The following is a 452306-nucleotide window of genomic DNA, read 5'->3' as shown; positions in this document are numbered from 1 at the left end:
TATGAGAAAGCGTTTGAAGCTGACGAACTGAGCAAAAGACGAAGCGAGCTACAAGTTAATTTCGAATAAACAAGTGCTAAAGCACTTGCATAAGTGTTACTAATTTCAATAAATTGAAAAGTAACACGTTATCGAAATGGTAAAAAAATGTTAGGGAAATTTGAGCAATAAAAAATTAATAATCATATTATAGACATAGACTATTTATTAATGCGTTGGTATGATCATTTAATTTTGAAAAGGGTATCCCTCCAAAACCTAAAATAAATTTCACAGATGTTTGGTTTTTATCATAGTGATAAAAAGGTAGAATTTTCAATTGGTTGTTTGCAGCGTTTTTAAGGCACTGATCCATTGAATAGCCGTTTTTTACAGTTAAAGTGAAGTGCATGCCAGCAAGTGCACCATCTATTTGTAATTGATCTTCATACGGTTTTAGTTTTTCTAGAATGAATTTTAGTTTTCTGCTATATACTTTTCTCATTTTGTTAAGATGCCTTTCGAAACTACCTGATTCCATAAAATTAGCTACTATTTTTTGTAAATGTGCAGGTACGGTGTTACCTTCTTTGTTTTTTAAATGTTCATATTGTGCTAACAATTTTTTTGGTAAAACTAAATAAGCTATTCTACAACTTGGGAAAAGGGATTTAGAAAATGTACTTATATAGATCACTTTGTCTTTGGTATCTAAACTCTGTAACGCAGGTATTGGTTTTCCGAAGTAACGAAATTCGGAATCGTAGTCATCTTCAATAATATATCTATATTCATTTTGATGTGCCCAATTTATAAGTTGGGTTCTTTTTTTTAAATTCATTACGTAGCCTGTAGGGAACTGGTGAGACGGTGTGACATAGGCAATATTATTATTGGTTTGGCTAAAATAGTTTAAGTCAATCCCTGTTTTATTAACAGGTGTCTGAAGATAAGGGATTTGCTTCTTATCGAGTACTTGTTTGATTGGTGGGTAACTTGGGTTTTCAATAATAAACTGTTCTTTACTTAACATATCTGTGAGCAAATTAATAAGCTGTTCTGTTGAGGAACCAATGATAATTTGCTCTGGATGACAAGTAACACCACGACTGTTAAAAAGGTAATGAGCGATTTCTTGACGCAATGACCACTCTCCTTTGGGATTTGTGTGTTGTAGTAAACCGAGTTGATCATCTTCAAAGACATCACGTGCATACTTTCTAAATTGTAGCATGGGAAAGTATTCGGCATCAATTTCAGATAGATTAAAAGCATATTGATATGATTGGTCATTATGACGATTGTTAGAAATCATGTCTAAAGATGGTCCATTTAACTGACTATGATTTCTTTTAATGATAGGTAATGTTTCAATATCTGAAACGAAATAACCAGAACGTGGTTTGGAATATATATAGCCTTCATCTAATAAAAATTGATACGCGTGCTCGATTGTTGTATTACTTACGGATAAATGTTGGCCAAGGGCACGTTTAGAAGGAAATTTATCACCAGATTGATATTGTCCTTCTATAATTTGTTGCTTCAAGTTTTCATATAATTCTATATATAGATGTCGTTTTTCCATAAAATCTGACCCCTTAAATTATTTTGAAATTGTACCTTTTTAAATACCAGTTTATCTCTTAAAATGAATTTAATCAACTAAGTAAAGGGGTAATACAGATATGTCTAAAGTTACTGGATCAGAGAGAGTTAAAAGAGGCATGGCAGAAATGCAAAAAGGCGGCGTCATTATGGACGTTGTAAATGCAGAGCAAGCTAAAATTGCGGAAGAAGCAGGAGCGGTTGCTGTCATGGCGTTAGAACGTGTACCATCTGACATCAGAGCAGCAGGTGGCGTAGCGCGTATGGCTAATCCAAAAATTGTAGAGGAAGTAATGAATGCTGTTTCAATACCAGTCATGGCGAAAGGACGTATCGGTCATATTACGGAGGCACGTGTACTTGAGTCTATGGGTGTAGATTATATCGATGAGTCTGAAGTATTAACACCTGCTGATGAAGAATATCATTTAAGAAAAGATACATTTACAGTACCATTTGTCTGTGGATGTCGTAATTTAGGTGAAGCAGCTCGTCGTATTGGTGAGGGTGCAGCGATGTTACGTACGAAAGGTGAACCTGGTACTGGTAATATTGTGGAAGCAGTAAGACATATGAGACAAGTTAATTCTGAAGTAAGTCGTTTAACTGTTATGAATGACGATGAGATTATGACAGAAGCTAAAAATATTGGTGCGCCATATGAAGTATTAAAAAATATTAAAGAAAATGGTAAATTACCAGTAGTTAATTTTGCAGCAGGTGGTGTTGCGACACCTCAAGATGCCGCTTTAATGATGGAATTAGGCGCAGATGGTGTGTTTGTAGGATCAGGTATTTTTAAATCTGAAGATCCAGAAAAATTTGCAAAAGCCATTGTTCAAGCAACAACACATTATCAAGATTATGAATTAATTGGTCGTTTAGCAAAAGAGCTAGGTATAGCGATGAAAGGTTTAGATATCAATGACCTGTCTTTAGAAGAACGTATGCAAGAGCGTGGTTGGTAATATGAAAATTGGTGTATTAGCACTTCAAGGTGCAGTCAGAGAGCATATACATCACATAGAATTAAGCGGTCACGAAGGCGTTGCAATTAAGCGAATTGAACAATTAGAAGAGATTGATGGTCTGATCTTACCTGGTGGAGAATCCACAACATTGCGTAGATTAATGAATTTATATGGTTTCAAAGAAGCCTTACAGCAATCAACATTACCAATGTTTGGCACATGTGCAGGTCTTATTGTAATGGCTAAACAGATTTCTGGGGAAGATGGCTACTTAGATAAACTCGATATCACAGTTCAAAGAAATTCATTTGGACGACAAGTAGATAGTTTTGAAAGTGAATTAGATGTAAAAGGCATTGCGGAAGATATCGAAGGCGTATTTATCAGAGCACCTCATATTGAAGCGACACATGGTGATGTTGATGTACTTAGTACAGTTGGTGATAAAATTGTTGCCGTTCAAGAAGGACGTTATTTAGGTGTATCATTCCATCCTGAATTGACAGATGATTATAGAGTGACACAGTATTTTATTGAAGCAATTGTCAAACCGACACTTACTGAAAAAGTTTAAAAATAAATATAGTAAAAAGCAGTCATGTATTTTAAATATACATGACTGCTTTTATGTTTAAATTAGATAAAGAATCCTGCAATAGCTGCTGAAATAAATGAAACTAAAGTTGCACCGAATAATAGTTTTAATCCGAAACGTGCAACCATGTCACCTTTTTCATTGTTCAATGATTTGATAGCGCCTGAGATGATACCGATTGAACTGAAGTTCGCAAATGAAACGACGAAGACTGAAATAACACCTTTCGCATGTTCACTCATATCTTTCACTTGGCTTAAGCTTTGCATGGCAACGAACTCGTTAGATAATAATTTTGTCGCCATAATAGAACCAGCTTGTACAGCATCGTTCCAAGGAACACCAACTAAGAAGGCAAATGGTGCAAATACGAAACCGATAAGTGTTTGGAAGTCCCAAGTAATGCTACCTCCAGAAATACCAGTGAATATTGCACTGACAAGACCGTTAAGTAACGCGATAATTGCTATGTAACCAATTAACATTGCTCCTACAATAACTGCTACTTTAAAACCGTCTAAAATATACTCGCCTAACATTTCGAAGAAAGATTGCTTCCCTGCTTCACTTTCTTGAACGATTAGTTTATCCTCTTTGGCATCTACTTTATAAGGATTAATGATAGAAGCGATAATGAAACCGCCAAATAAGTTCAATACGACTGCCGTAACAACGTAACGTGGCTCGATTAAGGTGAAATAGGCACCAATAATGGAAGCTGATACTGTAGACATCGCTGAAGCCGTCAAAGTATAAAGGCGTTGTTTAGGTATATGAGCTAATTCTTTCTTTAATGAAATAAACACTTCAGATTGTCCTAAAATGGCTGCCGCAACAGCATTGTAAGATTCTAAACGACCCATACCATTTATTTTAGAAATAGCTAAACCAAGTACATTAATAATCCATGGTAGGATTTTCGTATATTGTAAAATACCAATTAATGCAGAAATAAATACGATTGGTAATAATACATTAAAGAAGAATGGAGGGTTCTTTGGATCTACAAATTCAAAACCACCAAAAACAAAGTTTACACCTTCTGCTGCTTTTGCTAATAAATAGTTAAAGCCATCTGATATGCCGCCAATGACTGTGATACCGAATTTCGTTTTAAGTAAAATAAATGCGAATACAAGTTGTATGACTAACAATAGTCCGATATATTGCCATCGGATGTTTTTTCTATCTGAGCTAAATAGAAACGCTAATGCAAGAAACACTACTATCCCAATTAAACCGATAATTATATGCATAAGTTATTCATCCCTTTTAAATTTTCTTAACTTCTATAATACAATAAAATTGATAGCACTTACATGTTTAATTTAAAAATTTTAAAACATATTGGTTGAAAAAGGTCAAAGTTGGTCATATAATATAGTCAAAGAAGGTCAAAAGAGGTGATAATCATGCACAACATGTCCGACATCATAGAACAATACATTAAAAAATTATTTGAAGACACCAATGAAGACGTTGTTGAAATTCAACGAACCAATATTGCGCAGCGTTTTGACTGTGTGCCTTCTCAGCTTAATTATGTAATCAAAACACGTTTCACAAATGAACATGGCTATGAAATTGAAAGTAAAAGAGGTGGCGGTGGTTACATTCGAATCACTAAAATTGAAAATAGAGACGAAACAGGTTACATTAATCACTTACTTCAATTAGTAGGGCCATCTATTTCACAGCAACAGGCATATTACATTGTGGATGGTTTGTTAGATAAATCATATATTAATGAGCGAGAAGCAAAAATGATATACGCTGTAATAGATAGAGAAACATTGAAGATGGATATACTATCTAGAGATATTATCCGAGCAAATATAATTAAAAGATTGTTACATGTTATAAATTATTATTAAAGCGAGGTGTTGCGTCGTGCTATGCGAAAATTGTCATTTGAATGAAGCAGAAGTGAAATTGGCAGTGAAAGGGCAAGATGGTATAAATGAAAAATGGGTATGTTCCACGTGTGCACAAGGCGGTAATCCTTGGACACAAAATCAACAAATCCAAGCCCAAGATGATATCGAAGGTGCGTTTGTAGTCAAACAAATCTTGCAACATCTAGCTGCTAAACATGGTATCGATTTTGATGAAATTGCTTTTAAAGAAGAGAAACGCTGTCCAACTTGCCATATGACATTAAAAGATATTGCACATGTTGGTAAATTTGGTTGTGCAGACTGCTATGCGACATTTAAAGATGACATAGTCGATATTGTACGACGCGTACAAGGTGGTCAAATTGAGCACATTGGAAAAACACCGAGATCTTCACATAGAAAATTGGCTTTAAAAAAACAAATTGAGGAAAAATCTTCTTATCTAAATCAATTGATAGAAGAGCAAAATTTTGAAGAAGCTGCCGTTGTTCGTGATGAAATCAAGGCATTAAAAGAGGACAGCGAGGTGAAACATGATGAGTAAAAATGATATTAGTGCATATATGAGTGAATGGATGAGAGATAGAGAAGAAAGTCCCATCGTTATGTCATCAAGGATTCGTTTAGCACGAAATCTTGAAAACCATGTGCACCCACTCATGTTTCCGTCTGAACAAGATGGTTTTAGAATTATTAATGAAGTACAAGATGCGCTTCCCGATTTAGCTGTCCAACGATTAGACGCAATGGATCAGCAAAGTAAATATAAACTTGTCGCGAAACATCTTATTAGTCCAGAATTAATCAGACAACCTGCATCGGCAGTGCTACTGAACGAGGATGAATCGTTAAGCATTATGGTAAATGAAGAAGACCATTTGCGTATTCAAGCGATGGGAAATGATTTATCTTTATCTTCATTATACGAAAAAGCTTCAGAGATTGACGATAAACTAGACAGTGAATTAGATGTAAGTTTTGATGAAACTTTAGGCTATTTAACAACTTGTCCAACAAACATTGGTACAGGCATGCGAGCAAGTGTTATGTTGCATTTACCAGGCCTAACGATTATGAAACGAATGAATCGAATTGCACAAACAATCAATCGTTTCGGTTTTACAATTAGGGGCATTTATGGAGAAGGTTCGCAAGTTTATGGTCATATCTATCAAATTTCAAATCAACTTACATTAGGAAAAACTGAAGAAGACATCATTGAAAGTTTATCAGAAGTCGTTCAACAAATTATTAATGAAGAAATGCAGATTCGTGAACGCTTAAACCGACATAACTATACTGAAACATTAGATAGAGTGTATCGTTCGTTAGGTATATTAAAATATAGTAGACTGATATCTATGGAGGAAGCTTCACTAAGATTAAGTGAGGTCAAACTGGGTATTGATTTAGAATACATTGAATTAGAAGACTTCAAGTTTAATGAACTGATGGTTGCGATACAATCACCATTTTTATTAGATGATGAAGATGATAGAACTGTTAATGAAAAAAGAGCAGATATATTAAGAGAACATATAAATTAGGAGGTTGCGCTATGCTATTTGGAAGACTTACAGAAAGAGCACAACGTGTATTAGCACATGCTCAAGAAGAAGCAATTCGTTTAAACCATTCAAATATAGGAACAGAACATCTACTTTTAGGTTTAATGAAAGAACCTGAAGGTATTGCTGCCAAAGTTTTAGAAACTTTTGAGATTACTGAAGAAAAAGTTGTTGAAGAAGTAGAAAAATTAATTGGCCATGGTCAAGAACAAATGGGTGCATTGCACTACACACCTCGTGCGAAAAAAGTTATAGAATTATCAATGGATGAAGCAAGAAAATTACATCATAACTTTGTTGGAACAGAGCATATTTTGCTTGGTCTAATCAGAGAAAATGAAGGTGTCGCAGCACGCGTATTTGCAAACTTAGATTTAAATATAACAAAAGCACGTGCACAAGTTGTTAAAGCGTTAGGTAGCCCTGAAATGAGCAACAAAAATGCACAAGCAAACAAATCAAATAACACACCAACATTGGATAGTCTTGCACGTGACTTAACTGTTATCGCTAAAGACGGTACGTTAGATCCAGTGATTGGCAGAGATAAAGAAATAACAAGAGTCATTGAAGTGTTAAGTCGTCGTACTAAGAACAACCCTGTATTAATTGGTGAACCAGGTGTTGGTAAAACAGCAATTGCGGAAGGTTTAGCACTAGCAATTGTTAATAATGAAGTACCTGAAACATTAAAAGGAAAACGTGTAATGTCATTAGATATGGGAACAGTAGTGGCTGGAACGAAATATCGTGGTGAATTTGAAGAACGTTTGAAAAAAGTTATGGAAGAAATACACCAAGCAGGTAATGTGATATTATTCATTGATGAATTACACACACTAGTTGGTGCTGGTGGCGCAGAAGGTGCGATTGATGCTTCAAATATTCTTAAACCAGCCTTAGCACGTGGAGAGCTACAATGTATCGGTGCGACAACATTGGATGAATATCGTAATAATATTGAAAAAGATGCAGCACTTGAACGTCGTTTCCAACCTGTTCAAGTAGATGAACCTACAGTAGAAGACACTATTGAAATCTTAAAAGGTTTACGTGATCGCTATGAAGCACATCACCGTATCAATATTTCTGATGAAGCATTGGTATCAGCTGCTAAATTGAGTCATCGCTATGTTTCAGACCGTTTCTTACCAGATAAAGCGATTGATTTAATTGATGAAGCTAGTTCAAAAGTAAGACTGAAAAGTCATACAACACCACCAAACTTAAAAGAAATTGAACAACAAATTGAACAAGTCAAAAATGAAAAAGATGCTGCAGTACATGCTCAAGAATTCGAAAATGCGGCAAATCTTCGTGATAAACAAACTAAATTAGAAAAACAATATGAAGAAGCTAATACGAATTGGAAGAATACTCAAAACGGTGATAACACATCATTATCTGAAGAAGATATCGGTGAAGTGATCGCTGGTTGGACAGGTATTCCATTGACTAAGATTAATGAAACAGAATCAGATCGTCTGCTTAACTTAGAGGATACACTACACAATAGAGTGATTGGACAAAAAGACGCAGTGACATCCATTAGTAAAGCAGTGAGACGTGCAAGAGCTGGATTGAAAGATCCTAAACGTCCAATCGGTAGCTTTATTTTCTTAGGACCTACGGGTGTAGGTAAGACTGAGTTAGCACGTGCGTTAGCAGAGTCTATGTTCGGTGAAGACGATGCTATGATCCGCGTTGACATGAGTGAGTTCATGGAAAAACATGCTGTCAGCCGTTTAGTTGGTGCTCCTCCAGGCTATGTAGGACATGACGATGGTGGACAATTAACTGAAAAAGTAAGACGTAAACCTTATTCTGTTATTTTATTTGATGAAATCGAAAAAGCACATCCAGATGTATTTAACATCTTGCTACAAGTGTTAGACGATGGTCATCTAACAGATACCAAAGGTCGTCGTGTTGACTTCCGTAATACGGTAATTATTATGACATCAAATGTTGGCGCGCAAGAATTACAAGATCAACGTTTTGCTGGTTTTGGTGGCGCTACAGAAGGTCAAGATTATGAATCAATTCGCAAGACAATGATGAAAGAATTGAAAAATGCTTTCCGTCCAGAGTTCTTAAACCGTGTTGATGATATCATTGTATTCCACAAACTTTCTAAAGATGAGTTGAAACAAATTGTGACAATGATGGTTAACAAACTTACTAATCGACTTTCTGAACAAGATATTAATATATCGGTTACAGAAGCGGCTAAAGAGAAAATTGCCGAAGAAGGTTACGATCCAGAGTATGGTGCAAGACCACTTATTCGTGCTATTCAAAAAACAGTTGAAGATAACTTGAGTGAATTGATTTTAGACGGTAACCAAATTGAAGGTAAAGAAGTTAAAATTGATCACGATGGTAAAGAATTCAAATATGATATTACGGAAAGACAAGATTCAGCTAAAGATAAAGAAACATCTGAATCATAATATCAATAAAGTTAATGTTAGGACCTAGGACATCATCGCATGTCCTAGGTTCTTTTTCTGTATAAAGGGTTAAATTATCAAATTATCATTGGAAACTAACTTACAACATGATGCATTCATACTATTATTTGTAAATTCAAGCTATAATATGATTGGTACTTAAACGTTAGACGTGGTATTTTATAAAAATAGCTTATATCAATATGAGAAACGTTGAAATGATACATAATTTTAATTTAAGAAATATACATATTAATTGAGAGAATTATTATTGCTGAGAATAAAATTTGTTTTTAAATAGTCAGAGGTTTAAAATAGATTTGTTCAATGAAAGGTGGAGGTGCTGTTTGGCTAAAAAGAAAGTGATTTTTGAATGTATGGCATGTGGTTATCAGTCACCGAAATGGATGGGGAAATGCCCAAACTGTGGCGGTTGGAATCAAATGGAAGAAATTGTCGAACAAAAGGCAGCCAGTCCAAAACATGGCGTACGCAGTCGAGACAATGTATCTAAAGTACAAAAATTAAATGAAATTAAACATGAAACAACACCTAGGGTTAAAACAAATTCAAACGAATTTAACCGCGTACTAGGTGGAGGTATTGTTAATGGTTCACTTGTCTTAATTGGTGGTGATCCTGGTATTGGGAAATCGACATTACTATTACAAATTTGTGCATCATTATCCCAATCTAAAAACGTATTATATATCACTGGTGAAGAATCATTGAGTCAAACGAAATTAAGAGCGGAAAGATTAGATGAAGATTCTAGTGAATTAAATGTATTTGCCGAAACAGATTTAGAAGTAATCCATGAAACGGTTAAACAAATTAAACCAGATTTACTTGTTGTGGATTCTATACAAACAATATTCCACCCTGAAATCAGCTCGGCACCAGGCTCGGTGTCACAAGTTAGAGAAAGTACGCAGAGCTTAATGAATATAGCTAAACAGATGAATATTGCGACGTTTATTGTCGGACATGTAACAAAAGAAGGTCAAATCGCTGGGCCGCGTTTACTTGAACATATGGTGGACACAGTGCTTTACTTCGAAGGTGATGAACACCACGCATATCGTATTTTAAGAGCTGTGAAAAACCGTTTTGGTTCTACAAATGAAATGGGTATCTTTGAGATGAAGCAAACAGGTTTGAAAGGCGTTAAAAACCCTTCGGAAATGTTTCTTGAAGAACGTTCAGCCAATGTACCAGGTTCCACGATTGTTTCTACCATGGAAGGTACGAGACCTTTATTGATTGAAGTACAAGCATTAGTGACACCGACAACTTTTAATAATCCGAGACGTATGGCAACGGGCATAGATCATAATCGATTGAGTTTGCTCATGGCCGTATTAGAAAAGAAAGAAAATTATCTCCTTCAGCAGCAAGATGCTTATATCAAAGTTGCGGGTGGTGTGAGACTTACTGAGCCAGCAGTAGATTTAGGTATCATTATTGCGACGGCTTCAAGCTTTAAAGATTTAACGGTGGACGGCTTGGACTGTTTCATCGGTGAAGTAGGTCTTACTGGAGAAGTCAGACGTGTTTCTCGAATAGAACAACGTGTCCAAGAAGCTGAAAAATTAGGGTTCAAACGTGTGATTATCCCTGAGTCCAATATCGGGGGATGGCAATTTCCTGAAGGTATAAAAGTAATTGGGGTTAAAAGTGTTCATGAAGCTTTAAAATACGCATTAACAAAACATTAAAAATAATTATGCTTTAATAATATAAGGTTGAATAATTGTCGGAAGAAAGGAGCGTTAACTTGTGAACATGATAAGACTTATTGTTATCTTGTGCTATATCATTTTAGGTGCAAGTATAGGTGTATACCTTTTGCCAGAAATCTTTGATGATATAGGGCTAGGTAATATATCATTATTAACTAATACGTATTTTAATGGACTACTAGGTATTATAATTTTCTTTTTAATATTTGGTTGGTTTATTAAAAAAGCAACACTTGCTTTAAAAGAATTAGAACGAACAATTATGCGTCAAAGCGCAGTAGAAATTTTATTTGCTACAATTGGACTAATGATAGGCTTACTGATTTCAGTTATGATATCTTTTATATTCCAAATTATCGGCAACAACATCATCAATCATTTTGTACCAATCATTATTACAATTATTTTAGGTTATTTCGGCTTCCAATTTGGTTTGCGAAAACGTGACGAAATGTTGCTATTTTTACCAGAAAATATGGCGCGTTCTATGTCTATCAATGCACGAAACGCAGTGCCAAAGATTATAGATACAAGTGCAATTATAGATGGCCGAATTTTAGACATTATTGAATGTGGATTTATTGATGGTGAAATATTAATTCCTCAAGGTGTAATCAACGAACTTCAAGTCGTTGCGGACGCCAATGATAGTGTGAAACGTGAGAAAGGTCAACGTGGTTTAGATATATTAAACTCTTTATATGATACAAATCATCCGACTAGAATTATTCATCCGACGAAAACGCATAGCGATATTGATGCATTGTTAATTAAATTAGCGCAACATTATAGAGCGCACATTATAACGACAGATTTTAATTTAAATAAAGTATGTCATGTGCAAGGAATCCAAGCACTTAATGTGAATGATTTATCTGAAGCAATCAAGCCCTCTGTACATCAAGGTGACCGATTCAGTCTATTACTTACAAAAATGGGTAAAGAGTCTGGGCAAGCAGTTGGTTATTTAGACGATGGAACGATGGTTGTTGTGGATAACGCTAAAAAACACATTGGCGAACATATCGATTTAGAAGTGATTAGCTTATTACAAACTTCATCGGGTAGAATTATTTTTGCGAAAAAATTAAATTAAAATGTAGGGTTTCATGTGAAACTGTAGCAAATGTTGTTACAGTTTCGTGTGGAGCCTTTTTTATATTTAAAAATATAGACAAAGTCATGGTTAATTTAAGCACAGCAATATCATATTAGCGGTTAAAGTGCTACAATAGATAGCGAAATTGTATTTCTAAAAAAGGAATGTCACATAATCAATTATTGTGTGATGCTTGGAGCAGACTTTGGTAAGAGATACTTTAAAAAATAATAAGCTATGGTATGATTAATAAGCGATAAATAATAAACTTATTAATGGTTGAGCGGTATTTTTTTATAAATGATAAGTAGATAAAAGATATGCGTTCGGCTTATTTATTGCGTTTGTGAAACGCATTTTACATTAATAACGTATGTTGAAAATAATTAATATGATAAAACGGGAGTGAACATAATGAGTGATCGTGTAAGAGTGAGATACGCACCAAGTCCAACTGGATATTTGCATATCGGTAATGCAAGAACTGCATTATTTAACTATTTATTTGCTAAACATTATGATGGTGATTTTGTAATTCGTATTGAAGATACGGATAGTAAGCGTAATTTAGTTGATGGAGAATCATCGCAATTTGATAACTTAAAATGGTTAGGTATCGAATGGGATGAATCTGTTGATAAAGATAAAGGTTATGGACCGTATCGTCAGTCTGAACGTGCAGAAATTTATAATCCGCTGATTCAACAATTATTGGATGAAGACAAAGCTTACAAATGTTATATGACTGAAGACGAATTAGAAGAAGAGCGTCAACAGCAAATTGAACGTGGTGAAATGCCGCGTTATGGTGGTAAACATGCACATTTAACTGAAGAAGAACGTCAACAATTTGAAGCGGAAGGTCGCAAACCTTCAATTCGTTTCCGTGTACCTAAAGATACGACATATTCATTTGATGATATGGTTAAAGGTGAAATTTCATTTGATTCAAATAACATGGGTGACTGGGTCATTGTTAAAAAAGATGGTATCCCAACGTATAACTTTGCGGTAGCTATCGATGACCATTACATGGAAATTTCAGATGTTATTCGTGGTGATGACCATATTTCAAACACACCAAAACAATTAATGATTTATGAAACATTTGGTTGGGAAGCACCAAGATTTGCACATATGTCACTTATCGTAAACGAAGAACGTAAAAAATTAAGTAAACGTGACGGTCAAATCCTACAGTTTATCGAACAATATCGTGATTTAGGATATTTACCTGAAGCATTATTTAACTTTATTACATTGTTAGGTTGGTCACCAGAAGGCGAAGATGAAATTTATTCTAAAGAAGACTTTATTAAAATCTTTGATGAAAAACGCCTATCTAAATCGCCAGCATTTTTCGATAAACAGAAACTTGCATGGGTTAATAATCAATATATGAAACAAAAAGATACTGAAACAGTATTTGAATTAGCTTTACCTCACTTAATTAAAGCTGAATTGTTACCGGAAAATCCAAGTGAAGCGGACCTAGATTGGGGACGTAAACTTGTTTCACTTTATCAAAAAGAAATGAGCTATGCTGGAGAAATTGTACCGTTATCGGAATTATTCTTCCGTGATGAACAAACATTAGGTGACGATGAGCAAGAAGTTATTGCAGGTGAGCAAGTACCAGAATTGATGAACCATTTATATAGTAAATTAGAAGCACTTGAACCATTTGAAGCTGCTGAAATTAAAAAAACGATTAAAGAAGTTCAAAAAGAAACGGGTATCAAAGGTAAACAATTATTTATGCCTATCCGTGTTGCTGTTACTGGTCAAATGCATGGCCCAGAATTACCAAATACAATTGAAGTATTAGGTAAAGATAAAGTATTATCACGTTTGAAAAAATATGTATAAATAAGCGTTGAGTATTGTAAAGGTTGTGTTAAATAGATAACACTTGAAAAATTACAATAAACAACCTATGATTAACATTGAAATCAGCAAAGGATTAGTATGTGATGGACGGTGTCAAGAGAGTGTGCGGTAGCTGTGAGCACATCACTTAAATTACAGAATGCACCTTTGTGCAAATAAAGTGAATAACTTAAATGAGAATTATAAGGAATAGACTTGATATCAATCAGTACAAAGTTTGATTTAGGCAATTACTTATATAAAATGAGAGTGGAACCGTGCAAAAGCACCTCTAACAATAAAGTTAGGGGTGCTTTTTTATAAGGAGGTAGCAACCTTGTTTAAGATGTTGAAAAGAATAAAAGACGATGTAAATATGGTGTTTGAACAAGATCCTGCAGCACGTACAACTTTAGAAGTTGTTACTTCATATGCAGGCGTGCATGCGGTCTGGAGTCATTTGATTGCACATGAACTATATAAAAAGAAAAAATATGTCTTAGCGAGATTAATTTCACAAATTACACGCTTTTTTACAGGTATTGAAATTCACCCAGGCGCCCAAATCGGTAGACGTTTATTCATTGACCATGGCATGGGCGTAGTGATTGGAGAAACTTGTCGAATTGGAGATAATGTAACGATTTATCAAGGCGTTACATTAGGCGGTACGGGTAAAGAAAAAGGAAAACGCCATCCAGATATAGGGGATAATGTACTTATTGCTGCGGGAGCAAAAGTACTTGGTAATATTACAATTAATTCAAATGTGAATATCGGTGCGAACTCAGTCGTACTTAATACTGTACCTAGTTATTCAACTGTAGTCGGTATTCCAGGACACATTGTAAAACAAGACGGCAGACGTATTGGCAAAACATTTGATCACCGTAATTTACCTGACCCAATCTACGAGCAATTAAAAGAACTTGAAAAACAACTTGAGAAAACAAGAAATGGAGAGATACAAGATGATTACATTATATAATACATTAACGCGTCAAAAAGAGACGTTTGAACCAATTGAACCTGGTAAAGTTAAAATGTATGTTTGTGGACCAACTGTATATAATTATATTCATATCGGAAATGCACGACCAGCTATCAATTACGATGTAGTAAGAAGATATTTTGAATATCAAGGCTATGAAGTCGTATTTGTTTCAAATTTTACAGATGTAGATGACAAATTAATTAAACGCTCAAAAGAATTGGACGAATCAGTTGAAACGATTGCTGATCGCTACATTGATGCATTCTACGAAGATGTAGGTGCGTTAAATGTAAAAAAAGCAACGTCTAATCCACGTGTTATGAATCATATGGATGACATCATTAACTTTATAAAAGACCTCGTTGATGAAGGTTATGCTTATGAAAGTGGCGGCGATGTTTATTTTAGAACACGAAAATTCCAAGATTACGGTAAATTAAGCCATCAATCTTTAAATGATTTAAAAGTAGGCGCACGTATTGAACAGGGTGAACAGAAGGAAGATGCATTAGATTTTACGTTATGGAAGCAAGCTAAACCAGGTGAAATCAGTTGGGAAAGCCCATTTGGTGAAGGTAGACCTGGCTGGCATATTGAATGTTCAGTAATGGCTTATCATGAATTGGGTGCCACAATTGATATTCATGCGGGTGGTACAGATTTACAGTTCCCACACCATGAAAATGAAATTGCGCAATCAGAGGCACATAACCACGCGACGTTTGCGAACTATTGGATGCATAATGGTTTCATCAATATAGATAATGAAAAAATGAGTAAATCATTAGGCAACTTTGTTTTAGTACACGACATCATCAAACAAATTGATCCAGATGTATTACGCTTTTTCATGATTAGTGTACATTATAGAAGTCCTATTAATTATAATATGGAACTTGTCGAAGCGGCTAAAAGCGGTTTGGAACGTGTACGTAACAGCTATCAAGCGATTGAAGAACGTGAAGCAATTGCTACAGATATTGAAGCGCAAAGTGATTATATTGCTGAAATAGATAAAATTTTAGAGCAATTTGAAACCGTTATGAATGATGATTTTAATACAGCGAATGCTATTACTGCTTGGTATGATTTGGCTAAATTAGCAAATAAATACGTGCTAGAAAACACAACGTCTACGAAAGTACTTGGACGTTTTAAAGAAGTTTATCAAATCTTTAGTGATGTACTAGGAGTGCCTTTGAAAGGCAAAGATAGTGATGAACTACTAGATGAAGAAGTCGAAGCGCTGATTGAAGAAAGAAACAATGCAAGAAAAGATAAAGATTTCGCTCGAGCAGATGAAATACGTGATCAACTAAAAGAACAAAATATTATATTAGAAGACACGCCTCAAGGTGTGAGATTTAAACGTGGCTAATATGAATAATAAATTATTAAATCCGTTGACACTTGCTTACATGGGTGACGCTGTCTTAGATCAACACGTGAGAGCATATATCGTTTTAAAATTAAAAGCAAAGCCTAATCGTTTACATCAAGAAGCTAAACGCTACGTTTCAGCTAAGAGTCAAGCGCTGACGCTAGAGTCATTAATGGAAAATGAATGGTTTTCAGAAGAAGAATTAGATATCGTGCGTCGAGGTAGAAACGCTAAAAGTTATACCAAAGCAAAAAATACAGATATTCAAACATATAGAAAAAGTTCTGGGCTAGAGGCAATCATTGGTTATTTATATTTAGAAAAAGAAGATGCACGTTTAGCGGCACTATTAGAACAAATTGTACAAATCGTAGACGAAAGGTAGTGATACTATGGAAGAGATTGTAATTGTTGGTCGACATGCAGTAAAAGAAGCTATTGTCTCAGGACATACTATTAATAAAATTCTGATTCAAGATACTATCAAAAAAGGCCAAATCAACGAAATTTTAAAATTAGCGAATAGTAATAAAATTATAGTTCAATCTGTACCGAAATCTAAAATAGATGGATTGTCAGATTCACCTCACCAGGGTGTTGCTGCTTACATTGCTCCATATGAATATGCGGACTTTGATGCATTTGTTGCGCAACAAAAAGCACAAGATAAATTATCAACAGTATTAATTTTAGATGGTTTAGAAGACCCACATAACCTAGGATCAATCTTAAGAACCGCAGATGCTTCAGGTGTTGATGGTGTCATAATTCCTAAGAGACGTTCAGTTGCTTTAACACAAACGGTTGCCAAAGCATCGACGGGCGCTATTCAGCATATACCAGTAATGAGGGTGACTAATTTGGCTAACACGATTGAAACGCTAAAGGATAACGGCTATTGGATTGTTGGTACTGAAGCTGAAAATTCAACGGACTATAGAGAAATGGATGCTGGCATGCCACTAGGTATTGTGATAGGTAGTGAAGGTCAAGGTATGAGCCGTTTAGTTAAAGAAAAATGCGATTTCTATATCAATATTCCAATGGTAGGTCATGTTAACAGTCTAAATGCATCAGTAGCGGCAAGTTTAATGATGTATGAAGTTTTCCGCAAACGTAATCATATCGGAGATAAAGCATGAAAGATCGTTATTTAATCATTGATGGATATAATATGATTGGACAATCGCAGGAATTAAGTCGTATTGCACAAGATAACCTTGAAGAAGCACGTGAACAATTGCTCATTGCTATAGCGAACTATAACGCAGTCATTGCGGATGAAGTTGTCTGCGTATTCGATGCTTATGAACAATCCGGAGCGCCTACAGAATATATGTATCATGGTGTTAAAACGATTTTTACAAAAGAAAAAGAAACTGCAGATAGCTACATTGAACGTTATGTATATGACTTATATGACAAACATACAAGACATATTACAGTGGTTACGAGCGATATGAGTGAGCAACATGCTATTTTTGGTGCAGGTGCATATCGTGTGTCTTCAAGAGAAATGTGGAGAGATTTAAGAGAAAATGAAATTTCTGTATCGAAAAAGCTAGATGGATTTAATGAACAGAAACCCAGAACGCGTATCGAACTTTCAAATGAAATTCTTGAAGAATTTGAAAAATTAAGACGCGGCGATAATCATTAATTATTATAGCGGAGTTTGATTTTTTCAGTCCAACTGCTGTAATCTTTCTTTACTTCAAGGAAAGGATAACAGTAATGACAAGAAATAACCGCATTCCAACTAACACTTTAATTAATGGAGAAAAGAGAACCAAACCAATCGATGTGCCTGAAATTTTTAAAGTCTTAAGCCCAATGATTCGTAGACGTTTATATCACTTTGCTATACATCCAAACGACCAAGAAGATTTGTGTCAAGATGTGCTCGTAAGATTATACTGTGCATTTAAAAAATTTGATTTCACTGATGACACACCTATTGAGCATTATATAAACCGTGTGATTAAAAATGTAAAAAATGATTATATCCGTAAAAAATGCTATGGCAACCAACGACAAGAAATGCTGGTCAATGAATTTATAGTCAATTATCAAAATAGTAAAACAGAACACCCACTTGATAAACATATATTAGCTTTAGAGATAGGAAGTCAATTACAACAGGGATTAATGAAACTGACGGTCTTAGAAAAAAGTATCGTAATCTGTTTACTAAATGACTTTAAGCCGAAAGAAATTGCTGAAACACTAAATATACAAATCAAAGTGGTTTACAATGCGATACATCGTTGTAAAATGAAATTAAGACGCTATTTAGAAAATGAGAAATAGCGCGTGTTTTATTTAATTGTAACGGTCTGAATATATAGCATATCACGTACAAAGACGTTATTGCCGATTGACAATTGACTTAGAAATTATGTATAGTAGATTGGTATTATAATGAGTAAGGGGAAGACGAATGAAAAAAGTACCATTGAATTGTGAAGTGTGTGGTAATCGAAATTATAACGTTCCCAAACAGAGTAATCTTGCATCTAGACTGGAATTGAAGAAATATTGTCCGAGATGTAATGCACATACGTTGCATAAAGAATCGAAATAACAAACGACATATTAAATTTACAATTGAGTGAATATGCCCTTCCATTTTAAGTTGAGTGTATTGTATTTGCTTGATTTGTTGCATGGAATAAGCAAATAAGGAATAACGAAATATACGGAGGTCTTATAAATGGCTAAAAAAGAGAATTTCTTCCAAGGCGTAAAGTCAGAAATGGAAAAGACAAGTTGGCCAACGAAAGAAGAATTATTTAAATACACAGTCATTGTTGTAGCTACAGTAGTATTTTTCTTAGTATTCTTCTATGCCTTAGACTTAGGAATTGGTAGAATTATAGAGTTAATTAAATAGATAGGAGTGACGACATGTCTGAAGAAGTTGGCGCAAAGCGTTGGTATGCTGTGCATACTTATTCTGGTTATGAGAATAAAGTGAAAAAGAATTTAGAAAAACGTGTTGAATCTATGAATATGACTGAACAAATATTCAGAGTTGTTATACCAGAAGAAGAAGAAACACAAGTTAAAGATGGCAAAGCCAAAACATTAACTAAAAAAACATTCCCAGGATACGTGCTAGTCGAGTTAGTAATGACTGACGAATCGTGGTATATCGTAAGAAATACACCTGGTGTAACAGGGTTTGTTGGTTCAGCTGGTGCTGGATCAAAACCAAATCCATTACTTCCTGAAGAAGCACGCTTCATCCTTAAACAAATGGGCATGAAAGAAAAAACAATCGATGTTCAAATTGACTTAGGTGAACAAGTAAGAATTAAATCAGGTCCATTTGCAAATCAAGTTGGTGAAGTTCAAGAAATTGAAGCGGATAAATTCAAACTTACTGTTCTTGTAGACATGTTTGGTAGAGAAACGCCAGTAGAACTAGAATTTGATCAAGTTGAAAAACTGTAAGGCATATCAGAACGATGGTACTGGTAGAGGTCATACACAACTTGCAAAAGTTAGAAGTATGACTTTATATACATTATGTACAGCTGATTACAGAATTAATTTAGAAGAAAAAGATGAATTTGGCCTCACGTATTAACAGAAGCTAAAAGCTATAGCATTTTTGGTCTTTGCTAATAGTTAAGGAGGCAGTTGCTGGCTAGTTTAAAAAGCCTTTAAAATTAGGGCTCATTAACACTAGTCATCTTTCTCATGTGGGATACGGGCTTTATTGTAGTGATATTAGATTTATGTTCCGTTCCCAAAATTTTACAAATTACCATTGCTTTATGTAATGGGTTAATGTTATAATACTGTGGTCGCGCTCATAGAGCGTTCATTTCGTCACGAAATGTAGAAGAGTGGGAGGACAAAACTGAGTCCTGTGACCACATCACGATATCAAGGAGGTGCACATCGTGGCTAAAAAAGTAGAAAAAGTTGTTAAATTACAAATTCCTGCAGGTAAAGCAAATCCAGCACCACCAGTTGGTCCAGCATTAGGTCAAGCAGGTGTGAATATTATGGGATTCTGTAAGGAATTCAACGCACGTACACAAGAAGACGCAGGTTTAATTATTCCGGTAGAAATCAGTGTTTATGAAGACCGTTCATTTACATTTATTACAAAAACTCCACCGGCGCCAGTACTACTTAAAAAAGCAGCAGGCGTTGAAAAAGGTTCAGGCGAACCTAACAAAACAAAAGTTGCTACAGTAACTAAAGATCAAGTACGTGAAATTGCAAACCAAAAAATGCAAGATTTAAATGCTGCAGACGAAGAAGCAGCTATGCGTATTATCGAAGGTACTGCTCGTAGTATGGGTATCACAGTTCAATAATATAAATTAGTAATGAAAACATAGATTGACGATAGAAGCAGGTGACAGAAATGACAAACATGATGACAGCGTTCAATATTGTCGTAATATGAGGAGAAATGTCATTTATTAAGGAATGTTAATTCCTAAGATAAAATACAATTTTGACCTCACTGTTATCTGCTCTTAACTTGTGAAAGCAAGTAAATGTGGGAGGAAATTCCGCTAAAACCACTAAAGGAGGAACATGAAATGGCTAAAAAAAGCAAAAGATATCAAGAAGCAGCTAGCAAAATCGATCGCTTAAAACACTATAATGTTGAAGAAGCTGTTGAACTAGCTAAAGAAACAAACATCGCTAACTTTGATGCATCAGTTGAAGTAGCATTCCGTTTAGGTATTGATACTCGTAAAAATGATCAACAAATCCGTGGAGCAGTAGTGCTTCCAAACGGTACTGGTAAATCACAACGTGTATTAGTGTTCGCAAAAGGAGACAAAGCAGCAGAAGCTGAAGCAGCAGGTGCTGATTTCGTTGGCGAAGGCGAATATGTAGAAAAAATCCAACAAGGTTGGTTTGACTTTGACGTAGTAGTAGCTACACCAGACATGATGGGCGAAGTTGGTAAACTTGGTCGCGTATTAGGACCTAAAGGTTTAATGCCTAACCCTAAAACTGGAACAGTAACTATGGACGTTAAAAAAGCTGTTGAAGAAATCAAAGCTGGTAAAGTAGAATATCGTGCTGAGAAATCAGGTATTGTTCATGCATCAATTGGTAAAACATCATTTGATACTGACAAACTTGTTGAAAACTTCAAAACTTTACAAGACGTATTAACTAAAGCAAAACCTGCTTCAGCTAAAGGTACGTACTTCAAATCTGTTGCTGTAACTACAACAATGGGTCCTGGAGTTAAAGTTGATACTTCAAGCTTCAAACTATAATCTATAAATAAATGAAAAAGGCTGAAAGGTTTACTTTCAGTCTTTAAAAAAATATTGACATTGTACATTAATTTAGTTATATTGGTTAATGTATTATTTTACCTAAGACAGTAGGAGTTAGTAATAACTTAAAATTTGATCCTACCGAGGCTAAAATTGACTTGAACGTGAAGATTTTAGATCTTTCAAGCACTTTTTGCCGTGGGTAGAAAGTGCTTTTTTTATTGGATAATCTGAGGAACTGACGAACGTCAATCAACAGAACTTCAAAATTAAAAGCACCAAACTAAAATCTATGGAGGTGTCTAAATGTCTGCAATCATCGATGCAAAAAAACAAGAAGTTGATATTATTGCTGAACAACTTAAAAACTCAGTATCTACAGTTATCGTTGACTATCGTGGTCTAAGCGTTGCTGAAGTAACTGAATTACGTTCACAATTACGTGAAGCTGGTGTTGAATACAAAGTATTGAAAAACACTATGGTTCGTCGTGCAGCTCAACAAGCTGGTATTGACGGTTTAGATGAATTCTTAGTAGGTCCTACTGCAGTTGCTACTTCAACAGAAGATGTTGTTGCTCCAGCAAAAGTTATCGCAGGATTTGCAAAAGAACATCAAGCATTAGAAATTAAAACAGGTGTTATGGAAGGCAATGTTATTTCTGCTGAAGAAGTTAACACTGTTGGTACATTACCATCACACGACGGTCTTGTTTCTATGCTTTTATCAGTATTACAAGCTCCAGTACGCAACTTCGCTTATGCAGTTAAAGCTGTTGGAGAAGACAAAGAATCAAAAGAAGAAAGCGCTGAATAATTGCGCATAAACTAATTAAAATTAATGGAGGAATATTAAAAATGGCTAATCAAGAACAAATCATTGAAGCAATTAAAGAAATGTCAGTTTTAGAATTAAACGACTTAGTAAAAGCAATTGAAGAAGAATTTGGTGTAACTGCAGCAGCTCCAGTAGCAGCAGCAGGCGCAGCAGCAGGCGGAGACGCTGAAGCTGAAAAAACTGATTTCGATGTTGAATTAACTTCAGCTGGATCATCTAAAATCAAAGTCGTTAAAGCTGTTAAAGAAGCTACTGGCTTAGGATTAAAAGATGCTAAAGAATTAGTTGACGGAGCTCCTAAAGTAATCAAAGAAGCTTTACCTAAAGAAGAAGCTGAAAAACTTAAAGAAGCATTAGAAGAAGTTGGCGCTACAGTAGAATTAAAATAATTCTAGCTTGCTAACAATTCATAATTATATATTGAGGCTTATCTGCGTTGCTTAATGCGACAACTACTTCGGTACGTTGGGATTGAGTGCGCTATAGATAGGCTGATATCTTTGAGAAATGAAAACCCCGTTATCCATATAACGGGGTTTTATCTTATTTGATCAATATCCAATCAAACGGGTATAGTATTAATCTAAGAAGAATTAGATTAAAGAGGTGTAGTCATGAATCATTACTATGATGAAAATCCTGAAGTAGAAAGTGATGAGTTGCTTTTTACGTACTCCTACGATAACCATGATTTAGAACTAATAACAGATTCAGGTGTATTTTCTAAAGGGAAAATAGACTTCGGCTCTGATTTATTAGTGACAACATTTTTGAAAGCATATCCCCCTGGTCCCACGAAGAAAATTATAGACGTTGGTTGTGGCTATGCCCCTATCGGTTTAATGATTGCAAAAGTTTCCCCACATCACGAAGTGACAATGGTTGATATTAACCAAAGAGCACTATCATTATCAAGAAAAAATAAAAAAAGAAACCGTATAGACAATGCTGAGATTATTGAAAGTAATGGTTTATCACAAGTAGAAGATGACACTTATGATTTTGTACTGACTAATCCGCCGATTAGAGCAGGGAAGCAAGTCGTTCACAGTATTTTAGAAGATGCTTTTAATAAATTGAAACAAGGCGGCGCCTTGTATGTAGTAATTCAGAAAAAGCAAGGTATGCCGTCAGCAAAGAAAAAAATGCAAGAAACATTCGATAACGTGGAAGTATTAGAAAAGAGCAAAGGTTACTACATTTTAAGAAGTGTAAAAGGTTGATTAAACAGCTGTATTCTGATATAGTAATAGAATGTAAAAAATTATGTTCAATAAGTGTGTACTTTTACGTATAAATTAACAATGTATATAAAGTGAAATAGAAAATGGTGTCATGAGTATGCTACCGTTTTCTTTTTGTCTAATTATATTGGGTGATTTAGTAAAAGTAAACACGCAATTTTTGAGGGGTGAATCTGTTTGGCAGGTCAATTTGTCCAATATGGAAGACATCGTAAACGTAGAAACTATGCGAGAATTTCAGAGGTATTAGAATTACCGAATTTAATTGAGATTCAAACTAAGTCTTACGATTGGTTCTTAGAAGAAGGTTTATTAGAAATGTTTAGAGACATTTCTCCGATTGAAGATTTCACAGGCAATCTATCTTTAGAGTTTGTAGATTACAGACTTGGAGAACCGAAATATGATTTAGAAGAATCTAAAAACCGTGATACAACGTATTCTGCACCTCTACGTGTTAAAGTGCGTTTGATTATCAAGGAAACTGGCGAAGTAAAAGAACAAGAAGTGTTTATGGGTGATTTCCCATTAATGACAGATACAGGTACATTCGTAATTAACGGTGCTGAACGTGTTATCGTTTCACAATTAGTTCGTTCACCATCCGTATACTTCAATGAAAAACTAGATAAAAATGGTCGTACCAACTTCGATGCTACAATTATTCCAAACCGTGGTGCTTGGTTAGAATATGAAACAGATGCAAAAGATGTTGTTTACGTACGTATTGATAGAACTAGAAAATTACCATTAACAGTATTATTACGTGCTTTAGGTTTCTCTACAGATCAAGAAATCGTTGATCTTTTAGGTGACAATGAGTACTTACGTAATACTTTAGAAAAAGATGGTACAGAAACAACAGATCAAGCGCTATTAGAAATCTATGAGCGTTTACGCCCTGGTGAACCACCTACAGTAGAAAATGCTAAGAGTCTTTTATATTCTCGTTTCTTCGATCCGAAACGTTATGACTTAGCAAGCGTAGGTCGTTACAAAGCAAACAAAAAACTTCATTTAAAACACCGCTTGTTTAATCAAAAATTAGCAGAACCTATTGTTAATACTGAAACAGGTGAAATTGTTGCTGAAGAAGGTACTGTGCTTGATCGTCGTAATCTCGATGAAATCATGGATGTACTGGAAGCAAATGCTAACAGTGAAGTCTTTGAGTTAGAAGGTACAGTGATTGATGAACCTGTTGAAATTCAATCTATTAAAGTTTATGTTCCTAACGATGAAGAAGGACGTACAACGACAGTGATTGGTAATGCATTCCCTGATTCAGAAGTGAAATGTATTACACCAGCAGATATTATTGCATCAATGTCTTACTTCTTTAACTTATTAAGTGGTATTGGCTTCACAGATGATATTGACCACCTTGGTAACCGTCGTCTACGTTCAGTAGGTGAATTGTTACAAAACCAATTCCGTATTGGTTTATCAAGAATGGAACGTGTTGTACGTGAAAGAATGTCTATCCAAGACACTGATTCTGTAACGCCACAACAATTAATCAATATTCGTCCAGTGATTGCATCTATCAAAGAATTCTTTGGTAGTTCACAATTATCACAATTCATGGACCAAGCGAATCCGTTAGCTGAGTTAACGCATAAACGTCGTTTATCAGCTCTAGGACCTGGTGGTTTAACGCGTGAACGTGCTCAAATGGAAGTACGTGACGTTCACTATTCTCACTATGGCCGTATGTGTCCAATTGAAACGCCAGAGGGTCCAAACATCGGACTTATTAACTCGTTATCTAGTTATGCGCGTGTAAATGAATTCGGCTTTATTGAAACACCTTACCGTAAAGTGGATCTTGAAACGAATTCAATCACGGATCAAATTGACTATTTAACAGCTGATGAAGAAGATAGCTATGTTGTAGCACAAGCAAACTCAACATTAGACGAAAATGGCCGTTTCACAGCAGACGAAGTTGTTTGTCGTTTCCGTGGTAATAATACAGTTATGGCCAAAGAAAAAATGGATTATATGGATGTCTCACCTAAACAAGTTGTTTCTGCAGCGACAGCATGTATTCCTTTCTTAGAAAACGATGACTCTAACCGTGCATTGATGGGTGCGAACATGCAACGTCAAGCAGTGCCATTGATGAATCCAGAATCACCATTTGTAGGTACAGGTATGGAGCACGTGGCAGCACGTGACTCTGGTGCAGCAATTGTTGCAAAACGTAAAGGTCGCGTTGAGCACGTTGAATCTAATGAAATTCTTGTTCGTCAACTTATCGAAGAAGACGGTCAAGAATACGAAGGCGAATTAGATCGCTATCCATTAGCTAAATTCAAACGTTCAAATACGGGTACTTGTTATAACCAAAGACCTATCGTTGCTTCTGGTGACGTAGTAACTAAAGGTGAAATTTTAGCCGATGGTCCTTCAATGGAACTTGGTGAAATGGCATTAGGTAGAAACGTAGTTGTTGGTTTCATGACTTGGGACGGTTACAACTATGAGGATGCTGTTATTATGAGTGAACGCCTAGTTAAAGATGACGTATATACGTCTATTCATATTGAAGAGTATGAATCAGAAGCGCGTGATACGAAACTAGGACCTGAAGAAATCACTCGCGATATTCCTAACGTTTCTGACAGTGCACTTAAAAACTTAGATGACCGTGGTATTGTATACGTCGGCGCTGAAGTTAATGATGGTGACATCTTAGTAGGTAAAGTAACGCCTAAAGGTGTAACAGAATTAACTGCAGAAGAACGTTTACTACACGCTATCTTTGGTGAAAAAGCACGTGAAGTTCGCGATACATCATTACGCGTACCTCATGGTGCAGGTGGTATTGTTCTAGATGTTAAAGTCTTTAACCGTGAAGAAGGAGACGATACATTATCTCCAGGTGTTAACCAATTAGTGCGTGTTTATATCGTTCAAAAACGTAAAATTCACGTAGGAGATAAAATGTGTGGTCGTCATGGTAACAAAGGTGTTATTTCTAAACTTGTTCCTGAAGAAGATATGCCATATCTTCCAGACGGCACACCAATCGATATCATGTTGAACCCACTTGGTGTTCCTTCACGTATGAATATCGGACAAGTATTAGAGCTACACTTAGGTATGGCTGCTAAAAACTTAGGTATTCACGTTGCATCACCAGTATTTGATGGTGCAAGTGATGAAGACGTTTGGTCAACAATTGAAGAAGCTGGTATGGCTCGTGATGGTAAGACAGTATTATACGATGGACGTACGGGTGAACCATTCGATAACAGAATTTCAGTCGGCGTTATGTACATGCTGAAACTTGCACACATGGTTGATGACAAACTACACGCACGTTCAACTGGACCATATTCACTTGTAACGCAACAACCACTTGGTGGTAAAGCACAATTTGGTGGGCAACGTTTCGGTGAAATGGAAGTATGGGCACTTGAAGCTTACGGTGCTGCATATACACTTCAAGAAATTTTAACTTACAAATCCGATGATACAGTAGGTCGTGTGAAAACATATGAATCTATTGTTAAAGGGGAAAATATTACTAAACCAGGTGTTCCTGAATCATTCCGAGTATTGATGAAAGAATTACAAAGTTTAGGACTAGATGTTAAAATCATGGACGAGCATGACAATGAAATTGACATGCAAGATAATGAAGAAGAAGATGTCGTTGAACGTAAAGTGGATCTTCAACAAAAAGATGCTCCACAATCACAAAAAGAAGTTACAGACTAATTGCATTTAAGTTTATAAATGAATATGCCGTGAAGAGCTGTGTGCTTAATTAGTGCACACTCTAAGCGGGCATTTCATTATTGATATAGAGCGATCAATCAATTTGCACAGCTAATCTAAATTGAAGGAGGTAGGCTCCTTGATTGATGTAAATAATTTCCATTATATGAAAATAGGACTTGCTTCACCTGAAAAAATCCGTTCATGGTCTTTTGGTGAGGTTAAAAAGCCAGAAACAATAAACTATCGTACTTTAAAACCAGAAAAAGATGGTCTATTCTGTGAAAGAATATTTGGACCTACAAAAGACTGGGAATGTAGTTGTGGTAAATACAAACGCGTACGTTACAAAGGTATGGTTTGTGATAGATGTGGCGTAGAAGTAACTAAATCTAAAGTGCGCCGTGAAAGAATGGGGCACATTGAATTAGCTGCACCTGTATCACACATTTGGTATTTCAAAGGTATTCCAAGCCGTATGGGTCTATTATTAGACATGTCACCAAGAGCGTTAGAAGAAGTTATTTACTTTGCTTCATACGTTGTTGTTAATCCAGGACCAACTGGATTAGAGAAAAAGACATTATTATCTGAAGCTGAATTCAGAGAATACTATGATAAATTCCCTGGTAAATTCACAGCTAAAATGGGTGCTGAAGGTATCAAAGAATTACTTGAAGAAATTGATTTAGATGCTGAACTCAAGCACTTACGTGATGAGTTAGAATCAGCTACTGGTCAAAGACTTACTCGTGCAATTAAACGTTTAGAAGTTGTTGAATCATTCAGACATTCTGGTAACAACCCAGCATGGATGATCTTAGACGTACTTCCAATTATCCCACCAGAAATCAGACCAATGGTTCAATTAGATGGTGGACGTTTTGCGACAAGTGATTTAAATGATTTATACCGCCGTGTTATCAACCGTAACAACCGTTTGAAACGTTTATTAGACTTAGGTGCTCCTGGCATCATCGTACAAAATGAAAAACGTATGTTACAAGAGGCTGTTGACGCACTTATTGATAATGGTCGTCGTGGCCGTCCAGTAACTGGTCCAGGTAACCGTCCATTAAAATCACTTTCACACATGTTAAAAGGTAAACAAGGTCGTTTCCGTCAAAACTTATTAGGTAAACGTGTTGACTATTCAGGTCGTTCAGTTATTGCAGTTGGACCTAGCTTGAAAATGTATCAATGTGGACTACCTAAAGAAATGGCACTTGAATTGTTCAAACCTTTCATTATGAAAGAATTAGTTCAACGTGAAATTGCGACAAACATCAAAAACGCGAAAAGTAAAATTGAGCGCATGGATGATGAAGTATGGGATGTATTAGAAGATGTTATTAAAGAACACCCAGTTCTTTTAAACCGTGCACCTACACTTCACAGATTAGGTATCCAAGCATTTGAACCTACACTTGTTGAAGGTCGTGCGATCCGTCTACATCCACTTGCTACAACAGCTTATAATGCCGACTTTGATGGTGACCAAATGGCTGTTCACGTACCATTATCTAAAGAAGCTCAAGCTGAAGCGCGTATGTTAATGTTAGCAGCGCAAAACATCTTGAACCCTAAAGATGGTAAACCAGTTGTTACACCATCACAAGATATGGTATTAGGTAACTATTACCTTACATTAGAGCGTAAAGAAGCAGTGAATACAGGTACGATTTATAATGATACGAACGAAGTACTAAAAGCTTATGCAAATGGCTACGTTCACTTGCATACAAGAATTGGTGTACACGCAGCATCATTCAATAATCCTACTTTCACTGAAGAACAAAACAAAAAAATCTTACTCACGTCTGTTGGTAAAGTAATATTTAATGAAATCATTCCTGATTCATTTGCATATATCAATGAACCAACACAAACGAACTTGGAAAATAAAACACCTGAGAAATATTTCATTGCACCAACTGAAATTGGTGAAGAAGGCTTGAAAGCTTACTTTGATGAACAACCGTTAATCAAACCTTTCAATAAGAATTTCCTAGGAAATGTTATTGCAGAAGTGTTCAACCGTTTCAGCATCACTGATACGTCAATGATGTTAGATAGAATGAAAGACTTAGGATTCAAGTTCTCATCTAAAGCAGGTATCACTGTTGGTGTATCTGATATTGTGGTACTACCAGACAAACAAGATATCTTAGATGAACATGAAAAACTCGTTGAAAAAGTAACGAAACAATTTAATCGTGGTTTAATCACTGATTTTGAACGTTACAACGCAGTAATCGAAATTTGGACAGATGCCAAAGATCAAATTCAAAACGAATTGATGGGCTCACTAGAAGAAACAAACCCTATCTTTATGATGAGTGACTCTGGTGCCCGTGGTAACGCGTCTAACTTTACACAGTTAGCAGGTATGCGTGGACTTATGGCTGCGCCTTCTGGTGAAATTATCGAATTACCAATCACGTCTTCATTCCGTGAAGGTTTAACAGTGTTAGAATACTTCATCTCTACTCACGGTGCGCGTAAAGGTCTTGCCGATACAGCACTTAAAACAGCCGATTCTGGTTATCTTACTCGTCGACTTGTTGACGTTGCTCAAGATGTTATTGTACGTGAGGAAGATTGTGGTACTGACCGTGGTTTACTTGTTTCAGATATCAAAGAAGGTACTGAAATGATTGAACCATTCATCGAACGTATTGAAGGTCGTTATTCTAAAGAAACAATTCGTCATCCAGAAACAAATGAAGTAATTGTTAATCCTGATGAATTAGTAACTGCAGAAATCGCTAAGAAAATTACTGATGCTGGTATTGAGGAAATGTATATCCGTTCAGCATTTACATGTAACACACGTCATGGTGTATGTGAAAAATGTTACGGTAAAAACCTTGCAACTGGTGAAAAAGTTGAAGTTGGTGAAGCAGTTGGTACAATTGCTGCCCAATCAATTGGTGAACCAGGTACACAGCTTACAATGCGTACATTCCATACAGGTGGTGTAGCAGGTAGCGATATCACACAAGGTCTTCCTCGTATCCAAGAGATCTTCGAAGCACGTAATCCTAAAGGTCAAGCCGTGATTACTGAAATCGAAGGTGTTGTTGATGACATCAAATTAGCGAAAGATCGCCAACAAGAAATTGTAATTAAAGGCGCTAATGAAACGAAATCTTATCTAGCTTCTGGTACTTCAAGATTGAAAGTAGAAGTTGGACAAAGTGTTGAACGTGGTGAAGTTCTAACAGAAGGTTCAATTGAGCCTAAGAACTATTTATCTGTATCAGGTTTAAATGCAACAGAAAGTTATTTACTAAAAGAAGTTCAAAAAGTTTACCGTATGCAAGGTGTTGAAATCGATGATAAACACGTTGAGGTTATGGTTAGACAAATGTTACGTAAAGTACGTATCATTGAAGCTGGAGATACTAAGTTACTTCCAGGTTCATTAGTAGATATTCATAACTTTACTGATGCCAACCGTGAAGCATTTAAAGAACGTAAACGTCCTGCAACAGCTAAACCAGTATTACTAGGTATTACGAAAGCGTCTCTTGAAACTGAAAGCTTCTTATCAGCGGCTTCATTCCAAGAAACAACACGTGTACTTACTGATGCTGCAATTAAAGGTAAACGTGATAACTTACTCGGTCTTAAAGAGAATGTTATTATCGGTAAATTAATTCCAGCTGGTACAGGTATGAGACGTTATAGAGATGTTGAATACGATAAAGCTGCACCAGAAACTGAAATTGTAGAAGAAGTGCAAACTACTGAAATATAATTTTGAGTTAAATAAACAAGGTGGTCGGAATGCGATTTTCGATCACTTTGTTTTTTAATTATTTTTGCAAAATTATTGGATTTAAAGTTGACTCAGCAGTAATGAAAATGTTATTATTATTAAGGTTGATGCAAGCAGAACTTTGGAGGATATTTATATGTCTAATGAAAAAGTTGCACGCTTTAACAAACAACATTTTGTTATTGGTCTTAAACAAACGCTCAAAGCTTTGAATAAAGATCAAGTTACATCATTGATTATCGCTGAAGACGTAGAAGTTCATCTTATGACTCGCGTGTTGAGCCAAATCAATCACAAACACATACCTGTTTCATTTTTCGAAAGCAAACAAGCTTTAGGGAAATATGTAGGTATAAACGTTAATGTAGCTATTGTTGCATTATTAAAATGAGATTAGTAAGAATGATTCTTACTAAATTTTATTTACCCTTAAAATGAACCACCTGGATGTGTGGGATTATAAATGAGGAAAGGAGGAACTAATCATGCCAACTATTAATCAATTGGTACGCAAACCAAGACAAAGTAAATCAAAAAAATCTGATTCACCAGCATTAAACAGAAATTTTAACAGTAAAAAGAAAAAATTTACTGATTTAAATTCACCACAAAAACGTGGGGTTTGTACTCGTGTCGGTACTATGACACCTAAAAAACCTAACTCAGCGTTACGTAAATATGCGCGTGTTCGTTTGTCTAACAACATTGAAATCAATGCGTATATCCCTGGTATCGGACATAACTTACAAGAACACAGTGTTGTACTTGTACGTGGTGGACGTGTAAAAGACTTACCTGGTGTACGTTACCATATCGTACGTGGTGCACTTGATACTTCAGGTGTTGATGGACGTAGACAAGGCCGTTCATTATACGGAACTAAAAAACCTAAAAAATAAGTTTAAGATTGCGTAAATTTTCGCTATAAAATTTAAAATTATACTATAATAGGAAGGGAGGATTTACATTATGCCTCGTAAAGGATCAGTACCAAAAAGAGACGTATTACCAGATCCAATTCACAACTCTAAATTAGTTACAAAATTGATCAACAAAATTATGTTAGATGGTAAACGTGGAACAGCACAAAGAATTCTTTATTCTGCATTCGACTTAGTTAAAGAACGTAGTGGTCGTGAAGCAGTTGAAGTTTTCGAAGAAGCTATCGATAACATCATGCCAGTATTAGAAGTTAAAGCTCGCCGTGTAGGTGGTTCTAACTATCAAGTACCAGTAGAAGTTCGTCCAGAGCGTCGTACTACATTAGGTCTTCGTTGGTTAGTTAACTATTCGCGTCTTCGTGGTGAAAAAACTATGGAAGAACGTTTAGCTAACGAAATCTTAGATGCTGCTAACAACACTGGTGGAGCAGTTAAGAAACGTGAAGACACACATAAAATGGCTGAAGCTAACAAAGCATTCGCTCACTATCGTTGGTAGGATAGTAGCTTTTTCCCTGAGCATGTTCCACAAAGATAGTTTACTATCACCGGTGCGTGTTTAGGGCATCGCCATATTTAAAGTATTTATTCGCAGTTATACTGGAAGGAGAAAAATACATGGCTAGAGATTTTAGTTTAGATAGAACTCGTAATATCGGTATCATGGCTCACATCGATGCTGGTAAAACAACTACGACTGAACGTATTCTTTACTATACTGGACGTATCCATAAAATTGGTGAAACACACGAAGGTGCTTCACAAATGGACTGGATGGAACAAGAGCAAGACCGCGGTATCACTATCACATCAGCTGCAACGACAGCAGAATGGGATAACCACCGTGTAAACATCATCGATACACCTGGACACGTAGACTTCACTGTTGAAGTTGAACGTTCATTACGTGTACTTGATGGCGCAGTAACAGTATTAGATGCACAATCAGGTGTTGAACCTCAAACTGAAACAGTTTGGCGTCAGGCAACAACTTATGGTGTACCTCGTATTGTTTTCGTTAACAAAATGGACAAATTAGGTGCTAACTTTGAATACTCAGTAAGCACAATTCATGACCGTTTACAAGCTAACGCGCAACCAATTCAGTTACCTATCGGTGCTGAAGATGAATTTGAAGCAATCATCGACTTAGTTGAAATGACATGTTTCAAATACACAAATGACTTAGGAACTGAAATTGAAGAAATTGAAATTCCTGAAGATCATAAAGAAAGAGCTGAAGAAGCTCGTGCAGCATTAGTTGAAGCAGTTGCTGAAACTGACGACGAATTAATGGAAAAATATCTTGGTGATGAAGAAATTTCAATCCCTGAATTGAAAGCTGCTATCCGTAAAGCAACTACTGATGTAGAATTCTACCCAGTTCTTGTTGGTACAGCATTCAAAAACAAAGGTGTTCAATTGATGCTTAATGCAGTAATTGATTATTTACCTTCACCATTAGATGTTAAACCAATTATTGGTCACCGTGCTGATAATCCAGATGAAGAAGTTATCGCAAAAGCTGATGACAATGCTGAGTTCGCTGCTTTAGCGTTCAAAGTAATGACTGACCCTTATGTTGGTAAATTAACATTCTTCCGTGTTTATTCAGGTACATTATCATCAGGTTCATATGTTAAAAACTCTACGAAGAACAAACGTGAACGTGTAGGTCGTTTACTACAAATGCACGCTAACTCTCGTCAAGAGTTAAACACAGTATATTCAGGAGATATCGCTGCTGCGGTAGGCCTTAAAGATACTGGTACTGGTGATACTTTATGTGGTGAGAAAAATGACATCATCTTGGAATCTATGGATTTCCCAGAGCCTGTTATTCACTTATCAGTTGAACCAAAATCTAAAGCGGACCAAGACAAAATGACTACTGCTTTAGTTAAGTTACAAGAAGAAGATCCTACATTCCATGCACACACAGACGATGAAACTGGACAAGTTATCATTGGTGGTATGGGTGAGCTTCACTTAGATATCTTAGTAGACCGTATGAAGAAAGAATTTAACGTTGAATGTAACGTTGGTGCGCCAATGGTTTCATACCGTGAAACATTTAAATCATCAGCTGAAGTTCAAGGTAAATTCGCTCGTCAATCAGGTGGTCGTGGTCAATATGGTGACGTTAAAATTGAATTCTCACCTAATGAAACAGGTGGCGGTTTCGAATTCGAAAACGCTATCGTTGGTGGTGTAATTCCACGTGAATACATTCCATCAGTTGAAGCAGGTCTTAAAGATTCAATGGAAAACGGTGTATTAGCTGGATATCCTTTAATTGATGTTAAAGCTAGATTATTTGATGGTTCATACCATGATGTCGATTCATCAGAAATGGCCTTCAAAGTCGCTGCATCATTAGCACTTAAAGAAGCTGCTAAAAAATGTGATCCAGTTATCTTAGAACCAATGATGAAAGTAACAATCGAAATGCCTGAAGAGTACATGGGTGACATCATGGGTGACGTAACATCTCGTCGTGGACGTGTTGATGGTATGGAACCTCGTGGTAATGCACAAGTTGTAAATGCTTATGTACCACTTTCAGAAATGTTCGGTTATGCAACATCATTACGTTCAAACACTCAAGGTCGTGGTACTTACACTATGTACTTTGATCACTATGCTGAAGTTCCAAAATCAATTGCTGAAGACATTATCAAGAAAAACAGTGGTAATAAAGCTGAATAATTAAACTTGTTTTGTGGGACAACTGTCTGTACAATACATGTAAAGCTTAATTATGTGGCTTGTAGTTTTATTAATTGATTTTTTGGGAAAAATGCATTATAAAGGTACTGTATGGTCCTTTATACCAAAAAATAAAACAATCTTCTCATGATGGTGAGAAACTGTCATGAGAGATAATTTTAAAAATTTATTTTCTAACGAATAGGAGAGATTTTATAATGGCTAAAGAAAAATTTGACCGCTCAAAAGAACATGCCAATATTGGTACTATTGGTCACGTTGACCATGGTAAAACTACTTTAACAGCTGCTATCGCAACTGTATTAGCAAAAAATGGTGACTCTGTAGCACAATCATATGACATGATTGACAACGCTCCAGAAGAAAAAGAACGTGGTATTACAATCAATACTTCACACATCGAGTATACTACTGACAAACGTCACTATGCTCACGTTGACTGCCCAGGTCACGCTGACTATGTTAAAAATATGATCACTGGTGCTGCACAAATGGACGGAGCTATCTTAGTAGTATCTGCTGCTGATGGCCCAATGCCACAAACTCGTGAACACATTCTTTTATCACGTAACGTTGGTGTTCCAGCATTAGTTGTATTCTTAAACAAAGTTGACATGGTTGACGATGAAGAATTATTAGAATTAGTAGAAATGGAAGTTCGTGACTTATTAAGCGAATATGACTTCCCAGGTGACGATGTACCTGTAATCTCTGGTTCTGCATTAAAAGCTTTAGAAGGCGACGCTGACTATGAGCAAAAAATCTTAGACTTAATGCAAGCTGTTGATGACTTCATTCCAACACCAGAACGTGATTCTGACAAACCATTCATGATGCCAGTTGAGGACGTATTCTCAATCACTGGTCGTGGTACTGTTGCTACAGGCCGTGTTGAACGTGGTCAAATCAAAGTCGGTGAAGAAATCGAAATCATCGGTATGCAAGAAGAATCAAGCAAAACAACTGTTACTGGTGTAGAAATGTTCCGTAAATTATTAGACTACGCTGAAGCTGGTGACAACATTGGTGCATTATTACGTGGTGTTTCACGTGATGACGTACAACGTGGTCAAGTTTTAGCTGCTCCTGGTACTATTACACCACATACAAAATTCAAAGCGGATGTTTACGTTTTATCTAAAGATGAAGGTGGTCGTCATACACCATTCTTCACTAACTACCGCCCACAATTCTATTTCCGTACTACTGACGTAACTGGTGTTGTTAACTTACCAGAAGGTACTGAAATGGTTATGCCTGGTGATAACGTTGAAATGGATGTTGAATTAATTTCTCCAATCGCTATTGAAGACGGTACTCGTTTCTCTATCCGTGAAGGTGGACGTACTGTTGGATCAGGCGTTGTTACTGTAATCAACGAATAATATAATTTTCTATCTTTGATAGATTTTTAAGAGGCTCCTTAGGGAGTCTCTTTTTTCATAGAACCCCTTATTCAGTTTCTGAATTAGGGGTTCTTAGTGCATTAGCTGCTAGCTAATGTAAACAAAATCAATTCAGTTTCAGAATTAAGGGTCTTAATGCATTAGTTGGTAGTTAATGTAAAAACAGGCGACGTCACTTAATAGTGACATCGCCTGTTTTGATTTATCTTTATATAATGGAATACATTCGCTTATGCGAATGCATAAGGTTTACTAATTGAGCTAAAGCTCATGCATAAAAGCACCTAAGTCATGCAATGACTAAGGCTAGTAAGGTTTACTTGAGCTAAAGCTCATGCATAAAAGCACCTAAGTCATGCAATGACTAAGGCTAGTAAGGTTTACGTTTTCGAGTTCAAGGATTTTTAGAAATTCGCATGCTGCATATTTCATTGCCTTTTCATCAATATTGAAGTTCGGGCTATGATGTGGGTGTGTAGTCTCTTTTTCTGGATTACCACAACCAGTTAAAAAGAATGCGCCAGGGCGAACTTTTAAATAGTGTGAGAAATCTTCACCAATCATCATTAACTCAGATTCATAGAAACGTAAATTCATCTCATTTGCAGCTTGTTTAACAATTTCATAATTATTTGGATGATTGTGTACAGGTAGGTAGCCTTTAACATAATCCAATATATAAGTAATATCATTTGCTAGAGCAAGACCTTGCAATAATTTGTCCATTTTAGTGATAATATGACTTTGGACTTCTGTATCAAAGGTACGAACGGTGCCTTTACAGAAAGCAGAGTCAGGAATAATATTGTCGGCTGAACCTGCTTGAACCATACCAAAGCTTATTACAGCTTGTTTAACTGGATCAATTGTTCGTGAGACAATCTTCTGAGCACTCATAATGAATTCTGCCATAATAACTACTGGATCAATCGTTTCATGAGGTTTAGCACCATGGCCGCCTTTACCTTGAATGGTGATATTAAATTCATCGGGAGATGCCATCATAGCACCAGGACGTGAATAAATCATACCTGTTGGATAACCTGTCCATAAATGATTACCATAAATTTTGTCTACGTTGCTGAGACAACCATCATCAATCATTTCTTGTGAGCCGCCTGGCATAATTTCTTCACCATATTGAAAGATTAATACAACATCGCCATTTAGTGAGGATAAATGATTCTCAATAATTTCTGCCACACCAAGTAAGATTGCTGTATGACCGTCATGGCCACATGCATGCATGGCACCTGGATTTTTAGATTTATATGATACGTCTGTTAATTCATCTATTGGTAAGGCATCGAAGTCGGCACGTAAGGCAACTGTAGGGCCATCACCCTGTCCTTTGAATGTTGCAACAATACCATTTCTACCAACTGGTGTACGTATCTCGCAAGATAATTGACTTAATTGATTCATGATAAAGTCATGTGTGTGATGTTCTTCAAATGATAATTCAGGATATTGGTGTAGATAACGACGTACTTGCACCATCCTACTTTCTTTTTGTTGTGCTAGTTGAAACCAATCAAACAACTTCAACCCTTCTTCCTTCAGCATTTTCATCCATTATATCATTTTACGTGTAGCAACTGTAGGTACAAATAATTAACAAAGCTATTAAATTGTAGAAAACGCTTTCTAATATATCATTATTCTACTTTCCACAATTTAAAAAATAGGTTATGATTAACTTGAAAACTAAGATAACTCAAAGGGGGACTTGCAGTGGTTCAATCACTACATGGCTTTTTAGATGAAAATATTCAATATTTAAAAGATAATGGTTTATATAATGAGATAGATACAATTGAAGGCGCCAACGGACCTGAAATTACTATCAATGGGAAAAATTATGTTAACTTATCTTCAAACAATTATTTAGGACTAGCAACAAACGAAGATTTGAAACAAGCAGCAAAAGATGCAATTGATACACATGGTGTAGGTGCCGGTGCTGTGCGTTCAATCAATGGGACGTTAGATGTACATGATGAATTAGAGAAAACACTTGCTGAATTTAAAGGTACTGAAGCAGCAATTGCATATCAATCTGGATTCAACTGTAATATGGCTGCCATTTCAGCAGTTATGAATAAAAATGATGCAATTCTTTCTGACGAATTAAATCATGCATCTATTATTGATGGTTGTCGTTTATCTAAAGCGAAGATTATTCGTGTAAACCATTCAGATATGGAAGATTTACGCGCTAAAGCAAAAGAAGCCGTTGAATCAGAACAATACAATAAAGTAATGTACATTACTGATGGTGTTTTCAGTATGGATGGTGATGTTGCTAAACTACCAGAAATCGTAGAAATTGCTGAAGAATTTGGCTTAATCACATATGTTGATGATGCACATGGTTCTGGTGTCATGGGTAAAGGTGCTGGTACGGTTAAACATTTTGGCTTACAAGACAAGATTGATTTCCAAATTGGTACATTATCAAAAGCGATTGGTGTCGTTGGCGGTTATGTAGCAGGTACGCAATCATTAATCGACTGGTTAAAAGCACAATCAAGACCTTTCTTATTCTCAACTTCTTTAGCACCTGGAGATACGAAAGCCATCACAGAAGCAGTTAAAAAACTAATGGCTTCTACAGAATTACATGATAAACTTTGGGAAAATGGCAATTATCTTAAAGATGGTTTGAAAAAATTAGGCTTTGATATAGGTAATTCAGAATCTCCAATCACACCTGTTATTATTGGTGATGAAAAAGAAACACAAGCCTTTAGTCGTCGTTTGAAAGAAGAAGGCGTATATGTAAAATCCATCGTATTCCCAACTGTTCCTAAAGGTACAGGTCGAGTGCGTAATATGCCTACAGCTGCACATACGAAAGAAATGTTAGATCAAGCATTAGCAGCATTTGAAAAAGTTGGTAAAGAACTAGGTACAATTAAATAAATATAACCGTTCATGTATAGCAGAGTGAATATAGTACAAAATTAAGTTTAAAACGTTTGGAGATGATATGTCTTCAAGCGTTTTTACTATATAATGACAACACATTATTGTATGGAGTGTGATAAATATGACAAAGTTAATCATCATTAGAGGTAACTCTGGCAGTGGAAAGACGACGATCGCACAGAAATTGCAACATACATTAGGCACAGGTGTGATGTTAGTAGGGCAAGATGACATACGTCGCAATATGTTGAATGTACCTGACCCACCTAATAATTTAGCCATTCAACTTATAGAAGACATTGTGAATTATGGCATCGCACATTGCGATTATGTTATTTTAGAAGGTATTTTAAATAGTGCTAAATACGGTTCAATGATTGAGCGCTTAATGAATCAAATTAACGTAGACGCATACGCTTATTATTTCAAACTACCATTTCATGAAACAGTAAGAAGACACCATTTGAAAGATGAAACAGATTTTGGTGAAGAAGCAATGATGCGTTGGTTTGTTGAAAATGACATATTAAAGGTAAACCAAGAAACGTATCTATACCAAGAAATGTCTGAAAATGAAATAATAAGGAAGATTCTAGAAGATATCATTTAATATAAAAATTTGAACATAATTAAACTAGCCTGTGATACGGTATCAATACATATTCACAGACTAGTAGTTATTATTATTTGAAAGGATTTTTAGACTTTTGCGCAGCTTCACGATTTTCTTTATTTTGCATAAATGGTATAGCAAACCATAAGATGTGTAACATACTTGCTAAAATAATAAGTACAATAGGTATAAAGATTTCAATAATACTTATATCTACGACAAATGATGCAAGCACAAAAGCAGTAATGGACGGTATGGCACAAACGATTACGACAGTTAACAATACAAATTGTATGACTTGTGTCGTTAAGGGACTATAAATATCCATAATCAAGATGGCGATATAAAATAGTGTAATAAATGCGAGTAACACCACAACCCAACCGGTCGACATACCACCTTGTGTTTTAATATAGTCTTGATAAGGTGATAGCGTCGGTAAAATAAATAGAATGACGGTGGATAACCATGATAAGATACCGAAAAAGGTAAAGAAAATTTTTGAAGTATTATTGTTATTCATAAAAAACACCTCCTAAGATACAAAATCTCTGTTGGCTTATATTTGATTTATTTAATAGTTGGTATTGTATAATATACTCGTATTTTATTAGTAACGCTTACATTTATATGTATACCCGTTAAATAAAGTTTTAAAGCATCATAAAAAGGTATTAAATAGGTATAAGCATGTTATTGCATACATCAGTGATGTTGTGATAACAATAAAACACAAAGCTATTCATTATGTAATAGATAAAGTGTGCAGAGTGAACATGATAAGGGGATTTTAAATGCATAAAAATTTGGGGTTGCATTTCACTACACAACGTCTTATCATTAGACCGTTGGAAGAAAATGATTACGAATCATGGTTAAGTGGGTTTGTAAATAGAAAGCCATCACAATATAGGCATGACAAAGGTCAAGTAGATATGTCAGATGCTACAGAACCTTGGTTCGCGGCAATGGTGACTAGACAGCAACAAGCGATTGAAGCGGATGATTTATATATATTTGGTATTTTTGATAAAGCACATCAACATATAGGTATGCTCAATATTAAGAACTTAAGTAGAGATCAATTCCAATGGGCAGAAATTGGCTACTTTATTCATAATCAATATTGGCATCAAGGATTTGCTTACGAAGCTTTAACTGAATTAGTAAAACAAACACGAGACACATTACATTTTCATAGAATTGAAGCACATATTAATTTGGATAATAATCCATCTATCCAATTGATTGAAAAGTTAGGCTTTCAATTCGAATGTGTGCGCAAAGGTTTTATTTTTGAAAATGAACAATGGACAGATCATTATGTGTATTATATCAACACACATGATAATCATTTATAAACGTAGGTCGAGAAAGGAAGGAGTGTCAACATGGTTGAATTTAGAGAGTTAACAATGGGTGACGAATTAATGTATTGTGATTATATGAGAGAGTGGATTGATCATGATGAAAAAATTGTCCCTACAATTACAAATATTACAAAATATAGTAATTTTGAAGAGTTAGTACATGAATTAGCTGATAATAAGTCACATGATGAATCAGTGGATAATACCACATTATTCTTAATAGAGGATGATGAAATTATCGGTGCGGCGAACATTCGTCACAATTTAAATGAACAGCTTAAAAAAATAGGCGGCCATGTTGGCTACGGTATCCGTAAGAAACATCGTGGTAAAGGGTTTGGTAATAAAATCCTGAAAAAATCATTGGATTACCTATCAAGAATCGGTGTTCGAGAAGCATTAGTGACATGTACGGAAGATAATGAAGCGTCTGTAGCAGTCATTAAGCATAACGGTGGCGAAGAAATTGAATCATCGACACTGGAAGATGGCACAGTTGTCCGCCGTTTCCAAATTGAAATAGCGTAATTAAACGAGAGGTTGATAATCTTAAAAGATTATCGCCTCTTTTTTTATTTAAATGTTTCAAAATTTATAAATGATGAGTCTACTATAAAACCGCAAACATAAATAAAGGACTTCATTATAATTTTCAAGTATAATTAGTACTAGGTATTAAAAACAAATGTTAGAAATGAGGTTTATTAATGTCGAAAGTAATAAAAGATATACATACAGCTTTTGAAGGATTGGAAGATGGAATGACAGTACTTGCTGGGGGCTTTGGGTTATGTGGGATTCCTGAGCATAGTATCGAAGCAATTCGTACAAAAGGTACAAAAGGCTTAACTGTTGTGAGTAACAACTGCGGCGTAGATGACTTCGGCTTAGGCCGTTTATTAGAATATAAGCAAATAGATAAAATGATTAGTTCCTATGTAGGCGAGAATAAAATATTTGAACAACAACTGATTAATGGTGAATTGGATGTTGAATTGACACCGCAAGGCACACTAGCTGAAAAGTTACGTTCTGGAGGCGCGGGAATACCGGCTTTTTATACAAAAACAGGTGTCGGTACACCCATTGCTGAAGGTAAAGAAACGCGTGAATTTGATGGAGAAACTTATTTAATGGAACGTACACTGACAGGTGACTTTGGTATTGTCAAAGCACAAAAAGCAGATACATTCGGGAATTTAGTGTTTGAAAAAACAGCACGGAACTTCAATCCATTATGTGCGATGGCAGCTAAAACAACGGTCGTTGAAGTAGAAGAACTTGTAGAGGTAGGACAAATTGATCCGGATGCCATTCATATGTCAGGTGTTTATGTAGATTTCATCTATGTCGGCGAACATTTTGAGAAGCGTATTGAAAAGCGTACAGTGAAGGAGGCCAATCATGGATAAAAAAGTACAACGCCAGAAAATTATCCAACGTGCTGCTAAAGAAATTAAAAGTGATATGGTAATTAATCTAGGTATTGGTATGCCTACATTGGTTGCGAATGAAATGAACGATCATGTTGAAAATGTGTACTTTCAATCTGAAAATGGCTTACTTGGTATCGGACCATATCCGACTGAAAATGAAGTGGATCCAGACTTAATCAATGCGGGTAAAGAAACTGTAACAGCTGCTAAAGGGGCGTCTTACTTTGACAATGCAGAATCATTTGCGATGATTCGAGGCGGACATATCGATTTAGCCATACTTGGTGGCATGGAAGTCTCAGAAACAGGGGACTTAGCGAATTATATGATCCCAAGCAAACTTGTTAAAGGTATGGGCGGCGCGATGGATTTAGTAGTCGGAGCACAAAAAGTAGTTGTCATTATGGATCATATGAATAAACATGGTGATTCCAAAATAAAATCACAATGTGAATTACCGTTAACAGGTGCTAGTGTAGTCAATACGTTGATTACAGATTTAGCTGTTTTTCAATTTGAAGCGGGTGTCATGAAACTCGTTGAATTACAATCTGACACAACTTTAGAAGACGTTAAAGCACATACGGATGCACATTTCGAAAATCATTTAAAGTAGGTGGCGTAATTGGTAAAAGATAAAGTAACAATTATTACAGGCGCAGCGAGTGGTATTGGGCTAGCGATAGCAAAAGTATTTTTAGAAAATGGTGCCAAAGTGGTGCTTGCTGATTTGAATGAAGATAAATTAATTCAAGAAACAGATGCATTGAAATCCCAGGGATATGACTGTATGCCAATAAAAGTGAATGTCACAGATGAACAAGCTGTCAAAGCTATGATCGATCAAACAGTTGAACAATATGGACGCTTAGATATTTTATTTAATAATGCAGGGTTACAGCATGTTGAAAGTATCGAATCATTCCCAACAGAAAAGTTCAGACAGATGATTGATATTATGTTGACGGGTAGTTTTATAGGAACAAAATATGTGTTACCTATTATGAAACAACAACAATCAGGACGTATTTTAAATATGGCATCAATTAATGGTGTAATTGGCTTTGCTGGTAAGGCGGCTTATAATAGTGCGAAACACGGGATTATTGGTTTAACAAAAGTAACCGCATTAGAGACCGCTACAGAAGGTATTACAGTGAATGCTATCTGTCCAGGTTATATTGATACACCGTTAGTGCGTAATCAAATGGATGATTTAGCTAAAGAACGTGGTGTGGCAGTAGAACAAGTACTTGAAGACGTTTTATATCCTTTAATTCCTCAAAAACGCTTGTTAGATATTAAAGATATAGCTGATTATGCTTTATTCTTGTGTAGCGATAGTGCGAAAAGTGTCACGGGACAAGCGATTTTGATAGATGGTGGTTACACAGTTCAGTAGTTTAAATATATTGTGCATTTAAATTTTAATTTCTAATTCATTTTCAATGAAAATATGTTACGTTGAAATTAACGGAATATAGACAAATTGAAGGTGATTGCTAATGAAAAACACTAACGCCAAAAATGAAGATTGGTTGCCTATCGTAACTAGTTTAGGGCTAACGATACTTTCAGATTTTTTGGATGACCCGTTATATACAAAAATAATGACAGCGATTATGATTTTAGTATTGATATATGCGATTATTAGAGGCGTCATCACCACGAGGTACAGCATTAAAACGGAAGACCCAAATATAAAAACGTGGTTTAGTATTAAAGTAGATTACTGGCTACTATTTGTTAGAAATATGATATTTTATGGATTTTTAACAACACTATTTTTTGTTTATATATATTTGGATGGTCAAACCATGTGGAAATATTTGTTAGTCATAGTAATCATTTTTGTTTTATTTTTAGTAATGATATCTAAGTTGGAAAAGAAAACAGAAATTATAAATCATGAAGACGATTAAGGTGAATAGGGGTGGCTTATGCGTTATATAGATGCACAAGAACAAGCACAATTATTAAATATGGAAGAAATCGTGGAAGTGGTGGCAGACTCACTTAAAGCATATTCTGAAGGTGAAACAGATACACCATTGCGGTATTCTTTACCATTCAATGAAGCCAATCGGTATCTGGTCATGCCTGCACTTTCTGATACGCTGAAAGTAGCTGGTGTTAAGACGGTCACCGTGGCTCCAAATAATTCAAAAATAGGTAAGCCTACCATTGTTGGTTCTGTAACACTTTCAGACTATGAAACAGGTGAAACGTTGGCAGTGTTAGAAGGTTCTTACTTAACAAAAATACGTACAGGTGCAATCTCGGGTGTTGCTACAAAATATTTAGCACGTGAACAAGCTAAGACGCTATGTGTAATTGGAACGGGTGATCAAGCAGAAGGACTGATAGAAGCGGTACTTGCTGTTAGAGATATTGAACGTATTCAATTTTATAATCGTACTTATGACAAAGCACTTAAATTTTCAAAAGATGTCGAGCATCAACATCGTGATTTAGAGTTATATGTATATGAAGATGTTGAATCAGCAATGACTGATGCAGATATAATTGTGACTGCAACGAATGCGACAACACCAGTATTTCAGAAACATTTATCACCAGGGGTACATGTTAATGCAGTTGGTTCTTTTAAACCTGATATGCAAGAACTGCCATCTCAAGCTATTGCAGAGGCAGATAAAGTCGTAGTGGAGGCTCATGAAGCGGCTATGGCTGAAACAGGTGATTTAATCAATCCAGTTAATGAAGGTGTGTTTGCTAAAGATGGATTACATGGTGAATTAGGACATATCGTTGCCGGGAAATTAGCAGGACGGTTGTCTGATGAAGAAATAACCATTTTCAAATCCGTTGGTGTCGCAATTGTAGATATCGTTGTGGCGAATTACTTTTATCAAAAAGCAGTAAAACAATAAATACAGCTATATTAGAGAGACAGTCTTAAAAATTCAATTAAGCTCAATAACTATGACAAGATATTTGTATTTTACAGGTGTCTTGTCTTTTTTTGTACTTTCAATATATTGTTTTTAAATCTTTAATGTTGTAACCTATTAAAAGTTGCTTCTATCTTTATTTATAGCATTTATTTTGTAGATATTATTGGCATATCTCTTGAAAGAGTGGTTGGATTTTTATGAAATCAACGTATTTTGTAATGAAAGAACAATTGACTAATTTATACTTAATAAGAAGATTAGCTGAATTTCAGTTAAGAATTTCTAATAAGAACAATTATCTAGGCATGGTATGGGAATTAATTAATCCGATTATGCAAATTGCGGTTTTTTGGTTTATCTTTGGTTTGGCACTTAGAAGTAATAAGATGATGGAAGGTGTTCCATTTATTTACTGGCTAATTGTTGGTATTAGTATGTGGTTTTTTATAAACGAAGGTGTCTTAGAAGGTAGTAAATCTATCATATCAAAGTTTAATCAAGTAGCTAAAATGAATTTTCCACTTTCGATAATTCCAAGTTATGTCGTTTTCAGTAAATTTTATGGGCATCTATTTTTATTAATCATTGTTATGATTATTTGTTTTATTGGAGGATATCATCCCTCTATATATACGTTACAATTACTTCTATACTTAGTTTATGCACTTATTTTAACAAATGCTATTGCATTAGTAGCATCCACATTAAGTATATTAGTTAGAGACATCCATTTAATTTTACAAGCTTTAATGAGAATGGTTTTCTTTGTTTCTTCGATATTATATTTACCTAATAACGACATAGTGATGTTCGTTATGAAATTAAATCCCATTTATTTTCTAGCAGAAGGATATAGAGCAGCAATATTACATCATGAATGGTATTTTATTACCCACTGGCATTTAACAATATATAATATTGTGCTTGTTATTTTGCTTTATATATTGGGTTCAATCATACATATGCATTTTAGAGATAGATTTGCTGATTTTATGTGATTAAAAAAGTAATAATGAAATGGATGATAAAATCTTAAATCCCCCCTAAAGTTGAAATTAACATTCAACTTTAGGGGGGATTCATCATCAAAACTTAATTGTTACTATCTTTATTTAATTGGAGCCATGCCTTGTTTCCAAGAAGGATAGATTAGTTTACCGCCTTGAGCACGGAATTTAGCGTTCGAAGCACCTCTTTCATGAGTTTCAGCTGGTTGGATATTGAGTTGTGGATTAACGTTTAATAAGTCAGCGTACCATGCTGCCCAAACGTCACCTTTAACTGGTTCATCATCCGCTACATTATAGATACCTGATTCAAAGTTAAGTGCCTGAATTGCTACTTCAACAGCATCATCGATATGGATAAATGATTGAACGCCATCTGTCATTGTGACAGTATCTTCTTTAAATGAGTTATAAATCATACCATCTTTGCCATACCATGTGCCTGGTCCATAAAGTAAGCCATAACGAAGCACAACACTATTTTCGATTCGTGCAGTTTCATTTTCTAAACCTTCTACACCGTCCACTGTAATCTTACGGTCGCCAGTTGATTGAGTATCCAGTGGTGTTTCCTCTGTAGCTAGAGTATCGCCACCTTCATAAGTAAAGGCAATACTTTGGGATTGCATTTGTTTTACATTGTTTTTTAACGCTGCTTCAACAAGGTTTTTCGTACCTTCAATTCTTACTTTTGTATTTGCGGACATGTCTACATTTTTTAAATCTGTAATTTCATTCATGATAATGTCTGGTTTATAATCTGAAATTGCAGCTTCGACAGTATCATATTTTAAAATATCTCCAATGTAAGCTTCGACGCCTGCATCTACAAGTTTCGCTTTACCTCGTTGCGAAGTTGTAAAGCCAGCGACCTCATAACCTTCTTGTAATAATCTTTGTGTTAATTTAGTGCCAATTAATCCAGTGGCACCAGTTACGAATACTTTTGTGATAGTAAAGTCCTCCAATTTTTTGCTTTCTATAATTATTTTCCGTTTTAGGTATATATCAAACGTAATAAATGTGAACATTCATAGGAGTTTTCATAGAGTAATTATATTTTCAACGAATTTAAGGATATAGTATGATACTTATATTAAATAAATATCGATATAAGGAAGTTATATATGAAATCAATTCTACTGGTAGGTCAATCAAATATGGCGGGACGTGGATTTATAGATGAAATACCGCCCATCATTGATGAACGGATGATGATGTTAAGAAATGGTAAGTGGCAGATGATGGAGGAGCCGATTCACAGTGATCGCTCAGTCGCTGGCATTGGTCCGGCTGCTTCTTTTGCAAAATTGTGGTTGGATAAACACCCAAATGAAACGATTGGTTTAATTCCGTGCGCTGACGGTGGTACAACGATTGATGATTGGGCGCCGAATCAAATACTGACACGACACGCACTTGCAGAGGCGACATTTGCTCAAGAAACGAGTGAAATAATTGGGATATTATGGCATCAAGGTGAGAGTGACAGCTTAAATCAACGCTACAAAGACTATGACAAGAAATTGGAAACGTTAATCAATTATTTTAGAGAACAGTTAAATATTCCTGAAGTACCATTTATTGTCGGATTATTACCTGACTTTTTAGGCAAAGCAGCATTTGGTCAAAGTGCAGTAGAATATGCACAAATCAATGAGGCACTCAAACGTGTTACGCAATTAACAACCAATTGTTATTACGTCACGGCACAAGATATTACGGCTAATCCAGATGCTATTCATATCAATGCAAACTCACAACGCTTATTGGGCATGCGTTATTTTGCCGCTTTCTCAAGACAAACACACATCAATCAGCCATTACCGGAAGAAAAAGAGGCAGAGACTATACTCTATAAAACGCAATATACAAAAAATGAAAAAATGTATATGCTTGTTTCGAAGTTTTCAAAGAATGAAATCACATATGAAGCATTTATTGAGGGCATGGGTAAACTTTAATCATAATGCATTCCCTGGGAAATGATCTAATTCTAAGGCTTCACAGATTAAAATCACTAACTTATTTCCGTTTAGGGTAAATAGAGTAGTGGATAATAATCTAGTGAGGTGAAGAAAATGTCTAATATTTCAATCAAACGTGTAGCAATCACTGGTGTTATTGGTGGACTGTTAGCTGGTGCTGTTAAAATGGGCTGGGAAGGCTTGCTACCGCCACGTACACCTGAACGAGATGAAGAACCACCGCCTGTCACAATGATGAAGGTATTCAATGTACCAGATAAAATACGGCATGCATCATATGTATATAATGATAATGAAGTGCCATTAGCGGTGATGGGTATCCATTATGGATTTTCTGTTACAAATGCGACACTGTATGCGTTATTAAGCGAGCAATCTGAATCTGTTACGGCTTGGAAAGGTGGCTTGTTTGGCATAGGTGTGCATGTGTTATTCCATGAATTTGTCTTACCGAAACTTAAACTTACGCCAGAACGTGACGAACTGCCACCCGAAGAACATTTCTCCGAATTGCTAGGTCATATGGTATGGATGTATACAATTGACTTGGTGAGAACATCAGTAAAATAATTTAAAATATAAAACAACGTCCCCCTTAATGAGACACGATTACGTGCATGTTTAAGGGGGATATTATTTGTGAAATCAATCGATGCGTCCGTTCGTAATTGTTGTAAGGCCTTTGTTAATATCAAAGTATTTAGCATTGACTTTTGAAACACCCATTGAGTTTAAACGAGTACGATGCATGTTTAAATATTGTTGTGCATTGTCGTAAGTATCAAAAGTAAATACCACCAGCTTCTTGTTCAGATTCATTTTCTGTCCAAATTTTCCACAAAAATCCTGGTTCGTCATTAATCGCCTTCGCTAAATCTTCAAATTGTTGTGCCATGGCTTCTCCAAAAGGACCTTCCAATGTTTATATTTATAGGTCTATCATACGCGCAATTTTAAAAGGAAGGTACCGACAAACATTGAAAAGTGTTGGATAAATCTTATCCATGTTCATTGGGATAACAAGCATTGTGAGATAGTGGCTTTGGATTTAATTCACGAATAAAAGGGAACATAAAGTGTAGTAAGCAAATGTGAGGAGGAAAATAATGGATTATACACAATTAGGTAATTCAGGATTATCAGTATCTAAATATGCACTAGGCAGTATTCCATTTACAGGTACAAATGGATTTGAAAATGCAGGCGGTATGTCTCAAGACATGACCAATCATATGATTGATTATGCTTTGGATCAAGGTATTAATCAGTTTGATACTGCGAATTTGTATTCTAAAGGCGATTCCGAGATTGCATTAGGCAAAGCGATTAGAGATAAACGACATCAGATGGTGATTAGTAGTAAGACTGGATTTCAATTAACGGATAATCCTAACGATGGTGGTGCAGGGCGTGTAAATATTGAGCGTTCTATAGATGAATCCTTACAGCGCTTGAACACGGACTACATTGATTTGTATTATACACATTTATGGGATGGTCAGACACCTGTAGAAGAGACGATTCAAGTGATGAATGATTTAATTCAAAAAGGTAAGATTCGTTATTGGGGTGTATCTAATTATAGCGGATGGTCTTTAGCGAAGACGCACACCTTGGCAGTTGCAAATCATATGGCGCCACCTATTGCGCAACAAATATATTACACACCTGAATCTAGAGAAGCGGAATACGAGTTACTACCAGCCGGTAAGGAATTAGGTGTCGGTAACAGTATTTGGTCTCCGTTAGGTGAAGGGCTTTTAACTGGAAAGATTAACCGACAACAGGCTGGTGAACCGGGTACTAGACAAGGTGACGGTTGGGCAGAACCATACGTCAAAGATACAGCGTTGTTTTATGATTTGATAGATACGTTACAAGAAATTGCAACGCAACATCAAGTGTCAGTTGCTCAAGTCACATTGGCATGGTTAAGAGATCGACCTAATGTTGATTCACTAGTACTAGCTGCGAGAACGAAAGCGCAGTTGCAAGATAATATTGCTTCTTATAATTTACAACTGACAAGCAATGAAATTAAGACAATTACGGAATTAACTACACCAGAACCGATTTATCCATTATGGCATCGTGCGATGAATGCATATGACAAAGCTTCAGAGTCTGAAAAGGCTTATTTAGAAGGGTATAATCGTTTGATGGAAAGAAAAGACACGTTGCTATAATTTGAAGTATTTGTCATTTTTAAAGCGATTGAAGGTAAAGTATGAAAAAACTGTCAACAAAGCCTGAGACTTTATCGACAGTCTTAAGCGTCTGGGACAAAAATGAATGTCTCGGACGCCTTTTCATTTAGGCAGTACATGACTGAACTGAAGAAGTAAAGTCTTACTGCTTTTTCTATTTATGAAAAATGAGTAGTTCTTATGCATAAAAATGCTAGTGAGACTTATGCATGAGCTTCAGCTCAGGAAAACTTTCAATCCTAGTCATCCTTGCCTTGATTGTATAGATGGGACTTCGAAATCTCAATTAAAAAATTTGATTTCTGTCCCATTTCCTTTTAGCGTTAAAACAAACCAATAATAGCATTCAAGAGTAGTACCATAATCAGACCACAAATACCGACAATGGATTGTACAATCGTAATCGTTTTAAATGTTTCTCCCATAGACATACCAAAGGATTCTTTGACTAACCAGAAGCCACCATGATTTACGTAGTTAAAGAATAAAGAGCCAGAACCAATAGCGATCGTTAATAATTCTTTATTGATACTTGGATCTGCTTGAATCAATGGGTAAAGTAAATTGGTTGCGCCAACAATACCAACGGTTGCGGAACCTGTTGATATAGATAATAATGCAGCAACGACCCATCCCATTAATAATGCAGATAATGAGAAATTGTCTGCAAGGTGAACGATTGCCGTACCTACGCCAGAATCTTCAAGGACTTGACCGAATGCGCCACCACCCGCAATGATTAGCATGATACCGGCGATAGGTTTCAAACTACTACCTAAAGCATCTCGAATTTTTTGTGTGTCGCGATGTTTTAAATAGCCGAGAACGATAATGGCATAAAGGACACCCACAAACATAGCGATGATTGGGCTTCCGAAGAATTCGAAAATCTTGTATTGTAATGTTTTTTCTCCAAAAAAGATACCAGCAATGGCATGTAATAACATCATAATCACTGGAACTAATATAGTAGAAAAGGCTATGAATGTTGATGGTGCTTGAGTGTTTTCGTTGTTGTCATTCGTATATTGATTTAACAAATCTTGATTTGGCTTCACAGATAATCGTGGTGTAATAAATTTACCGTAAAGTGGACCAGCAATGATAATGGTTGGAATTGCACATATGACACCAAGTACCATAGTTATCCCAATATTCGCACCAAACTGGTTCACTGAAATTAGTGGTCCAGGGTGTGGTGGCACCATACCATGCATCGTTGCTAATGCAGCAATAACAGGCACACCGATAGCTACATAGGCAGATTCTTTCATTTTATGTTCATCTTCTAATTTTTTAGCAATTGTAAAAATCAGTGGCAGTAGCATAATTAAACCAACTTCGAAAAACATTGGAATCCCAATAATAAACGCAGCTAACGCCATCATCCATGGTAATTTTTTGTAAGACGCATTGTGTAGTATCGAAGATGCAATTTTGTCGCTGGCACCTGAATCAGAAAGTATCTTACCTAGCATGGCACCTAACGCGATGGTTACGCCCGTTTCACCGAGTGTTGAACCAGCCCCAGTTTCTATAGATTCAACAATTCTATCAATGTCTAATCCAGAAGTGAAACCGACAAAGATTGCGGTTAGTAGTAGTGCAAGTAGTGGATGGAATTTTAATTTTGAAGTGATTAAAAAGATGAGAAATAAAATACTTATCACTGTAATAATCAATAGTTGATAGTCTTGTGTTGTCACTTGAAGCTCCGCTTTATGTATAGTATCGATATAGAGCGATTTGTGTTTATCGATAAAATATATATAAATATGATTTATTAAAAAAATTAATTCAGACTATGAGATTCATTTTAAAACAAATTAATCATAATGACAATAAACCGCTTTCATTATAATAATAGGAAAGGTGAATGAGTTGATTAAATATCTTATATATTCTTGCAATTATATATATTTGGTGTATGATTAAAGTGAATTATTACACTTTTGTCAATAGGGAAATACAAACTAAGGGGTGATTTAGAAATAATTAATTTATTTTCTTATAGAAATCGTATCCATTGTATGTGTCTATATCATATGTAAATGTAACTTTGCTTAGGGTTTCTTTCTCGTAATATGAAAGTTAACTTGCTAATAGGGATGAATTGATGTACTAGTGTTTGAATGCATTATGTATTGCTCATGTTTCGCCAAAAGGGATTCAAAAAATGAGGAGTGATTTATTATGCGTAAAGTAGGAAAATTACTTTCAGCAACCGTCGTTGTATCAACACTTGTCGTCGGATCTTCAGCAGCTTATATTTCAACGAATAGTACGGATACACAAGCAGCAGAGCAAGTACAAAAATGGGGCCATGGTGAAAGTGGCGCAAGCGGTGCAAGTGCACAAGGTACTGCAGATATAAAAGCACAAACACCTTGGTATAACTATGAAGGTTATACGACTTATGATCCGTCCTTCACACAAGATTATAACTTTGTGCGTGCATTAAAATATGACAACGTTTCAATTGATGGTTATAAAGTAGATACAGATGCTAAGAAAGAGTTTGACCATAATAAGAAAGTTTATGATACGACAGTAGAATTTAATAGTGATAACGAAGTCGTACAAATCACTTTCTTCACGAAACCAGATTCAGTATCTAAAGCGACATTCAAAAAAGCGCATGCATCTAATGAAATTACCGAGGAAGGTAAATTAGGTAATAAAGATGGTTCATATGTCAAATATGCGACGAATGATGGTTTCTATATAGCATTCTTTGATCAAAATGACAGATTAATGGAAGTGACAATTGGACAGTAAAAGCATCTAAACAATGGTTATAATGATTGGAAGTGAGATTAAATGAACAAAGTAGGGAAATTACTTTCAGCAACCGTGGTTGTATCAACACTAGTCGTCGGATCTTCAGCAGCTTATATTTCAACGAATAGTACGGATACACAAGCAGCAGAGCAAGTACAAAAATGGGGGCATGGTGAAGGTGGTGCAAGCGGTGCAAGTGCGCAAAGTACTGCAGATTTAAAAGCACAAACACCTTGGTATAACTATGAAGGTTATACGACTTATGATCCGTCTTTCACGCAAGATTATAATTTTGTGCGTGCATTAAAATATGACAATGTGACAATTAATGGCTACAAGGTTAATCCACATACAGATAGAGAACCTGTTCGAAGTGAACAAGTTTATGATACAACTGTTGATTTCAATGGTAGCGATGAAGTAGTCGGTATTACATTTTTAACAAAACCTAATACAATATCTAAGGATACATTTAAAGAAGCACATGTCTCTAATCAAATTGTTAATAAAGGTGAAGCAGACGAAGGCACATTCTTAGAATATCAAACCAATGCAGGTATATACACAGCATATTTTGATAAAAATGATAAATTAATGAAGATAATGATTAATTTTGAAGATTAATGATTGTAACGGAAAGGCCAAGTCACATACGAGTCATTTAAGTATTTGTTTATGAGCGAGATTGAGAAATCAAATGTGAATATTTGGTTTCTTTCTCGCTTTTTATGATTTTCTTAATAAAGATATTAAAGTTATAATTATAAATAGATAAAAATTTTTAAATTTAAAAAAAGGGGATTTTCAATGATAAATCAATATATAAAGAAATGGTTTATTGCGTTTGTTTTGAGTGGTGTATGTTTAATAGGCTTATCATCGATGCATAATACAACTTTTGCTAAAGACATAGATCAAATAGAAAATGAATACAATACTAAAGTAGGGATTTATGGGATTAATACGGAAAATGGCAAAGCATATCAACATAATGCGGATGAACGATTTGCTTTTGCATCAACATATAAGGCTATAGCCAGTGGTATATTATTGAATAAAGTAGCTCCATCAGAATTGAATAAAAAAGTTGAAATCAATGAATCAGAGATTGTGGCAAATTCACCAGTCACTGAACAATACATAGGTAAAACAATGTCATTAAAGGCTTTAATTAAAGCATCTATGTTGCAGAGTGATAACACGGCAAATAATAAAATCATGCAAGAATTGGGTGGCGTCAACGGTTTAAAACATGAGTTGGTGCAATTAGGTGATGATGTTTCGGAACCACAAAGATTGGAGCCAGAATTAAATTATTTTGATCCAAATAGCAAGGCAGACACAACGACACCACGAGCTGCCGCACAAACGTTAAATAGTATTTTAACTAGTAATGAAATGAATGGATCTAACTTATCATTGTTAAAACAAACAATGATAGAAAATAAGACAGGTGATACTTTGATTAAAGCGGGCATGCCTAACAGTTATACAGTTGGTGACAAAAGCGGACAAGCTTTAACATATGCAACACGTAATGACCTCGCTTTTATTTATCCTAAAGGACAGGATAAGCCAATTATTTTAGCAATTTATTCCAAACAAGATCAAAAAGATGCGAAACCTAATGATAAAGTAATTTCAGATTCTGCCAGAGAAGTGATTAAGTATTTAAAGTAGCGCAATAAAAGCGTATAATTATAAGTTAAACAAAGGGTAATTCAGAGGAGATTAAAATGGAAATTAAGCAAATGAAATATTTTGTTGAAGTTGTAAAAAATGGTGGCATGACTCGGGCTTCAAAACATTTATATATTGCACAGTCTACAATTAGTAAAAATATTAAAAGTATTGAAGACGAATTTAATGTCACGTTGTTTGATAGAAGAAAGAAACATATTATTTTAACCGATATCGGTCAAATATTTTACGATAAGTGCGTAGAAGCATTAGCGATATTAGATGATTTATCACTTGAAATGGATGATGTCACAAACATAGAGCGTGGTCATATCAGGCTAGGTATCTCAGCAATTATGGATGTACGTTTGTTCACAGAAAGTTTGAATCAATTTCACAGTATGTATCCGAATGTGACGTATGAAGTAGTTGAAGGCGGCGGTAAAGCGGTTGAATTTTATTTAAATAATGATGAAATTGACGTTGGTATTACAACATTGCCAGTCGACGATGACATTTATCACGCAGTTCCTTTATATAAGGAGAAATTAATGCTCGTAGTTGATAAAAATTCTAAGTATGCAAAGCAATCCTCCGTATATTTAGGAGATTTGAAGAATGAACGTTTTATCATGTTTCATGATGATTATTATATTAAAGATCAAATTATTGAAAGCTGTCGAAAAGTAGGCTTCCATCCAAAAGTGGTAGCGAAAATGGCACAAATCACGTTTATTGAAAATATGATTTTAGATGGTATCGGAGTGAGTATCTTACCTGAGAGTATTGTGAGTATTTTAAATAAGGATATCACTGGTATCGAAATAACGGGTGCAGATGTGAATTGGAACTTAGGTATCATTTGGAAAAAGGAAAGTTATATCAATTATGTCACGCGCGAATGGATTAACTTTTTAAAAAGTTATAGATAATGCCATATAATTAACGTGATATGAAATCATCAAAAATTACGTATGCTGATAGGGAATCTTCATTATTCCAACTATGTATTTTGCGCATAGGTCGTGGCGTATTATAATAGGGTTTGTAGAGGGTTATGTGCACTGATTACCTAAGCAGACAAATACTTTAACGTAAGTCTTCACGAAGTGTTTATGACGTCAAACAGCATAGATACACAGTATATAAAACGCACGTGATACATGTCAGACTCCATAACTTAAAAAAGATACTAAGTAAGCTTGTAAGCATATGATGAAACGGATGAATGTTGCATGACACAGAGACGGTGTGATGGCATTAAATTTGATATTGCTTTGTAACCCCTTATGCGAAGAAATTATCGAGGTCTGGATAATGTTTGTTAATATCATGTTCACGAAATATAAGTTGAAACCAAATAACCTAAGTTTTCTCCCAAAATTAAAACTTAAACCCCCTCAACCAAAACGATCATTGGTGGCTATGTTTCGATACAATCTTTAGTCTTTAACATGATAGGATCTACAAATGTTATCTTTCATATGTATACAGACAGCTTTTATTTTAATATTTATATGTAAAAAAACAATATTTGGGTATGTGACGGTTATCCATCTAGTTATTGCTACACACATCGATTGATGTCTCATACGTACTTTAACCAAAATGAAGTTAGGCATGTAAATATTTTAAAACTTATATTTTTGTTGCGATAAAAAAGAAATAACCCTCTAGATATGATAAATATTTCTTAAATAAATGAGCCCATCACTACACTGTCCATGTAGTATTGGGCTCATTTATTTATGAGTGATGTTAGCAATGGTAAACTCAATTATTGATTATGACTTAGTGATGGGTGTAGGTGATAGGTATTTTCTATCGGTTCCCCTTTAATTACTTTATCTAAGATAGCAACAACTTGTTGTGTAATTTCGGCAGTAGGTACACCAATTGCCTGTACAGGATAATCAATTTTTTTAATTTGTGGAATATTATCGTAAGAGTATATGATTGGCTGTTCATCAGATCCCATAGCGTTGATCGTCCCTACTGTGATATCGTAGCTCCCACATATAACGCCAGGTGCCAACGATGATTCTTGAAGAAAGTGTTTAACTGAGGTCTCGGCTTCAATCGCATTTAATCCGCTCGAATCAATCATGCGATATTGGATGCGATGCTGTTCACAATAATTTGCAATGGCATCTTTTTTAGCAATTTGGCGCGCGTCATTGGTGCGAATATCACCGATATAATCTATACGATCAATACCTTTTGCGAGTAATTCCTTAATGGCGATAATCATTGCTTCTGCGTGATTTACATTAACAATTGGATAAGGAATATCACGATCAACGCCATATGCTACGACAGGTACATTGTTGTAAATTTCTGGAGGTAAGTTCGTTGTTTCACCTTCATCAAAAATGACAATGCCATCACAGCCAAATTCGACAAATTTTTTCGAAGCGGCAGCAACATCATCAATCGACACAAACATGACATAGCCTAAGGATTTAATGGCTAAATTAATTTCAGTGATGAGGTGAGTTACGGCAACACGGTCGACAGATGGCCATATCAATCCAATCGTACCACTTTTCTTAGAAACGAGTGCTCTTGCGGAGTGATTGGGAATATAATTCATTTCAAGCGCTTTTTGTTGAATCATTTGTTTTGTATTTGGTTTAACAAGTTGGGAATTTTTTAATGCTTTACTAACTGTGGAATAGCTTACGCCACAGGCTTCGGCAACATCTTTTAACGTTACTGCCATAAAATTTCTCCTTGAAATAGATTGATTTAAGTTAGAATTAATTATACCATAGAGGTAAGCGTTACAATATTTTTTTGAACATTAATAACAACGTTGTTATTTTCAAAAAATTAAAATTCTATCAAGGCGATGACAAGATGAAATCCACAGAGACAATGAAAGCAATTCAACAAGGGCAACATATCGCAGTCATGCGTACAGATGATGCAGCATCATTTTTAGATATTGCCAATACGATTAAGGTTGGCATTATCAAAATGCGATATACGTAAATATTTTAAAAGAAAATAAAGTGTTTCAAAGTATGTCAAGAAAGGGAAATTGTCTCGATAATTCAGTTATGGAAAATTTTTTTGGATTATTGAAGCAAGAAATGTTTATGGAGAAAAATTTGATCATTTTTATCAATTGGAGCAAGCTATTCAAAACTATATTATTTTTTATAATGATGAAAGAATTAAATCAAAATTAAAAGGCTTGTCTCCTAAAAATTTTAGGAAACAAACCTTTGAAATATTACACTAAACCAAAATACAACTTTTGGGGTTCAGTACATTTAAAATTATGGATGAGTCCTTTTTATGATGAACCTAGATATTTATACCTTATGCGTTCAATTTTTATAAAATACTTTATTAATTATGCTTCAGCAAAATTACTCAGGATGTGCTTCTGCATGAACCATAATTAAATGTTTGAAGTGGTTATCGTAAGCTTGCCAATCTATGTTCTTGTTGGTTTGATCAGTGATTAGGACATCAATTGTATCGCTCGAACAAACATTGTAAAGTGATACTTTATCAAATTTAGAGCTATCAGTGAGCACATAAACGGCTTTAGCTTGTTTCACCATTTGTATTTTAGTAGAAGCAAGTGTGTCATTAAAATGTGTAATACCTTTTTCTAAATCAATTGCAGGCGTCGCTAAAAATAATTTAGAAGGGTTAAATAATTTTAATGTTTCGTTTGTAATCATGCCATTAAGTAAATAATTATCTTGATATAAAATGCCTCCAGTGACGATAATCTGATTGGCAGTTGATTTTAAAATCGAAGCGATGTGAATGTCGTTCGTGATGATTGTTAAATTACTTTTTTGTGTAAGCGCACGCGCAAAGTGAATAGTCGTCGATCCCGAATCAATGAAGAGGGTGTCGCCATTTTCAACGAATTCCGCTGCTTTAAGACCAATTGCTACTTTTTCATCATAATAACTTGTTTCACGATCATCAAAATTCAATTCATCCCATACTTCTGAATCGTTCAACACGACGCCACCATGCGTGCGCTTGATCTGGTTGTATTGCTCTAACTTATTTAAATCACGACGAATGGTCGCTTCATGTACATTGAATTCAAGCGCTAGATCATGAATGGTCGCTTTTTTATTGGTTTTTAAAAAAGTAATGATAAATTGTTCGCGTTCAGCTGGCAACATCGACGACGCCTCCTAAATGATGATTAAATTTTCAAATAGCTATGCTGTTTCATGTTCGCCACTTTGCATATGCTTTGGCATTTTAATAAAGTAAGTCAGAATCGTACTAATAAAGTATAGAATTGCGAGTACCCAAATCACACCAATTGCTTGTATACTGCCAATGAATAAATAGACAATCATCGGTCCAACAAATACAGGTAATCCTGCACCTAAATTAAGTACAGACAAAGCCGCACCCTTGTCTTGTTTAACAAGTGATGGTATCAATGCGGATAATGGTACATAAGCAGCGATAAATGCACCCCAACAGAATCCGACTACAGTTAATAGGACAATGTTACCATCTGTCCAAATAGGGACATAACCCATTAATAAAACAGAAATACCACTGCCAATACCACCGAAATACATCACGGTATTACGCCAACCAATTTTATCTCCGACGATACCAAAGATTAAGTTAAAGATAATGTTACCAACGAAGATCGTTGACCATACCGCAAGCCATTTCGAAGTGGGTATGCCAAATGATGAAAGATAGATTGGTAAAAAGACTGGAAAGGCAAACTGTGCTGTCGTATTAATCACACGAACGATACCACCTAATAATACTTTCGGTTCATCTTTCATAATCGTTATGCCTTTAAGTATTTCTTTTAATTTTTCTTTTGAACTTCCTTGATTAGATGGTAATTTGTCTTTGTTCAAAACTAAAGTGAAGAATCCACCGAGTACCACCCAGAATAATGAGCTCCATAATGTATTGATATGACCGAGATACTCAATTGCCCAAATAGAATAAAGCGCACCTAATACATTTAAGCCACCGGTAAATACAAACCAGAACCAACCAACGGCTGCACCGAGTGTCTTTTGTTCTGAACGGTAAGAAATCCATACCAAGAAGGAATAAGCAAACAACGGATAACCTAAACCTCTAAGTGCGTATGCAGGTAACATGAGTGCAAGATTTTGTGATGGAATCGCAAATCCGACAAAGAATATTGTACCAATAATATAGAAGGTTAAACCTAGCATCATTGTTCGTTTACCGCCGAGTGCTTCGGCAAATACACCACTAAGCCAACTTGCTAATGCAACTGTTACACCATATGCAGAAAAGAGTAAACTTGTTTCTTGAACCGAAAAGCCGTGACCGTGTAGCCATGGACTTAGCCATCCAATTTCTAAACCATCACCCATCATGAAGATGATAATACCAATATAGCCCCATACAATTTGTCGAGGCATGCCTAAAATCGAATTCGAATGATTCATTTATATACCACCTTTTCAGTCATTGTTTACCAATGATATTGTAAATAAGTTTTTTTCCATCCTTTGTGTGCTGCAGTATCATCCATGGCTTCTTTTAAATCTGAAGTATCATGAATATGATAGTAAGCCTCTGGAATCAATTGTCTCAATGCTTGTTGGTACTGTTTATTACTAAAGGCATGAATGAGTTGCTCGAATTCACGTTTTGTACTACGTGAACTACCTGAAAATGTCAGACCTTTTTCAAGAACATCTCTGGTGTTAATACCAACGCGTTCTTCCGTGACACCCATTAATACAATATGCCCCTGTCTATCGATCAAATCGATGGCTTGGTTAATTGCAGATTCTGAAAATTTACCACCCGTACATTCAAAAACAGTATGTACGCCACGATACTGATTGAAATCGAAGTCAAATACGAGATGTGTTGTGGCAAAGTCTTCAAAGGCAGCTAGTTTTTCTTGAACTGCACCAAATACAATTAAATTTGCTTTATCAATACCATAAATATAATGTAAGGCAGTTGCTGCTAAATAACCGACTGGACCATCTCCAAAGATCGCAACTTGTGGGGACGTTTCAGTTGTTATCTCGTCAAGTTGATTGATTGGAAACAGTGATATTGAACATAACTCAGCAAGTAATGCGACATCTTCATCTAAATCTGTTGGAACTTTTACGACATTATCGCCAGGCACCACCATGCGATCTTGGCATATACCATCAAATCCACTGCCCATAAATACGGCGTTTTCATCATAATTATCTTGGAATGAAGTCGTTGGATATGTACCTTTACGTAAGTGAGAAGGGATATTTGGTACAATGACAACTTTATCTCCTTGTTGAAAATCAGGATGTTTAGAATCTTCTACGATACCGATACCTTCGTGAAAGAGTGCCATAGGTAATTTCTTTGCGAGTGCTTCTGGGCGACGATTGCCAGTATAATAACGTAAATCTGCATGACAGACACTTGCTTTTGTAGGTTTAACGATAATATCTTTCTCTTCGAAATCATGCGTAAGGGTATCTTTTTTGAATACGCCAGGTTCGATTAAGCGAAAAGCGTTCGATTCGATTTTCATATTTGCGCAACTCCTTTATATTTATGTTCATTTATGTTTGTACGGCTAATAGTAAACGCTTACATAATGCTTTGTCAATGATTATAATGCTTTTTTGTGTTTCTTTATGTATTTTTATGAATGTTTGTGTTGATTTTTATAACTATCTTCATTATGATTTAGGAAAGCGTTTTCTTATAGCGAACTGGAGGATAAATTATGACTTACAGTATAGGGATAGATTTTGGAACTGGCTCAGGAAGAGTGTTCTTGGTGAACACTGAGAATGGAGAAATCATAGGTCAATATGTACAAACATATGCCCATGGCACAATTGAAGGTGAACTCAATGGACACAAGCTGCCACAAAGTTATGCATTACAAAATGCGAATGATTATATGGAAGTCATTGAAACAGGGATACCAGAAATTTTGGCAAAAACAAATATAGATGCAAAGGATATTGTTGGTATAGGTATAGACTTCACTTCTTCCACAGTCATATTTGTAGATGACCAGATGGAACCAATGCATAACAATCCTAAATTTTATAACAATCCTCATGCTTATGTGAAATTATGGAAGCATCATGGCGCTCAGGCAGAAGCAGATCTATTGTTTAATACTGCGATAGAAGAGAAGAATCGCTGGTTAGGATACTATGGATTTAATGTGAGTAGCGAATGGATGATTCCTAAGATCATGGAAGTGAACGATAAAGCGCCAGAAGTCATGACAGAAACGGCTGATATTATGGAAGCTGGGGATTGGATTGTGAATCGACTTACTGGTGAAAATGTTCGATCTAACTGTGGTTTGGGCTTTAAGTCTTTTTGGGAATCATCTACAGGCTTTCATTATGATTTATTTGATAAAGTGGATGACAATCTATCAGATATTGTACGCACGAAAGTAGAAGCGCCCATCGTCAGTATAGGTGAAAGTGTAGGTACAGTGAGTACAGAGATGGCACATAAATTAGGGCTTTCACCTGAAACGGTGGTAAGTCCATTCATTATAGATGCGCACTCAAGTTTACTAGGTATTGGTGCTGAAAAAGATAAGGAAATGACAATGGTTATGGGAACAAGCACATGTCATTTAATGCTGAATAAAGAGCAACATAAAGTACCTGGTATCTCGGGGTCAGTTAAAGGTGCCATTATACCAGATTTATATGCATACGAAGCAGGACAAACAGCAGTTGGTGATTTGTTTGAATATGTAGCTAATCAATCCCCATATGAATATGTAAAAACGGCAGAAGATAGAGGAATTTCAATTTTTGAATTACTTAATGAAAAAGCAAGTCAGCGTTATCCTGGAGAAAGTGGTCTGATCGCTTTGGACTGGCATAATGGGAATCGGAGTGTGTTAAGTGATAGTAATTTGAAAGGGAGTCTATTTGGCTTAAGTTTACAAACGAAACATGAAGATATATATCGTGCATATATGGAAGCAACAGCATTTGGAACAAAAATGATTATGCAACAATATCAAGGTTGGCAAATGGAAGTGGAACGCGTTTTTGCTTGTGGTGGTATACCTAAAAAGAATCATTTATTAATGGAAATTTACGCAAATGTATTGAACAAGAAGATTACAGTTATTGATAGTGAGTATGCACCAGCTATCGGAGCAGCCATCTTAGGTGCGATTTGTGGCGGTGCGCATCCTAATTTTTCTTCAGCTATCCAAGCAATGAAAGAACCTGTTTTATATCAAGTAGAACCAGATCATGCACAGGTCTTAATTTATAAAAAATTATTCAATGCCTATAAAGAATTACATGATTTACTGGGGTATAAAAAAGCACGCATTATGCGTAATGTGAGCGCATTAATGTAAGTTTTTATAAGATTTATATGACTAAAATCAACGACTGCAATCATGAATGGAAAATCATTTTGGTTTGTGCACTGAAAAAGAGGTAATTAAATAATAACGTATTACACTTGAAGGAGATGTTGATAATGGAATGGGAAATTGTAAATTTAGACATGACGTTTAAAGTAGATGCACCAGTAGAAGAAGTGTTTCGTGCCTGGACTAAGCCGAGTCTTTTTAAACAGTGGTTTATGACAACAGAAGAAACGAATAAAGTTGCCAAGAATCAATTTGAAATCAATGGAGACTGGGAAATTATCGATGTCAGAGAGGGCGTTGAATATAGAGCAATTGGCACGTATATAGATATTGTCAGTCCTTATAAATTGACGTTTTCATTTAAAATGCCTCAATTTAGTGAGTTAGAAGATATCATCACTGTTGAATTTGTTGATTTAACAGGAGCAACAGAAGTTAAATTTAACCAAGGCATCAAAGTTCCTTTTGAAGGCGACACAAACGATTTCGAAGCGGATAAGACAGAAGTCAAAAAAGAAATGGAAACAGGCTATAACTTGATGTTTGAGCGATTAAAACAACTATGTGAAGGTTAATATTTACAGTGAAGTCACTTTTAGAAAGTACTTATAAGTAGTGACAAAGTTGAAGGTAATAGGTTTTGCCTAATTTGAGATTTAAAAGCCCAAGTTAAGTTTTCAATAACTTAACTTGGGCTTTTTGAATATTTAAGACATAAAACTCGAAATCGCATCTATTAAGCTATAAAGGCCTAAGAATGTAACGACAAGTACCACAATACCCCCGATTATATTGAGCCATAGCGTATTTACGTAATGACCCATCAAGTTTTTCTTATTAATTATGATGAAAATAAGAATGGCCACAATAGGTAAGATAATACCATTTAATGCTTGGGCCACAAGTAGCACTTGAAGCGGTTCAAAGCCTAAAGCTGAAGTAATAATACCGATAATGATGATGATCGTAAAAACAGTCTTATATTTCTTACTTTGCATACCGCCTTGCCAACCTAACAAACTACTGATCGTTGCGGCGGCGCCTGCAGGTGATGCAATAGCTGAAGAGAGTCCAGCTGCAAATAATCCGATACTGATTGCGAATGGTGCTACATCTCCAAGTACAGGTTCAAGTGGACCAGCGAGTTGAATCACACTTGTCACTTCTTTACCTTGTATTAAAGTAGCAGCAGCAATTAATATAGCTGCTGAAATAATACCACCAATAGAAATTGAAATGACAGTGTCCCAACGTGCATATTTTAATTCTTTAATATTGCCAAAACGTTCATGTACTGCGGTTGAATGTATAAAGAAATTGTATGGGACCACGGTAGTTCCGATCAGTGCGATGATTGTGATAATGGATCCGTTTGGAATTGTAGGCACAAACACACCTTTTAAAATACCAACAATATCTGGTTGAATTACTATCATCGTGGTAATAAAGATAATGCCCATGATAACCATAAGCACAAGCATAATTTTTTCTAAAAAACGATAGTTTCCAAATAACCCAATGAGTAAAATGATGATACCGATGACAGGTGCTACCCAATGCTCTGGTAAATTTAATAAATAAGAAGCACCTAACGAAGTCCCGATTAAGTCACCACTGATATAGGCAGCACAACCAATTGTAACTGCTATTAATGTAAACCATACAATGATAAGTTTACCGATTCTATGTTTAAATAAATCTTGTATTGCTTCACCTAAACCTTCACGTGTGACGAGAGATAAGCGAATGATCATTTCCTGCAGCACAATTGTGGCTACAATAGAAAATACAACGGCCCACAATAAACTATAACCGAAACCGGCACCACCTTGTGTCATTGTGGTCACTGTACCTGGACCGATAAATGAGGCAGTGATAATCATTCCTGGACCGATTGATCTTAAAATCTTCCTAGCTTCTTTAAACAATAGCACCACTCCTCAAATTATTTTGTTTGATTTAAATAAGCGACGTGGCCAGCAAGTACATATAACACTGCTGTAGAGACAAAATGAGATGAGTTTTGATTGGCATCCATCATAGGATATACTTCCACGTAATCCATGCCACAAAGGCCTAGTTTTCCGAATTCATGAATCATCGTAAGAAGTTCATAAGAAGATAAGCCATTACCATCGACAGGACCACCAGGATTAAAGGCGAAGTCAAGTACATCACTACAGATAGTTAGGTAGACAACATCCACATCCTTGCTCGCTTGCTCGTAGATTTCTTGTGCATATGCTTTCAAGTCTTTAGCCGCTCGAATATCATTAATAGTTAAAGTTACTGCACCAGCTTCTTGAGCAAAGCGACCAGTTTCAGGCTTATTTCTAGGACCGTGTATACCAGTGTGAATAATGCTTTCATTGCGTATACCATCCGTTTCATAAAGTCTCATAAAAGGGGTGTTACGCGCATAAGGTTCACCTTCGTAATCAGGCATGTTGTCATAGTGCGCATCTAAATGAATGATGCCTACTTTTTTGCCTGTTTCCGTTAGTGCTTTCAGTATTGGATATGTCACACCATGCTCTCCACCAAAGCCAACTAAGAATTTACCACTATCCCAAAGCTTTTTAGCAAAATCACTAATATTGTCGTAACTTTGCTTATTATCGTGTGCTACAAAGGGCACATCACCAACGTCTCCCATCGTTAGGTGTTCACTGATATCAATGTGATTGAGCTCAGGTAGATATTGACTATAGCGAGCTGAGCAAACACGAATTTGTTTCGGACCCAGTTCTACACCCGTATAGTCGCCCCAAGTACTTTCACCTTCAAATGGTGCGCCATAAACGATGACATCTGTATCTAATGTATTTGACTGATTGAGATTCTTACTATTTAAAAAACACGGTACATTACCATAAATATTGTTCTTCATAATTGTACATCCTCCCTTTTGTTGTAAATAAGTATATAGATTATTAATTTGTATTTCAAATAAATCAGAAAATTCTAATTTTTGAAAAGCGAAGGTATGCACTAGTATTAAGGAGATAGAAAGGAAGGTGTGATGGAGCAGCTTAAAATAAAAAAGTGAGCCTCAGATATAACAATGAAGCGCAATATAAAACAGCGGATATGTAAAACGCTTAGATGCTATAACTAAAAAAGCTATGAAGTCCTCTCGTGTCATAGATGACTTCATAGCTAAGTTAAGTATATTATGAAAATTTGATTGATAACAATACATCATTTGATTATTCGTCGGATATAGTCCCTTGATTTATAGGAATTACGCCCAACCACGGAAACGAGATGCTTCAGCAGTTCGTTTGATACCTAAGACATAGGCAGCTAAACGCATATCCATTTTTCTATCTTCTGCTAAATCATATATCGTATTAAACGCTTCAACCATTTTATCGCGTAATTTTGTGTTTACTTCTTCTTCTGACCAATAATAACCTTGATTATTTTGTACCCATTCGAAATAAGATACTGTCACACCACCAGCACTCGCAAGCACATCTGGAATAATTAAGACGCCTCGCTCAGTTAAAATACGTGTTGCTTCTGGTGTTGTTGGGCCATTTGCGGCTTCTGCTATAATTTTTGCTTTAATATGATGTGCATTCACTTCGTTAATTTGATTTGAAAGTGCGGCAGGGACCAAAATATCGCAATCGACTTCAAATAATTGTTCATTAGGAATAACGTTGTCATACAAATGTGTAACGCGACCGTGTTGTTCCTTTAGTTCAACGAGTCGGTCTACATCTAACCCATTAGGATCATGTAATGCACCAAAACTTTCAGAAATAGCTACAATTTTAGCGCCCATATCATGTAAAATTTTTGCGATAAAGCTACCCGCATTACCGAAACCTTGAATTGCTACGCGAGAGCCTTTAATGTCAATGTTTTTACGCTTGGTCGCTTCTTCAATTGTGATTACTGCACCTAATGCAGTTGCACGATTTCGTCCTTGTGAACCGCCTAATGAAAGTGGTTTACCTGTAATAAATGCAAACGCGTTTGAGCGATTAATCTTACTATATTCATCCATCATCCAAGACATAATTTGGGGGTTTGTATAAACGTCTGGTGCTGGAATGTCACTTTCGGGACCAACAAATTGAGAAATTGCACGAACATAGCCACGAGATAAACGCTCTAGTTCTTGGTTACTCATTTGTCGTGGATCGCAAATAATACCCCCTTTACCGCCACCAAATGGGAGGTTAGTGATACCACATTTCATAGTCATCCACATAGATAGTGCTTTGACTTCTTCCTTATTAACATCAGGATGGAAACGAATACCCCCTTTAGTAGGACCCACAGCATGATTGTGTTGGGCACGATAGCCCGTAAAAGTTTTTACAGTACCGTCATCCATGCGAATAGGGATGCGGACTTCTAAAAATCTTAAAGGTTCTTTTATAAGTTCATACATACCTTCATCAAAACCTAATTTATGTAAAGCTTCTTTGGTAATCTCTTGAGTAGAAGTTACTAAGTCATTATATTCTGTCATTATAAAACTCCTCTATTTATTACTTAGATATTTTAAGTGATACATAGTTTATGTTAATAGCGTTGAGAATGAAAAGCAATATAAAAACTGAATTTTTATAAAAGTTTGAAAATTCAGTTAATATGATAGCGCTTTCTTTTAAGCTGGATGAATAAACCCAATTAATAATTTAGCAGTGGGATATCAAAGATACTATAACTTACTATTGACTAAATTTTCAGAAATCAATAAAATGTTTAATTATATTAAAAATCTATATTTAGTACTTAAAGATAAGGAGCACATTCAATGGAACAAACATCATTTAAACGTGCCATGAAACAGCGCCATCTCATGTTATTAAGCTTTGGCGGTGTTATTGGTACAGGATTATTTTTAAGTTCTGGGTATACTTTACAACAAGCTGGACCTCTAGGGACTGTCTTATCTTATATAGTAGGTTCAATACTTGTTTATCTCGTCATGCTTTGTTTAGGACAATTGGCTATTAAGCACCCTGTGACAGGTGGTTTTCATACATATGCGAGTAAATATATACATCCATCTATTGGCTACATTGTTGCGTGGTTTTATTGGTTGACCTGGACAGTAGCATTAGGTTCTGAATTTACAGCAGTGGGTATTTTGATGCAAAGGTGGTTTCCAGAAATACCTGAATATATCTTTGCTGCAAGTGCAATTATATTAGTATTAATTTTTAATATCATATCGACACGCTTTTATGCAGAAGTTGAATTTTATTTTTCTTTAGTTAAAGTGGTTACTATTATTGTATTTATTATCTTAGGCATATGCGTCATTTTAGGTTTGATACATTACAATGGTTATGAAGGAATACATACAGTGACTAACAGATATACGAATCCTACTTTTCCTAAAGGTATAGGTGCGGTGTTCTTAACGATGTTAGCAGTTAATTACGCATTTAGTGGTACGGAATTGATCGGTATTGCTGCGGGAGAAACTGAAAATCCTAAACAAGTCATTCCTAAAGCGATACGTGCAACTTTATGGCGCTTAATTATCTTTTTTATCGGTACAATGGTTATTATTTCTATTTTAATTCCAAGTTATCAAGGGAAATCTTTGGAAAGTCCATTTGTAGTCATCTTTCAAAAAATGGGGATACCTTACGCTGGAGATATCATGAATCTAGTCATTATCACAGCCTTATTATCTGCCGCTAATTCTGGATTATATGCAGCAAGTAGAATGGTATGGAGTTTAGCCAATGAAGGGGTATTTCCAAAATGGTTCGGACAGTTGAATAAATATCGCATGCCTATCAACGCAACATTATTTAGTATGGTAGGTGGTCTGTTGGCTTTATTATCAAGCATCTATGCAGCGGATTCACTCTATGTTGTGCTGGTGTCCATTGCAGGACTCGCTGTAGTCATCGTGTGGATGAGTATATGTGTTGCTTATTTCAATGCTAAAAGGTATGATCCTAGCCTTAAAATTCATCAATCTATACCTATTATAGGATTTATTTTATGTTTAGTTTCATGTATAGGAATGGTTTTTGATTCTAATCAGGCACCTGCACTTTATTTCGGTGTACCATTCGCTGTCATAGCACTCATATATTATTTCATTAAGTATCATAAGAAAAGAGGTAATTAAATGCGGTTATTAGAAAAATTGAAAGCTCAATCGCCATTGGTACTAGATGGCGGTTTGGCAACAACATTAGAACAAGCAGGCTGTAGTTTGAAAACTTCATTATGGTCCAGTGAAGTTTTAAAAAATAACCCTACACAAATTAAACAAGCACATCAAGCATTTACGGATGTGGGGGCAGACATATTGCTTACAAGTACGTATCAAGCGAGTTACCAAACTTTTTCTGATATTGGGATGAAGGCAACTGAAATAGATCAGCTATATAATACTGCAGTAAATCAAATTATGGAAGCCACGACGGATACACAAGTTATCGTGGGTAGCTTAGGGCCATACGGTGCCTATTTAAGTGATGGTTCTGAGTACACAGGTGCATACGATTTAAGTAAGGAGGATTATTTTCAATTCCATAAAACGCGTATAGAAGCATTGGTTAAAAGAGGTATCAATGATTTTGTATTTGAGACCGTGCCTAATTTCGAGGAAATTAAAGCGATTGTTGAATATATTGTGCCACATTATACAAATCAGACATTTTGGTTATCTGTCACAGTTAATGAAGACGGTGATTTATCTGATGACACAGAATTTGAAAGGTTATGTGCTTATATTAAGCAATATGCTGAACGCATACCGGTGTTTGGTATTAATTGTTCATCCGTCGCGGGTATAAATAAAGCTATAAGCAAAGGACTGAAAAATGTACCTCAAACAATAGCGCTTTATCCTAATGGCGGTGCACAGTACAATGCAGTGGAGAAAGAATGGGAAAGTGTAGGTAATCAAGGTTTAATTGTTGAACAAATACCTGATTGGTTAGACCAAGGCGTCAAGATTATTGGAGGGTGTTGTCAAACAACACCAGAGAACATTAAATCTATTAAAGAGGCTATAGAAACGCAATAAGTGCTTATAAAATATTTGTTCAAAGGTACGTTCATCGTATGTGAAATCAGAGCACACTTTTTATTTTAACGATGTCGTTAAGTAATAAAAGTGTGCATTTTTTATTTCATCAAGGCACATGATATTTAATGGTTAAAAAAGAAATTCAAATATTAAAAATGAGATTATAGTTTATTGTTTTAATCAATTAAAGAGTTAAAAAATCAAAAATGTAAAAATACAAAATTATCAAAAATGATTTATAGCATTAGTTGTAATTTTCAGAAAAAAAGAATATTATACAACCAAGCATTATTGAGATATATGCATGTAATCATTACATTAGTTTATTAATTGATAACAAAGGGGTTAATAAGCTAAGGCGATATATTAATGATGCTTTAAAACAATTGGAATTGGGGCAAGATTTATGACAAATACTTTGAACAGAGAGTTGAGTAATAGACATATTCAACTTATTGCGATTGGTGGAGCTATTGGAACTGGCTTATTTTTAGGGGCTGGTCAGTCCATTAGTTTAACGGGGCCATCGATTTTACTCACGTATATTATTGTCGGTTTTGTATTGTTTATGTTTATGCGTGCAATGGGTGAGATGTTACTTTCTAATACAGAATATAAAACATTTGCAGATATTGCGCACGATCAGATTGGTCCGTTTGCAGGATTTGTAACCGGATGGACGTATTGGCTAACTTGGATTACTTCAGGGATGGCAGAAATTACTGCAGTTGCAAAATATGTAGAATTTTGGGTACCCGATTTACCAAATTGGATCACATCTTTGTCTTGTATTTTGATTCTTATGGCCTTTAATTTAACAAGTACAAAAATGTTTGGTGAATTAGAATTTTGGTTTGCAATTATAAAAGTTGTAACAATCATTGCATTGATAGTTATTGGTATTGTCATGATTGTATTTGCAATTCAAACACCTTTTGGTAAGACGGGGGTCTCTAATGTTTATAATAATGGTGGTTGGTTCCCTCATGGTGCATCTGGCTTTTTCATGTCATTCCAAATGGTTGTCTTTTCATTTACAGGTATTGAAATATTAGGTATAACAGCTGGAGAAACAAAAAATCCTGAAAAAACGATACCGAAAGCAATTAACAGTGTACCAATCAGAATATTATTATTTTATGTTGGTGCATTAGCGGTGATGATGTCCATTATTCCATGGCAAGATATTGATCCAAATAATAGTCCATTTGTAAGTTTATTTGCACTTATTGGTGTGCCATTTGCAGCGGGGTTAATAAACTTTGTGGTATTAACTGCAGCATCATCGGCATGTAATAGTGGTATATTTGCAAATAGTAGAATCTTATTTGGGTTATCTGAGAAAAAACAAACACATCATTTATTAATGAAAACAAATAAAAAAGGTGTGCCTTATATAGCAATATTGGTAACATGCGCTTTGTTATCTATTACGGTGTTATTAAATTATTTAATACCGAACGCAACACAAGTGTTCTTTTATGTCACAGCAATTTCAACAATTTTATTAGTCGCTGTATGGATGTTTATTGTTCATGCCTATGCAAAATACGTTAAAACACATCCTGAATTACATAAAAAGAGTGACTTTAAATTGCCCGGTGGTATTCATATGGCAAGAATGGTACAGCTATTCTTTGTATTCGTATTGATTATCTTACTTGTTGTACCAGAAACAAGAATGGGTGTTGTATTATCACCACTGTGGTTTATCTTACTTGGCTTGATTTATTTAAGATATACAAGAAAAGCGCGAAAATTAGAAGTGAATAACCAATCAGACCTAGGATTAAAATAAAATAAGATGGGAATAGCAGTACTATCAATTCATATGTGTTTCAAAATGAGGCGATTGTAAATCGAAAGGGGCATATTCATATGGAAGCTGTATATTCTAAAGATGAACAAGGTGCATATCAAACATTAAAAATAATCATTGAACAAGATGTAGCAACAGTGTTTAAACTTTTAAGCACAACAGAAGGTATCCAACAATGGTTTCCACAATTATCATTTGAAGACCGTCAAGTTGGTGGTAAGATGAAATTCCAAATGGATGGGCAAGACGACGAAGAAATGGAAATTACAGCCTTTGAAGAAAATGAAACAATTGGCTATACATGGGATATTGGTACAGTAAGGTTTGATTTACATGATACTGGTAAAGAAACGGTATTGATTTTCGATGAATGTTTACCGTTTGCATTTCCACATATTATACTTGATTTTGCAGGCTGGCAGTTCCAAATGGAAAACATTAAGCAGGTTGCTGAAACTGGATCATCTATAGATCAACAAGCATTAGACTTTGATAGTAAAAAGCAAGAAATTGCAGAAAAATTAAATTTAAAATAATTCTTAAATATAATTTAGAAAGCTTAAAATTTATCTTTTAAGTCTTTTGCTTTATCTTGAGCTTGATCTTTAACTTCTTTTTGTTTATCTTTGTCGTTTTTCACTTCGTCTACTTTGTCTTTTGCTTGGTCTTTAAAATCATCAAATTTACTCATTATAAAAGCCTCCTTTATGATTTGTGACACAAGTACCTTTCCACTTATATCATTAAATAAACATTTTTCTGATTATTTTTTGGGAATTTAAAAAATAAAAATAAAAATTGAATTTGAATTTATTTTTAGAATGAAATAAGCTTTGTAGCGGTTGTGGATGGCTGAAGAAAAAATAAAAAAACAGAACAAACTTTAATAAAAAAAGTGGAGAAAATAGAGTTTATATTTTATAATATGGTAGATTATCAGCTAAATAATAACTTATCGGAGGTTTAATTATGGAATATACTTTACCTAATTGCCCAAAATGTGAATCTAGTTACACATATGAAGATGGTAACCTACTTGTTTGCCCAATGTGTGGTCACGAATGGTCTGAAACTGAAAATAAAGAAAATATGGAAGCGCAAATTACAAGAGATGTGAATGGTCATGAACTAGTAGATGGTGATTCGGTCACTGTGATTAAAGATTTGAAAGTAAAAGGCACTTCATTTGTCATAAAACAAGGTACTAAAGTGAAAAGTATCCGTATCGTAGAACCTGAAGATGGTCACGATATTGATGCTAAAGTGGATAAGATTGGTCTAGTTGGATTGAAATCGTCACTTGTTAAAAAATTAAAAAACTAATATTGGATAAAAATAGGGAGTGCCGCAGAAATGTTATTTTGTGGCACTCCATTGTTATATGTTACTTTTAATCATTTGATTTCTGTTGGATGTATTAATGATTATAAGTTTATCAATTGCTGGTGCTTGTGTAATGTATCGCTTTTCTACCATGCATAAAGTAGTAAAGGATAATGGATGCAATGACTACAATAGCCATCGTGATATATAGATAACGATATCCCATGATTGGCACCATGATGCCTAATACGAATGGACCAATACCAGCGCCAAAGTCAGCAAACATGTAGAATGTTGAGGTTGCTAAACCAATTTTATCAACAGGTGATTGTTGAATGGCAATGGCTTGCGCACTTGGGACAATCGTTCCATAACCGATACCTACAAATATAGCTGAAATAAGTAACAATAGACTTGTGTGTGTGATTGCTAACAGTACTAAGCCAATTGCAAAGCTACATAAGACAGGGTACATGACTTTATTTTCACCATAGGCATCATAAATTTTTCCTGTAAATGGACGTGTAACAAATGTACTGACTGCATAAACAATAAAGAAGAAACTAGATGCAGTCGCTAAATATATTTGTTCCGTATAAACAGTAAAGAAAGACAATACACTTGAATAAGCAATGCCGACGAATATAACGACAAATGAAATAGGTAGTGCTTCTTTTTGAATATATGCACGAATTCCTTTATTTTCTCTTTCATTGTTGTTCTCAACAGGTGGTTTTGGTAGTCCTTTAATAAATAGTGCAGCAATGAATGCAGTGATGATGATAACTAAACTAACAATGAAAATAGATTCGAAACCGAATCGTTGGTTTAATACAATGCCACAAAAAGGACCAATTGCTGATGCTGTGGTAACACTGAGGGCGTAGTAACCGATGCCCTCGCCTTTACGTTTTTCAGGAATAATTCTTGATGAAATTGTTCCAGTTGCTGTCGAAGCCAAACCAAACGCTATCCCATGTAAGAGACGGACAAGCATTAATAAAAATAGACTGCTAATAAGGAAATATAAGCCAACAGTAATAATTGAAAAGATAATGCCGAAGAGCAATACTTTTTTAGGTTGTAGATTGTCAATTACGCGCCCGGATGCTAAACGACCGAAAAGCATACCGATGATAAAGATACCTGCAGCTAAGCCACCCATACTTTCGGATGCATGGAATTTATCAATGGTAAATATAGTTACGGTAACAATTAATGTATAATGAATTAAATACATTAAAAAATTCACAAAGGTAATAGAGATAAAATCTTTAGACCAGAGTTTATCATACATAAGAAGACCGTCCTTTAATTAATTTTTTCATGCACTATTTATTATAATGATTAATGTGTGCTAATGTAAAATTAGTATTTTTAATATTTATATAAGAAACACTTATGTAAAAAGGGGTGAAGGTATGAATTTTGAACAATTAGCTTATGTTAAAAAAATTTATGAAACGGAATCCATCGTTCATGCTTCGGAAGCGATGCATATTAGTCAATCTGCAATGAGTCAATCGATCGCAAATTTAGAAGCAGAACTTGGCTATAAACTGTTTGATCGATCTCGAAAAGGCACGTTGCCAACTGAGGTAGGTAAAAAATTAATCCCTTTAATCATTGATATTTTAGAAGCAAAAGCACATTTAATATCAGAGGTTGATGCCATGCATTCAAATATTGTAGGCTCACTTAAAATTGCGACGATACCGACATTATTTAACAAAATCATACCGAAAGCATTGTCTACCTTTAAAAAGGATTATCCACACATTGAGGTTGAAGTGATTGAAAGTGACAGAGACAAAATTATGAAAATGGTAAAGGACAATGAGGTGGATATTGGCTTGATTGGGAAGACTGAAAGTGAAACATTCGGGCAGACCATCGTCTCTAATTCGCTTAATATATCTACAAATTTCAGATTGATTGTACCTAAAAAATCTAAATTATCATTACAAGATACGGTTGAAATGGAAGCTATTCAACAATATCCATTTGTATTATATGACCGCAATTTTTATCATCATAATTTTAAGCAATTTGAAGATGAAAATGGTCCGCTGAAAATTGTTTTTCGTACAAATAATCCTAGCGTTTTGATAAAAACAGTATCTGAAGGGTTAGGTGTCAGTATTGTTTCTAGTTTGATGCTTGAAGATGATCCGTTTCTTTTAAATGGTCTTATTGAAATGTTACCTATTGGCGCGCCTTTTGACTATTATATTTATTTTACTGCTATCACCCATTCAGATAGAACAAATGAACAAACGATTCGAACGTTTATTGATTATTTAAGAAAGTGAGTATGGAGGCCTAATAAAAACTGACTTTGTCGGCAGTTTTTTGTGCACGCTTTCCACAGGCACCGCCTTAGCCTGTAATCTTCGGTTAGCGTTTTTTCCAGAAGTCGTCCCTAAAAACTACCTTTATGATATGAAAAACATGATACGCCATAAATTAAAAGGTATTGATAGTTATTTTAAGTAATAACATAAATATAACAATAGACAAATCTGCCACAAATGAATAGGTGGGGTTGTCTATATCAAAAAAAGGCCCTAATAATAGGGCCCGTTTTTGGTTTATTGAATCTTATTCAAAAAATGATGGAAGTGCGATAAATCGGATATTTGGTGATTACATAAGGTGCTATCAAAACAAATGTAGTCACCTTTTTTGGTATATTGACCATCATTGCCAGTACGTGTTTTTCGCATAAATAGAGCAACACGGGATTCTTTATTGCAAATAGAGCAGAAACCTTTGACAGTTTGGTTAGAAATGTCTCCGTATACACCGTTTAATTTTCCAAAGGTATCATTATAAATGATGAATTTTCTATTTGAAGCAATATCATTCCAACCGATATACGTACTTGTTTGTAGCACTTCATCACTGATAAGTGGTGTTTTTAGCTTTTTAACTTTTTTAAAAAGGTTAGTGACTTGTTTATTACTCGGATGTTCAAATGGCTTAACATACATTTGTATGGTCGTTAAAATTTTTTGAGCTTGTTCTTTGGTAAGTTGTACATTCATGAGCTTTTCAACGTTTGAACGAATGGTAGTGTCTCTTGAGTTAAATGTACTAAGTATTTCATCACGTGTGACATCTTTGATTGAAGCGATTGTATTGGGATCGTTGACCGAATTATAAGCATTGACTAAATGTGCAACGCGTTCTTTTATATAGTTAAATTGATAAGGGTAAAGTTGTTTTTCCATTTTTATTAGTTCCTCTCACATAAATATAGCTTACATGCATAAGTTAGATGCCTTGTGATAAGGAATTAAATTACAAAGCATCGACTACGTTAATCGAACACTTTGTATTAATAATGTAGCATTTTTGTGCAACATATCATCATCTCCATATATGTTTAATAATTATCTTATAACAGGCTATCGTTTATGTGTCAAATCCGGTTTAATAATATAATATTGAAATCGCAATCAATTATTGTGTGGACTATATATTTTTAAAATAAATGTTCTTTCGATATATACAATAAAGCGTTTTTATAATATAATATAGGTGAAAATAAGGTTATTGTCCACGAGGGAAATACATTACAGTTTCTGTAATATACAAGGGAGATAGAAATATGAAAAAAATTATGATTACTGGTGCATTAGGACAAATTGGAACTGAGTTAGTTGTAAAATGTAGAACATTATATGGAAATGACAATGTCTTAGCCACTGACATTAGAGAACCTGAAGAAGGCTCTGCATTGAAAGATGGTCCATTTGAAATTTTAGATGTAACAGACAAAGCACGTATGGATGAATTAGTCGAATCATTCAAACCAGACACAATGATGCATATGGCTGCATTATTATCAGCAACTGCTGAAAAAAATCCATTATTCGCGTGGGACTTAAATATGGGTGGTTTAATGAATGCATTAGAAGTAGCACGTGAATATAAATTACAATTCTTCACACCAAGTTCTATTGGTGCTTTTGGTCCATCAACACCTAAAGTTAATACACCCCAAGTAACGATTCAACGTCCTACATCAATGTATGGTGTGAATAAAGTTGCTGGAGAATTACTATGCCAATATTACTTTGAAAAATTTGGTGTAGATACACGCAGCGTTAGATTCCCAGGTTTGATTTCACATATTAAAGAACCAGGTGGCGGTACGACAGATTATGCTGTAGATATTTATTTTAAAGCAGTTAGAGAAGGGCAATACTCAAGCTTTATCGCGAAAGATACATTTATGGATATGATGTTTATGGAAGATGCCATTAATGCGATTATTCAACTAATGGAAGCAGACGGCGTTAAATTAATTAATCGAAATGCTTATAATTTAAGTGCGATGAGTATTGAACCAGAAATGGTTAAAGAAGCGATTCAAGAATATTATCCAGACTTTAAATTAGATTACGATGTAGATCCAGTTAGACAATCCATCGCAGATAGTTGGCCTAATAGTATTGATGTAAGTTGTGCGAGAGCAGAATGGGGCTTCAATCCTCAATATGACTTAAGTGCAATGACTAAAGTGATGCTAGATGCTATTGAAGGCAAAGAGAAAGCAGAAGTAAAATAAATCATCTATTTTTTGAAGATAGAACTTCGTTCGATATACGGTTGTTAAGCATTTCACTATTTTAGGTGATGACATTAACGAAGTGTATGTCGACTATAGGTTCGGCTTCTTTTTTGTTTAAATAACAGCGATTTTAATACAAAATGCGAGCAATTAAACCATAAATTAATGTACGAACAGTGGTTTGATTATCCAAGATACATATTGTTGGTTTATTTGAAATTTTTTGAAAATTATTGAACACAGACTAGTGGATTGGTATAATTTAATATAATACTTAAGAATAAACATTGGGAGGAAGCAGTCATGTCAGAAAAAATTAAATTTGTACAGCGTGAAACACTTAAAGAAAAACCGGATCCAAGTGAATTAGGTTTCGGGAAATACTTCACTGATTATATGTTGAGTTTCGACTATGATATCGATCAAGGATGGCATGATTTAAAAATTGTACCTTATGGTCCAATAGAAATTTCTCCAGCAGCACAAGGTATTCATTATGGTCAATCTGTATTTGAAGGCTTAAAAGCTTATAAACATAATGGAGAAGTTGATTTATTCCGTCCATCAGAGAACTTCAAGCGTATTAATAAATCGTTGGCACGCTTGGATATGCCACAAGTAGACGAAGAAGTGGTATTAGAAGGTTTAAAACAACTTGTAGATGTTGAACGTGATTGGGTACCGGAAGGTGAAGGACAATCATTATATATTCGTCCATATGTTTTTGCGACAGAAGGTATTTTAGGTGTACGTCCTTCATACTCTTATAAATTATTAATTATATTATCTCCATCGGGTTCATATTATGGTGGTGCATCACTCAACCCAACTAAAATTTATGTCGAAGATCAATATGTGCGTGCCGTACGCGGCGGTGTAGGTTATGCTAAAGTTGCAGGTAACTATGCAGCAAGCTTATTAGCGCAATCTAACGCTTCAGCTCAAGGTTATGATCAAGTACTTTGGTTAGATGGTGTTGAACAAAAATACGTGGAAGAAGTCGGAAGTATGAATATCTTCTTCGTTGAAAATGGTAAATTGGTAACACCAGAATTAAATGGTAGTATTTTACCGGGTATCACACGTAAGACGGTGATTGAATTAGCTCAAAATTTAGGCTATGAAGTGGAAGAACGCAAAGTATCTATCGATGAATTGATTGAAGCGCACAATAAGGGCGAATTAACAGAAGTATTCGGTACAGGTACAGCAGCAGTCATTTCTCCAGTAGGCCAATTAAAATACGGTGAGACAGAAATCGTAATTAATAATAATGAAACTGGTGAAATCACACAAAACTTATATGATCATTATACAGGCATTCAAAGTGGTAAACTTGATGATCCACAAGGATGGAGAGTCGTAGTACCAAGATATTAAAATTAATCCTAAAAAGGTTGGTAACGCATGTGCGTTACCAACCTTTTTTATGATGATATTTATTTGAATGACAGCCGCTGAACGATGTTAATCTTTTGAAATGTCATTAAAGACATCTTCGTTGATGCCTTCTTTAAAACCTTGTTTTACTGCATCAAAACTATCAAAAAAGCTAACAACAAATAAGGATAAGATAATGACGGCAATGCCTTTATACCAACTCGATGGTGACATCGGTTTTTGTCGTTTTGAAAAATAAACGCCGATTAGAATGCTAACGATAATAAAAGTAATTGCATAAATCATGATACGCTTACCCCTTTATTAATATGTATGAAATGATTTTAACTTTTTATTTTTAAATTTTTTCTTCATTTTTTGCTTTATGCTCGCCATTTTCTCCACCTTGCTTAATGTCATCTACATGATAGAATCCACTGACAATGACCATGGCAAATGCAATGACACCGATGCCTTTAAACCAACTGGATGGTGACATTGGCTTATCTCTTTTTGAAAAATAGATACCAATACATACTGCAATAATTACAAATACTATAAAGTAACCTATTTTAAAAACCCCCCTTGTAACATTTAAATGTTTTGCAGAATTTATATTTGTCGTCATTATGATAACATAATACGTATAGAACGCAAATTAAGTTAAGTATCAGATACATGCAATTAAATCAAATTCAGTTACAATATTTGTTTCGTGTGACATTTTTGTACTAAAATATAAAGCATGAATTATTTTAATTAAGCGAAATTATAGGAGCTGTTCAAGCATGAAATGGATTTTATTTGATAAAGATGGCACGATTATATATTTTGATCGTAGTTGGATGAAGATTGGTCTACAATTAGTAGATGATTTTATGGAAGCGTATGATCAAGATATTGATGATAAGTCAGCAGCATATGCACATTTAGGTGTGGTTGACGGTGAAATACAGCCGGGTACAATCATGGCTTCAGGTGCACTGGATGAAATGGTGCAAGCGTTTTGTGATATTGCTGGTCAAGATGTCACGAAATGGGCACAAGCACGCAGTCAAACCTTAGTAGATAATAGAGTGCCTGAAAATGTATTGGTTGAAGGTATCGAGGATACGTTAAAAACATTACAGAATCAAGGATATAAAATGGGCATTGTTACAAGTGATTCGAAGAAAGGTGTCGAGCAATTTTTAGAGATTGCTCAATTTAATCACTTTTTTGATGTCGTTATTTCAACCGAAGCGAATGCAGTCGAAAAACCAAATCCAGAAGTATTAAATCCATTATTTAATCAATATGATGTTGCTCCTGAAGACGTCGCTATTGTTGGTGACACTGCAAATGATATGCAAACCGGTGTTAATGCACAGCTCGGATTAAAAGTTGCGGTGTTAACTGGTGTAGGATTAGCAGAGGAATTTACCCAAGCGGATTATACTGTAGAAACAGCAAATGATATCGTAAATATATTAAAAAAATAGGCGCAGTGTCTAAATTATGTCATAATATGCTTAACGTATATTATGACTTTTTTAATATTTAATTTTAAATATTGAGGTGATCAAAATGATTGATGGGAAGTATGCAGATTATCATGGCGAGACGTTTAAAGTTGTGGAAATGATAAGTAATGATGTGGTGTTGGTTACTGAAGATGAACGAGCGTTAGATTTAGGGTTTGAAGCTAAAACAATAAAACATTCTAAACATACATTATATTTTAAACAAGTAGCACGTGATGATATCGATGAGCTTTACGCATTATATCAAGAAGCGCGATACGGTGGCGCAATTTTTGATTTGTATCAAGATACGGAAGGACAACTATATATCGGAACCGAAGACCAAGATAAGGCAAGTACCTTTGGTTTAGTACAAACGGATGAACATTATTACAGTAAATATGTGACAGACGATGAAATTGAAAAAATTATTTACCGTAGCCATATTGAGTAATTTACGGCTATACACATAAAAAGTCACTCCGACCAAAACTTAGTGGAGTGACTTTTTTTTAATATATTGAATTTAACGTTGATCGACTTTACGATATGTTTCGATGACGTTGCGAATTTTGTCAATAACTGGGTTGAGTGTTTCAGGATCTTCGTGCAGATCATATTCATTAATATTGACTCGAACAACTGGACAAGCATTAAACTCGCTAATCCAATCTTCATAACGTTGATATAATTTTTGCCAGTATGCGGTATCCGTTTCAATTTCCATTTGACGGCCACGTTGTTTAATACGATTGATGACATCGTCATAATCGCACTCTAAATAAATTAATACATCTGGTTTAGGGAAGTAAGGTGTCATGACCATTGCGTTAAACAATTCAGAATAAGTTTCAAAGTCTTCAGGACTCATCGTACCTTGTTCTTGATGCATTTTCGCAAAAATATCGACATCTTCATAAATAGAACGGTCTTGAATAAAACCGCCACCATATTCAAACATTCGTTTTTGTTCTTTGAAACGTTCTGCTAAAAAATAAATTTGTAAATGAAAACTCCAACGCTCAAAATCATTATAAAACTTATCCAGATAAGGGTTGTGGTCTACGTTTTCAAATGAAGTTCTAAAATTAAAGCGCTCTGCTAAAGCTTTTGTTAATGTTGATTTACCAACGCCTACAGTTCCGGCGATAGTAATGACAGCATCTTGCGGGATACCGTAATTATTCATGCTCATGTCCTCCAATCAGTGGCTTCACTAATTCTAAAATATAATTATAATCGTTTTCATACTTCATAAAATCAAGGTGTGTCGTATCAATACGTATGACACGTTCACCATCGTTCTTTAAAGATTCGTAATAGTCATTGTAATCACGTTTTAAATTTAATAAATAATCATCTGCAATTTGATGTTCAAAGCTCCGATTACGGTGCGCAATACGTGATTTTAGTGTCGCCAAATCAGCGTCTAAAAAGATAATCATATTAGGCATTTCTAAATCTTCGGTTAAAATATCATAGATTCTTGAAAATTTATTGTATTCCGTTGTAGTTAGGGTATTATTTGCAAAAATTTTATTTTTATAAATATGGTAATCACTGACAATACCGTTTTCAATTAATGCGAGATCTTGAAATTGTTTATATCGATTACATAAAAAGAACATTTCTGTTTGAAAGCTCCATTTGGAAATATCTTCATAAAAATCCGATAAAAATGGGTTTTCTGTGATGATTTCTTTTTCTTCGTAATATTTATAAGTTTGACTAAGTTTATGTGCTAAAGAAGATTTTCCGACTCCAATCGGACCTTCCACAGCAATAAATTGTTTTTTCATATTTACCGCTCCAATGTTAAAATAGACAATAAATATTGTACCATATGTGAGGTGTGTGAGATACATGACAAATCATGAATTTTATATGGAAGTTGCGATTGAAGAAGCAAAAAAAGCTGGCAATATAGGTGAAGTACCTATCGGTGCAATTATTGTAAAAAATGATGAAATTATTGCTAGAGCGCATAATTTACGCGAATCTGAACAAAATCCAACTGCACATGCTGAACATATTGCGATTCAACGCGCCGCAGCTGCTTTAGGAAGTTGGAGACTAGAAGGCTGTACTCTTTATGTAACTTTAGAACCGTGCGTGATGTGTGCGGGGAGTATAGTGATGAGTCGTATTCCTTCTGTGATATATGGAGCTAAGGACCCCAAAGGTGGGTGTGCCGGTAGTCTAATGAATCTGTTGCAAGAACCAAGATTTAATCATCGGGCAACAGTAGAATTTGGTATTTTAGAAGAATCATGTAGTCAGTTATTAACTGCGTTTTTTAAAAATATAAGAAAAAATAAAAAAAACATTCGAACAGCCGATAATACAAAAAAGTAAACATTTGATAGAATATGAATATGTTACAAAATTATGGCAAATGAGAATCATATATAATTGATTTTGTGTTATCGATCTTAGAAGGGAAAGAGGTAAACAAATGATAAATTTAATTGCTACAGATATGGATGGGACGTTACTAAATGCTGCACATGAAATATCGGAAGAAAATATAAAAGCTATAAAGTATGCACAATCCCAAGGTATTACAGTTGTTATAGCAACAGGACGTGCTTTTTATGAGGCGAATTCACCGGTAAATCAAACAGATTTAAAACTACCTTATATTTGCTTGAATGGTGCCGAAGTTAGAGATGAATCATTTAATATTATGAGTACATCCAATTTAAATCGTGAATTGATTAATCGAATTACAAATGAGTTAAAGTCAGAAGATATATATTATCAAGTATATACAAATTTAGGTATTTATACTGAAAACCCTCAACGAGATTTAGAAATCTATATCGATATTGCAGAACGTGCAGGTCAAAAAGCGGATGTTGAAAAGATTAAAGCAGGTATTCAAAAGCGTATTGATAATGGCACATTAAAAGTTGTAGATAATTACGACAAAATTGAGGATACACCGGGTGAAATTGTGATGAAAATATTGGCATTTGATAGTGATTTAGCAAAGATTGATCGTGTGAGTGAAAAATTAGCACAATCAGAAAGTCTTGCCATCTCATCCTCATCTAGAGGTAATATTGAAATCACACATTCAGATGCTCAAAAGGGCATTGCATTGGAAACAATTGCTGAGCGATTAAATATTGATATGGAAAACGTAATGGCCATTGGAGATAACATGAATGATATTTCTATGTTAGAGCGAGTAGGTTATTCGGTATCTATGGCAAATGCAGCACCAGAAGTAAAAGCAGTCGCGACGTACACAACGGATTCAAATGAAGAAAGTGGTGTCGGTAAAGCGATTATGAAACTACTTCAAGAAAATAACAAAAAATAGTATGAGGTGAAGTAATAAATGAAAGGTTTAATTATAGTTGGTAGTGCTAAAGTGGGGTCACATACAACAGCACTATCTCAATATTTGAAAGGTCATTTTGAAGAACATGACTTTGATGTTGAAATTTTTGATTTGGCGGAGCAACCTATCCACCAACTTGATGTTTCTGGAGCATCTAATCCAAGTGAAAGTTATAAAAATAATTTACAAACATTAAAAACTAAAGCAAGAGAAGCTGATTTTTTCGTACTAGGTAGTCCTAATTATCACGGTTCTTACTCAGGTATTTTAAAAAATGCTTTAGACCATTTAACAATGGATGATTTTAAAATGAAACCAGTAGGATTAATAGGTAATAGTGGTGGTATTGTCAGTTCTGAACCATTGTCACACTTACGTTTAATTGTACGTTCGTTATTAGGTATTGCAGTACCTACACAAATTGCTACACATGATACGGATTTTAAAAAATTAGATGATGGTACATATTATTTAGCTAATGAAGAATTTCAATTACGTGCGCGTTTATTTGTAGATCAAATTATTTCATTTGTAAAAAACAGTCCATATGAACATTTAAAATAAGCCAGTTCAATAAGCAAGAAAGAAGCGCTTATAGGTTATCTATCAGATATAGGTAATCTATAGGCGCTTTTGATTAACTGTTTATTTTTAAGATATTAGAAACAATCGAATGATACTGTCGTATAATTTTAGTGATTTTGTCAAAATCAATACTATGTAAATAGATACGTCGTTCATCATGTTCATGGCGTGATTTTGTAAATAAACCGAAGTTACTCAGGTTATTTATTTGAATCGAAATCGGTGTATTGTCAATGTTTAAATGTCTTTTAAGTTCTACTGCATCAATTTTGTCTTTATTTAAGTATTTCAATTGTTCTAAAATAATAATTTCTAAAAATGTTAAACCTAAATCTTTCTTGATTGCCTTTTTTATGATGTTTCTGTTTTTTTCATATAAAATTGTATTCATATCTAACCTCTCATTTCTTTTTAAACCCGCTAATGAATGTATAGAGTCATAACGCATTTGCTTTCATAAGTAATTTTAGGAAAATGGATTAGTTTTCCTAGAAAAGGAGATGCCATGTTTGGTCATAATCCATTTTATTATTATCAACAATTTGTATGATTAAATTGAGATAGAAATACTGCCATAATAATTTTAATATGTAAATTGTCTATAGAACATCAGCGAAATTTAATTATTAATATCTATTGTTTTAATATTAATAGATTATTGCAAAATTTAGGGTGTAAATTTTAGCATAACACATTAAAATTTTACTTTGATAAAAATTGAGATGAATTTAGAATGAAAATAAATTAAATGAAAAATGACAAAAAAGCATATGCGCAACCGAATCAAGAGGGTTACACATATGCTAAGTCATAATGATTATTTTCTATATTTTAATTTTGCGAATGCATCGTGTTGATGAATAGATTCTTCATTACGGCATTCAATATCGAAGCCATCGAGCCAATCAAAATCGACTAAATCTGCTGCGATTAAGCGAATGAGGTCTTCAACAAATCTAGGATTTTCATATGCACGTTCCGTTACGCTCTTTTCATCCGGTCTTTTCAAGATAGGGTATAATATAGAGCTTGCATTGGCTTCCATGGCATCTAAAATCACATCTTTGTAATTATCAATCAGCTCAATGTCTTTATTAATGTATGCCTTCACAGTTACAATACCACGTTGATTGTGTGCAGAATATTCACTGATTTCCTTAGAGCAAGGACATAGTGTCGTTACCGCTGCTTCAATCGTAATTTCTTTACGTGTCACATTTTGTTTATCAATTGCTAAACCATAAGTGACGTCCGCATGTCCAACTGCTTTAATTTGTGTTATTGGGCTAAAACGGTCAAAAAACCATTTTGCTGATACGTCTAATCCTGCAGCATTTTGATTCATACGTTCTTGTAGGCTGCGTAATAATTGGTATAGTGCATCAAAATCTAATTCAATACCGTTATGGTAATGTTTTTCAACACTTTCTAAAATACGGCTCATGTTAATCCCTTTTTCGTCTAGGTTTAAACTAGTTGAAAAGCTAAAATTACCAGCAGTCTGGAAACGATCAACAAGTACTGGATAAACCAGATTCTTAATACCGACTTCTTCTATTTCAAATAAGAAGTTTTTATGGGTGCTTTGTAAATCTTTCATTTCTTCTTTTATTGTTGGTTTCGTACCTTCTATTGGGTCGACGGATCCAAAATGTTTCCAACGACCTTCACGTGTAGATAAGTCAAATTCTGTCATGCTATTGCCTCCACTTAAGATTCAAAGTTATAAGTCCAATAAGGTTCTACTTCTAAGAAACTTTGTGCTTCTCCAGATACTTCAGGTGTGGCTAATTGTTTTAAAAAAGGACCTGTCTGAGATGAATGGGCTTCAAATGCGCGAAGTTTTACCTCTTTATAATCACTGATCTCATTTAGTATATCAGGGGCACCTAGTTTTTCTGGTGCATCATTACTAAATGCTACGAGTTGTAAACGTGGTCTTTCAGATGCTGGCATGCGACCAACTGTTCTAACGACAGCCTCTGCAGTCGCTTCATGGTCTGGGTGCACAGCAAATTGCGGGTAGAATGAGATGATAACAGATGGGTGTAATTCATCGATTAGCGATTGAACCATTGCGTCCATCTCATCATGGGGTTCGAATTCCACCGTTTTATCTCTTAATCCCATTTTACGCAAGTCAGTTATGCCAATGGCTTCCATTGCGTTTTCTAATTCTTTTTCACGAATATCCGGAAGTGTTTCGCGTGTTGCAAAAGGCGGATTACCTAAATTACGGCCCATTTGACCTAATGTTAAACATGCATACGTAACCGGTACGCCATGATCAATATATCGTGCTAATGTGCCTGCAGATGAGAATGACTCATCATCTGGATGCGGAAAAATGACTAATACTTGGCTTTCCTCTGACATGGTATGCCCTCCTTACGCTTTAAATGGTGTTGTACTGATTTCTAAGGCAGCGGCTAATTGTCCTTCATAATTAAATCCAGCTAATAGAAATTCATCATTTTCATTGACTTCGAAATGCGTTAATCCTTGTACATAAACCCAACCATTATCTTTTAGTTTGAGTCCAACACGATAAGGGTCTTTGTTACCACCTTTGAGTTGCGCATGTTCATAAGTAACTTGAATATTTCTTAAAAAAGTACCGGCATTAAATACGCGTTGGTCGAAGTGGGCAGCATATGCACCATTTGTCGTTTCAACGTGAATGTATACAGGTTTATGCTCATATGATGAAAGTAAAGTTTGTACTTTGTCATAATCGATCTCTTCCAAATTCATTGCCTCCTTGCTTTCAGAACCTAATTTTACAAAATTCATTTATTGAAATCATTTTTCGGTATCGTATTCATTAATAAATCAGTCCATATCTTAGTGTAAACCGACTTTTATACATTTTCTACCTGAAAAGTAAATTTTATAGATAAGATTGTATTTTTTGATTATCTTTCCATTCTACTAAAAAGTACATCATAAATGTATCTCTATGCTCAATAAATCGTAAGTATTTTATAATTTTTTGTTAAGTATGATGTAGGAATTCGATTTCTGTCAAAAATAAGATAATCACGTATAATAAGTAAGTGTAAGTATATGTAAGTATATGGATAGATTAGAGTCGTTTTGTATTTATTTACGGGGAGGGCACGTATATGAAAATAACAAATCTTGGTACAAGCGGATATGCTTCATTTTATGTGGCGTGTGAATTATATAAACAAATGAGCCAACAAAATCATAGTAAATTAGGACTAGCTACAGGTGGCACGATGGTAGACGTATATCGTTTTTTGGTGCAATTATTAAGAAAAAACAAATTAGATGTTAGTGAAATTGAAACGTTTAATTTGGATGAATACGTCGGACTCGATGTACAGCATGAGCAAAGTTACCATACTTATATGAATGAGATGCTATTTAAACAATATCCTTATTTTAATCCATCATTACTTCATATACCAAACGGGAATGCCGACAATTTAAACGATGAAACGAAACGCTATGAACAATTGATTAATCAAAAAGGTCCAGTAGATATTCAAATTCTAGGTATTGGTGAAAATGGTCATATTGGTTTTAATGAACCAGGCACAGATATTAATAGCGCAACGCATGTCGTTGATTTAACAGAAAGTACAATTAATGCAAATAGTCGTTATTTCGATAACGAAGTAGATGTGCCCAAACAAGCAGTTTCTATGGGATTATCTACCATATTAAAAGCGCATAGAATTATTTTATTAGCTTTTGGTGAGAAAAAAAGAGCTGCTATTGAAAAATTAGCAGAAAATGAAGTGAACAGCGATGTGCCCGCTACGATATTACATGCACATCCAAATGTAGAAATATATGTTGATGACGAAGCGGCACCTCGATTATAGAAATTCGTTTTAAATTTTATGAAACGGGTAGACATTTTAAGTAAATGATTTTAATGAGTAATCAGTAAGTTTAGCCATGTTATGGCTTTGATAATTTAATTCAAGAAGGGATGATCATTTTGGAATTACAACTAGCAATTGATTTATTAAATAAAGAAGAAGCGGCAGAGCTTGCAAATAAAGTAAAAGATTATGTAGATATCGTAGAAATTGGTACACCTATTGTGATTAACGAAGGTTTACCAGCAGTACAATATCTAAACGATAATATTGATGGCGTAAAAGTTTTAGCAGATTTAAAAATTATGGACGCAGCAGATTATGAAGTAAGCCAAGCAGTTAAATTTGGTGCTGATGTAGTAACAATCTTAGGTGTTGCTGAAGATGCATCTATCAAAGGTGCAATTGAAGAGGCGCATAAAAATGGCAAAGAGCTATTAGTGGATATGATTGCAGTACAAGATTTACAAAAACGTGCTAAAGAATTAGATGAATTAGGTGCAGATTATATCGCTGTACACACTGGCTATGATTTACAAGCTGAAGGTGAATCACCATTAGAAAGCTTACGCCAAGTTAAATCAGTTATTAATAATTCTAAGGTAGCTGTTATTGGTGGTATCAAACCAGATACAATTAAAGAGGTTGTAGCAGAAGAACCAGATTTAGTTGTCGTAGGTGGCGGTATTGCTAATGCAGATGATCCAGTAGCAGCTGCAAAAGCATGTAAAGATGCGATTGAAGGCAGATAATATGACTGAAATTACAAATTATCGATTAATTTTAGATGAATTAGACCATACACTATCGCATGTCAGAGATAATGAGGCGGAAGCTTTTTTAGCACAAGTAGTCAAAGCGAATCAAGTTTTTGTAGCGGGTAAAGGTCGCTCTGGATTTGTAGCGAATAGTTTTGCTATGCGTTTAAATCAATTAGGCAAATATGCGCATGTGGTCGGAGAGTCAACAACACCATCGATTACGAAAGATGATTTATTTGTTGTTATTTCTGGCTCTGGTTCTACAGAGCACTTGCGTATCTTAACTGAAAAGGCTAAAAGTGTTGGAGCTGAAGTTGTATTACTAACGACAAGTCCTAATTCAGCGATTGGTAAACTTGCAAATGCAGTGATTGAGTTACCAGCTGGCACGAAATATGATGCTGAGGGATCAACGCAACCTTTAGGTAGTCTTTTTGAACAGGCATCACAGATATTATTAGATAGTATTGTTTTAGATTTAATGTCTGAACTGAACGTGGATGAAGAAACAATGCAACAAAATCACGCTAATTTAGAATAATTGAGTAGCGATTAAAAATTTAAGCAGTGTTGCTTAGATTTTCGAGAGTCGACAAAGTTATAAATGCTTTGTCGACTTTTTTATGCTCAGGTTTAAACAATTTTTAATTACTATTTTGTATTTAATCGTTTTGCAAGTTAGTGACACAAATGCAACGGTTTAGAGTGGTTATTTTAGGTTGATTACCAAAATGGGATGACTCCCCATAATTAATGAAATGTAATTCGAATATTGACTTATCATTACCCAAATGAACGCTTAATTGAGGTGAAAATGGAAAATATAAGTTCATATTTACCACAAGGAAAGATTCATGCTATTTAGCAGTTTTAATGTTAACATATTTGTTGTGAAGGTTAACAAATAGTGGGGGAATCATAGTGGAATTATTAAAGAAAATGGATGATTATGCGAAAAAACAACCCAATCAATATGCTTTAGACTTTGGACGAGATAAACAAACGTATGCAGGGTTAGTACAAAATATGAAATGGTATAAACAACAGTTTCAGCATATACCACAATATAGTTATGTGGGGTTACTAATTGAAGATCCTTTAACCACCATAGAATTATATTTAACCATGCTTCATCATCAATGTATTCCTTGTATATTGGACTATCGTTGGTCAGAAGAACAGATTAAAACACTGATAGATCATTATGGCATCCCATTTTTAATAAATAGTGAATTAGAAGTGATAAAAACGCAAAATGAACAGGGACAACTCAAGTGGCACGAAGATGTATTACATATTGGCTTTACTTCTGGAACGACAGGTTTGCCTAAAGCTTATTATAGAAATGAATTATCTTGGATATATTCTTATGAAGAAACAGAAAAATTAATGAAAACTGAAATAGATACTATGATTGCACCTGGCCCCTTGTCACATTCATTATCTTTATTTGTGTGTGTCTTTGCGCTATACACAGGACGAACGTTTATTGGACAACAGCAATTTGATGCTCAGACATTAGCGGACATGATGCAAAATGATCATACAATCCATCATTGTGCTTTGTTTGTAGTTCCAACAATGTTAGATGCCTATGTATCTGGACAATTGGAAATACAACAAATTAAATATATTTTTTCTACTGGTGATAAATTACCTTATAGTTTGAGAAATCGTGTTGCTACGCATTTTCCTAATGCAACGTTAATAGAATTCTTTGGAACATCGGAAGCAAGTTTTATAAGTTATAACTATGATAATGAAGCCCCTAGCCATTCAGTGGGTAAGCTATTTCCAAATGTGAAAATTGATCTTGAGCAGCCTGACGACAAAGGTATTGGTAAATTAAAAGTTAAGAGTAACATGGTCTTTAGTGGATATGTTGATGATGCACATCAAAGTGATTGTTGGATAGGCATAGGTGATTTTGCATCTATGGATGCCCATAACTATCTATATTTACACGGTCGTGAGCATGACCGCATGATTATTGGTGGGAGAAATGTTTATCCAATAGAGGTTGAACGTGCTGTACAAGATTTCGAAAGTTTTCATGAGGTTTTAGTGATTAGTGCACCGCATACAAAATTTGGAGAAATTGCTGTTTTATTATATACAGGCACAGAACACGTGACTTACAGCGAACTAAGAGCATTTTTATCGAAGCGATTAGCGAGATATCAAATACCTTCCAAACTGTTAAAAATAGAAAAAATGGAACATACCCAAAGTGGGAAAATTGCACGTGAAACTATGAAACAGCGTTATATGAAAGGAGCACTTTAAACTATGACAGAAGTTGTTATTGTGGCTGCGAAACGTACGGCATTTGGTAAATATGGCGGTTCATTAAAACATTTGGAACCTGAAGCATTATTAAAACCATTATTTCGTCATTTAACTGAAACCTATTCAGAAGCGATGGCTCATATTGATGATGTAATCCTTGGAAATGTAGTAGGTAATGGTGGAAATATTGCTAGAAAAGCTTTGCTTGAAGCAGGGTTAAGTGAACATATACCAGGTTTAACGATAGATAGACAGTGTGGTTCAGGATTAGAAGCGGTCATTCATGCATGTAGAATGATACAAGCGGGTGCAGGTCATATTTATATTGCAGGTGGTGTAGAAAGTACGAGTAGAGCACCATGGAAAATTAAAAGACCACAATCGGTTTATGATACACATTTACCGGAATTCTTTGAACGTGCTTCGTTTGCACCAGATGGACAAGACCCATCAATGATTGAAGCAGCAGAAAATGTTGCTAAAACCTATGGAATTACAAGAGAAGAACAAGATCAATACGCTTTAAATAGTCATAAAAAAACAATAGAAGCCTATGAAAACAATATCATTCAACAAGAAATTATAAATTTAAGTGCTAAAGGTGAAATATTTAATAGAGATGATAGCATCAAAGAAAGATTAAACGTACGTACATTAAGCCGTTTAAAACCTTTATTGTCAGAGGGGACAGTTACTGCTGGAAATTGTTGTATGAAAAATGATGGGGCAGTATTACTTATGATTATGGATAAAAAAACTGCTTTAGCACATAAATTTAAGGAAGGCTTAATATTTAAAGATAGCATTACAATAGGTGTAGAACCGACATTGCTGGGTATGGGTCCAGTACTTGCAGTTTCTAAGTTACTTCGCAAAAACAAGATGACGATAGAAGACATCAACGCAATAGAATTAAATGAAGCATTCGCGTCTCAAGTAGTAGCCAGTCAAAGATGTTTGGATATTCCAGCACATAAGTTGAACAAATATGGTGGTGCTATTGCTACTGGTCATCCGTATGGTGCAAGTGGGGCTGCACTTGTAACTCGCTTATTTCACATGAAAAATGATAAACGTACTATTGCAACAATGGGTATTGGAGGAGGAATGGGCAATGCAGCCTTATTTGAAAGATGGTTATGAGACAAAAGTAATCATATTTAATGCTGAAGCAGTACGGCAATATAATGCGTTTTTTAATATTTCGGAAGAAGATGTCGTTCAACCACTTTATTGCGCCAAGTTATGGCCCGAATTTACGTTATTTCAACCGTTTCAAAAAAAAGAAATCATACTTAGAGAAACCCAAGTTACTCAAATACACGATATAAAGGTGAATATACACTATTTAGCACAAATGTGCGTGATAGAGCAGAAAAAGGTACGCCAATTTATGAAATATGTCTTGGAATTGCAAATTAATAAAAATAAATCTAAATGTATAACTATCAGACAAACGTTTATGGAGAAATTTTAAAATGTTAAGTATAAACGCTAAAGAAATAAACACCTATTTAAAATTAATCAATGACCAAAATCCGATTCATGCACATATTGTACCTGGACAAATGATTGTGCAAATGGCACTTCAAAGTCAACGATTACAGTGGACATCATATCGCGTTAAATACATTGAAACTGTTGGTATAAATGAGTTGATACAATTCCAAATGATTTCCGAAAGTATCGTAGTTATTTTAAATCAACATGATGAAACCCTAATTAAAATAATTAAAGTTTAAAATAATAATCCATTAATTTTAGTTTTATTTATTTGTAAAAATCAAATGCATATGATGAATTTTTGCAATCATCAATATACATTTTTTGTATAAATATGATTTAGAAATCCTTTGTAAAACTTAATTCAATTTGACAATATTAATTAACTACGTATAATTATATAACATGTTAAGGGAGTGGACACATTCATGGATTATGAAAAGGATTTTGATAAAAGTAATATAAATAAGGTTGATCCTAAAGCAGCTAAAAAAACTGTGTTTGCCACAGGTATCGGAAACGCGATGGAATGGTTTGACTTTGGTTTGTATTCTTATTTAGCGGTCATACTAGGGCAAAATTTTTTCAGTTCGGTTGAAAATGATCAACTCAAGACTATTTTTACATTTGCGACATTTGCGATTGCATTTTTACTTAGACCCGTTGGTGGTATTATCTTCGGTATGATTGGAGATAAATATGGTCGGAAAGTCGTATTAACGACAACTATTATTATGATGGCGTTCTCAACGTTACTCATTGGATTATTACCTACATACGATCAAATTGGCGTTTGGGCACCGATATTACTCTTACTAGGTAGGGTATTACAAGGTTTCTCAACTGGTGGAGAGTACGCAGGTGCTATGGTTTATGTAGCAGAATCATCACCAGATAGAAAACGAAATACATTAGGTTGTGGCTTAGAAATCGGTACATTATCCGGTTATATTGCAGCGTCTGTTTTAAGTGGACTATTATTCTTCTTCTTAAGTGATGACCAAATGGCAACATGGGGTTGGAGAATTCCATTTATCTTAGGTTTATTCTTAGGTATATTTGGTTTTTATTTAAGAAGAAAATTAGAAGAGTCACCTGTTTATGAAAATGAACTTGCATCGAAACCGAAGAGAGATAATATTGGTTTCTTAACAATTGTCAGATACTACTATAAAGACATCATTGTTTGTTTTGTGGCAGTTGCGTTCTTTAACTGTACAAACTATATGTTAACTTCATATATGCCATCATATTTACAAGAAATTGTGAAATTAGATAGTACAACAGTATCCGTATTAATTACTGTAGTCATGGCAGTGATGATTCCATTAGCATTAATGTTTGGACGCGTTGCAGATAGAATCGGTGAGAAGAAAGTATTCTTAATTGGTCTTATCGGTACAGCTGTATTGAGTATTGGTGCCTTTGCATTAATTCAAACAACAACAATTATCTTTGTAATCGTTGGTATCTTCGTTTTAGGTTTCTTCTTATCAACTTACGAAGCAACGATGCCAGGTTCTTTACCTACAATGTTCTATACACATATAAGATATAGAACACTAGCAGTAACATTTAATGTATCTGTATCACTATTTGGTGGTACAACGCCATTAATTGCATCATCACTTGTAGCGAAGACAGGAGATCCATTATCTCCAGCATATTATCTAACAGCAGTAAGTATTGTTGGTATTATCGTTATCTCATTATTACATGTAAGTACCTCTGGTAAATCACTTAAAGGTTCTTATCCTAATGTTGAAAGTGATGAAGAGTACGAGTATTATGCCAATAATCCTGATAAAGCAATGTGGTGGGCAAAAGACAAACGTGTTTAATTAAATAAATATTTTTAAATTAAAAAATTGAATTTTAAGCTGTCATCAAGTTTAGCGACTTTATGGCAGCTTTTTTGTATAAATGCCGCTTGAGTCAATATTTTTAAATCAAAGTGATGATAGTATTGTTCTTAAATTAAAAAATATCAAAATAACAATTGACACTAGAAAAAAACAGTGTATTATTATCGTTAGATATCTAATTAAATGAGGTGCTTGTTTGGAACAGTCATATGGATATTTATTTAGAATGATAAGCCATGAGATGAAACGCAAGGCAGATCAGCGTTTGAAAATGTATGATATTACAAACGAACAAGGTCACGCGCTAGGTTACTTGTATGCACACCAAGCGGATGGACTTACACAGAACGACATTGTGAATGCCTTACAACGTAAAGGTTCAACAGTAAGTAATTTACTTAAGAACTTAGAAAGTAAGAAGCTCATATACCGTTATGTAGACGCGGATGATACTAGGCGAAAAAATTTAGGTCTAACTGCATCAGGTAGGAAATTAGTTGAAGGGTTTACAGGTGTATTTGACGAGATTGAAGCACTCATGTGTGCGCAGTTATCAGAAGCAGAGAATGAAACAATGAAACAAAATCTATCTAAAATGCTTAGCAGTTTAGAAGATTAGTTACTATAAGTGGCTGTTATAAATTGAAAAATTAACAGCCACCATATTTTTGAATATATAGTTAGATATCTAATTATTAGGTGTCTAAATAAAAAGGAGTAATATAGAAATGAAAGACGAACAGTTATATTATTTTGAAAAATCTTCAGTATTTAAAGCGATGATGCATTTTTCAATTCCTATGATGATAGGAAGTTTATTAAGTGTAATTTATGGTATTTTAAACATTTATTTTATTGGATTTTTAGGTGATAGTCACATGATATCAGCCATTTCACTCACTTTACCTATATTTGCAGTGTTAATGGGTTTAGGTAATTTATTTGGTATCGGTGGAGGAACTTATATTTCCCGGTTATTAGGTGCGAAAGATTATGTGAAAACGAAATTTGTGAGTAGTTTTTCTATTTATGGCGGCCTTATATTAGGAGTTATTGTTATTTTAATGACTATTTTCGCTACTGAACAAATTGCTCATTTATTAGGTGCACGTGGTGAAACACTTGGTTTTACAAGTGCATATTTAAAAGTAATGTTCCTAAGCGCACCATTTGTCATATTGTTCTTTATCTTAGAACAATTCGCTCGATCCATTGGTGCACCAATTATCTCAATGATTGGTATGTTGGCTAGTGTGGTTTTGAATATCATTTTAGATCCTATTTTAATATTTGGTTTTGATTTAAATGTAGTAGGTGTTGCTTTAGGTACAGCTATTTCAAACGTTGTTGCGTCGCTATTTTTTATCATTTATTTTTTGAGGAAAAGTGACATAATTACAATGAGTTTGAACTATGTAAGACCGACGAAAGAAATATTAGTAGAAATTTTTAAAGTAGGCTTTCCAGCATTTCTAATGAGTATTTTAATGGGCGTTACAGGATTAGTTTTAAATTTATTTTTAGCTGGCTATGGTAACTTTGCCATTGCGGGTTATGGTATTTCATTTAGATTAGTACAGTTTCCTGAATTGATTATTATGGGGCTATGTGAAGGTGTAGTGCCATTAATTGCTTACAATTTTATGTCTGATAAAGCACGTATGAAAAATATTATTAAAGTCGTAATTATGACAATCGTTGTGATTTTTGCAGTGTGCATGGTCATTGTGTTTACGACAGGTCATCAATTGATAGGTATTTTCTCTAATGATGCGGCTAGTGGAGGAATGGCGACATTTATGTTGAAAGTAACAATGACCTCATTATTATTAAATGGCATTGGTTTCTTATTTACTGGTATGTTGCAAGCGACTGGTCAAGGACGTGGTGCAACGATCATGGCTATTTTACAAGGTGTAGTCATTATCCCAGTTCTATTTGTATTGAATGGATTATTCGGTTTAACTGGCATCGTATGGTCATTATTAATTGCAGAAACAATTTGTGCTTTGGCTGCGATGCTCATTGTTTACTTATTACGAGATAGATTGACAGTAGATAAAGCAGAATTATTAGAAGGTTAATCTTTCTAATTTAATATAATAATACAAAAATCTTTGTGCATTCAAAATGTCTGCGCGAAGATTTTTTCGTTTTGTGTTATTTTTAAATAGTAACGAACTATTTATAAATATGGGGGATTTTATATGGCTTTGACAGTAGAGCAGTATTGGCGCAAATTTATTGAAGCATTTCCAAAATACAAAGGTGTACAATTTGAAGCATGGTCTTTTGGTGTTGATGAAGATGAATTAGCTAATTTAGTAAAACAAGGTGAAAAAACAGCAACAACCAGTGGTTATGAGACATACAAAGTAGAAGGTGAACCGCTACCGGAAGTAGGAGATGTCAGTGTTGTATTAAATGAGAAAGGTCATCCACAATGTGTGATTGAGACGACACGTGTATACCAAACGCCGTTCAATGAGGTGACAGAACATCATGCTTTCTTGGAAGGTGAAGGAGATAAATCGTTAACATATTGGCGTGAAGCGCACACAGCATTCTTTAAACCGTATTATGAATCATTAGAAATCGATTTTAATGAAACTTCAATGATGGTTTGTGAAGAGTTTAAGCTACTGTATGTATAAAAAGAGTGGTACATCAGTTAGAACTGCTTCGAGGTTGCTCTCCAAGCAAACAAAGGGGACAATCTTTGTCTAACTGTGTACCACTTAGGGTGTGTTTTTATAGGGATGTGTTATTCAAAGTATGTTTAAGGGGACAACTTAGACATACTTTTTTTAATTTCATATTTCTTAATAAGGGGAGTTAATTGTATATCGTTTCTTCTAATTTCAATTTATTGCATCTTCTGTGTTGTCTTCGATGAGTCGAAAATAACTTAATAACTTAATTTCATGTTATCAACATCATTTTCTAGTAGAGAGAGTAACTTATATAATTCATTCGTGTTGAAGCTTTCATCGAACTTAACAGAAATCGTTTTGAAAGTCTTGGTGATAATTTCATATATTGGGTTACCATTTTCAAAAGCCTGTTTGTAGATAATCATGTTGAGTTTCCCTCCTTCATCTCTCTACACTACATATAATAATAGAAATTCATGCGAAATACATGAGTCTACAGTATCAACTTTTTATCAGTCTAACGTCGTATAACATCAGAAAGGCTGATGTAAAGCGTTTTCTGATGATTTGTTAGACAATTACAAAAGTTAGGTTATCTAATAATCAAAATAATAAATCGTATATTTAGTTTAAATTTGCACTTTTAGTAATATTTCTGTAACATTGTAATCGAATCGTAATTTGATTCAAAAAATCTTTAAATGGAGTGATACCAAATGAATAAGATAGCAAAGACTTTTGTAGCTGGTAGCATTGTATTTGGGACTGCATTAGGCATAAGCGTTTCTAATGAAGGTGTATCACAAACCGAAGCACAAGCAGCAACGACGCAACCTTGGTATGAGTATAGTGGTTATACTTCAAAAGGTGGGGATTTTGTACTAGATCAATCATTTTATAATGGTTTAAAAGCAGGTAATGTTGAATTTAATGGTATTAAAGTGAATAGTCAATATACTTCTGATACAGCGACTAAAACAATATATGATCAAACATTCCAACAAATTAATGGAAATAAAGCGAATAGTGTAACTTTTGATATACAAAATAAAGCAGTAAGTTTTAAAGATATACGTGTGCAATATGGTCAAAATTATGAATATCAAGAACCCATGAATGGTGAGAAAAAAGCAAGTGGCGATGGCTTATACGGATATGATGTAGGCAAAGGTCATATTGTATTTTATGTAAGTAATGGTTACGTGAAAAGTGCAACGCTCTCATAACCCATAAATAGAATTTGGAATATAAAAGCCCATCGTTAACATTACAAGTTAACGATGGGCTTTTTAAATTATTTAAACTTCTGTCACTTCTACGTCTATGTGTTCAACACGATTATAGGCACCGTGGTCTACTGGACCGACAAAGTCATTCATTTTCCAACCGTTCTTAATTGCAGAGGCAACAAATGCTTTAGCTGCGATAACGGCTTCTCTCGGTGATTTGCCATTTGCTAAATAAGCTGTAGTAGCGGCAGCAAATGTACAACCAGCACCGTGGTTATAACTTTGTTGGAACATGTCTGTTGTTAATTGATAGAATTTTTGACCATCATAGTATAAGTCATAAGATTTATCTTGATCTAATGCTTTGCCACCTTTAATGATAACGTGCTTAGCACCTTGCTCATGAATTACTTCAGCAGCTTTTTTCATATCTTCAATTGATTTTAATGTTCCTAAATTAGCGAGTTGACCAGCTTCAAATAAATTTGGTGTGACCACTGTCGCTTTTGGTAGTAAGTATTCAATCATAGCGTCCGTATTTCCTGGGTTAAGTACTTCATTTTCCCCTTTACATACCATGACTGGGTCTACGACAAAATAATCTGCGCCAGATTCAACATAGGCGTCGCCAGCACGTTTAATGATTTCTTGTGTACCTAGCATACCTGTTTTAACAGCATCTGGACCAATGGAAATCGCCGTTTCTAATTGTTTTTCGAATACATCAAATGGAATCGGTGTTACATCATGTGACCATGATTTTTTATCCATCGTGACGATTGAAGTTAGGGCTACAATACCGTATGTGCCTAGCTCTTGGAAAGTTTTTAAGTCGGCTTGCATGCCAGCACCGGCACTTGTATCTGAACCGGCAATTGTTAATGTTTTTTTCAATGCCATGGAATTTCACTCCTAAATATCTTTTGCATATATCATACCACGTTTGTCGAGTATTCTAAATAAAGGAAGTTTGTAGTGAAGTTAAATTTATCACTATTGAAAAAAGATATTATTATAGAAGTAATTGGACTAATAATCTCGATGTCGAGAAAGTAACGAATAAAAGATTACCTGAGCTAAAGCGCAAACGGTCTAAGAACATATGAACTAAAGTTCATACGTAAGTGGTACTAAACTTGCTTAAAGCAAGAAGTTCCACTAATAATTTTTGCGAAGCAAAAAAGTAGTGCTTTATGTTATTATATCAATGAGGTGAGAGGTATATGGAATGGTCGGATGTTTTTCATGAAATAACTACGCGACATGATTTTGCTGCAATGCATGATTTTTTAGAAAAAGAGTATACTACAGAAATTGTTTATCCAGATAGAAAAAATATTTATCAAGCCTTTGATCTAACGCCATTTGAACAAGTGAAGGTGGTTATATTAGGGCAAGATCCTTATCATGGACCGAACCAGGCACATGGTTTAGCATTTTCTGTGCAACCAGATGCGAAATTTCCGCCCTCTTTAAGAAATATGTATAAAGAACTGCAAGATGATGTGGGATGTATTAGAAAATCGCCGCATTTGCAAGATTGGGCACGCGAAGGTGTATTGTTATTAAATACTGTGTTGACAGTACGACAAGGTGAAGCACATTCACATAAAAATGTTGGGTGGGAAACGTTTACCGATGAAGTAATACAAGCTGTATCAGAACATTTAACACACGTTGTGTTTATATTATGGGGAAAACCCGCACAACAAAAAATTAAATTAATCGATACATCGAAACACCATATTATTCAATCACCACATCCAAGTCCATTGTCAGCGTATAGAGGATTCTTTGGTTCTAAGCCTTATTCGCAAGCAAATACATATCTACAAGCCAATGGTAAACAACCCGTGAATTGGTGCGAGAGTGAGGTTTAAAAATGGAAAAAGATAAAATTATTCAATTAATTGAACAAGAATTAGTACAAGCAGATGAAGCAAATAGTAACGCAGAATTTGAAAAGCATATTTATGCGATTCATACGTTAACGTCATTAGTGAGTGACAGTTCATCTAATAAGAAAGTATATAGTGACAACAGTTTTAATGTGTCTTCTTCTTTTAAAGCGTCTAAGTCACAGAATGTCTCATCTAAGCAGGGTGTATCTGAGGATGAGATTCGCGCAATGGGTGGAAAAGTATCAGGTGTTTCTTCATCTAATACAAGCACAAATTCATCACTTACTGCGAATAAATTAGTAACAGATGATGAAATAGGCAATGGTGATTCCATTTTTGATTTTTAAATAATTTTAAATAGTAAAGGATATGAATAGATCATGATGAAAGTGTTTATTATTTTAGGCGCATTAAATGCAATGATGGCTGTAGGTACCGGTGCGTTTGGTGCACATGGATTAGAAAATAAGCTGTCTGCAAAATATTTATCAGTATGGGAAAAAGCAACAACTTATCAAATGTATCATGGGCTTGGATTACTAGCCATAGGTATTATTAGTGGTACAACTTCGATCAATGTAAATTGGGCGGGTTGGTTACTTTTCTTTGGAATTGTATTTTTCAGTGGTTCTTTATATATCTTAGCGTTAACACAAATTCGCATACTAGGTGCAATTACACCTATTGGTGGCGTACTGTTTATTGTAGGTTGGTTAATGTTAGTGATAGGTACGTTTAAAATATAAATTTATAATTGTTATAGAATTCATCTTGTGGGTATAATACACTCCATGAGGTGAATTTTTTATGAGTCAAAATAATCAGCAAGTAGATAGAGGAGATTTAAAGAAAAATCTATCTGAAAAATTTGTGTGGGCGATTGCTTACGGGTCTTGTATCGGTTGGGGTGCATTTATTCTACCGGGTGACTGGATAGGACAATCGGGACCAATTGCAGCAGCGATTGGTATTGTCATAGGTGCATTGTTAATGATACTTATTGCAGTGAGTTACGGTGCATTAGTTGAACGATTCCCAGTTTCGGGTGGCGCGTTTGCTTTTAGCTTTTTAGGATTCGGAAGATATGTAAGTTTCTTCTCATCTTGGTTTTTAACATTTGGTTACATATGTGTAGTGGCATTAAATGCTACTGCGTTTAGTTTGTTAATTAAATTTTTACTGCCAGATATTTTAGAAACAGGAAAATTATATACCATTGCAGGTTGGGACGTGTATATCACTGAAATTCTCATTGCATCGTTATTGCTTATTGTATTTATGTTTATAGCGATTAAAGGTGCTAGTGTGTCAGGATCACTACAATACTACTTCTGTGTAGCGATGGTTATTACTATATTACTATTGTTCTTTGGTTCGTTCTTTGGAGGTAATTTCTCTTTAGATAATTTACAACCATTAACCAATGAAAAAGAAGGTTGGTTTACTTCCATCATTATGATTGTTGCTGTCGCACCGTGGGCATATGTTGGATTTGATAATATTCCACAAACGGCAGAAGAATTTGATTTTGCACCAAATAAGACGTTTAAATTAATTGTATATAGTTTATTAGCAGCTGCATTTACTTATGTTTTAATGATTTTATATACAGGTTGGTTAGGTACAACATCAACAAGCCTAAACGGTAATTTATGGTTAACGGGTGCTGTTACGCAAGAAGCCTTTGGTTATATTGGTTTAGCTGTATTAGCAATTGCGATTATTATGGGTATATTTACTGGCTTAAATGGATTCTTAATGAGTTCAAGCCGTCTCCTATTTTCAATGGGACGTTCAGGTATTATGCCTTCTGTATTCAGCAAGTTGCATAAAAAATATAAGACGCCTTATATAGCAATTATTTTCTTAGTAACCATTACATTAATTGCACCTTGGTTAGGTCGTACAGCACTAACTTGGATTGTTGATATGTCTTCTACAGGTGTATCAATAGCTTATTTCATTACTTGTTTATCAGCAGCTAAATTATTTAGTTATAATAAATCAAGTAACACGTATGGACCTATTTATAAAACATTTGCGATTTTAGGATCAATTGTATCATTTATCTTCTTGTTGTTATTATTAGTTCCAGGTTCTCCGGCGTCACTTTCAGCACCTTCATACATCGCATTAGGCGGCTGGTTAGTGATTGGTTTAATCTTCTTTATTGTGCGTTATCCAAAATTAAAACGCATGGATAATAATAAATTAAGCTTGCTTATCTTAAACCGTTCGGAAAGTGAAGTTGTAGATTTAATTAATGAGAACAAGGCTGAAAACACGAATAAATAGTTTTTCTTGTGATTATTTTATGAATAAAGCATAGAAAACTTAATAAATAGTGAATTAAAACAAGTAGTATTCCTTTACGGTGTGCTGCTTGTTTTTTATTGGGTTAAATCTATAAATTGGTTTATCCATCAAAAAGATAATAAATCACAGTTTGCAGAAGAATCTGTGTCATAAATGAAACATATAGGTTTTGATAGCTAATAATTTATGACTAAATGAATTTATAATAAATTTTTAATAAAATAAGCCACACATGCACTCTTTTCAACGCATGTGTGGCTATTTATATAAATATTAGATTCTTTTTTTACGTATTTTTGTACCTGAAATAATTAGTTTAGAAATTTGATCTGCAAAAAGTAGACCTAAGGCGATAGCACCAGCAATAAGCGTTACTTCAAGCATTGTATTAATGGCTTTACTAAATTCTAAAAGTACTAAATTTTTCGTAGCATCAAATGCTAAACCACCAGGTACGAGTGGAATAATACCGGGAATCATAAAAATGATGACAGGTTCTTTTTTAGAGCGTGCCATAATATGACTTAAGCAGCCTAATGCAAGACTACCAAAGAAACTTGAATAAATTGTATGTGTATTTAAACCATCGAAAAATATGATATAGACCATCCAACCGCATGCACCTACGATACCTACCGTGTTATATAAGCGTTTTGGGACATCAAATATAACGCCGAAGAATAGGGAAGCGGTATAACTAAATATAAAATTTAATATCCAAAACATAGACATAACTCCTAAAATATAATAAGTATTGTACTAACGCCAGCTCCAATACCGAATGCAGTAACGAGCGCTTCTAATGATTTGGTGGTAAACATTAACATATGACCGCCAAACAAATCTTGAATTGCGTTTGTAATTAATACACCAGGTACAATAGGCATGACTGCTGCAATTATAATGGTAGAAATTGAACCACCGGGTATGAGATTATGACCGATAATGGTGACTAATCCAATAACTAATGCGCCCATAAATTCTGGGATAAATTGGGCATGCAATTTTTGTTGTAATATTTCGACTACAATATAACCGAAGGAACCAGCTAATAACGCTGTTAATACATCAGTTAAATGGCCGCCTTGTAAATATAAAAAACTGACAGATATGACGGCAGCAGCAATGAATTTATAAAAAAGGTAGTGGTTTTTTATACTTTGTTCTTGATATATTTTTTGAAGTTCTTGAAATGCGTCTTCTAAAGAAATGTCACCGAGCGCCAAACGTCTAGAAATGCCATTTGTTCTGGAAATGCGGTGTAAATTCGTATCGCGCGTTCTAATTCTATACATACGTGGATATGACTCATCATGAAGCATGAAGTTGATAACGGTATTTGTAACAAAGCTATTACTTTCTTTGTGTCCCAAAGTGATAGCGATGCGTGTCATCGTATCTTCTACTCGAGAGCCTTCTGCACCAGATTCTAATAATATTCTTCCTGCTAACATGATGACATCTTTTGCCATCTTTTCATCATAACTTTCTATAGCTTGATTATATATTGTCATTTAATCACCAATTAATATTTATTTGAGCAACCCTGACAATCACTGCCTACAGGTTGAGTATAAGTTGCTAAAGTAATATTTTTTATTGTAACACTTTATGATCGTTATTTGTTATTTGAATTGGAGCAAGTGCTTAAATGAAGGAAAACTGTATTTTGTGCAATTAATTCAATACATTTATGTTTCAAATATTTCAAATAGGTTAGAATAGTATTAGTTAACTGTTACAGACATGTATTGAGTAGCGACAATATACAACAGTTAATATTAAATTAAGTAGTGATTAAAAGTTCTCCCAAACACACTACATTCAACAAAGGCACACTTATTTATGTGATGAGCGTGCCTTTGTTTATTGCGCTGATTCACACTTAATAAAATTTGAGAATTCTTTTTATGATTAAAGTGAATTGATAACACGTGTACATCGGAAATTGAGAAGATGTATGAAAAAATATATAAAGAAGGTAGCGACATCAATTGCCGCTACCTTCTTTAGTTTGAGAAATATGATAAATCCATTGAATGATTTTATAAAGCAAATAAATCTTGTAAGTTATCTTTAGTCACAATATGACCTACATAAAAGCTTCCGAAGTCGCCATAACGTGCAGTTGTTTCATCGAATCTCATTTCATAAACAATTTTTTTGAATTGTAAAGGATCATCTGCAAATAAAGTGACACCCCACTCAAAATCATCAAAGCCCACTGAACCAGTGATGAATTGTTTGATTTTACCAGCATATTGTCTACCTATTTTACCGTGAGCATACATTAATTCTTGGCGTTTTTCTAACGGTAACATATACCAGTTATAAGTTTCATTACGACGTTTATCCATAGGATAGAAACAAATATATTCAGATTGTGGTAATTCTGGGAATAATCTTGGTTTGATGTGTGGATTTTCATAAGGATCTTCGTCAGATTTTCCTGCAAGATAATTACCTAATTCGATGATTGATACATAAGAATAGGTTGGAATTAAGAAATCTGCAATCTTCAATTTATTAAATTCGTTTTCAAAAGCATTTAAATCTTTCATTTCTGGACGCAATGCCCATAAAAGAATATCTGCTTTTTGACCTGTAATATTATAAAAAGCATGATCACCTACGTGATTTGTACGCGCTTCTTCATGTTTATTTAAAAATGTTTGTAATTCATCTACGATTGTTTGACGCTCTTCTGTTGGAACTAAGCGTAAACTTGACCAATCAATAGCGTATAATAAATGTAAACTATACCATCCATCTAACGTTTCTGGTGCTTGTGGCATTTAAATCGCTCCTTTTTCATGAAAAATTCTATGTCTTCACTACAAAATTCTACCATAAAGGAACACTTAAAACATAAGTAAATGATTACAAATTGGTGACATGGAATTCTAAGAAACAATAACGTATAATGAGAAACGTAAAATAATTAAGAAAAGAAATTTGAGGAGGCCCCTAATGACTTTATTAGATGTATTACAAGAAAAACTTACGGGAAAAAACGTGAAAATCGTTTTACCAGAAGGTGAAGACGAGCGCGTATTAGAAGCGGCAACACAATTACAAGGTACTGATTATGTTTCTCCTATATTATTAGGAAATGAATCGAACATCAAAGCCTTAGCTAGTGATAAAGGTTTAGAAATTTCAGATTTAGAAATCATTGACCCAGAAACAAGCGAATTGAAACAAGAACTTGTTACTGCATTTGTTGAACGCCGTAAAGGTAAAGCGACTGAAGAACAAGCGCAAGAGATGTTGAAAGATGTTAACTACTTTGGGACAATGCTTGTTTATACTGGTAAAGCAGAAGGTTTAGTAAGTGGTGCGGCACATTCAACTGGTGATACGGTACGTCCAGCGTTACAAATCATCAAAACAAAACCAGGTGTCTCTAAAACTTCTGGTATTTTCTTCATGATTAAAGACGATAAACAATATATCTTTGGAGATTGTGCAATCAATCCAACACTTGAAGCACAAGATTTAGCAGAAATAGCTGTGGAAAGTGCAAAATCTGCTAAAAGCTTTGGCATGTCACCACGCGTTGCAATGTTAAGCTTCTCAACTAAAGGTTCTGCAAAATCGGAAGATGTCGAAAAAGTTGCAACAGCTGTTAACTTAGCTCAAGAGAAAATTGAAGCAGATCATTTAGAAGATGTTGTTGTAGATGGTGAATTCCAATTTGACGCAGCAATTGTACCTGAAGTTGCTAAGAAAAAAGCACCTGATGCAAAAATTCAAGGCGATGCAAATGTATTCGTATTCCCAAGCTTAGAAGCAGGTAATATTGGTTATAAAATTGCACAACGTTTAGGCGGATTTGATGCAGTAGGTCCAGTATTACAAGGTCTTAATTCTCCAGTGAATGATTTATCACGTGGCTGTTCTAAAGAAGACGTGTATAATTTATCAATCATTACTGCAGCACAATCATTACAATAATGGATTTAGCAAGTAAATATTTTAATGGTATAGATTGGCGTTATATTGATCATTCCTCAGGATTAGAACCAATGCAGTCTTTTGCATTTGATGATACTTTTTCAGAAAGTGTTGGAAAAGATTTATCGTGTAGTGTAGTGCGAACGTGGGTACATCAGCATACTGTTATACTGGGGATCCATGATTCAAGATTGCCTCATTTACAAGCGGGGATTCGCTACCTCACAGAAGAGCGCGGTTACAATGCAATCGTTAGAAATTCTGGAGGTCTTGGTGTTGTATTAGATCAAGGCGTACTTAATATATCGCTGCTCTTTAAAGGTAAACATGATATTACCATTGATGAAGCTTTTACTGTAATGTATTTATTAATTGCAAAAATGTTTGAAGATGAAGATGTAGATATCGACACACATGAAATCGAAAGATCCTATTGTCCCGGTAAATTTGATTTGAGTATTAATGGTAAGAAATTTGCTGGTATTTCTCAAAGACGCGTCCGTGGTGGAATAGCAGTGCAAGTTTATCTCTGTGTGGAAGGTGATGGTAGTGAACGTGCTGATATGATGAAATCATTTTATGCGCGTGCGTTACAAGGTGAAGAAACAAAATTCACATACCCTGACATTGAACCGCAATGCATGGCCTCACTTGAAACATTATTAGGCAGAACGATTACTGTGCAAGATGTCATGTTTCAATTATTATACGCAATTAAAGATTTAGGTGGCCGTTTGAATATGGACCCTATTACCGATGAAGAATGGTTAAGTTATGAAGGTTATTTTGAAAAAATGATTGAACGTAATGCGAAAATAAACCGCTCTATGGATTGACGTTAATTAAAGAACAGGTGAGATACTTCAAATCGAAGTAATTCACCTGTTCTTTTTGTTTTGCGGATTTCAGCATAATTTGTGGTAATGGATTTTTATATCTGTTGAATTATAGAAATGAAATAAGTAATATAGTGAAAGTATGGTTAAAAATGCAGTACTAATAAAATTCCTTGAATTTAACGTGAGTTTTTTGAATATATGGCTAGTGCGTTTTATAATAGGGAAGTATTGAAAATAATTAGTAGCTGGTGTTAACTTTTTGTAACAACGATTTACAGTGCATTTGAATCATTAATTTCAAGTCCTTTGCTAAAATAATGCATCTATGACTAGAGTCGTATGGTAATATATGAAATTTATGAGATAATGTGTAATGGTATGTGCAAAAATAGAAAAAGAACGATTATTTTAGAATGAATATTAAAGATGCTTTAAATAATTAAGAGAGGCATCGTTATTGAACGCTGTGAAAACAGTTTATTTCCCAGGGAATATAGTTCATTGCATAAGCAGAATTAGGATGCGGGTATACACAAAAAAGGTGTAGTACACAGAAAATATAAAATTAAAGAAAATACTAAAGGTGATTGAAAATATGGCACAACAAGGATACGGGGAAGCGAATGGAAAGGTAATATTAATAGGCGAACATGCTGTTACATTTGGCGAACCAGCTATTGCAATTCCATTTACAACTGGAAAAGTTAAAGCGAAAATAGAATCTCTAGAGACAACAAACGCTTCATATATAAAAAGTGATGTATACGATGGAGAATTACAAAAGGCACCAGAGCATTTGAAAGCAGTCATTACACGTTTTATTGAAAAATATAATATAGCGACGCCTATTAAAGTTTCAATCTATACGAACTTGCCACCTTCTAGAGGATTAGGTTCTAGTGCTGCGATGGCAGTCGCTTTTGTGCGCGCAAGTTTTGATTATTTGGATGAGCCACTATCGGATGAAATGTTAATAGAAGAAGCAAATTGGGCTGAACGCATTGCTCACGGTAAGCCGAGTGGTATAGATACACAAACAATCGTCTCAAATAAACCCGTATGGTTCAAACAAGGTAAGGTTACAACATTGAAACCTTTAGATTTAAATGGTTATATGGTAGTTATCGATACTGGTGTTCGTGGTTCTACTAAACAAGCTGTTGAGGATGTACACCAATTATGTGAAGGTGATAGTACATATCTGCAATATGTTGAACATATTGGTAAACTTGTACATGAAGCAAGTGAATCAATTGAACATCATAATTTTGAACAATTAGCTAAGGTGTTTAATCTGTGTCAAAAAAATTTAAGAACACTTACAGTCAGTCATGACAAAATAGAAGAAATATTAGATGCCAGTAAAGCGCAAGGTGCGATTGCAGGTAAACTAACTGGCGGTGGCCGTGGTGGAAGTATGATTGTACTTGCAACTAATGAAGAGACAGCTAAGCGTATTGCAGAAAGTGCAACGCAATTAGGTGCGCATCATACATGGATTGAATATTTAGGAGGGTAATGAAGTTGGTGAATAGTGGTAAGGCACGTGCACATACAAATATTGCACTGATTAAGTATTGGGGAAAGGCTGACGAAACATATATTATTCCAATGAATAATAGTTTATCTGTTGCGTTAGAACGCTTTTATACTGAAACGAAAGTTACGTTTGATGAAAGCTATACGAAAGATACACTTATACTAAATGGTGAAACAGTTACTGCAAGTGAATCAGCTAAAATTAGTCGTTATATGGATATTGTTAGAGCGACATCAGGCACAACAATGTTTGCATATATAGAGAGCGACAATCATGTTCCAACTGCTGCTGGTTTAGCATCATCAGCAAGTGCGTATGCCGCATTAGCAGCTGCTTGTGACAAGGCTTTAAACCTTGGATTAACGGGTAAAGCATTATCTAGGTTAGCACGTAGAGGCTCTGGGTCAGCATCAAGAAGTATCTACGGTGGCTTTGTAGAATGGGAAAAAGGGCATGATGATGAATCATCGTACAGTTTTCCCATTGAAGCAGATCATTGGGAACAAGAGTTGGCAATGATTTTTGTAGTTATTAATAATAAAACAAAAAAAGTATCGAGTCGTGCCGGTATGTCACATACACGTGATACATCTCGCTTTTATCAATATTGGTTAAATCATGTAGATGAAGACATAGCGTCAGTTAAGCATGCCATTGAGCGAAAAGACTTTATGCAAATGGGTGAAGTCATTGAAGCTAATGGTTTACGTATGCATGCAACCAATTTAGGTGCACAACCTCCATTTACTTATATGGTTGAGGATAGCTATCTTGCGATGGATATTGTTGATCAGTGTAGAAAAGCTGGATATCCATGTTATTTTACAATGGATGCAGGACCTAATGTGAAAATTTTAGTAGAAAAGAAAAATCAACAAGCAGTTATTGATGCGCTACATAAATCTTTTGATAAAGATCAAATTATTGCAAGTGACATTATAAGTACAGGCGTTGAAATTATTGAGTAAGGAAGAGATAAAATGATTCAAGTAAAAGCACCAGGTAAACTCTATATTGCAGGTGAATATGCAGTTACTGAACCAGGATATAAATCCGTATTAATTGCGGTTGATCGATTTGTAACTGCTTCAATTGAAGACTCAAATGCCCCTCAAGGTACCATACATTCTAAAACACTACATCATGATCCAGTGACTTTTCAAAGAAGAGAAGATCAAATCGTCGTATCCGATGTACATGCAGCTAAACAACTTAAATATGTCATTACAGCAATTGAAGTATTTGAACAGTATGTGCGCAGTAACCATATCAGTTTAAAACATTTCAATTTAACGATTGATAGTAATTTAGATGACGCAAATGGCCATAAATACGGGTTAGGTTCAAGTGCAGCCGTGCTTGTTTCTGTAGTTAAAGTATTGAATGAGTTTTATGAAACGCATTTATCAAATCTTTATATTTATAAACTAGCGGTAATCGCGAATATGAAATTGCAGAGTTTAAGTTCATGTGGTGACATCGCTGTTAGTATTTACACTGGTTGGTTAGCGTACAGTACATTTGATCATGAGTGGGTCTCTCAACAAATTGAAGATACATCTGTTAATGAAGTATTGAATAAAAACTGGCCAGGTCTGCATATTGAACCGTTGCAACCACCGGAAAATATGGAAGTATTGATTGGTTGGACAGGATCTCCTGCATCGTCTCATCATTTAGTGAGTGAAGTGAAACGCTTGAAGTCAGATCCAACGTTTTATGGTAAGTTTTTAGAACGTTCCCACCTATGTGTTGAAAAGTTGATCCATGCTTTTAAAACAAACCATATTAAAGGTGTACAACAAATGATTCGTACCAATCGCGAAATTATTCAATCTATGGATAAAGAAGCTACGATAGATATAGAAACGGCACATCTCAAAGTGTTGTGTTCTGTAGCAGAAAAATATGGCGGTGCTGCTAAAACCTCTGGTGCAGGTGGCGGTGACTGTGGTATTACGATTATAAATAGTGATATTAATAAGAAATTGATATATCAAGAATGGTTAGAGAATGAAGTGAAACCATTAGAATTTAATATTTATCATGGTCAATAAAGTCATGACAACTTGAGCAGTATACTAATCTACAGATTAGGTACTGTTTTTATTATTCCAATTTTTCTCTTTGTTATTGTTATTTAAAAGTTTAGTTTTAGAAAACGATATTCAGGAAAAATTACCTTTTAATGAAAATAAAATCATTCAAAGGTACATAGTGTCAAAATCCCCTAGTTATATTGATGTTATATAAACTAAAGCATATCATCACCTTAAGAGAACGCTTACATTAACTGCGTGGAAAAAGGGTGATTATTATGAACATTGGACGGAATTTTGGTAATGCTATACGTAGATTTGGCGGGGCAATGATTGTTCCAGTATTATTGTTTCCATTCTTTGGAATCATTATAGGTATAGCTACACTTTTCAAAAATGAAGCCATAATGGGACATCTTGCGGATCCAGAAGGTTTATGGTTTCAAGTATGGTCGCTAGTTGAAAATGGTGGATGGACTGTATTTGAAAATATTGAACTTATTTTTGTCATTGGGTTACCTATTTCATTAGCGAAGAAATCGGCGGGGCATGCGGTCATGTCTTCAGTGGTTACTTATATGATGTTTAATTATTTTATCAATAGCATATTAACAACTTGGGGGCCAGCTTTTGGTGTGGATTTTAAAGGTAGCCCTGACGATGTAACTGGGATAACTGAGTTAGTTGGTATTAAAACATTAGATACTAATATCATTGGTGCATTAATTATTTCTGGTATCGCCATATGGTTACATAATCGGTATTACGATAAGAAGTTACCTGAATCTTTAGGTATATTTCAAGGTTCTCCATTTGTGGTAATGCTTGCGTTCTTTAGCATGATTCCTTTGGCTTTTCTAACAAGTTGGGGATGGCCAATAGTTCAAGGATGGATCGCATCGTTACAAGTATTTCTTGCTTCATCTAGCTATGTTGGGGTTTGGCTCTTTCATTTCTTAGAAAGAATACTAATTCCAACAGGATTACATCATTTTATTTATACGCCATTTGAATATGGACCTGCAGTTGTGAATGGTGGCATTAAATCATATTGGATTTCGCACCTTACTGAATATTCAGAGACCAAGAAATCATTGAAAGACATCTTCCCTGGCGGCGGATTTTTATTACAAGGGAATACTAAAATATTTGGATCAATAGGTATAGCACTTGCAATATATTCCACTGCCAAACCTCATAAAAAGAAAGAAGTCGGTGCGTTATTATTAGCAGCTACATTGACGGCAGTATTTGCTGGTATTACAGAACCATTAGAATTTACCTTTATTTTTATTGCACCTTTCTTATTTTTAATACATGCCATACTGGGGGCAACAATGGTTACGACTATGCATGCATTTGGATTAGTTGGTAACTTAGGAGGCGGTTTTATTGAAATTGCAGCAACAAATTGGATTCCATTATTTGGTTCACATTGGGGGACATATGTAGCGCAATTTATCATTGGTATCATTTTTATCTTTATTTACTATTATTTATTTAGATTTATCATATTGAAGTTTGATATACCGATGCCAGGTAGAGAAAAAGACGACAATCAAGATACTAAATTATATACGAAAAAAGATTATCGTGAAAATAAAAATCAAAGCAACGTCTCTAATAGTTCTAACGAATATCAAAGAAAAGCTGAAGTATATATTGAAGGTTTAGGTGGCACAGAAAATATAGTGGATGTTACCAATTGTGCAACGCGATTACGTGTAACAGTGGCAAACCCTGAACAAGTAGCGGCAGATGATTACTTTAAATCAAATGGAGGCGCACATGGATTAGTGAAGAGTGGTAAAAACGTTCAGGTCATTGTTGGACTTTCAGTTCCTCAAATAAGAGAGGAAGTAGAGCAACTACTTAATAAAACTGCTAAACACTAAAGTGTACATGTTAGTGGAAGTGAGAAAAGAAATATCAACTTGATCAATTTCTTTTCTTACACTTTATTGAAATGAAGCATGGCACCTTGAGTGAAAGTAGCCTATATTATTTAGAAAAACACATATGCATCTATAATGTTTTCTAGACTTAGATGAATTATTACAGGAATGAGTTATTATTGATTTTATAGTTATGGTACGTTCTAGCTATAAAATCAAATACAACATAGTAAGGTGTAAAACTATAGTATGTTGTAGTATTAAAAAATTGAATAGGTGCACTATTAACATATACATTAAACGCAGCATTTTTAGCGATATAGTTATCATGCAAAGTCGTAATAGATACGTAATGCAATTCACGAGATTTAATGAGTTGTATGGGATCAATTAAATTCTTGGTTTCTCCTGATAATGAGATGATAAACAGTAAATCATCAGCAGACATTTGATCTATGGCTAAACGCAATTCGGTTTCATCATTTATAACGATTGCTCTTTTTGAAATAGATAACATATGTCGTTGCGCTTCACGTGCAACATTTTGCTGTGCCATACCAGTACCAAATATATAGATAAATGGAGCAGTTTCGATTAATTGATTAAGCGTGTGATAGTCAAACATTTCAAGATGTTCTACGGTTCTTCTCACATCTTCAATAATTGGATCGGCGCTTGCAAGTTGAGGTGATTCATTATTTGAATCCATTTTTATATAAAATTTAAAATTACTATAACCTTCAAATCCCATTTTTTTAACAAGTCTATGGATAGTGGATATGGAAGTATGGGTCAGTTTACTTAAATCATGAATTTTCATATTTGAAATTTGATCAATATTTTGTCTAATAACATTGATAATATGTAAATCATTTTCTGTTAGTTGTTCAAAGTGTTTATTAATAAGATGATCTAGAACCATATAAAAAGATGCCACCTATTCATTGGAAAAATTTCCGAATTTTGAAAATATATTCTAATGTTAATATATAAATTCTAAATACGTCAAATTTATTGGTGTTTTTACTTATTTAATTTACTATTAACTTAATTTAGATTTAAATTATTAAAAGTATATTTTTTTTGCTATTTGTAAGCGTTTACTTCAAAGAAATTGATTAATGTTATATAGGAGATGAGACGATGACAATAAAAGTTGGTGTTATTGGTTGTGGCGGTATAGCTAATGGAAAGCATTTACCAAGTTTAGAAAAAATCACTGAAGTAGAGATGGTTGCTTTTTGCGATATTGACATTGCTAAAGCATATAAGGCTGCAGAAAACTATGGTAGCAATAATGCAAAGGCATATGAAGATTATAAAGCATTATTAAAAGACAGCAATATAGAAGTGATACATGTTTGTACTCCGAATAATACACATCAAGAAATTACAGTTGCAGCATTAGATGAAGGTAAACACGTAATGTGTGAAAAACCTATGGCAAAAACTTCTATTGAAGCGCAGGCAATGATTGATGCGTCAGTCCGTAATAATAAAAAATTGACAATAGGTTATCAAAATAGATTTCGAGCAGACAGTCAGTATTTGCATAAAGTAACACAACGTGGAGATTTAGGAGAAATTTACTTCAGTAAAGCTCATGCTATTCGCAGACGCGCAGTTCCAACGTGGGGTGTTTTTCTAGATGAAGAAAAGCAAGGTGGTGGCCCCCTAATTGATATCGGGACACATGCATTAGATTTAACGTTATGGATGATGGATAATTATGAACCTGAATCGGTGATGGGCTCAACATTCCATAAATTAGGGAATCATGCGAATGCAGCAAATGCATGGGGACCATGGGATCCAAGTAAATTTACTGTGGAGGACTCTGCATTTGGATTTATCAAAATGAAAAATGGTGCCACGATTATATTAGAAACGAGTTGGGCGCTTAATTCCTTAGAAGTTGATGAAGCTAAATGTTCTTTATCAGGTACAGATGGTGGAGCAGATATGAAAAATGGTCTACGTATTCATGGTGAAGATTTAGAAACGTTGTATACATCTGAAATTGAATTAGAAAATACAGGGGTAGATTTTTATGAAGGTGAAACAATAGACGAAGCAGAGGAAGAAGCACGTGCTTGGATAAATAATATCATTCACGATACAGAACCCATAGTTAAACCACATGAGGCTTTCGTTGTCACTCAAATTTTAGAAGCTATATATGAATCAGCGAAAACAGGTAAAGCTGTATATTTAAACGATAAATCAAATGAATAGGAGACATTTTATGAATATTACAATTTGGAATGAATATCGACATGAGAAAGAAAATGAAACAGTAAAAGCAGTTTATCCCGAAGGTATACATCATGCGCTCGCATCGTTTTTGAATGTTGAGCATAACGTAACTACAGCAACATTAGATGAACCACAACATGGTTTGACTGACGAAGTATTATCGCAGACAGATGTACTTGTTTGGTGGGGGCATAAGGCACATGATGAAGTAGAGGATTTAATAGTAGAGAAGGTGAAGCAGCGTGTATTAGACGGCATGGGGCTTGTAGTCTTACATTCTGGACATTTTTCAAAAATTTTCAAATCCTTAATGGGTACGTCGTGTGATTTAAAATGGAGGGAGGCAGATGAAAAAGAACGTTTGTGGGTTGTTGATCCAACACATCCCATCACAAGAGGCATAGAATCACATTTTAAACTAGAAAAAGAAGAAATGTATGGAGAACATTTTGATATTCCAACGCCAGATGAAACAGTATTTATAAGTTGGTTTGAGGGCGGAGAAGTATTTAGAAGTGGTGTAACGTTTAAAAGAGGTAATGGCAAAATATTTTATTTCAGGCCGGGACACGAAAGCTACCCAACATATTACAATACGAATGTCCAACAAGTTATAAAAAATGGCATAGTATGGGCTTACAGTAGTGGGACACCTAAACATGAGTATGGTAATGCGATACCGTTAGAGAAAATATCAGAAAAATAATTCTGGGGGCATCTTGTTATGGAAAAATTAAAGATAGGTATTATTGGGTGTGGTGGTATTGCACGTAATAGGCATATACCAGCTTTTCAACAATTAAATCATTTGGCTGATGTTGTAGCAGTTCAAGATATTAATTTTGAATTAGCTAAAAGCGTTGCTCAAAGTCATCAAATTCAAAATGTGTATGAAACTTATCACGCTATATTTGAACATGTAGACGCTGTCGCTGTATGTACACCTAATAAATATCATGCAGAAATTAGCATTGCTGCTTTAGAAGCTGGTGTACATGTATTTTGTGAAAAGCCAATGGCTATGAATCCATCAGAATGTGAAAAAATGATAAATACTGCAGAAAAAGTCAATAAAACACTTGCTATAGGCTATCATTATCGCTTTACAGATGCTGCAATCAATGCCAAAAATGCTGTTGATAAGGGTGTTTTAGGCGATCCATTAGTAACACGTGTACAAGCAATGCGTAGACGTAAAGTACCCGGATGGGGTGTTTTTACAAACAAAGCACTACAAGGTGGAGGTAGTTTAATTGATTATGGATGTCATATGCTTGATTTATCACTTTGGCTATTAAACGATATCGCACCAGTAGAAGTGATTGGAAAAACATACAATCGACTTAGTAAAATACCCAATCAAATAAATGATTGGGGCGCATTTGATAATGAATCATTTGATGTAGACGATCACGTGACAAGTTATATTACTTTTAATGATGGCTCAACGCTTTTATTTGAATGTTCTTGGTCAGCCAATATTAAAGAAGATATGAGACATTTAAGCATTTCTGGTGTAGATGGTGGCTTAAATCTATATCCTTTTGAAATTTATCAACCCAGACTAGGCACTTATTTTATTGAACAAGCACAAGCAGAACATGATGAAGAAATAGCTGCACAACGACAAGCAAAGAATTTTGTGGATAGTTGCCTTGGTTATGAGTCTCTTGTTGTTCAACCAATGCAAGCGATGCAAATCAATATACTGATAGACGCGATTTATCAAAGTAGCAAAATTGGACAAAGTGTTCGACTGGCAAAGGTATAACTTTTATGGAGGTTTTTTTATGAAAATTGGTGTGTTTTCCGTGTTATTTCAAGACAAAGAATTTGAAGAAATGTTAGATTACGTAGCAAAATCAGGTGTGAAAATGCTTGAAATAGGGACAGGAGGCAATCCAGGAGACCAGTTTTGTGCATTAGATGACCTACTAAATGATGAATTTCAAAGAAAATCATTTATTGAAGCGATTCAGCAGCGTGGATTAGAAATTAGTGCATTGAGTTGTCACAATAACCCTATTTCGCCAGATCAAAGAGAAGCTCAAGAAGCGCATGATACTTTATACAAAACGATAAAATTAGCGTCGCTGTTAAACGTACCAGTGGTAAATACGTTTTCGGGAGTGGCTGGTTCGGATGACTCAGCAAAGTATCCTAATTGGCCTGTTACACCATGGCCAACAGTGTACACTAATATTCTAGAATGGCAATGGGATGAAAAACTTGTCCCTTTCTGGAAAAATGTTGCTGACTATGCAAAGTCACTCGATATAAAAATTGGTATAGAACTTCATGCTGGTTTTTTAGTTCATACACCGCATACACTATTAAAATTAAGAGCGGCAACTAATGATGCTATTGGTGCGAATTTAGATCCAAGTCATCTGTGGTGGCAAGGTATTGATCCAATAGCTGCAATAAAAATATTGGGAAAAGAAAATGCAATTCATCATTTTCATGCAAAGGACACATATATTGATCAAGAGAATGTGAATATGTACGGTTTAACGGATATGCAGCCATATGGCAATATACAAACGAGAGCCTGGACATTTCGAACAGTAGGATATGGTCATAATATTCAAGAATGGGGAGACATGATTAGTGCATTAAGAATAAATGGTTATGATTATGTGGTGAGCATTGAACATGAGGATCCAATTATGTCAATTGAAGAAGGATTTAATAAAGCAGTGAATAATTTGAAATCGGTTAATATTGAAAATCATGCACCAGATTTATGGTGGACGTAAATTCTATCAATAGTTATATTAAGTATAAAGGGACAAGTTAGTATCGTCATTTACATTGTGATGATACTAACTTGTCCCTTTGAATGTTGATATTAAAAGAATATAAACTTGAAATTTTAATAAAATAGAGTAAAATAATTAGAGTTGTAAAATCTAAAATACATATTAAGTAAGGCATCATAAACCTTATGATGATACATATAAATGAATGTTTACATTGTGAAATGATATTTAAGCTGTTTTGATAAACTGTAAACCATAAGAAAGGAATGGGTGTAGTTGCAAAATAAATTTTTAATTTGTGATGATTGCCAAGGGGTAAACTGTAAGTCATTAGAAAAAAAGTTAACGAAATTAGATCCTGAAGCTGAAATAGAAATTGGCTGTCAGTCGTATTGTGGACCGGGTCGCCGAAAAACGTTTGCTTTTGTTAATAATCGTCCACTCGCTGCACTCACAGAAGATGAACTTATGGAAAAAGTGGAAAAACAATTACAGAAACCGAGAGACCCTGAAGAAGAAGAACGATTAAGAAAACGTAATGAAGAACGTAAACGTCGTAAAGAAGAACAAGATAGAAAATTAAAAGAAAAGTTAGCGCAAAGAAAACATAAATAATAGCTGGGAAGGCTTTAATAAAATAAAGTACGAAAATAAAATGAATACTATATAGTTCAAAAGCCGGACGTGGATGGGATTACGAAATCAACAAATTATATTTGATGCCGTAATCCCATTTTTACAATATACGCTTTTAAAAAACATAATAGGTATGAAAATTTGATGTCGTAATCAAGCAAATATGTTTAGTTTTATAGCGTAATCATGCTAAATTTTAAATAGATATCATATTAGATAATATCTATTACTTACGTTTTTATTTTAAATATAAAGAAAGAGGGTAGAGTATAACTACTTGTAAAAATAACAGTGATATATGGTTAAATCAATTGCTGTGGATAGCACATACATCGCTATGTGTAAAATATAAGAGAATTATAGAAGGAGTTGGGCTAGATTGACTAAGAAAACAAAGATTGGTAAGTCAAATGTTGAAGTAACACCTATCGCATTAGGTGCAAATGCAGTAGGCGGACATAATTTCTATAATGATTTAGATGAAGAACAAGGTAAAGAAACTGTACGTACCGCAGTGAGAAATGGTATAACGTTGATAGATACAGCTTATATTTATGGACCAGAGCGTTCAGAAGAACTCGTTGGTGAAGCGGTCAAAGAATTTGGTAGAGATGATTTTGCAATTGCTACTAAAGGCGCACACTATTTTGATGATGATGGTAATGTAAAATATTCAAATGATCCTCAATTTTTAAAAGATCAGGTTGAGCAAAGTTTAAAACGTCTGCAGTTGGACTATATTGATTTATATTATATACATTTCCCGGATGAGGACACGCCTAAGAATGAAGCTGTCGCAGCATTAAAAGAGCTCAAAGATGAAGGTAAGATCAAAGCGATTGGGGTGTCCAATTTCAATTTAGAACAATTAAAAGAAGCGAATAAAGATGGCTTGGTAGATGTTGTACAAATGGAATATAATTTATTAAATCGTGAAAATGAGCATATTTTTGAATATACTTCAGAACACGACATCACGTTTATTCCATATTTCCCACTCGTTTCTGGTTTATTAGCAGGTAAATATAATGAAAATTCGACATTTGATGATATTCGTGCTAAAAATCCAGAATTCCAAGGTGAAAAATTCAAAGAAAATTTAGAGAAAATTGATCAACTACGTGATATTGCTGATAACCACAGAGTGGATGTTGCACACATTGTGTTGGCATTTTATTTAACAAAATCGTCATTAGATATTGTTATTCCAGGTGCTAAGCGTCCAAATCAGGTCGTTGATAATTTAACAACTTTAGATGTTGAATTAACTGAAGAAGAGATTGAAAAAATCGAAAAATTATTTCCTATAAAATAAAAAAATAAAAGTAGGTGAACATGTATTATGTTTATCTACTTTTTATATTTATAAAGATCTTTTTAAAAATATACATTTATAGTAGGGGTTATAAGTTCAATTTTTGAGCAAATAATTTAATTTATTATTCTATTTTAAGTAAACTGTTTAGTAATTGTACTTTTTAGTGTAGAATTATTAATTAAGTTTAATGATTTTATGGAAATGTATATTTATAATTTTTGAAGGGAATATAAAATGAGTAGTAGAAGGAGATTATTATGATCACAGTTTTATTTGGAGGCAGTCGACCAGAAGGGAATACTGCACGTTTAACTAAGATGGCCATAGCTGGATACGACTACGAATGGATAGACTTAACGCAATATCAATTAAATCCGGTTAGAGACTATAGACACGTAGACAAAAGCATAGATTCATATGCGGATGACTATAAGACGATTATAGATAAAGTATTAGCAAGTGACACAGTTATAATTGCTTCGCCAGTTTATTGGTATAGTTTATCGGCATCAATGAAGGCATTTTTTGATCATTGGTCTGAAACTTTATTGGATTCAAATTATAAAGACTTTAAAGATAAGATGTCTAAGAAAGATTTTAGACTTATTATCGTTGGTGGCGATTGTCCTAAAGTCAAAGCCAAACCATGCATCACACAAGTTAAATATAGTTTAGAGTTTCTAGGTGCGAGTCTAGGGGGCTATATTATTGGTACAGCTGAAAGACCGGGAGATATTGAAAAAGATGTTTATGCACTGTCACGTGCAAAAGAATGGCAACAAACACTTGGGAAGAACTAAATATAACATAGATAGTTTGGGTGAATTATAATATTGCCCAAGCTATTTTTATATAAATAGCTAAAGTATTTTGAATACTAAAATTATGATATAATGTAGCTATTATGACCTATCTAAATAGGGGGAGAACAACATGCATAAAATTAGAAAAGCAACACCGCAAGATGTTGTAGGCATCAGAGATGTAGCAACAAAAGCTTGGTATAATACGTACATGAATATTTATGCGGCTAAAACTGTAAATGAGTTATTGGCTGCTTCATATAATGAACAACATTTATTAAAACGATTGGAAGATCAATTGTTTTTAGTCGTAGAAGAAGATGAAAATATTATTGGTTTTGCGAATTTTATTTATGGTTCTGAATTATTTTTATCAGCACATTATGTAAGTCCATTGTGGCAACATCATGGCTATGGTTCTGAATTATTAACTGAAGGTTTAAGTTATTTCAACGATGAATATAAAGAAGTCTTCTTAGAAGTCGATAATAAGAATGATGAAGCTGTTTCGTTTTATGAGCAAAAAGGCTTTGAAAAATTACGTTCATATACGCATGTTATGTATGGTGAAGCCATGGATTTAGCGTTAATGCGTAAGACAATAAATTAGTCTGCATAAGTATAGGATATGGATAGGAGGACTACATTGACATTTACAACATATGCTACACAAAAATTACCAGAAGAAAAAGTGTTTAAAGATCCAATTCATAGGTATATCCATGTCAGAGATCAAGTGATTTGGGATTTGATTAAGACGAAAGAATTTCAAAGACTAAGACGTATAAAGCAATTAGGCACATTATATCTTTCATTCCATACGGCAGAACATAGTAGATTTGGCCACTCGTTGGGTGTATATGAAATTGTACGTAGGTTAATTGATGATTCATTTAATGGAAGAGAAGCATGGAATAACGAAGATCGCCCGTTAGCCTTATGTGCAGCATTATTACATGATTTAGGACATGGGCCTTTTTCTCATAGTTTCGAAAAGATATTTAACACGGATCATGAAGCATTTACACAGGCAATTATTACGGGTCCGACGGAAGTTAACGAAGTATTAAGTCGTGTTTCGGATGATTTTCCACAACAAGTTGCAGATGTTATTAATAAAACACACGATAACAAATTAGTCATCTCCATGATATCTTCACAAATTGATGCTGATAGAATGGATTATTTACAAAGAGATGCTTATTTTACCGGTGTATCATACGGAGAATTTGATATGGAACGTATCTTGAGATTGATGCGTCCATCTAAAGATGAAGTGTTGATTAAAGAAAGTGGTATGCACGCAGTAGAGAACTTTATCATGAGTCGCTATCAAATGTATTGGCAAATTTATTTTCACCCAGTCAGTAGAGGAGGAGAAGTGTTATTAAATAATTGTTTGAAACGTGCGAAATACTTGTACAATGAAGGTTATACTTTTAAAATGTATCCAACAGATTTCGTACCATTTTTCGAAGAATCCATGACAATTGAACAATATGTAGATTTAGATGAAGCGGTTGTCTTATATTACTTAAAGGCATGGGTGAAAGAAGAAGATCCCATCTTGAGTGATTTATCACGACGTTTTATCAATCGAGATTTATTAAAATATATGCCTTTTGATGGTTCGATTATAACAATCTCAGAATTAACTGATTTGTTTATTCAAGCAGATATAGATCCGAATTATTATTTTGTCAATGAGTCCTTCTCAGATTTACCATATGATTATGATAGACCTGGATCAAATAGACAGCCGATTCATTTACTAAAACGTAATGGAAAAATTCGTGAAATTAGTAGTCAATCATTGGTTATCCATAGTATTACAGGAATTAATCGAGAAGATTATAAATTATATTATCCAAAAGAACTCATTGCGGATATTGAAGATGATCATGTAAAAAATGCAATTAATAGTATATTAGATGAATTGAATTCATAATATGATAACAGGTAAAATGAAATAAATGACTTAGATAATTTGGGAGGTGCACGTGAGTGGCTGGAAATAAAGGATTTAAATTTAACATTATTAAGAATGACCCACTTGATGGGCACAAAGGTACAAATATAGGTTCTATCAGTTTGGATAATGTGGCACCTGTCTTTATTGATGTTCAAAATAAAGAAGCCTTTATTGATATTGGTGGTATGCACGCACGTTCAAGTGTAGAAAAAGGTGTTAAATGGATTAAAGAGAAAGAAGTTGTAGAAGGTGACGAAGCCAAGGCATATTGGTTATGTTGGGTTACGACTGAAAGAGGCGAAAATGGACCTTACTATGCTGGCGTGACAGGATGTTATTTATTAGTGAATAAGAGCATTCGCAGAGGGTACAAAAGCATGCCTGAACATGTTAATATGATGGATAAATCAATGAAACATCAAATCGATATAGATCATATTGGTGAGGACAATAAAGCAGTTTTGAAAGATTTTCTACAAACACATGATTTAGCTATGTGGAATAATTCAGATAAAGTATTACATGAAGCATTAGCAAGTAAATAATAGGTATAGGGATGTAGGACAGAAAGTGAATTTTAAATAATCTTTCATAGCCCTACGTATCCTATTAAGACACAGATGCTTGATACCATATTTTCCCTAATTAAAGGGCATGTATAAGGACTACTAAAATTTTGAGTGGATTACATGTGCAAATGCTCATGCATAAGAACTACTAGAATGGTTAAGGATTACGTGCGCTAAAACGAATGCATAAGAACTACTCATTCACATAAAATGTGAAAGTAGTTCTGAAAAACAGCTTTAAAGAGGTTTAGACTATCAAAGTCGGAACCTCTTTTTTAATGTCATGCGTTATTACAGATAATTGGATTTTAGCTATGTAGCATAACATCCTTAAAAACGATTTACCAACTGTATAGCGACTGTCAAGTATGCTATAATGGTTTGTATTATTTTAAAAGATTAGGGTGAAACGTACATTGGAAAACAATGTTAATATCCAAACGAAACAAGTTGTTAAACAATTTGATAATAAAGAGAAATTTACAGCAAATACGCAAGGGCATTGGCAAAAACGTAATGCAGAATTTATACGTTATCAAGAAGAAATTGATGGTGTTGCTGTCAATGTAACTGTTAAAATTGAAGAAACAGGTGTGAAAATCATTCGTAAGGGTGAAATCAAAATGAACCTCCATTTTGTAGAAGGTGAAGATACGATTACTTTGTATGAAATTACTGGAGGACGTATACCTTTAACTGTGCGAACACATTCTATTCTGCATTTTGTAACGGAACATGGTGGTAAATTAAAAGTGCATTATGATTTAATACAAGATGATGAAAAAATGGGATCTTACCAATATGAAATTACTTATAAGGAGCAGTCTTAAATGAATATAATTGATCAAGTGAAACAAACGTTGATTGAAGAAATTAACCACAGTATTCAAAAAGCAGCGTTAGCTGAGGCAAGTGATATACCAGATATTAAAATAGAAATACCTAAAGATGATGCAAATGGTGATTATTCTACAAACATCGCGATGGTATTGACGAAAATAGCAAAGCGTAATCCTCGTGAAATTGCGCAAGCGATTGTCGATCATTTAGATACGACAGCTGCTAATGTTGAAAAAGTTCAGATTGCAGGACCTGGATTTATTAATTTCTACTTAGATAATGCTTATTTAACTGAAATTATCTCAGAGGCTATAGATAAAGATGAAAAATTTGGTAGCACTGCCGAACAAAATGGCAAAAATATATTATTAGAATATGTGTCAGCTAACCCAACTGGAGATCTACATATTGGCCACGCACGTAACGCTGCTGTAGGTGATACACTTGCTAATATTTTAACTGCGGCTGGTTATCATGTAACTAGAGAATATTATGTGAATGATGCGGGTAATCAAATTACGAATTTAGCGCGTTCAATAGAAGCACGTTATTTTGAAGCGCTTGGAGATGATTCATTTGAAATGCCTGAGGGTGGCTATCATGGTAAAGACATCATTAATATTGGTAAAGATTTAGCCGAAAAACAACCTGAACTTAAAGATTTGTCAGAAGATGAACGTATTAAGACATTTAGAAAATTAGGCGTAGATTATGAAATGGAAAAATTAAGAACAGATTTATCTGATTTTAATACGCATTTTGATAATTGGTTTAGTGAAACGTCTTTATACGAAAAAGGTGAAATTACAGAAGTATTAAACAAAATGTCTGAGCTTGGCTACACATATGAACAAGATGGTGCAACGTGGTTGCGTACGACGGACTTTAAAGATGACAAAGACAGAGTGTTAATTAAAAATGATGGCAATTATACGTATTTCTTACCAGACATTGCATATCATTTTGATAAAATCAAACGTGGTAACGATACGTTAATTAATTTATTTGGCGCGGATCATCATGGGTATATCAATCGTCTTAAGGCTTCATTAGAAACGTTTGGTGTTGAAAGTGACCGTCTTGAAATACAAATCATGCAAATGGTGCGTTTAATGCAAGATGGACAAGAAGTTAAGATGAGCAAACGTACTGGAAATGCAATCACGTTACGAGAAATTATGGATGAAGTTGGCGTAGACGCAGCACGTTATTTCCTCACAATGCGTAGCCCTGACACACACTTTGATTTCGATATGGAACTTGCGAAACAAGAATCACAAGATAATCCAGTTTACTATGCACAATATGCACATGCGCGTATTTGTTCTATATTGAAACAAGCTGCTGAAAGAGGTATTACACCATCTAAAGATGCGGATTATACCTTGATTACAAATGATAAAGCGATTGATTTATTGAAGAAAGTTGCTGAATTTGAAACAACAATTCAAAGTGCGGCTGCCAATAGAGCACCACATAGAATTACAAATTATATTCAAGATTTAGCATCACACTTCCATAAATTTTATAATGCTGAAAAAGTATTAACAGATGATGTTGAAAAAACAAAAGCATTGATTGCACTTATAGATGCAGTAAGAATAACGTTACGTAATGCGCTAAGTTTAGTGGGCGTAAATGCACCAGAAACAATGTAATCGGAAAGTGTAATGATTGGGAGCTAGTATCAGATTTATCATGGATGAAGATAGGATGTTTCATCCATGATAAATCTTACTAGCTCTTTTTGTTAGTGAAAATAAGCGTGCAAATGAGGTGTGTAAAATGACATTGGATACAGAGAGTTTATATCGCATTTTATATAAACATATGGGGCCACAAGGTTGGTGGCCTGCAGATTCGAAAATAGAAATCATTTTGGGAGCGATTTTAGTTCAAAATACGAATTGGCGAAATGCAGCCTATGCCATTGATTCATTAAAACAAGCTACTCTATTGGATCCACACCATATCTTGAATTTAGAATTAGAAGATCTACAAATATTAATTAAGTCGAGTGGATTTTATAAAAATAAAGCGAAAACCATACTGGCATTACTAAGTTGGTTGCATCAATACGATTTTGACTATAAAGCCATTGCTGATAAATATCATTCTAATCTTAGAGACCAGCTGTTGCATATAAAAGGTGTTGGAAGTGAAACAGCCGATGTACTCATCGTTTATGTATTTGAAGGTATCGAATATATACCTGACAGTTATACAAGAAGAATTTATCGTTTACTCGGATATGAACATACAGAACAATATGACAAATTGAAACGCAACGTATCATTACCTGAAACCTTTACGAACCAAGATGCAAATGAATTTCATGCTTTATTGGATAATTTTGGAAAAAATTATTTTAACGGCAATGCCTCACATCAATATACATTTTTAGATGAATACTTTGAATACAATGACTAAAATGATATAGAAATTAGACTCTAATCAGTATTAATTAAGGGTTATCATCAATCAAATAATAGAAAGTTTATATATATGTGTAGCTTAAAAAATTAAATTAAATAGTTATTTTTAAAAATAATAGTAAAAAACGCATGAAAATTTGATATGATTAAAGCAAATCATAAACTAGGAGATTATATCATGAAAAAGCAATTTAAAGTCATTTATCTTTTTATTATTTTAGCTGTTATATTGGCTGCATGTAGTACCAATTCTGACAAATCCACTAAAAACGAGCAGTCAGAAAAATCATATGACAGAATTATTTCTCTTATTCCTAGTAATACGGAAATATTGTATGAATTGGGTCTAGGAGATAAAGTGGTCGGTGTATCAACTGTAGATGACTATCCGAAAGAGGTAAAAGATAAAAAACAGTTTGATGCTATGAAATTAAATAAAGAGGCGTTATTAAAGGCTAAACCTGATTTAATACTTGCACATGAATCTCAGAAATCAACAGATGGTAAAGTACTGAATGGATTGAAAGACAGTGGTGTTAAAGTGGTCTATGTTAAAGATGCACAATCTATTGATGAGATGTATGAAACTTTTAAGCAGGTCGGTAAAGTGACAGGTAAAGAAAAAGAAGCCAATGCGTTAGTGAAAGAGACTAAAAATAATATTAAAAAAGTTGTGAATTCAGTGCCAAAAGACGCAAAATCTCAAAAGGTTTTTATGGAAGTATCTTCAGAACCTGAGATTTATACGGCAGGAAAAAATACATTTTTTGATGATATGTTGAAGCAACTGAAAGCTAAAAATAGCTTTTCAAATCTAGATGGTTGGCAAAAAGTTAGCAAAGAATCAATTATTAAGAAAAATCCAGATGTGATGATTTCAACGATGGGTATTTCAGAAAAAGATTATCAACAAATTATCGACAAGAGAGGCGGATTTGAATCACTAAATGCTGTGCAAAAAGGTAGAATTGAAGCGGTGAATGGTGATCAAATTTCTCGACCAGGACCTCGTATTGATGATGGTCTCAGAGCTTTAAGAGATGCAATTTATAATGAAAAATAGTCAGTGTAGTGAGTTCTAATTAAAAAGATTATTTAAGTAACACCCTGAAGTTTGTTTGTGCATACTTTTCAGGGTGTTTTTTCTGTTTACTAATTTATAATAAATGGGATAGTGTTCGATGTGTTCAGATGGTATTGTAGGAGAGTGAAGATTTATTTGAAAGTGTGGCAAAAACATGAAGTATACTAAAACGATGTGTTTATGGATCGTGTTCATTATCATTAGTTTATTGTTGAGCTTATTTTGGGGTTTGGGTGAAATAAGTGATACGCTATCACAAACAATATTATATCAAGTAAGAATTCCACGTACTTTACAAGCCTTGTTAGCCGGTGTTGGTTTAACACTTGCTGGACATATGTTTCAAACATTGTTGAACAACCCGCTTGCAGATAGTTTTACATTAGGATTGGCAAGTGGTGCTACATTTGGATCTGGGCTAGCTGTCGTTATAGGTGTTTCATTTATTTGGTTACCTATATTTTCAGTGTTATTTAGCATAATGACTTTAATACTGGTTATTGTACTAACTAGTGTAATGTCTAGAGGGTATCCGGTTAGAACACTAATCTTGGCTGGCATAATGATTGGTGCATTATTTAATGCATTTTTATATGTGCTCATTATTTTTAATCAAGAAAAAATGAACAATATCGTTAATTATATGTTTGGTGGCTTCTCATCTGCAGAATATAACGAAGTGATTTATATCGGTATTGTATTATCCATAGGTATGATAATTTTATTGAGCTTGGTGTCAAAAATTAAAATATTACAGCTTGGTGATTTACGAGCTCAGTCATTGGGGCTTAATGGGCGTAGTGTAACGTATAGTGTCTTGTTAATCGCCTCCATCATAACTGCCGTCATTGTTGCATATGTAGGTGTTATTGGATTTATTGGGATGGTTATTCCACAACTCGTACGAAGAAGTCGCGCACATTATAATTTAAGACAACAAATGTTATTGAATATTGTGATTGGTGGTACAATTATGGTACTTTCAGATTGGTTAGGTAGTGTCGTATTAGACCCTTTCCAAGTACCAGCCAGTATTATACTCGCATTGTTGGGGATTCCCGTATTGTTTTACATTATGGCGACACAACCGCGAATGCAAGAATAGTCATTTTAAGGTAAAATAAATAAATCAGATTGCAGTAAATACAGGGAATAATATCATTTTAATAGAGTGACATATTAATTAAAGAGGTTATGATAATGGATTTAACACAAATAAAAGCGATTGTATTTGATTTAGAAGGCACCCTTTTGGATAGAAAAAAATCACGCGAGAAATTTATAGAAGAACAATATGAGCGGTTCCATGATTATTTAGTACGTATTCAATTAGCAGATTTCAAGAGAAAATTTATAGAGTTAGATGATGATGAAGACCATGATAAACCAGAACTTTATAAAGCCATCATTAAAGATTTTCATGTCGATCGATTAACATGGAGAGACTTGTTTAATGATTTTGAAATGCATTTTTATCGCTATGTGTTTCCATACTATGACACATTGTATACTTTAGAGAAATTAACAGAAAGTGGTTATCTAACAGGTGTTATCGCCAATGGCAGATCTAAAATTAAACAATACCGAATGCACGCCTTAGGTGTAGAAGATGCTATAAACTACTTATCTACTTCAGAAACAGTGGGTTATCGAAAACCACACCCGAAAATTTTTGAAGACATGCTTGATCAATTAGGTACTCAACCTGAAGAAACAATATATGTAGGTGATGACCCATTAAATGATGTTGCGCCAGCGAGAGCAATGGGAATGGTAAGTGTGTGGTTTAAAGAAGATGATGAAGTGGATGTTGAACCATTGCCAGAAGAAGTTGATTTTACGATTAACACGACAGAAGAATTATTATCTATATTACCAATTGCAAAGAAAGGAAGAGAATAAATGAATTTATTTACAACAAGCGACGGTACTGCACTCAATTACAGAACGAGTGGTGAAGGCAATGCAATAGTGATGATTCACACTGCATTCGATAATTTAACAGTATTTGATATGATAGAGGAAAATTTTACTGATGATAACCAAGTTATACTTGTTGATTTAAGAGGTCACGGATACTCTGACAAACCACAACATATTGATTTCAAGGAATATGCTGAAGATATTAAAGAGCTATTAGACTATTTATATGTCACACAAGCATCATTGATTGGTCATGAATTAGGAGGATCTGTTGCTAGCGCATTTGCAGCAATGTATCCAGAAATGACTGACTCAATTACATTAGTAAATCCAACGCTGTTAAACGATATGTCTCCAGAAGAACGTTTATATCGCAGGTATGCCAATCAAATTAGAAATTGGGATAAAGAAGAACAACAGAAATTTTTAGATAAGCATTTATATTACTCAAAACGTAAAGCTAAGAAATTCTTAAAACATGTAGATAATACAAATGGTATCGCTACAGAAGCGGAATTAGAAGCAGTCAAAGATTCATTTAATGACAATAATATCATGAGTTATTTAAGTGAAATTGATTTACCTACTTTGATTATTGCTGGTCAACATGGTGAAAGAACAACCATTGTTGAAGCGAAAGAAGTGGGAGATTATATGGGTGAAGTACAATTTGAAACATTTACTGCGTCTGGATTATATCCATTTGTTGAAGAAAAAGATAAATTTGTAGATTTGGTGTTAAAATTTATCAAAGACAATGAAAAAGAATTAACATATTAACCTTCAATTCGATATGAATGAAAGTTTGTAAGTGCTGTTATGCAGCAATTTTTTATTACAAGTCGCACTGTTTTTGTAATCTTATTGTAACAATACTGTTATTTTAGTAACATTTATAGTACAATATGGGTGAGCACAAAGAAACTTATAAACAGAAGGAGAGCGTGCTTATGAAAAAATTATTTGCAGCAGTAATCGTATCGGGGTTAGCACTTTCCGGAATGAGCACAGGTAGTGTTGATGCCGCGTCAGGTAACTCTATCCAAAATGTTAAATCACTGCAACAAGGAGATACAACGTTAGAAGGTGCGAAAATCGGCGAACCTGTTCAAAACTTATTGAAATCTAATGATGTATCCGTATACTCACACAGACCGGATGGCAAAGAACATTATTATGAATTTAAAAAAGATAATGGTGTACTTGTTGTAACAGCTGACGGTAAAAAGAACAACGGTAAAATTACGCGTGTTTCTATGAGTTATAATGATACAGACGGTCCAACTTACAAAGCGGTTAAAAATGTTGTTGGTAGTAATGCTGTTACACGTGAGCATTATAATAATGTAACTGGTAATTTCGGTTATGTTCAAGACAATGATTTATCATATCAATTTAGTTCTTCATCACCAAGTGATAAAAACATTAAATTGTACCGTATTGATTTGACTGAATCATAAATATCAGTGAAACAATGTAAATAGCTTATATAAGCCGAAACGCATGCGCAAATATTGCTACAATGCGCTATTGATTACAAGCATTGCGACATTTGTATAAGAACTACTTTTTCACGAAAGAGTAGTTCTATAGAAAACGATGTATTAACGTCACCTGAGTTAGAGATAGTCGCTAACGTATAATATAAATTAGAGTCTGGGACTTATATAGTGTCTCAGACTCTAATTTATATTGGACATTAAATCATACGAATAAGCAATGGCTTGTGTATGGTAAATCAAGTGGGGTTTCGAAACCCTTATTGAAAATGAAATTATCTATCCTGTACTTGTTATTTTATTGTTAAAATCAAGTGTAGTATGAGATTATTAAAGAAACAGCTTTGATATCTCAACTACAATAGTGTTGATAGATTAAAGTGAATTTTATAAAAGGAGTCAAATATGAGAGTTAACGATAAGGTTTTAGTAGAAAATATTAATGACTATTTTACTCATAAAGGTCTTTCTCCAAACTTAATAGAAGATATTAAAGAGAAATTAAAAAAGGATTTCCAAAAATCTGAAGCCAAAGATGAAGACTATATTGAATATAGACGAAAATCACCAGCAGAAATAATACTAACGATTCAACGCAATTTATTCACACTACAACTCAATCCTATTATTTTTTTTATTGTTAATTTTATTTTACTTTCTTACTTATATGATAAGCAATATGTACCATTTCAAGCAGCTACGGGCACATCTATTTTTTACTTTTTAATTATTTTACCAATTTCAATCTTCATATACTTGCGAATTGATTGGAAGAATTATTTATACAGTAATAAGTTTGAAATGGTTATTGGCTTAGTAGTGGCAATGGCTGCGTTTGTCCTTGTGATATTACATACATTTGATATTAATTTAGGTATTGTAGCGGTTACAATCTATGCACATCAAGTCGTATTTTTTATAGGTATATTATTCAGTATTTCAGGTATTTATTTTAAAAGATTAGAGTTTACAGGAATTGGATTACTATTATGTCAAAAAACAATTGATGCGATGATTGGAAACGCGAGTATTGCACAAATTGGCTCAATCATTATTTGGATATTATTGTTAATTGTCATTATTTATTATACAATCCGCATCTCTTCTAGAAATTAATAGTATTTATGATTTAAACACTTAAATGAAGCGAACACGTTTCAGTGCTAAACACCTAAGGTATGGTGTGGCACTGGAACGTATTTTTTTATTTATAAGCATGTATTTAATGTTAATTGAATATGGGGACATAATTTAAAATTAAAAAGATAGCATAAGGCGATTCAATTACGGGTATATGAATTTTGTAAAGGGAGGTGGCCCAAAATGGAAAAAGTCGCAACAAATTATAACAACGAGATTGCATACATCCGAGAGGGTCAAGGTTTTCCTGTGATACTAATTCATGGCCTAGATGGCAACATGGCTTCATTATATAGCCTAAAAGATGAATTAAAACATAAATTTGAAGTGATTGTTTATGATGTAAGAGGACACGGTAAATCAACAAAAAAGAATTCGTTTAATTTAGAAGATCATGTAGAAGATTTAAAAGCTTTGATGACAAAATTGAATATATCATCTGCCCATCTTATTGGTCATGACATGGGAGGATTAATTGCAAAGCATTTTACTGATAAATATGAATCAATGGTCGCAACATTAACCTTAATTGCTTGTAATCTTATTGATAGCGTGCATGCTTTAAATAAATTAATGATTGAACACCAAGATGAAATTGAAGGTTTTGATAAATCTGAAGCACTGATATTATTATTGCCTTATATGTATAAAGAACAAGAAAAAGCTAAGAAATGGTTTCAAAATCAATTGATTTATAGTAGACAATCAGCAGAAGATAGTGCTGTAGCCACACGAGCATTAATGAATTTTCCTGTATTTAATAAAGATGTTGTTATTAAACAAACGGATGTGCCTACATTAATTGTTAATGGTGTATATGATCCTTTAATGACAACAGAGACTATTGAAAAATATCATTATTCATTTACAAGACTGCTAATTCAGACATTTAATGAGTCAGGTCATGCGCCACATATTGAAGAACCAGAACATTTTTTAGATGTTTACAGTGATTTTATAGAGGCTAATGAATTTCAAAAAGAATAATTAGATTTAGTATATTTTTAAAGAAATGAATATATCAACGTACTTCTCAAATGAAGCGGTTTGAATTTTAGATAAAATTGAGCTGAGACAGAAATCAAATTTTAAAAAACTTGGTTTCTATCTCAGTTATGTAATTAAAGAGGATTAGGATGGAGGCGCAGCTAAAATACATAAATAGGGGTATTTTAATATATAATTACCTGTCTTATCATAGTCAAAGAGGCCGAGACATGCATTGCATGTCTCGGCCTCTTTTATATTAAGCTTAAACTTCTTTTTCGTCGTTAGCTTCTTTAATGCGATCATTCACACGTGATAGTAACTCATTAATTTTTTTACGTTGTTTAGTGTTAACTAAAATTAATACAGTTCTTTCATCATGTTCATTACGTTTTTTATCGAAATAATCTTCTTGAGATAAGTTTTTAACAGCTTTAACAACTTGAGGTTGTTTATAGTTCAAATGATTAATAATATCTTTTAAATAATATTCTTCACTTTCGTGTTCGCTAATATAAGTTAATACAGCAAACTCCTCGAAACTTATTGAAAATTCTTTTTTGATAATTCCTTTTAATTTATCAGCGTAAGTAACCATCGCTAATAATTCAAAGCAATCATTGATTTTGGTGATAGCCATCCTTATTCCTCCCTATTTTATTGCCCAATCAAATATACATATTAAAAGTGTTTCTGTATAAATATTTATCTTAATTCAAAGTTAAATACAAAGAGTTTATCATAATTTGCAGACCTATTATATTTGAGTGAAATATATTAAAACTGCTATTATTTAGTTTATTATAACTAAATAAAAATAGAAAGTAAACAAAAAACTGTTTTAGTGGTACATGAATGATTTAAGATATTAATTCAATTCTTTAAATACCAATGAGGGAAATATAATTAATATTTCTCATTTTCAATTTTCCATGATTTGATAAAATTACTAAAAAACTAATTTCTATTTAAAGGTGTTTAATATTTATACTGTGTACGTTTAATTTTTCGACAGAACATGATTTGCATTTTTAGCAATTGTATCGCCTACATTTAAACCTTGTATAACTTTCATATCTTTGTTATTACCCAATTTTTCTGTTTTAATAACCCGTTTAATAAATTTTTTATTTCTTTGTAAAAAAACGAATTGCTTTTTATATATTGCAGTTTTTGGAATTTCAATAGTGTAATTAGGTTTTTCTACGCGTAAATGACGACCGAATTTAATATCCGGTGTTGAACTGATTTCAACATGATACTGAGATGATTTTGTATTAGCTTCAGTATTTAAAGGTAATTTACTAATGAAATTTACAGTACCTGTGAAACTATGACCTGGATCAATGCATATGTGTACTTTATCCTTTAATTCCAATGTATTTACTATTGATTCTGGAACTTTAGCTTTGATTATAGCACTGGGATTAAAAATTTGCAGAATAAGACCATTATTTTGAGAAGGCACATGTTGATTAATGGCAATTTGACCATCCATCGATGCGTAAATCGTTGTGCGTAGTTGTGTTTGCAGGGTTTCAATTTCATGTTGTGTACGATTTCTTTCAAGTGAGATTGTAGGATACTTAAGTGGGTCAATGTTATTCAAGTGGGCTAAGTATTTTTGTTTAGAAGTGATTTGGTGCTCGATGTCAACATTGTAATATTCAAATAGGGGCTGGTTCTTCTTGACGTGTTCTTCATTCTTAACAAACCAATTGTGGATGATACCTTTATTTGAATCGAAAAAAATATTTGTTAGTTGAGAAGGCGATTGTATACCTGTGAAGTGTTGTGGTTCTTTATATTGAATTTTGAGTGTTTCCACTGTATGGGGATGCTCAGTATGAGACTTTGTTAAATAGAGCCAGCTTAGTAGGGTGATACTACAAAATAAAGCGAGTAGTGTGATAAAAATTAAAAATTTCCGCAAAGAAGTCACCTCTTGATGTTTTGATAACCCTATTATACTGCGGTGTAGCATTGCTTTTCTATAAAAAAATAGCGTCATTTACCAAAAGTTTAAAGTAAATAACGCTACGATACATTTTTAGAATAATCTCAATAAAATAATACCAATCATTATCGCAATGATGCCAATGATTTTTCGCGTAGTGATTTTATTAATGCGCGTACCTAATAAACCAAAATGATCAATGATTACACCCATTAGCATTTGACCTAACATAACGATAATCGTCGTTAGTGCAGCACCAAGATGTGGCATTAATATGATATTTGTAGTTACGAATACAACCCCCAGCATACCACCGATAAAATAGATTGGTTTGAGTTTACCTTGTTTTGCATCGACTGTCTTAAGTTTAAGACTTCTATTAAATATCAATGTAAGTATGAATAGGACAATGGTACCAACCGCGAATGAAATCAATGAGGCCATAACAGATGAGTGTATTTGTTGACCTAAAGCACTATTGATAGCTGTTTGGATTGGAGGACAAAAACCAAAGATAAATCCAATCACTAACCAGATATAAACGGTTGATGACTTATTTGTTTCAATGGGTGTTCTTTTTACATAGTTCATAAGTATGATGCCGAAAATTAAAACAATGATACCTAGTACTTTAAAGATAGTAAAAGGTTCTTGATTTGCACCAAACCAGCCAAAGGTATCAATCATGACGCCCATAATAATTTGACCAGCCACAGTCATAACAACGGTTAATGACGCGCCTAAACGAGGTAATAGCAATAGATTACCAGTAAGAAAAATAACACCAAGCATACCACCGACAAACCATATGTAACTGAAAGATTGATTATTGTAAAACTGTGCTGTAAATACATGAGGATTGGTAATAAGATTAATTAAAATTAAAAAAATAGTTCCGGTTGCAAATGAGATTGTAGACGCATAGAATGAAGATTTCGTATAAAGACTTAATCTAGAGTTGATTGAAGTTTGAAAAGGAACCACCATACCTGCGACAATCCCGAGTATATATAAGAGGATCATTAAATCACGCTTTCTTTCAAGATATATATACATTATATAGGAAAGTGAAAAATATGCATACATTTAAATTCAATCAAGAAATATTTGTATATTACAGAAAATAATGTACACAATACACAAAATGTAATAAAATACGTATGTTAATAAATTTAGAATTTTAAAAATTAGCAAAATTAATCAATTTTAAATAACAGAAGTAATAAAAGAAGTGAGTGACTATAGATAGTGAAACTGCTTTCCATAATTCGACTTTTAGATCAAGAAACTTTTTTCTTGGGTGTAGGTAGAAATGATAATATAAAAAAACATCAATTTTTAGAAGTGTTGAATTCAAGGCATTCTTATAAAAATTTAGCCCAAGTCGTCGAAGTATATGATCAGTATGCGATATGTAAAAAATTAGGTAAGAAAAAGATATTTTTTGGCGATACTGTTAGATTACGACCACATAGAGATTAAGCCACCTTCAAAAATAAAGGAGAACTAGTCCGTTCATGGATCAGTTCTCCTTTATATTTAAAATCTATTATTAGATATCGGCCATTTTGTAGAAGGTTATGAATTTTGTTCTAAGCGTAGCATAACGTAACCAACTCATTACAATACGTATAAGTATATTCAAATACAAGCTTTATTGGGCTATTAACAATAATAGTTTAGTGAATTATCAATTTTCATAACAATGAAGAAAACGGCAATCTCTATTTGAATTAAATAGAAATTACCGTTGTTTTATTAATCTAAGATGTTTATGACCTATGACCAGTTACTTTATAGCAATTGCAGGCGACCAACGTAATTAGATTTATATACTTTACTTTCGTTTAAGTAAAAGAAATAGCCTGATCGTAGGGCATAGGTATCTACTTTAGCTAACTTTTTAAATCTTCTATATTTTGATTTAATAGTGTGACTAGGAAGTCCGTTATAAAAGTTCCTACCATTAAGTTAAATAGTTTAGTTTTCAAATATGAGTTTAGTAGATTTGTCTATAATCTGTGCTGAATGAATAGACGTTGGAATACCAGATTTAGGTCGTAAAATATCTAAATCTATGATTTTAGTCATACCTTCTTTAACTGCTGATTCGTTTACGAAGTGTTCAATTTTGGGTAATGGTAATTTGATTGCTTTATTTACTGCATCATTGAATATAAGCTCTAGGGTTTGTGACATTGTTTAGTGCCTCCTCATTTAGTTAATAGCTTCGGTCTTAATGACTTCTAGCTTGTCAAAACGTTCTCCAGTGATTTGTTCGATAATTGATTTAAAGCTTTTGAGTTGTTCTGGTGTCGCTTCAGTATTTAAATTAGTAAAGTGACGTTTGACCTGACTGGCTTTTCCATCTTTATCGTACAGTGTGCGTGACATTGTTACTGCAAGTTGACTAATTGTACTCATCTGTTTCAACCTCCTTTCACTATATATATCGAAATTAAATAGTGAATTGGCCAAAAATAATTTGAGAAATTTAAGCTAATCCCTTTCATGTGACATAAATATCATATATCATTAAATAAGAAACATTTATAGTTGAGAGGTGAATATATGAACCAAGTAGATCCAATTAGGGATATTAATGAGATAAAGGCAATGTATAAAGTACTTAGTTGTAAATCAAAACGTGATTATTTATTTTTTAAATTTGCGATACATACAGGTGTGAAACTGTCCGAATTATTAAACCTTTGTGTGAGTGATGTAAAAGGTGAAAAAAATAAAATTAAATATTATTGGCTTGAAGAACATGCATCGAATATTCATATTAGATTGCCAGATAAATTAAGAAATGAATTGGCACAATATATAGAAGAAGAACATTTAGAGGATAGTCAATTATTATTTCAATCCAATAGAACATTGAAAGGTTTGTCACGTCAGCAGGCGTATAGAATTATACATGCTGCAGCAGTAGAACTAGGCATGTTACATATAGGTTTAACTACGCTCAGGAAAACATTTGCGTATCATGCGTATCAATCAGGTATTTCAATTTCTATTATTCAAAAGTATCTAGGTCATCAAACCACGTATGAAACGATGAAATTTATTGGTATTTCAACTAAAGCAAGTAAAACAACAATAGCTTTAAATTTATAAAATAATAACTAAAGGGGGGATACGATGGGTTTAGTATATCTACTAAGCACTTTAATATTAATAATGGTCATCCTATTATTTACACTGACAAATATAAAATTCCAGAAATATGCTGGACATATAGCACTTTTAGCACCCATAGTTGCTTCGGTTTACTTTTTGTATCAGCTACCATCTGTGATGCAAGGAAACTTTGTATCAGTTAAAATACCTTGGCTCACATTATTAGATATCAATATAGACTTTCGACTTGATGGTTTAAGTTTATTTTTTAGTTTATTAATTTCTCTTATTGGATTAGCCGTTGTTTATTATGCAACACAATACTTATCTAAAGAACATGATAATTTACCACGTTTTTATTTGTATTTATTATTATTTATGTTCAGTATGTTAGGCATTGTAACAGCTAACAATACAATTTTAATGTATGTATTCTGGGAATTAACAAGTGTTTCCTCATTTTTACTTATTGTTTATTGGTACAGTAAGGGTGATAGTCAGTTCGGTGCAATACAATCGTTTATGATTACAGTATTTGGTGGACTGGCATTATTGGCAGGTTTCATCATGATCTACATTGTAACTGGTACGAATTCAATCACTTCTATTATTGAACAGAGTGATAAAATTGCACAAAGTCATTTATTTATACCAATTATCATCCTGCTACTACTTGGCGCATTTACTAAATCTGCCCAATTTCCTTTCCATATATGGTTACCAAAAGCCATGGCAGCACCGACACCTGTGAGTGCGTATCTACATTCAGCTACTATGGTAAAAGCAGGTATCTTTTTACTATTTAGATTTACACCTGTATTAGGATTAAGTGATTTTTACATTTATAGTGTCACATTTGTTGGTTTAATTACGATGATTTTTGGTGCAGTGAATGCCACAAGACAATTTGATATGAAAGCAATATTAGCTTACTCAACCATTAGTCAATTAGGAATGATTGTTTCTATGGTAGGCCTTGGAGGTGGCTTTGCACAACATCCAACAGGTGAGTTGTCAAAAATTTATGGCATGATTTTATTTGCAGCACTATTCCATCTGATGAATCACGCATTATATAAAGGTGCCTTATTTATGGGCGTAGGTATTATCGACCATGAAACGGGTACAAGGGATATTCGCCGTTTATCTGGTTTGAAAAAAGTATTTCCAATCACACACATTGTGATGTTACTATCTGCTTTATCTATGGCAGGTATACCGTTTTTAAATGGCTTTTTAAGTAAAGAGATGTTCTTTGATGGATTAGTAAGTGCAGTTGAATTACCTCAATTTAATCTCACGCTTACAGTTATCATTACTGTAATCGGTGTGATCGCAAGTATATTCACATTGGTTTATGGTGTTTATATGATCAAAGAAGTATTCTGGGGAGATTATCAACAAGCAGACTTACCAAAAAAATCACCGCATGAACCATTTTTATTCACGCTACCTTCTGCAATTATGATGATTTGGTTACCGGTCATATTCTTTATTCCTAATGTATTTGGACATAATATCATTTTACCGGCATTACGAAGTATCACAATTGGAGAAAAAGTAGATCAAGTTGCACCGCATGTATCACAATGGCATGGCTTTAACTTACCGTTAATCTTAAGCTTAATTGTGATAGTAGTCGGATTTATCATGGCACTTAGAATTAATTGGAAAAAGTATGCAAATCAAGTGAAAGTAAAAACGATTACTGATTTATATTTAGGTTCATATAAACAATTTGAACATTATTCTGGTTATGGTATTCGCTCATTAATGAATAACCGTTTGAATCATTATATTACGATTACCTTGCTCATTTTTAGCATGGTTGTCATCTACGGTATGATTCAAGCTGGTTTCCCAGAAGTACATCAAATTCATGTAAGTGATTTCGGTCCGATAGAGGTCATTACGTTAATTGTTGTATTCGTCCTGGGTATTGGACTCACCTTTATTAGACAACGTTTAACTATGGTTGTCCTTAATGGGATTATTGGTTATTGTGTAACGATATTCTTTATCTTAATGAAAGCACCAGATTTAGCGTTAACGCAATTAGTAGTAGAAACAATAACAACAATTCTATTTATTGTTAGTTTCTCTAGACTGCCTAACGTACCACGTGCGAAAGTTCATAAAAAACGTGAAGCAGTCAAAATTATTGTTTCATTATTAATGGCAGTCATTGTTGTTACACTTGTATTTATTGCACAACAAGGCGATTCGATGCCAACAATTTCAACATTCTATCATGATGCATATAAATTAACAGGTGGTAAAAATATCGTGAATGCAATTCTTGGGGATTTCCGTGCCATAGATACATTGTTTGAAGGTATGGTACTCATTATTGCCGGATTAGGTATTTATACGCTACTTAACTTTAAAGAACGGAGGGGTCAAGATGAAAGAGAATGATGTTGTATTAAAAACCGTAACGAAGATCGTTGTGTTTATTTTGTTAACATTTGGATTCTACTTGTTTTTGGCAGGTCATAATAATCCAGGTGGCGGATTTATCGGCGGTCTCGTGTTTAGTTCAGCGTTTTTACTTATGTTCTTGGCTTTTGATGTTAAACAAGTATTAGTAGCGTTACCGCTTGATTTTAGAATTCTAATGATTTGTGGTTCATTACTATCATTTCTCACTGCTGTTGTACCTATGTTCTTTGGTAAACCGTTCCTTTACCAAACAGATGCTTATGTACAATTACCGTTATTAGGGGAAGTGCACTTAACGACAGTTACCGTATTTGAAGCGGGAATCGTATTAGCCGTTGTGGGTGTTGTTGTGACCGTTATGTTGTCTATCAGTGGTGGTCGTTCATGAATCTGATATTATTAATGGTCATTGGCTTCTTAATATTTGTAGGAACGTATATGATATTATCAGTCAATTTAATCCGTATTGTTATAGGCATTTCGATTTATACACACGCAGGTAATTTAATTATTATGAGTATGGGTAATTATAGTAAAAATAAAGTGGAACCTTTAATAGGTGAAGGAAGTCAAAATTTTGTCGATCCTTTATTACAAGCCATTGTTTTAACGGCGATTGTTATTGGTTTTGCTATGACGGCTTTCCTTCTTGTATTAGTTTACAGAACCTATCGTGTGACAAAAGAAGATGAAATTGATGTATTGAGAGGTGATGACGACGATGCTAATGAGTAATTTATTGATTTTACCATTACTTCTGCCAGCTGTATGTGCTTTAGGCCTTGTGTTTATACGTACACACAGTAGATTATCTAGAATATTTTCTATCGGTACAATGGCAGTAACGACAGTTGTTTCATTGCTTCTACTAATTTATGTTATGTACCATAAGCCGATTGCTTTAGATTTTGGTGGTTGGCAAGCACCTTTTGGTATACAGTTTGTCGGTGACTCACTAAGTCTCTTATTGGTTACAACATCAAGTTTTGTTGTCACACTGATTATGGCATATGGATTTGGTAGAACTGAAAAACGTGCCATTCGTTATTATCTACCAAGTTTTATTTTGTTTTTAACAGTGGGTGTCATCGGTTCGTTCTTAACGGCAGATTTATTTAACATCTATGTTATGTTCGAAGTGATGTTACTAGCGTCATTTGTACTTATCACTTTGGGACAATCAGTTGAGCAGTTACGTGCAGCCATTATCTATGTAGTATTGAATATATTAGGTTCATGGTTACTCTTGCTCGGTGTTGGTTTGTTATACAAACTGACTGGTACACTAAACTTTACGCTTGTTGCACAAAGATTAAATGAAATGGATGATGATAAGAGTTCAATTGTCATTGTCTCTATGGTCTTCTTGATTGCATTCAGTGCCAAAGCAGCACTTGTGCTATTTATGTGGTTACCTAAGGCATATGCCGTATTAAATACTGAATTGGCTGCATTGTTTGCTGCTTTGATGACTAAAGTCGGTGCATATGCATTAATTCGTTTCTTCACATTAATATTTGATGAACATAGTGGTATTACACATCCATTATTAGTCTTTTTATCTTGTATTACGATGTTGATTGGTGCATTTGGTGTACTTGCTTATAGGGATATTAAGAAAATTGCTGCCTATCAAGTTATTCTATCGATTGGTTTCATAATTTTAGGATTAGGTACGAATACAATCGCTGGCGTAAACGGCGCAATCTTTTATTTAGCAAATGATATTGTAGTGAAAACATTGCTTTTCTTTATTATTGGTAGTTTGGTATACATTACTGGCCTTAGACAATATAAAAGTTTATATGGGCTTGCCAAACAAGAACCCTTCTTTGGTGTAGCTTTTGTAGTCATGATATTAGCAATCGGCGGCGTGCCACCATTTAGTGGTTTTCCAGGTAAAGTATTTATTTTTAAAGGTGCGATTGAAAATGGAAATTACATTGGTTTAGCATTAATGATTATAACGAGTTTAATTGCTATGTTTAGTTTATTTAGAATTTTCTTTGTGATGTACCTTGGTAATGAAAGCAAAGGAGAGGCAATTGTATTTAATAAAATACCTACTTATCGTAAAAATTTAATCGGCGTACTGGTTGCTATGATCATCGTAATGGGCTTAGCCGCACCATTACTATTTAAAGTGACAGATAATGCGACACATTTAAATATGGATGATGGATTATATGAAAAAATGGTAAATCCTCATTTAATAAAGGGGGATAAATAATGAGACAAGTCTTACTTAATATTGTCATCGCATTTTTATGGGTATTATTTCAAGATGAAGACTCTTTTAAATTATCCACCTTCTTTGCAGGTTATCTCATTGGTATATTAGTTATCTATATTTTACACCGCTTTTTCGGCCAACAATTTTATTTAAAAAAAGTTTGGGTTGGTATTAAAATTTTAGTTGTGTATCTTTACCAATTAATAACATCAAGTATGACAATAATCAATTATATTTTATTTAAGACCAAAGATTTAAATCCAGGATTAGTGACTTATGAAACAACATTAGATAATGATTGGGAAGTCACATTCTTAACTATATTGATTATCATCACGCCAGGATCAACTGTAATTAGAATATCTAAAGAAAAGAAAAAGTTCTTTATACATGCAATTGACGTTTCCGACAAAGAGAAGCAAAAATTGCTGAAAAGTATTAGACAATATGAAGGACTCATATTGGAGGTGGCAGAATGATCGGCACACTAACAGATTTTTTCATAACAAGCGCACTGATTTTATTTGGTATTGCTTTATTATTAACTTTATTTAGATTAATTAAAGGACCGACCACTGCGGATAGAGTTGTCACATTCGATGCTGCTAGTGCTATATTGATGTCTATGGTTGGTTTGTTAAGTATTGTATTTGGAACTTTTTCGTTCTTGGATTCAATCTTACTTATCGCTATCATTTCATTCGTAAGTACGGTGTCAATTTCTAGATTTATAGAAGGGGGACACGTCTTCAATGCAAATAACAAGCGAAATCGTTAATCTAATCGCAGCAATTATGATTTTCTTAGGGAGTATCATTGCTTTAATAAGTTCTATTGGATTAATCAAATTCCAGGATGTTTTTTTACGAAGTCATGCAGCGACTAAAAGTTCTACGCTATCTGTATTATTAACATTAGTGGGTGTTATCATATTCTTTATTTCTTCACAAGGCTATTTAAGTGTAAGACTAATATTAGCGCTGGTGTTTATTAATTTAACATCTCCAGTTGGTGGACATTTGATTTCACGTGCCGCTTATCGAACTGGCGCTTATATGTATAGAAAAAGTGATGCACCAAGACAAACGAATATTTTACTGAGTTCCTCTGAAAACAATACGTTTGAGCAACTGAAACAACGTGCGCATGAACGTGAAGAACGAAGACGTAAAACTTATGAAAAAGAGCATGATTATTAATGAACGAATATAATCGCAGGGAGTAGGATGATGAGACCCGTTTCGGCTGGGTTTCCATGCTACTTCTTTTTTTATTGTTAAGTACATGATGATAAAATATGATTGCTGCACAATGAATTTAATTGCTTAAATAAAAAGTTTTATAGCAATAGAATGATGTAAGAGTGAATAAATAAAAAATATGTATGAAATATTTTATTTTCAAGTGCAATACGTTTAAGTGATGGGGCATAAAATGATAAAATAAAATATATTTGTAATTGTGTTTATTTTTAAGTTCATTATCAAATTGGGGAATGAAATTAATTTGATAATTTGTGATTAAGAGTTTGGGACGCAATATATTCATGTAAAGACGATGTTATTTTTTGTTTCAACCTCAACAATTATGAAAGAATAATGACGTTGAAAAGAGGTGAAACCTTGCAAATATTTGAAACTATACTTATATTTTTAGCACTAGTCATATTAAGTTCATTCTTACACACTTTTCTTCCAAAAATACCTTTAGCTTTCATTCAAATTATATTAGGTATGCTATTGTATGTCACACCTATTCCAGTACAATTTAATTTTGATTCAGAATTATTTATGGTGGCTTTAATTGCTCCGTTACTTTTCGTAGAGGGTGTTAAAGTCTCTCGTGTTCATTTAAGGCGATATATTAAACCTGTGCTAATGATGGCATTAGGGTTGGTAGTGACAACTGTGATTGTAGTAGGTTTATTTGTGCATTGGATTTGGCCTGAGTTACCTATGGCAGCTGCTTTTGCGCTCGCTGCAATCTTGTGTCCAACGGATGCCGTTGCAGTCCAAGCAATCACGAATGGCAAAGTACTTCCCAAAGGTTCTATGACAATTTTAGAGGGTGAGTCTTTATTAAATGATGCAGCAGGTATCATATCTTTTAAAATTGCCGTAGCAGCATTGATTACAGGCGGATTTTCAATGGTGAATGCAGTTGAACAATTTTTAATTTCTTCAATTGGTGGATTTATTGTTGGGTTATTAATTGGGGTCGCACTTGTTCGTTTCCGTGTGACGTTGTCAAGACGTGGCATTGAAAATATTAATATGTTTACATTTATCCAACTTGTAACACCATTTATCACATATATCGTTGCCGAAATGTTCCATGCTTCTGGTATTATTGCAGCAGTTGTTGCAGGTTTAGTACATGGTTTTGAACGTGATCGAATTGCTCAAGCACGTACTAGGTTGCAGATGAGTTATAATCACACATGGAATATATTAGGATATGCATTAAATGGATTTGTGTTTTCTATCTTAGGATTTTTAATTCCTGAAGTTGTAGGGAGAATTATTGAGAACGAACCGCATAACTTAATATTCTTAATTACTGTGACATGTCTTATTGCATTAGCAATTTATCTGTTCAGATTTTTATGGGTTTTTGTTTTATATCCTTATTTTTATTTACCAGTGAGCCCGTTCCAAAAAATGATTTCACATAATGAGGATGATCAGAAAACTGCAGAAACCCCGCCAAAAAGAGGTATGTATGCGTTTATAATGACGTTGTGTGGGGTGCATGGTACGATTTCCTTAGCAATCGCACTGACATTGCCATATATGTTAGCAGATCATCATTCATTTATTTTTAGAGATGACCTATTATTTATTGCCTCAGGTATGGTTATTATCAGTTTAATTGTGGCACAGATGATTTTACCAGTCGTTACACCGAATGCTAAAAAACCTAAAATCGTTGGTATGAACTTTAAGCAGGCACGTGTTTATATTTTAGAAAAAGTTATCGATTCATTAAATCAGCAATCCTCAGTTACGTCTAGTTTCCAATATGGTAATGTAATAAAAGATTATCATGATAAGCTAGCATTTTTAAGAACGGTTGAAAATGAAGATGAAAATACTAAAGAGCTTCAGAGACTTCAAAAATTAGCATTTGATGTAGAAAATCAAACATTAAATGGTCTTGTTGAAAATGGCGATATTACTACAAACGTGTTGGATAACTACATGCGTTATACAGAACGAACACAAGTATATAAACAAGCTTCGTTATTACAACGTATCAAAGTTGAAGTAAGAGCAATGATTTTAAAGAGAAGAATACGTACGAAAGTGAAAACGAATGCGGCCTCTCCATTATCTGTTGTAGATAACTTACGTGAGATTTCCAACATTATGCGTACAGTACATTATCGTGTAGTGAGTCGATTAGGCAAAGAAACAACGGAAAACAATAAATTAGAAGTTGGTATGATTTGTGATAGTTATCTTATTCGTATCGATAATTTAACACCTTCCAATTTCTTTAATCCTAAAAATGAGAACTCTATCACGAAAATTAAATTAAGCGCATTAAAAGAGCAACGTCGTATTTTAAATCAACTTGTAGAAGATGAAGAAGTAAGTGAAGTAACAGCTTTAAAAATTCGTGAAGCAATTAATTATGATGAAATGATTATTGTAGATAGTTTAACGGATTGATAAGGTAATAAATAACACTAGATTCCATTTTGGAAGATGGTTATAAACTGCTAACAAAGTCTCCAACTTTGTTGGCAGTTTTTTTGTGAACGCTTTTCGCAGGCACTGTCTTAACCTGTAGTTTTTGGCTAGTATTTTCCCGTAAGAGTCAGTCGAATATGATATGTAAAAGAGGAATACTTGAGCTAAAGCGCATGCATAAGTGCCACTAAGTCATGTAATGAGAAGGAATACTTGAGCTAAAGCGCATGCATAAGCGAAACTAATTTTTTCAAAGTGGAGGAATACCTGAGCTAAAGCTCATGCATAAGTGCCACTAAGTCATGAAATGAGGAGGAATACTTGAGCTAAAGCTCATGTATAAGCGAAACTAATTTTTTCAAAAAATTTTCGCTAAAAAAAACTCCATCAAAGGGGGGGAGGAGCCACCATTGATGGAGTGTAAGGGAGATGATTTAAGGCTTGAATACCACCATGCCGTACGCTTAATTAGGAGGGAAGTCGTACGACATGGGACTATTCACCTATGACTAGGTCAATAGCCCGCACCATCTATTCCATGCTGCCATGTACAGTTTCTATATTCGATTTCATCATATTGTAATATGAATCACCTTTAGAACCTTCTTGTCCGATTGAATCGGTAAATACTTCACCGTATATATCTTTCTTCGTTTCTTCACTTAAACTTTGCATACTCTTCTTATCGACACTTGTCTCGACAAGTAAGTGTTTAAGTTGATTATCTTTTACGAATTCAATTGCTTGTTTCATTTGTTCAGGAGTACCTTGTTTTTCAGTATTAATTTCCCAAATATAACCTGGCTTAATGTCGTATTGTTTAGAGAAATATTTAAAAGCACCTTCACTTGTAATCATTGCTCTGCGATCTTTTGGAATATCATTGAATTTTTCGTGACTCTCTTTATTTAATGATTCTAATTTAGCGATATAGTCTTTACTATGAGATTCGATATCTTCTTTGTGTTTTTCATCATGTTTTAATAAGGTATCACGTATCGTTTCAACATATTTAATCCCATTTTCTAAACTTAGCCATGCATGAGGATCTTGTTTAGATTCATCGCCTTCAGCACCATTTAAATAAAAAGGTTTTACTTTTTCAGATACTTTAACCACACTGTCATCTTTAGTTGATTTATTAGCTTGAGATAACGCTTTGTCGAACCAACCATTACCAGTTTCTAAATTTAAGCCATTATAAAAAACAATATCTGCATCTGTTAATGCTTTGATGTCTTTTGGTTTTACTTCATATTCATGAGGATCTTGACCAACAGGGACAATACTGTGAATTTCGACATTATCACCACCGGCATTTTTCACCATATCGTATAAAATAGAGTTAGTCGTAACGACTTTTAGTTTTTCATTTGAATTTGAGTTTGAATCACTTTTTCCATTACTACATGCTGCTAAAAATAATAGTAGGATAAGTGCAATCGATATTAACCTTTTCATATTTGTTGTCCTTTCTTATTGAAAATATTGAATTTGTTTAAAATGAATATCACAACATAAATTATAAATGCACAGAATACAATTGTGGCACCACTTGGAATGTTATAAACATAACTAATATACAAACCAACAATTGCACTAATCGTACTTATAATACTTGAAATAATCATCATAGTATGTAATTTTTTGGCAATTAAAAATGCTGCAGAAGCAGGTGTAATCAATAGTGCTACTACTAAGATAATGCCAACGGTTTGAATACTTGCGACAGTTACGAGAGATAATAACAACATTACAAAATAATGAAATACAGTTGTATTTAATCCGCTCATTCTACTGAAAACTGGATCAAATGTAGATACCATTAATGGTCTATAAAAAATGATGATTAACACCATTACAATGATACCTACAATAATAGTTGACCAAAATGTAGATTGTGTAACAGCAAGTAAATTACCGAATAATATATGATATAAATCAGTGGTACTGTTAATCAAACTGATTAAAATAACACCTGTGGCTAAAAATGCTGTAAAACTAATCCCAATGGCAGCATCTGGTTTGGTTTTACTATTTTTAGTAATGAAGCCAATGAAAATACTTGCAATCATACCTGTAATTAATGCACCAATAAACATTGGTATACCAAATAAAAATGATAATGCAACACCAGGTAATACGGCATGACTCATTGCATCACCCATAAGTGAACGTCCCCTTAAAACAATAAGACAGCCAACAGTACCACATACAATCCCAACAACAATTGAAATGATTAGGGCGTTGCTCAAAAATTTATAGTCTAGCAAATGTTGTAAAAATTCCATAATAAGTTAAGTCCTTTCTATAAAATTAAGCCGTTTCGTTTTGTACTGTGGCATTTAAAAACGTTTTGTTTAGATTTTCAGGTTGCATAGCGGTAATGCTATCCCCAAAATAGCGAATATTTCTATTTAATAGAATGACACGATCAAAGTATTCTTCGGTTTTAGATAGATCATGATGGACAATGAGTAATAATTTGCCTTCCTTTTTTAACTTGCGTAATTGATGCATAATGATTTGTTCACTATGGAAATCAATCCCTACAAAAGGTTCATCTAATAAGTACAAGGTACTTTCAGACATTAAAGCACGTGCTAGAAGTACACGTTGTAATTGACCGCCACTTAATTCTGAAATTTGACGGTGGCGCAAGTCTTCTAATTCCAAAGTTTGCATTAATTGATTTAAACGCTGTTTCGTAGTTGGTGTCACCCACCTAAACCAACCGATATCTTTGTAAGCCCCTGATAAGACTACATGCTCCACATTTATAGGAAAATCTAAATCTATGTGCGCTTTTTGAGGGATATAAGTGACATGCTTCAAATTATTTTGTATGGAATGATCATTTAACTGAGCAGAACCTGTTGGTCTGAATTCGCCAATCAGTGATTTAATCAATGAGGATTTTCCGGCACCATTAGGACCCATAATACCTATGATTTCACCCTGAATAGGTATGGATAAATTAATATCTTGAAGTACATGTTTATTCCCAAGTGTAAGATTTAAGTTTTCTACCTTTAACATTTTAAACCTCCTTAATAACATTTTTAGGCTAACCTAATTTAATTTATAATATACCATGAACTTTTAGCGTGTCAAGTTGATTCGTGATACAATAAGGTGAATGATTTGAGAGGTGAGATAATGCTAACTGAAGAAAAAGAAGACTATTTAAAAGCAATTTTAACGCATGATGGTGACCATTCTTTTGTTTCGAATAAGACGCTATCCCAATATTTAACTATTAAGCCACCATCTGTAAGTGAGATGGTTAATCGTTTGGAGAAGTCAGGGTATGTTGAAACAAAACCATATAAAGGTGTAAAGCTTTCAGAGGAAGGTTTAACATATACATTAGATATCATTAAACGCCATAGATTATTAGAATTATTTTTAATAAAAATTTTGCAATATAATTGGGAAGAGGTACATCAAGAAGCAGAAGTACTGGAACACAAAGTATCTCACTTATTTGTGGAGCGTTTAGATAAGTTATTAGATTATCCAATCACATGTCCACATGGCGGTATTATCCCGAGAAATAATCAATATAAAGAATTATATACAACCAATTTATTAGCGTTTGATACTGGTGATACAGTGACAATAAAACGTGTACGTGATAGAACGGACTTATTAATCTACTTATCAAGTAAAGATATATTGATTGATGAACGTATTGAAATCTTGAGTAAAGATGATACAAATAAAGTTATTATTGTAAAGAAAGATGAGCAAATTACAGTATTAAGTTATGACAATGCCGCGCATATATACGCTGAAATTTAAACTTTCTGGTAACCGTGCATAACATAGTTGAAAAACATAAAAAAGCAACCGCCAAAAAATTGAGCGGTTGCTTTTTGTATGATAGAAACGCTTTTATTGTCAGAATGAAAAATAAGATTGCAGTAGATGATAAATTGTAAATAAATTAATGGCAATCCATATTAAACTAAATAAGGTCGTTGGCAAATGCGTGAGTTCTTTGAGTGTCGTGCCATCCCATGAGACACTTTGACGTGAAAATGTTAGCTTGAAAATCGTCCAAGATGATTGAAAAACTTCGCCGAGTAACACACCTAAAATAAAATGATAGCTAATGGATACGATATAAAGCATCATTTGTTGATTATCACTTTGGAATAAAAAATATAGTAAAGCGATGAGCAATAAGACAATTAAAATAGGGACTAACTTTCTAGATGTTAACGCTAGAAAGTAAATGAAAATGATTAAGTAAGCTGTAATAAATAAACTAGGATATTGATTTTCTAGCGCTAAAAATCCTAAAAGCAACATTAATGGGGGCATGATGTAACCGCCAAATGTTGTGATAGCTTGACCTAACGTTGATTTAGATTGAGTTATCGCGAATCCTTGTTGAGAAGTTTCTATACGTTCTGAAGGTTTAGCAACAATAACTAAATCTTTTGCTTTACCACCACTTATTTTATTGAATAAGATATGGCCAAATTCATGCGTTAGTACTGGGATATAATTTAAATAAATATCGAGTATCTGGTTTACAGATTTATATCTGTAAGTATGAATGATGATATAAATTAATGCAATAATCAGAACCCAAATTAAGTTGAGTTGTATCGTAGAACTTAAAAATGCTTGTATTTTTGTCATAATGTAACCTCAGTTTAGAATTCCTACAATCTCTTTTTTAATTGAGATTGTTATAGCATAAACTTAATTATAAAGTAATTTAATATAGAAAGCATTTGGACTTTTGACGTAGATTGTGGTTAAAGTTGAATATTAAAAGCATGCGCATATAACGTTTAGAGTTGAATTAATGCTTATGATAATAAATTTAGATCAGTATAGGTTACAAAATCGTTTAATTTATAGTCACGTGTACTTATTGAATATGTTACTATGACAATAATAAATTGATAAGATGTATTTGAGTGAGGAGATTCTAAATCATGATGGAAAACAACCATATAGATAAAATAGATGTGTTATCTGTCTATTTTGATAATGTGACATTATTGGAAATGCGCAACAATATTAAGCGATTTTTTCTGGCAGATGAAGGGGAAAATTTATTTATCGTTACTGCAAATCCTGAAATTGTGGACTATGCTACAGAAAACGAAGCATATCGTAAATTAATTAATAGTGCAGATTATGTTATTCCAGATGGAACTGGTATAGTCAAAGCGGCAAGTATACTGAAAACACCATTGAAGACGCGAGTACCTGGAATTGAATTAATGGAAGAATGTTTAAAAATTGCAAATGCTAATAACCAAAAAGTTTTTTTATTAGGTGCTAAAAATGATGTTGTGATGAAGGCAGAACAGAAACTTACTGAGAAATATCCAGATATAAACTTTGATTTTCATCATGGTTTCTTTGATTTAACAGATGAAATGGTATTAAAACAAGTCACATCATTTAATCCCGATTATATCTTTGTGGGTATGGGTTATCCGAGACAAGAGCAATGGATAGAGCGACATGCACACCGTTTTAATAAAACGGTACTCATGGGTGTAGGTGGCTCAATTGAAGTGTTTAGTGGGACGAAAAAAAGAGCGCCTGTATTATTTAGAAAAATGAATTTAGAATGGGTATATCGCTTACTTATTGATTGGAAACGTATCGGTAGAATCAAAGCGATTCCCAATTTTTTGTATAAAGTATTTAAATTGAGATTAAAGAAATAACATTAGATAGCACAGTGATTGTAATCTGTTATTCATAAAACAGGTTGTAGTTTTAAGTTAGTGTCATAAGCAAAAATATTACTTGAGCTGAATTTTACTTAAGTACATATAAATTAGGAGTCCGAGACATGGGTTTATTGATGTCTCGGACTCCTATTTAAATTTAAGTCATTTATTTTACAACAAATCTTGAACTATCTAAGTCATTTCTGAATTTCTTTTGTTCTCCTTTAGAACGCTTTTTAAAGTCGTTTAAGAATTTTTCATATTCAGGGAGAACGTCGTCTAATTCACCGAATTGTTTAAGTTTGCCTGCTTCAATCCAAGCAATTTTAGTACAGAATTCACGTACTTGTTTCATATTATGACTAACAAAGAATATCGTTTTACCTTGTTCTTTATATTCAAATATCTTATCTAAACATTTTTGCGCAAAGGTTTGGTCACCTACAGATAATGCTTCATCGATGACGAGAATGTCAGGGTTAGTTGTAATGTTGATAGAGAAACCGAGCTTAGCACGCATACCACTTGAATATTTTTTTACAGGTTGATATATAAATTCACCTAGTTCACTAAATTCAATGATTTCAGGTGTGAGCTTTTTAATTTGCTTACGCGTAAAGCCCATACAAAGCATTTTGAATTCAATGTTTTCAATACCTGTTAATTGACCATTTAATCCTGCATTAATCGCAATGACACTTACATCACCATCACGTTTGATATCGCCTTCAGTAGGAGACAGAGAGCCACCAATCATATTACTCAAAGTAGATTTACCCGAGCCATTTATACCTACTAAACCGATGACATCACCTTCATAAGCCGTTAATGATAAATCATTTAATGCATAGAACGTTTTATTTTTATGAAAAGGAACAATGACATCCTTTAAACGTTCTTTATTATTACGATAAATACGATATTCTTTAGTTACATGTTCAATGTTAACCGATACGTTCATATTTTTACCTTCCTTGTTTACAGTTAATACCATTATATTATACATTATATTAGTTGTTAAATTTATTAACCTATTGTAAAGTAAGTGAGTACAATTTAACATAATTATTACTTATACAGTTGTTAAATTTTACTGAATATACATTATAAAATCAACTATTAATGATAAAGTTAAAAAATAATATAGATACGAAACGCTTTTATCTGAATTTATAATAACTATTTTTCATTATTTTAATATATAACATGCTAACTTAATAACACTTTTCAAAATGAGTCATATGCGAATAGAATGAAAGTTGTTATGTAACGACATAAAGCGTATATTGGAATTGAATACAATAAATAGCGTCATGAATAAATGATGATAAGCAAATCGATTGAAAGTGTGGTTTATTTAAATGAATGCAGTGTGGATAGTATTTAGAGAGCATTTTAAAAATTTCTATCTTATACAAAGGCTTGCGCAGTTCCAAGTGAAAATTACGAATACGAATAATTATTTAGGTATGGCTTGGGAATTAATTAATCCAGCGATGCAAATTATGGTTTATTGGTTTGTCTTTGGTCTGGGTATTAGAAGTAATAATCCTATAGACGGTGTGCCATTTATTTATTGGTTACTCGTAGGTATAAGTATGTGGTTCTTTGTTAACCAAGGTATTTTAGAAGGAACAAAGTCAATAGCAACGAAGTATAATCATGTAGCGAAGATGAATTTTCCGTTATCCATCATACCTTCCTATATTGTAATGAGTAGATTCTACGGTCATCTAGCATTACTCGTTGTTGTTATATTCATATGTATGTTAGCTGGCTATTATCCAACAATTTATACATTACAACTGTTTTTATACGTACCATTTGCACTAATCCTTACAACAGCGATTGCTTTGTTCACCTCTACATTAGGTGTACTCGTTAAAGATACGCAACAGGCAATTCAAGCTTTAATGAGAATGGTATTCTTTGCTTCATCTATTTTAATTGTACCGCCAGAAGGTATTGTAAAAGATGTAATGAAATTAAATCCGATTTATTATTTAGCAGAGGCATATCGTTCTGCTGTGTTACACAAAGAGTGGTACTTTATTACACATTGGGAATTAACGTTGTATAACATGTTTATTATTATACTTCTGTTTATACTCGGTTCAATACTTCATATGCGTTATCGAGATCATTTTGCAGATTTCATGTAAATAAGTAGATATTTAAAGTATAGAGAATGCTGAATCAATGAATTTAGCGCGTGATATATTGAAATCAAAGTCTGGGACATAATGATATGTCTCAGACTTTTTTACACTCAACATAATTGCTTACTACGCTTTAGAACTACTGTGATTTGCGTGAAATGAGCCGTATAAATGCATGAATTTAAGTGCATGTAATCCTATTAAAATTTTGGCGGTTATTATAAAGGCCTTTCAACATTTGTATTAAGTATGAAATGCGAAAGATGTACGGATTTGCATTGGTTCAATAAAATTGAGTATTTCAAATGGATAAAAAGGATTTTTCTATAATTTTCTATTTATGATAGATATAATATAAACAAGCGCATTGAAAAAATAATTGGCGGTGAACGTAGTGAGACAACTTATTAAAAATTTATATATGGGTATAATTCGCTTTTTGAATTTAATATATATAAAGAAGAAAGTACAAAGTAAGCATATTGTTATCATGATGACATTTGCTGAAGACGTGTGTCCAATCGTTGAAGCATTATACCGAAAAGGGTACGCAATCACTGTGATTGGAAATGAAGAAAATCGTAAATATTTACAACAATTTGAAACAATAAACTTTTTACCGGCGGGTAATAAGCGTGTATTTAAACATATCAAAGCACTTAGTTCTGCAAAAGTCATCGTTATTGATACGTATTATTTAATGCTTGGAGGATTAAAGAAAAAACCGAACCAAACCATTATTCAAACATGGCATGCAGCAGGTGCATTGAAACAATTTGGATTAACGGATCATCAAGTGGATTTATCCAATGCTAAAATGGTGAATCAATATAGAAAAGTCTATAATGCGACAGATAAGTATCTGGTAGGCGGTGAACCAATGATTGAATGTTTCAAAGCATCTTTTGAGGCGTCAGACGACCAATTTTTAAGAACTGGACTACCAAGGTTGGTTCCTTATACGAGACTCGATGTAGTAAAAAGGCAGAATGAATTGAAAAAACAATATGGTATAGAGGGGAAGGTAGCAATTTACGTCCCCACTTATCGTGAACATAAGCAAGCCAATCGTCAAATTGATAAAAGCCAATTTGAAGCAGCGTTACCAGAGTATACGCTACTTAGCAACTTACATCCTTCTATCGCAACAGAAGACCAAACAGCGATTAATTTACAATCAATGATGATTTTAGCTGATGTGATCATAAGTGATTATAGCTCATTAGCGATTGAAGCTAGTATTTTAGATAAGCCATCATTATTTTATGTCTATGATGAAGCACAGTATGAGGAAGAGCGAGGATTAAATACATTTTATAAAGCTATTCCTGAAGCATATAAAGCCTATACAGAAACAGAATTAATAGAAAAGCTAAAAGATCATGATGTACAATTACCCCCTTTATTTAATGATTGGCACGAGTATAATGCCAAAGATAGTTTGACTAAAGTTATTAATGAAATAGAGAAAATGGTGAAAATATGAAAATTTCAATTATCATTCCTGTATTTAATGCAGTGAATACAATTCGTAGAGCAATTGCATCCGTTGATACGAAACAAAATTATGAAATTATATGTATCAATGATGGCTCAACAGATGATAGTAAAATAGAACTCGAAAAACTTCAAAATGAATACAAGCATGTCATTATTATTAATCAAGAGAATCAAGGTGCGGCAGCTAGTAGAAATGTTGGGCTTGCTAATATGACAGGTGATGTATTTATGTTTTTAGATGCAGATGATGAATTTTTGCCAAGCAGAATTGATTTTATGGCAGATTATTATCAGCAAGATGACAATGTGGATATTGTAATTGGTCAAATTGGTCGTGAAAAAGATGGCGATTGGCAAACGATTTATTCACATCAAGCTATTCAAAAACTTGATAAAGTCAATCTCGCACAATGTCCAGATATGATGCAATCTATCGGTCCGGGCGCTAAAATGTTTAACGCCAAATTTGCAGACTTACGCTTCGATGAAGATGTGGTGTTCTGTGAAGAACATACTTTTATTATTAATGCATATAAAAAAGCACATGATATTCAACTATTACCTGATATTGTGTATGGTTATAACGAGCAAGAAGGGTCCGTAACAGATCAACGTGCAGAGCAATTTGCTTCGTATATGCAAGATGCAGTTAAAGTAAGAGCGCGTGTTATGGATACGTTATTACTTAGAGAATCAAGAATTTATTATAGCTACCGCATGGATGAGTTGATTGTCAGTTATTTATTGCAATCATATATTGAAAAGCATGACATAATAACACAACAATTATTAGATTTAGTTATTGCATACATGATGGAAATGCAGAAAACAGATTACGATGGTGCAGCGATGTTTAGAATTGTAAAAGTGATTGAGCAAGGCAGTAAAAAGTGGAATAAAGCGCTGTATCAACAATGGAGAGATACATTGTTAAAGGTTGGTATTGGTAGACCGAATTATTATCGCTTTAAAGCGGAAATTTTACCCAAACGCGCTCGATTCAGAGGAAGAATGAAATTGAAACAAATTTTAAACCGATAAAAACAGTCGATATTCGTAAACTTGTATGGAATATGCTATAATTTTTAAAATGTAAAATTTAAGTAAATTTTTTGTTAAGGAGTATAGTTTATGAAACGAGTAATTACTTATGGCACATATGATTTATTACATTATGGTCATATTGAATTGTTAAGAAGAGCAAGAGAAATGGGTGACTATTTAATAGTTGCTTTATCAACAGATGAGTTTAATCGCATTAAAAATAAAAAATCTTATTATAACTTTGAACAACGTAAAATGATGTTAGAATCCATACGTTATGTTGACCTTGTTATCCCAGAAAGTGGTTGGGGCCAAAAAGAAATTGACGTTGATCGCTATGAAGTGGATACTTTTGTAATGGGCCATGATTGGGAAGGCGAATTTGATTTCTTAAAAGACAAATGTGAAGTGATATATCTTAATCGTACAGAGGGTATATCTACAACTAAAATTAAAAAAGAATTATATGGTGATAGTGAAAAGTAAAATGTGCTATATAAATGGAACTTGTTTTGAAAAAATTAAATAACACATAAAAAGGTTGTTGAGGTGAACTGACTTCAACAACCTTTTTATGTGTAAAAAATGGAAGTGGTACAGAAATCAAATTTTTTATTGAGATTTCGTAGTCCCACTCCCATCGGGTAATATTATTTTTTATTACGTGATTTTTTTCTGAATAAGTCGATAATAAGATAAATAACAATGGCTATGGCTACAATGATTAAAATGGTACCTAATAATGTTAAGATTGGATGTTCATCCCAAGATGATTTTACAATTGTTGTTGCTTGATGTACAAGTGGTTTATTAACATTAACTGATGGTGGACCATATTTATCTGAAATAAATTCACGGTCATAGTCGATATGTGCTTTGTCATCTTCAATAACGACTTTGTAGTCGTTTTTATCGAAGTCTTTTGGTAATACATCGTAAAGATCTTTTTCAACAAAATACGTTTTACCGTTAATTTTTTGTTCGCCTTTTGATAATATTTTTGTATATTTATATTGGTCAAAGGACATGTTCATCAATCCATTACCTATCATATTACGTTGTTTTTCGCCGCCAAGGTTTTTATAGTCGCCGGCGCCCATGATAACTTGATTAATTCGGAAACCATCACGTTTGGTTGTAATGGTATGGTTGTAATCGGCGATATCACTTGAACCTGTTTTTAATCCGTCAGTACCTTCTAGGCTCATATCGGCACCTTCAAGTGAATGGTTAAATGTATAATAAGTTACACCGTGTTGGGTTGGCGCAAGTTGTTTAGTAAAATCTAAAATTTTTGGTGTATCTTGTACAGCATGTTGTGATAAAATGCCAAAGTCTTTAGCAGTTGACGTATTATTGTCTTCGTTTTTGTATTTTTTAGGTGCGAAATCTTTTAATTGTTTATTTTCAGCACCAGTAGGGTTTACAAAATGCGTATCTTTCATGCCTAATGATTTTGCTTTTGAATTCATCTTGTCTGTAAAGTCTGAAAGATTCCCAGAAACTTCTTTAGCTAAAATAAGCGCAGCAGCATTACTAGAGTTAGACACCGTAATTTGTAATAACTCTTTGATCGTATATGTTTCACCTGGATAAAGTTTTGTATTACTTAGTTCAGGAAGTGTAGACATTCTATAGTGTTCATCTGTGATTTTAACCTTATCATTTAAAGACAAATCACCTTTATTTACTGCTTCGAGTGTTAAATACATGGTCATTAATTTAGTCATCGAAGCGGGATACCATGTTTTATTGATATTGTATTGATATAATAGTTGCCCTGTTTGCGAAACATTAATGGCGCCTTCTGGTTGATATGAATCTGTGACATTATAGCCATATTGATTAGCAGCCTGAGTTGGCGTAATGCTTTCAGCTTGTGCAGAAGGTGTTATAATTGTACCAATGAAGAGTACAGTTATAATAGTTAGTATAAACTTTCTCATAATGACATTCCCTCTTAATATATTCAGTTTTGGTGCAATAGAAATATTTTAGCATATTGCAAACTTATAATAAAATATAACCCTATTAGTTTAGGGTATTTGTGGAATGGAAAAGAGTTGTGTAAAATAGAATCAGTTGAATTGTAATTCATTTAATGAAATTTTTAAATATCTGCTCAATTATCGTATAAAAGAAATAAAAATTTTAAGAAGAGGTCAAAAACATGAAGCAAGAGAATCCATTATTCTACTTATTCAAAAAATTATCATGGCCGGTAGGGCTGATTATTATTGCCGTATTGATTTCTTCATTAGGTAGTATTACAGGACTACTCGTACCATTTTTCACAGGTAAGCTTGTGGACAAATTTTCATTTGAAAATATGAATTGGATGTTTGTCGCTGGATTCATTTCTATTTTTATAGTAAATGCATTATTGAGTGGGATTGGTTTATATTTACTAAGCAAAATTGGAGAAAAAATTATTTATGCCATTCGTTCTGTGTTATGGCGCCATATCATTCATTTGAAAATGCCATTCTTTGATCAAAACGAAAGTGGGCAATTAATGAGTCGTTTAACAGATGATACGAAAGTAATTAATGAATTTATTTCTCAGAAATTACCCAATCTCTTACCTTCTGTGCTAACAATCATTGGATCTATGATTATGTTATTTGTCATGGATTGGCAGATGACGTTATTAACATTTATTACGATACCTATTTTTGTATTGATTATGATACCACTCGGTAAAGTAATGCAAAACATTTCTAAAAAAACTCAGTCAGAAATCGCGAATTTCAGTGGTTTGTTAGGACGTGTTTTAACAGAAATGCGTTTAGTAAAGGTTTCTCATACTGAAGATTTAGAATTGGATAATGCACATAAAAATTTAAAAGAAATATACTTTTTAGGATTGAAACAGGCTAAAATTACTGCCATCATCCAACCGATATCAGGTGTGATTATGCTACTCACGATTGCCATTATATTAGGTTTTGGTGCAATCAGAATTTCGACAGGGGCAATAACAGCCGGTACGTTAATTGCCATGATATTTTATGTAATCCAACTGTCATCCCCATTAATTAATTTATCAACTTTAGTTACAGACTATAAAAAGGCAGTTGGTGCCAGTAGTCGTATCTATGAAATTATGGAAGAACCAACGGAACTTTTAAATGTCACTCAAGCATCAGAAATTAATGGTGGCAGCTTAATATTTGAAAACGTTGATTTTAAGTATGGTACGAAACCCATACTTTCGGATGTTAATTTTGAAATACCTCCAAGTAAAGTCACAGCATTTGTAGGTCCCTCAGGATCAGGTAAGAGTACAATCTTTAATATTATAGAGCGTATGTACGATATTGAAGATGGCGATATTACATATGGTGGTAATTCAATTTACGATATTGCATTAGGGCAATGGCGTGAAAAAATAGGCTATGTCATGCAATCCAATTCAATGATGAACGGTACTATTAAGGATAATATTTTATATGGTATTAATCGGGAAGTCACTGATGAAGAATTGATTCATTACGCGAAGTTAGCAAATTGTCATGAATTTATTGAACAGTTTGAAGATGGTTACGATACGGTCGTCGGTGAACGTGGATTGAAACTATCAGGTGGCCAACGTCAACGTATCGATGTTGCCCGTTGTTTTGTTAAAAATCCAGATATCTTATTACTTGATGAAGCTACTGCTAATTTAGATAGTGAGAGCGAACGGAAAATACAAGACGCATTAGAGGAATTAATGGAAAATCGTACGACGGTTGTTATCGCACATAGACTTTCTACTATTAAAAAAGCGGAGCAAATTATCTTTATTGATGCTGGGAAAGTAACAGGTAGAGGTACACATCAAGAACTAATTACTAATCATGAAAAATATCAACAATTTGTAAACACACAGAACTTAACAAAATAAAAAGAACAGAAACGGCTTCATTTGTTTATCAAATGAAGCCGTTTTCATAATTAAACACGAATATTTTAGGAAGTGAATGACTGTTTTTTTCGATTAAAACGAACTATAAAATAGTTATTTTATATAAAGTACATGCGTGCTATAATTATTAAGTAGATTCAAAGTAATGTCTTATGAAAGTATAACTCATTTATTATGATGATTGAACAAACTAAAAATTAGAAGAAAAAAGGATAAATGGAAAGTTGAAACTTAATAATTAATGCATGCGTTATTAAGGATGGAGACAATTTGTTTATTTATATTTTCAAAATACATAGCAACAGGTGTACTTTCAAACATACATTGATAACAATGATTTAAATTAGAAATGGTGGGTGTATTGATGTTCTTAGTGATAAACATAATAGGATTGTTTGTATTTTTAGGGATTGCAGTCTTATTTTCTAGAAACAAAAAGCATATTCAATGGAAATCTATTGCTATTTTAGTACTAATAAATTTATTCTTAGCATGGTTTTTAATGTACTTTCCTTGGGGGAAAACAGCAGTACAATCGTTAGCGAATGGTATTTCTTGGGTGATTGATTCTGCACATGCTGGGACAGGCTTTGCATTTGCAAGTTGGGTGAAACCAGGTGCAATGGACATGGCAGTAAGTGCTTTATTCCCAATTTTATTAGTTGTACCATTATTCGATATTTTAATGTACTTTAATATATTACCAAAAGTCATTGGTGGTATAGGTTGGGTATTAGCGAAAGTTACAAGACAACCTAAGTTCGAGTCATTCTTTAGTATCGAAATGATGTTTTTAGGTAATACAGAAGCTTTAGCTGTTTCAAATGAACAATTGAAGCGTATGAAAGAAACACGTGTGTTAACTGTTGCAATGATGGCAATGAGTTCGATATCTGGCGCCATTGTTGGTGCATATGTCTCTATGGTTCCAGGTGATTTGGTACTAACTGCCATTCCATTAAATATTATTAATGCAATTATTGTTTCATCGATATTAAATCCAGTCACTCTTGAAGAAAAAGAAGATATTATTTACAGTATTCAAAATGATGAAGTGGAACGCCAACCGTTCTTCTCATTCTTAGGCGATTCTGTACTTAATGCTGGTAAACTGATTCTAATAATTGTGGCGTTTGTTATTAGTTTTGTAGCTTTATCAGATTTAATTGATCGATTAATTAACTTAATAACTGGCATCGTGGGAAGTTGGGCAGGTATTAAAGGTAGTTTCGGTCTAGATCAAATACTCGGTGCGTTCATGTATCCATTCGCATTACTATTAGGTTTACCATGGGGCGAAGCATGGATTGTAGCACAACAAATGGCTAAAAAAATTGTTACAAATGAGTTCGTTGTGATGGGGCAAATTAAAGACGTCGTTGATTCCTATTCACCACATAGACGTGCAGTAATCACAACATTTTTAATCTCATTTGCTAACTTCTCAACAATCGGTATGATTGTAGGTACTTTGAAAGGGATCGTAGATAAGAAAACATCCGATTTTGTTTCACAATATGTCCCAATGCTATTACTTGCTGGTATTTTAGTATCATTAATGACTGCAGGTTTCGTTGGATTATTTGCTTGGTAAGTTGAATGAGGTATGATTTTAAAATGCATAATAAAATAAGATAGATGTGAAGCATGCGAGGTATATTTATATATAGGTTTTAAAGTGCTTATATGTTTTTTATCTCAAAACCATGTTGGAGTGTATAGGGAACTTAATTTTTTCTAAATTAGGTTTCTGTACACTCTTTTTTTATTGTTTAAAAGAGTGGCATCGCTTTGTTGAAGAAGTCCTATCACATTAGTTCTGTATTGATAGACTTGGTACCAAAAAACACAATAAAAAACCAAGTAATTGAAGTGAGGAGACACATTCATCATTACTTGGTTTTTACGGGAAATGAATTAATTGTACATAATTAGTAAGGACTAGGTACTAAAAATATACTCGAGCAAAAATTGTTTTGTTTGTTACTATAAACAACACAAAGGAGATGGCTTCTTATTGGCTATCAATAAGAAGATAGATTTTATTATAGCAAACAGAGATGTATAAGTAAACAGAAATTTCAGAATTTTTAAACTTTAAAAAGTTGTGATATAAAGTATCGGCAGTATCATAGCGATTTAGACCGATGAATTGGGCTTTTGCGACAATATAGATGTTGTGGTATTGACGATTATTTGCTAACATTCAATTGATTGAAGCAAATCGAAGGGGGTCGTGTGGGTGAATAAAACAGTACGTGATTTAATATTAGTCGTTTTTGGATCATTTATATTTTCAGCTGGCGTAAATACATTTATCATATCTGCTGATTTAGGTGAAGGAGGCGTAACTGGTATAGCGATTGTTCTGTACTATGCCTTTCACATTTCTCCAGGTATCACAAACTTTGTTTTTAACGCATTGTTAATTGCGATAGGCTATAAATTTTTAAGCAAGAGAAGTATGTACTTAACGATAGTTGCAACCATACTTATCTCTATATTCTTAGAGTTTACCGAAAGCTGGAAGATTGAAACCGGTAATATTTTAGTGAATGCAGTGTTTGGCGGTACATGTGTCGGGCTCGGTATCGGGATTATTGTACTTGCCGGTGGCACAACAGCGGGGACAACGATTTTAGCGCGCATTGCCAATAAATATTTAGATGTCAGTACACCGTATGCATTGCTATTCTTTGACTTGATTGTCGTAGCGATTTCATTATCGGTTATTCCAATTTCTAGTGCACTTGTAACAGTGATTTCGCTATACATTGGTACCAAAGTGATGGATTATGTCATAGAAGGTTTGAATACGAAAAAAGCAATGACCATTATTTCAAGCAAACCAGATGAAATTGCTAAAGTAATAGATGAGCAAGTAGGACGTGGACTTACCATTTTAAATGGACGTGGCTATTTTTCTAAACAAGAAAAAGATATCTTGTATGTTGTAATAACGAAGACACAGGTCACACGTGCGAAACGCTTAATTAGAAAAATAGACAGCGATGCCTTTTTAGTAATACATGATGTACGAGATGTATATGGTAACGGTTTTTTAATCGACGAACATTAAAAATAAATTAATTCACTTTTAGCCTTTAATTTATGAAGTAATTCATAACTAAAGGCTATTTATTTTGCTTAAAAAGCTCCCCTGAAAACGAACATATAAGCAACTGAAAATAAAAAGTATATAGATATAAACAGATTATAAAGTAAAGAAATACTATAAAAACATTTGATAGTCAATAGGTTTAAAAAATGATATAATGACATCTATGATAATGATTATCATTTAAAAAATATGGAAAATTTATAAGTCAATAGATAAAATTTATAAGGGAATAAACAGGCTATGATGCCTACTGCTATAGGAAGAAGGGAAATTATGAATCGCTTAAAAGGAGAACAGGTCACTATAGGTTATGGAGATAATGTCATCGTCAATAATTTAGATGTACACATACCAGATGGAAAAATTACTTCTATTATAGGACCAAACGGTTGTGGGAAATCAACATTACTTAAAGCGTTATCACGGTTATTACCGGTTAAAAATGGAGAAATTAAGTTAGATGGTGAAAACATACATTCACATTCTACGAAAGAAATTGCAAAGAAAATAGCGATTTTACCTCAATCACCAGAAGTTGCTGATGGATTGACAGTCGGTGAGCTTGTATCATATGGTCGCTTTCCGCATCAAAAAGGCTTTGGTCGTCTGTCTGCAGAAGACAAAAAGGAAATTGATTGGGCAATGCGCGTAACTGGTACGTATGATTTTAAATTGCGTTCTATCAATGACTTGAGTGGTGGACAACGTCAGCGTGTATGGATAGCTATGGCTTTAGCTCAACGTACAGATATTATTTTCTTAGACGAACCAACAACATATCTAGATATTTCTCACCAATTAGAAATCTTGGAATTGATTACGCAATTAAATAAAGAACAAGGTTGTACAATTATCATGGTTTTACATGATATAAACCAGGCTGTCCGTTTTTCAGATCATTTAATTACTATGAAAAATGGCGATATTATTGCGACTGGTGAGACTGAAGAAGTGTTAACGAAAGATATTTTAGAAAAAGTGTTTAATATCGATGTAGAGATTAGTACAGACCCAAGAACTGGAAAACCTATGCTAGTAACATACGATTTATGCAGAAAAAGTTATTCTGAGGTTTAGGGATAAATTATGACTACAAAGAGAAAAGGGAAGTTGAATTTTACAACGACATTTATTATAGCAGTGCTACTATTGATTGTTGCCTTGATTACTTCAATCTTATTTGGTGATGCTAAAATTCATTTATCGACTATTTTTGAAGCAATATTTAACTATGACCCTAAAAATCAACAACATAATATCATAAGTGAAATACGCATACCACGAGATATAGGTGCAATCTTAGTTGGTGTTGCATTGGGTACTTCAGGTGCAGTCATTCAAGGTGTTACTAAAAATGGTTTGGCTGACCCGAGTTTAATTGGTCTGAATTCGGGTGCTTCATTCATGCTTGCGCTCACTTTTGCATTCTATCCGACAGCACCATTTATCGTTATGATGTTTGCTGGATTCATAGGTGCATTAATGGGTGGCTTTATTGTGCTCATGATTGGTAGGTCAAGAAGTGATGGGTTTAATCCTATGCGTATTATATTAGCAGGTGCAGCCGTCAGTGCGCTATTGACTGCATTAAGTCAAGGTGTCGCATTGTTATTTAGATTAAATCAAAGTTTAACGTTTTGGAGTGCCGGTGGTGTTTCAGGTACGACTTGGAATCAATTAATGTGGGCAGCGCCATTTATTTTAATTGCACTTGTCATTATCATTTCAATGAGTAAGCAATTAACAATATTAAATTTAGGCGAAACCCTTGCTAAAGGCCTTGGTCAAAATGTAGCATTCACGCGCGCAATTACGTTGATTTTATCTATGATTATGGCAGGTATAGCCGTAGCGATGGTTGGTCAAATAGCATTTGTCGGTTTAATGGTACCGCATATAGTGAGATATTTAGTAGGAACAGATTATGCTCGTGTTATTCCACTTACGGCAGTTGTTGGTGGCTTGTTACTACTTGTTGCGGATACAGTTGCACGTATGCTAGGAGAAGCTCCAGTTGGTGCAATTATTTCCTTTATTGGTGTACCTTACTTCTTATACTTAGTTAAAAGAGGGGGACGCTTCTCATGATAGATCCAAGATTAAAACATAAACAATGGATCACAATGGTGATTCTAACTATCTTAGTATTGTTGGCATGTGCTTGGAGTATGACTTCAGGTGAGTATAAGATGTCAGTTGGCACGTTTTTCAAGACGCTAATTGGTCAAGGAGCCTATACAGATACCTTAATACTCATGGAGTTTAGATTACCACGAATGATTATTACAATTTTAGCAGGCGCAGCATTAGCTATGAGTGGGGCTATTATACAAAGTGTGACTAAGAACCCATTAGCGGAACCGGGTATTCTTGGAATCAACGCAGGTAGTGGCTTTGTTATTGCGTTATTTATAGTTGTAGGTCAGGTTGATGCAGCCAATTTTGTTTACGTCCTCCCTATTATAAGTATGATCGGTGGCGTACTGACTGCGCTCATTATATTTTCATTCAGTTATAACAAAGGTGAAGGTATTACGCCTGCAAGTATGGTGCTAGTTGGTGTTGGTATGGCCTCAGCACTAAGCGGTGGTTCATTAACATTAATGTCTACATTCGATGAAGATCAATCAGAGTTTATTGCTTCATGGCTTGCTGGTAATATTTGGGGAGATGAGTGGGCATTTGTTATTGCCTTCTTACCATGGATTATTGTACTTATACCATTTTTACTATTTAAAGCGAATGTCTTAAACTTATTGAATACACATCAGCATATTGCACAAGGTGTCGGTGTGAAAATCGGTAGAGAACGTATTATCCTTCTACTTGTCGCAGTCTTACTTTCATCTGCCGCAGTATCGGTTGTAGGTGCAATAGGTTTTATAGGATTATTAGGGCCTCATATTGCTAAATCAATTGTCGGACCAAGACACCAGTTGTTCTTACCAATTTCTATATTAATTGGTGCTTTCTTACTTGTATTGGCAGATACTTTAGGACAAGTTATCTTACAGCCATCTGGTATTCCAGCAGGAATTGTTGTTGCAATTATCGGAGCACCTTATTTCTTATACTTAATGTACAAAACAAAATCAGTTTAATAGATGAAATATTGAGACGAATACTTGTTGAAGTTGATACAAGTATTCGTTTTTTATGCTCAATTTTAGAAGGTAACCATAATGTTGGAAAAATTAGAAGAATCAACGCTTATATGTTAGCGTTTACATTTGTGAGTGGGGTATACTAAGAATAAATAGATAAATGAGGAGGTCGTCGTTATGAAAAAATTGATTAAAGAAAAAACACATTTTTTAAATGATATGTTAGATGGACTTTCAATCACAAATAAAGAAATTGAGATTATTTCAGATACCGTTGTTGTTAGAAAACATAAAAAAGGAAAAGGTGTAGCGATTGTTTCTGGAGGTGGTAGTGGCCATGAACCAGCACATGCGGGTTACGTAGCACAAGGCATGTTGGATGCTGCAGTTTGTGGCGAAGTCTTTACATCACCAACACCTGATAAAATATTAAGTGCGATTAAAGCTGTAGACAATGGTGATGGCGTATTATTAGTAGTGAAAAACTATGCTGGTGACGTTATGAATTTTGAAATGGCACAAGAAATGGCTGAAATGGAAGACATTCACGTAGAAACAGTGGTTGTGAAAGATGATATTGCAGTAAGCGACGAAGAAAAACGTAGAGGTGTTGCGGGTACAGTACTCGTTCATAAATATGCGGGTCACTTAGCAGAGAATGGCGTGGTATTATCGGATATCAAAGAAAAGATAGAGCACTTTTTACCAAATATCAATACGATTGGTATGGCCATTACAGCGCCCATGGTACCAACAACAGGTCAATTTGGTTTTGACATAGCAGAGGATGAAATGGAAATAGGCATCGGTATACATGGTGAGAAAGGTCTATCAAGAGAAAAAATAGAAACCGTAGATAACATTGTAGAACGTTTATTAAATGAATTGTTCAAAGAAGTACAATCAGATGATTTGATCGTAATGGTCAATGGCATGGGTGCCACGCCGCTTTCAGAGCTTAATATAGTGGCAAAATATGTTGCTGAATATATGGATAAAAACGATAAAACAGTTGCTCAATGGTTAGTAGGCGATTATATGACAGCTTTAGATATGCAAGGATTTTCGTTAACGCTTGTACCGAATTCAGAAGCAATCCTAACTGCGATCAATACGCCAACCTCAAGTCATTATTTTAATTAAAATATCTTAAAACATAAACTGAAGGAGTGGAAGCATGAATATCTCTGAACTCAAAGCACGGTTATTAGAATTAGTAGAAGTATTTGAAGAAAAAGAAACACTACTTACGGATTTAGATAGAGCTATTGGTGATGGGGATCATGGTGTTAACATGGTAAGAGGCTTTAAAGCTTTACCTGATAATATTGATGACAGCTCTATGCAAAGTTTATTAAAGTCTACTGGAATGACTTTAATGTCTCATATCGGCGGTGCTTCAGGCCCTTTGTATGGCTTCAGCTTTGTAAAAATGTCTCAAGTGGTCAATGAAGAAATTGATCAAGACAATTTAAAAGCACTATTAAATTCATTTTCAGAAGCGATTGCGCAAAGAGGCAAAGTAGAATTAAATGAAAAAACCATGTTTGACGTTATCGAACGTGCTAATCAAGCCATACAACAAGGTGAAAACTTGACGCTTGATGTATTGCAATCATATGCTGATATGACAAAAGATATTGAAGCTACAAAAGGACGTGCTTCCTATTTCAAGGAAGATTCGAAAGGACACGTTGACCCAGGCGCACAGAGTAGTGTTTACATTTTAAATGCATTGATTGGAGATGAATCATAATGACTCAAATCGTAATCATTAGTCATAGTAAAGCAATTGCGGCTGGTACAAAAGATTTATTAAAACAAATGGCACCGGGTGTGACAGTAATTGATCAAGGTGGTGTAGGCGATGATATCGGTACGTCATATGACCATATACAAGCGTTAATTAATCAAGTAGATGATGATACGTTATGTTTTTATGATATCGGGTCTGCAGAAATGAACTTAGATTTAGCAATTGAGATGTATGAAGGGCAACATCGAGTAGAGAAAGTTGATGCACCTATTGTTGAAGGGAGTTTTACTGCAGCAGTTAAATTATCAGTTGGTGGATCTATTGATGAGACCATAGAAGCGTTAAATAAAACATTTGGCTAAAGCGCATAGCTATTGTTAAAAACTATAAAAAGTAAGTTAAATATGAAGGTAGCAACTAATTTGACAAAAAACTTCTTTTTTAAATGAATATAGAGATAGATTATGGTAGAATAAAAGCTAACTGTTATAGAAATCTGGATACCTAGGAGGACATTGCCATGAAAGATTTAATACAAAAGCATGTCTTAAACGGCGAATTTGAGTCAGTCAAACGTTTAATGTCCCAGTCAGATTTTATGGAATTTGAAGAAGCTTATATTTCAAGTGCTCATGAAGTGGAAAATATTATGTTTTATACATGTATTTTAGATATGATGAAAGAAGAAGAAACGGCAGAAATGCACGATTTAGCGTTCCTCTTATTAGTCTATCCATTAAGTGAACTCCATGGGGCTTTGGATTCTGCATTTTATCATGCAGAAGCATCCATAAAAATCACTGAGGGCAAAGAAGTAAAAAGCTTGTTACAAATGTTATTATTACATGCAGTTCCGGAACCAGTCATTTCTGATAAAAAAGCATTCGACGTATCACGCCAAATACTTAAATTAGATCCTACGAATAGTGTTGCGCGTAATGTGCTTAAAGAAACTGCTAAACGTATGGATAATGTGGTTGTTGAATTTAACGAGTTAAATCGTTTTAAAAATGCCCATTAATGCGTTAGTTAATTTAGGTGAAGCATTAAAAATATTAGATTTTGACAAATAATCCAATCTATTTTAAATAGAACCAAGTAAACTACATTTATCTGTAATGTGTTTCACTTGGTTCTTTGTGTTTGTAATCTCATATCTAGATATTATATCCTCACGAAAAATTTTAAAGGGATATTAAATGTATTCTTGGAAAGTAGTCATGTATAAAGTTGCAAAAAATGCTCGAATCAAGCGGTTTTAACGGTTGTTATTTTATGTAAATAGTATATTTAATACACTGATTGAATTTTTAATAATATTAAGTTGAATGTATATTTGTGTTAAAAATAATGTATAGTGTAAAATTTTATGGTGTGCTGTTGCAAAATATATTCAGTAAGTTATAATAACTCAATGTGTTAACTATGAGGAGGTTAAATTTACATGGGGTTGAATAAAGAAGCGGTAAAAATTGGATTCGCTTATGTTGGTATCGTTGTAGGTGCCGGCTTTTCAACAGGACAGGAAGTAATGCAATTCTTCTCACCATATGGCTTATGGTCATACATCGGTGTTATACTTTCGGGTCTGATTTTAGGATTTATAGGTAGACAAGTTGCGAAAATCGGAACTGCTTTTGATGCACAAAATCATGAGTCTACTTTAGATTACTTATTTGGAAATAAGTTCAGTAAAATTGTCGATTACTTATTAATATTTTTCTTATTTGGTATTTCAGTCACAATGATTGCTGGCGCAGGATCAACGTTTGAAGAAAGTTTTGGCGTACCAACATGGTTGGGTGCATTGATAATGGTTATTGTAATTTATATCACTTTATTAATGGACTTTAACAAAATTGTACGTGCTTTAGGCGTAGTCACACCATTCTTAATAATTTTAGTTGTTATTATTGCTGCGTATTACTTATTTAATGGAAGTATTTCGTTTGGTGAAGTCAATGACTCAGTTCCAGATGCAAGTCTCGTAAAAGGTATCTTATATGGTATCAACTATGGTGGTTTAGCATTTGCAGTTGGGTTTAGTACGATTGTTGCAATTGGTGGCGATGCTTCGAGACGTAGAGTTTCAGGCGCAGGTGCATTATTTGGTGGTATCGTTTATATGATATTATTAGCACTTATCAACTTTGCATTACAATCAGAATTTACAAAAATCGAAGATGCATCTATTCCAATGTTAACGTTAGCTAATGATATCCATCCTTGGATTGGTTTAGTGTTATCTATCATTATGTTAGCGGTAATGTATAATACAATTCTTGGTTTAATGTACTCATTTGCGGCAAGATTTACAGAACCATATAGTAAAAAATATCACATATTTATCGTGGTTATGGTAATTGTTGCATTCGCATTAAGCTTTGTAGGTTTCGCTGGGCTTATCAACTTCTTATATCCAATTATGGGTGTTGTAGGTTTAGTTGTTGTAATAGGCGTACTTGTGAAATATTATAGTAGAAAACGTCAGAACAAGAAATTTATTGCTTAAATAAAAAGATATATTAAATAATTATCATTAGGGAAGGGACTTTATTTCTACTTCCCATTGAGTAAAAGTCTGAGGCATCTTACTTATTGATGTCTCAGACTTTTTCATTCATCTATATTTGTTAGCCAATTCACACTACTGTATGAATTATGGTACAATGCTTCCGAAAGGAAAGGTCATGCATGAAGAAAAATTACAAGTGGACGATAATTACTGTGATTGTATTTATTGTGGTAGCGTTAGTTACTGCGTTGTTGTTAAAACAGCAATATGATCGACAGCATTCTAGAGAAATAAAAGAAAAAGTACAAATTAATAATAGAAACGTCAATGCATTTACCAATATAACTTATAGTACAGGCGTACCAAACAGTAGATTAGATATTTTAACGCCTACTGATTTAGATAAAGATAATAAATTGCCGGTCGTATTTTGGATGCATGGTGGTGGTTTTATAGCAGGGGATAAACAATATAAGAATCCGTTACTATCAAAAATTGCTGAACAGGGATATATCGTAGTAAATATTAACTATGCACTTGCACCTGACTATAAATATCCAACGCAACTTCATCAAATTGACCAAGCGGTACAATTTATTAAAAAAAATAAACATGAGTTACCTATGGATTTTGATCAAGTGATTTTTGGTGGTGATTCAGCAGGTGCTCAGCTATCAAGTCAATATACTGCAATGCAAACGAATAAATCTCTAAGAGATGATATGGGATTTGAACAGCAATTTGAACCAGATAAAATAAAAGCGGCAATCTTCTTTGGAGGCTTTTACGATATGAAAACCGTTAAAGCCACTGAATTTCCAAGGATACAACTGTTTATGGAAAGTTATACTGGTAAGAGAGACTGGGAGACACAGTTTAAATATATTAGTGAAATGTCCACGATTAATCAAGTTACAAAAGACTATCCACCTACATTTTTATCAGTAGGTGATGCAGATCCGTTTTATAGCCAAAACATTGAGTTTTATAAAAAATTAAAATCTAAAGGTATACCTACAGATAAACTATTTTATGATGGAACGCACAATTTAAGACATCAATATCAATTCCATTTAGAGTTACCAGAATCGAAACAAAATATGAAAAAAGTGCAAAGTTTCTTAAGTAGAAATACAAATTCTTCAGGTGTAGAAACTGAAGTGGATGAAGAAACATCGAATCCTAATGGTATCGAATTAAATCCATATTAATAAATTAATGCATCATATACATTGGTATGTATGTTGAAGATGTAAGTGTAAATCTAAAGAGCTTGCCAATGACTATGCTCAAAAAAGCTAATCCGTTTATCGGATTAGCTTTTTATTTTAATAACTTACAATATTTACGATTTATCATACGATTCGAGTAGCTCATTTCTTGTGTATGCACTTTGTCACATATATCAAAACGTTATAAATTACTATATAACATGAGTTAGAGTACAACAGATAAGACAATTAGTAATTAGATAATACATTCTACTTAACTGAAAAAGATGACCAAGTTCCATTCTTCCAGGTTAATCTAACAGAAAATGATAAAAAACTGACATCTACGCGCATTACTGCTGCTACAATGTGAAATTGAGACAATAAATAGTGAAGTTAGTTTACTGTTTGACATGTTTTTCATTTACAAAAAACATAGATATAAGCGACGTTTAGATAAATAGTTGAGAGGTAAATTAAAGTAGTAACTTCGACATGACATATTTGTTAAAGTATTTACCATCTATATACAATTTGTCACGTAATTCACCATCAATTTGGTATCCTGCAGTTTTAAATAAATCTACTGCTGTTTCATTTTCAGGAACGACCGAAGCTTCAATACGACGGATATGATGATTTAAACACCATGCTTCAACAGAGTTGATTAATGATTGACCGAGCCCTTTCTCTCGATAATGTCTGATAACGCCCATAGAAAATATAGCTTCGTGGCGTGTGCGTTCAAAATTACCTGTCGTAACAATAGCAAAGCCAACGAGTTCATCGTTATTCTCTGCTACGTAAATGGCGTTAGAAGGTGATGTGATGTAATGTTCCAAGTTTGCAATGGCGTCATTGTTAGACGGTGCATATTCCCCAGGATTATATATTAAGTAATCAGATTCATCATAAATTGTCGTTAATAACTTTACAAATGAATCTATATCATTGATACCAATTTCACGTATTTGATGAACCATGTATGAACACTCCTTATATCTATTTTGCTAATACTCAGTTATAGTATAACTTAACATCATTAGCATGATATTACTAGGTATTATTTAAATAGAGTCAAACTAATAAAAAGGAAGTATGCTTATGAAGCCCAATATTTTACTCGCTGGTGTCACAGGTTATATAGGGAAAAACTTGATTCATTCTATAAAAGATGAAGGCAATCTATATACATTATCCAAATATCCTAAAGAGAAAGATTTCCAAGAAGTGATATGGTTGAAAAAAGATATTTATAATTATGATGATGTATTAAATGCGATGGAAGACATGGATATTGCCATTTATTATTTGGATCCAACCAAACATTCAGCTAAATTAACACAAGCAACAGCAAGAGATTTAAACTTAATTGCTTCTGACAATTTTGGAAGAGCGGCTGCTGAGAACGGTATAGGTAAAATTATTTATATTAGCGGTAGTCGATTTGATCATGAAACCATTCAACGTTTGTCAGCATACGGTGTACCAGTAGAACAAACGGAAGCGATCGTTTCACGCCCACATGTGTCAGTTGAATTACAAGTCTCTAAATATGATGATGTACGCAGTGCGTTGAGTATTCAATTACCGATGAATTGGACATTAGACCAAATGGTTGAATATTATTTTAATTGGTTAAATGAAACAAAAGGAACGATGCTGCATGCGTACAAAGACAAGGATAATTATGTAATCTACATAAAAGATAAGCAGAAACCTGTGTTAGTACTTCATAAAATGCAAGTCGAATATGATATGATTGTGCTACATTTAGTAAGTGGTTCTATTGTTAAACCCAATGTAATAAAGCAAGGTAAGCTGGAGTTCCGTATGCTGAAAGGGACACAAACTGTCTTAGTGCATCTATATGACTATATACCTAAATTAGTTTGGCCTGTGTATTACTTATTTCAATCGCCGTTCCAAGGTTTAATGCTGCGTGGCTTTGAAATCGATTGTCGAATTAAGCATTTTAATGGACGAATCCAGTCAGGTGAAGATATAAAATATACAAAATAAAAAGGTGACTTTATGGATATACTATTAGTAGAAGATGATATGACATTATTTAAAGAATTAAGTGAAGAGTTGGAACAATGGGATTTCAATGTAAATGGTATAGATGATTTTAATGATGTGATGACTAAATTTGAATCTGTTAATCCCGCAATCGTCATTATGGATGTTAAATTACCCAAATATGATGGATTTTATTGGACAAGAAAAATTAGGGAAGTCTCTAATACACCCATTTTATTTTTATCATCTAGGGACAATCCAATGGATCAAGTGATGAGTATGGAACTTGGCGCGGATGATTATGTTCAAAAACCATTTAATACCAATGTATTAATAGCGAAACTCCAAGCCATATACAGACGTGTCTATCAATTTAGCTTAGATGAAAAGCGTGTGCTATCATGGCAAGATGCGATATTAGACTTATCAAAAGGTAGTATAAGTAAAGAGGATCATCAAATATATTTATCTAAAACGGAAATGATTATATTAGAAATGCTTGTGAAAAAACAAGATCAAATTGTTACGAGAGATACACTCATCACTGCGTTGTGGGATGATGAAGCTTTTGTTAGTGACAATACATTAACCGTTAATGTGAATAGATTAAGAAAGAAATTAGTAGATATAGATATGAATGATGCCATTGAAACGAAAATTGGCAAAGGATATATGGCGCATGGCTAATTTAAAATGGTTTTTTATCTTTTTACGCTCGCGCATATATTGGATACTATGGCTATTATTTCTGCATTTCATTTTCTTAGGTATTGCTTATTTAGATTATGATATTAGTGTATATAGCATTTTATATATTATTATTTTAAATATAGGCCTATCGGTGTTGTTCTTAATATTTACTTATTTAAAAGAAGTGAAATTTTATAAGCATCTTGACGAAAATATAGAACCAGAAGCTTTGAAGCATAAATCATTAGCAGACACACCGTTTCAACAAGAAATGGTGAATTACTTATATGGACAAATCACGAATCAAAAAGCATTAGTTACACATCAAAAGCAACAAATTCAATCTACGGAAGCGGCGTTGACTGATTTTGTACATGATATTAAGACACCTGTAACAGCAATGAAACTGTTAATAGAAAAAGAACAAGATTTATCTAGGAAGCACGCCTTACTTTATGAATGGTCGCGTATCAATGATATGTTAGATAGGCAGTTATTTTTAACGCGACTTGAATCTCAGAATAAAGATATGTATTTCGAACATGTGCCATTGAAACGGCTTGTAATAGAAGAAATACAGATTACAAGATACATCAGCCAGTCTAAAGGCATTGGTTATGACTTAGATTTTGAGGATACATTGAATGTATATACAGATACAAAGTGGTGTCGCATGATGATTAGACAAGTGTTATCTAACGCTGTTAAATATAGTGAAGAAAGTATGATACATATACGTGCATTAAAAGAAAGTGGACACGTTGTACTCGAAATTAAAGATGAAGGCAAAGGTATCAGTGAAAAGGATTTACCTAGAATTTTTGATAAAGGATTTACGTCTACTTCAAATAGAAATAATACGGCATCATCAGGTTTAGGTTTATATTTGGTTAATCACGTTAAAGAAAAACTGAGCATATGCGTGCGTATTCATTCAGAATTAGATAAAGGAACAGTAGTTAAATTTATTTTCCCGAATCAAAATGAAATTGTAGCAAAATTATCACAAAATATATAAGCATTACTTATGAGATTAGATTGACATCAAATTTTAAAAAAAAGAATTTCATCTTATACTGTAGCAATATCAGATTGCGTTGCTTATATATAATCTAGAGGCATTGTCGGCAAATGACTATATGTGTCGACAATTTTTTATTGAAAACATCATTGTGTACAGATGAAGTGTTAACAGAAACTATGAAATCATTTGCGTATTTATAAAAGTAATTGTTGAATCCGAAAAGTAAATGTGCAATTATATCTAATGTGAGTTTTATTTAAAAATCTCATTAGATACAATGCGATATTATAAAGCATAAGTACAAATCATCATTTTTGATAGAGATGTATTCTGTATTCATAATGTATGAAAATCATTTTATTAAATTAATGAAAATGAAATGTTAAGAATTTGTAAATGCAATTGTAGTATTGTAAATTTTGTGCTATTTTCAAATAAGGATAAATCAACATTTGTGAGATTTTTTAAACTAATATAAGCAAATGCTCATTTACATATAATTAACAAATGCTGTTATACTGGCAAAAAATGAGCAAATTGTAAATCTTGCCAATCTTAATTTGTCTTAAAGGATTTTAAATTTTTTTAAATTTATTGAAGGTGATTGAGGACAATCGCTGTAAATGGAGGATTTTTTGAATGTTTAACAAGAAAAAAGATAAGTTCATGGTGAAACTTGAAGAAATGGTTTTCAACTTAGACAGAGCAGCAATTGAATTTGGGAAAATGGAGTTTAATACGCATTTAGACCTTAAAGCATACTCAGACAATATTAAAACGTATGAATCACACGGCGATGAATTAATGCATCAAGTGATTTCAGACTTAAACCAAACTTTTATTACACCAATTGAACGTGAGGATATCCTCTCTTTATGTAACGCTATTGATGATGTTTTAGATGCAATTGAAGAAACATCAGGCATGTTCGAAATGTATTCTATTGAATATACAGATGAATACATGGCTGAATTTGTAGATAATATCCAAAAAGCAATCGCAGAAATGAAATTAGCTGTTGGTTTGCTTGTAGAGAAAAAATTATCGCATATGCGTATCCATTCTATTAACATAAAAGAATTTGAAACAAATTGTGACGGTATTTTACGTCAATCAATTAAACACATATTTAATAGTGAAACAGATCCAATCACACTTATTAAAATAAAAGAAATATATGAAAGCATGGAAGAGATTGCAGATAAATGTCAAGCTGTAGCAAATAACTTTGAAACAATAATCATGAAAAATAGCTAAGGAGTCCTAACTTATGGAATATATTTTGATCATCACAGTAGCTATCGTTATTTTTTCACTTATATTTGACTTTATCAATGGTTTCCATGATACAGCCAATGCTGTTGCTACTGCTGTTTCTACTCGTGCCTTAACGCCTAGAACTGCGATACTTTTAGCATCAGTGATGAATTTTATTGGTGCTTTAACTTTCACTGGGGTTGCAGGGACAATTACGAAAGATATTGTAGACCCATTTAAATTAGAAAATGGTCTTGTTGTCGTATTAGCAGCCATCATCGCAGCTATTTTATGGAATTTAATCACATGGTATTACGGTATACCAAGTTCGTCATCACACGCATTAATTGGTTCTATCGCCGGGGCAGCAATTGCTTCGCAAGGTTCATTTGCAGTATTACATTATGAAGGATTCACGAAAATCATCGTTGTTTTACTCGTATCACCGATTATTGCATTTTGTGTTGGTTTTATCATGTATTCAATTGTAAAAGTTGTATTTAAAAATGCAAATCTTACAAAGTCTAATCGTAATTTTAGATTTTTCCAAATTTTCACAGCATCACTGCAATCATTTTCTCATGGTACAAATGATGCGCAAAAATCAATGGGGATTATTACATTGGCTTTAATAGTTGCTAATATTCAAACAGGTACAAGCGTTGAACCGCAATTATGGGTTAAAGTTGCCTGTGCTACTGCAATGGGACTAGGTACAGCTGTTGGTGGTTGGAAAATTATCAAAACAGTTGGTGGTAATATTATGAAAATACGTCCAGCTAATGGTGCAGCTGCAGATTTATCATCTGCATTAACAATATTTGTTGCATCATCTTTACATTTCCCATTATCCACAACACATGTTGTATCTTCATCTATTCTAGGTGTTGGTTCATCTAACCGTATTAAAGGTGTGAAATGGAATACAGCACAACGTATGATTATCACATGGGTAATTACATTACCAATTTCTGCACTTGTTGCAGCAATTATTTACTACATTATAAATATTTTCTTATAGATAGTAATTTTCTTACACTATAGGCACTTGTTGATTGGTATTTACATACATTAGATAGATATCAATTGATTTACTAAAAGAACGAGCGAAAACCAATTGTTTAACAATTGTGTTTATCTGCTCGTTCTTTTTATTTATACAGCGATAGGGCGCATAGGTGGGAATATTAATAATAAATAAGAGGAGAAAAAACGGGAGTGGGACAGAAATCAAATTTTCTAATAGAGATTTCGTAGTCCTACCTCGGCAAGGATGACTAGGATTGAAAAAAGCTTGATATAAGCGAATTTTTAATTCAGACATCTACTGCCTAAATGAAAAAGAGCCTGTGACATCTATTTATGTCCCAGACTCGCTTGAATATATACTTAGTGAATGTAGTTATAGCTTGAAGCTTGTGAAGCTGGGATTGTACGGTAATCAACTGTACCTGGTGGTGTATTATAGTTCATTTCTGAAATTAAAATACTACCATCTGGATTAACGCGTTCAACATAAGCTACGTGACCTACAGGTCCTTCGAAGTTTTGCATGATTGAACCTGCTGTAGGTGCATTATTAACTGTATAACCATCTGCTGCTGCATTATCAGCCCAGTGATCAGCGTTCCACCAGTAAGTACTGATTGGTTGACCAGTTTCTGCTCTACGGTTAAATACATGCCAAGTACATTGTCCCCAGTCATATAGGTTAGCATCACTTGCTGTAGAACCACCTGTATTTGAACTTGGTGTTTCTGTAGCAGTTCCACCTGAACCACCTGTTCCTGTAGTATCTGGAATTGTTAGTGTTTGATTAGGATGTATTAAATATCCATTTAAATTATTAGCTGCAATGATTTCATCAACTGACACGCCATATTGATTCGCAATAATGTTTAGTGATTCACCAGATTGAACTGTATGTGATGAACCATTTGAAGTGTTATTTGATGTAGATCCACTTTCTTGTGAGCTACTTCCACCAATTTCAATAACTTGTCCCGGGAATACCATATTATTATTGATGTTATTGCTTTGTTTGATTTCGTCTACTGAAACACCGTATTGTTGTGAAATTGACCAAAGTGACTCACCAGATTTTACTGTATGTTGTGTTGACGCATCGGCTTCATGATTGGCGATAACGGCTGCCGCGCCTGAAGCTGCTGTAACTGCAAATGCTAACTTTTTCAAAAGAACTCCTCCTTCAATTCCTATATATCTAACCGTAAATATGTATTAAATATATTCGTTAGTGTTTTTAATCTGAATTCACATTCCATACTAACAAAAATCATTTGCTTTGTGTACGTTGTTATCAAGATGTAATATTATTAAAATTTCGTAATGCCATGTTTATATGAAATAAATACTTTTACTGCGCCATTTACAAGTCTTTCTGTTATTTCAAGTAAGATGATATTTATTTCAAATGTAACATAAGCGGATATAAAAAAAGTCTATAAATAATAAATTTTAAAAATATTGTATATTCAATGTTTGTTTATTTGAAAAAACGTGAACATTAAAGTATTACGCATTAATTTTGTGGAAAATTTAAAAAGTACATGCTATTAATATAGACGTTTAATGTTATGATTAAACGCATATGTTTTATTTATTTTATAGTAGCTTTTGGAATTAAGGAGTGATTGCGTTGGCTGAAACAGCACAACATGTTAATAACCAGCAAAAAAAGACTAAAGAACAATCAAAATCACATGCATACGGAAAAGTATGGCTCTTTTTTGTATATTATTGGATTATTTTTGGAATAGGTTGTTATTTTGGACAATACCTACCAATGTCATGGAGACAACCACTTTCTTTTGTACTGCTCGGTTTAGTATTAATAACTTTAATTTTTAATAGAGCGCGTAAGTATGGGCTTGTGATTTCTCATATCTATGCCATTATACTTGGGTTGCTATCCTATGCAACGTTTACGGTGTATTTACAGAATTTAGGGCCAGAGGTTTTTTATAAGAATATTATATTAGCCATATCTGCCTTTATTGTATTTGGATTGATTGGATTTTTCGTTATTGGAAATGCAGCGAGCATGGGTAAATACCTTTTTGTAACACTCATTGCATTAATTGTTGCAAGTTTAATAGGTATGTTTATCCAGAATCCAATTTTCCATACAATTATTACAGTTGTAGGATTATTGCTATTTTTACTCTATACGTTATATGACTTTAACCGCATGAAACGGGGTCAGTTCTCACCGAGAGAAATGGGTTTCAACTTGTTTATTAACTTACTTCATATTATAAAATATGTATTAAGACTTGCCAACAGAATGAGAAAATAGTTAAATAAAGTATATATAATCCAAAAATGTTATTACACCCTTAAAATTACTTTCTACAGTAATTTATAAGGGTTTTTTTTAAAATCTAGTGTAATTTTAAATTTTGTGAACTATTTAAAAGTTTAATAATACTATAGCTGTATTTTAAAATTTAGTTCGATTAATACAAAAAATGTTGACAAAATTAATTATTTTATTCAAAATTACCTAAAGACTAAAAACATGTTAATTGAAATTTTGGGGTATGACGTGATTAAGCTAGAATTAATAGTGAAGTGAGCGTTTAATGCATAGCGTATGATAATATTCGAAAGAGGTTAAATTATGAAAGCGTAATGCTTAAATATTATTTCTAAGGACAAGTATCCTACTAAGCGCGTGACAGACGGTATATTATTATTATTTCCTTTAAAGGATGCCGTTGAAGTACAGCATTTTATAACAAATGTAGAAGTTGAAGAAGATTTACTTATCGTGAATAATACAGAAATATTTAGAATCAAAAGAAACGAAATGTCGTTATTATTATATATTTCTAGTGATTGGTTTCATGAGCGAGGGTATTCATTTTTTGAGTATCAATATACATCTAAGTTGATACGATCTTCGAGCAGATTATTTGAGGCTTTATTAAATTTAGCTAAGCATCATTTAGATCAAACACTGACAAATGAACTATATGAAACTTATATGTATAAAATCGTTGATATTATTGCGACAGAAGCTAAGATTGATGTTAATTATTTAAAACAACAAACAGATTATTCATTTTATGGTATTACAGGTGAAATGTTAGATTATGTAAATACACATTTACATAAAAGGCTAACATTGAAAGCAATTGCTAATAAAGTGTTTATATCGCAATCAAATATATCAAGCCAATTTTATAATACACTAGGCATGCGATTCAAAACTTATGTAGATACATTAAAATTACCAGTATCAATCGGCCCATTATTAGAAGGGAAACTTACGATTTCTGAAATTTCAGATGCATATGGTTTTAGTAGTTTTGCGAGTTATAGTAAAAAATTTAAACATTATTTTGGATATTCACCTAAAGAAAATTGACAACTTACAAAATCAGATAAAGTCTTTAATGTAGTAAACCAAAGATGATGAGCAAAACTTTGAGGAAACACAACAAATCATTGCTAAAAAATTACAGAAACTAAATGTCCAAAATAATTATATTTGTTTAGATATCAATGAAATGGCAGAATCGAACAACGATGCAATTGTCATTCAAATTCATTCTTTAGAAGAATTTCGTAATTTATTTGATAACCAAAGTATGCGCTACATCTTTGAAGGCACACAAAAAGTATTAGTTTATTGCATGATAGATGTTGAATCATTACGAGATGCTTTTACAACAGATGTGGATTGCGGTTTTATAAAATTTGTGTTGAATACGAATGTTAATATAGCATTTCAAATTCAAACAGATGAAGAAGTGAATATTTATATAGATGAGATCTATAGTCAATACAAATCATATGTACAATCACACCCTGAGTTGTTAGAAGATAGCATGCACTCGGTCAGCTACGTCTTTGATCTTTCAACGATGCCCCTTAAAGAAATATATCGCAATATCATTAAAATACAACTTTATAGAAAAAATGTGAAATTTGGTGTTGATATTACACATTTATTCAATTAGCCAGAAGTTTTTAAAAATATGGAGCCTCAATTGAAGCGCATTGGATTTGATTACTATTTTATTGATAATCATAAATTATCATCACCTTATCTTAATGAAGATTATGAAGAGTTACTTACCAAAGAAGTGTTTAAATTCAGTAATATAAAAAAATAATGAGTGAAATGCAGTTAGAAGAAAGAAAATATTATCTTTTAAATGTTCATAATAATTTTTTATTAAATGATGATCATATGGAGTTAATAGAAAGTCCGCCATTATTGATGAGTATGTTTAAGAAAGCGCGTGGAAACTTCTTTGGTGTCGGTATAGATTTAGTTAAACAAGAGGATAAGAAACATGCATTGTATTTATATGATAGAAATGGATTCCGTTCTATTCTAGGTAATATATATGAAAGATTAATGGGAAAGAGTAAATCTAGCGTGAAAGAATATGATTATTATACGGTAGCACATCACCCACACAAAATCACAATTTTTGTGGGTGACTGGCGTGTAGTTGAGAGTGAAAATGCTTTAGATCACGAAGAACAAAACATTCAAATTCATATCAACTTTAAGGATATGATGTTGCGACGTGCTTATGTTATTTTTTATGAAACTATAAGCAACGTGTACGGTAATATTAATTACGCGATTCCTGAGCACTTACGTAACCATTATCAATGGTCAAATGAATGTATTAAGAAAATAGATGAATATAATAAACCTGAATTCAGTGTGTTTGAGCATCATTTTGAAGAAGAAACTTTGACATTAAATTTAGATTATAATACAGTGCACATTATTGATATATATAAATGATCAACACATAATAAAATTTATAAAATGCAATATTGAAAAAGCGTTATGAAACTTAATTTATTATTGTTCGCAATTTTGACAAACCTATAATTACAAATGATAAGGACAAGCAATTACATTTTATGGATAATTATATTGTATTGCTTACTAGCATTTGGAGGTGTAACAACAATGAATGAAGAGAAAAAAGCGCAATTTTTAAATGTTTATAAAAAGTATAAACGTGTGATGCATTACGTTGAAGAAACCTATAAGTTAACAATGAATGATGTAGCTATCTTAGAGCTTATACGACATAACTGTAGGAACAAAAATATGCTAATGCAACCATTTTTAAAAATTGCAACAACGGAATTAGAGTTGAGTAGAACGAAGGTGCTTGCATCTATCCGTCGCTTAATCGATCAAGACAGAGTAAGTAAAATACGTTCAACAGAAGATGAACGTAAAGTCTACTTATTTATGAATGACGACAACGCAGAAAAATATGAGACTCTTCTTGATGATATTGAAGCATATGTAAAATAATCATTCATTATTAACACGAAATTTTTATGTGAAAATAGAATATAAATATAACGACGAGCCTGAGACATAAATAGATGTCTTGGGCTCGTTTTCAATTAGGGAGTAGATGGCTATATTCAAAATGCAATGTTCTCACTTGTTTAAAGAAAAGATGTTTATATTTTTATAGAATAGCGTCGTCTTTATGCATAAGCTAAAACATAGATATGACACGTAAAAATGCTTGTGAGACATATGCGTGAGCGTTAGCCCAGGTAAACCCACGCCTGTTTTTTAGTATATAAGGTGAATAAACAAAATGGATGTTATGGGCTTACATCTATATTCTCTGTGGAAATTATTGTATAATATAACATGTTAATCAATGTAGTTATTGAGAAAGTGAGATGGAAATATGGGACGTAAATGGAATAATATTAAGGAAAAAAAGGCCCAAAAGGATAAAAATACAAGTAGAATTTATGCTAAATTTGGTAAAGAAATTTATGTGGCTGCTAAATCTGGAGAACCAGATCCTGAGTCAAACCAAGCATTGCGTCTAACTTTAGAACGCGCGAAGACATATTCAGTGCCTAACCATATTATTGAAAAAGCGATTGAAAAAGCAAAAGGTTCTGGTGAAGAGAACTACGACGAACTACGATACGAGGGATTCGGTCCAAGTGGTTCAATGATTATCGTAGATGCTTTGACTGATAATGTGAATAGAACAGCTTCTGATGTTCGTGCAGCTTTTGGTAAAAACGGTGGCAACATGGGTGTCTCTGGTTCGGTTGCGTATATGTTTGAATACACGGCAGTCTTTGGTATAGAAGATAAATCAGCGGATGATATATTGGAAGCATTAATGGAACAAGATATAGATGTGAGAGATGTTATAGATGAGAATGGATTAACGATTGTCTATGCTGAACCGGATCAATTCGCTCAGGTGCAAGATGCATTACGTGAAACAGGCGTTGATACATTTAAAGTAGCTGAATTTGAAATGTTACCACAAACAGATATTGAGTTATCAGCAGAAGACCAAGAAACATTTGAAACATTAGTAGAAGCGTTAGAAGATTTAGACGATGTACAAAATGTATTCCATAATGTGGATTTGAAGTAGTATGGAACAAACAGTACAACGTTGGATTTCACAATTAGCATTGCAACCGCATCCAGAAGGTGGCTATTATAAAGAAGTTATCAAAGGTAACCTTGATAAAGACATGGATAGAGCAGCTTACACAAGTATTTATTTTTTGTTAACTTATCATAATATTTCACATTTTCATCGTATCGATGCTGATGAAATTTGGTATCATCATGAGGGGGATTCACTCACAATTCACATGATTTCTCCGAATGGTCAATATGAAAAGGTGACATTAGGTAAGCATATTGAAGCGGGTGACGTATTACAATACGTCGTTCCTAAAGGTACGATTTTTGCATCTAGCGTAGAAGATGAAAATGCATATGCTTTGGTTGGCTGTATGTGTCAACCAGGCTTTGAATTTGAACATTTTGAGTTGCTTAGTAAAGAGTGGCTAAATAAACATTATCCAGAATTAACAGAGATAAATGAACGCTATGCTTTAACGGCAGATGAAATAGAAAAAAATAATAAATAAGTGAAAGAGTCTGGGACATAAATAGATGCCCCAGACTCTTTTTTGAATTAAGCAGTAGATGATTGAATTGAAAATGTAATGTCTCATTTATTTAAAGAAACGTAGCTTAATTTATGATATATCTAAGATCACATCGCCATAAAATGGGTTGTTTTAATATGCAATCTCTTCATTTATCATATTTGCGTAAGACAAGATATTTAAAATTACTTCGCAGTGCCAAAGACTTCATTTGCAATTTCGACAACGTAAGCTAATTTTTTCCATTGCGCGTCTTCAGTCAATTTATTTCCTTCTTCTGTAGAAGCAAAGCCACATTGAGGGCTTAAGCATATTTGATCTAAAGTAATGTATTTTTGTGCTTCTTCAATACGCTTAAGAATCGTTGCTTTATCTTCTAAGTCACCATTTTTTGATGTAAATAATCCTAACACTGCTGCAGATTTGTCTTTAGGGAAGAAACGTAAAGGTTCAAAGTCACCAGAACGTTCATCATCATATTCTAAGAAAAACCCACCAAGTTGTTCTTGGAATAAATAAGGTGCTACAGGTTCATAGCCACCTGAAATTGCCCAAGTAGATTGATAGTTACCACGGCAAATGTGTGTGGTAATGAGTAAATCTTCTGGTAAATCTTTAACAGCTTCATTGACAACTTGATAGGCAAGTTGACGTGCAGCTTCTTTTTCTTCTTCAGTTCGATCACGACCACGCGTCTTTTGTGTACCTGAAGTTAGGTTTGCCCAATAAACATCGTCTAATTGAATGTAACGTGCGCCTAATTCGTAAAATTTAAGTAGGCTATCATGATAGGCTTTTGCGACGTCATGCGCAAAGTCTTCGATATCTGGATAAATCTCTTCATTTAAAATATTAGGATGAAATAATTGATTAGGGCTTGGTATAGAGACTTTAGATGTAGCACGTCCATCTACTTTGTCATGTAAAAATTTGAAATGCTCAAAGTGAGGATGATCTGGATTGAATTGTACTTTGCTAATGATTTTAACATTGTGATTTCGTGTCTCTACACCTTCGAATTCTAAACCACGGTCTGAGGTATAACCTTCTACGCCATTTAAATTTTCTAGGAAATCGAAATGCCACCAACTTCTGCGAAACTCTCCATCAGTGATACTATGTAATCCAATTTCAAGTTGTTTTTCAATGATGTGCTCAATTTCCTCATCTTCAACTTGTTTCAATGCCTGTGCATCGATAATGTTGTTTTGGTAATCCTGGCGTGCTTGTTTTAAGCGTTCAGGACGTAATAAACTACCGACATGATCGGCTCTAAATGGTCTTTGAATAACTGCCATGGTTCTATCTCCTTTATTTATAGAATTTTCAGAAAAATATAGATAAAATTTAACAGAATTCATAAAGATTGTCAATTTCGCTTTTACGCTATGAAATATAGTACAATAATAATAATCAAATTTTCTGCAGTGCAAATTGAATGCTGACAATATAATTCATGAGATGACATAAAGAAGACAGTTTTATATAATAATGTTAAGGAGTTGGTGACAGTGAAAGTAAAATATATCGATAAGCGTCACTGGCGTCGCATCATTGATAGAGAATATACTGAGGTCAAGGTGAACAATAATAAGTTCAAAGGAATCATTGGTTTGGTCACAATGAATAAAGTACGAGAACCATTAGAGGTTTCAGTTGTAGGTCAAAATATTATTGTTGCTGATGATAACTATCAATGGTTACAAATCTTACCTGAGAAAAAGCGCTATAGTATTACAGTGATGATAGATGACAAGGGCAATCCGTTGGAATATTATTTTGATATAAATATAAAAAATGTTACACAAAAAGGTAATGCACGCACAATTGATTTATGTCTGGATGTACTTGTATTACCCAATGGCGAATATGAACTTGTAGACCAAGACGATTTAGAACGCGCTTTAGAGTCAGGGCAAATTACGAGAAAGCAGTATCACGAAGCTTATGTAATTGCACATCAATTAATGATTAAAATTGATGCAGATTTTCAATCGATGCAAGATAAGATTATGTATTGCTTTTATAAAATTAAACAAAAGGCAAAGCAACATAAGCAAGGTGTTACAAAAACGCAAGCACAGCATAAACCGAAAGATCATAAAGCTAAAACACACAAGCATAAGCCCTCGCACAAACAAGAAAAACACATCAAACAAGCGAAAAATGAAAGATCTGAAACAAAATCTCAGCATAAAAAAGGTACATTTGAACAATGGAGTCAGAAGTCTTCATCTATATCCAAAGAAAATTAGAAACTGATTAATATGCATAACAAACTTAATCGCTCATTATGCAGTATGTAATCCTTTGAAAAATAGTATAGGAGTCATTAAAAAAACGTGTTATAGTGAACCATACACATAGAATAAAAGACATTTGAAACATAACTTGAATGTCTTTTATTTATTTTAATTGCTGAACTATAGTGAAAGTAGCGAGGACGAACTGAAAAGGTGATTGTGGTTAGTATGAAATGAAATATTGAGATAAAACGTGCGTATTGAAGTATGAGTCAGTTTGTTTACAGGTTACATTATGGGCATAATGGAAAACATGTGTAATGAAATGGAAGCGGCTACAGAAACGTGCATAAAAAATAGGGGGATAATTATGAAGATAGACGATTATCGCTTGTTAACTACGCTTGATGAAACTAAAACACTTAGGAAAGCAGCAGAAATATTATATATTTCTCAACCTGCAGTCACGCAACGTCTAAAGGCCATTGAGAATGCTTTTGGCGTAAATGTATTTATTCGAACAAAGAAACAATTGATTACGACTACTGAAGGCGCAATGATTATTGAGCATGCTAGAGAAATGCTTAATAGAGAACGTCTATTCTTAGACAAAATGCAAGCGCATATTGGCGAAGTAAATGGTACGATATCGATTGGTTGTTCATCTTTAATTGGACAAACATTATTGCCAGAAGTTTTAAACTTATATACACGACAATTTCCAAACGTAGAAATTCAAGTTCAAGTAGGTTCAAGTGAACAGATAAAAGCAAATCATAGAGATTACCATGTCATGATTATTCGTGGTAATAAAATGATGAATTTAAGTAATACGCATCTTTTCAATGATGAACATTTCTTTATTCATCCCAAAAATCGCAATGATGAAGTAGATAAGATGCCATTTATTGAATTTCAAGCTGATCCAATTTATATTAATCAGATAAAAGAATGGTATGGTAGTCAAATAGGTCAAGATTATCATGCGATGATTACTGTTGACCAAGTTGCTACATGTAAAGAAATGTTATTGAATGGTGTAGGCGTTACGATTTTACCTGAAATTATGATGAAACATCTCGATCGAGAGCAATTTGAATTCCAACGTGTAAATATTGATGAAAAACCATTGATTCGTTCAACATTTTTAAGCTACGATGCGAGTATGAAGCAATTACCTCAAGTAGAATCATTTATCAATTTAATGATGGAATATGTTGAATCATAAACGACAAACCATCTCAACTTTCTTATAGTTAGAAATATTTCCATATTGGAATACTTACTTTCACACTGTTGAACATATTATTTATTGAATAGAGGTTGGCTATATGTTTAGTGCCTTATTACATATCAAGAATTACAAATTATTTGTAATTAATATGATGCTATTGGGAATGGGAATTGCGATTACCGTACCTTATTTAGTGTTATTTGCTACAAATGATTTAGGAATGACGTCCTCTCAATACGGGTTATTATTAGCTTTAGCAGCAATAAGTCAATTTATTGTAAATACAATTGTGGCACGATTTTCAGATACGCGAAATATAAATAGGAAATTGATTATTGTTGCTGCCCTGTTTATGGGGGCCGTAAGTTTTTCTATTTATTTTTATATTCATGAAATTTGGATTTTTATAGCGATGTATGCGATTTTTCAAGGGTGTTTTGCACCTGCAATGCCACAAATGTATGCCTCGGCAAGAGAATCAATTAATGCCTCCGCGTCTAAAAATAAAGCCAAATTTGCAAATGCTGTTTTGAGATCAATGTTTTCATTTGGATTTTTATTCGGTCCTTTAATAGGTGCTTTGCTATTAAGCGCAAATGGTTATTCTGGGCTGTTTGGGGGCACCATTACAATTATAATCTTCACTTTACTACTGCAAGTTTTCTTTTTTAAAGATATTAAAACGGAACACACTGTTTCCGATGTGAACCATGTAGAAGCAGCTGCACCAAATATGTTAAAAGATAAAGTATTATTAGTTCCATTTTTAGCGTTTATCTTATTGCATATTGGGCAATGGATGTATACGTTGAATATGCCATTGTTCGTTACAAACTATTTAAATGAACCTGAAGGGTTTGTCGGCGGTTTGGCAAGTTTATGTGCAGGATTAGAAGTACCATTTATGGTATTACTCGGTATTTTATCTGCTAAATTAACAACGCGCACACTATTAATATTAGGCGGCTTATTTGGTGGATTATTTTACTTTAGCATTGGGGTATTCGAAAGCCTTGTAATGATGTTTGTTGGCCAAGTATTCTTAGCCATATTTTTAGCAATTTTACTTGGGCTAGGTATTAGCTATTTCCAAGATATATTACCAGATTTTCCGGGTTATGCGTCGACATTATTTGCTAATGCGATGGTTATTGGTCAATTATGTGGGAATTTATTAGGTGGTATCATGAGTCAATGGGTTGGTTTAGGCAATGTATTTTATGTCTCAGCAGCTTCAATATTTGTTGGCATGATACTGATTTTCTTTACTAAAGATCAAAAATTTACAGAAGAAAGTATGGAGTAGATAATCATGACAGTAATTTTATGGCTATGTATTATAGCAGCATTTGTTTTAGCATTTATTGGATTAATTAAACCCATTATTCCTTCAGTATTAGTGTTATGGGTCGGTTTTTTAATTTATCAATTTGGTTTTCATAATGGCAACTTATCATGGGTATTTTATGTTTCTATGATATTATTCACGGTATTTATTCTTGTTGCTGATTTTATTATGAATAAATACTTTGTAAATAAATTTGGTGGTTCAAAGTTAAGTGAACTGGTTGCACTTGTCGGTGTCATCGTCGGTTGTTTTGTCTTTCCACCTTTTGGCATTATTATAGTTCCATTTGTTGCAGTGCTTGTTGTAGAAATGATTCAAGAGCCTAACTTAACTAAAGCGCTAAAAGCGAGCTTTGGTTCGGTCGTTGCCTTTTTAGCAAGCTCAGTAGCACAGGCAATCATTATGATTATTATGGTGATTTGGTTCTTTGTAGATGCCTTACTTATAAACTAAATCAGTATACCTTCGTGTTGATGGTTCATTTTTAAAATAACTTTTATAAGATGTTATTTTAGATTTGAATGATCAACATTTTTTATATGTGCGATTAATTTTAACTACACATATAATGTAAGCGGATTTATATAAAAAACAGTAAAAATTAAGCAATACCCTTGTTTTAAGCAATCGCATTTTAGTATAATCACAATCATGTTTAAAAAATACGTAACGGGAGGTAAGTCGAAAATGAAATATCCTATAGCGATATGGATGCTTGCAATTGGTGCGTTTGCAATTGGCATGACAGAGTTTGTTATTATGGGGTTATTGCCTAATATTGCACGAGATTTTGACGTGACGGTGAGTCAAGCAGGACAATTGATCACTGGTTATGCATTGGGTGTAGCAATCGGTGGACCTATCATAGTTATGTTGACAATAAAATGGAATAGAAAATATTTGTTGATTGTATTGATGGGAATATTTATTATAGGGAATCTTACAGCATCGTTTAGTCCTAATTATGGGTTTATGATGACAAGTCGAATTATTACCTCTTTAGCACATGGTTCGTTCTTTGGTATTGGTTCTATACTTGCGGCAAGTATGGTAAGACCTGAAAAGCGTGCGAGCGCAATGGCACTTATGTTTATGGGGTTAAGTATGAGTAATATATTAGGTGTACCTTTTGGTACATTAATTGGTCAAAACTTTGGTTGGCCTATGACGTTTATTATTATTTCGATTATTGGGGCACTTGCACTGATTGGCATCATCATTTTTGTTCCTATGCAACGTGAAACGATTAAGTCATCTGTCTTAAATGAATTACAAATTTTAAAAGAAAAGCGCTTGTGGCTAACGCTTGCAGTGACATTGTTTGGTTTTAGTAGTGTGTTTGCATACTTTACTTATATTTCTACTGTGCTCATAGATGTCTCCAATGTACAAGAAAACTTAATCTCTTATCTGTTAATTATATTTGGTATAGGGGTTACTCTTGGTAATGTCGTTGGTGGTAAGCTGGCAGATTGGAATTTAAATAAAGCTTTAAAAATCATTTTTATCGTCTTTATTCTATATTTCATCTTATTATACTTCGTTCAAATGAATAGTATTTTAATGGTAGCAGGCATCTTCTTCTTTGGTTTGATTGGCTTTAGTATGAGCCCGTCATTACAATTTAAGAGTACTTTAATCTCTCAAGATGCACCAACACTTGCAAGTACGTTGAATCAATCTGCATTTAATTTAGGTAATGCTTTAGGTGCCTTCATAGGAGGCGTCGTGGTTACGAATTTACCTATAGCATCATTAAGTTTAATAGCACCTATATTAACGGTTATTGGACTCATTTTCTTATTAGTGAGTATTCGTGTTGAGAAAAAAGAAGGACTAAATATTTAATATAGACATATTAAATAATAGATAAAAGTAGGGCGATGAAATCATATTTTAAATAAGATTTCGTTGTCCTACTTTTTTATCACTATGCACTGTTTATAAAGAAGTGTTGGCATCTTTATTGATAAAGTGATGATCGATATAGAGTGAAACTGGAATAACGATAAAAGAAATAATGATAAAGGTCCAATTACTAATTAAGAGATAAGGGCCTATCGCTAAAAAAGATTGTGGAACAAAAAATACATAGAAAGTTGCAAATAATAAAAGGATAATGCTGATATAAGTGCCAATCGATGTCCAATGTGATTTAGTAAAACATTGCATTTGCACAGTTTTAAATATTACCCAAATAAATAAGAAAATGATAATGAAACCGACAATTAACATAAGAGGGAAGGTATAAATATATAAACGTTTTGCGCCAATGAAAAATCCAATAAAACCTTTTAAAAAACAAAAAATACCTATAAATAATAAGATATGTTGAAATATATATTTGAATATATTAGTTATAGTTTCATTAGGTAACTTTTTGATTTCGTTTTTAGCATGCGCTTTAGGATCATGGTTAAAGAAATCCATTGCGAGGGTGCCTTCCTTTTCGGCCTGTAATAACTGATGTAAAATGCGATTTAACATTTTTTCAGATGCATGTGGATTTACGCTTAAATCAGCTCGTACATAAGTCATATAATTTTCAAACGTTTCTCTATCTGTATTATTTAATCTAAGTGATTTCACATTATTTTCACGCATTAATTTATCAGTGGATTTCATTTGAATTTCGCTACCTTTTTTTAGAATATATTTATAAGATAAGAATTATTATGACTAATATCATAATATAAATCAACAAGCTTTTATAAGGAGTATATATGAATCGATTAACAATTAAACAGACACAATATATTAACCGAATTGCTGAAGTGCATGAAGCAGAACTGGAACGGCAAAATACTACATATAAAAGGACTAAACTTTCTGTTGCTTTGCGTATTGAAATGATTGAACATGGTTTAAGATACAGTGACGATACAATATTGATTCAAACACAAGGTGAACAGTTGATTGGTTTTATTTGGGCACGATATGATAAAACACTGAAAACAGCATTAATTGAAATGTTATATGTTGAATCTACTCACCGTAATCAGGGTGTTGCAACTAAGTTAAAAAAAGAGATTGAAGCATGGGCACGAGATAAAGGGGCGCATACAATAGAAAGTACTGTAGCTTATTCGAACCAAAAAATGCAAAAAATGAATTTTAATATGGGGTATGATGTGGATAAGGTCGTTATGGTCAAAAACTTATTGGTAAATAATGAAGATAAGCATAAATAATGATAAAATATATATTATTATGAAAAAGGAGATATTACATGAAAAAATGGCTGGCACTCATAATAGCATCAACCATTACTCTAACAGCATGTGGTAAAGATGATGAGAAAGCGTCTTTAGAAAAAGATATCGATAAACTTGAAAAGCAAAATAAAGACTTGAAAAAGCAAAAAGAAAAATTAGAAAAAGAGCAAGACAAACTTAAAGATAAATCGGACGACTTAGAAAAAGATATTAATGCCAAGACATAAAGTAGTCGTAGGGTATCACGCATCATAATTTATATATCATCTTATTTAAACATCCTTAAATAGTATTTCCTAGGAAATCATTGTAAACTGGTTTTAGTAATTGTTATAATGGGTATCGTTATAAGATATTACAAGTTTTAATCGTCACATATAAAAATATTTAAAATAAAAAGTTGGAATACAAGTTAATTGATAAATATGTTTTATCGTTTATGTGAATATAAAGATAAAGTGAATTAACAATTTCCTTGAATAGAAGAGAGGTTACCGTTATGCATGAACAAGATTTCAATTTATTAGAAGGCCGTTCAATTACTTTGCCAGAATTAGGTAGAGAAATTGAAAGCATTACTGGCAGACAAATTAAAGATTCAACGGGTGAAATTAAACGTGTTATTGCACATTTGCCAAATTTCGAATCAGATACGGATACATTTGTAGCGACGTATAAACTAGATCATCAGAATGATTTTATCGATGCAACATTTACTGCACCGAAAAGCGAACGCAATCGTTTAAAAGAAATTGCGGTAAACGTTGAATTAATTAGCTATATTTCAAGAACGTAATGGATATTCTTTGAAATACTAAAAAAGTAACGCGATATGAGTGCGCTCATAACGCGTTACTTTTCTATATAAATTTACTTTAAGTATAGAGGTGTAATGAATGACAGTTTATATTGAAACTGAACGGTTGAGATTACGTGATTGGCGAGAAACAGACTTATTACCATTTCAACAAATGAATGCCAATCGGCAAGTTCGGAGATATTTTCCTAGTTTATTAAGCTATAAACGTTCAGAACACGATATGAAAAAAATGGATGAAGCGATCCAATCAAATGGCATAGGATTATTCGCTGTAGAACTTAAAGAAACAAATGGCTGGCTAGGGTTTATTGGCTTGAATTATGTTCCTAAAGAAAGTAAATACACATTTGAAGAATTGCCATTTTATGAAATTGGGTGGCGCTTAATTCCAGAAGTATGGGGCAATGGCTTTGCAACTGAGGGCGCAGCTGCGGTATTGAAATATGCTAAAGAACAAGGCATTGAAGAAGTATATGCTTTCACTTCAGAAAATAACGAAGCTTCACGCAAAGTTATGGAGAAAATTGGTATGAAACGTTTTGATCATTTTGAATACCCAGAACTTAGTAAGTATCATCCACTGAAAAAACATGTTCGATATTATAAAGATTTAACAATAAATGTCTGAGAAGTGTTGTTTTGATAATGTATATGATCATCTATACAAATGTATATAGATTAAGTTAAATAGAGGCTGAGGCAAATTTAATTGTTTCAGCCTTTATCAGTTTTTTTAAGTTAGAAAGATTTATGCATGTACCACAGTTCAGAAACACTTTTTATACTTATCAACCGTGATTACCTTTGCCAATGTGGGAAGACGGTGGCGTAAAACGTGTTTGGATCATTTTGCTTAAATGCTTTAAAGTTGCATCGATATCTTCGGCATCGATATAAGCATATGAGAAACGGATACAATCACGCGCATCTTTATCATATACTTCACCAGGGTTAATCAGTATGTTTTCTGCAATCGCTTCATCGAAAAGTCTTTTCATATCGATGGAGAACTTAAATTGGAACCAAATATAAAATGATCCTTCGGGCGTTGACCATGAACCGAAATCACTAAAATATCTCTTCAGAGATTCTAAAAATAAATTTCTCTTAATTAAAAGTTGGTTCTTTAACATTTTGAGGTGTTGGTCATGATATTGAGGATGTGTTAACCATTGTATTGCGATATATTGTGATATAGAACTTGCGCCATAGTCATTTTGCATTTTTAAATCAGCTAAATGTGCTGCGACAGAAGGCTTGGCAACAATCCACCCGACACGTAAACCAGGACTTACTGTTTTAGATAAGCTATTCATATATAAAATATTGTCTTTTGTATCAAACGATTTTAATGGTTTAGGTCGTTCATGATTGAAATATAAGTCACCATACACATCGTCTTCTACGATTGGTATACCATGTTGTTCACATTGCATGATGATTTTTTGTTTTTCTTCTGTTGAATAACTATGTTGTGTTGGATTGTGTAAAGTCGGTATACAATAAAAGATACTGTTTGTATATTGTGATTGTACTTTAAAAATATTATTAATATTACTTTTAATATCAGAAATGCTTATTTGCTGAATATCGGCCCTCATATTATGCCACGTGCGTATTGAATTAATGTATGAAGGTGATTCAACAATAATCTTGGATTGTAGAATGAGTAAGCCATCTGCAATGAGTTTTAACCCTTGTAATGCACCTGATGTAATACAAATGTGGTCAACAGTACATGCGACACCTAATTTTTGCATATATTGTGCCACTGCTTCTCTAAGCTTAAGGTTGCCTTGGGGTGGTTCATAATTAGTATTTAACACAGGAGTATGACACTTGCTCAAAATTTCTTTGAACTGTTCATTAGGTATAAGATCGGGAGCAAGTTCACCAGTACCCAATCGTATCATGTTAGTGTGAAATTCTAGTTTATTAATTTGTTGAACAAAGTATTGGTTATTTTTAGTCGTACTATGGCTAATATAGTTTTGCCAATTAATATTGTTTTTAATATAAGTATGCCAAGTATTTCCAGATACATATAAGCGTTGTTTTTCTCTACCTTCTATGATTCCCTGGCTTTTTAGAATATCGAGTGCTTGTATAACGGTGGAACGGTTCACTTGATATAACGAGGCCATATCTCGTTGAGAAGGTAATTGCATGCCTTGTTCTAAATCTCCAGAATCTATTTGTGAAATGATATCATCTATAATTTACTTGTATTTTGGTTTGAACATAAAATAGCTCCTATATTATCTGGTTGGTATTTTAATTTGCATCTGGTGGGTCCAATTTCTGTGCATATAGTATAGCATAGTTAAAATAGACGTAATAATTAAAGGAGCGTAGTTTTGTATGTTGCAATCAGCCGTTCACGGATTACTATTAGCGCTAGGGCTCATATTGCCTTTAGGGGCGCAAAACGTATTTGTATTTAATCAAGGTGCAAACCATAAAAGTATTACCAAATCATTACCAGTTATTATAACAGCAGGGTTATGTGATACATTTTTAATCGTGTTAGCCGTCATAGGTATTTCTGTGATATTGTTATCGATGCCTGTGCTACAAATTACAATTTATTGTATTGGACTGGTATTTTTATTATATATGGCATGGTCATTATGGCGTACACGTCCAGTTACACTACAATCATATCGACCGATGTCCGCTAAAAAGCAAATTGGTTTTGCACTGTCTGTATCATTACTTAATCCCCATGCAATCATGGATACCATAGGCGTAATAGGGACAAGTGGTGCAGTTTATGAAGGTACTGAAAAAATGGTCTTTACTATAGCTACTGTTATTGTTTCTTGGCTATGGTTTATTTTCTTGGCAGTAGTTGGAAAAATGATTGGAAACATAGATAAAACAGGGAAATATATCATGCTATTGAACAAATTGTCATCAGTCATTATTTTAATCGTAGCTATAATGATTTTAAAACAACTCTTAGCAATTTTGTTATAAGTCAAAGGCTAACTATTCAATGATAGATTTCAAGTTAGATTATATTAAATGTTTGGGATATAAATAGATATTGTCAAATTGAGGGATAAGGCGAAATAATGCTTCATTATTAAAAAGCGTCTGGGACAAAAATAAATGTCTCAGACGCTTTCCTACGATTAGTCATCCTTTTTTCGCGGATTATATAAGCTAGTGCTTGTGTATAATAGCTGCTTAATTTTATTAACATGATTTAGTCATAAGTTCTAATGCCAAGAGGTTGGTAATTGTTTAATGTTTCAAAAAGTGATTCTGGCGTAGCGCATAAAGGTGCAAGTGCTTTATATTTTGGATCGATAAAGCCTTCTTTAATCATATGATTTATTAATGTTTGTAAAGGTTCAAAAAAGGCATTGATGTTAAAAATGGCTATCGGTTTCTGGTGTATACCAATTTGCGCCCAACTATACATTTCGAAAAATTCCTCTAGTGAGCCAGCGCCACCAGGTGCCATCACGAATGCATCGGCAAGCTCTGCCATTTTATTTTTTCTCTCATGCATGGAATCCACTAAAATAAGCTTCGTTAATTTAGTACTCGTAATTTCTTTTTCATCTAACATTTTAGGCATGACACCAATTGCAGTGCCGCCATGATCCAATACACCATCTTGAATTGCGCCCATAATCCCTACAGAACCTGCACCGAAAATGAGTTCATAGCCTTGTTCTGCCATGTACTTACCTAATTGATAAGCTTCGTTCATATATGTAACATCATTGCCTTTACTGGCACCACAATAGATAGCAATTTTTTTCATGATTAATCCTCCGTTTCTAAAAAATATTTATGAATTAAATTTGAAAATATAGACTCGAATTTTGATACATCTTCTTCTGTAAAAGTAGCCGGCCCTTTTGTTCGACCACCACTTTTTCTAAACTGTGCACTTGCATGTCGTTGTTCGAGTAGCGTATTGATATTTTCTTGATTATATATAAATCCTTTGTGATGCATAACAATTTTAGCTTTGTTTAATAATAAACTAGCGAGTCCATAATCTTGTGTTACAACAAGATCATCAGAGTGAACCAGTTTTACTATTCTATAATCGACAGCATCAGGCCCATCATCAACATAAATAATATTGACATGTTCAGGTTGAATGACGGTAGAGAAGTGGCTAAAGCTACGGACGACGGTAACAAAAATGCCTGTCCCTTTCGTCAATTCAATAATTGAATTGGTTACAGGACAAGCATCTCCATCTATAATGACTTGTGTCATTTGCTTATTTGCCTTTATCTTCGTTGTTTTGTTTTACAACGCTTTTTGCCACATAGTCTTTATATTTTTTGAATTCAGATAAACGTGCTTTTTTATTTTTTTCTTGCACTTTCTCTTCTTCTTTATGACGTTTGTCGATGTTTTTTTGTAACAATTTGTTTAATTTATTTACATCTTTACGATTATCTTTTTCAAGCTTTTCGCCTTTTTTCTCAGTTTCGTCATCAAGTTTACCTGGTGTTAATCCAACTTTTTCCATGTGCTTGTTAGATTTTTTCATATCTTTGATACGTTGTTTTTCATTTTCTTGACGTGCTTTCTCTTCTTCTTTATGACGTTTATCGATATTTTTTTGCAGAATTTTGTTCATTTTATCTGCTTCTTTGCGATTTTCTTTTTCTAATTTTTCGCCTTTTTTCTCGATATAAGCAGGATCATTTTCTTTTGCAATGCGTTTAAGTTCGCGCTTTTGATCCATGTTGTGTTTTTTATCTACAACATATGCTTTCGCATTAGAAGATTTTTCAACTACATTATCTTTCAAATGTACAGATTTATCTGCAACTGTTTTAGAAGCGCTAACTGTCGCATCGCTAGCTTTTTTAACATCTGGATGATCTTTGATGCGTTTACGTTCGACGATTAGCGGTACTAGAAACACAGGCGCTACTGTGATAATTGTTTTAATTAATTGCTTTTTGTCCATACTCGTTGCCTCCATTTAATTTATACTATCTTCACAATACCCTATATTACATGAAAATAAACGGTAAATATAGCGTATACATAGGATTTATTATCTGTTGTTTTATTCAACATAACAAACACTACGACTGCCCAATTTATATATTATATTATTTTCTATATATTATTGGCAGTGATTTAGATCGATACCTGGGAAAGCAACACTAGCAGAAACCTACACGCTAAGATACTGTCTGCGAAAACCATACACAAAAAAACTGCCAACAAAATCGGAGACTTTGTCGACAGTTTGTGATAAACCCCGTTGATCGGGGAGTTACCTGTTTTTTATTAAATTATTCACCAGTGATACCTTGACCAATACCAAAGCCAAAATAAAGAATAGCGATAATGATTACTAAGACAATTCTATAAATAGCGAATGGAATCAGTTTGATTTTACTAATTAAGTATAAGAAAGTTTTAATGGCAATTAGACCAACAATAAATGCGGCTAAGAAACCTAAAACATAAAAGCCAATATCACTCATGTGGATATATTCCATATTTTTAACTAAAGATAAACCACTTGCAGCAAGCATTACTGGCACTGCCATGATAAATGTAAAGTCAGATGCTGATTTATGATTCATTTTCATTAAGACACCAGTGGAAATCGTAGATCCTGATCTACTAAAACCTGGCCACATAGCTATGGCTTGCGATAAACCAATGACAAATGCTTGGAAATAATTGATTTGGTCCACGTTTCGTGGATTGGTAACTTTTTTGCTGTAAATATCAGCAATAATCATATATATAGCACCGATAAATAGTCCTATCATTACAGTAGGCACACTGAAAAGATATTCTTGGATGACATCATCGAAGAGTAATCCTAAGACACCAGCAGGTATCATACCAACGATAATATGCAATAAGTTTAAACGTTTTGGTTTTTGGCCAATACCGTCAATGGGTTCATGTCTGTATTTGCCAATATGTAACATTTCGAAATAACGTTCACGGAATACCCAAGCACCTGCGAACACAGAACCGAGTTGGATTACAATTTTAAATGTAAAAGCGGATTGTGAACCTAAAAATTCACTAGATTTTAGCCACATGTCATCGACAAGTATCATATGGCCAGTAGAAGAAACGGGTGCAAATTCCGTTAATCCTTCAACGATACCTAGAATAATACCTTTAATTAATTCAAGTATTAACATAATTTACCTACTTTCATAGTACTTATTAAATTTTATGCATTTTCATCTAACAATAATAGCACAATAAAAATATAATACGCTACTTAAAACCGTAATATGAGACCAAAGAATGAGATAATATAAAATATATATATTTTAGTAGCTTTGTCAGAGTAATAAAAAATCAATTTTAAATTTATGTCAGAAATATGAAATTAACATAAAAAATGTTACTTGATAATGAGCGAAATCATTTAAATTTCATATAATGTGTTTATAATATGTGGCAGGTGATATTTTGTGAAAAGATTAACAAATTTAGCTTTAAAATTTAAAGTATATCCTATATGGATGTTTATTATTAGTACATTATTAGCCATAACCGTAGTAGTTCAAAATATTTCTATTGCTGAAATTTTAAATATCATGTTATTAAAAACCAATCAAGATGTATTGGCTTTATTATTTATAACATTGGTGATTTTAATTGCACGTGCGACACTTAATACAGTGAACCAAATGATAGGTAATCGTATGGCTTCAAAAGTCAAACGAGATTTGCGACGTCAGCTCATATTACAACGCTCAAAAGAACCAATTGGTGCGCAAATAAACACATTGACAGAAAGTATAGATGGCATTGTTCCTTTCTTTAACAGTTATTTTCCACAGGTATTTAAATCGATGATGATTCCACTGATGATCATTGTGGCAATGTGTTTTATACATTTAAATACTGCATTAATTATGATTGTTACAGCACCATTTATTCCTATTTTCTATATTATATTTGGCTTGAAAACACGTGATGAATCTAAAGATAAAATGACATATTTAAATCAATTTAGTCAGCAATTTCTAAATAAAATTAAAGGTCTTATTACATTAAAGCTTTTTAATAGAACAGATAAGACTGAAGCGGCATTATATGAAGAAAGTACAACATTTAGAGATTTGACAATGCGCATCTTAAAGAGTGCATTTTTATCAGGCCTCATGCTTGAATTTATTAGTATGTTAGGTATTGGCTTGGTTGCATTAGAAGCAGGTTTAGGATTGATTTTATTTCATAACATTGATTTTAAAACAGCAGCAATTGCAATTATCTTAGCGCCAGAATTTTATAATTCAATTAAAGATCTTGGACAATCGTTTCATACCGGTAAACAAAGTGAAGGTTCAAGTGATGTCGTATTTGATGTCTTAGATAAAGGAACCGCAGAACATAAGATTCAAAAACAGATTGATACGTATCAAACACCCATTGTTCAATTATCGCAGGTTGATTTCAAATATGATGCAGCTGACACCTATGCTTTGAAAAATATTAATCTAAGTATTTATCAAAGCGAGAAAATTGCACTAGTTGGTAAAAGTGGTGCGGGTAAATCAACGTTAGCACAATTGATAACACAAAATTACAAACCCCAATCCGGTTCAGTAACGTTTAAGGATCCATCTTTAAGTATTGGCTTTTTGAGCCAATCACCTTATATTTTTAATGCTTCTATACGTGATAACATTACGATGTTCCAAGACGTTGATGATGCTAGAATATTAAAGGTATTAGATGATGTAGGACTGAAAGAAAAAGTACTGAGCTTAGCGGATGGTTTAGATACATGGATAGGTGAAGGTGGAGAAATGCTCTCAGGAGGGCAAATGAGACGTATAGAACTCTCAAGAGTATTAATGACACAACCAGAGCTCATCATCTTTGATGAGCCCGCTACCGGCTTAGATGTGAAAACAGAACAAACCATTCAAGATGTGATTGCACATGAATTTGAAAGTGCGACCATTATTACGATTGCCCATAGATCACATACGATTAACAAAGCAGATAAACGCATATTAATAGAAAATGGTTATGCAACATCTGTTGAGCAAACGACAATGAAAAATTCATCTCAAGGTGGTGATGCAACATGAAACCACATATTCAATTTAAAATAGACAAAGATTTGATTTTATCAATACTAGTTGGTGTCGTTGGTAGTTTGGTAGCGTTGGGTATGTTCTTCTTAAGCGGGTACATGATTACACAAAGTGCATTAGGTGCGCCTTTATTCGCTTTAATGATCCTGATTGTATCTGTTAAAATGTTTGGATTTCTAAGAGCGATTGCACGTTATATCGAAAGACTTTTATCTCACAGAGCGACATTTACGATGTTGAGAAATGTGAGAGTTCAGTTTTTCAAGAAATTATTACCCGTCATACCCGATGTATATCGTAAATTTAATTCTAGCGATTTGATTGCGCGTATGATTGGTAGGGTGGAAGCACTACAAAATATTTATCTGAGAGTGTATTATCCTCCAGTAGTTATTGGCATTACAGCAACGATAACTGTTTTAACAATGATTTATTTTTCATATGTACATGCAATTATTATCTGTGTGAGTATGATTGCAACTTTATTAGTTATACCTTGGTTGAGTGCTAAAAAAGCGCGACAACTAAAAAAACAAGTCAATCAAGTACAAAGTGGCTTTTTAAATCACTTTTACGATTATAAAGAAGGTTACGAAGAACTCGTTCGTTTTGATAGAACAACATATTATAAAACAGCATTGTTAGATCAATTAGATCAATATGAAGACGCACAAGCGAAAGAGCAACGATTTTTATCGCTGTATGAGTATAGTTTAAATATTGTCTCAATGGTTGCACTGTTTTTTACCTTATATTTGGGTGTTGTCCAAGTGCAAAATCACCAATTAGACGTCGTTTATTTAACGAGTATCGTGCTCATGATGTTAACGTTGTTTGAACAAGCCATTCCGATGAGTAATGTGGCTTACTATAAAGGTGATACAGATGAAGCAATTGAAAATATAAATGAAGTGATTGCGCATCCGATGATACAAGGTACTGAACAAATGCAAAGAGATTTGAATGAAGCTAATTTGTTATTCGATATTCAAGCAGTAGATTTTAAATATTGGAATCAATCAAGTAATGTGTTATCCAATATTCAATGTACTATTAACAAAGGTGAACATGTTGCAATCGTTGGTCCTTCTGGTTCAGGGAAAAGCTCATTACTTCAACTCATGCTAGGTTTGTATCAAAGTGAAAAAGGGAGCATATTATTTAACCAACAAGATATAGTGAAAATTAAGGATAAGGAAAAATATGGTCATATAAATGCCTTATTACAATCACAACAACTTTTTGATGGAACAGTTCGTGAGAATTTATTTGCTGAAAAGCGTGATAATGAAATGAGAGAAGTACTTGATGACTTGGGATTAGCGCATATTGATTTGGATAGAATGATTACACTTTCAGGTCAAACATTATCTGGTGGAGAGGTTCAAAGATTGGCAATAGCAAGGTTGTTTTTAAAACATGCGCCTATTTGGATATTAGATGAGCCGACAACGGCATTGGATATATATCATACCGATAAAGTGATGGAAGCAATTCATCAAACTGTGCAAACCTTGATAGTGGCAACACATGATTTAAGACTATTGCCACATTTTGATAGAATTATAGTTATGCAAGATGGCGTTATTTTAGAAGATGGCAGTTATCAGGCGCTATTGAATAAAACGAATGGTTATTTACACCAAATGGTAGCCATTAATGCTGATTAAAATAAACGTGGAAACCAAGACATCTAAAATAAATAATAAATCTTTAGTTATTCATTTAAACCGCGGTAGATAGAGCTGTTGAATATGAGTTATGATTTATTATGAAAAAACGAGCTCAAACACATAAGTGTTTGAGCTCGCTTTATAAATCAAGTATATTAAAGGAATAATTTTTAATAGCTAGTACCTAAACTTTTGTTGTGAAAAATTATTTAGATTTTTCTTCAGTGAAGGCATTGATTACTTTTGAAAGTAATCGATTTAACTCTTGAGATTCATCTGGGCTTAATGATGATGCAACAGCAACATCTTGACAAGCCGTGTCTAATTCTGGACGAATTGCTTCACTCTTGTCAGTTAAATGAATAAACACTTCACGTTGATCTACCTCAGAACGTTCACGTTTGATTAAATCAACTTGTTCCATTCTCTTGAGTAATGGAGATACAGTACCTGTATCTAATGCTAATTCTGTTACGACTTTCTTTACATTGACAGGTGAATCAGCCCATAAAATTGTTAATACTAAAAATTGTGGGTAAGTCAGTTTGTATTTCTTAAAGACATTATTTGAGTAGTAGCGATTTACTTGTCTTTGAGCATTATACAAACTAAAGCAAAGTTGTTCCTTTAAATTAAGTGGTTCAGACATAAGTTCTCCTCCAGACATTCTATCCGTTTTGTTCTCTCTGTATCGGACCTGAATCCGTCTTGCGTTGTGTTTGACACTTCTTCAATCATACTTTTGCACTGTGCCATGCTAAAATAAAGTGTGTATAAAGTTTAGAAGATATCTAATATTTTATCAAGTAAAATTTAATTATATGTATAAATTAAATTTTACACAAACATTTGTGTTTAAGAAATGAGTGATTTTATGAAAAATATTAAACAACCTAACACGCCTATTACAATTGTAACAGGTTTTTTAGGTAGTGGGAAAACAACTTTCCTTAGCAATTATGTGAAATATTTATTAAGAAAAAATGAAAACCCAAGTATCATCGTAAATGAATACGGCAATTTAGATGTAGATAGCGCTGCATTAAGCGACGATGTTGAAGTCGCATCGGTATTAAATGGTTGCGTCTGTTGTGACTTGCAACAAGATTTAATAAAACAATTAAAACATTTTCTTAACAAAAGTGCAATGCACCATATTATAATTGAGGCGACGGGTATTGCACATCCGATAGAAATTATTGCGGCATGCCAAGATCCTGAAATTGTCGCTAATGTCCAAACACCTATGGTAATAGGATTATTAGACGCACCAAGATTTTTGACCAGAACCCAATATACCCATAGTACAACACAATTGATGGAAGAACAATTAGAAGTAAGTCATGCAATTGTAGTCAATAAAATGGATTTATTAAAAAGTGATGCGTATGATGATCTTAAAGCTATTGATAAAATTAATTCAGAAGCGCCCAAATTTTATACAACTTATGCAGATATGCACATGGATGCTTTTGATACGATTACAAATACATCATTGCCAACTAAAGAAAGCCATATGCATCATCATGGTATAAATAGTGTACAATACCATTTTTCTGGGCCGATTGATCGTCAATTATTTTATCAATTTATTTTACGGCTCCCAGATAATGTTCTAAGATTAAAGGGATATGTTAAATTTCGTGATATGCCTCATGAAACTTATGAATTTCAATATGCATTTGGTCTCCCAGATTATCAAATTATTGATGATGAAATGCCATTAACGATTGTGATGATTGGTGAACAGATTGATGAAAATCAAATACACAACAAATTAGACATGTTACAGTTCACTTAATTATCTAATAAAATAAAAGGTGTTGGTTTTTAAATGGATAAAGTAAAAATAAATCAGTATGTCTCGTTTTCAAAAGTGATACAAGGGTTTTGGAGAGCACAAGATTGGCAGTGGACACCACAACAATTGAATCGTTATTTAAATGAGTTAGTAGAGCGCGGGGTCACAACGATGGACCATGCCGATATTTACGGTAATTATACATGCGAAGGTATTTTTGGTGAGGCTTTAAAATTATCACCTCAATTACGAGATGAAATTGAGATTGTGACGAAATGTGGTATCGTACTACCATCAAGCCCTGAACAAGACATTCAGGGACACAGATATGATCATAGTAAAACACATATTCAAAAAGCGGTAGACCGTTCATTACAACAATTAAATGTTGATTATTTAGATAGTTTGCTTATCCATCGACCATCACCGTTGATGGATCCCCATGAAGTAACAGAAGCTTTAAAGGCTTTAGTAAGCGAGGGGAAAGTGAGATCGTTTGGTGTCTCGAATTTTAATAAATCGCAATATGATTTGTTAAGTAAATGCCTTGTGTGTGACAAATTACACATTACAATAAATCAATTAGAAGTGTCACCGTACACATTAGATGCAATTGACAATGGTGTCATTAATCATATGTATAAAGATGATGTTAAAATTATGTCATGGAGCCCTATGGCTGGTGGCAAGCTCTTTGATCTAGCTGATGAAAAGGCTGCAAGAATTATGGCAATTGTTTCACCATTAGCACAGAAATATAATGTGACAACGAATGGCATCATCATGGCTTGGTTAGATAAACATCCTGCCGCAATCATGCCAGTGTTGGGTACGCATAAGATAGAACGGATTGATGACGCAATCGCTGGACTTGAGGTAACATTAACAGACCAAGAATGGTTTGATATTTATACGGCTTCATTAGGCCACGATATCCCTTAATTTAATTTTAAAAGGAGTGTAAATAATGAATACTCAGAACGAACAACACCATAGAAAAGAACTCAAGTTTCAAAAACGCTTTATTACTTTTCCATTTTTAGGATTTGCTTTGATTATTGCTATATTGAACATCGTTTTTCCTGACATTACTGTGATGGTAACTTTATTTGGTTTGTTTTTCCTTTATAATGCTGCGATTTTATTCGTTGTTTTTATTCATCATTTTAAACGGATAATGATTTTATCATTAATATTAACTATACTTTCCTTAGTATTATTTGGACTTACATTTTATTTATATGGTTTGACTAACCATTTTTTTAACTAGTCACGAGTAAATGACTTATAGAGCAAGCGTGATTATAACGAGGAGGTAATGCATGGAACAGTGGATTACACACTTTATGGAACAATATGGTTATTGGGGTATTGCTTTTTTAATTTTTCTAGAAAATGTCTTTCCGCCTATACCGTCTGAAATTATTTTAACTTTTGGTGGTTTTATGACTACTAAATCTGATTTAAGTTTTATTGGTGTGACCATTACGTCTACAATTGGTTCAGTTGTCGGTGCAATCGTCTTATACGGAATAGGAGCTTGGATTGGTGAACGTAATTTATATCGTTTTGTTAATCGATATGGAAAGTTTCTTCGTGTAAAAACGAAGGATATTGATAGAACAATACAGTGGTTTGATAAATATGGTTATTGGACTATTTTCTTTTGTCGTTTCGTGCCTTTGTTGAGAAGTTTAATCTCTATACCTGCTGGTTTAACAAGAATGAATCTACCATTATTTATGCTATTTACAACGATAGGAACATTAATATGGAATATTGTTTTAATTTATTTAGGTCAAGCAGTCGGCGGTAATTGGCATGCAATTGTGTATTATATGGATATTTATTCTCGCATTATATATATTGTACTGATTATCCTCGCCATTTTCATTATATGGAAATGGTTTAAGCGCCAACGCAAACATAAGTAAAGATGATAACTTAAGTTTATGAATTGCAATCATTGTTTAAAATGAATGCGTGTTATAATTTAATTGAGATATAAATTGCTTGATTAAGGGGATGTTTTTATGACCAAAAAGAAAATTTCCATAATAGGTGCTGGTAACACAGGAGCTACATTAGCATTTATTGTTGCGCAGCATGAGTTAGCTGATGTAGTGCTCATTGATCGACCAGATAACGAAGGACAAGTGAAGGGTAAGGCGCTAGATATATTCGAAAGCAGTCCGGTATATGGTTTTGATGCGAAAGTGACGGGTTCCGTGAATTACGCTGATACAGCCGATTCAGATATTGTTGTGATAACTGCAGGAAGTCCTCGTAAACCAGGTATGAGTAGAGATGACTTAGTACAAATTAATGAAAAAGTGATGTTCGATGTTACGAAGGAAATTGTAAAGTATTCACCGGATTGCAAAATTATCGTACTTACTAATCCAGTAGATGCGATGACCTATTCTGTGTTAAAAGCGTCAGGTTTTCCGAAAGAACGCGTGATTGGACAGTCTGGTGTATTAGATACTGCACGATATCAATCCTTTATTGCAGAAGCTTTAAATGTGTCAATAAAAGATATTAGAGGGCTTGTATTAGGCGGCCACGGTGATACAATGGTACCTTTAGTAAATTCAACCAATGTCAATGGTGTGCCTTTACATCAATTGTTGAATCATACGCAAATAGAGCAAATTGTAGAACGTACAAGAAAGGGTGGCGCTGAAATTGTTGCTTTGCTTGGCAATGGTTCTGCATATTATGCCCCTGCGTCTGCAGTTTTTGAAATGATTGAAGCAATTCTAAAGGATCAACATCGTTTATTACCAAGTATCGCATTGTTAGAAGGAGAATATGGATTCTCTGATATTTGTTTAGGTGTACCAACTGTTTTAAGTGAAAAAGGTATCGAAAATATTGTTGAATTAGCACTTTCAGACAATGAACAGGCACAATTGCGCATCTCTGCAGACTCTGTAGAAGAAGTGAAACAAGCTTTGAAAAATCAATGATAAATAGATGAGATACTTTAAAATAGAAGTATTTAGACAGCAGTTAAGTAGTAGCAAATGTAGTATTTTACAGCATCAATTGAGTCTTTTATTGAGAATAAGATTTATTATCTAAGTCATATAAATAACTCCCGTTAAAGTTGACATTGAAAAATGAAAACTTAGACGGGAGTTTTTTTATATCAGTATTTTTAACTAGCACCTAAAAGTAGGCGAAATATCTATTTATATCTCAGACACGTATACTTAATCCTTAGCACATGTAATATTAGAACTGATGATACAATTCATTAACTGTTTACTATGTAAACGATAAATGATTACATTCTAAAGATACAAATGTATAGCGCAACATATTCGAAGAAAGTGAGTATATACATGTATTTTAGTCTGATCTTAACATGGATGGGTATATTCCACTTAGGGAAGCGACGCTCGTAATAAAATAATTGTAGGTAAAACAAACCGATTCCTAAGGGAAGGCACATCAAGATAATGCTGTGCGTATATGAGAATCCTACATCATGTAATAGATGACCAATGATTAGCTGCAATAAAATGAGTATAATAATTAAAATAATAATATTGAAAGTCATTTTGCACTACGCACTCCTTTCGCAAATGCATATATGATAATTTGCAATGCTACAAGTAATAAAATGAAGCACAAAGTATCAAATTTCAGGCTTGCCGCAACTTCATTAAAAATACGGAGTGGTTCATTAATAAGATAAACGGAATGTAAACGCAAGAAGCGACCGATGTAAATACCGAGTCCATTAAGGAACATCATTGCTACGATGATGAGTCGATTTAACCACATACGGTGTGTAAATTGCTCAATTTCTAAAAACATTAAAATTAATAGATACAGTGCGAGTAATACGGCTGCAACTAAAAATGCGAAATAGGCCCATTCAGTGATTAATAAACCCTGATAAAAATTAAATCTAAATTGATTTAAATGGATTAAGTCTGTAACCATATATAATGTATTAGGAACCATAAATACAAAAATAAGTGCAAATATAATAAAGAGCGGCCATTCGTATTTATAAATAGGTTTAAATAAATTCAAGAGTAAGCATAGTTCAAATGGCACATATGCTAGAAATAAATTTAATGTCATAAACGGAAAATAATGATTAAAAAATATTGAAATAATGATTAGAATAAAGAACACAGTTCTAGCAATATATCGAGCCGACATCAATACACCTACTTTCTTTTTAGTATGTCGTTGCTGATGAATGTATTAGTTTAAATGCTTATTATATACAATAATAAATATATCTCTACCTTAAATCGCATAACTTAAGAGAGGTGTTAGTTCAATTTGTTGAAATACAAGACTACATGATACATTTTTTGAAAATAAAATTCAACGAAAAGTACAAGTTGGATTCATAAAGATAAAATGTATAATTAAATAGTTGGAGAATGAATTCATATAAATTAATTAAACACCATAACATAGCAACTTATGACACGGTTGGATTAAAGCAGTAACGGTTAAATGCTAAATCATGTTTAAATCATATCCCAAATCATCATATTATATATTATAAAAGTAAAGTAAATTTTAATATTAACAAGATCTAAGTCAATAGAGGAGCATATTGCGTATTTTCTGAATTTACACTTTTAAGTGAATTTATGTAAAATAAATGGAAATACAGTTTATAAAAATACGTGTAGTTCAGACAACTACTCCTTAATGGATAAAAGAGTCTGAGACAGCTATTTATGTCTCAGACTCAAATTAAGCATAATGAATAGTTGCGTATAGCACTTACATTCTTATTGGGTTGCATAGTTAGTGAATGATTTAAAAATAAAGGTAAACACATTTTATTTATAAATCTAACAGATTCAAACCAATGGTTTCATTGTGTTTACGATTGATGTCTAGGTTAGTCATTGTAATGATAATTTCAGCAGTTGCAGATACAACGGCTTTTGTTAAATGACCACTAAGTGTTTCATATTGATTGGTTCCAAATGTTGCGTGTAAATGTGCAAAGGGCTGTTCATCAATATGAGAAATGTTGCCCATTAAACCGATTAATTCTAATGGTTCATCAATTAATTTCTTCTCATATGTTTGTGTTTCTAGATTATAAAAGTTGAGCTCTGCGCTTGAACAAGCGCCAATACCACTGACTGTGCCAAACTTACCATTTTGTTCTCTAGCAATATCTGTTACAGCTTCTACAATATCTTCACCCTGTTCCAATACTAAAACAATCGTTTTGCCGTCTACTTGATAAATCATAAGAAACCTCCGTTCTGAAAATGGATTACAACACTATTATACAAGTTCTTATTAAGAGTTTGTATAATAGTGTTTATAGTAAATATTTTTTATTGTCATTTGCTATAGAACTGTTATAGAATGTTGTAATATTAAGGTTTTATCAATGTTATAAATAGCCAGCAATTTATATATTAAAAAAGAATGGAGTGAGAAACGTGAATAAGCAATTTATTATATTATATTTTAATATTTTTCTTGTCTTTTTAGGTATTGGTTTAGTTGTTCCGGTATTACCGGTTTATTTGAAAGACTTAGGCTTAAAAGGTAGTGACTTAGGTATACTCGTTGCTGTCTTTGCTTTAGCACAAATGATCATTTCACCATTTGGTGGTACGCTGGCAGATAAATTAGGTAAAAAACTGATTATTTGTATAGGTTTGGGTCTTTTTGCTATTTCAGAATTCTTATTCGCTGCAAGTCATACGTTCTCACTTTTAATCGTTTCTAGAATACTAGGTGGATTTAGTGCTGGTATGGTTATGCCGGGGGTAACAGGAATGATTGCTGATATTTCTGTAGGTAGAGATAAAGCGAAAAATTTCGGCTATATGTCAGCAATTATTAATTCGGGATTCATTTTAGGACCAGGGATGGGTGGATTTCTAGCAGAATTTTCACATAGATTACCGTTTTATGTGGCTGGTTTTAGTGGATGTGTGGCATTAATCTTATCGATTGCATTAATCAAAAATCCAAAGAACAGTACGCAAGATGGTTTCACTCAATATCAACCAGAATTACTATCAAAAATTAATTGGAAAGTATTTCTGACACCGATTATCTTGACGCTTGTACTCGCGTTTGGCCTATCTGCTTTTGAAACGCTATTCCCATTATACACAGCAGATAAAGCACACTATTCACCATTAGATATTTCATTCGCGATTACTGGTGGTGGGATAGCCGGCGCAATATTCCAAGTGTTTTTCTTTGATAAATTCATGAAACATTTCAAAGAGTTAACATTTATCACTTATGCATTACTTTATTCTGCTATCATTTTATTGGCACTGACATTTGTTCATAGCTATTGGTCAATTATGATTATTAGTTTCATCGTGTTTATCGGATTCGATATGATCCGACCAGCGATTACAAACTATTTTTCTAATATTGCTGGAAATCGACAAGGTTTCGCAGGTGGGCTGAATTCTACATTTACCAGTATGGGCAACTTTATCGGGCCTCTTGTAGCAGGCACATTATATGATATCAATTTCGAATTTCCCTTATATATGTCAGTATTAGTAATGGTATTAGGTATGTTCGTTATATTTATAGAAAAAATGATTAGATCACGCTTCAGTAATATTTAAATTTTAAACAAGAACAAGTTGAATATGCAGATGTACCCTTCAGAGTTGACGTTAAAAAGTGGAAACTGTGAAGGGTTTATTTATGTAAAAAGGGGATAGTGAATGACTGTTTTCAGAAATAAATCATTTAAGTGTTTATGTCATAAGGCTAATACTAAAAACTGAAAACGAATATGACACTTGTATTAAATAAGCTAGACTTACGTAATATTCATGTAACAAAGATTACATTTGTTTTAAATTGTGTTCTATTTAAGTGTTTATAGAATAATCTGTGCTAACATGATAAGAAATGTAATAAATGTAAGTAAGGGGATGAACTTGAAAAATTTAATGTTAACGATTATGGCGTTCCTTCTTGCTTGCTGTTTAGGTTTTCTTCTTTTTATAGCTACAAACCAACAAGCGTTTGCAAAAGTACATGAAACGATTTCTAGTATTTCAGTTGGAGAACAAAATGCTGTAGCTAAGGACAAAGCAAAACAAAAAGATAAGAATTCAATTAAGGCAGCGATGAAAGAAGAAAAAAATGAAGCGCCATATAATGCAACAAACTACCAACCTATTGCCAAATTAACGACGCACGATTTAAAAGAGAACGAAACGGGACAAGCGAACTTACCGCAATTTTCTAAAGCACTAAATAAAGCACAGACGCTTGTGAATCATGACAATCATAAATCTAATCCATATAACGATTATGGTATCGATAGCACTTGCCAAGGTGTATATTATTATATTTTTACATTTAAAAATGAAGCAAAACCAAATACGTATTACAGAGTAACTGTAAGTGAAGACAATCAAGCGAGTATATTTGATAAATCGTATGTAGTGAATGACAATCAATCACCGTTACATTGGAGTATCTCTCCTCAAGAATCTGAAGTGATTGCACAAAAGCATGCTGTAGATAAGCTAGGAGAAAATGTCGTTTTGAAAAAGGTTAAAGAATCTAAGGACGGCATGTACTATACTTTTCATGAATATAAAACACAAAGAGATTATAAAGTTGTTGTTAGTAAATCCGGGGATGTTATACAGCAACCTTCATTAAATTAGATATAGAAGTCTGGGACAAATATAGATGTCTCAGGCTTTTTTCATTTAGGCAGTAGATGACTGAATTGAAAATGTAAAGTCCTACTTCTTTAAAGAACTACTTATTTAATTTATGAAAATTAGTAGTTCTTATGCATGTGCTTTAGCTCAAGTAAACCATTACCCTAGTCACCCTTGTCTTGTTTACATAAGTAGGACTACGAATTCTCAATTAAAAAATTTGTTTTCTGTCTCACTTCCTTCTATATTAGGGAAATCAGTATAAAGACACTCATATCAATGTTATGATGATAGTAATGAATAAAAAATAAATTGAATAGTTTATTTTCTGTAGTAGTCATAAATATTAATAGGAAAAGGATGAGCGTTTTGAGAAAAATAAAGAAAGCAATCATACCAGCTGCTGGATTGGGTACACGTTTTTTACCAGCTACGAAAGCGATGCCCAAAGAGATGTTGCCTATTTTAGATAAACCTACGATTCAATACATAGTAGAAGAAGCGGCACGAGCAGGCATCGAAGATATTATTATAGTGACAGGTAAACACAAACGTGCTATTGAAGATCATTTTGATAATCAAAAGGAATTAGAAATGATTCTTCAGGAAAAAGGTAAAACAGATTTATTAGAAAAAGTTAAATATTCTACAGAACTTGCAAACATTTTTTATGTTCGACAAAAAGAACAAAAAGGACTAGGTCATGCAATATATTCGGCAAGACAATTTATTGGTGATGAACCATTTGCTGTCTTATTAGGTGATGACATCGTTGAATCAGATAATCCAGCTATTAAGCAACTGATTGAAGCTTATGAAGAAACGGGGAAATCTGTCATCGGTGTTCAAGAGGTGGATGAAGCACAAACACATCGTTATGGTATTATTGATCCACTACAAAAGTTTGGTAGAAAATATGAAGTGAATGAATTTGTAGAAAAACCAAAACAAGGCACTGCGCCTTCTAATTTAGCTATTATGGGGCGTTATGTTCTAACGCCTGATATTTTTGATTACTTAGCTACGCAAGGCGAGGGTGCAGGCGGAGAAATTCAACTCACTGATGCCATAGAACGCTTGAACAGAGCAGATCAAGTCTATGCATATGATTTTGAGGGTGACCGTTATGATGTTGGTGAAAAATTAGGTTTTGTAAAAACGACGATAGAGTACGCTTTAAAAGATGAATCAATGCATGATGAGTTAGTTGAGTTTATAAAAAAACTGAAGCTAAATTAAATGACGATGAATTTAAAAAAGTATTAGCTAAAAAGTTTAATGTAATGACGTCTTTTTAAAAGTCATATGGAGTGATTGATAATGAAGCAAAAGAAAACCAATGCAATGAGAATGCTTGACCGAAGTAAAATACCGTATGAAGTTAATACTTATGAAGTTTCAGAAATACATATGGATGGTGAAAGTGTAGCTGAAAAGGTAGGCGTGGATCCCGGTCTTGTATATAAAACTCTTGTACTTGAGAATACAAATCACGCTCATTTTGTGTTTGTTATTCCAGTTCGCGAATCTTTAGATATGAAAGCGGCAGCGCACGCGGTGGGAGAGAAGAAACTGCATTTAATGCCACTTGATGATTTTAAAAAAATTACTGGATATATCAGGGGTGGTTGCTCACCTATTGGTATGAAACGCGCATTTCCAACGATAATAGATCAACAAGCAATGGACATCGATACCCTTTATGTAAGTGGTGGTGAACGGGGCACACAGATTAAAATAGATGTTAGAGACTTAATTAATGTGACGAAGGCAAAGATTGTCGAAGTCATACATAAATAAAAGCATGTAATAACAAAGCGGCAGACAGGAATCTGATTATATAGATTGCTGTCTGTCATTTTTTTGTATATAAGTATTTAAGATAACTCAATTTGCAACCACATGATGAACTACAAACGAGTATTAGATTTTAGATGAATAAATAACGTGTTTGTTCATATTATACAAACGATAAAAGATTAAGTTTGTGATGATAAAATTTAACGTAGCGCTTTATTTACAAATAACTAAAAATGACAATTAATAGAACTTTTAAGGTTGTATATGACTGTTTTTGATTGTTTTTGACGAAAAATGATTGAAAAAAGAAAGCGTAAACATTATAATGACATTGAGATGAGGTGAAGCGATGATAACGGAAAAACGCCATGAACTAATTTTGACTGAATTGTCAAAACAAGATTTTTTAACGTTACAAGAATTAATTGAACGCACAGGTTATAGTGCTTCAACAATTCGGCGTGATTTATCAAAATTGCAGAAATTCGGGAAACTCAAAAGAGTACATGGAGGTGCAACGCTAAATCAATCATCTGCATTAGAACCTAACTTGGCGGATAAAAGAAGTACCAATTTAAGGGAGAAACAAGAAATTGGTAGGCTGGCAGCAAGTCAAATTGAAAATCGAGATTGTGTGTTTTTAGATGCCGGTTCAACAACATTGGAAATGATTCCTTATATCAAAGCGAGTGACATTATTGTTGTTACAAACGGCCTAACACATGTTGAAGAACTATTAAAACATGGCATCAGAACACTGATTATAGGTGGGGAAGTCAAATCTACCACATTTGCAACCGTTGGTGCGAGCGCTTTAGAAACATTGCGTCGTTATCGATTTGATAAAGTGTTTTTAGGAATGAATGGTATTGATTTGAAATATGGTTTGACGACACCAGATGAACAAGAAGCAATTATAAAGCATCATGCCATGCAATTAGGCACACAAGTTTATGTATTGATAGACCACGATAAATACGAAAAAGTTTATTTTGCACATGTACCTTTAGAAGAAGGGATTTCAATCATTACTTCCAAAAAGGCACAATCACTTAAACAATTTCATCTGTTTGCTGGTCAATATAATTTTATTGGAGGCACATTATGATTTATACGGTAACTTTTAACCCTTCTATTGACTACATTATGTTCGCAAATGATTTTGAACTTAATGGATTAAATCGCGCCACGGAAACATATAAATTTGCAGGCGGTAAAGGCATTAATGTATCAAGAGTGCTTAAAACACTTGATGTATCATCAACGGCACTTGGATTTGCGGGTGGTTTTCCTGGTCAATTTATCGCAGAAACATTAGCTAAATCAGATATAGTTACGAACTTTGTACAAGTTAATGAAGATACAAGAATTAATGTTAAATTAAAAACTGGGAAAGAAACAGAAATTAATGCACCTGGACCGCAAATAACAGATGAACAGTTCGAAACATTGTTAACACAAATTAAAAAAACCACAAAAGAGGATACGGTTATAGTTGCTGGGAGCATTCCGAAAAGTGTACCGAATGATGCATATGAACAAATTGCTCAAATCACTAATGCAACGGGAGCCAAACTAGTGGTTGATGCAGAAAAAGATTTAGTTGAATCGGTATTGGGGTATCATCCTTTATTTATTAAACCGAATAAAGACGAGTTAGAAGTGATGTTTAATACTACGATTGAGACTGATCAAGATGTAATCAAGTATGCGACTGAAATATTAACAAGGGGTGCGCAATCGGTCATTATCTCGTTAGGCGGTGAAGGCGCAGTTTATGTCGATGCACAACAGAGCTTTAAAGCCATTGTGCCTAACGGTCACGTAGTTAATACAGTAGGATCAGGAGATAGTACGGTTGCTGGTATGGTTGCCGGTCTTGAGGCTGGATTGCCAATTAAAGAAGCATTTAAACAAGCAGTGTCTGCTGGAACCGCTACAGCATTTAACGAGGATTTGGCTACAGCAACTGCGATTGAAGATATTAAAAAGCAAGTCGTTATTACGACATTAGGTGGGAGGGAGTAATATGAGAATTACTGAGTTATTAACAAAAGATACAATTGCTATGGATTTATCAGCTTCAGACAAAAATGGTGTTATCGATGAATTAGTCAATCAGCTGAATCAGGCAGGTAAATTGAATGATTTAACAAGTTTTAAAGAAGCGATTCATAATCGTGAATCCCAAAGTACAACAGGTATTGGTGAAGGTATAGCGATTCCACATGCTAAAGTAGCTGCAGTTAATACACCTGCAATCGCATTTGGTAAGTCTAAAACAGGTGTGGATTATCAAAGTTTAGATATGCAACCAGCACATTTATTCTTTATGATTGCAGCACCTGAAGGCGGTGCTCAAACACATTTAGATGCTTTAGCTAAATTATCTGGAATTCTGATGGATGAAAATGTCAGAGCATCATTATTACATGCGGAGTCACCAGAAGAAGTCCTTAACATTATCGATAAAGCTGATGATGAAGCAACGGAAGAAGAAGCCGCAGAAGCACAAGGCACGCCTGCTTCAACTACGGATTCAAACGAGCCATACATTTTAGCTGTAACAGCGTGTCCAACCGGTATCGCACATACGTATATGGCACGTGATGCTTTGAAAAAACAAGCTGAAAAAATGAACGTTAAAATAAAAGTAGAAACAAATGGCTCAGGTGGTATTAAGAATCACCTGACTGACGAGGATATCCAAAACGCAACAGGTGTCATCGTAGCAGCGGATGTACATGTAGAAACAGATCGTTTTGATGGTAAAAATGTCGTGGAAGTACCTGTAGCAGATGGGATTAAACGTCCAGAAGAATTAATTCATTTAGCGCAAGATACTTCGCGTAAACCATTTGTAGCTAAAGGTGGTAATACGGTAAATAAAGGCGCTGCAAGTAATGAAAAACAAGGTGTAGGTAAGACAATATATAAACACTTGATGAATGGTGTTTCTAATATGTTACCACTTGTTATTGCTGGTGGTATCTTAATGGCGATTGCTTTCTTATTTGGCGCAAATTCATTTGATCCAAAGAGTTCTGAATACAATGCCTTTGCTGAGCAATTGTGGAATATAGGTAACAAGAGCGCATTCATGTTTATTATTCCTATTCTTGCTGGTTACATTGCACGTAGTATTGCGGATAAACCAGGTTTTGCAGCAGGACTTGTAGGTGGTTTGCTTGCTAGTACAGGAGATTCTGGATTTATCGGTGGTATCATTGCAGGTTTCTTAGCAGGTTACTTAACATTAGGTATTAAGAAATTAACAAGTGGTATGCCACAATCATTAGAAGGATTGAAGCCAACGTTAATATTCCCAGTATTGTCTGTGTCTATTACTGGTTTGCTTATGATTTATGTGATTAATCCGCCTGCTTCTTGGTTGAATAATACATTATTGAATGGTTTACAAAGTTTATCTGGCACGAATATTATGTTACTCGGATTAGTCGTCGGTGCAATGATGGCAATTGATATGGGAGGACCGTTTAATAAAGCGGCCTATGTGTTCTCAGTAGCTGCATTAACAGAAGGAAATGCAGCACCTATCACGGCAGCAATGATTGGTGGTATGGTGCCACCACTTGCTATTGCAACAGCGATGTTAATCTTCCGTAAAAAATTCACCAAAGAACAAAAAGGTTCTATTGTACCAAACTATGTTATGGGCTTGTCCTTTATTACAGAGGGTGCCATTCCGTTTGCAGCCGCTGACCCACTTAGAGTTATCCCATCAATGATGGTTGGCTCAGGTGTAGCCGGTGCCATTGCATTAGGACTAGGCTCTTCAATTCAAGCACCACATGGTGGGATTATCGTCATCTTAGGTACGGACTTTAGTCATGTGTTGCAATCACTTATCGCAATAATTGTTGGCACTATCGTGGCAGCAATCATTTATGGTTTATTAAAACCAAAATTAACGCAAGATGAAATACAATCTTCAGAAGCTATGAATGAGTAAAGTAGATTTATCGTAATAGCTTAGATTAAAAAAGTCAGAAACGTCTCATGTCATGAGTGCGATTTCTGGCTTTTTTTGTTTTATGAATTTTAGGATTAAAAACTTTTGAATATAATATTGACACTTGATTTGGTAAAATGTGAATAAAGACTGCAATAAAGATGCATAGAGTAAATAAACTTAAAGAAGGTTGAAAAAATGAGCGAATATGTTATTGAAAATGGACGGATTTATACTGAGACAGAGACAATAGAGCGAGGCTACCTCGTTATTAACAATGAGAAAATAACTGAAATTAAATCGGGAGACTATCACGGAGATTTAACAACAATTGATGCGCAAGGACAACATATTATACCTGGATTTATAGATATTCATATGCATGGTGGATATGGGGAAGATGCTATGGATGCTTCTTATGATGGGTTGAAACATTTATCTGAATCACTATTGTCAGAAGGAACTACGAGTTATCTAGCGACGACAATGACGCAATCTGATGAAAACATCACGAAAGCATTAGAAAATATAGTGAATTACCAAAAAGCGCAAGATCAATACAATGCAGCAACTATTGTCGGTGTACATTTAGAAGGACCGTTTATATCTGAACATAAAGTAGGCGCACAAAATCCAGCTTATGTTCAAAGACCTACTGTCGCAAAAGTTGAACAATTTCAAACCACAGCTAATAATCAAATAAAAGTAATTACCTTTGCACCAGAAGTTGAAGGTGCGCATGAAACACTAGAGGCATTACATAAAGAGATTCAATTTTCAATTGGACATACAGTCGCTACTTTTGATGAGGTAAATGATGCTGTTGCACATGGTGCCAAACATGTTACACATCTTTATAATGCTGGAACATCATTTGAACACCGAGAGCCAGGGGTCTTTGGTGCTGCTTGGTTGAATGATCAATTAAGTACGGAATTGATTGTTGATGGTATTCACTCACATCCTGCAGCCGTTAAAATTGCCTATAAACAAAAAGGGAATGCGCGCTTCTTTTTAATCACAGATGCTATGAGAGCTAAAGGCATGCTTGATGGAGAATATGATTTAGGTGGGCAAAATGTAATTGTTAAAGGGTCCGAGGCGCGTTTAGCTTCTGGCGCATTAGCGGGAAGTATATTGAAAATGAATACCGGCTTGAAAAACTTAATCAACTTTACAGGTGATACATTAGATCATTTATGGCGTGTAACGAGTCTAAACCAAGCGATAGCTTTAAATATTGATACACAAACAGGCAGTTTGGAAGTTGGGAAAGATGCAGATATTGTCATAGTCAATGACGATATCGACGTGCTAGCAACGATTAAATCTGGTAAGATTCACAAGTTTAAATCAGTACTTTAATGTAATAATAAATCTTTTTGAAAATTGATTTTAAGAATGGATTAATTACAAAAGTTGACTTAAGTTGTCATTTAGGTTTAAATGTTATGTTAGAATATTGATTTTTAAGCATGTAAATAACAAGAACTGTATCCATTATGATAAAATAAAAGAAATGCGTATTTTTAGGGAGGTGTCGCAATGGGGAGGATTTAGTATTCAACATAGTCATGCATAATAAAAAAAATACTTATGTTCGGTCACCTTTTGTGACACGAAATATGGAGGTGAATCCCTAGAAATAGGGAACTAATTGGAAACAGTGACCATAATGAATTTAGTAATATTTTTTCTTTTAATAGCATTAACAACGGTATTCGTAGGATCGGAATTTGCTTTAGTAAAAGTGCGTAGTACAAGAATCGATCAACTCGCTGCGGAAGGTAATGGTAGCGCACGCGTAGTTAAAAAAATGATAAAAAATCTAGACTATTACTTATCGGCATGTCAACTCGGTATAACAGTAACGTCATTAGGTTTAGGTTGGTTAGGTGAACCAACTTTCGACAAATTATTGCATCCATTATTTGAACTGATTCATTTACCAGATGCTTTAACTACTACAATTTCATTTATCGTATCCTTTATTATCGTGACATACTTGCACGTAGTATTGGGTGAGTTGGCACCGAAGACATTAGCGATTCAACATACTGAAAAATTAGCATTGTTATATTCAAGACCACTTTATTATTTTGGTGTCGTTATGAAACCATTAATTTGGTTAATGAATGGTTCAGCAAGGATGATTATTCGTATGTTCGGCGTTGACCCAGATGCGAATAACGATGCAATGTCAGAAGAAGAAATAAAAATCATAATTAATAATAGCTATAACGGTGGAGAAATCAATCAAACAGAATTAGCTTATATGCAAAATATCTTTTCATTCGATGAAAGACAGTCTAAAGATATCATGGTTCCCCGTACACAAATGATTACAATGAATGAGCCATTTAATGTAGACGAATTGTTAGAAACGATTAAAGAACATCAATTCACACGTTATCCAATCACAGCAGATGGAGATAAAGACCATGTGAAAGGCTTTATTAATGTTAAAGAATTTTTAACAGAATATGCTTCTGGTAAACAAATTAAAGTAAGTAACTACATTCATGATTTACCTATGATTTCAGAAACAACACGTATTAGTGATGCACTGGTACGTATGCAGCGTGAACATGTTCATATTAGTTTGATAATTGATGAATATGGCGGTACTGCTGGTATCTTGACAATGGAAGATATATTAGAAGAAATTGTTGGTGAAATCCGTGATGAGTTTGACGATGATGAAGTCAATGATATTGTTAAAGTAACGGAAAATAGATACCAAATTAATGGTCGTGTGTTATTAGATGATTTAAACGATCAACTTGGCATTGAATTTGAGGATTCAGAAGATATAGATACCATTGGCGGTTGGTTACAAGCACATAATACCAATTTACAGCAAAATGATTATGTGGATACTGAATACGATAGATGGGTTATTTCAGAAATTGATAATCATCAAATTATCACAGTTATTTTAGAATTAGAACATAATAAAACAAGACCAACTTTAGAAGAACTTGAAGAAGAAGAAGAAAACGATTAATCTAATTCCAGTTTCAGATGGAATAGTTATACGAAATCCTGACAAAGCATCAATGCTTTGTTGGGGTTTTTTGATTTTTACATATATGAAAAGATGATATAGTGTATTTTAGTAACAGTATTGGTAATATGTGCAGGATTTAGAAGCATAAATGAAAAGGGGTTTGAATTATGTTAGAAGACGTATATTATTTAAACAACGGTTATCCTATGCCGAAAGTTGGATTAGGTGTCTATAAAATTACTGATGACGAAATGAATGTTTCAGTAGCAACAGCACTAGATGCTGGTTATCGTGCATTTGATACTGCCTATTTTTATAAAAATGAAATAGCCTTAGGCAATGCATTAAAAAAAGCTGACATTCCGCGTGAAGATTTATTTATTACATCAAAATTATGGAATGATTATCAGGGTTATGACCGTACAATTGAATTTTTTACTAAATCTATTGAAAATTTAGGTACTGATTACCTAGATTTATTTTTAATACATTGGCCATGTGAAGCAGATGACTTATTTATAGAAAGTTATAAAGCTATGGAGGCATTATATGAAGCGGGTAGAATACGTGCGATTGGTGTATGTAACTTTAAACAACACCATTTAGAGAAATTAATGAGTGAAACAGATATCGTGCCAGCTGTGAATCAAATTGAAGTACATCCTTACTTTAATCAACAAGAACTGCAAGCATACTGTGATAGTAAAGATATTGCTGTTACAGCGTGGATGCCGTTGATGAGAAATCGAGGTTTACTTGAACATGAAGTCATTTTAAAACTAGCAGAACGCTATGAGAAGACACCGGCTCAAATTGTGTTACGTTGGCATCTTGCACATAACCGACTTATTATTCCAAAATCAAAGACACCTGAACGTATTAAAGAAAATTATGATATCTTCGATTTTAATCTTGAGCTCACAGATATCGCAGAAATTGATGCAATGAATCGTGATGAAAGACAAGGTAAAGATCCAGATGAAGTACGCATCGGTACATTAAAATAAACGAAAGATGAGTCTGGGACATAAATAGTTGTCTCAGACTCTTTTTCGTTTAGGCAGTAGATGACTGAATTGAAAATACGCTTATATCAAGCTTTTTTCAATCCTAGTCATCCTTGCCGGGGTGGGACTACGAAATCTCTATTAAAAAATTTGATTTCTGTCCCACTCCCTTTATTTATTGTTGCAATGGTTATTGTTTTCAAATAGTTCCAATAGTTGATAGACTTAATGTAACAATTTATATCTTTAATCATTTTAAATTTCAGTCAATATGATTGGTTGAGTAAAAATCGTTTTTACTGAGTTTATGAACATTAAATTGACATGAACGTGTTAATTTAAGCAAAGGCAGAAACTAAGCATATACATTAAGTTTTACCATTGAACATTAAGGCTATATAAAGATTGTGTAAATTTAATTGATTTAGATAGCATGATGTAGGTGGGAATTGATAAAGTAAAATTGAAGTAATTGAAATGAAGGTGTTTAGGTATGCAAATCAGAGTTATAGTACCTTGTTATAATGAAGGTGAAGTGATTTTAAAAACGTATGAAAAATTGACTGAGATTTTATCGAAAGATAGTCAGTACCATCACTATGACTACGATATATTATTTGTAGATGATGGTAGTAAAGACAAAACAATTAATTATATACAAGATATGGCTACAAAAGATCATCACGTAAAATTTATTTCATTTAGCCGAAACTTTGGTAAAGAATCTGCAATGATAGCTGGCTACCAACATAGTAAAGACTGTGATGGTGTGATTATGATAGATGCCGATTTACAACATCCGCCGGAACTCATCCCTCAGATGATTGAAGGTTATATGGACGGTTACGATCAAGTGATAGCTAAGCGTGATAGAATTGGTGAAAAACAATCCAGAAAAGTAATGACTAAAATTTATTATAAATTAATTAATCATTTTGTTGAAGATATTAAACTAGAAGACGGTATTGGAGACTTTAGATTACTGAGTCAACGTGCTGTTATATCACTCACACAATTAGATGAATATAATCGTTTTTCAAAAGGATTATATGAGTGGATTGGTTATAATACCAAAGTGTTTACGTATGAAAATGTAGAGCGTGAAGATGGCGAATCAAAATGGTCATTTAGTAAATTATTAAATTACGGTATAGATGGCTTAATTTCTTTTAATAATAAACCATTACGGGCCATGATATATCTCGGGCTTATCGTGTTCTTTATTAGTTTACTTTATATAGGATACATTTCAGTCGGTATTATGATTCGTGGTGTGGAAACGCGAGGTTATTTCTCTACGATTGCCGCTATCTTATTACTCGGTGGGATACAGTTGACATCCATTGGTATTGTAGGCGAATATATTGGACGTATTTATTATGAAGTGAAACAACGTCCAAAATACATCGTCCAAGCAACGAACTTTAACTATGCGTGTGATAATAATAAACAAAATATAAATCAAGACATTAACCATGAAATTGAACGCAACAATCGACAACATGAAATGTCTGAAAAAAGTAAATCAGAAAAAGAATTAATTAAAAACAGATGAGTTACCTGTTAATTGTTAAGCGTATTGAAAGTTAGTGTGCATAATGATTTTGCAACACACGCGATACAAGGTGGACACTTGATAAGTGGCTAGCTTGTATCGCTTTTTTATTTATATAAAGTGCAATTAGGACTAATAATATTATGATAAATGGTCAACAAAGACATAGAAAAAAAGCCAATTTCGATTATTCGAAATTGGCTTTTAAAAATTGCGATTATTTTTTACGTAATTTACCAAAAATAAATGATACAACTGCTACTAAGATAATTGTACCGATAAGTGCTGGGAACACAGCGATGCCACCTAAGTGCCAACCCCAATCTCCAAGTAGCCAAGAACCTAATGCTGAACCAACGATACCAGCAATAATATTACCTAAAATACCACCTGGAATATCTTTACCGACGATACCACCAGCAATCCAGCCGATTAAACCACCGACAATTAACATAAGAATAAAGCCCATAATGATTTACCTCCTTTAATAAAAACTTAATTAACTGTTATCATATACCACAAAATATAATATCTTAATCATTTATTAGAAAAAAATATATTCTGCCATAATAAAAACCCGATAAATAGTAAATGAATTATGATGAAAGCATACCAATAGGGTGTTAATAAGGTCATTATCGTAAAGGAAAGTATAATCAATAATTGCCCGACAAAGATAGGGCGCTTAATCCGATTCATAGGTTTAAGTTGTTCTTTTTCTTTTGGCTGAAAGGTACTATAAAATAGTAAAATTGCTCCAATAAGGAAAATAGCTGGCGCTAAATAAGGGATAGACATGTAATAAGAATCATGACTCGTACTATATGTAAGAATGAGTGAAGTACTCAAAATGATTGTGAGTACAACTGCGATAAATTTTTGGTCTGTTACCTTGAAAGCAGCTACTTTTCGGTCTAGATATAATTGTAATAATGTCCAAATTATTAGTTGACCACATGTATAAAATACGATGTAATCATATTCTCCAACTAGAAATATATTAATAAAACTGTTGAGACAGATTGCTATTAGTATAGAGCTAAACTTTAGTTGTTTAAAATTCTGACGATATAAATCAATACCAAGTATGATGCATATCGCAGCGATATTTATAATGATATTAATCAGCATGATGCTCTCCTAACCTAGATACTTCATTGAAACATTATATCAATTAAGTTAAAGTTAATCATTTAATTTCATGTCTTTAATTAAAAATTATCCAATATAGTTTGAATAAGAATAACTTGATATAAATGAATGAAATGATGTCTACAGTGATAATCCACTATATAATATTTGCATCACAAAAAAAGCGATTCGTTATATAGACAAAGAGCATTATACAACGGATCGCATTCAATACTCAATTTAAACACCTTTTTTGTTACTCCAAAGCAGTGTGTGTAATTGAGGTAATACATATACATTATTCATATCACTACTCACCATCACACGGTCTACCAATGTTTCATATAATGATAATAATTTTTCAGTGTGAGCTTCTACATGCTCACCATCTAAGTAGGGATTTCCGACCTGTAAATAGAAAGGCACAGTAGGATAACGATGATGAATCATCTTAGCGAATTGGTAGTCTTCGTCATCAAAGATTACAACTTTCAAGTTCAATGATTCCGGCACACATTGCTCGATGACTTCATCTAGAATAGGGAGATTAGGTTTCATTTTTGAACTTGGTGGTTTGGGGCTAATAGTTAAGTCATCAATTTGAGTCATCCATGGTTGGAATTTGCTACCTTGTGTTTCTAAAGCACTTTGAATCCCTTTGTCATCAAATAAATCTACTAATTGTTGAATGCCTTTAATTAAAGTAGGATTTCCACCTGAAATAGTGACATGATTAAATGAATCGCCAGCAATATGATAAAGTTGGTCATATATTTCTTCAGCTGACATCATTCTAATATCTTCTTTAGCACTACCGTCCCAAGTGAAACTTGAATCGCACCAACTACAACGATAATCACACCCTGCTGTACGCACAAACATGGTCTTTCTACCTATCACGCGTCCTTCACCTTGAATAGTTGGGCCAAATATTTCTAAAACGGGTATTTTACTCATGTTTTGTCTCCTTTGGTCGATAAACAACGTAACTGGTAGGTGTTTCTCTGACATAGACCTGTAAACATTTAGGTTGGTTGTCACGTTGATTCAACGAAGTTTGAACCATTTCATAAATAGTTTGGGCAACGATTTCGGTAGAAGGGCTTTTGCCTTCAAATTGAGGTAAATCATTAAGTAAATAATGATCAAATTGGCCATGAACCAATTGTTTCAATTCACTAAAATTCACTAAGAAACCATTGTGATCTAAAGTGTCACCAGCAATTGTTAAATTTACAAAGTATGTGTGACCATGTATACGCATGCATTTTCCTGCATCATCACTTGGTATGTAATGTGCAGCAGAAAAATTAAAGTCTTTATTTAGTTCGAAGCTATAGGGATGTTGTACGCTTGGATAATTTTGTTGGAACATATTAGTCCACTCCTTTTTCCGCTAGATAAGCATTTAAACCATTTGCTCTTAATTGACAAGCTGGACATTCTCCACAGCCATCTCCAATGACGCCGTTATAACAAGTTAACGTATTGTAACGGATATAATCTAAAACGCCTAAATCATCACTTAAAGCCCATGTGGCTTTTTTATCTAACCACATTAAAGGTGTATGAATGACGAAGTCTTTATCCAAAGAAAGTGATAATGTGACATTCATTGATTTAACAAAGCTATCTCTACAGTCTGGATATCCTGAAAAGTCAGTTTCGCAAACGCCGGTAATAATATGTTTGGCATTGGTTTGGTAAGCTAATGCACCAGCAAATGAAAGGAATAATAAATTTCTTGCAGGTACAAAGGTATTTGGAATACCATCATCACCAACCTCGATGTCTAAGTCGTGTTGCGTTAATGCATTGGGTGTAAGTTGTGAAAGTAATGACATATCAAGTAGATGATGCTTCACACCTTGTTCATCTGCAATTTGCTTTGCGACTTCAATTTCGGTGTCATGTCTTTGACCATATGCGAATGTGACAAGTTCTACTGACTCAAAATGTTTTTTTGCCCAAAATAAGCACGTCGTACTATCTTGACCACCACTAAATACGACGATGGCTTTGTTATTGTCTAATGTTTGTTCTGACATTTGTCTTGCACTCCTTAAAAATAGTCGAACTAACTGGTACAGGGTATAGATAAGCGCATAAAAAAACGCCTATCTCTATAAAAAAGACAGACGTTATACATGTGTCTAGTTTTTTATAGAGGGTATCAGCTAGGAACCTCTTTATATTCATTTATAACGTGATTCAGAATAATATATTTAAACTGTAAAATCAAGCTAATATTTGTGATAATAAGTATAACAGACTATTAAACATTTTTAAAAAGAGGCGACAACATGATATTAATTATTGATAATAAAGATTCGTTTACTTATAACATTGTAGACTATGTAAAACAAAGTTATCGTGGCTTAATCGAAGTGATAGACGTTACGTATTTAACAGTAAATAAAATACATGAGCTAGCACCTAAAGCAATTATTATTTCTCCGGGGCCAGGTGCGCCCAGAGATTATCCATTATTAAATGAGGTTATTAAAACATTCTCTGAAGCAATGCCCATACTAGGTGTTTGCCTTGGCTTCCAACAAATTGTGACTTATTTTGGTGGCGATATTATCAAAAGTGATAAACCGATTCATGGGCATACTACTCAAATTCGACATAGTGGCAAAGGTCTATTTCATCAATTACCGGAAACTTTTAAAGTTATGCGCTATCATTCTTTAAAAGCTCATGCACAAAATTTTCCGAATACATTAGAAATTACTGCAATCAATGAAGACAATATTATTATGGGATTAGAACATAAAGTATTACCTATATATGGCGTTCAATATCATCCTGAATCAATCCTAAGTGAACATGGGTTAACACAAATACAAACATTTATAAATATAGTGGAGGCGTATCATGCAAATACACTTTAATTATCGTTATACATTAGATGAAGAAAATTATGAAATGCATCAATATTTACTCACACAGTGTACAGATAAAAAAGTAGCTCTGAACATTGAAACGGTTGGGGAAGTGATTTCTTTTGCAGAAGCTAAGCAAAAAGCAGGTTATTATGTTGCGCTTTATATAGCCTATGAAGCGGCACCGTATTTTAATCCTCAAATGTCTACAGTGAAAATTGAAGATGCGTATATATATGCAGCAGCTTATGCGTTTGATCAAGCTACGAATGCTGAAAAACAAAATGACAAACAACCACCGCAACAGAAATGTAATTTTAAATTTAAACGCCCATCGTCTCAACTGGTAGAACATATTAAAATGATTCAATCGGCGATTATTGAAGGCAATACATATCAAGTAAACTACACAACACGTTTAACAGATCAAATACGACAACCCATTGCAGATTTATATTATACGTTATTACAACAAAATCATGGTTTTTATGCTGCACTTATAGATACAGAAGAAATACAAATTGCCTCTATGTCACCCGAATTATTTTTCCAACGAGGCCCTTTTAAAAACAAAGCAGATGTACTATTAAGTAAACCAATGAAAGGGACCATCGCACGAGGTAAAACGAAAGCAGAAGACCAACTTAACCAAATGACACTGGCAGAATCGGCAAAAGATAGAGCGGAGAACGTGATGATTGTAGATTTATTACGTAATGATATGAGTCGAATTGCAAAGACTGGAACCGTAAAGGTCTATAAACCTTTTCATATCGAAACGTATAGCACCGTTTTTCAAATGACTTCAATGGTAACAAGTGAACTTAGTAGCAAGACAGATTTAATAGATGTATTAACTGCTTTATTCCCTTGTGGTTCAATTACCGGTGCACCTAAATTGAATACGATGCAATATATTAAAGATTTAGAACAGACACCGAGACATGCTTATTGTGGCACAATCGGCTTATTATTGCCGGAGGGTAAATCTATTTTCAATGTGCCAATTCGCACAATACAATACTTAAATGATGAAGCAATTTATGGAGTGGGTTCAGGGATTACTATTGATTCTATACCTGAAAATGAAGTGCAAGAATTTAAAGATAAAACAAAAATACTGGAGAGATTATAATGCAGCTATTTGAAACTTTGCGTATGGAAGCAGGTAAATTACCAAGATTGTCTTATCATAAAGCACGAATGGAACGGTCAGCAGCACGATTAGGATTCAGGTTTGATGGTGATTTATGGAAAAATGAGATCAATACCATCATTGAAAAACATCCAGTAGGACATTTTAGAACGAAACTTATTCTAAATCCAGATGGCACAATGCAACATGTCGTTGCAGATTTATCAGATAAAAAGGCATTTACAGCAAAATTTCAACAATTACAAAATCATATACCTAGATCAGTAGTAATCAACAAAACAACGCAAAGAGACCACTTAGCGCACATGCATGAGACAGACCTTATACTACTTTATGATGAAAAGGGTAAAATATTAGAATTTGATATTGGGAATGTAGCTATTAAAGAAAATAATCAACTTTTTACACCTGTTTATGAAGCAGATTTTTTACTCGGTTGTAAGCGACAAGAGATGATCGACAATGGCGCATTGCTAGAAAAAAACTTTTATTTAAACGAATTAAAGGAAAAAGTTGCGCAAGGCAAGGTATCCCTTTTTCTGATAAATAGTTTGAGAGAGGTTGCCGACGTAGAAATTTATCTATAGAATATAAAAAGTATAAACATGGTGTAGTAAATAAAATCATAAAGTGGTTTAATCATGAATTGAGTAAATAAAATAAGGGCAAAATAACAGTAGAATGTGAGTGAAGCAAAATGATGATACTAGCTTGGATACTAGTAATTATTATAATTTCTGTCATTACCAAATGGGTAGTACATTTATTAACACAACGACAAAGCATTTACTTAACTAAGTTGGTCATTACGACATCATGTATCATTCAGTTTATTATTGTCTTTTTTTTGATGAAAGCAATCGTACATTATCTGGCACAAGCATTAGATGTGTTTTATCGATAGTAACAAATTACGAGGTGAGCCTATGAAAATATATAGTCAAGGGGACCAAGCTATTGTGGTTTCTATAGAAAAAGAGGTCTCTAAAGATTTAACTGAAGAGTTATTAGCTTTGAAAAAGTATTTAGCAGATAAACAATATCCATTTATTACTGAAATTGTGCCGACGGAATCAGATATGATGATTTGTTATGATGCACGTGACATGATCAAGCACCACCATATACAGTCTCCATTCTTATATATGAAAGCATTGATGCAAACTATACAATTAGAGATTAAACATGAAGACGCGCCCGCACCTTCAATAGAAATACCAGTTATTTATGGAGGAGAATATGGTCCGGATTTAGACGCTTTATTAGCACATTATAAATTGGACTTTGAAAAATTTGTAAAATTACATACGCAACCAACATATTTTGTTTCTATGATGGGCTATACACCAGGGTTCCCTTATTTGACTGGCATGTCTAAACGTTTATTCGTCAATCATACTGGAGGTAATAAAACCTTCATACCTGCAGGATCAGTTATTATCGAAGGCAAAAAGACGGGGATTACGACGACAGATACTTATGGTGACTGGTTAGTGATTGGTTATACACCTGTAAAATTATTTAATCCAGAATTAAAAGATTTCACCAAACTTAAGCTTGGTGATAATGTTGTATTTCAAGCAACGACAGAGGAATCGCTGGATTTAGGAGGCTTTGAACCATGTCAATCATAATAGAAGGCGAAGGGTTATTTTCTAGTTTTCAAGATTTTGGACGAAAAGGCTATGAACATGACGGTGTGATTCCAGGTGGTGCCTTAGATCCGCTTTCCCATGAAATAGCAAATAGATTAGTAGCCAATGATAAACATGAAGCTACATTGGAAATGACAAATAGAATGGCAAGCTTTCGTTTTACGGAGCCTACATTAATTGCTATGAGTGGTGGCAGCTTTAAAGCTGAGACAGCACATATGAAAGTCTTGCCAAACAAATTATATTTAATGGAAAAAGGTGACGTCCTAGCATTTACTGAAACGAAGCATACATCTCGGGTGTATTTGGCAATAGGTGGCGGTTTCGAGTTAGATGAATGGTTAGGTTCAACATCAACAGATTTTAAATCGAATATCGGTGGTTTCCATGGACGAAGTTTAAAAAAAGGTGACGAAATCAATATGAAACGTGATTATACCGAGCGTCATCATAAACTTTTTGAGAATTTAGAAGAAACACATCAAACTGACTGGGGAATTGATGGCTACGCATTGTCCTTTAATTATATGTCTGATGTGTTCCATGTTATTAAAAATAAAGGCACAGAAGACTTTGAACAAAAAGCATTAAGTCGATTTACATCTGGTGAATATAAAGTGACGAGTAAAGCGAACAGGGTCGGCATGTATGTAGAAGGTAAACCAGTAAAAGCTTTCTATGAAGATATGCCTGCGCATCAATCAGTACAAATTGGCACGATACAAGTTAAAAGAGATGGCACACCCATTATTTTACTGAACGATCATTATACATTGGGTAGTTACCCCCAAATTGGTACAATTGCAAGCTATCATTTAACTAAATTAGGACAAAAGCATCAAGGTACTAAATTGAAGTTCCAATTTATCGATGTAGAAAGCGCGGAGAAAAATTTAATTAAATACACAAATTGGTTGAATCAACTATTTCATGGTATTGAGTATCGTATGCAATTAGAAATGCTCAAATAACAGTGTTGAACTGAAATTGAACAATTAAACTTTAGTGAGCTGTAATCCACAAGTGTATCTTGTTGGATTGCAGTTTTTTTATTTATATCAGTATCTATCACTGGAGTGAAGATTAAATTATGATGACATACGACTCAAGCCTGATTAATATACATAATATGCAGTGTATAATTAAATGGCATATTAATAATTAATAACCAGTTAACATCGTTTTAATAAGCCGTTAACAAAGTATTTATTTAGTCCTTAAATACATAAAAAAGTGTGTTTTTACTTGATATTCAACTGGATTTGCTTTATATTTATTAATTGAACTGTGTGCGTTTTGTTACGAATGCATTACAAATGATTGAAGTTTGTAAATGACTCGTAAAACACGACGTTAATTAAATCAATATAGTTTAAATATGCCAACTTAATGGATATTTAAAAAATTAAATTTAAAAAATGAAGTAATACACTGACTTTACTATTAATAAATTATAATCTGATTTGAAGATTTTAATAAATATTAGCCAGAAGTATCATCAACAAAGCAAATAAGGACGCAGACTGAGTTAGAGATATCAACATCGCTAACAAGTTTATTGAAAAAGTAACTTAGCCATTCTATACGAGGTTTGGATTGTATTCTAGCCATTATTAATCTATATCGGGGGATAAAAACATGAAATTGCACAAAAAGAAATTGACTCTTTTTGCGTTTTTTATTTTAACAGTATTAACTGTCACTTTAAAAACGTATTTTTCATACTATGTTGATTTTTCTTTAGGTGTTAAAGGATTAGTTCAAAACTTAATCTTATTAATGAATCCATACAGTTTAATCGCATTAGTACTAAGTATTTTCTTATTTTTCAAAGGTAAGAAAGCATTTTGGTTCATCTTTATTGGTGGCTTTATATTAACGTTCTTACTATATGCAAATGTTGTATACTTCAGATTCTTTTCTGATTTCTTAACATTTAGTACATTGAATCAAGCTGGGAATGTTGAATCTATGGGTGGTGCAGTGACGGCATCATTCAAATGGTATGATTTTGTATACTTTATTGATACAATCATTTACTTATTCGTTTTAATCTTTAAACAAAAATGGCTTGATAAGCGCGTGTTCAGTAAGAAATTTGTTCCAGTCGTGATGGCTGCTTCAATCGCATTATTCTTCTTGAACTTAGCGTTTGCTGAATCAGATCGTCCAGAATTATTAACGCGTACATTTGACCATAAATATTTAGTTAAGTACTTAGGACCATATAACTTCACTGTTTATGATGGTGTTAAAACAATACAAAATAATCAACAAAAAGCATTGGCAAACGAAGATGATTTAACAAAAGTATTGAATTATACAAAACAAAAGCAAACTGAGCCTAATAAAGAATATTTTGGTGCAGCTAAGAAGAAAAATATTATTAAAATTCACTTAGAAAGTTTCCAAACGTTCCTAATTAATAAAAAAGTGAACGGTGAAGAAGTAACGCCTTTCTTAAACAAACTTTCAACAGGTAATGAAGGCTATAGATACTATCCAAACTTCTATCATCAAACTGGTCAAGGTAAAACATCGGATTCAGAGTTTACAATGGATAACAGTTTATTCGGCTTACCTCAAGGGTCAGCGTATTCTCTAAAAGGTGATAATACTTACCAATCGTTACCTGCTATATTAGATCAACAACAAGGTTATACATCTAGTGTTATGCATGGTGACTACAAAACATTCTGGAACCGTGATCAAGTATACAAACACTTTGGTATAGATAAATTCTATGATGCGACATATTATGATATGTCTGAAGATAATATTGAAAACTTAGGTCTTAAAGATAAAGAGTTCTTTAAAGAATCTGCTGACTATTTAGCTAAAGAAAAACAACCGTTCTACAATCATTTAATTACGTTAACAAACCATTATCCATTTACAGTGTCTCCTGAAGACGCATCGATTGAAAAACCAAACACTGGTGACTCAACGGTAGATGGTTATATACAAACAGCAAGATATTTAGATGAATCATTAGAAGAATTTGTAAATGAATTGAAGAAAAAAGGTCTATATGACGACTCAGTTATTATGATTTACGGTGACCACTATGGTATCTCTGAAAATCATAACAAAGCGATGGAAAAATTATTAGGCGAAGATATTACGCCAGCTAAATTCAACGATTTAAACCGAACTGGTTTCTGGTTGAAGATTCCTGGTAAAGAAGGTACCGTTGATAAGACTTATGCAGGTCAAGCAGACGTAATGCCTACAATCTTACACTTAATGGGTATCGACACGAAAAATTATCTCATGATGGGTACAGATTTATTATCTAAAGATCACAATGACACAGTACCATTTAGAAATGGTGACTTTGTAACCAAAGACTATAAATATGTTAATGGCAGAATTTATGATAATAAGAATAATGAACCTATGACTGAAAAACCTAAAGACTTCGAAAAACGTAAACAACAATCTGAAAAAGATTTACAGATGAGTGATGACGTGCTTAACGGAGACTTATTGAGATTCTATGACAACCCAGATTTCGATAAGATTAAACCATCAGAGTATGAATATAAAACAGGTCCAAAAGGACAAGAGAAAAAATAATTTTATTAAAGCGCTCGAGACACCAAAGTCTCGGGCGCTTATTTTTATAACGTAATCGATAAGTACGCGCATTGATTGCGTATGGGGAATGCGTCACAATGTGCTAAAAATTTTATAAAAGAAAAAACGTCAATTTCTATGTATAAAAAATAGAAATTGACGTTTTTTACTGGAAATCCTATAAAGTTTGAATAGGGTATGATCGTATGCCTTATCTCTTATCCTAGAGCTACATCAAGTATCATCATAATTGTGAAACCAACCATTAAACTTAACGTTGCAAGATCAGTGTTATTACTGGCTTGGGAATCAGGGATTAGTTCTTCAACCACAACGAATATCATTGCACCTGCAGCAAATGCTAACGCATATGGTAGCATGGGTGTAATAATTAATACGGCTGCTGCACCAATCGTTGCAAATATAGGTTCAACGATTGCGGATGCTTGTCCATAATTAAAAGCTTTCCATCTTGAGGCTCCTGCAGCTCGTATCGGCATAGATAGGGCAGCGCCTTCAGGAATATTCTGGATACCAATACCAATTGCGAGTCCAAGTGCACCTAAAAATGTCGCTTGTCCATTACCAGATACAATACCGCCAAATGCGACACCGATTGATAGGCCTTCAGGAATGTTATGGAGTGTAATAGCTAAAACAAGTAACGTGTTTTTATTGAGTTTTTTAGTACTTACACCTTCGTGGTATTGGTTTGTGTCTTGGGTGTTAGGGTGTATATGTGGGATGACTAAATCTAATCCACGAATGAAAAGACCGCCCAATAGAAAACCGATAGCAGCGGGTAACCATGCTACTGATGAACCTTCGCCATAGTCAATAGCTGGTTGTAAAAGAGACCAAAAACTTGCTGCAATCATTATACCTGCAGCAAACCCCTGCATAGAATTTAATATTTTGTCGTTTACTCTTTTAAAAATAAAGACCGCTGCTGCTCCTAATGCAGTTAGTAGCCAAGTGATAATACCTGCTATTAATGCTTGGATATAAGGAGGTAAGTTTTGGAAATTTTCCGACATAAGCTTCGCTCCTTTGTATCATTTGAGTTCAAAAAGGTGTATAATATATAGAACTGAAATTAAGTTTAACAGAAATAATTATAATTTTCGATATTTAAAAGGATGTTGGACAATGGAAGCATACAAAATTGAACATTTACATAAATCATATGCCGATAAAATCATTTTTGATGATTTGCAATTGTCTATTTCTGAAGGTGAAAAAATAGGACTTGTAGGTATAAACGGTACAGGAAAAAGTACACTACTCCAAGTGATAGCTGGATTAGATGAAGACTTTAATGCTGAAGTCTCGCATCCTAACGCCTATCGCATTAGATATTCTTCGCAAAAGCAAGAATTTGATCGTAATATGACTGTATTTGAAGCTGTATTAACTTCAGAAACGAAAACACTACAAGTGATTCGTGCATATGAATCAGCTTTAAATCAATATACTGCAACACAAAGCGATGATGATTTCAAAAAAATGATGCATGCACAAGAAGAGATGGATAATTATCAGGCGTGGGATTATAGTGCAGAAATTAAAACGATTCTGTCAAAATTAGGTATTTATGACACGACGAAAGAAGTGAGTGCACTTTCTGGTGGTCAACAAAAAAGGGTTGGCTTAGCTAAAACATTAATAGAACAACCTGATTTACTACTCTTAGATGAACCTACCAACCATTTAGATTTTGAATCTATCAATTGGTTAATCAATTATGTAAAACAATATCCACATACAGTATTGTTTGTAACGCATGATCGTTACTTTTTAAATGAAGTATCGTCACGCATCATAGAACTTGATCGGGGTAAACTCACGACATATACAGGTAATTATGAAGCTTATATTGCTAAACGTGCTGAAAATGAAGTCATAGAACAAAAACAACAGGCTAAGCAACAATCCTTATATAAAAAAGAACTCGCATGGATGCGTGCTGGTGTTAAAGCCCGTTCTACTAAACAACAAGCTAGAAAGAACAGATTTAATGATTTGGAACAAGATGTGAAAGGGCAACAACATCAAGATAAAGCATCGTTGAATTTGGCATATTCAAGACTTGGAAAACAAGTGTTTGAATTAGAGCATTTAACCAAACGGATAAATGATAAAACGCTATTTGAAGACATCACACAAATCATTCAAAGTGGCCAACAAATAGGTATTGTGGGGCCAAATGGCGCAGGTAAGACAACATTACTGAATATATTGAGTGGTGAAGATCAAAGTTATGAAGGTAATCTTAAAATTGGTCAAACCGTTAAGGTCGCATATTTTAAACAAACAGAAGAGCGTCTCGATCGCGACATCAGGATGATTGACTATTTAAGAGAAGAAAGTGAAGTTGCTAAAGAAAAAGATGGCACTTCCGTATCTATAACGCAATTGCTTGAAAGATTTCTATTTCCAAGTGCAACACATGGTAAAAAAATCTATAAATTATCAGGTGGCGAGCAAAAAAGGTTATATCTTTTAAAATTATTAGTCCATCAACCGAATGTGCTACTACTAGATGAACCAACAAATGATTTAGATACAGAGACACTTACAATTCTTGAAGATTATGTTGAGACATTTGGTGGTGCCGTCATCACTGTCAGCCATGATCGATACTTTTTAAATAAAGTCGCTCAGGAATATTGGTATATTCATGACGGAGAAATGGAACGCATCATCGGTACGTTTGAGGATTACGAAGCATATAAAAAAGAGCAAGATCAAAAGATAGAACAACAGGCTAAACAACAATCAAAAAATAAAACAAATAATGAGAAGAAAAAGAAAAAAGGTTTATCATATAAAGAGCAAAAAGAATATGAAACTATCATTGAACGTATTGATACAACTGAACAGAGATTAGAAGAGATTGATGAAGAAATGGTTGCAGCAAGTTCAGATTACGCTAAGATAAAAGCGTTGAATGAAGAACAAAAGCAATTAAATGAACAGTATGAAACAGATATCTCAAGATGGAGCGAACTTGAAGAACTAAAAGAACAATGAGGGATTTTATAACATGGAGTCAACATTATCACATTATTTTGGCTATGACACTTATCGTCCTGGTCAAAAAGAAATCATAACTAGAGTCATGAACCATCAAAATGTGCTAGGTGTGTTACCAACTGGTGGGGGAAAATCAATTTGTTATCAAGTACCAGGATTAATGTTGGGTGGAACAACGATTGTCATCAGCCCATTAATTTCTTTGATGAAAGACCAAGTTGATCAATTAAAGGCCATGGGTATACATGCAGCTTACTTAAATAGTAGTTTGACGCAAAAGCAACAAAAAGAAATTGAGACCCAACTTCGAAAAGGTGAGATTCAATTTTTATATGTTGCACCGGAACGTTTTGATAATGTTTATTTTATAAGATTATTACAACAACTATCTATTCATTTAGTTGCATTTGACGAAGCACATTGTATTTCAAAATGGGGTCATGATTTTAGACCGAGTTATCAAGATGTTATTCATAAAGTGTTTGCATTACCACAAGATTTTACGATTGTAGCACTTACAGCGACAGCCACGATAGAAGTTCAAAAAGACATCATGGAACGTTTGAATATTGGTAAGCATGATGAGGTTAAAACAAGTACAAAACGACGTAATTTAGTTTTTAAAGTAAATCAGACTTATCAACGTCAGAAATTTGTGATGGAGTACGTCAAAGAACATAAAAATGCAGCGGGTATTATTTATTGTTCAACGCGTAAACAAGTAGAAGAATTACATGACGCTTTAGAAAACAACGGCGTAGATAGTACCATATACCACGCTGGGCTTTCTAATAAAGAACGTGAGGCAGCACAGAACGATTTTGTTTATGACCGTGTCCGTGTTGTAGTAGCTACCAACGCATTTGGTATGGGAATTGACAAATCTAATGTTCGTTTTGTGATCCATTACAATATGCCAGGTGATTTAGAATCTTATTATCAAGAAGCAGGACGTGCAGGACGTGATGGTTTAAATAGTGATTGTATATTGCTATTTAGTGAACGTGATATTGGCTTGCACCAATATTTTATTTCATCATCAAAAGCAGACGATGATTACAAAGATAAAATGGGTGAAAAGCTTAATAAAATGATACTTTATACTAAAACTAAGAAATGTCTGGAAGCGACGCTTGTTCATTATTTTGAGCCAAATGAAAAATTAGAAGAATGTGGCCAATGTAGTAATTGTGTCGTTGAAAATAAAACGTACAATATGACGGATGAAGCTAAGATGATTGTCAGTTGTATTGCACGTATGAAACAACAAGAAAGTTATAGTGTGATTATTCAAGTGTTGAGAGGTGAAGAGTCAGATTATATTCGCTATTGTGATTATCATCAGCTATCAACACATGGCATTATGAAAAATTATACAACATCTGATCTCAGTCACCTTATTGATGAACTTAGATTTAAAGGATTTTTAAATGAACACGATGAAATTTTAACTTGTGATAATTCAGTCAAAGAATTATTGAATAACCAAGTAGATGTATATACAACACCATTTAAACGTAAGTCAAAAGAGAAAGTAAATATCAATACGGTCGAAGGTGTAGACCGTGCATTGTTTGATGAATTAATTAACGTACGCAAGCAATTAAGTGAGTCGTTAAGTATTCCACCAGTCAGCATATTCTCAGATTTCACATTAGAAGAATTTGCAAAAAGAAAACCAGAATCTAAACAAGAGATGATTTTGATTGATGGTGTAGGAAGTTATAAATTAAAGCATTACTGTCCGATGTTTTTAGAAAAAATCCAAACATACAAAGCTAAAAGTTAAATGAGCAAAACATTTTAATTTTCAAAAATATATCTATATACTTAATAATAATATAAATGAAAATGTGTACTTATCATGAACAACATAACTGCGAAGTTAATTTGACAATAATTAATATTTCTATGCAACCATGTATGCCATAGATTTAGTTTTTGTTAAAAATTAACTTCGCTATTTTTATAAAAAGTTTTATAAGATGTATGTTTAATGTTGTTTTGAGTTTTTGATGAATAATACATAAATTATATATAAATAGGGAATAAACTATAATAATTGTAATTTGAGTATATTAAAGTGAAGGTGATAAAGTGATAGAATTTAAAAATGTAGTAAAACGTTATGGGGATAAAACAGCCGTAGATGATATTAGTTTCAATATACAAAAAGGGGAATTTTTTGTATTGATTGGGCCATCTGGTTGCGGTAAGACGACAACTTTAAAGATGATTAATAGATTAATCTCACTTTCAGAAGGTTACATCTATTTTAATGATAAGCCGATAAGTGACTATCCTGTTTATGAAATGAGATGGGATATTGGGTATGTGTTGCAACAAATTGCTTTATTTCCACATATGACAATTAAAGAAAACATTGCGCAAGTACCACAGATGAAAAAATGGAATGAACAAACAACGAATCAGCGTGTTGAAGAACTCATGGATATGGTTGGTTTAGAACCAGAAACATATAAAAATAGAAAACCTGATGAGCTATCTGGTGGTCAACAACAACGTGTAGGCGTTGTTCGAGCATTAGCAGCCGATCCACCAGTTATCTTAATGGATGAGCCATTTAGTGCGTTAGATCCCATTAGTCGAGAGAAATTACAAGATGATTTATTAGAACTTCAACAACAAATCAAGAAAACGATTATTTTTGTGACACATGATATTCAAGAAGCAATGAAATTGGGAGATAGAATTTGTTTGTTAAATAAAGGTCATGTAGAACAAATTGATACGCCAGAAGGATTCATCAATCATCCTAAAAATGACTTTGTGAAACAATTTATGGGAAATCAATTACAACGTACGGTTAATGATTTAAAATTATCAGAAATCATTGATGGACTTCCTATCCATGAGCAAGATGTGAAAGCAGGTTATCCTGTTATCGATAGTGACAAATACGTGAAAGATATCTATTCAGCGTTAGCAAGTCATGAAACAATTATCGTTCAAGATATTACAAATGCTACGCAACACGTGTTAAGTCGTCAGGACATTTTTGAAATATTATCGGAACGTAAAGGAGGTCATCATGAATGAATACCTTCATAGATACACTCATTCAACGTAGGGGAGAATTATTAACCACGATATTTGAACATATTCAAATTTCATTTATTGCTCTGTTGATTGCGGCTTTAATAGGTGTACCATTAGGTATTGCCTTAACAAAGACACGTAAATTGTCTGAAGTTATTATGAATATTGCTGCAGTGTTACAAACAATACCTTCTCTTGCTTTATTAGGTCTTATGATCCCGTTGTTCGGTATTGGTAAAGTACCAGCGGTGATTGCGTTAGTTGTATATGCATTATTACCTATTTTAAGAAATACATATACAGGTATAAACGAAGTGGATCCATCACTAGTGGAAGCGGCAAAAGGGATAGGTATGAAACCTGGACGACGTCTTTCGAAAGTCGAATTACCTATTGCTATGCCTGTTATTATGGCTGGTATTAGAACAGCGATGGTTTTAATTATTGGGACTGCTACACTTGCAGCATTAATAGGTGCTGGTGGTTTAGGTGATCTTATCTTGTTAGGTATCGACCGAAATGATACTTCATTAATACTAATTGGTGCCATTCCAGCAGCATTATTAGCTATACTATTTGATTTAGTTTTAAGATATATGCAAAACATGTCATATAAAAAATTACTTATTTCGCTTGGCGTCATTGTAATTATTTTATTATTAGTGATTATTGCGCCTATGCTAGGTCAAAAGGGTGACAAAGTGACTCTAGCAGGTAAATTAGGTTCTGAGCCATCTGTGATTACGAATATGTATAAGATTTTAATTGAACAAGATACCGAGGATACTGTAGAAGTTAAAGACGGTATGGGAAAAACATCATTCTTATTTAATGCATTAAAATCGGATGACATTGATGGCTATTTAGAGTTTACAGGTACGGTACTAGGTGAACTAACAAAAGAGGATTTAAAATCTAAAAAAGAAGCGCAAGTCTATCAACAAGCAAAATCTAGTCTGGAAGATAAATTTGATATGACAATGCTGAAACCAATGAAATACAACAATACGTATGCTTTAGCAGTTAAAAGAGACTTTGCAGAAGCACATCATATTAAGACGATTGGTGATTTAAATAAAGTAAGTGATCAGATTAAACCTGGCTTTACTTTAGAATTTAATGATCGTGGCGATGGTTATCCTGCCGTTAAAAAAGCATATGACCTTGATTTAGGTGACGTGAAAACAATGGAGCCTAAATTACGTTATCAAGCAATTGAAAATGGAGACATTAATTTGATTGATGCTTATTCAACAGATGCTGAACTTAAAGAATATGATATGGTTGTATTAGAAGATGATAAACATGTCTTCCCACCTTATCAAGGGGCACCTATGTTTAAGGAATCATACTTAAAAGAACATCCAGAAATTAAAAAACCACTGAATAAATTAGAAGGTAAAATTTCAGATGAAGATATGCAACAGATGAATTATGATGTAACCGTTAAGAATAAAGATCCATATCAAGTGGCAAAAGATTATTTAGAAAAACACAATTTAATAAAACATTAGTATACAAAAATATGAGGCTGAGACATCTAATGATGTACTGGCCTCATATTTTAAACTTAATTTGATGATAAGGATGCATTGATTTTCGTTAAACATTGGGTTTATAATGGTTATTAAGTTTTGAAATTTCTGTAAATTCAAGGAGGACCGATACAACAATGAAGAAACAAATAGACCAATTATCAGCATATGAACCTGGGTTATCACCTAGAGCATTAAAAGAAAATTATGGTATTAAAGGCGAATTACATAAATTAGCATCGAATGAGAATTTATATGGTCCGTCACCAAAAGTTAAAGAAGCAATTCAAGCACATTTAGATGAATTGCAATATTATCCAGAAACAGGTTCTCCATTAATCAAAGAGGCAATTAGCAAACATTTAAATATAGACCCAGCACGCATTTTATTTGGTGCAGGTTTAGATGAAGTCATTTTAATGATTTCGAGAGCAGTATTGACGCCTGGTGATAAAATTGTGACGAGCGAGATGACGTTTGGCCAATATTATCATAACGCAATTGTAGAATCTGCAAATGTGGTGCAAGTTCCATTACAAAACGGTGAATTTGATTTGGATGGCATCTTATCAGAAATAGATAATGATACTAAACTGGTATGGTTATGTAATCCAAATAATCCGACTGGTAGATATTTTACACATGATGCGCTTCGCAATTTCTTGGAACGTGTACCAAGTCATATTCCAGTGATTGTAGATGAAGCATACGTAGAATTCGCTACAGCCAAAGATTTTCCAGATACTTTAGCTTTACAACAAGAATTTGAAAACGCATTTTTATTGCGTACATTTTCAAAAGCATATGGCTTAGCAGGCATGCGTATTGGTTATGTAATTGCAGCAAAAGAAGCCATTGAAAAGTATAATATCATACGTCCACCATTTAACGTAGGACGTTTATCTGAATATGCTGCATTAGCTGCGTTGGAAGATCAAGAATACTTAGCTTCTATCCGTGAACGTAATGCAGAGGAAAGAGAAAAATTCTTTGAATTATCACAAAGTGATCACTTTTACCCAAGCCAAACTAATTTTGTCTTTGTTAAGACGGACAAACCACATGAATTATATGAAGCATTACTCAATGTGGGATGCATAACAAGAGAATTTCCGAATGGCGTAAGAATTACGATCGGTTTCCCAGAACAAAATGCAAAAATGCGTGAAGTATTAGCGCAGTTTACTTTATAAAAGGTGTATGAACGAAACGTTCTACGTTACTAAATGTGTAATTTTATTGCAATTTTGGTTTCGTTGAACGTTTTTGCTATACTTAAATAAATATTAACTATTAGATTTAGCCTGTATGACGATGTATCGTGTGCTATTTATTTTAGATTATGAATTGAAAAGGGAGTAGAGTGAGACATGACAAAAAAGAAGATTGCGATTGATATGGACGAAGTGCTTGCAGATACTGTAGGTGCATTGATTGAAGATGTCAATCAACGTACAGACTTAGGGATTACGATTGATATGTTAGATGGCATTAAGTTGAGACATGCCATGCCAGAGCATGATGGTTTGTTAACTGAAATTTTAAGGGAGCCTGGTTTTTTTAAGAAATTAAAAGTGATGTCAGATGCGCAAGATGTTGTTAAAAAATTAACAGAACACTATGATGTGTTTATCGCAACTGCAGCAATGGACGTTCCAACGTCATTTCATGATAAATACGCGTGGTTAAGAGAGTACTTCCCATTCTTAGATCCACAGCATTTTGTATTTTGTGGTAGAAAAGATATTGTACATGCAGATTATTTAATTGATGATAACCCAAGACAACTAAGTATTTTCAAGGGTACACCAATTATATATACGGCTACACATAATATTAATGATGATAGATTTACACGTGTTAATAACTGGAAAGAGGTAGAACAATATTTCCTAGGTGATAGTGCATATCATATCTAAACATTGTCATAAAATTGGGTAGAGACATAAATCATTTAGAAAAATAAAAAACGGTAATTTCTATTTTAATTCAATAGAAATTACCGTTTTATTTATTGCTATGAAATTGATCCATTATTTATAAGTTAGAGATGAATGTAAGTGAATTCATCTCATATCACTATATCATTTATTCACTTTCTGGTTGGTTCGTTGCTTGTGCTTCAGGCAATGTCAAGATTTGAATAGCATTTGGGATAACTTCAATTTCTAAAGGTGTTTTTAGATTAATTTCTCCATCAATATCCACCTTCATTTGTGGATCTGTTTCAATCGTTATTTTTTTTGCCGGTAAATGTTTAATGCCTTCTGTCATTTTGTTCCAATTCATGCTATCACGTTGTTTAAATACATCATTTAAAACACTTGAACTTTGTTCTTTGAAGATGAACGTATTTAAATAACCATCATTAGGTGATAAATCGGTTAATGGAATACGACTTCCACCTATAAAAGGTCCATTGGCTACGACGAGCATTGAAGTATTACCGTCTACGCTTTGATCATCAACTGAAATTTTATAATCAAAATGCTCTGGATTAAGTAACGTTTTAACTGTAGAACCTACATAACTTAACTTACCAAAGATATCTTTATTACCATTTTGTACATTTTCAGCATTTTGAACAATTAATCCAAGTCCAACAAAGTTGAGTGCATATTCATCATTGATCTTCATGACATCGTAAGGTCTTAATTCCGCATTCATCAGTTGTTGGCTGGCCATTTTATGACGTGGATTAAGATTTAAAGTTTTTACAAAATCATTAAATGTGCCTCCTGGAATGATACCAATAGGAAGATCTAATTCACTCTTCATAATGCCATTAACTAACTCATTGACCGTACCATCGCCGCCTAAAATAAAGATAATATCAACATCATCACTGTAACGTTTATCTTTAATTTTTTGGCAGAAGGTAATAATATCTCCTTCATTTTCACTGAGTTGTATTGATAAATGTTTACAAAATGTAGTTAAGGATGTTGCGACATCTCCTAGACCTCTATAGATGTCTTTAATCCCGGTATGTTCATGGTAAAATAATACGCCATGTTTAAATTGTTTTTTAGTCAAGGTGCTCACCATATTTCTTTGATTTTAGATTTATATCTATATCAGTATACCCGTTTTTAGTTAAAAATATGTTTAATGTCGTATATATGTATGTAGGGATTCATGTATTAATCAAGTTTATCTGCGAATTGTATTTGAGTATGGTGATAAAAATTTCCATATATGGGGCCGCAAATCAGCCATTCAATAAAAAATATCTCTATATAAGTGTCACATAGAGGTGAAAAGGGGCTTTCTTACTTTAATCTATGTTGTATCAATGGTTGATACCTAGGATCATTGTATGCGTGAGAGATTTCAAGCTCGAGCCATAAACCATAGACCAATAAGGACATTCAAAATCGTAAAACTTTAAAAAAAGAGGACTCATCCATTTATGGAAGTCCTCTTTTTGAGCATGGGTACGTATGACCCAGATGTTTTTAAAATGAAAATCATCAGAATAAATAGTTTTTTGAAATTGTAGAAACTATTTAATACCGCGCATGCCTTTTACAATTTTTGGTATGAAAGCAAGAATAACAAGGCTGACTACGATTGCAATACCACCTAAAAGTAGGAAGTAATTTTTATGGCCAAGAGGTTCAATCAATTTAACTAAGGTACCGTTAATTGCTTGCGCACATGCATTCGTTAATAACCATAAACTCATCATTTGTGTGTTAAATGCTTTTGGTGCTAATTTAACTGCTGCACTGTTACCTGTAGGAGATAAACATAATTCACCAATAACACAAATAATGTAGGAAAGAATAACCCAGTTAACACTTAAATTATTACCAGATGTGTGACCAATTAAACCAATCATAATGTAAGAAGCACCAGCTAGTGACGCACCGAGTACAAATTTAGTTGCTAAGCTTGGTTGGCGTCGTGCCATTTTCGCCCATATCAGTGAGATAACAGGTGCTAATAGCACGATGAATAATGGGTTAATGGATTGGAATAGTGCTGGACCGAAGTCTGTTTTCCAACCAAAGAGGTTTAATTTCATATCACTACTTTCAAACGCAAATAGGTTAAGCACGTTAGCACCTTGTTCTTGAATAGACCAGAATACGACACCTAAAAGGAACAATGGTATAAATGAAATGACACGTGAGCGCTCATCATCGGTAACGTCTTTACTGCGTATCATAATGGTGAAGTAGATAATTGGTAATGCGACACCAAGTATCAATACAGTTGTACTAACGATATTAAATGATAATGTACCAGTTAATCCTGTAATAACAAGCACTGCAGCAATAATTAAAATAGCCACGATAAATATCAATGCATATTTTTTCTTTTCGCTTTGGTTTAATGGATTCGTTGGTTTTGTACCTACATTACCGATATTTTTCTTGTTAAATATCATGTACCAAGCTAAACCAAGCGCCATACCTACGGCTGCAATTAAGAAACCAGCATGGAAATTACCAGTATTTACGAATTGATTTAGAATCAATGGTGAAATAAGTCCACCTAGATTGACAGACATATAGAAAATAACAAAGCCTGCATCAATACGTGTATCATTTTCTGGGTATAATCGACCAACGATATTAGAAATACTTGGTTTCATTAAACCAGATCCAACGATAATGAAGAACATTGAGATAAATAATCCGACAATATCTAATGGTAAACTTAAGAAAATATGCCCGATAATAATGAGTACACCACCATAGAAAGTAGCAGCACGTGTACCCGTAATTCTATCCGAAACCCAACCACCAAGTACCGATGTCATATATATTAGTGCACCGTAAACAGCCATAACTGACTGTGCGGTACCTTTATCCATACCTAGTCCGCCATCTTTTATAGCGAAATACATATAAAAGATAAGTAAAGCGCGCATACCATAGTAGCTAAATCTTTCCCAAAATTCTACAAAGAATAGCACCCCTAGTCCTTTAGGATGTCCAAAAAATCCTTTTTGAGGAATTGATTCTACTGCTGAGTCTTGCGCTATGTATTTGTCTTGCATAAAACATTCCCGTCCTTTCTTACTCCCAATAAAAATATATAAAAAAGATTTTACGCTTTATTAAATTAAATTGCAATAATATTCTAAAAATAAGAATATTGAGAATGTTCTGTTATTTTATGCAATCAATTTTATGCCATTTAATTTCCTCATTTAAATGATGATAATTAGATGTAATTATAAAATGAATAATATATAGCTTGCTTTGCATCAGTAATGAATGTGAAGAGGGGTATGTTTGTACTCAATGTCCTTATAATAAAAAACTATTAGGAAATAAAAAAACTGCTCATCCAGCTTTATAAGCTTGGATGAGCAATATTAATTCATTTAAAATCATAAGTTGATATTAAATAGTAATATGAACGATTAGTAAACGCCTTTCATGGCACGTTTTACTTTAGGTGAAATGATTAATAGAAGTATACCTATAACGACTGCAAATAAACCTGAATACATAAAATAGTCACTTTGATTTATTTTTGTATAGACAACAACAAGTTGTGCGTTAAGTCCTTGTGCAGTAGCATTACTTAACATCCACAAACTCATCATACGTGCTGTAAATGTCACAGGTGCTAATTTAGTCGTTGTAGACAAACCAACAGGTGATATACAAAGTTCACCAATTGTAATTAATAAGAAACTGAGTACAAGCCATAATGGATTTATTAATTCAACGCCTGTAGCTAAAGGAATAATCATAACTAAGTAAGACAAACCAGCAACGATTACACCGATAGCAAATTTATAAACGGTAGGTGGATTGTGTTTACCTAATTTCATCCAAAGTGTTGCAAATATTGGTGCAAGTACCACGATAAAGATTGGGTTGAGTGACTGTGCCCAAGCTGATGGTATCGAAAAGTCAATTAAACCATTTGTAAGCACTGACATTTCTAATTGTGTCTTTTTATCTGCGAATGTTGCTAAAATCGTTGAGCCTTGTTCTTGAATCATCCAAAAGGCAACAGATGTGATATATAAAGGTATGTAACTGTAAACACGTGAACGTTCATCTTTCGTTACATCTTTACTCGCAATCATATTAATAAAGATGTAAATCGGTAATACGATACCTAAAATAGTAATTAAGAAACTGAAATTTTCTAAAGTTAAAGCATTATTTAATTGCAGGATAAGTAAGTAAATTAAGAATAATAGAATGATACCACCAGATATCAAACCGAATTTTTTAAGTTCAGGCTTAGTTAGTGGATTAGGAACATTACGACCAGCTAATCCTAAGTTTTTCTTACGTTTAATTGCGTAAACGACTAAACCACAGAACATGCCAATTGCAGCAGCTAAGAATCCAGCATGGAAACTAATTCTAGTTTGTAAGTAACCCGTTAATAACGGTGCAGTCAAACTACCTAAGTTAATACCCATGTAAAATAATGTGAATGCAGCATCACGACGGACATCGTTACGATCATATAATTCACCAACGGTCGTTGAGATATTAGGTTTTAATAACCCCGTACCAGCAATAATGACTGCGAGTGCTACCATGACTAATGTTAAGTTATTTGGTAGTGAAAGTAAGATATGACCTATCATAATCAAGAAGCCACCATAAAAGACGGCATTCTGGGTGCCGGTAATCCTGTCGGCAATCCAACCACCGATGACACCTGACATGTAGATTAATGTACCGTAGATAGCAACAATTTGCATTGCAACGGCTTGACTTAGACCGAAACCACCCTCAGCAACACTATAGTAAAGATAGTATATGAGTATCGCTTTCATACCATAGTAACTGAACCTCTCCCAAAATTCAGTGAAGAATAATGTACTTAGTCCTTTTGGATGGCCGAAGAAACCGGTTCTTGGAGTACTTTCCATAATTTCTTCGTGTGTATAATTAATTTTTTTCATAATTTCCCTCCCCCTAAATGGTTGGATTTATTTTATACTTTTTTAATAAAAATGACAAGTGTATATCTCAATAGTGCAAAATTAAGTTTGAAATCAATTTAATAAAAAATGAAATAATATAAAAATAAACTACCGGCAAGATACTTTAAGATCTTGTGGGTAGTTATTATAATGAAGAAAAATTAACGATTATCGATTTTTTCAGGGTAAAGATCATGATTCATTAAACGATGTTCTGCCATTTTTTCATATTTAGAATCTGGACGGCCATAATTGGTATATGGATCAATTGAGATGCCACCACGTGGTGTGAACTTGCCCCAAACTTCAATATAATGAGGGTCCATGAGTTCGATTAAATCATTCATTATGATGTTCATGCAGTCTTCGTGGAAATCACCGTGATTTCTAAAACTAAATAAATAAAGTTTTAAAGATTTTGATTCAACCATTTTGATATTTGGAATATAAGAAATATAAATTGTAGCGAAATCTGGTTGACCAGTAATAGGGCAGAGTGATGTGAACTCAGGGCAATTGAATTTAACAAAATAATCGCGTCCCTGATGCTTATTATCAAACGACTCTAAAACGTCAGGTCTATAATCAAAATCGTATTTGTTATTTTGATTACCGAGTAATGTAATATCTTCTAATTCTTCTTTATTACGTCCTTCTGTCATGGTAAAGCACTCCTTATGTTTTTGGTTTTTGTTCTTCTTTTTGAATTGATAGCGGTTGGCGTCTTGCTTTTTCAAACATGTAGTAGCTTGAAGCTATGATAATGACATAACCCAAGATTGCATAGAAATCTGGTGATTCTCCGAATAATATAAAACCGAAGAATGCAGTAAATATAATCGATGCATAAGTGAATATCGAAATGTCTTTAGCTGGAGCGTAACTATAGGCTAGTGTAATACCAATTTGACCAGCAGCTGCTGCGAGCCCAGCTCCAATTAAATAAATAACCTGCATCATACTCATGGGTTCGAATGTGAAGATCGTAAATGGAATCAATACTACAATAGAAAAGAATGAAAAATAAAATACAATTGTATAGGGTGCTTCGCGAGTGCTCAATGCACGTACACACGTATATGCACTTGCAGCAAAAATACCAGAGAATAAACCGCCAATAGCAGGAATCATAGAGGATGAGAATTCTGGTTTAACCACGAATAACATACCGAATATTGCAATGACCATCGCTATAATTTGATAGTTACGAACTTTTTCATTTAGAAATATCAAACTCAGCAAAATAGTCCAAAAAGGATTGAGTTTCATTAGCGTATCAGCGTCACTTAATATCATATGGTCTATCGCATAGATATTTAATAAAACACCGATTAGACCTAAAGTCGAACGTGAAATTAAAAGTGGCTGACTGCTAAGTTTACCAAATAGGGGTTGCTTATATTTATAAATGAAATATAAAGGGATAAACATAGCTACTAAATTTCGAGCGAGTGACTTTTGAAACACCGGCAAATCACCAGCTAATCTGAAGAAAACAGACATAAAGCTAAAGCCAATTGCTGAAACTAGGATAGCAATGATTCCTTTAACTTTAGGATTCATATGTATCGCCTCGATTATTTTAATTTTTAACGTATTCATATTAGCATAATTATATAGATTATGTATATATACTTGAAAGTAAAAGGGAAATGATATAACATAAAAATACGAACAAACGTTCTGTATTGGTTCAATGAAATTCAAGACATATTTCAAAGTATTTTATTGCTTAGATAATTTCAATTGTGAGCAATTTAGCATTAGATGATAAGCTGAGTGACGCTATATCAATAGTTACAAGGTTTTAGAAAAAAGCAACTAAAATAGCTTTAAATTCCGAAAAAAATTTTTTATAAATAGAAAAGTACGAGTTAACGTTGAATTGGTGCCATTTCTGTTTCGAATTCAAACTTTTGTCAAAAACAAAGCCCTTTAAATAACTTTCTGAGTTATGTATAATGAAACACATAATATAGTATTTGTGACCAGGACAAAACACAATATATTGTGTTTTGGGACGTAGTCAATTTATTTATAATAAATCAAATTTTAAGTAAAATCACACTATTTTGGACGTTTAATCATGACAAATCAAGCATTAATGCTTAATTATTGAGTTTTTACATAATCACATATAGTTAAAAGAAATCACTATATATTGTGGTTACCCAATATGTGCGCTACGGTTACTTATAATACATTTAAAATATAAATACGATGAAAGTACTATTTAATAACGTCAAAGTGAACTTAATAACATACTAGTATTAGAAAGAAGGTGATCCAATGAAGGTTGTTTATTTTTCATTCTCTGGTAATGTACGTAGATTTATTAAAAAAGCAGAAATTACTAACACTATGGAAATTACTCAAAATAATTGTACTGAGAAGATTGAAGAACCATTCATCTTGGTCACTGGAACGATAGGTTTTGGAGAAGTACCACAACCAGTTCAGTCATTTTTAGATATAAATCATGATTTACTAAGAGGCGTTGCAGCTAGTGGAAACCGCAATTGGGGACAAAACTTTGCGAAAGCTGGACGATTTATCTCGGAAAAATATCAAGTTCCTTTACTAATGAAATTTGAAGTTCAAGGTACACAAAATGATATTAGCGAATTTAAAGATAAGGTGGGACAGTTCAATGAAGATTATGGACGAGAAGAAATACAATCATATTGAGTTAAATAACGAAGTAACGAAACGTAAAGATAATGGCTTTTTTAATTTAGAAAAAGATCAAGAGGCGCTTGAAGTTTATTTAGAAGAAATTCAGGATAAAACAATTTATTTCGACACTGAAATTGAGCGTTTGCGCTATCTCGTTGACAATGACTTTTATTTTGATTTGTTTGCAAAATATTCAGAAGCTGATCTACAAGAAATTACAGATTATGCTAAAAGTATTCCGTTTAAATTTGCAAGTTACATGTCAGCAAGTAAATTCTTTAAAGATTACGCACTTAAAACAAACGATAAAAGTCAATATCTAGAAGATTATAAGCAACACGTAGCGATTGTTGCACTTTATTTAGCTAATGGCCATAAAGCGACTGCCAAACAATTTATTTCAGCAATGGTGGAACAACGATATCAACCAGCGACACCAACATTCTTAAATGCTGGCCGTGCACGTCGTGGAGAATTAGTATCTTGTTTCTTACTAGAAGCGGATGATAGTTTAAACTCTATTAATTTTATTGATTCAACTGCAAAGCAATTAAGTAAAATTGGGGGCGGCGTAGCCATTAATCTTTCTAAACTACGTGCGCGTGGAGAAGCAATCAAAGGAATTAAAGGTGTAGCGAAAGGTGTGCTACCTGTTGCAAAATCTCTTGAAGGCGGCTTTAGTTATGCAGATCAATTAGGTCAAAGACCTGGTGCAGGTGCTGTTTATTTAAATATTTTTCATTATGATGTGGAAGAGTTTTTAGATACGAAAAAAGTGAACGCCGATGAAGATTTACGTTTATCAACGATTTCAACTGGTTTAATTGTGCCATCTAAATTCTTTGATTTAGCAAAAGAAGGAAAAGATTTCCATATGTTTGCACCGCATACCATTTATAAAGAATACGGTGTAACGTTAGATGACATTAATTTAGATGAATACTATGATGAACTTGTTGCAAATCCTAATATTGATAAAAAGAAAAAAGATGCACGTGAAATGTTAAATACGATTGCACAAACACAATTGCAATCTGGTTATCCTTATTTAATGTTCAAAGATAATGCAAATAAGGTACATGCTAACTCAGACATTGGCCAAATTAAAATGAGTAATTTATGTACTGAAATTTTCCAATTACAAGAAACGTCTATCATTAACGATTACGGTACAGAAGATGAAATTAAACGTGACATTTCATGTAACCTTGGTTCTTTAAACATCGTTAATGTTATGGAATCAGGCAAGTTTAAAGATTCAGTTCATACAGGTATGGATGCATTGACAGTAGTGAGTGATGAAGCAGATATTCAAAATGCGCCAGGCGTTAGGAAAGCCAATAGAGAGTTACATTCTGTAGGTTTAGGTGTAATGAATTTACACGGTTATCTAGCTAAAAATAAAATTGGTTATGAATCAGAAGAAGCTAAAGACTTTGCCAATATTTTCTTTATGATGTTGAATTATTATTCTATAGAACGCTCTATGGAAATCGCTAAAGAAAGACAAGAAGTATACAAAGATTTTGAACAATCAGACTATGCTAATGGTAAGTATTTTGAATTTTACACTTCACAAACATTTGAACCTAAATATGAAAAAGTACGCAAATTATTTGATGGTTTAGAAATTCCGACACCAGAAGATTGGAAAGCACTGCAAGAGCAAGTGGAAACAAACGGTCTTTTCCATGCATATCGCTTAGCGATTGCACCGACACAAAGTATTTCATATGTCCAAAATGCTACGAGTTCTGTAATGCCAATCGTTGATCAAATCGAACGTCGTACGTATGGTAATGCGGAAACATTCTATCCAATGCCATTCCTATCACCAGAAACAATGTGGTATTACAAGTCAGCATTTAATACGGATCAAATGAAATTAATTGATTTAATCTCAACGATTCAAACGCATATTGACCAGGGTATCTCTACAATTCTTTATGTTAATTCTGAAATTTCTACGCGTGAATTATCAAGATTATATGTATATGCGCATCATAAAGGTCTAAAATCTTTATACTATACACGTAATAAATTATTAAGTGTAGAAGAGTGTACAAGTTGTTCAATTTAATAAATGAAATGTAAACGTGCAAAGTGAACAGCGGTGTTATGAGGCAGCCTTATCCAATGGTTAGATTAGGCTGCATATCACTGCTTAATTAAATATTTACTGGATAGGGGACGATAACTAAATGAAAGCAGTCAATTGGAATACGCAAGAAGACATGACGAATATGTTTTGGCGACAAAATATTTCACAGATGTGGGTAGAAACTGAATTTAAAGTATCTAAAGATATTGCAAGCTGGAAAACATTAACAGATCCTGAAAAAGAGGCTTTTAAAAAAGCATTAGCTGGTTTAACAGGATTAGATACACATCAAGCTGACGATGGCATGCCATTGATTATGTTACATACTACGGATTTAAGAAAAAAAGCCGTTTATTCATTTATGGCAATGATGGAACAAATCCATGCTAAAAGTTATTCACATATCTTTACAACGTTACTACCTTCCAGTGAAACAAACTATTTATTAGATAAATGGGTTATTGAAGAACCACATTTAAAATACAAATCAGATAAAATTATCAATAATTATCATAAATTATGGGGTAAAGAAGCTTCAATTTATGATCAATATATCGCACGAGTATCAAGTGTGTTCTTAGAAACATTTTTATTCTATTCAGGTTTCTATTATCCGCTTTATCTTGCTGGGCAAGGTAAAATGACGACTTCTGGAGAAATCATTCGTAAAATCTTATTAGATGAATCTATTCATGGTGTATTTACTGGTATGGATGCTCAATCTTTACGTAATGAACTTTCAGAAAGTGAAAAGCTGCAAGCAGATCAAGAAATGTATAAATTATTAGATGATTTATATAAAAATGAGGTAGCTTATACGCATTCACTTTATGATGATATTGGTTTAGCTGAAGATGTATTAAACTATGTGAGATACAATGGTAACAAAGCATTATCTAATTTAGGATTTGATCCGTACTTTGAAGAACGTGAATTCAATCCAATTATTGAAAATGCTTTAGATACAACGACTAAAAACCATGACTTCTTTTCAGTTAAAGGTGATGGTTATACATTAGCGTTAAATGTAGAAGCATTAAAAGATGAAGACTTCGTTTTTGACGAGTAGAAGCACTATTAATTATAAAAATGTCATGATGAAAGTACAATTTTAAGCAAGCATTAGTCAACCGTATATAATAAGTGAAAAGCCGAGACATTATGTCTCGGTTTTTTTACTTATGGATAAAATAAACAGGCATGATATTTAAATAGAGATATACATTATATAAAGTCCATTAGAATAAAATTACATAAAAATGAACAATTAAAATAAAAAAGTGTGTTTTTCAAGGTGTGATATTAAATATAACGCTATACATATATAGATTGTATTTAAATACTTTTGTTTAAATTGCTCAAGGCTATTGAATTTACCATTAAAAATGGTAAAATTTTATTATAGGTATTGATAATGATTATCATAACCAATGTAGTTTGAGCATCGCATTTTATAGTGGAAGGGTTAGAGGTAGGTCATTTATGAAATTTTTATTAAATGGTATTGTCTTAGCTATTATATTACTGGTACTTACAATCCTTTCTTTATTTATAGGCGTAAGCAAGGTATCAATTATAGACATTTTCCATCTTACAGAATCACAGATGAATATTATTGTTTCAAGTAGAATTCCGAGAACGGTTAGTATCATCATATCGGGTAGTACGTTAGCGCTAGCTGGTTTAATTATGCAACAAATGATGCAGAATAAATTTGTCAGTCCTACTACTGCTGGAACGATGGAATGGGCGAAACTAGGTATTTTATTATCAATGATTTTCTTTCCACAGGAGAATATCATTATAAAGTTAATTTTTGCAGTAGTTTTAAGTATTGCAGGTACTTTCCTTTTCGTTAAATTAGTACAATATATTCGTTTTACAGACGTCATTTTCATACCACTATTAGGCATCATGTTAGGTGGTATCGTATCAAGTTTTGCAACATTTATCGCGTTGAGAACCAATACAGTACAAAGTATAGGAAATTGGTTAAATGGTAACTTCGCCATTATTACAAGCGGTAGATATGAGATTTTATACTTAAGCATTCCTTTATTAATACTTACATATATATTCGCCAATCATTTTACTATTGCTGGTATGGGGAAAGATTTTAGTAATAACTTAGGAGTCAATTATGAAAAAATAATTAATATAGGATTGTTTATCACGGCTACGATTACAGCACTGGTTGTTGTAACTGTAGGCACGTTACCATTCTTAGGGCTTATTGTTCCTAATATTGTCTCAATTTTTAGGGGAGACCATCTGAAAAATGCATTGCCGCATACAGCGATGCTAGGTGCTATATTTGTAATGTTTTCTGATATTTTTGGCAGAATCATTGTATATCCATATGAAATTAATATCGGTTTAACGATTGGGGTCTTTGGCACTGTTATTTTCATAATCTTGTTAATGAAAGGACGACATAATTATGCAAATTAGTGCTAAGTCTAAATTATTTACGTTAATAGCAATTACTGTGGTTATCGCGGGATTGTATCTCATTATAGGTATTGATTTCGAAATATTCCAATATCAATTTACAAGTCGTTTGCGTAAATTGATCCTCATGATTTTAGTAGGTGGTGCCATTGCTGCGTCTGTCGTTATTTTCCAAGCGATTACCACGAACAGACTTTTAACACCATCTATTATGGGGTTGGACGCTGTATATATGTTTGTAAAAGTATTGATTGTTTTTGTATTCGGAGTACAATCCGTATTTGTTACAAATCTATACATTAGCTTCCTTATATCACTCATAGTCATGATTGGTTTTTCATTATTATTATTTCAAGGCATTTTTAGAATCGGAAATGTTTCAGTCTATTTAATATTACTTGTTGGTATTATTTTAGGCACATTCTTTAGAAGTATCACAGGCTTTTTAGAATTAATTATCAATCCAGAAGATTTTTTAGCTGTACAAAGCGCAATGTTTGCTAATTTTGATGCGTCAAATACGAAATTGGTCACTTTATGTGGTGTGATACTTATCATTTTAATTATGATTACTGTATACGCAATACCTTATTTAGACGTGTTGCTACTAGGTCGAGATCAAGCTATCAATTTAGGGATTTCTTATCAGACATTAACACGTATTTTATTAATTCTAGTTGCAATTTTGGTGTCTATTTCAACGGCATTAGTAGGACCAATTACATTTTTAGGGTTACTGACAGTAAACTTGGCTCATGAATTAATGAAAACGTATCAACACAAATATATTTTACCGGCAACCATTTGTATAAGTTGGATAAGTTTGTTTTTAGCGCAAGCAATTGTAGAGAATTTCTTTCAAGCAACAACGCAAGTTAGTATCATCATTGATTTAGTAGGTGGCAGTTACTTCATTTATTTATTAATTAAAAGGAGACATGCGAATTGATACGAGTACAAGGGCTTAATAAAACGATACAAGATAAAGTGATTTTGCAAGATATTGATGTAGAGATACGCAAGGGACGACTTACATCGATGATAGGGCCTAACGGTGCAGGTAAAAGTACGCTATTGTCTGCTATTACACGATTAATTGACTTTGAAGAAGGTACCATCGATATAGAGGGCAAAGCGATTACAGATTATAAAAGTAATGACTTGGCTAAAAAACTATCAATTTTAAAACAATCTAATCATACAGAATTGAATATAACGGTTGAAGAGTTGGTTAAATTTGGACGTTTTCCTCATTCCAAGGGGCGTTTGAAGCAAGAAGATAGAGATCAAGTTGAGTATGCACTCGAGTTATTACATCTTACTGAAATTAGAGGTCGTTATTTAAAAACACTTTCTGGTGGACAGCGTCAACGTGCTTATGTAGCAATGACTATTGCTCAAGATACGGATTATATTTTACTTGATGAACCGTTAAATAATATGGATATGAAACATTCAGTTCAAATTATGCAAACTTTGAGAAGATTAGCCAAAGAGTTGGATAAGACGATTGTAGTCGTTATTCATGATATTAATTTTGCCTCTTGCTATTCAGACGATATTATTGCTTTGAAAGATGGCCAACTTGTTAAGGCAAGTACGAAAAATGAAGTCATCCAAACAGATATTTTAAAAGAATTATATGATATGGATGTCAAAATTGAAGAGATTCGTGGACAACGTATTTGTATTTATTACGATGAAGTGACCGAAGTGCCGGAATTATCATTTGCACAGTCGATGTAAGATGATGCGTGGACTTTGAAGGGAGTGATGCAACCGTAACGTTGTTAAACTTTTAGGGACATAGAAGGTAGTACATATTAAAAATTCAGGAGGAGTTAAGCACATGAAAAAGTTAGGATTATTATTAGTAGTTGGGTTAATGTTTTTATTAGTAGCATGTAGTAATGGCGGATCAGAAGATAAAAAATCTTCAGACACTGATTCGAAGAGTAAAGATTCAAATGAAACTGTAAAAATTGAAAATAATTATAAAGCAAATGGTGAAAAGCGTGATGGTAGTGATGCCAAGACTGTTAAAGAAACAGTTGAAGTGCCTAAAAATCCTGAAAAGGCAGTTGTTTTAGATTATGGTGCATTAGACACAATGAAAGAACTTGGTCTTCAAGATAAAGTTAAAGCGCTTCCTAAAGGTGAAGGTAACAAGTCATTACCTGATTTCTTAAGTGATTTCAAAGATGATAAGTATTTAAATACTGGTAGTCTTAAAGAAGTTAATTTCGATAAAATTGCAGAAGCTAAACCAGACGTAATATACATATCTGGACGTACAGCAAATCAAAAAAACCTAGATGAATTTAAAAAAGCAGCACCTGATGCAAAAGTTGTTTATGTTGGTGCAGACGATAAAGATGAATTGAATTCATTGAAGAAAAATGCAGAAAATCTAGGGAAAATTTATGATAAAGAAGATAAAGCTAAATCATTAAATAAAGAATTAGATGATAAAATTGCTAGTATGAAAGAAAAAACAAAAGATCTAAAAAATGATAAAGCATTATTCTTATTAGTTAATGAAGGTGAATTATCAACATTTGGTTCTGGTGAACGTTTCGGTTCGATGATTTTCGATACAATGGGCTTCACTCCTGCAGATGATAACATTAAAGATAGCCAACATGGTCAAAACGTTACAAATGAATATATTGCTGAGAAAGATCCAAGTATTATTTTCGCAATGGACCGTGGTCAAGCAGTAAGTGATAACGCTACAGCTAAAAAAGCATTAGGTAATGACGTTATTAAAGATGTTAAAGCAATCAAAGACAATAAAGTGTATGAATTAGATCCAAAACTTTGGTATTTTGCTAGTGGATCAACAACAACAGCGATAAAACAAATCGATGAAGTTGAAAAAGCGATGGAAAAATAAAAAAGCATTAAAATGTGGGGATATTGATTGAAAAAAGCGTCTGGAATTTATTCTAGGCGCTTTTTTGTTGAAAAGAAAATAAGTTAAAACGTTAAATTATTCATCACTATCATACTAATGTTATAATATTTTTATCATCATACTTTCGAGTAAATATATAAATGCTAGATAGAGCGTTTTAAAGAAATAGTAGGGGGACAAAGTACATGATATTAGATAATGTAAATCCAAATGATTTATTTCCAACTGAGAAAAAAGGACCAACTGTTCTAGGCACAGTAGAGTATTCAGTACAAGGTTCGACTGAATTTGAGGGTGCTTTTATAGCTACAAATGAGAGAATCATTTTAAATGTTGATATGAACGGTGAATTTTATTATAGAAGTATTGCATATAATGAAGTTGAAAAAATTGAATATGATGGAGAAAAAATTAATTTCACTTTTAACATTGGGCCTATGCCTATGAAAAATATTCAAAAAGGTGACGTTGCTACATTTGTACAATATGTTAGTGATAAAATTGACCAATAGTTCACTGGGAATATGAGATACAAACAAATAAAGAAATAACAAAAAGCGTAGATGCACACCATGGAATCTACGCTTTTTAATATGACAAAATTAAGTTTTATATCGTTTCTTTATTAAATTTCAAAGTATAAATGATAATGATACTTACAGCGATTATTAAAATGGGCATCGCATTTTGGACAAGCTTCTATCATCATGTAGTCATTAATTGTCATTTCATGATTACAGACACCACATAAAATAGCTTTTTCGTGAAATTCATTTGCTTGCCATCGCTGAATCTTATGTGATTCATGTTCATTGTGGCATTTATAACAAGGATAGTATTTATTACAACATTTAAACTTAATGGCAATAATATCTAAAGGTGTTTGATAATGTGTACAGCGTGACTCATTATCTACAGTGGATCCATATACTTTTACCATAGTGATTTCTCCTATTGTTCATTGAGTGGGTGTTCTCCAATAATTCTAACTTCAGGGTGCAGCTCAACATCAAATTTTTCTTGTACTATTTTTTGAACGTAATGAATTAAATCTTCATAATCTGTTGCCGTTCCTTTATCTACGTTAACCATAAAGCCAGCATGTTTTGTTGAAACTTCAACGCCACCAATGCGATGACCTTGCAAATGAGCATCTTGAATCAACTTACCAGCGAAATGACCAGGCGGACGTTGGAATACACTACCACATGAAGGATACTCTAGTGGTTGTTTTGATTCTCTTCTTTCTGTTAAATCATCCATAGAAGCTTGTATTTCTTGTTGATCGCCAGGTGCTAAGGTAAAGGCAGCTTCTAATACAACGAGATGTTCTTTCTGAACAATACTATTACGATAGTCCAACTCAAGTTCTTTATTGGTTAACGTGATTAATTCACCTTTGTTATTAACGCAAAGTGCATAATCAATACAGTCTTTTACTTCACCGCCATAAGCACCAGCATTCATAAATACAGCGCCACCGATGGAACCGGGTATGCCGCATGCGAATTCAAGACCAGTTAAGCCATGGTCTCTTGCAGCACGTGAAACATCGATGATTGCAGCGCCACTACCTGAAATGATAGCATCGTCGGACACATCAATGTAATCAAGTGAAAGTAAACTAATCACAATACCGCGAATACCACCTTCACGAATAATAATATTAGACCCATTACCTAAATACGTCACAGGTATATCATGTGTGTAAGCATAATGCACAATGGCTTGCACATGTTCGTTGTGGGTTGGGGAAAGATAATAATCGGCTTTACCCCCTGTTTGAGTGTATGTATATTTTTTTAGAGGTTCATCAATTTTAATAATTTCTTCTGGGACAAGTGCTTTTAATTCTTTTAAGATGTCATCCTTATGCAACTATAGAACATCCTTTCCTGTTGAATTCATTTATTCATTATACCAATGATTTGGAGTCTTTGCTAAATACTATGGTAATTAATTTTGTTAAATTATTAATACAATGATTATCGTGTGTTTAATATTGATGTGAGGCTATATTTCATAATCCATATTTAAGTTAATTTACTGTGTGAGAGAATGAATCAAATAATTGTTGTTTCTTATTTTCATATGCGCGTATAGATCGAACTTCATTAGCTAACATCAATTTCTTAGAACCAAATTGTGTAGCGGTGTGTTGATCATGAGACAATTGATGATGCGTTTGAATATACGCTTTGTATAGGTTAGAATCTTTTTGAATAATATGTAAACGTGCTATTTGTTTTAAATCTATTAAATTATTAAATTGTGCCATAATTACTTTTTTCTTATATGAATGGTGTAAACGATAAAAACCTTCATAATTCAAACGTTTTTCATCCAAAGCGGTGATATCATGTAAATTATCTACGCCTACTAATATATCTAAAATGGGTTCAGTAACGTAATTGAAATGTGATGTTCCACCGATATGAAGTGTAGTTTTAACAGGTGTGTCGAGCAGGTTAAAAAGCATTTTTTTCAAATTTTGATATTGCTCTGCAAAATAATTATCTTTGTCCTCAGAAATAAATGCTTGGATGTTTGAATTCATATAGGTTGTTCACTCCTTTCTTTATTGTGATATAACTGTTAAACTGTAAATTCTGAAATAATATATCACATATTATTTTCAAGTTAAATAAGTTTCTGTATAATACTGAATGATAAGGAGTGCAGAAATGAAAAAATTACTTTGCATTGTTTTGTTGTTTGGCTTTGTGATAACCCTTGGTGCATGCGGTAATGAAGGTGCTAACGAATTCAAAGATTTTGATAGCTCACTGAATGATGTGAAAAATAAGGAAAAAGAACTTAATCATGTCATGGATGACATTTCATTGAAGCAATTAGATGATTTAAGTAAAACAGATACGACTGATAAGGATAAAAAAGCATTTAATAACTTGCAAAATAACATTAATCGCAAATTAATCCCTAAGTTAGAGGAATATGAGACAGCAGCTAAAAAATTACCGGCAGGATCTGAAGAAACGAAAAACTTAAAATCTACCTACTTAAAGTCAGTCAAAGATAAGAAAGCAGCTATTAACGATTTGAAAGTATTTGTTGATTTATGCAATCAAGCAATTAAAGCAAATGAAGATATTTTAGAATATACGAAGTTATTTGAGAAAAGTAGATCTCAAGTTGAAGCGCACATGCAAGACGCAAATGATGCAGGCGCACGCACAGATGTTAATAATTTCAAACATAAATTAGAAGAAAACAACAAAGAACTGAGACATACAGCAGAAAAAGAGTTGGATTCAACAGATTCAGCTAAAGTTAAGCAATCGATTGAAAAAGACATCATGCCTTTAATTAATAAACAAATTAAAGATTTAAACAAAGCTGAAATTACGAATAACTATGTAAATAGTGCGCGTAAAAATGCGATTGAAATGTATTACAGCTTGCAAAATTATTATGAAACACGTGTAGAAACGATTGATATTAGTGATGAGTTATCAAAAATAGATCATAAAACTTTACCTAAAGAAAGTGAAGATTTAGAAAAATATGATGCCGTATTTGATAAACAATATAACAATATAAAAGAAGACTATAATTAACAAAGAAATTTGTATTGTTATAAAAATTTAAATAAACGGTTAACAACAAAAAGAGTATTGTGTATAATTGGAAACAATGATATGAGTATATCGTGGAGATTTCACACTTTTTGAAACAATTTGGGTGTGTTAAATATTTTTAGAGGTGAATAGAATGGCTATAAAGCTGAGTTCGATTGACCAGTTTGAGCAAATTATAAAAGAAAATAATTATGTATTTGTATTGAAGCACAGTGAAACGTGCCCAATTTCAGCAAATGCAATGGATCAATTTAATAAATTCTTATATGAACGTGATATGGATGGTTATTATTTAATTGTGCAACAAGAAAGAGACTTATCGAATTATATAGAAGAAAAAACAAATGTAAAACATGAATCGCCACAAGCATTTTATTTTGTTAAGGGACAGGCGATTTGGAATGCGAGTCACAGTGATATTAACGTTACGACTTTAGCTAACGCTGAAGAGTAAAACATAACAGAATATGCAAAAAAACGCTTGTTAACCGCTTCTCTAAATGAAAGTGATTAGCAAGCGTTTCTTATAATGTGAAAAATGTTCATCTGACATGTATAATAAATAGTTGAATATGAAATATAGACTACTACTTTATTGGGAATGACTATATGTGGCTACTTATAGATACAGGTAGTGAGGTTGGGATAGCGAACACATGCTATAAATAGACTTCGCAGACGATGGCCAACATATTTATCTGTTGCCTACTTCATTAACCAAGACCACAAATTTTTGTGGTTCAATCTGGTTGAAAATGACTTTATAATAGTTTATGTTTCATTATACAAAAATACAAAAATGAATTGATAAAATACTTGAGGTGACAATATGAAAGTTTTAGTGGCGATGGATGAATTTAATGGAATTATTTCGAGTTATCAAGCAAACCGCTATGTGGAAGAAGCGGTAGCAAGCCAAATTGAGAAAGCAGATATCGTTCAAGTGCCATTGTTTAACGGACGCCATGAATTAATGGATTCTGTCTTTTTATGGCAATCAGGAACCAAATATAGAGTGCCTACACATGATGCTGATATGAATGAAGTAGAAGCCATTTACGGTATTACAGATAGTGGTATGACTGTGATTGAAGGTAATTTATTTTTAAGTGGTCAAAAACCGATAAATGAACGCACGAGTTTTGGTATGGGTGAAATCATTGCTGATGCGCTTGAAAATGATGCAGACCATATTGTTATATCATTAGGCGGTATCGCAAGTTTTGATGGTGGTGCAGGCATGTTACAGGCCTTAGGTGCTAAATTTTATGATGATGAAGCTCAAGAAGTTGATATGCGTGAAGGTAGTCGTATGTTGAAGTACATTCGAAAAATAGATACTTCTGCATTAAACTCAAAATTAAAAGATGTTCGTTTTCAAGTAATGTCAGATTTTGATAGTAAATTATATGGTAAACATAGTGAGATTATGCAAACCTATGAAACTTATGGTTTAAGTAGAGAAAATGCAGCAGAAATTGATAATTTAATTTGGTATTTAAGTGAAATATTTAAAAGCGAACTCAAACTCGCGCTTGGACCGATTCAAAGAGGTGGTGCAGGAGGCGGTATTGCTGCAGTGCTAAAAGCGCTTTTTGATGCAGAAATTATGACAAGTCATGCATTAGTTGACCAAATAACACATTTAGATTCATTGATTAAACAGGCGGATTTAATTATTTTTGGAGAAGGTGTCAATGAAGAAGACCAAATATTAGAAACTACAACTGTTCGCCTTGCAGAGTTAGCTACGAAATATGACAAACCATCGATTGCAATTTGTGCAACACCAGATAAATTTGATTTATTTGAATCAATGGGTGTTACATCAATGTTTAATACATTTATTGAAATGCCTGAAAGTTTTACTGATTTTAAAATGGGGATTCAAATTAGACATTATACAGTTCAGGCAATTAAATTACTGAAAACACAATTCAGTACAAATTAAACGTAAAGTGAAACAAGCATATCTTATTTTAAGTCGTATAAACTACCATTTATAGCAATTTAATCAGGAACTAATACTTAGATTAGTTGCATAATGGGGCGTATACTGACAGGATGTATATTTTAGATATGTGGCCATGTTCAAAGTAATAAAAATAGAGCTAATCCATATCGGATTAGCTCTATTTTTTGTATTTGTGTCATAGGCGCTACATGTTTAAAAGTAAAAACAACTACTTTTAGTATTACTTATCGTAAGTATTTACAACTTCTTCAGCTATACCGACTACAACTTGTACTGCTTTTTCCATGACATCAATAGACGCGTATTCGAATGGTCCATGGAAATTGTCACAACCTGTGAAAATGTTTGGTGTAGGTAGTCCCATATATGAAAGTTGAGAACCATCAGTACCACCGCGTATTGGTGCGGTATTTGCTGGAATGCCTAATTTTTCGAAAACACGTTTAGGTATATCTATCACGTGTGGGTTAGGTTCGATTTTTTCACCCATATTGTAATATTGGTCATTAATTTCTACTTCAATAGGTTCATCTTCGAAATGTGAGTTAATATCATTTTTTATTTCGACGAGACGTTTTTTACGTAATTCAAATTCGTTTCTATCATGATCACGAATAATATATTGTAAGGTTGTTTTTTCAACATCGCCATTTATTTTCATTAAATGATAAAATCCTTCATAACCTTCCGTTCTTTCTGGAACTTCATTTTGTGGTAATAAAGCATTAAATTGCTGACCTAATAATACAGCGTTTATCATAGCATCTTTCGCTGATCCAGGATGAACGTTCACGCCATGGCATGTCACGATCGCTTCTGCAGCATTAAAGCTTTCATACTGTAATTCTCCGTACTCACTACCATCCATCGTGTATGCGAAATCAGCATTAAAACGTTCTACATCAAATTCATGTGGACCTCTTCCAATTTCTTCATCGGGCGTAAAGGCTACGCGAATTTTACCGTGTTTAATTTCAGGATGTGAAGTTAAGTATTTTAAAGCTTCCATAATTTCAACTACACCGGCTTTATCGTCAGCACCTAACAAAGAAGTACCATCTGTAATCATTAATGTATGACCTTCAACGTTTTTCATAGCAGGGAATACATCTTGGCTTAATGTACGGTTCGTCTTACCTAATTGAATCGGTGTCCCATCATAGTTGTCAATAATTTGAGGATTTACATGAGACGCGTTGAAGTCAGGTGAAGTATCAATATGTGCCAAAAATCCGACAGTAGGTAAATCGATGTCTACATTACTGTCTAAAGTAGCAAATAAGTAACCTTGTTCGTCAATATCAGTTTCTAATCCCAAATCAGTCAATTCGTCATTTAATAAATTTAATAAATCCCATTGTTTCTCAGTTGAAGGCGTCGTTGTAGATTCTGGATTGGATTGTGTGTCGATTGTTACATATCTTGTAAGTCGATCAATTATGTCTTGTTTCATTTAAAAACACCCCTTAAGCTCTATTATTTATATTATAAGATTTTTTATATGTTTTGCCTTTCATTTTACCATAATGCTGTTTAACACGTGTATAGATATAATAAATGATTTCAGCACATAAGATACCGAATGCAATAGCTCCAGAGATTAACGTGACCTCAAGGAAGGTATTCACCGCATGCGTATACTGATTACTTACAAGAAAACGTGTGGCTTCGTAAGCTAAACCACCAGGTACAAGAGGTATAATTCCTGGAACGATAAAGATAATAACAGGACGTTTATAACGTCTACTCATGACATGACTCATAATTGCTAAAATAAAACTACCTAAAAATGACGCTAACACTTTACCTAAATCAGCATCAAAGGATAATTTATAAATAATCCATCCCATGGCACCAACAAAACCACAGGCTAAAAGGAGGCGTCTAGGTGCATTAAAAAGAATAGAAAATAACATTGATGCGAAAAAGCTAATCACAAACTGTAAAAAGTAATAAACAATGAACATTATCAGCACTCCTTTTCTAAAAGATTAATAAGACGATAGCAACACCGGCACCAATTGCAAATGAGGTTAGTGCAGCTTCAACGCCACGTGACATGCCTGCAATTAATTCACCAGCCATTAGATCACGAATTGCATTTGTAATCAATATACCGGGTACTAAGGGCATAACACCGGCAATGGTTATGATATCTTGGTTGTGTGCCCAACCTATTTTAGTGAAGAAAGCAGCGATAGCTATAACAACAGCTGCACTGATAAATTCAGAAAAGAATTTAATTTGAATATAGCGTTGTACATAGCTGAAAGTTAAAAAGGCACCAGCACCAGTGATGATTGCAAATATAAAATCATTAATGACGCCACCAAACATAAATAGGAAAAAGCCACAGGCAATTGCTGCTGCAACAAAATTGGTAATTGATGAATACTGCAAGGAAGCATGGTGTAAATGGATAAGTTCAGATTTTGCTTGATCAATATCTAGCTTGTTACTAGATATTTTACGAGACAAACTATTTGTTAATGCAATTTTTTCTAAATCTGTAGTACGTTCACGAATTCTAATGAGTCGTGTATTTGTACGATTATTTAACGAAAAAATGATTGCAGTTGATGTTACAAAGCTATATGTATCATCTAAACCATAACTTGCAGCGATTCTTGTCATTGTATCTTCAACACGATACGTTTCAGCACCGCTTTCTAGTAAAATTCTGCCTGCGATTAATACGACATCAATGACTTTATCTTCATCAATGATGGTAATTGAATCTGACATAGCTTCGCACCTCCTGAATTGTTAATAGAACAATTGAAAGTTTACATTGTCGAATAAAAACTTTCAATAGCGTATCTTACGGTAATTAATGTTTTATATAACATTATATATTGTAACAAACTCATTTTAATTACTATAATTATTCAATGCTTTAATTGAAACTTTATTTAGAAAAAGTAAAACATATGGATGAATCGCGCTGTGTGAAGGGCATGGTAGGTGAAAGAAACGTTACATTTATTTTTACGAAAAAAAGAGTTTGGGACAAAAATAGATGTCTCAAACTCTTTTTCATTTAGGTAGTAGGTGGCTGCATTGAAAATGTAAAGTCCCACTCCCTATAATTTAACAATTGGGTTAAACATGACTTGGTTACGGCCTTCGTTTTTAGCCATATGCAACATATCGTCAGCAATTTTAAACACTTTTCGTTGTGATTTGTAATCATCTGTTGTCAAGTATCCAACGCCAATAGATACGGATAATTTAATGACTTCTTTGTTTGGTAAATGGAATGTAGATTGTTCTACACCGCCACGAATACTCTCACTTAATTTGACACATTGGTCTAAAGTATAATCATACAAAACAATAGAAAATTCTTCACCGCCATTACGATAAATACTAAACTGTTGTGGCACATAGTTTTTAAGTAATTGAGCCACTTGTCTGAGTACAGCGTCGCCCGATTTATGTGAATACATATCGTTCACATCTTTGAAACCGTCGATATCAATCAGTAATAAACCTAAACTTTGGTTATTTTCTTCAGATAAACGAGCTGTTTCATTTAAATGTCTATCGAATTCTTTAACATTACCTAATCCAGTTAAGTAATCTACTTTATCTTCGTTCTCATATCGATTGACTAATGAGAAGAAATGCCAAATATCAACAAAGGTAATAGACGAAGTTATTGTTAAGACAAATGAAATCGGAATTAAAAATAAGACTTCTGTAATCTCGTAATATGGGCTGATTAATGATAAAATTGCAAAAATAACTAATGCAATGACATTTAGTATTTGCAATGAAATGATATCACTTTGTTTTAAGAATGGACCTATCGCACCAATGATGCCTGCTATTACGATAAATATCATAGCAGTAATTATTGTATAATCCCCAATCAGAACATTGACTAAGCCGACAATAAAGGCGGATAGAACAGTGTAAAACATATTCGTATATCTACCTAAAAATAGGATAGGTACAAAGGATAAATAGAGTGTATACTCATTGAATATTGGGACAGGGTACGCAGATAGTAAAAGCGCTACTATCGTCATTAAAACAGTGACATATTCTTTTGAAAATACCATAATTCTATTTTCTGAGTATTGTAGACGATGGAATAAATAAATTCCAGCTACGGTAACAGAAATATTATAGATAATAGCTTCAAACATTTTTACTTTACACTCCTTTAAATAAACACTTAGTTATTGTAAGTGAAAACTTACAATTTGTCATCATGGGGTGAATAGAAAATTCTAACATTCACTTAATATTCATGTTAAAATTATTTTTTAGTGAAAAATTAAAAATTCACTAAAATTGATTTAATAAATAATATCCCTAAATATAACGCATTTATTATCGCACTTCTAGTTGTATAAGTAAAAGCGTATAAGGTATTATAAAGTTATGTAAAAATATCAATTGTGTAATGAGACTATATTTTTATTAGGAAGTATTAAAATAGTCATTTTTGAAGTGAATTCACAATTTAATGAAACAAATATTTTCAACATAGACTTTGAAATTTAAAATAATTAAGAACCATATTAATGAAGGTGAACTGATGTATACATTATTACTAATCATTTTTTCAATGATAGTCAGTTTAATACTTACACCAATAGTCATAAAAGTTTCTCATAAATTAGGGATTGTAGATCAACCGAATTTTAGAAAGGTACATACTAAACCTATTTCAGTACTTGGTGGAACTGTGATACTCTTATCGTTTTTAGTTGGAATTTGGCTTGGACATCCTATAGAAACTGAGGTCAAACCGCTTGTTATTGGATCTGTATTAATCTATTTGGTTGGTTTGATAGATGATATCTATGACTTAAAACCAATTATGAAATTACTTGGCCAAGTAATTGCGGCGTTAGTCGTTGTTTACTATGGTGTTACAATTGACTTTATTTCATTACCTATTGGTCCAACGATACATTTTGGTATATTTGGTATTCCAATAACGGTCATTTGGATTGTTGCCATTACGAATGCGATAAATTTAATCGATGGATTAGATGGTCTAGCGTCAGGCGTTTCAATGATTGCACTGATGACAATTGGCTTTATAGCAATATTACAAGCCAATATATTTATTATAATGATATGTAGTGTATTGATAGGTGCACTTTTAGGATTTTTATTCTTCAATTTCCATCCAGCAAAAATCTTTTTAGGTGACAGTGGCGCGCTATTAGTTGGATTTATTGTAGGCTTTCTATCATTACTCGGGTTTAAAAACATTACATTTGTATCCTTATTCTTCCCAATCGTTATTTTAGCAGTACCATTTATCGATACACTATTCGCTATGATACGTCGAGTGAAGAAAGGTCAACATATTATGCAGGCCGATAAATCTCATTTGCATCATAAATTTTTAGAATTAGGCTATTCGCATCGACAAACCGTGTTATTGATATATTCAATTGCGATACTGTTTAGTCTCTCTAGTATTATATTATACTTATCCCAACCTTGGGGTGTATTCATGATGCTCATACTCATATTCATTACAATTGAATTGATTGTAGAATTTACAGGATTAATTGATGATGATTACAGACCTCTATTGAAATTAATAGAAAATAAAGAGCATAATAAAGATGAACAGTGATAGCAATGAAATTGTGAAACTATAAAACCGACAAGTCAGAGGTTACTGACTTGTCGGTTTTTTTGTACGATTCGGTTTGTTTAAGTACTTGTAAAATAAGACATATATCTATCATTTATATTTAATCTGTTGGTATATCAAACGGTAACCTCATGACTTCGCCTTCTTCTAAATCATAATTACCAGACGTTGTTCTATTTAAAAATGCAATAAATTCATCATAGTCAGACGCGACAACATCTATTTGATAACTTACTTTGTCTGTATAATTTTGATCACGTAATAAATAGGACGTGCTTTCAAGTTCATATTCGAATTTCCCTGTTAAATCATAATTAATGGTTACAGTTGTAGGTATAGCGGGTTTAAGTTCTACACGACCAATATCGTAAATAACGTCTCTAACGGCACCACTATAAGCGCGAATAAGGCCGCCGCCACCTAGTTTAATGCCACCAAAATAACGTGTAACAACCACGCAAGCATTATGTATTTCTAATTTTTTTAAAATACCTAACATTGGTACGCCAGCAGTACCGCTTGGTTCACCATTGTCATTGGCTTTTTGTATATTCATTTGATCGCCAATTGTATATGCAAAACAATTATGTGTTGCTTCACGGTGTTTTGTAGACACTTGATTAATAAAGGCTTTCGCATCTTCTTCTGATTCTACTGGTTTAATATGTGCAATAAAACGAGATTTATTGATTACATTTTCAATTATATGTTCTGCTTTTATCGTTATAATTGTGTCTTCCATGTGTAACCCTCCAAATGTCTATAGATTTTATCCATTGTAATAATGTTTATCATCATCGCTACCTTTGTATTATACACTGTATTGAATACAAGCATAAATGTAAAAATAAATTTTCTTTTGGTTGAAAATAAGGTATCATAGTTGTGAGTATAATTGAGGAGGATTAGGATGAAGATTGCTGTCTTGACAGATTCAACGAGTTATCTATCTCAAACATTAATAGACAAATATAATATCAAAGTTGCACCACTTAGTGTCACATTTGATAGTGGTGAGAATTACGTTGAGAATGCATCCATTTCAACAGACGAATTTTATGAACGTATGAAGACCTCAGCTACAATTCCAACAACGAGCCAACCTGCAATCGGAGATTTTCTGGAGAATTTCGAGCAACTTCGCGAAGAAGGCTATACAGATGTCATTTGTGTATTTCTTTCTTCTGGAATCAGTGGGTGCTATCAAACTGCGACACAAGCAGGTGAAATGGTCTCAGACATTAATGTCCATACGTTTGATTCTAAATTAGCTGCGATGGTTGAAGGTGGATATGTCCTTAAAGCGATAGAAATGATTGAACAAGGCTATGAACCTAAAGCTATCATTGAAGCATTACATGCAATCCGTGAAGTAACAGGTGCAGTACTCATGGTAGATGATTTGAAAAATTTACAAAAAAGTGGTCGAATTACAGGTGCGCAAGCTTGGATTGGAACGATGTTGAAGATGAAGCCAGTGTTAAAGTTCGAAGATGGCAAAATTGTTCCAGATGAAAAAGTAAGAACTAAAAAACGTGCTTTGCGTAAAATGGTTGAAAAAGTGATAAATGAAGTCAAAAATCTAGATGAAGTTACGTTATTTGTAATTGAGGGTGATATTCCTGAAGATTCAGATTGGATTCAACAAGAATTAGAAACTAACTATCCTCAGTACAATATTTATCGTTCTAGCTTTGGACCAGTCATTGCTGCACATTTAGGATCTGGTGGTATTGGTTTAGGGTATATTGGAAGTACCATTCGCACAGATTAAATTAATGAATAAATTAGAGACATGTCACGCCTATTGGGTGTTACATGTCTTTTTTTGGAGGTAAGGCAAATAAAATATTATGGTCGACTTATGTTAGATAAAACGTTACTGACCGATGAAATCATTGATAAGACTTCAACTGGCATTATAAAAAAACATAATCAATGGCAGTGTATGCAATGTCATACGAAAGAACCGCGTCATTTTTATAATTATTATTCAACTATATTAAAAAAAGAAATAGTCTATTGTAGAAATTGTATCAATTTAGGAAGAATGGATAATATAAAGCCAATCTTTATTACAAAATCTAAAAATGTTGCGTCTCAGGGCATATATCAGTTAGATTTCAAACTGTCTGAACAACAAACTTTTGCATCGATAGCAATTCTAAAGGCAATTAAAGATTATGAAACTAAAATTTTATATGCAGTCACTGGTGCTGGAAAAACAGAAATGATATTTGAAGGTATTCATTATGCGCGTAGTAGAGGGGATAATGTCGCGATTGTATCCCCTAGGGTAGATGTTGTGATAGAAATTAGTATGAGGATTAAAAAGGCATTTTCTTCAGATCAGATTGATGTACTTTACCAAGGTCAAACACAGCGCTTTGATGGGCACTTTATCATTTCAACCGTACATCAATTATATCGATTCAAGCATCATTTTGATTTAATTATTGTTGACGAAGTAGATGCATTTCCTTTAGTAATGGATCATTCATTACAAGAAGCGATTACTCATGCATCAAAAGCGACACACTGTCATATATTTATGACGGCTACACCGCCTAGACATTTATTAAAGAAGATGAATCCATCTGATGTCATCACACTACCTGCGAGATATCATAGACAGCCATTACCTGTACCGCGTTTTAAATATTTCAAATTAAAGCAACATAAAATACAATATGCATTGCTGAAGATACTAAAAAAACAAATCTTAACAGAGCGTTATACACTCGTGTTTTTCGATAATATCAATTTAATGAAAACAGCATATCATCGCTATAAAAAGGAAATAACGTCATTAACTTATGTATATAGCGAAGATGCCTTAAGATTTGAAAAAGTCAAAGCTTTAAGAAATGGGGATTACCAAGTCATTTTTACTACAACAATATTAGAAAGAGGATTTACCATGGCCAAATTAGATGTCATCGTCTGTAATAGCCAAATTTTTAATAAGAGTGCGTTAATACAAATCGCTGGTAGAGTTGGAAGAAAGATAGAGGAACCAACAGGGCTCGTATTATTTTTACATGAAGGTATTACTTTGCCTATGTTAAAAGCTCGAAAAGCAATTATAGATATGAATCAGTTAGCACTAAAAAAGAAGTGGATTGATGGCTAGATGTATACAATGTGATGCCAAGTTAACAGAAATGTTCGATGCGCTTAATTTTTATAAAAAGCCTGTAAAGATGTGTGTAAATTGTATAGAACTATGGGAAGAAAACAAAATCGTATTGGAAGGGCGTTGTACAAAATGTCTAAAAAAACTTGATCAAGGGGAGCATAAATGTCTAGATTGTGCGTTCTTAGCAGTTAAATTTCCGTTAATGAATCAATTATATTGTAATTATCAATATAAAGGCGTAGTGAAACAACTGATACATCAATACAAATTGTTAAAAGATGTAGCAATTTGTGAAATTTTGGCAGAACAACTTACACTACCGAAACAGTCTTACGATTTAATTATTCCAATTCCATCTCCTGTAGAAAGAGATATCAATCGCACCTTTAATCCAGTTACTTGTGTGTTAGATAAACAGCAAGTACCATATGAATCTATACTTCAAACTAAGGTGAGGCCTAAACAATCATTATTAGGCAAGCTACATAGAGCGCGACTTGATAATCCATTTGAAGTATCAAAAGATATCAATTTAGAAGATAAAAGTATTTTACTTGTGGATGACATTTATACTACTGGCTTAACGGTTCATCATGCGATTGAAAAAGTATATGTTAGAAAAATCAGAAAATTCGATGTGTTTACGTTTGCACGGTAGACTAAACGTGGTATTATATTAGTAAGCAATATTACCAATATAGAGGTTTTAAAGGAGTCGATGATTATGATCAGATTTGAAATTCACGGAGAGAACCTCACTATTACTGATGCGATTCGCAACTATATTGAGGAGAAAATTGGTAAATTAGAGCGTTATTTTAATGATGTGCCAAATGCAACAGCACACGTTAAAGTGAAAACGTATCAAAACTCAGCTACTAAGATCGAAGTAACAATTCCATTGAAAAATGTTACATTAAGAGCTGAAGAACGTAACGATGATTTGTATGCAGGTATTGATTTAATTAATAACAAACTTGAAAGACAAGTTAGAAAATACAAAACACGTGTAAATCGTAGAAATAGAAATCGTGGTGAGCAAGAAGCGTTTGCTTCACTACCAGAAGAAAAAGAAGCAGTTGAAATTCAAAATGATGAAAATGAAGCGGATAATGAAATCGAAATTATTCGTGCAAAAAATTTCAGTTTGAAACCAATGGATTCTGAAGAAGCAGTGCTTCAAATGGATTTATTAGGACATGATTTCTTCATCTTTACGGATCGTGAAACAGACGGTACTAGTATTGTATATAAAAGAAAAGATGGAAAATATGGTTTGATTGAAACAACTGAATAAGACGTTTGATGTAAGTTAAGTAGCATTTATACTATAGCGTTCACGATGATGTTAAATCGTGGACGCTTAATTTTTGCTATGTTACTATGTAATAATTTGAAAGTGATATAGCTATTTGTGTATATTTTTATTGAACAAGATTATAATCAATTATTTTAAAATAAATAGAAATGTAAGTGGACAAGAAATATAATTTCAATGTAAGACACTTTAGACAAGTCAATAAGTGTAAATTTAAGCTTATAAATGATATCATAAATTGTTGTAAGCGAAGAGTTAAAAAGCTAAAGGAGCGAACAGAATGGGTTTTTTATCAAAAATTGCAGATGGCAATAAAAAAGAAATAAAACGCCTTGGTAAATTAGCCGACAAGGTCCTCGCACTTGAAGAGGATATGTCGATATTAACTGATGAAGAAATTAAAGCCAAAACAAGCGCATTCCAAGAAAAATTACAGAGCGAAGAAGATATAAAAAAACAAAACAAAATATTGGATGATATTTTACCGGAAGCATTTGCACTAGTACGAGAAGGGTCAAAACGTGTGTTTAATATGATTCCTTACAAAGTGCAAGTTATGGGTGGAATCGCGATTCATGGCGGCGATATTTCCGAAATGAGAACAGGTGAAGGTAAAACGTTGACAGCGACAATGCCCGTATATTTAAATGCGTTAACTGGTCGCGGTGTACATGTCATAACAGTCAATGAATATTTATCAAGTGTTCAGAGTCAAGAAATGGCTGAACTGTATGAATTTTTAGGACTTTCTGTAGGTTTAAATTTAAATAGTAAAACAACTACTGAAAAACGTGAAGCATATGCGTGTGATATTACGTATTGTACAAATAATGAATTAGGTTTCGATTACTTGCGTGACAACATGGTAAATTATGCAGAAGAACGTGTAATGAGACCATTAAACTTTGCGATTATCGATGAGGTTGACTCCATCTTAATTGATGAAGCACGTACACCTTTAATTATTTCTGGTGAAGCAGAGAAATCGACATCACTTTATACACAAGCAAATGTGTTTGCAAAAATGCTTAAGAGTGAAGATGATTATAATTATGACGAAAAAACAAAAGCGGTACAATTAACTGAACAAGGTATCGATAAAGCAGAGCGCATGTTTAAAATTGATAATTTATATGATGTAAATAATGTAGATGTTATCAGTCATATCAATACGGCACTACGTGCGCACGTGACATTACAAAGAGATGTTGACTACATGGTTAATAACGGTGAAGTCCTTATTGTAGACCAATTTACGGGTCGTACAATGCCTGGACGTCGTTTCTCTGAAGGCTTGCACCAAGCGATTGAAGCTAAAGAGGGTGTGAAAATTCAAAATGAATCTAAAACAATGGCCTCAATCACATTCCAAAACTATTTCAGAATGTATAATAAGTTATCTGGTATGACAGGTACAGCGAAGACCGAAGAAGAAGAGTTTAGAAACATTTATAATATGACGGTTACACAAATTCCTACGAACAAACCAGTGCAACGTGTTGATAAACCAGACTTAATTTATATTAGTCAAAAGGGTAAATTTGATGCAGTTGTTCAAGACGTTATTGAAAAACATAAAGCTGGCCAACCGGTATTACTTGGTACAGTTGCAGTTGAAACCAGTGAATACATTTCAAATTTATTGAAGAAAAATGGCGTGCGTCATGATGTTTTAAATGCTAAAAACCATGAACGTGAAGCCGATATTGTTGCAGGTGCTGGTCAACGAGGCGCAGTAACTATAGCTACCAACATGGCTGGTCGTGGTACGGATATCAAACTAGGTGATGGTGTTCAAGAACTTGGTGGTTTAGCTGTTATCGGCACAGAACGTCATGAGTCACGTCGTATTGATGATCAATTACGTGGTCGTTCAGGACGTCAAGGTGATAAAGGGGACAGTCGTTTCTACTTATCACTTCAAGATGAACTGATGGTGCGCTTTGGTTCAGAACGTTTGCAAAACATGATGAACCGTTTAGGTATGGATGATTCCACGCCAATTGAATCTAAAATGGTTTCACGTGCGGTTGAATCTGCGCAAAAACGTGTTGAGGGTAATAACTTCGACGCACGTAAACGTGTACTTGAATATGATGATGTTTTACGTAAACAACGTGAAATTATTTATGGTGAACGTAATAGTATCATCGATAGTGATGAAAGTGGTGGTTTAGTTAATGACATGCTACGCTCAACACTTGAAAGAAGCGTGAACTACTATGTAAATGAAGAAGCGGACGATCCAGATTATAAACCATTCATTAACTATGTAGACGATGTATTCTTAAATGAAGGCGATATAAAAGTTGAAGATATTAAAGGTAAAGACAACGAGGATATCTTCGAATTCGTTTGGAATAAAGTTGAAATTGCATTAAAAGACCAAAAAGAAAAAATTGGAACACAATTTGATGAATTTGAACGAATGATTTTACTTCGTTCTATAGATACGCATTGGACAGATCATATTGATACGATGGATCAATTAAGACAAGGTATTCATCTGCGTTCTTATGGTCAACAAAATCCTTTACGCGATTATCAAAATGAAGGTCATCAACTTTTCGATACGATGATGCAAAATATCGAAGAAGATGTTAGTAAGTATATCTTGAAATCGGTTGTTTCAGTAGAAGATGATCTTGAAAGAGATAAAACAACAGACTTTGGTAAAGCAGAGCACGTTTCAGCCGAAGATGGTAAAGAAAAAGCTAAAGCAGAACCTTATGTGAAAGATGAACATATTGGTAGAAATGACCCTTGCCCTTGTGGAAGCGGGAAAAAATATAAAAACTGTCACGGTGCATAGTTCATAGTGACAGGTTATAAAACCGGAAGTTTTGATGAGCAGTCATTAACTTTCGGTTTTATTTTGTAATTAAGTTTGGTTAGGTATTTATTTGAATTAGATAAAGTTGTAATTAAACCGCAAACTTCTGTAGAATAGAGTTATTAACTTCAAATAAATGAAATACGTTATAGTTTATTATTTCATTCAAATAATCATAGGAGAGATGCATGATGGAATTGTCAGAGATAAAACGTAATATAGATACGTATAATGAAAAACTAGAACAACTTAGGGGGTCTCTTTGACTTAGAAGCAAAAGAGACGAACATACAAGAATATGAAGAAATGATGACCGATCCAACATTTTGGGATAACCAAGAAAAGGCTCAGGACGTTATTGATAAGAATAATGCTTTAAAATCAGTAGTGAATGCATATAGAACATTAGAGTCTGAACTTGAAGATATGGATACTACGAGAGCTTTGTTACTCGAAGAAGATGATGAAACGATGAAGCAAGATTTAGAGCAAAGCGTTCAAGATTTTAAAAATGAATTAGATCAGTTCGAGTTACAATTATTACTTGATGGGCCTTATGACGCGAATAATGCCATTATGGAATTACATCCAGGTGCAGGCGGCACAGAGTCACAGGATTGGACGAATATGCTCTTGAGAATGTATCAACGTTATTGTGAGCAGAAAGGATTCAACGTCGAAATTGCGGACTATTTACCTGGTGATGAAGCAGGTGTTAAAAGTGTGACGCTTATCGTTAAGGGACATAACGCATATGGTTATTTAAAAGCTGAAAAAGGCGTGCATCGTCTTGTGCGTATTTCACCTTTCGATTCATCTGGTCGAAGACATACATCATTTGCATCATGTGATGTTATACCTCAATTCAATAATACTGAGATTGAAATTGATATTAATCCAGATGATATCACAGTCGATACATTTAGAGCTTCTGGTGCTGGTGGGCAACACATTAACAAAACTGAATCAGCGATTAGAATTACACACCACCCAACAGGGATCGTAGTAAATAACCAAAATGAACGTTCACAAATCAAAAACAGAGAAGCAGCAATGAAGACATTGAAATCTAAACTATATCAATTAAAAATTGAAGAGCAAGAACAAGAAATGGCAGAAATTCGTGGTGAGCAAAAAGAAATCGGCTGGGGTAGTCAAATTAGATCTTACGTATTCCATCCTTATGCTATGGTTAAAGATCACCGTACAAACGAAGAAACGGGTAAAGTAGATGCTGTTATGGATGGCGACATTGGTCCATTTATTGAAGCATTCTTACGCAGTCAAATGGATCAACATGAAAATGAAGGTTAAGTAGCCATTAAACAGCTATTTTAATGAAACATAATATAAGAAAGATATATTTAAATATGTAGAGTCAGCGCGCAATCTTATTAAAAGTTCAGATTGTGATCTGGCTCTTTTTGTTTGATAAAGGACAGATAAATATTTAATTAAATATGTAAAATGCAATTTTTAATATTACGAGTAAGTTTTCAAATCTATCATATCAAACATGTTAAATACTTTAATGGCAAGGTTTGTGGCGTTTTTATCGACTTGTAATATAGGTGTTTGAAATATAAAGTTGACTGTTATGTTACAAAACCATAACAATAGAAAATCTTTGTTTTTATTATGCTATAGTATGTTTGATTAAAATTAAGACAGTAAAGGATGAAAACTTAATGAAGAAAGGTTTAACATTTTCTATCACCTCGGCAGCCTTGTTTTTTGGTTTGAACCATGTTGCATCAGCAGACCAAATACACACAGTAAAAGAAGATGCTAATTTGACAGATATAGCACAAACATTTGCAACTACTACGACAGAAATACAAAATTTAAATCACTTACAGAATAGAGACTATGTTCAAGTTGGGGAAACCATCGTATTACCGGATTCTGACATTGTAGAAGTTAAGGATGGAGATACGATTAAAGCAATTGCTGAAAGACATCAAATGACAATGAGTCAATTGTATCAATTGAATCCAAATTTAGGTGAAGTCATTTATCCAGGTCAATTAGTTGCGGTATCAGAAAAAGGTTCAGCGCATCTTAATAACCAATTACAGCAAATATTTAATAGTCATGAAGCAGTTCAACCAACAGCACAAATAAATCATGACGAACACAATACAGCAGAAAATAATACTATGCGTAATGTGCGTACGTCAGGGAATATCACGCCAAATGCAACGCAAACATGGCAGAACAATGATTATTCCGCTTCGGATAGACAGCAAGTTTCGAATACAACTGCAAATGAACAGGTAACTTCAAATTATCAGTATAGCCCAGTGTCACACGCATCTAACGGAAGTAACTATTATGATTGGGGCCAATGTACATATTATGCTTTTGATCGTCGACAACAATTAGGGAAATCAGTTGGAAACTTATGGGGAAATGCGAATAATTGGGCTTCAGCAGCACAGCAAAGTGGCTATCAAGTGAACAATACGCCTGAAGTAGGTGCTATATTCCAAAGTACTGCAGGTAACTATGGTCATGTAGGTGTTGTTGAAAGTAAAAATGCAGATGGTTCAATTGTCGTATCTGAAATGAATTGGCAAGGTGTAGGTCAAAAATCATATAGAACAATCCATAACACAGGCCAATATAATTATATTCACTAAAACAAATCTATCCTTCTATGTAGAAAATGATTTGATTTGAAGTGACGCTATCTAAATAAGAGTTCGGGATATGAGGCAATATCTCGAACTTTTAATGTATAGATAACAAGCAGAGTAGCTTAAATAAACGATTGTAGCAGTCTTTCAATCAGCATCGTTTTTGATGCGTCATCAATCACCAACGTCATAGAAACAAATCCAATATTTTTGTACTACGCCCAGACTATACCTAAATCATTGATAACTATACCGTTGAAATATAACCTATTTTTATTATATGAGTTAAATTAAATGATTATTATTTTTCAATGATATTGATAAGACATTTAACGCGTTGAATGATATTATAAAATCAAGAATAATCAATTTTTAATAAACTAGGAGGCGATGTCATGGGTGTACATCAATATTTTAAACGTTTATCTGATTTGGAAAAATTAATTAGATTGCCGGGTAAATTTAAATATTTTGAGCATAACGTCGCTGCTCATTCATTCAAAGTGACAAAAATCGCTCAATATTTAGGTACTGTAGAGGAATATCATGGTAATGAAGTCGATTGGAAAAGTTTATATGAGAAAGCATTAAATCATGATTTTGCCGAAATATTTACTGGCGATATTAAGACACCGGTGAAATATGCAAGTGGAGAATTGAAAAAATTATTTTCTCAAGTAGAAGAAGAAATGGTAGACCATTTTATAAATGAGGAAATTCCAGAGCCATATCAAGCTATTTATCGTGAGCGATTACAAGAAGGTAAAGATGATTCCTTAGAAGGACAATTGTTGTCGGTTGCTGATAAAATTGACTTATTATATGAAACTTTCGGAGAAATACAAAAACGTAATCCAGAACAGTTATTTTTTGAAATTTATGAAATGTCACTAGAGACAATCATGCAATTTGATCATCTTAGCTCAGTTCAAGATTTTATCGAGAATATCATCCCAGAGATGCTAACAGAGAAATTCATACCAAGATCTGAATTGCGTGAAACAACAATGGCAATTTTAAATAATAGGAATGGGTGAACTCCATGATTTGGTATATATTGGCATCCTTTTTCCCATGTGTTTTTGTTATATTGTTCAGTGTGCTAACAAGAAGCAAATGGGTAGGTACAATATTGACTTTAATTTTAATAGGTGCATCAGTTGAAAAGGGGTTCTTTCATAATGAATGGATCATTTTCATAGATGTCGTTTCATTATTAGCGGGGTATCTTATCATCGACCAATTAGAGTTGCATAAAAAAGATGATGATTGAATAATAAGCATTGAGCAACCTAATTGCTATAATTAAATAAGAGATTTATAATAATATAACTTCAAAAATAAAGAAGTTTTTATGATATAAAATCAAATGGATGCAAACATGGTGACATACTATGTTTGTTTTTTCTTTATAAAAAGAAGTATTAAAACTACGAACAAATGTTTGTTTTTGTATTCATAAATCTGTTAATATATATAACGAGTATAGAACCATTCATCTGAATAAATGATATGTAAAGAATCAATATATGAACGTTTTAAGATAAACAAATTGTAATAGGTTCGAAATAAGAGATATAGACTTAATTAGGAGGCATGTGTCGCCATGGAACATTATCCGTTCAAACTGCATTCTGAATTTGAACCTCAAGGGGATCAGCCAGAAGCAATTCAAAAAATTGTAAATGGTGTTAATGAAGGGAAAAGACACCAAACGCTATTAGGCGCAACTGGTACTGGTAAGACATTTACGATGAGTAATGTAATCAAACAGGTTGGTAAACCAACACTGATTATCGCACATAATAAGACCTTAGCAGGCCAATTATATAGTGAGTTCAAAGAATTTTTTCCTGAAAATAGAGTGGAATACTTTGTAAGTTACTATGACTATTATCAACCAGAAGCCTATGTGCCTTCAACTGACACTTTTATAGAAAAAGACGCTTCAATCAATGATGAGATTGACCAGTTACGACATTCAGCTACCAGTGCGTTGTTTGAGAGAGATGACGTGATTGTGATTGCCAGTGTCAGTTGTATCTACGGTTTGGGTAATCCAGAAGAATACCGTGATTTAGTCGTTAGTATACGTGCTGGCATGGAGATGGATAGAAGTGAATTACTTAAAAAATTAGTGGACGTCCAATATACAAGAAATGATATAGATTTTAGACGCGGTACGTTTAGAGTTAGAGGAGATGTCGTTGAGATTTTCCCTGCATCTAGAGAAGAAATGTGTATCCGTGTAGAATTCTTTGGTGATGAGATTGATCGTATTCGTGAAGTAAATTACTTAACTGGAGAAGTATTAAGAGAACGCGATCATTTTGCAATCTTCCCAGCATCTCACTTCGTAACACGTGAAGAAAAAATGAAATCAGCAATTCAAAGAATTGAGAACGAATTAGAAGAACGTTTAGCTGAATTAAATGCAGAAAATAAATTGTTAGAAGCGCAACGTTTAGAGCAACGTACCAATTATGATTTAGAAATGATGAGAGAAATGGGATTCTGTTCGGGTATAGAAAATTATTCCGTTCACTTAACATTACGTCCTATGGGGTCAACACCTTATACATTACTTGATTATTTCGGAGATGACTGGTTAGTCATGATTGATGAGTCGCACGTAACTTTGCCGCAGATTAGAGGTATGTATAATGGTGACCGTGCTCGTAAACAAGTATTAGTTGACCACGGATTCCGTTTGCCGAGTGCACTAGATAATAGACCTTTAAAATTCGAGGAATTCGAAGAAAAAACGAAACAGTTGGTTTATGTTTCAGCCACACCAGGACCATTTGAACTTGAGCATACAGATGAGATGGTTCAACAAATCATACGTCCAACCGGTCTGTTAGATCCTAAGATTGAAGTGCGCCCTACAGAAAATCAAATTGATGATTTACTTGGTGAGATACAGGATCGAATCGATCGAAATGAGCGTGTACTTGTTACAACGTTGACTAAGAAAATGAGTGAAGATTTAACGACATATTTAAAAGAAGCAGGCATCAAAGTAAATTATCTGCATTCTGAAATTAAAACACTCGAACGTATAGAAATCATTAGAGATTTAAGAATGGGTACGTATGATGTCATTGTTGGAATTAACTTGTTAAGAGAGGGTATTGATATACCAGAAGTGTCTCTTGTTGTTATTTTAGATGCTGACAAAGAAGGATTTTTACGTTCTCAAAGATCACTTGTTCAGACAATTGGACGTGCCGCACGTAATAGTCGCGGGGAAGTTATCATGTATGGAGATAAAATTACTGACTCCATGCGCTATGCGTTAGATGAGACGGAACGTCGTCGTACGATACAAGAAGCATATAATGAAAAATATAACATTACGCCTACTACAATTAATAAAAAAATACATGACGTGATTAGTGCTACTGTTGAAAACGATGAAACAAATGAGCAACAACAAACAGAAGTACCGAAGAAAATGACGAAGAAAGAACGCGAAAAAACAATTGCAAATATAGAAAAAGAAATGAAGCAAGCCGCAAAAGATTTAGATTTCGAAAAAGCCACAGAGCTTAGAGATATGCTATTTGAATTAAAAGCAGAAGGGTGACACAAATGAAGCAACCATCCATTGTAGTTAAAGGGGCACGTGCCCACAATTTAAAAAATGTAGATATTGAAATACCAAAAGATAAATTAATAGTTATGACAGGGCTTTCCGGTTCAGGAAAGTCATCACTTGCTTTCGATACAATATATGCAGAAGGTCAACGCAGATATGTTGAATCTCTCAGTGCCTATGCACGACAATTTTTAGGTCAAATGGATAAACCGGATGTCGATACGATTGAAGGTTTATCACCAGCGATTTCAATTGATCAAAAAACAACTAGTAAAAACCCAAGATCTACTGTTGCGACAGTCACAGAAATTTATGATTATATTCGTTTACTATATGCGCGTATCGGTAAACCTTTTTGCCCTAACCATGGTATTGAAATAGAATCACAAACAGTTCAACAAATGGTTGACCAAGTGATGAAATTAGAAGCACGTTCTAAAATTCAAATCTTAGCACCTGTGGTTTCTCATAGAAAGGGCGCTCAAGAAAAACTGATAGACGATATAACAAAAAAAGGTTATGTACGTGTACGTGTTGATGGAGAAATATTAGATGTCAATGAAGTACCAGCCTTAGATAAAAATAAAAATCATACAATTGAGGTAGTAGTTGACCGTCTTGTTGTCAAAGAGGGTATCGAAACGCGTTTAGCTGACTCCATTGAGACGGCGTTACAATTGTCAGAAGGAACGCTCATTGTCGATATCATTGACGGTGAAGAATTGAAGTTCTCAGAAAATCATGCTTGTCCGATTTGTGGTTTTTCAATTGGTGAGTTAGAGCCACGTATGTTTAGTTTTAATAGTCCGTTTGGTGCTTGCCCTACATGTGATGGATTAGGTCAGAAATTAACGGTTGATTTAGAGTTAGTCGTACCAGATACGAGTAAAACCTTAAATGAAGGTGCAATCGTTGCTTGGGAATCATCGAGTTCGGATTTTTATCCTACGATATTAAAACGCGTGTGCGAAGTGTTTAAAATTAACATGGACAAACCATTTAAAAAATTAACTGACAGACAAAAAGATATTATTTTATACGGATCTAAAGGTAAAGAAATAGACTTCACATTTACGCAACGTAACGGCCAATCTCGTAAACGTACGATGGCGTTTGAAGGTGTTATAAATAATATCAGTAGACGATACCATGATTCTCCTTCTGAATTAGTAAGAGAAATGATGAGTAAGTACATGACTGAGTTACCTTGTGAAACGTGTCATGGTAAACGTTTAAGTCGCGAAGCTTTATCAGTTTATGTAGATGGGAAAAATATTGGTGACGTCGTTGAGCGTTCAATTAAAGACGCATTAGATGCCTATAATCATATTGCGCTTTCAGAACAAGACCAAAAAATTGCCAATCAAATATTGAAAGAAATTAATTCTAGATTAGAATTTTTATATAATGTAGGACTAGAATACTTAACTTTAAATCGTGCATCTGGTTCTTTATCTGGTGGCGAAGCGCAACGTATCCGTCTAGCAACACAAATTGGTTCTAGACTTTCTGGCGTCTTATATGTATTAGATGAACCATCCATAGGTTTACATCAAAGAGATAACGATAGATTAATTAGCACTTTAAAAGAAATGCGTGATTTAGGTAATACGTTAATCGTTGTTGAACACGATGATGATACCATGCGTGCAGCAGACTATTTAGTGGATGTTGGTCCTGGCGCTGGTGAGCATGGTGGTGAGATTGTTGCAAGTGGTACACCTAAACAAGTTATGAGCAACAAACACTCTTTAACCGGACAATATTTAAGCGGCAAAAAACGCATTGAAGTGCCAGAAGCAAGAAGAGACATTACTGATCGCAAAATTATTGTTAAAGGTGCGCGTAGTAATAATTTAAAAGGCATTGATGTAGATTTCCCATTATCAACGATGACTGTTGTAACGGGTGTTTCAGGTTCTGGTAAGAGTACTTTAGTTAATGAAGTGCTTTATAAATCTTTAGCGAAACAAATCAATAAATCTAAAGTGAAACCAGGTGAATATGATGAAATTAATGGTATAGATCAATTAGACCGAATTATAGATATTGATCAATCGCCTATTGGACGTACGCCAAGATCAAATCCAGCTACGTATACTGGGGTTTTTGATAATATTAGAGATATATTTGCACAAACAAATGAATCTAAAGTCAGAGGTTATACCAAAGGTCGTTTTAGTTTTAATGTTAAAGGTGGTCGCTGTGAAGCTTGTAAAGGCGATGGTATCATTAAAATTGAAATGCACTTTTTACCAGATGTCTACGTACCGTGTGAAGTTTGTGGTGGCACGAGATATAATCGTGAAACGCTTGAAGTAACTTATAAAGGGAAAAATATTGCAGAAATCCTAGCGATGACTGCTGAAGAAGCGACGGCATTTTTCGAAAATGTTCCGAAAATTCATCGTAAGTTAAAAACGTTAGTAGATGTTGGTTTAGGTTATGTTACATTAGGTCAACCTGCGACAACGTTATCTGGTGGTGAAGCACAGCGTGTGAAACTTGCATCAGAATTACACAAACGTTCAACAGGACGCTCCATTTATATACTCGACGAACCTACAACAGGTTTACATGTGGATGACATCAGTAGATTACTGAAAGTTTTAAACAAGTTAGTTGAGAATGGTGACACTGTGGTTATTATTGAACATAATTTAGATGTCATTAAAATGGCAGACCATATTATTGATTTAGGTCCAGAAGGTGGCGACGGTGGAGGTACTGTTGTTGCAACGGGTACACCTGAAAAGATTGCAGAAGTAGAAGCAAGTTATACTGGTAAATATTTAAAACCAGTCTTAGAAAGAGACACGGTAAAACAATAGCAATTATATCGTCTCTATTTTCCAACAACATAACAAAGCTCTTGCGACACCATGTAACATGTGTGAAGCAAGAGCTTTTTTGTGATTGTTAACCTTTGATAACATGTCGCAAACATAAAATGTTAAGTTTATCGTTAATTTTAAAATGAATCAGCTTTTAATAAGAAATATCGTATATAATTTATATAAGGCATATATTAAAATATACTTCGTCTGCACTTTTTAATATAGATTATTAGTTCTTTTTGATATGATATGAACATAGTACAAATGCAGAAGAAAGAATGATAGAGGTGAACGCATGTTAACTACACAGAGTTTAGTAGAACGCTTTAAGCTTGAAGTAATCACAGGTGAAGCGGGTTTAAATAAACAAATTAAAAATACTGATATATCAAGACCGGGTTTAGAAATGGCAGGTTATTTCTCTCATTATGCCTCTGACCGTATTCAATTATTAGGAACTACTGAGTTATCTTTCTATAATTTATTGCCTGATGAAGAACGGAAAGGACGTATGAGAAAATTATGTCGTCCAGAAACACCAGCGATTATAGTGACAAGAGATTTAGAACCTCCGGAAGAACTTATAGAAGCTGCGAAAGAACACGAAACGCCATTGATCACGTCCACAATTGCCACAACTCAATTGATGAGTCGTTTGACTACCTTTTTAGAGCATGAACTCGCTAGAACGACTTCATTGCATGGTGTGCTTGTTGATGTTTACGGTGTTGGTGTGTTAATCACAGGCGATTCTGGTATAGGTAAAAGTGAAACAGCGCTGGAATTAATCAAACGCGGTCACAGACTTGTAGCTGATGATAATGTTGAAATCAGAGAAATTAGTAAAGATGAATTAATAGGTCGTGCACCTAAATTAATTGAACATTTGTTAGAAATTAGAGGACTAGGCATTATAAATGTTATGACTTTATTTGGTGCCGGTTCAATTCTGACTGAGAAGCGCCTGCGTTTAAATATTCACTTAGAAAATTGGCATAAAGAAAAACTATACGACCGTGTAGGGCTAAACGAAGAAACATTACGTATTTTAGACACAGAAATAACGAAAAAAACCATTCCAGTAAGACCAGGTCGTAACGTGGCGGTGATTATTGAAGTAGCTGCGATGAACTATAGACTGAATATCATGGGTATCAATACAGCAGAAGAATTTAATGACCGTTTAAATGCGGAAATTTTGCGTAATGGTAATCATAGTGAGGGGAATAATCAATGATGACGTTAAGCTATATCGATCCGATTGCGTTTGAATTAGGACCGATTTCAGTACGTTGGTATGGCATTATTATTGCTATGGGCATACTGCTAGGTTACTTTATTGCACAAGCAAGCGTGAAACGTATTGGATTCCATCAAGATACACTCGTCGATATTATATTTTGGAGTGCCATATTTGGTTTTATTGTTGCTAGAATATATTTCGTTATTTTTCAGTGGCCGTATTATGTACAACATCCAATTGAAATCCCAATGATTTGGCAGGGTGGTATTGCCATACATGGTGGTCTTATTGGTGGATTCGTAACGGGTATTATTATTTGTAAACAAAAAAATATTAATCCATTTCAAATTGGTGATGTGATTGCGCCAAGTATGATTTTAGGACAAGGTATTGGAAGATGGGGAAACTTTATGAACCATGAAGCGCATGGGGGCACAGTTTCTAAATCTTTCCTTGAAAACTTACATATTCCTGACTTTATAATTAATAATATGTATATTGATGGAAAATACTATCAACCAACATTCCTTTATGAGTCTATTTGGGATGTGTTAGGATTTGTTATCTTAATTCTATTAAGAAAACACTTACGTATTGGTGATACCTTCTGTCTCTATTTAATTTGGTATTCCATTGGCAGGTTCTTTGTAGAAGGCATGCGTACGGATAGTTTAATGCTTGCAGGTGATATCCGAATTGCCCAATTAATGTCCATTATTTTAATCATAATAGGTGTCGTCATAATGATTGTTAGACGTGTTAAATATGATGCGCCACGTTATAAAGCTGTTGGTCCATTATCATGGCCAAGTAAAGAAGTGAAGTGATAGTCATTTATGCGTAATTTAAAGAAACAACAAGTTCAAGGTGAAAATCCTTTATGGCATATGTATCGTTTTGTCAAAGGAATGAAAATGTTTAAACAAACGTTAATTATTGAAGTTTGCCGTTATTTGCCTAATGTGAAATTAAAACATTGGGCATATCGTAAATTATTGAAAATGGATATCGGGGCTCATACAGCATTCGCTTTCAAAGTAGTTCCTGATTTATTGTATCCTGAATACATCACGATTGGTAAAAATTGTGTGATTGGCTATAATTCAACGATTTTAACACATGAATTTTTAGTAGATGCATTTACTACAGGCCCTGTGAAAATTGGGGATCATACCTTGATTGGTGCCAATGTGACCATCCTACCAGGCGTTACCATTGGTAATCATGTTAAGATTGGTGCGGGTTCTATTGTATCCAAAGATATTCCAGATCATGCATTAGCGTATGGGAATCCCATACTAATAATAAAATAAAGAAACATTTAGGAGGTGACGAAGGATGGCGCATAAAGACAATGTAATACCAATGAAATTAGATAGTCAATTTTATAAAAAATTAGGTGATCAAAAATTTCATCAACAAGAATATAAAAAAGCGGCATCTTACTTCGCTAAAGTGCTTGAAATGTCACCTCAGGATTTTGAAACAAAAGTAAAATATTCGGAGTGTTTAGTTAGTTTAGGTATAGGTAGCAAGGCTGAACATCTTTTTTATGAAAGTATTGCACAAGGTGAAGAAGTTGAAGAAAGTTATTTTCAATTAAGCCAGTTAAATATAACGATGAATGAAGCCAATAAAGCATTTTTATTTGGTATTAACTATGTAACAATATCTGGTGATGAGGATTATAAAGAAGAACTTGAAGAAATGTTTGAAGTCTCATATCATACACCTGAAAAAATAGAGACAGAAAGTAAATTATTTGCGATTCAACTTATTTTCCAATATTTATTTTCACAAGGCCGCTTACCAGAGGCTCGAAATTTTATTTTAAATCAAAGTACTGACATTCAAGAACACCGCGTCGTACGTAATTTATTAGCAATGTGTTATTTATATTTAAACGAATACGAAACTGCTAAAGAAATGTTTGAACGTTTATTAAGCGAGGACAACACAGATGTGCATGCTTTATGTCATTATACATTGTTGCTATATAACACGAATGATAGTGAAAAATATCATCGCTACTTAAAAATATTAAACAAAGTAATGCCGATGAATGAAGATGAGTCATTTAAATTAGGTATCGTGCTCTGTTATTTAAAACAATATGAAGCTTCGCAAAAGATTCTACAACCACTCTATAGAAGAGGAAAGTTCCTTTCGATTCAAATGTATAATGCACTCAGCTATAATCATTATCATTTAGGCAATCTTGAAGAAAGTAAATTCTTTTGGACAAAATTACAAGAAATTTCTAAAGTTGATGTTGGCCATGCACCTTGGGTTATTGAAGAGAGCAAAGCGTATTTTGACCAACAAGTATTGCCGTTATTGTTGAATGATAATAGCCACCATAGATTATATGGCATCTTTTTATTAAACCAATTAAAGGGTCGTGAAGTACTCTTAACCCAAGAAATTTGGGGTGTACTAGAATCTATGAATGATTATGAGAAACTCTATTTGACTTATTTAATTCAAGATTTAAAATTAAATAAATTAGATTTTATTCACAAAGGCATGTTAATGCTTTATGATATTGAGGCATTGAAAAATAATGAAGATTTATTTATAGTATGGATTGATCAAGCAGAAGCGATTATTTCGGAAAAAGTTGACCTAGCAAATGTTAGTGATTATGTTGCTGCATTTGTATATATGTATTTTCGTCATTCTGAAATCAAAGTTACAAAGCAACAAGTTTTAGAGTGGTTTAAAATTTCATCTTACCGTTTAAATAAGACGATAGATTATTTAGTGAGCATATAAGTTTATAAAATGCAAGTAATCATATATACTTCGCATATTGAATTAATAAACAGGAGGCAATTAAAATGGCTGAACAAGTGGATTTTGATATTGCAATTATTGGTGCAGGCCCAGCAGGTATGACTGCAGCAGTTTATGCATCTCGCGCAAACTTAAGTACTGTAATGATAGAACGTGGCATGCCTGGTGGACAAATGGCAAATACGGAAGAAGTTGAAAACTTTCCAGGATTTGAAATGGTAACAGGTCCGGACTTATCTACAAAAATGTTTGAACATGCGAAAAAATTTGGTGCACAATATCAATATGGTGACATTAAATCAATCGAAGATAAAGGCGCATATAAAGAAGTGAACCTAGGAAATAAAGTAATCACTGCACATGCAGTTATTATCTCAACAGGTGCAGAATATAAAAAAATTGGTGTGCCAGGTGAACAAGAACTTGGTGGCCGTGGTGTAAGTTATTGTGCAGTTTGTGATGGTGCATTCTTTAAAGGTAAAAAATTATTTGTTATTGGTGGCGGTGATTCAGCCGTTGAGGAAGGCACATTCCTTACAAAATTTGCGGATAGCGTAACCATTGTACACCGTAGAGATGAATTACGTGCGCAAAAAATATTACAAGATCGCGCATTTAAAAATGAAAAAATTGATTTTATCTGGAGCCACACACTAAAAACAATTAACGACAAAGATGGTAAAGTAGGATCAGTCACATTAGAATCAACAAAAGATGGTTCTGAACAAACATTAGATGCGGATGGTGTATTTATTTATATTGGTATGAAACCACTGACAGTACCTTTCCAAGATTTAGGTATTACAAATGAAGTCGGTTATGTCTTAACGAATGAAGATATGAGTACAAGCATTCCTGGTATTTACGCAGCAGGCGATGTACGTGAAAAAGGTTTACGTCAAATCGTTACTGCAACAGGTGATGGTAGTATTGCAGCACAAAGTGCTATCGCATATATTGAACACATCAAAGATACAATAGAAGCATAATCAATCGTGTGATTGTGTTGTATAATAGAATTTAGTTAAAGCTAGAACATGATGCTCAGACATAACTGAAAGCATTGTGCTCTAGCTTTTTACATAAGGATATATATTTATCTATGTTTATAATTGAAGTCTTATGGTTATAGGAGTTAAATTGCAGCCACAGCTAACTTCAATATTAAAGTGATAATGCTACTACCTAAGACCTTTTTCATGTAAAATGAAATATGATAGCATAAGATTGTTAGACTTATTTGAAGTGAAATGAATCACATCACTTTAAAATATGAACTGTTAACAACGAAGTAACATTTTATGATTAAATAAATCAACGAATGGTGTGAAAAGATGCAACCGGATGAAAAAGAAATAGTAAAAAGTGAATTATTAGTCGTTACAGGTTTATCAGGTGCTGGGAAATCTGTAGTCATTCAAAGTCTAGAAGATATCGGTTATTTCTGTGTAGACAACTTACCGCCGATACTTTTACCTAAATTTGTAGAATTGATGGGGCAAGGTAATCCATCATTACAAAAAGTTGCAATTGCAATCGATTTAAGAGGGAAAGAATTGTTTAAATCATTAATCCACGAAATGGATTTAATTAAAAGTAACTCTGATGTGATTGTGGATATGATGTTCTTGGAAGCATCTAATGAGCGTTTAATTTCTAGATATAAAGAAACAAGACGTGCGCATCCGTTAAATGGAAATGGACAACGTTCATTGATAGAATCGATAAATGAAGAACGTGAGTTATTAACAGAAATTAAAAGTCTAGCGAACTATACGATTGATACGACGCAAATGAAACCAAAAGAATTGCGTAAACGCATTGGTGACTATTTCAATAAGAGCAATGTACAAACATTTAACATTAATGTAACGAGTTTTGGATTTAAGCATGGTATTCAAATGGATGCAGACTTAGTATTCGATGTGAGATTTTTACCGAATCCACACTATGTTGATGAGTTAAGACCACTCACAGGAGAAGATGAAGCGGTTTATAAATATGTTATGAAATGGAAAGAAACAAATATATTTTATGAAAAATTAATAGATTTATTGAAATTTATGGTACCAGGATATAAAAAAGAAGGTAAATCACAACTGGTTATCGCAATCGGTTGTACTGGTGGTCAACACCGTTCAGTCGCATTAGCCAAACGTATCGGAGCAGAACTTAACGAAAGTTTTAATTACAATGTGTATGTGCATCACAGGGATGCACATGTTGAAAGTGGCGTGAAACATAAAGATGAGAAGAATTAAACTTGTACTAATAGGTGGCGGTACAGGCTTATCCGTTTTAGCTCGAGGCCTTAAAGATTACCCAATAGATATTACGACAATTGTCACAGTTGCCGATGATGGTGGGAGCACAGGAAAAATAAGAAATGAAATGGATATACCTGCACCTGGAGATATAAGAAATGTAATTTCTGCATTAAGTGAAACTGAGTCAACTTTAGAACAACTTTTCCAATATCGTTTTAAAGAAAACCAAGTTGAAGGTCATTCGCTTGGCAATTTACTGATTGCCGCGTTAACGAATATTACGGATGATTTTGGACATGCAGTTAAAGAATTAAGTAAGATTTTAAATATTAGAGGTTGTGTTATTCCGTCCACTAATACAAGTGTGCGTTTAAGTGCAGTCATGGAAGACGGAGAAATCGTATATGGCGAGTCTAAGATTCCTAAAAAAAATAAAAAAATCGAACGTGTATTTTTAGAACCTGAAGATGTAAAACCGATGGAAGAAGCAGTTGAAGCGATTGAAGAGGCAGATTTAATTGTTATGGGGCCAGGTTCTTTATATACAAGTGTCATTTCAAATTTATGCGTAAAAGGTATCGCAGATGCATTACTTAAAGTAGATGCCCCTAAATTGTATGTTTCAAATGTAATGACACAGCCAGGTGAAACGAATAATTATTCTGCTGTCGATCATGTCAATGCTATCCATGATCACATGGGTGCGAAATGTATTAACTATGTTATTTGTAGCACGCAAAATTTTCACGGTAATGTATTAGAACGCTATAGAGAAGAAAATGCAGAACCTGTAAAATGCAACACGACAGATATGGAAGCACAGAATATTAAAGTCTTTACACATCCTGATTTAGTAGAAGTGTCTTCAGAAGATTACGTGCGCCATAACACTGAAGTACTTTCAAAAATGATCTATGAAATCGCTATGAGAGAAACGGCGACAATTGAGTTTAATCGAGATAAAGATCATAACGAATAAGCCAGACAATAAACTTATAAGAAGGGACTGATTGAATCATGAGCTTTGCATCAGATATGAAAAATGAACTTACTAGAATTGAAGTAGATGAAAAAAATGCAAAAGCAGAGCTCAGTGCGCTTATTCGAATGAATGGTGCACTCAGTCTATCCAATCAACAGTTTGTTATTAACGTTCAAACCGAAAATGCAACAACAGCAAGACGGATTTATTCGTTAATAAAAAAAGTGTTTAATGTGGAAGTGGAACTACTCGTACGCAAGAAAATGAAATTGAAAAAGAATAATATCTATATTTGTCGTATTAAGGCAAGAGCCAGAGAAATATTAGATGATTTAGGTATTTTAAAAAATGGTGTCTTTACCCATGAAATCGATGAAACTATGATTCATGATGATGAAATGCGTCGCAGTTATTTGAGAGGTGCCTTTCTAGCTGGTGGTTCTGTCAATAATCCAGAAACGTCATCTTATCATTTAGAGGTTTTTTCGTTATATGAAGACCATTCTGAAGGTATCACACAATTAATGAATGCATATGAATTAAATGCAAAACATCTAGAACGTAAGAAAGGCAGCATTGCTTACTTAAAAGAAGCAGAAAAAATATCCGATTTTTTAAGTTTGATAGGTGGTTATCAAGCACTTTTGAAATTTGAAGATGTTCGTATTGTTCGAGATATGAGAAATTCTGTGAATCGATTGGTTAATTGTGAGACAGCCAATTTAAATAAAACTGTAAGCGCAGCCATGAAACATGTAGAAAGTATACATTTAATTGATAAAGAAATTGGTTTAGACAACCTTCCAGATAGATTGCGTGAGATCGCAAAATTAAGAATTGAGCATCAAGAAGTTTCATTAAAAGAATTAGGTGAAATGATGTCCACGGGAAAAATATCTAAATCTGGTGTGAATCATAGATTAAGAAAGTTAAATGAGATGGCTGATAAATTAAGAAGCGGTGAGCCTATCGAACTATAGCACATAAGGTGTATCATCAGTTTTGCATGGTTATCTCTTAATTTGAAAAAGAATTAAGTGTAAATTGAATTTCTTCTAGTCACACATAAAATAAATATGCTAATATAATGAAAAGTATGAATTTCAATTAATGACGCCTCATGGAGGTGTCTTTTTTAATATTTAGGCATTACTTGATGAATATTGAACATATTATTTATAAACCATAATAATAAAATAGTGAAAAGGGAGGGTATTTATGAAAAATTTGATAAACAAGCATTATAAAAACATTATATTCTGTTTAATTGGTACATTCATAAATGCGATTGGCGTAAACTGTTTTTTACTTGGATCAAACCTAGGTGATGGCGGCACAGTAGGGATATCATTATCTCTTATGTATGCATTCGGTTTATCGCCAGCGTGGACCTCATTTATTATCAATACCGTTGTCGTATTTGTAGGGTGGAAATTTTTAAGTAAAACGGTAGCGGTCTACACCGTTATTTCCAACACTGCGTTGTCTCTATTTTTACATTTAACTGAAAATATTAATCTAGGTGTAGATAATTTTGTTATTAATTCTTTATTTGGGGGCGCTGTGATTGGTATCGGTGCAGGGCTAGTAATTTCTACTGGTAGTACACTGGGTGGTACATCAGTCATTGCGAAAATTGTAAATAAATATTCCGAGATCAAAACGTCACAAGGAATTTTTATACTAGATGCGCTCGTTGTTCTTTCATTCTTAATGGTACTACCATTAGAAAATGTGCTGTTTACGATTATTATGTTATTTGTTACGGAACGTGCCACGTCCTTCATTATCGAAGGTTTCAATCCGAAAAAAGCAGTTACAGTGATTTCTAGCAAAAGTGATTTAATTAGTGATAAAATCAATGCGTTTACCGGTAGAGGGTCAACCATATTAACTGGTAAAGGTGGTTATGGAAAGTCAGAAACACATATGTTGTACGTCGTTGTACCGCAATCACAAGTTACAAGAGTCAAGAAACTGGTAAATGAAGTGGATGAAAATGCATTCCTAGTGATTCACGATGTACGTGATGTTTTAGGCAGTACCTTTATAAATATGAATTAAGAGGCAAAAAAAAACGATATTTCGGTTTCAATACCGAAATATCGTTTCTTTAATGTTAAGTTTAATTAAGTCCCATCAACAATAATTAAAGTTGAATTAGGGCTTTAGAAGTTCACTATTTATCTAATTGATCAATAGCGTATTGCGCTTGTTCGTCCGTGAATCGTTCAATATCTGATGTTAATTTATTGTATATTGCATTGTTTGACATATCCTGTGTATCAGCATAATCTTTAGCTTTTTCGAGAGCATTCTTTTTATAATTCGCTTTTAAATTATCTACTGCGTATTGTGCATCTGATTCTTTAAAACCATCAGCTTCAGACGTTAATTGATTATAGATGCCATCTTTTGACATGTGCATAACGTTCGAATAGGTTTTCGCTTTATTTAATGCAGATTTTTCTTCTCTAGAAGCACTACTGTTGTTTGAATTGTTTGATGAATTATCATTAGTGTCTACGTTGCCTAGGTTTGCAGTACATGCTGAGATGCCTATAATGATAATTACTAACAAAATTAAACAACCGCAACCAGATCCACAACCCCAAAACCAACCTTTACTAATTTTTTCGATTTTTGTTGATTTTGATGCGCTTGGTATTCTATCCACTGCGCATCACTAATTTGCTTGTCTGCCAATGTCTCATTTCCCCTTTGTAAAATAATCTAATCTTTACAAGTGTATCAAATGATTGTAAATTTAAAATGAATTTTTTTATTACTAATTATCTTTACGTTTATATATTGTTCAATATAAAAAGCGTGAATTTTGTGTATATATTAAGAATTGATTTTTAAGTATCTCATTTAGATAAGGATGTATTTTTAATAATTAAGATAATTTGGTACTTAATATCATAATCAGTGTGGAAAATTACATTTCTCAGTGTAATCCATTTTTTATTAATAGAATTTTAAAAAATGAAAAAATCAGATCGAGAATCATTTTTTGATGTCTCGGTCTGATTGATTGTACAAGTAGGGGATGACTTAAGTAGGAATATAAAATACATGAGATTGAACTCGTGTGCGCTTTATATTGGTTATCTTCCCTTTTTAATTTGAAAAGTATACTTTTATTACTTATTAGTCCCCTCGAAGGGAATCGAACCCCTATCTTAAGAACCGGAATCTTACGTGTTATCCATTACACTACGAGGGGGTAAAGACGCATTAATATAAGTGTACAAATCTTAACGAAAACGGTCAATAAGAATAATTCAACTTTCATAAAATTTTTGAGCGTTATTTTTTGACCATGTTTGACTTTTAGGTTAAAATAAGTTTATCAGTTAGAAATAAGGAGGCAATATTAATGAATTTAATACCTACAGTAATTGAAACAACAAACCGTGGGGAACGTGCATATGACATTTACTCACGTTTATTAAAAGACCGTATTATAATGTTAGGTTCTCAAATCGATGATAATGTAGCAAACTCTATTGTTTCTCAATTATTATTCTTACAAGCACAAGATGCAGAAAAAGATATCTATCTTTATATCAATTCACCAGGTGGTAGTGTAACTGCTGGTTTCGCTATTTACGATACAATCCAACACATCAAACCAGATGTACAAACAATTTGTATCGGTATGGCTGCATCAATGGGGTCATTCTTACTTGCAGCAGGTGCAAAAGGTAAACGTTTTGCATTACCAAACGCTGAAGTAATGATCCACCAACCATTAGGTGGCGCGCAAGGACAAGCGACTGAAATTGAAATTGCTGCTAATCATATTCTTAAAACACGTGCTAAATTAAACCAAATTTTAGCTGAACGTACTGGTCAATCAATTGAAAAAATTGAGCAAGATACAGATCGTGATAATTTCTTATCAGCTGAAGAAGCTAAAGACTATGGTCTTGTTGACCAAGTTATGGTACCAGAATCATAAGATTTAATTTCATTAAAAAAGCCAAGCTACATAATTAGTAGCTTGGCTTTTCTATTTATCTCACATTATGAATTGTTATTAACTTTAAGTCTACGATAGTTGTGCCAAATTAATTTAATGGCTACAAATGTTACACAGATACCACTTATTACCAATATTGATGATATAAATAGCATAGTTAAATTTTGTTCAAAAGCACAGATACCATTAATTAATAATAACAATCCAGCGATAAATAATAAGGCATGTGTTAATCGATCTGTCTTCATGATTCATTTCGCTTCCTATTCACTTAATGTACTAAATCTTCGAGTGCGATTTTTAAATCAGGGTATTTAAATTTGAAATGAGTTGCTTGTAATTTATTAGGTATTACTTTTTGTGTATCGAGCACAACAGTCGACATTTGACCTAAAGCTAATCTAATGGCTAACGATGGGACCCATGTATGATGAGGGCGATGAGAAACGCGTGCAAGTGTATACCCAAACATGTTTTGATGTTCTACAATCGGTGCAGTAAAGTTAAATACACCTCGTGCACTTTCCGTATTGATAGTATGGAGCAAGGCTCTCACTAAATCATCTATATGAATCCAAGAATACCATTGTCTTCCTGAACCTAATTTTCCACCAAGATAAAAGTCATAAGGCAATTTCATCATTGGTAGTGCGCCGCCATCATTAGACAAGACCATTCCAAACCGACCAATAACGACACGCGTACCAAGCGTTTCAAATTGGCGAGCCATTCTTTCCCATTGATATACGACTTCCGATAAAAAATCAAAAGGAAGTGTTTTATATAATTCAGTATACGTACGATATAAGTCTGGTTTATAGTAACCAACAGCACTCGCATTGAATAATACTTCTGGTTTATGTTTACGATTTTGAAATAATTCGAATAAAGCTTGTGTAGCTTGTATACGACTTAGCATAATGGTTTGTTTATAGGATTTAGTCCATCGTTTATTTAAACTAGCACCTGCAAGGTTAATGACGATATCGATATCAGGTATTTCATTTTCCCAATTTGATTGAGACCAATTGACGTAGGAAATCTTAGGGTGTGATGAAGTCATATCCTGTCTAGTTAAAATCGTTATATGCGCATCACTTTGTATGATAGCTTTAACTAATTGCGATCCTATCATACCTGTACCACCTGTAATTAAATAATGTTTCATTTTATCACCTCATAATTTAGTAATGCCTAATGTTGGAATGATTAGAGAGAATCAATCGAATCACATTTGAAGGTCATAATTTTTTCATTGTTTGTTCAATAATATGTCATTTACTCGTATTAAGAACTATTTAAAATAAAGAGCATTCATTTTATAATTGAGATACCTTCGATATTAATTAATCATCTCTTAATTATTTCGAGTATACCCCATAATATACTAACGAAGGTAAAATTTTGACTCCCTTTAGTAGTGGCCTGTACGCATTGCGTATAGGCCTATATTTATATGTTAACGCAATTTGCTTTGTGTAACTATCTTTTTACATTTAAGTCAAAACATTTTATAAGGATATGAAGGTCGTTATGCCCTATAAAGTAAGTATAGAAATTATTCCAGTGGCTATGAATAACAAAATAATAATCATCATAAAGAAGGGGAACCGCTTTTTATCTCGGTCTTTTGATTCGTAATGATCGTTATCGATCATAATTTGACGCAGACCTCTTTTTTGAGATGATTTTTGCTCCACTAATTCATCAAATGGATCATGCTTTTTCAATTTTAGAACACATCCTGTTATATTAATGTTATAGCTTATTCATATTAATAATAAAAATTTACAAAAGTATTGAAAACGAAGATTACTATAGATCAATATTAAACTATAGTATTAAATTTTAAGTTATATATGTATTTTACTATACATATGTCGTTAAGATAACATCTAGGTTAAAAAATAGTTAATGAGTTTAATTAATAAATGAAATAGTGTAAAATATACATTTGTTATTGAAAGCATGCGCATAAATGAAAACAAATGTTATGATATAAATTGAAGTGAGGGGAGCATATGCCAAACCATAATCCGAACAACAAGAAAATGAGTGGTTTTGCGAAAATTGTAAGTGGATTAATCGTATTATTATTAGTAGGTGGATTAATTTTTGCTATTTTTGCATTTGTAGATCATTCAAACAAAGCGAATGAACGTTTAGCAGATCAGAAACAAGAAGAAAAAGATAAGAAAGAAAAACAGAAGACAAAAGAAGAAAAAGACAAAAAAGATAAAGAGAAATCTACACAAGAGTCTCAACAAACACAACAAACGCAGCAAACGCAGCAAACAGTTCAAACGCAACAACAAACACAGCAAACGCAACAGACGCAGCAAACACAACAGCCAGCAACGACTGAGCCTCGTACAACAGAAGAAAAATCACCTGAAAAAACGAAAGAAGCTACCACAGAAGAAAAAACAACTGAAGAACGTTCTACTGAAGAAAAAACACGTGAGCCTTCAACAGAAGAAAAAACAACCGAGGAGAAAACTTCTGAACCTTCAACGGAAGAAAAAACATCTGAACCATCGACTGAAGAGAAAAAACCAGAACCATCAACTCAACAAAGAAGTTCTCAAAATAATACACAAGAAAGATCAGCACAAAGCAACAATAATGGTTCAAGTACCAATGAACGCTCAAGCGAGTCATCTTCAGAAGATGACTAAATATAATTAATAGGACTGCGAAATCGATGTTAATCATATGATTTCAAGGTCCTATTTTTATAGCGTTAAAAACACGTGTTATACGGTTTGTTTTATAGTATTTAAGCACACAGACTAAAATAAGAAATTTAATAAGAAAGTAATGAGTGAGGATAATAGTATGAGTGTGATACAACCGCTAAGACAACCAAAAGGTCCACAGCCACATCCTATGTTTTTAGAATAGTGAAATGTTTGATTTGAATGCGAATGATCTGGTTGTTTAGGATTTTTGAAATAATCTTCATCTTTATAACGTCGATCGTTTGGATCAATGACTTCTGGATGATCGTTCTGTGACATGTATTTTCCTCCCAATTGATAATCTATACTTTTATTTTATAGATTAAAGATAATAGAAGCAATGATTCTACAAGTGTATTTAAGCCGCTATCATAAGTGGGTGGTTACTAATTTTTAAGAATCGGAAAATATAATGATTTATGATTAGTAAATGATTAATCGGGTAATACAACAATGCAAGACATTTTAGAGGAACGAATAGAATATATAAAGGTAATAAGTAAAAATTAAGAGAAGTGTATTTCTCTTGCAATTTCAAATCGATAGTAGTATTATTGCAAATATAAGAGGTTATATTTTTTTGTCCCGCTAGGGACGTAAAAAGTCAACCTATGGTTGGAACTTGACCCTTTATAATGAAACGGAGGAGGATAGTAGTGAATGATTTGATAAAAGTTCAACAAAAACTTGTGCCAGAACTTGTTGAAAAAATGTATCGACGTTTTTCAATTCTCACTACTATTGCTAAGCACCAACCCGTAGGTAGACGTAGCTTAAGTGAATATATGGATTTAACTGAACGTGTATTACGTACAGAAACAGACACATTGAAGCAACAAGAACTAATCAAGGTTAAGCCAACAGGCATGGAAATCACTGAAGAAGGTGAAGCAACTGTTCGTCAGCTAAATAGTTATTTTAATGTTTTTTCTGATGACCATCATCTTTCACAGTTGATTAAGGAACAATATGACATTAAAGACGTCTATGTGATACCAGGTGATTCTGAAACTGATAAAGCAGTAAAAATCGAACTATCACGACAGGCAGGACAGTTGGTTGAAGATGTTCTTTATGATCATGCCATTGTAGCAGTCACTGGTGGGTCTACGATGGCCTACGTGAGTGAGGCAATGCATAAACAGCCACATGATGTTTTCTTTGTTCCAGCAAGAGGCGGACTGGGTGAAAATGTTGTATATCAAGCAAATACCATTGCAGCGAGTATGGCACAACAAACGAATGGTGATTATACGACATTATATGTCCCAGATAATGTGAGTGAAACGACATACAATACACTTATGTTAGAGCCTTCAGTTATTCACACCCTAGAAAAAATTAGAGAATCCAATATTACAATCCACGGCATTGGTGATGCGCTGAAGATGGCGCGAAGACGTCAATCACCAAACGAAGTTATAGAAAAACTTCAACATCACAATGCCTCGGGAGAAGCATTTGGATATTATTTCGATGATCAAGGCGATATCGTCCATAAAGTGAAAACAATTGGACTACAATTAGAAGACCTTGAATCGAAAAAGTTTATATTTGCTGTAGCTGGGGGTAAATCTAAAGGAGAAGCAATTAAAGCTTACCTTTCTATTGCTCCAAAAAACACTGTATTAATTACAGACGAAGGTGCAGCAAGTGCAATCGTAAATAACAGTAATAAAAAGTGATTACACTTTTTAAATATCATTTTTAAAGGAGGCCATTTTAATGGCAGTAAAAGTAGCAATTAATGGTTTTGGTAGAATTGGTCGTTTAGCATTCAGAAGAATTCAAAACGTTGACGGAATCGACGTAGTAGCAGTAAACGATTTAACAGATGACGAAATGTTAGCTCATTTATTAAAATATGATACTATGCAAGGACGCTTCACAGGAGAAGTTGAAGTAGAAAAAGACGGTTTCCGCGTAAACGGACAAGAAGTAAAATCATTCTCTGAGCCTGAACCAAGTAAATTACCTTGGAAAGACTTAGACATCGATGTTGTATTAGAATGTACTGGTTTCTTCGCTGATAAAGAAAAAGCAGAAGCACACATCAATGCAGGTGCTAAAAAAGTATTAATCTCTGCACCAGCTACAGGCGATTTAAAAACAATCGTTTATAATACAAACCACCAAGAATTAGACGGTTCAGAAACTGTTGTTTCAGGTGCTTCATGTACTACTAACTCATTAGCTCCTGTTGCTAAAGTGTTAAATGATGACTTCGGTTTAGTAGAAGGTTTCATGACTACTATACACGCATACACTGGTGACCAAAGCACACAAGATGCACCACACAGAAAAGGCGACAAACGTCGTGCGCGTGCAGCTGCTGAAAACATCATCCCTAACTCAACTGGTGCTGCTAAAGCAATTGGCTTAGTAATTCCTGAAATTGATGGTAAATTAGATGGAGGAGCGCAACGTGTTCCTGTTGCAACTGGTTCATTAACTGAATTAACAGTTGTTTTAGAAAAAAATATAAGCATTGAAGATGTAAATGCTGCAATGAAAAATGCTTCAAACGAATCATTCGGTTACACAGAAGACGAAATCGTATCTTCAGACGTAATCGGTATGACTTATGGTTCATTATTTGATGCAACACAAACTCGTGTAATGACTGTTGGCGACCGTCAATTAGTTAAAGTAGCAGCTTGGTACGATAACGAAATGTCTTACACTTCACAATTAGTACGTACATTAGAACACTTAGCAACTCAAGCTAAATAATTTGATGTAAAAATGAATTTAACAACTTTAATGTGCTGTTAAATTTAAACAATAAGCTTAGGAGTAAGCGGGGAGCACAACGCTTCTCCGCTTATTTTAATTTGTTGTTCCATTTAGAGGAGGAAGCTTACATGGCTAAAAAAATTGTAACTGACTTAGAATTAAAAGGTAAAACTGTACTTGTTCGCGCAGATTTTAACGTGCCGATGAAAGATGGAGAAATCACTGACGACAACCGTATCGTTCAAGCTTTACCAACAATTAAATACATCATTGAACAAGGTGGAAAAGTTGTATTATTTTCACATCTAGGTAAAGTGAAAGAAGAAAGTGATAAAGCAGCATTAACTTTAAAACCTGTTGCTAATGCATTAACAGAAAAATTAGGTGAAGAAGTTACTTTTGTACCTGAAACACGTGGAGAAACACTAGAACAATCTGTCAAAGATCTTAATGAAGGCGATGTTTTACTAGTTGAAAATACACGTTTTGAAGATGTAGACGGCAAAAAAGAATCTAAAAATGATCCTGAATTAGGAAAATACTGGGCTTCACTTGGCGATGTATTTGTAAATGATGCATTTGGTACTGCGCATCGTGAGCACGCTTCAAATGTGGGTATTGCATCTAATTTAGAAACAGTTGCAGGATTCTTAATGGAAAAAGAAATTAAATATATCGGTGGCGTAGTTGAAAACCCTGATAAACCTGTAGTTGCAATTCTAGGTGGTGCCAAAGTTTCTGACAAAATTGGCGTTATCACAAACTTATTGAAGATTGCTGACAAAGTACTGATCGGTGGCGGCATGTCATATACGTTCTTTAAAGCACAAGGTAAAGAAATTGGTTTATCTTTATTAGAAAAAGATAAAGTTGATTTTGCAAAAGAATTATTAGACCGTGCAGGCGATCAAATCGTCTTACCAGTTGATTGTAAAGTTGCAAAAGAATTCTCAAATGACGCTGAAATCACTGAGGTTTCTGTTGATGATATCCCAGCAGACCAAGAAGCTATGGATATTGGACCAAAATCAGTTGAATTATTTAAAGAACAATTACAAGGTGCGCATACGGTAGTATGGAATGGACCAATGGGCGTATTTGAATTAAGTAATTTTGCTAAAGGTACAATCGGCGTTTGTGAAGCAATCGCTGAATTAAAAGACGCTAATACAATTATTGGTGGTGGAGATTCAGCAGCTGCAGCTATTTCATTAGGTTATGGTGATGACTTCAGTCACATTTCTACTGGTGGCGGTGCATCATTAGAATACCTTGAAGGTAAAGAACTACCAGGTGTAGTAGCAATCGCAAACAAATAAGCGCACGACTAAAAACAGCTATCCATGATTATCAGTGGCAACACATTTAATCATAAATTACTAATAGGAGTGTAATATAATGAGAAAACCAATTATCGCAGGTAACTGGAAGATGAATAAAACAGTTAAAGAAGCAAAAGATTTTATCAATGAATTACCAACATTACCTGATACAAAAGAAGTAGAATCAGTAATTTGTGCACCAACAATTCAATTAGATGCATTAGTTACTTTAGTAAATGATGGTAAAGCACAAGGCTTACAAATCGGTGCTCAAAATGCTTACTTTGAAGATAACGGCGCATTCACTGGTGAAACATCTCCAGTTGCATTAGCAGACCTAGGCGTTAAATATGTCGTTATCGGACATTCTGAACGTCGTGAAATCTTCCATGAAACAGATGAAGAAATTAACAAAAAAGCACACGCTATTTTCAATCACGGTATGACACCAATCGTTTGTGTAGGTGAAACAGATGAAGAGCGTGAAAGTGGTAAAGCTAATGAAGTTGTTGGCAACCAAGTTAAAAAAGCTGTAGAGGGTTTATCTGAAGCACAATTACAACAACTTGTGATTGCTTACGAACCAATCTGGGCAATCGGTACTGGTAAATCATCAACTGCTAAAGATGCAAATGAAATGTGTGCATTTGTAAGACAAACAGTTGCAGAATTATCAAGTCAAACTGTAGCTGACGCAACACGTATTCAATATGGTGGTAGTGTGAAACCTAACAACATTAAAGAATACATGGCAGAATCAGACATTGATGGTGCACTTGTAGGCGGCGCATCACTTAAAGTGGATGATTTTGTACAATTGTTAGAAGGTGCAAAATAATATGGCTAAACAACCAACTGCATTAATTATTTTAGATGGTTTTGCAAACAGAGAGAGCGAACACGGTAATGCTGTGAAACTAGCTAATAAACCTAACTTTGATCGTTATTACAGTAAGTATCCAACTACTCAAATCGAAGCTAGTGGTTTAGATGTTGGACTTCCAGAAGGTCAAATGGGTAATTCAGAAGTTGGGCATATGAACATTGGCGCTGGACGTGTCGTTTATCAAAGTTTAACGCGTATCAATAAATCTATTGAAGACGGCGATTTCTTTGAAAATGATGTATTAAACAATGCAATCAATCATGTTAAGAAAAATGATTCAGTGCTACATGTTTTTGGTTTATTATCAGATGGTGGCGTACACAGCCATTACAAACACCTTTTCGCGTTATTAGATTTAGCTAAAAAACAAGGTTTAGAAAAAGTATATGTTCATGCCTTTTTAGATGGACGTGACGTTGATCAAAAATCAGCATTAAAATATATTGAAGAAACTGAAGCGAAGTTTAAAGAACTAGGTATTGGTCAATTCGCATCTGTATCAGGTCGTTATTACGCAATGGATCGTGACAAACGTTGGGACAGAGAAGAAAAAGCATACAATGCTATCCGCAATTTTGGTGGAACAACATTCGAATCTGCTAAAGCAGGTGTCAAAGCGAATTACGATAAAGATTTAACAGATGAATTTGTTGAACCATTTATCGTCCAAGACCAAAACGAAGGTGTCAATGATGGCGATGCAGTCATCTTTTATAACTTCCGTCCTGACAGAGCTGGACAACTTTCTGAAATATTTACTGATAAAGCATTCGAAGGCTTTAAAGTAGAACAAATCAACGACTTATTTTATGCAACGTTTACTAAATATAATGATAACGTGAATGCAGATATTGTTTTTGAAAAAGTTGATTTAACGAATACAATCGGTGAAGTTGCACAAGATAACGGACTTAAACAATTACGTATTGCTGAAACAGAAAAATTCCCTCACGTGACTTATTTCATGAGTGGTGGTCGTAATGAAGAATTTGAAGGTGAACGTCGTCGTTTAATCGATTCACCTAAAGTCGCAACCTATGACCTTAAACCTGAAATGAGCGCATATGAAGTTAAAGATGCTTTAATTGAAGAATTAAATAAAGGTGACTTAGATTTAATTCTTTTAAACTTTGCTAACCCAGACATGGTTGGACACAGTGGTATGTTAGAACCAACAATTAAAGCAATTGAAGCCGTGGACGAATGTCTAGGCGAAGTTGTTGATAAAATTACTGAAATGGGCGGTCATGCAATCATTACTGCCGATCACGGTAATTCAGACATGGTCCTTACAGATGATGATCAACCAATGACTACGCATACGACAAACCCAGTTCCAGTCATTGTGACAAAAGATGGCGTTACTTTACGTGAAACGGGTCGTCTTGGTGATTTAGCACCAACATTATTAGATTTATTAAATGTAGATCAACCAGAAGATATGACTGGTGAATCACTCATTAATCACTAATCAAAGTTTGATCGCTTTGAGCAAGATTGAGAAGCTAACGATTTCGAAATTGAGATATTTTCATTAAAATGGTTAGTTGCTTATAAACAACACAAGAGAATTAAATTACTTTGTATTTATAGTATTTAAAGCTATAATGAAGATGAAATTTAATATTTCTAAACTACTTATTTATAAAGGAGATTATAAACATGCCAATTATTACAGATGTTTACGCTCGCGAAGTCCTTGACTCTCGTGGTAACCCAACAGTTGAAGTAGAAGTATTAACAGAAAGTGGTGCATTCGGACGTGCATTAGTACCATCAGGTGCTTCTACTGGTGAACATGAAGCAGTAGAATTACGTGACGGAGATAAATCACGTTACTTAGGTAAAGGTGTAACGAAAGCAGTTGACAACGTTAACGAAATTATTGCACCAGAGCTTATTGAAGGTGAATTTTCAGTATTAGAACAAGTTTCAATCGATAAAATGATGATCCAATTAGACGGTACTGAAAACAAAGGTAAATTAGGTGCTAACGCTATTCTTGGTGTTTCTATTGCAGTAGCTCGTGCAGCAGCTGATTTATTAGGACAACCACTTTACAAATACTTAGGTGGATTTAATGGTAAACAATTACCAGTACCAATGATGAACATCGTTAACGGCGGTTCTCACTCTGATGCTCCTATCGCATTCCAAGAATTTATGGTGTTGCCAGTAGGCGCTGAATCATTCAAAGAATCATTACGTTGGGGAGCAGAAATCTTCCACAACTTAAAATCAATCCTTAAAAATCGTGGTTTAGAAACAGCAGTAGGTGACGAAGGTGGTTTCGCTCCTAAATTCGAAGGTACTGAAGATGCTGTTGAAACAATCTTAGAAGCTATTAAAGCCGTTGGTTTAGAGCCAGGTAAAGATGTATTCTTAGGCTTCGACTGTGCTTCTTCTGAATTCTTTGAAGATGGTGTATACAACTACGCTAAATTCGAAGGTGAAAATGGTGCGAAACGTTCAGCTGAAGAACAAGTTGATTACCTTGAAGAATTAGTTAACAAATACCCAATTATCACTATCGAAGACGGTATGGACGAAAATGACTGGGATGGTTGGAAAGTATTAACTGATCGTATCGGTGATAAAGTACAATTAGTTGGTGACGATTTGTTCGTTACAAACACAGTTAAATTATCTGAAGGTATTGAAAAAGGTATCGGTAACTCAATCTTAATCAAAGTTAACCAAATCGGTACATTAACTGAAACATTTGACGCTATCGAAATGGCTCAAAAAGCTGGCTACACAGCAGTTGTATCTCACCGTTCTGGTGAAACAGAAGATACTACAATTTCTGACATTGCAGTTGCTACAAATGCAGGTCAAATTAAAACAGGTTCATTATCAAGAACTGACCGTATTGCGAAATATAACCAATTATTACGCATTGAAGATGAATTATACGAAACTGGCAAGTTCGACGGACTTAAATCTTTCTATAACTTATCTAAATAATACAGCATAAAAAATTTAAGAGTTCACGCGCTAAACGCAGATTATTGAGGATCTGTGTTAAACTGCCAACAAAGTCTCCGATTTTGTTGGCAGTTTTTTTGTGCTCTTTTTTGTACTCGCTTTTCTTGGATACAGATACGGCCCGTAGTCTTCGGCTAGTGTTTTCATGCTCGAGTCGATCCAAATTACTGCCTAATAAGTTAATAAATAAATTAAAAAGTAATGGTTCTTATCGTTTATTCTGTGGTACTTAGACTTTTATATTTGAAGTATCATATTGCTGTTCTAATAGGCAATCTATAGAGCCACTGCCCACAGTCCGACTTGCTCATTTTAAAAAGTATAAATTTATTGAGACAAATACATAAATCATACGAAGCGAATGAACTCGGCGTGTTACTTTATAATGATGATTAACTTAAATTGTTCATCTTTTACAATTAAACTGATATAATTAAAGATGTAAAATAAAGAAGGAGTCTTAACGAATTATGGAAGTAAAACCTAAGTCTAAAGAAATTAAAACGGCTCATCTGATTGCATATAGTTCAGTCATCATTGCGATTCTTTATGTTATACATTTATTCGTAGTTTTAGATGATAGTGTTATTAAACAACTATTATCAAATAGCGGACAGACAACATCTGAAAATGCTGTGGGTACAATTAAAAATAGTTTCCAATATACAGGAATAATGTATATTTTTGCGAATTTAGCAGGTGTCTTCGCAATCTGGAACAGACATACCTATTTATGGTGGTTTATGTTTGCGGTATTCGTATCACAAATATTGTATAATTTAATTAACATTAGTGCAGTTTATGGCGCGATATTAGATATCAAATCTAGCGTGAATATCATTCCTTTAACACTGGTACTCGTTTTATCATTTGTGTTAGCTGTTTATATGTTAATTGTTTCGATTAAACGTAAAAGCACGTTCAATAGATAGAAGTTTGCTAAAGACGACAAACGTATGATATAATGCGTTTCGTATATAATGAATGGAGGACAATTTTCATGCATACATTAATAATGGTACTTTTGATTTTAGATTGTATTGCATTAGTAACTGTTGTATTACTCCAAGAAGGTAAAAGTAATGGACTTTCAGGCGCAATTAGTGGTGGCGCCGAGCAGTTATTTGGTAAACAAAAGCAACGCGGTATTGATTTATTCTTGCATAGATTAACAATTGTATTGTCTGTCATTTTCTTCTTGTTAATGTTAGGCATAAGTTATTTTGGTTTATAAGGTCCGACAATGTTAAAGTCGGGCTTTTTTATTTATAATAGTTAATATAGCTTTTAAAAATAATTGAGATAAATAAAAGATGAATTTAAATAAACGACACGTACTAAAGCATAAGCGAAAGGATTGAAACACAATGCAGATTAAACTTCCAGAACCATTCTTCTTTGAAGAAGGTAATAGAGCTGTGTTACTGTTACATGGCTTTACAGGGAATTCCTCAGATGTGAGACAATTAGGGCGTTACTTGCAGAAGAAAGGCTACACATCGTATGCACCACAATATGAAGGACATGCAGCACCACCTGAAGAAATATTAAGTTCAAGTCCATTTGTATGGTTTAAAGATGCACTAGATGGCTATGATTTCTTAGTAGACAAAGGTTATGATGAAATCGTTGTTGCAGGATTGTCACTTGGTGGATGTTATGCGTTGAAATTAAGCTTAAACAGAGGTGTAAAGGGTATTATAACAATGTGTTCACCTATGTACATTAAGACGGAAGGGTCTATGTTTAACGGTGTTCTAGAATATGCGCGTAATTTTAAAAAGTATGAAGGTAAAGATGAAGCTACCATTGAAAAAGAAATGACAAACTTTAAACCTACAGACACTTTAAAAGAGTTACAAGGACAAATACAGGATGTCAGAGATCACATAGATGAAGTAATGGATCCATTATTAGTTGTCCAAGCAGAACAAGATCAAATGATTAATACAGATTCTGCAAATGTTATATACAATGAGAGCGAATCTGATGAAAAAGATATCAAATGGTATGCGAATTCAGGACATGTCATTACAATTGATAAAGAAAAAGAATTAGTATTCGAAGACGTATACAATTTCTTAGAATCATTAGATTGGTCGAATTAAAAATTTAGAAGTATTTAAAAATAGAAAGGAGGGGCATAATGAATTTAAAGCAATCCATTGAAGAAATAATTAAACAACCAGATTATGAACCCATGTCTGTGTCTGATTTTCAAGATGCATTAGGTTTAAATAGTGCCGACTCATTTAGAGATTTAATCAAGGTGCTTGTTGAATTAGAACAAACAGGTTTGATTCAACGTACAAAAACAGATAGATATCAACGTAAAGCATCTAACAATGCCAAACAATCCAAATTAATCAAAGGTAAGTTAAGTCAAAATAAAAAAGGTTTTGCTTTCTTACGTCCTGAAGAAGAGGATATGGATGACATTTTCATCCCACCAACGAAAATCAATAGAGCCATGGATGGTGATACTGTCCTTGTGGAAGTACATCAATCTAAAGGTGAACACAAAGGGAAATTAGAAGGCGAAGTTAAGACGATTGAAACACATTCAGTCACACAAGTCGTTGGTACTTATAGTGAAGCACGTCACTTCGGCTTTGTATTACCAGATGATAAACGTATTATGCAAGACATCTTTATTCCTAAAGGTCAAAATTTAGGTGCAGTAGATGGACATAAAGTACTCGTACAAATTACGAAATACGCAGATGGTACAGATAATCCTGAAGGTATCGTATCGGCAATTTTAGGCCATAAGAATGACCCAGGTGTAGATATTCTATCTATCATCTATCAACATGGTATCGAAATTGAATTCCCTGACAATGTGCTCGCAGAAGCTGAAGCAGTACCAGATCATATCGAGCCATCACAAATTGAAGGTCGTCGCGATTTGCGCGATGAACTAACGATTACCATTGATGGTGCAGATGCTAAAGACTTAGATGACGCGATTAGTGTTAAAAAGTTAAGCAATGGTCATACACAATTAACAGTCAGTATAGCTGATGTAAGTTACTATGTAACTGAAGATTCAGCGCTTGATAAAGAAGCATACAGTCGTGCAACAAGTGTCTACTTAGTAGACCGAGTGATACCGATGATTCCACACCGTCTAAGTAATGGTATATGTTCATTAAACCCGCAAGTGGACCGACTTACATTAAGTTGCCAAATGGAAATAGATGAACGTGGCGATGTTGTTGGCCATGAAATCTTTGATAGTGTGATTCATTCTAATTATCGTATGACATACGATGAAGTAAATGAAATTATTACTGATCAAAATACGGAAACACGTAATCAATATAGTGAAATCACACCGATGTTAGATTTAGCGCAAGATTTATCTCAGCGCTTAATCCATATGAGAAGACGTCGTGGTGAAATCGATTTTGATATTAATGAGGCTAAAGTACTTGTTAATGAAGAAGGTATCCCAACGGATGTAGAAATGAGACAACGTGGTGAAGGCGAACGCTTAATTGAATCATTTATGTTAGCGGCTAATGAAACTATCGCGGAACATTTTGATCGTTTAGAAGTACCATTTATCTATCGTGTCCATGAACAACCTAAATCAGAGCGCTTACGTCAATTCTTTGATTTCGTGACTAATTTTGGATTAATGATTAAAGGTACAGGTGAAGATATTCACCCGTCTACTTTACAAAAAATTCAACAAGAAGTTGAAGGTCAACCAGAACAAATGGTGATTTCAACGATGATGTTACGTTCAATGCAACAAGCACGTTATGATGATGTGAACTTAGGACACTTTGGCTTATCAGCTGAATACTATACACATTTCACGTCACCTATACGTAGATATCCCGATTTAATTGTTCATAGATTAATTCGCAAATATATTATTGAACAATCCATGGACAGAAAAGAAAGAAATAAATGGGAAGCATTGTTACCTGAAATTGCTGAACATACGTCTCAAAGAGAACGTAGAGCAATCGAAGCAGAACGTGATACAGATGAATTGAAAAAAGCAGAATACATGGTGCAACATATTGGCGAAGAATTCGAAGGGATTATTAGTTCAGTTGCGAATTTCGGTATGTTTATTGAATTACCAAACACAATTGAAGGTATGGTGCATGTATCTAACATGACGGATGATTATTACCATTTTGATGAACGTCAAATGGCAATGATAGGTGAACGCCAAGCGAAAGTATTCCGCATCGGTGATCCTGTTCAAATTAAAGTCATTAACGTAGATGTTGCTGAACGTATGATTGATTTCCAAATCGTCGGTATGCCAATACCAAATAGAGATCGCGGTCAAAGACCATCACGTGGTAAGACAATCCAAGCCAAACCACGTGGCAATTCATCAGATAAATCTAAAGATGATAAAAATGGTAAAGGCGGACGTGGACGTACTAAACAGAAACAACGTAAAGGTAAAAACAAACGTCAAAGCGACCAAAGTAAAGGCAACACAAAACATAAACCATTTTATAAAGATAAAAATGTAAAAAATAAAGCACGTAAGAAGAAAAAATAACTCAACGAAGAGGTGAAACTCAATGCCAAAGAAAAAATCACCAGGAACACTAGCAGAAAATCGTAAAGCCAGACATGATTATAATATAGAAGATACGATTGAAGCGGGCATTGTGTTACAAGGAACAGAAATCAAGTCAATTCGTCGTGGTAGTGCAAACCTTAAAGATAGTTATGCGCAAGTGAATCGTGGCGAGATGTTTCTAAACAATATGCACATTGCGCCGTATGAAGAAGGTAACAGATTCAACCATGATCCACGACGTTCACGTAAGCTCTTACTACACAAACGTGAAATAGCGAAGTTAGGTGAGCGTACACGTGAAGTTGGCTACTCTATCGTACCTTTGAAACTCTATCTCAAACATGGGCACTGTAAGGTCTTACTTGGCGTTGCACGTGGTAAGAAAAAATACGATAAACGTCAAGCATTAAAAGAAAAAGCAGTACAACGTGATGTAGCTAGAGAGATGAAAGCCCGTTATTAAGCGGATATATTGCCAAAGATATGAATCTTTGGTAATATAATATGTGCTTTCTGAAAAAGCGCTGTAACAGATACAGCCTACCAGAAAGTACATTTAATATTATTCAGGGGGCGTTTTTGGATTCGACAGGGGTTCCATGAGCTAGTTAAGCGTGTCGGAGGGCTGTCTCCGTCACTAACACACACAGTTATAATAACTGGCAAAGAAAACAATAATTTCGCAGTAGCTGCGTAATAGCACTCTGCATCGCCTAACAGCATCTCCTATGTGCTGTTAACGCGATTCAACCTTTAGTAGGATACGCTAGGCACTGCCGTTTGAAGTCTGCCTAGAAGAGATGAATCAAACTAGCATAATGACGGATGTCTATCACCTCCCATTATGCGAAACTCATTGATAGACTACGCACGTAGAAGTGCTAGTATCAGAACCTCTGGACGCGGGTTCGAATCCCGCCGTCTCCACTATATAGCTCTCAATCCTTGTGGTTGAGGGCTTTTTATTTTTGGGTACACAAATAACAACTATTTTAAGATCAGTGAAAATTTATGATATATATGTATAATTTGGACGTAAGAGGGCAATTAAGACGATTGATAAGTTACAGGTAGATTTATATAAAGTGCATCATCATTAGTGTGTAGAACGCACTAAACAGCGTCAAAAAGAGAGTGAAGTTAAAATACAACAGATTATAAAGCTCACGTGGTGGGATGATAAGAAGTATACAGATGAAGTGATTGCTGATGTAATAGGTGTGAGTGAGTTAACATTAAGACATGCTAGAGAGGTTATATTAAAACGTGTTGCAAAGGCAGTAGAATATGTATGAAGTATGATAAAGCAACTGTAAAAGAGTTTATATTAAACTACCACAAGACAATAGAGAATAACGATAGATGAAGATGTTGGTATAGATGACTTCTTTAATGTGAGTGATCAACCAGTAAATAACGTGATAGATAATAACAATTTTGAAGATGCGATATTTTTCAATGAATTAGAAACTATAGTAGAAAGAGTAGGGACGGATAAAGAGTTTTGTTTGTTCCTACTACTTTGTAAAGGCGTTAGTTATGAAAAGATAGGAAGTATATTTGATGTGAGGCACAACGAGTTAGGCAGATGTTTAATGCGTTGTTGGATAAGTTGGAATGAAAAAAGGGCTATTTTAAAGCCCTTTTTAAGTTACTATCTTTCATTAATTATGAAGTAAATGAATATAGTGATTATTATTAGCATAATCAAAGTACCAATAAATGGTACAGAGCTTAAAGATAATGTTGCAATGATAAAACCAATAGAAATTAATATTTGAAAAATCGCCGTAAGTGAAAAATCGCCCTTTAATATCAAATATGAGAAAAAAATAGTGGCACATAGTAATACTAAAGTAATAAAAATAAGACCTAAGATGCTTAAAGTTCCACTAAGATAACCGTCAACAAATAAATTTTTAACTTTTACTTTTGCACCATATTGAGAAACAAATGAATCAACAGTAGATTTCAAAGTAAAAAATAAAAAGACTGAAATAATCAGTGTAATAAAGTTCCAAGCACTTTTTTTAATATCTTCTAAAATTTCATCCAAGTAAATCCCTCCAAATATTTTTATAAATAATTTATCATAATACTCTAAAAATAAAATGTTATAATTCCTAAATGTTGTATTTTTTATTCTTAAATGTAATGTTTATTTATTAAAAAAACGATTGGGATATTAAAATGCACAAATATATGTTTGTTTAAAATCCAATCAAAAAAAAGAATTTTTGCAGCAATTCCTAGATCTATTATTTTATGGAGTATTATAGAGGGGAAGTAAAAATTAATATAAAATCATTAGAGCACAGGCACTTATGTGCTCGCCCTATTTTTTTATGGTATAATGTATTTACATATGAATCGCTAGCCTTTTCTCAAATATCTTTTTATATCCACCACCCACACATGTCACTGGGTGGTTATTTGATGATTTTATACGTAGGTAGTACGAAATGTTAAAAAATCTACAAAAATATCAAATTAAATGTTATGATTAAACCCCTACTACTGTCTCCTAAAAATTAAAAAAGGAGATTTAATATGATAAATATTATTTCAGCAATTGGATCACTAGGAACTTTTATTATGGCGTTATTTTATTTTGTATCGGTATCAGTTCAACTTTATCAAATGAAAATTAGTTTTATACCAGCTCTAGGGTTTAATCAAATCCTTTTAGAAAAAGATGAAAATAAAAATTTGAATTTAAGAAATACGACTTCAAATTCTGAAGAACACGAAGATTATTTAAAGTTATATAACCTTGGTGGAGGAGCTGCTAAAAACATAACTGTTGAAGTTATGTTAGGTAAAGATAACGTAATTCAAAAGAAATATATAAATATGTTACCTAGCAAAGAAAGCTATATGTTACCTATTAATAAAACTGTATTTGATGAATTGGATGATACTATTCAAAATAACGGTTACGAATCAGATATGAATATTAGGCTTACATATTATCACAATGTGAGTAGAAAGAAACAAGAAATATTATTAAAAGGTCATATTGATAGTTTTAATACTTATGAATATAAAGAGATATATGAACTACAATTTATATAACTTTTATAGCTATGATTTGTTTCCAATAAGAAAATTGGGGTATTTAACTATCAAGCGACGTGGAACGCTTAACAAACTGTAATAAATTAGCCTATCTGATTAGATAGGCTGTTTTTTTTATTTATTTAAAAACTCGTTGAGTATTGGATTATTATTTTCTTTTTCAACAACCACTGATAGATCCTCGGTTACTTCTTCTTTTATATCTATTACTTTTTCTTCTATTAAACTTTCGACTCGATTAGTTACTTCTTTTGTATTCCAACCCATTTTTTCAATTTCTTTTTTATAATCCATATGTATTCTCCTAGATTGTCTGATTTTATCTAACGATTAATTATAATTGGTTATAAGAAAAATAGATATTAAGTTGATTTATACGAACAAATGTTCTAAAATATTTATGAGGTGATTATATGATTCCAAATTTAGATTGGAATAAAAACTTTCAAGAATTTCAAGAAATATTAAATTCTGGTATTAATCCAGAGTGGTTGTACAATGCCAAAGCGAATATGATTTTAAATCCTGCATACACAGGAGAAGGTAAACAATTTTTCTTCACAAAAGATATTATAAAAGCTAGTAAAACGATTCCATTTTTTTGAGGTGATTATATGAAAGTAATAAATCCAAATGGACCAGATGAATATAAATACACAAGTGACTATCGAGAAATACCTAGCGAATACCTTAATCCATGTATACCCAAAGGACGTGGAATTGTTAAGTGGCAACCCTTTGTTATATATACTATCTTTTTAAAAAAGCTATTATATCCAATAAATTCACATAATTTATATGTACATTATGTATATTTATATTTAATACATAAACTTATATTTTCTCTCAAAAGAATAATAAATCAATTTACTCTTTTGAGTTTACATTGTAATACTAAGGTGATTTAAATGAAAGCAGTTACTTATCAAGGTCATAAAAATATGGAAGTGCGTGAAGTACATGATCCAATAATAGAAGAATCAACGGATGCAATTATAAAAATAACAGCTTCAGGTATATGTGGTTCTGATTTACATCTTTACCATCAAGGTGATTTATTTATGGATCCTGATTTTGTTATTGGACATGAGCCAATGGGAATTGTAGAAGAAGTAGGAAAAGAGGTTAAAACCTTAAAAAAGGGAGATAGAGTAGTTATACCTTTTAACATAGGTTGTGGCGATTGTTTCTATTGTAATAATGAAATGGAGTCTCAGTGTGATAATTCTAATCCATCACCGGCAAGTTGGAAAATGAATAATGGTGGACTCTTCGGTTTTGGCAATGCTATGCATGGAAACCACTGGGCAGCCAAGCAAAGTATTTAAGAGTTCCATTTGCTGACTTTTCATCCTTCAAGGTTCCAGATAGTGATTTGAAAGACGAACAAGTATTATTTTTATCTGATGTGGTCCCAACAGCTTATTGGAGTGTTGAACATGCAGGCGTAAAATCTGGAGATACCGTTATTGTTCTCGGTTGTGGCCCAATCGGTTTAATGGCACAAAAATTTGCCAAATTACAAGGAGCTGAACGTGTAATTGCCATTGAATCTCTTTTGTCTAATCGTCATTGCTACAGGAAGATTCTTAATTTCTTTTACTTTTGGTTTGGGTAATTGTAATAACTGTTCGCAACTTTCTTGCTGGTTAACATCTTGTTTGTGATTGCTGTTCAAGATATAGAAAAACGTGCAAAAGAATTAGACGAAATGGGTGCTGATTATATTGCAGTACACACCGATTATAATTTACAAGCACAAGGACAATCACCATTAGAGAACTTACGCAATGTTAAATCTGTAATTAAAAATTCTAAGGTAGCGGTGGCTGGTGGTATCAAACTCGATACTATCGAAAGTATAGTTTCTTAAAATCCAGATTTAGTTATTGTGATCGGAGGTATTGCTAATACTGATGATCCAAAAGCACCAGAAAACAATGTAGAGATGCTATTGAAGGTAGATAATTATGACAGAATTTAATAATTTTGATCTTACTGTTAAGGAGTTAGAAAGCACATTTTCACACCTTGAAGACAATGATTACCAATCTTTTGAAGAATCAGTAACACAAGCGCCTCGTGTTTTTGTTGCTGATAAAGGCTGTTCTGGATTTATTGCTAATAGTTTTGCTATGCGATTAAACCCATTAGGTAAACTGTCCTACGTTGTAGGAGAAACTACAACACCATCTATTAGCAGTAATGATTTATTATCCTTTCGAGATCAGGTTCAACTGAGCATCTGCGTTTACTTGCAGAAAAAGCAAATTCAATCGGCGCGCAAGTAGCGCTTATTACTACGAAATCAGATTCAAAAATTGGTCAACTATCCGACTTATCGGTAATTCTACCTGCAGGAACAAAACATGACGTAGAAGGTTCAATGCAGCCACTTGGAAGCTTGTTTGAATAATCTTCTCTAATGTTTTTAGATAGTGTGGTTTTATGATTAATGTCTGAAGATGACATTGATGAAACTACGATACAACAAAATCATGCCAACTTAGAATAAAATTTTTATGGATAGTGAAATAATACATTGAACTTTTTATATTATTTCACATAACAAAAAGAACCTTAACTATGAGTTATGGTTCTTTTTGTTATAGTATATCACACGCTATGTAACTCTAAACTTTATATTAATTTATCTAAAACCATCATTTCATCATAATTTATAGATTTACTAACTTGAAGAGCTATATTTTCACTTACTTCTCCTGACTCAATAAGTTGATTAAGAACATTTCTTTGTTCGTTCAATGCAGTTAATTTAATGCGATATACAATTACATGGTTATGATCTTTATAATTAATTAAGTTGGAATTTGCTAATGTTAAACTATCATTTCGCATTAAATAACTATCACAAACTTGCATGACTTCCAATTCATTATCATTTGTCATCTCATTAGACAAACGTTTAGCGATATTATAATAAATTATTCTCATTATATTTGCTGTTTTTTCCGAGATTTCTCCTTTATTTAAATTTCGTTTATTTTTTGACTGGTCTGTAAACTGCATCAACTATACATATCCTTAAAAAATAAATTATTAGTTTAATTGTACTGCACTTAAAGAATAAATATGACATTAAAATGTTATTTTTAATAATTTATATTTACCGATACCTATTACTTATTTTATGTTAAGGTTTAGATATAATGAATTATTTTTAAAGGGAGAATCATAAGGATAATTATGGTGAGCGTTTTTAAAGGAGGCATCTTATGAAAACGATCGGAAAACATTTTTTGAATTTTCTTTATTTCTTTTTATCTTATTTCTGTTTTCTATATTTGTTTGAATTAATTTTTGGTCAAAAAGAGATTTTCTTTCAAACATTACATGCAGCCTTAATATTTGCATCTTTAATGACATTTTTCAGTATGTTTATTAAAAATAATAATGCGATTTTAAATATTTATAATTTGTTTTCCAAAAGGGAGAATAGGAAGTAGAGAGATTAGAATTAATTAACTTTTTATATAAAGGCACTATTAAAAATAGAGAAAAATATTACTATAAAATATCTAGAAATCTATAAGCATATACAAAAGTCTAGGTAAATAAATTCATTTTATTCACAAAACTTAACTTCTTTGGTATTATAAGAAAAAATAAATAAATATGCTGAATATTTGTCCCCGGATAAATGTTCTAAAGGCATTATCTTTATTCTACTAGGGCGCATCTTTGATGTGATGAATAAGGGTAATGCCTTTTTATTTTGAGGAGGAAACTTAAATGAAATTAATAGTAAAAGAAACAGACCAATTGTCAGTAACCGAATTAATGAATATTTTTCAAGAGAGGGTAAAAGTGTTTGTGGTCGAACAAAATTGTCCATATCAAGAAATTGATGAATTTGATATTAACGCAAAACATGTACTTTTAAAAGATGATAATACAATAGTGGCGTATACAAGAATTATTGAACAAGAAAAAGGTATTAGTTTTGGAAGAGTTTTAGTTACAAAAAAATTCCGTGGAAAAGATTATGGAAGAAAAATTGTTCAAGAAACGATACATTATATAAATAGATATAGTTCAGGAAAACAAATTCACATATCAGCTCAAGCATATTTAAAAGAATTTTATGAATCATTTGGTTTCAAAGCAGTTTCTGAAATATATTTGGAAGATGATATACCACACATAGATATGTTATTAAATATAGAAAGCTCATTTTAATGTTCATTATCTACATAAATTTGGTTATAAAGCATTTAAAAGTCTTAATATGCCAGATGTATTGATTTACAACGTGAGTAATAAATCAGTTGAAAAGATAAAATTATAATAAGATATGAATTTCATTTGCATTTTATTGCTATTGAGTTTGAGTTGAAAAATTAGAAATTTCGATTCATTTATAAATAATTTGGAAACATATTGATATTTGTTTAATTGCTAATGTGATCTCTATCTCACAAAATCGTTTTTAGGTTTACATCAACTAAGTTATATTGTACTATTGTCTAGCACACCCTAGGGTGTAGTCGGATAGAGTAGGTCTAATATACGCCCTAGGGTGTATATTCAGACTATTCTCAGACATAGCCACCCAATCATGGGTGGTTATTTTTTTGTAGAAAAATAAATTTTTTTTCATTTTGAACCAACCTTTTGGTTGCGAATGAAATAGGTGGATTTAGTTTAAATAAGCATTACATTTGAAAAAATACTAGTACGCAAAAGCCCACCTAGATGAATAGGCTGGCTTTTAAAATAAAATCAGTTACATATACTAATTATAATTAATAGAACTGAACGAATTTTTTCCAATTATATGAAACTATCATACTGATACTCATAACTAATAAAGTTAATACAAATTCAGATGCCATATAACCTTCTTTTAAATGAACGGTAAACAAAGCACCTAGCATAATTATTATAAAACCACTAGCAATATAATTAGTTAGAATACCAAAGAATAATAAGATACCTCCAATAAGTTCAAACAGTCCTAAGACAATGCCAAAGAACGCAGGGAAACCAAGGCCATCCATCATAGCCATAGGTTCACTGAAGCCACCTAAGACTTTTTGGCCGCCGTGTACTATAAAAACAATCCCTAACATTAATCTTATGAGTAAGATTCCAAACTTCATTATTTCACCACCTTTCAATAAATATTTAGGTAATTCATTTCCTTTTAGTTTGTTATATATAACATAAATAATTAATCTCATAGTTCATAAGAAATTGAGGTAAAAATGTAAAACGTTAACGTTAAATTTATTATTGGAATGTTTGTCTATATATTATTGGCATATTTTATGAGATCAGGTATTTCATTTAAATTTTTAATACTATTATTTACATTGTGAGTATCATTTTCGTTGTTTAATCTATATATACTATGCATTCCAGCAAGTCTTGAGGCCTCATAATCATTTTTAAAACTATCACCAATGAACACACATTCACATAGAGCTACTTTCAAATTTTCCGCAGCTTTTTCAAAAATTAGAGGATTTGGCTTTTTGATATTTTCTTTTTCAGAAACTAAAATTATATCCATGTATGGTTCAATATCTAATGATTTAATATTATTGTATTGAAAAGAATATTTACCATTTGTGATGATACCTAGTTTGAAATTATTTGTTTTAAGTATTTCTAGTGTTTCTTTTAAATTGGGATATGGTACACAATGGTTACAAAAATTATTAATATAATCATCTAGTAGTGTATTGGCATTGATATGTTTAATATCAAAATTTTTGATTAACTCTGCATAAACTTTATCCTTCCACACATAGCCATTATGATCTACTTCAATAAATTTATGCTTAAACGTTATTTTATCAACATGGTTAAAGTAACTATGAAACTTATCATATTGGTAATCAATAAAATTTCTTAAAGAAGATGCTCTGTCTAAAATTGTTCCATCTAAATCAAATAAAATTGCTTTTATCATAATATAAAATCGCCTCAATAATTTTTGGAATATTCAATTAATTTTAATAATGATATCATGAATTTAATGTAATAAATATTATTAGAGAAAGATTGTGATGTATTAAATGAATGGTTTGATAAATCATATAGAAATATATGTAGAAAATTTAGAAGAAACAAGAGAATTCTATGAATGGTTACTAACTAAATTAGGCTATAAACTTTTCCAAGATTGGAAAAAGGAGTTTAGTTTTAAACTTGATAAAATGTATATAGTATTCGTAGAAGTTGAAAATGATTATAGAAGCTATGGTTATCATAGAAAGAGAATTGGATTAAATCATTTAGCATTTAGTGTAGATGAAAAGTCACTTGTAGATCGTATAACAAATGAATTGTTAGATAAAAATTGGGGGATTCTATATAGTGAATCACATCCTTATGCAGGAGGAGAAGGACATTACGCGGTTTATTTTGAAGATCCAAATAGGATAAAACTTGAAATTCAAAGTATAGAGTCTTAATTAAGAGTGAAGTGATTAGCTGGTTGGCTTAAAAGTATGATTTCTATTTAACGTTAATTAATAAAGGTCCATATTAGAATCTTAATCCTAATATGGACCTTATTTTAATAATTTAGCTGATCTGAATTTATTTTAAACAATATCTAACTAATCTTTAAAAGCTTTCAATCAATGCTCTTTATATGTAACACGTAAGTAATCACACTGATCAAAATTAAACTCGGCTTTCAAATCGTTTAATTGAGTTTGTAAGGGTATAGTTTTAAGTTTAGCTATTCTATAACCATTTATTAATAGTAATGGTGCTGTTTCTGAATGGTTTTGAATATCTAATTTGATATTTTCATAATTAGTGTATATCCATTCAACTTTATTCTTATTACGTTTCAAATCTTCTGTGTCTAATTCTAGATATTTTCTATCATCGTAATTGAACTCATCCATCATTGTTCTCCTTTTAATATCTTTTCTGCAATCATTAAAGATAATAAGTCATTTTGTCTGATAGCTTCTAATTTTAAATGAAATAGAGAAGTTACATATTTATCTGAACTTCTAGGCACTTGATTCATTGTTTTAGAGAGATAATCTAACCATTCAATTTTGTCTTTGTAATCAAGATTACTTAACGCAAAATGCTTCTGTTGTCCATGTCGAAACAGTCTTGTAGTATATTTACCTGCCAATTTATCACGTGTTTCTTTATCTTTATAAATTTTACTACTATAAATAGCTTTGTATATTTCAGATATTGTAGAAAAGTATGATTTAGGCTTACTTTTGTTTGTAGATAAGTGATTTTTATTAGAAAAATCATTAACGACAATATAATATTCGTAATCTGTTTTAATTGAATATTTTTTTGAATTCATTAAAAACTCTATTGTAAATAGTTGATCTTCAGCGGTCTTAGCATTTGTTTTAAACATGAATTTTTGTTTTACGATTACACTACGTTTGAACATTTTTAGCACTGAAAGTGTATAAAATAAGCTGTTTTCTATAATATCTGCTTGTGGAATATTTCCTTTTTCAAATGCTGCTTTAGATACGCCTCTACCTTTGCCCTGAACGCCATATTTGCCAATAATCAAATCACTATTATGTTTGAGGCCATAATGATATAAATCACTAAGCGTATTGGGATGAAGTAAGTCATCGGAATCTAAGAAAAATATGTATTCTGCTTTACTCATTTTTATACCATGATTTCTTGGAATACTTGCATTACCACTATTTTTTCTTAATTGTTTAAACTTAATAAGTTCTGGATATTTCACTAAATAATGTCTAATTATTTCCACTGTTTTATTATCATTTGAATGATCATCAATAATGATAAATTCAAAATCACTTTTATCCATGGTTTGTTGTAATACAGAGTGAATTGTATGCTCTAGCTTACTTCCATTATTGTAAGTAGGCATAATGATACTAACTTTTTTAATAATAAAACCTCCTTTAAAATATAGCTACTTGTATTTTATGTATTTAAAGAAAGAGAATAATATGATGATTAATTGGTAATATAGCGCCCAAAATACATGGAATAAATATGCTGCATTAAAATATAATTAAATATTATCATTTATTTATTGTATTTTGTTTGTGTGTAAAACTAAATTCGTGAACAAAAAAGTAACTTTAAATAATTATTTTATTTATAGAGAAATGCTTATTTTTTGAAAATTTGAGTAATAAAGGTGACTTAACACGATAAATGTTTTCTAATATCAATAAAATGGGTATGGTGTATGTATCAAAATGGAGGAGTTATATACTGATGGAAAAATTAAATCAAGTAATGTTATATGTCGATGATCAAACAAAAGCGGTAGAATTTTGGGTAGATACAATGGGATTTGTAGTAATTTCAGAAGAAGAGTTGGCAGAGGGGATTTAAAGCTATTGAAGTTGCACCTAATACATCTGTCGAAACGTCTCTTTCAATTATTGAAAAAGAATTTATGAATCAATATAGTCCAGAAGTGAACCTTGGTACACCATCATTAATGTTCAAGGAGAAAGATTTCGATGCGTTGTACGAGAAATTAAAGGAAAAAGGCTTAACTGGTCATGAAATTATTGAAATGTCATGCGTACGTGTCTTTAACTTCCAAGATGGGCAGGGAAATTATTTTGCGGTTAGTGATTAATTGCGGAAAATAAGTAGAAGTCGAACTGTATCAAATTAAGATGTTTTTAAAAAGGGGTTATTTAGTAAATAACCATTGTTATTTTCAATAATCTAAAGGGCATAAAATGTTGTAGACTGAGACGTATATTGACGTTTCGGTCTGTTTTTATGTGCTTGGTAAACTACTTTTACATATATTAAGTGATTGTTTGTGATTTGAATTTAAGATAAGTTTTAATTTGATGGTTTATCATATTCATTTTAGTGAAAAATAAAATGAATGTCTTATAAAGTTGATGAAAGGAATTTATATGTTTCGTTATATAGTTAAAAGTTTTATATTTATATTGTTAATGACGTTAGGCGTCATTTTTAATAGTCATGTCAATAGTGTTTCAGCAGCAACGCAGTATACACAGGATGAAGCAATACAACATGTTGAATCTCTTAATGGTCAAGGCTGGGATTATGATGATGCTTATGGTTGGCAGTGTTTTGATTTAGTCAATGAGCAGTGGGACTATTTATACGGTCATGGCCTAAAAGGTGATTATGCTAAAGATATTCCTGAAGAAAATAATTTTATCGGTGAAGCGCAAGTTTATGAAAACACTGAAGATTTTAAAGCAACTGCGGGTGATATCGTTGTATTTAATGACGCATATGGTAATGGTGCAGGGCACACTGCAATTGTGACTAATGGGAATTACGACGGTAATTACACTCAATTTCAATCCTTAGATCAAAATTGGGAAGGCGGCGGCATGGATAAAACGGAAGTAGCCCATAAAGTCACTCATGATTATGAACCAGAAATGATATTTATTAGACCTGAATATAGTCAATAAATTATTGAAATGACACATCTAATGATAGATGTGTTTTTTTGTGTGAAAAAAGATATTTAAAAGCGTCTGCATTGGCAATAATCATCTCAACTATAAGTTTAAATTGAGGTCGAAGGAAATTTAAAATAAAGATCGCATTGTGTCGTTAAATTTCACTATTTTTAAATGTGCTAACGATATAATAACTTACTTATGAGTTGGCGTTTTAATTAATAAGGTATTTTCGATATAATACAATAATGACTAAAGAAAATATGATGACAAATTGGTCTTTTTGAAAGGAGTCTTATGCCTTACTTATACTTATTAATCGCAATTATCACTGAAATTACGGGTACAGTTTCACTTAAATCATCAGTTGGGTTTAGTAAGCTGTTTCCAAGTATTACCGCAATCATTTCTTTTATTATATGTTTTTACTTCTTTAGTTTAGCTATGAAGTATTTGCCTTTGAGTATTAGCTATGCGACTTGGGCAGGTTTAGGCTTGGTATTGAGTACGATTTTATCAGTAGTTATTTTTAAAGAAACACTCAATATGATAGGTTTAATTTCAATGATTTTTATTACGTTAGGTATTGTGCTACTTAATACTGTTGGCACTACAAAGTAAGTTTTATTACATAAAACATAGACATTAATTTTTATTAAAACAGTAATCATAACGAGGATCGCTGTTTTTTATTTGAAATACATAAAATATAGGATAATGAATTTAATAAAAGCTTTAGGGTAGTATGAATAGTATTATTCCTGACCGTGAATATGAGTTCGAAATTTTAACCTTTGAATATAAAATCTTAGGAGGTCTTAATATGTTTGTGACGATATCTTTAATATTTATTATAGTAGGAATATTACAATTTTTAATTATACTATTAGATATATTTAAAAATCCACAACGTCAAATGATGATTATGAATATTGTGTGGCCATTAACCGGCTTGTACTTTCCGATTTTAGGATTAATCGCTTATTATCGTTTAGGCAAAGAAAAAGAAGTTGATCACATGTCAAACCAGCATGATCATCACCATGACACGATGCATCATCATGAACATCATAGTAATAAGCCATTTTGGAAAAGTGTCGTTGTTTCTACAACACACTGTAGTGCTGGTTGCTCATTTGGGGACTTAATTGGTGCGCCTGTTGTTTTCTTTACGGGGTTATTGTTTTTTAATAATCAAATGGTGACAGAGTTTATTATCGAATTTATATTAGCCTATATCTTCGGTTTAATGTTCCAATACTTCCACATGGAAATTAAACATGACCATCCAGGTAGAGATTTAGTAGACGCAATCAAAGCCGATACGCTATCGTTAATTGCTTTTGAAATTGGTATGTTTGGTTTTATGATTATTATGCATCTCTTTGTTAGTCCAACTTACATGCAGCCTAATCATGTTGAATATTGGTTCTTAATGCAAATTGCGATGTTAATCGGATTTATGACAAGTTATCCAATCAATTGGTATTTAGTTAAAAAGGGTATAAAACATGCAATGTAAATTTTATCTTATTAAAAATTTAAGTGTAGTTGCAAAAAAGAAATGAGAAGTTAACGCAAAGAAATGAAGCTGTTAAATATGAAAGGTAGAAAATATTTTATCTTATTCATGTTTTAAGTATGACTCATTATTTATCGATATCAACAGGGGGTTCGTATACTATGAGTACACATGAATGTAAAGGGTTTTTTAAAGCTGCGGGAGCTAATATTTATTTTGAATCGAAAGGTCATGGTGAAAATATATTATTACTGCATGCTGGAATTGCAGATTCGCGCATGTGGGATAAAGAATTCCATTTACTATCAGAAAAATATCGAGTAGTTAGATTTGATCTTCCTGGCTTTGGCTTTAGTGATTTTACTGAAGGGAATTATGCTCATAGTAATATTATTAATGAACTACTGACACATTTGGACATCAAAACAACTCATATTTTAGCTGCTTCATTTAGTGGAAAATTAGCTATTGATTTTATTTAGAAAATCCGGAAAAGTGTCTGAGCTTAGCATTATTGTCACCAGCTTTAGGTGGATGGAAAGGTTCATCTTTTCTCCAAAAATATGAGGAAGATAAAGAACGATTATTACAAGAAGGAAAAATTGAAGAAACAGCAAAGTTAAACTATAAAACTTGGATACCAAGAAATAGGGATGCAGAACTTATCAACGCAGATGTAAAACAATTAGTGGTTGATATGCAGTTGAAATTTTTAATTAAACCTGAAGCAAAAAATTCCTGTGAGGAAATAAAAAACGAAGATCATATTTTACAGTTAAAAAATATACGAATTCCTGTATTAATTATTAATGGTGAGTATGATGTTGAAGATTTTCATGATATTTCGGAGGTAATGATTAAAGAAATACCATATGTAAAAAAGATTACAATGCCTAATACAGCACATTTAGCTAACTTAGAATCGCCAAAGCAATTTTTAAATTTAATTTCAGACTTCTTTTTAGATAATGCTAATTAATTTTGAAAATAGCATTTAATATGATTTTGTTTATATACTTATTCAAAATCACCTAAGTATTTACTTTAATATTGAATGACAAGCGAAAAAGGATATATTGATAACATTTTGAACCACTATATTATTAAGGCGACAATAGATAAATAAAGATATTCAATCTACAACAGTTTAAAAAAGAGAGAGTTCCTCCAATTATAATGGACGAACTTTTTTTTATATTTTGAACTTATTGAAATTTGATTTGGTTTTGTGTCCCTTTTGCTTATGGTCATTAGTATGGTTTTATAACACAACTATCCCTAGTATAAATATATATTTTAATCCGAATAGAGCTTTCCGCTATCTAGATCTCTGCTTTTCGTTCATCAACATTGGTAGATAGTAGCTTTAAATAACGTTCTACATTGTTAGATGGCGTGTCTTTCGGAAATGAATGTGTAAATATATGACCTTTAATTGTTTCAACTGTATATCTTATGTCGATAGCGCCAATTTCATAGTTAATAATTTTCATAGAAATCCCCTTAAAATTGCATTTTGTAAAATTGAAGCTAGTGCTATGAAACTACAATGATACAATATTTGTGTTAGTCATCATTAACTATATGACATATAGAAATGATAAGATTTGTTCAATTGTACTATATATAAACTTATTTGCAACTAAAAAGTGGGCAATATTTAGTTTTATCTATTTTAGCGTGTCCTTTGTAGTATATTGATTCAAAAATATCGACAAAGATGATTACTTTGCCGATATAGGATAGCTACAAATAGCTGTAGACACAATATTATTTTTTAATTTGTCTATAAAATCATTAACTTTATCTTTTGTATTTTCAGTTACTTCTTTTGCTTTGCCAGAAGCTTTATCTTCTTTACCTTCTTGTTCCAAATCTTTGTTATCCATAACATTGCCTGCTGTCTCTTTTACGTTACCTTTAACTTGTTCAAATTTACTTTCATCTGCCAAGTTATTCACCTCAAAAATATATTTTTAAAAATTCTTATACTTATAATATACAAAATAATAAAATTTAACGCAATTAAAATCTATTTTGATGGCATGTTGTACATTTATTTATCGTTTTTCGATAAAAAAGTATTGATAATTGATAAATAGTTGTTATAATGAGTTTAATCTTAAATAAAGGGGTTTTAAGCATGAATACGTTTAATAGTAAATCTTTCAACTTGTTGCTAAAGCTTTTGATAATTATTGTGACTATTGCATTAGTTGTAACATCATTAAGTATATTACCTTTGTTAATTAGTATAATAGTTATAATTATTATTCCAACGTCATTTATAAATGATATAATAAATGAAAATCAAGATAGTTTATATGATGCTTTTAATGTTTCAAGCAATGTAGTTTCTAAGCATGATTTAAATGATGTCACTTTTTATAAACCCTCAGTGATTATCTTATTAGCGTTATTAATTGGTTTAATTTGTATTTATATAATTGGAATTTACTTTTTGAGGAAATGGTTGAAAAATATTAGTCAAAAAAGAATATTTACTTTAAAGAATGCAAATTTAATTGAAAAAATAGCTTACTGCTTTATTGTTATCGGTATTTATAATGCTATTTTGGGATTGGCTCGTTATTACGTATCGTATAGTATTGTTAGCGGTAATAGTAAACTACTATCTTTAATGGATAATGAAGTTGAATCATTGTCAGATTTTATATTTAGTTTTAATTTTGCATTTATATTTGCAGGAATCATTATTTGGATAATAGGTAGAGTTTTCAAATATGGAATGTTTTTACAAGATGAATACGATAGTACGATTTAGGAGATCATTTTATGATAATTATTAGGTTAGATAGGATATTAGCAGATAGAAAAGTTAAACTTAGTGAACTTGCAAATGAAATAGATATAACTATTGCAAATTTATCCAATCTAAAAACTGGAAAGGTTAAGGCAATTAGATTTTCAACGCTAGATGCTATTTGTAAAGCGCTTGATTGTCAGCCAGCAGACATTATTGAATATGTAGATGATAATGACATATAGAATATTTATCTTCGTCAAGTTTATATGATTTATGCAACATAATAAACACCACTATGTGTTTAATTTATATATTATATTTTTTTGTAATATTGGCAGTGATTTATGCCGACTCCTGCGGGAATAGCACTAGCCGAAGACTACAGGCTAAGGCAGTGCCCGCGGAAAGCGTGCATAAAAAAACTGACAACAAAGTCGGAGACTTTATCGACAGTCTGAAAGATTCCATTAATATGGAATCTTTTTTATTTTACTCATCAAGTAGTTGCAGAATTTCGTTATACTTTTGTTCACTTAACGTACCTAATGGACTTTGTTCAATTTCAAATATTAGAAAATCATCGGTAGAAGTAAAGTAAGTTTTGATGCTTTCACAAATTGTAGTTTTGTCTAAATTATTTTTTAAAAGCCATAAGCCTCTGTATATAAATAAAGCACTTCCTAAATTATTTAATTGAGACGGTAATTTTTCATAACCGTATGAAATGGAATTTAAATTATAAGACAATATATATTTTGACATCTATATCACGCTCCTATTTAAGCATATCATTAACCGATATTAAAAAGTTGGGAGAACTATGATATTTTAACGATTTCCATTGCAAGAGTGATTCATTAAAGAATTAATCTTCAACAGTCATTAACTTTTTCAGTAAATGTAAGTCAGTGGTGTGTGTTAGATCAATGAAATATTGCGTTTGCCATTTTTGAGATTTTTGAGCTGATGGGTTTAAATTGACCTCCCAAGGTGGGTAAACGCGCATTGCCATTTTCCCTTTATTATTTTCCGAATATAGTAAGCGTTGTGCAAGTAATTCAGATTTGGGGATAATAAAGAGACCTTTGTGTGTATGATCAAGCACCGTAATGATTAAGATATCTTTAGCTTCTTGATATGTAAATGGCCTATTGTTGTTATCGTAGTCTTTAGTCCAGAAAACAACAAAGTAACCAGATTTTGTTGGTGTTTTTTTAGCTAATCTGTGTCTATAGCTACAATGATTAATTTGAAAACAATAGCTTTCGTATTCTGCATTATAGGTTTCGTATGTTAAGTGATCTAAAGCACTTATATTTAATGAATTAAATAATGTACGCACTAATGTGATTGATTTATACATGGTTATCCTTTGGAATATGTATTTTGTATAAATAAGTATAGCATTCAAATAGATGATATATAAGTAAATGCTATATATGTTTAACGTATGAATTATTTGAAAAAAGGGTAATAAGTAACGTATGAATAATTTCAATAAAATGGAGTGATTAATATGAATTATATTAAATATGTGAAGTCTAAAGATAATACGAAACTCTATATGAAAGTGAATGATGTTCAAGAAGCAAAAGCAAATATTATTATCGTGCATGGAGTAGCAGAACATTTAGATCGCTATGATGAGATTACAGGCTATTTAAATGACAATGGTTTTAATGTCATAAGATATGATCAAAGAGGGCACGGGCGTTCAGAAGGAAAACAAACATTTTACAGCAATAGTGATGAAATTGTTGAAGATTTAGAAGCGGTCACAAATGATGTTAAGACACATATGGACGGTAAAGTATATCTAATTGGACATAGTATGGGCGGTTATACCGTTGCGTTATATGGAACACAACATCCAAATAAAGTAGATGGCGTGATAACTTCAGGTGCGTTAACACGTTATAATAATGAACTTTTTGGTAATCCTGATAAAAACATCTCACCGGACACTTATTTAGAAAATAGTTTAGGTGAAGGGGTATGTTCAGAAAAAGAAGTAATGGAAAAATATGAACTTGATGACTTAAATGCGAAGCAAATTTCAATGGGGCTTATCTTTTCATTAATGGATGGTATTGAATACCTAAAAGCGCATGCTCAAAATTTTACAGATAATGTATTAATTTTACATGGAAAAGAAGATGGTTTAGTAAGTTATCAAGATTCTATACAATTTTTTCAAGAAATAGGTTCAGTACATAAGTCATTACATATCTACGATCGCTTACAACATGAAATATTTAATGAAAAATCTCAAAATAAATTTATTTTTGAAGAAATCGTTGAATGGCTTGAAAATGAATTAAATAAAAATTAAAAAAGTAAGGTTACAACAATTGAATTAAATAAAACTGATGTGATTTTGTTTGATTTGTTTTAGAAAAATGAAGAATTTATAATAAATAAAATAGAGGAGTGATTAATATGGAAATAAAAACATTGCATATGGAATATGAAGAAAGTTTTAGTGATTTTGATAAACGTGTCAATGAATTTTTACAATACGTCAATGATAAGCAACACTGGGAATTAGTAAGTGTGACACCATCTGTCACGAACAGTGTTGAAGGTATAGACTATATCATAACAGTTATCTTTAAAAATTAAGCATAATAAAAAGTGGGGAACGGACATGCGTTTCCCACTTAAATATATAAATAATTAAGTTCCCTTAAAATTAATGCATGAATTCTTTTTCAGAAACATTAAAGTAATCAGCTAAAATTGATGCGTTTTTATTTGAAACATTGCGATAGCCATTTTCCCAGTCCCAAATTTGGCAAATTCTAATATCTGTATTATAGTTCGCGTTTAAATTAATTGCTAGTTTTGAAATACTTAAATTAGATTTTTCGCGCAATTCCATAAGGTTTTTCATAACGAGTCACTCCTAAAAGAAATAGATAATCAACATCCATGTGCCATTGTAGTATATATATTTCTGTAATACAAACTTATATTTTATTGAAAAATCCCACCGTATCATATAATGTTTTTTTGATTTTATTGTGTATACAAACAAAAAGTTGTTATTTTAGATGTAAACCATATATTTGATGTAAAAATGATTTCATAGATAAGGAGAAAATAAATGAGAATTATAGCGACAAGCAATTTTGTAGATGATCAAGACAAGGCGCAACATTTTTATACTGAAAAACTAGGGCTTAAGACAAAACATAATATTGAAATTGGCGGTGGTTTTAGATGGGTAACAGTTACAGAAAAAGATTCGACTAACCCCGTTGAAATCGTATTAGAGCCTAATGTCAGTCCTATATCTAAAGACTATCAAGAAGGACTATATGCGGCAGGGATTCCTGTCACAATGTTCGGCGTGGATAACTTGGATGGTGAACATCAAGCATTGATTGATAAAGGTATTACATTTCACACTGAACCAAAAGAAGTTGAAGGTATAAGATATGCTATTTTTGATGATACATGTGGTAATTTGATTCAAATCGTTGAGCAATAAATATAAATAAGTGATACATTACTGCTATAAATAATTACTAAGGTTATGGTTTGTGTACGTGTGCTTTTGGGAGGTAAATAATGGAATTAAATATAAAACATACGAGGGATGTAACTAGTCAAGAACTTATACAAATTTATCAAGCTCGGATTCGCGTGTTTGTCGTAGAACAAAAATGTATATATCAAGAGGTTGATGATTATGATCTAGATGCAATTCATGTCATATTGAGCAACGAGAATGACATTGTGGCTTATACAAGAATTATAACGTTTGAACAGCATGTAAGTTTTGGAAGAGTTTTGGTTTCCGAAAATTATAGAAATCAAGGCTATGGACGCAAAATAATCAATGAGACAATCAATAAAATAAATGAATTGTATCAAAACACGACAATAAAAATTTCAGGGCAAGCACATTTAAAGCCATTTTATGAATCATTTGGTTTTCACAGTGTTTCGGATACATATATGGAAGATGGTATACCACATATTGCGTTTAAAATGCGTACACAAATTTAAATATAATATGGGTAGTGATGTAATAATCGTTATATTTAAAAATCTACTTTGAATTTTTATTATAATCATATAATCTACAAAACAAAACGCCAACTAAGAAAAATCATTTTCTAGTTGGCGCTAATAATTAATTGGATTAAATAGACGCAGTGTTCTATATTGAATTAAAATTGAAGCCCCTTGATTTTGAGGTTGGTGACAACATTGAAATGTTAATTGTTTTGCGATTATTTTTTCATTTTGTCAACATCTTGCGAAACGAGTAATAGTAGTTCCTCGGTTTCTGAATCTGTTAAATCATCAGATCCTTTGATTCTAATAACTAAGCCTTTATCTGTTTTGACATGATAAACAGGTTCGCCATCCTTATAAACTTTACGTAATACTTCCATTCCATCACCCTTTTTTATAAAAACATTTCAATGCAAATATCCATAATTTATCGAAATGTATGATATCTAATACTAAATTCAACTAGATAATTAATCTGTTTTTTTATTAATGCTTTATCTATAGGATAACTTTTTATTAAATTGTTTTCCAACAGTATGATTGATTTTATTAAAATTAATTTATTATCAACTGCCATTATTAAGTATTGAAAGTTAAATGTTTTCAAAGTAGCAAAAAATAAATTGTAGTTATTTTGATATTATTAGTTATTTGTGTTTTTATTTAATAAAAGTGGGTATATATAACTAAGCACAAGAAGTCCTCCAAACTCTAGTGCCGATTATATTTTCGAGGTTGACGCCACTTTTCGAAGTGGCGTGTTTTAATTTTAAAAAGGGATGTAACATATGAAATTATTAAATATATTTTCGCTTATTTGCAGTATATTCATCGGTATGATTATTATTTATGGTGTCGTTATGATGGTCGGAGATGCTTTAGGTATCACAACATTTAATAATCAATTATTAATAGTAGGTTTGTCTCTGGTCTTACTTAGTGGATTGTTAGGGAAAAGTAAGCCAAGATTATCAACGTTTGTATTATTTATAGGATTTATTATTGTCATAATAAATTAATAAAAAACTAAGCAGCAACACTAAAATAACTTTAAAAAGTATATTTTAGCATTGCTGCTTTATATCATTATCGAAGTCATTCAACATTTTGTCTAAGTTTATCGTCCATTTCTTTAGATACGCTTTGTAATAGGTTATTTGTTTGATATTCGGATAAGCTAGCATCTGTTTTTACTTTAATGATAAGTCCTAAATCTGTCTGTATATGATAAATAATGAAGTTATTTTCGTTTATTTTTCTTAAAGTTTTCATATCATCACCTCAGGGTAAAATTTGCGAGGTCACATAAGTGTAAAAAGTAAATATATGATTATTTTAAATCATTAGCGTATAAAAAGAAATAAATTGAATTATCAAATGAGAACAGTGACGTGGATCACTACTTCGATATTGTTATGGCGACGATATAAACAAGTTCTCATTAAAAAGACAAGGCTTCAACGGATGTCTTGTCTTTGGTATGTATATACTAAGTGAAAATGTATTAAAACTGACTCGTTGTTCTATCTTCATCAACGACATCTTCTTCTAATTCGTCATCAATGACAATGTTTAATAATGGCTTAATCAAAAAACTCAGACTAACAATCCCCAATAATACTAAAATAATTTTTTTCATCATGCTCATCTCCTAAGTTAATTTAAGTATTTGAAAATGAAAAACATAGCGCTTATATGTCATTTTATATTATAAAGTAACATTTTACGATTCATATCAATTATACCAAATAATTTAGTTGTATCATGTTAAATTATATAATAATAAAAAAATATACGCTTTATTTTAATTTTGGTGCTAAGAGAATAAGCAGGAATCAATGTATTACGATTTAATCAGCGAAGGTATCATTTTTATATAAAAAAGTTCACCTATCAATTCAATTAAAGTCTGTGTGATGATCACTGTTGTGGTTATTGTAACCCACTGATCTGGTAATGATAATGCTAGGGGAAGTACGACTAAGGCATTTCTAGTGCTTGTACTAAAGGCTAATGTCCGTAAAATGGATGGTTTTAAATGGAAAAGTTTACCCGTGAAATATCCGATAAAAGGAGCGATTAGCATAAAGATAATATATATAGGCGCTACTTTGACAACAACCGATAAGTCATTAGCGATTTTATTAATTTGTGAACCTACCACGGTAAATAATACCAGTGACATAAAGAGTTCAGGTAGCCAAGAAGTGGCCTTTAAAGTCTGTGACATCACATAATATTTTTTACTCAATAATTGTAAAGTCAATACGAGTAGTAATGGAATAATTATAAATGTGAAAAAAGAATGTATAAACGGCTCTATATCAATTATTGTAAGTATAGATTTATCTAAAAACATTGTTAAATACAGTGGTAATAATAAAATTTGTAAAACAAACAAAATGGGTGTTGAGATAAGCATATATTGAGCGTTGCCTTTACCTAAAGCAGTGAAAACAATGACGTAATCAATACATGGTGTTAATAGTACTAGAAATAGCCCAATTAATATTGCAGATGAGCTTATATTGAAAATAGAAATTAAAAAGTAAACGAGAATAGGTAGAATGACAAAATTAGCAATGATAAGTGCTGTCACAAATTTTAAGTTTAGGACACGCTTTTGTAATTCGAAAAAGGGGATCTGTGAAAACATACTAAACATAAGTATTGCGATACATATAGCTACTAAAGTTTCTAAAATGCTAGATATACCTGGGAAATTGGTCCCTATCAGTATGCCAAGTATTATTGCAGAAAAATAAATATAGATTTGAAAGTGTTCAATTTTTGTTTTGAAATGTTGCATAGTAACCTCACTTTACTGTATATATGACTGAAAATATGAATGGACATAGATTAAAATAAACCTCACAATTCTAAAGTTGATTGAACGAAAGAATGAGGTTTATTTAGTGTTACAGGCTATGATTTTTGTTCCGCTTGCACATTTACTTTATTTTCAATTTTATCTTCATTTGAATTGTCGACACTCAATAATAAAGCGCGAACGACAAGTACACCAGTTAGCAATAGTAATAGATTTTTGAATAATTTCATTCCCATCACACACCTATCTTATTAAACTGAGTTACGCACTGTTTCATGACATGAGGTACCACAACTATAAAGTTATAACGATTATTAAATATATACCCGTTTTTAGTAATTATAAAGGCGTTTAAATATCCTTAATAACAATTTGTTTATTGGCTTTTTTGACTTCGGCAACAAGGGATTGACTATTGTTTTCAACTGACGTATCAGTAACTTCGTCATTTTCAATAGTAAAAAATACTTGGCTTAAAATGCCCATAGCATAGTCGTTAATTGGACTGACTAAGGAAATTGAATTTTCATCTTCTTGAATAGCAAATGCTTGTTTACTTTGATTGATTAGATGCCATTGAGGTAAATAAGTTAATTTCATAAATAACACTCCCTAAGGTGAATCTAAATGGTTAAATTGTATTGATTATATTATAAACTAAATGTATCAATGAATATACAATTTCAAGAGATTTACAATAGCGCAGTTAAATTGAATTTTTAAGGGAATAACATAGTGATAATAAAAATCATTAGAGGTGATGTTATGAATTTTCTTATTATTGTAATACTTAGCCTCATTTTTGCATTTTTAGCAACGATGCCATTCTTATTTATTAATACCAGGTTGCATGAAAATACTAATCACTCAAAAGATGAGGTTCAACATGAGAGGGTGCGAGCAGTTAAACGCTTTGTTTACTTTTTTATTTTAGCAATAGTGATTTTGTTAATTTACACTTTTTTAACTGATTAAAGATTAAAATATAGGATGAACGTATGAATTATAGCTGGATGCTTAAGTTAAGCTAGCAAAAGTCATGCTATAGAAAGTATATTTTTAAATAATTTAACTATGCTAGATTATAAAAAAGCCCTGCAAAGTCGTTTTCATTTAGTAAATGTCTACTTTGAAGGGCGCATCCGTATTAAATTAGAGATTCTTTGGTACAATATTTAACTAAATATGAGTGCAAATAGGATACCTACAACACCAAAAATAAGCAACATTACTGTAACGCCTAGTAATGATTCTTTTGCTTGTTCAGAACCTCTTAATTTGTATGTGATAAGTGAAACGATACCACAAATTAAAAAGACAAGAGATAGCCAAAAAACAATCATGAAATGTAGATTCAAATCACTACACCTCCTTTAATATGTTTAAATGTTTATAGTGAGTTCAATAAAATTAAATCATTGAACAAGTTTTGTTATATCTCATAGCCTTATCATTTTATCACTAATTAACAAACAGCAATAGGGAAATATTGAAATTACTGTTTTATATTTAAGTGTAAGCAGCAATAATACAAATTATAGTGAAGTTTGAAAAAAGGGAAAATAGGTAATTTAAAACTGTGACAAGCTTTTATAGGGGGATATCGAATTCAATGGAAGATAATAATTTAAAACAATTGAAACAAAGCATCGAATCACTACAATCCAAAAATATTGATGAATATCAAGAATCATTCGAAAAAGTTGAATCTGAAATTGTACAACAAAAAGTTGAGGTAAGAAATTCATTAATGCCTGATAATAATCAAGAAGATGAACGAATTAAGGATATTGCAAATAAGCTAAACGAACATATTAAGACTGGCTTTAGTGAGTTTGAAAAGGTAGATGAAATTCTGAATTATTTAGAACCTGCTTTTCAAAGAGGAAAGGTAGATAAAGCATATGGACGTGCACTTTTACTTTTAGTAGAAAATACAATGATTGAACAAGTGAAAATACATTTTGAACATTCAAAAGATAATGCCAGATTAATGGATTTTATCTTAGATAAGTTAATAGAATTAAGTGCAGAAATCATGCCAGATAATTATACAGAAATTTTGAGATTAGAAAAAAGATTCTTTGAGTTACGATATAGTGAAAAGTAATATACTTTAAATTAAGTAGCTGATTAATGTATAATATGAGTAATATAATGAAGATAGGAGATAGAACGATGAATGAAGTAAATAAAGTAATTTACATTGTTTTAGCCGTTTTCTTGGGTAGTTTTGGTATTCACAAATTTTACGCAAGAAAAACAGGTATGGGTATTCTTTTCCTAGTATTTTGTTGGACAGGGATTCCACAAATTTTAGCGATTATTGGCGCAATTTTAACATTATTCAAACCAGCAGATCAAAACGGTAATGTCTTAGTCTAAAACCAATACAATTTAGGCTGAGTAAAACGAAATGAAATTTAGTTTTTGGATACAAGTAAACCCTACGCATATGAATGCGTAGGGTTTGTTTTGTTAATATATTAATATATGACAATAAAAAGTGGGCTGATACGCATATTTCACTCAGCTTTAAAATATATTGTTAGAGATTAACATATAATTAAAAAAACTTTATAAAATTTACAATTCTTAATTAAATCTTGTGGCGACAGTAAACAATTAAAAAACTTTTAAATTTTAAAATGTATCGTAATAGACAAATAGTTATTATTTGTTATGATTAAATAAAGATTTGAAAAAGATTAACAGTGTAACGAATAAAATAAAGATGGTCGAGGTAACGCTTATGACATTTTATGATTTTGTAATTGGTTTTATTGAAGACGATACACCGTTAGGGCAACTTGCACATAATATCATGAGAGATAAAAATTTCCCTAGATATGAAACAAGTTCTATTAAGTTAAACTCGTATTTTTATAGTCATTATTTTGATCACGAAGTATTAGCATCCGCAAAAAGAGCATTGAGTTTATACCTTAATAATATTGAACTTAGATAATTAAAAAGAAGTTTACTTATCGTAATACCAATTTTGTTTTCTCAAAGCGTCTCTAATGTCTTGAGTTTTAAAATTTATTTCGTTATTTCTGATCGAGAAAGGTTCAATTATATTTTGAGCCATCCATGAGTTAATGAGTTCCTTAGGTAAACCATCTAGTTCCATATCACTTTTACTTACAACAAAGCATTCCCAATCAAGTGAAACTTTAGATGGATTAACGTAATTACATTCATTAAGTTGATTCATAAAAACACTCCTTAATATTGTAAATCCGACGTTAACTTTTACCCATGTATGATGAAAATGAAACGATATTCAAAAAATAAATTATTATTATGTCATTTTTTGAATCATTCATAAAGCATATATAAATTTGAAAGTATTTTATAGAATAGTGCTGTTGCGGTTTAAAGAAATATAAGCTTAAATATAACTCATTTTGTGAACTTATTATAAAAAAATGACCCGAAAAATTTCGACATCTTAATAGTTGTAATTCAAACTGTCGGCAAAGTCTTGGCTTTGTTGGCAGTTTTTACGCACTCTTTACGCAATCACTGTCTTAGTTTGTAGATTTCGGCTAGCGCTGTTTCCATGGAAATTGGGTCAAATGACTGCCAATGCAATAGGAAAAATATGTCCTGCACGATCTACATATATGAATAAATATAAAAAATAGACAAATCTTCCACAAATTAATGTGGTAGATTTGTCTATATCCTAACCTACGCTATCATAATAGTCGTAGGTATTTAAAATCTATTTTTTTGCTACTGTGTATGCTTTACCAAGGTATAATACCGAGGATACAGGCTACAATAATCATAAATAAACTGGAACCAATAGCCCATTTTATGACGATTCTTTGGTTTTGTCCGTATTCAATATCTAACATACCGACAAGTAAGTAACCTGCAGCATATAGTGGACTTAATACATGAAGCGGTTGTCCTAATACCGAAGCTCTTGCCATGTCAACTTTAGAGATACCAAATTGTTGCGCTGATTCAGCAAGTATTGGTAATACACCATAATAAAATGGATCATTTGCCATAAAGTAGGTGAATGGGCCACTAAGTATCGCAGTGATTAAAGCAAAATGGTTGCCCATTGCATCAGGAATAATGTGTACCAAGGCGTTAGCCATTTCATTGACCATCTTAGTACCATTCATTACACCAGTAAAGATACCAGAGGCAAATACTAAACTAATAACGGATAGTACATCGCCAGCGTGTTTTTTTACAACTGAATTTTGAATACTGAGATTTGGATAATTGAGTAAAATTGCAACGCCAAACCAAAGCATAAACATAACTGGAATAGGCATGATACTAATGACCAAACATATGATCAACGAAATGGTAAGCAAGGCATTTGGTATAAGCATTTTAGGTCTTTTAAGTAATGATTCTTCTTTTGTATCTGTAGGTTTAATATCATCTAAGTCAATATCTGTATAAGATGTGATATGTTTTTTGGCACGTTTACCTAATATGTATGCAACGCCAAAAGCAAAAACAATTCCGGCAATCATAGCAGGAATAATTGGTACGAATACTTCTTCAGTAGTGACTTGCAGTGAAGAAATTGCTCGTGCCGTCGGGCCACCCCAAGGTAACATATTCATAACACCTATGGATAGTAGTGCCAGCGTCGATAGTGTATATAAACTCATGCCGATTTTTTTATAAAGTGGCATCATTGCAGTAACAGTGATAATGAAAGTCGTTGTCCCATCGCCATCTAATGCTACCATTGATGCTAAGATAACAGTACCAAAAGTGATTTTAACTGGGTCCCCTTTAACGACTTTTATAATTTGATTAATGACAGGTTCGAATAATCCCGCGTCAATCATCACACCAAAATAGAGTATTGCGAAAGTAAGCATAATTCCTGTTGGTGCAACGGTTTCAATACCATCTAGCATAAATTTACCGAGACCTGCATAAAAACCACCAATCAATGCAAAAATTGTTGGTATAACAATTAACGCAGTTAAGGCTGACATTTTACGTGTCATAATTAATACCATGAATATAATAATCATGATAAAACCTAATATAGCTAAATTCATTTGTAATCCCCCCTATTTTTTATATTATAGCGCTTTCAGAAGATTTGTAAAATTAAAATATGAAAAAACTTTATATTAATTAATAGGGCATATAATTTGAAAATAAAAAAGCCTCTATAATTAACTAAATAACTTTAGAATTATAGAGGTTTAAATATTATATTGAATTGATATGTAAGAGATTAAGCTATAAATCCAGAAATATAAGCTGTCCATATTGGATAACTTAATAAAATAAATGAAAAAATAGATACGCACATTGCAAAAATGTTCGCAATACGATCGCCATGTAGACAAGCGTAAATGTTAATTAATAAGACACCTAAGATAAATAAGCCACCTGTTAAAATAGGTAGGTTACCTTCTAAAACTTTTCCAATTGCAAGTAAAGGTGTTGCTAACGTAATTAACGACAAGAATAGTGACAATATGGTTGTAGCATATTTCAAATTATTCAGTCCTCTCTTGTATTTTAAAATGATATCAATTTAAAAAAATTAAAACTGTTTTGTACTTACTTAAAAATAATATTTGCTTATGCGTAGGATTGCAAGTTATTTTAAAATATTAAGAGGTAGAATGATATATTCATGTTAAATGAAACACAGTCAATCATTAATACAAACGCTTTATTCACCAATATATGGCGTATTTTAATTAATAGGTATCAACGGTATGATTTATTCGAATAACTCGATATCTTGCTTGTTAAAGTAGTAAATGAGCCAATGTTCATCTACGTAATAGTCTTCATATTTTCTAGCGTGTTGTTCCAAAACCAGTGTCTCAAAATTGAGATTGCTGAAAAATACTTTGCCACTAATATTATTTGAAACAAGGGAAGTCATTAAAATCTCAATTTGTTTTTCATCACATATTTCGAAGACTTTACGCATTAACAAGTTTGATATAGATGCTCGTGCGTTGTGATTTTCACCTTTTACACACATGTTTTCCAATGTAGCTTTATGCGCTATACTATATCGATTTGTATGAATTAATGTGACAGCACCAATTAATTCCTCACCATCAAATGCACCGATAATATTGTAGTCCGTAGTCTCCGGTGATAGGATTCTAGAAATATTTGCCTCTTCAAGACATTTTTTATTTTGCAGTTTCCATGCCATAACCTCAAGTTTCTTATCAATACCTTGTAGTAAAAGCGCGTGATATATAGGAAGATCTTCAATTGTTAAATAACGAATATGAGTCATTTATTCCCTCCTTATCCAGAAAACTAAATTATTAAGTATAAGTACTGTAGTTAAGCGATTTATATATAATACTAAAGGAAAAAATTTATTTGAGCAATACTATATTTAATTTTTTGTAAAGATATGTATAAATTTAGAATTCAAGTTATAAAAAAATATATTTTTATAAAGTTTAAACCATTCCTTAATATAATTTTTAAGTAACGAAATTAAATAGGATAATTATGCTATAATATGGTGAGTTATATAAATGAAAGCGGAGGCATAAATTATGGGGGCTTTAGTAACAATCATAGTTTCTTTAATCGTGCTTATTCTTATTTCTTTTTCAATATTAATTGTATGTCTGTATAACCAATATAAAGACAATTAAAAGTATTTAAAACATGAGACTTCAAGAACAAGCAACAAGAACTGAATAGCAAAGAAAACCCCCGAAATTCAATTTAGAATTTCGGGGGAATTACATATTAATATTAATCTACAACTGCTACATTTAAGTCAACTTCTATATTACCACGTGTCGCTTTTGAATAAGGACAAAACTCATGCGCATCTTGTAAATATTTCTCTGCTTCTTCTTGAGATAATACGTTTTTAACTTTTACATTAATAGAAACACTTAATTTAGGGCTCTCTGCTTCTGGATCATCTTCTAAACGAACAGTCAAAGTAACTTCTGGCTCAGCGCCTCTTACTTTATTTTGTTTTAAGATTAAATCGAAAGCACCATTAAAGCATGAAGCGTAACCTGCTGCGAACAATTGCTCTGGGTTCGTACCTTTTTCAGCATCGGCTTGAGCTGGTGGTACAATCGCTACATCAATTGCTTTATCATCAGTTTGAACGTGTCCATTACGTCCACCTGTATTTGTCGCTTTTGTTTCATAATTTACTGCCATACTTATTACCTCCTAAAATTTTCATATTTATTCTTTACCCAACAAATAAAATTTAAATCATTCTAAGATATCAAGAAAATATAATTTAAGGATTATTTGTAATTTTTTTCGAAGTTGTTATACAATTATAAATATTATTAAAAAGAGGGCGTTTTTAAATGACTGAAGTAAAAGTTGCTGTAACCATTGCACCAGAACAAGAACTCTCACAATCAACGATAGATGATTTAATACAGTTTCAAGATTCAATTGATATTATTGAATTACGAATCGATCAATGGACAAATCTAAACGAAATTGCTATCGAAAAAGTTGTTGAAGATCTTCAAAGTTTAAAACTAAATAAAAAGCTATTAGTGACGTATCGAACTTCAAATCAAGGTGGTTTAGGTGATTTTGGGGAGGATGACTATATACAAATTCTAAGGAAAATTGCTAATTGCCAAAATATAGATATGTTAGATATAGAATTTGATCAAACTAGATCATTCAATATTTTACAAGAACTGATTGAACTAGCTCATAAAAATCAAGTTCAAGTCGTACTGTCTCACCATAATTTTAAGGAAACACCAAAGCTTGAAGCGTTAAAGCATTTATTTTATAAAATGCAGCAGCTTGATTCGGATTATATAAAAGTTGCTGTGATGCCTCATGGTAAACAGGATGTACTAAACCTATTGAATGCAATGTCTGATACTGCAGATGTTGTTTCGCAACATGTAGTGGGCATTGCCATGTCTAAGATTGGTTTAATATCAAGAACAGCACAGGGTGTATTTGGAGGGTCGATTTCATATGGCTGTTTAGACACACCCAAAGCGCCGGGACAAATACATGTTTCCACGTTAAAAAAGCAACTTAGTATGTACGAGTAATTTGAAAATATATTGTACCTGTCTTATAATTGAAAATAGTTATCATTGACGAAAGGGCGATATATAATGGAACTACAAGAAGCAATTGCGAATCGTAGAAGTGTTAAAATTTTTAAAAGAGATATGACTATAGATGACGACGCTTTATACAAAGCAATCAAACAGGCTACAGATGCGCCTAACCATGGTCTAAGAGAACCTTGGAGAGTAGTTCATATTGCAAAAGATAGATTAGGAGATATGAGTAAACAATTATCAGAAATAGCATTTCCTAATTTACAGAAAAAACAGCAAAACCATTATGAAGTAGCCACACATTTAGGTGGTATGCTTGCTTTAATTGTCAAAGAAGATCCTAGACAAAAAGAAAACTTGGAAAATCATATGGCTTTTGGTGCATTTGCTCAAAATTTAATGCTCTTATTACACGAAGCAGGTATAGGTACATGTTGGAAATCACCTGCATATATTTTTACACCAGAAATTAGAGAACTCTTTGGGGTTAAAGATGATGAAAAATTAGTGGGGTTGTTATATTTAACAGATTTAGAAGACGAGTTACCTCATAGAGAGCGTCACTTTAATGAAATAATAGAAAAATTTTAATTGCTATAAGTACTGTGATGCATTGCATCATATTAAAAAGGAAGCTGAAACATAACTAAAGATGTTTCAGCTTCCTTTTATTGTTTAAAAATTAAGTGATTATTTAAACGTTTCTTCTAAAAATGATTCAACTTGATCTGGTGATTTCGCATTAGCAGAATGTAGGTGTGCTAATTTTTCACCATTTTTGAATACGAGTAAACTAGGGATGCCCATAACGTCATTTTCTGCTGCAACATCTTCTAATTCATCACGGTTAACAGTGAACCAACCATAATCATTGTATTTTTCTTGAATTGGATCAATCCACATATCCATTGCTTTACAATCAGGGCACCAACCAGCTTCGAATTTTACAATCACTGGATTATCGCTTTGAATTGTTTCTTTAAATGCATCATTTGTGTTAATAGGTTTCATTGATTTTGCTCCTTTTTTTGATATTAGTAATACCATTATAACGGACGATTGTATGTTATAAAAAAAATCAGCTTATTAATTAGAGCGTTTTTGTAACAAATTTGATATATTAGTGATAACTAGTTATAGGAGGTACAGAATCATGATAAAATTTTACCAGTATCCTAATTGTACAACTTGTAAAAAAGCAGCTAAATTTTTACAAGATTACGGTGTGAGTTTTGAACCCATAGATATCGTACAGCATACACCAACTAAAAATGAGTTTAAAGAAATACTAGAAGTAACTGATATCGATATTAATAAATTGTTCAATACGCATGGCGCTAAATATCGTGAATTAGGTTTAAAAGATAAACTTAAAGATTTAACAGATGATGAAAAGTTAGATTTATTATCTGCCAATGGCATGTTGGTTAAAAGACCGCTAGCGATTTCAGGTGACAAAGTAACTGTTGGATTTAAAGAAGACGAATATAAAGCAACTTGGTTGTCATAAAATAATAAAGGCGATTAAATTACGTTGGACTATTATTTTGACAAAATAATGAAAACGCTTTACCGGTGTTTTTCGAAAACATTATAATAATTTAAAGATGCCATTAAATAGTTGATTGTATGCTATTCATATGGCATCATTAATATGTAAAAACATTTAGGAGGGGATTCTCGTGGCAGTACCGAGTGAATTAAAATATTCTAAAGAACATGAGTGGGTAAAAGTTGAAGGTAATACAGTAACAATTGGTATCACTGAATATGCACAAGGTGAACTTGGCGATATCGTATTCGTTGAATTACCAGAAGTTGATGATGAAATTAATGAAGGCGACACGTTTGGTAGTGTTGAGTCCGTAAAAACAGTTTCAGAACTTTATGCGCCAGTATCAGGTAAAGTTTTAGAATCTAATGAAGAACTAGAAGACAGTCCAGAATTCGTAAATGAATCACCTTACGAAAAAGCTTGGATGGTAAAAGTTGAATTAAGTGACGAAAGTCAATTAGATGAATTAATGTCAGCAGAACAATATTCTGAAATGATTGGTGAATAATATTACATAGAACTCCATGATATAACTATCTTGGAGTTTTTATTTTACCTTTTTTTATCTATATTCAAATGAGACTAATCAAAAAATTGTTAAGACTTTGTAAATGCAGACGTAGTCATTTGTTGTAGGTAAGTGTATTTAGCTGACAAAAATGGATTGCCATAATAAGATGAAATTAGAAAACTGTAAAGGATGTTTATGGTCACTCAGTATTGTGAAGAACTAAATAGAGAAATTTACTATCAACATTTAGAGGGTGGATGTCATGGCGATACTAAACCAAGTAATTATTGTAGAAGGAAAGTCAGACAAAAAGCGGGTAAAACAAGTAATCGATCAACCAATCGATATTATTTGTACTAATGGTACGATGGGTGTCGATAAAATTGATGAAATGATTGATACATTATACGATAAACAAGTGTATATACTTGTCGATGCCGATGATGAAGGTGAAAAAATTCGAAAATGGTTTAAACGATATTTAAGTGAAAGTAGACATATAAGAATAGATAAACAATATTGTGAGGTTGCACGTTGTCCTAAACGATATTTATCCAGAGTGCTTGAAAAGCATGGGTTTACGGTAAAGGATGAAGAAAAAGTAGCTAAAGCGAAATTGGATTATATAGCTGAAAGGGTAAGTTTATTAACATGAAGTTAACAAATCAACAACGCGTCAATATAGATGAACATATAAATCAGGAAAAATATCTTATATTTGGATACACACCGACATGTGGTACCTGTAAAGTTTCTGAAAGAATGTTAGACATTGCTAATGAAATATTAAAATTACCAATTACTAAAATCGATTTGAATTTTCATCCAGATTTTAGTCAGGAACATGAAATACAATCTGTACCTGTGTTGATGTTGATGTCAAAAGGTGAAGAGCAAAAAAGAATTTACGCATTTCAATCCGTCCCTAATTTGTTAGAAAATTTAAAATAATTATTGACGAATCATTAGTGCGATGGTAGGATTAAAAATAATTAAATAACGAAACTCTTATCACGAGAGGTGGAGGGATGTGCCCTTTGAAGCCCGGCAACCGTCTGTAACAGAAATGGTGCCAATTCACATAAAGTTCATAGAAACTTTAGAAGATGAGAGAAGCAAACGTTGCTTTCTCTATTCTTCAATGAACATAGGGAAAGCATTTTTTATTTAATTGAAACAAAGCAATACGAGGAGGCAACAGAATGATTGAGTTAAATCAAATAGTCAAAAGGTACAAAACGAAAAAACAGGACGTACTTGCTGTAGATCATGTTGATTTAAGTATTCAATCAGGCTCAATTTTTGGTGTTGTTGGTTTTTCAGGTGCGGGGAAAAGTACATTAATAAGACTTTTAAATCATCTTGAGCAACCAACATCAGGAGACGTTATTATAGATGGTGACACTATAGGTAAGCTATCAAAATCGGACTTAAGAAAAAAACGTCAAAAAGTGAGTATGATTTTTCAACATTTCAATTTATTATGGTCACGTACTGTATTAAACAATATTACATTCCCATTAGAAATCGCAGGGATTTCACGACAAGAAGCCAAGCAACGTGCGCTTGAGTTAGTGGAATTGGTCGGATTGAAAGGGAGAGAAGATGCTTATCCTTCAGAATTATCAGGTGGGCAAAAACAACGTGTGGGTATTGCGAGAGCATTAGCTAACGAACCATCTGTATTATTATGTGATGAAGCGACAAGTGCATTAGATCCACAGACAACAGATGAAATATTAGAACTATTATTGAAAATAAAAGAAGAAAGAAACTTAACCATCGTTATTATTACACATGAAATGCATGTCATTAGACGTATTTGCGATGAAGTTGCAGTAATGGAAAATGGTAAAGTGATAGAACAAGGCAAAGTTTCAAGTGTATTCGAAAATCCACAACACGATGTGACAAAACGCTTTGTGAAGGATGACTTAAATGATGACTTCGACGAATCAATTAGTGAACTCGTGTCACTTAATGAAAATGATTACGTTGTGCGTTTGAATTTTACTGGGAACAACGCAACGGAACCATTAGTGTCATACATAACGAAGACACACAATTTAGATGTCAATATTTTGGAAGCTAATATTAAACATACAAAAGACGGTTCTATCGGATTTTTAATCATACAATTTGCCGTTGCAAATTCAGAAAAATTTGAAAAATTCAAGAATGATTTAGAGGCACAACATGTATCTGTGGAGGTGGTTAGACATGGGTAATTCATTAAGCGATATCCTCCGAGAAATGTTTACAATGCCAAACGTAAGCTGGGAAGAAGTTTGGGTTGCAACATATGAAACCATCTATATGACGGTAATAGCAACAATATTTGCATTTGTTTTAGGAATTATTTTAGGTGTCTTGCTCTTTTTATCAGCTAAAAGTAAGTCGCCAGTCGCTAGAGTATTTTATAGCATTGTTTCATTCATTGTGAATTTATTCAGAGCGATTCCGTTTATCATTTTAATCTTATTGTTAATTCCATTTACAAGTTTAGTATTAGGCACAATCAGTGGTCCTACAGGTGCATTGCCAGCATTAATCATCAGTGCAGCACCATTCTATGCAAGATTAGTGGAAATCGCATTTAAAGAAATTGATAAAGGTGTAATCGAAGCGGCTTGGTCAATGGGAGCGAGTACTTGGACTGTAGTGAGAAAAGTACTTTTACCAGAAGCAATGCCAGCATTAGTATCTGGCATCACAGTGACAGCCATCGCATTAGTTGGTTCTACAGCAGTTGCAGGTGTCATCGGTGCAGGTGGTTTAGGTAACTTAGCTTATTTAACAGGATTCACACGTAATCAAAATGATGTCATATTTGTTTCAACTATTTTAATACTTATTATTGTGTTCATTATTCAATTTATTGGTGATTGGGCAACAAATAAAATTGATAAAAGATAAATTCATAAAGGGGAGATTTTTATATGAAAAAGTTATTAAGTTTAGCTTCGGTCGTTGTGCTTGCACTTGTTCTAGCAGCATGTGGTAACGGTGGTGGCGGTAAAGATAAGACGATTACTGTTGGTGCTTCACCAGCGCCACACGCTGAAATTCTTGAAAAAGCAAAACCGTTATTAAAAGATAAAGGTTATGATTTAAAGATTAAAACAATCAATGATTATACAACACCTAATAAATTATTAGATAAAGGAGAAATTGACGCAAATTTCTTCCAACATACACCTTACTTAAACACTGAGAAAAAAGATAAAGGCTATAAGATTGAATCTGCAGGTAATGTTCATTTAGAACCTATGGCCGTATATTCTAAAAAATATAAAAGTTTAAAAGATTTACCTAAAGGTGCTACTGTCTATGTTTCAAATAATCCTGCTGAAGAAGGTCGTTTCTTAAAATTCTTCCAAGACGCTGGACTTATTAAAATTAAAAAAGGTGTTAAAATTGAAGATGCTAAATTTGATGATATTGTAGAAAATAAAAAAGATATCAAATTTAACAACAAACAATCAGCAGAATATTTACCAAAAATTTATCAAAATGAAGATGCGGATGCCGTCATCATTAACTCTAACTTTGCTATTGATCAAAAATTAAGCCCTAAAGATGATTCTATTGTCTTAGAAAAAGCGAAAGATAATCCATATGCAAACCTAATTGCAGTTAAAGATGGACATAAAAACGATAAAAAAATCAAAGCTTTAATGGATGTATTACAATCTAAAGAAATTAAAGATTACATCAACGATCATTACGATGGTGCAGTTGTACCAGCAAAATAATATTGAATATATTAACAAACCCTTTAACTCAAATAGTTAGAGGGTTGTTTTTATGTTTGGAATATTGTGAAACGGCATTATTTAAAACTAAAACTACAAAGTAAAAGACGAGTGATAGTTATTTTTTACGTTACACATGTAAAAGAAGTATAGTTACTATACGTTTGTTTTTCATTATTATTACTAAACGCGCTATAGTTTGTTGTATTTGCGATACAGAAAAGTTCAAATGAATCGCTAAATTTAATTTTAATGTCTTTCAAAAAATTTGATGTTTGGAAACTAATATTAAATTTTGCTCTGTAATGTTCATTAATTCCTAAAATTTAAATACCAATTAAAAACACTTTAGTTTTTCAATTTTTAAATCAAATTAACCATTGGAAACTTTGTATAATGTCTTTACTTAAATTAAATGAGTTCGGTTGATGCTTTAATCGTTTTTTATATAATTTGCCTGCATCTTCTTCTTTGATTAGCATGTCCATACCCGCTTTTGTTACTAAAGTGGAAGAAAATTGAATAATAAGTATATCGGAATCTAAATAAATAATACGCCACTTGCTAGAGAAACATCGTAACAATCCTTTGCCTGTCCAAGTAAATTGATCGTCCTTTAATTTATCATAACCTAAGATAGATTTTGTTTTGTATTTTGTTTGATACTGTACTTTGTCTAGCAATATTAATGGTTCCTTTTCTATTATTGAATAAGAGATAGAAGGATTTGCTTTTTTGCCAGAAGTCCACATATTAAACGTTGACGCAATAATCTTCCATTTTCCAGGCAAATGTTTAATGTATTGAATATTGATCGCTCCTCTGCATAAGTTATTTTGTCATATAGAATTAAATTTACAAAAAAGCGCAATAGGTCACGTCTTATGATATGTGCCTATTGCGCCTATGTTTTATTATTTTATGTTAATCGTGTTCATCTTTAATATCGCCGACGATATTTTCTAAAATGTTTTCCATTGTAATGATACCTATAGCTTGTTGATTTTCATCTTCAACAAGGGCGATATGAATTTGTTGCGATTTCATTTGTTCAAGTACCTGATGATATTTTGTAGTCAATTTAATTTTAAGGATATCGTGTGTGATTTCCTGAACTGAAGTGACACTGTCATTTAATAAATCTTTTGAATGAATGTAGCCAACAATGTTCGTTGGATTATCTTTGATTACCGGAAATCTAGTATAGTTTGCATTGTTTACATAAGATTTTGTTTCATTTATATCGCTATTTATATCGATAACAGAAACTTTTTCTAAAGGTAGATAACCGTCTTTTATTTTCATTTCATCAAAAGCGAAGGCACGATTAATATGAGTTAATTCGTTTTCAGAGATCTCTCCACCTTCGTGACTTTCTTTAATTAATAGCTTTAACTCTTCTTCTGAATGATACAATTCACTTTCTTTAGCAGGTTGCATGCCGAACATTTTTAAAATTAAACGCGCCGAACCGTTAAGGATATATATAAATGGATAAAATATTTTGTAAAACATAATGATTGGTTTGGCAATGATTAATGTGATTTGTTCAGCTTTTTGAATTGCAATGGTCTTAGGTGCCATTTCTCCAACAACAACGTGTAAGTAAGTCGCAATAACAAAAGCACTGATTAAGGTGAATATATGGATCATTGTTTCAGAAAGTCCAATACTACTAAATAAGGGATGTAATAAAAATTCGAAAGTGGATTCACCGACCATACCTATTCCTAGAGCGGTAATTGTGATACCTAATTGACAAGCAGCTAGGTATTCATCTAAATGCGTTACGACTTTTTTAGCGGCAATCGCATTTTTATTATTTCCACTAGCAAGTGAATTGATACGAGATGAACGTACTTTGACGATTGCGAATTCTGTCGCAACAAAGAATGCAGTTAATGCAAGTAATACTATAAATGTGATTAAACTAATAAGGGTTCCCAAAAATTAATTAATTCCTCCATTGATTTGTTATTCAATCTATACCGATTGATATTCTATTATATAAAAATTAAGAATTCATGGCTAGTGTAACGTATTACACTGAGTGATTTTTTGAAGCATGATTATAATTTAGGTTGAAACGGTTAATCGGCGGTCACCCTACCTAATCTATAACTGATCACAAAACCTAATAACAGTGTAACGATTGATATAATCCAAATCATTATTGTACTTGGTAAACCGGGGAATACAGCATATAGTGAACCGATTACAAATCCTATGATTAATGCGTATGTTAAATAAGTATAATAAGACAATAAATATTGGATTAATTTACTAGAACACAAGAATCCGAATAATACGCCACAACCGACAGTAATTAAAATAGGTAAAGCTGCAAAGTTAAGTGAAACAAATTCAGAAATAGCATACATGATTGTACCGTAAACACCGAATACGAGTAACATAAATGAACCTGAAATGCCTGGTAATAACATTGCACTAGAAGCACATGCGCCAGCAATAAAATATTTTAATATAAGTCCTGTTGAAAGTGATAGTGTTTCTCCCGCATGCTTATCACCACTATTCATCACAGTCATCATTACTATGATGATAATGCCTACAACTAATAATAAATAATGCGGTGTTGTAAAAGTGTGTTTAAAACGAGAAGTTTTCAATAAATAGGGGATGATACCACCAATTAAACCTACAAAAAAGAACATTGTTGGAACAGTATGCGTATTAAGTAAATAGTTGATTAGTTTACTAAGTAAACCGATTGCAACTACCATGCCGATACCGATAGGCAGTAAAAACTTTAAACTTTCCCAAAAACGTTTTGAAAAAAGACCACTGATAGAACGTATAAAATCATCGTATATACCCAGTAAGAGCGCGATTGTACCGCCACTAACACCAGGTACGAGATCTGTCGTTCCCATCGCAAAACCTTTCCAAAGATTTGACCATTTGATTTTTGACATATTCAATTCCTTTCTTAAATAAAATGTATTAATGATAATAGCATAATATGGCCTATTACAATAATGAAACACGTAAAATAAAAAGGATGTAAAAAATATATTTTTGATTATATTGCGGAAAATTACCATTGAGAACATGATATCGTTTTTTATCAGTTAAGAAATACTTACTATTATTATCGAAAATGATTGTGTTTTAATAACGATTTTAATTTAGCACTTGAAAAGGTTTATATTCACCTATAACTACGTTATAATGAGATGATGTAACAAGGGCTCAGTCTTTTGACTGTAGATTAAAATTATTATAAACTAGATAGGAAAACATATCATATAATACGGAGGGAATATGTATGCCATCAACATTAGAAATTAAAGACCTACATGTGTCTATAGAAGATAAAGAAATCTTAAAAGGTGTTAACTTAACAATTAACACTGGTGAAATACACGCAATTATGGGGCCAAATGGTACGGGTAAATCAACATTATCATCTGCAATCATGGGACACCCTAGCTTTGAAGTAACTCAAGGGGAAGTTATCTTAGATGGCGTCAACATCTTAGAATTAGAAGTTGACGAACGTGCGAAAGCAGGTCTTTTCTTAGCAATGCAATATCCATCAGAAATCACTGGTGTAACTAATGCAGATTTCATGCGTTCAGCAATTAATGCAAAGCGTGAAGAAGGCGAAGAAATTAACTTAATGCAATTCATTAAGAAACTTGATAAAGAAATGGACTATTTAGATATAGATCAAGATATGGCTCAACGTTATTTAAATGAAGGTTTCTCAGGCGGAGAGAAAAAACGTAATGAGATTTTACAATTAATGATGTTAGAACCTAAATTTGCTATTTTAGATGAAATTGACTCTGGTTTAGATATCGATGCGCTAAAAGTTGTTTCTAAAGGTATCAACCAAATGCGTGGTAAAGAGTTCGGTTCATTAATCATTACGCACTATCAACGTCTATTAAACTACATCACACCTGATCACGTTCATGTAATGTATGGTGGTAAAGTAGTTACTTCAGGCGGTCCTGAATTAGCGAAACGCCTTGAAGAAGAAGGTTATGAATGGGTTAAAGAAGAGTTCGGTGCTGCAGAATAAGTCTCAACTCATATTAAATATATTAATTTAGATGAAGATTTAAGGTCTTGATTTAAGCCGATGAATTAAATCATATAATCATCAAATGGGAGGAAAATAGTATGACGACTGAAACTTTGAACATTTCTGAAGCGCAACTTGTTGAGTATTCACAAGCCCATAATGAGCCAGCTTGGTTAACAGAATTACGTAAAGAAGCGTTGAAATTAACTGAAACTTTAGAAATGCCAAAACCAGATAAAACAAAAATTAATAGATGGGATTTTGACTCATTTAAACAACATGAAACGACAGGCGATGTATATCAATCATTAGAAGCATTGCCAGAAGCTGTTAAAGAGATTATTGATATTGAGAACTCAGAAAATTTAATTATCCAACATAATAATACACTTGCTTTTTCTAAAGTTTCTGACTCTGCAAAAAATGACGGTGTCATTGTAGAAGGCTTAGCAGATGCGTTAGTAAATCACCCAGATTTAGTGAAACAATATTTCATGAAAGAAGCAGTAGTTGTAGATGAGCATAGATTGACTGCGTTACACACAGCGTTATTAAACGGTGGTATGTTTGTTTACGTACCTAAAAACGTTGTCGTGGAGCACCCTATTCAATATGTTGTGTTACATGATGACAACCAAGCAAGTTTTTACAATCATGTTATTATTGCTGCTGAAGAAAGTGCAGAAGTAACATACGTAGAAAACTATTTGTCAAATGCAGACGGTGAAGGCAATCAACTAAACACTATTTCAGAAGTAATTGCTGGTGCTAACTCAAAAATCACTTACGGATCAGTTGATTATTTAGATAAAGGCTTTACGGGTCATATCATTCGTCGTGGTACAGCAGATGCTGATGCGAAGATTAATTGGGCTTTAGGTCTAATGAATGAAGGTAGTCAAATTATTGATAATACAACTAACTTAATCGGTGATCGTTCTGAAAGTGAATTGAAGTCCGTGGTAGTTGGAACTGGAAGTCAAAAAATCAATTTAACTTCTAAAATTGTTCAATATGGTAAAGAAACGATTGGTTATATTTTAAAACACGGTGTTATGCTTGAAAGTGCTTCAACTGTATTTAATGGTATTGGTTATATTAAACATGGTGGTACGAAATCAAATGCAAACCAAGAATCTCGTGTATTAATGCTATCTGAAAATGCTCGAGGAGATGCTAACCCAATCTTATTAATTGATGAAGACGATGTAGAGGCTGGACATGCAGCTTCTGTTGGTCGTGTAGACCCAGAACAACTTTATTACTTAATGAGTCGTGGTATTTCTCGTCAAGAAGCTGAACGTTTAGTTATTCACGGCTTCTTAGATCCAGTAGTACGTGAATTACCTATCGAAGATGTAAAACGCCAATTACGTGAAGTAATTGAACTTAAAGTAAACAAATAATTAACAAAAATAAATGTAGTCAAGGACAGTAGTAATTAAATTGTGATGTCAAAATTTGAACGTATGTAAATGGTTATTAAATACGTTTTACAAGTTATGATTGAACCTTTACTAAGGTCTGATTATTGATTCTTAATTAAGGAAGGCCTGTGAATAATTTGACTGATACATTAAATGTTACTGAAATTATAAAAGATTTTCCGATTCTCAACCAACAAGTGAATGGCAAAAGATTAGCGTATTTAGATACAACGGCCACTAGCCAAACGCCTGTTCAAGTGATTGATGTTATGGCGGATTATTACAAACGTTATAACTCAAATGTGCATCGTGGTGTTCACACACTTGGTTCATTAGCAACAGATGGTTACGAGAGTGCACGTGAAACGGTCAGACGTTTCATTAATGCTAAATATTTTGAGGAAGTCATTTTTACAAGAGGTACAACGGCTTCTATTAATATTGTTGCACATAGTTATGGTGACGCACATGTTTCTGAAGGTGATGAGATTGTTGTTACTGAAATGGAACATCATGCAAATATTGTGCCGTGGCAACAATTAGCTAAACGTAAAAATGCACATTTGAAATTTATACCAATGACTGAAGATGGGCAATTAGCGTTAGAAGATGTTAAGGCAACAATCAATGATAATACTAAAATTGTTGCGATTGCACATGTTTCTAATGTCTTAGGTACGATTAATGATATTAAAGCAATTACTGAAATCGCACACCAACACGGTGCAATTATCAGTGTTGATGGTGCACAAGCTGCGCCTCATATGGCACTAGATATGCAAGCGTTAGATGTCGATTTCTATAGCTTTAGTGGCCATAAAATGCTAGGGCCAACAGGTATTGGTGTTCTGTATGGTAAACGTACGCTACTTAATAAAATGGAGCCTACCGAATTCGGCGGTGACATGATAGATTTTGTAAGTAAGTACGATGCTTCATGGGCAGATTTACCGACTAAATTTGAAGCTGGTACACCATTAATTGCACAGGCAATTGGTTTGGCCGAAGCAATTAGATATTTACAAAATATTGGCTTCGAAGCGATTCATCAACATGAATCAGAATTAACTGCATACGCTTATGATAAAATGTCAGAAGTAGATGGTATTGAAATTTATGGACCTGCCAAAGACAAACGTGCAGGTGTCATTACTTTTAATATGGTTGATGTTCATGCACATGACGTTGCGACTGCAGTAGATACTGAAGGCGTAGCAGTAAGAGCAGGGCATCATTGTGCACAACCACTTATGAAATGGTTAAATCAATCTTCTACAGCGCGTGCAAGTTTTTACATTTATAACACGAAAGAAGATATTGACCAATTCGTTGAAGCATTGAAACAAACGAAGGAGTTTTTCTCATATGAATTTTAATAATTTAAATCAGTTGTATCGTTCAGTTATAATGGATCATTATAAAAGTCCTAGAAATAAAGGTACTTTAGACAATGGTTCTATGACGGTAGACATGAACAATCCAACTTGTGGGGATCGCATTCATCTAACGTTTGACATCGAAGATGGTTTCATTAAAGATGCTAAATTTGATGGTGAAGGTTGTTCTATTTCTATGTCGAGCGCTTCTATGATGACAGAAGCGGTCAAAGGTCACACATTGGCTGACGCTATGAAAATGAGCCAAGAATTTTCAAAAATGATGCTTGGTGAAGAATATGAAATTAGCGAAGATATGGGCGACATTGAAGCGTTACAAGGTGTTGCGCAATTTCCAGCAAGAATTAAATGTGCCACATTAGCTTGGAAAGCACTTGAAAAGGGTACAGTTGAAAAGGAAGGCAATACAGAAGAGTAAAGATTCATTCGAATTGATACGTTGACATTGTGTAAAATTCCATTCAAACTGGAAAGAACAACAAGATAAATAAACGTGAATATGTATAGATAGAATAACAGTCTCTATGAGATAAAGTAAAAAATGCAAATAACAGACAAATCAATTAGCACGTTAGTCGTTTTTTAATATATAAAAGGAGTGATTTAAATGGCTAAAAAAGCACCTGATGTTGGGAATTATCAATATGGTTTCCACGATGAAGATGTTTCCATTTTTAGATCAGAACGCGGTTTGACGGAAAATATTGTCCGTGAAATTTCAAATATGAAAGAAGAACCAGAATGGATGCTAAATTATAGATTGAAATCATTAAAACAATTTTATAAAATGCCTATGCCACAATGGGGTGGGGATTTATCAGAATTGGATTTTGATGATATCACTTACTATGTTAAGCCATCAGAGAACACTGAACGTTCTTGGGATGAAGTGCCAGAAGAAATCAAACGTACATTTGATAAACTTGGTATTCCAGAAGCAGAGCAAAAATATCTTGCTGGTGTTTCAGCACAATATGAGTCAGAAGTTGTTTACCATAATATGGAAAAAGAACTTGAAGATAAAGGCATTATCTTTAAAGATACAGACAGTGCTTTAAGAGAAAACGAAGAGTTATTTAAGCAGTATTTCTCAACGGTTGTGCCAGCTGCAGATAACAAATTCTCAGCGTTAAACTCAGCTGTATGGTCAGGTGGTTCATTCATCTACGTACCTAAAAATATTAAATTAGATACACCATTACAAGCTTATTTCCGTATTAACTCAGAAAATATGGGACAATTCGAACGTACTTTAATCATTGCAGATGAAGGTGCTTCAGTGAACTATGTTGAAGGTTGTACTGCCCCTGTTTACTCAACAAGCTCATTACACTCAGCTGTTGTTGAAATTATTGTTCATAAAGATGCACACGTGCGTTATACAACAATCCAAAACTGGGCAAACAATGTTTATAACTTAGTAACGAAACGTACATTAGTATACGAAAATGGTAACATGGAATGGGTTGATGGTAACTTAGGTTCTAAATTAACTATGAAATATCCAAACTGTGTACTAATGGGCGAAGGCGCTAAAGGTAGCACATTATCGATTGCATTTGCTGGTAAAGGACAAGTTCAAGATGCAGGCGCTAAAATGATTCATAAAGCACCTAATACTTCTTCAACGATTGTCTCTAAATCTATTTCTAAAGATGGCGGTAAAGTTGTTTATCGTGGTATCGTTCATTTTGGTCGTAAAGCGAAAGGTGCGCGTTCAAACATCGAATGTGATACTTTAATTTTAGATAATGAGTCAACTTCAGATACAATTCCTTATAATGAAGTATTCAATGATAATATTTCTTTAGAGCATGAAGCGAAAGTTTCAAAAGTTTCTGAAGAACAATTATTCTACTTGATGAGTCGTGGTATTTCTGAAGAAGAAGCTACAGAAATGATCGTAATGGGCTTCATTGAACCATTCACGAAAGAACTTCCAATGGAATATGCTGTTGAAATGAACCGTTTAATTAAATTCGAAATGGAAGGAAGTATTGGTTAAGATTTTCTAATCTCTAACTTTCTTTTATAAAATAATAAAACACGAGTAATACCTATGGTTAAAGTGTGCATCAAGTGATACTTTAACTATAGTGTATACTCGTGTTTTTTTGATATGATTTCAGTGTAAACATACAGGTTCAATGTTGGAAGTAATCATATACATTGCTTGCCATATTACATAGTGTATAAACTTAGTGTCATTTACGCCAACGATCTAATTTTGCCATGAATTTTTTTGTGTACATTTTGTTTAAAAAGAATTTTTGAACTTTATTCATATCGGATTATTGGAATCTTTTCAGGTTATATGCGTACATTGCATCAAAATCTAGGTTCATTGTAAAAGCACCATCTTGGTAACAATGAAGACAGTATTTTTTCGATAAAATACCATCACTTTCTGTACCAACTGGTGTTTTTTTATCAAGTGGCATACCACAACTTTGGCATTATTGAACTTTGGCCATAGAAATACTCTTGTCTGTTATTTAAATTTGTAGAGCAAATTATGGTGATAAAGTACTTTAACATGAGGATGATGAAAAAGTGAAGCTACACCGTATAAACTTTATTTCGGTTTTAGATATATGCTATATCATTTAATCTATCAAGTGGAAGCGTGTTTATCATATATAGGATTAGGGAATAAAATATCAAAATATAAAGTTTTTTAATAATGATTGCTAAAGGAGTCTTGCACTGATGATTATTGCTATAATCATACTTTTGTTTGCTTCATTTTTCTTTTCAGGAAGTGAAACAGCTTTAACTGCTGCAAACAGGATGAAGATACAAACAGATGCACAACACGGAAACAAAAAAGCCGGAAAACTCGCAAAGTTATTAAGTAAACCGAGCGAATTTATAACTACGATTTTAATAGGTAATAATATTGCAAATATTATTTTACCGACACTTGTAACAATTCTTGCAGTTGATATGGGGATTAATGTTGGGTTAGCTACAGCAGTAACTACGATAGCAATTATCATTATTTCGGAAGTTATACCCAAATCTATCGCTGCCACTTATCCTGACAGAATGTCGCGTTTGATTTATACACCAATTTCATTTTTTGTATTTATTTTTAAACCAATCACTAAGATATTAAATGCATTAACAGATTTGATAAATAAAGCACTATCAAATGGTACAGATGAGACAAAGCGCTTTTCTAAAGAAGAAATTAGACAGATGGTGACGATTGCAGGCAGTGAAGGTGCGTTTAATGAAATAGAACGAAATCGCATACAAGGTGTCATGGATTTTGAGCAATTAAAGATTACAGATATAGATACAACACCACGCATCAATGTTACAGCTTTTCCATCAGATGTTTCATACGAAGATGCATATGAGACAGTCGTATCAAAGCCTTACACTAGATATCCAGTCTATGATGAAGATATAGATGATGTGATAGGTATTTTCCATTCTAAATACTTACTTGCATGGAGTCGTGAACCAGATAATGATATTTTAAACTATACATCTGAACCTTTATTTGTGAATGAGCACAATAGAGCCGAGTGGGTGTTAAGAAAAATGACAGTTTCAAGAAAGCATTTAGCGATTGTGTTAGATGAATATGGTGGCACCGATGCGATTGTTTCTCATGAAGATCTGATTGAAGAGATGCTCGGAATGGAAATTGAAGATGAAATGGACGAAGAAGAAAAGGAAAAATTAGAATTACAGAAAAAAGCATATAGTGAAAAATAGTTTTTGAGGAAGTATCTATCTAGTGTGAATTTGAGTTGGTTGCTGATCAAATCAAAACGGATAAGGTAGTCTGCGTCTCGACTTGCCTTAGACGTGTATTAAAGGAGTATGTTGGTATGAAATTATCTACAAGAGTTACTGGGTTATTGAATGTAAAATATCCAATTATTCAAGCGGGCATGGCTGGTTCAACGACACCTGAATTAGTTGCAACTGTGAGTAATGCTGGTGGATTAGGTACAATTGGAGCTGGATATTTTAGATCAGATAGATTAGAACAAGAAATTACTTATGTTCAAGAATTAACGGATTTACCTTATGCAGTCAATTTATTCGTACCAAGTGATAAATTATACATCCCTGAAAAAGTGGAACATATGAATGCATGGTTAAAGCCCTATAGACGTGCATTTAATATAGAAGAGCCTGTAATCAATATGACTGAAAAACAGCAATTTGAAGATGCGATTGACCTAGTTATTGAAAAAGGTGTGCCTGCGGTTTCATTTACATTTGGTATTCCGGAACAAACAGTTATTGAAAAATTAAAAGAACGTCATATTAAATTAATTGGCACAGCAACAAGTGTTGAAGAGGCAATAGCCAATGAATCTGCAGGAATGGATATGGTCATTGCGCAAGGTAGTGAAGCAGGTGGTCATAGAGGCGCGTTTTCTGAAACTGCAAGCCAACTTACACCGCTTATTGGCACCATGTCTTTAGTTCCTCAAATGGTTGATCAAATCAATATCCCAGTCGTAGCAGCAGGCGGGATTATGGATGGTAGAGGATTAGTGGCTAGTATGGTATTAGGCGCAGAAGGTGTTCAAATGGGCACAGCATTTTTAACATCAGATGAAAGTGGTGCAAGTCAACTATATAAGCATGCAATTAGTCAAAGTAAAGAAACGGATACAGTTGTCACTAATGTTATTACTGGTAAACCAGCAAGAGGCATAGATAATGAATTTATTCATAAAATGAATGAATATGATGATGAAATTCCAGATTATCCGATACAAAATCAACTGACAAATGCATTGCGCAAAGAAGCCGCAAATAAAGGTAATGCGCAGTGGACACATTTATGGAGTGGTCAAAGTCCAAGGCTTGTACAACATATGTCGGCTTGGGCACTAATAGAAAATGTGGTTAAACAAGCAAATGAAATAATGAATCGATAACTGCAACGCCATATATGAAAAATTATCAAAGACGAGACTAGAAGGCTTAATGAATTATTAAGTTGCTAGTCTCATTTTTTATGATACATAGTAAATCATTTGAAATAAAAATCTTTAGTTTTTTAAAGTTATCGTAAATTGAATTTAATCAAGTGAATATCATAAATCATCTGTGGTATCATTAATTTGGTGATAGATATGATAAATATTGGATTAACAGGTTGGGGCGACCACGATACATTATATGAGGATTTGCAACGAAAAACAGATAAATTAATTACATACGCAAGTCACTTTCCAATAGTGGAACTTGATGCAACTTATTATGCCATACAACCTGAAAGGAATATAAGAAAGTGGATTAAAGAAACACCAGAACGCTTTGAATTTATTGTTAAAATACATCAAGCACTAACACTTCATGCTGATTTTCATGATTATGCAGAAACAAGACAAAGCCTTTTTGATCAATTTAAGGATATGTTACAACCGCTAATAGATGAAAGTAAACTTGCTATGATATTAGTTCAATTTCCACCATGGTTTGATTGTACCGTACCGAATATTACATATATAAGATACGTGCGAGAACAATTAAAAGACTTTCCGATATGTGTCGAGTTTAGGCATCAATCGTGGTTTAATGATCAATTTAAAGAAGAAACATTGGCGTTTTTAACGCAACAACGCATCATCCATGCTGTTTGTGATGAACCACAAGCAGGTCAAGGGTCTATACCGCTCGTCAATAGAATCACGCATGAAAAAGCATTTGTACGTTATCATGGTCGGAATGTTCACGGGTGGACGAAAAAGGACATGACCGACGAGGCATGGCGCGACGTGAGATATCTATATGATTACAGTGAATCTGAACTACAAGATTTAGTGAATAAAGTTAAAGTATTAGAACATAAAGCCAAAAAAATTTATGTTGTATTTAATAATAATTCTGGTGGTCATGCAGCACAAAATGCTAAAACATACCAACGCTTGTTGGGCATAGATTACGAAGGATTAGCACCACAGCAATTAAAATTATTCTAGGAGCGATAAGATGTTAACAATTATATTATTGATTTTAATTGGTGGTTTGTCAGCGGTCATAGGCTCTTTAGTAGGTATTGGTGGCGGCATAATAATAGTTCCGACAATTGTATACTTAGGTGTGGATAATGATTTGTTACACGGCATAACACCTCAAATTGCTATCGGAACATCTTCTGTTATATTAATTGTAACCGGCTTATCTTCCACACTTGGTTATCTTAAGACAAAACAAGTTGATGTTAAGAATGGATCGATATTTTTATTTGGCTTACTACCAGGTTCATTAATTGGTTCAATCATAAGTCGTTATCTGACATTAGAATCATTTAATTTATATTTTGGTATATTTTTAATCTTAGTTGCCATCCTATTGATGGTGAGAAATAAAATTAAGCCTTTAAAAGTATTTGCGAAACCACAATATGAAAAAACCTATGTGGATGGTCATGGGGAAACATATCACTATCACGTACCACCATTGGTTGCATTTGTGGCTACATTATTTATTGGTATTTTAACAGGACTCTTTGGTATTGGTGGCGGTGCTTTAATGACACCACTAATGCTCATTGTATTTAGATTCCCACCGCATGTTGCGGTAGGTACGAGTATGATGATGATTTTCTTTTCAAGTGTTGTCAGTTCAGCAGGTCATATCGTACAAGGTCACGTAGCCTGGGGTTATGCAATCATCTTAATTATAGCAAGTTATTTTGGTGCTAAATTAGGTGTCAAAATTAATCGATCCATTCAATCGAATACTGTCGTTACATTATTGCGTGCAGTCATGCTCATAATGGGTATATATCTAATCATTAAATCATTTTTATAAAATAAGAGGAGGGAAAACATAGATGAAATTAACAATTTATCATACGAATGATATACACAGTCATCTACATGAATACGCACGTATCACTGAGTATTTAGCTCAAGAGAGACCTAAATTGAATCATCCCTCGCTCTACTTAGATATAGGTGATCACGTTGATTTGTCAGCGCCTGTGACTGAGGCAACGATGGGTATCAAAAATGTTGAATTATTAAATGATGCACATTGTGATTTGGCTACGATTGGTAATAACGAAGGTATGACGATATCTCATGATGCATTAAACACATTATACGATAATGCAAAATTTGATGTGACTTGTGCCAATGTTTTTGATGAACGCGGTCAATTACCAAATAATATCTCTTCATCATTTATTAAGGTAATAGATGGTGTGCGTATATTATTTGTGGCTGCTACAGCTCCATTTACGCCGTTTTATAGAGCGCTAGACTGGGTTGTGACGAATCCATTAGAAGCAATTAAAGACGAGATAAGTGCTAATGAAGGTGCTTATGATTTATTAATTATTATGAGTCATGTAGGGGTCTTTTTTGACGAAAAGTTATGTCAAGAAATACCTGAAATTGATTTGATTTTAGGAAGTCATACGCATCATTATTTCGAAAATGGTGAATTTAATCATGGCGTGCTTATGGCAGCTGCAGGTAAATATGGTTATTTCTTAGGTGAGGTTACTTTAGAGATTGAAGATAATGTTGTAGTGCATAAAGAAGCAACGATTCACCCTATAGAAAAGCTGCCTGAAGTAGAAACACATTTTGAAGCGGAAGGCAAGGCACTCCTTAGTGACGCTGTCATAGATTATCCCATCCAATTACCTAGAAGAACGAACATGATTTCACAAACATCTTATATGCTAGCAGAGAGTTTGTTTGAATTTACGAATGCAGATTGTACGATTATTAATGCTGGTTTAATTGTACAAGGAATTGATGGTAATCAAATTACAGAATATGATATTCATCAAATGTTACCGCATCCAATTAACGCAGTGCGTATTAAATTAAGTGGTCAAGAATTAAAGCAAGTAATTATTAAAAGTCAAAAGCAAGAATATTTGAATGAACATGCGCAAGGTTTGGGTTTTAGGGGTGATATTTTTGGCGGTTATATTTTATATAACCTTGGATTTATCGAATCGGAATCACGTTATTTTATCAATGGTGAAGAAATAGATAATGATGGCACGTATATCTTAGGAACAGTTGATATGTATACATTTGGTAGATATTTCCCAATGTTAAAAGACCAAGCCATAGATTACTTAATGCCAGAGTTTTTACGAGATATTTTCAAGGAAAAATTGTTAGAATATTAAATTGTTGTAATAATACGTTTTAATTTGTTGGAAATTTCGTTATAATGATTAGAGATTTCAAATCGGGAGGATTGTCATGTTATGGCTACTAAAAATGAAGAAATTTTACGTAAACCAGATTGGTTAAAAATAAAACTAAATACTAACGAAAATTATACTGGTCTTAAGAAAATGATGCGCGAAAAGAATTTACATACAGTTTGTGAAGAAGCAAAGTGTCCTAATATACACGAGTGTTGGGGTGAGCGTCGTACTGCAACATTTATGATTCTTGGTGCAGTTTGTACACGAGCTTGTCGTTTCTGTGCAGTTAAGACTGGTTTACCTAACGAATTAGATTTAGATGAGCCAGAACGCGTGGCAGAATCTGTAGAGTTAATGAATTTAAAACATGTTGTTATTACTGCAGTTGCGCGTGATGATTTAAGAGATGCAGGTTCAAATGTATACGCTGAAACAGTGCGTAAAGTACGTGAACGTAATCCATTTACATCAATTGAAATCTTACCTTCAGATATGGGCGGAGATTATGATGCATTAGAAACATTAATGGCATCAAAACCGGATATCTTAAACCATAACATCGAGACAGTTCGCCGTTTGACACCGAGAGTTCGTGCTAGAGCGACTTACGATCGTACATTAGAGTTCTTGAGACGTTCTAAAGAATTACAACCTGATATTCCTACAAAATCAAGTTTAATGGTGGGATTAGGTGAAACACACGAGGAAATTTATGAAACAATGGATGACCTTCGTGCTAATGATGTGGATATTTTGACAATAGGTCAATATTTACAACCTTCACGTAAACACTTAAAAGTTGAAAAATATTACACACCTTTAGAATTTGGTAAATTAAGAAAAGTAGCAATGGATAAAGGTTTTAAACATTGCCAAGCTGGTCCACTTGTAAGAAGTTCTTATCATGCAGATGAACAAGTAAATGAAGCTGCAAAAGAAAGACACCGCATCGGAGAAGAAAAACTTGGTAATGAAATTGGTACAGATACGAATAACTAATTAAAATAAGGCTTAGTTCATTTTAGATGATTGCGTGTATCGCACTATATGAACTAAGTCTTTATTAGAAATATGATATAAATATGTGAGTCATTTTAATATTTTATTATTTATAATTGAGTTTATGAAATGACATAGATTAGGTGAATGATATGATAAAAGTAAATGGACAATACTTTGAGATAATAGAGGAATATAGAGCGTGTTTTGAAGAAGAAACATTTGCCAACAGATACTCAGATATTTTGGATAAGTATGATTTCATTGTTGGTGATTTTGGATATGACCAATTGAGATTAAAAGGGTTTTATAATGATAATAATAAAAAGGCAGAGTTAAGTAAACGATTCTCAACAATACAAGATTATCTATTAGAGTATTGTAATTTTGGCTGTCCTTACTTTATTTTAAGACGTATTCCAGAAAGTGAAATTAAGACACAGTTAGATGAAAGCGAAACAACAGAAAGTGACGCGATACTTGAAGAAGATAAACTGCATGATGTTAAAATTCAGCCCAGTATCCAACAATCAGAGAAATAATATAAGCTGGCAAACAGTGAATAGATATTTCCATTTTAACAAAACAAACCAAAGGCGATTATACGCTTTTGGTTTGTTTTTATTGATTAATATTTTGAGGCATAGTGCAAGTACTATGGCATCATGTTATTGAATGACTTCATTTAAATATGCTGTAATCTCGTTACCTTCGATTTCAGACACACCAAGAATATGTGCGATATAGCCTTCTTCTTCTAAGTCATCTGTGCCAATAATGCCAAATTTATTTGTTTGCATATTAAGGACGATTGTTTTCCCAAAATGGCGGTTGGTTTGAACTAGCATTAAATCATAACGGCTGTGTTCACCAACAAAACCAACAAATTGGGCTTGTGCAGATTCATCATCATCATATAGATACATATCAATCATGTTTAGGCTCCTAACAATATAAGTATTTAGTTTAAATTAGCTTATTTAAAGCAATTTTGATCTTACTAAAAGTCTTGATTTACAGTATAACCATAAATGAATTTGTCTGCAAAGTTATGGTATGATGAGATGGATAGGGGTGACTAAAATGTATTTTGTTAATAAAGAACAATTGAATACTAAATTAAATTATTTACAACAATTAATTCAAGATTATCCTAGCCATAAAGATAATCATTATGCATTTGAACGTATTGCGCAAATGTTTATTGAATCAGCGGTAGACATTGGTAATATGATTATAGACGGCTTTATACTTAGAGATCCTGGTAATTATAAGGATGTTATAGATATTTTAGCGTTAGAAAAAGTGATATCTAAAGATACACAACATCAAATTAATCAAACCGTTGATGTAAGAAAGCAATTTGTTCATTATTATGATGAACTTAATACGACGACATTGATACCCATCTTTGATGAAGCAGTGCCATTTTATCAAAGTTATATTGATGAAGTAATTCAGTTTTTAAAAAATGAAAATGTTCCAATCACAGCTTTTGGTAAAAAAGGAGAATAAGTCATAATGAAAAATTATAAAGCGTATTTAATCGATTTAGATGGAACGATGTATAAAGGGAATGAAGAAATTGATGGAGCAGCCAAATTTATTTCTTACTTAAATAATCAAAATATTCCACATTTATACGTGACAAATAATTCAACGAAAGAACCAGAAGAAGTAGTATCAAAATTAAATACAATGGGTATTGTCGCACAAGCTGATGAAGTTGTTACATCAGCTTTGGCAACCGCAGAATTTATCGCAGAAGAATCACCTGGAGCAACTGTATACATGTTAGGTGGAAGCGGGTTATCCAATGCTTTAACTGCACAAGGATTGGTACTCAAAGACGATGAATTCGTGGATTACGTAGTGGTTGGTTTAGATGAGCAAGTTACCTACGAAAAGCTTTCAACTGCAACGTTAGGTGTGCGAAATGGTGCTAAGTTTATCTCAACAAACCAAGATGTCTCTATACCAAAAGAGAGAGGATTTTTACCAGGTAATGGAGCGATTACAAGTGTCGTGTCAGTTTCGACAGGTGTCCAACCCGTATTTATTGGCAAACCAGAGCCGATTATTATGAATAAAGCCTTAGAAATTTTAGACTTAGACCGTTCAGATGTAGCGATGGTAGGAGATTTATATGATACAGATATTATGTCTGGTATTAATGTTGATATAGACACGATTCATGTACAAACTGGTGTCACAACTAAAGAAGAAATAGAGAAAAAATCAGTACCACCGACTTATACTTTTAAGGATTTAAATGAAGTGATTAAAGAACTTGAAAAATAGGAGTGTTCGTATGGATAAAATCATTGTTACTCGAAAAATTCCGCAACCTTTTATAGAACAATTAGAAGCGCTTGGACAAATAGAAATGTGGGATGAGTCACTTATTCCGATGCCTAGAGCGCAATTTTTAGATGCCATCAAAGATGCAACGGCTTGCTTTATAACTTTGAGTGAAAAAATAGATGAAGAAGCCCTGGAAGCAGCACCTAACCTGAAAATTATTGCAAATATGGCAGTTGGTTTTGACAATATTGATATTGATCTCGTAAATAATAAAGGTATTATCGCAACGAATACACCGAGTGTCTTAACTGAAACGACTGCAGAATTAGGATTCACATTAATGTTGGCAGTAGCAAGACGAATTGTAGAAGCTGAGAAATATGTTCAAAATGGCGAGTGGCAAAGTTGGGGCCCATATTTGTTTGCGGGCAAAGACTTGAGTAATGCGAATGTGGGTATTTATGGCATGGGTGATATTGGTAAAGCTTTTGCTAGAAGATTAAAGGGCTTTAATACTAAAATCATGTATCATAATCGCTCTAGACATGAAGATGCCGAAAAAGAGTTAGGGGCATTGTATGTACCATTTGATACATTATTAGAACATAGCGATTTTATAATATGTACAGCACCACTCACAAAGGAAACTCAAAATAAATTTAATGCTACAGCATTTAAAAAAATGAAAAACGATGCGATTTTTATCAACATAGGACGCGGCGCAGTTGTCGATGAACAAGCACTAATCGCTGCTTTAGAAAATGGTGACATCGCAGCTTGTGGTTTAGATGTTCTACGTGAAGAACCGATAGATATGAAACATCCACTCTTAGCGATGGCTAATGCCGTGATTGTACCTCATATTGGTAGTGCGTCTGTAATAACAAGAAATCGTATGATTCAACTATGCGTTGATAATATTCGATTAGTATTAAACAATTTACATCCTAAAACACCAATAAAATAATAAAAAGTATCTTGTATTTAGGGATTGGGACTTTCAATACATACGTCCCAATTAAAAAGAGTCTGCGAACATCTATGGATGTTTGCGGGCTCTTTTTTTGATAGCAAAAAACTGATGTATAAAGATAACTGATTTTTAAACCGTTTAGTTTCACTGATTATAAGTGCATTAAATACAATTGTATTTTGAGCATTTTAATATTTTAAACCATCTAACATTTTTGTTATATATAAAATACTTTATTCGATTGTCAGACCATCATAAAAAATGTATAATAAGTTGGAAAAATGTTAAAATACTGTAAATAGACTTACAACCCAAAAATATTGTTATGTAATAAAAAAATAATAGGATAAATAATAAAGGAGGTGGATGATGAGTAAAGAAATGAATAAAAAACCTACCTATCAAAAAATGAAGCCATGGTTATTAACATTATTATATCTTGCTATTTTTATAGCCTTATACTTAATTTACGGTTCTGGAGATACGCATAATAACTTTATTTATAATGAATTTTAATCGAGGAGAAAATTATGAAAGATATTGTATATTCATTAATTGAAAATGAAAAGAATTACCCCGACCAAATTGCAATAAGACATAATGATGAAACAATCAATTATCGAGAACTTAATCAATATACGAATGGACTAGCAGAATTAATAAAAGACAGTCAAAGTCCATTGATCGTATATGGACATATGTCGCCTTATATGATTGTAGGGATGCTTGCAAGTTTAAAAGCAGGTTGTGGTTATGTACCCATAGATGTTTCAATGCCTGAAGATCGAATTAGTTCTATTATTGAAAAAGTAGAACCTGACTATATTTTAAATACGACAGAAAGTTTATTAGACATAAAACATAATCATATTTTTGATTTGAATATATTTAATGACATGGATACATCTATTAAATTTAATGCGCTGATTGAAGATAAAAATATTGCTTATACGATTTTTACTTCTGGTTCAACAGGTGAACCTAAAGGTGTACAAATTCGTTATGATAGTTTAAATCAGTTTACGCAGTGGATGGTCGACCTCAATCAATTAGGTGAAAACCAACAGTGGTTAAATCAAGCGCCTTTTTCATTTGATTTATCAGTAATGGCGATTTATCCATGTTTAGCTACGGCAGGCACGTTAAATTTAGTAGACAAAGCAATGATTAATAAGCCTAAACTATTAAACCAAATGCTAGAAGCAACACGCATTAATGTATGGGTCTCAACGCCTTCATTTATGGAAATGTGTTTAATGTTACCAAATCTTTCAGAAAATCAATATGATAGTTTGAAAGAATTTTTCTTCTGTGGTGAAATTTTGCCACATAGAACGGCAAAAACGTTATTACAGCGATTCCCATCTGCGTATATTTACAATACATACGGGCCTACTGAAGCAACGGTTGCAGTTACAAGCATACGGATTACTGAAGATATCATAAATCAATATAATCCATTACCTGTTGGCGTACCGAGACCAGGCACAATATTGTCTTTAGCTGAGAATGACGAGTTAGTGATAACTGGTCAATGTGTGAGTGCTGGATACGTTAAAGATGAAATGCGCACTAAGGCGGTATTTAAAACATCCAATGGACAGCCAAGTTATTACACAGGTGACAAAGCGACGAAGAAGCATGAGCAATGGTTTATCAATGGTCGCATAGATTTTCAAGTTAAACTTAATGGTTACCGTATGGAATTAGAAGAGATTGAATTTCAATTACGGCAGGTTAATGTAATAAAAGAAGCGGTTGTTGTTCCAATTTATAAAAATAGTAAAGTTGTGCAATTGCAAGGTGTAGTCATTTTAAATGAGGAAGTAGATATCGATGCTGAACAAGCTATGATACATAACATTAAACAAGCGCTTAAAAAATCAATTCCAGATTATATGATTCCTAAAAAAATAATATTTAAAGATAAATTTCCATTAACGGCAAATGGAAAACTAGATAGAAAACAAATCGCTGAGGACATACAAGCATGATTCCATATGGCACATTTACATTTTTTCTCATAGCGTTCATTGTACTATTACCTGTCATTATCATGGGGTTAGTTGGCAAGAGAAGTCGAATTTATAATGGTATCAGTACCATGGTGATGATTGTTCTCATTTTTTCTTCAGAAAAACACAATCTTTTTGGACTATCATTTTTAAGTATACAGTTAATTAATTTTATCTTATACATTCTCTGGCAAGTAGCCATTATCATGTTTTACTGGAAATCACGTGCAAAAAATAATACATTCAGTAAATTTTTTGTCGTTATTGTTTTATCGATATTGCCGTTAGTGGTTGTCAAAGTCATGCAAAGCTCGTGGTTTGGTGCAGCACAATTGAAATTACATGAAAATAAAGTTATTGAATTTATTGGCTTTTTAGGTATTTCATACGTCACGTTCAAAAGTGTACAACTATTAATTGAAATACGAGATGGTTCGATTAAAGAAGTTAAAGTATCGAAAGTATTTCAATTTATATCGTTCTTTCCAACCATTTCATCAGGTCCGATAGATCGTTATAAACGATTTGTTAAAGATGAAGCAAAGATTCCATCCAGTGACCAATATCAAGAATTATTACATAAGGCAATTCATTATATTATGCTTGGATTTTTATATAAATATATCATTGCCTATTTAATTCAAGTTTATGCTATAAACCCACTGTTGTTGGATTTTAATAGTTTTACTGCTAAATGGCTTTATATGTATGCGTATAGTCTGTATTTATTTTTTGACTTTGCTGGTTATTCTTTATTTGCTATGGCCTTTAGTTATTTATATGGAATACAAACACCGCAAAACTTTAAACAACCCTTTAAAGCAAAGAATATTAAAGATTTTTGGAATAGATGGCATATGTCATTGTCATTCTGGTTTAGAGATTGTATTTATATGAGATCGTTATTCTTTATGTCGAAAAAGAGATTGTTAAAAAGTCAGTTCACGATGTCTAATATTGCCTTTTCATTAAACTTTTTAATAATGGGAATTTGGCATGGCATTGAAGTTTATTATATTTTGTATGGCTTATATCATGCAGTTTTATTTATTGGTTATGGTTATTATGAAAAATGGCGTAAAAAACATCCGCCAAAATGGTCAAATCAATTTACGGCACTATTAAGTATTATCGTTACATTCCATTTTGTAACATTTGGCTTTTTCATCTTTTCTGGGAAATTGTTTTAAAATTTAGGAGGAAAATATTATGGAATTTAGAGATCAAGTATTAGATTTATTAACTGAAGTAGCTGAGACTAATGTGATTAAGGAAAATCCTGATGTGGAATTATTCGAGGAAGGTATTATTGATTCATTCCAAACGGTAGGGTTATTACTAGAAATTCAAAATAAATTAGATATTGAAGTTTCAATTATGGATTTTGACAGAGATGAGTGGGCGACACCTAATAAGATTGTAGTGGTATTAGAAGAATTACGATGAAACTAAAACCATTTATACCAATCATTGTAAGTCTTGTGCTATTTGGCATCTTTGTAATGTTGCCAGCGAGTTGGTTTACTGGTTTAATCAATTCCAAAACATTAGCTACGCAACGTGTTGCTCTGACTGATCAAGTATTAAAAGGTACTTTAATACAAGATAAAATGTATCAATCCAATGCATATTATCCTATTTATGGGTCCAGTGAATTAGAAAAAGATGATCCATTTAACCCGGCGTTTTTACTAAATGGTAGAAAAGATGTTCCGAAGCAACCGTTTTTAATTGGGACAGGTGGATCAACCGACTTAGTCAATGCCGTGGAACTTGGTTCGCAATATGAAAACTTAAGAGGCAAAAAGATGGCCTTTATTGTGTCACCACAGTGGTTTACAAAACATGGATTAACACATGATAATTTCAAAGCACGAATTTCAAAGGGACAATTAAATCGATTATTTAATCAAAATCAATTAAGCCCTAAGTTGAAACAACGTTATGCGAAACGTTTATTACAGTTCAAAGATGTTGAAAACAGACCTTATTTAGAAAAAGTAGCAGCAGGCCATATGCCAAAAGAAACTCAATATCTTTCAAAATTTCAAGATAATCAATTGAAAAAAATTGAAGCAATTAAATCAATATATCCATTAAGAACGTCTCCTTTATCACATATCGATCCTGTTACACATAAAAATAGTTCGTGGCATAACATTGAGTCAGCAGCGGAATCATACGGTGAAGCGCGTACCAAGTCAAATCAATTTGGTATTCGAGATGAATATTGGGGTTTAATCAAACAGCATAAACGTAAAATTAACCGAAATTACGAATTCAGACAAAATTCTCCTGAATTTAATGATTTAAAATTACTTGTAGATACGTTACGTGAAGGTGGCGCAGATGTTGAATATGTGATTTTACCTTCTAATGGTAAATGGTATGATCACATCGGAATCAAACAAGAGAGACGTCAAAAAATATATGACAAGATTGACAATACGATTATAGATCATGGCGGACATACCTATAATATGACCGATAAAGATTATGAACCATATGTGGTAAGTGATGCGGTGCATATTGGTTGGAAAGGCTGGGTTGATATCGCAGAACGTATTGAACAACACATGCATAAAAAATAACGTATAAAATTAAACAATCCTTTCAAATTTCACAGTTTATGTGAATTTTTGAAAGGATTATTTAATGGGTTTAAAACGTAAAATAAGCTAAATAACGTCATATTATAAGTGTATAAAACATTTAGTTTAAAATGGATGGTGAAATATTAAAATTAAAAAACCTAGTACACAGTTTTCGTGTTCTAGGTTAAAAAGTGTTCGAAAGCCATTCAATTTTTGATGTTATTATATATATAGTAAGTCTATCAATTAGAATACTTGTTCTACTTCGATTACTCCTGGTACTTCTTCATGCAAAGCACGTTCGATACCTGCTTTTAATGTGATAGTTGAACTTGGGCATGTACCACATGCGCCATGTAATTGTAATTTAACAATACCATCCTCTACATCTACAAGTGAACAGTCACCGCCATCGCGTAATAGGAAGGGACGTAGTTTTTCGATAACTTCTGCTACTTGATCAAACATCGTTACGTTTTCAGTTGGCATAAAAATGCCTCCTTTCAAGTAAATTATTTCATTTTCTACTTATCTTTTTATTATAATAGAAAAATAGGGAAAAATCTATAAATCAAAACAAAAGGGGAGAAAGATATATGGATAAAGTGAGCGTCGTTGTTTATGGAGCAGATGTTGTATGTGCGAGTTGTGTCAATGCACCTACTTCTCGTAACACATTTGATTGGTTACAGCCTTTATTAAAACGTAAATATCCGGACAAACAATTTGAATTTACGTATATCGATATAGAAAAAGATGTAGAAAATCTAACAGATCATGATCAACAATATATTGAACGCATCCAAGAGGATGAATTATTTTATCCCTTAGTTACGATGAATGACGAATATGTTTCAGATGGTTATGTTCAGTTAAAAGATATTACTAAATTTATGGAATTACAGTAAAAAAAGAAGGCGTCTAGGTCATTTGATGATGTGTCCTAGACGCCTCTAAAATTAGCTGTAAATATATTGATCTCAGTGATCATTAGCATATTTGATAAAAAACTAAGCCAAGATAAAAGGCTTAGTTTGGAGCTTCAAAACGATTTAACCGTTATGGTATTTATACATCCATAGGACGCCTGATTTTAAGATAGAAGCTAGACGACCAGTAACGGTGCGGTCCATAATGTATGCGAACCCTTTTTTATCACCAAGTGATCCAAGGAAACCTTGAATTTTAATTTCTGGCATTTTTTCAGGAAGTGGTTTGTTTTGCCATTGTAATTTCATCACATCAGCAATTTGATCACCTTGAGCTTCCGCCAATTGCGCGCTTGGTGCATGAGGTAAATCTGCACAATCGCCGACCACGTAAACATTTTTGTAAGTAGGCACCTGATGATATTGATTTAAAATGACGCGCCCGCCTTTACTGATATCAATAGGTAGGTTTCTAACTAATTCTACTGGTTGGATACCTGCAGTCCACACGATTAAATCAAGTTCTTCTGGTACGTCATTATTGTAAATACAACCGGGTTCAACACGGTTGATATCAGAGTTTGGTACAACTTTGACATCATGTTTTTTGAACCATTTCTCTATATATTTACTTAATTTTTCAGGGAAACGACGTAAAATACGTTCTCCTCTATCATACAGGAAAATTTGTAAATCACTGCGACTTTCACGTAATTCACTAGCTAATTCGATACCGCTTAAACCTGCACCTACAATACCTACTTTAGCACCATTTGGAAGTTCACTAATATGATGGAATGTTTCACGCGATTTAGAAAGTGTTTGAATACTATGTGTGTATTCTTCTGCACCTGGCACATTATGATATTTATCTTCACAACCAAGTCCGATAACAAGTTCATCATAATCAACCTTGGTGTGCCCTACAGATACGATTTGGTCATCCAAATTAATATCAGTAATTTCGCCATAAACGTTATTGATTCTATCTGAATCAGGAAAACTCATGCGGATATCTTTGTCAGATTTTGTTCCCGCAGCTAATTCATAAAATTCTGGTTTTAAACCATGGTATGGCATGCGATCAATTAATGTAATTGAATAATTTTCTGGAAGTGCTGATGGTAAAATATGAGACATGATGCGCATATTACCATAGCCACCACCTAGTAATACTAAGTTTTTCATTTGTGATACCCCTCTAATAAAAATTGTATTGAGCAGAAAAGATATGATAAATTTTAAATCATTGTAGAACATGTCCATTGTACTTCAATGTAAATAAAATGTGATTAAATCATGTTTTATTCTGCATCGATATACCAATTTTCTATAATCAGCTTACTTAGATATATTATATGCTTTTTTGTTTACTACTACAAATAAAGTAGACGCATTCTAATTTGTCATTACAAAATTTTTAGATAAGTAAATATTAACTTTGAAAATCAAATAATCAAATGTGATTGAGACTGGGCATACATTGATAAAGGTCAACTCAATGATGAATTGAAGCGTTAATCAAAATTTCTGTAAGCTAGTATGTAGATATAGCCCCAGTGTTTTTGTTATAATTGTCTAACTGATAATTAATGAGAGGGTGTAATATGAATCCAATAGTTGAGTTCTGCATTTCGAATTTAGCGAAGGGCGGAGATTATGTATACAATCAGCTTGAAAATGATCCAGGCATAGATGTTTTAGAATATGGGTGTTTACAAAATTGTGGTATATGTTCTAGCGGCTTGTATGCATTAGTGAATGGTGATATCGTTGAAGGTGAATCTCCAGATGATTTATTACAAAAAATATACGCACATATAGAAGAAACATGGATTTTTTAGGAGGTAATTGTTATGACAGTGATTAATATGACAGAGTCAGCAGCTTATGAAGTTAAAGACATGTTACAACAGAACGATATGCCTGATGGCTATTTAAAAGTGAAAGTAAATGGTGGTGGGTGTACAGGCCTAACTTATGGCATGTCTGCTGAAGAAGAACCTGGCGAGAACGATGAAATATTCGAATTTTATGGTTTGAAAGTATTAGTTGATAAGTACGATAAACCAGTATTAGATGGTACGACAATCGATTTTAAACAATCTTTAATGGGAGGCGGCTTCCAAATAGATAACCCGAATGCCATTGCAGCATGTGGTTGCGGTAGTTCGTTTAGAACTGCTAAAGTGGCTGGGACGCCTGAAGATTGCTAATTAAATAAACTGATAAAAAGGCTATGGTTCACTTAAACAATAAGTGTAAACTATAGTCTTTTGTACGTTTATGTGAAATAATAAACAATATGGTCGTTAGCGCTTGAAAATCAACGATAAAAACTATAAAATTGGTATTGGATGAAAATTGTCTTTTTTGTGAATTACTTTTTAAAGATTGGGTAAATAAAAGACGATTGCAACAAAAAAATTATGAAAGCTTAGGTGAATGAAATGGCTCAAGATCGTAAAAAAGTATTAGTTCTAGGCGCTGGTTACGCTGGTTTACAAACTATTACAAAATTACAAAAGCAAATTTCAGCAGATGAGGCTGAGGTTACATTAATTAATAAAAATGACTACCACTATGAAGCAACTTGGTTACATGAAGCTTCAGCAGGTACAATTAGCTATGAAGATTTACTATATCCAGTTGAAAGTGTTGTTAACAAAGATAAAGTTAACTTTGTAAAAGCAGAAGTAACTAAAATTGATCGCAATGCAAAAAAAGTTGAAACTGACGCTGGAATCTTTGATTTTGATATTTTAGTAGTTTCATTAGGTTTCGAAAGTGAAACATTTGGTATCAAAGGTATGAAAGATTATGCTTTCCAAATTGAAAATGTATTAACTGCACGTAAATTATCTCGTCACATTGAAGACAAGTTTGCTAATTATGCATCTTCAAAACAAAAAGATGATAAAGATTTAGCTATTATTGTTGGTGGTGCTGGATTTACTGGTGTGGAATTCTTAGGTGAATTAACAGACCGTATTCCTGAATTATGTAACAAATATGGTGTAGAACAAAGCAAAGTGAAAATCACTTGTGTTGAAGCAGCACCAAAAATGTTACCAATGTTCTCTGATGAATTAGTTAATCATGCGGTAAATTACTTAGAAAACAAAGGTGTAGAATTTAAAATTGGTACACCAATCGTTGCTGCTAACGAAAAAGGTTTCGTAGTAAAAGTAAATGATGAAGAACAACAATTAGAAGCTAATACAGTAGTATGGGCTGCTGGTGTGCGTGGTAGCAAATTAATGGAAGAGTCATTTGAAGGCGTTAAACGTGGACGTATTGTTACTAAACAAGATTTAACAATTGAAGGATACGATGATATCTTTGTTATTGGTGATTGTTCTGCGTTTATTCCTGCAGGAGAAGAACGTCCATTACCAACTACAGCACAAATTGCTATGCAACAAGGTGAACACACAGCTAAAAATGTTAAAAACATTTTAGAAGGTCAACCTACAAACGAATTTGAATACGTTGATCGCGGTACTGTATGTTCATTAGGCGCTCATGATGGCGTTGGTGTTGTTTATGGTAGAGATATTCAAGGTAAAAAAGCTGCCTTCATGAAGAAAGTAATCGATACACGTGCGGTATTCAAACTTGGCGGTATTGGTTTAGCGTTTAAAAAAGGTAAATTTTAATAAATAAATCCATTGAGATACATTTTTGAATGTGTCGTATGAGATGCAATGAGGCCGGGACATATCATTATGTTCCGGCCTCATTAAGCATATAGATGTTTTTATTTGAATTACATAAGCAGTATCAAGAAATTACTTTAGACAAATATAATTTCTGTTTTTAATCTACAGAAAATAGAAATTTTGAAAATTACATAAACAATATAAGATATTAATTAAGCAGAAAAGAGGAGAAACTATTATGAAATTTAATATTAGTAATCATCAAGAAAGTGACACGGATACATTAGTAATCGGAGTACCTGAGCATTTAAATCAACTAGAAACAGTAGTCGTTGGAAATGAAAACTTAAATGACAAGCTTAAAACATTAAAGCAATATCAAATTATAAGTACAAATATTGCTGCTATTTCTACAACAATGATCAATTTAAATGATAAATTTGTAAAATTAATTACGGTTGGCTTAGGTAATGTAAAATCAACCCATCACAGTGATTATTTAAAAGTATTTGGTCATTTATTTCAATATTTAAAGAAAAACAGAATTAGTCATGTTTCATTATTGTTTGATACATTTCAAGCGCATGAGTTACCAAGAGAAACAATTGCTGAAATATTAGGTCAACAAAGTATGCAGTCAATTTATGAATTTGATAATTATAAAACCGATAAATCTGCACCATATCAAATCGATTTAGATATCAGTACTTCCAAAGAAGGGGGTATAGAAGCTGCAATTGAACATGGACAAGCTATTGCATCAGCCATCAATATTGCTAGAGATTATAGTAATATACCCCCTAATATATTGACACCAAGCTTTTATGCTGAAATGATACAGAAACATTTCAATCATACTGAGGTTAGCGTTGATATAAAAGATAGTAAAACACTTCAAGAAGAAGGATTTGGCTTAATACATGCTGTTGGAAAAGGCTCTAAGCATGGTCCTAGAGTCATTACTTTGTCATATAACGGTGGCAACGTAAATGATGCTCCGATTGCATTGGTTGGAAAAGGTATTACATATGATTCTGGCGGTTATTCTATTAAATCTAAATTAGGTATGCAAACTATGAAATATGACATGTGTGGCTCTGCAAATGTCGTAGCCATGATTGACGCAGCACGTAAACTTGAACTAAAGATTAATATTGTTGGTGTTATTGCTGCTGCTGAAAATATGGTTAATGAAATCGCGATGAAACCGGATGATGTATATACTGCATTGAGTGGTGAATCGGTTGAAGTATTAAATACGGATGCTGAAGGTCGTTTAGTATTAGGAGATGCAGTATTTTATGCGAATCAATTCCAACCTAAATTGATTCTTGATTTTGCAACATTAACTGGTGCTGCAGTAGCGGCATTAGGCGATGATAAAGCGGCTGTGTTTAATCATAATGCAGATGAAACTTTACAACATATACTAAACTGCGCACGTCAAATGGATGAATTTGTTTTTGAATTACCAATGACTTCAACAGAGCAAAAATTAATTAGAAATAGTGATGTTGCAGACCTCGTTAACCATACGAATGGTCAAGGAAAGGCATTATTTGCGGCAACATTTATTAATCATTTTGCGGGAGAAACGCCACATATGCACTTTGATATAGCTGGTCCAGCAACGATAAATAAACATACACATAAAGGTCCTAAAGGGCCGACAGGTTATCTTGTTCCTACTATTGTAGAATGGATGCGTCATCTGAAATAGTAAGATTTGTAATATTTTAATACTATAAAAAATGGGCAACATGATGTAATTAACGTTAATGGTTGTCCATTTTTTTGTTATTAATGTCTATAAAAGACAATGACTTAAAGATAGATTTATAAACCAAGTTTACATAGTCTTTTAAATAATAATATTAAAGTTAATAATGTGTTTGACAAGTACTATCGTTATTGATATTATAAATCACATGATACTTTAGTTCGATAACGTGATAAAGGAGTTATGCTTTGTGATAAATGCAGTTGTTATAGCCGTTGTACTGATGATTGTCTTATGTTTATGTAGATTAAATGTAGTTATTAGTTTATTTGTCAGTGCACTTGTAGGTGGATTAATAGCGGGTATGAGTGTTTCTGAAATTGTATCCGTATTTGGTAAAAATATAGTAGATGGTGCAGAGGTGGCACTTAGTTATGCATTGCTTGGTGGGTTTGCAGCATTGATTTCTTATAGTGGTATTACTGACTTCTTAGTGAATAAAATTATAGATGGAATTCATGCAGAAAACAGTAAGATGTCACGAGTTAAAGTGAAAATCATTATTATCATTGCTTTACTTGTCATGAGCATAATGAGTCAGAATTTAATTCCCGTACATATTGCATTTATTCCAATTGTCATACCTCCATTAATTAGTTTATTTAATGAACTTAATGTGGACAGAAGACAAATCGCTATTATCATTGGTTTTGGTTTGTGTTGGCCTTATGTATTATTACCTTTTGGTTTTGGTCAAATTTTCCACCAAATCATACAAAATGGCTTTACCAAAGCACATCACCCAATTGAGATGGGTATGATTTGGAAGGCTATGATTATCCCATCGTTAGGTTATATTGTTGGGTTGATATTAGGTATTTATTATTATAGAAAACCAAGAAAATATATCCAACATAAAAAAATTAAAAATAATGATTCAATTGTCATCAAACCTTACGTACTTATAGTAACTGTGATTTCAATCTTAGCTACTTTTTTAGTACAACTCGTTACGGATTCAATGATATTTGGCGCGCTCGCAGGTGTGCTTGTATTCTTTGTTTCAAGAGCGTATAAATGGACGGAATTGGATAAACAGTTTGTTGATGGAATCAAAATTATGTCATTTATCGGCGTAGTCATATTATCTGCAAATGGTTTTGCAGGTGTAATGAATGAAACAGGGGATATCAGCAAATTAGTGGATAGTCTAAGTGGTGTTGTAGGAGACAATAAATTATTGAGCATTATTGTTATGTATATTATTGGATTAGTGGTCACATTAGGTATAGGTTCTTCATTTGCCACAATACCGATCATTGCCACATTGTTTGTGCCACTAGGAGAGTCATTAGGTTTAAGTACGATGGCGCTTATTGCATTAATAGGTACTGCGAGTGCCTTAGGTGATTCAGGGTCACCAGCGAGTGATTCAACACTTGGACCGACAGCAGGTTTAGATATTGATGGACAGCATGATCATATTAGAGATACATGTATACCTAATTTTGTGTTCTATAATATACCATTGATTATTTTTGGAACAATTGCAGCTATGATATTATAGTATTAATTCTATGCAAATGAGGTGTACGTTATGGAAAATATGCTAGATGCTTTAGATATTAAAGTAGAAAAGCAAGAACGTGGATTAATGGTGATGTCAATGCCGGTAACAGATAAGGTGAAACAACCTTTTGGCTATTTACACGGTGGTGCGAGTCTTGCGCTCGGAGAATCTGCTTGTTCTATGGGAGCTGCTTATTTAATCGATACTGAAAAGTATGTTCCCCTTGGATTGGAAATGAATGGTAACCATATTGGTTCAACAACCGAGGGAACCATATATGCGACAGCAACAATTATTCATGAAGGAAAAACAACACAAGTTTGGAATATAGATATTAAAGATGACACAGATAGATTGATTTGTGTGATGCGTGGAACGATTGCGATTAAACCGCTTAAACGCTAAAAGATATTTTACAATAAAAATTGAAAAACAAACACAAATCATTTTATTTTCTAATCAAATCATAGCAATAATAATGAAAGCGTCCGAGACAAAATACATGTCTTGGACGCTTTTTTATATTTCAGGATTCAAGTAAATCAATATATTTAGATGACATAGTTTTATGTTTTAAATAAATGTGGCGTCGTTTGAAGTTGTCTTTTCATAGACTTCTGAAATACGTAAAGCAGCTTCTCGTCCGCCCATAATATTTCTAGCAAATAGACCTAATTCCAAATCAGCTAAGCCGCCACTGACAAAAAGATTTGGCAGCCATTCTAAATTAGCATTAATGGATGGCAAACCACAGTGAGTAATGGGGGCTTGGTAACTATCGACAAGTTGTTTGATCACTGGCTGTTGCATGATACTTTCTTTAAAACCCGTAGCAAGTAGTAAATGGTCATAATACATACAATATTGTTTCGTATGTATAGCATGGTTGGCTATATCTGTGATTTCATTTTTATGAATGATTAAGCGACCTTGTGCAATATATTTTTTTAATCTTAGTTCCAGTTCTTTTGGCATAGAGCCTTTGTGTCTTTCTTGTTTAATCAAATTAAAGCGCGCCTTTGAAGATGTCATTTGGCTAAAGTATTTCATATTTTTGGGGCCTAACCAGCCTGGATCAGCATCAAAGTCATGTATGGTAATGTCTTTTTTCATCCATAAATGTATTGGTTCAGTGTTATTCTTTTTTAATAATTTTAATGTAAGGTGTGCAGCAGAAATGCCACTACCTATAATGTGAGATGCATGATGGGTCAAACAATGCTCGTTTTGAAATATATGCGTAACATCTGGTTGATTATGGAATAATTCAGGTATAAAGGGGTCATGATTGCAACCAAATGCGATAACTAAATGTGTTGATTTGATCCATTGATTATGACACAGTATGTGCCATTGCGATTGTACGCGTTTAATTTGAGAAACAGTACCCTGAACGTGACAATCATTTAAATTGTAGCTATGTATTAAATCGTGTGTATGTTCCATAAAGATGTCGCGATTCGGTCTCTTATATGGACCATATGAAGCATGGGTGTATTGTTTTTTCTTACCATACTGTTTTAAGTGAAAAGGGTCGGGATGTACATGATGTACACATGGTGAGCGTAAATAAGGCATATCAATGCTTTTTGTGAAATGATCAAATTGCTCACACAAATTGGTATGTGGGTCTATAATTGTTAACTTTGTGCAATCTAGACCAAGCGATCTTAATTTGATTGCAATTGTCACGGCGTGGATGCCACCGCCGATAATTGTCCATGATGACAAATAAAAACACTCCTTTTTTAATCGTAATAATTACGATTTAATATATCATGGACTGCTAACGATGACAATAGTATGTTATAAACATTTTTGAACATTTACATGCATCTTATTACGACTAGACAAAGTGTCGATGCATAGATGCGTAATTTGAGCACGAGCATTTTAGTTCGATACATAACTTTGATAACCATGCGATGCGTGGTCAAGTGCATAAGATTTTAAAAACAAAGAGGGGAATGGGACAGAAATCAAATTTTTTAATAGAGATTTCGTAGTCCCACCTATGCAATCAAGGCAACGATGATTAGGATAAAGGTTTACCTGAGCTAACGCTCATGTATAAGTCTCACTAGCATTTTTATGTGACATACCTCATATACTTTTGCATAAGAACTACTCATTTTCATAAAATAAGTAATTCTTTAAAGCAGTGAGACTTTACATTTTCAATTCAGTCATATACTGCCTAAACGAAAAAGAGTCTGAGACAACTATTTATGTCCCAGACTCCTCAATTTTAAGAATAGGTATATTCCAAGTTCTAAAAATACCCTGTATTATAATTTTGTATTTTTTAAATCTTTTTTGATTTCATCGTGCTTCGTTCTTTTTGAAGCGGGTGTATTTAAATTATATGCAGATTTAATAATAAGGTGACTGGCTAATGGTCCGGTAATTAAAATAAACAAGATACCGACGATTAATTGCATATTAACGTACCCTTCACGTCCAATAAAGAATAAGAACACACCACTGATTAATAACATTGCGCCTAATGTTGCAGCTTTACCTGCCGCGTGCGCTCTAGCATAGACATCATCCAGACGTAAGATACCAATGGCAGCAAGAGCACTGATGAGTGAACCTATTATAACCAAGATAAGCGCTATGCTAATGACGATCGTTGTTATCATGTTCAATCACCTTACCTTTATCCATATACTTAGCAAATACTGCTGTACCAAGGAATGCAAGTATACCTATTAATAAAATAGCAACCATCATATATTTAGTACCTAAGAAAATACTAAATAAGGCGACAATGGCCATTAATTGAATACCCATCGCATCGAGTGCAACAACCCTATCAGCTAGAGAAGGGCCGATAATTACACGAACTAACATGCCTAGCATTGACAACGCAATGATAACTAATGCAATTACTAATATGATATTATAGTTCATTCATTTTCTCCTACCTCTCTGACCACTTTTTCAAGGGAAGACTTGATGCTTTCAACTTCTTCTTCTTTCGTACTGAAATCGATACTATGAATATAAATTTTTGTCCGATCATCACTAATTCCTAAAACAATTGTACCAGGCGTTAGTGTAATTAAATTGGACAGTAATACAATTTGCCAATCTTTTTTTAAATCTGTGTTGTAAGTAAAGAATGCAGGTTCATTATCAATGTTAGGTTTAACGACAATACGTATGACATCGATATTGGCTTTGATGAGTTCTATTAAAAATACAAAGAAAAGTTTTATGATTTTATATACTGTAATGAGATAAAATCTACCCGGTAATACACCACGCATGATATAAACTAAAAGTAATGCGAATAAATAGCCTAAAATGAAGTTATTAAAATTATAACTACCTGTAACAAATAACCAAAATACAGATAAAATTAAATTCACTAATATTTGAATCGCCATTTTATTTTCCCCCCAATACGCTGTCAGTGTATACACTTGGATTGTAAAACGTTTCTGCTGCATCTTTAATGATTGGTTGTAACCAATCTGCAGAAAGTCCAAATATTACAGAAATAACGACAGCAACAATGGATACAGTAAGAATCCCTTTATATTGTAATTTAGGATTTACCTGATAACCTTCTGATTTACCGAAGAACCCTTGTAAAAAGATTCGTATCACAGAATAAAGTACAACCAGACTTGAAAGTAAGACTACAATACCACTTAAATAAAATCCTTTTTCAAAAGTAGCTTGAACGATATAGTACTTACCATAAAATCCACTAAGAGGGGGAATACCAGCTAGACTAAGTGCTGCTATAAAGAAAGTCCAACCTAGCACTGGGTAGTCTTTAATAAGACCGCCATATTTACGTAAGTCATGTGTTTTTGTAATTTTATACATGACACCAATTAGGAAAAATAAGGCTGCTTTGATTAACATATCATGTAGCGTATAGTAAATCGCGCCCATCATACCAGTTTGATTCATCATCGCTACACCGACAAGAATGACACCTACAGCAATCATGATATTATAGAGTATGATTTTTTTAGTATCAAAGTAACTTATGGCGCCAACACAACCAAAGATGATTGTGAGTAGGGCGAGAAACAGTATAGTATAGAATGAAAAGTTCGATGTATCTCTAAAAAATAGGCTGGCAGTTCTAGCAATGGCATATATGCCTACTTTAGTTAATAAGGCACCGAAGAAGGCAATAATTGCAATAGGTGGTGCGTAATAAGCACCTGGCAACCAAATATACATTGGAAAAGCACCAGCTTTTGTAGCAAATACAAAGATAAATAAAATAAATATAATGGTTACAATGCCACTATCTTGTGATGGTAGTTGACTTAACTTTTCGCTGATATCAGCAAGGTTCAACGTGCCTACTACCGAATAAAGCATAGCTACAGCAATAACGAAGAATGCTGAAGAAGTCACATTTACAAGAACATATTTAATCGTCTCACTCAATTGTACTTTTGTGCCGCCAATAACTAAGAGAATATAGGAAGCCATCAAGAATACCTCGAAGAATACGAACAAGTTAAATATATCGCCGGTAATAAATGAGCCTATGACTCCAGTTAGCATAAACATAACAGCGAAGTAATAGTAATATGTTTCGCGTTCAATACCTACAGATTGATAGGAATATAAAATGATGAGCATTGTGACGATGAGGCTTGTGATGACAAGTAATGTACTGAATATATCAAGTACAAAGACAATACTATAAGGTGCATCCCATGAACCAAGCTCTAAAGTAATTGGACCATCTTTTAAAACATTATTTAAATTAATAAAAGCGAATATTAAAGTTAATGCCGTACCTGCTAAGGCAACATAACGTTTGATTTTAGGACGTTTACCAATGAAAATGAGTGCGATAATAGTAATCATTGGTATGACGAGTAATGAAATGATTAAGTTACTCTCTATCATCTTCTAGCACTCCTTTCATACTTTCTACGTTGTCTGTGCCTAATTCTTTATAACTTCTAAAAGCAAGTACTAAGAAAAACGCTGTGACTGAAAATGAAATAACAATAGCGGTTAAAATTAATGCCTGTGGTATAGGATCAACGTAAGAAGTAATACCTTTCTCATATATAGGTACTTCACCTTTTTTTAAACCGCCCATTGTAATTAAAAATAAGTTTGCAGTATGTGTTTGTAATGTAGTCCCAATAATAATGCGTATCAAACTCTTAGAAAGAATGAGATAGACACTCATTGCAGTGAGAATACCACATACGAAAATCATCAATATTTCCATTACTCATTCTCTCCAATCGATAAGATTATAGTCATTACTGTACCTACAACTGCACACATAACACCTAAATCAAAGAAAGTAGCTGTGTGCATCTCCATTGGTGGTAAAATACCTAATGGAATTTCAAACGGCGTATGCGTGAAGAAGTTTTTATTATAAAACCAACTTGCCATTGGTGTTGCTAAACAAAATAATAAGCCGATACCGATTAATATTTTAAAATCCCAAGGGAATATCTTACGCATTGTTTTAATATCAAAAGCGACCGTAATAATAACGAGGGCACTTGATAACAATAGACCACCAACGAAACCACCACCTGGTGTATAGTGTCCGGCCAAGAATAAAGATAGACCAAACATTACTATGAGGAAGAAGATAACAACTGCTGAATATTGAAAAATTAAATTATTCTTCTGTCTGTTCAACGTTTTTACCCCCTTCATCAGATTTATCATTTTTCGCACGTAATTTAATCATGGTATAAACACCTAATCCAGCAATACCCAACACGGAAGACTCAAATAATGTATCGGTACCACGGAAGTCAACCAATATGACGTTAACCATGTTTGTACCATGTGCTAAGTCATAGACATGCGTTTTATAAAATTCTGCGATAGAACCGAAGTGTCTGTTACCATAAGCGATTAATCCAAGTACGGTAACGACAATACCAGCACCAACAGAAATAACAATATTAACCAATTTGAATGAACGTGTTTCTTTATGTCTATTTAGATTAGGTAAATGATAGAAACATAATAAGAATAATGCAGTAGAAATGGATTCAACTACAAATTGTGTAAGTGCTAAGTCTGGCGCACCGAAGAAAATAAAGAATATAGCAACAGAATAACCGACAGCACTGGCCATAATTATACTGAATAGTCTGGATTTAGCGAAAATAATCATTGAAGCTGCTGTAATAATGAGCACTACAATAATTAATTCGAAAGGACGTATCGCACTGACATCTTTAAAATCAATATTGAAAGGTGTAACTAATAATGTAACTAAGGCAATAACAATGAGAGATGCAAAGATAATGACTAAATTATTACGTGTGAATCCAGTAACATACGTATCTGTAAATTTGCTAGAGTATCTAGGTGTTACATCTCCAAATTTGTTATACCAGTAATTAATTGTCAGTTTAGTTGGTTGTTTTTGTAATAAATAAATCCAATAACTGAATGTAATGATTAATACAATACCAACAATATAAATGCCTAATGTAGAGAAGAAGGCTGGTGTAAAGCCATGGAACATATGAAATTCCGCTGTCGAATTTGTTGTTTGACCAATTGCATTCACCGCGGGTTCTATAATAGAACCTGAAAGTATCGCAGGGAATAACCCAAATACGATAACTAAAATGGCTAAAATTGACGGAGAAATGAGCATTAATGGTGAAACTTCATGTGCTTTTTTAGGTAATTTATCTTCTTTATAACTACCTAAGAAAATTTGGCCAATAAACCTTACTGAATATACAAATGTAAACACACTACCGATAATAGCGGTAATTGGAATTAAAATACCGAGTGTATCTAAACTAAATAAGTTTACATTAGTAACTTCGATCATACTTTCTAAAAATTTTTCTTTAGATAAAAAACCATTAAATGGCGGTATGCCTGCCATACTTAAAGAAGTGATTAATGTGATGGTAAACGAAATAGGCATAATGGTTAATAAACCGCCCAGTTTTTTGACATCACGGGTACCAGTTGAATGGTCAACAGCACCAGTAATCATAAATAGTGCACCTTTAAAGGTAGCATGGTTAATCAAGTGGAAGATGGCTGCCGTAAATGCTGCGATGTAAATTTGACTTTCAGCACCTTCAAAATGAAAGCTTACTGCGCCTATACCGAGCATTGCCATAATCATACCTAGTTGAGATACAGTAGAAAATGCGAGTATCCCTTTCAAATCTTGTTGTTTTGTTGCATTTAATGATGCCCAAAATAGTGTGATGAGGCCAACAGCAGTCACTGTCCAAATCCAACCTTGAGACACTGCGAATATAGGTGTCATACGTGCCACTAAGTAAAGCCCAGCTTTAACCATAGTTGCTGAGTGAAGATATGCACTAACAGGCGTTGGTGCTTCCATCGCATCTGGTAACCAAACATAAAATGGAAATTGTGCAGATTTAGTCATTGCACCAATTAATACCAGAATCATAGAGAAAATAAAAAATGGACTTGTTTGGATTTCTGAGGCATTACTTATCAATTCTTGAATACTTGTTGTTCCACCGGCAATGGAAAGTAAGATAATACCACCCAAAAGTGATAAACCGCCAAATACAGTAACGAGCATTGATTTTTGTGCTCCGTAAATTGAGGCTTGTTTATCACGCCAAAATGAAATAAGAAGGAAACTTGAAAATGAAGTTAATTCCCAGAATAAATATAAGATAATTAAATTATCTGATAATACAATACCTAACATTGCACCCATAAAAAGCAATAGGTAACAATAAAAATGTCCTAATTGCTCTTGTCGACTTAAATAGCTTATAGAATACAGTATAATTAAACAGCCAATGCCAGTTATAAGTAAACTGAATAATAAACCAAGACCATCTACATACAAATTAAAGTTCATACCAAAATGCGGCATCCAATTTGCTTTTTCCATAATGGTATTGCCTGACATCGTTGTTGAAATATATGATAAAAAATATATAAATAAGACGACGGGGATAGGTAACACAAACCATCCTAAATGTATCCGTTTATAGAACCGATATACAAATGGAATAATGAGTGCAAATATCAACGGTAATAGTACCGCTATATGTAACAAACTCATTATATTATCCTCCTTTTAAAATTTATTATAAATTCATTATACATGAATTGAAGAGTTCTGAAAAACGTGTTTAAGCCTTGAAGGACTTGAAATATATGTGTTGTTAAATAAGAAGAAACACGGTATTTTTATTCAAAATTTTGTTTATATTGAAGTGAATAATCTGCTTTGAGAGGCTGTAGATTTTCAAGCGACATTGTTGCGTGCAATGTATTTTCAGCTTTTAATTTTTCTTCTAAATGTGTAATAGCTTGTTGTAAAGATACTTTATATGGTAATGGTTCTACATTAAAAGGTCTTAAATGAGATTTTTTAGTGTAACGCTTTTCATATTGACTCAGTGCTTTTCTTTCGTGAAAGAAAACATTTTCTGTTTCTGTTGGATTATGCAAATCCCCTTGTTTAGGGTGTTTAATGACTTGTTCAACTTGTACGAGTACTTGATTTTCATCTTCTTCCTTAATGGTAACGCCGTAACTGCCAGTTTTATGTGAAAAACGATATAACATGATTCATTCCATCCCTTCTTTTATGTTAGAATACATATATCATCTTAACATGAAATGGAGAATAAAAATGACGAACTATCCTCAGTTAAATACAGAAATTAACGGTAATGAAATTAAATTGATTATGCACACAAATAAAGGAGATATGACCTTTAAACTATTACCTGATGTAGCACCAAAAACTGTAGAAAATTTTGTGACACATGCGAAAAATGGTTACTATAATGGTGTAACATTCCATCGTGTCATTAATGATTTTATGGTACAAGGTGGCGACCCAACAGCTACAGGTATGGGTGGAGAAAGTATTTATGGTGAACCTTTTGAAGATGAATTTTCAAAAGAAGCCTTTAATATTTATGGTGCGTTATCTATGGCAAATGCTGGTCCACATACGAATGGTTCACAATTCTTTATAGTACAAATGAATGAAGTACCTGAATCAATGTTGAGTCAGTTAGCTGACGGTGGTTGGCCAGAGCCAATCGTTAAAGCATATGCTGAAACGGGTGGCACACCATGGTTAGATCAAAAACATACAGTGTTTGGTCAACTGATTGAAGGTAAGGATACTTTAGAAGACATAGCAAACACTAAAGTAGGGCCACAAGATAAACCATTACATGATATAACAATCGATTCAATTGAAATAGTCGAATAATACGAATGACATTGTAAATTAAAGTACGAATTGAAAGCCTAGATCAACCCAATAAATCGTATGGGTATATCTAGGTTTTTTTTATCGACGAATTTTAAAGGCATAGACATCGTTGGCAGTAATATATCAATGCAATAATAATCAGCGTGGCATACGTATGTTTTATCCATTGCTGTAATCATGATGAACCACTGATTTATGTCTGCCTATGAATGAAATGTGAAATTTTTCTACTATAATATTAGTGCCATCGTATAATGTATGCTATTATAATAGTGTTAAGAAAAACGAAATAAGGGGTTATCACGTTGAATAATCACTATAAAGTAGGTCAACATGTCAAAGTTCGTGTGACTGGTATTCAACCGTATGGCGCTTTTGTAGAAACCCCTGACAATGCTGAAGGTTTAATTCATATTTCTGAAATTATGGATGATTACGTCCATAATTTAAAAAAGTTTTTATCAGAAGGGCAAATTGTAAGAGCGAAAGTGATTTCAATTGATGATGAAGGTAAACTGAATCTTTCTTTAAAAGATAATGACTATTTTAAAAATTATGAACGTAAGAAAGAAAAACAGTCAGTGTTAGATGAAATTAAAGAGACCGAACGATATGGGTTTCAAACAATTAAAGAACGCTTACCGGTTTGGATAAAGCAGTCCAAAAACGCGATTAAAGATGAGTAATTTATCTTTTGAAAAAGCTGCCATTTCATGATTGAAATGGCAGCTTTTTTGTTTATAACATTTTAGTAAATATGACAATAAAGTGAGTATTTGTTTTAAAGTATGCGAATATGGCTATACAAAAATATATGCGTGAGCATATTTATTTTAAATTAAAACTGAGGTAGCTAAAATAAAAAAGTATTAAAAATTATCCAAACTTTTTAAAAGTACATTTAGGAGGAACAGTAAACATGAATCAAAAATTCCAACCATTATTTGAAAAATTAACTTTACCGAATAAAGTTGAATTAGATAATCGTTTTGTATTAGCGCCATTAACACATGTATCATCTAATGATGATGGCTCTATTTCTAATGAAGAAGTCGTATATATGGAACAACGCTCAAAAGATGTAGGATTAGCCATTTCCGCAGCGAGTAACGTTACCGATTTAGGAAAAGCATTCCCTGGTCAACCATCTGTTGCACATGATTCGAATTTAGAAGGTTTAAAACGTTTAGCGCAAGCTATGAAGAAAAACGGTGCTAAAGCAATTGTTCAAATTCATCACGGTGGTGCACAATCATTACCTAATTTAACACCGGGTGGAGATGTTGCTGGACCTAGTCCGATTTCAATGAAAAGTTTTGGTGAGCAAGAAGAACACCATGCACGTGAAATTACAGTAGATGAAATTAAAGAAACAATTAAAGCATTTGGAGAGGCAACGAAGAGAGTCATTGATGCTGGATTCGATGGCGTAGAAATTCATGGTGCCAACCATTATTTAATTCATCAATTTGTTTCACCTTATTACAACCGTCGTGATGATGAATGGGGAGAAGACCGTTTGAAATTCGCTTCAGAAGTGATTGATGAAGTAACCGAAACGGTTAAAAAGTATGGTAGTAAAGATTTTATTGTTGGCTATAGACTTTCACCAGAAGAAGTAGAATCTCCAGGTATAAGCATGGAAATTACTGAAACATTGGTTAAGCATTTAATTGAAAAACCATTAGACTATCTACATGTATCATTAATGGATATACATTCTAAAACACGTGAAGGTAAATATAAAGGTCAAGAACGTGTACAATTATTATTAGAATGGATGGACGGCCGTATGCCATTAATTGGAATTGGTTCAATCTTTACTGCTGATCAAGCAATTGAAGCAATTGAGTCTACGAAAGTTGATCTTATTGCTTTAGGTAGAGAAATATTACTAGATCACAACTTTATTAGTAAAATTAAAGACGGTAAAGAAGATGAAATCATTTCACAATTTGATCCTGAAAGAAAAGATAGACATCATTTACCACCAAATTTATGGGATCAATTCAATCGAGGATTCTACCCATTACCAAGAACAGATAACAAATAAATAACACATTTGAACGCATAAATTTTCTGATGAATGAATCCAGAAGATTTATGCGTTTTTTACGAATATAATGCTTAAACATACAATTAAATTTAAAAATAATAATAGTTAATTTTATTTTTAAATTTAAGGAAATTTTCTTGTAATCATAGTTAGGGTTGTGTCATTATATATGTAAGGGCTTACATAATTTTGACAATTGTATATATGAATTTAACAATACAAAAAATAGCGTATTTAAGACGTTGAACAGTGATTGAGTAAGCTGTTTTAGAAAATAGTTTCAGTTCACGTGTAAATACGTTATGCTATGAGTGAGTATTGCTTAGGAGTCATTTTTGCTCTTAAATTTTTACAAAGGGGAGATATCATGTCAAGATCAGAAGAAATCATTGAAGTAACAAATCATTATGGTGCACAAAACTATGTACCACTTCCAATTGTTATCTCGGAAGCGGAAGGCGTATGGGTCAAAGACCCTGAAGGAAATAAATATATGGATATGTTATCTGCATATTCAGCTGTAAACCAAGGTCATAGACACCCTAAAATTATCCAAGCTTTGAAAGAACAAGCGGATAAAGTTACATTAGTTTCACGCGCTTTCCATAGTGAAAATCTAGGTGAATGGTATGAAAAAATTTGTAAGCTTTCTGGCAAAGCAAAAGCTTTACCGATGAACACTGGTGCGGAAGCAGTTGAGACTGCATTAAAAGCAGCACGTCGTTGGGCTTATGATGTTAAAAATATACAACCAGATAAGGCAGAAATTATTGCTTTCAATGGTAACTTCCATGGTCGAACAATGGCGCCTGTTTCCTTATCGTCTGAACCTGAATACCAACGTGGGTATGGCCCGTTATTAGATGGTTTCCGTAAAGTAGATTTTGGCGATATTGAGGCTGTTAAAGCAGCAATTAATGAAAATACTGCAGCTATTCTGATTGAGCCGATACAGGGAGAAGCAGGTATTAATGTACCTCCAGAAGGTTATTTGAAACAAATTAGAGAATTATGTGATGAGCATAACGTTTTATTTATCGCTGATGAAATTCAAGCTGGTCTTGGACGTTCAGGTAAATTATTTGCAACAGATTGGGATAATGTAAAACCGGATGTTTATATTCTAGGTAAAGCTTTAGGTGGCGGTGTATTGCCAATTTCAGTGGTATTAGCAGATGAAGAAGTATTAGGTGTATTCACACCTGGTTCACACGGATCAACATTTGGTGGTAATCCACTTGCTTGTGCAGTCTCAAATGCAGCGCTAGATGTCATTATCGATGAAGATTTACCAGGACGTTCTTTAGAGTTAGGTGATTATTTTAAATCAGAATTAGAAAAAATAGACCACCCAGCAATCAAAGAAGTACGTGGACGTGGATTGTTTATCGGAATTGAACTTAATGAAGCAGCAAGACCATTCTGTGAATCTTTAAAAGAGCAAGGTTTATTATGTAAAGAAACGCATGATACGGTAATTAGATTTGCACCACCACTTATTATTTCTAAGGAAGAATTAGACTTTGCATTAGACAAAGTTAGAAGTGTTTTTGAGTAAATTCACATTTCTGTAACATATGTTCTGAAACCCCTTTAAAAAGGTAAATCTTATGTTACAATTATCATGAAAGCGAAATCATTAGTAACGAAAAAGAGGCGAAATGAATCATGACTGAGAATAATAATTTAGTTACTTCTACGCAACAAATTATTAAGGAAGCATTGCATAAATTGGGATTTGACGATGGTATGTATGATTTGGTAAAGGAACCTTTACGTTTCCTACAAGTTAGAATTCCTGTACGTATGGATGATGGTACTGTACAAACATTTACTGGTTATCGTGCACAGCATAACGACGCTGTTGGACCAACAAAAGGTGGGGTTCGTTTCCACCCAGACGTTGATGAAGAAGAAGTTAAAGCATTATCAATGTGGATGACATTGAAATGTGGCATTGTAGATTTACCATACGGTGGTGGTAAAGGTGGTATCGTGTGCGATCCACGTCAAATGAGTATTCATGAGGTAGAGCGTCTATCTCGCGGATATGTTCGTTCAATTTCTCAATTTGTTGGACCGACAAAAGATATTCCAGCACCAGACGTATTTACAAACTCTCAAATTATGGCATGGATGATGGATGAGTATAGTTCGCTAGATAAATTTAACTCTCCAGGGTTTATCACTGGTAAACCGATTGTATTAGGTGGTTCACAAGGACGTGACCGTGCTACTGCACTAGGTGTTGTCATTGCTATCGAACAAGCGGCACAAAGAAGAGGACTAAATCTTAAAGGTGTGCGTATTGTCATCCAAGGATTTGGTAACGCTGGTAGTTTCTTAGCTAAGTTCTTGTATGATATGGGTGCAACAATTGTTGGGATTTCAGATGCGTATGGTGCATTACATGATCCAGAAGGTTTAGATATTGATTACCTATTAGATAGAAGAGATAGTTTTGGTACGGTTACGAACTTATTTGATGAAACAATTTCAAATAAAGAATTATTTGAAATTGATTGTGATATTTTAGTTCCTGCAGCCATTGCGAATCAAATTACTGAAGACAATGCTCATGATATTAAAGCTGATATTGTTGTTGAAGCGGCAAATGGACCAACTACACCAGCTGCAACACGCATATTAACTGAACGTGATATTCTACTCGTACCTGATGTATTAGCAAGTGCTGGTGGAGTTACAGTTTCATACTTTGAATGGGTGCAAAATAACCAAGGTTATTATTGGACTGAAGAAGAAGTTAACACGAAAATGCGTGAAAAGCTTACAACAGCCTTTGACACAATTTATGAATTATCTCAAAATAGAAAAATTGATATGCGCTTAGCTGCATATATTGTAGGTGTTAAACGTACGGCAGAAGCTGCACGTTACCGTGGTTGGGCATAAGCCAATACAGATATAACAAAAACGACAATTGCTGTTTTTATCAGCAATTGTCGTTTTTTCGTATGTTGTTTAATGGATTTAAAAATAAAGGAATAAACAAAAATTAATATTTATTCTGTTCTCCTTCATTTATTACTTGTTTGTATAGATCTGGATAATTTGTAAATACACCGTCAACACCATAATGATTCAATCGCTTCATATCTTCTGGGTCATTAACTGTAAATGGGTGTACAAGTAAACCAGCTTTTTTAAGATTTTTAACATTTTGTGTTGTTAAATCAGAGGCTTCAGGACCTACACCAATTGCATAATTTCTAATTTCATTAAAATCTTGCTGAGATAAAGCTAATAATTCACCTTTATCAAGTAAACGGATTAATGGCACATTTGAGTTTAGTTTCTGCATTTTAAGTAAACTTTCTTGTGAAAAAGATTGTACTAAAACATGACCATTATTAAGTGATTGTTTATTTAACATATGATGTTTATTAAGGGAATCCAATAATTTTTCTTCCATACCTGGATAAACATCAGGCGATTTTGTCTCAATGTAGTAATTAGCTGATGTTCCATAACGCTCTAAAATTTCATCTAGGGTTGGAATTTTTGCACCTTTATAATTTGAATTAGCATATTGCGGATTTTGACTATTAAATTTACTGCCTGCATCTAATTGTTTTAATTCTTTTAATGTATATTGATCCACTCTACCTGTTCCATTTGTTGTACGATCTACTGTTTCATCATGCATTGCAACTAAATGGCCATCTTTAGTCATCTGTAAATCAATTTCTATGTATGAGGCACCTATGGCATTATGACTCTTATCATATGAGAAAAAAGTATGTTCCGGTGCATAGCCGCTCGCACCTCTGTGTGCAATTGTCGTGAATTTTTCGGCTGTCAAATTTTGTACTTTCTTTTGGCTTTGTTGTGATTGATTACTAGACCCGCTTTGTTGCTTTGTAGTGTTTGACTGTTCCGTATAGGTATTACCGTTTCCCGAAGCTTCAATAAATGATGAAGTACACAAACCCGATAATGTTAAAGCAGTTATACTAGAAACGATTAGCTTATGTGTATGTTTCATAATGACGACACTCCTTAATATGAACTATATACTCACAGTACATAAAAAAGAGGGGGATGAGAATAGAATTTACAGTATTATAATTCAAAATAAATAAAATTAATTTTAAGCTTACAATTTTAAAAGAAATATATAGTTATAGAATCTAAAGTGAAGACAATGGAAACTTTTAAAATAAAGATGAAACTGAACCCCAAATTTCTAATAGAGTTTTCCTAGTCATCTATTACCTAATTGAAGAAGAGTCTGGAACATCTATTTTTGTCCCAGACTCTAACTATTATATGCGACCTAATGACATATTAAAAATCTATGCATGTTTAGTCATTGAGTTGTTTATGAATGATATCGAGTTGTTGTTGTACCGATGATTGACCCGTCGAACCGTAACTAATTCTTCTGCTTACACAATTTTCTGGTTTTAAATAATCATAGATATCCGCTTCTATCAGTTCATTTGTACTCTGATATTGTTCTAAAGGTACATCTAATAAATATATATTATGTTGAATAGACCAAAGCACAATTTTACCAACAACCTCGTGTGCGCTCCTAAAAGGGACACCTTTATTCACAAGATAGTCTGCGAGTTCAGTCGCATTTGAAAAATCATTGTATACCGTTTGTTGTAGACGTTCGACATTAACGGTCATTGAATCTATCATACCGTCAAATATGCGTAAGGATCCTTTTAAGGTGTGAACGGCATCAAATAATCCTTCTTTATCTTCTTGCATATCTTTATTGTATGCTAAAGGTAGACCTTTGAGTGTCATCAACATACTCATCAAGTGACCAGTTGTACGTCCAACTTTGCCTCTTATAAGTTCAGCCATATCTGGGTTCTTTTTTTGAGGCATAATGGATGAACCAGTTGAAAAAGCATCTGATAAGATAATAAAATTTGCTTCAGCTGAAGACCAAAAAATAATTTCCTCAGCAAAACGTGACAAATGTACCATCGTTAATGAAATATTGTGCAATGTTTCAACAATATAATCTCTATCACTCACGGCATCCATACTATTTTCATATATGGCACTAAAATCCAAAAGTGATTGCGTTTCATGACGATCAATCGGATAGGTAGTACCACTTAATGCGGCCGCACCTAAAGGAGAAATATCAATGCGTTTTAAACTATCTTGAAAACGTGATTTATCTCTTTCCAACATCCAATAATAAGTTAGTATATGGTGCGCGAATGAAATAGGTTGTGCTCTTTGTAAATGTGTATAACCTGGCATAATAGTGTTAATATGCGATTCAGCAGTATTTACAATTGTATGTTGAAATTGTGTAATTAATTCAATCAAAGCATTGACTTCAGCTTTTGTATAGAGATGCATATCTGTAGCAACCTGATCATTTCTACTACGACCAGTGTGTAATCTACCTCCAGCATCACCAATACGCTTAATTAATTCATGTTCAATATTTAAATGAATATCTTCTAACGAAGCATCCAATTCTAAATTATCTTGTTCATAATCCTTCAATATAGCATTTAAACCTTCAATAATTTGGTCGCAGTCTGAATCTGTAATGATATCTTGTTTCGCTAACATTTTTGCATGTGCAATACTCCCTTGCACATCATACTGAATTAACGTCTTATCGAAGTGGATAGAGGCATTGAATTCATCAACCCAATCCTCAGGTTGCTCGCTAAATCTACCACCCCATGCTTTATTGCTCATCTTTATAGCCACCGTGTAACATTGAATTGACTTTTGTAGGTAATCCAAAGATATCAATAAAACCAACTGCAGATTCTTGATTAAATGCGTCTTCTTTTGTATAAGTTGCTAATTTTTCGTTGTATAACGTATAAGGTGATTGTCTACCATTGACGATAGCATTGCCTTTGTACAATTTAAGACGTACATCACCAGTAACGTGTGCTTGTGTACTATCAACAAATATTTTTAAACTATCTGTAAGCGGAGAGAACCATAGGCCATTATATATTTGTTCAGAAAATTGTTTTTCAATAACTGGTTTGAAATGTGCAACATCTTTTGTCAGTGTAATTGTTTCTAGCGCTTTATGTGCATTCATAATTACTTCTGCTGCGGGTGTCTCATAGACTTCTCTTGATTTAATACCAACGAGTCTATTTTCTACGTGATCTATTCTACCAATCCCATGTTTACCTGCGAGTTTGTTCAATTCTAAGATGAGTTCACTTAATTTATAAGCTGTGCCATCTAAAGCGACAGGGATACCTTTTTCAAAAGAGAGTACAATTTCTTCGGCTGCATCTGGCGCGTCTTCTAATTCGTTTGTTAAATCATATGCATCTTTTGGTGGTGCAGCATAAGGATCCTCAAGAATGCCACATTCATTACTTCTACCCCATAAATTTTGGTCAATTGAATAAGGAGAATCATGTTGAATAGGGACTGGAATATTATGCTTAATTGCATAATCGATTTCTTCTTCACGGCTCCATGCCCATTCTCTTACTGGTGCAAATACTTTTAATTCAGGGTCTAATGCTTTAATTGCAACTTCAAAACGTACCTGGTCATTTCCTTTACCTGTACATCCATGCGCAATACCTACTGAGTTTGTTTTGCTAGCAATTTCAACGAGTTTTTTTGAAATTAAAGGTCTTGATAATGCTGATACTAAAGGATATGTTCCTTCATACATTAGATTGCCTTTGATTGCATACGATACATAATCTTGGCTGAATTCTTCTGTAGCATCAATAATATGACATTCTATAGCCCCCATATCTAATGCTTTTTGATGTACTAATTCTAAATCTTTACCCTCACCGACATCTAAGCAACATGCAACCACATCATAACCTTTATCTAATAACCATTTAACTGCCACACTAGTGTCTAAACCACCTGAATATGCTAATACGATTTTCTCTTTCATACTGCCACCTCATTTAATTTGATTGAATTTGTCTTTTTTATGAATTTGATATGGATAGTATAGCAGATTATGAATGAAAATAAAACCATTATTTTACATAAATATGCATATAATATTTTGATCTTTAGTATGAAAATTGATTTATATGTCTTTAAATATGAATTTATGTTATAGGAAGGGGAAATGTAATGTATATAATAGTGAATAAATTATAAAGCTCATTATTCTTGGATGATAAGGTTTAACTATTATTTTTGATAAACGATAGGCTAGTTGTTTGAATAGTCAAAATAAACTTAGTAAAATAATAATGAAATTAAAAACACTGGAGGCAATTCAATATGACGCATATTCAATTAGATTATGGTAAAACTTTAGAATTTTTTGGCGAACATGAACTACAACAACAAAAAGATATAGTTAAATCAATTCATAATACTATCCATAAAGGTACTGGCGCAGGCAGCGACTTTCTTGGTTGGATTGATCTTCCTGTTGATTATGATAAAGAAGAATTCTCACGTATTTTAGAAGCTTCAAAACGTGTCAAAGACAACTCGGAAGTATTCGTAGTTATTGGTATTGGTGGTTCTTATTTAGGTGCACGTGCTGCGATTGAAATGCTAACTTCTTCATTTAGAAATAGCGATGAATATCCTGAAATTGTATTTGTTGGCAATCACTTATCATCTACTTATACTCAAGAATTAATAGATTATCTAGACGGTAAAGATTTTTCAGTAAACGTTATTTCTAAATCTGGTACTACGACTGAACCAGCCGTATCATTCAGATTGTTTAAACAACTTTTAGAAAATAAATATGGTAAAGAAGAAGCGAAAAAACGTATCTTTGCTACTACAGATAAAGAAAAAGGTGCATTGAAGCAATTAGCTACAAATGAAGGTTATGAAACATTTGTAGTGCCTGATGATATCGGTGGCCGTTATTCAGTATTGACAGCTGTTGGTTTATTACCAATTGCAGTTGCTGGTATTGACATTAAAGCAATGATGGAAGGTGCAGCGAAAGCACGTGAAGAATTGTCATCTGAGAATTTAGAAGATAATATTGCTTATCAATATGCAACGATTCGTAACGTTTTATATGCAAAAGGTTATGATACAGAAATGTTAATTAACTATGAACCATCAATGCAATATTTCAATGAATGGTGGAAACAATTATTTGGTGAATCTGAAGGTAAAGACTACAAAGGTATTTATCCATCAAGTGCAAACTACACAACAGATTTACACTCACTTGGACAATATGTACAAGAAGGTCGTCGTTTCTTATTTGAAACTGTTGTTAAAGTAAATAATCCAAAACATGATATTACGATTGAAGAAGATAGTGATAATTTAGATGGTTTAAATTATTTAGCTGGAAAAACAATCGATGAAGTAAATACAAAAGCGTTTGAAGGTACATTATTAGCGCATACTGACGGTGGTGTACCTAATATCGTTGTAAATATACCTCGTCTTGATGAAGAAACATTTGGTTACGTTGTTTACTTCTTTGAATTAGCTTGTTCAATGAGTGGTTACCAATTGGGTGTTAATCCATTTAACCAACCTGGCGTAGAAGCATATAAACAAAATATGTTCGCTTTATTAGGTAAACAAGGATTTGAAGATAAAAAAGAAGCATTAGAAAAACGTTTATAATATTTTCTAGTAGTTTGAAGTTAGATTGCTTACATTAAAATATGTAATGACAATGAAAAAGAGTGTGACGTTTATAGCGTCGCACTCTTTTTATGCATTTTTATCGTATGCATAAATCTAATACATGATAGCAAGCTCATTCTTGAGACCGATTTATCACATGCTGAATACTTTATAGTTTTAAATAAGCAACTTTACACTTATAATTATATAGAATAGTTATAATGAGGGTTGATTTAATGACAGAGGAGCAAGTACAGCATTGGTTTGATATGTTTGGTAGTTTAGGTTATATTGCAGGTTTCCTGCTACCTTTTATTGAAGCTTTTATTCCGATTTTACCAATCATTGTGTTTATCATTGTAAACGTCAATGCTTTTGGGTGGTTTATAGGTACTGTATTAGCTTGGGCTGGGACAGTTGCAGGGAGTTATATTGTCTTCTTGTTTTTCAGAAGATTAAATAATACAAAGTATATGAAAAAGGTTCAGCAACGTACTTCTGTGCAGAGGTTGATTCATTTTATCGATCGAAGAGGCGTTATTCCTATCTTTATTTTAATGTGCTTTCCATTTACACCAAGTGCACTCGTAAATATCGTTGCAAGTATGTCCCATATTAAAGCGCATGCTTATCTAACTGTGCTGATTATTTCTAAGTTTATCATGATTGGACTCGTTGGTTGGTTAGGCAATGATATTACGACTTTATTCTCTAATCCAACACGATTGATTACAATTGTGGTTGTCATTATCATCGTTTGGTTCGTTGGAAGGAAGATTGAGAAACATTTTATGAGTTCGTCGGAGGAGTGACAACTTGCGAAAAATATTAAAACATTTGATTTCAATTATAATTGCGATTATTATAGTACTGTTGATTCAAGCTTTTGTTATTACTGGTTCGGTGGTGAAAGATAATACAATGTCTCCGAATCTAAAGGAAAATGATCGTATATTTGTAAATAAAATACAATCAACATTTGATTTGTTAGATAATAATGATATTATAATGTATCGTAATGGTGATGATATTCAATATAGTAGGATTATTGGCAAACCTGGGCAGTCGATTGCTTTTAAAGGCGGTAAGCTTATTAGAGATGATAGGCAAGTTGATGAACCTTATACCCAAAACAGCATAGAAAATTTATCACTTAGGGATATAAAAAATTCTGAAAGTGATATCATACCACCAAATGCTTATTTTGTGCTCAATGATCAACGTACGAATAAGCATGATTCTAGGACATTGGGCTATATTAAGAAAGAAGATATTATCGGTAATGTTAGTATGAGATATTACCCATTTAAAAAATTCACGGTAGACTTCAATTAAATAGACGAGGTGTAAAAATTGAGAAAAGAGATAATCGAATGGATTGTATCCATTGTAGTAGCAGTTGCATTAGTATTGCTGATTGTTAACTTTGTGGCTAAACCGTATACAGTTAAAGGTGACTCTATGGATCCGACATTGAAAGATGGAGAACGTGTGATTGTAAATTTATTTTCTAAAAATTTAAGTGGCATTGAAAAAGGAAATGTTGTTGTATTCCATGCTACAAAAGAAAATGATTATGTAAAACGTGTGATTGGTACAGAAGGTGACAACGTAGAGTACAAGAAAGATGAATTGTACGTTAACGGTAAAAAAGTAGATGAACCTTACTTGGATTATAATAAGAAGCATAAACAATATAATTACATTACAGGAAGCTTTGAAACTAAAGATATCAATCAAGTAGATGAAAAGAATAAAATTCCTAAAGGTAAGTTGTTAGTGTTAGGAGACAACCGTGAAGTAAGTAAAGATAGTCGTTCGTTTGGTTTAATTGACGAAGATCAAATAGTCGGTAAGGTATCATTCAGTTTCTGGCCACTAAATGAAATGAAATTTGGATTCAATCCTGATACAGATTATGGAAAGTAGATAAATTGTGTAAGAGATAGAACGCTCGTACCAATAGATGATTTCATTGTCTATTACAATAATTAAAAAATGAACTGTAGACCAAGTAGGTTTCCAGTTCATTTTTTATATTTTAAGTTTGTACAGTCTTATAATAAAGTGAATAAAAAAATAGTGAATGGTAAGTAGATATGTAAATATTACGACATTGCTTATAGACGTATATAATAAGTAAAATGCTTATGGTAATTAATTAACTATGATAGGTGTAAGAAGTCATAACAGATAGCTTTATATGTTAAAATGTGAGTCAAAGGAGTTGGCGTAGATAATGGAATTAAATGCGTATATCGGTAGAGCAGGTACTGGGAAATCAAAAGCGATTATTGAAGAAATTAAAGAAAAAATGAAACAAGATCCATTAGGAGATCCGATAGTATTAATTGCGCCTACGCAAAATACGTTTCAACTTGAACAAGCATTTGTAAACGACAAAACATTAAATGGTAGTTTGAGAACAGAGGTATTGCACTTTGAACGTTTGAGCTATCGTGTATTTCAAGAAGTCGGCGGATTGATGGAACAACAATTATCAAAAGCAGGCACAGAAATGATGATATATGACATCATACAACAACATCAGTCTGAATTAAGGTTATATCAATCACAGGTAAAATATTATGGTTTTAGCGAGAAACTATATGAACAAATACAGGATTTTAAAAAATATGCGGTATCGCCACAACAACTAGAAATGTATATTGCGGAAAATAATTTACAAACGAGAACAAAGCATAAATTACAAGATATAGCATTGGTATACAAACACTTAGAAGATAGAATCAATGGTGAATATGTATCAACAGAGGATAGTTTGCAGCGGTTTATAGAAATGATGGACCAATCTGAGTGGCTTAAACGCGCAGAAATTTATATAGACGGTTTCCACAACTTTTCAACATTAGAGTATCAAATCATACAAAGTTTAGTAAAATATGCGAAAAAAGTGACGATTGTATTAACGACTGATGGTGATAGAGATCTTTTTAGTTTGTTTAGAAAACCCTCTGAATCATTGACGCATATAGAAGAAATTGCGAATAATTTAAATATACAATTACATAGTAGACAGTTTTTGGATGTGCAGCGATTCATACACAAAGACTTGAAACACTTGGAACACAATTTCAATGCATTACAGTTTGAGCCTATTCCAACAGAAGGTAATGTTGAAATTCTAGAAGCTTCTGGCATGCGTGAAGAAATTAACGAAGTTGCGCGACGTATCTTAAGAGAAAATCGTGAACAAGGTCGTCGTTTCCAAGATATTGCTATTTTATATAGAGACGAATCATATGCTTATTTAATGGAATCTATATTGCCACAGTACGATATACCATACAACATAGATGTTAAGTCATCTATGACGCATCATCCAATAATGGAAATGATACGTTCACTTATAGAAGTTATCCAAACTGGATGGCAATTTGATCCATTAATGCGTTTGTTTAAAACAAATGTTTTAACTAAAAAATTTAAAGATAGCCAATATCTTATTGATATATTAGAGAACTTTGTATTAGAGCGCGGTATATATGGCAAGCGTTGGATAGACGACAAATACTTTGATATAGAACAATTTAGAAAAATGGGTTTGAAACGCCAGCCATTAACAGATGAAGAACGCGAAACCTTTGAGCGTGTCATTCAATTAAAAAATGACGTAATGAAAAAAGTCATGTTATTTGAGGAGAAAATAAATAATGCTAGCACAGCGATCGCTTTTGCGACTGCATTTTATGAAGCGATGGAAGCATTTGATTTGCCAAGTCAATTAATGACAGATAGAGATGCATTAGACTTTAATGGTGAACATAAAAAAGCCGAAGAGATAGATCAAATATGGAATGGTCTTATACAAACACTAGATGATTTAGTGACAGTATTTGATGATCAAAGCATGTCAAAAACGCGCTTCTTAGAACTCTTTGATATTGGATTAGAACAACTAGAATTTATTATGATTCCGCAGACATTAGACCAAGTGAGTATTGGAACTATGGATTTAGCGAAAGTGGATAATAAACAACATGTTTACCTTGTAGGGGCTAATGATGGCGTGTTGCCACAAACGGTGACTGCATCTAGTTTAATTACAGATGAAGAGAAAAAGTATTTCCAAGAGCAGTCATCAATCGAATTAAGTCCCACAGCTGATATTTTACAAATGGATGAAGCATTTGTTTGTTATATTGCTATGACAAGAAGTCGTGCGCATGTCACATTTTCATATGCATTGATGGGAGCGAGTGGTGATGTGAAAGAGCCGAGTCCATTCTTACATCAAATTCAGCAATTGTATACAAATTTAGAAGTACAAAATATTCATCATCAACATCAAGCAGAGCCTTTAAGGTTAATGGAACATCCTCATCAAACTAAGATTGCGCTTTTTGAATCTTTGAAGGCATGGCTAGATGATGAATTGGTAGCTGAAACTTGGTTAGATACGTATCAAGTGATGAGAGATGATACGCGCTTAAATGATGGTTTAAGCTATTTACTTTCTGCTTTAACATACGATAATCAGACAGTTCAACTCAATCCATCATTATCTAAAGCATTATATGGCTCAACCATTAATGCAAGTGTGTCTCGTTTTGAAGGATATCAGGCGTGCCCATTTAAACATTTTGCTTCTCATGGTTTAAGACTTAATGAACGTACAAAATATAAACTAGAAAATTTTGACTTAGGCGACATATTTCATCGGGTTTTAAAATTCATTTCAGAAAAAGTAAATGGTGATTTTAAGAATTTAAATCCAAAACAAATACACAAGTTAACGACAGAAGCATTGAGTGAAATATTACCAGAAGTTCAATTTAATTTACTTAATTCAACGGCGTATTATCGCTATTTGTCGCAACGCATTGGTGCCATTGTTGAGACGACATTGACTGCACTTAAATACCAAGGAAGTCATACTAAGTTTACACCACAACGTTTTGAAGCTAGCTTTAGAAGAAAACCTAAAGATCAAAGTGAGTTATTAGCAGCACCATTGCAAACGAAACAAGGTATACCAATCAATATTCGCGGGCAAATCGACCGTATCGACACATACCAACAAGGCGATGAAAGTTTTGTAAATATTATAGATTATAAGTCTTCCAAGTACAGTGGTACGTTAGATTTAACTAAAGTATATTATGGCATGCAAATGCAAATGATGACTTATATGGATATTGTTCTGCAAAATAAATCAAGACTTGGTTTAACAGATATGACTAAACCAGGAGGTCTACTATATTTTCACGTACATGAACCACGTATTAAATTAGCTTGGAATCAATTAAGTGAAGATAAAAGAAACACCGAATTTATTAATTCGTTTAAACTCAGTGGTTTATTAAATAGTGACACATCTGTCTTAGATGCGTTTGATACACGATTAGAACCAAGTTACAATTCCGATATTGTACCGTTAGGTTTGAAAAAGGATGGCGGAATTAAAAGTAATAGTAAAGTTGCCGATGAACAGACAATTTATAAATTAATTAAGCATAATAAGCAGAACTTTATTGAAACAGCGTCAAATATCATGGATGGTCATACCGAAGTTGCGCCAATGAAATATAACCAAACATTACCATGTGATTTTTGTAATTATAAATCAGTCTGTCATGTAGATGGCATGATTGATAGTAAACGATATCGTACAGTTGACGAATCAATCAATCCACTTGAAGCAATCCAAGATGTAGATTTAGAAAGTGAGGGTGAGTAATGATGAATGCCATTCCAGTGAAACCAACAGGGACACGATGGACTGATAACCAATGGCAGAGTATCTATGCCAAAGGCCAGGATATTCTTGTTGCAGCTGCAGCCGGTTCTGGTAAAACAGCAGTACTTGTTGAACGTATCATTCAACGCATTATCAGAGATGAAATTGATGTTGATAAATTGCTTGTGGTTACTTTTACAAATGCAAGTGCACGTGAAATGAAACAACGTGTAGATCAACGCATTCAAGAAGCTTCAATTGAAAATCCGGACAATGCACATTTGAAAAATCAACGTGTCAAAATACATCAAGCACAGATATCTACATTACATAGCTTTTGCTTGAAACTCATTCAACAACATTATGATGTCTTAGATATTGATCCTAATTTTAGAACAAGCAGTGAAGCGGAAAATATATTATTACTAGAGCAAACAATCGATGAAGTGCTAGAACGCCATTACGATATATTGGATCCTCATTTTGTTGATTTAACAGAGCAATTATCATCTGACCGTAATGATGATCAATTAAGGAATACCATTAAAGAAATGTATTACTTTAGTGTTGCTAACCCAAATCCATTAAATTGGCTACAACATTTGTCAACACCATACGAAGATGAATCACAGCAAGAAACATTATTCAATTTGCTTAATGATTTAGCGATGATATTTATGAATTCTGCGTTAGAGGCACTCAATAAGAGTTACGATTTATTTATGATGTTGGAAGAAGTAGATAAACAAGTCGCTGTATTAGATAAAGAACGCCGTTTCTTAGCAGAAGCGATGGAAGGTGGCTTGTTAAATACGCAAAAAATTGCTGAACATCAATTTGAATCACGTTTTCCTGCAAAAAATAAAAAGATAAAAGAAGCTAATGAAATGATGATGGATGCATATGATGATGGTAAAAAGCATTATGATGATTACAAAGCGTTAGTGAGTAAAGTCCAAGAAGATTATTTTTCACGTGAAGCCGCTGACTTAAAAACAGATATGCAACGTTTAGCGCCAAGAGTCGCTTATTTAGCGCAAGTTACAGCAGATGTGATTGAACAATTTAATCATAAAAAGCGAAGTCGTAACTTACTGGATTTTTCGGATTATGAACATTTCGCCTTGCGTATTTTGATGGACTCAGACGGTAATCCGTCAGAAATTGCAGATATGTATCGCAAGCAATTTGAGGAAATCCTTGTAGATGAATATCAAGACACCAATCGTGTTCAAGAAAAAATCATTGCCTGCATTAAACGTGGTGGCGAAGCGGATGGTAATTTGTTTATGGTTGGTGATGTGAAACAGTCTATTTATAAATTTAGACAAGCAGATCCAAGTCTTTTTATAGGGAAATATAATCGCTTTACGCTTGATGGGTCTGAACACGGTATGCGCATAGATTTGTCTCAGAACTTTCGATCAAGGGAAGAAATATTAACAACGACGAATTATTTATTTAAGCATATGATGGACGAGGCAGTAGGAGAAATTGTTTACGACGATGCAGCACAGTTATATTATGGGGCGCCGTTTGATCATAAACCACATGATGTACAGTTGAATATGTTAATTGAAGATGCAACATCAGACTTAAATGGATCAGAACAAGAGGCAGAATATATTGTACAGCAAGTTGAAAAAATAATGTCGCAACATGAAATTTATGATATTAAAATGGAACAATATCGAAAACCGAGCTATAAAGATATTGTGATTTTAGAAAGATCATATGGACAAGCGCGTAAAATTCAACAAGCATTTAAGGATCATAATATTCCATTTCATGTGAACAGCAAGGAAGGCTATTTTGAACAAACTGAAGTGCAATTGATTTTATCGTTTTTAAGAACCATAGATAACCCTTTACAAGATATTTATTTAGTCGGTCTCATGCGTTCGGTTATTTATCAATTTACTGAGGATGAGTTATCTAATATACGTGTATTTAGCCCAAACGATGATTACTTTTATCAATCGATAAAGCATTACATGGCCAATGATGTAGCTAATAAAAAATTAGTAGCTAAACTTGCGTCATTCCTTGAAGATATCGAACAATATCAAGACTATAGTCAAAGTCATCCAGTTTATCAACTCATCGATAAATTTTATAATGATCACTACGTCATACAGTACTTTAGCGGCATTATTGGTGGTAAAGGTCGTCGTGCGAATTTATATGGATTATTTAACAAAGCGGTCGAATTTGAAAACTCAAGTTTTCGTGGATTGTATCAATTTATTCGTTTTATTGATGAACTTATTGAACGTGGTAAAGATTTTGGTGAAGAGAATATAGTCGGACCGAACGATGATGTTGTTAGAATGATGACAATTCATAGCAGTAAAGGGCTAGAGTTTCCATTTGTTATATATTCTGGGCTTTCTCGTAAGTTTAGACGTGATGATTTACATCGGCCGGTTATATTAAATCAGAGTTATGGTTTAGGTATGGCGTATTATGATGTTGAAAGTAATTTATCTTATCCGTCGTTATCTTCAGTGACATATAAAGCGATTGCTGAAAAAGAGATGGTTTCAGAAGAAATGCGACTCATTTATGTTGCTTTAACACGCGCAAAAGAACAACTTTTTTTAATTGGTAGAGTTAAAGATGAAAAAACACTTTCACAGTTTGAACAAGTATCCGTATCGGAATCCCATTTACCGGTGAGTTATCGCATAACAGCACAACGACCGATTGATATGATTTATCCAATACTAGCCAAATACCAGTCTTCATCATTGCCAAATGAGTTGCGCTTTGAACAGACGATAGAGGGCGTTGATCAAGCCATGCGACCATATGTACAATTAAACACTGATTTTTATGAAGATATTGCGTCAGAAACAGTCACTGATGTAAGCGAACAGCGCACGGTAGCAGATATAGAAATGAATCATTCGAAAAATGAAGCACTTCAAGCTCAAATTCGTAATCAATTAAGCTATGAATATCCATATCAATCAGCTATAGAAAAGCCCTCAAAGCAGTCGGTTTCGGAGTTGAAGCGTCAGCATGAGACGGAACAATCAGATACGAACTATGATAGAGTTAGACAATATCGTATTGGTTCTACTTCATATGAGAGACCGGCATTTTTAAGCCGTAGTAAGCAAAGAAAAGCGAATGAAATAGGTACATTAATGCATACAGTTATGCAACACTTACCTTTTAATAAGGATAGATTAACCGAAGAAGATGTAAACCGTCTCGTAGATCATCTGATAGCGCAACATATTATTCCTGAAGATGCCAAACAAGATATCCGATTTGATGATATCTACAATTTTATAGCAAGTGACTTGTATCAATTAATTGCTGAAAGTGACGAAATATATCGCGAGTTGCCATTTGTTGTTAATCAAAATGAGGTTGACCATAACAAGCATAGTGAAGAAGATGCTTCAATTATTCAAGGGATGATTGACCTTATATTTGTTAAAGAGGGACAATATTATTTTGTAGATTATAAGACAGATGCCTTTAATAGACGAAGAAATATGTCAGATGAAGAGATTGGTGCTCAATTGAGAGAACGCTATAAGGTTCAAATGAATCATTATCGTAATACATTAGAAACAATATTGAAGACCGATGTGAAAGGATTCTTGTATTTCTTTAAATTTGGTCAGTTATCTATAGAAGGATAAAAAGGAGCGTTACACGTGCCTGTGAAACAAAGAATATTTGAATTAGATGCTTTGCGAGGAATAAGTCTTTTCGGCATTATTTTAATGAATATTTTAGTTTTTAGTCTTCCGTACGAGATGGCTTCAATGTCTCAGACAGTAAAAGGCTTTAATGCTGTATTACTTCATTTGATTACACTGTTTGTTATAGGTTCATTTTATCCAATATTCACTTTTTTATTTGGGTATGGACTTGGTATGATGTTTGAGCATAGTCGAATCAGAAAAATTCGATTTTATCCGATGATCTACAGAAGACTTAGCTTTTTATTAGTCATCGGCGTAATTCACGGTATGTTTATCTTTTCAGGTGATATCCTATTTGGTTATGCATTTACAGGGCTATTCGCAGTACTGTTTATTAAAATGAAAGCCCAAAAGCTAATTAAAATAGCTAGTATTTTATTTGTGTTTAAAATCCTTATCTTTGTGGTGCCTTTTGCCATTTTAAATTATACGCAAGGTGTTTATGAGAAAAATAACTATCTAGGTATATCTCTGCAACAATTTATCGATGTTAAACAGAATGGACACTATGATTCATTTTTAAAGTTGAACGTTCTTGAGAATCTATATAGTATGTTGGATATTTTAATGGGATCTGCATTTCTGGAATTTTTACCTTATGCCCTTTTCGGTATTGCTGCATATAAGATGAATTTAATTGAACTTATTCGAACAAAAAGCTCATCCTTTTTGAAATGGGGGAGTTTAATAGCTATTTTAGGCTATTGTATTAAAATGCCTTTTGCTATTGATTATGATAATGGTTCATTCGCTGTTATCAATGCTGTAGGTGGCCCGATTGTATCTGCAGGATATATTATACTCATAGTATATTTATGTCAAAGTGTTCATGGTGCACAAATCATGCGTATATTTAAGTATCCCGGTAAATTGAGCTTATCGGTTTATATTACTCAAAGTATCATGTTTACATTTATTTTTATGGGCTTTGGCTTAGGGTTATATAACAAGTTGCCATTATATCAATCCTATCTCATTGTTATCATTTTTTATAGCTTACAAGTCATTGGTTGCTATTTTTATTTGAAAAAATTCAGTAAAGGTCCAATAGAATGGTTATGGCGAAAAGTCACATATTTGAAGTAATCGTTTTAGTTTAGGTAAAAGGCCTGAATTTTTGGCTTATACTAGTTATATATTTGTTATTTAGTGGTAAATATAGTTATAATATGAAATAAGATATAGATGAGGAGCTGATAATGAATGAAATTCCTATCATTCAAACATGAAGGACAGACATCATATGGTGTGAAAGTAAAACGTGAAGAAGCTGCATGGGACTTGAAGAAAGTATTTGCAGATTTTGCTGAAGGTTCATTTCACCCTAAAACGTTATTAAATGGTCTTCAACAAAATCAAGTCGTAGATTTTCAAGAACAAGTTCGTAAAGCGGTTGTTGCAGCGGAAGACAGTGGTAAAGGTGAAGATTACAAAGTTCAGTTTAGCGACATTGAATTTTTACCACCGGTCACGCCAACTAATAATGTAATTGCCTTTGGACGTAATTATCAAGATCATGCGAATGAGTTAAATCACGAAGTACAACGTTTGTATGTTTTTACTAAAGCTGCTTCGTCATTAACTGGTGATAATAGCACGATACCAAATCATAAAGATATTACGGATCAACTAGACTATGAAGGTGAGCTTGGTATTGTCATTGGCAAATCTGGTGAGAAAATACCTAAAGGTCTCGCTTTAGATTATGTTTATGGTTATACAATTATTAATGATATAACAGACCGTAAAGCTCAAAATGCACAGGACCAAGCATTCTTATCTAAAAGTTTAACAGGGGGTTGCCCTGTAGGACCATATATTGTAACAAAAGATGAATTACCAACGCCAGAAGATGTCAATATTGTAACCAAAGTTAACAATGATATTCGTCAAGATGGCAATACAGGTCAAATGATTCTTAAAATTGATGAATTAATAGAAGAAATTTCAAAATATGTAGCATTACATCCAGGAGATATTATTGCGACTGGCACACCAGCGGGTGTTGGTGCAGGTATGAATCCACCGCAATTCTTACAACCTGGTGATGAAATTAAGGTAACAATAGATAATATTGGTACGTTAACAAACTTTATTGCAGATAAATAATCATTGATTATTGTTAACTGGTTAGTCCATGGCGGGTTAACCAGTTTTATTTTTTGTAAATTAGTAATGTAGTTTTTTTGAATTGTACAGTTATATTGAGTATGATAAGAGATGTAATCTTTTGACTTCAAAGTTAAAAGGGGACAACATACTGCTGTTTTATATATTTTTGAAGTAAAAATTGTGTGGGGGTAATCAAGTATGTTACATATGCATATTGCTAGTTGGGTTTTATTAATCATCTTGTTCTTTGCTGCTTATTTTAATTTTTCAGAAAAACAAGGTGCATCACCATATTTCAAACCAATTCATATGCTATTAAGACTATTTATGCTATTAGTCTTAATTTCTGGATTTTGGGTTTGGATTCAATCATTTTCATCAGGAGCTGCTGGTGGGCACATGTTACTTACATTGAAAATGATATGTGGTGTGGCTGTAGTTGCATTAATGGAAGTAACAATTACTAAACGTAAAAAAGGGCAACCTAGTCATGGCTTAATGTGGACGACGATTGTAGTAATCATCTTAACGATGATTATAGGTATTATTTTACCTATGGGTCCAATTACGCAAATGTTTGGTTTATAAACGTAAGTGTATAACAATAATAAAAGCCGTACAATTCCATTAGGAAATGTACGGCTTTTATTTATATAGTTATTTATTTCGTGCTTTATAACCTATCATATTAATAATATCTTTGGGTCTACTGTATGGTGGTGCATAAGCTACTTCAAATTCAACTAATTCATCGATAGTGAGTTTATGCATCATAGCCATTGATAGTACATCAATACGTTTGTCGACACCTTTCATACCTACTGCTGCAGCACGAATGATACGTCGATTTGTCTTATCAAAGTAAACGCGTAAGTGCAGCTTGGTATTTCCTGGGTAATAACCGGCATGTTCACCTTGATTTGCTTCGACCATTGCATAATCAAAATTTGAAAGCTCTTTCGGTGATACACCGACACTAGCAAATGTATAATCGAAGAATTTTACGATATTTGAGCCTAAATAACCTTTAAAGTGTATCTTGTGATCACCAGCTAATTGTTCGGCGATGACACTAGCACCACGATGTGCACCCCAAGCTAAAGGAACGTGTGCATTTAAATCAACATGGCGATAATGGGACGTAATGATATCACCTAGTGCATAAATATTTGGAATGTTCGTTTGAAATTGGTCGTTTACTGGAATATAGCCTTTATCATCTAAAGTAACGTTTGAATTTTTTATAAATTCTGAGTTTGGTTTAACACCAACGCCTTCGATAATTAGGTCATAATTTTCAACTTTACCAGATTCAAAATGCACTGCATTGCCCACAACTTTTGAAATTTCTTCGTTGAATCTATAATGAATATCTCTCTTATCCATTTCATCGAGGATTGCTTGATTCATGTCTTGATCCATTAGTTTATTAATATGTGTTGAACGATGGATGAGTGTAGGGGAGATACCTCTTTCATATAGATTATCTAAAATTTCAAGACCAATATATCCAGTACCTACGACAAGTGCGTTTTTAACTTGATTTTCTTTGATGAATGTTTCAATTGCATCTGTATCTTCCATGTTTCTTAATGTAAACGCAATAGGACTATCTAAATTTAATGAATTGGCACTACAGCCAGGACTTAATATTAAAGTATCATAATGTGTCTCAAAATACGTATCCTGTATACGATCATAGACAGTAATTGTATTCTCTGTGTCATTGATTGATGTTACTTTGTGACAAGGTTTGACAACAATATTTTTAGCTTCATAAAATGATTCAGGTGTTGCTTCAAGCACCTTATTGCGCGAATCTACCACGTTACCTAAATAATAAGGCAGGGCACAATTAGCAAAACTCATATCTCTATCTTTTTCAAAGACAACAATTTCGCTTTCTTGATCAAGTCTTCTAATTTGACTGGCTACCGTTGCACCACCTGCAACTGCACCTACTACTACAATTTTATTCATAATGAAAAGCCTCCTTAAGTATCTATCTATGATTCTATACTAGATTTTACTGTTTCTTCATAAGGCATATTTAATTGGAAATAGTCGTTTAAATAACGTCCAATGCCATCCTCATTATTAGAATATGTAGTTTGATTTGCAACGTGTTTAAGTTCATCTAAACCATTGTCCATCGCGATACCGTGTTTCGCATATTTAATCATTTCCAAATCGTTATCTTCGTCTCCAAAAGCAATGATATGATTTCTATCAATATTTAAATACGATTTCACATAATCAATCCCACGTGCTTTGCTAATACCTTGCTTAACAATTTCTATTACTGGGAATGGTGAACCCCATCGACGATGTTCAATATTTTCAGCGTAAAAACGTGTGAGCATTTGTTTGACTCTAGGAATCATAAATTCTTCTGCTTCAACTAAAATCGATGTTGGAGACTCAGTTAATGAGTTAAGTAAATCGCCTGTTTCAACTTTTGGATTTCCCATAGAGAACCCATCGAATAATTTTTGATCGTAATTATTAATAAAAACATAATCTTTAACTTCAGCAATCATGTTTGTTACGCCATAATCATTCAGTGATTCAATGATGTTTTTAGATAAATCTAAGTCCAATACTTCATGCATTGGCTCAAACTGATCGTCTTTTGGATGATGAACAAAGGCACCATTGAAATTAACAACGGGTGTATCCATATTTAATTCATGGTAATATATTTGACTGGCTCTATAAGGTCTACCAGTAGCAATCATTAATTTATGACCTTGTTGTTGTAGTGTTGTTAAAACGTTTTTTGTATATGGTGAGATTACTTTTTCATCTGTTAATAACGTGCCGTCTAGATCTAGACAAATTAAATAAGATTCCATTTAATTCTCCTTAATGTTTTTTATTGATGTATGAATATCATAGCATTTTATTGGCGTTTTGTAAGATATTTGATATATTGTTAGTATCATTAAATTCGAAGAGGTGATATGAATGGATGAAGGATTAAAAGATAGCATATTAAATGCGTTAGAAATGGTTATTGACCCTGAGTTAGGTATTGATATTGTCAACTTAGGTTTAGTATATAATGTTGATGTTAATGACGAAGGTTTATGTACAGTTGAAATGACATTAACATCTATGGGATGCCCAATGGGACCACAAATTGTTAACCAAGTTAAAATGGTTTTAGCTGAGATTCCAGAAATAGCAGATACAGAAGTGAATATTGTTTGGAGTCCACCATGGGGTAAAGACATGATGTCTCGTTATGCTAAAATTGCATTAGGCATCGGCTAACGCTACTAATAGTAATTGAAAATACTAGCTTAAAGATCGATAATGATCTATAGGCTAGTATTTTTTTGAAAATTTAAAGCATGCTGACAATCTTAAAATAAAAATTTTCTATAGTGCAAATCATTAAAATAATTGCAGTTATGTTACGAAAGTATTACAATGGCTTGGTGTAAAACATTAAAAAGCAAAAGTAATATATTCGGAGATGAAAGTATGGTAGTAAATGAACAGAAATTCTAATAATCGTAATCAAACCAACCGTCACACGCGTTATATGCCTGGTTTAGATGGACTTAGAGCAATTGCAGTTATAGGTATTATTATTTATCATTTAAATAAGCAATGGTTATCTGGTGGGTTTCTTGGTGTAGATACATTTTTTGTAATTTCGGGCTACTTAATTACAAGTTTACTTTTGTTTGAGTATGAAAGTACCGGCATTATCAATTTGAAGCAGTTTTGGTTACGGCGAATTAAACGTTTGATACCGGCCGTATTGGTATTAGTTGTTACAGTAACTTTAGCGACACTCATTTTTAAGCCTGAACAAATTATAAGTATAAAGCATGATGCATTTGCAGCCATTTTTTATGTATCAAATTGGTGGTATATTGCAACTGATGTAAATTATTTTGAACAGTTTGCCTTTATGCCATTAAAACATTTGTGGTCATTAGCAATTGAAGAGCAATTCTACATAGTTTTTCCAATCGTTTTGATAGCATTATTATTAACAATTAAGAAATACCGAAATGTAACACTTATTTTTTGGATTATTTCACTGATTTCATTACTTTTAATGGTTTGGATTTCTCAACCACATATGCAACATTCTCGTGTTTATTTTGGAACAGATACAAGGTTACAAACGATGTTGCTCGGTGTTATATTAGCCTTTATTTGGCCGCCATTTAAATTAAAGCAGAACCCTAATCCTAGTCTCAGGTTCATTATTGATAGTATAGGTGCAATAGGGATTTTAATACTCTTATTACTTTTCATTAAAGTCGATGATAATAGTGATTGGATCTATAATGGTGGTTTTTACCTTATTTCCGGTATCACTTTATTTGTTATCATTAGTGTAGTGCATCCATCGGGGTATTTCGCTAAATTAATAGGAAATCCTTTCTTTGTTTATATTGGTAAACGCTCTTATAGTTTATATTTATGGCATTTCCCAGTCATAAGCTTTTTACATTCCTATTATGTTGAAGGCCAAGTCCCATTATATGTATATGCTCTAGACATCTTATTGACTATTTTCTTTGCTGAAATATCATATAGATTCATTGAAACACAGTTTAGAAAACAAGGATTCAAGGCCTTAAGTATTAATAAATATAAAAAGTCCACATTAATCAGAACTATACTACTAGGCGTGATACTGCTACCAACCATTTTTATTTTTGCGGGGACATTTGATCGTTTAGGAAAAGACCAAATTAATAATAAATCAACGTCATATAATACAGCAGAAATTGATAAGTATATGGTTAGACCCATACCGGTCGACGATGTTAACTTTTTAGGAGATTCAAATTTTAAAAAAGATAAAGATAATGAGGTATATACTGATTTGAGTCCACTGCTTATTGGTGATTCGGTTATGGTTGATATTGGAGAAACTTTTAAAACGCACGTTCCCAATGCAACCATTGATGGTAAAGTCGGACGTAATTTATATGAAGCTATACCATTAACAGATGAAAAATATAAATCTTACAATTATAAGTCTAAGCAAGTGATTTTAGAATTAGGAACGAATGGAGATTTTTCTGAAGTACAGCTGGACGAACTGATAGGCAAATATGGTAAAGCCAATGTGTATTTGATTAACACGCGTGTACCAAGAAGCTATGAAGGTCATGTCAACCAAGTTATGTCAGACGCAGCTAAAAAGCATCATAATGTAACATTGATTGATTGGTATCAACGTTCGAAAGGCCATAGCGAGTACTTTGCACCAGATGGTATTCATTTAGAGCCTTCAGGTGTAAAAGCATTAACAGATGAAATTTTAAAACATATTGCAACGAAATCAACCGCTAAGTAGCAAAATTAAATATGAAATTGAGTCAATTTAATAAATTTAATTAGAGTGTGATTTGCATGAAATAGACTGCTAAAACACAATAAAAGGCATAACCGCTTAATGAACAAGAGGTTATGCCTTTTAATTTATTGAGTGTCATGAATATTCATATCTAAGGGGTGTTTATATATCATGTTTAAAATGAACAAAGTCATTGTTTAGAATATAAAAATTATGGGCAAAACATAGGTATATAAAGCATTACACGCAGCTAAAATAATTTAAAATTTATAGTTATATTGGTTGATAAAAGTGAACAATAGGATTATAATAAAATTAAGGTCAAAGAAAGTCAAAGTCAAACTTACTTTGTTCTTGATCAAAGACTAAATGGTGAGGTGAATCATTTTGGATATTAATCAAATGACCTATGCAGTTCAAGGTGCTTTGCAAAAAGCAATAGAGCTAGCAAAAGATAACGAAAATCAAAATATCGAAATAGAAGCAATATTAAAAGCAGCACTTGAAGAAAGTGAAAGTTTATTTAAAAGTGTATTGGAAAGAGCAAACATAGAGACCGAACTTTTAAATAAGGCTTACGATGAAAAATTGAAAAATTATCCTTCAGTACAAGGGGATAACGTGCAATATGGTCAATATATTAGCCAGAAAGCAAATGAATTAATAAATAAAGCTGAAACGTATATGAATACTTATGAAGATGAGTATATTTCTATGGAACATATCATTTTAGCTGCAATGGACATAGATGATACAACAATTAAATTTGTCGATAATAAAAAAGAAGTTATTGTAGAAATCATTAAAAAAATTAGAGGAGGAAATCATGTGACGTCACAAAACCCAGAAGCAAATTATGAAGCTTTAGAAAAATATGGTAGAGATTTAGTTGAAGAAGTCCGTCAAGGTAATATGGATCCTGTCATTGGACGTGATGAAGAAATAAGAAATACTGTGAGAATCTTAAGTAGAAAGACTAAGAATAATCCAGTATTAATCGGTGAACCAGGTGTAGGTAAAACAGCAATTGTTGAAGGCCTTGCACAACGTATTGTGCGTAAAGACGTGCCTGAATCACTTTTAGATAAAACAATATTTGAATTAGATTTAAGTGCGCTTGTTGCAGGTGCAAAATATCGTGGTGAATTCGAAGAACGTTTAAAAGCAGTACTTAAAGAAGTGAAAGACTCAGACGGTAGAATTATATTATTTATAGATGAAATTCACATGCTTGTTGGTGCAGGTAAAACAGAAGGCGCGATGGATGCAGGTAATATGCTAAAACCAATGCTTGCACGTGGCGAATTACACTGTATCGGTGCAACAACACTCAATGAATATAGAGAATATATTGAAAAAGACTCTGCATTAGAGCGTCGTTTCCAAAAAGTAAATGTGTCTGAGCCAGATGTAGAAGATACAATTTCCATTTTACGTGGACTGAAAGAACGTTATGAAGTTTATCATGGTGTACGTATTCAAGATAAAGCATTAGTAGCTGCGGCAGAACTATCAGATCGTTATATTACTGATCGCTTCTTACCGGATAAAGCGATTGATCTTGTGGACCAAGCGTGTGCAACGATTCGTACTGAAATGGGTTCAAATCCAACAGAGTTAGACCAAGTTAATCGTCGCGTCATGCAATTAGAAATTGAAGAAAGCGCATTGAAAAACGAATCAGATAACGCGAGTAAACAACGCTTACAAGAATTACAACAAGAATTGTCTAATGAAAAAGAAAAACAAAACGCAATTCAATCACGCGTAGAAGAAGAAAAAGGCAAAATTGCAAAACTACAAGAAAAACGTACTGAATTAGACGAAAGTAGAAAAGCCTTAGAAGATGCAGAAAACAATTATAATTTGGAAAAAGCGGCAGAATTACAACATGGTAAAATTCCTGAATTAGAAAAAGAATTACGCGAGTTAGAAGCTGCATTCCAAAATGAGCAAAATAGTGACAATGAGCGCATTATACGTGAGATTGTATCAGATGAAGAAATTGGTGATATTGTTAGTTCATGGACAGGTATCCCTGTTTCTAAACTTGTAGAAACAGAAAGAGAGAAGTTATTAAATCTTTCAGACATTTTACACGAACGTGTCGTTGGTCAAGATAAAGCTGTAGATTTAGTTTCTGATGCTGTTGTCAGAGCGCGCGCTGGCATTAAAGATCCAAATAGACCAATAGGTAGTTTCTTGTTCTTAGGACCTACAGGTGTTGGTAAAACAGAATTAGCCAAATCCTTAGCGTCAACTTTATTTGATTCAGAAAAACATATGATACGAATTGATATGAGTGAGTACATGGAAAAACATTCAGTTTCCCGTTTAATTGGTGCACCTCCAGGCTATGTAGGTCACGATGAAGGTGGACAATTAACTGAAGCGGTTCGTCGTAATCCATATTCTGTTATATTATTAGATGAAATTGAAAAAGCACATTCAGACGTATTTAATGTATTGTTACAAATACTTGAAGAAGGTAGACTTACTGATTCTAAAGGTCGTGAAGTTGATTTTAAAAATACAATTATCATTATGACTAGTAACATTGGCTCACAAATCCTATTAGAAAACGTAAAAGATGCTGGTGTGATTACTGATGATACAGAAAAAGCTGTTATGAATAGCTTAAACCAATACTTTAAACCAGAAATTATTAACCGTATGGATGATATTGTATTATTTAAACCATTAACAATCAGTGATATGAGTTCTATAGTAGATAAAATATTAACTGAATTGAATATTAGATTAATGGCACAACGTATTTCAATTAATGTGTCAGATGAAGCTAAAGCGTGGTTAGGTGAAGAAGCATACGAACCACAATTCGGTGCAAGACCGTTGAAACGTTTTGTGCAAAGACAAATAGAAACACCACTTGCACGTAAAATGATTAGAGAAAATTTATCTGAAGGCACAACAATAGACATCGACCTATCAGAAGATGGTTTAAGATTTACTGAAAACAAACCAGAAATCGATTAGTAAGTATAATTGAATTTAACAAAACGGTGTGGCGCAGAAACCTTAATTTTTACATTGGTTTCTGCGCCACTTTTTTAATTATAAAATCGGGGAACAAGATTGTAAGTTGATATATCATATCTCAACAAACCAATAAGTTTATTTTTTAATATTGAAAATAAAAAAACTGCCAACGTCAGTCAGAAGACTTTGTTGACAGTTTAAAGATTCTAGGATATAAATCAATGTTTCAAACTTTACATTTCATTAAAATGATTCGTTCTTAAACATAAGCTAAACCATTATCCTAGTCATCTAATGTTGTTCGTTTGTATTATTATGTTTAGGTTTAATTACCAAATCAAATAAGATAATAATAATCGTAAATACAACAGCGCCTATGACTGGTGTAATGAGGTTCAGTGCACCGCCACCATTTAAGCTGTTAAGTACGAAATTAATCATTTGTAATAAGACAATAGACCAAAATAAAACTGCGAGGTATTTCATTATGTAATGCCTCCAATATCGTATATATATCTACATTATAAATAAAAAAGTGTAGTTTGTATAGTAGGTTAGTAATAATTGTGGTTATACTTTGTGATAATGAGCTAAGTCATTTATAATTATTTGTGGAAAATACGCAATGAAATATGTATAGTTCTTGTATTTGAAATGTGTATTATGTTAAATTAATACCTGGTATTAAAATTAAATTTAAGAAGGTGTACAACCATGGACGTGGGTATTAAAGGTTTTGGTGCATACGCACCTGAAAAAGTTGTAGAAAATACCTATTTTGAATCATTTTTAGAAACATCAGACGAATGGATTTCTCAAATGACTGGTATTAAAGAACGTAGATGGGCTGGTGAAGACGAAGAAACTTCAGACATGGCTTATCAAGCTAGTTTAAAAGCAATTGAAGATGCAGGTATAGAAGCATCAGAAATAGATATGATTATTGTTGCGACATCAACAGGGGATTTTCCATTCCCAACAGTTGCCAATATATTACAAGAAAGATTAGGCATCGGCAAAGTTGCTTCTATGGATCAATTAGCCGCTTGTAGTGGTTTCATGTATTCAATGATAAATGCTAAACAATTTGTTCAATCTGGTGATTATAAAAATATTTTAGTAGTTGGAGTGGACAAATTATCTAAAATCACAGATTTGACAGACCGTTCAACAGCCATTTTATTTGGTGATGGAGCTGGAGCTGTAGTAATCGGTGAAGTATCTGAAGGTCGAGGTATCTTAAGTTATGAATTAGGTTCAGACGGCTCAGGTGCTAAGCATTTATATTTAAATCCAGAAAACGGAAAAATATTTATGAATGGCCGTGAAGTTTTTAAATTTGCTGTAAGAATTATGGGTGAAGCATCTAACAACGCAGTAGCAAAAGCTAATTTAACTGCAGATGATGTAGATATGTTTGTACCTCATCAAGCAAATATAAGAATTATGGAGTCAGCGAGAGAACGTTTAGGTATACCAAAAGAAAAAATGAGTGTATCTGTTGATCGCTTTGGTAATACTTCAGCAGCGTCAATCCCATTAAGTATAGGACAAGAGTTAGAAAATGGTAGGATTAAAGATGATGATGTCTTAGTGTTAGTAGGTTTTGGTGGCGGCTTAACATGGGGCGCTGTGACACTAAGATGGGGAAAATAGGAGGATAAATTATGAGCAAAGAACAACGTGTTGTTATTACAGGAATTGGCGCATTATCACCTATAGGAAATGATGCTAAGTCTACTTGGGACAATGCATTAAAAGGTGTAAGTGGTATAGATTCGATTACACGCATAGATACAACGGATTACAATGTCCATTTAGCTGGAGAGTTAAAAGACTTTGATATTGAAGAGCATATTCCTAAAAAAGAAGCGAGACGCATGGATCGCTTTACACAATATGCAGTTGTAGCTGCAAGAGAAGCCGTTAACGATGCTAAACTTGAAATTAATGATAGTACTGCGGATAAAATTGGCGTATGGATTGGTTCAGGTATTGGTGGTATGGAAACATTTGAAATTTCACATAGCCAATTATTAAATCGTGGACCAAGACGTGTGAGTCCATTCTTCGTACCTATGCTGATCCCAGATATGGCGACAGGTCAAGTATCAATAGATTTAGGTGCTAAAGGGCCGAATGGTTCGACGGTTACTGCTTGTGCAACTGGTACGAACTCAATAGGTGAAGCATTCAAGATTATTCAACGTGGCGATGCAGATGCAATGATTACTGGTGGTACAGAAGCACCGATTACACATATGGCATTAGCTGGCTTTAGTGCGAGTCGTGCATTATCTACAAATGATGATAAAGAAACTGCATGTCGTCCTTTCCAAGAAGGTCGTGATGGATTTATCATGGGTGAAGGTGCAGGTATTGTCGTTTTAGAATCACTTGAATCAGCGAAAGCTCGTGGTGCGCAAATTTACGCTGAAGTCGTAGGTTATGGATCAACTGGTGACGCATATCATATAACAGCCCCAGCTCCAGAAGGTGAAGGCGGTTCACGTGCTATGCAAGCGGCAATAGATGATGCTGGTATTGAAGCGAAAGACATTCAATATTTAAATGCACATGGAACAAGCACTCCAGTAGGTGACTTAACTGAAATTCAAGCTATTAAGAATACTTTCGGTGAAGCGGCGAAATCATTGAAAGTAAGTTCAACTAAATCAATGACAGGTCATTTACTAGGGGCTACAGGTGGATTAGAAGCTATTTTCTCTGCACTTTCAATTAGAGATAGTCGTATTGCACCAACGATTCATGCTGATTCACCAGATCCTGAATGCGATTTAGATATCGTTCCAAACAAAGCAGAAGATTTAGATATTACCTATGCAATGAGTAATAGTTTAGGTTTTGGTGGACACAATGCTGTACTTGTATTGAAAAAATTTACTGATTAATGTAGATAAGTTATATTTTGAAAAGCAAGATCATCTCAATCGGATGCTCTTGCTTTTTTTGTAAATATCGAACTTAAGAAAGTTAGAGAAATGATAACAATAATAGAGAGGCTTATAGTTTATTATAATAACTTTTTAACGGTTGAATATTTAAAATTCTTGTAAAACATAAAATTTATATTGTGAAATGTTTAGAAAAAGTTAAAATATAAAGTGAAGATAATTTTATATTTATAAAATGTCTATTCAAGACATACATTTAGTGTATAATGTAAATTATTGGATTATAAAGTGGGGTGTAATTAAGATGAAGCAATTTCTAACATTATCTACAACGTTGAAAACAAGAATGATAGCAGATTTCATCTTAATTATAGCGAGCCAAGCGATTTTACCCTTTATGGCATTATATTTAACGAGTAAAGTAAATGCTGTATTTGCTGGTACATTTTTAATTGCCAATATCATTGTAAGTTTTGTAGTGTCCTTCGTAGGTGGATATTTAGGAGACAATTATAATAGGAAGAAAGTAGTCAATTTAATACATTTTATCTACGCTGTGTGTCTGATTATTTTAAGTATTACGGTGACTATGGATGGTTTAGGTTTAATCATATTTTGTATAACGGTATTTATCTTTGAATTATTGTTTGCTGCGAGTGAACCTATTTTTGAAGCAGCAATTATGGATGCCATTTATGAAGAAGTTCGCGAGTACGTTTATCAATTAAATTATTGGATGTTTAATATTGGTACGGCGATTGGCATGGCATTAGGCGCGTTGTTATATTTAGGACATAAGCATTTATTATTTGTATTATTTTTCATTGCTATGCTGATAAGTTGGTATTTATTTGAAAAATATTATGACGTGGAGCAAGTTATTACTAAAAAAGAAGATCTAACCTCTAAATTTAAACATTTCGTAGATAGTTATCATGTTGTCATTAAGGATAAATACTATATGTTGCTTAATATTGGGTTTATGATGGTCATCATGGCTGAACTCAGTTTGAATTCTTATGTAGTTGTAAGACTAAAAGAAGCGTTTGAACCTTTACATTTTTTAGGCTTTTATATTGATGGTGTCCGAATGTTTACAGTAATTATGATCATCAATACACTTGTAGTGGCGACATTAACTTTTACGGTTAATAGAATTGTAGATAACACCTCAAAGAAAATTGCATTTATGATAGGTATTGTTTTATATACCGTTGGTTATAGTGTTTTGATGTCAGCTTCTGAATTTTGGATATTATGCTTATTTTCTATTATAGCTACATTAGGTGAATTGATTTATTCCCCAATTCAAAATGCGCAACGTTTCTTGATGATTCCTGAAGATAAACGAAGTACTTATAATACATTTGGGATGATTTCATTCTATGGAGGGAATATATTGGCACGTTTAGGATTAATAATTGGTGCGTTTATTCTGCCTTGGATGATGTCAGTATATGTAGCTGTTATAGTACTATTAGGATTTATCCTCTTGTATTACGCATTATTTCATAACCCTAATATTGAAACAAAATAATGAAAAGACTGTATTCGTTTATTGTCAATCATCACAATAGCTAATACAGTCTTTTTTATATAATAAATGAAATGGCAATCGAAATAAGTAAATATAGCAAATTAAAAACAAAGCCCACTTTAATCCATGGATTTACAAAGTAGGATGATTTTTTGGCTTGTGTAGGTTTAAAAAAATCATCATTTTCTAGCGTATCTTTGTGTTTTTTATTCGTTAGCTGATACTTTAGTCTTCTAAAACCGTAACTCGTAGCATCTAATATACCTTCTTGAACAATGATTAAACTAAATAGGATAATCACAAATATAAAAGATACATAGAATATGATATTTAAATACTGAGTTAATTGATGTGAGGCAAAGAGCCAACATAAGAATGAAATCAATGGTGTAAATAATAGCCAAAATAGATAAGTGGTAAATTTCCTCATATTTATTGTCTCCTTTATTTAATAAATTTATTGTAACTTAAAATAACTAAAAAATGAATAATTTGCCTTATAAATTCTTTTATATCAACACTTTTAAAGAGAAAGAAAATTAAATAAAATTCATTTACTTTAATAAAGTAAAGCAAAACAATATTGATTAAAATATGAACTATAAGTATACTATTATTAAATATTTCTGAATATTTCGAAGGGAATGTTTATTCTGAAATTAAAGGGGGATAAAAAATGCTTAAGTATGTTTTGAAGCGTTTAGGCTACATGATTTTATCACTGTTCATTATCATTTCGATAACATTTTTCTTAATGAAGCTGATGCCCGGTTCACCATTTAATGATGAAAAATTAAATGAAGAGCAAAAGCAGATTTTAAATGAAAAATATGGTCTCAATGATCCAGTACCAGTGCAGTATGTTAGTTATTTGAAGAATGTCGTTACGGGGGACTTTGGTAACTCATTTCAATATGATAACCAACCTGTATGGGAGTTAATTAAACCGAGATTAGTTCCGTCGCTTGAGATGGGGTTAACGGCAATGGTGATAGGTGTAATTATAGGTTTGATACTAGGCGTTATTGCAGCAGTACGGCAAAATACTTGGGTTGATTATACAGCAACGGTCATCTCAGTTATTGCAGTTTCAGTACCATCGTTCGTGTTAGCGGTATTGTTACAATACGTATTTTCAGTTAGATTACAGTGGTTTCCAGTCGCAGGTTGGGAAGGTATATCGACAGCTGTACTACCTTCACTGGCATTGTCAGCAGCAGTATTAGCAACAGTTGCAAGATACATAAGAGCGGAAATGATAGAAGTTTTAAGTTCAGATTATATCTTGTTAGCACGTGCAAAAGGGAATTCAACGATGAGAGTGTTGTTTGGTCATGCATTAAGAAATGCATTAATCCCAGTCATCACAATTATTGTACCGATGTTAGCAAGTATATTAACGGGTACATTGACAATTGAAAATATATTCGGTGTGCCTGGTTTAGGGGATCAATTTGTACGTTCAATTACGACAAATGATTTCCCAGTAATTATGGCGACAACGATTTTATTCAGTACACTATTTATTGTTTCTATTTTCCTTGTAGATATTTTATATGGTGTGATTGATCCACGTATTCGTGTACAAGGAGGTAAAAAATAATGGCTGATAAAAGAGATGAAAAATACAATGATGACCATTCAAATGCAGTTATGACACATACCTCAGAAGCGATACCAGCTTCGGATTTTATTAGAAGTAAAAACGATTTAGAAAAAGAACCAGAAATACAAAGAGAAAGTAAAAACTTTTGGCAAGACGCTTGGGCACAGCTTAAAAGAAACAAGCTTGCCGTCGTAGGGATGATAGGTTTAATCATCATTATCTTACTAGCATTGATTGGACCTTTATTAAGTTCTCATGATTATGCAGAGCAAGATGTAGAGAGACGTAACTTACCTGCAAAAATTCCTGTATTGGATCAAATTCCATTTTTACCTTTTGATGGTGAAGGAGCACAGGGCGTAGATGCATATAAAGAAGCAGGTGTGAAAGAAAACTTCTGGTTCGGTACAGACCAACTTGGAAGAGATTTATGGTCTAGAACTTGGCAAGGTGCACAAGTATCCTTATTCATTGGTGTTGTAGCAGCGTTACTAGATATATTCATAGGCGTTGTATATGGCGCAATATCCGGTTTCTTTGGGGGACGGATAGATAATGTCATGCAACGTATTATTGAAGTCGTTGCGTCTATACCTACACTAATTGTTGTTATTTTATTCGTACTAATATTCGAACCGTCTATTTGGACAATTATATTAGCCATGGCAATTACAGGATGGATTGGCATGAGTCGTGTGGTTCGTGGTGAATTCCTAAAGTTAAAAAACCAAGAATTTGTATTAGCATCTAAAACTTTGGGAGCATCTAAAATAAAATTAATATTCAAACATATTTTACCTAATACATTAGGTGTTATCGTAGTTACATCTATGTTTACAGTACCTAATGCAATATTCTTCGAGGCTTTCTTAAGTTTCATTGGTATTGGGGTACCAGCACCTAGAACATCATTAGGTTCTTTAGTGAATGAAGGTAGAGCCATGTTATTAATTCATCCGCATGAATTATTTATTCCAGCACTTGTATTAAGTTTATTAATCTTATTCTTCTATCTATTTAGTGATGGATTACGTGATGCATTTGATCCTAAAATGCGTAGATAACAAAAGGGGGCAACATATATGTCAGAAAGAGTATTGGAAGTTAGTAATTTGCATGTTTCCTTTGATATCGATGCAGGGGAAGTGCAAGCGGTAAGAGGCGTGGACTTCTTTATCAATAAAGGAGAAACCCTTGCAATTGTTGGTGAATCTGGTTCTGGGAAGTCAGTTACAACCAAAGCGATCACTAAGTTATTCCAAGGAGACGCTGGACGTATTAAAAAAGGTGAAATTAATTTTTTAGGGGAAGACTTAGCTAAAAAATCAGAGCAAGAATTAATCAAATTACGTGGAAAAGACATTTCAATGATTTTCCAAGATCCAATGACATCATTAAATCCAACAATGAAAATTGGTAAACAAGTCATGGAACCACTTATGAAACATAAGAATTACAGTAAAACAGAAGCTAAAAAAAGAGCGTTAGACATATTGAATTTAGTTGGGTTACCAAATGCAGATAAAAGATTTAATGCATATCCTCATCAATTTTCAGGCGGACAACGTCAAAGAATTGTTATCGCAACCGCGCTTGCTTGTGAACCTAAAGTGCTTATTGCAGATGAACCAACAACAGCGCTTGATGTAACAATGCAAGCTCAAATATTGGAATTAATGAAAGAACTACAAGATAAGATTAGTACCTCCATTATATTTATCACGCATGACTTAGGGGTCGTTGCGAATATTGCTGACCGAGTAGCGGTCATGTATGGAGGACAAATGGTAGAAACAGGGGATGTGGATGAAATATTTTATGATCCTAAACATCCATATACATGGGGATTATTATCATCTATGCCAGATTTGACAACTGGTACAGAGACTGAATTATTAGCTATTCCAGGTACACCACCCGACTTGTTACATCCACCTAAAGGTGATTCGTTTGCAGAAAGAAGTCAATTTGCTTTAGATATTGATTTTAAAACGCCACCGCCATGGTACCAAGTGTCACCAACACATTTTGCAAAATCTTGGTTATTAGATGAACGCGCACCACATGTGGAACCACCGAAAATGGTGAAAAAACGTTTGCGTAACATGCCAAATAATTTCGATAAGCCACAACAGGTAGAAAGGGTGTCGTTCGATGGAAAATAAAAATGAACTGTTATTACAAGTGAAAAATTTAAAACAGTATTTTAACGAAGGTAAACGCAATGAAGTAAGAGCAATTGAAAATATTTCATTTGACGTTTATAAAGGTGAAACTTTCGGCCTAGTTGGAGAATCTGGTTGTGGTAAATCAACGACAGGTAAAGCGATTATTAAACTAAATGATATTACTGATGGTGAAATTTTATATGAAGGTATAGATATTCAAAAAATTAAAAATCGTAAAGATTCATTGAAATTTAATAAAAAGATACAAATGATTTTTCAAGATCCATACGCATCGCTCAATCCAAGACTTAAAGTAATGGATATTGTGGCAGAGGGGATTGATATTCATAAACTTTCTACAGGTGTCAAAGATCGTAAAAGACGTGTCTACGATTTATTAGAAACTGTGGGACTAAGTAAAGAACACGCCAATCGTTATCCACATGAGTTCTCTGGAGGACAAAGACAACGTATTGGAATTGCACGTGCACTTGCCGTTGAACCTGAGTTTATTATTGCGGATGAACCTATTTCAGCATTAGACGTTTCAATACAAGCACAAGTTGTAAATTTATTACTTAAATTGCAAAAAGAACGAGGCATTACGTTTTTATTCATCGCTCATGACCTTTCCATGGTTAAATACATTTCGGACAGAATTGCAGTGATGCACTTTGGTAAAATTGTCGAAATTGGTAGTGCGGATGAAATTTATAATCATCCTATGCACCCTTATACGCAATCACTACTGTCGGCTGTACCTCAGCCAGACCCAGAAAGTGAACGTGTGAGAAAGAGAACACTTTTTAAAGAAGACGAGACTAAAAATGACCAACGTACATTGCATGAAATCAGACCGAATCATTTTGTATTTACAACAGATGACGAAGCGGAAGATTTGAAATCACATACACAAGAAGCATCTGTATAACATGGGAAAGGGGGATTACGATGAGAAAATTCAAATTATTTATTATTCTGATTGCACTATCGGTTGTATTAGCTGGTTGTGGTAGTGCGGAAGGGGTATATTCTGATAAAGGACAAGTTTTTAGGAAAGTACTGCCATCAGATATTTCAACATTAGATTCTGCATTAGCTACAGATACGGTGTCATTCGATATTTTCAATCAAGTATACGAAGGCTTATATACATTAGATAAAGATGATAAAGCACAACCAGGGGTAGCAAAAGCAATGCCAAAAGAAAGTAATGGGGGAAAAACACTTACAATCAAGTTACGTAAAGATGCCAAGTGGTCAAATGGGGATCCAGTAACGGCACATGATTTTGAGTACGCTTGGAAACGTGTGGTGAATCCAGATACGGCATCTGAGTATGCTTATATCATGTATGATTTGAAAAATGCTGAAGCAATTAATATGGGTAAAAAGGATGTCGATGAGCTAGGTGTGAAAGCGGTTGATGACCATACATTAAAAGTTGAGTTAACAAAACCGATTCCATATATTAATGAAATGTTCGCATTTGCTACGTTTATGCCACTGAACGAAAAAGTAGTGAAGAAAAATGGTGACCAATATGGGACAACAGCAGCTAAAACAGTATTTAATGGGCCGTTCAAAGTGAAAGAATGGAAAGTAGAAGATAAGATACAACTTGTAAAAAACGAAGATTATTGGGATAAAAAGCAAGTACACTTAGATCGTGTAAACTATAAAGTATTAAAAGATCAGCAAGCTGGTGCCTCACTTTATGATACTGGTTCAGTTGATGATACGACGATTACAGCAGATCAAGTGGATAAATATGCTGACAACCCAGGCTTGAAAAAACGTTTATTAGCAAGTACATTCTACATTAAAATGAACCAAGATAATGTACCTGAATTTAAAAATAAAGACTTAAGACTGGCAATTGCACAATCTATTGATAAAGAAGGATATGTTAATTCAGTTAAAAACAATGGGTCAGAAGCAACAAATGGTTTCACTGCGAAACTAACAGCAGAGACACCTGATGCTAAAGATTTTTCTGAGTCTATTGATTCGCCATTAACTTATAATCCAAAAGCAGCTAAAAAACATTTTGAAAAAGCTAAAAAGGATTTAGGCGTTAAAAATATAACCTTTACGATGAACACTGAAGATACACCAGATGCTAAAATATCTGCTGAATATATTAAATCACAGGTGGAAAGCACTTTACCTGGTGTTACTTTGAAAATTAAACAATTACCATTTAAACAGCGTTTAAATCAAGAATCAACAGAAGCGTTTGAAGCTTCATTATCTGGTTGGGGTCCTGATTATCCTGATCCACTAACATTCTTAAATATTATGACAACAGGTAACTCTAATAATAATACAGCATGGAGTAGTAAGGAATACGATAAACTTGTTAAAGATGCTAATGGAAAACTATTGAAAAAACCTGAAGAACGTAATGCAGCTATGAAACAAGCTGAAGAATTAATGTTAAATGATGCCCCAGTTGCACCAATTTATCAAAAAGGGGAAGCGCATTTAACAAATCCACAAGTTAAAGGTTTGGTATATCACCAAATCGGTGGTGATACAACACTTAAAGATGTAACCATTGATAAAGATATCGATCCTAAAACTGGTAAAAAGAAAGACTAATAAAAAATTAAAAAGTAACATAAAAGGAGCATCCAACTTAATGGATGCTCCTTTTTAACTTGCGGGATTTGAGATAAATAACTTATCTTTTACGACCTAAGCCCATTGCTTTTTCCATTTTTTTCAACGTTTTGAATGATACTTGTTGTGCTTTGTCTCTACCATTATCTAAAATAGTGTCAAGTTCTTCTGAATTTAAATAGTATTCATATTTTTCTTGGAAAGCAGTTAAGAAATCACTCACGATTTCTGCTAAGTCTGCTTTAAACACACCATAATTCGAATCTTTGTATTTTTCTTGAAGCGCATCAATTGATTCGTCAGTTAAACTTGAATAAATAGATAATAAATTAGAGATACCTGGTTTATTGTCGCGATCGAATTTAATAATACCATCTGAATCAGTTACAGCACTTTTTATTTTTTTAGCCGCAACGCTTGGTTGGTCTAGTAAAGAAATGAAGTTTTTTTGATTATCATCACTCTTACTCATTTTTTTCGTTGGATCTTGGAGACTCATTACGCGGCCGCCAACTTTAGGCATACGAATCTCAGGCTTAACTAAAATGTCGTTGTAGCGAGAATTAAATCTATCAACTAAGTTTCTTGTTAATTCCATGTGTTGCTTTTGGTCATCACCAACGGGCACGATATTTGTGTTGTATATAACGATATCCGCTGCCATTAAAGGAGGATATGTTAATAAGCCGGCAGGGACACCTTCCGTTTGTTTAACGGCTTTATCTTTAAACTGAGTCATACGTTCCAATTCACCGATAGAAGAAATGGTTGTTAACATCCAACTTGCCTGAACATGCGCTGGCACTTCTGATTGAATAAATAAAGTTGATTTTTCAGGATCGATGCCAGAAGCTAAATAAATTGCAGCTAGTTGTCTTGTTTGTTTACGTAATTTCAAACGATCTTGTGGTACCGTAATTGCATGCTGATCTACGATACAAAAGAAACAATTGTAATCGTCTTGAACTTCACCGAATTGTTTTAAAGCACCAATATAATTACCAATTGTAGGAATACCACTAGGCTGGATACCCGAAAATAATGTTTCCATATTACAATGCCTACTTTCTTAAATTTAATTTTTTACATAATAGGTTTATTATAACAGTATTTCAATCATTTGTAAGTTATGTTATACTATAGACATATCAATATTTTTAATTGAATTTATTGAGAAATACTTTTATTTTAAATTTTTGAAAAAATTAGAGAATTCTCATTTAATTTTAATGTTGAAAGGGTATACTTTCATTGTAAGGTTAAGAAAGACGAAATTACTTAAGCAATTTCTTAATCATATAAATATTGAAATCAAATGAATTTACATTCATGAAAAATAGGAGAGTGAGATGTATGGTAACATTATTTACTTCACCAAGTTGCACATCTTGCCGTAAAGCGAAAGCATGGTTACAAGAACATGACATTCCGTATACGGAGCGTAACATTTTTTCAGAACACTTAACAATCGACGAAATCAAACAAATTTTAAAAATGACTGAAGATGGTACAGATGAAATTATATCTACACGTTCTAAAACTTACCAAAAATTAAATGTGGATATTGACGCATTACCACTTCAAGATTTATATTCAATTATTCAAGATAATCCTGGTTTATTACGTCGCCCAATTATTTTAGACGAAAAACGTTTACAAGTTGGTTATAATGAAGACGAAATTAGACGTTTCTTACCAAGAAAAGTTCGTACGTTCCAATTGCAAGAAGCACAACGTATGGTTGACTAATTAATACATTAAATACATGAACTAGACGAGCCATAAAGCGATATTTAAGCATGTTGCTTTGTGGTTTTGTTATATTTTTAACATAACAAACAATTGGGTATGCACGTCAAATGATAAGGTGATATCATCTTATTGTTATGATGTGGCTAGCTATTTGTGAATAAGTAATGACATGATTGCAACAGCACTTTCTTAGTTTAGTGCTGTTTTTTTGGCTAATTCAAAGGTATATGTTAATATTAGAGACCAAATAGGATTTAGTAAAAATTAATCAAACAAATCAATTGTAATTCTTACTACGTTCTAATACAATATGATTACTATTCATCGACTGTAAGGAGTGAGATGATATGAGAATAGAGCGCGTTGACGCTACAACTGTTAAATTATTTATAACTTATAGTGATATTGAGGCTAGAGGATTTAAACGAGAAGATTTATGGACAAACCGCAAACGTGGAGAAGAATTCTTTTGGAATATGATGGAAGAAATCAATGAAGAAGAAGACTTTGTAGTAGAAGGCCCATTATGGATACAAGTGCATGCGTTTGAAAAAGGCGTTGAAGTTACGATATCTAAATCTAAAAATGAAGATCTTATTAATATGTCAGATGAAGACAATGAACAACTTGATTATCAGGTAAATGATTTATTGTCACAAACATTTGATCAAGATGATAGTTTAGAAGATTTATTTGATCAACGTCAACAACAAAAAGATAACAAGCAAAATCAAGATCAAAATGAGCGCAATCGTCAAAATACACGTACTGTGATTGTTAAATTCAATGATTTAGAAGAAGTTATTGAATATGCACACTATAATAATCAAGTGACAGATGAGTTCGAAGATTTATTATATAGTCTTAACAATGTATATTATTATGCTGTCCATTATGATGAAACAGTAGATCAAGAAACAATTAATGATAGTTATAGTCAATTACTTGAGTTCGCATATCCTACTGATAAATCAGAAGTGTATTTAAACGACTATGCCAAAATTATCATGAGTCATAATGTTGCATCACAAGTACGTCGTTATTTCCCAAACACAGAAGCATAAAATACAAGTCAAAATTAACGTATTTAATTTATAAAAGCACGTTAGATAACAAATGCATTATAAGATGTTGAAACCAGCTATGGGTCATTACCCTTAGCTGGTTTTTTTATAGAGCAATTGCGTTTTTAAATAAATAGGCAATATTTTATCTAGTAGTAGAAGTAATTTATTGATTAATAAGGTGTAATTATTATGAGGTGAAGAAGCGTGTTGTTAGCGTATGACCATCATAAACATTTAGTTTTTGCAAATCATGCTGTTAAAGGTGCCGAATATACATGTCCACATTGTAAAAATAAAATGATTTTAAAAAAAGGTGAAATAATCACACCACATTTTGCTCATTTAAAAGTAGCTTCTATTTTTTGTAGTAAAGGTGAAACTCAGGCACATTACTCACTTAAATATCAGCTTGCACTGAAATTGTCATGTATCGGTTATCATGTACAAATCGAGCCTTATATTGCTGGGATTTATCAATATCCTGATTTAATTATTGATAAAAAGATCGCCATAGAAATACAATTTTCAAAAATCACAATTTCTAGTGTGAAAAAACGTAGTAACGGTTTGTTACATATTGGTTATAGATTAATATGGATTATTCCAAACCCATATTACGATAAACTTAGGCATATTTTAATATTAACGAAGTACGAAAGAACTTTTATAGATTTTAAATCTAAACGCTTGCTCACATGGGACAGTAGTAACAAGCAGTTATATATGTATCAAATTTATAATTTTATTGGTGGCAATCGCTATATTGCACATAAATTTAAACTGGAGATTAAAGATTTTGACTATGTGTTTAGTCAAATTGAAACTGAAGATTTTACGCGTGATATCAAATTAAACAAAAATACGATTCAGCAATATATAAATCGTTGTCGATGTACACGCTCTGTTAAAGAACCAAGTTTAAGCGTTATGTATAATTTAGGTCTATCTGATAATTGGGTAAGTACGTATTTAGGAATCATATATCCAGAACAATTATACATTCAATCCCATCCTATTTATTGGCAATTGCAATTATTATATTTACTTGTTAAAACACCGCAAAATTTAAACGAATTTAATGAAAAAATAATGCTTAATCACTTTTATAACATAGAAAATACAAAGGATGTCATAGTTAATGAGCTTATAAATAAATTCAGAAATTCTTACAGTAAAATGGAATACAATAACGTGCAAAATTAGGCCGGACGTGAGAAAATTAAAGTATTGAAAAACATAGGAGGTTTACTAAAAATGACACAACAATTAACAAGAGAAGAACAAGAACGTAAATATCCTGAATATACATGGGATTTAACAACTATATTTGAATCAGATGAAGCTTTTGAACAAGCTTTCAAAGAGGTTGAGGATAACCTCGGTCAAGAGCAACAATTTCAAGGACATTTAGGAGATAATGCTGAAACTTTATATAAAGCGTTAGCATTAGAAGATGAACTAGGTTCAAAATTAGAAAAAGTATATGTATATGCACATTTAAAACAAGACCAAGACACTGCCAATGATAAATATACAGGATACGAATCACGTGCACATCAATTAATTATAAAATTTAGTTCAGGTTGGAGTTTCTTAGTACCTGAAATCTTACAAATAGATGAAGAAACAATTCAATCATTCATTGAAGAAAATGATGATTTAAAACAATATGCATTTGATTTGAAATTAATTAATGAAAAACGTCCTCATGTATTAACTGCAGATAAAGAAAAGTTACTAACAGAAGCGCAAGATGCATTATCAACACCAGATAATGTATATGGTATGTTTAGTAACGCTGATTTAGAGTTTGAAGACGCTGTCGATAAGGATGGTAATACGCATTCACTCACTCAAGGTACATTTATTAAATGTTTAGAATCAGATGATCGCGTGTTACGTAAATCTGCATTCGAAAACTTATACAAAGCATACGACGCATACAATAATACGCTAAGTGCTACATTGGCTGGAGAAGTTAAAAAGAATGTATTTAATGCAAGAACACATCATTATGAATCGGCAAGAGCAGCGGCGTTAAGTAATAACCATATACCAGAGACAGTATATGATAATTTGGTGAAAACAGTACATGAATACTTACCATTGTTACATCGCTATACCAAATTACGTAAAGAGTTATTAGGTTTAGATGATATGAAAATGTATGATCTTTATACACCATTAGTTAAAGATGTGAAATTTGAAATGCCATATGAGGAAGCAAAAGACTGGATGGTAAAAGCGTTGCAACCAATGGGTGAAGAATATATGAAAGTAGTACATGAAGGCTTAAACAATCGCTGGGTTGATGTGTTTGAAAACAAAGGCAAACGTTCAGGTGGTTATTCTTCAGGTGCGCACTTAACCAACCCATTTATTCTCTTAAATTGGTCGAATACAGTTTCTGATTTATATACTTTAGTGCATGAATTTGGACATTCAGCGCATAGTTATTTTAGTCGTCAAAATCAGCCTTCTAATTCAAGTGATTATACGATTTTTGTTGCTGAAGTTGCGTCTACTTGTAATGAAGCTTTATTAAGTGACTATATGGATAAGCATTTAGACGATGAAAGAAGACTATTGTTACTAAATCAAGAGTTAGAACGTTTCCGTGCTACATTATTTAGACAAACAATGTTTGCAGAATTTGAACATAAAATTCACCAAATTGAAGAGGCGGGTGAGCCGTTAACAGCTAATCGTATGAACGAAGAGTATGCAGAATTAAACAGATTATACTTTGGCGATTCAGTTGAAACTGATGAAGATATTAGTAAAGAATGGTCTAGAATTCCTCATTTCTATATGAACTATTATGTGTATCAATATGCAACCGGATACAGTGCAGCACAAAGTTTAAGTCATCAAATATTAACTGAAGGACAACCTGCTGTTGATCGTTATATTAATGAATTTCTGAAAAAAGGTAGTTCAAATTATCCTATAGAAATATTGAAAAATGCTGGGGTAGATATGACAACACCAGAACCAATTGAACAAGCTTGTAAAGTCTTTGAACAAAAATTAGACGCTTTTGAAAAGCTAATGAAAGCTTAATGTGAATGTATTCGTTTACAATATGACAAGTTTGTGACAAACTAAAATTATTTAATTCAAATGGTTGAAAGGTCTATTTTAGCGTGTTATATTATAAACATGAAATTAATCACATAACAAACATACCCCTTTGTTTGAAGTGAAAAATTTCTCCCATCCCCTTTGTTTAGCGCCGTGTAATCAGACACGGCGTTTTTTTATGCTCTTTTTAAATAAATTTCCAAGATGCGTTTAAATGAATAACTATTCAATTGACTTTATTCCGAAAAAGCGTTATCCTAAACTTGTATCTAAAATAAATACAAGAAAGAAGTGTTTTCATGAAAATTGCAGTAGTAGCAGCAAATGGGAAAGCCGGTCAACTTATTACTAAGGAAGCGGTAGAAAGATCGCTAGATGTTACAGCAATTGTTAGAAGTGAGAATAAAACAGTTGCGCATCAAGTCTTACAAAAAGATTTGTTTGATTTGACTAAAGAAGATATTGCACCTTTTGATGTCATTGTTGATGCATTTGGACAAATGAATAAAGATAAGTTGAATGAGCACAGTCAATCGCTAGAACATCTTAGTAATTTGGTTAGTGACAGTCAAAAACGACTCATTATTATAGGTGGCGCAGGTAGTTTATACGTAGATAAAGCACATACAGAAAGATTGATTGATTCTCCTGATATGCCAGAAGAAGTAAAACCTATTAGCATGGCGCAAGTCAAAACATTTGAAGAAATTAAAAAGCGTGATGATGTGCAATGGACTTTTGTGTGTCCAGCACCAGATTTTCAATTTGATGGTGAGAAAACAGGCACTTATAAAGTGAGTGATGATGAAGTAATAGGTACACATGTAAGTTATGCAGATTTTGCTAAAGCAATTGTAGATGAGGCAATGGGCCCTGAACATATTCAAAGTCGCTTTGCGGTATTTGCAAAGTAATTTTCAAAAAACAAAAAAGTAGTAAGCCATTCATAATAAAGCACTATCATAAAATGGGCTGGTGAGCAAAAGCGCACTAGTCCATTTTTTATGAACATACTAAGTAGTGCAAATATCTCTGCAATTAAAAAGATGTCATCGTAATAAAGGAAAATAGTTTGACTATGAATAGCTTAATAACTAAATATTTGTAAGATTAAAGGACAAAATATAGGAATTCACGTTTTGTTTACATTAATATAATTTTCTAATGTATTAAGTAATCTTTTTACTATAGTGTCATTAGGACAATTTCAAGTTCTTATTTATGAATAGCGTGAAAATCAAGTGCATTTTAAATTGTATGTATTTATCGTTTCTACACGAAATCTTCACGTGCTGATATACAGAGAAATTGTATGAGTTAAGGACTATGGGTTGGTCTATATCTCTAGAGTAGCAAGTACAATCTAAATGGTGTAATGAATATAAATAAAGAGGGCTAATCCATTTACATAGTGATTAGTCCTCTTTATTTGAACATGGGACTGTATGTCCCAACTTCATGTTTTTGAAATTAATACATTTATACTATATCGTACGTGTTAAAAAGATTAATTTTTTGCTTTCCAGAATTTGCCATCTGGTGATTTAAGTTTTTCAATTTTTTGCTGTAGTGCTAGCTTTTTAAGTTCTTTATTCATTAGTTTTTCCGGCCATTCATAAATCGTAAGTAGCTCTTCTTTGGTAACCAATTGTTGTTGTTGAATATAGTCTTCTAAACTTGGTGGTAATTCTTTTTCTATTGTTGAACCAATAAGCTCATTAATAATATATGTGTATATATGGTAAGGATATAAGCCTTCCACTTTTAAGCCTTCTTCATGAACATCTTCATTAAAAAATACGAGAGAGGGCGCTTCCTCAATTTCCATTTCTCGAGCAATATGCAAGTCTACTTGTAAACTTTCTTTTAAGCAAGAACTATTTAAATCTTCTTTAAATACTTCGTAATCTAAACCTGCGTTACTGATACAACTATTTACCATTGATTCAGTAATAATATCACGCTTAGGAATAATTTCATTTTGAACGAGATGTATAAATCGTTCAGCACGAATACGTCCTTGAAGTTCCGCAGCCTTATAGGCTAATGCGATATTATCTAAATCAGAGGTGCTCTGAGCTTGGCATTTTGTTAAAACACGTAATGAAGGGTTCAATATATGTCTAATACTAATATATTGCTTATATTCAATACGTAATTTAGAAAGGATAGCCGATAGCTTAAAGCATTCCTTACTGAATGGATCGAAAAAGGAATAAATTTCTATCTTGCTCACAGGTGAAAGATTTGCATCTTCACGACTATTAGGTTGTATTAATCTTAATTCTTCAGTCATGTCTATTCCACCTACAATTAATTTTCGGAATTAACCATGTGATTTGCCGTTAAACGTAATCGTTCATATAAGTAATCACCAACACCAGCTGGAAATTGTGCATGCGCGATTGCATGTGCCATATTTTCAAGCCACGCATCTCGTTCGTGATTTGTGATTATGAAATCCATATGCCGTTTTTTTAGCATTGGGTGACCATGTTCCTGTGTATAAAGGTTTGGACCACCTAAAAATTGCGTCAAGAATTGCTTTTGTTTTCTACTCGTTTCTTCAAAATCCCTAGGAAACAAATGGTTAATTCTATCGTCGCGTTTAACTAAATAATAAAAATGATCAATCATCTTGTATAAGGCGTCATGTCCAATGATTTCATAAGGTGTTTGAGTCATAATATCACCGTATCCTGTTAATATATTACTAATATAACATGAATTTTTACATTTGGAAGTAATTCGACTTCTTGCTATTGTGCTTGATTAATTGCCAGATAAATTTGATTTACGTTTAAAAAATCTTTGGACTTTATTATCTGGTATTTCATGTTGCATATTAAATTGTTCAAGAATATTTTTAAATTGTTTGAACCCTTCATCGTAATCATCAACTTCAAATTCTAGTTCAAAATCTTCGAAAGCAAGATAGCGACTTTTATCTAATACAAGTAAATTCCCATTAACTTCTTTTTCGAGTCGTTCTGTCGTTAATGCGCCAAGAATAACTAATTGATTTAAGTCAAAGTCCATTTTTTCAAGTTGTTCTATGATTTCAGCAGGCAACATTTGTGTCGTGATTGATTTGTTTAATTCAGGCACGACCCGAGTTTCAAAATTATATTCCATCAGACCAACTTCAGCAGGTATTTTTAAAGTCATCTCATTATAATCATCTTTCACACGAATTCTTAAGGCTGACTGGTTTGCCTTCAAGTCAAATTGTGGTGTATCAATATAGTAGTTAGTTTGACTAAAGGTACCGACATCCTGAAAATAGGTTTTATAAATGGATTGGTATTGTGATTGGGTTAATAATTGTTTAAATTCAATTTCATTATTCGTAGCCATGCATACACTCCTTTTTTACATATAATAACTTATTTTAAATCACTTTTTCCTTATTTTAAATTGAACTGCATTTGTAAAATTTGAATTAAGTAAAAGTTATGTATATATGTTGGTAAAACATGTAAGTTGTGACGTGTTATGTACGATAGAATTATGTTAAAATGATGAGGAATAAGGAGGAACAAGCATGCGTATTTATGTAAATGAAATTAAAGTTACAGAAGACAGTATAAATTGTTATACAGAGCAATCTACAGAAGGCTTACAAGAAGCAGGACAAATGCTTGTTGATAGCGATAATTATAGTTTTGCATATATTTTAGACGATGGACAATCATATTCTTATTTAATATTTGTCCAAGAAACTTGGTCTATGTTACATGAAAATAAAGGCAAGAAATTGATTATTAATGATGAACTAGAATTAAAACAATTCGAAAATGAATTTAACTATATATTGGATAACATACAAGGTAATTCAAATTATGGTAAGGAGTTTGTGTCCGTTGTTGAAAATACTTTCGAATTAGATTGAAGCGGAGTGAAGCACAATGAATCAGTGGGATCAGTTTTTATCTCCATATAAGCAAGCAGTCGACGAACTGAAGATTAAATTAAAAGGGCTTAGAAAACAATATGAAGTAGAAGATAATGCTTCTCCTATAGAATTTGTAACGGGCCGTGTGAAACCAATGACGAGTGTTATTGATAAGGCAAATAAGCGCCAAATATCATTTGATCGTTTACATGAAGAAATGTACGATATCGCTGGTTTACGTTTAATGTGTCAATTTGTTGATGATATAGATATCGTGGTTAATTTATTGAGACAACGTAAAGACTTTAAAGTTGTCGAAGAAAGAGATTATATTAGTAATACGAAACAAAGTGGTTATCGTTCATTCCATGTGATTATTGAATATCCTATAGAAACACTTAATGGAGAAAAGAGCATTTTAGCAGAAATTCAAATCAGAACGTTAGCGATGAATTTTTGGGCAACGATAGAACATACACTGAGATATAAATATGATGGAGACTATCCACCTGAGATTCAACATCGTTTAGAGCGAGCGGCAGAAGCAGCTTTCTTATTAGACGAAGAAATGTCTGAAATAAAAGAAGAAATTCAAGAAGCACAGAAATATTATTCTAAAAAGCGTGCGAAAAAGCATAATAATGACTAGGGGATGTTACGATGCGTTACACGATATTATCTAAAGGTGATTCAAAATCAAATGCTTTAAAACATAAGATGATTAACCATATGAAAGATTTTCAAATGGTTGAAGACCCAGATAATCCAGAGATTGTCATTTCTGTAGGGGGAGATGGCACATTGTTACAAGCGTTTCACCAGTATAGTTACATGCTTTCTCGTTGTGCATTTGTTGGGATTCATACAGGACATTTAGGTTTTTATGCTGATTGGCTACCACATGAAGTGGAAAAGTTAATTATTGAAATTAATAATTCCGAATTTCAAGTCATTGAGTATCCCTTATTAGAAATCATCGTTCGTTATAATGATAATGGTTATGAAACTCGCCATTTAGCTTTAAATGAGGCTACTATGAAAACGGAAAATGGGTCTACGCTTGTTGTGGATGTAAATATAAGGGGTAACCAGTTTGAGCGTTTTAGAGGTGATGGTTTGTGTATATCCACACCATCAGGTTCAACTGCTTATAACAAAGCGTTAGGTGGGGCATTGATACATCCTTCATTAGAAGCAATGCAAATTGCAGAAATCGCATCGATTAATAATAGAGTCTTTAGAACGGTAGGTTCTCCCTTAGTCTTACCTAAACATCATACGTGTTTGATAACACCAGTTAATCAGGACACAATTTTAACTACCATTGATCATGTGAGTATTAAACATAAGAATGTGAATGCAATACAATATAGAGTAGCCAATGAGAAGATACGATTTGCTCGATTTAGACCATTTCCTTTTTGGAAAAGAGTTCATGATTCATTTATTTCCAGTGGAGACGATGAATAATGAAGTTTACTTTTAATATTACTGCTTCAGAAATGTTACGTTCTTTTTTACAACGACATCATTTCTCTAAGCGAACGATAAGCGCCATTAAACATAATGGCGCTTTAGTAGTTAATGGTCAAACTGTTACGGTTAGAAAACAATTGGCTATTGGTGATATTTTGGAAGTATACCTTGGTAAAGAAATCCCAAGTACAAATCTTAAACCTTATCAACAACCATTAAATATTTTATTCGAAGATGACTATTTAATTGTTGTATCAAAACCACCGTATCAGAACTGCGCACCTTCAAGAGACCATTTGCATTATAGTATAGTAGAACAAGTATTAGGCTATTTAAATGAAAAACAGCCTGGCATCAATCCCCATATAGTGACACGACTAGATCGTAATACCTCTGGAATTGTTATATTGGCTAAACATGGGTTTATTCATCATTTAATGTCTAACCTTAATATAGATAAAAAATATCTTTGTATCTGTTATGGTAAGACTGAAAAAGAAGGCGTGATAGATGCGCCCATTGCAAGACACCCAGAAAGTATTATTCAACGTCGTGTCGATGCAGCTGGAAAAACAGCGCAAACACGGTTTAAGCGAGTGGAATATAAGGAAGGATTTAGTATGTGTGAAGTAACATTACTAACTGGAAGAACACATCAAATACGTGTGCACTTTCAGCATATCGGTCATTCTATCGTAGGCGATGCGCTTTATGGTGGCAAGCATGAAAGCTATCCTCATCAACTATTGAGATGTACCCAGGTGGCATTCATACATCCTATAAAAAATCAAAATATTGTAATTAATGATAAATATGATGCAATAGAAACGCTATTTAATATGATATAATTTTAAACATACATGGAGGTGTACGAATGGCTAATGAGAAAGATTCAATCGTTTTAGAGGATGAACAAGTTTATGACCAAACATTATTAGACAATTTGTTGTTAAATAATCATATAGATGAATTTAGAGATGAATTCTTATCCATGCATACATATGAACAAAGTGAATACTTTGAGGATAGCAATGAAGATATACGCCAACGTATGTATGAAGTACTATCGCCAGAAGAAGTAGCGGATTTCTTTGAACAATTAGAAATTGATGAAGATGAATACGAATCACTTTTTGATGCGATGAATGCTAATTATGCAAGCAAGGTACTAGAAGAAATGTCTTACGATAATGCAGTTGACATTATGAACCAGCTATCTAAGCAAAAAATAGTTAGTCTCCTCACGTTAATGAATAGAGAAGATGCAAAAGAAATAAAAGCATTATTACATTATGATGAAGATACTGCCGGCGGTATTATGACAACTGAATATATTTCTTTAAAGGCAACCATGCCAGTAAAAGAAGCGCTCATGCATGTCAAAGAACAAGCGCCAGACGCTGAGACAATTTATGTTATTTTTGCAGTTAATGATAACAAACAATTGGCTGGGGTACTCTCTCTTAGAGATTTAATTATTGCTGAAAATGATGCATACATAGAAGACATAATGAGTGAACGTGTCATTAGTGCAAATGCTGCAGATGACCAAGAAGATGTAGCTCAAAAGATGAGAGACTATGATTTTATTGCAATGCCAGTTGTCGATTATCAAGATCATTTGCTAGGTATTATAACAATCGATGATATCTTGGATGTTATGGACGAAGAAGCAAGTGAAGACTACTCTCGTTTGGCTGGTGTATCAGACGTAGATGCAACAAATGATTCAGTGTTTACGACAGCTAAAAAGAGATTGCCATGGTTAATTATTTTAACATTTTTAGGGATGATTACAGCAACAATATTAGGTTCATTTGAAGATACTTTATCAAAAGTAGCATTATTAGCAGCATTTATTCCTATTATCAGCGGGATGTCCGGGAACTCTGGGACACAATCACTCGCCGTATCCGTACGTAATATTTCTACTGGTGAAATATATGAACAAAGTAAATTTAAAGTCGCTTTAAGAGAAGCGGGTAGTGGATTTTTAAGTGGTCTTGTATGTGCTTTGTTACTATTTATTATTATAATGGTGCTGTACGGACAAGCAATACTAGCTATCATTGTTGGTGGAAGTTTGACGATTGCAATGACGGTAGGTACTTTAGTGGGATCCATGATTCCCTTAGTAATGAATAAATTGAAAATTGATCCAGCGGTTGCTAGCGGACCATTTATCACAACAATCAATGATATTGTCAGTATGCTAATTTATTTTGGATTAGCTACATCATTTATGTCTTATTTAACTTAAGGGGGTTATATGGAATTTTTATCGCTTGTTGTCGTAGTGTTAGCGGCATTTTTTACACCAATATTAGTCAATCGACTCAGAATCACATTTTTACCTATAGTGGTAGCTGAAATTTTAATGGGCATTGTCATTGGGCACTCATTTTTAAATTTAGTAGAACGAGATGCAATGCTCAATATATTATCAACTTTAGGATTTATTTTCTTGATGTTCTTAAGTGGTTTGGAAATAGATTTTAAAGCTTTTAAAAGAGATAAAAGTTCAGCGAATAAAGAACAAAAATTGAAGAAACAAGAACCTGGCCATTTACAATTAGCAGTTGTTGTTTTCATGTTTATTATGATTATTTCTATTATTTTCGCATATATGTTTAAGTGGTTTGGACTTATTGATGATGTCTTACTAATGGTTATTATTATTTCTACGATCTCATTAGGTGTAGTCGTGCCGACACTTAAAGAAATGAATATTATGCGTACGACGATAGGTCAGTTTATCTTATTAGTAGCTGTACTTGCAGACTTAGTTACAATGATTCTATTAACAGCTTATGGTACATTACATGCTTCGGGTAATACATCGTTATGGCTAATTGGTAGTTTAGTCGTCTTTACCATTATTTTTTATTTGTTAGGCGGCATTTTCAAAAAAGCACAATTTTTACAGAAATTAATGGATGGTACGACTCAAATCGGTATACGTGCAGTATTTGCCCTGATTATTTTGTTAGTTGCTTTAGCTGAAGGGGTAGGGGCAGAAAATATTTTAGGTGCATTTTTAGCAGGTGTGGTTGTCTCATTACTTGGTCCAGATGAAGATATGGTTGAAAAGCTAGACTCTTTTGGCTATGGCTTTTTTATTCCAATCTTTTTCATAATGGTCGGCGTAGATTTGAATATTCCACAACTCATTAAAGAACCAGCATTATTATTAATTATTCCATTTTTAATTTTAGCATTTTTAATTTCTAAATTAATTCCATTGTTTTACATACGAAAATGGTTTGATATGAAAACAACGATTTCTTCCGCATTTTTACTAACATCAACTTTATCGTTAGTTATTGCTTCTGCAAAAATAGCAGAACAATTAGGTACAATTTCACCAGAAATTTCAGGTATTTTGATATTAAGTGCAGTGATTACATGTGTATTTGTACCTATTGTATTTAAAAAAATGTTTCCTATGCCTGATGAGGCCACTAGACAAATTGAAGTTAGTTTGATTGGGAAAAATCAATTAACGATTCCAATTGCCCAAAATTTATCATCACAACTTTATCAAGTATCGCTTTATTATAGAAATGATTTAAGTGATAAACGTAAATTGTCTGATGCCATTTCAATGATTGAAATTTCGGATTACGAAGAAGAGTTGTTAGAACGTCTAGGACTATTCGAAAGAAATATCGTAGTATGTTCTACAAATGATGATGAAATTAACCGTAAAGTAGCATTGATGGCTAAGGCGCATGGTGTGAAACGTGTTATCTGTCGATTGGAGTCTAGTTCGTCAGATGAAACGTTACAAAAAGCGGGTATTGAAATCTTCAGTAGTTATATGAGTAACAAAATTTTGTTAAAAGGTCTCATTGAAACACCAAATATGCTTAATCTTTTAAGTAATGTTGAAACATCATTATATGAAATTGCGATGTTAAATCATCAATATGATCAAATCCAATTACGTAATTTCCCATTTGGTGGAGATATTATCTTTGTACGAATTATTAGAAATAATGAATCTATCGTGCCACATGGTGATACACAATTACGTTACAGAGATAGAGTAATCGTTACTGGTTCAAAAGAATATGTAGACGAATTAAAACGCGAATTAGAATTCTATTATTAAGTTAGTGAAAAATAGAGCGAAGGACATTGCATGGTATGCAATGTCGTTTGCTTTATTTTTATGTTTTTTTTGTACGAAAGCGCGTTATACTGACAAATTTGGAAGTGAAAACGTATTAAATTTATGAGTATAGTAAAATAAATTGTTTATTCAATCAAACCAATGTTAAAATAGGGAATGCTTATATTGGCATAGAGCAAAGTGATCGTTCGTAGCTTCATAACTACTCGAACCAATTAAAAATGGAAATTTAAATAAAGGAGTTATATTCATGTTAAATTTAGAGAATAAAACATTCGTCATTATGGGTATTGCGAACAAACGTAGTATCGGTTTTGGTGTAGCTAAAGTATTGGACCAACTTGGTGCAAAATTAGTATTTACATACCGTAAGGATCGCAGTAAAAATGAATTAGAAAAATTAGTTGAACAATTAAACCAATCAGAACATCATATGTATCAAATTGATGTTCAACAAGATGAAGATGTCATTAATGGTTTTGCTAAAATTGGTGAAGATATCGGACATATTGATGGCGTATACCACTCAATTGCTTTTGCAAATATGGAAGATTTACGTGGTCGCTTTAGTGATACATCACGTGATGGTTTCTTATTAGCGCAAGATATTAGTTCTTATTCATTAACACTTGTAGCGCGTGAAGCAAAAAAATTAATGCCTGAAGGTGGTAGCATTGTAGCTACAACATATCTAGGCGGAGAATTTGCAGTACAAAACTACAATGTGATGGGTGTTGCTAAAGCAAGTTTAGAAGCAAATGTACGTTATTTAGCTTTAGACTTAGGTGAAGATAACATTCGTGTTAATGCGATATCAGCTGGTCCTATCCGTACATTAAGTGCGAAAGGTGTTGGCGGCTTTAACACTATCTTAAAAGAGATTGCAGAACGTGCGCCTCTAAAACGTAACATTGATCAAGAAGAAGTAGGTAAGACAGCGGCATACTTGTTAAGTGATTTTTCAAGTGGTGTAACGGGTGAAAATATCCATGTAGATAGTGGTTACCATATCGTTAAATAAAGAAACACAAAATACGCATGACCATCGTTACAATTCAACGATGGTCATGCGTATTTTTATATAAATGAGACCGAGACATAGATTATTGTCTCGGTCTCAAACTTTATTTTCAAAAAAGGAAGATGAGCGCATTTTATATAACCATGAGTTCATCTTCCCACTTATTTTTTGATGATTATTCTTTTACATCACTATTCGCTTTTTCCATAATCTTTTCTCGATAATGGAATACATTTCGAACAATTGTTTTAATGACTGCATATAATGGAACGGCTACTAGGATGAGTACGAAACCACCTAAATTACCAGCAGCAAGAATAACAACAATAATCGTTAGTGGGTGAATATTTAATGATTTACCCATAACGTTTGGTGTGATGACATTACCTTCTAATTGTTGAGCGATTAGTGTAATGATACATACCCAAATGAAAATTGTAGGACTTTGAATAATACCAATAATACCTGCTGGTGCAAATGCCATCCAAGGACCTAAGAACGGTATCATATTGGCAACACATGCAAATATAACAAGTAATAATGTGTAATTTAAACCTACAATAGAATAGCCTATATATAAAATGATACCTAAGATAATACTTACTGTCACTTGACCTTGAATATAAGATTTTAAAGTGTCATTTAAGTCTTTTAATAAATCAACAATAAATACTTTTCTTTCGCCTTTAAATAATTTAGCGATAAATGGAATAAAACGTTCGTGATCTTTTAACATATAGATCAAGAAGAATGGCACCATGATGAGTAAGAATAAAGTTGAAATAAATGAAGTCAAGTAACTTAATGAGTTAGATAAAACATTTGCAGTACTATCACTCATAGATTGAACCATTTTATTAATTCTATCTGTGACATCATTAGGTAGTCTTTCCATTTGGTCTAATGAAAAGTTAATGATGTGTTGAACTTCGTGCTGTAATGCTGGAATTTGATTAATTAAATTTTCAATTTGCTCGGCAATCAGTGGTCCTATATAACCAATGACAACACCAATGATGATAATTAAGCCAATGAAAATTAAAGTGATACTTCCCCAACGAGGGATTTTATTTTTTTCAAGTATTTTTTGAAAAGGT

General features: G+C 33.3%; 454 protein-coding genes, 1 tRNA gene, 1 other RNA gene, 9 pseudogenes, 1 riboswitch and 1 other annotated feature (1 of these 467 running past the window's edge). Of the genes and pseudogenes, 333 read left to right on the top strand and 132 right to left on the bottom strand.

Translation table 11 applies throughout. From position 1 onward, the window contains the following. Window positions 1-187: 187 nt before the first annotated feature. Window positions 188-1567, bottom strand: coding sequence for a MocR-like pyridoxine biosynthesis transcription factor PdxR (gene pdxR / locus KA893_RS05360; RefSeq protein WP_041079567.1), 1380 nt, complete (start codon window positions 1565-1567; stop codon window positions 188-190). 100 nt (window positions 1568-1667) lie between these two features. Here pdxR and pdxS point away from each other — a divergent pair, with 100 nt between their 5' ends. Then, entirely contained in the window at window positions 1668-2555 is an 888-nt protein-coding gene (gene pdxS / locus KA893_RS05355) for a pyridoxal 5'-phosphate synthase lyase subunit PdxS (protein ID WP_011303857.1), read from the top strand. Between the two features lies 1 nt (window position 2556). Next, entirely contained in the window at window positions 2557-3132 is a 576-nt protein-coding gene (gene pdxT / locus KA893_RS05350; protein WP_011303856.1) for a pyridoxal 5'-phosphate synthase glutaminase subunit PdxT, read from the top strand. A gap of 62 nt (window positions 3133-3194) precedes the next feature. Here the strand turns inward: pdxT and KA893_RS05345 are convergent, their stop codons facing one another. Further along, window positions 3195-4409 (bottom strand): NupC/NupG family nucleoside CNT transporter, encoded by a 1215-nt coding sequence (locus tag KA893_RS05345; protein WP_011303855.1) that lies wholly within the window; start codon window positions 4407-4409, stop codon window positions 3195-3197. Between the two features lie 156 nt (window positions 4410-4565). Here KA893_RS05345 and KA893_RS05340 point away from each other — a divergent pair, with 156 nt between their 5' ends. From KA893_RS05340 to tuf, 29 genes are all read left to right on the top strand, one after another. Further along, on the top strand, window positions 4566-5027 hold the full coding sequence (locus tag KA893_RS05340; protein WP_002484181.1) for a CtsR family transcriptional regulator: 462 nt from the start codon (window positions 4566-4568) through the stop codon (window positions 5025-5027). Between the two features lie 16 nt (window positions 5028-5043). Then, window positions 5044-5595: a UvrB/UvrC motif-containing protein gene (locus KA893_RS05335; RefSeq protein ID WP_011303853.1), complete on the top strand. Its 552-nt coding sequence runs from the start codon at window positions 5044-5046 to the stop codon at window positions 5593-5595. Beyond that, window positions 5588-6598, top strand: coding sequence for a protein arginine kinase (locus KA893_RS05330; RefSeq protein WP_069819507.1), 1011 nt, complete (start codon window positions 5588-5590; stop codon window positions 6596-6598). Before KA893_RS05335 ends, KA893_RS05330 begins: the two co-directional genes overlap by 8 nt. 11 nt (window positions 6599-6609) lie before the next feature. Then, window positions 6610-9072, top strand: a complete 2463-nt coding sequence (locus KA893_RS05325) for an ATP-dependent Clp protease ATP-binding subunit (protein WP_002484178.1) — start codon at window positions 6610-6612, stop codon at window positions 9070-9072. Between the two features lie 347 nt (window positions 9073-9419). After that, window positions 9420-10790: a DNA repair protein RadA gene (gene radA, locus KA893_RS05320; protein WP_037539109.1), complete on the top strand. Its 1371-nt coding sequence runs from the start codon at window positions 9420-9422 to the stop codon at window positions 10788-10790. 61 nt (window positions 10791-10851) lie between these two features. Beyond that, window positions 10852-11910 carry a PIN/TRAM domain-containing protein gene (locus KA893_RS05315; RefSeq protein ID WP_069821684.1) on the top strand — a complete coding sequence of 353 codons (1059 nt, stop codon included), beginning with the start codon at window positions 10852-10854 and terminating at the stop codon, window positions 11908-11910. A gap of 417 nt (window positions 11911-12327) precedes the next feature. Next, window positions 12328-13782, top strand: a complete 1455-nt coding sequence (gene gltX, locus KA893_RS05310; RefSeq protein WP_002484175.1) for a glutamate--tRNA ligase — start codon at window positions 12328-12330, stop codon at window positions 13780-13782. Between the two features lie 346 nt (window positions 13783-14128). Next, entirely contained in the window at window positions 14129-14770 is a 642-nt protein-coding gene (cysE, locus tag KA893_RS05305) for a serine O-acetyltransferase (RefSeq protein WP_041079568.1), read from the top strand. Next, complete coding sequence (gene cysS, locus KA893_RS05300) at window positions 14754-16154, top strand: cysteine--tRNA ligase (protein ID WP_194376001.1); 1401 nt, start codon at window positions 14754-14756, stop codon at window positions 16152-16154. The genes cysE and cysS overlap by 17 nt, the downstream gene beginning before the upstream one ends. 1 nt (window position 16155) lies before the next feature. Further along, on the top strand, window positions 16156-16542 hold the full coding sequence (locus tag KA893_RS05295; RefSeq protein ID WP_011303846.1) for a Mini-ribonuclease 3: 387 nt from the start codon (window positions 16156-16158) through the stop codon (window positions 16540-16542). A 7-nt stretch (window positions 16543-16549) separates the two neighbouring features. Beyond that, window positions 16550-17299, top strand: coding sequence for a 23S rRNA (guanosine(2251)-2'-O)-methyltransferase RlmB (rlmB, locus tag KA893_RS05290; RefSeq protein ID WP_041079562.1), 750 nt, complete (start codon window positions 16550-16552; stop codon window positions 17297-17299). Continuing rightward, window positions 17296-17817: an NYN domain-containing protein gene (locus tag KA893_RS05285; RefSeq protein WP_011303845.1), complete on the top strand. Its 522-nt coding sequence runs from the start codon at window positions 17296-17298 to the stop codon at window positions 17815-17817. The genes rlmB and KA893_RS05285 overlap by 4 nt, the downstream gene beginning before the upstream one ends. Before the next feature lie 74 nt (window positions 17818-17891). Then, window positions 17892-18467: an RNA polymerase sigma factor gene (locus KA893_RS05280; RefSeq protein WP_002484169.1), complete on the top strand. Its 576-nt coding sequence runs from the start codon at window positions 17892-17894 to the stop codon at window positions 18465-18467. A 130-nt stretch (window positions 18468-18597) separates the two neighbouring features. Then, window positions 18598-18741 (top strand): 50S ribosomal protein L33, encoded by a 144-nt coding sequence (gene rpmG / locus KA893_RS05275; RefSeq protein WP_011303843.1) that lies wholly within the window; start codon window positions 18598-18600, stop codon window positions 18739-18741. Window positions 18742-18870: 129 nt separating this feature from the next. Beyond that, window positions 18871-19050 carry a preprotein translocase subunit SecE gene (gene secE, locus KA893_RS05270; RefSeq protein ID WP_002484168.1) on the top strand — a complete coding sequence of 60 codons (180 nt, stop codon included), beginning with the start codon at window positions 18871-18873 and terminating at the stop codon, window positions 19048-19050. Window positions 19051-19064: 14 nt separating this feature from the next. Beyond that, complete coding sequence (nusG, locus tag KA893_RS05265) at window positions 19065-19613, top strand: transcription termination/antitermination protein NusG (protein ID WP_041079558.1); 549 nt, start codon at window positions 19065-19067, stop codon at window positions 19611-19613. After that, complete coding sequence (locus tag KA893_RS05260; protein ID WP_160279500.1) at window positions 19600-19749, top strand: hypothetical protein; 150 nt, start codon at window positions 19600-19602, stop codon at window positions 19747-19749. The genes nusG and KA893_RS05260 overlap by 14 nt, the downstream gene beginning before the upstream one ends. Window positions 19750-20068: 319 nt before the next feature. Further along, window positions 20069-20491 carry a 50S ribosomal protein L11 gene (gene rplK / locus KA893_RS05255; RefSeq protein ID WP_002484165.1) on the top strand — a complete coding sequence of 141 codons (423 nt, stop codon included), beginning with the start codon at window positions 20069-20071 and terminating at the stop codon, window positions 20489-20491. 231 nt (window positions 20492-20722) lie between these two features. Beyond that, window positions 20723-21418: a 50S ribosomal protein L1 gene (gene rplA, locus KA893_RS05250; protein WP_002484164.1), complete on the top strand. Its 696-nt coding sequence runs from the start codon at window positions 20723-20725 to the stop codon at window positions 21416-21418. An 83-nt stretch (window positions 21419-21501) separates the two neighbouring features. Further along, window positions 21502-21649 (top strand) — a sequence feature (ribosomal protein L10 leader region). A 78-nt stretch (window positions 21650-21727) separates the two neighbouring features. Beyond that, window positions 21728-22237, top strand: coding sequence for a 50S ribosomal protein L10 (rplJ, locus tag KA893_RS05245; RefSeq protein WP_002484163.1), 510 nt, complete (start codon window positions 21728-21730; stop codon window positions 22235-22237). Between the two features lie 41 nt (window positions 22238-22278). After that, complete coding sequence (gene rplL, locus KA893_RS05240; RefSeq protein ID WP_002484162.1) at window positions 22279-22647, top strand: 50S ribosomal protein L7/L12; 369 nt, start codon at window positions 22279-22281, stop codon at window positions 22645-22647. A gap of 225 nt (window positions 22648-22872) precedes the next feature. After that, window positions 22873-23481, top strand: coding sequence for a class I SAM-dependent methyltransferase (locus tag KA893_RS05235; protein ID WP_210125603.1), 609 nt, complete (start codon window positions 22873-22875; stop codon window positions 23479-23481). Window positions 23482-23679: 198 nt separating this feature from the next. After that, window positions 23680-27231 carry a DNA-directed RNA polymerase subunit beta gene (rpoB, locus tag KA893_RS05230; protein ID WP_047502362.1) on the top strand — a complete coding sequence of 1184 codons (3552 nt, stop codon included), beginning with the start codon at window positions 23680-23682 and terminating at the stop codon, window positions 27229-27231. Between the two features lie 166 nt (window positions 27232-27397). Continuing rightward, the gene (rpoC, locus tag KA893_RS05225) at window positions 27398-30994 is read left to right on the top strand and encodes a DNA-directed RNA polymerase subunit beta' (RefSeq protein WP_002484158.1); all 3597 of its coding nucleotides are present in this window, start codon (window positions 27398-27400) and stop codon (window positions 30992-30994) included. A 157-nt stretch (window positions 30995-31151) separates the two neighbouring features. Next, complete coding sequence (locus KA893_RS05220) at window positions 31152-31406, top strand: ribosomal L7Ae/L30e/S12e/Gadd45 family protein (protein WP_002484157.1); 255 nt, start codon at window positions 31152-31154, stop codon at window positions 31404-31406. Window positions 31407-31500: 94 nt separating this feature from the next. Further along, window positions 31501-31914 (top strand): 30S ribosomal protein S12, encoded by a 414-nt coding sequence (gene rpsL, locus KA893_RS05215; RefSeq protein ID WP_002484156.1) that lies wholly within the window; start codon window positions 31501-31503, stop codon window positions 31912-31914. A gap of 70 nt (window positions 31915-31984) precedes the next feature. After that, window positions 31985-32455 (top strand): 30S ribosomal protein S7, encoded by a 471-nt coding sequence (gene rpsG / locus KA893_RS05210; RefSeq protein ID WP_002484155.1) that lies wholly within the window; start codon window positions 31985-31987, stop codon window positions 32453-32455. Window positions 32456-32574: 119 nt separating this feature from the next. Further along, window positions 32575-34665 (top strand): elongation factor G, encoded by a 2091-nt coding sequence (gene fusA / locus KA893_RS05205; protein ID WP_069821686.1) that lies wholly within the window; start codon window positions 32575-32577, stop codon window positions 34663-34665. Window positions 34666-34883: 218 nt separating this feature from the next. Then, complete coding sequence (gene tuf, locus KA893_RS05200; RefSeq protein ID WP_002484153.1) at window positions 34884-36071, top strand: elongation factor Tu; 1188 nt, start codon at window positions 34884-34886, stop codon at window positions 36069-36071. Window positions 36072-36440: 369 nt separating this feature from the next. On the opposite strand, the gene KA893_RS05195 is transcribed toward tuf, so the two are convergent. Continuing rightward, window positions 36441-37634: a M20 family metallopeptidase gene (locus KA893_RS05195; protein ID WP_210125607.1), complete on the bottom strand. Its 1194-nt coding sequence runs from the start codon at window positions 37632-37634 to the stop codon at window positions 36441-36443. A 192-nt stretch (window positions 37635-37826) separates the two neighbouring features. On the opposite strand from KA893_RS05195, the gene KA893_RS05190 reads away from it, so the two are divergent. Beyond that, on the top strand, window positions 37827-39017 hold the full coding sequence (locus KA893_RS05190) for a glycine C-acetyltransferase (RefSeq protein WP_075339834.1): 1191 nt from the start codon (window positions 37827-37829) through the stop codon (window positions 39015-39017). A gap of 127 nt (window positions 39018-39144) precedes the next feature. After that, window positions 39145-39633 (top strand): kinase, encoded by a 489-nt coding sequence (locus KA893_RS05185; RefSeq protein WP_194375998.1) that lies wholly within the window; start codon window positions 39145-39147, stop codon window positions 39631-39633. Between the two features lie 73 nt (window positions 39634-39706). On the opposite strand, the gene KA893_RS05180 is transcribed toward KA893_RS05185, so the two are convergent. Continuing rightward, complete coding sequence (locus tag KA893_RS05180; RefSeq protein ID WP_002484149.1) at window positions 39707-40159, bottom strand: hypothetical protein; 453 nt, start codon at window positions 40157-40159, stop codon at window positions 39707-39709. A gap of 271 nt (window positions 40160-40430) precedes the next feature. Between KA893_RS05180 and KA893_RS05175 the strand changes: the two genes are divergently transcribed. The 8 genes from KA893_RS05175 to KA893_RS05140 all read left to right on the top strand — a co-directional run bounded on the left by KA893_RS05175 (window position 40431) and on the right by KA893_RS05140 (window position 46358). Then, window positions 40431-40997 carry a GNAT family N-acetyltransferase gene (locus KA893_RS05175; protein ID WP_047502344.1) on the top strand — a complete coding sequence of 189 codons (567 nt, stop codon included), beginning with the start codon at window positions 40431-40433 and terminating at the stop codon, window positions 40995-40997. A 30-nt stretch (window positions 40998-41027) separates the two neighbouring features. Continuing rightward, a complete protein-coding gene (locus KA893_RS05170; protein ID WP_002484147.1) occupies window positions 41028-41534 on the top strand; it encodes a GNAT family N-acetyltransferase in 507 nt (168 codons plus the stop codon). A gap of 179 nt (window positions 41535-41713) precedes the next feature. Continuing rightward, entirely contained in the window at window positions 41714-42418 is a 705-nt protein-coding gene (locus KA893_RS05165; protein ID WP_069821703.1) for a CoA transferase subunit A, read from the top strand. Further along, window positions 42411-43058, top strand: a complete 648-nt coding sequence (locus KA893_RS05160; protein ID WP_115353092.1) for a 3-oxoacid CoA-transferase subunit B — start codon at window positions 42411-42413, stop codon at window positions 43056-43058. Before KA893_RS05165 ends, KA893_RS05160 begins: the two co-directional genes overlap by 8 nt. Before the next feature lie 9 nt (window positions 43059-43067). Beyond that, a complete protein-coding gene (locus tag KA893_RS05155; RefSeq protein WP_194375997.1) occupies window positions 43068-43844 on the top strand; it encodes a 3-hydroxybutyrate dehydrogenase in 777 nt (258 codons plus the stop codon). A 103-nt stretch (window positions 43845-43947) separates the two neighbouring features. Continuing rightward, the gene (locus tag KA893_RS05150; protein ID WP_194375996.1) at window positions 43948-44364 is read left to right on the top strand and encodes a hypothetical protein; all 417 of its coding nucleotides are present in this window, start codon (window positions 43948-43950) and stop codon (window positions 44362-44364) included. A gap of 18 nt (window positions 44365-44382) precedes the next feature. Continuing rightward, window positions 44383-45336 (top strand): ornithine cyclodeaminase family protein, encoded by a 954-nt coding sequence (locus tag KA893_RS05145; RefSeq protein ID WP_002484137.1) that lies wholly within the window; start codon window positions 44383-44385, stop codon window positions 45334-45336. A gap of 221 nt (window positions 45337-45557) precedes the next feature. Further along, entirely contained in the window at window positions 45558-46358 is an 801-nt protein-coding gene (locus KA893_RS05140) for an ABC transporter permease (protein WP_115338673.1), read from the top strand. Window positions 46359-46468: 110 nt separating this feature from the next. Here the strand turns inward: KA893_RS05140 and KA893_RS05135 are convergent, their stop codons facing one another. Beyond that, complete coding sequence (locus KA893_RS05135) at window positions 46469-47320, bottom strand: NAD-dependent epimerase/dehydratase family protein (RefSeq protein WP_194376004.1); 852 nt, start codon at window positions 47318-47320, stop codon at window positions 46469-46471. A gap of 174 nt (window positions 47321-47494) precedes the next feature. On the opposite strand from KA893_RS05135, the gene KA893_RS05130 reads away from it, so the two are divergent. Both KA893_RS05130 and KA893_RS05125 read left to right on the top strand, forming a co-directional pair. Then, window positions 47495-48331, top strand: coding sequence for a sialate O-acetylesterase (locus KA893_RS05130; protein ID WP_129320753.1), 837 nt, complete (start codon window positions 47495-47497; stop codon window positions 48329-48331). A gap of 117 nt (window positions 48332-48448) precedes the next feature. Beyond that, a complete protein-coding gene (locus KA893_RS05125; protein ID WP_069825674.1) occupies window positions 48449-48925 on the top strand; it encodes a DUF1440 domain-containing protein in 477 nt (158 codons plus the stop codon). A gap of 75 nt (window positions 48926-49000) precedes the next feature. Here the strand turns inward: KA893_RS05125 and KA893_RS05120 are convergent. Then, window positions 49001-49250: pseudogene (locus tag KA893_RS05120) on the bottom strand (monooxygenase). Window positions 49251-49461: 211 nt separating this feature from the next. On the opposite strand from KA893_RS05120, the gene KA893_RS05115 reads away from it, so the two are divergent. Continuing rightward, on the top strand, window positions 49462-50541 hold the full coding sequence (locus KA893_RS05115; RefSeq protein WP_115343926.1) for an aldo/keto reductase: 1080 nt from the start codon (window positions 49462-49464) through the stop codon (window positions 50539-50541). Between the two features lie 344 nt (window positions 50542-50885). On the opposite strand, the gene KA893_RS05110 is transcribed toward KA893_RS05115, so the two are convergent. Further along, entirely contained in the window at window positions 50886-52268 is a 1383-nt protein-coding gene (locus KA893_RS05110) for a GntP family permease (RefSeq protein ID WP_129320754.1), read from the bottom strand. Window positions 52269-52755: 487 nt separating this feature from the next. Here KA893_RS05110 and isaB (KA893_RS05105) point away from each other — a divergent pair, with 487 nt between their 5' ends. The 4 genes from isaB (KA893_RS05105) to cidR all read left to right on the top strand — a co-directional run bounded on the left by isaB (KA893_RS05105) (window position 52756) and on the right by cidR (window position 55955). Then, the gene (gene isaB / locus KA893_RS05105) at window positions 52756-53340 is read left to right on the top strand and encodes an immunodominant staphylococcal antigen IsaB family protein (protein ID WP_210125601.1); all 585 of its coding nucleotides are present in this window, start codon (window positions 52756-52758) and stop codon (window positions 53338-53340) included. A 42-nt stretch (window positions 53341-53382) separates the two neighbouring features. Continuing rightward, a complete protein-coding gene (isaB, locus tag KA893_RS05100; protein WP_129320755.1) occupies window positions 53383-53967 on the top strand; it encodes an immunodominant staphylococcal antigen IsaB family protein in 585 nt (194 codons plus the stop codon). Window positions 53968-54150: 183 nt separating this feature from the next. Further along, window positions 54151-55023, top strand: a complete 873-nt coding sequence (bla, locus tag KA893_RS05095; protein ID WP_115343923.1) for a class A beta-lactamase — start codon at window positions 54151-54153, stop codon at window positions 55021-55023. 56 nt (window positions 55024-55079) lie between these two features. After that, complete coding sequence (cidR, locus tag KA893_RS05090) at window positions 55080-55955, top strand: cidABC operon transcriptional activator CidR (RefSeq protein WP_041079801.1); 876 nt, start codon at window positions 55080-55082, stop codon at window positions 55953-55955. A gap of 845 nt (window positions 55956-56800) precedes the next feature. Here the strand turns inward: cidR and KA893_RS05085 are convergent. Beyond that, window positions 56801-57745, bottom strand: a complete 945-nt coding sequence (locus tag KA893_RS05085) for a LacI family DNA-binding transcriptional regulator (protein ID WP_194375994.1) — start codon at window positions 57743-57745, stop codon at window positions 56801-56803. A 137-nt stretch (window positions 57746-57882) separates the two neighbouring features. Between KA893_RS05085 and KA893_RS14145 the strand changes: the two genes are divergently transcribed. Both KA893_RS14145 and KA893_RS13940 read left to right on the top strand, forming a co-directional pair. After that, a complete protein-coding gene (locus tag KA893_RS14145; protein WP_256121633.1) occupies window positions 57883-58017 on the top strand; it encodes a hypothetical protein in 135 nt (44 codons plus the stop codon). Further along, a pseudogene (locus tag KA893_RS13940) lies at window positions 57987-58270 on the top strand (transposase); the annotation flags it as partial. The gene KA893_RS14145 and the pseudogene KA893_RS13940, both read left to right, overlap by 31 nt. 130 nt (window positions 58271-58400) lie before the next feature. Here the strand turns inward: KA893_RS13940 and KA893_RS05070 are convergent. From KA893_RS05070 to KA893_RS05060, 3 genes are read right to left on the bottom strand one after another with little or no spacing between them, the layout of a single operon-like run. Beyond that, entirely contained in the window at window positions 58401-59183 is a 783-nt protein-coding gene (locus KA893_RS05070) for a DeoR/GlpR family DNA-binding transcription regulator (protein ID WP_194375993.1), read from the bottom strand. Between the two features lie 39 nt (window positions 59184-59222). Further along, on the bottom strand, window positions 59223-60464 hold the full coding sequence (locus tag KA893_RS05065) for an MFS transporter (RefSeq protein ID WP_011303811.1): 1242 nt from the start codon (window positions 60462-60464) through the stop codon (window positions 59223-59225). 26 nt (window positions 60465-60490) lie between these two features. Continuing rightward, on the bottom strand, window positions 60491-61555 hold the full coding sequence (locus tag KA893_RS05060; protein ID WP_129531056.1) for an alcohol dehydrogenase catalytic domain-containing protein: 1065 nt from the start codon (window positions 61553-61555) through the stop codon (window positions 60491-60493). A 198-nt stretch (window positions 61556-61753) separates the two neighbouring features. Between KA893_RS05060 and KA893_RS05055 the strand changes: the two genes are divergently transcribed. Beyond that, complete coding sequence (locus KA893_RS05055) at window positions 61754-63382, top strand: ribulokinase (RefSeq protein WP_115347530.1); 1629 nt, start codon at window positions 61754-61756, stop codon at window positions 63380-63382. Between the two features lie 125 nt (window positions 63383-63507). After that, window positions 63508-63975, top strand: coding sequence for an SRPBCC family protein (locus KA893_RS05050; RefSeq protein WP_011303808.1), 468 nt, complete (start codon window positions 63508-63510; stop codon window positions 63973-63975). A gap of 132 nt (window positions 63976-64107) precedes the next feature. Here the strand turns inward: KA893_RS05050 and KA893_RS05045 are convergent, their stop codons facing one another. The 3 genes from KA893_RS05045 to KA893_RS05035 all read right to left on the bottom strand — a co-directional run bounded on the left by KA893_RS05045 (window position 64108) and on the right by KA893_RS05035 (window position 67889). Then, window positions 64108-65328: an Nramp family divalent metal transporter gene (locus KA893_RS05045; protein WP_115340712.1), complete on the bottom strand. Its 1221-nt coding sequence runs from the start codon at window positions 65326-65328 to the stop codon at window positions 64108-64110. Window positions 65329-65345: 17 nt separating this feature from the next. Further along, window positions 65346-66290 (bottom strand): agmatinase family protein, encoded by a 945-nt coding sequence (locus KA893_RS05040; protein WP_194375992.1) that lies wholly within the window; start codon window positions 66288-66290, stop codon window positions 65346-65348. Window positions 66291-66644: 354 nt separating this feature from the next. Then, window positions 66645-67889: a Glu/Leu/Phe/Val family dehydrogenase gene (locus KA893_RS05035; protein ID WP_041079793.1), complete on the bottom strand. Its 1245-nt coding sequence runs from the start codon at window positions 67887-67889 to the stop codon at window positions 66645-66647. Between the two features lie 288 nt (window positions 67890-68177). Between KA893_RS05035 and KA893_RS05030 the strand changes: the two genes are divergently transcribed. The 4 genes from KA893_RS05030 to KA893_RS05015 all read left to right on the top strand — a co-directional run bounded on the left by KA893_RS05030 (window position 68178) and on the right by KA893_RS05015 (window position 72779). Then, on the top strand, window positions 68178-69515 hold the full coding sequence (locus KA893_RS05030; protein WP_194375991.1) for an amino acid permease: 1338 nt from the start codon (window positions 68178-68180) through the stop codon (window positions 69513-69515). After that, complete coding sequence (gene mmuM / locus KA893_RS05025; RefSeq protein WP_194375990.1) at window positions 69516-70421, top strand: homocysteine S-methyltransferase; 906 nt, start codon at window positions 69516-69518, stop codon at window positions 70419-70421. Window positions 70422-70830: 409 nt separating this feature from the next. Then, window positions 70831-72222 (top strand): amino acid permease, encoded by a 1392-nt coding sequence (locus KA893_RS05020; protein ID WP_069821720.1) that lies wholly within the window; start codon window positions 70831-70833, stop codon window positions 72220-72222. Between the two features lie 80 nt (window positions 72223-72302). Then, complete coding sequence (locus tag KA893_RS05015; RefSeq protein WP_002484111.1) at window positions 72303-72779, top strand: SRPBCC family protein; 477 nt, start codon at window positions 72303-72305, stop codon at window positions 72777-72779. A 23-nt stretch (window positions 72780-72802) separates the two neighbouring features. On the opposite strand, the gene KA893_RS14140 is transcribed toward KA893_RS05015, so the two are convergent. After that, window positions 72803-72934 (bottom strand): hypothetical protein, encoded by a 132-nt coding sequence (locus tag KA893_RS14140; RefSeq protein ID WP_002484110.1) that lies wholly within the window; start codon window positions 72932-72934, stop codon window positions 72803-72805. 278 nt (window positions 72935-73212) lie between these two features. Between KA893_RS14140 and KA893_RS05010 the strand changes: the two genes are divergently transcribed. Then, window positions 73213-73566, top strand: a complete 354-nt coding sequence (locus tag KA893_RS05010) for a zinc ribbon domain-containing protein YjdM (RefSeq protein WP_011303800.1) — start codon at window positions 73213-73215, stop codon at window positions 73564-73566. 112 nt (window positions 73567-73678) lie between these two features. Here KA893_RS05010 and KA893_RS05005 read toward each other — a convergent pair whose 3' ends face one another. Beyond that, window positions 73679-74863, bottom strand: a complete 1185-nt coding sequence (locus KA893_RS05005) for an MFS transporter (protein ID WP_194375989.1) — start codon at window positions 74861-74863, stop codon at window positions 73679-73681. A 124-nt stretch (window positions 74864-74987) separates the two neighbouring features. On the opposite strand from KA893_RS05005, the gene KA893_RS05000 reads away from it, so the two are divergent. Beyond that, window positions 74988-75878: a LysR family transcriptional regulator gene (locus KA893_RS05000; RefSeq protein WP_041079789.1), complete on the top strand. Its 891-nt coding sequence runs from the start codon at window positions 74988-74990 to the stop codon at window positions 75876-75878. A gap of 279 nt (window positions 75879-76157) precedes the next feature. Here the strand turns inward: KA893_RS05000 and KA893_RS04995 are convergent, their stop codons facing one another. Then, a complete protein-coding gene (locus KA893_RS04995; protein ID WP_194375988.1) occupies window positions 76158-76799 on the bottom strand; it encodes a FusD family fusidic acid resistance EF-G-binding protein in 642 nt (213 codons plus the stop codon). A 380-nt stretch (window positions 76800-77179) separates the two neighbouring features. Here KA893_RS04995 and KA893_RS04990 point away from each other — a divergent pair, with 380 nt between their 5' ends. Together KA893_RS04990 and KA893_RS04985 are read left to right on the top strand one after the other, a co-directional pair. Then, complete coding sequence (locus KA893_RS04990; RefSeq protein WP_002484105.1) at window positions 77180-78142, top strand: NAD-dependent epimerase/dehydratase family protein; 963 nt, start codon at window positions 77180-77182, stop codon at window positions 78140-78142. A gap of 306 nt (window positions 78143-78448) precedes the next feature. Continuing rightward, a complete protein-coding gene (locus KA893_RS04985) occupies window positions 78449-79525 on the top strand; it encodes a branched-chain amino acid aminotransferase (RefSeq protein ID WP_002484104.1) in 1077 nt (358 codons plus the stop codon). A gap of 87 nt (window positions 79526-79612) precedes the next feature. On the opposite strand, the gene KA893_RS04980 is transcribed toward KA893_RS04985, so the two are convergent. Both KA893_RS04980 and KA893_RS04975 read right to left on the bottom strand, forming a co-directional pair. Next, entirely contained in the window at window positions 79613-79831 is a 219-nt protein-coding gene (locus KA893_RS04980; protein ID WP_037539066.1) for a hypothetical protein, read from the bottom strand. A 52-nt stretch (window positions 79832-79883) separates the two neighbouring features. Next, the gene (locus KA893_RS04975; protein WP_228481216.1) at window positions 79884-80153 is read right to left on the bottom strand and encodes a hypothetical protein; all 270 of its coding nucleotides are present in this window, start codon (window positions 80151-80153) and stop codon (window positions 79884-79886) included. Between the two features lie 160 nt (window positions 80154-80313). On the opposite strand from KA893_RS04975, the gene KA893_RS04970 reads away from it, so the two are divergent. Both KA893_RS04970 and KA893_RS04965 read left to right on the top strand, forming a co-directional pair. Continuing rightward, window positions 80314-81006, top strand: coding sequence for an HAD family hydrolase (locus tag KA893_RS04970; protein ID WP_115340709.1), 693 nt, complete (start codon window positions 80314-80316; stop codon window positions 81004-81006). A gap of 85 nt (window positions 81007-81091) precedes the next feature. Beyond that, window positions 81092-81481 (top strand): hypothetical protein, encoded by a 390-nt coding sequence (locus tag KA893_RS04965; RefSeq protein ID WP_041079785.1) that lies wholly within the window; start codon window positions 81092-81094, stop codon window positions 81479-81481. Window positions 81482-81553: 72 nt separating this feature from the next. Here the strand turns inward: KA893_RS04965 and KA893_RS04960 are convergent, their stop codons facing one another. Both KA893_RS04960 and KA893_RS04955 read right to left on the bottom strand, forming a co-directional pair. Then, window positions 81554-82216 carry a deoxynucleoside kinase gene (locus tag KA893_RS04960; protein ID WP_002484099.1) on the bottom strand — a complete coding sequence of 221 codons (663 nt, stop codon included), beginning with the start codon at window positions 82214-82216 and terminating at the stop codon, window positions 81554-81556. Continuing rightward, a complete protein-coding gene (locus tag KA893_RS04955; RefSeq protein WP_002484098.1) occupies window positions 82209-82826 on the bottom strand; it encodes a deoxynucleoside kinase in 618 nt (205 codons plus the stop codon). The genes KA893_RS04960 and KA893_RS04955 overlap by 8 nt, the downstream gene beginning before the upstream one ends. 64 nt (window positions 82827-82890) lie before the next feature. On the opposite strand from KA893_RS04955, the gene tadA reads away from it, so the two are divergent. The 3 genes from tadA to KA893_RS04940 all read left to right on the top strand — a co-directional run bounded on the left by tadA (window position 82891) and on the right by KA893_RS04940 (window position 84940). Further along, entirely contained in the window at window positions 82891-83382 is a 492-nt protein-coding gene (tadA, locus tag KA893_RS04950; protein WP_041079783.1) for a tRNA adenosine(34) deaminase TadA, read from the top strand. 100 nt (window positions 83383-83482) lie between these two features. Continuing rightward, on the top strand, window positions 83483-84355 hold the full coding sequence (locus tag KA893_RS04945; RefSeq protein ID WP_041079782.1) for an HAD family hydrolase: 873 nt from the start codon (window positions 83483-83485) through the stop codon (window positions 84353-84355). Between the two features lie 18 nt (window positions 84356-84373). Further along, window positions 84374-84940 (top strand): NADPH-dependent FMN reductase, encoded by a 567-nt coding sequence (locus tag KA893_RS04940; RefSeq protein ID WP_041079781.1) that lies wholly within the window; start codon window positions 84374-84376, stop codon window positions 84938-84940. Between the two features lie 73 nt (window positions 84941-85013). Here the strand turns inward: KA893_RS04940 and KA893_RS04935 are convergent, their stop codons facing one another. The 4 genes from KA893_RS04935 to KA893_RS04920 form a co-directional block, all read right to left on the bottom strand. Then, a complete protein-coding gene (locus KA893_RS04935; protein ID WP_037539060.1) occupies window positions 85014-85352 on the bottom strand; it encodes a transcriptional regulator, SarA/Rot family in 339 nt (112 codons plus the stop codon). Window positions 85353-85778: 426 nt separating this feature from the next. After that, window positions 85779-86657 carry a GTP cyclohydrolase FolE2 gene (folE2, locus tag KA893_RS04930; RefSeq protein WP_002484093.1) on the bottom strand — a complete coding sequence of 293 codons (879 nt, stop codon included), beginning with the start codon at window positions 86655-86657 and terminating at the stop codon, window positions 85779-85781. A 14-nt stretch (window positions 86658-86671) separates the two neighbouring features. After that, window positions 86672-87337 carry a bacillithiol biosynthesis deacetylase BshB2 gene (bshB2, locus tag KA893_RS04925; protein ID WP_002484092.1) on the bottom strand — a complete coding sequence of 222 codons (666 nt, stop codon included), beginning with the start codon at window positions 87335-87337 and terminating at the stop codon, window positions 86672-86674. Between the two features lie 12 nt (window positions 87338-87349). Beyond that, the gene (locus tag KA893_RS04920) at window positions 87350-87715 is read right to left on the bottom strand and encodes a YojF family protein (protein ID WP_162483072.1); all 366 of its coding nucleotides are present in this window, start codon (window positions 87713-87715) and stop codon (window positions 87350-87352) included. 371 nt (window positions 87716-88086) lie between these two features. On the opposite strand from KA893_RS04920, the gene nagB reads away from it, so the two are divergent. The 11 genes from nagB to KA893_RS04865 all read left to right on the top strand — a co-directional run bounded on the left by nagB (window position 88087) and on the right by KA893_RS04865 (window position 97887). Then, window positions 88087-88815, top strand: a complete 729-nt coding sequence (gene nagB / locus KA893_RS04915) for a glucosamine-6-phosphate deaminase (protein ID WP_115340708.1) — start codon at window positions 88087-88089, stop codon at window positions 88813-88815. A gap of 119 nt (window positions 88816-88934) precedes the next feature. Then, entirely contained in the window at window positions 88935-89567 is a 633-nt protein-coding gene (gene hxlA / locus KA893_RS04910; RefSeq protein ID WP_037539054.1) for a 3-hexulose-6-phosphate synthase, read from the top strand. Window position 89568: 1 nt separating this feature from the next. After that, a complete protein-coding gene (gene hxlB / locus KA893_RS04905; protein WP_002484088.1) occupies window positions 89569-90117 on the top strand; it encodes a 6-phospho-3-hexuloisomerase in 549 nt (182 codons plus the stop codon). 380 nt (window positions 90118-90497) lie between these two features. Beyond that, window positions 90498-91862 carry an AMP-binding protein gene (locus KA893_RS04900; RefSeq protein ID WP_115338666.1) on the top strand — a complete coding sequence of 455 codons (1365 nt, stop codon included), beginning with the start codon at window positions 90498-90500 and terminating at the stop codon, window positions 91860-91862. Between the two features lie 3 nt (window positions 91863-91865). Next, window positions 91866-93008, top strand: a complete 1143-nt coding sequence (locus KA893_RS04895) for a thiolase family protein (RefSeq protein WP_002484086.1) — start codon at window positions 91866-91868, stop codon at window positions 93006-93008. After that, window positions 92980-93342, top strand: a complete 363-nt coding sequence (locus KA893_RS04890) for a hypothetical protein (RefSeq protein ID WP_041079777.1) — start codon at window positions 92980-92982, stop codon at window positions 93340-93342. The genes KA893_RS04895 and KA893_RS04890 overlap by 29 nt, the downstream gene beginning before the upstream one ends. A gap of 1 nt (window position 93343) precedes the next feature. Beyond that, window positions 93344-93607: a hypothetical protein gene (locus KA893_RS04885; protein WP_041079776.1), complete on the top strand. Its 264-nt coding sequence runs from the start codon at window positions 93344-93346 to the stop codon at window positions 93605-93607. A gap of 189 nt (window positions 93608-93796) precedes the next feature. Continuing rightward, window positions 93797-95209 carry an MFS transporter gene (locus tag KA893_RS04880; protein ID WP_075339814.1) on the top strand — a complete coding sequence of 471 codons (1413 nt, stop codon included), beginning with the start codon at window positions 93797-93799 and terminating at the stop codon, window positions 95207-95209. Window positions 95210-95429: 220 nt separating this feature from the next. Then, window positions 95430-95852 carry a MarR family winged helix-turn-helix transcriptional regulator gene (locus KA893_RS04875; protein ID WP_041079775.1) on the top strand — a complete coding sequence of 141 codons (423 nt, stop codon included), beginning with the start codon at window positions 95430-95432 and terminating at the stop codon, window positions 95850-95852. A gap of 109 nt (window positions 95853-95961) precedes the next feature. Beyond that, on the top strand, window positions 95962-97317 hold the full coding sequence (locus KA893_RS04870; protein ID WP_194440778.1) for an MATE family efflux transporter: 1356 nt from the start codon (window positions 95962-95964) through the stop codon (window positions 97315-97317). Between the two features lie 123 nt (window positions 97318-97440). Further along, window positions 97441-97887 carry an ASCH domain-containing protein gene (locus KA893_RS04865; RefSeq protein WP_002484081.1) on the top strand — a complete coding sequence of 149 codons (447 nt, stop codon included), beginning with the start codon at window positions 97441-97443 and terminating at the stop codon, window positions 97885-97887. 254 nt (window positions 97888-98141) lie between these two features. On the opposite strand, the gene vraX (KA893_RS04860) is transcribed toward KA893_RS04865, so the two are convergent. Continuing rightward, a complete protein-coding gene (vraX, locus tag KA893_RS04860) occupies window positions 98142-98312 on the bottom strand; it encodes a C1q-binding complement inhibitor VraX (RefSeq protein WP_002484080.1) in 171 nt (56 codons plus the stop codon). Window positions 98313-98603: 291 nt separating this feature from the next. Between vraX (KA893_RS04860) and isaB (KA893_RS04855) the strand changes: the two genes are divergently transcribed. Then, a complete protein-coding gene (gene isaB, locus KA893_RS04855; protein ID WP_002484079.1) occupies window positions 98604-99113 on the top strand; it encodes an immunodominant staphylococcal antigen IsaB family protein in 510 nt (169 codons plus the stop codon). Between the two features lie 72 nt (window positions 99114-99185). On the opposite strand, the gene thiD is transcribed toward isaB (KA893_RS04855), so the two are convergent. Further along, a complete protein-coding gene (gene thiD, locus KA893_RS04850; protein ID WP_002484078.1) occupies window positions 99186-100016 on the bottom strand; it encodes a bifunctional hydroxymethylpyrimidine kinase/phosphomethylpyrimidine kinase in 831 nt (276 codons plus the stop codon). A gap of 323 nt (window positions 100017-100339) precedes the next feature. Here thiD and KA893_RS04845 point away from each other — a divergent pair, with 323 nt between their 5' ends. The 4 genes from KA893_RS04845 to KA893_RS04830 all read left to right on the top strand — a co-directional run bounded on the left by KA893_RS04845 (window position 100340) and on the right by KA893_RS04830 (window position 103312). Continuing rightward, the gene (locus KA893_RS04845) at window positions 100340-100996 is read left to right on the top strand and encodes a uracil-DNA glycosylase (protein ID WP_002484077.1); all 657 of its coding nucleotides are present in this window, start codon (window positions 100340-100342) and stop codon (window positions 100994-100996) included. Window positions 100997-100998: 2 nt separating this feature from the next. Next, complete coding sequence (locus KA893_RS04840; protein ID WP_002484076.1) at window positions 100999-101364, top strand: DUF5327 family protein; 366 nt, start codon at window positions 100999-101001, stop codon at window positions 101362-101364. A 36-nt stretch (window positions 101365-101400) separates the two neighbouring features. Beyond that, entirely contained in the window at window positions 101401-101763 is a 363-nt protein-coding gene (locus KA893_RS04835) for a DUF423 domain-containing protein (RefSeq protein ID WP_002484075.1), read from the top strand. 61 nt (window positions 101764-101824) lie between these two features. Continuing rightward, window positions 101825-103312 carry an APC family permease gene (locus tag KA893_RS04830; protein ID WP_002484074.1) on the top strand — a complete coding sequence of 496 codons (1488 nt, stop codon included), beginning with the start codon at window positions 101825-101827 and terminating at the stop codon, window positions 103310-103312. 294 nt (window positions 103313-103606) lie between these two features. On the opposite strand, the gene KA893_RS04825 is transcribed toward KA893_RS04830, so the two are convergent. The 3 genes from KA893_RS04825 to hemQ form a co-directional block, all read right to left on the bottom strand. Next, entirely contained in the window at window positions 103607-104059 is a 453-nt protein-coding gene (locus tag KA893_RS04825) for a threonine/serine exporter family protein (RefSeq protein WP_194375982.1), read from the bottom strand. Window positions 104060-104070: 11 nt separating this feature from the next. Further along, entirely contained in the window at window positions 104071-104841 is a 771-nt protein-coding gene (locus KA893_RS04820; RefSeq protein WP_373688260.1) for a threonine/serine exporter family protein, read from the bottom strand. A gap of 537 nt (window positions 104842-105378) precedes the next feature. Next, complete coding sequence (gene hemQ / locus KA893_RS04815) at window positions 105379-106128, bottom strand: hydrogen peroxide-dependent heme synthase (protein ID WP_002484071.1); 750 nt, start codon at window positions 106126-106128, stop codon at window positions 105379-105381. A 175-nt stretch (window positions 106129-106303) separates the two neighbouring features. On the opposite strand from hemQ, the gene pta reads away from it, so the two are divergent. The 6 genes from pta to KA893_RS04785 all read left to right on the top strand — a co-directional run bounded on the left by pta (window position 106304) and on the right by KA893_RS04785 (window position 113603). Next, window positions 106304-107290 (top strand): phosphate acetyltransferase, encoded by a 987-nt coding sequence (gene pta, locus KA893_RS04810; RefSeq protein WP_115340706.1) that lies wholly within the window; start codon window positions 106304-106306, stop codon window positions 107288-107290. After that, window positions 107290-108126 carry a lipoate--protein ligase family protein gene (locus KA893_RS04805; RefSeq protein ID WP_194375979.1) on the top strand — a complete coding sequence of 279 codons (837 nt, stop codon included), beginning with the start codon at window positions 107290-107292 and terminating at the stop codon, window positions 108124-108126. The genes pta and KA893_RS04805 overlap by 1 nt, the downstream gene beginning before the upstream one ends. Before the next feature lie 598 nt (window positions 108127-108724). Further along, window positions 108725-109648: a mevalonate kinase gene (mvk, locus tag KA893_RS04800; protein WP_194375978.1), complete on the top strand. Its 924-nt coding sequence runs from the start codon at window positions 108725-108727 to the stop codon at window positions 109646-109648. Window positions 109649-109653: 5 nt separating this feature from the next. After that, a complete protein-coding gene (gene mvaD, locus KA893_RS04795; protein WP_037539081.1) occupies window positions 109654-110637 on the top strand; it encodes a diphosphomevalonate decarboxylase in 984 nt (327 codons plus the stop codon). 12 nt (window positions 110638-110649) lie between these two features. Beyond that, entirely contained in the window at window positions 110650-111726 is a 1077-nt protein-coding gene (locus KA893_RS04790; RefSeq protein WP_041079769.1) for a phosphomevalonate kinase, read from the top strand. 260 nt (window positions 111727-111986) lie between these two features. Continuing rightward, entirely contained in the window at window positions 111987-113603 is a 1617-nt protein-coding gene (locus tag KA893_RS04785; RefSeq protein ID WP_037539044.1) for an alpha-glucoside-specific PTS transporter subunit IIBC, read from the top strand. 160 nt (window positions 113604-113763) lie between these two features. Here the strand turns inward: KA893_RS04785 and KA893_RS04780 are convergent, their stop codons facing one another. Continuing rightward, a complete protein-coding gene (locus KA893_RS04780; RefSeq protein WP_002484064.1) occupies window positions 113764-114525 on the bottom strand; it encodes a MurR/RpiR family transcriptional regulator in 762 nt (253 codons plus the stop codon). Between the two features lie 221 nt (window positions 114526-114746). On the opposite strand from KA893_RS04780, the gene KA893_RS04775 reads away from it, so the two are divergent. From KA893_RS04775 to KA893_RS04680, 20 genes are all read left to right on the top strand, one after another. Further along, window positions 114747-115838, top strand: coding sequence for a Gfo/Idh/MocA family protein (locus tag KA893_RS04775; RefSeq protein ID WP_002484063.1), 1092 nt, complete (start codon window positions 114747-114749; stop codon window positions 115836-115838). Between the two features lie 10 nt (window positions 115839-115848). Next, window positions 115849-116565, top strand: a complete 717-nt coding sequence (locus tag KA893_RS04770; protein ID WP_194375977.1) for a ThuA domain-containing protein — start codon at window positions 115849-115851, stop codon at window positions 116563-116565. Window positions 116566-116583: 18 nt separating this feature from the next. Next, a complete protein-coding gene (locus KA893_RS04765; protein WP_002484061.1) occupies window positions 116584-117630 on the top strand; it encodes a Gfo/Idh/MocA family protein in 1047 nt (348 codons plus the stop codon). A 19-nt stretch (window positions 117631-117649) separates the two neighbouring features. Further along, window positions 117650-118618 carry a sugar phosphate isomerase/epimerase family protein gene (locus KA893_RS04760; protein WP_002484060.1) on the top strand — a complete coding sequence of 323 codons (969 nt, stop codon included), beginning with the start codon at window positions 117650-117652 and terminating at the stop codon, window positions 118616-118618. Window positions 118619-118897: 279 nt separating this feature from the next. After that, complete coding sequence (locus KA893_RS04755; RefSeq protein ID WP_002484059.1) at window positions 118898-119236, top strand: YuzB family protein; 339 nt, start codon at window positions 118898-118900, stop codon at window positions 119234-119236. A 400-nt stretch (window positions 119237-119636) separates the two neighbouring features. Next, window positions 119637-120572 carry an aldo/keto reductase gene (locus KA893_RS04750; protein WP_041079767.1) on the top strand — a complete coding sequence of 312 codons (936 nt, stop codon included), beginning with the start codon at window positions 119637-119639 and terminating at the stop codon, window positions 120570-120572. Between the two features lie 260 nt (window positions 120573-120832). After that, complete coding sequence (locus KA893_RS04745) at window positions 120833-121375, top strand: flavodoxin family protein (protein ID WP_069821728.1); 543 nt, start codon at window positions 120833-120835, stop codon at window positions 121373-121375. A 133-nt stretch (window positions 121376-121508) separates the two neighbouring features. Continuing rightward, a complete protein-coding gene (locus KA893_RS04740; protein WP_002484056.1) occupies window positions 121509-121988 on the top strand; it encodes a GNAT family N-acetyltransferase in 480 nt (159 codons plus the stop codon). Window positions 121989-122024: 36 nt separating this feature from the next. Then, complete coding sequence (locus tag KA893_RS04735) at window positions 122025-123326, top strand: HD domain-containing protein (protein ID WP_228481211.1); 1302 nt, start codon at window positions 122025-122027, stop codon at window positions 123324-123326. Window positions 123327-123382: 56 nt separating this feature from the next. Then, window positions 123383-123895: a YwhD family protein gene (locus KA893_RS04730; protein WP_194375975.1), complete on the top strand. Its 513-nt coding sequence runs from the start codon at window positions 123383-123385 to the stop codon at window positions 123893-123895. A 440-nt stretch (window positions 123896-124335) separates the two neighbouring features. Beyond that, window positions 124336-124749 carry a YwiB family protein gene (locus KA893_RS04725; protein ID WP_011303752.1) on the top strand — a complete coding sequence of 138 codons (414 nt, stop codon included), beginning with the start codon at window positions 124336-124338 and terminating at the stop codon, window positions 124747-124749. After that, the gene (gene argS / locus KA893_RS04720; protein ID WP_002484052.1) at window positions 124750-126417 is read left to right on the top strand and encodes an arginine--tRNA ligase; all 1668 of its coding nucleotides are present in this window, start codon (window positions 124750-124752) and stop codon (window positions 126415-126417) included. A 127-nt stretch (window positions 126418-126544) separates the two neighbouring features. Continuing rightward, the gene (locus tag KA893_RS04715) at window positions 126545-127189 is read left to right on the top strand and encodes an endonuclease III domain-containing protein (RefSeq protein ID WP_002484051.1); all 645 of its coding nucleotides are present in this window, start codon (window positions 126545-126547) and stop codon (window positions 127187-127189) included. 183 nt (window positions 127190-127372) lie between these two features. Beyond that, window positions 127373-128257: an ABC transporter substrate-binding protein gene (locus KA893_RS04710; RefSeq protein WP_037539043.1), complete on the top strand. Its 885-nt coding sequence runs from the start codon at window positions 127373-127375 to the stop codon at window positions 128255-128257. 175 nt (window positions 128258-128432) lie between these two features. Continuing rightward, a complete protein-coding gene (locus KA893_RS04705) occupies window positions 128433-129383 on the top strand; it encodes a FecCD family ABC transporter permease (protein WP_194375974.1) in 951 nt (316 codons plus the stop codon). A gap of 95 nt (window positions 129384-129478) precedes the next feature. Further along, window positions 129479-130180 carry an HAD family hydrolase gene (locus KA893_RS04700; protein WP_002484048.1) on the top strand — a complete coding sequence of 234 codons (702 nt, stop codon included), beginning with the start codon at window positions 129479-129481 and terminating at the stop codon, window positions 130178-130180. Continuing rightward, a complete protein-coding gene (locus KA893_RS04695; protein WP_041079761.1) occupies window positions 130181-130981 on the top strand; it encodes an alpha/beta fold hydrolase in 801 nt (266 codons plus the stop codon). A gap of 170 nt (window positions 130982-131151) precedes the next feature. After that, entirely contained in the window at window positions 131152-131661 is a 510-nt protein-coding gene (locus KA893_RS04690; protein ID WP_041079760.1) for an SA0570 family protein, read from the top strand. Window positions 131662-132105: 444 nt separating this feature from the next. After that, window positions 132106-132816: a hypothetical protein gene (locus KA893_RS04685; protein ID WP_002484045.1), complete on the top strand. Its 711-nt coding sequence runs from the start codon at window positions 132106-132108 to the stop codon at window positions 132814-132816. A 207-nt stretch (window positions 132817-133023) separates the two neighbouring features. Continuing rightward, entirely contained in the window at window positions 133024-133827 is an 804-nt protein-coding gene (locus KA893_RS04680) for an alpha/beta fold hydrolase (protein WP_002484044.1), read from the top strand. Window positions 133828-134092: 265 nt separating this feature from the next. Here KA893_RS04680 and sarA read toward each other — a convergent pair whose 3' ends face one another. The 3 genes from sarA to KA893_RS04665 form a co-directional block, all read right to left on the bottom strand. Beyond that, entirely contained in the window at window positions 134093-134467 is a 375-nt protein-coding gene (sarA, locus tag KA893_RS04675) for a global transcriptional regulator SarA (RefSeq protein ID WP_002484043.1), read from the bottom strand. Between the two features lie 360 nt (window positions 134468-134827). Further along, the gene (locus KA893_RS04670; protein WP_232334903.1) at window positions 134828-135655 is read right to left on the bottom strand and encodes an efflux RND transporter periplasmic adaptor subunit; all 828 of its coding nucleotides are present in this window, start codon (window positions 135653-135655) and stop codon (window positions 134828-134830) included. A 222-nt stretch (window positions 135656-135877) separates the two neighbouring features. Beyond that, window positions 135878-136807, bottom strand: a complete 930-nt coding sequence (locus tag KA893_RS04665) for a DMT family transporter (protein WP_037539040.1) — start codon at window positions 136805-136807, stop codon at window positions 135878-135880. Window positions 136808-137032: 225 nt separating this feature from the next. Here KA893_RS04665 and KA893_RS04660 point away from each other — a divergent pair, with 225 nt between their 5' ends. Next, window positions 137033-137266: a hypothetical protein gene (locus tag KA893_RS04660; protein WP_194375973.1), complete on the top strand. Its 234-nt coding sequence runs from the start codon at window positions 137033-137035 to the stop codon at window positions 137264-137266. Between the two features lie 498 nt (window positions 137267-137764). On the opposite strand, the gene KA893_RS04655 is transcribed toward KA893_RS04660, so the two are convergent. Continuing rightward, window positions 137765-137983 (bottom strand): DUF2922 domain-containing protein, encoded by a 219-nt coding sequence (locus tag KA893_RS04655; RefSeq protein WP_011303739.1) that lies wholly within the window; start codon window positions 137981-137983, stop codon window positions 137765-137767. Window positions 137984-138001: 18 nt separating this feature from the next. Continuing rightward, entirely contained in the window at window positions 138002-138208 is a 207-nt protein-coding gene (sroA, locus tag KA893_RS04650; protein ID WP_002484039.1) for a sigS mRNA-stabilizing protein SroA, read from the bottom strand. 147 nt (window positions 138209-138355) lie between these two features. On the opposite strand from sroA, the gene KA893_RS04645 reads away from it, so the two are divergent. The 9 genes from KA893_RS04645 (at window position 138356) to KA893_RS04605 (ending at window position 147259) form a co-directional block, all read left to right on the top strand. Then, entirely contained in the window at window positions 138356-138907 is a 552-nt protein-coding gene (locus tag KA893_RS04645) for a tyrosine-type recombinase/integrase (protein ID WP_069821732.1), read from the top strand. Between the two features lie 24 nt (window positions 138908-138931). Further along, window positions 138932-141328, top strand: a complete 2397-nt coding sequence (locus tag KA893_RS04640) for a DUF4040 family protein (RefSeq protein WP_069825706.1) — start codon at window positions 138932-138934, stop codon at window positions 141326-141328. Continuing rightward, window positions 141315-141740 carry a Na+/H+ antiporter Mnh2 subunit B gene (gene mnhB2 / locus KA893_RS04635; RefSeq protein ID WP_011303737.1) on the top strand — a complete coding sequence of 142 codons (426 nt, stop codon included), beginning with the start codon at window positions 141315-141317 and terminating at the stop codon, window positions 141738-141740. The genes KA893_RS04640 and mnhB2 overlap by 14 nt, the downstream gene beginning before the upstream one ends. Next, window positions 141737-142087 carry a Na+/H+ antiporter Mnh2 subunit C gene (gene mnhC2 / locus KA893_RS04630; protein ID WP_069821734.1) on the top strand — a complete coding sequence of 117 codons (351 nt, stop codon included), beginning with the start codon at window positions 141737-141739 and terminating at the stop codon, window positions 142085-142087. The genes mnhB2 and mnhC2 overlap by 4 nt, the downstream gene beginning before the upstream one ends. After that, a complete protein-coding gene (mnhD2, locus tag KA893_RS04625; RefSeq protein ID WP_081324756.1) occupies window positions 142080-143582 on the top strand; it encodes a Na+/H+ antiporter Mnh2 subunit D in 1503 nt (500 codons plus the stop codon). The genes mnhC2 and mnhD2 overlap by 8 nt, the downstream gene beginning before the upstream one ends. Beyond that, entirely contained in the window at window positions 143582-144064 is a 483-nt protein-coding gene (gene mnhE2 / locus KA893_RS04620; RefSeq protein WP_002484033.1) for a Na+/H+ antiporter Mnh2 subunit E, read from the top strand. Before mnhD2 ends, mnhE2 begins: the two co-directional genes overlap by 1 nt. Beyond that, on the top strand, window positions 144061-144363 hold the full coding sequence (gene mnhF2, locus KA893_RS04615) for a Na+/H+ antiporter Mnh2 subunit F (protein ID WP_002484032.1): 303 nt from the start codon (window positions 144061-144063) through the stop codon (window positions 144361-144363). The genes mnhE2 and mnhF2 overlap by 4 nt, the downstream gene beginning before the upstream one ends. Further along, the gene (locus KA893_RS04610; protein WP_011303733.1) at window positions 144338-144784 is read left to right on the top strand and encodes a Na+/H+ antiporter subunit G; all 447 of its coding nucleotides are present in this window, start codon (window positions 144338-144340) and stop codon (window positions 144782-144784) included. The genes mnhF2 and KA893_RS04610 overlap by 26 nt, the downstream gene beginning before the upstream one ends. Window positions 144785-145207: 423 nt before the next feature. Beyond that, on the top strand, window positions 145208-147259 hold the full coding sequence (locus tag KA893_RS04605) for a cation:proton antiporter (protein WP_041079753.1): 2052 nt from the start codon (window positions 145208-145210) through the stop codon (window positions 147257-147259). Window positions 147260-147811: 552 nt separating this feature from the next. On the opposite strand, the gene mntC is transcribed toward KA893_RS04605, so the two are convergent. From mntC to KA893_RS04590, 3 genes are read right to left on the bottom strand one after another with little or no spacing between them, the layout of a single operon-like run. Next, a complete protein-coding gene (mntC, locus tag KA893_RS04600; protein WP_041079752.1) occupies window positions 147812-148741 on the bottom strand; it encodes a manganese ABC transporter substrate-binding lipoprotein MntC in 930 nt (309 codons plus the stop codon). Continuing rightward, window positions 148738-149574 (bottom strand): metal ABC transporter permease, encoded by an 837-nt coding sequence (locus KA893_RS04595; protein WP_210125605.1) that lies wholly within the window; start codon window positions 149572-149574, stop codon window positions 148738-148740. Before KA893_RS04595 ends, mntC begins: the two co-directional genes overlap by 4 nt. A 22-nt stretch (window positions 149575-149596) precedes the next feature. Continuing rightward, the gene (locus KA893_RS04590; RefSeq protein ID WP_041079750.1) at window positions 149597-150319 is read right to left on the bottom strand and encodes a metal ABC transporter ATP-binding protein; all 723 of its coding nucleotides are present in this window, start codon (window positions 150317-150319) and stop codon (window positions 149597-149599) included. Window positions 150320-150439: 120 nt separating this feature from the next. On the opposite strand from KA893_RS04590, the gene KA893_RS04585 reads away from it, so the two are divergent. Continuing rightward, entirely contained in the window at window positions 150440-151084 is a 645-nt protein-coding gene (locus tag KA893_RS04585) for a metal-dependent transcriptional regulator (RefSeq protein ID WP_041079749.1), read from the top strand. Between the two features lie 99 nt (window positions 151085-151183). Here the strand turns inward: KA893_RS04585 and KA893_RS04580 are convergent, their stop codons facing one another. Next, window positions 151184-151933 (bottom strand): M50 family metallopeptidase, encoded by a 750-nt coding sequence (locus KA893_RS04580; protein WP_041079748.1) that lies wholly within the window; start codon window positions 151931-151933, stop codon window positions 151184-151186. Window positions 151934-152235: 302 nt separating this feature from the next. On the opposite strand from KA893_RS04580, the gene tarA reads away from it, so the two are divergent. Then, a complete protein-coding gene (tarA, locus tag KA893_RS04575) occupies window positions 152236-152982 on the top strand; it encodes an N-acetylglucosaminyldiphosphoundecaprenol N-acetyl-beta-D-mannosaminyltransferase TarA (protein ID WP_002484024.1) in 747 nt (248 codons plus the stop codon). Window positions 152983-153154: 172 nt separating this feature from the next. Here the strand turns inward: tarA and tagH are convergent, their stop codons facing one another. Next, window positions 153155-153949 carry a teichoic acids export ABC transporter ATP-binding subunit TagH gene (gene tagH / locus KA893_RS04570; RefSeq protein WP_011303725.1) on the bottom strand — a complete coding sequence of 265 codons (795 nt, stop codon included), beginning with the start codon at window positions 153947-153949 and terminating at the stop codon, window positions 153155-153157. A 400-nt stretch (window positions 153950-154349) separates the two neighbouring features. Here tagH and KA893_RS04565 point away from each other — a divergent pair, with 400 nt between their 5' ends. The 4 genes from KA893_RS04565 (at window position 154350) to tagD (ending at window position 158177) form a co-directional block, all read left to right on the top strand. Beyond that, the gene (locus KA893_RS04565) at window positions 154350-155150 is read left to right on the top strand and encodes an ABC transporter permease (protein WP_002484022.1); all 801 of its coding nucleotides are present in this window, start codon (window positions 154350-154352) and stop codon (window positions 155148-155150) included. Window positions 155151-155541: 391 nt separating this feature from the next. After that, window positions 155542-156633, top strand: coding sequence for a teichoic acid glycerol-phosphate primase TarB (gene tarB, locus KA893_RS04560; protein WP_037539035.1), 1092 nt, complete (start codon window positions 155542-155544; stop codon window positions 156631-156633). After that, window positions 156630-157688, top strand: coding sequence for a glycosyltransferase family 2 protein (locus KA893_RS04555; RefSeq protein ID WP_041079747.1), 1059 nt, complete (start codon window positions 156630-156632; stop codon window positions 157686-157688). Before tarB ends, KA893_RS04555 begins: the two co-directional genes overlap by 4 nt. A 90-nt stretch (window positions 157689-157778) precedes the next feature. Next, window positions 157779-158177, top strand: a complete 399-nt coding sequence (gene tagD, locus KA893_RS04550) for a glycerol-3-phosphate cytidylyltransferase (RefSeq protein ID WP_002484019.1) — start codon at window positions 157779-157781, stop codon at window positions 158175-158177. Between the two features lie 164 nt (window positions 158178-158341). On the opposite strand, the gene pbp4 is transcribed toward tagD, so the two are convergent. Then, complete coding sequence (gene pbp4 / locus KA893_RS04545; RefSeq protein WP_041079746.1) at window positions 158342-159637, bottom strand: penicillin-binding protein PBP4; 1296 nt, start codon at window positions 159635-159637, stop codon at window positions 158342-158344. 224 nt (window positions 159638-159861) lie between these two features. Between pbp4 and KA893_RS04540 the strand changes: the two genes are divergently transcribed. From KA893_RS04540 to KA893_RS04485, 12 genes are all read left to right on the top strand, one after another. After that, window positions 159862-161580, top strand: a complete 1719-nt coding sequence (locus KA893_RS04540) for an ABC transporter ATP-binding protein (RefSeq protein ID WP_041079745.1) — start codon at window positions 159862-159864, stop codon at window positions 161578-161580. A gap of 385 nt (window positions 161581-161965) precedes the next feature. Next, a complete protein-coding gene (locus tag KA893_RS04535) occupies window positions 161966-163195 on the top strand; it encodes a NupC/NupG family nucleoside CNT transporter (RefSeq protein ID WP_011303719.1) in 1230 nt (409 codons plus the stop codon). A gap of 648 nt (window positions 163196-163843) precedes the next feature. Next, window positions 163844-164680: a YitT family protein gene (locus KA893_RS04530; RefSeq protein WP_002484015.1), complete on the top strand. Its 837-nt coding sequence runs from the start codon at window positions 163844-163846 to the stop codon at window positions 164678-164680. A 315-nt stretch (window positions 164681-164995) separates the two neighbouring features. Continuing rightward, the gene (locus tag KA893_RS04525) at window positions 164996-165799 is read left to right on the top strand and encodes an ABC transporter ATP-binding protein (protein ID WP_002484014.1); all 804 of its coding nucleotides are present in this window, start codon (window positions 164996-164998) and stop codon (window positions 165797-165799) included. Between the two features lie 9 nt (window positions 165800-165808). Then, window positions 165809-166810, top strand: coding sequence for a FecCD family ABC transporter permease (locus KA893_RS04520; protein ID WP_011303718.1), 1002 nt, complete (start codon window positions 165809-165811; stop codon window positions 166808-166810). Next, window positions 166807-167823: a FecCD family ABC transporter permease gene (locus KA893_RS04515; RefSeq protein WP_037539032.1), complete on the top strand. Its 1017-nt coding sequence runs from the start codon at window positions 166807-166809 to the stop codon at window positions 167821-167823. Before KA893_RS04520 ends, KA893_RS04515 begins: the two co-directional genes overlap by 4 nt. Window positions 167824-168003: 180 nt before the next feature. Continuing rightward, window positions 168004-168969 (top strand): dihydroxyacetone kinase subunit DhaK, encoded by a 966-nt coding sequence (gene dhaK, locus KA893_RS04510; RefSeq protein ID WP_194375972.1) that lies wholly within the window; start codon window positions 168004-168006, stop codon window positions 168967-168969. A gap of 34 nt (window positions 168970-169003) precedes the next feature. Then, window positions 169004-169582, top strand: a complete 579-nt coding sequence (gene dhaL, locus KA893_RS04505; RefSeq protein WP_002484010.1) for a dihydroxyacetone kinase subunit DhaL — start codon at window positions 169004-169006, stop codon at window positions 169580-169582. Then, entirely contained in the window at window positions 169582-169944 is a 363-nt protein-coding gene (gene dhaM, locus KA893_RS04500; protein ID WP_011303715.1) for a dihydroxyacetone kinase phosphoryl donor subunit DhaM, read from the top strand. Before dhaL ends, dhaM begins: the two co-directional genes overlap by 1 nt. 158 nt (window positions 169945-170102) lie before the next feature. Continuing rightward, the gene (locus KA893_RS04495) at window positions 170103-170603 is read left to right on the top strand and encodes a hypothetical protein (RefSeq protein ID WP_002484008.1); all 501 of its coding nucleotides are present in this window, start codon (window positions 170103-170105) and stop codon (window positions 170601-170603) included. Window positions 170604-171026: 423 nt separating this feature from the next. Continuing rightward, window positions 171027-172094 (top strand): YkvI family membrane protein, encoded by a 1068-nt coding sequence (locus KA893_RS04490; RefSeq protein ID WP_002484007.1) that lies wholly within the window; start codon window positions 171027-171029, stop codon window positions 172092-172094. Window positions 172095-172276: 182 nt separating this feature from the next. Further along, window positions 172277-173308 (top strand): alpha/beta hydrolase, encoded by a 1032-nt coding sequence (locus KA893_RS04485; RefSeq protein WP_037539014.1) that lies wholly within the window; start codon window positions 172277-172279, stop codon window positions 173306-173308. 476 nt (window positions 173309-173784) lie between these two features. Here KA893_RS04485 and KA893_RS04480 read toward each other — a convergent pair whose 3' ends face one another. Continuing rightward, complete coding sequence (locus KA893_RS04480) at window positions 173785-174291, bottom strand: GNAT family N-acetyltransferase (protein WP_041079741.1); 507 nt, start codon at window positions 174289-174291, stop codon at window positions 173785-173787. 121 nt (window positions 174292-174412) lie between these two features. Between KA893_RS04480 and KA893_RS04475 the strand changes: the two genes are divergently transcribed. The 5 genes from KA893_RS04475 to KA893_RS04455 all read left to right on the top strand — a co-directional run bounded on the left by KA893_RS04475 (window position 174413) and on the right by KA893_RS04455 (window position 179322). Beyond that, window positions 174413-175330: an NAD-dependent epimerase/dehydratase family protein gene (locus KA893_RS04475; RefSeq protein WP_041079740.1), complete on the top strand. Its 918-nt coding sequence runs from the start codon at window positions 174413-174415 to the stop codon at window positions 175328-175330. Between the two features lie 12 nt (window positions 175331-175342). After that, window positions 175343-176017, top strand: a complete 675-nt coding sequence (locus tag KA893_RS04470; protein ID WP_002484003.1) for a response regulator transcription factor — start codon at window positions 175343-175345, stop codon at window positions 176015-176017. After that, entirely contained in the window at window positions 176010-177038 is a 1029-nt protein-coding gene (locus KA893_RS04465; RefSeq protein WP_037538998.1) for a sensor histidine kinase, read from the top strand. The genes KA893_RS04470 and KA893_RS04465 overlap by 8 nt, the downstream gene beginning before the upstream one ends. A 645-nt stretch (window positions 177039-177683) precedes the next feature. After that, the gene (locus KA893_RS04460) at window positions 177684-178301 is read left to right on the top strand and encodes a DUF47 domain-containing protein (protein ID WP_037538996.1); all 618 of its coding nucleotides are present in this window, start codon (window positions 177684-177686) and stop codon (window positions 178299-178301) included. 13 nt (window positions 178302-178314) lie between these two features. Then, window positions 178315-179322 (top strand): inorganic phosphate transporter, encoded by a 1008-nt coding sequence (locus tag KA893_RS04455; protein WP_041079739.1) that lies wholly within the window; start codon window positions 178315-178317, stop codon window positions 179320-179322. 368 nt (window positions 179323-179690) lie between these two features. Here the strand turns inward: KA893_RS04455 and KA893_RS04450 are convergent, their stop codons facing one another. Next, a complete protein-coding gene (locus KA893_RS04450) occupies window positions 179691-180497 on the bottom strand; it encodes a LysM peptidoglycan-binding domain-containing protein (protein ID WP_041079738.1) in 807 nt (268 codons plus the stop codon). 463 nt (window positions 180498-180960) lie between these two features. On the opposite strand from KA893_RS04450, the gene KA893_RS04445 reads away from it, so the two are divergent. The 8 genes from KA893_RS04445 to KA893_RS04425 all read left to right on the top strand — a co-directional run bounded on the left by KA893_RS04445 (window position 180961) and on the right by KA893_RS04425 (window position 186242). Continuing rightward, on the top strand, window positions 180961-181620 hold the full coding sequence (locus tag KA893_RS04445) for a Bax inhibitor-1/YccA family protein (RefSeq protein WP_129303471.1): 660 nt from the start codon (window positions 180961-180963) through the stop codon (window positions 181618-181620). 378 nt (window positions 181621-181998) lie between these two features. Continuing rightward, on the top strand, window positions 181999-182694 hold the full coding sequence (locus KA893_RS14200) for a helix-turn-helix transcriptional regulator (RefSeq protein WP_232334898.1): 696 nt from the start codon (window positions 181999-182001) through the stop codon (window positions 182692-182694). A gap of 142 nt (window positions 182695-182836) precedes the next feature. Next, the gene (locus KA893_RS13930; protein WP_002483996.1) at window positions 182837-183289 is read left to right on the top strand and encodes a hypothetical protein; all 453 of its coding nucleotides are present in this window, start codon (window positions 182837-182839) and stop codon (window positions 183287-183289) included. Between the two features lie 18 nt (window positions 183290-183307). Further along, window positions 183308-183445, top strand: a complete 138-nt coding sequence (locus KA893_RS13925; RefSeq protein ID WP_228481208.1) for a hypothetical protein — start codon at window positions 183308-183310, stop codon at window positions 183443-183445. Continuing rightward, window positions 183445-184095, top strand: a complete 651-nt coding sequence (locus tag KA893_RS13920; protein ID WP_228481205.1) for a hypothetical protein — start codon at window positions 183445-183447, stop codon at window positions 184093-184095. The genes KA893_RS13925 and KA893_RS13920 overlap by 1 nt, the downstream gene beginning before the upstream one ends. A 171-nt stretch (window positions 184096-184266) precedes the next feature. Next, a complete protein-coding gene (locus KA893_RS04435) occupies window positions 184267-184623 on the top strand; it encodes a transcriptional regulator, SarA/Rot family (RefSeq protein WP_002483994.1) in 357 nt (118 codons plus the stop codon). Between the two features lie 394 nt (window positions 184624-185017). Then, window positions 185018-185734 (top strand): YebC/PmpR family DNA-binding transcriptional regulator, encoded by a 717-nt coding sequence (locus KA893_RS04430; RefSeq protein WP_002483993.1) that lies wholly within the window; start codon window positions 185018-185020, stop codon window positions 185732-185734. A 1-nt stretch (window position 185735) separates the two neighbouring features. Then, complete coding sequence (locus KA893_RS04425) at window positions 185736-186242, top strand: cupin domain-containing protein (protein ID WP_069825709.1); 507 nt, start codon at window positions 185736-185738, stop codon at window positions 186240-186242. A gap of 206 nt (window positions 186243-186448) precedes the next feature. Here the strand turns inward: KA893_RS04425 and KA893_RS04420 are convergent, their stop codons facing one another. Beyond that, the gene (locus KA893_RS04420) at window positions 186449-187561 is read right to left on the bottom strand and encodes a 5-methyltetrahydropteroyltriglutamate--homocysteine S-methyltransferase (RefSeq protein WP_011303699.1); all 1113 of its coding nucleotides are present in this window, start codon (window positions 187559-187561) and stop codon (window positions 186449-186451) included. A 213-nt stretch (window positions 187562-187774) separates the two neighbouring features. Here KA893_RS04420 and KA893_RS04415 point away from each other — a divergent pair, with 213 nt between their 5' ends. The 5 genes from KA893_RS04415 (at window position 187775) to KA893_RS04395 (ending at window position 192936) form a co-directional block, all read left to right on the top strand. Beyond that, window positions 187775-188518 carry a ribonuclease FAU-1 family protein gene (locus tag KA893_RS04415; RefSeq protein ID WP_037538993.1) on the top strand — a complete coding sequence of 248 codons (744 nt, stop codon included), beginning with the start codon at window positions 187775-187777 and terminating at the stop codon, window positions 188516-188518. Between the two features lie 358 nt (window positions 188519-188876). Next, window positions 188877-189734 carry a LysR family transcriptional regulator gene (locus KA893_RS04410; protein ID WP_002483989.1) on the top strand — a complete coding sequence of 286 codons (858 nt, stop codon included), beginning with the start codon at window positions 188877-188879 and terminating at the stop codon, window positions 189732-189734. A gap of 103 nt (window positions 189735-189837) precedes the next feature. Then, window positions 189838-191046 (top strand): sugar efflux transporter, encoded by a 1209-nt coding sequence (locus KA893_RS04405; RefSeq protein WP_011303697.1) that lies wholly within the window; start codon window positions 189838-189840, stop codon window positions 191044-191046. A gap of 6 nt (window positions 191047-191052) precedes the next feature. Then, a complete protein-coding gene (locus KA893_RS04400) occupies window positions 191053-191541 on the top strand; it encodes a DUF456 domain-containing protein (RefSeq protein ID WP_011303696.1) in 489 nt (162 codons plus the stop codon). A gap of 234 nt (window positions 191542-191775) precedes the next feature. Continuing rightward, a complete protein-coding gene (locus KA893_RS04395) occupies window positions 191776-192936 on the top strand; it encodes an MFS transporter (RefSeq protein WP_011303695.1) in 1161 nt (386 codons plus the stop codon). A 93-nt stretch (window positions 192937-193029) separates the two neighbouring features. Here KA893_RS04395 and KA893_RS04390 read toward each other — a convergent pair whose 3' ends face one another. Continuing rightward, entirely contained in the window at window positions 193030-193713 is a 684-nt protein-coding gene (locus KA893_RS04390; RefSeq protein WP_115338652.1) for a DUF1129 family protein, read from the bottom strand. A gap of 98 nt (window positions 193714-193811) precedes the next feature. On the opposite strand from KA893_RS04390, the gene KA893_RS04385 reads away from it, so the two are divergent. The 4 genes from KA893_RS04385 to KA893_RS04370 all read left to right on the top strand — a co-directional run bounded on the left by KA893_RS04385 (window position 193812) and on the right by KA893_RS04370 (window position 195751). Next, complete coding sequence (locus KA893_RS04385) at window positions 193812-194279, top strand: GNAT family N-acetyltransferase (protein WP_115353070.1); 468 nt, start codon at window positions 193812-193814, stop codon at window positions 194277-194279. Between the two features lie 38 nt (window positions 194280-194317). Beyond that, the gene (locus tag KA893_RS04380) at window positions 194318-194530 is read left to right on the top strand and encodes an SA0632 family lipoprotein (RefSeq protein WP_002483983.1); all 213 of its coding nucleotides are present in this window, start codon (window positions 194318-194320) and stop codon (window positions 194528-194530) included. Window positions 194531-194802: 272 nt separating this feature from the next. Continuing rightward, a complete protein-coding gene (locus KA893_RS04375) occupies window positions 194803-195099 on the top strand; it encodes a hypothetical protein (protein ID WP_002483982.1) in 297 nt (98 codons plus the stop codon). 100 nt (window positions 195100-195199) lie between these two features. Further along, the gene (locus KA893_RS04370; RefSeq protein ID WP_002483981.1) at window positions 195200-195751 is read left to right on the top strand and encodes a GNAT family N-acetyltransferase; all 552 of its coding nucleotides are present in this window, start codon (window positions 195200-195202) and stop codon (window positions 195749-195751) included. A 160-nt stretch (window positions 195752-195911) separates the two neighbouring features. Here KA893_RS04370 and KA893_RS04365 read toward each other — a convergent pair whose 3' ends face one another. Next, window positions 195912-197342, bottom strand: coding sequence for an aminotransferase-like domain-containing protein (locus KA893_RS04365; RefSeq protein WP_232335014.1), 1431 nt, complete (start codon window positions 197340-197342; stop codon window positions 195912-195914). A 142-nt stretch (window positions 197343-197484) separates the two neighbouring features. Here KA893_RS04365 and KA893_RS04360 point away from each other — a divergent pair, with 142 nt between their 5' ends. Continuing rightward, window positions 197485-198102, top strand: coding sequence for a LysE/ArgO family amino acid transporter (locus KA893_RS04360; protein WP_011303689.1), 618 nt, complete (start codon window positions 197485-197487; stop codon window positions 198100-198102). A gap of 232 nt (window positions 198103-198334) precedes the next feature. On the opposite strand, the gene KA893_RS04355 is transcribed toward KA893_RS04360, so the two are convergent. The 4 genes from KA893_RS04355 to KA893_RS04340 form a co-directional block, all read right to left on the bottom strand. Continuing rightward, window positions 198335-198901 (bottom strand): LOG family protein, encoded by a 567-nt coding sequence (locus KA893_RS04355; protein WP_002483978.1) that lies wholly within the window; start codon window positions 198899-198901, stop codon window positions 198335-198337. A 2-nt stretch (window positions 198902-198903) separates the two neighbouring features. After that, a complete protein-coding gene (locus tag KA893_RS04350) occupies window positions 198904-199368 on the bottom strand; it encodes a YaiI/YqxD family protein (protein ID WP_115338651.1) in 465 nt (154 codons plus the stop codon). A 4-nt stretch (window positions 199369-199372) separates the two neighbouring features. After that, the gene (locus KA893_RS04345) at window positions 199373-200074 is read right to left on the bottom strand and encodes a hypothetical protein (protein WP_037538991.1); all 702 of its coding nucleotides are present in this window, start codon (window positions 200072-200074) and stop codon (window positions 199373-199375) included. Between the two features lie 334 nt (window positions 200075-200408). Further along, window positions 200409-201284, bottom strand: coding sequence for an undecaprenyl-diphosphate phosphatase (locus KA893_RS04340; protein WP_002483975.1), 876 nt, complete (start codon window positions 201282-201284; stop codon window positions 200409-200411). Window positions 201285-201563: 279 nt separating this feature from the next. Between KA893_RS04340 and KA893_RS04335 the strand changes: the two genes are divergently transcribed. Together KA893_RS04335 and cydC are read left to right on the top strand one after the other, a co-directional pair. Further along, window positions 201564-203195: an ABC transporter ATP-binding protein/permease gene (locus tag KA893_RS04335; RefSeq protein WP_194375966.1), complete on the top strand. Its 1632-nt coding sequence runs from the start codon at window positions 201564-201566 to the stop codon at window positions 203193-203195. Next, window positions 203192-204871 (top strand): thiol reductant ABC exporter subunit CydC, encoded by a 1680-nt coding sequence (cydC, locus tag KA893_RS04330; protein ID WP_002483973.1) that lies wholly within the window; start codon window positions 203192-203194, stop codon window positions 204869-204871. Before KA893_RS04335 ends, cydC begins: the two co-directional genes overlap by 4 nt. A 208-nt stretch (window positions 204872-205079) precedes the next feature. Here the strand turns inward: cydC and mgrA are convergent, their stop codons facing one another. Next, entirely contained in the window at window positions 205080-205523 is a 444-nt protein-coding gene (mgrA, locus tag KA893_RS04325; protein ID WP_011303683.1) for a global transcriptional regulator MgrA, read from the bottom strand. A 225-nt stretch (window positions 205524-205748) separates the two neighbouring features. On the opposite strand from mgrA, the gene KA893_RS04320 reads away from it, so the two are divergent. The 5 genes from KA893_RS04320 (at window position 205749) to mdh (ending at window position 209647) form a co-directional block, all read left to right on the top strand. After that, a complete protein-coding gene (locus KA893_RS04320; RefSeq protein WP_037538987.1) occupies window positions 205749-206675 on the top strand; it encodes a CobW family GTP-binding protein in 927 nt (308 codons plus the stop codon). A gap of 33 nt (window positions 206676-206708) precedes the next feature. Beyond that, a complete protein-coding gene (locus KA893_RS04315) occupies window positions 206709-207617 on the top strand; it encodes an aldo/keto reductase (protein ID WP_037538985.1) in 909 nt (302 codons plus the stop codon). A gap of 25 nt (window positions 207618-207642) precedes the next feature. Continuing rightward, a complete protein-coding gene (locus tag KA893_RS04310) occupies window positions 207643-207945 on the top strand; it encodes a hypothetical protein (protein ID WP_037538982.1) in 303 nt (100 codons plus the stop codon). A gap of 52 nt (window positions 207946-207997) precedes the next feature. Then, on the top strand, window positions 207998-208609 hold the full coding sequence (locus KA893_RS04305) for a DedA family protein (protein WP_002483969.1): 612 nt from the start codon (window positions 207998-208000) through the stop codon (window positions 208607-208609). Window positions 208610-208708: 99 nt separating this feature from the next. Then, the gene (gene mdh / locus KA893_RS04300) at window positions 208709-209647 is read left to right on the top strand and encodes a malate dehydrogenase (protein ID WP_194375965.1); all 939 of its coding nucleotides are present in this window, start codon (window positions 208709-208711) and stop codon (window positions 209645-209647) included. Window positions 209648-209967: 320 nt separating this feature from the next. On the opposite strand, the gene KA893_RS13915 is transcribed toward mdh, so the two are convergent. The 3 genes from KA893_RS13915 to KA893_RS04290 all read right to left on the bottom strand — a co-directional run bounded on the left by KA893_RS13915 (window position 209968) and on the right by KA893_RS04290 (window position 211922). Beyond that, window positions 209968-210243, bottom strand: coding sequence for a hypothetical protein (locus tag KA893_RS13915; protein ID WP_011303679.1), 276 nt, complete (start codon window positions 210241-210243; stop codon window positions 209968-209970). Beyond that, on the bottom strand, window positions 210240-210857 hold the full coding sequence (locus KA893_RS04295; protein ID WP_002483967.1) for a DUF1361 domain-containing protein: 618 nt from the start codon (window positions 210855-210857) through the stop codon (window positions 210240-210242). Before KA893_RS04295 ends, KA893_RS13915 begins: the two co-directional genes overlap by 4 nt. A gap of 645 nt (window positions 210858-211502) precedes the next feature. After that, on the bottom strand, window positions 211503-211922 hold the full coding sequence (locus KA893_RS04290; protein ID WP_011303677.1) for a PPC domain-containing DNA-binding protein: 420 nt from the start codon (window positions 211920-211922) through the stop codon (window positions 211503-211505). 197 nt (window positions 211923-212119) lie between these two features. Between KA893_RS04290 and norA the strand changes: the two genes are divergently transcribed. The 11 genes from norA (at window position 212120) to KA893_RS04235 (ending at window position 225687) form a co-directional block, all read left to right on the top strand. Then, the gene (norA, locus tag KA893_RS04285; RefSeq protein WP_011303676.1) at window positions 212120-213280 is read left to right on the top strand and encodes a multidrug efflux MFS transporter NorA; all 1161 of its coding nucleotides are present in this window, start codon (window positions 212120-212122) and stop codon (window positions 213278-213280) included. 321 nt (window positions 213281-213601) lie between these two features. Next, a complete protein-coding gene (locus KA893_RS04280) occupies window positions 213602-214342 on the top strand; it encodes a hypothetical protein (protein WP_210125599.1) in 741 nt (246 codons plus the stop codon). Between the two features lie 369 nt (window positions 214343-214711). After that, a complete protein-coding gene (gene galU / locus KA893_RS04275) occupies window positions 214712-215581 on the top strand; it encodes a UTP--glucose-1-phosphate uridylyltransferase GalU (protein WP_011303674.1) in 870 nt (289 codons plus the stop codon). 81 nt (window positions 215582-215662) lie between these two features. Next, window positions 215663-216142 (top strand): Cys-tRNA(Pro) deacylase, encoded by a 480-nt coding sequence (ybaK, locus tag KA893_RS04270; RefSeq protein ID WP_194375963.1) that lies wholly within the window; start codon window positions 215663-215665, stop codon window positions 216140-216142. Window positions 216143-216491: 349 nt separating this feature from the next. Next, entirely contained in the window at window positions 216492-217250 is a 759-nt protein-coding gene (locus KA893_RS04265) for a DeoR/GlpR family DNA-binding transcription regulator (RefSeq protein WP_002483961.1), read from the top strand. Then, window positions 217247-218170: a 1-phosphofructokinase gene (gene pfkB, locus KA893_RS04260; RefSeq protein WP_041079727.1), complete on the top strand. Its 924-nt coding sequence runs from the start codon at window positions 217247-217249 to the stop codon at window positions 218168-218170. Before KA893_RS04265 ends, pfkB begins: the two co-directional genes overlap by 4 nt. Before the next feature lies 1 nt (window position 218171). Beyond that, window positions 218172-220115: a PTS fructose transporter subunit IIABC gene (locus KA893_RS04255; RefSeq protein WP_194440776.1), complete on the top strand. Its 1944-nt coding sequence runs from the start codon at window positions 218172-218174 to the stop codon at window positions 220113-220115. A gap of 198 nt (window positions 220116-220313) precedes the next feature. After that, complete coding sequence (gene nagA, locus KA893_RS04250; protein WP_002483958.1) at window positions 220314-221480, top strand: N-acetylglucosamine-6-phosphate deacetylase; 1167 nt, start codon at window positions 220314-220316, stop codon at window positions 221478-221480. A gap of 292 nt (window positions 221481-221772) precedes the next feature. Next, window positions 221773-223122 carry a hemolysin family protein gene (locus tag KA893_RS04245; protein WP_011303668.1) on the top strand — a complete coding sequence of 450 codons (1350 nt, stop codon included), beginning with the start codon at window positions 221773-221775 and terminating at the stop codon, window positions 223120-223122. A 170-nt stretch (window positions 223123-223292) separates the two neighbouring features. Next, complete coding sequence (locus KA893_RS04240; RefSeq protein WP_002483956.1) at window positions 223293-224132, top strand: aldo/keto reductase; 840 nt, start codon at window positions 223293-223295, stop codon at window positions 224130-224132. 493 nt (window positions 224133-224625) lie between these two features. Beyond that, window positions 224626-225687, top strand: a complete 1062-nt coding sequence (locus KA893_RS04235; RefSeq protein ID WP_210125597.1) for a glycosyltransferase family 2 protein — start codon at window positions 224626-224628, stop codon at window positions 225685-225687. Window positions 225688-225904: 217 nt separating this feature from the next. Here the strand turns inward: KA893_RS04235 and KA893_RS04230 are convergent, their stop codons facing one another. The 5 genes from KA893_RS04230 to queC all read right to left on the bottom strand — a co-directional run bounded on the left by KA893_RS04230 (window position 225905) and on the right by queC (window position 228866). Further along, window positions 225905-226156: a GlsB/YeaQ/YmgE family stress response membrane protein gene (locus KA893_RS04230; RefSeq protein ID WP_002483954.1), complete on the bottom strand. Its 252-nt coding sequence runs from the start codon at window positions 226154-226156 to the stop codon at window positions 225905-225907. Between the two features lie 68 nt (window positions 226157-226224). Further along, window positions 226225-226818 carry a hypothetical protein gene (locus KA893_RS04225; RefSeq protein ID WP_002483953.1) on the bottom strand — a complete coding sequence of 198 codons (594 nt, stop codon included), beginning with the start codon at window positions 226816-226818 and terminating at the stop codon, window positions 226225-226227. Between the two features lie 240 nt (window positions 226819-227058). Then, window positions 227059-227775 carry a 7-carboxy-7-deazaguanine synthase QueE gene (gene queE / locus KA893_RS04220; protein ID WP_041079723.1) on the bottom strand — a complete coding sequence of 239 codons (717 nt, stop codon included), beginning with the start codon at window positions 227773-227775 and terminating at the stop codon, window positions 227059-227061. Beyond that, the gene (gene queD, locus KA893_RS04215; RefSeq protein WP_037538975.1) at window positions 227768-228193 is read right to left on the bottom strand and encodes a 6-carboxytetrahydropterin synthase QueD; all 426 of its coding nucleotides are present in this window, start codon (window positions 228191-228193) and stop codon (window positions 227768-227770) included. Before queD ends, queE begins: the two co-directional genes overlap by 8 nt. 1 nt (window position 228194) lies before the next feature. Next, window positions 228195-228866, bottom strand: coding sequence for a 7-cyano-7-deazaguanine synthase QueC (queC, locus tag KA893_RS04210; protein ID WP_129320768.1), 672 nt, complete (start codon window positions 228864-228866; stop codon window positions 228195-228197). A gap of 255 nt (window positions 228867-229121) precedes the next feature. On the opposite strand from queC, the gene KA893_RS04205 reads away from it, so the two are divergent. The 7 genes from KA893_RS04205 (at window position 229122) to ltaS (ending at window position 236096) form a co-directional block, all read left to right on the top strand. Next, window positions 229122-229715: an anthranilate synthase component II gene (locus KA893_RS04205; protein ID WP_041079722.1), complete on the top strand. Its 594-nt coding sequence runs from the start codon at window positions 229122-229124 to the stop codon at window positions 229713-229715. Next, window positions 229699-230841 carry an aminodeoxychorismate synthase component I gene (pabB, locus tag KA893_RS04200; RefSeq protein WP_041079721.1) on the top strand — a complete coding sequence of 381 codons (1143 nt, stop codon included), beginning with the start codon at window positions 229699-229701 and terminating at the stop codon, window positions 230839-230841. Before KA893_RS04205 ends, pabB begins: the two co-directional genes overlap by 17 nt. Then, window positions 230841-231449, top strand: a complete 609-nt coding sequence (locus tag KA893_RS04195; RefSeq protein WP_041079720.1) for an aminotransferase class IV — start codon at window positions 230841-230843, stop codon at window positions 231447-231449. Before pabB ends, KA893_RS04195 begins: the two co-directional genes overlap by 1 nt. A 110-nt stretch (window positions 231450-231559) precedes the next feature. Next, window positions 231560-231766, top strand: a complete 207-nt coding sequence (locus KA893_RS04190; protein ID WP_011303661.1) for a hypothetical protein — start codon at window positions 231560-231562, stop codon at window positions 231764-231766. A gap of 22 nt (window positions 231767-231788) precedes the next feature. Continuing rightward, a complete protein-coding gene (pxpB, locus tag KA893_RS04185) occupies window positions 231789-232496 on the top strand; it encodes a 5-oxoprolinase subunit PxpB (RefSeq protein ID WP_002483946.1) in 708 nt (235 codons plus the stop codon). Then, window positions 232484-233488, top strand: a complete 1005-nt coding sequence (locus KA893_RS04180; protein ID WP_002483945.1) for a 5-oxoprolinase subunit C family protein — start codon at window positions 232484-232486, stop codon at window positions 233486-233488. Before pxpB ends, KA893_RS04180 begins: the two co-directional genes overlap by 13 nt. Window positions 233489-234155: 667 nt before the next feature. Beyond that, window positions 234156-236096 carry a polyglycerol-phosphate lipoteichoic acid synthase LtaS gene (gene ltaS, locus KA893_RS04175; RefSeq protein WP_037538973.1) on the top strand — a complete coding sequence of 647 codons (1941 nt, stop codon included), beginning with the start codon at window positions 234156-234158 and terminating at the stop codon, window positions 236094-236096. Window positions 236097-236314: 218 nt separating this feature from the next. Here the strand turns inward: ltaS and KA893_RS04170 are convergent, their stop codons facing one another. Next, on the bottom strand, window positions 236315-237133 hold the full coding sequence (locus KA893_RS04170; RefSeq protein WP_041079719.1) for a ZIP family metal transporter: 819 nt from the start codon (window positions 237131-237133) through the stop codon (window positions 236315-236317). A 112-nt stretch (window positions 237134-237245) separates the two neighbouring features. Between KA893_RS04170 and KA893_RS04165 the strand changes: the two genes are divergently transcribed. The 6 genes from KA893_RS04165 (at window position 237246) to KA893_RS04140 (ending at window position 245646) form a co-directional block, all read left to right on the top strand. After that, window positions 237246-239129, top strand: a complete 1884-nt coding sequence (locus KA893_RS04165; protein ID WP_115343895.1) for an ABC-F family ATP-binding cassette domain-containing protein — start codon at window positions 237246-237248, stop codon at window positions 239127-239129. 13 nt (window positions 239130-239142) lie between these two features. Beyond that, window positions 239143-240921 (top strand): DNA helicase RecQ, encoded by a 1779-nt coding sequence (gene recQ / locus KA893_RS04160; RefSeq protein ID WP_194375961.1) that lies wholly within the window; start codon window positions 239143-239145, stop codon window positions 240919-240921. 308 nt (window positions 240922-241229) lie between these two features. Then, window positions 241230-242192, top strand: coding sequence for an ABC transporter ATP-binding protein (locus KA893_RS04155; protein WP_002483940.1), 963 nt, complete (start codon window positions 241230-241232; stop codon window positions 242190-242192). Next, complete coding sequence (locus KA893_RS04150) at window positions 242189-243706, top strand: ABC transporter permease/substrate-binding protein (protein ID WP_041079717.1); 1518 nt, start codon at window positions 242189-242191, stop codon at window positions 243704-243706. Before KA893_RS04155 ends, KA893_RS04150 begins: the two co-directional genes overlap by 4 nt. 158 nt (window positions 243707-243864) lie before the next feature. Next, window positions 243865-244920 carry a histidinol-phosphate transaminase gene (gene hisC / locus KA893_RS04145; protein WP_041079716.1) on the top strand — a complete coding sequence of 352 codons (1056 nt, stop codon included), beginning with the start codon at window positions 243865-243867 and terminating at the stop codon, window positions 244918-244920. A 177-nt stretch (window positions 244921-245097) separates the two neighbouring features. Then, window positions 245098-245646 (top strand): 5' nucleotidase, NT5C type, encoded by a 549-nt coding sequence (locus KA893_RS04140; protein ID WP_002483937.1) that lies wholly within the window; start codon window positions 245098-245100, stop codon window positions 245644-245646. Between the two features lie 169 nt (window positions 245647-245815). On the opposite strand, the gene KA893_RS04135 is transcribed toward KA893_RS04140, so the two are convergent. The 5 genes from KA893_RS04135 to KA893_RS04115 form a co-directional block, all read right to left on the bottom strand. Continuing rightward, on the bottom strand, window positions 245816-246775 hold the full coding sequence (locus KA893_RS04135; RefSeq protein ID WP_041079715.1) for a diacylglycerol/lipid kinase family protein: 960 nt from the start codon (window positions 246773-246775) through the stop codon (window positions 245816-245818). A gap of 457 nt (window positions 246776-247232) precedes the next feature. Beyond that, window positions 247233-248738, bottom strand: a complete 1506-nt coding sequence (locus KA893_RS04130) for a peptide MFS transporter (RefSeq protein WP_002483934.1) — start codon at window positions 248736-248738, stop codon at window positions 247233-247235. 369 nt (window positions 248739-249107) lie between these two features. Continuing rightward, window positions 249108-250622: a peptide MFS transporter gene (locus tag KA893_RS04125; protein WP_011303650.1), complete on the bottom strand. Its 1515-nt coding sequence runs from the start codon at window positions 250620-250622 to the stop codon at window positions 249108-249110. A gap of 182 nt (window positions 250623-250804) precedes the next feature. Beyond that, entirely contained in the window at window positions 250805-251305 is a 501-nt protein-coding gene (queF, locus tag KA893_RS04120; protein ID WP_002483932.1) for a preQ(1) synthase, read from the bottom strand. A gap of 13 nt (window positions 251306-251318) precedes the next feature. Continuing rightward, window positions 251319-252206, bottom strand: coding sequence for a DMT family transporter (locus tag KA893_RS04115; protein ID WP_011303649.1), 888 nt, complete (start codon window positions 252204-252206; stop codon window positions 251319-251321). Window positions 252207-252932: 726 nt separating this feature from the next. On the opposite strand from KA893_RS04115, the gene nrdI reads away from it, so the two are divergent. The 8 genes from nrdI (at window position 252933) to KA893_RS04075 (ending at window position 261300) form a co-directional block, all read left to right on the top strand. Beyond that, window positions 252933-253331 carry a class Ib ribonucleoside-diphosphate reductase assembly flavoprotein NrdI gene (gene nrdI, locus KA893_RS04110; protein ID WP_041079714.1) on the top strand — a complete coding sequence of 133 codons (399 nt, stop codon included), beginning with the start codon at window positions 252933-252935 and terminating at the stop codon, window positions 253329-253331. After that, window positions 253294-255399, top strand: a complete 2106-nt coding sequence (nrdE, locus tag KA893_RS04105) for a class 1b ribonucleoside-diphosphate reductase subunit alpha (protein ID WP_037538966.1) — start codon at window positions 253294-253296, stop codon at window positions 255397-255399. Before nrdI ends, nrdE begins: the two co-directional genes overlap by 38 nt. A 121-nt stretch (window positions 255400-255520) precedes the next feature. Beyond that, a complete protein-coding gene (gene nrdF, locus KA893_RS04100; RefSeq protein ID WP_002483928.1) occupies window positions 255521-256489 on the top strand; it encodes a class 1b ribonucleoside-diphosphate reductase subunit beta in 969 nt (322 codons plus the stop codon). A gap of 413 nt (window positions 256490-256902) precedes the next feature. Further along, on the top strand, window positions 256903-257871 hold the full coding sequence (locus KA893_RS04095; protein ID WP_069825728.1) for an ABC transporter permease: 969 nt from the start codon (window positions 256903-256905) through the stop codon (window positions 257869-257871). Further along, window positions 257861-258820 (top strand): iron chelate uptake ABC transporter family permease subunit, encoded by a 960-nt coding sequence (locus KA893_RS04090; protein ID WP_002483925.1) that lies wholly within the window; start codon window positions 257861-257863, stop codon window positions 258818-258820. The genes KA893_RS04095 and KA893_RS04090 overlap by 11 nt, the downstream gene beginning before the upstream one ends. Further along, window positions 258817-259617: an iron ABC transporter ATP-binding protein gene (locus KA893_RS04085; protein ID WP_069821753.1), complete on the top strand. Its 801-nt coding sequence runs from the start codon at window positions 258817-258819 to the stop codon at window positions 259615-259617. The genes KA893_RS04090 and KA893_RS04085 overlap by 4 nt, the downstream gene beginning before the upstream one ends. A gap of 103 nt (window positions 259618-259720) precedes the next feature. Beyond that, the gene (locus KA893_RS04080) at window positions 259721-260767 is read left to right on the top strand and encodes a ferrated catecholamine ABC transporter substrate-binding lipoprotein SstD (protein WP_041079713.1); all 1047 of its coding nucleotides are present in this window, start codon (window positions 259721-259723) and stop codon (window positions 260765-260767) included. A 206-nt stretch (window positions 260768-260973) separates the two neighbouring features. Then, window positions 260974-261300, top strand: coding sequence for a PH domain-containing protein (locus tag KA893_RS04075; protein ID WP_041079712.1), 327 nt, complete (start codon window positions 260974-260976; stop codon window positions 261298-261300). Window positions 261301-261413: 113 nt separating this feature from the next. Here KA893_RS04075 and KA893_RS04070 read toward each other — a convergent pair whose 3' ends face one another. The 3 genes from KA893_RS04070 to KA893_RS04060 all read right to left on the bottom strand — a co-directional run bounded on the left by KA893_RS04070 (window position 261414) and on the right by KA893_RS04060 (window position 263345). Then, window positions 261414-261728 (bottom strand): CHY zinc finger protein, encoded by a 315-nt coding sequence (locus tag KA893_RS04070; protein WP_011303643.1) that lies wholly within the window; start codon window positions 261726-261728, stop codon window positions 261414-261416. An 11-nt stretch (window positions 261729-261739) separates the two neighbouring features. Next, window positions 261740-262666, bottom strand: a complete 927-nt coding sequence (gene murB, locus KA893_RS04065; RefSeq protein ID WP_041079711.1) for a UDP-N-acetylmuramate dehydrogenase — start codon at window positions 262664-262666, stop codon at window positions 261740-261742. Window positions 262667-262826: 160 nt separating this feature from the next. Continuing rightward, the gene (locus KA893_RS04060) at window positions 262827-263345 is read right to left on the bottom strand and encodes a GrpB family protein (RefSeq protein ID WP_041079710.1); all 519 of its coding nucleotides are present in this window, start codon (window positions 263343-263345) and stop codon (window positions 262827-262829) included. Between the two features lie 127 nt (window positions 263346-263472). On the opposite strand from KA893_RS04060, the gene KA893_RS04055 reads away from it, so the two are divergent. The 3 genes from KA893_RS04055 to KA893_RS04045 all read left to right on the top strand — a co-directional run bounded on the left by KA893_RS04055 (window position 263473) and on the right by KA893_RS04045 (window position 266338). Next, on the top strand, window positions 263473-264366 hold the full coding sequence (locus KA893_RS04055) for an EMYY motif lipoprotein (protein WP_194375959.1): 894 nt from the start codon (window positions 263473-263475) through the stop codon (window positions 264364-264366). Between the two features lie 154 nt (window positions 264367-264520). Beyond that, complete coding sequence (gene ytxJ / locus KA893_RS04050; RefSeq protein ID WP_011303640.1) at window positions 264521-264841, top strand: bacillithiol system redox-active protein YtxJ; 321 nt, start codon at window positions 264521-264523, stop codon at window positions 264839-264841. Window positions 264842-265216: 375 nt separating this feature from the next. Continuing rightward, window positions 265217-266338, top strand: a complete 1122-nt coding sequence (locus KA893_RS04045) for a glycerate kinase (RefSeq protein ID WP_002483917.1) — start codon at window positions 265217-265219, stop codon at window positions 266336-266338. Window positions 266339-266582: 244 nt separating this feature from the next. Here KA893_RS04045 and pepT read toward each other — a convergent pair whose 3' ends face one another. The 4 genes from pepT to gdpS all read right to left on the bottom strand — a co-directional run bounded on the left by pepT (window position 266583) and on the right by gdpS (window position 270516). Continuing rightward, the gene (pepT, locus tag KA893_RS04040) at window positions 266583-267815 is read right to left on the bottom strand and encodes a peptidase T (protein ID WP_011303639.1); all 1233 of its coding nucleotides are present in this window, start codon (window positions 267813-267815) and stop codon (window positions 266583-266585) included. Window positions 267816-267828: 13 nt separating this feature from the next. Then, window positions 267829-268329, bottom strand: coding sequence for a threonine/serine exporter family protein (locus KA893_RS04035; protein WP_100217405.1), 501 nt, complete (start codon window positions 268327-268329; stop codon window positions 267829-267831). 16 nt (window positions 268330-268345) lie between these two features. Continuing rightward, window positions 268346-269107 carry a threonine/serine exporter family protein gene (locus KA893_RS04030; protein WP_041079707.1) on the bottom strand — a complete coding sequence of 254 codons (762 nt, stop codon included), beginning with the start codon at window positions 269105-269107 and terminating at the stop codon, window positions 268346-268348. 338 nt (window positions 269108-269445) lie between these two features. After that, complete coding sequence (gene gdpS / locus KA893_RS04025; protein ID WP_011303636.1) at window positions 269446-270516, bottom strand: GGDEF domain-containing protein GdpS; 1071 nt, start codon at window positions 270514-270516, stop codon at window positions 269446-269448. Between the two features lie 395 nt (window positions 270517-270911). Here gdpS and KA893_RS04020 point away from each other — a divergent pair, with 395 nt between their 5' ends. Beyond that, on the top strand, window positions 270912-271970 hold the full coding sequence (locus KA893_RS04020) for a glycosyltransferase family 4 protein (RefSeq protein WP_002483912.1): 1059 nt from the start codon (window positions 270912-270914) through the stop codon (window positions 271968-271970). A gap of 121 nt (window positions 271971-272091) precedes the next feature. Here the strand turns inward: KA893_RS04020 and KA893_RS04015 are convergent, their stop codons facing one another. Further along, complete coding sequence (locus KA893_RS04015) at window positions 272092-272733, bottom strand: YigZ family protein (protein ID WP_041079705.1); 642 nt, start codon at window positions 272731-272733, stop codon at window positions 272092-272094. Between the two features lie 168 nt (window positions 272734-272901). Here KA893_RS04015 and fakB1 point away from each other — a divergent pair, with 168 nt between their 5' ends. From fakB1 to KA893_RS03915, 20 genes are all read left to right on the top strand, one after another. Further along, entirely contained in the window at window positions 272902-273765 is an 864-nt protein-coding gene (gene fakB1, locus KA893_RS04010) for a fatty acid kinase binding subunit FakB1 (protein ID WP_002483910.1), read from the top strand. A gap of 90 nt (window positions 273766-273855) precedes the next feature. Further along, window positions 273856-275124 (top strand): DNA/RNA helicase, encoded by a 1269-nt coding sequence (locus KA893_RS04005; protein ID WP_037538959.1) that lies wholly within the window; start codon window positions 273856-273858, stop codon window positions 275122-275124. Beyond that, window positions 275117-275788, top strand: a complete 672-nt coding sequence (locus KA893_RS04000; RefSeq protein WP_002483908.1) for a ComF family protein — start codon at window positions 275117-275119, stop codon at window positions 275786-275788. The genes KA893_RS04005 and KA893_RS04000 overlap by 8 nt, the downstream gene beginning before the upstream one ends. A 66-nt stretch (window positions 275789-275854) precedes the next feature. Next, entirely contained in the window at window positions 275855-276427 is a 573-nt protein-coding gene (hpf, locus tag KA893_RS03995; protein WP_037538957.1) for a ribosome hibernation-promoting factor, HPF/YfiA family, read from the top strand. A gap of 301 nt (window positions 276428-276728) precedes the next feature. Beyond that, a complete protein-coding gene (gene secA, locus KA893_RS03990; RefSeq protein ID WP_002483906.1) occupies window positions 276729-279260 on the top strand; it encodes a preprotein translocase subunit SecA in 2532 nt (843 codons plus the stop codon). Window positions 279261-279472: 212 nt separating this feature from the next. Beyond that, window positions 279473-280595, top strand: a protein-coding gene (prfB, locus tag KA893_RS03985) for a peptide chain release factor 2 (protein ID WP_100217404.1) whose coding sequence is annotated in 2 segments (ribosomal slippage) — window positions 279473-279544 and window positions 279546-280595 — 1122 coding nt in all. Because the reading frame shifts where the segments join, the coding sequence is not laid out codon by codon here. Window positions 280596-280969: 374 nt separating this feature from the next. Continuing rightward, window positions 280970-281923 (top strand): COG3942 and LysM peptidoglycan-binding domain-containing protein, encoded by a 954-nt coding sequence (locus tag KA893_RS03980; protein ID WP_002483904.1) that lies wholly within the window; start codon window positions 280970-280972, stop codon window positions 281921-281923. A gap of 392 nt (window positions 281924-282315) precedes the next feature. After that, entirely contained in the window at window positions 282316-282957 is a 642-nt protein-coding gene (locus KA893_RS03975; protein ID WP_002483903.1) for a YfbR-like 5'-deoxynucleotidase, read from the top strand. Window positions 282958-282962: 5 nt separating this feature from the next. Then, window positions 282963-283193 carry a CsbA family protein gene (locus tag KA893_RS03970; protein ID WP_037538954.1) on the top strand — a complete coding sequence of 77 codons (231 nt, stop codon included), beginning with the start codon at window positions 282963-282965 and terminating at the stop codon, window positions 283191-283193. 333 nt (window positions 283194-283526) lie between these two features. Continuing rightward, entirely contained in the window at window positions 283527-285509 is a 1983-nt protein-coding gene (uvrB, locus tag KA893_RS03965) for an excinuclease ABC subunit UvrB (RefSeq protein WP_002483901.1), read from the top strand. A gap of 5 nt (window positions 285510-285514) precedes the next feature. Continuing rightward, complete coding sequence (uvrA, locus tag KA893_RS03960; RefSeq protein ID WP_069825730.1) at window positions 285515-288352, top strand: excinuclease ABC subunit UvrA; 2838 nt, start codon at window positions 285515-285517, stop codon at window positions 288350-288352. A gap of 301 nt (window positions 288353-288653) precedes the next feature. Next, window positions 288654-289595: an HPr(Ser) kinase/phosphatase gene (gene hprK, locus KA893_RS03955; protein WP_002483899.1), complete on the top strand. Its 942-nt coding sequence runs from the start codon at window positions 288654-288656 to the stop codon at window positions 289593-289595. Then, window positions 289592-290428, top strand: coding sequence for a prolipoprotein diacylglyceryl transferase (gene lgt / locus KA893_RS03950; protein WP_002483898.1), 837 nt, complete (start codon window positions 289592-289594; stop codon window positions 290426-290428). The genes hprK and lgt overlap by 4 nt, the downstream gene beginning before the upstream one ends. A gap of 9 nt (window positions 290429-290437) precedes the next feature. Further along, the gene (locus tag KA893_RS03945; RefSeq protein WP_194375958.1) at window positions 290438-290914 is read left to right on the top strand and encodes an acyltransferase; all 477 of its coding nucleotides are present in this window, start codon (window positions 290438-290440) and stop codon (window positions 290912-290914) included. Window positions 290915-290939: 25 nt separating this feature from the next. Next, entirely contained in the window at window positions 290940-292376 is a 1437-nt protein-coding gene (locus KA893_RS03940) for a tetratricopeptide repeat protein (protein ID WP_002483896.1), read from the top strand. A gap of 65 nt (window positions 292377-292441) precedes the next feature. After that, window positions 292442-293386, top strand: coding sequence for a thioredoxin-disulfide reductase (gene trxB / locus KA893_RS03935; RefSeq protein ID WP_002483895.1), 945 nt, complete (start codon window positions 292442-292444; stop codon window positions 293384-293386). 345 nt (window positions 293387-293731) lie between these two features. Continuing rightward, on the top strand, window positions 293732-294658 hold the full coding sequence (rapZ, locus tag KA893_RS03930; RefSeq protein ID WP_002483894.1) for an RNase adapter RapZ: 927 nt from the start codon (window positions 293732-293734) through the stop codon (window positions 294656-294658). Further along, the gene (locus KA893_RS03925) at window positions 294645-295643 is read left to right on the top strand and encodes a gluconeogenesis factor YvcK family protein (RefSeq protein WP_210125595.1); all 999 of its coding nucleotides are present in this window, start codon (window positions 294645-294647) and stop codon (window positions 295641-295643) included. The genes rapZ and KA893_RS03925 overlap by 14 nt, the downstream gene beginning before the upstream one ends. A 38-nt stretch (window positions 295644-295681) precedes the next feature. Then, window positions 295682-296626, top strand: coding sequence for a DNA-binding protein WhiA (gene whiA / locus KA893_RS03920; RefSeq protein ID WP_002483892.1), 945 nt, complete (start codon window positions 295682-295684; stop codon window positions 296624-296626). Window positions 296627-296864: 238 nt separating this feature from the next. Next, window positions 296865-297710: a YitT family protein gene (locus KA893_RS03915; protein ID WP_002483891.1), complete on the top strand. Its 846-nt coding sequence runs from the start codon at window positions 296865-296867 to the stop codon at window positions 297708-297710. Between the two features lie 115 nt (window positions 297711-297825). Here the strand turns inward: KA893_RS03915 and KA893_RS03910 are convergent, their stop codons facing one another. The 3 genes from KA893_RS03910 to KA893_RS03905 form a co-directional block, all read right to left on the bottom strand. Continuing rightward, window positions 297826-298227: an Ltp family lipoprotein gene (locus tag KA893_RS03910; protein WP_306505248.1), complete on the bottom strand. Its 402-nt coding sequence runs from the start codon at window positions 298225-298227 to the stop codon at window positions 297826-297828. A gap of 2 nt (window positions 298228-298229) precedes the next feature. Next, window positions 298230-298352, bottom strand: a complete 123-nt coding sequence (locus KA893_RS14195; protein ID WP_306505247.1) for a hypothetical protein — start codon at window positions 298350-298352, stop codon at window positions 298230-298232. A gap of 451 nt (window positions 298353-298803) precedes the next feature. Next, window positions 298804-298875 (bottom strand) — tRNA-Arg (locus KA893_RS03905). Window positions 298876-299028: 153 nt separating this feature from the next. Between KA893_RS03905 and clpP the strand changes: the two genes are divergently transcribed. After that, window positions 299029-299613 (top strand): ATP-dependent Clp endopeptidase proteolytic subunit ClpP, encoded by a 585-nt coding sequence (gene clpP / locus KA893_RS03900; protein ID WP_002483889.1) that lies wholly within the window; start codon window positions 299029-299031, stop codon window positions 299611-299613. Between the two features lie 65 nt (window positions 299614-299678). On the opposite strand, the gene KA893_RS03895 is transcribed toward clpP, so the two are convergent. Together KA893_RS03895 and KA893_RS03890 are read right to left on the bottom strand one after the other, a co-directional pair. Next, window positions 299679-299882: a hypothetical protein gene (locus tag KA893_RS03895; protein WP_041079701.1), complete on the bottom strand. Its 204-nt coding sequence runs from the start codon at window positions 299880-299882 to the stop codon at window positions 299679-299681. 23 nt (window positions 299883-299905) lie between these two features. Beyond that, a complete protein-coding gene (locus tag KA893_RS03890; RefSeq protein WP_041079700.1) occupies window positions 299906-300802 on the bottom strand; it encodes a TIGR01777 family oxidoreductase in 897 nt (298 codons plus the stop codon). Between the two features lie 853 nt (window positions 300803-301655). Here KA893_RS03890 and KA893_RS03885 point away from each other — a divergent pair. Next, window positions 301656-302312 (top strand): DUF4887 domain-containing protein, encoded by a 657-nt coding sequence (locus tag KA893_RS03885; RefSeq protein WP_210125593.1) that lies wholly within the window; start codon window positions 301656-301658, stop codon window positions 302310-302312. A gap of 114 nt (window positions 302313-302426) precedes the next feature. Here the strand turns inward: KA893_RS03885 and KA893_RS03880 are convergent, their stop codons facing one another. After that, window positions 302427-302654, bottom strand: coding sequence for a hypothetical protein (locus tag KA893_RS03880; protein ID WP_041079697.1), 228 nt, complete (start codon window positions 302652-302654; stop codon window positions 302427-302429). A gap of 377 nt (window positions 302655-303031) precedes the next feature. Between KA893_RS03880 and KA893_RS03875 the strand changes: the two genes are divergently transcribed. From KA893_RS03875 to KA893_RS03815, 13 genes are all read left to right on the top strand, one after another. Further along, the gene (locus KA893_RS03875; RefSeq protein WP_041079696.1) at window positions 303032-304060 is read left to right on the top strand and encodes a sugar-binding transcriptional regulator; all 1029 of its coding nucleotides are present in this window, start codon (window positions 303032-303034) and stop codon (window positions 304058-304060) included. A gap of 40 nt (window positions 304061-304100) precedes the next feature. Continuing rightward, a complete protein-coding gene (gene gap / locus KA893_RS03870; RefSeq protein WP_194375891.1) occupies window positions 304101-305108 on the top strand; it encodes a type I glyceraldehyde-3-phosphate dehydrogenase in 1008 nt (335 codons plus the stop codon). 131 nt (window positions 305109-305239) lie between these two features. Beyond that, the gene (locus KA893_RS03865; RefSeq protein ID WP_011303588.1) at window positions 305240-306430 is read left to right on the top strand and encodes a phosphoglycerate kinase; all 1191 of its coding nucleotides are present in this window, start codon (window positions 305240-305242) and stop codon (window positions 306428-306430) included. Window positions 306431-306509: 79 nt separating this feature from the next. Continuing rightward, entirely contained in the window at window positions 306510-307271 is a 762-nt protein-coding gene (gene tpiA, locus KA893_RS03860; RefSeq protein ID WP_041079695.1) for a triose-phosphate isomerase, read from the top strand. A gap of 1 nt (window position 307272) precedes the next feature. Then, window positions 307273-308790, top strand: coding sequence for a 2,3-bisphosphoglycerate-independent phosphoglycerate mutase (gene gpmI, locus KA893_RS03855; RefSeq protein ID WP_041079694.1), 1518 nt, complete (start codon window positions 307273-307275; stop codon window positions 308788-308790). Window positions 308791-308981: 191 nt separating this feature from the next. Continuing rightward, window positions 308982-310286: a surface-displayed alpha-enolase gene (gene eno / locus KA893_RS03850; protein ID WP_011303585.1), complete on the top strand. Its 1305-nt coding sequence runs from the start codon at window positions 308982-308984 to the stop codon at window positions 310284-310286. A gap of 491 nt (window positions 310287-310777) precedes the next feature. Beyond that, entirely contained in the window at window positions 310778-311239 is a 462-nt protein-coding gene (locus KA893_RS03845) for a hypothetical protein (RefSeq protein WP_210125591.1), read from the top strand. A 68-nt stretch (window positions 311240-311307) separates the two neighbouring features. Continuing rightward, window positions 311308-311541: a preprotein translocase subunit SecG gene (gene secG, locus KA893_RS03840; protein ID WP_011303582.1), complete on the top strand. Its 234-nt coding sequence runs from the start codon at window positions 311308-311310 to the stop codon at window positions 311539-311541. 133 nt (window positions 311542-311674) lie between these two features. After that, window positions 311675-312415, top strand: coding sequence for an alpha/beta hydrolase (locus KA893_RS03835; RefSeq protein WP_194440774.1), 741 nt, complete (start codon window positions 311675-311677; stop codon window positions 312413-312415). Window positions 312416-312453: 38 nt separating this feature from the next. Continuing rightward, complete coding sequence (rnr, locus tag KA893_RS03830; protein WP_069821758.1) at window positions 312454-314844, top strand: ribonuclease R; 2391 nt, start codon at window positions 312454-312456, stop codon at window positions 314842-314844. 22 nt (window positions 314845-314866) lie between these two features. Next, window positions 314867-315331 (top strand): SsrA-binding protein SmpB, encoded by a 465-nt coding sequence (smpB, locus tag KA893_RS03825; protein WP_011303579.1) that lies wholly within the window; start codon window positions 314867-314869, stop codon window positions 315329-315331. A gap of 106 nt (window positions 315332-315437) precedes the next feature. Then, window positions 315438-315798, top strand: a transfer-messenger RNA (tmRNA) gene (gene ssrA, locus KA893_RS03820). A 464-nt stretch (window positions 315799-316262) separates the two neighbouring features. After that, window positions 316263-316547: a hypothetical protein gene (locus KA893_RS03815; protein WP_376785628.1), complete on the top strand. Its 285-nt coding sequence runs from the start codon at window positions 316263-316265 to the stop codon at window positions 316545-316547. Here KA893_RS03815 and KA893_RS03810 read toward each other — a convergent pair. After that, complete coding sequence (locus KA893_RS03810) at window positions 316523-316924, bottom strand: hypothetical protein (protein ID WP_041079672.1); 402 nt, start codon at window positions 316922-316924, stop codon at window positions 316523-316525. The genes KA893_RS03815 and KA893_RS03810 overlap by 25 nt on opposite strands. Window positions 316925-317418: 494 nt before the next feature. On the opposite strand from KA893_RS03810, the gene KA893_RS03805 reads away from it, so the two are divergent. Next, on the top strand, window positions 317419-317943 hold the full coding sequence (locus tag KA893_RS03805; RefSeq protein ID WP_041079671.1) for a hypothetical protein: 525 nt from the start codon (window positions 317419-317421) through the stop codon (window positions 317941-317943). Window positions 317944-318060: 117 nt separating this feature from the next. Here KA893_RS03805 and KA893_RS03800 read toward each other — a convergent pair whose 3' ends face one another. Beyond that, window positions 318061-318240 carry a hypothetical protein gene (locus KA893_RS03800; RefSeq protein WP_041079670.1) on the bottom strand — a complete coding sequence of 60 codons (180 nt, stop codon included), beginning with the start codon at window positions 318238-318240 and terminating at the stop codon, window positions 318061-318063. A 119-nt stretch (window positions 318241-318359) separates the two neighbouring features. Between KA893_RS03800 and KA893_RS03795 the strand changes: the two genes are divergently transcribed. From KA893_RS03795 to hxlB (KA893_RS03780), 5 genes and pseudogenes are all read left to right on the top strand, one after another. Beyond that, a complete protein-coding gene (locus KA893_RS03795) occupies window positions 318360-318551 on the top strand; it encodes a hypothetical protein (protein ID WP_002455580.1) in 192 nt (63 codons plus the stop codon). Between the two features lie 9 nt (window positions 318552-318560). Next, window positions 318561-318686, top strand: a pseudogene (locus KA893_RS13910) (YolD-like family protein); the annotation flags it as partial. A 168-nt stretch (window positions 318687-318854) separates the two neighbouring features. Then, window positions 318855-319504, top strand: a pseudogene (locus KA893_RS03790) (alcohol dehydrogenase catalytic domain-containing protein); the annotation flags it as partial. A gap of 105 nt (window positions 319505-319609) precedes the next feature. After that, a pseudogene (locus KA893_RS03785) lies at window positions 319610-319914 on the top strand (beta/alpha barrel domain-containing protein); the annotation flags it as partial. A 2-nt stretch (window positions 319915-319916) separates the two neighbouring features. Next, window positions 319917-320461, top strand: a pseudogene (gene hxlB, locus KA893_RS03780) (6-phospho-3-hexuloisomerase). A gap of 125 nt (window positions 320462-320586) precedes the next feature. Here hxlB (KA893_RS03780) and KA893_RS03775 read toward each other — a convergent pair. Then, on the bottom strand, window positions 320587-320976 hold the full coding sequence (locus KA893_RS03775) for a hypothetical protein (RefSeq protein WP_041079665.1): 390 nt from the start codon (window positions 320974-320976) through the stop codon (window positions 320587-320589). Window positions 320977-321699: 723 nt separating this feature from the next. On the opposite strand from KA893_RS03775, the gene KA893_RS03770 reads away from it, so the two are divergent. Next, the gene (locus KA893_RS03770) at window positions 321700-322146 is read left to right on the top strand and encodes a GNAT family N-acetyltransferase (protein ID WP_041079662.1); all 447 of its coding nucleotides are present in this window, start codon (window positions 321700-321702) and stop codon (window positions 322144-322146) included. Between the two features lie 566 nt (window positions 322147-322712). On the opposite strand, the gene KA893_RS03765 is transcribed toward KA893_RS03770, so the two are convergent. Then, window positions 322713-323069, bottom strand: a complete 357-nt coding sequence (locus tag KA893_RS03765; protein WP_041079660.1) for a DoxX family protein — start codon at window positions 323067-323069, stop codon at window positions 322713-322715. Between the two features lie 146 nt (window positions 323070-323215). After that, window positions 323216-323884 carry an HAD family hydrolase gene (locus KA893_RS03760; protein WP_041079658.1) on the bottom strand — a complete coding sequence of 223 codons (669 nt, stop codon included), beginning with the start codon at window positions 323882-323884 and terminating at the stop codon, window positions 323216-323218. A 106-nt stretch (window positions 323885-323990) separates the two neighbouring features. Between KA893_RS03760 and KA893_RS03755 the strand changes: the two genes are divergently transcribed. Continuing rightward, window positions 323991-324389, top strand: coding sequence for a VOC family protein (locus tag KA893_RS03755; protein WP_069825752.1), 399 nt, complete (start codon window positions 323991-323993; stop codon window positions 324387-324389). A 168-nt stretch (window positions 324390-324557) separates the two neighbouring features. Here the strand turns inward: KA893_RS03755 and KA893_RS03750 are convergent, their stop codons facing one another. Both KA893_RS03750 and KA893_RS03745 read right to left on the bottom strand, forming a co-directional pair. Next, window positions 324558-324833: a hypothetical protein gene (locus KA893_RS03750; protein ID WP_041079654.1), complete on the bottom strand. Its 276-nt coding sequence runs from the start codon at window positions 324831-324833 to the stop codon at window positions 324558-324560. Further along, window positions 324833-325837, bottom strand: a complete 1005-nt coding sequence (locus KA893_RS03745) for a glycosyltransferase family 2 protein (protein WP_041079652.1) — start codon at window positions 325835-325837, stop codon at window positions 324833-324835. Before KA893_RS03745 ends, KA893_RS03750 begins: the two co-directional genes overlap by 1 nt. A gap of 335 nt (window positions 325838-326172) precedes the next feature. On the opposite strand from KA893_RS03745, the pseudogene KA893_RS03740 reads away from it, so the two are divergent. From KA893_RS03740 to KA893_RS03715, 6 genes and pseudogenes are all read left to right on the top strand, one after another. Continuing rightward, window positions 326173-326545: pseudogene (locus KA893_RS03740) on the top strand (VOC family protein). A 433-nt stretch (window positions 326546-326978) separates the two neighbouring features. Further along, a pseudogene (locus KA893_RS03735) lies at window positions 326979-327374 on the top strand (CHAP domain-containing protein); the annotation flags it as partial. A 288-nt stretch (window positions 327375-327662) separates the two neighbouring features. Next, window positions 327663-327986: a DMT family transporter gene (locus KA893_RS03730; RefSeq protein WP_069821837.1), complete on the top strand. Its 324-nt coding sequence runs from the start codon at window positions 327663-327665 to the stop codon at window positions 327984-327986. Window positions 327987-328188: 202 nt separating this feature from the next. Further along, window positions 328189-328887, top strand: a complete 699-nt coding sequence (locus tag KA893_RS03725) for a DUF4396 domain-containing protein (protein ID WP_228481163.1) — start codon at window positions 328189-328191, stop codon at window positions 328885-328887. 161 nt (window positions 328888-329048) lie between these two features. Beyond that, a complete protein-coding gene (locus KA893_RS03720) occupies window positions 329049-329369 on the top strand; it encodes an alpha/beta fold hydrolase (RefSeq protein WP_198065267.1) in 321 nt (106 codons plus the stop codon). Window positions 329370-329401: 32 nt separating this feature from the next. Next, window positions 329402-329866: an alpha/beta fold hydrolase gene (locus KA893_RS03715; RefSeq protein WP_198065266.1), complete on the top strand. Its 465-nt coding sequence runs from the start codon at window positions 329402-329404 to the stop codon at window positions 329864-329866. A gap of 343 nt (window positions 329867-330209) precedes the next feature. Here KA893_RS03715 and KA893_RS03710 read toward each other — a convergent pair whose 3' ends face one another. Together KA893_RS03710 and KA893_RS03705 are read right to left on the bottom strand one after the other, a co-directional pair. Beyond that, window positions 330210-330380 carry a hypothetical protein gene (locus KA893_RS03710; RefSeq protein WP_002483874.1) on the bottom strand — a complete coding sequence of 57 codons (171 nt, stop codon included), beginning with the start codon at window positions 330378-330380 and terminating at the stop codon, window positions 330210-330212. Window positions 330381-330611: 231 nt separating this feature from the next. Further along, complete coding sequence (locus KA893_RS03705) at window positions 330612-330839, bottom strand: CsbD family protein (RefSeq protein ID WP_115340666.1); 228 nt, start codon at window positions 330837-330839, stop codon at window positions 330612-330614. A 191-nt stretch (window positions 330840-331030) separates the two neighbouring features. Between KA893_RS03705 and KA893_RS03700 the strand changes: the two genes are divergently transcribed. Both KA893_RS03700 and KA893_RS03695 read left to right on the top strand, forming a co-directional pair. Continuing rightward, window positions 331031-331672, top strand: coding sequence for a DUF2975 domain-containing protein (locus tag KA893_RS03700; RefSeq protein WP_100217403.1), 642 nt, complete (start codon window positions 331031-331033; stop codon window positions 331670-331672). A gap of 11 nt (window positions 331673-331683) precedes the next feature. Continuing rightward, on the top strand, window positions 331684-331896 hold the full coding sequence (locus KA893_RS03695) for a helix-turn-helix domain-containing protein (RefSeq protein WP_037538931.1): 213 nt from the start codon (window positions 331684-331686) through the stop codon (window positions 331894-331896). A gap of 247 nt (window positions 331897-332143) precedes the next feature. On the opposite strand, the gene KA893_RS03690 is transcribed toward KA893_RS03695, so the two are convergent. After that, a complete protein-coding gene (locus tag KA893_RS03690) occupies window positions 332144-332416 on the bottom strand; it encodes a hypothetical protein (RefSeq protein WP_041079648.1) in 273 nt (90 codons plus the stop codon). Window positions 332417-332519: 103 nt separating this feature from the next. Continuing rightward, window positions 332520-333017, bottom strand: coding sequence for a MepB family protein (locus tag KA893_RS03685; RefSeq protein WP_041079646.1), 498 nt, complete (start codon window positions 333015-333017; stop codon window positions 332520-332522). Between the two features lie 153 nt (window positions 333018-333170). Between KA893_RS03685 and KA893_RS03680 the strand changes: the two genes are divergently transcribed. Then, window positions 333171-333986: an alpha/beta hydrolase gene (locus KA893_RS03680; protein ID WP_011303567.1), complete on the top strand. Its 816-nt coding sequence runs from the start codon at window positions 333171-333173 to the stop codon at window positions 333984-333986. A 107-nt stretch (window positions 333987-334093) separates the two neighbouring features. Next, window positions 334094-334276, top strand: a complete 183-nt coding sequence (locus tag KA893_RS03675) for a hypothetical protein (protein WP_041079644.1) — start codon at window positions 334094-334096, stop codon at window positions 334274-334276. A 70-nt stretch (window positions 334277-334346) separates the two neighbouring features. Here the strand turns inward: KA893_RS03675 and KA893_RS03670 are convergent, their stop codons facing one another. After that, on the bottom strand, window positions 334347-334547 hold the full coding sequence (locus tag KA893_RS03670; protein ID WP_011303566.1) for a helix-turn-helix domain-containing protein: 201 nt from the start codon (window positions 334545-334547) through the stop codon (window positions 334347-334349). 213 nt (window positions 334548-334760) lie between these two features. On the opposite strand from KA893_RS03670, the gene KA893_RS03665 reads away from it, so the two are divergent. Both KA893_RS03665 and KA893_RS03660 read left to right on the top strand, forming a co-directional pair. After that, the gene (locus KA893_RS03665; RefSeq protein WP_194375893.1) at window positions 334761-335147 is read left to right on the top strand and encodes a VOC family protein; all 387 of its coding nucleotides are present in this window, start codon (window positions 334761-334763) and stop codon (window positions 335145-335147) included. 80 nt (window positions 335148-335227) lie between these two features. Continuing rightward, complete coding sequence (locus KA893_RS03660) at window positions 335228-335668, top strand: GNAT family N-acetyltransferase (protein WP_041079640.1); 441 nt, start codon at window positions 335228-335230, stop codon at window positions 335666-335668. A 227-nt stretch (window positions 335669-335895) separates the two neighbouring features. Here the strand turns inward: KA893_RS03660 and vraX (KA893_RS03655) are convergent, their stop codons facing one another. After that, window positions 335896-336060 (bottom strand): C1q-binding complement inhibitor VraX, encoded by a 165-nt coding sequence (vraX, locus tag KA893_RS03655; protein ID WP_002483865.1) that lies wholly within the window; start codon window positions 336058-336060, stop codon window positions 335896-335898. 408 nt (window positions 336061-336468) lie between these two features. Between vraX (KA893_RS03655) and KA893_RS03650 the strand changes: the two genes are divergently transcribed. Beyond that, complete coding sequence (locus KA893_RS03650) at window positions 336469-336699, top strand: hypothetical protein (RefSeq protein WP_011303563.1); 231 nt, start codon at window positions 336469-336471, stop codon at window positions 336697-336699. 76 nt (window positions 336700-336775) lie between these two features. On the opposite strand, the gene KA893_RS03645 is transcribed toward KA893_RS03650, so the two are convergent. The 5 genes from KA893_RS03645 to tsaT form a co-directional block, all read right to left on the bottom strand. Further along, window positions 336776-336952, bottom strand: coding sequence for a hypothetical protein (locus KA893_RS03645; RefSeq protein ID WP_002483863.1), 177 nt, complete (start codon window positions 336950-336952; stop codon window positions 336776-336778). 571 nt (window positions 336953-337523) lie between these two features. Continuing rightward, window positions 337524-338489, bottom strand: coding sequence for an arsenic resistance protein (locus KA893_RS03640; RefSeq protein ID WP_115338626.1), 966 nt, complete (start codon window positions 338487-338489; stop codon window positions 337524-337526). 116 nt (window positions 338490-338605) lie between these two features. Beyond that, complete coding sequence (locus KA893_RS14135) at window positions 338606-338740, bottom strand: hypothetical protein (RefSeq protein ID WP_011303560.1); 135 nt, start codon at window positions 338738-338740, stop codon at window positions 338606-338608. A gap of 121 nt (window positions 338741-338861) precedes the next feature. After that, on the bottom strand, window positions 338862-339110 hold the full coding sequence (locus tag KA893_RS03635) for a hypothetical protein (protein WP_210125589.1): 249 nt from the start codon (window positions 339108-339110) through the stop codon (window positions 338862-338864). Window positions 339111-339685: 575 nt separating this feature from the next. Next, the gene (gene tsaT / locus KA893_RS03630; RefSeq protein ID WP_011303557.1) at window positions 339686-339868 is read right to left on the bottom strand and encodes a type II toxin-antitoxin system toxin TsaT; all 183 of its coding nucleotides are present in this window, start codon (window positions 339866-339868) and stop codon (window positions 339686-339688) included. A 254-nt stretch (window positions 339869-340122) separates the two neighbouring features. Between tsaT and KA893_RS03625 the strand changes: the two genes are divergently transcribed. The 3 genes from KA893_RS03625 to KA893_RS03615 all read left to right on the top strand — a co-directional run bounded on the left by KA893_RS03625 (window position 340123) and on the right by KA893_RS03615 (window position 341478). Next, window positions 340123-340620, top strand: a complete 498-nt coding sequence (locus tag KA893_RS03625) for a hypothetical protein (protein ID WP_069825758.1) — start codon at window positions 340123-340125, stop codon at window positions 340618-340620. A gap of 68 nt (window positions 340621-340688) precedes the next feature. Then, on the top strand, window positions 340689-340895 hold the full coding sequence (locus KA893_RS03620) for a TM2 domain-containing protein (protein WP_002483856.1): 207 nt from the start codon (window positions 340689-340691) through the stop codon (window positions 340893-340895). A 367-nt stretch (window positions 340896-341262) separates the two neighbouring features. Continuing rightward, window positions 341263-341478 (top strand): YozE family protein, encoded by a 216-nt coding sequence (locus tag KA893_RS03615; RefSeq protein WP_037538918.1) that lies wholly within the window; start codon window positions 341263-341265, stop codon window positions 341476-341478. 12 nt (window positions 341479-341490) lie between these two features. Here KA893_RS03615 and KA893_RS03610 read toward each other — a convergent pair whose 3' ends face one another. The 5 genes from KA893_RS03610 to KA893_RS03590 form a co-directional block, all read right to left on the bottom strand. After that, entirely contained in the window at window positions 341491-341727 is a 237-nt protein-coding gene (locus tag KA893_RS03610) for a hypothetical protein (RefSeq protein ID WP_011303554.1), read from the bottom strand. 538 nt (window positions 341728-342265) lie between these two features. After that, window positions 342266-343561 carry a CitMHS family transporter gene (locus KA893_RS03605; protein ID WP_041079632.1) on the bottom strand — a complete coding sequence of 432 codons (1296 nt, stop codon included), beginning with the start codon at window positions 343559-343561 and terminating at the stop codon, window positions 342266-342268. A 182-nt stretch (window positions 343562-343743) separates the two neighbouring features. Continuing rightward, entirely contained in the window at window positions 343744-344010 is a 267-nt protein-coding gene (locus tag KA893_RS03600) for a hypothetical protein (protein ID WP_069825759.1), read from the bottom strand. Between the two features lie 231 nt (window positions 344011-344241). Then, a complete protein-coding gene (locus KA893_RS03595) occupies window positions 344242-344778 on the bottom strand; it encodes a GNAT family N-acetyltransferase (protein ID WP_002483853.1) in 537 nt (178 codons plus the stop codon). 476 nt (window positions 344779-345254) lie between these two features. Beyond that, complete coding sequence (locus tag KA893_RS03590; RefSeq protein ID WP_210125587.1) at window positions 345255-345680, bottom strand: organic hydroperoxide resistance protein; 426 nt, start codon at window positions 345678-345680, stop codon at window positions 345255-345257. Between the two features lie 158 nt (window positions 345681-345838). Here KA893_RS03590 and aroD point away from each other — a divergent pair, with 158 nt between their 5' ends. Both aroD and KA893_RS03580 read left to right on the top strand, forming a co-directional pair. Continuing rightward, window positions 345839-346558: a type I 3-dehydroquinate dehydratase gene (aroD, locus tag KA893_RS03585; protein WP_194375895.1), complete on the top strand. Its 720-nt coding sequence runs from the start codon at window positions 345839-345841 to the stop codon at window positions 346556-346558. 66 nt (window positions 346559-346624) lie between these two features. Then, window positions 346625-347164, top strand: coding sequence for a nitroreductase family protein (locus tag KA893_RS03580; RefSeq protein WP_002483850.1), 540 nt, complete (start codon window positions 346625-346627; stop codon window positions 347162-347164). A gap of 99 nt (window positions 347165-347263) precedes the next feature. On the opposite strand, the gene KA893_RS03575 is transcribed toward KA893_RS03580, so the two are convergent. Then, window positions 347264-347584, bottom strand: a complete 321-nt coding sequence (locus tag KA893_RS03575) for a thioredoxin family protein (protein ID WP_011303549.1) — start codon at window positions 347582-347584, stop codon at window positions 347264-347266. A gap of 142 nt (window positions 347585-347726) precedes the next feature. Here KA893_RS03575 and KA893_RS03570 point away from each other — a divergent pair, with 142 nt between their 5' ends. The 7 genes from KA893_RS03570 (at window position 347727) to KA893_RS03540 (ending at window position 352394) form a co-directional block, all read left to right on the top strand. Further along, window positions 347727-348083, top strand: a complete 357-nt coding sequence (locus tag KA893_RS03570) for an arsenate reductase family protein (RefSeq protein WP_011303548.1) — start codon at window positions 347727-347729, stop codon at window positions 348081-348083. A 172-nt stretch (window positions 348084-348255) separates the two neighbouring features. Then, window positions 348256-348636 carry a glycine cleavage system protein GcvH gene (gene gcvH, locus KA893_RS03565; RefSeq protein ID WP_002483847.1) on the top strand — a complete coding sequence of 127 codons (381 nt, stop codon included), beginning with the start codon at window positions 348256-348258 and terminating at the stop codon, window positions 348634-348636. Window positions 348637-348901: 265 nt separating this feature from the next. Next, window positions 348902-349294 (top strand): toprim domain-containing protein, encoded by a 393-nt coding sequence (locus KA893_RS03560; RefSeq protein ID WP_011303546.1) that lies wholly within the window; start codon window positions 348902-348904, stop codon window positions 349292-349294. Then, a complete protein-coding gene (locus tag KA893_RS03555) occupies window positions 349291-349590 on the top strand; it encodes a thioredoxin family protein (protein ID WP_037538911.1) in 300 nt (99 codons plus the stop codon). Before KA893_RS03560 ends, KA893_RS03555 begins: the two co-directional genes overlap by 4 nt. 54 nt (window positions 349591-349644) lie before the next feature. Beyond that, window positions 349645-349752: riboswitch (SAM riboswitch) on the top strand. A gap of 89 nt (window positions 349753-349841) precedes the next feature. After that, window positions 349842-350867, top strand: a complete 1026-nt coding sequence (locus tag KA893_RS03550; RefSeq protein ID WP_041079624.1) for a methionine ABC transporter ATP-binding protein — start codon at window positions 349842-349844, stop codon at window positions 350865-350867. Further along, the gene (locus KA893_RS03545) at window positions 350860-351555 is read left to right on the top strand and encodes a methionine ABC transporter permease (RefSeq protein ID WP_037538908.1); all 696 of its coding nucleotides are present in this window, start codon (window positions 350860-350862) and stop codon (window positions 351553-351555) included. Before KA893_RS03550 ends, KA893_RS03545 begins: the two co-directional genes overlap by 8 nt. A 23-nt stretch (window positions 351556-351578) precedes the next feature. Then, complete coding sequence (locus KA893_RS03540) at window positions 351579-352394, top strand: MetQ/NlpA family ABC transporter substrate-binding protein (RefSeq protein WP_002483842.1); 816 nt, start codon at window positions 351579-351581, stop codon at window positions 352392-352394. A gap of 368 nt (window positions 352395-352762) precedes the next feature. On the opposite strand, the gene KA893_RS03535 is transcribed toward KA893_RS03540, so the two are convergent. From KA893_RS03535 to popT, 3 genes are all read right to left on the bottom strand, one after another. Further along, the gene (locus KA893_RS03535) at window positions 352763-353185 is read right to left on the bottom strand and encodes a hypothetical protein (RefSeq protein ID WP_052463669.1); all 423 of its coding nucleotides are present in this window, start codon (window positions 353183-353185) and stop codon (window positions 352763-352765) included. 133 nt (window positions 353186-353318) lie between these two features. Beyond that, entirely contained in the window at window positions 353319-354341 is a 1023-nt protein-coding gene (locus KA893_RS03530) for a hemolysin family protein (RefSeq protein ID WP_002483840.1), read from the bottom strand. Window positions 354342-354484: 143 nt separating this feature from the next. Next, a complete protein-coding gene (gene popT / locus KA893_RS03525; RefSeq protein ID WP_037538904.1) occupies window positions 354485-355330 on the bottom strand; it encodes a polyprenyl-phosphate transporter PopT in 846 nt (281 codons plus the stop codon). 353 nt (window positions 355331-355683) lie between these two features. Between popT and sufC the strand changes: the two genes are divergently transcribed. From sufC to sufB, 5 genes are all read left to right on the top strand, one after another. After that, window positions 355684-356445 carry a Fe-S cluster assembly ATPase SufC gene (sufC, locus tag KA893_RS03520; RefSeq protein ID WP_002483838.1) on the top strand — a complete coding sequence of 254 codons (762 nt, stop codon included), beginning with the start codon at window positions 355684-355686 and terminating at the stop codon, window positions 356443-356445. 101 nt (window positions 356446-356546) lie between these two features. After that, the gene (gene sufD / locus KA893_RS03515) at window positions 356547-357854 is read left to right on the top strand and encodes a Fe-S cluster assembly protein SufD (RefSeq protein ID WP_194375896.1); all 1308 of its coding nucleotides are present in this window, start codon (window positions 356547-356549) and stop codon (window positions 357852-357854) included. Between the two features lie 158 nt (window positions 357855-358012). Continuing rightward, window positions 358013-359251: a cysteine desulfurase gene (locus KA893_RS03510; protein WP_037538939.1), complete on the top strand. Its 1239-nt coding sequence runs from the start codon at window positions 358013-358015 to the stop codon at window positions 359249-359251. Next, complete coding sequence (gene sufU / locus KA893_RS03505) at window positions 359241-359690, top strand: Fe-S cluster assembly sulfur transfer protein SufU (RefSeq protein WP_011303539.1); 450 nt, start codon at window positions 359241-359243, stop codon at window positions 359688-359690. Before KA893_RS03510 ends, sufU begins: the two co-directional genes overlap by 11 nt. A 189-nt stretch (window positions 359691-359879) precedes the next feature. Then, on the top strand, window positions 359880-361277 hold the full coding sequence (gene sufB, locus KA893_RS03500) for a Fe-S cluster assembly protein SufB (RefSeq protein ID WP_002483834.1): 1398 nt from the start codon (window positions 359880-359882) through the stop codon (window positions 361275-361277). A gap of 286 nt (window positions 361278-361563) precedes the next feature. Here the strand turns inward: sufB and KA893_RS03495 are convergent. Then, window positions 361564-361716 (bottom strand): annotated as a pseudogene (locus tag KA893_RS03495) (zinc ribbon domain-containing protein); the annotation flags it as partial. A 265-nt stretch (window positions 361717-361981) separates the two neighbouring features. Here KA893_RS03495 and KA893_RS03490 point away from each other — a divergent pair. From KA893_RS03490 to KA893_RS03460, 7 genes are all read left to right on the top strand, one after another. Continuing rightward, a complete protein-coding gene (locus KA893_RS03490) occupies window positions 361982-363001 on the top strand; it encodes a hemolysin family protein (RefSeq protein WP_041079620.1) in 1020 nt (339 codons plus the stop codon). 116 nt (window positions 363002-363117) lie between these two features. Then, the gene (locus tag KA893_RS03485) at window positions 363118-364185 is read left to right on the top strand and encodes an NAD(P)H-dependent flavin oxidoreductase (RefSeq protein ID WP_041079618.1); all 1068 of its coding nucleotides are present in this window, start codon (window positions 363118-363120) and stop codon (window positions 364183-364185) included. A gap of 198 nt (window positions 364186-364383) precedes the next feature. Beyond that, window positions 364384-365232, top strand: a complete 849-nt coding sequence (locus KA893_RS03480; RefSeq protein WP_002483830.1) for a DUF72 domain-containing protein — start codon at window positions 364384-364386, stop codon at window positions 365230-365232. Window positions 365233-365242: 10 nt separating this feature from the next. Beyond that, window positions 365243-366067, top strand: a complete 825-nt coding sequence (locus KA893_RS03475) for a sulfite exporter TauE/SafE family protein (RefSeq protein ID WP_011303534.1) — start codon at window positions 365243-365245, stop codon at window positions 366065-366067. Between the two features lie 22 nt (window positions 366068-366089). Next, the gene (locus tag KA893_RS03470; RefSeq protein ID WP_041079614.1) at window positions 366090-367409 is read left to right on the top strand and encodes a bifunctional metallophosphatase/5'-nucleotidase; all 1320 of its coding nucleotides are present in this window, start codon (window positions 366090-366092) and stop codon (window positions 367407-367409) included. Window positions 367410-367490: 81 nt separating this feature from the next. Continuing rightward, entirely contained in the window at window positions 367491-368432 is a 942-nt protein-coding gene (gene lipA / locus KA893_RS03465; protein ID WP_002483827.1) for a lipoyl synthase, read from the top strand. Between the two features lie 152 nt (window positions 368433-368584). Then, a complete protein-coding gene (locus KA893_RS03460) occupies window positions 368585-368974 on the top strand; it encodes a YutD family protein (protein ID WP_037538900.1) in 390 nt (129 codons plus the stop codon). Between the two features lie 126 nt (window positions 368975-369100). On the opposite strand, the gene KA893_RS03455 is transcribed toward KA893_RS03460, so the two are convergent. Then, window positions 369101-369367: a DUF3055 domain-containing protein gene (locus tag KA893_RS03455; protein WP_002483825.1), complete on the bottom strand. Its 267-nt coding sequence runs from the start codon at window positions 369365-369367 to the stop codon at window positions 369101-369103. 148 nt (window positions 369368-369515) lie between these two features. Here KA893_RS03455 and KA893_RS03450 point away from each other — a divergent pair, with 148 nt between their 5' ends. The 8 genes from KA893_RS03450 to dltD all read left to right on the top strand — a co-directional run bounded on the left by KA893_RS03450 (window position 369516) and on the right by dltD (window position 376315). Beyond that, window positions 369516-369947 carry a DUF86 domain-containing protein gene (locus KA893_RS03450; protein WP_002483824.1) on the top strand — a complete coding sequence of 144 codons (432 nt, stop codon included), beginning with the start codon at window positions 369516-369518 and terminating at the stop codon, window positions 369945-369947. Between the two features lie 6 nt (window positions 369948-369953). Continuing rightward, complete coding sequence (locus KA893_RS03445; protein ID WP_129334778.1) at window positions 369954-370733, top strand: TIGR01457 family HAD-type hydrolase; 780 nt, start codon at window positions 369954-369956, stop codon at window positions 370731-370733. Window positions 370734-370743: 10 nt separating this feature from the next. Then, a complete protein-coding gene (locus KA893_RS03440; RefSeq protein WP_194440773.1) occupies window positions 370744-371703 on the top strand; it encodes a 2-hydroxyacid dehydrogenase in 960 nt (319 codons plus the stop codon). Between the two features lie 375 nt (window positions 371704-372078). After that, the gene (locus tag KA893_RS03435) at window positions 372079-372225 is read left to right on the top strand and encodes a teichoic acid D-Ala incorporation-associated protein DltX (protein WP_011303529.1); all 147 of its coding nucleotides are present in this window, start codon (window positions 372079-372081) and stop codon (window positions 372223-372225) included. A gap of 14 nt (window positions 372226-372239) precedes the next feature. Beyond that, complete coding sequence (gene dltA, locus KA893_RS03430) at window positions 372240-373703, top strand: D-alanine--poly(phosphoribitol) ligase subunit DltA (protein WP_115347487.1); 1464 nt, start codon at window positions 372240-372242, stop codon at window positions 373701-373703. Beyond that, window positions 373700-374914, top strand: a complete 1215-nt coding sequence (gene dltB / locus KA893_RS03425) for a D-alanyl-lipoteichoic acid biosynthesis protein DltB (RefSeq protein WP_194375899.1) — start codon at window positions 373700-373702, stop codon at window positions 374912-374914. The genes dltA and dltB overlap by 4 nt, the downstream gene beginning before the upstream one ends. A 19-nt stretch (window positions 374915-374933) precedes the next feature. Further along, the gene (gene dltC / locus KA893_RS03420) at window positions 374934-375170 is read left to right on the top strand and encodes a D-alanine--poly(phosphoribitol) ligase subunit 2 (protein ID WP_194375900.1); all 237 of its coding nucleotides are present in this window, start codon (window positions 374934-374936) and stop codon (window positions 375168-375170) included. After that, a complete protein-coding gene (dltD, locus tag KA893_RS03415; RefSeq protein ID WP_011303526.1) occupies window positions 375167-376315 on the top strand; it encodes a D-alanyl-lipoteichoic acid biosynthesis protein DltD in 1149 nt (382 codons plus the stop codon). Before dltC ends, dltD begins: the two co-directional genes overlap by 4 nt. Window positions 376316-376564: 249 nt before the next feature. Here dltD and KA893_RS03410 read toward each other — a convergent pair whose 3' ends face one another. Continuing rightward, entirely contained in the window at window positions 376565-376807 is a 243-nt protein-coding gene (locus tag KA893_RS03410; RefSeq protein ID WP_002483816.1) for a NifU family protein, read from the bottom strand. A gap of 107 nt (window positions 376808-376914) precedes the next feature. Here KA893_RS03410 and KA893_RS03405 point away from each other — a divergent pair, with 107 nt between their 5' ends. Continuing rightward, window positions 376915-377226 (top strand): YuzD family protein, encoded by a 312-nt coding sequence (locus tag KA893_RS03405; RefSeq protein WP_002483815.1) that lies wholly within the window; start codon window positions 376915-376917, stop codon window positions 377224-377226. Window positions 377227-377370: 144 nt separating this feature from the next. On the opposite strand, the gene KA893_RS03400 is transcribed toward KA893_RS03405, so the two are convergent. Next, window positions 377371-378435, bottom strand: coding sequence for an NAD(P)/FAD-dependent oxidoreductase (locus KA893_RS03400; protein ID WP_115353024.1), 1065 nt, complete (start codon window positions 378433-378435; stop codon window positions 377371-377373). 419 nt (window positions 378436-378854) lie between these two features. Between KA893_RS03400 and KA893_RS03395 the strand changes: the two genes are divergently transcribed. From KA893_RS03395 to KA893_RS03370, 6 genes are all read left to right on the top strand, one after another. Further along, window positions 378855-379091, top strand: coding sequence for a YuzB family protein (locus KA893_RS03395; RefSeq protein ID WP_002483813.1), 237 nt, complete (start codon window positions 378855-378857; stop codon window positions 379089-379091). 12 nt (window positions 379092-379103) lie between these two features. Next, a complete protein-coding gene (locus tag KA893_RS03390; RefSeq protein ID WP_011303524.1) occupies window positions 379104-379463 on the top strand; it encodes a HesB/IscA family protein in 360 nt (119 codons plus the stop codon). Between the two features lie 234 nt (window positions 379464-379697). Then, on the top strand, window positions 379698-380906 hold the full coding sequence (locus KA893_RS03385) for an NAD(P)/FAD-dependent oxidoreductase (RefSeq protein WP_037538897.1): 1209 nt from the start codon (window positions 379698-379700) through the stop codon (window positions 380904-380906). A gap of 241 nt (window positions 380907-381147) precedes the next feature. Beyond that, window positions 381148-382629, top strand: a complete 1482-nt coding sequence (locus KA893_RS03380; RefSeq protein ID WP_194375902.1) for a M17 family metallopeptidase — start codon at window positions 381148-381150, stop codon at window positions 382627-382629. Between the two features lie 250 nt (window positions 382630-382879). Next, a complete protein-coding gene (locus KA893_RS03375) occupies window positions 382880-384196 on the top strand; it encodes a Na+/H+ antiporter family protein (RefSeq protein WP_037538895.1) in 1317 nt (438 codons plus the stop codon). Window positions 384197-384226: 30 nt separating this feature from the next. After that, a complete protein-coding gene (locus tag KA893_RS03370) occupies window positions 384227-384604 on the top strand; it encodes a hotdog fold thioesterase (protein ID WP_002483808.1) in 378 nt (125 codons plus the stop codon). Between the two features lie 168 nt (window positions 384605-384772). Here KA893_RS03370 and KA893_RS03365 read toward each other — a convergent pair whose 3' ends face one another. The 9 genes from KA893_RS03365 to kapB form a co-directional block, all read right to left on the bottom strand. Continuing rightward, entirely contained in the window at window positions 384773-385930 is a 1158-nt protein-coding gene (locus KA893_RS03365; RefSeq protein WP_115343880.1) for an NAD(P)-binding domain-containing protein, read from the bottom strand. Between the two features lie 557 nt (window positions 385931-386487). Beyond that, complete coding sequence (locus KA893_RS03360; protein WP_011303519.1) at window positions 386488-386844, bottom strand: Na+/H+ antiporter subunit G1; 357 nt, start codon at window positions 386842-386844, stop codon at window positions 386488-386490. Then, complete coding sequence (locus tag KA893_RS03355; RefSeq protein WP_194375904.1) at window positions 386822-387115, bottom strand: Na(+)/H(+) antiporter subunit F1; 294 nt, start codon at window positions 387113-387115, stop codon at window positions 386822-386824. Before KA893_RS03355 ends, KA893_RS03360 begins: the two co-directional genes overlap by 23 nt. Next, entirely contained in the window at window positions 387112-387594 is a 483-nt protein-coding gene (locus KA893_RS03350) for a Na+/H+ antiporter subunit E (protein ID WP_194375905.1), read from the bottom strand. The genes KA893_RS03355 and KA893_RS03350 overlap by 4 nt, the downstream gene beginning before the upstream one ends. A 1-nt stretch (window position 387595) precedes the next feature. Further along, entirely contained in the window at window positions 387596-389092 is a 1497-nt protein-coding gene (gene mnhD1 / locus KA893_RS03345) for a Na+/H+ antiporter Mnh1 subunit D (protein WP_002483803.1), read from the bottom strand. Then, complete coding sequence (gene mnhC1 / locus KA893_RS03340) at window positions 389079-389426, bottom strand: Na+/H+ antiporter Mnh1 subunit C (protein WP_002483802.1); 348 nt, start codon at window positions 389424-389426, stop codon at window positions 389079-389081. Before mnhC1 ends, mnhD1 begins: the two co-directional genes overlap by 14 nt. Next, a complete protein-coding gene (gene mnhB1, locus KA893_RS03335) occupies window positions 389426-389854 on the bottom strand; it encodes a Na+/H+ antiporter Mnh1 subunit B (RefSeq protein ID WP_011303515.1) in 429 nt (142 codons plus the stop codon). Before mnhB1 ends, mnhC1 begins: the two co-directional genes overlap by 1 nt. Continuing rightward, window positions 389835-392252: a Na+/H+ antiporter subunit A gene (locus KA893_RS03330; protein WP_037538891.1), complete on the bottom strand. Its 2418-nt coding sequence runs from the start codon at window positions 392250-392252 to the stop codon at window positions 389835-389837. The genes mnhB1 and KA893_RS03330 overlap by 20 nt, the downstream gene beginning before the upstream one ends. 128 nt (window positions 392253-392380) lie before the next feature. After that, entirely contained in the window at window positions 392381-392764 is a 384-nt protein-coding gene (gene kapB / locus KA893_RS03325) for a sporulation phosphorelay system protein KapB (RefSeq protein WP_348634468.1), read from the bottom strand. A 64-nt stretch (window positions 392765-392828) separates the two neighbouring features. On the opposite strand from kapB, the gene KA893_RS03320 reads away from it, so the two are divergent. From KA893_RS03320 to KA893_RS03300, 5 genes are all read left to right on the top strand, one after another. After that, on the top strand, window positions 392829-393422 hold the full coding sequence (locus tag KA893_RS03320; protein ID WP_002483798.1) for a peptidylprolyl isomerase: 594 nt from the start codon (window positions 392829-392831) through the stop codon (window positions 393420-393422). Between the two features lie 308 nt (window positions 393423-393730). Continuing rightward, on the top strand, window positions 393731-394111 hold the full coding sequence (ygs, locus tag KA893_RS03315) for a S1 domain-containing post-transcriptional regulator Ygs (protein WP_002483797.1): 381 nt from the start codon (window positions 393731-393733) through the stop codon (window positions 394109-394111). A 233-nt stretch (window positions 394112-394344) separates the two neighbouring features. After that, window positions 394345-395478 carry an NADH-dependent flavin oxidoreductase gene (locus KA893_RS03310; RefSeq protein WP_002483796.1) on the top strand — a complete coding sequence of 378 codons (1134 nt, stop codon included), beginning with the start codon at window positions 394345-394347 and terminating at the stop codon, window positions 395476-395478. A gap of 370 nt (window positions 395479-395848) precedes the next feature. Continuing rightward, the gene (locus KA893_RS03305; RefSeq protein ID WP_002483795.1) at window positions 395849-397039 is read left to right on the top strand and encodes an ornithine--oxo-acid transaminase; all 1191 of its coding nucleotides are present in this window, start codon (window positions 395849-395851) and stop codon (window positions 397037-397039) included. A 110-nt stretch (window positions 397040-397149) separates the two neighbouring features. Beyond that, on the top strand, window positions 397150-398394 hold the full coding sequence (locus KA893_RS03300; protein ID WP_002483794.1) for a Glu/Leu/Phe/Val family dehydrogenase: 1245 nt from the start codon (window positions 397150-397152) through the stop codon (window positions 398392-398394). Between the two features lie 103 nt (window positions 398395-398497). Here the strand turns inward: KA893_RS03300 and KA893_RS03295 are convergent, their stop codons facing one another. The 3 genes from KA893_RS03295 to KA893_RS03285 all read right to left on the bottom strand — a co-directional run bounded on the left by KA893_RS03295 (window position 398498) and on the right by KA893_RS03285 (window position 402382). Further along, entirely contained in the window at window positions 398498-399487 is a 990-nt protein-coding gene (locus KA893_RS03295; protein ID WP_069821847.1) for a glycerophosphodiester phosphodiesterase, read from the bottom strand. 320 nt (window positions 399488-399807) lie between these two features. After that, the gene (gene argH, locus KA893_RS03290) at window positions 399808-401187 is read right to left on the bottom strand and encodes an argininosuccinate lyase (RefSeq protein ID WP_194375906.1); all 1380 of its coding nucleotides are present in this window, start codon (window positions 401185-401187) and stop codon (window positions 399808-399810) included. Then, a complete protein-coding gene (locus tag KA893_RS03285) occupies window positions 401177-402382 on the bottom strand; it encodes an argininosuccinate synthase (protein WP_210125583.1) in 1206 nt (401 codons plus the stop codon). The genes argH and KA893_RS03285 overlap by 11 nt, the downstream gene beginning before the upstream one ends. A gap of 341 nt (window positions 402383-402723) precedes the next feature. Here KA893_RS03285 and KA893_RS03280 point away from each other — a divergent pair, with 341 nt between their 5' ends. The 9 genes from KA893_RS03280 to KA893_RS03240 all read left to right on the top strand — a co-directional run bounded on the left by KA893_RS03280 (window position 402724) and on the right by KA893_RS03240 (window position 416184). Then, window positions 402724-404055 carry a glucose-6-phosphate isomerase gene (locus KA893_RS03280; protein WP_002483790.1) on the top strand — a complete coding sequence of 444 codons (1332 nt, stop codon included), beginning with the start codon at window positions 402724-402726 and terminating at the stop codon, window positions 404053-404055. Window positions 404056-404294: 239 nt separating this feature from the next. Further along, window positions 404295-404870 (top strand): TVP38/TMEM64 family protein, encoded by a 576-nt coding sequence (locus KA893_RS03275; protein WP_011303507.1) that lies wholly within the window; start codon window positions 404295-404297, stop codon window positions 404868-404870. 4 nt (window positions 404871-404874) lie between these two features. Next, entirely contained in the window at window positions 404875-405393 is a 519-nt protein-coding gene (lepB, locus tag KA893_RS03270) for a signal peptidase I (RefSeq protein ID WP_002483788.1), read from the top strand. 18 nt (window positions 405394-405411) lie between these two features. Beyond that, entirely contained in the window at window positions 405412-405987 is a 576-nt protein-coding gene (lepB, locus tag KA893_RS03265; RefSeq protein WP_011303505.1) for a signal peptidase I, read from the top strand. Window positions 405988-406297: 310 nt separating this feature from the next. After that, window positions 406298-409759, top strand: coding sequence for a helicase-exonuclease AddAB subunit AddB (gene addB, locus KA893_RS03260; RefSeq protein ID WP_041079600.1), 3462 nt, complete (start codon window positions 406298-406300; stop codon window positions 409757-409759). Then, a complete protein-coding gene (gene addA, locus KA893_RS03255; RefSeq protein ID WP_198065264.1) occupies window positions 409759-413418 on the top strand; it encodes a helicase-exonuclease AddAB subunit AddA in 3660 nt (1219 codons plus the stop codon). The genes addB and addA overlap by 1 nt, the downstream gene beginning before the upstream one ends. Before the next feature lie 15 nt (window positions 413419-413433). Next, complete coding sequence (locus KA893_RS03250; protein WP_041079596.1) at window positions 413434-414570, top strand: DUF418 domain-containing protein; 1137 nt, start codon at window positions 413434-413436, stop codon at window positions 414568-414570. Window positions 414571-414687: 117 nt separating this feature from the next. Beyond that, window positions 414688-415593 (top strand): fumarylacetoacetate hydrolase family protein, encoded by a 906-nt coding sequence (locus KA893_RS03245; RefSeq protein ID WP_002483783.1) that lies wholly within the window; start codon window positions 414688-414690, stop codon window positions 415591-415593. Window positions 415594-415794: 201 nt separating this feature from the next. Beyond that, window positions 415795-416184, top strand: coding sequence for a YisL family protein (locus KA893_RS03240; protein ID WP_011303500.1), 390 nt, complete (start codon window positions 415795-415797; stop codon window positions 416182-416184). Window positions 416185-416253: 69 nt separating this feature from the next. Here the strand turns inward: KA893_RS03240 and KA893_RS03235 are convergent, their stop codons facing one another. Beyond that, window positions 416254-417576 (bottom strand): CoA-disulfide reductase, encoded by a 1323-nt coding sequence (locus KA893_RS03235; protein WP_011303499.1) that lies wholly within the window; start codon window positions 417574-417576, stop codon window positions 416254-416256. Window positions 417577-417602: 26 nt separating this feature from the next. Then, window positions 417603-418451 (bottom strand): Cof-type HAD-IIB family hydrolase, encoded by an 849-nt coding sequence (locus KA893_RS03230; protein ID WP_002483780.1) that lies wholly within the window; start codon window positions 418449-418451, stop codon window positions 417603-417605. Between the two features lie 112 nt (window positions 418452-418563). On the opposite strand from KA893_RS03230, the gene KA893_RS03225 reads away from it, so the two are divergent. The 3 genes from KA893_RS03225 to clpB all read left to right on the top strand — a co-directional run bounded on the left by KA893_RS03225 (window position 418564) and on the right by clpB (window position 423925). Then, the gene (locus tag KA893_RS03225) at window positions 418564-418872 is read left to right on the top strand and encodes a metal-sulfur cluster assembly factor (RefSeq protein WP_002483779.1); all 309 of its coding nucleotides are present in this window, start codon (window positions 418564-418566) and stop codon (window positions 418870-418872) included. Window positions 418873-419095: 223 nt separating this feature from the next. Next, window positions 419096-420928: an acyltransferase family protein gene (locus tag KA893_RS03220; protein WP_194440771.1), complete on the top strand. Its 1833-nt coding sequence runs from the start codon at window positions 419096-419098 to the stop codon at window positions 420926-420928. Between the two features lie 387 nt (window positions 420929-421315). Then, window positions 421316-423925: an ATP-dependent chaperone ClpB gene (gene clpB, locus KA893_RS03215; protein ID WP_115338613.1), complete on the top strand. Its 2610-nt coding sequence runs from the start codon at window positions 421316-421318 to the stop codon at window positions 423923-423925. Window positions 423926-424219: 294 nt separating this feature from the next. Here the strand turns inward: clpB and KA893_RS03210 are convergent, their stop codons facing one another. Beyond that, on the bottom strand, window positions 424220-424414 hold the full coding sequence (locus KA893_RS03210) for a YjzD family protein (protein ID WP_037538889.1): 195 nt from the start codon (window positions 424412-424414) through the stop codon (window positions 424220-424222). 228 nt (window positions 424415-424642) lie between these two features. On the opposite strand from KA893_RS03210, the gene KA893_RS03205 reads away from it, so the two are divergent. From KA893_RS03205 to KA893_RS03195, 3 genes are all read left to right on the top strand, one after another. Beyond that, window positions 424643-425584 (top strand): beta-ketoacyl-ACP synthase III, encoded by a 942-nt coding sequence (locus KA893_RS03205; RefSeq protein ID WP_002483775.1) that lies wholly within the window; start codon window positions 424643-424645, stop codon window positions 425582-425584. 11 nt (window positions 425585-425595) lie between these two features. Continuing rightward, window positions 425596-426840 carry a beta-ketoacyl-ACP synthase II gene (fabF, locus tag KA893_RS03200; protein WP_002483774.1) on the top strand — a complete coding sequence of 415 codons (1245 nt, stop codon included), beginning with the start codon at window positions 425596-425598 and terminating at the stop codon, window positions 426838-426840. A gap of 307 nt (window positions 426841-427147) precedes the next feature. Further along, on the top strand, window positions 427148-428380 hold the full coding sequence (locus KA893_RS03195) for an MFS transporter (protein ID WP_037538888.1): 1233 nt from the start codon (window positions 427148-427150) through the stop codon (window positions 428378-428380). Between the two features lie 55 nt (window positions 428381-428435). Here the strand turns inward: KA893_RS03195 and KA893_RS03190 are convergent, their stop codons facing one another. Beyond that, a complete protein-coding gene (locus KA893_RS03190; RefSeq protein ID WP_075339729.1) occupies window positions 428436-428810 on the bottom strand; it encodes a DUF3899 domain-containing protein in 375 nt (124 codons plus the stop codon). Window positions 428811-429056: 246 nt separating this feature from the next. Here KA893_RS03190 and opp3b point away from each other — a divergent pair, with 246 nt between their 5' ends. From opp3b to KA893_RS03165, 5 genes are read left to right on the top strand one after another with little or no spacing between them, the layout of a single operon-like run. Further along, window positions 429057-429983: an oligopeptide ABC transporter permease gene (gene opp3b / locus KA893_RS03185; RefSeq protein ID WP_011303491.1), complete on the top strand. Its 927-nt coding sequence runs from the start codon at window positions 429057-429059 to the stop codon at window positions 429981-429983. Further along, window positions 429983-431050 carry an oligopeptide ABC transporter permease gene (opp3C, locus tag KA893_RS03180; RefSeq protein ID WP_075339731.1) on the top strand — a complete coding sequence of 356 codons (1068 nt, stop codon included), beginning with the start codon at window positions 429983-429985 and terminating at the stop codon, window positions 431048-431050. Before opp3b ends, opp3C begins: the two co-directional genes overlap by 1 nt. An 18-nt stretch (window positions 431051-431068) precedes the next feature. Continuing rightward, entirely contained in the window at window positions 431069-432151 is a 1083-nt protein-coding gene (locus KA893_RS03175) for an ABC transporter ATP-binding protein (RefSeq protein WP_194375911.1), read from the top strand. After that, window positions 432141-433085: an ABC transporter ATP-binding protein gene (locus KA893_RS03170; RefSeq protein ID WP_011303489.1), complete on the top strand. Its 945-nt coding sequence runs from the start codon at window positions 432141-432143 to the stop codon at window positions 433083-433085. The genes KA893_RS03175 and KA893_RS03170 overlap by 11 nt, the downstream gene beginning before the upstream one ends. A 20-nt stretch (window positions 433086-433105) precedes the next feature. Further along, window positions 433106-434758: a peptide ABC transporter substrate-binding protein gene (locus KA893_RS03165; protein WP_115338611.1), complete on the top strand. Its 1653-nt coding sequence runs from the start codon at window positions 433106-433108 to the stop codon at window positions 434756-434758. A gap of 82 nt (window positions 434759-434840) precedes the next feature. On the opposite strand, the gene trpS is transcribed toward KA893_RS03165, so the two are convergent. Next, the gene (trpS, locus tag KA893_RS03160; protein ID WP_002483766.1) at window positions 434841-435830 is read right to left on the bottom strand and encodes a tryptophan--tRNA ligase; all 990 of its coding nucleotides are present in this window, start codon (window positions 435828-435830) and stop codon (window positions 434841-434843) included. Between the two features lie 302 nt (window positions 435831-436132). On the opposite strand from trpS, the gene spxA reads away from it, so the two are divergent. The 5 genes from spxA (at window position 436133) to KA893_RS03135 (ending at window position 441596) form a co-directional block, all read left to right on the top strand. Then, a complete protein-coding gene (spxA, locus tag KA893_RS03155) occupies window positions 436133-436528 on the top strand; it encodes a transcriptional regulator SpxA (RefSeq protein WP_002483765.1) in 396 nt (131 codons plus the stop codon). Window positions 436529-436878: 350 nt separating this feature from the next. Then, entirely contained in the window at window positions 436879-437595 is a 717-nt protein-coding gene (gene mecA / locus KA893_RS03150) for an adaptor protein MecA (protein WP_002483764.1), read from the top strand. A 207-nt stretch (window positions 437596-437802) separates the two neighbouring features. Beyond that, on the top strand, window positions 437803-438801 hold the full coding sequence (locus KA893_RS03145) for a competence protein CoiA (protein WP_002483763.1): 999 nt from the start codon (window positions 437803-437805) through the stop codon (window positions 438799-438801). A gap of 51 nt (window positions 438802-438852) precedes the next feature. Continuing rightward, window positions 438853-440661, top strand: coding sequence for an oligoendopeptidase F (pepF, locus tag KA893_RS03140; protein ID WP_210125581.1), 1809 nt, complete (start codon window positions 438853-438855; stop codon window positions 440659-440661). Window positions 440662-440981: 320 nt separating this feature from the next. Continuing rightward, window positions 440982-441596, top strand: a complete 615-nt coding sequence (locus KA893_RS03135; RefSeq protein ID WP_002483761.1) for an NAD(P)-dependent oxidoreductase — start codon at window positions 440982-440984, stop codon at window positions 441594-441596. 593 nt (window positions 441597-442189) lie between these two features. On the opposite strand, the gene yjbH is transcribed toward KA893_RS03135, so the two are convergent. From yjbH to KA893_RS03120, 3 genes are all read right to left on the bottom strand, one after another. After that, a complete protein-coding gene (gene yjbH, locus KA893_RS03130; RefSeq protein ID WP_011303484.1) occupies window positions 442190-442978 on the bottom strand; it encodes a protease adaptor protein YjbH in 789 nt (262 codons plus the stop codon). Between the two features lie 17 nt (window positions 442979-442995). Beyond that, window positions 442996-443367 (bottom strand): truncated hemoglobin YjbI, encoded by a 372-nt coding sequence (locus KA893_RS03125; RefSeq protein ID WP_129303488.1) that lies wholly within the window; start codon window positions 443365-443367, stop codon window positions 442996-442998. A gap of 87 nt (window positions 443368-443454) precedes the next feature. Further along, the gene (locus KA893_RS03120) at window positions 443455-444039 is read right to left on the bottom strand and encodes a CYTH domain-containing protein (protein ID WP_069821851.1); all 585 of its coding nucleotides are present in this window, start codon (window positions 444037-444039) and stop codon (window positions 443455-443457) included. A gap of 187 nt (window positions 444040-444226) precedes the next feature. On the opposite strand from KA893_RS03120, the gene KA893_RS03115 reads away from it, so the two are divergent. The 7 genes from KA893_RS03115 to fabI all read left to right on the top strand — a co-directional run bounded on the left by KA893_RS03115 (window position 444227) and on the right by fabI (window position 451209). Further along, the gene (locus tag KA893_RS03115; protein ID WP_002483757.1) at window positions 444227-444574 is read left to right on the top strand and encodes a UPF0738 family protein; all 348 of its coding nucleotides are present in this window, start codon (window positions 444227-444229) and stop codon (window positions 444572-444574) included. 16 nt (window positions 444575-444590) lie between these two features. Beyond that, window positions 444591-445226 (top strand): GTP diphosphokinase, encoded by a 636-nt coding sequence (yjbM, locus tag KA893_RS03110; protein ID WP_194375913.1) that lies wholly within the window; start codon window positions 444591-444593, stop codon window positions 445224-445226. Window positions 445227-445237: 11 nt separating this feature from the next. Beyond that, window positions 445238-446047: an NAD kinase gene (locus KA893_RS03105; protein WP_011303480.1), complete on the top strand. Its 810-nt coding sequence runs from the start codon at window positions 445238-445240 to the stop codon at window positions 446045-446047. Then, window positions 446047-446901: an RluA family pseudouridine synthase gene (locus KA893_RS03100; protein WP_194375914.1), complete on the top strand. Its 855-nt coding sequence runs from the start codon at window positions 446047-446049 to the stop codon at window positions 446899-446901. Before KA893_RS03105 ends, KA893_RS03100 begins: the two co-directional genes overlap by 1 nt. Window positions 446902-446927: 26 nt before the next feature. Then, window positions 446928-448313 (top strand): magnesium transporter, encoded by a 1386-nt coding sequence (gene mgtE / locus KA893_RS03095; protein WP_002483753.1) that lies wholly within the window; start codon window positions 446928-446930, stop codon window positions 448311-448313. A 9-nt stretch (window positions 448314-448322) separates the two neighbouring features. Beyond that, window positions 448323-450167 (top strand): monovalent cation:proton antiporter family protein, encoded by a 1845-nt coding sequence (locus tag KA893_RS03090; RefSeq protein ID WP_011303479.1) that lies wholly within the window; start codon window positions 448323-448325, stop codon window positions 450165-450167. 271 nt (window positions 450168-450438) lie between these two features. After that, window positions 450439-451209, top strand: a complete 771-nt coding sequence (gene fabI, locus KA893_RS03085) for an enoyl-ACP reductase FabI (RefSeq protein WP_002483750.1) — start codon at window positions 450439-450441, stop codon at window positions 451207-451209. 175 nt (window positions 451210-451384) lie between these two features. Here the strand turns inward: fabI and cozEa are convergent, their stop codons facing one another. Beyond that, window positions 451385-452306, bottom strand: partial view of a lipoteichoic acid biosynthesis protein CozEa gene (gene cozEa / locus KA893_RS03080; protein ID WP_037538884.1) — the 3' portion only. 164 nt of this gene lie beyond the right edge of the window; 922 of the gene's 1086 nt are visible here — the last part of the coding sequence; the start codon falls outside the window, past its right edge; the stop codon is at window positions 451385-451387.

The organism is Staphylococcus sp. GDY8P126P, from assembly GCF_017891965.1.
GTDB classification, from domain to species: domain Bacteria; phylum Bacillota; class Bacilli; order Staphylococcales; family Staphylococcaceae; genus Staphylococcus; species Staphylococcus saprophyticus.
Note: the sequence above shows the minus strand (reverse complement) of the source record. Positions and strands in the feature narration are given on the sequence as shown.

Excerpts from the sequence above, each read along its gene's own strand:
- pdxR (WP_041079567.1), bottom strand. The coding sequence starts at position 1,567 with ATGGAAAAACGACATCTATATATAGAATTATATGAAAACTTGAAGCAA.
- pdxS (WP_011303857.1), top strand. The coding sequence starts at position 1,668 with ATGTCTAAAGTTACTGGATCAGAGAGAGTTAAAAGAGGCATGGCAGAA.
- pdxT (WP_011303856.1), top strand. The coding sequence starts at position 2,557 with ATGAAAATTGGTGTATTAGCACTTCAAGGTGCAGTCAGAGAGCATATA.
- KA893_RS05345 (WP_011303855.1), bottom strand. The coding sequence starts at position 4,409 with ATGCATATAATTATCGGTTTAATTGGGATAGTAGTGTTTCTTGCATTA.
- KA893_RS05340 (WP_002484181.1), top strand. The coding sequence starts at position 4,566 with ATGCACAACATGTCCGACATCATAGAACAATACATTAAAAAATTATTT.
- KA893_RS05330 (WP_069819507.1), top strand. The coding sequence starts at position 5,588 with ATGAGTAAAAATGATATTAGTGCATATATGAGTGAATGGATGAGAGAT.
- KA893_RS05325 (WP_002484178.1), top strand. The coding sequence starts at position 6,610 with ATGCTATTTGGAAGACTTACAGAAAGAGCACAACGTGTATTAGCACAT.
- gltX (WP_002484175.1), top strand. The coding sequence starts at position 12,328 with ATGAGTGATCGTGTAAGAGTGAGATACGCACCAAGTCCAACTGGATAT.
- cysE (WP_041079568.1), top strand. The coding sequence starts at position 14,129 with ATGTTGAAAAGAATAAAAGACGATGTAAATATGGTGTTTGAACAAGAT.
- cysS (WP_194376001.1), top strand. The coding sequence starts at position 14,754 with ATGATTACATTATATAATACATTAACGCGTCAAAAAGAGACGTTTGAA.
- KA893_RS05295 (WP_011303846.1), top strand. The coding sequence starts at position 16,156 with ATGAATAATAAATTATTAAATCCGTTGACACTTGCTTACATGGGTGAC.
- rlmB (WP_041079562.1), top strand. The coding sequence starts at position 16,550 with ATGGAAGAGATTGTAATTGTTGGTCGACATGCAGTAAAAGAAGCTATT.
- KA893_RS05285 (WP_011303845.1), top strand. The coding sequence starts at position 17,296 with ATGAAAGATCGTTATTTAATCATTGATGGATATAATATGATTGGACAA.
- KA893_RS05280 (WP_002484169.1), top strand. The coding sequence starts at position 17,892 with ATGACAAGAAATAACCGCATTCCAACTAACACTTTAATTAATGGAGAA.
- rpmG (WP_011303843.1), top strand. The coding sequence starts at position 18,598 with ATGAAAAAAGTACCATTGAATTGTGAAGTGTGTGGTAATCGAAATTAT.
- secE (WP_002484168.1), top strand. The coding sequence starts at position 18,871 with ATGGCTAAAAAAGAGAATTTCTTCCAAGGCGTAAAGTCAGAAATGGAA.
- nusG (WP_041079558.1), top strand. The coding sequence starts at position 19,065 with ATGTCTGAAGAAGTTGGCGCAAAGCGTTGGTATGCTGTGCATACTTAT.
- rplA (WP_002484164.1), top strand. The coding sequence starts at position 20,723 with ATGGCTAAAAAAAGCAAAAGATATCAAGAAGCAGCTAGCAAAATCGAT.
- rplJ (WP_002484163.1), top strand. The coding sequence starts at position 21,728 with ATGTCTGCAATCATCGATGCAAAAAAACAAGAAGTTGATATTATTGCT.
- rplL (WP_002484162.1), top strand. The coding sequence starts at position 22,279 with ATGGCTAATCAAGAACAAATCATTGAAGCAATTAAAGAAATGTCAGTT.
- KA893_RS05235 (WP_210125603.1), top strand. The coding sequence starts at position 22,873 with ATGAATCATTACTATGATGAAAATCCTGAAGTAGAAAGTGATGAGTTG.
- rpoC (WP_002484158.1), top strand. The coding sequence starts at position 27,398 with ATGAAAATAGGACTTGCTTCACCTGAAAAAATCCGTTCATGGTCTTTT.
- KA893_RS05220 (WP_002484157.1), top strand. The coding sequence starts at position 31,152 with ATGTCTAATGAAAAAGTTGCACGCTTTAACAAACAACATTTTGTTATT.
- rpsL (WP_002484156.1), top strand. The coding sequence starts at position 31,501 with ATGCCAACTATTAATCAATTGGTACGCAAACCAAGACAAAGTAAATCA.
- rpsG (WP_002484155.1), top strand. The coding sequence starts at position 31,985 with ATGCCTCGTAAAGGATCAGTACCAAAAAGAGACGTATTACCAGATCCA.
- fusA (WP_069821686.1), top strand. The coding sequence starts at position 32,575 with ATGGCTAGAGATTTTAGTTTAGATAGAACTCGTAATATCGGTATCATG.
- tuf (WP_002484153.1), top strand. The coding sequence starts at position 34,884 with ATGGCTAAAGAAAAATTTGACCGCTCAAAAGAACATGCCAATATTGGT.
- KA893_RS05185 (WP_194375998.1), top strand. The coding sequence starts at position 39,145 with ATGACAAAGTTAATCATCATTAGAGGTAACTCTGGCAGTGGAAAGACG.
- KA893_RS05180 (WP_002484149.1), bottom strand. The coding sequence starts at position 40,159 with ATGAATAACAATAATACTTCAAAAATTTTCTTTACCTTTTTCGGTATC.
- KA893_RS05175 (WP_047502344.1), top strand. The coding sequence starts at position 40,431 with ATGCATAAAAATTTGGGGTTGCATTTCACTACACAACGTCTTATCATT.
- KA893_RS05170 (WP_002484147.1), top strand. The coding sequence starts at position 41,028 with ATGGTTGAATTTAGAGAGTTAACAATGGGTGACGAATTAATGTATTGT.
- KA893_RS05165 (WP_069821703.1), top strand. The coding sequence starts at position 41,714 with ATGTCGAAAGTAATAAAAGATATACATACAGCTTTTGAAGGATTGGAA.
- KA893_RS05160 (WP_115353092.1), top strand. The coding sequence starts at position 42,411 with ATGGATAAAAAAGTACAACGCCAGAAAATTATCCAACGTGCTGCTAAA.
- KA893_RS05150 (WP_194375996.1), top strand. The coding sequence starts at position 43,948 with ATGAAAAACACTAACGCCAAAAATGAAGATTGGTTGCCTATCGTAACT.
- KA893_RS05145 (WP_002484137.1), top strand. The coding sequence starts at position 44,383 with ATGCGTTATATAGATGCACAAGAACAAGCACAATTATTAAATATGGAA.
- KA893_RS05140 (WP_115338673.1), top strand. The coding sequence starts at position 45,558 with ATGAAATCAACGTATTTTGTAATGAAAGAACAATTGACTAATTTATAC.
- KA893_RS05130 (WP_129320753.1), top strand. The coding sequence starts at position 47,495 with ATGAAATCAATTCTACTGGTAGGTCAATCAAATATGGCGGGACGTGGA.
- KA893_RS05125 (WP_069825674.1), top strand. The coding sequence starts at position 48,449 with ATGTCTAATATTTCAATCAAACGTGTAGCAATCACTGGTGTTATTGGT.
- KA893_RS05115 (WP_115343926.1), top strand. The coding sequence starts at position 49,462 with ATGGATTATACACAATTAGGTAATTCAGGATTATCAGTATCTAAATAT.
- isaB (WP_210125601.1), top strand. The coding sequence starts at position 52,756 with ATGCGTAAAGTAGGAAAATTACTTTCAGCAACCGTCGTTGTATCAACA.
- isaB (WP_129320755.1), top strand. The coding sequence starts at position 53,383 with ATGAACAAAGTAGGGAAATTACTTTCAGCAACCGTGGTTGTATCAACA.
- bla (WP_115343923.1), top strand. The coding sequence starts at position 54,151 with ATGATAAATCAATATATAAAGAAATGGTTTATTGCGTTTGTTTTGAGT.
- cidR (WP_041079801.1), top strand. The coding sequence starts at position 55,080 with ATGGAAATTAAGCAAATGAAATATTTTGTTGAAGTTGTAAAAAATGGT.
- KA893_RS05085 (WP_194375994.1), bottom strand. The coding sequence starts at position 57,745 with ATGGCAGTAACGTTAAAAGATGTTGCCGAAGCCTGTGGCGTAAGCTAT.
- KA893_RS14145 (WP_256121633.1), top strand. The coding sequence starts at position 57,883 with ATGAAATCCACAGAGACAATGAAAGCAATTCAACAAGGGCAACATATC.
- KA893_RS05070 (WP_194375993.1), bottom strand. The coding sequence starts at position 59,183 with ATGTTGCCAGCTGAACGCGAACAATTTATCATTACTTTTTTAAAAACC.
- KA893_RS05065 (WP_011303811.1), bottom strand. The coding sequence starts at position 60,464 with ATGAATCATTCGAATTCGATTTTAGGCATGCCTCGACAAATTGTATGG.
- KA893_RS05060 (WP_129531056.1), bottom strand. The coding sequence starts at position 61,555 with ATGAAAATCGAATCGAACGCTTTTCGCTTAATCGAACCTGGCGTATTC.
- KA893_RS05055 (WP_115347530.1), top strand. The coding sequence starts at position 61,754 with ATGACTTACAGTATAGGGATAGATTTTGGAACTGGCTCAGGAAGAGTG.
- KA893_RS05050 (WP_011303808.1), top strand. The coding sequence starts at position 63,508 with ATGGAATGGGAAATTGTAAATTTAGACATGACGTTTAAAGTAGATGCA.
- KA893_RS05040 (WP_194375992.1), bottom strand. The coding sequence starts at position 66,290 with ATGAAGAACAATATTTATGGTAATGTACCGTGTTTTTTAAATAGTAAG.
- KA893_RS05035 (WP_041079793.1), bottom strand. The coding sequence starts at position 67,889 with ATGACAGAATATAATGACTTAGTAACTTCTACTCAAGAGATTACCAAA.
- KA893_RS05030 (WP_194375991.1), top strand. The coding sequence starts at position 68,178 with ATGGAACAAACATCATTTAAACGTGCCATGAAACAGCGCCATCTCATG.
- mmuM (WP_194375990.1), top strand. The coding sequence starts at position 69,516 with ATGCGGTTATTAGAAAAATTGAAAGCTCAATCGCCATTGGTACTAGAT.
- KA893_RS05020 (WP_069821720.1), top strand. The coding sequence starts at position 70,831 with ATGACAAATACTTTGAACAGAGAGTTGAGTAATAGACATATTCAACTT.
- KA893_RS05015 (WP_002484111.1), top strand. The coding sequence starts at position 72,303 with ATGGAAGCTGTATATTCTAAAGATGAACAAGGTGCATATCAAACATTA.
- KA893_RS14140 (WP_002484110.1), bottom strand. The coding sequence starts at position 72,934 with ATGAGTAAATTTGATGATTTTAAAGACCAAGCAAAAGACAAAGTAGAC.
- KA893_RS05010 (WP_011303800.1), top strand. The coding sequence starts at position 73,213 with ATGGAATATACTTTACCTAATTGCCCAAAATGTGAATCTAGTTACACA.
- KA893_RS05005 (WP_194375989.1), bottom strand. The coding sequence starts at position 74,863 with ATGTATGATAAACTCTGGTCTAAAGATTTTATCTCTATTACCTTTGTG.
- KA893_RS05000 (WP_041079789.1), top strand. The coding sequence starts at position 74,988 with ATGAATTTTGAACAATTAGCTTATGTTAAAAAAATTTATGAAACGGAA.
- KA893_RS04995 (WP_194375988.1), bottom strand. The coding sequence starts at position 76,799 with ATGGAAAAACAACTTTACCCTTATCAATTTAACTATATAAAAGAACGC.
- KA893_RS04990 (WP_002484105.1), top strand. The coding sequence starts at position 77,180 with ATGAAAAAAATTATGATTACTGGTGCATTAGGACAAATTGGAACTGAG.
- KA893_RS04985 (WP_002484104.1), top strand. The coding sequence starts at position 78,449 with ATGTCAGAAAAAATTAAATTTGTACAGCGTGAAACACTTAAAGAAAAA.
- KA893_RS04980 (WP_037539066.1), bottom strand. The coding sequence starts at position 79,831 with ATGATTTATGCAATTACTTTTATTATCGTTAGCATTCTAATCGGCGTT.
- KA893_RS04975 (WP_228481216.1), bottom strand. The coding sequence starts at position 80,153 with ATGACGACAAATATAAATTCTGCAAAACATTTAAATGTTACAAGGGGG.
- KA893_RS04970 (WP_115340709.1), top strand. The coding sequence starts at position 80,314 with ATGAAATGGATTTTATTTGATAAAGATGGCACGATTATATATTTTGAT.
- KA893_RS04965 (WP_041079785.1), top strand. The coding sequence starts at position 81,092 with ATGATTGATGGGAAGTATGCAGATTATCATGGCGAGACGTTTAAAGTT.
- KA893_RS04960 (WP_002484099.1), bottom strand. The coding sequence starts at position 82,216 with ATGAATAATTACGGTATCCCGCAAGATGCTGTCATTACTATCGCCGGA.
- KA893_RS04955 (WP_002484098.1), bottom strand. The coding sequence starts at position 82,826 with ATGAAAAAACAATTTATTGCTGTGGAAGGTCCGATTGGAGTCGGAAAA.
- tadA (WP_041079783.1), top strand. The coding sequence starts at position 82,891 with ATGACAAATCATGAATTTTATATGGAAGTTGCGATTGAAGAAGCAAAA.
- KA893_RS04945 (WP_041079782.1), top strand. The coding sequence starts at position 83,483 with ATGATAAATTTAATTGCTACAGATATGGATGGGACGTTACTAAATGCT.
- KA893_RS04940 (WP_041079781.1), top strand. The coding sequence starts at position 84,374 with ATGAAAGGTTTAATTATAGTTGGTAGTGCTAAAGTGGGGTCACATACA.
- KA893_RS04935 (WP_037539060.1), bottom strand. The coding sequence starts at position 85,352 with ATGAATACAATTTTATATGAAAAAAACAGAAACATCATAAAAAAGGCA.
- folE2 (WP_002484093.1), bottom strand. The coding sequence starts at position 86,657 with ATGACAGAATTTGACTTATCTACACGTGAAGGTCGTTGGAAACATTTT.
- bshB2 (WP_002484092.1), bottom strand. The coding sequence starts at position 87,337 with ATGTCAGAGGAAAGCCAAGTATTAGTCATTTTTCCGCATCCAGATGAT.
- KA893_RS04920 (WP_162483072.1), bottom strand. The coding sequence starts at position 87,715 with ATGAATTTGGAAGAGATCGATTATGACAAAGTACAAACTTTACTTTCA.
- nagB (WP_115340708.1), top strand. The coding sequence starts at position 88,087 with ATGAAAATAACAAATCTTGGTACAAGCGGATATGCTTCATTTTATGTG.
- hxlB (WP_002484088.1), top strand. The coding sequence starts at position 89,569 with ATGACTGAAATTACAAATTATCGATTAATTTTAGATGAATTAGACCAT.
- KA893_RS04895 (WP_002484086.1), top strand. The coding sequence starts at position 91,866 with ATGACAGAAGTTGTTATTGTGGCTGCGAAACGTACGGCATTTGGTAAA.
- KA893_RS04890 (WP_041079777.1), top strand. The coding sequence starts at position 92,980 with ATGCAGCCTTATTTGAAAGATGGTTATGAGACAAAAGTAATCATATTT.
- KA893_RS04885 (WP_041079776.1), top strand. The coding sequence starts at position 93,344 with ATGTTAAGTATAAACGCTAAAGAAATAAACACCTATTTAAAATTAATC.
- KA893_RS04880 (WP_075339814.1), top strand. The coding sequence starts at position 93,797 with ATGGATTATGAAAAGGATTTTGATAAAAGTAATATAAATAAGGTTGAT.
- KA893_RS04870 (WP_194440778.1), top strand. The coding sequence starts at position 95,962 with ATGAAAGACGAACAGTTATATTATTTTGAAAAATCTTCAGTATTTAAA.
- KA893_RS04865 (WP_002484081.1), top strand. The coding sequence starts at position 97,441 with ATGGCTTTGACAGTAGAGCAGTATTGGCGCAAATTTATTGAAGCATTT.
- vraX (WP_002484080.1), bottom strand. The coding sequence starts at position 98,312 with ATGATTATCTACAAACAGGCTTTTGAAAATGGTAACCCAATATATGAA.
- isaB (WP_002484079.1), top strand. The coding sequence starts at position 98,604 with ATGAATAAGATAGCAAAGACTTTTGTAGCTGGTAGCATTGTATTTGGG.
- thiD (WP_002484078.1), bottom strand. The coding sequence starts at position 100,016 with ATGGCATTGAAAAAAACATTAACAATTGCCGGTTCAGATACAAGTGCC.
- KA893_RS04845 (WP_002484077.1), top strand. The coding sequence starts at position 100,340 with ATGGAATGGTCGGATGTTTTTCATGAAATAACTACGCGACATGATTTT.
- KA893_RS04840 (WP_002484076.1), top strand. The coding sequence starts at position 100,999 with ATGGAAAAAGATAAAATTATTCAATTAATTGAACAAGAATTAGTACAA.
- KA893_RS04835 (WP_002484075.1), top strand. The coding sequence starts at position 101,401 with ATGAAAGTGTTTATTATTTTAGGCGCATTAAATGCAATGATGGCTGTA.
- KA893_RS04830 (WP_002484074.1), top strand. The coding sequence starts at position 101,825 with ATGAGTCAAAATAATCAGCAAGTAGATAGAGGAGATTTAAAGAAAAAT.
- KA893_RS04825 (WP_194375982.1), bottom strand. The coding sequence starts at position 104,059 with ATGTTTTGGATATTAAATTTTATATTTAGTTATACCGCTTCCCTATTC.
- hemQ (WP_002484071.1), bottom strand. The coding sequence starts at position 106,128 with ATGCCACAAGCACCAGAAACGTTAGATGGATGGTATAGTTTACATTTA.
- pta (WP_115340706.1), top strand. The coding sequence starts at position 106,304 with ATGACTTTATTAGATGTATTACAAGAAAAACTTACGGGAAAAAACGTG.
- KA893_RS04805 (WP_194375979.1), top strand. The coding sequence starts at position 107,290 with ATGGATTTAGCAAGTAAATATTTTAATGGTATAGATTGGCGTTATATT.
- mvk (WP_194375978.1), top strand. The coding sequence starts at position 108,725 with ATGGCACAACAAGGATACGGGGAAGCGAATGGAAAGGTAATATTAATA.
- KA893_RS04790 (WP_041079769.1), top strand. The coding sequence starts at position 110,650 with ATGATTCAAGTAAAAGCACCAGGTAAACTCTATATTGCAGGTGAATAT.
- KA893_RS04785 (WP_037539044.1), top strand. The coding sequence starts at position 111,987 with ATGAACATTGGACGGAATTTTGGTAATGCTATACGTAGATTTGGCGGG.
- KA893_RS04780 (WP_002484064.1), bottom strand. The coding sequence starts at position 114,525 with ATGGTTCTAGATCATCTTATTAATAAACACTTTGAACAACTAACAGAA.
- KA893_RS04775 (WP_002484063.1), top strand. The coding sequence starts at position 114,747 with ATGACAATAAAAGTTGGTGTTATTGGTTGTGGCGGTATAGCTAATGGA.
- KA893_RS04770 (WP_194375977.1), top strand. The coding sequence starts at position 115,849 with ATGAATATTACAATTTGGAATGAATATCGACATGAGAAAGAAAATGAA.
- KA893_RS04765 (WP_002484061.1), top strand. The coding sequence starts at position 116,584 with ATGGAAAAATTAAAGATAGGTATTATTGGGTGTGGTGGTATTGCACGT.
- KA893_RS04760 (WP_002484060.1), top strand. The coding sequence starts at position 117,650 with ATGAAAATTGGTGTGTTTTCCGTGTTATTTCAAGACAAAGAATTTGAA.
- KA893_RS04745 (WP_069821728.1), top strand. The coding sequence starts at position 120,833 with ATGATCACAGTTTTATTTGGAGGCAGTCGACCAGAAGGGAATACTGCA.
- KA893_RS04740 (WP_002484056.1), top strand. The coding sequence starts at position 121,509 with ATGCATAAAATTAGAAAAGCAACACCGCAAGATGTTGTAGGCATCAGA.
- argS (WP_002484052.1), top strand. The coding sequence starts at position 124,750 with ATGAATATAATTGATCAAGTGAAACAAACGTTGATTGAAGAAATTAAC.
- KA893_RS04715 (WP_002484051.1), top strand. The coding sequence starts at position 126,545 with ATGACATTGGATACAGAGAGTTTATATCGCATTTTATATAAACATATG.
- KA893_RS04710 (WP_037539043.1), top strand. The coding sequence starts at position 127,373 with ATGAAAAAGCAATTTAAAGTCATTTATCTTTTTATTATTTTAGCTGTT.
- KA893_RS04705 (WP_194375974.1), top strand. The coding sequence starts at position 128,433 with ATGAAGTATACTAAAACGATGTGTTTATGGATCGTGTTCATTATCATT.
- KA893_RS04700 (WP_002484048.1), top strand. The coding sequence starts at position 129,479 with ATGGATTTAACACAAATAAAAGCGATTGTATTTGATTTAGAAGGCACC.
- KA893_RS04695 (WP_041079761.1), top strand. The coding sequence starts at position 130,181 with ATGAATTTATTTACAACAAGCGACGGTACTGCACTCAATTACAGAACG.
- KA893_RS04690 (WP_041079760.1), top strand. The coding sequence starts at position 131,152 with ATGAAAAAATTATTTGCAGCAGTAATCGTATCGGGGTTAGCACTTTCC.
- KA893_RS04685 (WP_002484045.1), top strand. The coding sequence starts at position 132,106 with ATGAGAGTTAACGATAAGGTTTTAGTAGAAAATATTAATGACTATTTT.
- KA893_RS04680 (WP_002484044.1), top strand. The coding sequence starts at position 133,024 with ATGGAAAAAGTCGCAACAAATTATAACAACGAGATTGCATACATCCGA.
- sarA (WP_002484043.1), bottom strand. The coding sequence starts at position 134,467 with ATGGCTATCACCAAAATCAATGATTGCTTTGAATTATTAGCGATGGTT.
- KA893_RS04665 (WP_037539040.1), bottom strand. The coding sequence starts at position 136,807 with ATGATCCTCTTATATATACTCGGGATTGTCGCAGGTATGGTGGTTCCT.
- KA893_RS04655 (WP_011303739.1), bottom strand. The coding sequence starts at position 137,983 with ATGTCACAAACCCTAGAGCTTATATTCAATGATGCAGTAAATAAAGCA.
- sroA (WP_002484039.1), bottom strand. The coding sequence starts at position 138,208 with ATGAGTACAATTAGTCAACTTGCAGTAACAATGTCACGCACACTGTAC.
- KA893_RS04645 (WP_069821732.1), top strand. The coding sequence starts at position 138,356 with ATGAACCAAGTAGATCCAATTAGGGATATTAATGAGATAAAGGCAATG.
- KA893_RS04640 (WP_069825706.1), top strand. The coding sequence starts at position 138,932 with ATGGGTTTAGTATATCTACTAAGCACTTTAATATTAATAATGGTCATC.
- mnhB2 (WP_011303737.1), top strand. The coding sequence starts at position 141,315 with ATGAAAGAGAATGATGTTGTATTAAAAACCGTAACGAAGATCGTTGTG.
- mnhC2 (WP_069821734.1), top strand. The coding sequence starts at position 141,737 with ATGAATCTGATATTATTAATGGTCATTGGCTTCTTAATATTTGTAGGA.
- mnhD2 (WP_081324756.1), top strand. The coding sequence starts at position 142,080 with ATGAGTAATTTATTGATTTTACCATTACTTCTGCCAGCTGTATGTGCT.
- mnhE2 (WP_002484033.1), top strand. The coding sequence starts at position 143,582 with ATGAGACAAGTCTTACTTAATATTGTCATCGCATTTTTATGGGTATTA.
- mnhF2 (WP_002484032.1), top strand. The coding sequence starts at position 144,061 with ATGATCGGCACACTAACAGATTTTTTCATAACAAGCGCACTGATTTTA.
- KA893_RS04610 (WP_011303733.1), top strand. The coding sequence starts at position 144,338 with ATGCAAATAACAAGCGAAATCGTTAATCTAATCGCAGCAATTATGATT.
- mntC (WP_041079752.1), bottom strand. The coding sequence starts at position 148,741 with ATGAAAAGGTTAATATCGATTGCACTTATCCTACTATTATTTTTAGCA.
- KA893_RS04590 (WP_041079750.1), bottom strand. The coding sequence starts at position 150,319 with ATGTTAAAGGTAGAAAACTTAAATCTTACACTTGGGAATAAACATGTA.
- KA893_RS04585 (WP_041079749.1), top strand. The coding sequence starts at position 150,440 with ATGCTAACTGAAGAAAAAGAAGACTATTTAAAAGCAATTTTAACGCAT.
- KA893_RS04580 (WP_041079748.1), bottom strand. The coding sequence starts at position 151,933 with ATGACAAAAATACAAGCATTTTTAAGTTCTACGATACAACTCAACTTA.
- tarA (WP_002484024.1), top strand. The coding sequence starts at position 152,236 with ATGATGGAAAACAACCATATAGATAAAATAGATGTGTTATCTGTCTAT.
- tagH (WP_011303725.1), bottom strand. The coding sequence starts at position 153,949 with ATGAACGTATCGGTTAACATTGAACATGTAACTAAAGAATATCGTATT.
- KA893_RS04565 (WP_002484022.1), top strand. The coding sequence starts at position 154,350 with ATGAATGCAGTGTGGATAGTATTTAGAGAGCATTTTAAAAATTTCTAT.
- KA893_RS04555 (WP_041079747.1), top strand. The coding sequence starts at position 156,630 with ATGAAAATTTCAATTATCATTCCTGTATTTAATGCAGTGAATACAATT.
- tagD (WP_002484019.1), top strand. The coding sequence starts at position 157,779 with ATGAAACGAGTAATTACTTATGGCACATATGATTTATTACATTATGGT.
- pbp4 (WP_041079746.1), bottom strand. The coding sequence starts at position 159,637 with ATGAGAAAGTTTATACTAACTATTATAACTGTACTCTTCATTGGTACA.
- KA893_RS04540 (WP_041079745.1), top strand. The coding sequence starts at position 159,862 with ATGAAGCAAGAGAATCCATTATTCTACTTATTCAAAAAATTATCATGG.
- KA893_RS04535 (WP_011303719.1), top strand. The coding sequence starts at position 161,966 with ATGTTCTTAGTGATAAACATAATAGGATTGTTTGTATTTTTAGGGATT.
- KA893_RS04525 (WP_002484014.1), top strand. The coding sequence starts at position 164,996 with ATGAATCGCTTAAAAGGAGAACAGGTCACTATAGGTTATGGAGATAAT.
- KA893_RS04520 (WP_011303718.1), top strand. The coding sequence starts at position 165,809 with ATGACTACAAAGAGAAAAGGGAAGTTGAATTTTACAACGACATTTATT.
- KA893_RS04515 (WP_037539032.1), top strand. The coding sequence starts at position 166,807 with ATGATAGATCCAAGATTAAAACATAAACAATGGATCACAATGGTGATT.
- dhaK (WP_194375972.1), top strand. The coding sequence starts at position 168,004 with ATGAAAAAATTGATTAAAGAAAAAACACATTTTTTAAATGATATGTTA.
- dhaL (WP_002484010.1), top strand. The coding sequence starts at position 169,004 with ATGAATATCTCTGAACTCAAAGCACGGTTATTAGAATTAGTAGAAGTA.
- dhaM (WP_011303715.1), top strand. The coding sequence starts at position 169,582 with ATGACTCAAATCGTAATCATTAGTCATAGTAAAGCAATTGCGGCTGGT.
- KA893_RS04495 (WP_002484008.1), top strand. The coding sequence starts at position 170,103 with ATGAAAGATTTAATACAAAAGCATGTCTTAAACGGCGAATTTGAGTCA.
- KA893_RS04490 (WP_002484007.1), top strand. The coding sequence starts at position 171,027 with ATGGGGTTGAATAAAGAAGCGGTAAAAATTGGATTCGCTTATGTTGGT.
- KA893_RS04485 (WP_037539014.1), top strand. The coding sequence starts at position 172,277 with ATGAAGAAAAATTACAAGTGGACGATAATTACTGTGATTGTATTTATT.
- KA893_RS04480 (WP_041079741.1), bottom strand. The coding sequence starts at position 174,291 with ATGGTTCATCAAATACGTGAAATTGGTATCAATGATATAGATTCATTT.
- KA893_RS04475 (WP_041079740.1), top strand. The coding sequence starts at position 174,413 with ATGAAGCCCAATATTTTACTCGCTGGTGTCACAGGTTATATAGGGAAA.
- KA893_RS04470 (WP_002484003.1), top strand. The coding sequence starts at position 175,343 with ATGGATATACTATTAGTAGAAGATGATATGACATTATTTAAAGAATTA.
- KA893_RS04465 (WP_037538998.1), top strand. The coding sequence starts at position 176,010 with ATGGCTAATTTAAAATGGTTTTTTATCTTTTTACGCTCGCGCATATAT.
- KA893_RS04460 (WP_037538996.1), top strand. The coding sequence starts at position 177,684 with ATGTTTAACAAGAAAAAAGATAAGTTCATGGTGAAACTTGAAGAAATG.
- KA893_RS04455 (WP_041079739.1), top strand. The coding sequence starts at position 178,315 with ATGGAATATATTTTGATCATCACAGTAGCTATCGTTATTTTTTCACTT.
- KA893_RS13930 (WP_002483996.1), top strand. The coding sequence starts at position 182,837 with ATGGCAGAATCGAACAACGATGCAATTGTCATTCAAATTCATTCTTTA.
- KA893_RS13925 (WP_228481208.1), top strand. The coding sequence starts at position 183,308 with ATGGAGCCTCAATTGAAGCGCATTGGATTTGATTACTATTTTATTGAT.
- KA893_RS13920 (WP_228481205.1), top strand. The coding sequence starts at position 183,445 with ATGAGTGAAATGCAGTTAGAAGAAAGAAAATATTATCTTTTAAATGTT.
- KA893_RS04435 (WP_002483994.1), top strand. The coding sequence starts at position 184,267 with ATGAATGAAGAGAAAAAAGCGCAATTTTTAAATGTTTATAAAAAGTAT.
- KA893_RS04430 (WP_002483993.1), top strand. The coding sequence starts at position 185,018 with ATGGGACGTAAATGGAATAATATTAAGGAAAAAAAGGCCCAAAAGGAT.
- KA893_RS04425 (WP_069825709.1), top strand. The coding sequence starts at position 185,736 with ATGGAACAAACAGTACAACGTTGGATTTCACAATTAGCATTGCAACCG.
- KA893_RS04420 (WP_011303699.1), bottom strand. The coding sequence starts at position 187,561 with ATGGCAGTTATTCAAAGACCATTTAGAGCCGATCATGTCGGTAGTTTA.
- KA893_RS04410 (WP_002483989.1), top strand. The coding sequence starts at position 188,877 with ATGAAGATAGACGATTATCGCTTGTTAACTACGCTTGATGAAACTAAA.
- KA893_RS04405 (WP_011303697.1), top strand. The coding sequence starts at position 189,838 with ATGTTTAGTGCCTTATTACATATCAAGAATTACAAATTATTTGTAATT.
- KA893_RS04400 (WP_011303696.1), top strand. The coding sequence starts at position 191,053 with ATGACAGTAATTTTATGGCTATGTATTATAGCAGCATTTGTTTTAGCA.
- KA893_RS04395 (WP_011303695.1), top strand. The coding sequence starts at position 191,776 with ATGAAATATCCTATAGCGATATGGATGCTTGCAATTGGTGCGTTTGCA.
- KA893_RS04390 (WP_115338652.1), bottom strand. The coding sequence starts at position 193,713 with ATGAAATCCACTGATAAATTAATGCGTGAAAATAATGTGAAATCACTT.
- KA893_RS04385 (WP_115353070.1), top strand. The coding sequence starts at position 193,812 with ATGAATCGATTAACAATTAAACAGACACAATATATTAACCGAATTGCT.
- KA893_RS04380 (WP_002483983.1), top strand. The coding sequence starts at position 194,318 with ATGAAAAAATGGCTGGCACTCATAATAGCATCAACCATTACTCTAACA.
- KA893_RS04375 (WP_002483982.1), top strand. The coding sequence starts at position 194,803 with ATGCATGAACAAGATTTCAATTTATTAGAAGGCCGTTCAATTACTTTG.
- KA893_RS04370 (WP_002483981.1), top strand. The coding sequence starts at position 195,200 with ATGACAGTTTATATTGAAACTGAACGGTTGAGATTACGTGATTGGCGA.
- KA893_RS04360 (WP_011303689.1), top strand. The coding sequence starts at position 197,485 with ATGTTGCAATCAGCCGTTCACGGATTACTATTAGCGCTAGGGCTCATA.
- KA893_RS04355 (WP_002483978.1), bottom strand. The coding sequence starts at position 198,901 with ATGAAAAAAATTGCTATCTATTGTGGTGCCAGTAAAGGCAATGATGTT.
- KA893_RS04350 (WP_115338651.1), bottom strand. The coding sequence starts at position 199,368 with ATGACACAAGTCATTATAGATGGAGATGCTTGTCCTGTAACCAATTCA.
- KA893_RS04345 (WP_037538991.1), bottom strand. The coding sequence starts at position 200,074 with ATGGACAAAAAGCAATTAATTAAAACAATTATCACAGTAGCGCCTGTG.
- KA893_RS04340 (WP_002483975.1), bottom strand. The coding sequence starts at position 201,284 with ATGTTAATACTTGAATTAATTAAAGGTATTATTCTAGGTATCGTTGAA.
- cydC (WP_002483973.1), top strand. The coding sequence starts at position 203,192 with ATGAAACCACATATTCAATTTAAAATAGACAAAGATTTGATTTTATCA.
- mgrA (WP_011303683.1), bottom strand. The coding sequence starts at position 205,523 with ATGTCTGAACCACTTAATTTAAAGGAACAACTTTGCTTTAGTTTGTAT.
- KA893_RS04320 (WP_037538987.1), top strand. The coding sequence starts at position 205,749 with ATGAAAAATATTAAACAACCTAACACGCCTATTACAATTGTAACAGGT.
- KA893_RS04315 (WP_037538985.1), top strand. The coding sequence starts at position 206,709 with ATGGATAAAGTAAAAATAAATCAGTATGTCTCGTTTTCAAAAGTGATA.
- KA893_RS04310 (WP_037538982.1), top strand. The coding sequence starts at position 207,643 with ATGAATACTCAGAACGAACAACACCATAGAAAAGAACTCAAGTTTCAA.
- KA893_RS04305 (WP_002483969.1), top strand. The coding sequence starts at position 207,998 with ATGGAACAGTGGATTACACACTTTATGGAACAATATGGTTATTGGGGT.
- mdh (WP_194375965.1), top strand. The coding sequence starts at position 208,709 with ATGACCAAAAAGAAAATTTCCATAATAGGTGCTGGTAACACAGGAGCT.
- KA893_RS13915 (WP_011303679.1), bottom strand. The coding sequence starts at position 210,243 with ATGACTTTCAATATTATTATTTTAATTATTATACTCATTTTATTGCAG.
- KA893_RS04295 (WP_002483967.1), bottom strand. The coding sequence starts at position 210,857 with ATGTCGGCTCGATATATTGCTAGAACTGTGTTCTTTATTCTAATCATT.
- KA893_RS04290 (WP_011303677.1), bottom strand. The coding sequence starts at position 211,922 with ATGATTTATCAAGTAGACGGCAAAACGATTGTTTTAGTATTGGAACAG.
- ybaK (WP_194375963.1), top strand. The coding sequence starts at position 215,663 with ATGAAGCAAAAGAAAACCAATGCAATGAGAATGCTTGACCGAAGTAAA.
- KA893_RS04265 (WP_002483961.1), top strand. The coding sequence starts at position 216,492 with ATGATAACGGAAAAACGCCATGAACTAATTTTGACTGAATTGTCAAAA.
- pfkB (WP_041079727.1), top strand. The coding sequence starts at position 217,247 with ATGATTTATACGGTAACTTTTAACCCTTCTATTGACTACATTATGTTC.
- KA893_RS04255 (WP_194440776.1), top strand. The coding sequence starts at position 218,172 with ATGAGAATTACTGAGTTATTAACAAAAGATACAATTGCTATGGATTTA.
- nagA (WP_002483958.1), top strand. The coding sequence starts at position 220,314 with ATGAGCGAATATGTTATTGAAAATGGACGGATTTATACTGAGACAGAG.
- KA893_RS04240 (WP_002483956.1), top strand. The coding sequence starts at position 223,293 with ATGTTAGAAGACGTATATTATTTAAACAACGGTTATCCTATGCCGAAA.
- KA893_RS04235 (WP_210125597.1), top strand. The coding sequence starts at position 224,626 with ATGCAAATCAGAGTTATAGTACCTTGTTATAATGAAGGTGAAGTGATT.
- KA893_RS04230 (WP_002483954.1), bottom strand. The coding sequence starts at position 226,156 with ATGGGCTTTATTCTTATGTTAATTGTCGGTGGTTTAATCGGCTGGATT.
- KA893_RS04225 (WP_002483953.1), bottom strand. The coding sequence starts at position 226,818 with ATGCTGATTAATATCATTATAAATATCGCTGCGATATGCATCATACTT.
- queE (WP_041079723.1), bottom strand. The coding sequence starts at position 227,775 with ATGAGTAAAATACCCGTTTTAGAAATATTTGGCCCAACTATTCAAGGT.
- queD (WP_037538975.1), bottom strand. The coding sequence starts at position 228,193 with ATGTTCCAACAAAATTATCCAAGCGTACAACATCCCTATAGCTTCGAA.
- queC (WP_129320768.1), bottom strand. The coding sequence starts at position 228,866 with ATGTCAGAACAAACATTAGACAATAACAAAGCCATCGTCGTATTTAGT.
- KA893_RS04205 (WP_041079722.1), top strand. The coding sequence starts at position 229,122 with ATGATATTAATTATTGATAATAAAGATTCGTTTACTTATAACATTGTA.
- pabB (WP_041079721.1), top strand. The coding sequence starts at position 229,699 with ATGCAAATACACTTTAATTATCGTTATACATTAGATGAAGAAAATTAT.
- KA893_RS04195 (WP_041079720.1), top strand. The coding sequence starts at position 230,841 with ATGCAGCTATTTGAAACTTTGCGTATGGAAGCAGGTAAATTACCAAGA.
- KA893_RS04190 (WP_011303661.1), top strand. The coding sequence starts at position 231,560 with ATGATGATACTAGCTTGGATACTAGTAATTATTATAATTTCTGTCATT.
- pxpB (WP_002483946.1), top strand. The coding sequence starts at position 231,789 with ATGAAAATATATAGTCAAGGGGACCAAGCTATTGTGGTTTCTATAGAA.
- KA893_RS04180 (WP_002483945.1), top strand. The coding sequence starts at position 232,484 with ATGTCAATCATAATAGAAGGCGAAGGGTTATTTTCTAGTTTTCAAGAT.
- ltaS (WP_037538973.1), top strand. The coding sequence starts at position 234,156 with ATGAAATTGCACAAAAAGAAATTGACTCTTTTTGCGTTTTTTATTTTA.
- KA893_RS04170 (WP_041079719.1), bottom strand. The coding sequence starts at position 237,133 with ATGTCGGAAAATTTCCAAAACTTACCTCCTTATATCCAAGCATTAATA.
- KA893_RS04165 (WP_115343895.1), top strand. The coding sequence starts at position 237,246 with ATGGAAGCATACAAAATTGAACATTTACATAAATCATATGCCGATAAA.
- recQ (WP_194375961.1), top strand. The coding sequence starts at position 239,143 with ATGGAGTCAACATTATCACATTATTTTGGCTATGACACTTATCGTCCT.
- KA893_RS04150 (WP_041079717.1), top strand. The coding sequence starts at position 242,189 with ATGAATACCTTCATAGATACACTCATTCAACGTAGGGGAGAATTATTA.
- hisC (WP_041079716.1), top strand. The coding sequence starts at position 243,865 with ATGAAGAAACAAATAGACCAATTATCAGCATATGAACCTGGGTTATCA.
- KA893_RS04140 (WP_002483937.1), top strand. The coding sequence starts at position 245,098 with ATGACAAAAAAGAAGATTGCGATTGATATGGACGAAGTGCTTGCAGAT.
- KA893_RS04135 (WP_041079715.1), bottom strand. The coding sequence starts at position 246,775 with ATGGTGAGCACCTTGACTAAAAAACAATTTAAACATGGCGTATTATTT.
- KA893_RS04130 (WP_002483934.1), bottom strand. The coding sequence starts at position 248,738 with ATGCAAGACAAATACATAGCGCAAGACTCAGCAGTAGAATCAATTCCT.
- KA893_RS04125 (WP_011303650.1), bottom strand. The coding sequence starts at position 250,622 with ATGAAAAAAATTAATTATACACACGAAGAAATTATGGAAAGTACTCCA.
- queF (WP_002483932.1), bottom strand. The coding sequence starts at position 251,305 with ATGACAGAAGGACGTAATAAAGAAGAATTAGAAGATATTACATTACTC.
- KA893_RS04115 (WP_011303649.1), bottom strand. The coding sequence starts at position 252,206 with ATGAATCCTAAAGTTAAAGGAATCATTGCTATCCTAGTTTCAGCAATT.
- nrdI (WP_041079714.1), top strand. The coding sequence starts at position 252,933 with ATGAAGGTTGTTTATTTTTCATTCTCTGGTAATGTACGTAGATTTATT.
- nrdE (WP_037538966.1), top strand. The coding sequence starts at position 253,294 with ATGAAGATTATGGACGAGAAGAAATACAATCATATTGAGTTAAATAAC.
- nrdF (WP_002483928.1), top strand. The coding sequence starts at position 255,521 with ATGAAAGCAGTCAATTGGAATACGCAAGAAGACATGACGAATATGTTT.
- KA893_RS04095 (WP_069825728.1), top strand. The coding sequence starts at position 256,903 with ATGAAATTTTTATTAAATGGTATTGTCTTAGCTATTATATTACTGGTA.
- KA893_RS04090 (WP_002483925.1), top strand. The coding sequence starts at position 257,861 with ATGCAAATTAGTGCTAAGTCTAAATTATTTACGTTAATAGCAATTACT.
- KA893_RS04080 (WP_041079713.1), top strand. The coding sequence starts at position 259,721 with ATGAAAAAGTTAGGATTATTATTAGTAGTTGGGTTAATGTTTTTATTA.
- KA893_RS04075 (WP_041079712.1), top strand. The coding sequence starts at position 260,974 with ATGATATTAGATAATGTAAATCCAAATGATTTATTTCCAACTGAGAAA.
- KA893_RS04070 (WP_011303643.1), bottom strand. The coding sequence starts at position 261,728 with ATGGTAAAAGTATATGGATCCACTGTAGATAATGAGTCACGCTGTACA.
- KA893_RS04060 (WP_041079710.1), bottom strand. The coding sequence starts at position 263,345 with ATGAATTCAAACATCCAAGCATTTATTTCTGAGGACAAAGATAATTAT.
- KA893_RS04055 (WP_194375959.1), top strand. The coding sequence starts at position 263,473 with ATGAAAAAATTACTTTGCATTGTTTTGTTGTTTGGCTTTGTGATAACC.
- ytxJ (WP_011303640.1), top strand. The coding sequence starts at position 264,521 with ATGGCTATAAAGCTGAGTTCGATTGACCAGTTTGAGCAAATTATAAAA.
- KA893_RS04045 (WP_002483917.1), top strand. The coding sequence starts at position 265,217 with ATGAAAGTTTTAGTGGCGATGGATGAATTTAATGGAATTATTTCGAGT.
- pepT (WP_011303639.1), bottom strand. The coding sequence starts at position 267,815 with ATGAAACAAGACATAATTGATCGACTTACAAGATATGTAACAATCGAC.
- KA893_RS04035 (WP_100217405.1), bottom strand. The coding sequence starts at position 268,329 with ATGTTCATTGTTTATTACTTTTTACAGTTTGTGATTAGCTTTTTCGCA.
- KA893_RS04030 (WP_041079707.1), bottom strand. The coding sequence starts at position 269,107 with ATGTCAGATTCAATTACCATCATTGATGAAGATAAAGTCATTGATGTC.
- gdpS (WP_011303636.1), bottom strand. The coding sequence starts at position 270,516 with ATGTTTGAAGCTATTATCTATAATATTTCTGTTACCGTAGCTGGAATT.
- KA893_RS04020 (WP_002483912.1), top strand. The coding sequence starts at position 270,912 with ATGTATACATTATTACTAATCATTTTTTCAATGATAGTCAGTTTAATA.
- KA893_RS04015 (WP_041079705.1), bottom strand. The coding sequence starts at position 272,733 with ATGGAAGACACAATTATAACGATAAAAGCAGAACATATAATTGAAAAT.
- fakB1 (WP_002483910.1), top strand. The coding sequence starts at position 272,902 with ATGAAGATTGCTGTCTTGACAGATTCAACGAGTTATCTATCTCAAACA.
- KA893_RS04005 (WP_037538959.1), top strand. The coding sequence starts at position 273,856 with ATGTTAGATAAAACGTTACTGACCGATGAAATCATTGATAAGACTTCA.
- KA893_RS04000 (WP_002483908.1), top strand. The coding sequence starts at position 275,117 with ATGGCTAGATGTATACAATGTGATGCCAAGTTAACAGAAATGTTCGAT.
- hpf (WP_037538957.1), top strand. The coding sequence starts at position 275,855 with ATGATCAGATTTGAAATTCACGGAGAGAACCTCACTATTACTGATGCG.
- secA (WP_002483906.1), top strand. The coding sequence starts at position 276,729 with ATGGGTTTTTTATCAAAAATTGCAGATGGCAATAAAAAAGAAATAAAA.
- KA893_RS03980 (WP_002483904.1), top strand. The coding sequence starts at position 280,970 with ATGAAGAAAGGTTTAACATTTTCTATCACCTCGGCAGCCTTGTTTTTT.
- KA893_RS03975 (WP_002483903.1), top strand. The coding sequence starts at position 282,316 with ATGGGTGTACATCAATATTTTAAACGTTTATCTGATTTGGAAAAATTA.
- KA893_RS03970 (WP_037538954.1), top strand. The coding sequence starts at position 282,963 with ATGATTTGGTATATATTGGCATCCTTTTTCCCATGTGTTTTTGTTATA.
- uvrB (WP_002483901.1), top strand. The coding sequence starts at position 283,527 with ATGGAACATTATCCGTTCAAACTGCATTCTGAATTTGAACCTCAAGGG.
- uvrA (WP_069825730.1), top strand. The coding sequence starts at position 285,515 with ATGAAGCAACCATCCATTGTAGTTAAAGGGGCACGTGCCCACAATTTA.
- hprK (WP_002483899.1), top strand. The coding sequence starts at position 288,654 with ATGTTAACTACACAGAGTTTAGTAGAACGCTTTAAGCTTGAAGTAATC.
- lgt (WP_002483898.1), top strand. The coding sequence starts at position 289,592 with ATGATGACGTTAAGCTATATCGATCCGATTGCGTTTGAATTAGGACCG.
- KA893_RS03945 (WP_194375958.1), top strand. The coding sequence starts at position 290,438 with ATGCGTAATTTAAAGAAACAACAAGTTCAAGGTGAAAATCCTTTATGG.
- KA893_RS03940 (WP_002483896.1), top strand. The coding sequence starts at position 290,940 with ATGGCGCATAAAGACAATGTAATACCAATGAAATTAGATAGTCAATTT.
- trxB (WP_002483895.1), top strand. The coding sequence starts at position 292,442 with ATGGCTGAACAAGTGGATTTTGATATTGCAATTATTGGTGCAGGCCCA.
- rapZ (WP_002483894.1), top strand. The coding sequence starts at position 293,732 with ATGCAACCGGATGAAAAAGAAATAGTAAAAAGTGAATTATTAGTCGTT.
- KA893_RS03925 (WP_210125595.1), top strand. The coding sequence starts at position 294,645 with ATGAGAAGAATTAAACTTGTACTAATAGGTGGCGGTACAGGCTTATCC.
- whiA (WP_002483892.1), top strand. The coding sequence starts at position 295,682 with ATGAGCTTTGCATCAGATATGAAAAATGAACTTACTAGAATTGAAGTA.
- KA893_RS03915 (WP_002483891.1), top strand. The coding sequence starts at position 296,865 with ATGAAAAATTTGATAAACAAGCATTATAAAAACATTATATTCTGTTTA.
- clpP (WP_002483889.1), top strand. The coding sequence starts at position 299,029 with ATGAATTTAATACCTACAGTAATTGAAACAACAAACCGTGGGGAACGT.
- KA893_RS03895 (WP_041079701.1), bottom strand. The coding sequence starts at position 299,882 with ATGAAGACAGATCGATTAACACATGCCTTATTATTTATCGCTGGATTG.
- KA893_RS03890 (WP_041079700.1), bottom strand. The coding sequence starts at position 300,802 with ATGAAACATTATTTAATTACAGGTGGTACAGGTATGATAGGATCGCAA.
- KA893_RS03885 (WP_210125593.1), top strand. The coding sequence starts at position 301,656 with ATGCCAAACCATAATCCGAACAACAAGAAAATGAGTGGTTTTGCGAAA.
- KA893_RS03880 (WP_041079697.1), bottom strand. The coding sequence starts at position 302,654 with ATGTCACAGAACGATCATCCAGAAGTCATTGATCCAAACGATCGACGT.
- gap (WP_194375891.1), top strand. The coding sequence starts at position 304,101 with ATGGCAGTAAAAGTAGCAATTAATGGTTTTGGTAGAATTGGTCGTTTA.
- KA893_RS03865 (WP_011303588.1), top strand. The coding sequence starts at position 305,240 with ATGGCTAAAAAAATTGTAACTGACTTAGAATTAAAAGGTAAAACTGTA.
- tpiA (WP_041079695.1), top strand. The coding sequence starts at position 306,510 with ATGAGAAAACCAATTATCGCAGGTAACTGGAAGATGAATAAAACAGTT.
- gpmI (WP_041079694.1), top strand. The coding sequence starts at position 307,273 with ATGGCTAAACAACCAACTGCATTAATTATTTTAGATGGTTTTGCAAAC.
- eno (WP_011303585.1), top strand. The coding sequence starts at position 308,982 with ATGCCAATTATTACAGATGTTTACGCTCGCGAAGTCCTTGACTCTCGT.
- KA893_RS03845 (WP_210125591.1), top strand. The coding sequence starts at position 310,778 with ATGGAAGTAAAACCTAAGTCTAAAGAAATTAAAACGGCTCATCTGATT.
- secG (WP_011303582.1), top strand. The coding sequence starts at position 311,308 with ATGCATACATTAATAATGGTACTTTTGATTTTAGATTGTATTGCATTA.
- KA893_RS03835 (WP_194440774.1), top strand. The coding sequence starts at position 311,675 with ATGCAGATTAAACTTCCAGAACCATTCTTCTTTGAAGAAGGTAATAGA.
- rnr (WP_069821758.1), top strand. The coding sequence starts at position 312,454 with ATGAATTTAAAGCAATCCATTGAAGAAATAATTAAACAACCAGATTAT.
- smpB (WP_011303579.1), top strand. The coding sequence starts at position 314,867 with ATGCCAAAGAAAAAATCACCAGGAACACTAGCAGAAAATCGTAAAGCC.
- KA893_RS03805 (WP_041079671.1), top strand. The coding sequence starts at position 317,419 with ATGATAAATATTATTTCAGCAATTGGATCACTAGGAACTTTTATTATG.
- KA893_RS03800 (WP_041079670.1), bottom strand. The coding sequence starts at position 318,240 with ATGGATTATAAAAAAGAAATTGAAAAAATGGGTTGGAATACAAAAGAA.
- KA893_RS03795 (WP_002455580.1), top strand. The coding sequence starts at position 318,360 with ATGATTCCAAATTTAGATTGGAATAAAAACTTTCAAGAATTTCAAGAA.
- KA893_RS03775 (WP_041079665.1), bottom strand. The coding sequence starts at position 320,976 with ATGCAGTTTACAGACCAGTCAAAAAATAAACGAAATTTAAATAAAGGA.
- KA893_RS03770 (WP_041079662.1), top strand. The coding sequence starts at position 321,700 with ATGAAATTAATAGTAAAAGAAACAGACCAATTGTCAGTAACCGAATTA.
- KA893_RS03765 (WP_041079660.1), bottom strand. The coding sequence starts at position 323,069 with ATGAAGTTTGGAATCTTACTCATAAGATTAATGTTAGGGATTGTTTTT.
- KA893_RS03760 (WP_041079658.1), bottom strand. The coding sequence starts at position 323,884 with ATGATAAAAGCAATTTTATTTGATTTAGATGGAACAATTTTAGACAGA.
- KA893_RS03755 (WP_069825752.1), top strand. The coding sequence starts at position 323,991 with ATGAATGGTTTGATAAATCATATAGAAATATATGTAGAAAATTTAGAA.
- KA893_RS03750 (WP_041079654.1), bottom strand. The coding sequence starts at position 324,833 with ATGGATGAGTTCAATTACGATGATAGAAAATATCTAGAATTAGACACA.
- KA893_RS03730 (WP_069821837.1), top strand. The coding sequence starts at position 327,663 with ATGCCTTACTTATACTTATTAATCGCAATTATCACTGAAATTACGGGT.
- KA893_RS03725 (WP_228481163.1), top strand. The coding sequence starts at position 328,189 with ATGTTTGTGACGATATCTTTAATATTTATTATAGTAGGAATATTACAA.
- KA893_RS03720 (WP_198065267.1), top strand. The coding sequence starts at position 329,049 with ATGAGTACACATGAATGTAAAGGGTTTTTTAAAGCTGCGGGAGCTAAT.
- KA893_RS03710 (WP_002483874.1), bottom strand. The coding sequence starts at position 330,380 with ATGAAAATTATTAACTATGAAATTGGCGCTATCGACATAAGATATACA.
- KA893_RS03700 (WP_100217403.1), top strand. The coding sequence starts at position 331,031 with ATGAATACGTTTAATAGTAAATCTTTCAACTTGTTGCTAAAGCTTTTG.
- KA893_RS03695 (WP_037538931.1), top strand. The coding sequence starts at position 331,684 with ATGATAATTATTAGGTTAGATAGGATATTAGCAGATAGAAAAGTTAAA.
- KA893_RS03690 (WP_041079648.1), bottom strand. The coding sequence starts at position 332,416 with ATGTCAAAATATATATTGTCTTATAATTTAAATTCCATTTCATACGGT.
- KA893_RS03685 (WP_041079646.1), bottom strand. The coding sequence starts at position 333,017 with ATGTATAAATCAATCACATTAGTGCGTACATTATTTAATTCATTAAAT.
- KA893_RS03680 (WP_011303567.1), top strand. The coding sequence starts at position 333,171 with ATGAATTATATTAAATATGTGAAGTCTAAAGATAATACGAAACTCTAT.
- KA893_RS03675 (WP_041079644.1), top strand. The coding sequence starts at position 334,094 with ATGGAAATAAAAACATTGCATATGGAATATGAAGAAAGTTTTAGTGAT.
- KA893_RS03670 (WP_011303566.1), bottom strand. The coding sequence starts at position 334,547 with ATGAAAAACCTTATGGAATTGCGCGAAAAATCTAATTTAAGTATTTCA.
- KA893_RS03665 (WP_194375893.1), top strand. The coding sequence starts at position 334,761 with ATGAGAATTATAGCGACAAGCAATTTTGTAGATGATCAAGACAAGGCG.
- KA893_RS03660 (WP_041079640.1), top strand. The coding sequence starts at position 335,228 with ATGGAATTAAATATAAAACATACGAGGGATGTAACTAGTCAAGAACTT.
- vraX (WP_002483865.1), bottom strand. The coding sequence starts at position 336,060 with ATGGAAGTATTACGTAAAGTTTATAAGGATGGCGAACCTGTTTATCAT.
- KA893_RS03650 (WP_011303563.1), top strand. The coding sequence starts at position 336,469 with ATGAAATTATTAAATATATTTTCGCTTATTTGCAGTATATTCATCGGT.
- KA893_RS03645 (WP_002483863.1), bottom strand. The coding sequence starts at position 336,952 with ATGAAAACTTTAAGAAAAATAAACGAAAATAACTTCATTATTTATCAT.
- KA893_RS03640 (WP_115338626.1), bottom strand. The coding sequence starts at position 338,489 with ATGCAACATTTCAAAACAAAAATTGAACACTTTCAAATCTATATTTAT.
- KA893_RS14135 (WP_011303560.1), bottom strand. The coding sequence starts at position 338,740 with ATGAAATTATTCAAAAATCTATTACTATTGCTAACTGGTGTACTTGTC.
- KA893_RS03635 (WP_210125589.1), bottom strand. The coding sequence starts at position 339,110 with ATGAAATTAACTTATTTACCTCAATGGCATCTAATCAATCAAAGTAAA.
- KA893_RS03625 (WP_069825758.1), top strand. The coding sequence starts at position 340,123 with ATGGAAGATAATAATTTAAAACAATTGAAACAAAGCATCGAATCACTA.
- KA893_RS03620 (WP_002483856.1), top strand. The coding sequence starts at position 340,689 with ATGAATGAAGTAAATAAAGTAATTTACATTGTTTTAGCCGTTTTCTTG.
- KA893_RS03615 (WP_037538918.1), top strand. The coding sequence starts at position 341,263 with ATGACATTTTATGATTTTGTAATTGGTTTTATTGAAGACGATACACCG.
- KA893_RS03610 (WP_011303554.1), bottom strand. The coding sequence starts at position 341,727 with ATGAATCAACTTAATGAATGTAATTACGTTAATCCATCTAAAGTTTCA.
- KA893_RS03605 (WP_041079632.1), bottom strand. The coding sequence starts at position 343,561 with ATGAATTTAGCTATATTAGGTTTTATCATGATTATTATATTCATGGTA.
- KA893_RS03595 (WP_002483853.1), bottom strand. The coding sequence starts at position 344,778 with ATGACTCATATTCGTTATTTAACAATTGAAGATCTTCCTATATATCAC.
- KA893_RS03590 (WP_210125587.1), bottom strand. The coding sequence starts at position 345,680 with ATGGCAGTAAATTATGAAACAAAAGCGACAAATACAGGTGGACGTAAT.
- aroD (WP_194375895.1), top strand. The coding sequence starts at position 345,839 with ATGACTGAAGTAAAAGTTGCTGTAACCATTGCACCAGAACAAGAACTC.
- KA893_RS03580 (WP_002483850.1), top strand. The coding sequence starts at position 346,625 with ATGGAACTACAAGAAGCAATTGCGAATCGTAGAAGTGTTAAAATTTTT.
- KA893_RS03575 (WP_011303549.1), bottom strand. The coding sequence starts at position 347,584 with ATGAAACCTATTAACACAAATGATGCATTTAAAGAAACAATTCAAAGC.
- KA893_RS03570 (WP_011303548.1), top strand. The coding sequence starts at position 347,727 with ATGATAAAATTTTACCAGTATCCTAATTGTACAACTTGTAAAAAAGCA.
- KA893_RS03560 (WP_011303546.1), top strand. The coding sequence starts at position 348,902 with ATGGCGATACTAAACCAAGTAATTATTGTAGAAGGAAAGTCAGACAAA.
- KA893_RS03555 (WP_037538911.1), top strand. The coding sequence starts at position 349,291 with ATGAAGTTAACAAATCAACAACGCGTCAATATAGATGAACATATAAAT.
- KA893_RS03550 (WP_041079624.1), top strand. The coding sequence starts at position 349,842 with ATGATTGAGTTAAATCAAATAGTCAAAAGGTACAAAACGAAAAAACAG.
- KA893_RS03545 (WP_037538908.1), top strand. The coding sequence starts at position 350,860 with ATGGGTAATTCATTAAGCGATATCCTCCGAGAAATGTTTACAATGCCA.
- KA893_RS03540 (WP_002483842.1), top strand. The coding sequence starts at position 351,579 with ATGAAAAAGTTATTAAGTTTAGCTTCGGTCGTTGTGCTTGCACTTGTT.
- popT (WP_037538904.1), bottom strand. The coding sequence starts at position 355,330 with ATGTCAAAAATCAAATGGTCAAATCTTTGGAAAGGTTTTGCGATGGGA.
- sufC (WP_002483838.1), top strand. The coding sequence starts at position 355,684 with ATGCCATCAACATTAGAAATTAAAGACCTACATGTGTCTATAGAAGAT.
- sufD (WP_194375896.1), top strand. The coding sequence starts at position 356,547 with ATGACGACTGAAACTTTGAACATTTCTGAAGCGCAACTTGTTGAGTAT.
- sufU (WP_011303539.1), top strand. The coding sequence starts at position 359,241 with ATGAATTTTAATAATTTAAATCAGTTGTATCGTTCAGTTATAATGGAT.
- sufB (WP_002483834.1), top strand. The coding sequence starts at position 359,880 with ATGGCTAAAAAAGCACCTGATGTTGGGAATTATCAATATGGTTTCCAC.
- KA893_RS03490 (WP_041079620.1), top strand. The coding sequence starts at position 361,982 with ATGATTATTGCTATAATCATACTTTTGTTTGCTTCATTTTTCTTTTCA.
- KA893_RS03485 (WP_041079618.1), top strand. The coding sequence starts at position 363,118 with ATGAAATTATCTACAAGAGTTACTGGGTTATTGAATGTAAAATATCCA.
- KA893_RS03480 (WP_002483830.1), top strand. The coding sequence starts at position 364,384 with ATGATAAATATTGGATTAACAGGTTGGGGCGACCACGATACATTATAT.
- KA893_RS03475 (WP_011303534.1), top strand. The coding sequence starts at position 365,243 with ATGTTAACAATTATATTATTGATTTTAATTGGTGGTTTGTCAGCGGTC.
- KA893_RS03470 (WP_041079614.1), top strand. The coding sequence starts at position 366,090 with ATGAAATTAACAATTTATCATACGAATGATATACACAGTCATCTACAT.
- lipA (WP_002483827.1), top strand. The coding sequence starts at position 367,491 with ATGGCTACTAAAAATGAAGAAATTTTACGTAAACCAGATTGGTTAAAA.
- KA893_RS03460 (WP_037538900.1), top strand. The coding sequence starts at position 368,585 with ATGATAAAAGTAAATGGACAATACTTTGAGATAATAGAGGAATATAGA.
- KA893_RS03455 (WP_002483825.1), bottom strand. The coding sequence starts at position 369,367 with ATGATTGATATGTATCTATATGATGATGATGAATCTGCACAAGCCCAA.
- KA893_RS03450 (WP_002483824.1), top strand. The coding sequence starts at position 369,516 with ATGTATTTTGTTAATAAAGAACAATTGAATACTAAATTAAATTATTTA.
- KA893_RS03445 (WP_129334778.1), top strand. The coding sequence starts at position 369,954 with ATGAAAAATTATAAAGCGTATTTAATCGATTTAGATGGAACGATGTAT.
- KA893_RS03440 (WP_194440773.1), top strand. The coding sequence starts at position 370,744 with ATGGATAAAATCATTGTTACTCGAAAAATTCCGCAACCTTTTATAGAA.
- KA893_RS03435 (WP_011303529.1), top strand. The coding sequence starts at position 372,079 with ATGAGTAAAGAAATGAATAAAAAACCTACCTATCAAAAAATGAAGCCA.
- dltA (WP_115347487.1), top strand. The coding sequence starts at position 372,240 with ATGAAAGATATTGTATATTCATTAATTGAAAATGAAAAGAATTACCCC.
- dltB (WP_194375899.1), top strand. The coding sequence starts at position 373,700 with ATGATTCCATATGGCACATTTACATTTTTTCTCATAGCGTTCATTGTA.
- dltC (WP_194375900.1), top strand. The coding sequence starts at position 374,934 with ATGGAATTTAGAGATCAAGTATTAGATTTATTAACTGAAGTAGCTGAG.
- dltD (WP_011303526.1), top strand. The coding sequence starts at position 375,167 with ATGAAACTAAAACCATTTATACCAATCATTGTAAGTCTTGTGCTATTT.
- KA893_RS03410 (WP_002483816.1), bottom strand. The coding sequence starts at position 376,807 with ATGCCAACTGAAAACGTAACGATGTTTGATCAAGTAGCAGAAGTTATC.
- KA893_RS03405 (WP_002483815.1), top strand. The coding sequence starts at position 376,915 with ATGGATAAAGTGAGCGTCGTTGTTTATGGAGCAGATGTTGTATGTGCG.
- KA893_RS03400 (WP_115353024.1), bottom strand. The coding sequence starts at position 378,435 with ATGAAAAACTTAGTATTACTAGGTGGTGGCTATGGTAATATGCGCATC.
- KA893_RS03395 (WP_002483813.1), top strand. The coding sequence starts at position 378,855 with ATGAATCCAATAGTTGAGTTCTGCATTTCGAATTTAGCGAAGGGCGGA.
- KA893_RS03390 (WP_011303524.1), top strand. The coding sequence starts at position 379,104 with ATGACAGTGATTAATATGACAGAGTCAGCAGCTTATGAAGTTAAAGAC.
- KA893_RS03385 (WP_037538897.1), top strand. The coding sequence starts at position 379,698 with ATGGCTCAAGATCGTAAAAAAGTATTAGTTCTAGGCGCTGGTTACGCT.
- KA893_RS03380 (WP_194375902.1), top strand. The coding sequence starts at position 381,148 with ATGAAATTTAATATTAGTAATCATCAAGAAAGTGACACGGATACATTA.
- KA893_RS03370 (WP_002483808.1), top strand. The coding sequence starts at position 384,227 with ATGGAAAATATGCTAGATGCTTTAGATATTAAAGTAGAAAAGCAAGAA.
- KA893_RS03360 (WP_011303519.1), bottom strand. The coding sequence starts at position 386,844 with ATGATAACAACGATCGTCATTAGCATAGCGCTTATCTTGGTTATAATA.
- KA893_RS03355 (WP_194375904.1), bottom strand. The coding sequence starts at position 387,115 with ATGAACTATAATATCATATTAGTAATTGCATTAGTTATCATTGCGTTG.
- KA893_RS03350 (WP_194375905.1), bottom strand. The coding sequence starts at position 387,594 with ATGGCGATTCAAATATTAGTGAATTTAATTTTATCTGTATTTTGGTTA.
- mnhD1 (WP_002483803.1), bottom strand. The coding sequence starts at position 389,092 with ATGATAGAGAGTAACTTAATCATTTCATTACTCGTCATACCAATGATT.
- mnhC1 (WP_002483802.1), bottom strand. The coding sequence starts at position 389,426 with ATGGAAATATTGATGATTTTCGTATGTGGTATTCTCACTGCAATGAGT.
- KA893_RS03330 (WP_037538891.1), bottom strand. The coding sequence starts at position 392,252 with ATGAGTTTGTTACATATAGCGGTACTATTACCGTTGATATTTGCACTC.
- KA893_RS03320 (WP_002483798.1), top strand. The coding sequence starts at position 392,829 with ATGACGAACTATCCTCAGTTAAATACAGAAATTAACGGTAATGAAATT.
- KA893_RS03310 (WP_002483796.1), top strand. The coding sequence starts at position 394,345 with ATGAATCAAAAATTCCAACCATTATTTGAAAAATTAACTTTACCGAAT.
- KA893_RS03305 (WP_002483795.1), top strand. The coding sequence starts at position 395,849 with ATGTCAAGATCAGAAGAAATCATTGAAGTAACAAATCATTATGGTGCA.
- KA893_RS03300 (WP_002483794.1), top strand. The coding sequence starts at position 397,150 with ATGACTGAGAATAATAATTTAGTTACTTCTACGCAACAAATTATTAAG.
- KA893_RS03295 (WP_069821847.1), bottom strand. The coding sequence starts at position 399,487 with ATGAAACATACACATAAGCTAATCGTTTCTAGTATAACTGCTTTAACA.
- argH (WP_194375906.1), bottom strand. The coding sequence starts at position 401,187 with ATGAGCAATAAAGCATGGGGTGGTAGATTTAGCGAGCAACCTGAGGAT.
- KA893_RS03285 (WP_210125583.1), bottom strand. The coding sequence starts at position 402,382 with ATGAAAGAGAAAATCGTATTAGCATATTCAGGTGGTTTAGACACTAGT.
- KA893_RS03280 (WP_002483790.1), top strand. The coding sequence starts at position 402,724 with ATGACGCATATTCAATTAGATTATGGTAAAACTTTAGAATTTTTTGGC.
- KA893_RS03275 (WP_011303507.1), top strand. The coding sequence starts at position 404,295 with ATGACAGAGGAGCAAGTACAGCATTGGTTTGATATGTTTGGTAGTTTA.
- addB (WP_041079600.1), top strand. The coding sequence starts at position 406,298 with ATGGAATTAAATGCGTATATCGGTAGAGCAGGTACTGGGAAATCAAAA.
- addA (WP_198065264.1), top strand. The coding sequence starts at position 409,759 with ATGATGAATGCCATTCCAGTGAAACCAACAGGGACACGATGGACTGAT.
- KA893_RS03245 (WP_002483783.1), top strand. The coding sequence starts at position 414,688 with ATGAAATTCCTATCATTCAAACATGAAGGACAGACATCATATGGTGTG.
- KA893_RS03240 (WP_011303500.1), top strand. The coding sequence starts at position 415,795 with ATGTTACATATGCATATTGCTAGTTGGGTTTTATTAATCATCTTGTTC.
- KA893_RS03235 (WP_011303499.1), bottom strand. The coding sequence starts at position 417,576 with ATGAATAAAATTGTAGTAGTAGGTGCAGTTGCAGGTGGTGCAACGGTA.
- KA893_RS03230 (WP_002483780.1), bottom strand. The coding sequence starts at position 418,451 with ATGGAATCTTATTTAATTTGTCTAGATCTAGACGGCACGTTATTAACA.
- KA893_RS03225 (WP_002483779.1), top strand. The coding sequence starts at position 418,564 with ATGGATGAAGGATTAAAAGATAGCATATTAAATGCGTTAGAAATGGTT.
- KA893_RS03220 (WP_194440771.1), top strand. The coding sequence starts at position 419,096 with ATGAACAGAAATTCTAATAATCGTAATCAAACCAACCGTCACACGCGT.
- KA893_RS03210 (WP_037538889.1), bottom strand. The coding sequence starts at position 424,414 with ATGAAATACCTCGCAGTTTTATTTTGGTCTATTGTCTTATTACAAATG.
- KA893_RS03205 (WP_002483775.1), top strand. The coding sequence starts at position 424,643 with ATGGACGTGGGTATTAAAGGTTTTGGTGCATACGCACCTGAAAAAGTT.
- fabF (WP_002483774.1), top strand. The coding sequence starts at position 425,596 with ATGAGCAAAGAACAACGTGTTGTTATTACAGGAATTGGCGCATTATCA.
- KA893_RS03195 (WP_037538888.1), top strand. The coding sequence starts at position 427,148 with ATGAAGCAATTTCTAACATTATCTACAACGTTGAAAACAAGAATGATA.
- KA893_RS03190 (WP_075339729.1), bottom strand. The coding sequence starts at position 428,810 with ATGAGGAAATTTACCACTTATCTATTTTGGCTATTATTTACACCATTG.
- opp3b (WP_011303491.1), top strand. The coding sequence starts at position 429,057 with ATGCTTAAGTATGTTTTGAAGCGTTTAGGCTACATGATTTTATCACTG.
- opp3C (WP_075339731.1), top strand. The coding sequence starts at position 429,983 with ATGGCTGATAAAAGAGATGAAAAATACAATGATGACCATTCAAATGCA.
- KA893_RS03175 (WP_194375911.1), top strand. The coding sequence starts at position 431,069 with ATGTCAGAAAGAGTATTGGAAGTTAGTAATTTGCATGTTTCCTTTGAT.
- KA893_RS03170 (WP_011303489.1), top strand. The coding sequence starts at position 432,141 with ATGGAAAATAAAAATGAACTGTTATTACAAGTGAAAAATTTAAAACAG.
- KA893_RS03165 (WP_115338611.1), top strand. The coding sequence starts at position 433,106 with ATGAGAAAATTCAAATTATTTATTATTCTGATTGCACTATCGGTTGTA.
- trpS (WP_002483766.1), bottom strand. The coding sequence starts at position 435,830 with ATGGAAACATTATTTTCGGGTATCCAGCCTAGTGGTATTCCTACAATT.
- spxA (WP_002483765.1), top strand. The coding sequence starts at position 436,133 with ATGGTAACATTATTTACTTCACCAAGTTGCACATCTTGCCGTAAAGCG.
- mecA (WP_002483764.1), top strand. The coding sequence starts at position 436,879 with ATGAGAATAGAGCGCGTTGACGCTACAACTGTTAAATTATTTATAACT.
- pepF (WP_210125581.1), top strand. The coding sequence starts at position 438,853 with ATGACACAACAATTAACAAGAGAAGAACAAGAACGTAAATATCCTGAA.
- KA893_RS03135 (WP_002483761.1), top strand. The coding sequence starts at position 440,982 with ATGAAAATTGCAGTAGTAGCAGCAAATGGGAAAGCCGGTCAACTTATT.
- yjbH (WP_011303484.1), bottom strand. The coding sequence starts at position 442,978 with ATGACTGAAGAATTAAGATTAATACAACCTAATAGTCGTGAAGATGCA.
- KA893_RS03125 (WP_129303488.1), bottom strand. The coding sequence starts at position 443,367 with ATGACTCAAACACCTTATGAAATCATTGGACATGACGCCTTATACAAG.
- KA893_RS03120 (WP_069821851.1), bottom strand. The coding sequence starts at position 444,039 with ATGGCTACGAATAATGAAATTGAATTTAAACAATTATTAACCCAATCA.
- KA893_RS03115 (WP_002483757.1), top strand. The coding sequence starts at position 444,227 with ATGCGTATTTATGTAAATGAAATTAAAGTTACAGAAGACAGTATAAAT.
- yjbM (WP_194375913.1), top strand. The coding sequence starts at position 444,591 with ATGAATCAGTGGGATCAGTTTTTATCTCCATATAAGCAAGCAGTCGAC.
- KA893_RS03105 (WP_011303480.1), top strand. The coding sequence starts at position 445,238 with ATGCGTTACACGATATTATCTAAAGGTGATTCAAAATCAAATGCTTTA.
- KA893_RS03100 (WP_194375914.1), top strand. The coding sequence starts at position 446,047 with ATGAAGTTTACTTTTAATATTACTGCTTCAGAAATGTTACGTTCTTTT.
- mgtE (WP_002483753.1), top strand. The coding sequence starts at position 446,928 with ATGGCTAATGAGAAAGATTCAATCGTTTTAGAGGATGAACAAGTTTAT.
- KA893_RS03090 (WP_011303479.1), top strand. The coding sequence starts at position 448,323 with ATGGAATTTTTATCGCTTGTTGTCGTAGTGTTAGCGGCATTTTTTACA.
- fabI (WP_002483750.1), top strand. The coding sequence starts at position 450,439 with ATGTTAAATTTAGAGAATAAAACATTCGTCATTATGGGTATTGCGAAC.